Source organism: Bacillus sp. 16GRE42, assembly GCF_019837435.1.
GTDB classification, from domain to species: domain Bacteria; phylum Bacillota; class Bacilli; order Bacillales; family Bacillaceae_G; genus Bacillus_A; species Bacillus_A wiedmannii.
Window position 1 is genome coordinate 402,919 of sequence record NZ_JADAXF010000002.1, and the last position, 426,050, is coordinate 828,968.

The following is a 426,050-nucleotide window of genomic DNA, read 5'->3' on the forward strand; positions in this document are numbered from 1 at the left end:
ATTTTAGCAAACGAAAAACATAAACAAATTATGATAAAGAAAATCTTAAAAGAGTTACGCTTAAAAGACGATTATGATGCTGAAACGATGCTCGCTATGATTTCACTTGAGAAAAACAAATTGAATCGTCCGAAAGATGTAAAAGCAAAAACACCCGTTGAACAAGAATTTAAAGAAGTATACGAACGTTTTGAAGAAGTGAAACAACGATATAATTATATTGATTTCGATGACATCTTATTAGAAACATATTATATGTTAGAAAATAACACTCCTTTGCTTACCCAATTACAACAACGTTTCCACTATATTGAAGTAGATGAGTTCCAAGATACATCGTATGCACAATATGAAATTGTAAAATTGTTAGCCACGCCAAGAAATAATTTATTTATCGCAGGTGATGACGATCAGGCGATATATGGCTGGCGAGGAGCAAGTCACCAAATTATTTTATCTTTTCCAAAAGAATTTGATAACACTACGATTATCGCACTTAATACGAATTATCGATCCAATCCTTTTATCGTCGGACTTGGAAATGAAGTTATCAAACTAAATCAGGAGCGTTTTGATAAAGAGCTATATTCTGTGCGCGAAGAAGGTGTACAACCTTTTTACGCAAGACCTGCTACGACTCTTGATGAAGCAAATCAAATTTTGCAGCTCATTCAAGAAAAAGTAGATAGCGGCGAACGCAACTATAAAGATTTTTGTTTACTGTATCGCACACATTCTGTAAGCCGTTCGTTACTCGATCAGCTTACAATTCACAAAATCCCGTTTATTAAGCACGGGGCGAGTCAATCATTTTATGAACATTCTTTAATTAAGCCTGTATTAGATCATTTAAGACTGGTGATTGAACCGTTTCGACTAGAATCACTTTCAAATATATTGCCAACGATGTATATCGGGCGTGATGATTGTATTTCATTTATTGAACGTGAACAATGGAAATATGGTGAGGGGCGGTTCCCTTCTCTTCTTCATTTCTTATTATTAAATCCGAGCTTAAAACCTTTTCAAGTGAAAAAGGTAAATGAGCGTATCGATTTTATTAAATTTATAAAAGAATTAGAACCGAAAAAGGCATTAAAAGAAATTATTCATGGTAAAGGAAAGTATTTAGAGTACTTAAAAAGTAACGATCGTTCTTCCTTCACGATGCATAAAGATATACAAGAAGAAATGTTAGAAGAATTAATGGAGTCAGCAACTCGTTTCACCGATATTCCAGCATACTTACAATTTATTGATGAAGCAATTCAAGGTCAAAAAGAAATGGAAGCATTAAAAACAATGCCGGAAAAAAATGCTGTCTCGCTTATGTCTATTCATAACGCAAAAGGCCTTGAATTTCCATGCGTTTTTTTACTTGGAGCGAGCGATGGTATTCTCCCCCATACTTCTTCTTTAAAAGATGCGAATGATCGTGTTACAGAGACTTCTGAAGCTTTAGAGGAAGAACGCCGACTACTTTATGTCGCAATTACACGTGCGAAAGAAGAACTTTACATTTCCTCTCCTCAATTTTTTAGAGGGAAAAAATTAGATATCTCTCGTTTTTTATATACTACGCGAAAAGATTTACCTGAAAAGACATCCACTAAATAAGGATGTCTTTTTTTCATATTGCATTATGTACATCCCTCCTATATAAATTCCATGTTCTTATCATAAGAATTAACGTAATATCAACCATATCCCATTCATATTGTAATAGTGTATGTCAGAACTCACGATAAGGAGTGAACATAATGAGCTGCAATTGTAACGAAGACCATCATCATCACGATTGTGATTTCAACTGTGTATCAAATGTCGTTCGTTTTATACATGAATTACAAGAATGTGCAACCACAACCTGTGGATCTGGTTGCGAAGTTCCATTTTTAGGAGCACATAATAGTGCATCAGTAGCGAATACACGTCCTTTTATTTTATACACTAAAGCTGGAGCACCTTTTGAAGCATTTGCACCAACTGCAAGCCTTTCTAGCTGCCGATCTCCAATTTTCCGTGTCGAGAGTATAGACGATGATGATTGCGCTGTATTGCGTGTATTAACTGTAGTATTAGGTGATACTTCTCCTGTACCACCTGATAATGATCCAATTTGTACGTTTTTAGCTGTACCAAATGCAAGATTAATATCGACCAACACTTGTCTTACTGTTGATTTAAGTTGCTTCTGCGCTATTCAATGCTTACGTGATGTTACGATTTAAAACTAAATAATGAGTTAAGCATGGATTGGGTGGCAGAATTTTCTGCCACCCAATCCATGCTTAAAAGGTATTATTATGTATTTTTTATAAAATTGGGAACTTGTCTAGAACATAGAACCTGTCCTTTTCATTAACTGAAAGTAGAAACAGATAAAGGAGTGAAAAACATGTTCTCTTCTGATTGCGAATTTACTAAAATCGATTGTGAGGCGAAACCAGCTAGTACACTACCTGCCTTCGGTTTTGCTTTCAACGCTTCTGCCCCTCAGTTCGCTTCATTATTCACACCATTACTATTACCTAGCGTAAGTCCAAACCCAAATATTACTGTTCCTGTAATAAATGATACAGTAAGTGTCGGAGATGGCATTCGAATTCTACGAGCTGGTATTTATCAAATCAGTTATACATTAACAATTAGTCTTGATAACGCACCTGTTGCACCAGAAGCTGGTCGTTTCTTCTTATCATTAGGTACGCCAGCTAACATTATTCCTGGATCAGGTACAGCAGTTCGTTCTAACGTTATTGGTACTGGTGAAGTAGACGTATCCAGTGGTGTTATTCTGATTAACTTAAACCCTGGCGATTTAATTCAAATTGTACCAGTTGAGTTAATTGGAACCGTAGACATCCGTGCGGCAGCATTAACAGTTGCACAAATTAGCTAGTAAAAAGCGGTATTTCTTCCTTAGAAATACCGCTTTTTATATTTATAATAAAAAACACTCACAGTAATATGAGTGTTTCATTCTTCATAATGTTTTATTGTGTTCTTCTTTTTCCCGCAATTACATCCCTTTTTCTTCACAAATCCTTGTTGTTGTAATTGTTCTTGGTATGCCTGTTGTTGTGCTTGGTGTTGTTGCTGTATATGATACCATTGCTGCAGGTCATATGAATTTTGCCTTGGACTATTACTCACAGCAAACATCTCCTCTACTGTCAATTCTGTCTATTTACTATATGAACAACTCTTTATTTCCGTTCCCTCATTCTTTTAAACTCCGCTTTTTCTCGTATTATGAAAATATATTATTCTCCTATAAAGTATCCTGTAATCGTTTCAATGATTGCTGCTGCTCCTGCAATAGCTAATAATGCAAGTAACGGCTCTGCAACGATAGGAATCCAATTATATAAAACTAATAAAAAAGCACTAACCCATACACCTGTACACCAATAACAGCTTAATAATTCTCCAATCCACTTTCTTAATCCTTTACCTTTTACTTTTGTAAAAGTTGATACACTTCCATCCGGCTCTGTAATCTCTAATTCATCAATAAACGGTCTTCGCAAAAAAGCTGTAATTTTATCATAAACAATTAAACGGGTGAGCCTAAAAGCAGCTAACGCGAAAATGAAAAATAAAAGCCAACTTGTAAACAGCATGATTCCACCTTCCCTTATCTTCTTTCGCCTATTTAAAAAAAAAGCTCTTGAGATTGTGACCAAATCTCCTCGACTCCAATATCTTATTAATGTAAATACAAACAAGAAGATAAGGAGTGACATTAATGAGTTGTAACGAAAATAAACACCATGGCTCTTCTCATTGTGTAGTTGACGTTGTAAAATTCATCAATGAATTACAAGATTGTTCTACAACAACGTGTGGATCTGGTTGTGAAATCCCATTTTTAGGAGCACACAATAGTGCTTCAGTAGCAAATACACGCCCTTTTATTTTATACACAAAAACTGGAGAACCTTTTGAAGCATTTGCACCAACTGCAAGCCTTTCAAGCTGCCGATCTCCAATTTTCCGTGTGGAAAGTGTAGATGATGATAGCTGTGCTGTATTACGTGTATTAACTGTAGTATTAGGTGATACTTCTCCTGTACCACCTGATAATGATCCAATTTGTACGTTTTTAGCTGTACCAAATGCAAGATTAGTATCGACTAACACTTGTCTTACTGTTGATTTAAGCTGCTTCTGTGCGATTCAGTGCTTACGCGACGTTTCTATCTAATAAGTGAAGTAAACTAAAAAACTATTGGGGTGGTAGAAGATTTCTACCACCTTTACATATTTAAAAGCCGGCCATACTAATCGATTGGATATCATCTATAGACAACTTAATATCTCTCATACTATTTTGCGGCATAATGGATACAATGCCATTACGATACGATATGATTGATCCAATATAAGAAACTGTAGCCGTTTTTATTCTGCACCTTACTTTCGGAATGTAATGAGGACGGTTTAATAAGAAATGAATTTTCTCATCATTATTCATATCCTTAAATGATTTATTATACGGAACAGTTCTCACTGGCTCTTGCTGTTCTTGTACTTGTTCCTCTTCTTCTATTTTTTCTTCTACTTGTTCTTCTTGTTGCTCTTCTTGTTGTTGTTCTATTACTTCTTCCACAGCACTACTTACAGCATTTTCGTTTCTATTACTGCGCTCTTTTCGATCCTCATTTTCAAAGTTTGTTAAGATAATCCTTTTTATTTTCGGTGCAGCAAGTTCCAAATTTACTTGCGCAATATATAACAACGGTTTTCCAACTGTTGAACTTTTATTTTTATTCTTCACACTCGTCCCTCCCACTTCCATACGTAGCTGAATAAATCGTGTACTATTATAGTTATATTCATAACGTGGTAAGAACTTTCGTTAAAAATCATTCTTTCTAAGAACAAATAAAAAGGACAATCTCAACATTTAGAGATTGTCCTTTAAAAATGAAAATTATATTTATCCTAGGATATGATACCCTGAATCAACGTGAATGTTTTCTCCTGTTACGCCGCGTGCTAAATCACTGAATAAGAATACTGCTGTATCGCCAACTTCTTCTGGAGTTGTTGTACGACGAAGTGGTGCGCGCTCCTCAATTTCTCTTAAGATTGAGTTAAAGTCGCCTACACCTTTTGCAGACAACGTACGAATTGGTCCTGCAGAAATAGCGTTAACGCGAATGCCGTGTTGACCTAAATCGTTAGCTAAATATTTCACGCTCGCTTCTAATGAAGCTTTCGCAACACCCATTACGTTATAATTTTTCACAACGCGCTCGCCGCCAAGGTATGTTAACGTTAAAATATTTCCGCCTTCTGTCATTACTTTCTTCGCTTCTCTTGCTACAGCTGTTAAAGAGAATGCACTAATATTTTGTGCAAGTAAAAATCCATCGCGAGAAGTATCTACAAATTCACCTTTTAAATCATCACGATTTGCAAAAGCAATACAGTGTGCAACACCGTGAATTGTACCAACCTCTTGCTTAATTGTTTCAAAGCAAGCTGTAAGTTCTTCATCATTTGTTACATCACAAGGTAATACAAGTGATTCTTGTCCTTCTAATGTGTCCGCTAATTCACGAACGTTTCTTTCTAAACGTTCTCCTGCATATGTGAATATTAATTTTGCACCTGCATTATGCAAAGAGCGAGCAATTCCCCACGCAATACTTCTTTGGTTCGCAACGCCCATAACAACAAATGTTTTCCCTTGTAATAGTTCCATGATATATCCTCCCAGAATTGCTTATACTTGTTATTAGTACCTGATACTATAATTATAGTACCATAAAACCTCTTAAAGGCAAACAAAAAAGTCATTAACTTAAATTTTGTTAATGACTTTTTGTTTCTATAAAAAACCGCTCTAATCCTTCTTCCCAAGAAGGCATTTGTGAAAAACCATTTAATCGTAGCATGTTATGTTGAAAAACAGAATATTTTGGTCTCGCTGCCGCTGCTCCAAATTCTTCAGTTGAAACTGGTAATACATTCACTTTCATATTTGCATACGCAAATATTTTTTTTGCAAATTCAAACCAAGAACATGAGCCTCTATTTGATACATGATACGTACCATATAAAGAAGTATGAATGAGCTTATTAATCATCACATTTAAATCCGCCACATAAGTAGGAGAGCCGATTTGATCCGCTACAACAGACACTTCTGTCCTGTCTTTCCCTAATCGCATCATCGTTTTCACAAAATTATTTCCATGCTTACCATATAACCACGATGTGCGAACGATAAAATATTTATTATGTAACTCTTTGACGAACTGCTCTCCTGCATACTTAGAAGCTCCGTATATATTTATTGGCGACGGATTATGAAATTCATCATACCCTTCCGGTCTGTCGCCCTGAAATACATAATCAGTACTAATATAAACTAACTTTGCCCCTACTAATTGTGAAGCAACCGCTACATTTCGAGCTCCTATTGCATTTATTACATAAGCAAGATCTTGTTCTTTCTCAGCATGATCAACCTTCGTATACGCTGCACAATGAATAATTATGTGTGGCCTTACTTCTTGTACCACTTGCTGCATTTGGGATATATTTGTTATATCTAGTAACTTTTTATCAAATGGATATATGTCATATTCTTCAGGATTTAACTCTTCTTGTAGTTGCTTTCCTAATTGACCGTTTGCTCCCGTTATGATAAGCCGTTCTTTCATTTCTATGCCCCTTACTTTTCTTTTAGTGGTGTCCACCATTCTATATGATGTTCATACCATTCCACAGTTTCTTTTAGCCCCTGTTCAAACGTATACTGCGGTTCCCACCCAAGCTCATTCTTCATCTTTTGTGCATCAATCGCATAACGACGATCATGCCCTAAACGGTCTGTAACATACGCAATATCTTCTTTCGTTTTTCCTAAGAGAGAGATAATTTGTTCCACAACATCTAAATTCGTTTTTTCATTATTTCCACCTATATTATATACTTCTCCTATACGTCCCTTATGCAGAACAACGTCAATCGCACTACAATGATCCGTTACATGTAACCAATCTCTTACATTTAATCCATCGCCATATAACGGTAGTTTTTTTCCTTCCAGCGCATTCGTAACCATTAATGGAATTAATTTTTCAGGATATTGATACGGCCCATAGTTATTGGAGCAACGCGTTACTATAACTGGTAATTGATATGTTTTATAATAAGATAAAGCTATCATGTCGGCGCTCGCCTTGCTTGAAGAGTATGGACTATTTGGAGCTAATGGGGTTTCCTCGGTAAATCGCCCTGTTTTCCCTAAAGAGCCGTACACCTCATCTGTTGATACTTGCACGAGTTTGATATGTGGATATTTTTTTACTAATTCTAATAAGGTGACTGTCCCAATTACATTTGTATCATAAAAAGGGATCGGATTTTCAATACTACGGTCCACATGTGATTCAGCTGCGAAATTTACAATCACATGGACGTCTCGCTCTTTTATGACATGCTCTAGCAGCTCTCCATTTTGAATTTCCCCTTTTACAAAAGAGTAATTCGGATGCCCTTGAAGAGGCTTCACGTTATTTAAATTCCCGCTATATGTTAATGCATCGAAATTAATAATTTTATATGTTTCATATCTTTGTAACATGTAATGAACAAAATTACTTCCAATAAATCCGGCCCCACCTGTTACTAATATATTCATATAACAACTCTCCTACTCAAAAGCTATCTTCACATTCCTGAAGTAACGGTAATATTCGATCTTTATCAGACAAAATAGGACTTGTTACCGGCCATGGAATTGCTAATTCTTTATCGCTCCAAAGTAACCCTGAGTCATGCTCGGCGCTATAATATTCATCTACTTTATACATAACAATCGTATGCGGAACAAGTGTACAAAAACCATGTGCAAATCCTTTTGGCACTAATAATTGCCGGTAATTATCTGCACTTAAAATATATCCTCTCCACTGTTGAAACGTTGGGGAATCTTTTCGTAAATCGACGATAACGTCATAGATTGCTCCTTGCATAACTTGAATAAGTTTCGTTTGTGCTTTCGGATTTTTTTGAAAGTGTAATCCCCGAATCGTTCCCGACCTAGCTGAATAAGATACGTTATCCTGTACAAATGAATAAGTAATCCCTAATGTTTCTAGCACCTTCTTATTATAACTTTCTGTAAAAAAGCCACGCTCATCTCCAAATAACCTCGTTTCTAACAATTTTGCGTCGGTAAAGTTTGTTTCTACAACTTTCATATTCTCACCTATTCTCCGTTAAACTGTTTCCCAAAGTTTATATCCCTCGCTAACGTATTCGCCTTTTGAAGAGAAACATGAGTTCCCGCATCTGTCCACCAACCGCTCATTTCATTATAAGTAAGTACCCCTCGTTTTAAATACCAATTATTAATATCTGTAATTTCAAGTTCTCCCCTTGCGGAAGGTTTTAATTCTTTTATATAAGAAAAAACTTTCGAATCATACAAATAAATCCCTGTAACTGCATAGGAACTTTTCGGCTCTTTCGGTTTTTCTTCAATTTCAATTATTTTTCGGTTTTGAATATTTGCTACACCAAATCTCTCCGGATCATCTACAGATTGTAGCAGTACTTTCGCACCCTCTTTTTGACTTGCAAACTCTTCAACATACGGACGAATATCATCAGAAAAGATATTATCGCCTAATATAACTACCATACGATCGTTCCCGACGAAACTCTCACAGAGCCCTAATGCTTGTGCAATTCCGCCAGCCTTATCTTGCACACGATACGTAAAAGACACACCAAACTCTTGACCGCTCCCTAAAAAACTAACAACATCTCCCATATGTTCTTTACCTGTAATAATCATAATATCTGTAATTTCGCATTGTTTTAGCTTATATACCGCATGATATATCATTGGATAACGTCCAACAGGAAGCAAGTGTTTATTCGTTACTTTCGTTATAGGATATAATCTCGATCCAGTTCCACCTGCTAAAATAATTCCTTTCATCCTGCATCTCTCCCTTATGATGGAGATAGTATATCTTTGTAATGTTCTACAAACACTTTCCGATCCTTCTCATATGTATCCGCATCAAACTCATCCCCGTTGTAGTGAATACACCATAAATTTGCTTGATTAGGGATACCAATTAAATAACCCGCCTTTTGAAATTCTAAAGACTGCGACACATCATAAAAGTGGAATCCTTGAAACAAGTCTTCTCGCCACGGAATATCATATTGTGTGGCCATTAATAATCCATCAATTGCTTGAACTGACATAAATGATTGATTCCCATAAAACAGCTGATCTAAATTTAATAATTGATAATTCTGTCTTCTGTACTCAATCACTTTCCCGACCAAATTTTTCCCTTCCCACCATATCCCGTTACTCGGTAAAAACTGAGCACCAGCTACGCCAATTAAACCAAGTTTTTCGTTATCTTTAAAAAGTGAAATGAGTGTATAAAACATCTCACGATTAATAAGATAAGTATCTTGATGTATATAAACCTTATACTTCGCGGGATATGAAAGTGCTCGGTTATATGCACTTGCCATACTTTTCGCATCTCGTATCGGAAAAATTTGTACGACATAACCAGGGGGAACAAAAAGGTTTCTTATTTGTCTCTCACATTGTTCAAATAGCTCTTCATTATTTATACAAACAACGACTAATATTGTATGATCTTTCATTTTGTAGCCCCTCTATTCGTCTTGATTTACATCTGACATATAGTGCTCCACAAATATTTTTCTATACTTTTCATAGTTTGTCATATTCACATCAATATGATAATGAATGCACCACGCATCACGCTGTACAGGAACCCCAACTGTATAGCCTGCTTTTCTAAATTCAAATGATTGAGACACATCATAATAGTCAAATCCATCAAACAAGTCTTCCCGCCACGGAATATCGTATTGCGTTGCCATTAATAATCCGTCAATACATTCAACTGGCATAAATGTTTTTGAGTCATGATACGGCTTTTCTTGACTCGCCATATAAAATAAATCATTCATATAACCAATGACTTTTCCAACAACTCCTCTGCCTACATTCCATATTCCATTTGGAGGAACATATTGGGCTCCAACCATACCAATCATTCCAAGATGTTCATGTTCCTGAAACAATTGAAGTAATCCATATAAAAATCCTACATTTACAATGAAAACATCTTGATGTATATACACTTTATATTTTGCTGGATGCGAAATTGCTTTATTATATCCACTCGTCATACTTTCTGCGTTTCGAATCGGCATAAATTGTATCGTATATCCTGGAGGAACTGGCAATTGTAATATATGTCGCGCACATTGTGCATACATTTTCCGATCATTTATACACGTAACAAATAATATTGTTTTATCTGCCGCACTCATAATTGTGATTTTTCTGCTTCAATAATATATTGAAATACAACCGTCTCAGCCATGAAGCCACTTCCAAGACGATATTTTTTACAAATTCCATATAATTCCTCAATAAGCGGTTCATACATTTTATGATCAACATATACACGATCTACTTTACTAATTGAATAGCCTGCTTTTAAAAACATTCGTAGCATTTCATTAAATGTAAAGAAACGAATATGTGTTTTATCTAATAAACCATATTCTGTATACGTCCAATTTCCAGCGAGTAGGGGCGCTAATACTGAAATGTGAGAAACGTTCGGGATACTAGCCAAAATTACACCATTTTGCTTTATATATGGTTTTACTTTTTCTATTACAGCCCACGGATCAAATAAATGCTCTAGTACGTCACCAAATATAACGCAATCAAATTGCTCCTCCTCATACGGCATATCCATTGTTTCTATATTACCTAAAACAACATGATCTAGTTTTTCTTTTGCTTGTTCTGCCGCCTCTTGGAATGCCTCAATTCCTGATACACGTGTGCCATTTTCTTTTATGGCAGCTCCCAATGCACCACTCGAGCAACCGATATCAAGAACTTCTTTCCATTCCTTTTTTATATGCTTTAATAAATTCGGATTCACTGCATTATAATAATGCCCGGACTTTTCTTCGTATAAAGAATTTTTTGGGGAATTCATTTTACACACTCCTTATGCAAATTGAATTTGAAATATAAATCTCATCTAAAGTCTATAGATGTAACCAGTACTGGTTACATTGCCGATACTTTACTATATAGCCAATCTATTAGAGTTAGAATCGTGCTACATCATTTCTAGAAAAACGCAACCTATAACGATTTATATTGTTTATCAAAAACACTCCGAAAATATTTACGGTTATATTCAATTGCAGCATTATTTGGAACATAAGAAGCTGCTAATTCATTGTAATAATAAGCTTTATCTTGCTCGCCTAACTTGCTATAACAAATACACATTTGTAAATAGGGAATCCATGTGTAGCTAGCTGGACTGTGAAAAGGACTCTCTGTTGCCATTGTCACTTCTGTTGCAAGTTTAAACCAAAAAATTGCTTCATTGTATTTTTGTTGATCCATATATATATATCCTATTCTTGTACAATTCTCTCCTCTAGGGACATCATACCGAAATGACTTTACACAAGATTCAACTGCCTTCTCCCACATTCCAAGCTTTGCATAGCAATCTCCTAATTTACCACATGCATAAATTTTCTCTTCATACCAACCTTCATCTTGATTAAGAAATGTTTTATAAAGTAAAACTGCATCATCATATTTTTGATTATCCATAGATTCATTCGCGTAATAAAACAAATCTCTCGGACTCAATTCTTCTCCAGCTGCTACAGCATCCTGAAAAATTTTCAAATTGCGGTTCGTTACTTTCTTTTCTTTTTTATGCGTAACCGCAACATTACTATTAAAAATCTCACCAAAAATAGCTAAATACTCATGCACCTTTCCAAACCATTGAAATTCTTTTTCACGCTTTACAAGCCGATATCTTTTTGTACAATATAAAGGTTTCCCATTAGAATCCATTACAAGATGATAAGGCATCGAAACAGCATCCACATTAGAATCTAATTCTTTTTTTAATAGCTTCAATGCCTCTTGAGCATCTTCTAATAACACATCATCAGCATCTAGCCATAATATATATTCTTGCGTTGCTTTTGAAAAAGAAAAATTTCTAGCTGCCGCAAAATCATTAATCCATGGAAAGTCATATATGTTAGAGGTATATTGAGCTACAATTTCTTTCGTTCGATCAATGGAACCTGTATCAACTATAATAATTTCATCAACGATTTTTTCTACTGCATCTAAACATCGACCGATTGTATCTTCCTCATCTCGAACAATCATACATAGACTAATTGTAATTCCTTGCTTGTTCAACATAATCACCCTCTTCCAAATCAATCATATGTTATACATACAATAAACTTTCCACTTTTTTAACTTGCACAAGCAGTTTAAGATTTCTTTTCAATAATTCAAATGTCCGTGTCATTTTCTTCCGGTTTTGCATCTACTATATAATGAACGCTTTATGGAGGTGAATTTATGTCAAATAATAATTATTCAGATGGATTAAATCCCGATGAATCTTTATCAGCTAGTGCATTTGACCCTAATCTTGTAGGACCAACATTACCACCAATACCACCGTTTACCCTTCCTACCGGGCCGACTGGACCGACTGGACCAACTGGGCCGACTGGGCCAACTGTACCAACTGGACCTTCTGGACCGACTGGACCAACTGGGCCGACTGGACCGACTGGGCCGACTGGGCCGACTGGACCGACTGGACCGACTGGACCGACTGGGCTAACTGGACCGACTGGGCTAACTGGACCGACTGGACCGACTGGACCGACTGGACCGACTGGACCGACTGGACCGACTGGGCTAACTGGTGCTACTGGGCCGACTGGACCGACTGGGCCGACTGGGCCAACTGGGCCAACTGGTGCTACTGGACCGACTGGCGCTACCGGACCGACTGGACCAACTGGGCCAACTGGGCCAACTGGGCCGACTGGGCCTTCTGGCTTAGGACTTCCAGCAGGATTGTATGCCTTTAACTCAGCTACAGTTTCTTTAGCTCTTGGAATTAATGATCCAGTACCATTTAATACCGTTGGATCTCAGTTTGGTACAGCAATTTCTCAAATGGATGCCGATACTTTCGTAATTAGTGAAACTGGTTTCTATAAAATTACTGTTATTGCTTATACAGCGGCAGTAAGTTTATTAGGAAGTCTTGGAATTCAAGTTAATGGAGTTAATGTACCAGGTGCGGGCACAAGCTTAATTTCACTTGGAGCTCCTATCGTTATCCAAGCCATTACACAAATTACTACAACACCATCACTCGTTGAAGCAATTGTTACAGGAATTGGATTATCACTAGCTCTTGGTACAAGTGCATCAATTATTATTGAAAAAATCGCTTAATTTTGTACTTAGCAGTAAAACTGATATCAGTTTTACTGCTTTTTCATTATTAAATTCAATCATTAAATCTTTCTTTTCTACATAGTCATAATGTTGTATGACATTCCGCGGGAGGCACTTATATGGAAAATAAATCAGCTGTTCAGCTTTATCTTGAGCTATTAAAGAAAACAATTTTATTTGAAATATGGTTAGAATACGAACCATACTTACCTGCTTCGTTACATATATCTAAAGAGCTATCCTATGAACCAGTTACAGTTCCGCTTCCTTTATTTCTCAAGCAATACGTAGAAAATCACAATTTGAAAATCGTTGATCCTAACGTTTCAAAAAGTGAGCGTCAAGGTGGAAAGGATTGGCCAAGAGCAGCACACAGTATGGTTGGTCGAAAACGTATGAATCAATTACATGAGGCTATGGAAACTGTTGTAAGGGAAAATATAGAAGGTGATTTTATTGAAACTGGTGTATGGCGCGGAGGATCATGCATTTTTATGAATGGTTTTTTACAAGCAAACAACATTACGGATCGTACTGTGTGGGTTGCCGATTCGTTTGAAGGTCTGCCAGCACCTAACTTAGAACAATATCCGAAAGATTACGGTGATTATTTACACACATTCGATTACTTACGGGTTTCTTTAGAAACAGTACAAGAAAACTTTAGAAAATACGATTTATTAAATGATCAGGTGAAATTTTTAAAGGGTTGGTTTAAAGATACATTGCCTTCAGCACCGGTAGAAAAAATTGCAATTGCTCGCCTTGATGGTGATATGTACGAATCAACGATGGATAGTCTTGTAAACTTATACGATAAAGTTTCAACAGGTGGCTATATTATTATTGATGATTACGGATTGGTAACATGTGCAGAGGCTGTAATTGATTTCAGAAAGGAAAGAAACTTACAAGCTCCTATTACTAAAATTGATGATTTCGGTATTTATTGGCGAAAAGAATAGAATATAACTTTATTTTTTGAGGGGTCCTATTACACTACTTATTTATAAAAACTAATTGTGTAAAGTTCCCCTCACTATAAATGATTAACTTATATATACAATAGAAATCCCCTACTTTACTACAAGGACGGAGTGAATGTATGAACGAAAACGAGAAAAAAATCACATTAATTCCACCACCAGAACTCGTTCAATATGTAGGTGGTAATTTTGAAGAAGTTGGAAAAGAGTTTATGCAGTATTTTATTGAAATTGGCAATTTAAAATCAAATGAAACAGTGTTAGATGTAGGCTGCGGCATTGGCCGAATGGCGGTTCCATTAATGAACTATTTAAGCGATGAAGGTACTTATTATGGATTTGACTTATTCAATGCGGGAATTACATGGTGCAAAAATAACATTTCTACACGCCGTAACAATTTCCATTTTGAACATGTCGATATATATAATCAATTCTACAATCCCGATGGAAAAGAAGATGCTTCCCAATACAAGTTTCCATATGAAGATGAATCATTCGATTTTATTTTTTTAACGTCTGTATTTACCCATCTCCTTCCGAAAGAATTAGAACATTACGTATGCGAGATCGCACGAGTTCTGAAAAAAGATGGGAGATGTTTTATTACTTTCTTTTTAATTACCCCTGAATCATCCTATTATTTAAATGCAGGACTAAGTACGTTAGGTTTTTATCATCAAATTGACAATTGTTATGTTCTAAATAAAGATATCCCTAATTTCGCAGTTGCCTATCCTGAGGAAGATATTCGTACCCTATTAAATAAATATGGGCTAGAAATACAGTCCCCCCCTCATTATGGTTCATGGTGTAGCAGAACTGAACACACAAGTTATCAAGATATTATTCTTACACAAAAAACTTCTGAAAGGTAGTTGTATATGAATAATATAAAAAATCCGCCTCTCGTTTCCATCCTTATTCCCACCTATAATCGACCACATTATTTTAAAATTGCTTTAGAAAGTGCATTAGCACAAACGTATTCAAATATTGAAATTATTGTAGGGGACGATAGTACAAATAATGAAACAGAAAAATTAATATACAGACATTATTTACATAAGCATAAACATATAACATACATTCGAAATGCCTCTACTCTAGGACAATTTCATAACGCCCTTATGCTCTTAGAACAGTCAAATGGAGAGTACATAAATTTCTTAATGGACGATGATACATTTTATAATAATAAAATCGAAAAAATGATGTTTTATTTCCAACAAGACCTCAATAAAAATCTCGCACTTATCACATCCTATCGCACTTGGATTGATGATAATGGAGATATAATTGAACAACATCCCTCCATGAAAAAATTATATGAGGAAGATACTCTACTAAATGGGAAAGATTTTGGAAACCGTATGCTTATGGCAGGACAAAATATTATCGGTGAGCCTACAATCGTACTCTTTAGAAAAAGCCTATTAACGGAACCTTTCGGCACTTTAAATGGCAGAAAATATGGTTGTAGTGTTGATATGGCCTCTTGGATAAGTTTACTTTCAAAAGGTGATGCAATGTATATAACTGAGCCCTTAAGTTCATTCCGTCTCCATACTGGACAGCAAGTACGTCACAAATTCCTTGAGGGCTGTGAAGATTTTTCTCAGCTCGTTTTAACCTCGAAAAAGTATGGTTTCTTACAAGACGCCAAGTATTATAAAAAAGGTTTGATAAGAGCTTACGGATGGTATAAAAATGCGACCAAATTTTACGATCTATTTCCAAACCTCATTCCAGATAAAAATACACATGCACGACTTTCTTATTGTTTAAATATCATTACAAAAGAGCTCCGTGCAATATAGTCCATCACAAGGGAGGAGCTATTCCTTCCTCGTGATGTATGACTTCCCACAAATAGTGGAATAAATGTATGCATAGTCTGCTTGTATATTATTTTTATCATGAAATGATCCATATACTTACTAGGCAATAGAAAGGAATACATACATTGAAAGATCCAAATTCTCAATATCAAATAGACTACGTATTACTATTCATCTTATTTGCCATTGGGACTGTTAGTTGCTTTGCAATTGCAAGTGCACAAGCCTCTTTACCACCATTTTTGCAAAGCGTAAATTTTGTATTAAAGCAAATCCAATGGTACTTCATTGGATTTATAGCCATTGGTATGATTATGATTATTGATTTCGATCGTTATCAAAAAATTGCTTGGTATTTATATAGCTTTGCATTGGTACTACTTATTGGACTAGAACTTCAAGTACCAGGTGCTGTTACAATAAAAGGTGCTACCGCTTGGTACAGGCTTCCCGGCCTCGGAAATTTCCAGCCGTCTGAAATTATGAAATTGTTTTTAATTATCGTCACTGGACGAATTATAGCAAATCACAATGAGAAATATTTTTTCCGGACAATACACGGCGATTTTTTATTACTCGGAAAAATATGTGCAACGAGTTTGCCACCCCTACTACTTATTGCAAAGGAACCTGATTTAGGAAACACAATGGTAATTTCAGCTATGCTCGCAGCAATGATACTAGTTTCTGGTATACGTTGGCGGTTTATTTTCGGATTAGTTTCCGGTATCTTTGCTGCTGGCGTTACATTAACGTATATTTTTTTTACTCATACAAAATTCTTTAAAGCACACATTTTACAAGAATATCAACTAAATCGCTTCTACGGCTGGTTAGCGCCATACAAATATGATGCACAAGGCTATCAATTAAGACAAGCTTTCTTAGCTACTGGATCAGGGGAAATGCAAGGAAAAGGTTGGGAAAATGGACAAGTATACTTTCCAGAACCACATACAGATTTTATTTTCACCAATGTCGCTGAGCAATTCGGATTTTTAGGCGCAAGTGTCATTATTTCACTTTTTTTCTTACTTATTTTCCGCATGATTCATATAGCTTTAGAAAGTAATGACCCTTTCGGTAGTTACATCTGTGCTGGTACAATCGGAATGTTTACTTTTCAAGTATTTCAAAATATCGGGATGACCATCGGATTACTACCTATTACAGGAATCACATTGCCCCTTATGAGCTACGGAGGAAGTTCCTTACTCACATACATGATAGCGCTTGGATTCGTTTTAAACGTTCGCTCAAGAACGAAAATCTTTATGTTTAAATGACGTACAAAAACAGTATATTTTTATCTCTATCCTTTTTTAGATATACTAATGAAAAATATGGTGGAGGTTTAAATATGAAATTTGACATTATAGGGGATATTCATGGATGCTTTCAAGAGTTTCAAGATTTAACGACGAAACTCGGATACAACTGGAATAGTGACCTGCCGTTTCACCCTGACCAACGTAAGCTTGCATTTGTTGGTGATATTACAGATCGCGGCCCTCATTCATTACGTATGATTGAAATTGTATGGGAACTTGTCATAAATAAAAAAATAGCTTATTACGCTCCGGGAAATCACTGTAATAAACTATACCGTTTTTTCCTTGGGCGTAATGTGACAATCGCTCATGGACTCGAAACAACTGTTGCCGAATATGAAGCACTGCCTTCTCATAAACAAAACATTATAAAAGAAAAATTCATCACACTTTATGAGCAATCCCCTTTATATCACGTACTCGATGAGAAAAGGTTAATTGTATGTCACGCTGGAATTCGGCAAGATTACATAGGAAGACAAGATAAAAAAGTACAAACCTTTGTATTATATGGCGATATTACAGGAGAAAAACATGCTGACGGCTCTCCTGTCCGTCGCGACTGGGCAAAAGAATATAAAGGAAAAGCTTGGATTGTATATGGACATACACCCGTTAAAGAACCTCGCTTCGTAAATCATACAGTCAATATTGACACTGGCGCTGTATTTGGTGGCAAACTAACCGGACTACGTTACCCTGAGATGGAAACCGTGTCCGTCCCTTCCTCCCTGTCTTTTGTCCCTGAAAAATTTCGCCCAATTTCATAACTATCCTTATTTCAGATACCATTCACAAATTACGAGGATTACCGTATCATTTAGGCTGTTCTCCTATAAAAACTAGGTAAAGTAATTAAAAAAAGATGCAATAAAGTGCATCTTTTTTTAATTACACGGCATATACTGTCGCAGGAGGTGACAGAATGAAGAAAAAATCTTCTAAACAAAAAAGAAAATGCCCGCCTTTTTATCTACCCATGTACGGAATTAACAACTGGTGCAGCATTCGAGCTGCAGCTTTAGAAGAACCGGACGGACAAGGGGCTTCCCCCAAAAACAAAGCTAAACCAAAATATGTCTCTTTAGAAAATGCTGTAATGAGCCGCATAATCGATAATAGAAAAACAAAGATGCAGCAAAAAAATAAACCTCTCTCTACTCACCCTGAACAGATTGTGCCTTCTGAGCAAACAGAGAAAAATACAGAAGAAGACATCCCTGTAGCAATTAATAAAAAAGCAGAATCAGAAATTCCAGCTGCTATTATAAATCAAGTGAAAAAAATGAGAGAAGCATTAGCACCATCCAATGATATACAAACAGAAAAAACGATCATAATTCAAACTCCTACACCTGAAAATACAAAAGTAAAAAAAGGCGGACGGTATGCACATGCAGAGGGGCTTCACTCTAATGCAGAGGGTACAGCTTCACATTCAGAAGGGCTTCTTACACACGCAAAAGCTTCTTTCTCTCATGCGGAAGGATCAAAAACGAAAGCAACTGGACATAGTTCCCATAGTGAAGGAAGTGAAACGACAGCAGGTGGCTCTTATTCTCATGCAGAAGGTAAACATACAATCGCTTTAGGCGAAGCAGCACATGCAGAAGGAACCGCGACTATCGCTAACGGATTCTCTTCTCATGCGGAAGGTAATCATACATCAACAGCTCATTTTGCGGGTAGCCATATTATGGGGCGCTTCGGCATAGCAGAAGAATCTTATTCTTGGTTTATTGCAAACGGCACAAATGAAACCGATCATAATATCGGTGCAAAGTGGCTTGCTCATAATGGGGAAATGTATATTGATGGCGCTTCTTACAATGCAAGTGGAACTGATTTTGCACAAATGTTTGAAACAGCAGACAATCATTTTATTGATGTAGGTTATTTCGTTACATTTAGTAGCGAAGAAAAAATTCGGATCGCTACTTCAAATGATTCATTCATTTTAGGAATATCTAGTGCAACCCCTGCCCTTATAGGAAATAGCGGTGCTTTAAGTTGGCAAAAACGCTATAAAACAGATAACTTTGGAAAACGCCAATATGTACGTACGGAATCGCAAGACATACAACCTCTTTTAAATACAGAATGGGATCCAACTTGCAAATATATAGCAAGAAAAGATCGTACCGAGTGGCTTCCTGTCGGATTAATTGGACAAATGTTAGTACGCGATGACGGCACTTGCGAAACGCATGGATATTGTCGTCCAAATAACGATGGCATTGCTACAAAATCCGAAAGTGGCTTTTTCGTTATAAAGCGCACGGGTGAAAATCAAATTTTAATATTATTCCGCTAAGAAAAAGGGAACAAAATTCTTCGTTACATAAGAATTTTGTTCCCTTTTTAAGTATGCCTTAATACCTCTTCCATATCGCTTGGAATCGTTGTAGTGAAAGACATTTCCTTCTCTAAAATAGGATGATAAAACGTCAAAGATGTACTATGAAGTGCTTGACGTTTTATCACATCTCTTCGTCCTCCATATAAATCATCACCAAGTAACGGGTGGCCTATATGAGCCATATGTACACGAATTTGATGCGTTCTTCCGGTCTCAAGCTCAAGTGATACATGTGTCTTATGATTGGCGCTATCCATCATTCTAAAATGAGTAACTGCTCTTTGCCCATTTTCACAAACGGTTCGCTCAATAATGCTATCCGATTTTCGTCCAATCGGTGCATCAATCGTTCCTTCTCGTTCTATCATCTCACCGTGAACAATTGCTTCATATGTTCTTTTCACAGCTTTTTGTTGATGCTGTTTCGATAAAAGATGATGCACGAAACGATTTTTTGCAATAAGCATAAGCCCTGAAGTATCACGATCTAATCTTGTTACGATGTGCACCGTACTTGCAAGATGCTGCTTATCATAATAAGATAAGAGCGCATTCGCAACACTCCCTGCCGGATGTTCTCTAGACGGAATCGTTGACATGTTCGCCTCTTTGTTTATGACAAGAACCGCATCATCTTCATATACAATACTTAAAGGGATATCTTCTTTAATCATCCCTTCACTTCTTTCTTCCACTGGAAAAAAGACACGTAATTCTTCACCAGCTTGCAACTGATGACGAACACTCGCATGTTGATTATTTACTTCAATAGCTCCGCCGCGAAATTTTATATCCGTTAAGGCGGCTTTAGAAATCCCTTTTGTTTTTAAAAATTCTCTAACTAAAGTTCCCTCTTCAGCCGATTCTATATCCCATTTCAATGTAAATCTGTTCAAATATATAAACCCTTTCTATTTATCTGCAACAAACGAGTCACGAACTCGTTTCCAGAACGGGAATGGACGGAAACGAACAAATCGTACTTTCTCGTTTGCAACGCGATACTGGATTGATTTCACATCTTGATGAACCATCGTTAAATGGTCCACCGTAATTTGTAAGTTCATTCCTGCAGCCGGCTTCAACACACATGTATGATGCTTCGGCAATACGAGTGGCGAGCCTACAGTACGAAACACACGGTTATTAATAGATGCCATTTCTGCAATTTGAATCGCTTCAATAGAAGGGTGAATAATCGCTCCGCCAAGCGCCTTATTATACGCAGTACTTCCCGAAGGAGTAGAAATACAAAGACCATCTCCGCGGAACGTTTCAAAGTACTCTCCGCGTATTTCTACTTCTGTTACTAATGTACCTTCTGCACTTTTTACAGTTGCTTCATTCATCGCCAAATACTGTGATTCTTTACTCCCATTCACATAGCGAATAATCACTTCTAAAAGCGGATATTCCACCACTTGGAATGGTGTTTTAGCAATTGCAATTACTAATTTCTCTACTTCTGTCGGTAACCAATCTGCATAGAAACCTAAATGCCCTGTATGTACACCAACAAATGCTGTTTCATCCAATCGATTATAATAACGATGAAACGCGTATAAAAGCGTTCCATCTCCCCCAACAGAAATTACAATATCGGGTTCCTTTTCATCCATTATAAATCCAAAATCTAGCAAGTATTCTTTCATCGTGCTTGCCAGTGTATCTGATGATTGATCTCCCTTTGACATAATTGTAAATTTCATCGCCCAACACCCTTTAGTTTATGATTCGGAATCCTTCGTTTCTTGTTTTCTTGAAAAAGCTTTCTGCGCTTCTTGAATCTCAAGACGAATAGAAGACATTTCTTCATCTAATAAAAACGCCGCTTCCGCTGCGCGTTGCAAGCGTATTTTAATATCTTCAGGAAAACGTCCACTATATTTATAATTTAAAGAATGCTCAATTGTTGCCCAAAAATTCATTGCTAACGTGCGTATTTGGATTTCTACCAATACTTTTTTTTCTCCCTGAATCGTTTGAACGGGGTAACTAATGACAACGTGATAAGAGCGATAGCCGCTATCTTTCTTTTGCGTGACATAATCACGTTCTTCCACGATTTCAAAGTCATTTCGTTTTCGAAGATATTCTACAACAGGCTTAATCTCATCAACAAATTGACACATCATTCGAAGGCCCGCGATGTCTTGCATATCTTCTCTGAGCCGATCCAGCGGTACATTTCTTTTCTCCGCTTTATCAATAATACTAGCAACCGACTTTACCCTTCCTGTTACAAACTCAATTGGAGAATGCTCTGTTAACATTGCAAATTGAGTACGCATTCCTTTTAGTTTCACTTTCAGCTCTGCCACCGCTTGATGGTAAGGTGCTAAAAATTCTTCCCAATTTCGCTTCATTTCAACCACCACCAAAATCAATCCATTTGCTTATAGAAATACTTTTTCTACAGCAGTTACTAGTTCTTCTCCGTAATTTGCATTACCTTCAATATTTTCAACTAAATATTCTACTTCTTCTTTTAAATTTTCTAATTCCATTTCAACGTCATTCACACGAACGAACATTACTATATCGTTATTCATCGCTTCATGCATTGCTTCCCAGCATGTGTGCGGAATACTTACATAAATGAAAGATGATTCGTTTTCTAAAATATATAAAAATGATAAATTGTCTGAGTCGACAAGTACGTGATTACGCGCACTTAACTCCTTTACCTCTATTTCATTATTTTCCGCACAAAAAATAAGCGCATTCTCTCTCTTTTCTACGCTCTTAACTTGAATTTTATTTTGCATGCTCTAACTCCTCCATCTCAACTTCCTGTCTTACTTAACAGTATTATTGTATCATAACATGGACGCAAACAAATAAAACATTGAACCAAATTTATGAAAAAGCGATAATGTGTAAAGAATTATTTTTTAAAAGGAGCGCGCATACAATGACACAAGAAATTGAAATTGAATTTAAAAATATTGTGACAGAAGAAGAATTCGATACATTATGTAAATCATTCTCTATTGAAGTATTTACGAAACAGGTGAATCATTACTTTGAAACACCAGGCTTCTCATTAAAAGAAGCTGGCTCTGCACTTCGTATTCGTCATAAAGGCGAAATTTATACATTAACATTGAAACAACCTGCAGAAGTCGGCTTGTTAGAAACGCATCAAGTCGTAACAGAAGACGAAGCAAGAATGATGATGGAAACAAACGTAATCATTCCAGGGACTGTAATGGATCAACTACACAAATTACAAATTCCTGTTTCCACTTTAACTTATATGGGTAGTTTAACAACTGAAAGAGCCGAAACACTATTTGAAGGCGGAACGCTTGTCTTTGATCATAGTTTCTATTACAATCACGATGATTATGAAATTGAATTTGAAGTGCAAGATGAAGAAACAGGAAAAGCTGCATTTATTCATTTATTAAAACAGCACGACATACCAATCCGTCATACAAATAATAAAGTAAAACGCTTTTTCCTTGCCAAACAAAACAAAGCACGCTAAAGTGAAAATTCCACTAGTGAATACGTTCTACTAGTGGATATATCTCACTTTTTAAAAGGAAAAGATTCTTTTACATTTGAAAAATAAGCAAAGAACGTTATGAAGGCTGTTTATTTGCCCTCTAGAACATTCCATTGCTACAATAGATATACATTTCATGGAAAAAGGAGTTTATAAAGGATGAGCAAGCAACCGATGACACCATTTGAAGCAATTGGCGGTGAACAATGCATTGCAATATTAGTAGACACGTTTTATTCCTATGTCAGTAAACACCCTGACCTATCTCCCATCTTCCCGGATGATTTAACAGAAACCGCTAGGAAGCAGAAACAATTTTTAACGCAATATTTAGGTGGTCCTAATTTGTACACTGAAGAACATGGTCATCCTATGTTAAGAGCACGCCATCTTCCGTTTGAGATTACTCCAAAACGAGCAGAGGCTTGGCTATCATGTATGGAGCAAGCAATGGATGACACAGGAGTGCACGGTCATATAAGAGAGTTCGTTTTTGAACGTTTAGCGTTAACCGCTCAGCATATGGTTAATACTCCAAACGAAACAGGTGAAGTGTAATGGATAAGCAGGAAGCAAAGCATATAAATATGCCATCTCCTTCCGCATGTGAGCATAAGTCTGTAGAAGCATATTTATTTATTGATCCACTTTGTAAAGATTGCTGGGAAATTGAGCCCTTTATTATTAAACTATGGCTTGAATACGGGAAATACTTCTCTATTCGTCATATCGTAACAGGAAAAGTGGACGGAACGAACGCTTCCTCACACAAATGGAATAAACCTGCTAATATTCGATTTGTGTGGGAAAAGACAACAAGTTTACAAGGTTTTTCATGTGATGGAAAGGTACATATGCAAGAAGCATCGTCAACACCATATTTAGTTTCGATGGCAATTAAGGCAGCGGAGTTACAGGGCCGAAAAGCAGGTTCGAAGTTTTTACGAAAACTCCAAGAATACATTTTCCTTGAAAATGTATCAAACCCTGACTGCGAATTATTACTTGCCTGTGCAAGAGATAGCGATATTGATGTAGAAGAATTTAAAAAAGACCTACATTCCGCTAGCGCAAAAAAAGCTTTCCAATGTGACTTGAAATTTACAAATGAGATGCATATTACAGAAATACCTTCTCTCGTATTCTTTCATGCAAATTCAGATGAAGAAGGTATTAAAATCGCTGGAACATATTCCTACGACGTATACGTACAATTATTGAAAGAACTTGTAAAATGTGAAATCGAGCCAGAACCATTACCACCTTTAGAAGTGTTACTAGAAGCAACGCAATTTATATCTTCAAAAGAAGTAGCATTTATATATGACTGCTCGCAGCAAGAAATCGAGCGTGAACTGAAAAAATTACAACTGAAACGAAAAGTACAAATGATTGACGTAAAATGTGAGCGTTATTGGAAATGGATAGCAAAAGAAGAAGACCTGGTGTAAAACACCAGGTCTTCTTCTTTACGGCTTATAAAAATATTAAAGGGGATGGGAGAAATTTTCACGTTCAAACAAAGGGGTATATGTTTGTATGTGAATTCGTTCACGCTTATTATATTACAAGATTCGACGTCAGATGACAACCCCTTTTGTCGAATTTCACACTTTTGTCACATTCTAAACGTTTTCATTTCTGAATAAGCTATAAAAAAGCTATTTTGGAGGTGTTCTGTATGAAAAAAACATATATTTTACTTATCTTACTAGCTGTCATCGTTTCTTTTTTCTTGTACATCCTCTCTCTACTACAAGCTTTTCCTAAAATTATTGCCTTCCCTCTTTTATTTGGAGTCATTGTCATCGCTCTCTCTTATTTCAACCATAAAAAACGATTTAAAGGGTTTTAACTACAAAAATCACCTGTAAAACTGCCTTCTAATTTAGAAAAAAGAAAGAAATTCACCTTATTCTTTCGACAAATATCGACAAAAATATTTAAAACAAAAAAGACGAGGGAAATTCCTCGTCTTTACAATTACTTCTCTTCAAATAATAATGCTTCTAATTCATTTAATTTCTCTTCAAATACTTGTAGCGCTTCTTTTACCGGTTCTGGAGATGCCATATCTACTCCAGCTTTTTTCAGCACTTCAATTGGATAATCTGAGCTTCCTGCTTTTAAGAACTCATTAATGTAACGTTCTACTGCTGGTTGCCCCTCTTCTAAAATTTGTTTAGATAAAGCCGTTGCTGCACTAAATCCTGTTGCGTATTGGTATACGTAATAGTTGTAGTAGAAGTGCGGAATACGAGACCACTCTAAACCAATTTCTTCATCGATTACTAAAGCATCACCGAAATATTTCTTATTTAAATCATAGTAGATCTCCGTTAACATGTCTGGCGTAACCGCATGTCCTTCTTGTACTTTCTTATGAATAATATGCTCAAACTCTGCGAACATCGTTTGACGGAATACAGTACCACGGAATCCTTCTAAATAATGATTTAATAAGTATAGACGCTCTTTCTTATCTTCTGTCGTTTTTAATAAATAATCGTTTAGAAGTGCTTCATTACAAGTTGATGCTACTTCCGCAACGAAGATTGAATAATCACCGTATACGTGCGGCTGCGTCTTTCTTGTATAGTAACTATGCACGGAATGACCGAACTCATGAGCAAGTGTATATAAATTATTTACATTATCATGCCAGTTCATTAAAATATACGGATTTGTTCCATATGCACCAGATGAATATGCTCCGCTTCGCTTTCCTTTATTCTCATACACATCTACCCAGCGATTTTCATATGCTTCTTTTAAAATGTCAACATACTCATCACCAAGTACATTTAAAGACTTTAATAACATGTCTTGTGCTTCTTCATACTTCACGTTCATTTTCACTTCTGGTACAAGTGGTGTATATAAATCATACATATGAAGCTCATCAAGTCCTAGTGCACGCTTACGAATATCAATGTAACGATGTAGCAAGTGTAAATTATCATGTACAGATTCAACAAGTTGATCATATACCGCTTCAGGAATATTATTATTACTTAATGCCGCTTGACGTGCAGAATCGTATTTACGAACACGCGCATTGAAATTATTACGTTTCACAGCTCCGCTTAACGTACTTGCAAATGTGTTCTTATATTTTCCGTACGTTTCATATACAGCTTTGAATGCATCTTCGCGCACACGACGATCATCACTTTCTAAAAACTGAATGTAACGACCATGTGTAATTTCCACTTCTTCTCCATCCTCACCTTTAATAGATGGGAATTTCAAATCCGCATTATTCAACATACCAAATGTATTACTTGACGCACTCATTACTTCAGATGCTTCTGCTAATAGAGCCTCTTCCGCTTCAGATAATACGTGCGGGCGTTGACGCGTAATTTCTTCTAATGCATGTTCATATACACTTAAGTCTCTATTTTCTGTCAAGAATGTTTGCAGTGTATCTTCTGAAATCGATAAAATTTCAGGCACAATATATGCTGTGCTACTAGATACTTGTGAAAATAAATTTGTTGCGCGGTCATTTAACGCTTGATACACAGAGTTTGTTGTATCTTGATCGTAACGCATATGTGCATATGTATATAGCTTACCTAATCGCATTGAAATTTCGTCTTCATATTGCAATGCTTCAAGTAAATTGTTCGCAGAGTCACCAAGTTTCTCTTTAAATTCAGTTAACTTCGGTAATAGCTCTTTAATAGCTTGGAATTCTTTTTCCCATTCTGCATCTGTTTGGAAAATATCTTCTAATCGCCACGTACTTGATTCTTCAATTTCTTTGCGATCTGGTAATGTTTTTACTGTGTTTTGTTCAGACATCCTTTAAGCCCTCCTTTAAATATCTCTACTTACATACAATTCGATTTTTTCTTATGTAATTCCTTCACGATCAGTCTTTATTATATCCCCTTTTCCTTCTCTCATGTTGTACTTTGCCTCAAATAAAGATAAGGCATATGCTAAGCAAATTTCATCATATTTCATAACTTCCTCCTCTGTTTTTAACATAACTACCTCTCTTTTTTTCCGGTACTTATAAGTCCCTACTTTCTGCAATACACCTGTATAACATAAAAATGTCATATATTCAGCAACTGCTACTTTCCATATATGCCGTGAAAAGTACGGGAGCATGCGCCTTTTCACATACGTTTTCACATAACTACATACATATTGAAGGGAAATACAATCCCCTACCGCAAGCTCACCTATACACTTTATATATAGAAAAGCTTGCCATATAAATGGATTTGTTTGAAAAGCAAATGAGGACGGGAGTGGCACACCGATTTCAGAAGGAAAATTTGCTGGGGTACATTTACATTGATATAAGAGGCGTAATAGTGACTTATGATTGTAATTCCAAATCGGCAGCGCATTTTGCCGAAAATAGCTCTTTCGCTTTTTCCATTCCTCACCTAATGTTTTTTTTCGGAAAGAGACGGGAGAAAAGAGCATTTCAAAAGTAGTCGTTTCAGTTGGTAAGTAGATAATATGTGAGAAAGAGACGCTTGTAGAAAATGAAGTGAGAAACGCACATTTCATAAATAATTTTTGTTTCGAACAGAAGAAAATAAGAAATGGCTGAGGATAAGATTGTAAGGAGAAAGCCATAAGTGAGGAGAATTTCATCCAATATGCTGATTGCCTTTTCAATTGATTTCCACCAATGATCCAAATGACCTGTATACCAGCTCGCCAATACGAATAGGTTCGTTTGTACAGCTGCTCTATAGAGAGATTAGCGCATTGATATTCAATCGCAATTGTTCTCCCTGCTCTCTCTATGAAAATATCTGGTCGTTGCTGAATTTCCGGAAGATAGTGCTCTATATACACAGGAAAGTTTTGACGTTTGAACCACCTATATAACAATTCTTTACCGTGCATATGATACATAGATTCTGCTTCATAAAAGGCAAGACACGCGTCCATTTTCTTATGAGCAAAATGCCAACTTTTTTGTTTCCCTAATTTCATTTGCACTTCCTTCCCGCAAGCTATGCAAAAGAAGCTTTCCATTTTACGCATACGATGTAAAAGCTCTTCATCATGATGATAGAGTAGATGAATTTTTTCTCCGTTTTCTCTTTTGGCGATAAACATCGGAATCACACCCTTTCAGCTCCTTATATTCTACAATTTATTACAAATTCCTTTTAAAAAAGAGATGTCCCAATTTCGGACATCTCTTTTTATAATAAAGGTGATAATAATCGATACGTCGATTCAACAATTCGTCTATGAAGACGCCTTTTATGAAAACGATCGACATGAATTTCACTTGATTCTTCTATATCCTCTTTATAATCTTGAACAAGTTTTCGAATGCTGTCTGTATCATATAAAAAGGCATTTACTTCAAAGTTCAAATGAAAACTTCTCATATCCATATTAGCAGTCCCAATTGAAGCTAAATCAGAATCCACAATGACAACTTTACTATGGAGAAAACCTTTTTCGTATTCATATATCTTTACCCCTGCATCTAAAAGCTCTGGGAAGTACGATCTCGATGCGTAAAAGACGGTGCGCTTATCAGGCTTACTTGGCATTAACAAACGGACATCAATACCAGCAAGTGCCGCTACCTTTAATGCGGATAAAATATCATCATCCGGAATGAAATACGGCGTCGCAATCCAAATGGATTTCCGCGCAGAAGCAATCATGGCAAAGTATAAATGTTTAATTGTTTCCCATTTATTATCTGGTCCACCTGCAACGAGCTGTACGCCTCCCCAATGATCACCCTCAACTGCTTTCGCTTGTAAATATTCAGGGGCCAGCACAGCCTCACCAGTCATATAAAACCAATCTTGAAGGAAAATAAGTTGCAAGCTTTGAACAGCTTCACCACGCAAATATAAATGCGTGTCTCGCCAAAAACCGAAATATTTATCCTTTCCTAAATATTCATCACCAATATTTAATCCACCGACAAACCCTTCGTTTCCATCAATAATAACGATTTTCCGGTGGTTTCGATAATTAATCTTATCGTTTAAAATCGGAAAGCGCACAGGGAAAAACGGAATCATTTCTACTCCTGCATCATTCAATTCTTCAATATATGAATTCGATAATCTAAAACTTCCAACCGCATCATATAAAAAACGAACGACAACACCTTCTTTTGATTTCTGTATTAAAATATCTTTAATTTCTGTTCCAAGCTTATCATCACGCACAATGTAATATTCCATATGAATGTGGTGTTTCGCTCGTTTTAATCCATCTAAAATGGCCTGAAACGTTTCATCTCCATTTGTTAATGTTCTCGTTTCAGTTTGAAATGAAATATTTAAAGCGCCTAAGCGGTCCGCTAAACGAAATAACAGCTCTTGATGCTTATGATTGCGCAAAATCCGTTCTTCGTAATCTTCATGCCCCTTATATTGTAAAAATGCTTGTTCATCGAGCAACGCCTTCTTTTGGAACATTCTCTTCCTCCGAAAGTTCTGTCCAAATAATAAATAAGCGAAGAATCCAAATACCGGAAAAATACCTAACACAATGAGCCATGTAAGTGTTTTAGACGGATGACGGTTCTCTAAGAAAATAACGCAGCCAATTAAAAATGCAGACACCGTAAATAAAATACTAATAATACCTAAAATCGAAACATCTTTTATCCCAATTACATCCGAATAAAATGCTACATCAATAAACATACGTAACGAAACAAATAATGCGAACAATAGTAGAACAAAGAAAATCAACTTTAATGTATTTTTCATCTCTTACCTCCTTACTAAGAAAGCTTTCCTATTCTTCATATAAAAAGCCGATTTCATACTACAGAAATCGGCCTACGTTTTAGCAGGAAAATTATTGCGAATTGTTTCAAGCGCACGCTCTTTCACAATTTGTTTCCCATACTCACTTACACGATGAATTGTTAAAGTTGATTCTTCTCCGTATTCTAAAACAATACTTAAAATACGATCAATTTCTTCTTCATCATGTAGCACTTCATCGAATTCCACATATACATAATAGCGGTTCTCAAATGAATACAGCTCATCTTTTATATCTTCAAAGATAAGACGGTGGCTTAATGAAATGACATCTTCAAAATCATTAAACTTAATTAAAAAGCCAAACGTACCATCTTCGTTAAAGTTTGTTCCTGCTTGTTCTTCTACCTCTTCCACTAATTCTTGCTGGAATAATGATTCAATGCCTTCATCTAGAGGAATGTCTATAATTTTATCTACACCTATTGGTAGTTCTAGCTTTTGTCCATCCTTTGAAAGCTCTGCTTTCGTTACAAGTACTTCAATCCCTTTATCGACTGCTTGCACTTGAATCCATAACGGTCCATCAATAAAGAAATCATCATGATCACGAGCTTCGTCCATCATCTCCCAAAAGAGCTCTTCACTTCGTTCGCGGTCATACCAAATTTCTTCACGATTAAACCCTCTATCCTCTATATCAATGTACGTAATAAAAAATTTCATCGTATGGTCATTAATTCTTTCAATATCCAAAATACAACTCTCCCTTCCTGCTTAGAATTGTTATGAAGGGATTCCCCACTCATATGACAAATCAATAGATTCTTGTACTCTCATTTTATGATAAGATTCTCCAGAATGGAAATAAAATCGATTTATTTTACAAAAATAGTTATATGCCTATCTTCATTCGACCACCTACACAAATATATCATTATAGCGATTTCTCACTTATGAAAAATTTGGACATACATTTCCACCCTCCCCCGTACACTGTAATAAAGTGAAACTTTTATTAGAGAAGATTATTTAGTCTCTCTTCACCACATACATACAGTTCGCTTATTAAAACTTCATAAATGGAGGCAGACGAATGGACTTAGAGTTTTTAACATCTGTACTAATGATTGTCGGTATCGATGTTGTATTAGGTGGTGACAACGCAATCGTCATCGCACTAGCTAGCCGAAATTTACCTGAATCGAAACGAAATAAAGCCATTTTGATTGGTACTCTTTTAGCAATCGTACTAAGAATTATCCTTACTATACTAGCTGTCTATTTACTCGACATTCCATTTCTACAACTTACCGGGGGCGTTTTACTTACATTAATTGCAGTGAATTTACTAACTGATAATAGCAACGATCTTTCTGCTATTCAGGGGAAAACAACTTTATTTCAAGCTGTGCGTACAATTGTATTCGCGGATCTCGTTATGGGGTTTGATAACGTTATTGCCATTGCAGGTGCAGCTCACGGAAGATTTTTACTCGTAATAATCGGCTTACTCATTTCTATCCCGATTATTATTTGGGGTAGCAAACTTATTTTAATACTTATGGAACGCTTTCCATTCCTCATTTATTGCGGAGCAGCGATTCTCGCCTATACAGCAGGAAAAATGGTTACACATGAAGACAGGCTTGCAACGTTCTTTCATAATAATCCAAATTTCACCACAAGCATGCCTTTCTTATTCATTTTCACTGTTCTATGCATCGGTATTATCGTGCAACAAGTTCGATTACGAAACGTGAAACATTAAAAAAAACCTTCTACTATATAATAGGTAGAAGGTTTTCATATTATTATAATTAATTTACAAGACGCTGTGCTTCACGTAATTGGAACGTTCTTACTGTACGTGGTAAGAAACGGCGGATTTCGTCTTCATTGTAACCTACTTGAAGGCGTTTCTCGTCAATCATAATTGGACGACGTAAAATCCCTGGATAGTCACGAATCATCTTATATAAATCTTGAAGTGGTAAAGACTCTAAATTTACATTTAATTCTTGGAAAACTTTTGAACGAGTAGAAATAATCTCATCCGTTCCGCTTTCTGTCATACGTAAAATCTCTTTAATTTCCTCAATCGTTAATGGATCTGAGAAAATATTACGTTCTGTATAAGGAATATGATTTTCCTCTAGCCATAATTTCGCCTTTCTACAAGACGTACAGCTTGGAGAACTATATAATGTTACCATACAAAGCTCACTCTCCTTAAAGAGTACAAATTCTGTACTAATTACAGTTTAAATTTCTAAATTCAGCAATTTTTTACGATACCTTGTCTTATAACAAAGTGCAAAAAATCGCATTTCATGTAAGCAACAACTTTTAGCAAACAACAATTACTTTTAATAAGTAACTTCTATAATCATTATACAATAGATTTTGCAAGAAATATACAGTAAATTTCCTTCTAATTGAGAAAACTCATCCGTGTATTCCACTGCTATGTAACATAATTACACTAACTTCAGCTGTACTTGAACAATAACCTTCAACCCTCTTAATACTGGCTTGTCATAGATTTTTCATGTGATATACAGTTATTTCCCCATAATCTTCTCTATGAAAAAGAGAACGTTTTCTTACCTTTTCTTGATAAATCAATTAAGAAATGTAAGACTATACAAGTGAGAATCAAAAGGAACACTTGTTCTTATTTTAACAAACATCCTCATCCATGTCTATACGATTTCTAAAATAAATCAATTATTTTTCTGACATTTCTTTCTTTTTTATCTTTTATCTCATACAATAAACATACAGACAGGCAAAGGGGGAATTTTCAAATGATTGCTTTTTTTATTGATTTTGTCACTGTTGCTGCCCTCATCATCGGAATCACAGCATTGATTGGTGTCATTACAAATAGCATTGGTGAAAAACTCTTTGGCGGAAAAGAAAAGATGAAGTTTGTTAATAAAAGTTTGGATGTACAATCCGGCTGGAACCAAGTTGGCGGGAAAGGTATTTATAAGAAACGTACGTATTAAAAAAAGCAGGTAATCACCTGCTTTTTTCTTATTTCTCTACTGACGCCCATTTAAAGCTTAAATCGCCGCCATATTTATGGTTGTACATATTTTTAATTGATTCTCTTTGTAAGTATGCTCTACCACGTTGATATACTGGAACAATCGCAGCATCATCAAGTAACATTTTCTCTGCTTCCAGTAAGTTTTTCCAACGAGCATTTACATCACTTCCATCTTTCTTCGCTTTCATGATAATTTCATCATATTTCGGATTAGAGTATTTCATTTTATTTTGTGATCCGTCCGTTACGAACATATCAAGGTATGTAACTGGATCTGGGAAGTCTGCACTCCATCCAGAGAATGACATCACATAATCGCCCGCATCTTCTAGTTTTAGTTTTTGCGCAAATGGTTGTTGTTTAATTTTCACTGTTAAACCTGGTAAATTCTTTTCTAATTCACCTTTTAAATATTCACCTGTTTTCTTCGATAATTCAACATCTTCATTTAATAACTCTAATTCGATTTCATTTTTACCAAGCTCTTTTTTACCAGCTTCCCAATATTTCTTCGCTTCTTTCACGTTTGGTTTTACAATATCTCCATTTACAGCACGGAAGTCTTTCTTATCTGGCCCTTTAATGAAGTTATCAGGAATTAATCCTGTTGCTGGCTTAGAACCGTTATTTAATAATGTATCAACGAACGGCTTACGTTCAAAAGCAAGTGAAATTGCTTTACGAATATTTTTATTTGCTAAAGCTGGGTCTTTTTGATTTAAACGAAGGAAGAATACAGATGTATCTTCTACTGTTTGGAAATCTGGTTTTCCTTTATATTTATCGATGAACTCTGCTAATAACGTCGCTCGATCGACTGCGTTTGTTTCATATAAATTAATTGGCGTAGACGTATCTTTTACAATATTAAAGTTTACTTCCTCAATCTTCACTTCTTTATTGTCCCAATATGACGCGCTCTTTGTCATTTTAAAGCTACGTTCATGTTGCCAATCACTTAATGTAAATGGCCCGTTATAAAGTGTTGTATTCGCTTCCAAACCAAACTTCGTACCTTGCTCTTTCACAAACTTTTCATTCACAGGATAGAAGATTGGATATACCATTAAATCTACAAGGTATGGAATTGAATTGTCTAATTCCACTTCTAATGTATGATCATCAATCGCTTTTACGCCTAATTGATCTGGACTCATCTCTTTTTTATTAATTTTCTCTGCATTTTTTATATCATACATAATGTACGCTGATTTCGCAGCTGTATCTGGGTTAATCGCTCTTTGCCATGCGTATACGAAATCCTTCGCCGTCACAGGTTCACCATTTGACCATTTTGCGTCTTCACGTAATTTAAATGTATATTTTTTACCGTCTTCTGACTTTTGGAATTCCTTCGCTACACCAGGAACTAGCTTATCATCTTTTCCTAAACTGTATAAGCCTTCCATCGTATTAGTCATTACTCTTGAAGAAACTGCATCAGCTGATAACGCTGGATCCATCGTTGGAATTTCTTGTGTTTCAATTAAGTTAATAACTTGCTTTGCACCGCTTTTCCCGCTATCCCCTTTTGCGTTCGCTTGCGGCTCATCTTTTTGGTAGCTACATGCCCCTAACATCATGCTCATCGCTACTGTTGATACTACAAAAACTGGCATCTTTTTTTTCATACTTCCACCCTCCACAAAAAATGTTAGCCCTTTCATTTTCAAACAAAAAGAAATATATATATGTTCTAATAATTCATATTATACACACAAATATATTTTTTGTATATTTATATTTCTATTTCATTAAAATTTTCTGTTAAAAAATAAACCTTTGTAAACGTTTTATATTGCCGTTTTTCCTTACTTAAGTGTTAAAAATAACTATTTTTATATTTTTCTAAATTATCAGAGAAAAATATAATTTATATCTTATAATACTTTAGCATAATTATCCCCCTCTTTTTATCATAAAATAGTGCTACCTTCATATTAAAGATATGTAGGTTAAAATGAGTGCAAAGGATAAGAAAGTATGTTACGATACACTTTGCTAAAAATAGATATCGGTAAAGAGGGGACGGGACATGACAGCAATTCAAGCAAAAAACGGGCCGACAGAGAAATTAAGTTTATTCTTATTAACATGGCCTATTTTTCTAGAAGTTTTTCTATTTATGTTAATGGGGATCGCTGATACTTTCATGTTAAGTGCATTATCAGACGATGCTGTATCCGGGGTTGGTGCAGCGAATCAATACCTCCATATCGCTATTTTGGTACTTGAAGTCATCGGGAACGGCGCAGCTATCGTCGTATCTCAATACCTCGGTTCCAAACGTTTTATGGAAGCATCAAAAATATCAGCTTTAGCCGTCACATTAAATTTAGTGGTCGGACTCATTATAAGCGCTGGTTTTCTATTATTTTCAAAACATATGATGATGGCAATGAACTTACAAGGCGATGTACTCATGTATGCGCAAGGCTATTTATCCATCGTCGGAGGCGCTATTTTCCTTCAAGCTATTATTAATTCATTAGCCGCAATTATCCGCGTACATGGCTTCACAAAGCAAGCGATGTTTATTTCACTTGGAATGAATATTATTCATATCGCTGGAAACTACGTACTCATTTTTGGGAAATTTGGTTTCCCAGAGCTCGGTGTACAAGGGGCTGCCATTTCTTCTGCTGTCAGCAGATTAATCGCACTTATCGTTTTCTTCTGGTTACTGTACCGCGTTATGGAATACCGTGTGAAATTACAATATTACTTCACCTTATCTAAAGAATACATCGGGAAAATTTTAAAGATCGGGATTCCATCTGCATTTGAGCAGGTTATGTATCAAGCTTGCCAAATTGTCTTCTTATACTATGCAACATACTTAGGAACGGAATCATTAGCGGCTAGACAATACGCTACGAACATTTCTATGTTCACTTATTTATTTGCTATTGCGATCGGTATGGGAACAGCCATTATTATCGGACGCCTCGTTGGCGGTGGCGAAAAAGATGAAGCGTATGAACGCGTATGGAAAAGTGTGAAATGGGCTATTGGCGTCACTTTATGTATGGTCGCTCTCGTTATTACATTCCGCACACAATTAATGGGGCTATTTACAGATAATCCGCACATTATTACATTAGGTGCGTCAGTTCTTTTACTAAGTGTCCTACTAGAAACAGGGCGTACAATGAACATTGTCATCATCAATTCACTTCGTGCAGCTGGTGATGCAAAGTACCCTGTTTTAATCGGTGCATTCTCTATGGTATTAATGAGTTTGCCACTCGGTTACTTTTTCGCCTTCCATTTAGATATGGGGCTCGTTGGTATTTGGCTAGCGATTGCTATCGATGAATGGACACGTGCCATCATTATGTTCTTCCGCTGGAAAAGTAGAGCGTGGGAACGTTATGCACTCGTTAAACCTGCAGAACAAGAGGAGAGTGTTTCTGTTCAGGCACAGTAATACTCCTTTAATTAAGGTGTATTCATTGGTAAAGGAAACTTATATCTGCGATTCTTTAAATATATCGACTTACCAAGAAATGTTGACAAATCTATTATATAGTAGAAAAAAAGCCAATCTTCCGTAACGGAAGATTGGCTTTTTTATTATTGATAAATCTCTTTATATTTCTTATACTCTGCTTCAGAACATAATACGAAATGTCCTGGGCGAATTTCACGCATTGTTGGTGCTTCACTACCATAATCATGTTGTGATGGATCGTATACGATACGTTTACGATTGCGCTCATAATCTGGATCTGGAAGCGGAATTGCTGATAATAGTGATTTCGTATATGGATGAATTGGATTCGCATATAACTCTTCACTTGTTGTTAGCTCAACGATTTGACCACGGTACATTACGCCGATGCGATCACTAATGTATTTTACCATTGATAAATCATGGGCAATGAATAAGTATGTTAAACCTTTTTCCTTTTGTAACTTTTTCAGTAAGTTTACAACTTGCGCCTGGATTGATACGTCAAGTGCTGAGATTGGCTCATCGGCAATGATAAATTCAGGTTCTACAGCAAGTGCACGAGCAATACCGATACGTTGACGTTGTCCACCTGAGAATTCATGCGGGAAACGGTTTGCGTGCTCTTTATTTAAACCAACTGTGTTTAATAATTCATGAACACGGTCCATACGCTCTTTTTTGCCTTTTGCTAGTCCGTGAATATCAATACCTTCTGCAATAATATCCCCTACTGTCATACGAGGGTTTAATGATGCATATGGATCTTGGAAAATCATTTGCATTTTACGGTTGAACTTCTTCAGCTCTGCGCGAGATTTTTTACCATGTACATTTTCACCATCGAACAACACTTCACCAGCAGTTGCATCATATAAACGAATAATCGTTCTTCCAGTTGTTGATTTACCACAACCTGATTCTCCTACAAGACCAAATGTTTCTCCGCGATAAATATCAAATGAAATATCATTAACCGCTTTGACAACACCACCACTCACGTCGAAGTGCTGCTTTACATTTTTTACTTCAATTAATTTCTCACGTTGTTTAGTCATGTTGTTCACCTGCTTTCATTTGAAGAATGCGTTTTTCAACAACTGCCGGCGGTCTTACTTCTGGAGCTTGCTCGTGAAGTAACCAAGTTGCCGCATAGTGTGTATCACTTACTTTAAATAAAGGTGGGTCCATTTCAAAATCAATTTTCAGTGCCTGTGGGTTACGTGGTGCAAAAGCATCTCCCTTTGGCGGCTTTAATAAATCTGGAGGCGTTCCAGGGATTGCATATAACTCTTCTTCTGAACCATCTAAACTTGGCATAGATGCGATTAAGCCCCAAGTGTACGGATGTTTTGGATTGTAGAAAATTTCATCAACCGTTCCAATTTCAACAACTTTACCAGCGTACATAACTGCTACGCGGTCCGCAACGTTTGCCACTACACCTAAGTCATGCGTAATGAAAATGATTGCCGCTTCTGTTTTTTGCTGAATGTCTTTCATAAGCTCTAAAATTTGCGCCTGAATTGTAACGTCTAGCGCTGTTGTCGGCTCATCGGCAATTAATAATTTTGGGTTACAAGCTAACGCCATCGCAATAACTACACGCTGTCTCATACCACCTGAGAATTGGTGAGGATATTGTTTTAAGCGCGCTTCTGGATTTGGAATACCTACAAGGTCGATTAATTCTAACGCAACTTTACGTGCATCTGCTTTACTCATCCCTTGGTGTTTAATAAGGCCTTCCATAATTTGATTTCCAATTGTCATCGTTGGGTTTAATGATGTCATTGGATCTTGGAAAATCATCGCGATATCTTTCCCGCGCACTTGTTGCATTTCTTTTTCTGTTAATTTCGTTAAGTCACGACCTTCAAATACGATTTCACCGTTTTTAATACGTCCTGGAGGATTCGGAATTAATCCCATTAACGCTTTAGAAGTAACTGATTTACCAGAACCAGATTCTCCTACAATCGCTAATGTTTCTCCTTTTTTCAAATCAAAAGTAACACCGCGTACAGCTTGTACTTCACCTGCATGTGTATCAAAGGAGACTTGCAAATCTTTTACCTCTAGCAATGTTTTCATTTTTACTTCTCCCCTCTTTTACTTACGCATTTTTGGATCTAACGCGTCGCGTAATCCGTCTGCCATTAAGTTGAATGCTAAGATTAACATACTGATGACAACCGCTGGGATGAACATCATATGTGGATACGTTTGAATTGATTTATAGCCATCGTTTACAAGAGAACCAAGTGATGCGAATGGTGGCTGAATACCTAAACCGATGAAGCTTAAGAACGCCTCACCAAACACTGCTGTTGGAATTGTAAACATTGTCATTACGATAATTGGTCCCATTACGTTCGGGATTAAGTGTTTTACAATTAATTGTGTGTTTGTTGCACCTAATGTACGAGATGCTAATACATATTCTTGATTTTTTAATTTCAGGATTTGTCCACGAACGATACGCGACATCCCTATCCAACCTGTAATCGCCATTGCTAGTGTAATTGACCATATACCAGATCCCATAATGATTACCATTAAAATAACGATGATTAAGTATGGAATACCGTTAATAATCTCCATAATACGTTGCATAATATTATCTACTCTACCGCCATAGAACGCTGAAATACCTCCATAAGCAACCCCAATTACTAAGTCAATCGCCGCTGCTAAAAGAGCGATATATAACGATACGCGTGTACCTTCCCATGTTCTTGTCCATAAATCACGTCCAAGATCATCTGTACCAAACCAGAAATACTCTTTAATGTCACGTTTTTCATATTGGTCAACACCATATTGATCTGTACCGTCAAATGGTAGCCAATGAACATTTTCAATAACAGGAATTTTCGGTGGTAATTTCGCACGACCTAAGTCTTGTTCTTTATAAGAATGCTTACTTACCATCGGTCCTAAAACTGCTAGTAATATAATAAACGCTAATAAAATGAAACCGAACATTGCCCCTTTATGTTGGAACAAACGTCTTCTTACATCTTGCCAAAACGTTAAGCTTGGACGGGCAATGACTTCATTATCAACATTATTTTGATTGGCTTGTTGAAATAAATCTGGAGATAATTTTTGTACATCTTTCATCATTTTTTCCCTCCCGCTAAACGAATACGAGGATCAATAATTCCGTATAAAATATCAACAATGAAAATAACTAAGATGAAAATCGCACTATAGAAAATTGTAGTTCCCATAATAACTGTATAGTCATTCACTGTAATAGATTTAACGAACTGTTCCCCCAGTCCTGGTACAGCATATATTTGCTCAATAACTAATGTCCCTGTAATTAATCCTGCAACCATTGGTCCTAGAATTGTTACAACTGGAATTAATGCGTTACGAAGCGCGTGTTTAATAATGATAACGCCTTGGCTAATCCCTTTCGCTTTCGCTGTTAAAATGTAGTCAGCTTGCATAACTTCAATTAACTCTGCACGAGCAAAACGTGCGATTGTTGCGATAACTGCCATCGATAAAGCGATTGTAGGCATTACTGTAAACTCTGGTCCTTTCCAGAATGCTACTGGGAACCATCCGAGTTTTACCCCTACGAAATATTGTAGTAATGCAGCAAATACGAACGATGGTACCGACATCCCGAGTACGGAAATAATTGTCGCCCCATAATCGACCCACGTGTTGTTACGAAGTGCCGCAATGATTCCTAAAATTAAACCGATAAATGTTCCTAATATAATCGCTTGTAAACCAAGTTGCGCTGATGGTCCAATACGATCCACAATCATATCTGTTACTGGACGGTTATCATATTGGAATGATACCCCTAAATCACCTTTTGCTAAGTTACCTAAGTAACGTGCATATTGAACTGGTACTGGATCATTTAAACCATATTTTTCAAGAATGATTTCTTTTTGTGCCGGTGATAGTTTCTCCTGGTTTTTAAGCGGAGAACCCGGAAGTAATTTCATCAAAAAGAAAGTCAGTGTAGTAATTAAAAATAATGTCAAAGCCATGTACACGAAACGTTTTAATACATAACGTCCCATAGTCAAGCACCTCCCCGTTTTTCTCAAAAGCAATAAGATAGTTTAAAATATTCTTACTTTTATTTTTTTAAAATAAGAGCATATGCCCATCATAGGCATATACCCTTATTCATGATGGAAACCATTTTTAGTTTTTGAGTTCAACCCACTTATAGCTAAATTCTCCGCCATATTTATGTTCTAATATGCCAGTAATTGAGCCACGTTGTAAATAAGCTTTTCCTGGTTGATATACTGGAGCAATCGCTGCATCTTCAAGCAGTTGTTTTTCTGCTTGTAATAATGCATCCCAGCGAACTTGTACATCAACTTCTGTTTTCGCTTTTTTAATTAAATCATCATACGCTGCATTTGCGTAATTTACTTTGTTTTGCGCATTACCTGTCGTATACATTTCAAGGAATGACATTGGATCCATATAATCTGGACTCCATCCCGCGTATGACATTGCGTAATCTCCACTTGCTTCAAGTTTTAATTTTTGTGCAAATGGCTGCATTTTTGTTGAAACTGTTAAACCTGGTAAGTTCTTTTCAAATTGGCCTTTTAAATACTCTCCAATTTTTTTAGCATCATCAGTATCAAAGTTTAATAGCTCTAACTCTACTTTGTCTACACCAAGTTCTTTTTTACCAGTTTCCCAGTATTTTTGAGCTTCTTTAGTATCCTCTTTTATAAGCTTTCCGTTCTCTTCACGGAAGTCTTTTCCATTCGGACCTTTTGCTAAGCCTTTCGGAACAAAACCATATATCCCCTCTGAACCATCGTTTAAGATCACTTTTCCGATATTTTCACGTTCAAAGGACATTGCAATTGCTTTTCGGATATTTTTATTTGCTAAAAATTTATTCTTTTCATTTAAGCGAATAAATTGTGTAGATGGTCTCTTAATCGTTTTAAAGTCAGCATCTGATTTGTATTTATCTACAAACTCTGATGTTAACACGACACGATCAATCGCTTTCGTTTCATATAAATTTATAGCAGTTGAACGATCCTTAACAATATTGAAGTTTATTTCCTCAAGTTTTACTTCTTTATTTTCCCAATACGTTGGATTTTTCTTAAGTTGGAAACTTTGTTCATGCTTCCATTCATTTAATACGAATGGACCATTATAAAGTGTCGTATTGGATTCTAATCCAAATTTTGCTCCTTGTTCTGTTACAAACTTCTCATTCAAAGGATACAATGTTGGATAGACTGTTAAACTTACAAAATAAGGAACAGGGTTATCTAATTCCACTTCAAGTGTATGATCATCAATTGCCTTTACACCAAGTTCTTCAACTGGTAATTCTTTTTTGTTAATTTTCTCCGCATTTTTAACATCAAATAGTATGTAAGCAAACTTGGCACCCGTGTTTGAATCTACAGCTCTTCGCCAAGAATAAACGAAGTCTTTTGCTGTTACAGGTTCACCATTAGACCATTTCGCATCTTCACGTAACTTAAATACATACTTTTTGCCATCCTCTGATTTCTCATAAGATTTAGCGACACCTGGAACAAGCTTATCGTCTTTACCCAGACGATATAATCCTTCCATTGTATTATTCATGATGTTAGAAGATGTTGCATCTGTTGATAACGTCGTATCCATAGTTGGGATTTCAGCTGTCTCGGTTAGATTTAAAACTTGCTTGTTTGAGGATTTTTCTTTTGCGCCTGCTTTATTATCCTCTTTTTGGTAACTACAAGCTCCTAACATACTGACAGTCAACGTCGATGCAAGTAATAACGGTATCTTTTTCTTCATGTTGTGTTGCCTCCCCTAATTGCACTTCCTGTACCCTCACTTGTAAAAATGTAGAATTGAAAGAATAATCTCCAAGTTTCTACAATTTTCATTATACATATAATATAACAATTGTGAATATAGTTTTTTGTTTTTTTGTTAAAATTTTTAATAAAATGTTTATTTTTTTATTTTTTTGTAAAGGGATACGTTAACATTGCTACCATCATCTTGAAATCAGACCTTTAATTGCGTATAATTTTCAAAAAATTAATTCTAGTACATATTATAGCTTTTATAGTATAATAATTCTAGTAATATTTTGACGGAGGGGAACATTTTGAATAAAGTTTTTTTTCATACTTGTATACTAATTTTCATAGCGATAATTGCTTCTAGTATTGGCGCATTCCTCGTTTCATCGCAATTTTTGTTGAATTTTGTCAATATATCGTTTTATGTCGCACTATTTTTTATTCTTATAGGCGGTTTTTTATTCATATTTCAAAATGGATTTTTTAACGTAACAATTTACGCCTTCCAAAGAGTATTTGGTACGAACAAAAAAATTGAGTCTTTAATTGAAGAAGTAGAGGAACCTGTCGATAAGAAAGAACGTATTTATAAAACATATTCATTCAAATGGACGTATCCAATTTGCATTACCGGTATCGTTCTTGGGTTGTTCTCGACCCTCATTAGCTTTACTATTTTGATGTAGTTTGCAAACACTATCCCATATGATATAATAATCAGCAAAACATTTTGTTATAAAACTTTAGTTCTTTCATATTAAAGGAGCTTAGGTAACAATAAATACATTTATATGTATGCGATGATAAAGAAGAGTACATATTGAGGCAATTTCAGAGAGCTTGTGGCTGGTGTGAACAAGTAATTGCGCAGTATGGAATGGGCTTTTGAGCACCAAACCGAACCGAAAGTAGTAGGCTTTGGCGTTATATCCAAACGTTATTATGGATTAGAGAGATTTCACAGTAGTGAAATAATTAGGGTGGTACCGCGGTCCATTCGTCCCTATAGTTTTTGGGATGAATGGGCTTTTTTGTTTGCCTTCTCTTCCCCATCACGCATTCAAATTTAGGAGGAATTACTTATGTCAGTTATCTTTTCTGGTATTCAGCCGAGTGGAACGATTACACTTGGAAACTATTTAGGAGCTATGAAGCAATTTACAGAGCTTCAAAATGAACACGACTGTTATTTCTGTATTGTAAATCAACATGCGATTACAGTACCTCAAGATCCCGTACAACTTCGTAAAAACATTCGCAGTCTTGCTGCACTTTATGTAGCATGCGGCATCGATCCTGAAAAAGCTACTTTATTTGTACAATCAGAAGTACCAGCACACGCTCAACTAGGATGGATTATGCAATCAGTTGCTTACGTTGGAGAATTAGAGCGTATGACGCAATATAAAGATAAATCTTCTGGTAGAGATTCAGTTCCAGCTGGATTACTAACGTATCCACCATTAATGGCTGCTGATATTTTACTTTACAACACTGAAATCGTACCTGTTGGTGATGATCAAAAGCAACATATGGAATTAACACGCGATCTAGCAGAGCGTTTCAACAAACGCTTCCGTGAAGTGTTCACTGTTCCTGAAATTCGTATTCCAAAAGTAGGAGCTCGCGTTATGTCATTAACAGAACCTACGAAAAAAATGAGTAAATCTGATCCGAATCCAAAGGCAATGATCAGTATGCTTGATGAACCAAAAACAATTGAAAAGAAAATTAAAAGTGCTGTAACTGATTCTGAAGGTATCGTGAAATTTGATAAAGAAAACAAACCTGGAATCTCTAACTTATTAACAATCTACTCTTCATTCTCTGGAAAAACAGTTGAAGAAATAGAAGCAATGTATGAAGGAAAAGGATACGGAGACTTCAAAGGCGACCTAGCACAAGTAGTCGTAGAAGCAATTCGTCCAATTCAAGACAAATATAACGAACTAATCAACTCACCCGAACTAGACGAAATTCTAGACAAAGGTGCAGAAAAAGCAAACCGTGTTGCATTCAAACAACTACGCAAAGTAGAAAATGCAATGGGGTTAAGTAGAAAACGTAGGTAATGTATAAAGCGGAGGCGACTGTTTATCCCTGAAGGCTAAGGTTCTTTCCCACAGAAGGTGCTTTTTACCTTCTCGTGGGGAAGGTTCTTAGACGCGAAGGGCTAGGAGCCGGAGCTGGATTACTACCAAAAGCGGAGGCAGCTCGTTCAGAATGTTCGCTGGATCTAAGTTACAACAAATTAAAAAACCGCCAATTGGCGGTTTTTTAATTTACCTTTTGCTCGTTTTCCATTTCCCATAACTTTTCAAAAAATGGCTGTCCTTTTACGAGACGCTCGCATAATTGTTCGTGCTTCTCAGACCAGCCTGTTTTCGCTTCATCATACAGTTTAGCCCAAATATCTTCAAATTCCATATGTTGAACCATTCCGTATGCTGATGGATCCCACTCTGTGAACCAATAGCGAATTTCTGCTGTGTTTTTCGTTGTATGTAATTGATCTAACGCCATAAATAATAATTGTTTAAGCTGTCTTTCTTTACGAGTTAAGCCATTCATAATGAAAGGTGATGGTGATAAAATATGATGTTCTTTTTCCATTTCTTCTACTTGGAACTCATACTTTTCTGCTTGTACGTTTTCTACCATCTCATATACCATCTGCTCTTGGCGCGGTATAAGTCTGCTCTTTCGAATTGGTACATTGTAACCAATTGTGTCAATCGCAATAATTCCTTTTCCATCTGTAACAACAAAGCAATACTCTTGCTGCAAACGTTCATGATTTTTACGAATATATGCCTTATGATGTACGTCTTCCAACAATTTTTGCGGAAGCTCTAACAATTCGTCCTCGATGTAATGATATAATGTGGCATCTACTTTTAATAATGGCACTTGATCTAATAGCTCAATCGTATCATCTTTCCGCCATTCGTAAAAATGACAAACGTTATACCCATTCTCTTCACCTTCAAACCAATTTACCCATACATCATGTAGATATAACATTCACTACCCCTCACTTCACTACTGTTTGTATCAATCATTATGTTCAATTTTTCTTAACTTTATTCCACCTAAGGAAATATATTCTAATTATTATTTTTTCTTCTATTAATACTAAAAAAACAGGAAATAGAGCTCCTGTTTTTTATATATGAAATGTATTTGCTTTATTCAATATTTCTTTTGCATCTATAGATAATAAAGAAAGTGTATCTTCTCCTTCCAATGTTACACAATCTTTAACAATATGAAATCCAAGCGCATAGCCAAGCATCTTTGGATAAGAGTGAAATCCATTTAATAAGATGTCGTGCTCCCTTGTTCCTCGTTTTATACTTATTCTTTCATGTACAACATTTTTCCAATAATAAATAGCCTCTTCTTTTGAAAGATACATCGTCCACGGTGCATTGTTTTTTTCTGAATATCTTTCCGTTACCGCTTGCTCAGCTAGCCCTTCCATAATCATCGTATCAAGTAATGTATATTCTGTTTCTTTCGTCTCAATTTGATGTAACCTGCATATGTGATGATATTCATGCGCCAATAACACCTTTAATTCTTCCACCGAATTCCGTCCACATACGAATAAGAAAATAACGTGACGCATAGATAATCCAGCCCTACCGTTATACTCTTCTTGTACAGTTCGATTATAGGAATCTGATAATAAAATAAAGACAGGGACATCTGGACCGTTTAACCAGGTTTTCAGTTTCTCATACTCCGTACGTAACTCTTTCCAAACTTCCTTTTTCTCTAACTCTTTAACTTCTTGTTCTCCTCGTATAACTGGGCGGTACATACCTTTAGAAATTAAAAAGCGATACAACCTTTCTTTTGGCAACGGGATATACTTCGTAAACTTTTCACACAGCTTTTCTGGTCGTCCATAATATAGATGTAACCACTCAGCAGTTTCAATAATCCCCATCTTTATCCCTCCTTTTTCTTATGTATATGCAAAAGGAGAAAAAGGCGTAAAAATAAATAAGGAGTTTTTTCGTAATATGCTACGAAAAAACTCCTTATTTCATCTATTATTTATACGATTTAAATACTAATACTGCGTTATGACCACCGAATCCTAGTGAGTTACTTAATACTGCATTTACTTCTTGTTGTCTCGCTTTATTTGGTACGTAATCTAAGTCACATTCTGGATCTGGTGTTTCATAGTTAATTGTTGGAGGGATTACTCCGTCTGTAATTGATTTAATTGAGAAGATCGCTTCAACAGCACCAGCTGCTCCTAATAAGTGACCTGTCATTGATTTCGTTGAGCTAATTGCTACTTTGTACGCATGCTCACCGAACGTTTCTTTAATTGCCATCGTTTCATACTTTTCATTCGCATCCGTACTTGTACCGTGCGCATTAATGTAATCAATATCTTCTGGCTGTAGACCTGCATCTGCTAAAGCTTGACGCATTGCACGCACGCCGCCTTCACCACCAGGAGCCGGCATTGTAATATGGAATGCATCACCAGTTGCACCGTAACCAGCGATTTCCGCATAAATGTGAGCACCACGAGCTAATGCATGCTCTAATTCTTCAAGAATTAAAATACCTGAACCTTCACCCATTACGAAACCGCTACGGTTTTTATCAAATGGACGGCAAGCTGTTGCTGGATCTTCATTAAATGTTAATGCTTTCGCTGAACTAAATCCTGCAAATGCCATACTTGTTAACGGCGCTTCAGCTCCACCTGTTATCATTGCATCAGCATCACCACGCTGAATTGCTTTAAATGCATCACCAATTGAGTTTGCACCAGATGCACAAGCTGTTACAGAGCAAGTGTTAATTCCTTTTGCTCCTGTTGCGATCGATACTTGACCTGCTGCCATATCTGGAATCATCATCGGTACGAAGAATGGACTCACGCGGCGCGGACCTTTCTCAGTAAAAATCTTAAATTGTTCTTCGTATGTTTCCATACCGCCAATACCAGAACCAATCCATACACCAATTCGAGGTCCGTTTTCTTCTGTAATTTCAAGCTTTGCATCTGCAACTGCCATTTTCGCTGCTGCTACTGCATATTGTGTAAAGCGATCCATACGGCGCGCTTCTTTTTTATCAATATATTTCTCGACTTCAAAGTCGTTAATTTCTGCTGCTACTTTTGCTGGAAATAGTTCCGGATCAATTCTTGTAAGTCGTCCGATTCCAGATACACCCTTTTTAATGTTTTCCCACGCTGTTTCAACATCTGTTCCGATCGGTGTAACAGCTCCTAGTCCTGTAATTACGACCCTCTTTTTCTCCATACAAAATACACTCCTTTTTTTCTCTCAGTCCTTATTTACCCCAACGAAGAGCAACTGCTCCCCATGTTAATCCGCCACCGAAACCAACAAGTATAATTAAATCACCATCTTGAATACGTCCATTTTGCAATTCCTCTACCATTGCAATTGGAATTGAAGAAGCTGATGTATTACCAAACTTTTCAATTGTCATACTCATTTTTTCTTGTGGTAAATTTAATCTCTCTCTTGCAGATTCCATAATACGAATATTCGCTTGATGTGGTACTAAAAAATCCACATCCTCTTTCGTAAGTCCCGCTTTTTCTAACACGCGAAGACAGGAATCACCAAGTTGGCGAACAGCAAATTTAAAGACTTCTCTGCCGTTCATCATAACATACTCGTCTTGATAAAGATGCTTACCGCCACTTCCGTCTGCTCCTAATTCGAAAGATAGAACGCCTCTTCCTTCTGAAACAGCCCCCATTACGATAGCACCGGCTCCATCTCCAAATAGTACTGCTGTATTTCGATCATTCCAGTCTACAATTTTAGATAGTTTATCACTACCAACTACTAATACATTTTTATAAGTTCCCGTTTGAATAAATTGCTGCGCTGTAATCATTCCGTACATAAAACCAGCACACGCTGCACTTAAATCCATTGCGGCTGCGTGTTTTGCGCCAATGGCTTCTTGAATGACACAAGCTACTGCTGGGAATGCCCGATCTGGTGTTACTGTTGCCACTAAAATCAGATCGATATCCTCTCCGCTAATCCCGGCATCTTCAAGTGCTTTTTTAGAAGCCTCTACCGCCATATATGAAGTATCTATTGTATCATCGGCAATGCGTCTTTCTGCAATTCCCGTTCTCGTACGAATCCATTCATCAGATGTATCTACGATTTTCTCTAAATCGTGATTTGTGACTACTTTTTCTGGCACATATCTTCCGATTCCTAAAATGCCCACGTTCACATCGCAGCCCTCCGTTTTATATCAATTATTATGACTTGGTACTAATTTTAAAACATAAATGTATTTTTGTCTAGAATATATTTCAGCTCAAACATAAATCCAGCATTATTCACTTTATTGTTTATTAAAAGAAACAGAAACATACCTTTCCTGTTTCTTTTGAAATATAAAAAGGCCCGAACCGCTTCTATCCGCGGTTCGAGCCTCTCTTCCCTTCCAAAAAAGAAGGTTTTATTCTTTATCTGCTTTCCCAAGCTCATATGCTTCGTTCATAACTTTCATCAATAACTCTAATACTGGTTGTGCTTTCTCCATATCAAGCGCAATTCCATTATCATCTAAAATGGCCTTTGCTTCTGGTAAATGCTTCATTGCGATTTGTAAAAATTGCATGCTTTTCTCATTCATATTATGTTCTTCCTCTCCATTAAAACTTTCACATACATAGTGTAACACGCTCGCTATCCTTCGTATAACTCTTTATATTTTTTCATATGTGCCAATTGTTTATTTAAACCGTATTCTAACGGAGTATTTCTTTTTATCGAAATAACCTCGACAGTATCATCTCTTTCTTCCTCGCTCTTTTTATGCACTTTATCCGCTGCACGTAAAAGGTTCATACCTTTTTTCCATAATGACTTTTTACCACTAAGTAAATTGTATATGCCGAGATGCTCCTCGTTCATTCCATTTTCCCATAAGTATTCACATACATCTTCCACGTACAATAGATCACTTCCATTTTCCTCACTCGCATAATAGCACTCTTTCTCATCCAGTTCTGATAAAATGAGCTGATGATACATCATAAAAGATGGTTGCCATGGCCCATATAATGTAGGAACTCGAAATACACTATATGGTGCCTCTCCTTTTTTCAATCCTTCTTCCACTTTCGAAAATAAACGTTTACTTTCAGATTCATCTGCGTTTCCTACTTCAATAGAAGAAATTAGATTTAACTTTACTTTCTGTTCTGCACACAGTCTTATAATCCGCTTTAAATACTGTAATATAACTCTTTCATTCCGAAAGCCACTTTGTTGATTTGGCTCATACAAGCAAAAGTAAACCGTATCGAACTTCTCTCCTTCTACTGATCTCCATCCATCTTCATCTCTTATCGAATAATACGTAAATAACGCATTTCGTCCAATCAACAATAACTTCTCTTCATTAATTTTTGTCATGTTCTCGAATTCATCAAAATCAAGACCGTACACTTCTACTTCTTCTGCAATCATTTTATTCACAAGGTGATAACCTACAAACGTAAGTGCACCAATAATTAGCACGCGCTCCATACCACCAACCCTTTCTCCTTGAAACAAATAGCTCCTCATTTATGTATATGGGAGCTTCACAATTCTTCTTCATATTTTTTAAAGAAATCAGTCGTTTGCCTAACCATTTTATATTTCACATCTTGCAGATGGAATAAGACAGAAGTATCGCATTGATTGAATTGCCTCATTTTCTCATATTTACGTAACAACTGTTTTCTTCCTCTTTTTTCTTGTGTTGATACGAAAACTTTAACAGGTACACAAGACGGAAGAAGCGTAAATGATTTCTTATTTATTTTAGATTCTAATTCTTCTTCTTTGGAATCATACGCCAAACTTAACTCCTTCACTAATCTTTTGTAAAAAAACTTATGCTCTTTTTCAAACTCCACATATTCTGGTAAATCTAAACACGGATTTAACATAATGACAGAGCGTATACATTCAGGGTATTTGTTCATCATTTCAAGTGCTACAAGTGCACCCATACCATCTGCCATAATGTGCATTTTCGCATTTAATGTCTCTTTTCTCAAAACAACGTCATATAAGCGTTTTGCTAGACGAATAGATTGGTCGTTTCCCCAATGTCTTCCATATAAATTAGAGGAAAAGACCGTATAGCCTTCCGCAATAAGGCCATGTAAAAAATAAGACCTTCCTGCATGCTGTGTCCATAAACTTGTACCATTCTCAATAAAGTAGTTGTAATCACCGAGAAGCATAACAGAAAACCCATTTGGCTTCTCCGGTAAATAAATGACACATGGTTCTTTTTCTAAATAAAAAAAACGTTCCGTAATACTCATTTTTCCCCCGCCTTATTTTCTAAACGTATAAAAGTACTCTTCTATAATGTATGAACGGAATGCAAATTTGCGTTGAAAAATCTACAAATATTTTTCTATATTCTTTTTTCAATTGTGTTACAATAAGGACAGATTGAACGAATAGAGGTGTAAAATATGCGTTTCATTTGGGCATTAATTTGGTCGTTCGCGCTTGTACATATGATGAGCTACGTAATCGGCTCTATGACTGGCGGTACATACGATTTTAACCAAGCGTCTATTTTCTCAGTTGTTCTTGCGGTATTAGTACTAGCAATTTCAGCTACAATTCCAAACGAGCCAGTAGAACAACACTAAAAAAAGAGTCCGGATTTTATCCGAACTCTTTTTTATTTTACTTTACATGAACGACTAATTCGTTATTTTCTACATCAACAACTACGTGACTGTTATCAGTAATCGTTCCTGCAATTAATTCTCGTGCTAATTTCGTCTCAACTTGACGCTGTACATATCGTTTTAATGGACGAGCTCCGTACATCGGATCAAAGCCAGCTTCTACAACAAACTCTCTCGCTGCGTCTGTTAATTCTACCGTAATATGACGGTCAGCTAAACGACCTTGTAATTCTTTTACAATTTTATCAACAATACCTTTAATTTCATTCGTTGTAAGAGGTTTGAATAAAATAATTTCATCGACACGGTTTAAAAACTCTGGTCGGAAATGTCCTCTTAATTGCCCCATTACAAGTTCTCTTGATTCCTCTTTAATGGAGCCATCTGCTTCTAATCCATCTAACAAATGAGCAGATCCTATATTTGAAGTCATAATAATAACCGTGTTTTTAAAGTCTACTGTACGTCCTTGAGAATCTGTAATGCGTCCATCATCTAACATTTGTAATAAAATGTTGAATACTTCTGGATGTGCTTTTTCGATTTCATCTAACAAAATAACTGAATACGGTTTACGTCTTACCGCTTCTGTTAATTGACCGCCCTCTTCATATCCAACATATCCAGGAGGCGCACCAATTAAGCGTGACACAGCGTGTTTCTCCATATACTCAGACATGTCGATACGAATCATTTGCTCTTCACTGTCAAATAACGTTTGTGCTAATGTTTTTGCAAGCTCAGTTTTACCAACACCTGTCGGTCCTAAGAAAATAAATGAACCAATTGGACGATTCGGATCTTTAATACCAGCGCGCGCACGAAGAACTGCGTCTGATACAAGGCTTACCGCTTCTTCTTGACCGATAACACGCTCTGATAAAATTTGCTCTAAGCGTAGTAATTTCTCGCGTTCCCCTTCAACGAGTTTTGCGACAGGAATACCAGTCCAGCGTGAAACAATATCCGCAATCTCTTCTTCACTTACTTCCTCACGTAATAAACGATTTTCCTGTTTATTATGTGCGCCCATTTCTTCTACTTCTTTTAATTCTTTTTCGATAGCTGGAATTTTCCCGTGACGAAGTTCTGCTGCTTTATTTAAATCGTAATTTCCTTCTGCTTCTTCTAACTCACGGCGCAAGCGTTCTAAATGTTCACGTAAGTCACGCACTTTATGAATGTCTTCTTTTTCTTTCTCCCATTTCGCTCTCATACCACTTGCAACTTCTTTTAAATCCGATAATTCACGTTGCAACGTTTTCAGGCGTTCTTGGCTACCAAAGTCCTTCTCTTTTCCAAGAGCCGCTTCTTCAATTTCTAGCTGCATAATACGACGCGTTACTTCATCTAATTCTGTTGGCATAGAATCAATTTCTGTTCGAATCGTTGCGCACGCTTCGTCAACAAGATCGATCGCTTTATCTGGTAAGAAACGATCCGAAATATATCGATCTGATAAAACGGATGCTGCTACAATCGCGCGGTCATGAATATTTACACCGTGATAAATTTCAAAACGCTCTTTTAAACCACGTAAAATCGAAATTGTATCTTCAACAGTTGGTTCTTCTGCTAATACTTGTTGGAAACGTCTTTCTAGCGCTGGATCTTTCTCAATATATTTACGATACTCATCTAACGTTGTCGCCCCGATACAATGCAGTTCACCACGCGCAAGCATCGGTTTTAACATATTTCCTGCGTCCATCGCACCTTCTGTTTTACCAGCGCCGACGATTGTGTGAAGTTCATCAATGAATAATAAAATGCGTCCTTCGCTCTTTTTAATCTCATTTAATACAGCTTGCAGACGCTCTTCAAACTCACCACGGAATTTCGCTCCAGCTACAAGCGCACTCATATCTAATGCGAAGATTGTTCTATCTTTTAATCCTTCTGGTACATCCTTCTTCACAATACGCTGTGCTAATCCTTCAACGATTGCTGTTTTACCAACACCGGGTTCACCAATTAAAACCGGGTTGTTTTTCGTTTTACGTGAAAGAATACGGATTACACGTCGAATCTCACTATCTCGACCGATAACAGGATCAATTTTCCCTGCTCTCACTTCCGCCACTAAATCACGACCATATTTTTCTAACGCTTCATAAGTTGCTTCTGGATTTTGACTAGTCACTCTTTGATTCCCCCGAACTGTCATTAAAGACTGTAATAAGTTATCTTTCGTAATATGAAATCTTGTAAGTAATTGATTTATATCGCCTTTTTCTTCAGAAAAAGCAAGCAGTACATGTTCAACTGAAATGTAGTCATCCTGCAATTTCTCTGCTTCTTTTCCTGCTCTTACAAGTAGTTGTTGCAGAGCACCTGTTATATATAATTTCCCTGCTTCTGCACCGCTTCCCGTTACAGAAGGTTTTTTCTTAATTAAACTTTCAGCGCCTTTCTTTAACGCTTCTATATCGACATTCATTTTTTGAAAAATACGTACCGCTAACCCATCTTGCTCTTCTAATAATGTAAACAAGAGATGAACAGTATCTACTTCTTGATGATGATGAGATACCGCTAAAGATTGAGCACTCATAATCGCCTCTTGTGTTTTTGTTGTCATTTGATTTAAGTCCATCTTTACAGTCCTCCAAATGTTTGACTTTCTTTGACCTTTGATTTGATTATACGCCAACTGACTTTTTTATACAATAATTTTGCTTATGTATTTTCAAACTTATTATTGGAAAAAGAAAAAAGGAACATTCATTATACAGTTGAAAAATATACGGTAAATGAAATTATAATTTGTAACGACAAAAAAGCCGCAATAATGATTGCGGCTTCTGTTACGGTTTTCTTTTATATGTCCACTGACGGTTATGATTCGCGTTATCTGGAAACTTTTCACCAGCAGTTAATTTCACCATTTGCGGATCTTTTACCATACTTCCTGTTTCACCAATTTCTACGTAAATACCATCGTTTGGCGCTTTTTGTCCAGAACGAAACCTGCGATTTTGTCCCATTTCCATTCTCCTTCCATGACGTCTTTGCCTCATTAGTATATCCATTTTAAAAGAAAGCTTTTCTGTCATGTTTAGGAAACAAGTACTACATTTCGTTCTTGTACATATACATGAATGACACAAGCTTAGGAAGGGATTTCTTTCCTATTTGTAGAAAAAAAGAAACCAACCTACTATAGGCCAGCTTCAAAGGAGAGTCAAACATATACGAGAAGATTACATGTTCATTATAAGCCTCATCATACGAGCAATGTAACCCTTTTCACAATTTGTACATAATGAAAGAAACATTGTTTGAACTTTCTAAAAAGATGTTGACTTTCCCTAATTTCCAGCGAGAAATAGTAGACACCGTAGCACTTTGCGACGTAAGATGGATATATAGTGAACTTTCCATCTTTGGTGTTCTCACCCAGTTTAACCTCTTATTTCTGCATATTAAAAACGGAAATACAGATAGAAACAAAAAAATTATTATAAGAGGTGAAATTATGAATAAACAGCATTTAATCGCATTAGACTTAGACGGCACTTTATTGACAGACAACAAAATAATTTCCACTCGAACGAAACATACAATTGCAAAAGCAAAGGAACAAGGACATATTGTCGTTATTTCAACAGGGCGTCCATTCCGTGCTAGTTTTGATTACTATAAAGAACTTGGTCTGAATACACCAATCGTAAACTTTAACGGCGCTTACGTACATCATCCTCTTGATTCAAAGTGGGGAACACATCACTCTCCCCTTGAGCTAGCAACAGCCCAAGAAATTGTCCGAGCTTGCTTTGATTTTGGCGTGAAAAATATATACGCTGAAGTAATAGATGATGTGTATGTTCGTGAAATTGATGAAGATAAAAAACATATTTTCGAATTCGGTTCTCCAAAGATTTTTACAGGAGACTTATTAAATACTTTAAACGATCATCCAACTTGCTTATTAATTGACGCACATGATGAGCATTCTAGTGCAATTCGTCAACATTTAACTGATATGCACGCTGAAGTAATCGACCATAGAAAATGGGGCGCACCTTGGCCAATTATTGAAATTGTGAAAAGCGGGTTAAATAAAGCTGTCGGATTACAAAAAATTTCTAGTCATTACAACATTCCACAAGAACGAATTATCGCTTTCGGTGATGAAGATAACGATTTTGAAATGATTGAATTTGCTGGTCATGGCATCGCAATGGGTAATGCAATTCCTGAATTAAAATCACTCGCAAATCATACGACATTAACGAATGAAGAAGATGGTATTGCGCTATATTTAGAAGAGGTTCTTGGATTATAATCTAAAAATTCCCTGCTTATAGTTTCTCGCCAAACGCTCATACTATTATTAGACGCAAAAGTCAGCGCGTCGATTGTTTTCAGCTAAATAAAGGGGGTTTTTCGAATGGGTAAAAAGAACAAATCAAAACGTTTTATCCAACAAGGAGCCGATGCTGTTATGAAGCATGATGCAAGATTCCCGTACAGAGGTACATTAGCTGAGGCAGAAAAAGCGAGAAGTAACTCTTCTTTTGGAGGGGTTTAAATGGGGAACTTACTATTCCAACAAGCTAGAGATGCCGTTGCAAATGCCGTATCTTGTTCAAGCGGTACTGAGCAACAAGATCTCGTATATAGGGCAAAAAATGCTTTGCACTCTGCTTATGCAAACTCTTCAACAGCTGAAAAAGTTCAGCTACGCGAAATGCAAGAGCAGTTGCAAAACATTACGAATTTACATTAAAAAAGAGGACCAGCTTTGGTCCTCTTTAATCTTTTCGAAATAATCCAAACACCCCGACCGTTTGCAGTACGTTTGTAAATGCACCTGGGTCCACTTGTTTAATAACCCTCTCTAATTCATACAGTTCATAACGAGTAATAACAATCATTAACATTTCCTTATTTTCATTTGTATAAGCACCTGTTGCTGGGATAGTTGTAATCCCCCTCACTAAGCGTGAATGAATCGCCTTTCGTACATCTGTCCCATTCTTCGTAACGATTAATGCTGTAATCTTCACATGCCGCGTATGAATCGCATCGATAATTCGAGTTGAAACATACAAAGTCACCAAAGTATATAATGCTTTTTCCCATCCATACACATAGCCAGCGGCGATAATGATCAGTGCATTAAAGAAGAAAAAGTACGTACCGACAGGCTTGTCTTTAATCTTTGATAAAATCATGGCGATAATATCTAAACCACCTGTAGAAGCCCCCCACTTCAACGCAATTCCTACTCCAATCGCTGAAATAATCCCGCCAAAAATCGCATTCAATATGATATCGTTCGAAACCGCCCTAACCGGGATAATTTCTAGAAACAAAGTCATAAATATAACGCAAAGAAAACTAAAGAAAGTAAAGGCCTTTCCAACCTTTTTCCACGCTAAAATAACGACGGGAATATTAAACAAACTAAACAACACCCCCGTTGATATGTGAATAGATAAAAAGTCACCTAATATTTGTGATAACAATTGAGATAATCCCGCAAAGCCACTCGCGTACACTTTCGCTGGCGTTAAAAATAAATTCATTCCAATCGCGTTTAACAAACCAGCGACGATTACAACGATTAACTTCTTTATAAGTTCGGTATAATTCAACTTCAAATCCATTTCTAATCCACCTTTATTATTCATGAATGCACTGCTATACATAGTCTTTACGAAAAAGGAAATGATAAACGTACAACGTTTAGAAATGGAGTTGATACATATGCCACATACGAGTGATAACGACAAAAAGGCACGCGATAATAACGCAAAGCGTACGCAAAAAAATGAGCAAGAACAAAAAAATATTCAGCAAGGGAAACGTGCCTATTCTAAAAAGACCGATCACCTTTGATTCCATCGTACATCAACAGTATTGTTGATGTACTTTTTTTTACATTTCACAGGAAAAAACATTAAAAATTCACTTCATGTTCACTTCTATATTCTACAATAGCGATAACATATTCGGATGAGGTGTTGGCATGAGAGGGAAACACATTTTCATTATTACTGCACTAATAAGTATATTAATGCTAGCTGCTTGCGGACAAAAAAATAGCTCAGCTACAGTCGCTACGGCAACAGACTCAACCATTACGAAGAGCGACTTCGAAAAACAGTTGAAAGATCGTTACGGAAAAGACATGCTATACGAAATGATGGCACAAGACGTTATCACGAAAAAATATAAAGTATCTGACGATGATGTAGATAAAGAAGTACAAAAAGCGAAAAATCAATACGGGGATCAATTCACAGCAGTACTAGAAAACAATCGTTTAAAAGATGAAGCTGATTTCAAAAATCAAATTAAGTTCAAACTTGCTATGAATGAAGCGATTAAGAAAAGTGTTACAGAAAAAGACGTGAAAGATCACTATAAACCAGAAATTAAAGCGAGTCACATTTTAGTAAGTGACGAAAATGAAGCGAAAGAAATAAAGAAAAAATTAGATGCTGGTGCTTCATTTGAAGAACTAGCAAAACAAGAATCGCAAGATCTACTATCAAAAGAAAAAGACGGAGACCTTGGATACTTCAATTCAGGCAGAATGGCGCCTGAATTTGAAACAGCGGCCTATAAACTAAAAGTCGGACAAATTAGCAATCCCGTTAAATCAACAAACGGTTATCATATTATTAAATTAACTGATAAAAAAGAGTTAAAGCCCTATGATGAAGTGAAAGACTCTATTCGTAAAAACTTAGAAGAAGAACGTATTGCCGATCCTACATTTAGTCACAAATTACTACAAAAAGAATTAAAAAAGGCAAATATTAAAATAAATGATAGTGACTTGAAAGATACGTTTACTCTTGCGCATGAGCAAGAGAATTAAAAAAGCACCGCCTTATTTTTACAGCAAAATAAGGCGGTGCTTTTTATTTAATTTACTTCTTAAAATACGTCCAACCTTCTTCTTGATAAATCTTTTCTTCTTTCATCAACTTACCAAGCGCGCGCTTAAATGCAGCTTTACTCATGTTGAAGCGTTCTTTAATGTCTTCTGGGTGGCTCTTATCCCAAAACGGCATTGCTCCGCCTCGTTCTTCCATATATGCATAAATTACAGCAGCATCATCTTCCATTCCTTCTTCTTTACGAGGAAGAAGTGAAATGTTAATTGTACCGTCATCTTTCACGTCAATAATACGGCCCGTTACACGTTCACCGATGCGGACTTGTTCTTTTCTTTCAGTATGGTGTAAGAAAGCACGGAAATGCTCATCAGTTAGTATGAATGAACCAACTTGAAGTGAACGATACACACGTCCATTTACGTTTTTATTACGCATAGATGGTGTCGCATCTACGATAATCTCTTGCATATCACTGTCTCTTGCCGGAAGAGCGATAAGTCGATCACGATTCGTTAATTTTAACGTGCAATATAATTCGTCTCCAACTTCAGGCCATACTGGCATATAAATTGGGAACTCGTCAGCTGGGATTAGTATATCTTTTGATACACCAATATCAACAAACACACCTAAACTAGGGATAACTTCTACAACTTTTACCCAGTTCCAATCAAAAGTTGTAATAAGTGGCTCCTTCATTGTTGCTGAAACACGATTTTGATGATCAAGGTATAAGAATACATCAATCGTATCGCCTTCTTCAATTTCCCCAACTAATTCGTTTTTATGTAGGAAAATTTCTTCTTCTTCATTCCCAACCATATATCCGATTTCCGTTTCGCGTAAAACAGTTACCTGTTCAATCGCTCCTAATTGTAAATACATATTTTTTAATTCCCTTCTATATATATAAAATTAACTTTTTATATTTTTATCATTCCAAACAAAAGTTAATTATAACACGATTTTTCCTTTATTTGTCCAACTGCCCAAAATTCACTATAATAAAATGAGGTTACATAAATATAAGTATGAAAACACTTAAGTCCAGACTCGTTTTCAGCTATACTTTAGTATGTACAGTACATAAAAAGATTAGAAATTTATTTGGAGGTGCTAACTATGGCAAAAGAGAGTTCTTTTGACATCGTTTCGAAAGTAGAATTACCTGAAGTAACAAACGCAATTAACATCGCATTAAAGGAAATCCAAAACCGATATGACTTTAAAGGAAGTAAAAGTGATATTAAATTAGAAAAAGAAGTACTAGTTTTAACTTCTGACGATGAGTTCAAATTAGACCAAGTAAAAGACGTTCTAATTGCTAAACTTGTAAAACGTAACGTTCCAATTAAAAACTTGGATTACGGAAAAGTTGAAGCAGCGACTGGTAACACTGTTCGCCAACGCGCAACACTTCAACAAGGTATCGATAAAGATAACGCGAAAAAAATTAACAACATCATTAAAGAAATGAAATTAAAAGTAAAAACACAAGTACAAGATGACCAAGTACGTGTTACAGCGAAAAGCCGTGATGACTTACAAGCAGTTATCGCAGCAGTTCGCAGCGCTGACTTACCGATTGACGTACAATTTATTAACTACCGCTAAAAAGAAAAACTCCTCTAATTAGAGGAGTTTTTCTTTTTGTCATATAGGAACAATATGACAAGGACAAGAGGGTATTTGCGGTGAAAATTACTGAGCGAACAGAGTCTATTCATACGAATACCTTACAGGTGACCGCGTAGTTAGACTAGGTCTCATTGTAGAATTTTTTTATAAATGGAATTGAGCATGCCCTTTTAAAAATAAGGAAAAGACTTCTTAGGACGTTTCCCTTCAACTTGAATCACTTTCCTTATCAATTGAATCCCAAACCAAAGTCACCACAACTACCTCCATAAACCAAAATCTCTCTCCCTAATCAAGCGTAACAATTTATGAGTATAAGAATATTTTCCACCCTTCAATGTAATGTAAAATTAATAAGGGATCTTATTTTGTGAAAAAAAGTTAATTATAAAAGAGTTAGAAGTGGTTATTTGAAGAAATTAATAATATGTTTTTTATTGGCTATATTCTCTCTAAATATTAAAGGATGTTCTAATAATATGACTACACTAAAGGATAAATCTAATTGCATTCACAAAGCTTGGTACAAAAAACCTATGTTATGTAATAATTTAAAGAAGCACTAAATAGTTGATGATAAAGGTCATAAAAAAACACTTTAAGTTGCCTTCCTCTTACTTGAACCATCTTAATTGTAATATGGAAGGAAAAGAAGTATAAGGTGTTAATAAGGATGCAGATTTCAAAATAAAAAGTACGTTAAGTAAACTTTCATTCAAAAATTCATATTAAGTAATAATATTTTAGAATCAAGTTTATAAAAAATATTAAGAGGTTTATAAGTGTAAAACCTACGGGAACTTTTCCTGTGGGTTTTATTGTACTATAAGTATTTATTTAGCAATTATGTTTTTCGAAATATTCTTCTTTAATTATTTGTAATTTTTTTTCGTTTTTTGTTAATTCAAATATAAATAACGCTTTTTTCATGTTATTAGCAACTTTTTCTTTATTAGATTGTTTAAGCTTTAATAAATTCGAACCTTTTTCATAGTATAGTTCACCCAATAAGTATAAAGTATTTAGATTAATAGCTAATTTGATACCCTTATCAATGTATTTTTTTGCTTCTTCGTATTGATATGTGTAACTTAAACATTTTGCTAAATTATAAATGATTTTTAATTTAATTTCTTTATCTCTAGGAAAATCTAGCTTATTAAAATTATTTAAACATCTTTTTAATATATTAATACTCTCTTTATATTCTTTATTTTCTGCATGAAATATAGCCATTGTCTGCATAATATCTATTTCTCTCTCTGTTAAAAAATCAATATTCGTTACAGTTATTTTTAATGCATTATTTAAAAGAGTTAAAGCCGTTTTTATTGAGTTATTCACACGATATATAGCAATTGCTTCATGCCATATTAGAAATTGTTTATCTTCTTTTATTCGAAAATTATTTAAGTTTTTTTCTTTTGTTACTATTTCATAAAGCTCTTTATATTGATGTTGTCTTATGCAATCCTTCATTACGCATTTTACATTTTCTATATATTTAAATTTTTTGTTTTGAGTTAGTGCAAATATATTATTTGGATCAATACCAAGTCTTTCTGATAATTGATATAACAATATGCTAGATGGATAAATCACACCTTTTTCGATCTTGCTAATTTGACTTTGTGAACATATTCCATGACATAATTCGGATTGTGATATATTTTTTTTCATTCTAAGTTCTTTAATGGTAATACCCAAATCGTAAAATTCCATTTTTCCTCCTCAAATATAGCTCTCAATGAGTATCAGAATATTTTTCACCCTTTAATGTAATGTAAAATTAGTATAGTTGCAATTGTTGTTTGTTCTATAGGTCTTTTCACTTCTTTGCTCAGCTGCATTTCAAGGCGATAGCACTCCACACAAAAACAGGCTAGGGAGAAAGTTTTCTCCCTAGCCTGGGAATACCTCTCATTAGAGGCCTTTTCATACTCCTTAAAAGCAACGCCTTACCTTAAACTGAAGACGAGCTACTAAAGAACAACGCGACTCATTTCCGTCTCTTTTTAACCGCAAGTGAACTACCCACCACTTAATACCTCTTACGAGCTTACCCCGAGTGGGGGGCTTCTCGGTTCATCGCTACTTTTGATAGCTAACGAATTTGTCCTAGGACAGCCGAGCTAACTCCCTTGTTCCAAAGGTTATTTTGTTACTATTTATGCCAACACTAATAAGCGAATGGCTTCCTTTTTGATATTGATCGCTGCATTATAATCACGGCCAATTGTGAGTCCACACAAACACGCATACATGCGTTCACATAATGGCATTTCTTTTTTATTTCCACAATTACTACACATCTTTGTAGAAGGAAACCATTTATCTATTTTTACAAGCTGTTTCCCTTGTTCTTGTAGCTTATATGCTAAAAATGTCGTGAACATCCTCCAACCGTTGTCCGCTACACTCTTACCAAATCTAAATGCTCGTGACATTCCTTTCATATGTAAGTCTTCGATTGCTACAACGTCAAAACTCGTAGCTAATTCTTTAGACTTATGATGAAGAAAATTTTTACGTTGATTGGCGACCTTTTCATGCAATTTCGCTACATGAATGCGTTGTTTCTTCCAGCGCTCTGAACCTTTCACACGTCTTGCTAATACTCGTTGTGCCTTCGCTAATTTCTCTAACATCTGACGATAAAAGCGAGGATAATTGGCTTTCTCATCTTCGCTACTCACATACAATTCAGCCATTGCGAAGTCTAATCCAACTACAGTTTGTACTTCTTTTTGTACAATCTCTTTTTCATATTCAGTCAAGATGGACACATAGTATTTACCAGTAGGTGTCATCGAAATCGTACACGATTTGATGATATGGTTTGGCGGGATTTCTCTATGTTGCTTCAGTTTCACCATTTTCAACTTTGGTAATTTGATATAACCATGAAATAACATAATATTTCCGTTTACTCGATTCGTTGTATAGGATTTTCTACTCTTTTTACTTTTGAATGTAGGAAAATCACTTTGACCACTAAAAAAATTCTTATACGCAGTTTGCAAGTTTAATTGCGCGTTGGCCAATGCCAATGAATCAACTTCTTTCAACCATTCATATTCTGTCTTATATTTTGCAGGAGTAGGGATTTTTTTTCTTTAGTTCTTCCTTGTCCTCTTTATATTTTTCATATACTTCTATTCGTTCAGCCAGCATTTTGTTATACACAAAACGTACACACCCGAATGTTTTTCGTATGAGATGTGCTTGTTCTTCTGTTGGGTACAGACGAAATTTATACGCCTTATTCTGCTTTGGCATATCCATTCACCTCATTTTCCGCTTCATTTTCCATAAGCTATGACGGTGATCACACAACCTGAACACTACAAGATTATTATCTACTTTCATTGTTATACCAAAATTCCCCTCTTATAAGACTGATTATATCAGAGGCAAAATAAATAGGAAAACCAAATGTTTGGCTACGCCAAACCGAAATTCATCTCCCACCTGCCGCTAGACTATCGTCTTTCACGCGCCTGAGGAAGGAGACTTCTTTCGGATATATGTTAAAAACGCAATAAACAATACGTTCACACCGACGATTAAAGAGATAAATAACCAATTCACACCTGTTTCTCCATTAACTTTATACACATTTGATTCTTCGCGCTTTAGAACGAGATAAAACTTTCCTTTTTCTTCTCTTATAATTTCATCTTCTAACAATCCTTTTAACTCTTGTTTTTCACCAATCACACTTACAGGTAAAGCAACTTTTTGTGTTTCTTTCGTATTATTAATCGCTACTACTGTCACTTCATCTTTATACTTTCGTTTTAGTACACTCATTCCATCTTTATCATACAAAAGCTCAAACGTACCGCGTCGTAAAGACGGTCTCGTTTGTCTCAGTTCACCGAGTTTCGTTATGTGTTGCATAAATTTCTCATCTGATTTGAAATCCATTAATCGTCTATTATCCGGTGTATCTCCTCCATCTAATGCAATTTCAGTCCCGTAATAAAAATTCGGAATGCCTGGTGCTGTTAATAAATATGTAAGAGCTAGTTTCAAACGAGATGGCGGATAATTCATATTCTCTTTTGCAATACGGGCAAACCTTTTTGTATCTTGATTATCTAAAAATGTAACGGATTCCCCTTCTTTTTTACTCACATCATATAAAGGTTTCACCGATACATCCACTTTAGAAAAAGATTCTACTATTTTTTCGTTATATTCACTATCTTCCTCTGTCATAATACGAAAATCTTTCTTTATCGCTTGCATATCTTTTTGCACGTCATCCCAGAAAGAACGCGACATTTTTTCACTATGCATCACATAGCTTCCATCTAAATCAACTTCTTTGATCCACCATTTCATCGCGTCAATGACTTGTTGTTCGTTTTCTCCAAGCGGAAATTGAAGTACAACTTTTATTCCTTTTGCGTGCGCTTCTTGTACAAATTCTTTCACATCATTTTCTGTTCCAAAATGTTCATTTACCTTTTGAAAATTGTGCACGTCTAACCCATCGTACTTTCCACTTTCAAAAAGTGGAGAAAGCATAACAGCGGTAAAGCCCATTTCTTTTATGTAATCCAGTCTTTTTATAGTCCCTCTTATATCTCCGCCCTGATATCCTTCTAAATTACCAACTTCTAACTGCTTGTCATTTTTCGGTTCTCCATTATTAAAGCGATCAATCATAATGGAATATATAACTTCGTCTCTCCACTCTCTTTTTTCGTCTGCAAACGTATGTATTGGTACAAATAAGACGACAGCTAAACAAAAACAAATGAATAGTTTCCTAGTCCGTATTTTTCCCACACGCATCCCCCATGTTTTTTAATTGTAAGAATATTATACCAATTTTCCGAACAAATCGCATATGTTGATTTCTTTCTCCTCAAAATACTTCATGTTAGATTTCCTAACATGAAGTATAAATTTTTCTGAATTTTTAGTTGATTTTTCATTTCATTTCGAATATGATATGAAACATAACAAGTTGATGTTATTATTTCTAACATTATAGGAGGAGAGAGAATGAATATGGGGGATACGGTTTTTATGTTTGTAACGACAGTAATGGTCATGTTAATGACACCAGGATTGGCACTTTTTTACGGGGGCATGGTTCGCAGTAAAAACGTACTCAGTACGACAATGCATAGCTATAGCGCAATGGCTATCGTTTCGATTCAGTGGATTGTGATCGGCTATTCTTTATCATTCGGACCAGACTGGCACGGACTTATCGGTACACTCGATTGGTTCGGTTTAAACGGCGTTACCTACGCACCAAATCCAGACTACTCATCTACTATTCCTCACAATTTATTTATGATGTTCCAACTCATGTTCGCTATTTTAACTCCCGCTTTAATTTCAGGTGCATTCGCCGAAAGAATGCGATTTTCTGCTTTCCTTATTTTCATCCTTCTATGGACAACAATCGTTTACAATCCTGTCGCTCATTGGGTATGGAGCGTTGGTGGATGGCTAAGAGAACTTGGCGCGTTAGACTTCGCTGGTGGTAACGTCGTTCATATTACATCTGGCGTGGCCGGCCTTGTATTAGCCATTTTTCTTGGAAAACGAAAAAATATAAACGGTACTTCTCCTCACCATTTACCATTCACAATGTTAGGCGCAGGCTTACTATGGTTCGGCTGGTTCGGTTTTAACGTCGGAAGTGCATTATCTTTAAACGACGTAGCTTTAACTGCATTTATTAATACAAATATAGCCGCTGCTGCCTCTGCATTAACTTGGATGCTTTCAGAATGGTTCTTCCAATCAAAACCGACTGCGATGGGAGCTGCTTGTGGTGTAGTTTCCGGTCTAGTCGCTATTACACCAGCTTGCGGGTTCGTTACACCTTTCTCCGCTCTTCTTATCGGAGCAATTGGCGGCGTATTATGCTTCGGCGCAGTCTTCTTCTTAAAAATGAAATGCGGATACGACGATACACTTGATGCATTCGGATGCCACGGTATCGGCGGAACTTGGGGCGGTATTGCAACAGGACTATTTGCAACTACTGCTGTAAACAGTGATGGCGCGAACGGATTATTTTACGGAAACGCCGCTTTACTGTTCAAACAACTGGTAGCAATCGGCGCAACATATGCATTCACGATCATCATGACGTATGCCATTATTAAAATAATTAACTTCTTCCTCCCTGTTCGGGTAGATGAACACGAAGAACATATGGGACTTGATATTTCGATGCACGGAGAGAAAGCTTACGAGTACACTGAGCGGGTGAACTAAAAAAGAGATGCAGTCTATTAGTAGTAGATTGCATCTCTTTTTATTGTACTTGTCAGCGTTAGATACCCCACCTAGTATTCCAGTGAATATATCGACGATTTTTTAAATATATCGATTTACCAATAAATTCCGACATGACGAAACTGAAGAATATTCCGGTATAACTTACGAATCACCATACTTACTTTTATTCAAACTTAATATAATAAGAAACGCAATCGCTATTACAGCTAAAAAGCGAACTGGATTAAACAGTATTCCTACCGTTGCATTAAAACGATGATAAATAAAAGGAATCACCTCAAGTACCATTAGCCCCATCGCAATTTGAAACGTCTCAGCCATCGCTTTATTTTTTATAAACGCAGCGCGCTCATCACCTTGTTTCCCAATCGCTATAAACATTTTTATAATAGCAAACACTACAAATAAAAAGACGACCGCTTAACAGTCGTCTTTTCCTATTTATTTCGGAGCATTTCCCACATATTGCGTAATATCAACATTTAAAGATTGTGCTAAACGCATTCCGTAATCGTGATCTGCACGGAAGAAGTTACAAATAGCTAGTAATTTCGTGCGCTCATTTACGTCTTTTAAGTCATTTGTTAAGTTTGCAATTAAATTGTCTTGCTCTTCTTTAGAGAATGAACGATAACGCTCACCTGCTTGTTTGAAATCATTTGGTTTGTCAATTTTTTCACGAGATACATAACCTTCTACTTTCATAGTTGAATCGCGGTAAGTCGGGTCTTCAACTGGATTTTCAGTATGACGGCTCGGTTCGTAGTTAATTGTAGATGGATTTTGATTTATTTGCATCGCACCATCACGTTGTTGGTTATGAACAGCTGCGTACGGGCAGTTTACAGGAATTTGTAAGTAGTTCGCACCAAGACGGTAACGCTGTGTATCTGGATAAGAGAATAAACGACCTTGTAATAATTTATCTTCAGATGGTTCAATACCATTTACAGTTGCACTTGGAGAAAATGCCACTTGTTCTACTTCTGCGAAGAAGTTTTTCGGGTTACGATTTAACGTCATCGTCCCTACTTCCATTAATGGGAAGCGATCTTCTGGCCATACTTTCGTCGGATCTAATGGATCGAAATCTAAAGAATCCGTTTCCTCTAGTTGCATCACTTGTACGTGTAAATCCCACTTCGGATAGTTTCCTTTTTCGATTGCATCGAACAAGTCACGAGTTGCATGGTTGAAGTCTTTTCCTTGTACTTCTTGCACTTCTTTTGCACTTAAGTTACGTACACTTTGCTGTGGTTTCCAGTGATATTTAATATAGACGATTTTACCTTCTGCATTAATCCATTTAAATGAATGGACACCGAAACCTTCCATTTCGCGATAGCTTGCTGGTGTACCGTAATCAGAAAATACCCACGTCATCATATGTGTAGATTCCGGACTTAACGTCATGAAGTCCCAGTAACGATCTGGTGTTTGAACATTTGTATCAGGTGCTGGTTTTAAAGAATGCACCATATCAGGGAATTTAATTGCATCACGAATGAAAAAGACCGGTAGATGGTTCCCTACGATATCGTAATTTCCTTCCTCTGTATAAAATTTAACAGCGAACCCGCGTGGATCACGAGCTGTTTCCGGAGAACCTTGACCATGAATAACCGTTGAGAAACGAACAAATACAGGCGTTTCAGTTCCTTCATTTTGTAAAAATGCTGCTTTCGTATATTGCTTCATGCTGTTTTTCGTTACGAATACACCGTGAGCACCTGCACCACGTGCATGCACAACACGCTCTGGAATACGTTCACGATCAAAGTGAGCCAGTTTTTCTACTAAATGATAGTCTTCTAATAATACCGGTCCACGGCGACCTGCTGTACGAGAATTTTGGTTGTCTCCAACTGGAGCACCTTGGTTTGTTGTTAAGCGATTATTTGGATTCATCTAGGGGGATCCTCCTCTTTCTTTCATAGTAATTATTATTTATTTAAAATTATTATAAACTAATTATTATTCAAAACTAAATTCTTGTCAACTATTTCCTTCATTTTTTTGGAAACAACTTCAGCTAAACAATCGATAAATACAGGTTGTGAATTTGGCATATTTGGTCTAAAATATGCCAAATTCAACTCATCAGTTACAACTTTACATTCGTAATCATTGTCATATAAAACTTCTAAATGCGCTGCGACAAAGCCAACTGGGCAATATATGAAAGATTCATATCCATGCTCTTCATATAAATCTCTCGTTAAATCTTGCACATCTGGACCAATCCATGGATCAGGCGTATTTCCGGCACTTTGCCAACCCGTTGTATAGTTTTGAATATTGGCAGCCCCCGCAATTAAATCTGCTGTATGCTGCAATTGCTTCACATAAGGGTCCCCTGCTGAAATAATTTTCTCTGGCAAACTATGTGCTGAAAAAATTACGACTGCTTTCTCTTTATCTTCAATCTTTGTAAATGTTTCTTTTATTTGATCTGCCCAATAGGAAATAAATTTCGGTTCATCGTACCATTGTTCAATTGGTTCAATAACAGGGCCACCGATTTCTTTTGAAAGACGAATAGCACGGTCATTATACGCTTTAATGCTAAATGTAGAATAATGCGGCGCTAATACGATACTAATCGCTTGCTCAATTCCATCTTCTTTCATCTCTTCTACTGCATCTTCTATAAATGGAGCGATATGTTTTAAGCCTACATAACAAGTAAATTCATACTCTGTAAACATATTATTCATTGCATCTGTTAATTTATGCGCTTGCTCTTTCGTAATTTTTGCAAGTGGTGAAATTCCGCCAATCGCTTTATAGCGCCCGATTAAGTCTTGGAGCACTTCTTCTGAAGGTTTACGCCCGTGGCGAATATGTGTGTAGTATGCTTCTACATCATCTAATGATTCTGGCGTTCCATACGCCATTACGAGTAAACCTATTTTTTTCTTTGTCATCTATATAACACCTCAATTTTATAAATGAGAATCTTTTTCAAGAACATTTGTTTCCAATTATAACAACTAATAATAAGTACGTCAAAATAATTATTCTAAATAAGTATTCTTTCTAATATGATTTTGAATTTTATTTGACAATTTATTTAATAGAAAAGCGACTTACTTTTATGTAAGTCGCTTTTCTTCTATTCTTTAATATTTACCCCATACTCTTTAAACCAAACATGAATTTGCGCTAAATGAGCTAAAAGCTGCGGACCAGTCATTAATTGACCGAACCAAGGGGATTGAAATGCACTACCACCTGACTCAATTAATCCGCGCAGCTGTTCTTTATCAAATAGTTCGTGTAAAATTGATCCTTTATCCGTTAATAAATCTTGTAGCCATACTGTTACCACTTTCGTATAGTGCGGATTATGCGTTTTCGGATATGGGCTCTTCTTTCTATATAAGATGTCATTTGGAAGTAACCCTTCTAATGCTTTACGCAATAGACCTTTTTCGCGGTTTTTATACATTTTCATTTCCCAAGGAATATTCCACGCATATTCGACAAGTCGGTGATCCGCAAATGGAACACGTACTTCTAAGCTTGCCCCCATACTCATACGGTCTTTTCTGTCTAATAATGTTGTCATAAACCATACCATGTTCAAGTAAAATAATTGTCGTCTCTTTGCTTCAATTGGGCTTTCTCCCTCTAAAACAGGAACTTCTTGAATAGATTCTTCATAACGCTGCTGTACATATTGTTGTAAGTTTAATTTATTTCTCCATTCTTTCTTTAGCAGTTGTTCACGCGCTTCTGTAGAGCGCATCCACGGAAATGCACTCGATTGTAAATCATCTTCTCTATAAAACCACGGATAACCACCAAATATTTCGTCTGCACATTCCCCAGATAAACCGACGACAAAATCTTGTTTAATTTCGCGGCAAAACCATAATAATGAGGAATCGATATCTGCCATACCAGGCAAATCACGAACGAGTACCGCTTCTGTTAAATACTGTGCTAATTGTTCATTTGAAATGACGCAGCGATGATGGTTTGTTTGAAACGTCTCAGTCATCAAATGAATAAATGGCGCATCTGAATTCGGCTGAAACGCATTCGCTTTAAAGTATTTGTCATTATCTTCATAATCAACAGAGTATGTGTGTAATTGCCCTTTTCCTGACCTTGCGTATTCTTTCGCAGCAATTGCTGTAATTGCACTCGAATCTACACCGCCTGATAGAAAAGTACATAGTGGTACATCAGAAACGAGCTGCCTTGTAATCGCATCTTGTAATAAAAAGCGTGTTTTCTCTACTGTTTCTTCAAAGGAGTCTTCATGTTTTTTGCTTTCTACATTCCAATATCTCCATATACATAAACCGTTCTTTGAAAATGTCATCGCATGACCTGGGCGTAATTCTTTTATACCAGCATAAATGCCATGACCAGGTGTTCTAGACGGCCCAAGACCGAATATTTCAGATAACCCTTCTAACGTTACTTCCGCCTTCACATCTGGATGCGCTAGTATCGCTTTTAACTCTGAACCGAATAGTAATCGTCCACTATCATATTTATAAAATAGCGGTTTTACACCTAATCGATCTCGCGCAATAAATACTTGTTCTTTCTGTTCATCCCATACAGCAAACGCATATATACCGTTTAAATGATCGACACATTCTTCTTTCCATTCAATATACGACGCTAATAGCACCTCCGTATCAGAATGACCTTTGAACGTATATCCTCTTCTTAATAATTCCTTTCGAATATCTTCTGTATTATACAATTCACCGTTATAGCAAATTGCATAATTCGTCTCATCTTTTAAACAAGTCATCGGTTGTTTACCACCCTCAGGATCAACAACGATTAACCGTTTATGCCCAAATGCGACATTGCCTTTAATCCAAACTTTATTATCATCTGGGCCACGTTTCGCTAACGTCTCAGCCATCTTCGTAACGACGTCCCGTTCTCCTTCTAATGAGCGTTTATAATCCACCCATCCTGTAATTCCGCACATACGAATCATCCTTCCATCTTATTTCTTTTCCTAAACGAGCAGTAATCCCCACCCTTAGAGGTGCGGATCAAAAAATGAAAAACTTGACGATAACCTACCATCCACATACGGAATAGCATTTTCACTCAGTAAAACGTGTTTTATTGTATGCCCACCTATGTCTAGGTGTGTCTAGTTATAAAGAATGCACGAACTGTCTATAACAGAAATAACTACTTTTCATAAAGGAGAAATCATGTATGATAAAACGTAACCATATTTTATATAACCAGCCTCGCGCTCATACAGTCGGTAATGTAGAATATATAAACAATGAATGGGTGTTCTTTGATGATGAAAATGATGAAGCATTTTTATTAGAAGATATTGCCGAAGATGGCTTTGAGATTTTATATAACAACAACTGGCTACCAGCTCGTTTCTATGAACAAGATGTATTACAAATCGCCAATGAACAGCATCATTTGCAAAACGGAGAAATGATACGAATTCGAAAAAGATTACTTCTTAGCTATACGGAATGGCTCGAGGAATTACCTGACTCTGTCTTTACGTTATTAACCGAATCATTGCAATCGCTTCACTACTCTTTATATGATTGCATGTATTGTCATAATTATTTATCTTTCTTACCGAAAGAGGAAGCTTGCGAAGGAGTAAATATTCTTTTGTTCGATAACGAAGAGATGATTTGTGCGCTGCAGCACCATTTCGTTCGTCACGCTACGTCAAATAAAAACATGTTTCGTTTTACGAAAGTAAACGGAGAAGAGTTGCATATCGATGCGACCTAAAATAAAAAACCACCTTATCTCCCAAACATTTGAGATTATAAGGTGGTTTTATTTTTTATTAGAATACTTGCCAACCAATTGGTAATTTCAGTCCAAGGTAAAATACTGCTACTAGTGCAACAATAAATAATCCCCAAACTGCCCCTGTTGCTTTGTTCTTGCTCATTTTCACAAGAACCATTTCCATTCCACCGATAACTAAAATACCAGCTATCATTTTTAAACCATACCACATGTGCATGTTACTTGTTGCAGTCTTCATAATACCCATGTACAACATGAAACCTGTCACAATAATGATAATGTACATAAGACGAAGCCCCATATGTACACCTTTACCTTTTCTTCCTGCTGAATAAAGTGAATACGCAACGAAGAATAAAATTAAACCTAACGCCCATGCTGTAATATGCATATGTACCATCGTATCCCCTACCTCCTCTTTTCACACTTTTTCACTCTATATGATAACATGTTCATTTATTTTCAGGAAATGTTTCGCTTTTTTACATTTAAATGCTATAATATTTAGAGTATTTACAAACTTCTTGTAATAACAAAAGGGGGAACAATCATGATTCAAACTAAGGATATTATCGAACTTACAGACACATACGGGGCAAATAACTATCACCCACTTCCAATCGTTATTTCTAAAGCAGAAGGTGTTTGGGTAGAAGATCCTGAAGGAAACCGCTATATGGACTTATTAAGTGCATATTCTGCAGTAAACCAAGGTCATCGTCACCCAAAAATTATTAACGCTTTAATTGACCAAGCTAATCGTGTTACGTTAACTTCTCGTGCTTTCCATAGCGATCAATTAGGTCCTTGGTACGAAAAAGTTGCGAAACTAACTAATAAAGAAATGGTACTTCCAATGAATACAGGTGCAGAAGCTGTTGAAACTGCAATTAAAACAGCACGCCGCTGGGCTTATGACGTGAAGAAAGTAGAAGCAAACCGTGCTGAAATCATCGTTTGTGAAGATAACTTCCACGGCCGTACGATGGGTGCTGTTTCTATGTCTTCAAACGAAGAGTACAAGCGTGGATTCGGTCCAATGCTTCCTGGCATTATCGTAATTCCTTACGGTGATTTAGAAGCGTTAAAAGCTGCAATTACACCAAATACAGCTGCATTCATTTTAGAGCCAATCCAAGGTGAAGCAGGAATTAACATCCCACCAGCTGGTTTCTTAAAAGAAGCTCTTGAAGTATGTAAAAAAGAAAACGTTTTATTTGTAGCAGATGAAATCCAAACAGGTTTAGGCCGTACTGGTAAAGTATTTGCTTGTGACTGGGACAATGTAACTCCTGACATGTACATACTTGGTAAAGCACTTGGCGGCGGCGTATTCCCAATCTCTTGCGTAGCAGCAAACCGCGACATTTTAGGCGTATTCGAGCCAGGTTCTCACGGTTCTACATTCGGTGGTAACCCACTTGCATGTGCTGTTTCTATCGCAGCTCTTGAAGTGTTAGAAGAAGAAAAATTAACAGAGCGTTCTCTTCAATTAGGTGAAAAATTAGTTGGGCAATTAAAAGAAATTGATAACCCAATGATTACTGACATTCGTGGTAAAGGCTTATTCATCGGTATCGAATTAAACGAGCCAGCTCGTCCTTACTGTGAACAACTAAAAGCAGCTGGTCTATTATGTAAAGAAACACACGAAAATGTAATTCGTATCGCACCACCTCTAGTAATCTCTGAAGAAGATTTAGAGTGGGCGTTCCAAAAAATTAAAGCGGTATTATCGTAATAATAGAGAGGTTGTCCTACATGTTGGGACAACCTCTTTCTTTTTATATTGATTTATACTAAAATAAAATTGCAATTTTCTGTATTTTATTTTAGAAAGCAGGTACGATATGTTATTACGATATGGTAAACATATTAACTATTTAGCTACATCTTTTATTTTAGTTACATTCTTTGGCTTCCTCCTTTCCGTAACATTGCTTAGTCACTACTCAACTTCTACTACATTCACACTACTGAAAGCATCATTTTGGACTGCTGTTACCCTTACTATCATTGGTTTTGGACGAGAAAAAAGCGCACTTACGGTTATACTATTTGGTATTTGTACACTTGCATTCGTTGGTCTTTACACTTTTTCGGTTATCGATTACCTCTATCACCCAAGACCATAGAAAAGAGCTATCTTTTCACAAGATAGCTCTTTTTTCATTTCACTACATTTCGCAAAGTACCAATTCCTTCTACTGTAATGACCACTTCATCACCAGCATGCAAAAACTTCGGTGGTGTGAAACCTTTTCCGACACCAGCCGGCGTTCCTGTTGCGATAATATCGCCTGGCTCTAACGTCATTCCTTTACTTATCGTTGAAATGATTTCTTCTATTGAAAAAATCATTTTATTTGTATTTGAAGTTTGCCTTATTTCCCCATTTACTACCGTCTCAATGTGTAACGCATTTGGCGTTTCAACCATTGATTTATGAATTAGGTACGGTCCCATCGGACAAAATGTATCGAAACTTTTTCCAAGGAAAAATTGTTTATGCTTCCTTTGAATGTCGCGAGCAGTTATATCATTTATAATGGTATAACCAAAAACATGCTCAAGCGCTTTTTCTTTTTTTATTTGTTTCCCTCGCTTACCAATGATGATAGCTAGTTCTCCTTCATAGTCTAGTTCATTCGTTGCGTGGGGATGACTATTAATTTTTTCATCCATTCCAATAACTGTCGTCGGCGCTTTCGTAAAGATCATTATATTTTCTGGAATTGATTCTACTCCGCCCATCTCTATCGCATGCTCACCATAATTTTTTCCAACGCAAAGAATATTCTTCCTTGGCCTTGGAATTGGCGCTAATATTTTCACCTCAGTTAACGGATAATACGCCGCCCCTTCATTTTCCTTCGCCCAATTTACAATATCACATATTTTTTCAAAGCATTCGGTTCCTCTTTCAATACACTCTAACATTGTAATCGGAATCGTAACCTTTTCCCCTTTTTGTCTTTGCGCTTCTCTTACATGCAATACCTTTTCTTCCTCTTCATCCACAATACCTACAAATACCTTTTCATCTTTTTTCGCCGTTACCAAACGCAATATTTCCACTCTCCATCCTAAAACTCATACCCTTTAATTGTATTCGCATCCGTAAGAAAAAAACCTTCTCATGCACGCTAATTTTTACAATATTCTTCTCATATCCTATTCGTTACTCCTTTATATTTGGCATAAAATGTAGAAATTTTACTTTTTTTAGCGAAGGTATTTCTTTTTTATGGGTTTTTTGTATAATATGTACTACATATATACTAAAAATTTCATTTAGAGATGGAGCCGATTTCAATGTTTGAGCAAGCGATTGAAAAAAAACGTGAAAAAATGATTTACTTTGCTGAACGCTACGGAATGACTTCTCAAAAAACAGTGGATTGTAGCCAAGAACTGGACAGGCTCTTAAATGTAATTTGGCATGTACATACGGATTTTCACCCTAATCAAACACTCAATACACACACGCAATAACGTGTGTGTTTCTTTTATAAAAAAAAAACACATTTTATTGAAAACGCCCATACAATAGTAGAAAAGAAAATTTTAAAAACGAAAGGTGTTTTGTATGCCAGCTATGGTCGGACATATTCGTATCGTCAATATTGGATCAAGTGGTATTTTTCATATTGGAGATGTATTTGCGATTAGGCCTATTAGTTATTCACGCGCTTTCGCCGGGGCCGGCTCTTTTAATGTTGGAGATAACGTTTCTGTCTACAATTATCAAAGCGCAACGACTGTCAATGATTCAGATGTAATTGATCAAGCGATAATTGGTTCAACTTAGAGGAGGCGATTGCATTGAATCTTTATGTAAACCAAAGCATCATCATTAATAGCATTAAAATTGATAGCATTACAACCTCTTCTGTATTCCAAATTGGTACTGCAGGAAGTATTAAAGCTCTATCTAAATTCTCAAATAGTGGTGGATTTACAGAGCCCCTTCGCCCATTGCAGGCGAAAGGACAAATTATTTCTATCAAACCATCAACTAGTTCTTCTTAAGACATCCTTGTCATAAATATATAGCAGGAATATTTTTACCCTCCCTACTGAAAAGGAGGTTTCACAAAATGAATCAAGATATATATACTTACTTACACCAACTTCAACAAGCTCTTCAAGCACAGCAATCAACCATCCTTCATCTAGAAGATCAAGTGCGCCTATTACAAGAAGAGCTTACCGAATTAAAAAATCGCCCCTCCTCTTCTGTAGGAAAAGTGGAATACAAATTCGATCAATTAAAAGTAGAAAATTTAAATGGCACTTTAAATATTGGTTTAAATCCGTTTTCAGCAAAAGGACAGCAAATTGAAGATTTTCAAGTGGATACAGAAACGTTAAAAGTAAATCCTGAAACAGATACAAACCCAGATTTTTACCAAGGTATCCTTCAAGAAATGCATCGTTACTTAGATGAAGAAGCATATAATCGAATTCTCCATTTTGAACAAGAAGAGAGAACGCCGCTCGATGAAATGTATCGACAAATGATGGTTGATGACATAAAAAAACAGATGGAGCATAGGCTTCCTTATTATTTATCACAAGCACAATCATACGAAGATTCTTCAACAAATCCAGATTATTTACGCGATATCATTCTCCAAGCAATGAAACATGATATCGACAACGCCTTTCTATCTTTTATTCAACACATACCGGGTAATTTCCGAAAGGAGTAAGTATGTATGAATGTTAACGTTGTAAATCGCGAGTTAAAAGTCGGACAGATTAAAATGAACGGTGTATCGTCATCCGCACTCTTTTTAATTGGGGATGCAAATTTCCTCATACTATCTTCTATTCTCGATACACCATTTGAAACTGTTACAGAGGGTCCATTTGTACCATTAGTCACAGATGTCCCTCCTACTCCAGGTTAAGGAGACTGAGAAATTATGTTACATCATGTGTCTGTTGTCCAAAATGTTTCTATTATTTCTTTGGGGATTACTGCTGTATTTCAAGTTGGAGATGCAAATCAAATGGAATTAAAAAGTAGAGCTCTTGCCGTCCACAGGGAAATTCCTTGTTATATAAAAGACGAAGGCCGCTTAGACGCATTTGAAATCTTTACAGATGAACACATTACAATCCCAAAACGAACGACAGATGTAAAATTAAACATTGTAAATGAATGCCCTTTTATTGAAGTAAACAATGTTGAATTGCGAACACTTTTAAATTCTGGTTGCTTTCAAATTGGAAATGTTGATTATGTTTTTAATAACTCTCGTATTATGCAAATTCGCCAATATATTACGGATGAACCTTCCGCACAATAATTCATATAGTAATTAAAAAGCTTAGTAAAGTGGGTGGATAGTATGCCTTCTGTTGTTGGAAATCTCGTCGTTCAAAACAGTAATGGTTCGTTCAATTTAGGGGATTTTTATAACGTGTCTCCAAAAGAAAATACGAAAGCTTATAATGGATCCGGAGCTTCCAATGTTGGATTTGTCGTGAACACTTTTAGCGGTGTTAGTGCAACAAATACGTTTGATTCTGATGTGGCCGATCAAGATCAGATCGGAACAGCATAAAAAAAGTAGGAGATATTCTCCTACTTTTTTCTTTTATCTCATTCAAGATTATCAAAAAAACACTGTTTACTGTTTCATTTTATTTAAATGATAATCCGCTCTCCTCCAAAGCCTTTCTAAGCTTCGGCAAAGATGCTGGTCCCATACCATGTAGTTTTAAAATTTCTTTTTCACTATACTTTGAGAGTTCTTCTATCGTGTGAATGCCATGATGTTGCAACGCATTTCGTGCTGGTGATGAAAGAAGTGAAAGAAACCCTGTTGTTGGTTTCTTTTCTTTCTCACAAGCTGGGCAAGTTGGACAATCGCTACTTTTATAGTATTCATGTCCTTTTTCACACGTTCTTAACGTTTTTTCCGTTGCCATTTTCAAGTCCCTCTATTCTTCAATTTTCACAACATGATTGCCATCAAAGAAGTATAAGCATTTCTCTTTCACGGGATGTTGCAAGCTTTTTTCAAGTGCCTTTGCATATAACGAAAGCTGCACTTTGTATCGATCTTCTAAAATTGGTTTTGCTTGATCGAATCCACCTGGGAACTTTCCTTCAATCGTATCCGTTTTAAAATCAATTAAAGTGATACCGTCTTCCTCTTCAATCATGCAGTCGATAACCCCTTGGACAAGTATTGTTTCGTCATTCTTACCTTGCCAATCTTGATACGCCTCTTCTGCTGCAAGCATCATCGTAAATGGTACTTCACGCTCAACACTTTTCGCCGCTAATACCCTTTTACCTAGGTCACTGTCAAAGAATGAAATGACTTTTTCAATTGCTATTTCTTCAGCTTGTTCGAATGTTAATAACTCCTTATTTACCATTCCGGCAATTTGCTCTCGAATCACTTCTTCTGTAATCGGCTTCTTCAAATCAACATGCTGCATAACAGCGTGAACTGCCGTACCTCTTTCAGCATACGTTAATCCTTTTTTCTCCATAAAACGAGGGCGTGTTTTAATTGGTGCACGCAGTTTTTTAATAAAGGCATTATCGCTACCTTCTTCTGATTGGTAGTTTCTCTTTATTTCTGTAACAGACTGTTTCGCACGGTGAGACGTTGCTTCCTCATATCCGTACTTCCACATCAATCTGTCGTACACTTCTTCTTTCCGTTCACTTTGTAGCGGAACAGCTTTTTTTTCACGAAGTGCTTCTAACAATTCTTGTTTCTCTTCTTGAACCGGTTCCGGTGCAAGTAACGTTTTGCCGTCAACAACTTCTACTTTCCAGCTCGTGTCATATCCATAAATTTCACCCGGAATGCTTCCTTGTCCTAATTCAAGAAGCATTTCACTATCACGATGTCTATATAATGAAGGTGCAATCCAGTCTAAATAACAAGACGCTCCGGCACGTATATGGTCTGGTAATAACCATTCACTATGCTCCCTTGCATCGAGCCATTTTTCCATTTCTTTATTGGCATCTTTAACCGTTCCAATTAAAATTAACTTCTCTTTCGCACGCGTTAACGCTACGTATAACACGCGCATTTCTTCCGCGATTAATTCCATTTTCATTTTACGCTTAATTGCTAGTTGCGATAATGTCGTATATTTAATTCGTTTACGAGGATCGATAAATTGTGAACCGAAACCGAAGTCTTTATGCAGTAAGAAACGTTTCATTAAATCTTGTGTATTAAAACGACGACCTAGTCCCGCTACAAATACGACTGGGAACTCAAGTCCTTTACTTTTATGAATCGTCATAATACGAACCACATCTTCTTGTTCACCTAAAGCTCTCGCTGTTCCCATATCATCACCGCGTTCTAAAATACGCTCAATAAAGCGTAAGAAACGGAATAATCCTCTAAACGATGTTGCTTCATATTGTCTTGCACGGTCATAAAGTACACGTAAGTTTGCTTGCCTTTGCTTTCCGGCTGGTAAACCGCCGACAAAGTCGTAATAACCTGTCTCACCGTACACTTTCCAAATTAAATCAGAAAGTGACTGTTGACGCGCGAATTCACGCCATCCTTGCAGTAAGTTATAAAACCACTGTAATTTATCATGTAATTCTTGTTCCTCTTCAAGCGGTGCCCCTTTTAAGAATGAGCTCATTACTTCATAAAACGAACCTTTCTTTCCGTGAGCACGAAGTGTCGCAAGTTCTTCATCATTTAGTCCAACGATTGGTGAACGAAGTACGGCGGCAAGCGGGATATCTTGCATCGGATTATCGATCACGCGGAATACGTTCATCATAATATTTACTTCTGTCGCTTCAAAGTAACCAGTCGCAAGATCAGCGTATACTGGAATTCCTTGCAGCTTTAACTCTTCCATAATTTGCGGCGCCCACGGCATAGAGCGAAGTAAAATAACGAAGTCACGGTATTGTACAGGGCGCATACTATCCGTTTTACGATCATACACTTCATAACCTGAATCAACCATCGCTTTAATACGCTGCGCCATAAGACGAGCTTCAAGTTGTGCTTTTTCTACTTCTGCACCTTCTTCACCTTCTGGCACTTCTTCTTCTGTTTGCTGAATACATAGTAGTTCAGCCGCTACATCTTCACCTTCTGGATAGCTAGCACCTAGCTTTAATTCAGCATCAGCATCATAATCGATTTCTCCGACTTCTTCGCCCATAATTTGTTTGAAGATAAAGTTCGTACCCGCTAACACTTCATGACGACTACGGAAGTTTTTCGCTAAGTCTATCTTCATTCCACCGTCTAATCCTTCTTGTGTGAAGCGTTTATACTTCCCTAGGAACAGGCCTGGTTCTGCTAGTCGGAAACGATAAATCGACTGCTTCACGTCACCTACCATGAATAAGTTTCCTTCACTCTCAGAATCTTTCGTTACAAATTTAATAATGGATTCCTGCACAAAGTTCGTATCTTGATATTCATCAACTAGTACTTCAGCAAATTTATTACGATATTGAAGCGCTACTGCTGATGGATTCATTTCACCGTTTTCATTTTGTTCACTTAAAATTTGTAAACAGAAATGCTCTAAATCTGTGAAATCAACCATTCCTTTATCTCGCTTCATCGTTTGAAAACGCTCTGTAAATACTTTTACAAGCTGTACGAGTTTTTCTAATACAGGATGCATATCTTGAAAATCTCGTAAGAAACTTTCAGGTCTACGGCTAAATAACTCTTCTTGTAATTTCTTCACTTCATCTTTCGCTTTATTACGAAGTGAGTCTACTTGTTTTACAACATCCTCGTTGTAATCACTTTTCTTAATGCGCTTTAACGTTTGCCACGATACATTTTGCATCGCTTCATATACACTTGTCCATGACTCACAAGCTGATGATGATAACGTTCCAAGTAAAACTGCATCTGCTTGCAGGGTTTCAACGCGGGGCGCCGGACCGTCAGGAAGCATTGCAAGTTCCGTCGCTTTACGAATATGTGCCTCTGCTGTTTCAAGCTGGAATTTCACATCTTCTAATAAGTAAGAAGCATACACTAAATCTTCAATTGTCTTTCCTTCCACGTCGTATGCTTCTACTAATTTATCGAGCCATTTTTCCGGATTTGGATGCGCTCTTGATTCTGTATGAAGCGCTAAAATCATACGCTGTAAGTCATCATCACTACGGTCACTCGTATAACGATCAACGAGTTCAAAGAAAATACCATTATCTTCAATTCCGTACTCTTCTTCTAATATGTCATCTAATACTTCTTCTTTTAACAGTTCATTTTCCGTTTGATTCGCAATGCGGAAACGAGGATCCACATCAAGCATGTAATAGTATCCTCTAATTACTTGTAAACAAAATGAATGGATTGTCGAAATAGAAGCTTTATTTAATAAGCTAAGCTGCTTTCTTACATGCTGCGAGCCTGGCTCATCAATTAATACTTTTTCTAGCGCTTCCCCAATTCTGTTTTTCATCTCTTGCGCCGCTGCATTCGTAAATGTTACAACGAGCAGGCGGTCGACATCGACTGGGTTTTCTTCACTTATAATCTTTTTAATAATACGTTCAACTAATACTGCTGTTTTCCCTGATCCAGCTGCTGCCGCGACTAATATATCACGTCCGTTCGCTACAACCGCTTTCCACTGGTCATCTGTCCACTGACTACCTACTGGTTTTTTAGGCCAATTTCCAATCATTCTCCGCCAACCTCCTCTCTAATTTTCTCCATCGCTTCGCTATCTTTCATATCTTTTAGCGTACGGAACTGGTTATCTTCAAGTGATTCATCGAACTGACAAACAGATTTGAAGTTACAGAACGTACACGCCGCTTTATTCCCCTTCTTATAAGGAGCAATATCAATAACGCCTTCTGTAATGTCTTTTCCGATATTTTCAAACGTATGGTGTACGTATTTTTGAAGTACGTTAAACTCTTGTTCACTTGCAATACTTGAACGCGCACTAAAGCTACCGTCTTTTTTCAAACCAGCAGAAATAATATCAGAACTTCCTGTTGAAAGTTTGTTATCCATTAAACGAACAACATCAGCGTCTCCTAGTACGAGCCCTTTCATTTTAAATTTCTTTAAAATTTCTTTCTCAATTTCTGCTTCAGATGCGTCACCTTTCATCTCAACGATCGGGTTATGAATATGGAAGTACAGTACACCAGCCGGTGATGCCGTGCCGCCTTTTTTCATCCACGTATGTGCATTTGAAGTAACAACATCTAAATACGTTAACATTTGAAGTGCTAATCCGTAATACACTTCCGTTAAATCTAACGCTTTTGAGCTTGATTTATAGTCAATAATGCGTAGGAACGTTCCGTTTTCATCTTCCGCCTTATCAACACGGTCAATACGACCAACTACTTCCATCTTCACACCATTTGGTAATGAGAACTCCATCGGCGGAAGCGACCCTGTACCGCCCATACCGAATGGCACTTCTAAATCAACTGGTACGAAACCGCTTGACTTCGCATGTTCACGAAGAATGATTGATGTACGGAAAATGATTTGTTGTAGTTTTTGTTTTAAATAGAAATGACGATTTGAACTTAATAAAATTTGTCTTTGTAATAACGGTGCAATCTCTTCTATTACTACAGTAGAAAGATGCTCACACTCTTTTATTGATAAATCCGCCCAAGTACGGTTTTCACGTAATAGCCTGTCCGCAATTCTCTTCAGCGCTGCATGGAATAGTTCCCCGATATCGGGTGCATCCAGTTTGAAAATATCACGCTCTCTTAAGGATAAACCGTGCTGCGCGAAATGAGCATATGCGCAACGGTTAAATAGTTCCATACGAGATACGCTTCCTTTTATTTTATCCCCGTATAAATCTCTACTTACAACTGTACTTAGCTTTTGCGCACGATTTCGGTAGAATAAACTTGATAATACGCGGCTACTTTTTTGTTTCCATTCATCTGAAGTTACGTAGAAGTTATATACATCCCACCAAAAATCTAAATTCCCTTCAAATCCATATCGCTTCCACGTTTGAAGTTGCTGCATAACATATGACAACGTTACTTCTGGCGTTGCTACGTATGAAATTTGTTCCGAACGTGATAAATCATTTACGTCATTTGTAATAAATGTATCTTTCACATCAGGGAACATTCTTTTTATTTTCTTAATAAAGCTAGACGCAAGTAACGTCTTCCCTTCTTCATCTGCAAGAGGGCATGAAATATATAATTTCTCAGTTGCTCTCGTTACCATTTGATACATAACGAACTGTTCTTCTAATAAGGTTTGTCTCGTCGTTGGTGCTAATTCGATACCTGCAACGCTAAGAACATCTCTTTCCTCATCAGAAAGCATCCCTTCATCCATTGGTGCTGCCGGAATAACTCCTTCATTCACGCCAATGACAAATGTTGCTTTCACATTTGATAATCTTGAACGATCAATATTAGCAATTAACACTTGGTCTAATGACGGCGGAATGTTTGCGAATTGAAGCGCCTCAAGACCTGTCGACATAACATCTGCGAACATAGAAAGTGACATTTTCTCTTCGCCAAGCATCTCAACGAACGTATCAAGAAGACTCATTACTTCTTCCCATACTTGCTCATGATCTGTCGCAAATAAGAAATCTCCGCTCTCTTCTGCGCGAATACGTAATGCTTCTAGTTTTTTCGGAACGTCTAGCTCTTCTAAAAATAAGTAAACCGCTTCGCACATTTGCATAACTGTTCCCGCACGCTTCAGCCTTTTTTGCATACGAATAACAGGCGTTCTTACAACATCGCGCAGTCGATTTATTCTCTCTTCCATTTCCCGTTCACTGTCTGTAATCATCCCGTCCGTATCGTCAAGAGAACGATAGCGGCGATACATCCACGGATCCTCAGAAGTCCATCTCTTCCCTTGTACACCGTACGCTAAACAGTAGTTTTCAAACTCATCCATCTCTTCGCGCATCGTTTCTTTTCTTACGTCTAGTGGATATAAAAGCTCTGTTTTCACGCAGCGGAACACTGCATCATAACGCCAATTTCCGCTAATAATCTCGAGTGCAGAACGAATGCATTCTACTAGCGGATGATGTGACATCGGGCGTTTTTCATCGATGAAATGCGGGATATTATAATCTGTAAATAGCGTTCGCATCACATCGTAATAACTTTCCCCGTTACGAAGAAGAACTGCAATATCTCGGTAACGATAGTCTTCATCCGCCACAAGTCTACGAATTTCACGAGCAACACCTTCTACTTCAGCCCGTAAATTCGCTGCTGTACTAATCGTTACACTTGCTTCTCCGTGAAACTTTTCATTTGGACGTGCTTCATAATGCGTTTCTAAATGCGCTAATGCTTGCGAATGAAAACGCGGTTGTTCCATAAGTGGAATCGTTTTTTCAATTTCTATCTTCTCTTCACGCGCCACTTGCTTTATTTTTTCATACGTTAACGTCGTTTCATAAAATAAATCTAGTTCATTTACTGGCTGCGCTAACGTTTTTTCATCTATCGTTAACGTGATCGTAACTCTCGCTCCGCAAATCATAAGCTGTCTTAAAATTTCTAGTTCTTGCGGTGAAAATGAATGAAATCCATCTATATAAATTTCAGCCCCATTTACATATTCAGACTGTGGAAGCTTTTCGACTAGCAATTGTAGGTAGTCTTCTGAATCCAAATATTTTCCGATTAAAGCACGTTCAAAATCATCATATAATAGTTGTAAATCATACACTTTATTCGCTAATAGCTTTTGTTCTGCACTGCTACTATGTGCGTCTAATTGTTGCCACATTTCATATACGTTAGATGGCGTCACATTGTAACGTTTAAACTCCGCAATCATACTACCAAGATGTTCAAAGAAACCGTTTTGCTCCGCTGCTTTTTGGAACACCGATAATCCCTCTTTACGAGACTCAACAATTTTACGAAGCAACATATGTACGCCCGCTTCATCAATGTGAAGACGACTCGCTCCGCCAACTTCTTGCAGCACCTTCCACGCTAATCGTGAAAAACTAAAAACTTGTGCCCGAATAGAACCTCTTACATCCTCACTCCCGATTAACGCCTGCTGCGTTTGGAATGTCATCTGTTCTGGCACAAGATATAATATTGTTTCCCCTCTTGGGCGTTGCTTTAACTCTTCCTGCACTTCGTGTAAACAAAGTGTACTTTTTCCACTTCCCGCTCTACCAATCACAAATCGAAGTGACATGTAACCCCACCTTTCACTTACATAACGAACGTTAGTTTGCTACTATAATTGTATTATAGGACACGAAAAAAGACAAACAGAGTAGTTTGTCTTTTTCTATACTTCTACCTATTATATCAACCTTTTGAAAAATTCGTTTGCACCTCTTGAATTGGCCAATATCGTAAATCAACTTTACCGACAACTGTATCAGCTTTTACAAATCCAAAATGTCTACTATCCCAGCTCCCGAGGCGATTATCACCTACTACAAAAATATATCCAGGTGGCACCGAATTTTCTTTCGTTAACTCTTCTAGTTTAAAATCACCCGTTAGTTGTCGTCCATTTACCTCTTTCTTATACGTCTCTAAATAAGGTTCATCTACGAATTGTCCGTTTATATACAGTTTATCATGCTTATATTCAATTTGATCCCCAGGTAGACCGATAATTCGTTTTACGTAGTCCTCTTTTTTATTCGCATGAAACACAACAACATCAAACCTGTTCAAGTCCCCTACTTGATAACTCACCTTATTTACAACGAGCATATTGCCATCTTGCAATGTTGGCATCATTGACTTCCCCTCTACAACGTACGTTGAAAAGAAAAACGTTCGAAAAAATACAGCTAATAATACACCAATTAAAATTGTTCGTATCCACTCTATGCCTTCTTTTTTCAAAGTTTTCTTCATCCGCTTCTCCCCTTACCCTTTAATAATGAAGCCTGCATTTATAAAGAAGACTATTCTTAATGTAGTTCTAACTTTACTTCGATTTTCTTACCGACATACCATAAAATAAAAATACCAATTGCTACAATGACGGATTTCACCGGATTATGAATAAATGACATTAAATCATGACCGATATACGTTAAAATAAAAATCATCACAAGCTTTCCGAACGCGAGCGCAAGTCCAAACTGCTTTACACTAATGCGAGATAAACCAGCGACAACATTTATAAGCGCAGACGGTGTAAACGGAAAACAAAATATGACGAAAATTGGAGCAAACCCTTTCCTTTCAATCCACCCCATTGCCTTTCGTACTCTCTCATGCTTATTTACAAAAGAAAAGAAACGACTTCGGCCAAAATGGCGGATTATGAAAAAGACAAGTAAGGCGCCCATTACTGATCCAAGCCAAGAATAAAGAAAACCGAGCCAAAATCCAAATGCAACAGCATTCGCCAGTACAAATACGATGAGCGGCAATGCCGGAATCAACGCTTCTATCATCGGTAAACCAATACCAAGAAGTGGTCCGAACGCTTTATAGCTTTCAACAATATGATCCATATTTTCTGGTGAAAAATACTCTTTGATTGTCTGAAAATCCATTCTACACTTTACCCCTTTACTCTAAGTACTACCTCTACTGTATCATCGCTTATATGAAAGAGGAAATGGTAGATACGTCATATGGAGATGTAATTATTAAGTTTCCATATCTCTCATTAGAATTCCTTCATTATTACGCTATGATAATCTATCAATATTCGACAGAATGTTTTGCGATTTTGGAAATAATCCTTTTGTTTTAATTGCAAATTCCTCCGTAACTGAAATTATATCGGCGGTTTTCTGAATATATCGATTGTAACTCGCATTTTATCAGCGATTTTTCAAATATATCAACCACAACTCGATTTTTATCAGCGATTTTTCGAATATATCGACTTACCGACAAAAGCTGACAAATAAAAAAAGATGGGGGTTCCCCCATCCTCTCACATTTCGCCTTCCTTAACAAAATACACTTTCTCATATGCTGGTTTTAATCTAGATTCCTCATTTTTATCAATTAATTTAAAGGAAGGATTTCCTTGTTTTTTTCTACGATCTTCATATTCAGTACGCAATTTCGCTGTACGATTTTGTTGATTTTCAAAACTACTTTTTGATATTTCTAATTTCACAGCAAAGCCATTTATAAATCTAACAATAACATTTCCATCTTTTAACTCTTTATTACTTTCAATATAAAAATGAGACAACCAAGCGCACTCTTTTCTAGAGTAAGAATACGTAGGGAAAAAATAAAATTGATCTGCCGGACTAATCGCAATCGGTGCTTTATGTGTAATATGAGTTAACTCTTTCGTTCCTTCTTTTCTGCCTAAGAAACTAGAGCCATGCTTGCGGCAACTTCTTTCTATAATATCTAGGGGCTTTTGAAACACGAAAAAAGAATCTTCCATCTCAACAACTCGTGTAACAATTTTCTTTTCACTTAGAATAACAGGAAGTAAGGCCATTGTATTTTTATTTACCACATAGTTTTCGACATAGCGTTCTACTTTACTTTCCATATTCTACTGTCTCCTTTTTTACATTTATATTAGCAGCTGCATATATAATTTTAGCATCTATGAAAAGGAAATGGTTTACAGATTCCGATTTTTTACAATAATTTATCATTTATCAAATATCTTTTAAATTATAAATTAACACTATAGTGATTTCATAATAAAAAGCCTATATAAAATGTATTTATAATACCTATAAATATTTACAACTACTTCCTCATTTCGCATCATTACGACAATTAACTTTGCTATAATTAAAAGGAAAATCCAATATATGGAGGTCCACTATGGAAGAAAAAGAAATGCAACCAACGATTCAAATGAAAAATAGTAGCATTGTAATCGTGAAAAATTCAGCTAGTATTATATTCGGTTTGTTTTTCATTCTACTATTCTTCGCAAAGCCTTTTCGTAAATCGAAATGCTCTGAATGTAAGAAACGCGAGAAGAAAAAGATTGGAAAAGAAGAGTAAAAGGCCTTCCATTTTGGAAAGCCTTTTACTCTTCTTCGTCCTCAAAAAAAATGACTATTTTTTCTTATTCATCTAAAACGGGCGAATAAGATTTCTTCAATCGTATTGTGTAGATCTTCTTTATTCCCGCTACGAACATCGAGTATGACTTCATTTGTATACTTTTCCCCAAACTATAATCATTATGCTCGTATATTACAACAAAAAAGGGATGGCAGCAGCCATCCCTTTTTTCCATAATAAACTATAAAATTATAGTTTGATTACGTTTTTAGCTTGAGGTCCACGGTTACCATCTTCGATTTCGAAGCTAACTTTTTGACCTTCTTCTAGAGATTTGAAACCTTCAGTTTCGATTGCAGAGAAATGTACGAATACATCGTTTTCGCCTGGAACTTCGATGAAACCGAATCCTTTTTCGTTGTTAAACCATTTTACTTGTCCTGTTACTGCCATAATTATTTCCTCCTAAAGAAAACACAATTTATTTTAGTCTTCCTGTATAAAAAAAGAATCCACACATTATCAAACACGAAACATAAACTAGTTCTCACATACTTTTTCTCGTTCGTTTTTCGGCACTTGATAATATATGGATTGCTTAATTTAACTATTCAACTGACTTCATCATAGCATACTTAAAATGAAATGTACAATCTTTTTTGAAAATAACTGACAAATTAAATTGATTATACATTCGTAAATAATTGATTTTAGTATGTGTGGATTTCACTATAAAGTGAACACAAACATCATTTGAACGCGATTACATCCCTTGTTCTGAAGTGTTACAATATAATCGTACAGTCGTTATATTGGAGGGGATTATATGTCAAACTACACCAACGAAGAAAAGCTTACAGGTGGAAATGTATCAAATGTGTATCGTTCTGAAAATACTGTTCGGCGAGAATTAAAGCCAGGCAGTGCAAAAATTCATACATTATTACAGCACTTAGAAAACAAAGGATTTCATCATGCTCCAAAGTTTTTAGGTGTAGATGAAAAAGATAGAGAGATTTTATCCTTTATTGAAGGAGACGCTGGGAATTATCCTTTAAAAGAATATATGCGATCTAATGATGCTTTAAAGGAAATAGCAAAGATGCTCCGCCTTTATCATGATGCGGTAAGTGACTTTCCCTTATCAGATGAATGGCAACCGATGGATCTTACTCCAAATAACATTGAGGTTATTTGCCATAACGATTTTGCTGTATATAACATTATTTTTAATGACGAGAAACCAGTAGGTATTATTGATTTCGATGTTGCTGCTCCTGGTCCAAGAATTTGGGATATCGCTTATACGCTTTATACTTGTGTACCTTTAAGTAGAGTGTATTATACAGAATCGGGTGAGGCAGTTCATTATGAATCGGTACAACATGCTAGCCGTATGAAAGAAAGAGTGAAATTGTTTGTCCAGTCCTACGGTAAAAGTATGGACGAAGACTACTTAGGAATAGTGTTACTACGATTAGAAGCATTATGTACATATATGAAAAGAAAAGCACAAGAAGGCGACTTGAATTTCAAAAGAATGATTGATGAAGGACATTTAGAGCATTATGAGAAAGATATGAAGTTTATTCGCGATCATAGAGCTGAGTGGATTTAATAATATCGTCTTTTTTGTCTGTAAGTCGATATATGTGAAAAATCGTTCCGAAAATAAAAAGGGGCACCCTTCAAAAAGGGGCCCCTTCCTTTTATTTCGTAAACTGTGCTTCTTCTGTAGATCCTTTTAGCGCTGTCGTCGATGAAGTACCACCTGTAATAACTTGTGCTACTTCATCAAAGTAACCTGTTCCTACTTCGCGTTGGTGACGAGTTGCAGAGTAGCCGTGTTTTTCTGCTGCGAATTCTGCTTGTTGTAGTTCAGAGTACGCTGCCATGCCGCGCTCTTTATAGCCACGTGCTAATTCAAACATGCCGTAGTTTAATGAGTGGAATCCAGCTAGTGTTACGAACTGGAACTTATAACCGTAAGATGCGATTTCTTTTTGGAAGCTTGCAATTGTTTTTTCATCTAATTTTTGTTTCCAGTTGAATGAAGGTGAACAGTTATATGCAAGTAATTTCCCTGGATGCTCTTTATGAATTGCGTCCGCAAATCGTTTTGCATCTTCTAAATTTGGTTCAGATGTTTCACACCAAACGAGATCTGCATAAGGAGCATATGCTAAACCACGTGCAATTGCTTGATCAAGACCTGCTTTCGTACGGTAAAATCCTTCTGGAGTTCTTTCTCCTGTAATAAATGCTTTATCAACCGGATCGATATCGCTCGTAATTAAATCTGCTGCATCCGCATCTGTTCTTGCAACGATAATTGTCGGCACTCCCATTACGTCTGCTGCAAGGCGTGCCGAGATTAAATTACGCACCGCTGTTTGCGTTGGTAGTAATACTTTTCCGCCTAAATGGCCGCATTTTTTCTCTGAAGATAATTGATCTTCAAAGTGCACACCTGATGCACCCGCTTCAATCATACCTTTCATCAGTTCAAATACGTTTAATTGTCCGCCAAATCCAGCTTCTGCATCTGCTACAATCGGTACGAAATAATCTGTATCACCACTTCCTTCCATATGCTGAATTTGATCCGCACGTTGAAGTGTTTGATTAATTCGTTTTACTACAGCAGGTACGCTGTTCGCTGGATATAAACTTTGGTCTGGATACATATGTCCAGAAAGGTTCGCATCCGCAGCGACTTGCCATCCACTTAAATAAATTGCTTTTAGCCCAGCTTTCACTTGTTGCATCGCTTGGTTTCCTGTTAATGCGCCAAGTGCGTTAATATAATCTTCCGTATGAAGCGATGACCAAAGCTTTTCAGCACCGCGGCGCGCTAATGTATGTTCAATATCAATTGACCCGCGCAAGCGAATTACATCTTCTGCCGAATATGGACGTGTAATCCCTTTCCAGCGCGTATCTAGTTCCCAGCTCTCTTGTAATTTCTCGATTCTTTCGTTTTTCATTTGTTCCATCCCCTTTTTGTTTTTTATAAAATTTCATAACCCGGTAATGTTAAAAATGGTACGAATTCATCATTCCGAACGAGATTTGTAAACAACGTTGTCGCCTCTTGGAATCTCCCTTTCTTAAAGGCTTCTTTACCAATCTCTCTTTCTATTTTTGCTAATTCTTCTTCTTTTAGCTCTTCCATCAATTCAAACGTAATATTACGACCATCATTTAGCTTTCCACCTTCATGACGAATCCATTGCCATACTTGTGCCCTAGAAATTTCCGCTGTTGCAGCATCTTCCATTAAGTTATAAATGGGTGCTGCTCCCCGTCCGCTTAACCAAGATGCAATATATTGAATACCTACGCTAATATTTAGGCGAAGCCCATTTTCTGTAATCGTTCCCACTGGTACTTCTAATAAATCCTTTTCTGTAACATGTATTTCTTCACGTTTTCTAAAAATTTGATTCGGTGTTTTCATAATGTGATTAAATACTTCCATCGCGACTGGTACAAGTCCCGGGTGGGCAACCCATGTCCCATCATGACCGTCTAAAGCTTCGCGCTCCTTATCTGCACGCACTTTTTCAAAAGCTGCTTCATTCGCTTCTGGATTGTTTTTAATCGGAATTTGTGCTGCCATTCCTCCAATAGCTGGTGCATTACGACGGTGACACGTTTGAATGACTTTCAAAGAATACGCGCGCATAAATGGCGCCGTCATCGTGACTTGCGCTCTATCTGGAAGCAAAAATTCATTATGATTACGGAAACTCTTTAGAAAGCTGAAAATATAATCCCATCTTCCGCAATTTAACCCCGCAGAATGATCTTTAAGCTCATACAAAATTTCATCCATTTCAAACGAAGCGTGAATCGTTTCCAGTAACACCGTCGCTTTAATCGTTCCGTTTGGAATACCGATATATTTTTGAGCAAATACGAAAACATCATTCCATAACCTTGCTTCTAAATGGCTTTCCATTTTCGGTAAGTAAAAGTATGGACCGCTTCCTTTTGCTAAAAGAGCCTTTGCATTATGGAAAAAATAAAGTCCGAAATCTACTAAGCTACCAGACATATTCTTCCCATCAACTTGCATATGTTTTTCTTCTAAATGCCATCCTCTTGGACGCACAATTAATACTGCTGTTTTACTATTTAAACGATATTCTTTTCCGTTTTCATTTTTATGTGAAATCGTTCCCCGCACTGCATCTCGTAAATTTATTTGACCTTCAATCGCATTTTCCCAAGTTGGTGAATTCGAATCTTCGAAATCTGCCATAAAAAGATGCGCTCCTGAATTTAAAGCGTTAATAACCATCTTTCTATCCACTGGTCCAGTAATCTCTACGCGGCGATCCTCTAAATCTTTTGGCAATTTGGCAATTGTCCAGTCCGCTTCACGAATGTGCTTTGTTTCTTCTAAAAACTTCGGAAACTTTCCTGCATCAATTCTCTTTTGTTTCTCCGCACGCTTTTTTAAAAGTTCTATGCGGCGCTCATTGAAATTTTCATGTAGTTCCTTCAAAAAACTAAGCGCCTCAGGTGTCAATATTTCGTTGTACGCTGGTAACATTCCTCCGGGCAATGTAACCCGTGAAGTTTGCGTCGACATATTAGCATCCCCTTCTTAAACTGTTTTATAACAGATTTGATTTTATGTTTTATATTATATAACAAATCTTCAGAAAAGGAAGTTTTTTTTGAAAATTTAATCGTTTTTTTATAAAACTGTATTCTTTTACCGGTATTACACATAAAAAAAGAAGCCAATGTTATACAACACTAGCTCCTTCTTTATTATTTATTTAAACATTGAATTAAATAAGAACTGCGCATATTGTTCACGTGTTACTTTCATGTTCGGAGCGAAGTTACCCTTTCCATCTCCTACTGAAATACCATTTGAACCTACTGCATTAATCGCATTTTCTGCCCAATGTCCCTTTGGTACATCTTTAAATGTTGCTGTTCCTTGTACTTGTAATCCAAATGCTCTTGTAAGAACTTGCGCCATTTCTGCACGTGTTAACGTAGCTTTTGGTCTGAAGTTTCCATTCTCGTCACCTGTAAAGATACCTAATTCTGTTACTGCTAACACTTCAAAAGGAAACATCGTTGAGTTATCATCAACAATATCATTATATGGGCTTTCTAATACCTCATCTTCACCAAATTCTTCATCAAGATCTAGTGCGCGATAAATTAAAGCGGCTACTTGTTCACGATTTACGTTATGTCCAAAACCGAACACACCATTTCCGTAACCAAGCATAATTTCATGTTCTGCTAAAGTTTGAATTGCTTTATAAGACCAATGTCCTGCTGGTACATCTTTAAAGATAACTGGACTTGCTTGTTGTGGCTTTGCAGCTAATTCAGCTTTTGCTGTATTCCCCTCAGCACTAAATGCTACTCCACCCATAATTGTTAAAGCTGTTGCTACTTTTAAAATTTTTTTCTTCAAAGTATTCTCTCCCTAAAAACATATTTTTTTCTAATATAAAGAATTAACGAAAGCGTAACAATACAATTCCCATGTGATTTTTGTCTAATTTATGAACTATATTTCATATACTTTTATTTACACTCTATTAATAATAAAGTTACTAAATCGTATATTTAAGCAAGAAAAAGTTACTTTATTCAATCTCTTCTTATCCACTAAATTCCAACAAATAAATTATGAACAGAAAATCGATATACTTATAAATAATATAAAACAAGAAAAAAGCGTGGGATTTCCGCGCTTTTTTCTTGTTTTATATTATATTGATATATTTTAAATGTCCTTATATTTTAACTTTTATTCATAATCTTCATCTTTTACAGGAAAATAAAAAACAGCTTTATTTAAAAACGTTGCATATTGCTCACGTGTTACAACTGTATTCGGTTCAAATTTCCCATTTCCTGTTCCTACTATGACATGATTAGACTGCAGTGCACTAATCGCATTTTTTGCCCAATGATTATTTGGTACATCTTTAAATGTATGGTTTTTCTTTACCTCAAATGTAAATGCCTTCGTAAGAATTTGCGCCATTTCTGCACGTGTCACAGGTGCGGCTGGTCTAAAGTTTCCTTTTTCATCACCTTCAAAAATACCATGCTTTGTTAATACTAAAATTTCATCTAAAAACATTGTTTCCCTCTCAGAAATATCTTTGTATGGATTTTTTAAAGGTCCTTCTTTTTTCAAATTCAATGTACGATAGAGTACTGCTGCTACTTGTTCTCGTGTTACATTATCTCCTACACCAAACTTACCATTTCCATAGCCTAACATTACTTTATTGTATACTACGTCCATTATATCGTCATATGCCCAGTGGTTTACTGGAACATCATCAAAAACAATCATTTCTGGATATTCTTCTGCTTTTACGTTTGGAACATTTGTACTTACAAACAAGCCGCCCATAATAGTTACCGTTGCCATTATACGTAACATGTTCTTCTTCATTGCCCTCTCCCCTTTATCTCCATTTGAAAAAACGGAAAATAATAGACTGCAATCCTTTCCAATATTACATATGTTGCCTTCGCACCCATTATGCAATATATTACATTTAAAAAATCTATTATTGTGAAAATCACTACTAAAGGAGAGCCAATTCGCTCTCAATTTCAATTTTTATACCGAATTGTACGCAAATCATTTCCCTTTCCTATGGTCATTTAAAGGTGTTTCTATACATTAAATATTCTACTTTCTAAAAAAGAAATCCTTCACATTTTAAAAGTTCATTTTCTAGACAAAAAACGCAAATATATGTTGTTACTCCTTATATATCGACGTTTCGACAAAGAATATCCACTGGACTACAACATACGAAAATAAGAACCTATCTATTAATAAAAGCCCATAATGAGCGAAGGATGTCTCCTCTACAAATTATGAGCTTTCTCTTTATCTATTCCATTTTCCCTGGAGAATTATCAATTGATCGTTGTAAAAACTTCGCAAATTGCCCGCGTGTAACGAGCATTTCAGGCTCGAACTTGCCATTTCCCGTTCCTACCGCTACATTATTAGACTGTAATGCGCTAATTGCATCTCTTGCCCAATGGTTTTCTGGTATATCTGTAAATGTATGTGGACTCTTTGTTTTCAACTCATATGCTTTCGTTAAAATTTGTGCTAATTCTGCACGAGTCAGTGTATCTTTCGGACGGAAATTTCCATTTTCATCTCCTTTAAAAATACCAATATTCGTTAAATGTAAAATTTCGTAAGGAAACATTGTCGATTTCCCACTAATATCTCCATATGGATTTTCATTAAACACACTACGCTTTAAATGAAGTGCACGATGTAATACTGCCGCCGCCTGTTCGCGTGTTATATTATCTTCTGTCCCAAGCTTACCATTTCCATACCCATACATAATGCGATGATATACTAAATTCGTAATTTCATCATATGCCCAATGACCTGTTGTTACATCATCAAACTCTATCATAATATTAGGACCAGATTTTTCGATAACATCTGTATTTGCAGACACGCCATTTGCACCTACAAATATTCCTCCCATTAAAGTTAACGATGTCGCTACCTTTACTAGCTTTTTCATCTCTCTCATCTACCTTTTCCTTTATTTTCCTATCTTTTATATTGTACAAAAAATAAAAAAATTCCCAATAGAATACACCTAATTATTTACAATTAAGAATACAAACTTTCTTTTACCGCTATTTTTTCGTCCTTTGTTTTTCGAAAAGTAAATGCCATTCCTACAAATATAAGAACAATCCCTACTACTTGCATACTAGTTGGTCTAAATCCTGTAAACACTGTATCTAATAGGATTGCAACCGCAGGATCTAAAAACACCAATACAGAAATTAATCTCGTCGATAAACCTCTTAAACTGTCAAAAAATAAGTAATATACAAATCCCGTATGTATAAGTCCTGTCGCTGTGATCATCATCCAGTTCATCTCTGTTAACCCTTGAAACTTGCCAAAATCTACGAATGGTAGCAATAAAAATATACCTAAAAATGTTTGTAAAAAGGTCATTGCATATGCGCTCGTATGCTGAATTCCTTTTCCTAATAAAGTAGTAAAAGCATAAAATAAAGCTGCAAGAAGTGCCCATACCATTCCAGACGACATCAGTTTTTCGAGCGATAGACTTCCATCTATTCCAGCTACTAAAACGGTACCGATAAAACAAATGACAATGGACATAACCGCAAACACTGTAAGCCTTTCTTTAAATACAATACTACCAATCATTAATACGATAATGGGTGCAAGATGATAAACTGAAATCGCAATTGTAATCGACATCACTTCAAACGCTTTAAATAAAAATACCCAGTTAAAAACGAGAAATACACCGCATGCTAATATTTGCATTACTTCTTTTTTATTCCATTTCTCACTTTTATACTGTCCTGTTACGAGCCAACATAATGCTAAAAATATAGTCGCACAAATGCAACGAACGAATACTAATTCAAAAGACGGTAAACCTGTTTGAACAGAAAAAAATCCAATTGATCCGAAAATAGACATCGAAAGGATCATTTTTATAGCCGGCATTGATTTTTTATTGAACACCCTTTCTCTCCTCCTATAACCTACCTTTTACAAACGAAAAATCTCCAAAACATCACGTATTATTATATATTAGAATTGGAAAATTGTAAAAAATTAGAATATACAAAATAGTACCCGCACAAAATTCCCATAAAAAAATCATCCTTTTTTACATAGGATGATCTTTTTATTCATTGAGAAGAATTTTTCTATATTAAAACTTAAATATACTACTACTTTTGAAGAGTAAATTGGGCAACTATTTGTTTTAATCCTCCGGCTGCATTATGCATATGTTCAATTGAAACCGAGATCTCTTGAACAGATTTTTCTTGCTGTTGAATAGACTCTTTTACCCTATCAGTTCGGTCAGATGATCTTTGGGAAATTTGAGCCATGTCTTCTGCAGAAGCCGAAATCTCTTCACTACTCGCTGCAATTTCATCTGTAGACATAGATACCGTTTGAATTTGCTCAGATACTTGCTGTACTTTTTCTGTAATTTTTCCAAATACTTTTTCTGTATGCATTACTACTTGTGTACCTGCCTGTACCTCATTATCTACTTTCCCCATCATATGTACCGTATGGTTCGTTGTTCCCATAACTTGAGTAATAAGCTTCTCAATTTGTTTTGCAGAATCACTAGATTGTTCTGCTAATTTTCTTACTTCATCTGCCACAATTGCAAATCCTCTACCACTTTCCCCAGCACGTGCAGCCTCAATTGCGGCGTTTAATGCTAATAAGTTAATCTGAGAGGTAATACCTTGCATAACATCAATGATTTTAACAATTTCTTCTGATTGTTCTTTCATAGTCTCTACTTGTTTCACACCGCTATGTACTGAATTTTGGATTGTATCCATCTGTTGAATCATTTGTTTCATTAATTTGTTACCACTCTCTGCATCTAATGCTGATTGAGCAGACAATTCATTTACAGAGGATGATGTATTCACTATGCTCTGCATTCCTTGTGTCAACTCTTCCATCGCACCCGCAGTTTGCTCCATTGCTTGCATTTGACTCTCTGCGCCATTTGCAACTTCTTCAATATCTATAGTGATTTTCTTCGCTGCACCACTAGATACTTCCGATGCAGATACTACTCCGTCTGCATGTTGGAATAAAAGCTGAATATTATTCTCTATTTCTTGCATATTCGTTCTTAGCCCTGCAATCATTTCGTTAAAATCACTTACTAATACACCTAATTCATCTTTAGCATTATACTCACCATGTACAGTTAAATCTCCTTCTTTTGCTCTTTCCATCATACGACTAACCGTTTGTAAAGGAGCAACTATAAGCTTGCTAATAATATAGCTTACTATACATATAATGATTGTAGTAACTACTACAAGAATGATAAAAGTAATAACGGACCGATCTATCATTTTTTGAGAATCTTTAAATACTTGGTCAGCTAAATTTGAAACATACGCTTCTAGATCTACGGCATAACTAGCTAACTCTACTCCCTTCGGTTTTAATTCCTTATGAAATTCGTTTACCATTTGAGATTCATTTGTTCCCTTCGCTTTGTCAAACAACTTCTTATATGTCTCCATATAACTTGGCAAAGATTTCTTCATCTTCTGAAACAGTTCATCCTCTTGCTTACTTAAATTGAAGCCATCATCATATTCTTTTAATAAAGAATCATATTTTTCAAGATCCTTTTCAATATTACCAATAATCCCCTCTTTATTTGTCCCCTCATTTGGTGACGCTGTAATTAATTCTAGTAAGTTATACTCTAGTGAATTTTGTGTACGAAGCATTCCTTCTAATAAAACTACAGAATGTTGATAATCATCTACTACAACCTCTGTATCATGCTTAATCTTGTTAATAGAATTAATTGCTACGCAGCTCATAATTACCATGCTCAATACTGCTAATGAAATAAGCGATAATAATTTATATTTCACTTTTAAATTTTTTAAAAAATACATTTTTTCACCTTTATTCCTTTATATATAGATTTTTAGAATTTTATAGCTTATTATTTACAAAATCACAATAAAAAGCAATGATAAATATTCCCAATACCAAACTTATATTTCTATAAAAAAGAAGTAGCATAATCGCTACTTCTTGTTTTTTTGTTTCTCATATTGTTCAAACGTATGAATTCTTTCGAAAATCGGTGGATGTGTGTATAAGAAAAATTTTACTAACGCAGGTGGATTCACTTGGCTTAAGCTTGTTTTTGATAAATATTGAAACGTTCTCACACCAGATTTTCCATCTTTCGTCATATTTAAAGCATATTGATCTGCCGCTCGTTCTTCTATTCGTGAAACGTAGTTTGTTGCTGGTTGTGATGCAAAAGAGAGTACAGAAGAAATTAAGAAAAATAAAGGTAAAATTGAAAAACATGCTACTTTTGAAATTTGCAGCGTACCTCCCCATTTTCGAATACACATATTTATAATACGGCTAATGAGATACATCCCTATAAACGATAGCAACATATAACTCGCTACGCCCCAATATATATGTTTCATAACATAATGTCCCATTTCATGGGCCATTATAAATAAAATCTCTTTATCTTTTAATTGCTTAAGCGTTGTATCCCACATTACAATACGGGCGTTAGGGCCAATTCCTGTTACATATGCATTTAACGCATTCGTTTTTTCCGACATATTTACTTCATATACATGTTTAGCTGGAATATCAGCTTTATCTGCTATCGCTAAAATTTTCGTTTCTAATTCTTTATTTTGCAGCGTCGAGAAGTCGTTATACAGTGGGTCAATAACGACAGGCTGTATGAATGTTAAAAAGATTGTAAATGGAACAGAGAGTGCCCATCCTGCTAGCCACCATCTCTTCGGAAATTTACGGATAAGCCATAGAAGAACGGCAACTACAATTAACATCGTCGCATAACTTTCCCAAAAACCGATAACGTGATCTTTTATCCAGCTTTGTGTACTTTGCGTTGAAATGCCATAATCAACGGACACTTTTCGGCTAATCCATTGCATCGGCAGGGCAAGAACTGTTGTGAGTAGTGATAAATAAAAGAAATAAATCGCAACTTGCAGGACACTTATTTTCGTCGTTTCCTTCGACCATTTCTCAAACTTTCTTGAAACACCGAGCACAAGTACAAATAATAAAATAATCCATTCAAGAGGCGTCGCTAAAAAGTACAGTAAATTTTTCACGCGCGAATAATCTTGGCTTAGCGTAAGCTCTCTTGCATTCATAAACGTTTCTGGATCTGCACTCGTTCCTTTATACATGTCCGGAATAAGTTCATGATTCCATCCAAATAAATACCAATATATAAGCAATGCAAACCCAACGTACAAAAAAAGCGACCACCCAATAACCTTCCTCACGCTATTCCCTCCTCTATGCTGCCTGTCTATTATTATTGTAAGTTCGTACATGCTAAATTAGAACAAGCTTATTACGCGAATTGCTCGAGAGCCTTCTAGTTATATAAAAAAACTCTTCTACAAAAAGAAGAGTTTTACCTACCTTTAGACACTTTCTTCGGTTCATAATCTGGGATAAGAAATATACTTACAACCCAACATATGAAACCAGCGCCTTTTATATAGCGTATATATTCATAGTCCTGAAAAAATAACGTCGTTACAATAAGCGTAAAAAATCCAATTAAAACTAGTACGTATCCTATTTGCTTCTTACATAACATAACGTGCCCCCTTAAGGAAGTACATCCATCAATAGACTAAAATCTTGTAAAGAAAAAGAACTATATTTCATAATACCTTGTACAGCTAAAAGTAAAATTAGACCGGTCACACACATATAATTAATGCTTTCTTCACTCTTTTTTTCAGCAACTATTCCGCCGCTTATACATAATATTCCTAACAAATGGAGTGCTAAATACATAAAGAAATAAGCTTCCTCCCAGCGAAGAATAACATTGACTGTCGTTATCAGCACAATACTAAGCAAAATCAAATAAAAAAACTTATTTGATGATATTGTTTCATTCATATAATTTTATACATCCCTTTCAATTGCCTTATTCATCTCATTTATCCCGCTATTTGCGGGCAGTAAAACTCCCACATCAAAATTCAGTTGGAGCAAAGAAGTTAGGTCAGAGTCGAGCTGTCCGTAAACGCCAGATTGATGATGGCTAATTATAGTTTCACTTTATCCCCCACTACATCTGAAAAACTCTTTTCTTGCTCTACATATATAGCTGGCATTTCTTTACTCCAATATTTGCGGTTAACAAATAAAAAGATGAGTACTAAGTTTAATCCCGTTATAAAAATAATTAGTCCTGGAAAGAACGTCGTATAATTTGAGAAATCTGCAAAACTCATTATCTCTTCTTTATTTATTAGAAAAGAAGCACCGATTACAAATGCATTGTTTAACATGTGAATAGCAATTGGCATGAGTAAACTATTCGTACGAATATATACGATCGATAGTACAACGCTAAATACAACTGCGCCTAGGAAATCAACATGTAGCAACGCAAACAACATCGCTACTACAATGATCGCTATACTCGTTCCCCATTTTGCTGCAAAGCGTTGCAGTAAAAATCCGCGAAAAACAAATTCACCAATAATTGGTGCGATGAATACGACCATAATAACTTGATATACATAGCCCCCTGTACTATCTATAATCGGTTCACGTAATGCGTTCATAATAAATTCCGGTGTAATCCACGCAAAGCTATACATGTACAAAATAAGATACCCGTAACTAAATACGCATAACATAATCGCAATGTATAAAACTTGCACCAGGTTAAATGTTTCATTTTTATTAACAAATAATGAAAAGGAAACACGGTGTTTTCTATACTCATAAAAAATCCATGTAATCGGAAGGATGTAGAATATAAGAATATTTATAAAAGCAGAATTTTGCATATGAAATGTATTTTCTATCAATTCATTACTGACTCTTGCAACTAAAGTTAATAGTGCAAATACAATTAAAAAATATCTAGCTCGCATCGTTTGAAACGGATTCACACTCTTCTCCTCCCCTATGTTACTTTTATCATATCATTTGATTCTTAATTTTTTGCGAAAGAAAACCTTAAAATTTCCTTAAAAATTCCATAAGTTACAGAAAGATGATATGATATTCGAGGAAATTAGGAGGGATTTTTATGTATGAAGCAAATATTTTGCTCGTTGATGATGAAACAGCAATTTTACAATTACTAACTACCATTCTTGAAAAAGAAGGTTTTTCTCATATTACAACTGCAACATCCGCTGAAATAGCTTTATCTCTCACCGAGCAAAACGATTACGATTTAATTATTTTAGATGTCATGCTTCCTGGACAATCTGGTTTTGATATTTGTCCAATCATTCGCCAAAAAACCGATTGTCCTATTTTCTTCCTCACAGCCAAAACATCTGATTTAGATAAAATATCTGGATTTTCACACGGTGCAGATGATTATATTACGAAGCCATTTAATCCACTTGAAGTAGTCGCTCGTATGAAAGCACAACTCCGAAGACATATGAAACAAGCAGTACCACACGAACAAAAAGCAAACTTCAGTTCATTTGGTAGATTTGAAATTGATCGATATTCCGCAGAGCTTACAGTAGGTGGACATGTTGTCGAATGTTCCGCCCAGCTATTTCAGCTACTACTCTTCTTTTGCGAGAATCCGAACTACGTATTTTCGAAAGAAGAAATATACGAAAAAGTTTGGGGAGCACCTGCCTATAATGGCGATGATAATACCGTTATGGTTCACATTCGAAAACTACGTGAAAAAATTGAACAAGACCCAAGTAAACCAGAATATATAAAAACCGTTCGAGGACTTGGCTATAAGTTCATTACAAAGTAGGGTGACGATATGAATTTTAATAAACGACTTATTATCCAGTTTATCATGCAACACGTATTTGTTTTAGTTACATTACTGCTTGCTGTAGTAGCTGCTTTCACTTATTTAATTTTCCTTGTTACTAGTACTTCATACGAACCGAATATTCCAGATGCTGATAATTTTATGATTTCAAAATATATCTCTTCAGAAGATGGCGATATTTCGTTAAAAGCTGAAGTAAAAGACTTAATTAAAGAAAAAAATGATTGGATTCAAGTTGTAGCGGAAAACGGAAAAGTTCTCTATCACTTTAATACGCCGATTGACGTACCGACATCTTATACGAAAACATCTTTATTCTCGTATATACAGAATCATATAGAAAGCCCTTATACATTTACATATTGGGAAATTGAACTAGAAGAAAAGAACGTACTTGTTATATACGGCGGTATGTTAAAAAGCAATGTATTACTGAAAACAATCCAGAAAGAGCACCCGTCTGTATCTACGGATTCGTTCACATTAACAGAAGAAGAAAAACAGTTACTTTCTAAAGAAAAAGCAGCACTTCAAATCTTTAATAGTGATGGCGAAGAAGTATTCTCCTATCCAGCTGGAAAGAAAAAAACGTTTTCTGCCATACAAGCTGCTCTTAGCGAAAAGGAACCGTGGAATCATAAAGAAAACACGTCTAGCTTTTACGAAACAAATAGCAATCATCTTCTTGTTGTAACTGCCAAAAATGAGTACTACTATCCAGATGATGAAATAGACGATGTATTTACTAAAAAGTTTCTAATCGGATGCGGATTAATCCTTCTTATCGTATTTGTTTATTTAGTCATTCTTTCTATTTGGTACGGTAATAAATTTGGAAAACCGTTACTCCATGCGATGCGCTGGCTTAAAAACATCGCTGGTGGAAAGTACGAAGAACCTGTTAGTAAAAAAGGGAAACCTGTCAGGTTCCGGCGATCTGGGAAAGAAAAATGGTCATTCCGCTTATTTAGTGATGTAACAAATTCACTAGAGCATCTTTCTATTACACTCAAAAAAAATGATGCAATGAGGCAAGTACTGCAGCAAACACGTGAAGAATGGATTACCGGTCTAACGCACGATTTAAAAACACCACTTAGTTCTATATATGGCTACGCATTATTACTAGAATCACAGCAGTACAACTGGACTGATCGCGACATTCAACAATTCGGCAGCGTTATGAAAGAGAAATCTCAATATATGACGACATTAATCGATGACTTAAGCTTAACGTATCAATTAAAAAATAACAGTCTTCCTGCGCAGCACGTAAACATTGAAATGAATCAATTCGTCCAAAAAGTATTATTACAATTTATTAATAATCCGACACTTCAAAATCAAAATATTGAATTCGTACCGAGCTCAAATAAAATTCAATATTTCATTGAAGAAAAATGGTTCCAGCGTATTATCGAAAACTTACTCGTAAACGCTGTAAAACATAATAATGAAACGACAAATGTGAGCGTAAAACTTTCCCAAAACGCTACTTCATTTACACTCTCTATTTCAGATAATGGAAAAGGAATGGATGACAAAACGAAAGAACTTCTATTTGAGCGATATTACAGAGGAACAAATACAGAAGAAAGCAACATCGGAACGGGGCTTGGCCTCGCCATTACGAAACAGCTCGTTCATGCTCATAACGGAACGATTTCTATTGATAGCGAACTTGGAAAAGGAACAACGATTATACTTGTGTTCCCGTTTCATTCGTAGAAAAGACGCTATGTGGCGTCTTTTTTTTGGCGGAGTTCAGAGGTAAGTGAAATTATATCGGTGATTTTTCAAATATATCGGAGCAACTCAAAATATATCCGCGGTTTTCAAGATATATCGACTTACCGACAAAAATCATCAAATATAGCAACCTATATGAAAAAAAGCGAACCACTCAGTGGCTCGCTTTTCTTTCTATTATTTCTTCTTCACCGGTATCCAAAGTTCAATTTGAGCGAACTCACTTTTATCTGCATGGGAACGCTCATCGTATAGTTCAAATTCATTAACGCCGCAATGTTCGTATCCTGAATGCGGGAACCATTCTGAAAATACCGCATTCCACGTTTGGTGGATAGACGATACCATTTCGTCATGAGGAACTTTCGGCGTTGTAAATACAGCATATGTCGCTGCTGGGAAAGTACGCTTCGCAACTCCATTTGGTACATTTTCAAATCCTGTAACTTCCATTCCAATTATATAAGTGAAGTCCCCTGTTTCTAAATTAAAATCAGTACATAATCCAAGCTCTACCCATTGGCTCGTATCTTTACGATTCGGAATTGTCGTTCCAAGATCTTTCTGTAAATATTCTTGCCAAAATGCTGGGATGTCTTGATGGTTTTTCCCTTCTTTACTTGTCGTCTTCAGCTCATAACCCGCCACTAAAAATTCTGGTTTATTTACAATACGATATTCCATTTGTATGCCTCCTAAATACGGATTTAATTTTCTTTGCTTTACATTCACGCTGTAATACATCGGTGTTTCAATTTCTTGTTTTCGATATTCACTCGGTGTCATTTGAAATATTTTTTTAAAGGCTCTCGTGAACGTTTCATGAGATTGAAAGCCATGCTCAAATGCAATATCAATAACTTTTTCATCCGTATGAGAAAGTTGATAAGCTGCCCGAGCTAACCTCCTCTTTCGAACATACTCCATTACTGTATCACCTACTAACGCCTGAAATACACGATGAAAATGCGACTCAGAAAAACCTGCAATACGCGCTAAATTACGCAGCGTCTGTTTTTCCATTACATCTTCTTCAATATAATCAATTGACCTTTGAATTTGTGTCTCATAGCTTTCCATCTCTGTTCACCCGCCTTATATGTATTATGATAAAAGAGAATCCTATCCAATTCTTGACGTTTTTTACTATAATTCCATGAAAAATTGTAACTTTTTTATATGTATTTCGTTGTTATGTATGAAGGGAGGGAAATGTAGTGAAACGCAAACAATCATTAGAAGAAATTTACTCCGAACATATGCAAGATTTATTTCGCTATCTTCTCTCCCTAACCGGAGATTCCCACTACGCGGAAGATCTCATGCAAGAAACATTTTATCGAATGCTCGTCCATATTGACTATTATAAAGGAGAAGAAATTAGGCCTTGGTTATTTACGATTGCCTACAACGCCTTTATCGATTGGTATCGAAAAGAAAAAAGATATAAAACAACGACAATTGCAGAATTCCATTTACCAAACGTACCAAGTACAGAGCACTCTTATTTCGTAAAACACGAGATTGCTAGTTGGTTAGACAGTTTATCTGCTCTTCCTCTTGAAAGACGCAATGTGTTACTACTACGAGATTACTACGAATTCTCGTATAAGGAAATAGCCGAAATGACTGGTCTCTCACTAGCGAAAGTAAAAATTGAATTACACCGGGGACGAAAAGAAACGAAAAGCATAAAGGAGTGATAGGGATGGGTTGTACAAAGTTTAAAAAACTATGGAAGAAGTACGAAAATGGAACACTTACGCATGATGAACAGGAGCTGTTAGAAAATCATATTGAAACATGTGAAAAGTGTGAAGCTTACTTAGATGAGTTGCTTTCGAAGAGTGAACCGATAAAGAAAAGACTACCACCACAAAATCTTAAAATCTCATTTTGGAAAATAAAATGGAAACAGCGTTGGCAAACCGTTAGTTTTGTCCTTGCTGTTTGTATAGCAATCTATTTTATTGGTCATTTTTCATCTTCCTTTTACTTCTATTCGAACGAAATGAAAAACTTCCGGAAAGTGGATGATATACCAGCACTCGCACTAGAAGCAACAATGCCAAATAGTCGTTCCGCTGGAGGAAATACGAAGGTTAAACCCTTCTTCCGTACAGAGACTGAAATGAATTTATATAAAACAATCGGCAAAAAAGAATTTCCAATTGGTACAGTAACAATGAGTAGTTTCTTATCATCTGTAACTGTCACAAATCAATCTTGGGAAAACAGAGCCTATTCAAAAAAACTTTCCTTTGTTCATCCAAAAATCAAGGAAGATGCTTCTTTGAAAGAATCATCTAAAAAAGTGTGGGATACACTTGGAAAGGTACATGAGGGAACCGTTGCAGAAGTAGCGCTATCGTTTGACAAACCTTACGCTTTACAAGAATTAGAATCAATTCTATATAGCGCATTTGAAGCACAAGAAATGCCGCCAACTCCTATATGGTACGCTTTAGACACAGGACAAGAGAGAATAAATGAAGACGATTTTATCTTGCATAGCGGAGAGGTTATCGGATTTCAAGAACATATAGATCTTCCTGATAGTGAAGCAGAACAACCGAAGACAAAAGAAGATGAAGTAATTGAAATGATGCGCATTCTTTCTGAATATAAAAAAACTGTGAGTGAAGCTACTCGGACTCGTGAAAAAGATCTGAACTTAGATAAGCGCTATCAGTATGTAAAAGATAACGGTGTAAAAGTATACGGCATTGTCATTACTGGTCCGTCGAAAGAGTTATTAAAATTACAAAACTCACCGCACGTGCGTTATGCGACTCTTGGAGATATTGAGGTTTGGAATTGGTTTGATTATTAATGAGAAAAAGGAGAGCAAAGTGATGCTCTCCTTTTTTAATCCGAAATCACTTTCACATACATCCCTCTCACCGCTTTTTCATAAGCGACCTCACTCATCTGTTTTATTCGTTCTGACACAACAGACGATGGAACAACTTCCCCTTCACGAAGTAATAGAGGATTAATAAGACGAACTTTATTTTTCTGATACAAATCATAATCGTTTCTATCTTCTTTTACTTTTACATTCGGATGAACTTTGCTTAATAAAGCATCTACTTCTGGCTCACTACATTGCTTCAATTTCGAAATTAGCTCATCATCTTCAAGAAGAAAATCATCTGCATGAATAACCTTTTTATGAAGAGCTAACTTTAACGTTTTCGCTAACATATCATTTCCGTAAATATTCATTGGCTTCATAAAGAAATCGATTACTTCTTTGTAATACGTTTCTGTAAACCACTCAGCCATTTCGATACTTTGAAGAACCATTTTCCCATCTACAGCGACGACATCCTCTAAAAAACTGTGAACTTCTTCTAACGGAATATACCCATATGTATACATATCTCGTAACGTATAATCCACTCTGTCTGCACATAATTCTGGTGCTGACCTTTCCAGTAACGTCCACTTCGAATCATCTAACAAAATATCTTCATAGTTATAACCATACTTTGAAAGAATCGCTGGAATTTCTGAGTTTTTCACAACAGAACTAAATATCTCCTCATGATAACTTTCATCCTCATTATGAAAAACGTAATCAATCACGTGGGAAAAAGCAGTATGTGATACGTCATGCAGTAAACCAGCAATTTGTTCTTCTACTGAACCACCAAGTTTCTTAATTAACAACATAACGCCAACTGAATGATCAAAGCGCGTTACATTCCATTTCTCGTTCATTAAATAACTTGCACCGGCTTGATGAATACCTTTCAGCCTTTGCACAGACTTACTTAAAATTAATTCTTCTACTACTCGATCTACTTCAAACTCACCGTATAGTACATCTGATATGATCACTTATAATCCCCCTTTATTTCAGCCTAGTCTTATAATCGTACCTCTTTTATGAAATCAACATCAATATAAATATTAAATCTAAATATATTGATGTTTAGTTTTTAATATTGTATATTATACATGTCTGTTATTTCTGTTATTTCTTTTAATTCATTTTTTATTGAGTGCTCCTTATATGGAGCCTTTTTTTATTGAAAAATATGGGGACTTTCATTCCAAATCGTGAACAGGACGCTAGAAATAGAAACGTACATATTCCGGCGATAAAAAGGATAACATTGCCAGTTTTATTCTTCTTTGATTTAATACAAGTATGGCCGTTAAGGGAAAGAGGGGAAACATGAAAAAGGTTTTCTTCACCATTCTATTCATCATTATTTTATTAATTAGTTTAGGATATTGGAAATTCTTCACTTTATCTGGGGTTTCAGGCGGTGAAAAGATTCAATCTATCCACTCACCAGATAAAACGTATACTTTACATATATACAGGCATAATGGCGGCGCAACGACTAGCTTTGCTATAAGAGGAGAGCTTGTAGCAAATAATAAAAAATTTATGAACACGAAAAATCTATACTGGAATTATCGTGAAGAAGATGCAACTGTACAATGGTTAGACGATCATACAGTGATGATTAATAAACATAAATTACATGTAGAGACGGACACGTATGATTTTAGAAAAAACTAGTTTTACAGTTATAGTACGAAAGGTCGGGAATCTATGGACAGTTATTTTCCAAAAATAGGGCAGTTAATTGGTGGATTATGTGTACTTGTCATTTTGCTTTCATCCCTTTGGCTTATATGGATTGGCGAAACAAATATTCGTTATAGTGGAGATCATAAGGACACGATGCCTTTTTGGCACAAGTGGGTCCCTGTTATGATCGGTATACTCCTTATCCGTTTCTTACCGTCTCATCATAAAAACTATAATCCTCTTCAACAGTTTGAACAAAGGCGCATCATGATTCAAGCTATTGTCTTGTTCTTGAGCGGATCCCTCTTCACAATTAGTCTTCTCACCACGAACTTTGAAGGGATGGCATTACAATTTTGGTTTATGATATTTAAAATCATTTTATTATTATTCACCCCATTCATGCTTCTTTTGTTTTATAAAAGTAATCCCCAAAAAGAGAGACTGAAATCTATGAAATCAATAGAAAATCATAAATGGTATCGTTTTACACCACTTATTGTCATTATAATATGGGGGTACTTCAACTTCTTTTCTACATTCTCTACACCATTTGTTTCGGCTAAAATGGAACCCATAGTTTTAATATTAATTTTACTTGTAGGCTTTCTTATAAATAGTGTACTGGAAGAGTTTTTTTATAGGGTTTGGTTGCAAACACGTTTGGAATTATTACTAGGCACTTGGCCGGCTATTCTTCTTACATCATTGTTATGGGCGAGCTGGCATATCGCATTACATGGCTCTGGTCATTGGGATATTGATACAGCTACAGTTATTGTGAACCTTGGTATCGTAGGTCTATTCCTCGGATATTTGTGGGTACGTTATCGCAAAGTATGGGCAATTATTATTGTCCATGGACTAATTAATGCACATCCACTACAACTAATTGAAATTTTATTTAAGTAAAGGGCGCGGTTGCGAAACAAAAAAGGATTATACATATTAGTCATGTATAATCCTCTTTTTACACTTCAAATGCTAGTAACGGATGAAATTTTCAGCTTAATGCGTATGTGATTCTACTTCTAAATAAGTAAAATTTTATAACACTATTCAAACGTAACTTCCACCTGTACAATCTCCGACCTACTTCCAAGTCGAAGCGGTGGTCCCCAGAATCCGAAACCAGAAGAAACAATCGCGTGGAATGCACCTTTTTGTGCGTATCCCCAATCTAGTTCGTACATTCTTCTCGTTACAATATGATTCGGCGCCATTTGTCCGCGGTGCGTGTGACCGGATAATAGTAAATCGACGCCAGCATCCGCTGCTTGTTTCAACTCAAATGGTTGGTGATCCATTGCGATAACTGGCATGGATTTATCTACCGTACTCATTAAACTTTCAAAACTTTGGCGATCTCGCTCTGTTTTATCTCTTCTTCCAACGATATAAAAATGATCTTCAATTGTAATCACTTCATCTAACAGAATACGAATATCAATCTTATCCATCTCTTGTAAAAATTCCGGAACCGCTCGTCCGTAATATTCGTGGTTTCCTAACACACCATATACGCCTAATGGAGCCTTCATTTGTTTCATAATTGGCCCCATATTTTTTTGAATGAACACACCTGGATGATCATCGATAATATCTCCTGGCAGTAAAATAATATCAGGCTCCATCTCATTTACATGACGGACAAGTCTTTTCAAATGCGAAACGCCAGATAATTTACCAAAATGCATATCCGAAGCCATCGCAATGCGTAAGCTTTTACGTCCCTCTACTTTTTTCGGGATGTGCACCTCATATTTTCTTACTACTGGGCTATATGCGTTGAATACTCCATATGCAAAAATGAAGATGAACGCAAGTAACACGGCCGTTCCTGTCCAAATAATTGCGGTCTCTTTCTCCACCCCAAACTGTAGAAGGAAAACTGTAATATCAGCAAGTGGTAACAACATAAGCGCGTATTGTATGACCGCAAACCAAATTGAACCTATTGTTCGTAGAAATGGCAAAAACTTAAACACTTGCACGAGAATGTACGCATATGAAATAAAACCGACTACGAAAGCGTAATATCCCCAAGATTCCCAGCCAAACACCCTACTAAGCCAAACCCAACCGTTCCAGCCGATGTAAAACATGAGTAGTGTGTATACAATTAAAATAGTAAATATATTGAAATAACGAAAATTCTTCACAGATAGCCTCCTTCTTAATTTCTTCTATTATATCTTGTTATGCACGTTTAACGTAAATATTAAGCACAGCAATCTTTACAATAAAAACCTCTAACTGCTAGATGCAAATCTAGCAATTAGAGGCGCAATTCAAAACAAAATTACTTTTACAGATTTTCGTTATAGAAACTTGTTAATTTTTCAACTGCAATTTTTACTGGTTCTGGTTGGTCGTATAAATCGTAATGACTCGCACCTTTCACAACAAGTAAATCTTTTTTCTCTGAAGCTGCTTTCTCATACAACTCATGACCATCTTTATAAGAACCGAATGCGCCTTGCTTGCTGCCGACAATAATTTGTAACGGCTGTGTTAATAATGTATCTGCTAAATGGAACGCATCAAAACCAATTACCGATCCCATGCTCGTAAAATTTAACTTATTTGGAGAGTTAACACTTTGCCCTCGCGGTGTTGTATAGTACTCAACTGCTTCTACAATATCTATATCCGTCATACTTGCTACCTTTAATTCCTCCTGATTTTTAGGAATCCAGTTTGTAATCATTGCCTCTGCTCCGCGCGCTTCAGCAGTACGTTGTTTACCAATCGCCTCTAACACCCCAATCGGATCAGCTTCACGGTTTAATCGCCCAATATTTGCACCAACAACTGTGCCAACTGCTTTAATACGGCGCTCTGTCATTGCGGCATTTACCGCATAACCACCGCCTGCACAACCCCCTAACACACCGATGCGTTCTTCATCTACATAAGGGAGAGTAGTTACATAATCCACTGCTGAGCGAATATCTTCAACGCGCGCAGCTGGTTCTTCCATATATCTCGGTGCCCCTTCACTTTCACCTTGATACGATGCATCAAACGCAAGCGTAACATAACCTCGTTCTGCTAATTTCTCCGCATATAATCCTGCTGTTTGATCTTTACAGCTACTACCTGGATGCACACAAACAATCGCTGCATTTTGTTTCTTTTCCTCAGCACCTACAGGAATATTTAAAATACCTGCAACTTGTAATCCTCTTGCATAAAAACGTACATTTCTCTTCGTAACTGCCATATATAAAACCACCCTTACTGTATTTTAAATTTACACTTGTGAGAGTTAATACTCACGTGTATATTTATAATAAAGCGAGCAACCACTTGTTTCAATGACCACATTTGCGCATTTGGGTGATAATACACACATAACGAAATATGTGTATCAATAACGGAGGAACATTATATGGAGAAAATCGATAGAAGAATTATAAAATCACAAAACGCCATTCAATCCGCATTTATCGAAATGTTAATTGAAGATGGCTTTGATGAAATTACAGTAAAAAACATTACAGAAAAAGCAAACATCGGCAGAAAAACTTTCTACCTACACTACCTAGATAAATACAATTTATTAGACAAAATTGTGGACGACCATTTAAATCAATTAAGAGAAATATGCGATATAAAACAAACAAAAGGCTATATAGAAGGAACTGTCATATGGTTTGAATACTTCAAAGAACACAAACCATTTTTCGCATCGTTATTTAGAAGCAACAGCACATTATCGTTTCAGAAAAAGTTCCTAACGTTCATCATGGGGGAACTAGCGAAAAAACTAAACACGAATACGTCAGTAAATAAAAACATTGATACACACATCGTTTTAAAATTTTTAGGAACAGCTGTCATGGGCATTTTGGAATCTTACGTATTGGATGAAATTGATAATGATATTGAGTATGTTGCGACGCAGGTTGGGGAGTTAATGAAGAGGAATATATAACAATGCAAAAAAGGAAAATTTGAACTGCAAATTTTCCTTTTTTATTTATGCTAAATCTAGTATACGTTTCAATTTATTTCTTCAACTTATCCGTCTTCGCAATAAATTGTGCTGCTTCTGCGCGGCTTACTGCTTTATCTGGAGCCCAGCCATTATCTGTTCCAATTGAAATATTTTCTTGGATTAAAATATTGGCATACTTCGCACCCCAATGATTGTTTAAGTCAGCAAATTCTTTTGGTAGTTTCATATTTTCATTTCTTTCTAATTTATATGCATTTACTAGCATAGAAGCCATTGATGCACGGTTAATTAACCCGCTCGGATTAAAGTTACCCTTCTCATCACCTTTTACAATACCTGCTTTTTCAACAGCTGCGATGTACGGTGTAGCCCAGTGATTTTGTGCATCACGGAATGATGGCTTCGCATCTTTCTTAATTTCTAACCCTAAAACAGTTGCTAATATTTTTGCAGCTGAACTACGATCGATATTTTCAGCCGGAGCAAATGTACCATCTGGCTTACCGTTCACTGCTCCTTTATCTACTAAATATTGAACTGACTCTTGTGCCCAAGCTGGTACATCTGGGAATTTAGATTCCTTTTTAATTGTACTCGCATCAATTTCAAACTGCAGTTGATATTTATGATCATATTTAATTGCTGGAATTAATATATGCATTTGCATATTATATTTTTTCGAGAACTCCCCAATTTCAAATTGAACAACTTTCGTACCGTTATTCGTTTTATCTTCGGAGATTACTTTTACATCATGGAATGTCCCTACTTTATTTGGATCTTCTACTCTAAGATACTGAAAATAGCTACTATCTTGAACTGTTAGCGTAACGATTTTTTTATCACCTTGAATGGTTACTTTTGCATTTTTCAAATATGTAGACGCAACTGATGTATCATTCGTTTGATCTTTATAAGTCTTTAAAATAACGTCATATGTGCCATCTGCTAGTTTGCTATTTACTTTCATTTCTACTGCCGCTTCTGCTTTCGCAATCGGTGCCATAATACCACTGAATGGAACTGCTAAAGTTGCTGCTATAACGAACGCATTAACATATTTTTTCTTAATCATTATCAATACGACATCTCCTTTTATATGAATATACCCAACATAACTATCATATTGATAATGATTATCAATGTCAAATAAAATTAATAATACTATTTCCTACATAAGTACGCCTTCCGCTCGTTATTAAAAAGTAAATAATGCGCCGTGTGAACTTTTCTTTCCAAATAATCAATAGAATACGAGCTTGATGGATCGACTAAATCACCTATTGCACCTGAAAGATGATCGATTACTTGCTGCAAAATTTCTAAGTTTTTCTTCTCATTTTCAGAATTCATTTCATCCATAATGTCACAAATAAGGTATTGAACTCTCCGTAAACGTAATTCCTTTTGCTCCACGTATATCTCCTCCTTATTAGTCATATTACGGTTTAAATATATGGGGTTATAGCTTAACCAATTCTAAAAAATACAAAGGCAACCATCTTCATAAAGATGGTTGCCCCTATTTTTATACTTGTATCGCTTTTTCTCTCAAAGCTCTTCTTAACAATTTACCTGTCGTATTCTTTGGTAACTCTGTTAAAAATTCGATACTCATTGGCACTTTATATTTCGCTAAATGTAACTTGCAATAATGCATAAGTTCCTCTTCTGTTACGTTAGCTTGTTTTAGAACGACGTAAGCTCGCACTGCTTCTCCTAAGTTTTCATCAGGAACGCCAATTACGACAACCTCTGCTACAGATTCGTGTGTATATAATACTTCCTCTACTTCACGAGGGTATACGTTATAACCGCCAACTAAGACGATATCTTTTTTACGATCAACGATATAGAAGTAACCTTCTTCATCCATTTTCGCTAAGTCACCTGTATACAGCCAGTCGTCTTTCAATGTCGCAGCTGTATCTTCCGGCGCGTTATAATATCCTTTCATAACGTTAGGTCCGCGAACGATTAATTCACCGACTGCGCCAACAGGTACTTCTTCCCCAAGTTCATTCACAATTTTATTTTCTACATGCCAAATATTTGTACCGATTGATCCAGGTTTACGCGGACGATCTAGCGGGTTAAAACAAGTAACTGGTGATGCTTCTGATAAACCGTATCCTTCTGAAACAATTACATCAAATCGTTTTTCAAAGTTTTGCAGAAGAGCAACAGGCATTGATGCACCACCTGAAATACAAAGGCGAAGCGTCTTCACATCTTCTGCGCTTGCTTCTTCAAATAAATATAAATAATTGTACATTGTCGGTACACCAGCAAAAATCGTTGGCTCGTACGTGCGACAAATACGGAATACTTCTTTCGGACTAAATTTCGGTAACATTAAAATAGTTGCTCCGTTCACAATTGGCGCATTTACTGCTACTGTTAAGCAAAATACATGGAACATCGGCAGTGCCGCAACGACGCGATCATCAGCCGTATATTGTAAATACGACGCCACATCGCTCGCATTACTATATAAATTTTTATGTGTTAACATAGCGCCTTTCGGTTTTCCAGTTGTGCCTGAAGTGTATAGAATAACCGCTACATCTTCTTCATCTAGATCTGGGCCTTCGTAAGTTAAATCTCCAGCCCCTATCATTCTCGTAAACGTTTTCATTTTTTCGGTTTCTGTATGGTTAAAATCTGATGAGGTTTCGCATATGATGATGTTTTCAAGTGAAGGAAGTCTTGTTGTAAGAGATTGTATAACAGGTAGAAGGACGTCGAGTACGATGATTGTTTTTACATCTCCATTTTGTAAAATATAATGCATTTCGTCTGCTGTATAAATTGGATTAACTGGAATGACAGTTGCTCCAGCTTTCATTGTTCCGTATAAACCGACCAAAAAATGTGGTGAATTTCCAACAACTAATGCGACATTGTCCCCTTTTCCAATGCCCATTGCTGCTAAATTGCTAGAAAACCTTGTGACCATTTTGTTTAATTGGTCATACGAGACCGACTGATCCATAAATATATAAGCCGGTTTATCCCCCTTCTTTTTCGCCGTTTCAGCCAAAGATTGAACGAGATTCACAAAAACCCCACCTTTATAAAATTTAGAATATTTAAAAATTCTAAATTAATTATATTAAAAGAAAATTAAAGTAGCAAGTGATATTCCATTAATTGCATATACAACGATCACCTCCTGTTGACTCTCTTTGGAAGGATAAGGGAATTTTATTTATTAGCAAATGATGAAACGAAGGCTAAAATCATTTCAGGATAATATGCACTCATCTTTTCGCTAAGTTTTTCTAGTTCCTCCTTATTCAAGCTCGTCTGCTCCCCATACAAGTTGATTGCATCCGCTCCATTTTCATGAAAAAACAATGTAACATATAATGTCGGTAACCCGGTATTGGCCTCATCTATCGACAAGACAAGATCCGGTGTTTTATTCACAGCGCTAAACGTTTCATTTCTTTTCCATTTCTTATTTTGAAACATAGTTTGTATATCATCTATCTTTCGTTTGTTATCCGTATGCGTAAAATATATGACATTATCCTTCCCTAGCTTTCCAATCGATAAAAGTGTACGACTTGAGGACGTTTCATCGTTACAGGCTGTCATTCCGATGACGAAGCCGAGCAATAATACGACGTACATTACCCTTTTCATTTCGAACCGCCTCCTTTTGAATATATATATTCCTTTACAAGGGGCAAATGTCCTGTGATTTTACGGTATATGAAATTATATCGGCGATTTTTTGAATTTATCGACTTACCGACAAAACGTGACAATCTGCGAAAAAAAAGAGGCTACCAGTTACGGTAGCCTCCCTCATTTTTAAAAGAATAAATGTAAGAAATCTTCTGTTGTAATATTACCGAAGTAGCGTTTAATATCTACGTCTTCTAAAGCTGTAGTGAATGCATCTTTATCAAATTGTACGCCTGTTAGACGCTCTTCAATGTCATGCACATCTAATGATCCGAAGAAATCACCGTAAATTTTACATTCTGTTACTGTTCCTTTTTTCACTTCAAGACGAACGTCAACTTGTCCAACGGGGAAGCGGTGTGAATGTTGTAAGTTGAACTTCGGAGATTTTCCGTAGTTCCAGTCCCAATTTTGGTAACGTTCTTCAGAAAGTTTGTGGATCTCTTTCCAATCATTTTCTGTTAATTCATACGTTGGAATTTCTGTTTCCCCTTCGAAAATTGTTTCTAGAAGAAGTTGTCTAAACTCTTCTGTCGTCATTTTTTCGTTTAAAAATTCTGTAATGTTCGCAACGCGGCTACGGATTGATTTAATTCCTTTTGATTGGATCTTATCCATTTTTACTTTTAACGCTGATACGACGTGATCGATTTCAGAGTCAAATAGTAACGTACCGTGACTGAACATACGACCTTTCGTTGAAAACTGCGCGTTACCTGAAATTTTTCTACCTTCAGCTAAAATGTCGTTACGACCACTTAGTTCTGCATTTACGCCTAATTTACCAAGCGCTTTCGTTACAGGCTCTGTGAATTTTTTGAAGTTGCTAAAACTGTCTCCATCATCTTTCGTAATAAAGCTAAAGTTTAAGTTTCCTAAATCGTGATATACTGCGCCTCCGCCTGATAGACGACGAACGACATGGATACCTTGTTCTTTTACGTAATCTGCATTAATTTCTTCTACTGTGTTTTGGTTTTTACCAATGATAATAGAAGGTTCATTAATATAGAACAGTAAATATGTTTCGTTAATATCTAAATTCTTCACACAATATTCTTCAATCGCTAAGTTTATTCTAGGATCTGTAATCCCTTTATTATCAATAAATAACATCGTATCACCTCATGAGTTCCAGATGTAACCACTATGCGCTAGCGTAATATGGCCACTGAAAATTTGTTTTGCTTCTGTTACTAAATAAGATGGGTTTCCTGTATGCGGTAAGTGCGTTAATAAAAGTTCTTTTACATTCGCATCTTTCGCAATACTTGCTACTTCTGTACTATTCATATGCCCTGCTTTCGCCGCCTCTTGATGTGCATACATATTACACTCACAAATGAAAAGATCAACATCTTTTGTGAATGGAATAAATTCAGGAATATAACTGGAATCCGCGCTATATACGACAGCGTCACTACCAGCTGTAATACGCATCGCATAACAGGTAACAGGATGAACAGTTTTTAAAAATGAAATCGAGAACGGTCCAACTTGAAGTGTTTCTTCTGGATTGTACGCGATTCCTTTCGTATGCGGTTCATGTGTTAAAGAATGGAAGCCATTCTCGTCAAACGTATGACCGTATATTGGTAATTCCGATAGTTGTCCCTTTGTCGCACTTGTAATTAATCTCGCATATTGCAATACCCCAATGTCTGCAACATGATCATGATGATAGTGTGACAGTACAACTGCATCTATATCAGATGGTGTTATATATTTTTGAAGCTGTGCTAGTACACCACTACCACAGTCGACAAGTAAACGAAAACCATCGTGTTCAAACAAATACCCCGACGTTGCTTCTCCCGCTTCTGGAAAGCCGCCCCAAAAGCCGACAACAGTCATTTTCATATGTATCCATCCTTTCTAAAACCGAGTAGGAATGCATGTTTCACTTACATTCTACATTGTTAACTATAATCCATTTCCTAAACTTTTTCATTAATTTTCATTTTGTTATAAAACAGTTGTTGACTTTTGTTTTTTGTACTAATACAATGATAGTAAGAAATGGAAATGGAGGGATTGACATGATCGATCAACCAATGGAGTTTTTCAGAAATTTACCGACGAAAACTTGTGCGCACTGTGGGAAAGAAATTGATGAGCAGCACGAAGCATACCATAACAAATGTGATGACTGCGTTCACGAAGAATAGTAATTTATGAACATAAAAAAACCTAGCAGACATAGTCTACTAGGCTAATAACATCGTATCCTTCTTCATCGTTGAACCTTTCACCAAGAGCTCCAATTCAAACTCATACAATTCTTTTTGTCGATAATTTTTCGTATGGATTTTATCCATCATCAGGTCGACAACTTTTCGGGCCATCTCATCGATTGGCTGTTCAATTGTCGTAATACCTGGCTCAGTAATCTGTGATAATATTTGATTATCAAAACCGATAACAGCGAGATCATCTGGAATGCTCCAGTCATGGCGTTTTGCCTCTGAAATGATTCCAGCTGCAACCTCGTCGCCTCCTGCCAAAATCGCGGTAGGATTTTTTTTGTCCTTTAATACTTCATGGAATATTCTCTTTCCATCATCCCAAGCGAAAGCGTTTTCAAGAAAATCGATCGCTTCTACTTGGCGGCTCTTCTCAGTTATTGCACGTAAAAAGCCCATTTTTCGCTGCTGGCTAACCACTTTGGTTTCGTTACCACGACAAAAAATAAGATTACGATATCCTTGTTCTAACACATGCTTAGCAGCTATGTATGCTCCTTGCGCATGATCAAACTTCACTGTTGGAACATTTGCTTCCTCAATATATTCATTACATAACACGATTGGACCGTGCTGTAAGTATGGCTCTACATCTTCCCAAGGATTTTCTAGTGAACATAGAATAATCCCATCTACTTGTTTCGTAGATAATAATTGTAAATACTCCATCTCTTTTTCCGGTAAATATCTTGTTTGACAAATAATCAGTTTATATTTATGTTCAGAAGCAGCAATCTCGATTGCTTCAATAAATCGACTGAAGAAAGGATTTGTAATCCTTGGAACTAGCACCGCAATTGTTTCCGTCTTTTGTTTACGAAGCCTTCTCGCCGCAGAATTAGGAACGAAACCTAAATGCTTCATTGCTAATTGAACCCTTTTTTTCTTCTCATCTGAAACATATGGATGATTATTAATCACCCTAGAAACCGTTGTCCTTGATAACCCCGCTAATTTCGCCACGTCCTCTATAGTCGACACGAAATTCTCCCCCTTTGCATGAAAACGTTTTCTTAAACTGATTATATAGTATATTATTGGAAACTGCAATATGGGTTGTTATGATTTTACTATATTAATATTATACATAGGGAAAAGTCTGTTAATGGGAGGAGAGTTTATACTACTTTTAGAAGTTTACAGTAGGCATAAAAAAGATGTACATAACATTACGTATATACATCAGCTTATTAATACGTCCTTTATAAAATCAAATTTTAATCTATATAAAAACCCATCAATACGTCATCTCCATACGATCCATCTTCATATTTAATTTGTTTTCTTTGTCTTCCTTCTTCTACAAATCCCATACGTTTGTACACCTTAATCGCTCTATCATTAACAGAAACTACGCCTAAACAAATTTTCTCTAAACCCTTCTGCTCTTTAGCCCAACTAATAAGAAATTCAATTAGTTTCGTACCAATGCCTTGATTACAGTACGCCTCCCTAATCCCCATTCCCATTGTACCTGCATGTCGTAAGCGTTCTAGTTCATATCGATTGAAAATTAAAAAGCCAACCACTTTTTTATCTACTTCATAAACTATGTAAAGATTACCTTTTTCATTACTTTTCCGTATCTTTTCTCTTTCTGCATTCATATCATTTGGTAATTTCTTTGGAGATACTATGAAAAACTTTGTAGTAGTTTCCGATAATATAATTTCTTTTCTAATATCTATAATTGATTCTGCATCAACCTCTTTTGCTAACCGTATCATTGAATCACCTCGTACTTTTTCTTTTTAAAAATAATATTACAACTATAAAACGTTCAATATGCAATATTACATATTGAGAATTTTTTTACTCTTGATACAATATTCATATATCAAAATAAAAGGAATGTATACAATGAATCCAATTTTAACAGCTGCAAAACAACTATTACATAAAGACGAAGTTATTATATCTACTTTAAATTGTTCACTTACTGGCTATATGATTACGCATAAAGTTCCGCATCCAGGCATGCTACTGGCTACTAATAGAAGGCTTCTCTTTTATGGAAAGTCTAAAAATACATTCATTGCCGAATTCGAGTATAAAAAAATTGTATCTATAGAAACGAAGAAAAGAATCTTTGATAAAAAAATAATATTTTACTATGAAGATGAATATATAACGTTGGGATACATTACAAGTTTAAATATTGAAGAGTTCTTAGACTTACTAAAAAAATGCACAACTAGCTTAAACTCGTAATCAGTGGGGATTTCCCCGCTGATTCATTATTTTAACTCCTCCCACTTCGTCCACACTTCTCTCCCGTTTATACGGTACATATTATCCTCTCGATCCATAAACCCATGCACAATAAACTCGCGTCTAATTGTACAAAAATCATCATGATATTGTTTTATAAATGTATTAATTTCTGTTTCTGTATATTGATTTTCAGTATTTAACTTGCTAACTAAATGCTCTAACAATACTAGTTTTTTCTTCTTTTGACCTGGAATCGATTTTAGGCGGTCCTCTTTATCGAAAAAGTTACGAATCGTCGTATCCCTGAATTTCATTTTACTTTCGGTCATTTTGTTATCCTCCATCTGTTTTTATGTACTAAAACTTTTTATTTGTCTTTACCGTTTTTCTTCATTCTTTCACTTATAACATCCATAAGGTAATACCCGCTAATTAGCACATAGTAAACTAAAAGTATTCCTAGTGCATCTTTCATATTTATATATTTTTCTTTGTGAAACAAGATAGGTGAAAGGGCGTAAACAAGAAAGATGATTAGCGGATTTACGATGAAATAATAAGTAAGATTTCCTCTCATCATATCAGCTCCTCTACCCTATGTTTCTCTGTAAATTGTTGTAATTCCTTTTCACTTTTAATCCTCTCCTCCACACTTTTTTAATTTATTCATCATCTTTATACTTGTAACTTATTATTCAAATCAATAATTTCATATGGTAAATTATGTTACAATTAACTTATACATACTTTGGAGGGTACATAGTGAAAAAAGCTATTATAGTATTAAGCATCCTATATCTGATTTTAACTGTACATACAGGAGCTGTTTTTTTAGGAAAAGAAGATTATAGAAGTGCTATCAATACATTAAAAAAAACGGAAGAAGTCTCTTCATTTCAATCTGCAAAAGACGGTGTAATTTTATTAAAAGGGACGTTAACTACTGCGCAACCTATTACAGAAGAAAAACTTCAAAATAAAGAATTCGCACTCCTTGAAATTAATACGTATAAACGCCGAAAGGCAAATTGGATAAACATTGATACTGAGCAGCATATTGCAAAGCAACTCTTATTAAACAATGAAACTCTTCCTACATTAAAAGAAACCCGTTTTTCAATGGAGCCAATTACACTGTTAGGAAAAGATATTTCTGCCGAAGATTACTCACTAAAAAAGGATGATACTCAATTAACAATTAAAGGTAAGGGCTACCGATATACAGGAATAGAAAACAAATCAGATACTCTTATTTTTGGTATAAAAAAAGGCGATACACTTGAAGGCTATAGTGGCTCAGAAATTCTAATAGGAAAAACAAAAGAGGATATTGCCAGGAACATGAAACTATATACTTTTGCTGAAAGATATGGTCCATTTGTTTGGATTGTAGCTACTATTCTCCTCATAAGTGTTGTTATACACTTGTTCCGTAAAAATAAAAAAACAAATAAAATTTCTCATCCAATAAAATAAAACCAATAAAAAAGGCACCTTTTCAGTGCCTTTTTTATTGGTCTTATTTACGCTTCAACCGATTGGTTTTCCGCAATATTTCTAAATTGTCGTTTGTGCATCCAAGTTAAGGATGCGATTGTTCCAAGTGATAATACCACGATGAAAATCATGAGTATTCCTACGTTTTGCCACATGAAGTTAAAGTCTCCACTTGATACGACTGCTTTCAATCCTGATACAGAGTATGTCATCGGCAACCAAGCATTGAATGGTTGTAAAAACTTCGGAATCAATTCTAGTGGGAATGTCCCAGCACTTGTTGTAAGCTGAATAATCAATGTGATGATGGCGATGAAACGCCCTGCATCACCGAATGCTGTTACTAAACATTGAATTAATGCGATAAACGCTAAACTTGTAACGATGCTAAAGAGTATGAAATACGGAATACTTTGTACTTCTACACCTAATCCGAATAGTAATATAATATCTGCTACTATCGCTTGAATAATACCGACTGATAGTAACACGCCGAACTTACTAATAAACCAGCTAAATCCTGATTTCGGAACACCGACTGTATCACTTAATGGATATACGATAGATAATAATAATGCCCCAACGAATAAACCGAGTGATAAGAAATACGGTGTAAATCCAGTTCCGTAGTTAGGAACTTCCGCCATTTTCTCTGTCTTCACTTTTACAGGACTTGCAAACATATCATACGTTTTATCCGTCCCTTTTACTTCACCAGTTTTCTCTGCTCCTTCGCCAAGTTTCTCAGCAAGTTCGCCTGAACCGTCGTTTACTTTCACGAGGCCATCTGTTACTTTTCCGGATCCGTCTGCTAGTTTATTTACGCCGTCGATTAACTGGGTTGAGCCTGTTGACAATGCACTTAACCCTGTTGTTACTTGGCCAGAGCCATTTGCTAATTGCGTTATTCCGCCTGACATTTGGCCCGCTCCTGCAGATAATGTACCTAAGCCGCCTGTTACTTGGTTTGAGCCGTCTGCTAATTTGGATACTCCTACAGATACTGTGCCTAAACCGCCTGTTACTTGACCAGAACCATCTGCTAATTGATTTACTCCTGCAGATAATTGCCCTAATCCTGCTGTCACTTTTCCAGAGCCACTTTGTAATTGCGTTACTCCATCAATTAATTGAACTGATCCATCTTTTAATTTATCGGCACCTATTTTTGCATTATCTAATCCCTCACCAAATCCATGAAACTTACTAACAAATTCATTTTGTGCGCTCGTTAGTTTCTCAATACCACCTGCCAGAGTTTTTATCCCTGCTGGATTTGGTAAGTTGTTTTGCAATCCATTTGTTTTTTGATGTATTTCACCTTTTACTTGTTTTACTTCTTCATTTAATTTATTTGTTCCACCTGCTACTCCGGCAGCTTTTTGCTGAACTGTCGCTGTACTTTTTACAGCACTTGTTATGAATGGTTGTAACTGCTCTTGATATTCTTTTGGTAAGCTTTCAATTTGCTTTTGTAAATTCGCTACATCTTGTGCTGCATTTTTTGCATCTCCTGCTGTTGATTGCGTAAGTTCATGTAACTGATTTACATTCGCCCCAGCTCCATCTATTTTCTCATTTACTGTATTCAATATAGAAGGAACTTTTAACTGCATTTCCTCTAAGCCTGCAGCTGACTTTTGTACGTTACTATTTAAATCTTGCAAACCCTTTTGGATCGCTTGAGAACCTTCCTCTAATTGACTTTTCCCTTCAACAAGTTTTCCCATACCATTTGATAGGTCAGTTGTTCCTGCTTTTAATTCACCGGATTTACTTACTAATTTGTTCAAGCCACCGGTCACTTTCTCAGATCCATCACGCAATTCACCCGTTTTGCTATTTAACGTATTTAAACCGTCTGTTACTTTGCCCGAGCCGTCTACTAATTTCCCGATACCTGCATTGCTATTTAGTGCATGTAAACCATCTGTTACTTTGCCCGAGCCATCTACTAACTTTCCGATACCTGTTTGCATCTCACCTGTTTTGCTGTTTAACGTATTTAAACCTGCTGTTACTTTCCCAGATCCATCAAATAGTTTCCCTACACCTGTCTGTATCTCTCCAGACTTCCCTTGAAGTGTATGAAGGCCATCCGTCACTTTACTTGAACCATCATGCAGCTCACTTGATCCGTCGTGTAGTTCATTTGCTCCTTCTGCCCCATCTGCTAACCCTTTTGAGACATCTTGAATGGAATCAAACATTTTCTCTGCGTATGTTTTCGTTAACGTACTTGATACTTCACCTTTAATTTTTTCAATGGCTGTTCCGCCAATTTGTGAAGATAAAAAGTTTAAGCTTTCGTTTGGAATGTATTCTAAGTTTAATGGTTTTGGATCATCTTTTAATAACGTTGTAGCGTTACTTGAGAAGTCATCTGGAATGCGTACTAACATGTAATACTTTCTACCTTCCATTCCTTTTTTCGCTTCTTTTTCACTTACAAATTCCCATTTAAAACTTGTATTATCTTTTAAGTTATCAACGAGGCCTTTTCCGACCTCAATTGGTTTACCATCAAATACTGCACCTTTATCTAAATTGACTACCGCCACTGGTAAATCATCTAACTGTTTATACGGATCCCAAAAGGCCCATAAAAACATACCTGCATATAAAATCGGTACGAATAAAACCGCGATAATTGGAATTAATATTTTTTTACTTTTTATAATTTCAGTAAACTCTTTACGAAGTAACTGATTCCATTTCATCATTTCTCCCCCTTTTCTAAATGACCGAATTGTTCATTTGGTCATTTTCTCCCAAATAAAAAGGCTATACTTATTCATACATATGCCTTATCCCCGAATTTATACTATGCAACTGTTCCTTAATATGAAGTAAATATTTATATTATCCCTCCTAAAATAAATGTATGACCGTTTCGTTCAAACAGTCACTTTTTATAATAATAAAAGGATTATCTTAGTTTGACAATCCTTTTAATAAATAAAGTTCAAATAATTCTGCAATTTTTTCTTTTTCTAGCGGTTTATGATTTTTTTCCCAATCAAAAATAAGAGATACGTATAAGCGAAGCATAATAAATGCTGTAATTTCTGGATCACATTTGCTAATTTCACCTTTTTCAATCGCAATCTTTAAATACGATTGAATGACAGAAACGATTTCCACATCTACTTGTTGCATCACTTCTTGTACTTCTTTCGTTCCCATATCACGCTCTTCTTGAATTAACTTAATCATGAGCTGATGTTCTTTTCTGAATTCTAATATGCTATATAATGCTCTATGTACATTTTCAAAAAATGAAACATCTGAACGAATTGCATTTTCTGCAACTTGCTTCATTTCTGTAATTAAATTAGAAATAATTTCACCAAATAGCTCTTCTTTATTTTTGAAAAAAGTATAAATCGTTCCTTTTCCTACATTCGCTAACTTCGCTACTTGATCCATCGTTGTTGCTTTATAACCGAACGCTGAAAAAGACTTTGTTGCAGCTTCAATAATAGAACGTTTTCGATCTATCGCCACATCGTCACCTCCAAAAATGACCAATTGGATAATATAGTCAATCAGTACATCTTTGATATTACCACACGCTTACATTCTATACAAGTTCTCTTTTTTATTATTTCCAGTATAAAAAATTCCAGTCAAATTATATAATACTGTCCATAGTGTATCAAAAAGAATGCTTATATGGAAAGCAAGAATATATTCATAATAATTGCTGGCTAAATCCCACTAGAAATTTAATAAAATAGTCAGTGTTCTTAAAGCAAAAAGTTTAAGAACACTGTCTTTTATTTTGACATAGACAGTAATATTTTCTCCATCTCTTTCTTAGTTAGATCATCATCAATTATCTCTTCGTATATCTTTGTATCTCTTGTAAAAATATCATTTACTATTACAATTTGATACTCACTATTCTTACCTTGTGCTGGTACAAACATTTTGAGCCCTTTTAACTTACTCTCTCCTCCAGAATATTTATTATAGACCATTGTTTTTCCGTCTAAGCTATAATTTACTAAATTCTCTTCTCCAGGCATCATATAGTGTAGTGGATCCTTACCACCATTAACATTACCATCCATATACATCCTTGACTGATAAATTGTAAAACCATATTTCCCTTTTGTATATTCTGATTTAGTAACTAATTCTACATCTCTTCCAAAATATGAGTCAGCCCATTCTCTCTTTAATTCATAACCTTCAGGTATATAAGTCGGCTGCTTAATTTGAAACGGTACATGTTCTTTTGCTTCTTCCATAGTATATGTTAAAGACTTCTGCAATTTATCATTAAAAGGGTTTAATTTCTTCTGAATACTAGCTAATTTTTCTTGATCAGTTTTATTCAAACGTTCAAGATTAATTTCCTTTGTATCTCCATCATAATTCTCAGGCACATTTTTCTTAACCATTGCTTGTTTCTGAATTTCACTAGCCTCTTTAAATAATTGGACATATTGTTCAAATTCTTTTTTTGTAAAATTCTTCTCTGCCAAATACAAAAGATCTGTATCTCTTTTATATGACTTTATCGACATACCCCATTCTCTACTTGCATTCTCTGGTGTACCATATACGGTTTCTATCGCTTTTTCAAATGCCGCTTTAGATTGCTTGTTTTCTACAACCTTTTCCTTCTGTCTTTCATCTCCCTCAGTTATCCTTGCATTTAACAAAAAACCGCCTGCTATAGCTGCTATAGCAATAACGCCAAGTAAAGACAGACGATACGATTTCTTTTGGAATTTTTTAATCATAACGATTCTCCTTTTTAATGTTCGTTTATTTCTACTTAAATTTGCTAGGCTTGGTACTTGATAGGAATAATGTTCTAAAAGGGTAATAATTGTATGGCCGTATGCAATTTGCTCCTCTTTATCTATAAACGTAAGCGCATATGCATCGCAGGCTAATTCTTGATCTTCTCGCATACAGAAATAGGCGTACCAAAGAATCGGATTGAACCAATTTAATAGGAGTAAACTGTACATAATCCAATTTACAGCTACATCGCTTCTTTTAATATGAGCTAACTCATGGTAAAAGACATATTGTAATTGTTGCTCATTTAATACTTTCATATGTTTTTTTGATAGTAATACTTTCGGGCGAAAGAAACTAAAAACCGTTGGACTTGCAATCTTTCCTGCAAAACGTAATGAAACTGCCTTCTTCATTTTCATAGACTGCTTACAGTGATTAAACACTGTAGCGACCTGTTCATCCGTAATATCCGGTTGTTTCTTTATGTAAGAATACAAACGTCTATTTGTAATAAACGTCATGACTACTAATATGATTACTCCAGCTAACCAAACATATAGAGCAACTTTGTATACAGACAATGTAGCCTGTCGTTCCGAACTCACGTTTACTTCAGGTTCGCTATTTTTTGTCACGGTTTCAGCATTGGATTCTACTTCTACTGTCTGTTTTATCTCGTTATTCACTGTATTCTCATGTAAAGGTGTATTTTTTTGAATAACTTCCGATACACTAGAACTATAGGAAAATAATGAATAAATGCTATAAGAACTATCCGGTGACCACGGTAAAAGGAGTCGTATCATTAGTACGATCCACAGCATATATTGCCACCGGGGCGTTAACTTATTTCTAAATAAAACTTTTATACATAAAATAAATCCAACTAGTATACTCGCCATAAGTGACGTTTCTATAAGCCAATCAAAAAAATGAGGAAGGTATACATTTATAAGCATGTCTTTCATTGTTATCTATCCTTCCTCTTATTCTCCTCTGTCTTCTCATCTAAAATGCGTTTCAGTTCATTAATATCTTCTGAAGACAATTTTTCCTCTTTTAAGAAATTAACAAGTAATGGCTTAAACGCTGCGCCGCAAAAACGCTTTAGCAAAGATTTCGTTTCAACTTGTAAATAATTATCTTGTGATACTAACGGATAATAAGCATACATACGCCCTTTATCTTGATGATAAGAAACTGCTTCCTTTTGTACTAACCGATTAATTAATGTACGGATTGTTTTCGGTTTCCAGTCCATTTCATCTTCTAGTACTTCTATAATTTCATTCGCTGTTTGTGGAGAATTAGACCAAAGTACTTTCATAATTTCTAATTCCACTTCAGATATTTTAGGTAATTGATTTGTCATAGTATATTTCACTCCTTAGTATTACATTTGTAATCTGCAATTAAGATTACAAATGTAATACTAAATTGTCAACCATATTTTAGAAAATATAATTTCCGTTAAACCTTACTTAACGACAACAAATTTCCCTTTTTTCAAATAATCAAATAAAAAAACAAGAAAATCTTTACATTTAATAGTAATATAGAAAATAGACAAGTTTATCAAAATAGTGGAGGCTTTTTCAGTCATGATGCGTGCGCTTCGTTTAAATATAAAGCAAGCTTTTTGTAGTCGTATTTCTTTAATTATGATGCTTAGTGGATTCGTTCTTATTTGCATCTATCACTATTATTATGTCATTCGTTATTTAGGCGACGCTGCGAATGGTCCTATATCAACAGATTTAAAATGGATTGGATTTCGCGACAATGAAATGGATGTTTATTTATTATTAATGCCAGTTATTGCGAGTTTCCCCTTTAGTACAAGTTACAATTCGGATAAGTCAGATGGTTTTAAACCATTTGTGAGTAAAGGGATTTCTATATTTCCTTATTCAGTAGCGAAATATATCGTTACGTTTTTTTGCGGAGGATTTCTTTATACATTTCCATTCATCTTATCGTTATTATTTTGCAAATTAACCATTCCAGACGGAACACCTACGATTGGTTCAGGCATCATAAATGCTGATGGAATGTTCGCAAACCTATATTTCGATGCGCCTCTCACTTACATTACTGTATATATCGGAATTAATTTTTTATTTGCAGGTTTAATGGCCCTTTTAGGACTTGCTGCATCTGTATGGTCACAAAAAGACTATATGGCCATTCTCTTTCCATTCGCAGCTGCCTCCATTCCGTACGTCCTGCTAAATACAATACTTCCTTCAATAGGCGGAGCACCTATTCATTTATATGATCCGAAACAACCATTGCAAGGCATGTCACCGTACATTTTAATGATGCAATGTGCTTTCTTCCTTTTCGTTAGCTTACTTATGTATATACAAGGAGTAAAGCGGGATAGAAAAAAATATAGAAGAAGACTGCAAAAAAGAGATCGGTGTAGAAAAGCGTTTCAAGCAATTTCAGACTAAATGATTGTACGAATAAGAGCGTAATTCCCTAAGTTAGCTTAGAGAATTATGCTCTTATTACCATTTACATTTATCACTCGTATAATCATCTCCCCTTTACGGCGTACCTGCCAATCCCCATAAAATAACGACCGCTGTAAAGTAAATCGCTTTAATACCTACAACTGAACATAATAAAATAATTGCATATTTACTTAGTTCTCTTCTTGCGCCTATTAAAGTAAAAATGACTGCGAAACTAAATGTTACATAGGAAGATGCTGTATGTATTAAGTTATACGTAATGTCCAAATTTTGAGTAAGCCCCGTTACCTCCGCTACAAATTGGAGCATGACGATCGTACAAAACAAAATCGCAAGCTGATTCATTAATTTTCCATTTAACCATGCTTGCATCTTTAACCTCCTCATTATAAAAACTGAATTTTTAATTAATTCTAACATGATTTTCACAGAAAAAGAACGCTCAGCATATCTCTAAGCGTTCTTTCATGACTATTTAAGAAGCTTTCTTCAAATCAATTTGAGCAAGTACTGGGTCATGATCACTTACACGTCCATGTTCTTTCATAATGTTTGAGTTTAAGTGTACTGGATCTACAATTGTGTATGGTGCGATGTTGTTTGTTACTAAAATATGATCTAACACTTGTGCATTTCCTTCATGAATGTACGTGTAGCGGTTCTCTTTCGGCACTGTGTTTAACATATTCTTTAAGTTTGTTCCTTCTAGTGCTTTTAGTGGTTTAGCAAACTCAAAATCGTTCATATCTCCTAACACAACAACTGGTGCATTTGTGTTCTTTTTCTGAATTACTTGTACAAATTGATTTACTTCTTGCGCTAACTGAATTCGTTTTTCTTCACTCTTTAATACGAGCGGCTGCACTTTTCCAAATGGCGTTGCATCCCCTATTTTTGAGTTTAAGTGATTTGCAACGACAACAACGTTTTGTCCTTGGAACGTAAATTCTGCTGCAAGCGGTTTACGTGTACTTTCAAATAATGAACTTTCGTCTCCAATGCGAACGACATTTTTATCAAGTAACTTCGGTACTGCTGCTAATTTCACGCGTGATGGGTTGTAGAAGAAACCGACGCGAATATTCGCTCCTGGTGCTCCCCCGTCTAGATTATTGTTCGGAGCAATTTCTACATACTCATACTTCGGTCCACGAATTTCTAAAACTGCATCAATAATACGTTTTGCACTTAACGAAGCATCTGTTATACCATCATTAATCGTTCCGTTATTATCTTGCATTTCCTCTACACCGATAATATCTGGCATTTTTAAATTGTATTTAATAGAATACGCTAACGCTTTTACTTTTTCATCTGTTGTTTCTTTTTTATTCGCCGAGAAGTTTTCAATGTTATATGTAGCAACTGTTAACTTATCAAGACGAGGCTGAATATTCGCTCCTACTTGCTTAAATCCACCGTCCACTACTGATGGTAATTCCGTTATTGGCGAAATGCGGAACGAACCGTAATCATATCCGACTACCCCTGTTATATCTCCAGTGAAAGTATCTCCTACTTTTGCTACATAATCACGAGGGACTTTTACAGAAAGACGCTCTGGATTTAATTGATTTTCATCTAATACAGGTGTGCCATATTTCGTTACGACTTTATCTCCACCATTTTCTACTGTTACATATAAATTCCCGTTTTTCTGAGGTGCAATAATTTTTGGTGTTGGCATCGTAACGCGCATACCTTCTATACTTTCATAAAAGTCGATTGCATCTTCATTTGGATCAAATAAACCGAATGCATCATTATCGATGATTTGATCAGGGATTTTTACACCGTTTTCTCCAAGTACAATCGGCGCTGGTAAAGGTTGATCTTTTGCAATTACAGCAACGCGGCTCGCCTTAATTTCCGTCGTTGTTAAATCTGTGTCAAACCTTTCTGCATATCCAGGCCCAACATATTCTTCTACTTCTCCATCAACTTGAATAAGATCTCCTACTGCTACATTCGCATCTTTTTTGTATACGTACATACCTTCTGAAGTAGCTGGATCATTATCCGGCTGATTATCTTCTATATAAAAACCATTTTTATCAAGCGCTGTTACAACGCCTTCCACATTGTATACTTTCTTTCCTTTGTAGGAAGAAATATGTGATTTCCCTTGAATATCATGAATACGAACTGGTTCATTATTTACGATAATAAATGAAAATGTTGAAATGGCTGAAGAAGTAAGCCCTTCTTTCTCTGCAATTGCTTTAATCACACTATTTTCATTCACTACAATTTGTCCGTTATAACGAACACTCTTATTTGTAGGGTTAGAGCCATCTAACGTATAGTAGATTGTTGCTCCTTCTGTATTCGTTGTTAATGTTACCGCTGTTCCCTTCGCAACTTCTCCGCTACCAGGCGAAGCTACTACATCGCTAACACGGTTTTGTCCTTCCCCTTGAAACTTATGAGCTGTTACCGATTTTAAACCTGGGCTACTAAAATATAATTCAAGCGTTCCTGTTAAACTAACTTTCTTCCCGATATTTTCTGGATGATCTTTCACGTTTACTACCGCTCTCACATCGCCTTTTGGCAACTGAACAGGCATGATTTTGTCTGGATTCGTTTCATTTGGCGAATCCGCAATTGCTACGTTTGTATCATCAAACTTAGCAGGATCTTTCGTGTATTTAGAAGGACTTTGCGTATATCCAACGATGTATCCTTCCACTGTCCCCTTCGTTTTCCCTTGCTGCTTAAATACTTGAATTGCTTTTTCTACTGACATAGAAGTATTTTCTTCTGCTTGTACTAAAGTTCCAGTAAATGAAAGCAATAGTATGAATGATAAAAAGACACTTAACAATTTCTTCACAGTCATTTTCCTCTCCCTATTTCATATTTTCTCAGCATTTCTATCATATCAAATGATTCGTTATATAGAACTATATTTCGACAAGTTTTACAAAAAATTTATTTAATTTACAAGCTTTCAAACTATAATACAAAATAATAATTTTACACCTTCTACGAATGCACTCTATAATGTTAGAGAGAGAAAACAGAAAATATCGAAATTTCATTGGCATGTAAAATGGATTCATTTGAATAGGAGTGATTGGATGGAAGTGCAAACAGAAACATACCGCGCAGCTATGAATGGAACATTAGAACGTCATTTTTCAGATATGATTGCCGTTATACCAACTAAAATTACAATTGAGCAGTTAAAACTGCGGCTAGAAACAATCGCTACTAAAGTTGACGAATTGAAAATTGTTTATAGTGATGAGACAAGCATTATTGTTGAGTTACATATGGATGAAAAAATTACACCGTATGAACTGCATATTGATGAGGCGAATGACCCAGAAGAATATAAAATGTACAATAGACAAGATTCTACACTCGTAGATCGTAATTTTGAAGATGCTGCTTATGGAACTGAAATTTTCACTCGTACGCTATTTGTAGGCGATGTGCTGGACTGCTTTTTCCAGCAGTTACAGTTTTTATGGAACCTCGCTCCAGACTTGTTATTTGTAATCGATTCAAGTGCAGCAATGAAAGTGATATCTAGTCTAGAAGCTATATTGAATATCACGTTGAAAATGAATTATTACCTGACATTCCTGACTTGTACGTTATTCATTCTGTTTATGAAGACGATAAAGAAGGTGCGCCTACGCAATATTGGTTTCATACACATGGCCTTTTAAGAGCAGGCGTAACAGAAATAGAATTAATTATTCCAAATCGCATCTCTTCCTACTACGGCATTGGCAATCTTTTTCAAACATTTGCTAATAATGCCATTGAGAATGGACAAGTCCCTATGAATGAGCCTATCGTTATCGCGCATAGTCAGCAAGGTTCTATACATACAGTAGCTGTTCCATGGGAAAAGGGATTATCTTATATTGGGCATAAAACGAGCATGGATCAATTATCTTCAATCGAGGATGAAGAAGTGAAACTACAACCAATAGATTCGCAAAACACATTCTTAGGCGGTATGGATGACCGAGATGAATACCATCAATCTCCATCCGTTTTCTTATTCAAATGTAATACTTCAGAAGAATATATTGAAAGCTTTTTCCAAGAACACGAGGAAGCTACAGGGCTCATGTTCTATAAAACAAATAGTGAAACCGATCGTATGGCTTACAATGCGAAGAATACTTTCGGATATTTCAGCAACATTTTTCACATTGAACAATCGAATGAAGATTTTCGTTTCCTCGCTAAGTTTGGTGTCTCCTACGAAGAAGGAAAAAGTGAACATATGTGGTTTGAAATGCAAGAAATCGCGGAAGATTTCATTCAAGGAATACTCATTAATGAACCATATTTTATAGAAGATATGAGTGAAGGAAATAGTTATCATTTAGAGTTTGAAAACTTAACAGAGTGGGTTATTTATGCAGGAGATGCCGTTATAAAGCCAAATAACTTATATATGTTTATTGGTGAATAAGTAACAAAACGCCTTCAATGTGATTGAAGGCGTTTCACTTTATTGTGCAATTAATTCGGTATCCATTACTTTCTCCAAATGAGAGAGTACACGCTTTGCGGCTTTCTCACCTTGATCAATACAGTCCGGAAGACCAGAACCAGCGTAAGAACTACCTGCCAAGTATATACCTGGCAACTCTTTCTCCATAAATGTTGTGAGTTTCTTCATTCGCTCGTTATGGCCTACTGTATATTGGGGCATCGCTTCTTTCCAGCGACTTACGACTGTAAATTCTGGATCCTCTGTAATATCCATCGTCTTTCGTAAATCTTCTAGTACAAGCTGAACGAGTTCCTCTTCTGTTTGTTCTACAACTGCTTCATCACCAGGGCGTCCAACGTAACAACGAAGTAGCATTTTTCCTTCTGGCGTTGTATGTGGCCATTTTTTATGTGTCCACGTACATGCTGTAATTGTGTAGTCGCTATTTCGAGATACGACAAATCCTGTACCATCAATATCGCGCTGAATGGCTGATTTCGGGAAAGCCATTGCCACATTCGCAACTGATGTGGACGGAATGTTGCGGAAGAAACGAAACTGCTTGTACTGCGCAAACATAGATGGCAATACTTTATGTGAGCTTGCCACTACGACCGCGTCCGCTTCTATTTCTTTTCCGTTACTAAGAGCAATCGTATAAGCATCACCAAGCTTTGCAATTTTTTCAATGCGGGTTCCCTTTATTATCGTACCTTCATGCATCTTCACTTCGAGAGATTCTACAATAGATTCTAAACCTGTTTTCACTGTTTGGAAGATTCCTTTTTTCGGTTCAGATGCCTCTTTTTTCGGAGCAAGTGTACGCATACCGAGTGAAATACTGCGATGCTTCTGCTCAATTTGATACATTTGCGGAAATGTTGACATTAAGCTCATTTCATCAATATCCCCTGCATAAATACCCGATAGTAATGGTTCGATTAAATTCTCAACCACTTCATTGCCGAGGCGATGTCTGAAAAACTGCCCGAGTGATTGGTCAGATACTGGCTTTGATCTCGGCATTAACAGATCAAAACCAGCTCTTAGCTTACCAATTGGGGAGAACAGCCCGGAAAATAGAAACGGCGTAATTTGCGTTGGAATTCCCATCATCGATCCGCTCGGCATTTTATGTAACCGATTGTTTACGAGGATAAATGATTGACCGGCCTTATTATTTACAAGTTCATCGCCAAGACCTAATTCTTTCGCTAATCTAGCTGCACTTTCTTTTCGTGCTAAGAAAGAATCCGGTCCGCGTTCAATTGTAAATCCATCTTTTCGAACGGTTTGAATTTTCCCGCCAAGTTTACCCGATGCTTCTATCAGTAATGTATCGATCGGCAAGTTCTTGTCATGAATATCTTTTTGTAAGTTATACATTGTTGTTAATCCTGTGATGCCACCGCCGATGATTACAACTTTTTTCCTCAAGCATGCTCCCCCTTTCTTTTTACAATACAGATTCTTTTTTCTTTAATACAACATCTGTTAAGCAATCAATAAATGCGTCCGATGCATTTGGCATTTCTGGACGATAATATTTTGCGCCAATTTCATCTGTCACAACTTTACACTCAAAGTCATTGTCATATAAAACTTCTAAATGTTCCGCAACAAATCCAACTGGTGCGTATACGAATGAACTGTATCCATACTTTTCGTTTAGTTCTCTCGTTAAATCTTGTACATCTGGACCAATCCAAGGATCTGGCGTGTTTCCTGCACTTTGCCAACCTACTGCATAGTTTGCTACTTCAGCACCTCTTGCAATATAGTCAGCTGTTTCATTTAATTGGTCTGGATATGGATCGCCAAGTGCAATAATTTTTTCTGGTAAGCTATGTGCAGATACGATTAATACTGCTTTTTCACGCTCTGCTTCTGACATACCGTTATATATACCTTTCACTGCATCAACCCAGTACTGGATGAATTTCGGTTCTTTATACCAGCTATCAATGCCGTGAATTGTTAAGTTTCCAAGTTTCTCAGCTTCTTCTTGTGCTCGTCCTACATACGATTTCACGCTAAATGTAGAATAGTGCGGCGCAAGAACAAGTGCTATTGTATCTTGTATACCGTCGTTATGCATATCTTTCACTGCATCTTCAATGAACGGTTCGATATGTTTTAAGCCAAGATACATATGGTACTCTACTTCATCTTGTACTTCATTTAAACGCTGTTCTAACTTTTTAGCTTGCTCTAATGTAATAGTAGCTAAAGGAGAAATGCCACCAATTGCACGGTAACGCTCTGTTAAATCTTCTAGCATTTCAGGACTTGGCTTTCTTCCTCTGCGAATATGTGTATAGTAACGTTCAATATCTTCTTCTTTATATGGCGTTCCGTATGCCATTACAAGCAAACCAATTTTCTTTTTCATACAACAATTCTCCTTTACTTCGCTAACTGCCCTTTAGAGTATTCATGAATAAATGTAGTTAAACGTTTTAATGTATCTGGATTTACTTCTGGGAATACACCGTGTCCTAAGTTAAAGATATAACCAGGCTCTTTCATCCCTTGATCTAAAATACCTTTTACATGTTCTTCAATAACAGACCATGGCGCAAGTAAGAATGAAGGGTCCATATTTCCTTGTACCGCCTTATGAACGCCGCGTGCGCGTGCCTCTTCGATCGGTAAGCGCCAATCTAAGCCTACTACATCAAGCGGTAAGTCGTGCCATTCATTTACTAAGTGTGCAGCTCCTACGCCGTGCATAATCATCGGTACACCCATCGGGCGAACTTCTGCAAAAATACGCTCCATTGCTGGTTTAATAAATACGCGGTAATCTGCTACATTTACTGTTCCAACCCAAGAATCGAAAATTTGAACTGCTTTTGCTCCTGCATTAATTTGCGCTTTTAAATATGTAATAACCATATCTGCTAGCTTATCCATTAAAGCGAACCAAGCTTTCGGCTCTGCATACATGAACGCTTTCGTATTATGATAATTACGAGATGGACCGCCTTCAATCATATAGCTCGCTAGTGTAAATGGAGCCCCTGAAAAACCGATTAACGGTACGTCTAGCATTTCTGTCGTTAATAAACGAATCGTATCTAATATGTACGGTACGTCATCTTCTGGATTGATTTCCCCTAGTTTTTCTACGTCTTGTAAAGAACGAATTGGATTATCAATAACTGGGCCAATACCTGATTTAATTTCTACATCCACACCAATTGCAGGTAGTGGTGACATAATATCTTTATACAGAATTGCTGCGTCTACGTTATATTGATCAACTGGCAACTTTGTAACGTAAGCACATAACTCTGGATTATGTGTAATTTCAAATAAAGAATACTTTTCTTTTATCTTTCTATATTCCGGCTGCGAACGACCTGCTTGACGCATATACCATGCTGGTACATAATCAGTACGTTCCCCCCTACATGCTTTTAAAAATGTCTCATTTATAGTTCTTACCAAGACCCTTGCTCCCTTCCTTGCCAATGCTTTTGCTCTAAATACGTTCTATTCCGATATTTATCTTTTTTTACTATACAGCTTGTAAAAACAAAATGCATAACATTATGTACGTTGTTCATGAAATTGACACAAACATTCGTAAAACCGCTTACTATTTTCACAACATTCTTATTATAGCACAGAGAAAAACTATGGTTTAGCTACTTTTGACTTTTCTCCTTCGCGATTCGTTTGTGTGTTATATGGTACAACGTAAAAACTCGGTTTTGAAAAGATGTTAACGAACTTTTCCTCATATTCCCCGGCACCATTTACAGTGCCTACATGCGTATGGACTCCATTTTCCACTCTATAAATGCGATACATAATTCTTTCATCTGGAAGTGGTGTCCAGCTTAATTTCGCTTTAAATAAACCGAAAGGGCTAAACGCTAATTTCACTTTCACATCTTCAATCTTGCGCAAACGAATCGGAGTACCGATTGTTTCCACACCTTCTGGTTTCATAAACTGCTCTTTCTGTTCTACATTTGCCTTCGTTAAAATTTTCTTAAACAATTTCGTTGCTGACGCACTTTCTCCTTGCAACTGATGCTCTTTATCCGTACGGTCATAACCAATCCAAACAGCACCTACTAAATTTGGCGTATAGCCAACGAACCACATATCTCTAGCTCCATTATCGTCATTTGGTAAGGAAGTTGTACCTGTTTTCCCAGCTAATGCACCGCTATATATGCCTGCTTTCGCTGTCCCTTCCTTCACAACCCCTTCTAACATTTTCGTCATATACCATGCCGTTTGTTTCGAGAAAATTTTCGTTTCTACTTTTGGCGATTCTCCAATGACTGTGCCGTGTCTATTTAACACCTTTTCTATAACGTGCGGCTCAATAATAGCGCCATTTGCTAAAAATGCACGATACATTTTCACAAGGTCAAATGTTGAAACACCATTTTTCAATCCGCCAAGCGCTGTACTTAAACCAGCATCGGCAATAGGAACATTGCCTTTCTCTAAATATTGCTTTCCTTCTTCTACCCCTAGCTCATTTAATAAAGAAACTGCCGGTACATTTGCTGACTCTAAAATCGCATCATACATCGTCATTTCTTTCGTATATTGACGATTGTAATTTCGAGGTTCATAACCTTCAAAAGAAGTTTTTTCATTCTTTAATAAAGAATACGGATTATATTTTTTCGTTTCGAGTGCTGGTCCATAGACAATAAGTGGTTTTAGCACAGATCCCGGCTGTCTTTTTGCAAAAACACGATTAAAGCCTCTCGGGACATACTTTCTTCCCCCAATCGCTGCTTTAATTCCGCCCGTACGATTATCCATTAATAAAAAAGCACCTTGCGTCCCCTCTTCTTTACCAGGGAAATTCCTCGCATCTTGAAACTGGTTATACGCTACCTTTTGAATCTTTTCATCCATCGGAACGACAAACGTATATCCTCCTCGGAGTACTTCTTGATGAGATAACCCGTATAAACGTGCTGCTTCATCTATGACCATATCAATATACGGCATATATGCGAGTTCATTCTCGTCTAGGTTTTTGTAAAGAGCAATGGTCTTTCCTTGATAACGTACGCTCTCTTCGGCAGTCAAATAGCCTTGTTTATGCATCAGTGACAATACGAGATCACGGCGCTCCTTACTCTTTTCTGGAGAGAAATACGGTGAATATCCGTTTGGCGACTTCGGAAGACCTGCAAGCATTGCTCCTTCTTCTACTGTTAAATCTTCTACACTTTTATTAAAATACAACTTTGCTGCTGCTTGAATACCGTATGCCCCATGGCCAAAATAAATATGATTCATATACATTTCAAGAATTTGTTGCTTCGTATATTTTTGCTCTAATTGAAGGGAAATTGCGACTTCCTTCAATTTACGCGTAACTGTTTTTTCACGAGTTAAAAAAACGTTTTTAGCGAGTTGCTGTGTAATCGTACTACCACCTTCGACCTTTTCTCCAGCTAACGTATCTTTATAAAGAGCCCGGAATATAGACGGGTAATCAATTCCTTGATGCTCATAAAAACGAGAATCTTCCACCGCAATAAACGACTGCTGCACGTATTTTGGAATTTGCTCGATTGGTACGAGATCTCTATTTTCTACGTATAATTTCGTAATTTCTTTCCCTTTCTGGTCAACGATACGTGATGAAGAGTGAAAAACGAGTTGCTTTTCATCCGTCATATAGCCACCAGCTAACACAATAAGTTTATAAAATACAATCGCTAATACGAGCGTTGCTAACCCACCTAATAAAGTCCACTTTACTTTCTTCATACATCGGCCTTCTTTCCAAATGATGGTACATTTATTATTTGAAAAAGAAGTATCTTTATGTATATAATCTTCGAAGTTTTTTACGAGAGTTGATATAATAGAAACAAACAATTAAAGGGGGCATTAAAATGAAGGCTATTATTTCATACGAAACACCTCTAGAACAAGCACATTTCACTGCAAAAAATAATGAAAAAGATATGTTTTATAAAGAAAATACAGAAGAATCTGTAGAAGGTTCTCTTCAGTATGACGTACTAGACGCTGTTGGTGAATTTAAAGGACAACCTGGCTACATCGTTTGTAACAACATTTCTGTCACAGACGAAGGTCGCCCAGTATTTGAAAATCGATTCAAAAACCGCGCAGGCCTTATCGAAAACGAACCAGGATTCCAAGCAATTCGCGTTCTACGCCCATTAAGTAACGATACATATGTCATCTTAACGATGTGGGAAACGGAGCAAAACTTTAAAGACTGGACAGAATCACGTTCATTCGAAAACGCTCATAAAAAACGCCCTGCACAAGCAGAAGGACAAGCTCAGGCTCAGGCGCATCCACATGCGGAACAGCAGAAAAGTATTTTCTCTCGTCCATCATTTGTGACTACTTTTGATGTGCTAGTTTAAGGGGTTTTGTACTATCGTTTCTCCAAGGTTGCGGTACATGAAATTATATCGACGATTTTTCGAATATATCGGCGCAACTCGAAATATATCAGCAATTTTTGAAATATATCGACTTATCGACAAACCACAACACAAAAAAAGGAAACACCATTACGCACCGGTGTTTCCTTTTTCTTTATACCAATTATATATGCGAAGCGCGTCTTCTTTTCGCATATGCTTCACTTTATATCTATGCCCCGCTACTGATACGGCAGCTGTACATAACTCGTCTTTCTTTTGAAAATACGATTGATTGTACCCTACTGCTTGAACATGCCTTTTTCGTATGATTCCTGTATATTTGGCAAGGCCGCGGTATACCATGACTAATTGATTGTCTCGTATCAAATATCCGCCACTTTTATACCGAGCGTATGCAAGTAACGTAAATGCGATAAATAGTGGTATTAGCGTGAATAACGCATTATTTTGTTTGAAATATATACTCGCACCGATGATTGGCAGTGCGAGCATAGCACTTGTAATCCAGCCCATTATGACGTAACGACGTAATGCAGCCTTCGGTAAATGAACGATTTCCTCTTCCATTTCATACGGTAACTGCAAATATGTAAGTAACTGCTGGACATCTTTCTTTTTCATAAAAGGATGTAACATCACTTCATTTCCAGCTGCTTCTATACTTTGAATAACTTCTACTTCGACAGAGCAATAACCGAAAGGCTCGCGGAGAATTCCTTCTTTCACCGTAATTGCTTGAATGCGATGTAATTTTAAAACAAACTCTTTCTTATCAAATAACCCTTGCACGATGCGAACTTCATTTCCGTTTCGCTCTATTTTAAAGTTTGCATATTTTAACGCATAGCCAGCTGTCGAAACGACCCACGAAACCGCCATTAAAATCGCGGCCATAACGATTAATTCATATACACCGTTATCCATCACATACGCTTCCACTTTATTTATGAGCCATTCTGGAAGAAATTGATTAAACTCTGTGTAAATAAGAAGTAATCCTGAAAAAACTAATCCGAATCTACCAGACGTAATGGCAGCTGCTAAAATCTCTTTCATCGTTAACTGATAAATCGTCTTACTTTCTTCTGGCATGGGTACTTCTTCACTCGCAGCGCTTCTTTTTTTATTTAATAAAGCAATCAGTTCCTTCGCTTCATCTTCTTTAATACCAGCTAACATCACATCTGGCTCACTACCGCCGCCCGCTACTTCTATATTTAATTTCATCAGTCCGAGCACTTGATAAATGATGTTAGAAGACGTACTAATATTTTGCACACGTTCTTTATTTAAGTAGCTTTCTTTCTTAACGAACACACCATGCTTTATATGTACAATATTATTTTCAACCCAGTACACTTTGAAATACCATTTTATAGCTGAGAAAATTGCCATAATAAATAATACAAATAAAAGAACAAGATGTAAGAGATACCAAGGTTTCACTTGACCATCAGATTGAAATAAAACAAGAAAAATAAAAGGCAACAAAGTCGCAACTCGAATACCTAATAAAATTGTGATCGGATGTTGCCTCTTATACATCCTCATCACTCACTTTCGCAAGTTCTCCAATTTGTCTTTTCAGCTGCTCTGCTTCTTCCTTCGTTAAGCCTGGAATACTATGAGAAGTTGCCGCTGTTGAAATATGTAATTCTGCTAAATTATACTTTCTCATAATTGGGCCCTGTTCAATCGTTACGTGCTGCACACGCATCATCGGAATAAGTACGCGTTTTACAACGAACATTCCCTTTTGAATCTCAATCTCTTCTTCATTTAATCTGTAACTATAATAACGTTGACGTAAATTTGGAAACACAAAATAATCAAGCGGGATAAATGTAATAGCTCCTGTTACTAGCAAGCCAAACAACCAGCCCCACCAATTAAAATTGATCATAAAAAAGAAATATGCAATTACGACTGCTAGTATAACTGCCGCCCCAATTAAAGCGTGGATTCGCCACACTTTCAGCATATTAGAATGAATCTCCCTTTCTAACGGTTGCATTTCATCACTCCAATTATATGAATTTATTAATTATATATTAGTTGGTATATACATATTTGTAAAATTATAGTTTTTATATCGTATCGATTATTTCTTTAAAATTCCCTTCATTAATTGAATACACTTGAAACTGAATGTAATCTATTTCATTCGTATTCGGACGGACATATGGCAAGATGGTAAATTTAGAAGCTGATCTTCCTAACATATCTACAATCATTAAAGAAACGTCAATATATCCGAAGTCTACACGGAATACTACTGCTTCTCCTGTAAATTCATAATCTTTAATCGCATCATAAGACTTATTCGCACTAATTAACATCACTTTTAATAATTGGTTCAAATTTTCTGGTTTAAAATTAATCATATACACAGCTCCTTTTTTAATAAAACACTATGAAAACAGTGTAATCTTATCGTTTCATAGCTTTACACATCAAATATATAAAAAATAAAGCTAGTTTTTTATATATTTTTTGATATAATTACATACGGGAAACGGGAAGAAATTTGTCTTCCCTTGTGTTTTTATTTGCATCTAGTACTTTTGCTAGATGCCTTTTTTTATGCTAAAAAAGGTACCCTCACATACTTTGAGGATACCTTTTTCATCGATTTATTGCATTTCAATAATTGTACCATCTTCGAATACTTTGAATACGCCAGTAAATCCTGCTCCAGCTGCGCCTTCTATTTTATATGTCGTACGCACTCTAATTTGATAATACTTCTTTCCATTCTCTACTTGCGTATTCTCTAGCGTGTAATCATATTCTTCTTTATATTCATTTTTAATATATTCTTTCGCTTTCTCAAAAGTAAATGCATTTTGATTCTTTCCTGTCTCTACTTTTTGGTTCTTTTCTGCCTCAGTTTTTTGAGTCTTTTCTGTTGCTACTTTTTGATTCGTTACTACATTTGTTTTTTGTGCCTTCGCTGCCGCTTCACTCTTTGCAGTTTTTTCCTCTTCATTCATTTTAGTAACTAATCCTACCGCTTTTTTATTATATTCTTCAAGATTCTTATTATCTTTTGTTTCTGCAACTAGCTTATTTACTATCTCTTTCGCTTCTGCATAATTTTTCTTACTTATTAACTCTTCACTTTTCGCCAATTGCTCACTATACTTCTTTTTTTGTTCTAATACAGCTAGTAATGCTGTTCGTTCTTCCTTTGCCTGCTTTATAAGTGTATTATTCCCATCCTTCATGTTCTCTACTTTTTCAAATGACTTGATTGATTCTTCTACCTTTGTTTCTTCTTTTAACTTCACTGCTTCAATCATTATTTTCGTTTGTTCTACAAGCACCATTACATCTGAATCGTCTTGTTTCTCATCTAGCGCTTTTTCAAATGATGATAAGGCATTTTTATATTCTTTATTCGTTAACGCGGTCTTCCCTGCATCCATTTCTTTTTCAAAATCTCCATTACTACATCCAGCTAACATTAAAAATGTAATTCCAATTACCGTTAATAACTTCTTCATTCTTTCTCCCCCTATATGTTCCTAAAACAATAACTTCATATGTATAAAGGTCTGTGTAGTAATTAGACTGAAAATAAAGATGTACTTTGTGTGTGGGAAAGGAAGTACATTTCATTTACTATCATTACTTAAAACTCCTAAATAGTTGGTAGTTGGTTTTCTTCTTTTAAGACAGAAAGGAATTTTAATCATGTGCGTAAAGTTCTCACCAGGCTCTTTACTACACACACTCTTATACACATAGAAAAACTATTTTTAGTTTGCTATTTTTTCAGCTTTACATATTCTTGGTTGATTGGATACGAACCACAATTCGTAACATACCGAAAAACAAAAGAAAACAAACTGTAATATAAGTTACTTTTCGTAACTCCCCTGTAACATAAATGTAACATAAGGTTTTTATACATACAATAGTTTTTTTACATTATTTTCCCCTATCTACATTTTAAGGTGTTAATACAGTGCTAAAACGAGTTTCATCTCCCACCTACTATTGGACTATCATCCTTTGAATACTTTAGGAAAAAGCCCTCTTTCTTAAAGTACTCAAATTAATTACATAGATAACTCTTTTTTCACCCAAACATTACGAAGACCTTTAACCTTTTACTTTCACATTAAATATATATAGCTAACTTTTTTGATATAACCGCATTAAGAAAATAGGACGAACTTTGTCTTCCTTTTTGTTTTTATTTGTATCGAGTTCTTTTGGTGCTACCCCTTATTGAAGAATTAGATTTTACACATCTGATATAGTACGTGAAATTATATAATAGGGGGCACTATACCTAAAAAAGAAAATTGTATGTTTAGACATAAAATTGACACCTTTTGATTTGTTCCCTGTAAGTTAAGGAATTAGTTTGTATATTTGAGGAGATGTACGAGACAGGTGTGAATTTAAGGGAATCCAATATTTTCTATTCAAATATGATAGAATAGAAGTATATCCAAAACGGAGGAACAACAAATGAACTCAAACACAAAACAGTTTATTTATGATATCCAGCAAAGAAAAAACAATTATATGGAAAATGTATTAAAGGCAATACAACACCCTAAAAAAGAGCATTCTGAACAGGTCATTCAAAATATAGTAGACAAGATGGATATGATGATCAGTTTAGTTATTACTTACATCGCTATTGAATCAGAATCTATAAAAGAATTAAAAGAACTTCAGGAAGAACTTATTCATGCCCAAGCATATATTCAAAAACGGAAATTTGAAGAAACACAGAGATAAAACACTGTGTTTTTATTTGGTCGTCTATGACGCCAATCTGTTATAAATCAAATTAAGGGATTGGGTACACTTACCATATTTTGTTCACTAAAGTCATTTCCCTCCAAATAACTCATTCTATAAGACTTCTTTCTCTTACTATATGATATAAATCTATAAATATGCTAGAAGGATAATTCATTATATGAACGAAAATAACATTTTAATAAGTTACGTTTTCTATTCCTAAATTATTTATATACGATTCTTTTTTTACTAGTTAATAGGTAATGATATAGGGATACTTTGCATGTACATCTAGGTTGTTCCTTTCAGGCTATGTATCATTTTAAATACGCCCTTTATTAGAATAGTGCTCATACTTTTTTTGAGATTCTTTCGTAATACGTGCGTTAAGTAAAATTGCTAACAACAAAAACACTCCATATGTTCCCCCTGTCGCTCCTATGGTAACCACACTACTACAAACAAGTACAATTAGTAGTAGTAACGAAACTAAATAAATATGTTCATAGTTCTTTGACATCTTCTTGTATTTTATGCGTTCTTTCCTTGCATCCATCTAAATTCCTCCTTTACATTATCCATTTCACTATCAAATAAATCTCGCCCTTAAAAGGGAAAGAATATATCTTTTTAAATAATCAGCTTATTTTTTTATCAACTAATTTATATAACGTAAAAAGAAATCCTACCAATATTAAGCTTTCCACCATGATAATCCCGACCCTCTCCTTCCGTTTTAACTCCAGCACATCAGATAAAAGTAGCAAACAAAAAGGATCCTCCCTTCTTTTAAAGGTTGATCCTTTTCTTCATGCATTCAACTATTCTTGATTAATTAGAATAACAGCTGGTCCATCTACACGAATGCCACCAACTTCGATTTTTTCATAAGGCTCAACTGTAATAGAAATGATCCCTTCCCGCTTCTTTAATTCATTACTTAATTCTTTTGTTAACATTTTTTTCATGTGTGTACTCCTTTTTACTGCTTAATTTATTATTGTTATGTAAATGAAGTTAAAAATGGTTTCCTGGTCTGGAAACCATTTTTTTGTAGTTGACCATATGGTGTTACCAGTTCGTTTATCAATTTTACGTAAAGAAGAGATAAACAATTACCTATTCACTGTCTCAGTAGATATAAGGAATTCTTAAAGAGATAGCGGTGAGATCGATTGTTTTTTCTTCTAGAAATAATGACCTAGATAATATATTACCTAAAACAATGAAAGCCCTACCTCTCTTTCATCCTTACGGATCCTTGTCCGTGCCAGTGTGAATCAGGATTGCAAAAATCAAGTGACTATTTAATCGAGTTATTTGATGAAACTTCGAACGTTCGTAAAAGAAATTTAAAAATAAAAATGGATTAGATTGAAGTAATAACAAAAGAGGTTCCTACTCTAAAAGTGAGTTGAAGAAGTTGAATGTCTTTGAAATGATTTACTTTTAATAATCATCATATTCCCGAAAAATTCAGGATATTTTCGGGGGATGTAATACATTATCTATAATGAATCCTAACAGAAACTTTTTATTTGATTTTCAGTGATCCCTTTAATTAATCCTAGTTCACTAATCAAAAATTCATGTGCGTTATCCAACATTGTTTTTTCGCTTGTATTAAGTGCCTTTTCTTTCTTCATACGCATTAAATCACGTACAACTTCAGCACCTTCTTGTATTTCACCCGTTTTTATTTTGTCCGTGTTCACTTTATACCTTTGTTTCCACGTTAATAATCTATCTGATTCTCCATGCTGAAAAATGTGTATAATGTGTTTTAATGCAAGTATATCAGTAACCGGGCGTATACTCGAACTTAATATTTTCCCCATAGGAATCATGACTTTCATATTACTGATTGACATTTTTATAACATAATACTGTTGTTTTTTTCCTGAGAATTCTTTTTCTTCTATGGCTTCAATTATACCTGCTCCGTGCATTGGATAAACAATGTTATCGCCAATTTGAAACATATAATCCACCTCCATATATGGTAACCTTCTTAACTTTAACATATATGTGTTTTTTTATCAAATATTTAATAATATCACAAAGATATTTTTGTAGTCAACTACTTTTTAAAAAAATTAAATTAAGTAAAAAAGACCTCCAAAAATGATAGGGAGTGTGTCAGATTCCGCATAAAGGGAAGAGGAATTTCCCCGCTTATATTCTGAAATCTCTACATTTTATGTAGGGATTTTTCCATAAAGAAAAGACACCCTAAGGTGCCTTCCTCCGACTTGAACCACTTTAATTTTAATAATATGTATTGGACTCCCATCCAATTATTATTTTACCATGTTAAGTAATGTTGTGCATTGAGAAATACGGTACATTTCTTTATCTAAACGTAAAAAGCCCTAGAGGGGACTAGGACTTTTTGACAGAATGAAAATGATTCAAAAAAGGACTTATATAACGTAACATACGAATGTTTCATAAATGTATCGTAAAAGTGAACAAAATCTATATTTTGTTATTGGAGACGTTACTCCTAATTATAATACCAATTGCCGTTTACTTTTACTTTCACAATTTCCTTTTTCTTGCATGAGGTTAATTTGTTATAATTAAACTCACAAACTATATTGTACATACTGTCATAGTTCCACAAATAAGAGGGATGATTCTTTATATAATCTTTCCATTCATTACTATATGTACCTTGTTTTTTTAAATCTCCTTCTTCACCGAATGCTGCTGCAACTTCTTCGTAAGACATACCGCGACGTAAATTATTGAAAGTATCCATCATACGCTGCTGTCTAGCTTCTTCTTTTCGATTTTGTTCTTCTATCTTTTCTAACCTACTCTCTTCGGCAGCTAGCTGTTTGGCTTGTTCTTTTTCCATTTCTATAAGTTCTTTTTCGTAATCTGCATGAATTTGCGCACGTTCTTTTTCGTATTTGTAATCCGAATACTTATTCCATCCCATAACTCCAAAAGCAATTAAAATTAAACCACCTATTATAAAAATAGGCTTCCTCTTCTTTTTTACGATTCTCTTCTAATTTTTTCAGCTCATCAGCTTTTTGTTGTTCTTCTTTTTGTTTAGAAGCACCTTCTTTAGGTGTATCTTCTTTTTTCACCTCAGTGTTAGCGATTTTAGCTTCATTTTTATTGATTTCTTCTTTCGGAGACAGTGCGTAAAAAATCATCATTAACACAAAGCATGCTAATCCGGAAATGAAATACCTCTTTTTACTTTGGTTTTTCTTAGAAGCTTTAGTCATTAATATAAAAGAAACGACTGTAGCTATAAAGAATAATGACATTAATATTTGCATGTAATTACCTCTTTCGGTTGTTAAAATGTAAGATTTCTTATCTCATGGTAGTAAACAAGTTATTTGTATATTGTCATATTTTGTCGAATGAAAATAAAAATAGAGTCGCAGCTCTCAATGAAAATTAGAAGGATGCCTTTTTCTCTGATTTAAAGTTCAACTAGGATTTACAAATATTGAATAATGTTTTGTATCAAATCTATAGGAATATATGTTTTTACTGTGGATGGGAGCGTGTATCAAAAAGTGTACCTTTTGGGATTGTTGTTGAAGAGTATCCAATGTCATTATAAAAAGTGTATATTGGGGTAGCACCACATGCCCATCAAGCTAAGGATATCAAGAGGGTATATGTGAGTGTATTTTTTTGAAATTTCTACGGCTACACTAAAAATATGCATAACAAATAAACCTACCAAAAGGGTGTTTTGAAAAATATTATGCAACTTTGAAACCCTTTAACAACGTACACTCATACATAACGCCTAGGATATCAAAGACTGTTTTCTTTTCGTAACGGTGAGATTTCCGTCCGTTTTTCTCTAAAAGATTGAACAGACGTAGGAAAATCTTTGATAATTCTTGGGTGCCCTTTTGTAATCCTTGGTAAAACAATAGATAATAATTCTTTATCATATAAATGGATTTGTATTCACTTAACTCTTTCTTTTTCTTATTCAAGAGTAACTGACGCCTTTTAAACATGGTAGATGTACAGAGTAAAATGCTAATAAGTTGCCCATATAAATGGCATTCTAAGCGTTCTTTCTTAATTTCTTTACACTTGTGAATTTGAAAGAAAGATTTCCATGTTTTGAACAAAATTTCAATTTGCCAGCGTAAAGTTTCGCTAGAAATATAGTCTAGGATAAACAGTGTTTTTTCAATGCGTCCCATATATCCAGTTATATATATTCAAGTGGCTTTTTTCACAAAAGAATCATAAAAAACTCTATCTATAGATAGAGGGTATTCAAAAAAATCATCTTTCAGATAGATGTTCTAAAATATTAGGGATGTTACAATCCTCCAGTAAGTAAGCAAATAAACAATAAATTTATACTTTATGGGGGTTTTAATTTGAATACTCAAGCTTGGATAATGATTGGTGCATTTTTAACAATTGTATTATTAACACAAATCGGAAGGAAAGTATTTACAACCACAAAGGCTGTATTGCCATTTATTCTTTGTGGTATAAGTGTTTATTTATTCGTCGAGGAAATACCTACCTCAGGTTCAAATATGACCGCACTCATAATCATGACAATGGTCGGCATGATCATGGGAGGGCTAATGCTTTTTACAGTGAAAGTAGAATATGGTTCTGACAATAAAGCGTACGTAACTGCTGGTATTCCTTATTTATGTTTATGGATTATTGGACTTGGATGGCGTGTCGTATTAGCTTATGTAGCGACAGACTGGTATCCACAACAATTTGTAGATTTCATGGTATCGAATCATTTGGATTTTAATGTTATAGCCCCTGCTTTCGTATTTTTTACAATTGCGATGGTAGTTATTCGTACTATTGGAATTGTGATTAGGATACAAAGATATAGAAAAAATCTAAAACAAATTAAAGAAATAGGTTAAGAAAAACAACTTCTTTTGCATAATGAAGTAGGTAAAACAAACACACTATACTAACTACTTCATTATTCTTTTAATTTCAGATTTTAGATGATATGCATTAAAGGAATTTAACTCATCTATGAACTATTATAATTGGGAGTTGTAAATTTCCAGCCTTTAAATTAAGAAATTGATATTCATCTATAGCCAAAAAATATAGAAACTAAACAGTAAGGTTGGGAGGGAATAAGTACATGGAAAAAGTATTTTTAAAAATTATTGATAGTCATGCAGGAAATGCGATAGGAATCATCTTATTATGCGTATTTTTTTATCAAGGTTTCGCACCTCATGGTACCTTTGCAATATGGGTTTGTAGCGTTTTTGTAACAATTTATCTATGGATGTTGTATTCACCAAAATCTTGGTGGAATGCAAGGAAGTACGCTTTATTTACGAGTATATTAATAAGCATATCATGTGTATTATATTTTTCTCATCCAAATTTTCCGAATTATGCGTTATGGCCACTCATAGTTTTTCTTGCCGCTGCAGAACCAAAGTGGACACGAGTAACGACAATTTTAGTTGCTATAACAGGGATAGTTATTATTCTATTTATACATGCGAATACGTTTCCTTATCAAGAAACATTAATTATTATCGGCCTCTATGTCTCGATCCGAAGTACATCCAAGCTAAGAGACGCATATCAAAAAAATCAAAAACAACTAAAAGAATTAGACGAAGCACATGCTGAACTACAAGAAACAACGGTATTTTCTATGCGATATGCAGCTTTTACGGAAAGAACAAAATTAGCAAGAGAGATTCATGATGGACTTGGACATCAAATGACCTCACTTATTATTCAATTACAGGCTCTTAAGATTATGTTAAGGAAAGATCCTGTTGCTGCCCAAGTTCATGTTGAAGAACTTTTAAAGGTGGCACGAAAAGGAATGGAAGAAATCCGAGTTGCTGTTAGAGAATGGACAAGTGATGAAAAAGATCTCGGGCTTACTTCATTAAAAGGATTGATTTCACAGGTTCAAGCGAATTCTTTATTACAAATTGAGTTCATTCAAGCTGGAAATATAACAGAGTGGACGATGGAGGAAAGTACAATTCTGTATCGCATTCTACAAGAGTCTTTAACTAATGTCTTACGACATTCTAATGCAGATTCTGTTATTGTAAACGTAACAGAAATAGACGGAGTAGTAAAACTCACAATTGATGATAATGGTATATATACAGGGGATAAGCCATTAGAATATGGCTTTGGACTCAATGGTATGATAAAACGCTGTAAATCAGTTGGAGGTAATTGTTCCTTTTTTCTAAATGAACCAAAAGGACTTCGAGTTGAAGCCACTATTCCAATTCAGAAAAATGGAGGAGAAATATGACAGAAAAGATTCGTATTGTGCTAGCTGATGATGAACCATTTGTTCGAAAAGGCCTATGCTATATTATTGAAATGCAAGATGATATGGAGATAGTTGGGGAATGTAAAGATGGGAAGGAAGCAATTAAAGTTGCCTTAGAAACTGCACCAGATATGGTAATTATGGACATTCAAATGCCTGATTTATCAGGTATTATGGCTACCCAAAACATTATGAGTATATTACCAAATACAAAAGTTGTTCTATTGACGACTTTTGATGTACAACAGTATGTCTTAGACGGTATTCGAGCTGGTGCAGTGGGTTATATATTAAAAGATACTGAAACGGAGGAAATGTTAGATAGTATTCGATCTATGAATAAAGGGGCAATGATTTATAATAGCACGACAGCAAATCAAGCTTTTACACAATTTATAAAACACGATAATAATGATTATAATTTAGTTAGCGAAGAACTTGAACATACGGAAACTCTAACTAAGCGGGAGATTGATGTTTTACAATTATTAGCTTATGGAAAACAAAACCATGAAATAGCTAAAATCCTTTATGTTTCCGAAGGGACAGTCAAAACTCATATCCACAATATTCTTCAAAAACTAGATGTAACAGATCGTACACAAGCAGCTGTAATGGCAATTCGAAAAAAAATTGTAAAGTGATATCTGCTGTATGTAGTAAAAAGAATAAAATTTTAAATTAACATAGTGTTTTTCTAATTGAAATTAAACAGATCATAATAAAAAAGAAAGAGAGTATAGCATGGATAATACAACTGGTCTTATTATTTTAATTCTTATAATTCTCCTTCAACTAAAAGAAAGGGAATTGAAATTTCAACGAATGTGGATTGCTCCTGTATTAATCGCATACTATACATTTACTCATGTATTTAATGATCTCACATTAATCGAAACTGGTTTATTTGTAGTATTACTTGCTCTTGGAGGAATTGTAGGAGCTGTGCGTGGTTCTACAACTATAATACGAATCGATAAAAGTAATGGGAAGGTTTATGCTAAAAGTTCTTATATCGCCTTAGGTATATGGGTTGTTGTATTTATTTTACGTTTTATCGTAACGTATATTTTTAAAGGTTCAAGTCAGTATGCGCTAGGCTTAGTAACGAATGGTATTTTTTGCCTTATTGCGGCGAGTGCGTGTATAAAAAGAGTGATTCTATACTTAAAAGCAAAAAGTTTGATGCATTCAAAACATTAAGTATTGCTAAGGGTAATTTTTGTAGTGTAGCAAATTTCATTGTTTTTCTAACACCAACACATTGCTATCAAGCTAAGAAAAGCAAATACCCCAGAGCGAAAATTTTGTGCATTTTGCTCGTACTTATTGTTTTGGGGTAATTCGTACTTTTAGCTTGATGGGCATGTGCTGCTACCCCTTTTGCTAAATGTTTTTTTATGCCAAATAAAAAAGGTATCCTCCAATACTTTGAGGATACCTTTTTCATTTTTATTATCTCTGCTGTTTTCTACCTAATACGAGCAATCCAAAACTCATCATAATAAGAAGTGCTCCCATATATGGTTCCACAGGCATTTTCTGTCCTGTCTTCGGTAATTCTTTTTCAGGCTTCTCTGGATCTGTTGTTTCTGGTTTTTCTGGATCCGTTGTTACAGGTTTCTCTGGATCCGTCGTTTCTGGTTTCTCTGGATCCGTTGTTTCTGGTTTTTCTGGATCCGTTGTTTCTGGTTTTTCTGGATCCGTTGTTTCTGGTTTTTCTGGATCCGTTGTTTCTGGTTTTTCTGGATCCGTCGTTTCTGGTTTCTCTGGGCCTGGTGGTGCTAAAGAAGTCAATTTGTTTAATACTTCTAATTGAACTGGACTTATCATTCCTTTTGTAATTTCAAATGGAATTGGATTAGTTAATTTTTCATAACCCTTTGGTGCTTCTACTTCTACAAGTGTGTAGTGACCTACAGATAAGTCTGAGATTTTCGCTTTTCCTTCTTTATCTGTTTTTACTTTCGTTACTACTTTTCCTTTTTCGTCATGAACTTCAAACACTGCCCCTGATAATACATTCTTACTTTCAGCAGCCATTTTTGTAATTTCTACTGAACCTTTATCTAACTGTTCATTCTCTACTTTTAGTAATAAAACTTCTGTCATACCTTTTTTAATCTCAAATGATACTGGTTCGCTTAGCTTTTTGTAACCTGGTAAGCTTTCCGTCTCTACTAATTTGTAACTTCCTACAGATAGATCTGAAATTTTCGCTTTTCCTTCTTTATCTGTTTTTACTTTCGTTACTACTTTGCCTTGCTCATCTTGTACTTCGAAGACTACGCCTGCTAATGCTTTTTGACTATCTTTATCTACTTTTGTAATTTCTACTGAGCCTTTGTCTAACTGTTCATTCTCTACTTTCAATGATAAGACTTTTGTCATACCTTTTTTAATTTCGAATGATACTGGCTCTGTTAATTTTTTGTAGCCTGGTAAATTCTCTACTTCTACTAGTTTGTAACTTCCTACAGATAGATCTGAAATGTTTGCTTTTCCTTCTTTATCTGTTGTCACTTTCGTTACTACTTTGCCTTGCTCATCTTGTACTTCGAAGACTACGCCTGCTAATGCTTTTTGACTATCTTTATCTACTTTTGTAATTTCTACTGAGCCTTTGTCTAACTGTTCATTCTCTACTTTCAATGATAAGACTTTTGTCATACCTTTTTTAATTTCGAATGATACTGGCTCTGTTAATTTTTTGTAGCCTGGTAAATTCTCTACTTCTACTAGTTTGTAACTTCCTACAGATAGATCTGAAATGTTTGCTTTTCCTTCTTTATCTGTTGTCACTTTCGTTACTACTTTGCCTTGCTCATCTTGTACTTCGAAGACTACGCCTGCTAATGCTTTTTGACTATCTTTATCTACTTTTGTAATTTCTACTGAGCCTTTGTCTAACTGTTCATTCTCTACTTTCAATGATAAGACTTTTGTCATACCTTTTTTAATTTCGAATGATACTGGCTCTGTTAATTTTTTATAGCCTGGTAAATTCTCTACTTCTACTAGTTTGTAACTTCCTACAGATAGATCTGAAATGTTTGCTTTTCCTTCTTTATCTGTTGTCACTTTCGTTACTACTTTGCCTTGCTCATCTTGCACTTCGAATGTTACGCCTTCTAATAACGCGCCACTTTCTTTGTCTACTTTTATAATTTCTACTGTTCCTTTATCTACTAATTCGTTCTCTACTTTTAGTGATAAAATTTCTGTCATACCTTTTTTAATTTCAAACGATACTGGTTTCGCTAGTTTTTTATATCCTGGTAAGCTCTCTACCTCTACTAGCTTATATTTCCCTACTGATAAATCTGAAACGTTTGCTTTTCCTTCTTTATCTGTTGTCACTTTCGTTACTACTTTGCCTTGCTCATCTTGCACTTCGAATGTTACGCCCGCTAATACTGCGCCACTTTCTTTATCCACTTTTGTAATCTCTACTGTTCCTTTATCTAACAGTTCGTTCTCTACTTTTAGTGATAAAACTTTCGTCATACCTTTTTTGATTTCAAACGATACTGGTTCTGTTAATTGTTTGTAACCTGGTAAGCTTTCTTTCTCTACTAATTTGTATTTTCCTACAGATAAATCTGCAATTGTTGCTTTTCCTTCTTTATCTGTTGTTACTGTCGTTACTACTTTTCCTTGCTCATCTTGTACTTCGAAGACTACGCCTGCTAATGCTTTTTGACTGTCTTTATCTACTTTTGTAATTTCTACGTTACCCTTGTCTAACATTTCATTTTCTACTGTTAAAGCAAGAGATTTTGTCATACCTTTTTCAATTTGGAAAGCAATCGGATCTACTAATTGCTTATATCCTTTTGGTGCTTTCACTTCTACTAGCTTATATGTTCCAACTGATAAATTAGTGACTTGTGCTTGTCCTTTTTTATCTGTCGTTATTTTAGCGACTACTTGTCCTGCTTCATCTTGAATATCAAATACTGCATCAGCTAAAGCATCTTTATTTTCTTTGTCTACTTTTGTAATTTCTACATTTCCTGTATCTACTAATTCATTTTCGACTGTTAGCTTTAATGCTGTTACTCTGCCCTTTTCAATTTCGAATGAAATTGGCTTTTCAAGTGGTTTGTATCCTACTGGTGTTCCTACTTCCACCAACTCATACTTTCCAATAGATAAATCTGAAACGTTTGCTTTTCCTTCTTTATCTGTTGTTACTTTTCTTACTACTTTTCCTTTTGAATCACGTACTTCAAATACAACATCTTTTAATGGTGCTTTACTATCTTTATCTATTTTTATTATCTCTACATTTCCAGTATCCATCATTTCATTTTCTACTTTTAATGATAGTATCTTGGTCATGCCCTTTGTAATTTCAAATGATACTGGTTTTTCTAGCTTTTTATAACCTGGTAAACTTTCTATCTCTACTAATTCATACTTGCCTACAGGTAAATCTGCAACATTTGCTTTTCCTTCTTTATCTGTCGTTACTTTTTTAACTTCGTTACCTTTTTCATCTTGGACAACGAACGTTACTCCCGCTAGTAGTGCTTTATTATCTTTGTCTATCTTTGTTATCTCTACATTCCCCGTATCTACCATTTCATTTTCTATTTTTAATGATAAGATCTCGGTCATGCCTTTTGTAATTTCAAACAATACTGGCTCTATTAATTTCTTATATCCTGGTAAGCTTTCTTTTTCTACTAATTTGTACTTTCCTACTGATAAATCTGAAATTGTTGCTTTTCCATCTTTATCTGTTGTTACTTCTTTTACTACTTTATCTTTTTCATCTTGTACTTCGAAGACTACACCTTTTAATACTTTCTGGCTGTCTTTATCTACTTTTGTAATTTCTATTGAACCTTTATCTAACTGTTCATTCTCTACTTTCAATGATAGGACTTTCGTCATACCTTTTGTAATTTCAAATGATACCGGTTCTTTTAGTTTCTTATAACCTGGTAAGCTTTTCGTCTCTACTAATTTGTACTTTCCTACTGAAAGATCTGAAACGTTCACTTTTCCTTCTTTATCTGTTGTTACTTCTTTTACTACTTTATCTTTTTCATCTCGTACTTCGAAAACTACGCCTTTTAATGCTTTCTGGCTGTCTTTATCTATTTTTGTAATTTCTACTGAACCTTTATCTAACTGTTCATTCTCTACTTTCAATGATAGGACTTTCGTCATACCTTTTGTAATTTCAAACGATACTGGCTCTGTTAGTTTCTTGTAACCTGGTAAGCTTTTCGTCTCTACTAATTTGTACTTTCCTACTGAAAGATCTGAAACGTTTGCCATTCCTTCTTTATCCGTCGTTACTTTTTTTACTACTTCACCTTTCTCATCTTGAACTTCAAATTCGACACCCGCTAATACTGAACCGTTTTCTTTGTCCACCTTTGTAATTTCTACATTACCTTTGTCTGTCATTGCATTTTTTACTGTTATTGGGAATATGCCGTCCCCTGTTACATTTACTTCGAACTCTGTTTCTTTTAATTGGTATCCTTCAGGCGCTTTCGTTTCTTTTAAAATATATTTCCCTGGCGCTAACGGTTTAGAGATTGCCTTACCATCTTTATCTGTAACAATATGCTCAACTACTACACTGTCTTTTACTATATCAAACTCTGCATTTGCTAATGGTTTTTCACCATTTTCCGAATCAATTTTCTTTAATTCGATTTGACCCTTTTGCAAAGTATTTTTGACTTCAATGGCTTTTGTTTCACCAGCTTGAAGCGTAACCTCTACTGGAATTGTTAATTTTTGATATCCTTCTGGTGCTACTGTTTCATAAATTTTATACGTCCCAGGAGCTAAAGTTTGAGGTATTGAAAAGCCGTTTTCGTCCGTTATCAGTTTTGCAACAACTTCATTTGCACTATTTCGAACTTCAAATTCAGCACCTTTCAACCCTTTGTTCGGATTCTCAGCATCTATTTTATGAATCGATACTGTACCTTCTTTTGGAGCTTCAGGCGGCGTAACAATTACTTCTTTCGATGTTAATGTTTTATCATCAAAATGTAATTCCGCTTTATTAGGAATCTTCTTATCTACGTAAGAAGATAAATCTGCATTAGCTTTAATTTTCGCCTTAATGCTGAGGTTAATTACCTGGTCTTCATATGACTTATAGTCAAAATTCTCACCAAACGTAAATGTTACTTCACTTCTTTGTTTATCTATATTTAACGTTCCTTTAGAAGTAATATCTTGACCATTTTGATCATATACTTTTGCCTCTAATACTTCTAAAACATCTTCTAAATCATCACTAATTACCATTGACGTATAATTAGGTGAATTTTTCGGTATATGTGTACCAACTTGGTATTGAATAGCTTGATCCATTTGTGTTAACTGCTGATTCTCTACAAGCTTACCATTCTCATCTACTATATTTTTTTCAATGCTAGGTGGATTATCGTCACCTGAACCGGTTCCTCCCCCACCACTTACGAATACTTCTCCCACTTTTTCTTCAGTTACAATATTTTTACCTTCTAATTTCACTGTATTTTTATGAGGCTTTGCAGCAGGATTAGTAATCTTTGTTTTATATCTTAAAATATAACCTTTTGAGCTGTCTGGAAATTCAATTGTAAATCCAGTTTTCATCGCATTAATTTTAATTTTAGATAAATCTGCTGGCTTAACATTTGTTGGTGCATAGCCATCTTCAAATACAGCCTCTTCTAATACTAAACTATTTGTAATTAATTCATGCCCAGGTCCTAATGTGTCTGTTAATTTAAGATCTTGCATTTCTGTTCCAGTTGCATTTACATATACCGTCCAGTCTGCAATTGAAGGGTCTTCCTGATTATAAGAACCCCATTTCAATAGATTATCTGTATTGGGCTGTGGCTTCGGTCTCTCTGTTGTATTATTTACACTTACTTCTTTATTTACGATTTGACCATCAACGTTAAATTCTAATGGGATTTTTTTAATACCATCATATGCTTCTAGACCAAAATAAAATTCTACGAATAAAGAACCTTTAATGTTATTCTTTCCTTCTACGTAATCACCCATAGTACATGTCAATAGACCCTTTTTCATCTCACATGTACCAACTGTTTTTCCTTCAGCATCTTTTAAAGGAAAACTCATATTCATAAGATCTTTTCTGAATTCTTTTGGCATATCAATTGTGAATTGATCTCCACTTTTTATTTTTTCTTTAGCTGACCACTTCACTTCTACTTTCATACCATCTGAGGCTTGATATGGTTCAGACGTTGTACCATCAGTACGGGAGATATTAATCTCGTCCACTGGATTTTTTATCACAGCGGCTTGAATAACTGGAGCCCACACATTTAGTACTGAAAATAATACTAGAAAAACTAATGAAACCATCGAAATATGCCTTTTAGTACTTTTCATTTGCATAATTCCCTCCTATTTTTTATATTTATATAACAAAAAAGACCGTCCGGTTGCATCAAAAATGTGCAACCAGACGATCTTAGTAACCAATATGTATTACCGTAGACTCTAAGCTTTGCGGCCTATCCTTTCGAATAGTGTGCTAAAAATATTTTTTATTCTTTTTTTGTTTCATTTTCCTCTTAAACCAAATATTACTATACCGTCTGGACGGTTATAATTCAATACTCTATAAAATTGTTCTATTTTTCTAATAAAAAAAATAATTCACCAGTGCATTAAATAAGCAATGGTGAATTATTTTACATTATATAGTTCGCATATTCTATTTATACGAATTATAAATAAGAGCTTGAATCACTTTTTCTCTTAATTCGGGGCTTAGTCTTCCAACCCCTAAATATTCTGAATACCATAATCCATCTGCCGCTAATCTAATAATTGTGGCACAAACTGAATCTATCTCATCATTTTCTATTTTATTTTGCAGTTGCTGAAATGATTGTTGTAACGGTTCAAGTAATTCAGGTTTTAGCATTAATGCTGCCATCATACTACTACCTAGCTCTTCTACTCTTCTCTCATTACTTAATCTTTCCTCTACAAAAGAGCGTACCCACCTTCCTTTCTTCTCTAAGTCCTCCGCTACTTTATTGTGAATAGCATCTTGATACTCCTCCGTCCCTTTGAGTATCATGCCCTCTATTAAAGCTTCTTTAGTTGAAAAGTGATACAACAATCCACCTTTACTTATCCCCGCCTCTTTTGCTACCGCTTCTAAAGTTAACTTAGCAACCCCTTTACATTGCACAATTTGAGAAGCGGCTGCTAAAATCTTTTGCCTTGTTATACTTATACTCATTCCTTTTTAAAACCCCCATTTCTACTAAATTTATATAAATACGTATCTTATTTTTAATATTGCTGAGTAATAATAAATATTTTCTGTATACAACAAAGGCTTCACTACCTTTGAATTGTTCGTTGCTTCTTCTATTAAAAATTTCCATATCATTCAATATGATAACATCAAACACTCACAATTGACTATACATCTATACATTTATATTCGTTGAAAATATATCCATAAACAAGAAATGCATACAAATTGATTATCCTTATATATTTAATCTATAATTTAAAGAGGTTTATATTTTCATAAAAATAAAGTGAAATTTTATAAGGATGATTCCATTGAAAAAATTTTCTATTAGTTATTTAATATGCTTACTGGTTTTTTCTATCATTGTGAACGTTTTACAGTATACACTAGTTCCAAATTATGCTGACTCCTGGGGACCGATTTGGGTATCTATTATTATGTTTTCAATTCTTGGAAGCATCCCTGTTCTTATCGGTTGTTTATTAGGTGAATTTTGTTATAGAAAAATAAAAAGAAGTCACGAATTAAAGATTGGAATTCCTTTATTTATATTGTTAGGTATTTCCTACAGTCATTTATTCTTTATGTGGTTTAACGACAGAGATTTTCTATCCTTTACTTTAGAAACCTTTCTGAATACTGGCCTTCCTATTACTGTATCATCTTTAATGTTTTATCTTATAAGACGGTGTTAATTCTTTCATCATTGCATAAAAAAATGTTATTACTCCTGATAAATTGAGTAATAACATTTTCCTTACTAAATTTGCTTCCAACTAGCATCCTTCACATCTTCACTAGTCGGCTTTCTAACTGATTTCACAAAGTATTCCTCGCAAGCACCAAATGCAATGAAATTTTTCTGTGCTTGTCTTAACGAAACTATATTCGCCCCGCCTTCAAAATCAGGATCGTTAAACTGAACCTCATTATCTTCCCAATAACATATATTACAAATTTCATATGTACCTGGTGGTTCTTCTTCTATTGTTCTATACCCGCAGCACGGACATGTGTATTTCATTCTGTCACTCCATTATTCATTTCTTTTTTCTCCCATATATTCCGGCCCACAAAGAATGTAATAGCGCAAATCATAGTTATTCCCATGAAAGAAACATTAGAATCTTCATATGTAGTTGGAATCCCAACCGTTACGGAAACAATACTACAAGCTAAAAGTAAATATAGTAATAAAGATATAATATAGCTGAGTTTAAATCGTAAAATGATACCTCTAAACAATAACTCACCAAGTAGACAGCCACCTAAAATAATAGGTACTCCGAAATACAATGTAAGGACTCCCATTTGCGCAGTAGATTGAATTATCTTACCAATTATGTTCGGCGAAACCAGCTCACTATTGTTTCCCATCCTATCATATAAATCAAGTGCTGTTGCTGAAATAAAGAAACTTAATATAGAAAATGAATACGGAATTAAAAACTTGCTCACTCTCATTCACCTCGCTTTTTTGTTTCACATATATTATTCATTATTTTCACATGAAAAAATAGCCCTCTATGCTAAAACATAGAGGGCCGAATTTTTATATAATAACCTATACCTTATCCTGAAGTGCTCCCCATAAACAGAACATCTAAACTATCTGTGCCTTATATTCTTTAGGGGATAGGTGGTTATTAGAAAGTAGTGTCTTCTTTTTTATAATATTCTTTTGAAATCTCTTCATAAAATGCAGCTGATGTCGTGTAGAAATACGGTACTAACCATAAGAAACCGATTCCTACAGTAAGAATACTTAAAATGAACCAACCTAAGAAGCTTAAGCATAGTAAAAAGTAATCCATTTTATGTCCATTCATCATACGACGACTTTCAGTAATCGCTTGATTCGCTGTATATTCTGGATGATCATTCAAAATAAAATATGTCATAGAATAAGAAAATGATTTAATAATACCTGGAATAATAAGAAGTAATGTCCATAGAATCAAGTACACATTCATTAGTAAATATGTTAAAAACGATTTCATAAACTTACTTCCATCGTTAAACCATCTAAATATATGACCGATACGAGCATTAGTCCCACGAATTACATTTAAAACAAAATAAGAAGCACCCACTGTTAACGGACCGATAATAAACATTGCAATAATAGTTACTGTAAGTGACTCATTTGCTTCTTCCCAACCCCAAAACATCGAGAAAATACCTGTGGTTAGCATTTCAACAGCTCCAATAAGGATTCCGACTAATAAGGTTGCCCCTACCGCTAACCCCCATTTTCCTTTTAATGCATCAAGTGCTGCTCTTTTTAACTGACTTATCATATATAGCCTCCTAATATTTTTTCTATATTAGTATACCATTTATATGAAAAATTCCACAGATTTCCCTGAAATAGAAGTATACTACTTTTTCGATATATGTGCGCTGTAGCTGTACTAATATATGGATTAAGCCCCTCATTTTCCTATAATAAAAAAAGCCTGCCTTTCATAATAGGCAAGCTTTTTCAAGTTAATTCTCACTCATTCTCTTCTTATACCAATTCTGCATTCTCTCCGCATCTTCTACTCTCGTATGCTCTAGTTTATAATTCGATGATGCGTTAGAGAACTTATACGTACATAAATCCGCTCGGCGCTGGAAATATGATTGTGTTTTTTCCATTGATTGGACATGTCTTCTTCTAACAAGCCCTGTATATTTTCCGACGCTACGATATACAAGCGTAATTTGCTCCCCGTTTACACTGTAACCATTTGTTTTAAACGTTCCGTATCCAAGTGTAAAGATAAGGATCGCGAGTGGAATCAACGCCCACATGATGTAATACTTTTCAAAGTATATACTTATTCCAGTAAGCGGGATTGCTAGCATTGCGAAGAATATAAAACTATCAATTAAGTAACGACGTAATGCTGCTTTAGGTAATGAAATAATGTTTGTATTCAGTTCGTATGGTAATTCTAAATGTGCAAGTAACTGTTGTACGCGATCTTTTCGAATGATAGGATGCAGTGTAACTTTTTCTTTCTCGTCACCCAGTCCTTTACTTTGAATGACTTCTACTTGCACAGCACAATAACCGAATGGCTGACGTAAAATACTTTCTTTTATCGTAATACCTTGAATACGATGTAACTTTAGGACGAGTTCTTTTTTCTCAAGTAATCCTTGCAAAATGCGGACTTCATCATTTCTTCGATTCACTGTGAAATCTCCATGTTTTAACGCATAACCGATTGTGGATATCATCCAAGAAATGACAAGTAAAATAGCTACCATGTAAATCCAGCCGTATATATCATGATCCATTACATATGACTCTACTTTATTTTTTATCCATTTCGGAATGTATTCATCCACTTGATTATAAACGAAGAATATTAAAGAAAATAGCAATCCAAACTGCCCAGATGTAACAGATGCTAATAGAATTTCTTTCCAAGTTAATTTGTATTCTGTCGCTTGCTTTTCCTCTGTAACGATTTCTTTTTCTACTACTTCTTCTGATATTTCTTCTGCTTTCAATTCTCGAGTTGGCTCATTTAGCATTGCGATAAGCTCGGTTGCTTCTTCTACTGTAATGCCAGCTAAGCTAACTTCTGCATCATCGCCCCCACCAGCTGTTTCAATCTGAATTTTCTTTAAACCAAGCATTTGATATAGCACGTTAGAACTTGTATTAATCGTTTGCACACGTTCTTTATTTAAGTAGCTCTCCTTCTTCACAAAGAGCCCTTGTTTCACATGTAATACGTTATTTTCAACCCAATATGTTGTGTAATACCATTTTTCAAACGCTGAAAAGATGGTAAGTAAACCGAATGCAGCGGGAATTAAATACCAAAACGGGAACTTTCCGTTTAAACTAAACATGAAAATAATGAGTGGTATAAAATCTGTTATTTTTAATTCTAATAACATCGTAATGGGATGCTGCCTCTTATACATCCTCATCACTCACTTTCGCTAATTCTGCAATTTTCGTTTTCAACATTTCTGCTTCATACATCGTTAAGCCTGGGATGCTGTGAGAAGTTGCCGCTGTTGAAATGTGTAATTCTGCTAATCCATATTTCCTCATAATTGGCCCTTGTTCAATCGTCACGTGCTGCACACGAATCATCGGTACTAATACGCGCTTTACGACGAAAAGACCGTGCTGAATTTCAAGTTCTTCTTCATTTAGTTGATAGCTATAATAACGCTGACGAAGTTTCGGGAATACGAAGTACTCAAATGGTGCTAGTGCAACCGTTAAGCCGATTAACACGTACAAAATCCACGCCCACCAATCAAACTTTATCATGAGGAAAAGGTAAGCTAAAATGACAAGAATACCGATCCCTTCTTCAATTACAGCACGAACTTTCCACACCTTGACCATGTCAGGATGAATTTCATTTTTCAATGGATCCATGTAACCACTCCAAATCTAGTAATCTAATATACGAATACTCTCAAACTATATTTTACATAACTTTACAGAAAATTGTAATTTAATTATCTTTCTTCTCAGGGATAAAATATCCGAACCAAAGTAACCAAATGAAACCGATTAACTTCAGCCAACTTCCATCCGCTTGAAAAGCCTCTATTATACCTGGTATTTTATAAAGTGAAACTTTAATCAGTGGGGGTTTTGTTCATCCCCCACTGATTATTAGTTGAACCAATCAGGCTTTTACGGGCAGTTGATCCCCACCTAACTTCTTTGCTTTCGCTGAATTTTGAGGTGGGGGTCTTACTGCCCGTTAATGCGGGATAAAGCCCAATGAATCCAAGAAAACCGAGCCACCAGTTTTTTTGCATTTTCACTTCTATTCCTCCTTCATTACGTTTTTCACATTTCGAATCCAAATTTCTTTATACTTTAACTGGAATCCCATTAACATGTAATTACTCATATTATCGATCACGAGCGCTAACGTATGTGCATTTTCTTCCGTTGCCTGTTGTGACACAACGTCAAGTTCCACACCTTTCTTCAATAAATCGTGGAAACCATTTAAAAAATCTTCTTGTATTTCAAATAAGCGTTTCTGATACTTTTCATTTCGCGATGCAGTTACGATGAATTCATTTATGACGCGTAGTATGCCTTCTTGTCCTTCATACTCAGAGAGCATATGTAAACCATCAGCGATTAACTTTTCTGCAAAATTTTCTTTCGTATATTGTTCTTTATTGAAATAACTCACGAAATGATACCCAGAAAAAATTTCTTCAAATAAAAAATCAACTAACGCTTCTTTAGAAGAAAAATGATAATAAATAGCCGGTTTTGAAATACCTACCTCTTTCGCAATCATGGAAAGGCTCATCTTCTCAATGCCGTGCTCTGCCATGAGTTTAAATGATGCTTCTACAATGTTTTGCGATGTTTGTAAATTCTTTGTCATACTGTACCTCACTTATTTTTACTTACCGGTCGGTAAATAAATTATAAAATGAAACGAAATGATTTGCAAGTTAGTTAGAGTAACAGAAGGGATTTATTGGTAAATACAGAAAAGTATAAAGTAAAAGCAACCTATAACAATAAGGAGGATATTCCTATGGGACTTGGCGGTAAAGGCGGTAGTGGTGGCACTGGTGGCGGTGAAGCTGGACAAGATGGCAAGAGCGTTAGTAGTGGGTATATAGTACTCATTGTGCTCTTTATCGTATTGATTGTAGTCGGAGTTGGCTATAACGGCATTAACTTCTAAAAAAAAGCATCCTAAACCACAATTTAGGATGCTTTCTTTTTAATTTCTATTCAGTAATCGCATACGATAACAATTCATCGTCACTTCTCCGAGTCTTTGCAGTAGTTGATAGTTCGCATATGCGCCGACTGGGGCACCGATTATTGGTACGAGCTGAAGCATTTTTGCTAAATCGATATAGTCTCGGTACTCTGTTTGGAACTTTTCCCAGTCCATATGATTTTCTTCTTCTGTATCCCACGTTTCGATTGCTTTCCATATTTCTTTTCGGTAATCGTCACTTGAAAAAGCAAGTTGGAAAACGTGAAGGATAAAAAGGCGCTCTTCTTTATCGCTCGTATCAAATCCGTACAACGTTGCTGCATCGAATAAAAATTTAATTTTAATGCCAAGTAAAAGCGGAAAATCAGCAAGACCAAGGAGAATACCGCCAGCTCCCGTCCCTGCTCCTTCTGCCGCTGCTATTTTTTTGTACTCATCCATTTTTTTACGTACTTCGTCGTCTCTTCTTTGCAATGACCAGTTCGTCTCTTTTAATTTTGGTTTTATAAAGTTTGATCCGGCACTAATTGTTTGCACCATCATCCGAATCGTTTCTGTTAATACTTTTTGCACTTTCGCCGGAATAAGCTGTTGTACTTTCGTCTGCACTTTCTTAGAGAACCGTGTCATCATCGAAGAATCTTTCATGAATGTAGCTTTCCACTGTTCCAATTCTTTTATAACCTTCTCTTCGTATGTAATCATAGGTTCATTCCCTTCAATTTAAACGCTCAATACGTTTCGCCCCGTATTGATAAACGAAACCGATACTAAATACTATGCTTACGACTAGTAAAATTCCCGTCATCATGAAATTTTTCGTCGCAAAGGCGAATATAACTGTAAATACAACGCTGCCGGTAATAAGGATCGTATTTAATAAGACAAGAAAATCTTTCTTCTTCTCTTCTCCCCCGACGGGATACAAATCAAGCCAAATCTTCATGCGGTGATGCTTCCATAAAGTTAATAGCTGATAACCGATTAAATATAGGAAAATAAGGCTTACGATAAATCGTCCATATAAAAATGGAATGAAGTAAAGAATAACTCCTCCAAGAGCGAGCAAACGCACATATAAACCGAAATAGTTACCAGATCGTAAAAACGTTCTTGTATATAAGTATAAATATGTACGCTTTTCACCAATCATTGAAAGAATGAAATCAAGCCATTTTCTACGTGCTACTCTTTCTTTTAATGCAGGTACATCAACGAACATATTCGCGATGCGGTACAGCAGCATCATCTTCTTACCTTCTTCAGAAATTAAATACTCCCAGTTTAGCGGCTTTCCCTTCACCATTTGATGTAGTACTACAAGGTATAACATCATGAGAAGGACGATTCCGCCAACAAAAATGACGGAAGTACGCTCTACAAGGAAGTATACAAATAATCCGTTTAAAATAAAACGAATGAACCAATCAGCTCTTTGTATATTTTGGTCTGTTAAAAATGATTTTTCCCACGCGACGAATAAGTTCCACGCTTTTACAATGACAAACGCGAGTACAATCCATATGTAAGCAGCTCCTGTTTGCTTCATTTGCTGGAAGTATAACGGGGCAAGCGCTGCCGCTACGATTGCGATTATGTATAACTGAATCATAAACGTAAAGAGAAATGCCTTTGTAAAATAAGGTTTTAACTTTTGTTCAACTGGCAGCAAGTAAACGAGATCCGCTTCTTTTAATAACGTTTGTATCGATCCGGCCGTTAATACGAGTCCAAGCAACACTGCCATAACGAGCGCTGTCGGAAACGACGGTGTTAACGTTTGTAACCATTGCTGGTAATAATACGCTCCTGCGCCGATGATGAATACGAAAATAAATTTCAAATGATCATTAAATACGTATTTACTATATGTACGAACTTCTTTTAGAAAGTGACGAAATCGTTCTTTCCATAATGCTGTGCTATTCATAATCTTCTTCCTTCGTTAATGCAATATAAATATCATCTAGCGTTGCACCTGGCATATTAAAATCGGATTGCAGTTCAGATAATGTCCCCTTCGCTCTTACTTCGCCTTGATGCAGAATAATAAACGAATCACAATAACGCTCTGCCGTCGCTAAAATATGTGTACTCATTAAGATTCCTGCACCGCTCTTTTTCATTTGATCCATCATTTGAAGAAGTGATTGAATCGCTAACGGATCAAGCCCAACGAAAGGTTCGTCCACAATATAAAGAGATGGTTCCACTAAAAACGCACTCATAATCATTACTTTTTGTTTCATCCCTTTTGAGAAATGAGATGGAAACCATTTTAAACGATTTTTCATGCGAAATTCTTGTAATAGTTGCCCTACACGTTCTTCATATTGTTTTTCATCGACACCGTACGCCATCGCTGTTAACTTCAAATGTTCTTCTAGCGTTAGCTCGTCATATAATACCGGTGTTTCTGGGATGAACGAAAAACTAGAACGGTACGCTGTCATATCATCACGAATTGTTTTCCCATTAATTGTGACAGCTCCTTTTTTCGGTTCCATTAAACCGATAATATGTTTAATCGTCGTACTCTTCCCGGCTCCATTTAAACCAATTAAGCCGACAAGTTCGCCTTTATTCACAGAGAACGAAACATCTTTTAGTACAGGTCGTTTCGTATATCCTCCTGTAACATTTTCTACACGCAATAACTCGCTCATACGACACCACTTTCTTCATTAGTATTCATTCTATATTCATCTTACCAAAAATAGCGCTGTACTACATAGTATCGATGCCCTCAAAAAAAATTTAAATTTGTTCGCATATATTTTTACGAAAGCGGACATCATAATTAGTGAAGAAGGAACACATTGAAAAAGCGACCACCAATTGATGAGTACAACAACATAGTGAAGTCATCATGAAATGGGGTGTCCATGTTGGACAAAGAAATTTACACATAACCAGATCATTTGTTTCATTTTAGAAACGGGGTGTCTCCGAAAGAGCATATACTGTTTTAAAAAATAAACAATTTCCTTTTATAAAGATTGCAATTCATTTCACTTGAAAATGGGGTGTCTACGGCAGAAACTTTAGCCGATTTACCGTGCATTTCTTAAATAAATGAGGTGTCTGCGAAACGTAAATTACGATAATGCTTTTTCAATCCCTCTTCAGAAAACAGGAAGCTGACTCAGCTTCCTGTTTTTCGTGTTTGTTCTCTTATATAATTATGGTAAAATACGGCTAAGGCTACTTGAAAGGATGAGATCAATGAACCATACAGCGGACAATTGTATTTTTTGTAAAATTATTGACGGGCAAATCCCTTGCTCAAAAGTATACGAAGATGAACATGTGCTTGCATTTTTAGATATTAGTCAAGTAACAAAAGGACATACTCTTGTTATTCCAAAAGTTCACAAACAAGACATTTTTGCGTTAACGCCAGAAATCGCATCACACATTTTTTCTGTCGTTCCGAAAATCGCAAATGCGATTAAAGCAGAGTTTAATCCAGTTGGCTTCAACCTACTTAACAATAACGGTGAAAAAGCTGGACAAACTGTGTTCCACTTCCACCTTCATTTAATTCCACGCTACGGTGAAAACGATGGTTTCGGTGCTGTTTGGAAATCACATCAAAATGAATACACAATGGAAAATTTACAAAACATCGCAAGTACAATTGCAAATAGTGTGAAATAATGACACTATAATAAGAAGTAATACATAACAAGCCACTTTCCTAAAGTGATTACATATTGCACGGCTTGTTTCTCCATTCAAGATGCCAGGGAATGTGCATTGCACACTTTTCTTTCCCTCGTCTTAAAGATATGCATATTTTTTCACATCATGAATACGAACAAAAAATAAGGAGGTTTCCTTTTATGTCAAAAGCTAAATCCTTTATTACAGGTGTCATTTGCGGCGGAGCAGTTGCTGGATTAGCCGTTCTTTTCTCTACTCCTTCTTCTGGTAAAGCTATGCGCGGTAAGCTGAAAGAAAAAGGAACTGATATTAAAAAGACTTTAGCTGATATTACAGCTGATACAAAATTATTAAAACGTCAAATCGTTGAAACTGCTTCGGAAGGTAAAGAAGTGTTTCAAGAATTAAAAGAAGATATGCAAGACACGCTTTCTAACTGGAAGCAAGATATTTCTCAAAACAAACGACATATTGAGCAAGAAATTTTGGACATTCAAAAATCAATTGAGAAACTACAAGAAGCTGTTCCGGAAAAAGCGTAAACAAATTCCTGCTTAGTTTTTTGCATATAACAAATATTTTTTATATAAATTGACCTTAACACGGCATATCACACAGATATGCCGTGTTTTTATGCATTTACAATATATGTTATCACTTAACATGTAAGGACAACACATGTATTCACGACTCATAAAACGCTTCCATGCTTATGCATGATTTGTATAGAATGTCATTTTTCCGAAAAATTTTCACAATTCTCACAAAAAGACTTTATTAATTTTTACTTTACTGGCATAATAGATAGTAATGAAAAAGAATGTTAAAGTGGGTGAGTAAATGAAAAGTGGAGAAAAAGATTACTCGGTAAAAGAAGCGATGATTTTCAGCCAACGCATTGCTCAATTATCGAAAGCGTTATGGAAATGCGTAGAGAAAGATTGGCAACAGTGGATTAAGCCTTACGATTTAAACATTAATGAGCATCATATTTTGTCAATCGCTTATCATTTAAAAGGGGCTTCTATTTCTGAGATTGCTAAGTTTGGAGTTATGCACGTATCAACGGCGTTTAACTTCTCGAAAAAGCTAGAAGAACGCGGCTATCTTGTGTTCTCGAAAAAAGAAGATGATAAACGAAATACGTACATTGAGATTACAGACAAAGGGGAAGAATTACTACTTCGCTTAATGGAGGAGTATGATCCTGAAAATAACTCTGTATTTAATGGGGCTCTTGCACTTCGTAATTTCTATGGTAAGTTCCCAGAAAATATCGAACTTATCGCTATCTTGCGCAACATTTACGGACAAGACTTCATCGATATTTTTGAGAAATCATTAGAGAATATTGAGGAGAATTTTACGGAATCCGATCAGAAGTTAGTTAAGAAGTAACCTATTTATTTATTCTCAATCATGCTTAAGAATTCATTCATAAGCGGCTTAAATAAACCTTGTTTTGCTAGCGCTTCCGCAGTTTCGTGTACTTCGAGCTGATGTGGAAGCGCTTTTTCAAATTGCTCTAACAGCGCATCGAACAAAAGAAGCCCTTCTGCTTTCTCCACTACATATTGCTCGTTCAGCATTTCACAAAGATGTAGTATACGTTCAACATCTTTTTTGCGAGCTTTTTTCTTTATGATTAAAGAATAAAATGGACACTTTTCTTCATCAATCATTTTAAATAGTAGGTCTACGTAGTATTCAGCTTGTTCTAATCTTCTAACAACGTCCATTTTCTCCCTCACTTTCTAACACAAAGTCTTCTATTTCTGAATTTTATAACACGAACAAAATATCGTATGATACAATATATAAAGTATATGTATTTTAGCCAAAAGGAGGTCTCGCCTCATGACACTTATAACAGTTGTTTTTGTCGCATTCGCACTTCTTGTTATATTTTACACGAATTTTATGACACATACACTGTGTGAACGAAAACAAATAGCTGCGAGCCGCCAACCCGGTGTCTTTCGGGTTATCAATGTATGTATAACAATTTTATTAATTTCTAGTTATATAGAAATTATATTTCATGGAAAGTGAGGAAGGAAGCCCCTTCCTCACTTTTTTCCTCTATAAGCAAATTATACCTACTATAACCAATAAAATAAACAGTACAAGTAATAAAATAAGTTGAGAATTCATCCCCATCCCCTCCTCTTTTCTATATATGCGGCATGCGCCCAATACGGAACACCTTCAAAATCTGACACGTACTGGTTAAATTTTCTTTATCAATATGAAATTGAGTCGAAATATGATATATTAAATTTTGTACATATTGCTTATACTATGAAATAAATGACACGCATCTTAACTTTATCCTCAGCCTCGGTAAGCCCTGTTAAGCGCGCTTTACCAACGAAAAAAGCAAAAGTATCAGTGAGACTTAATCGGGCTCTTATGAACCAAAATTCATTGGTGTAGGATAAATTAAAAATACATAATAGTAGGAGTGTTTATCGAATGAAGAAAGCTATGCTTGCCTTAGCCGCAACAAGTGTAATCGCATTATCAGCATGTGGAACAGGATCATCATCAGACAAAATCGTTACATCTAAAGCTGGTGACATTACAAAAGACGAGTTCTACAATCAAATGAAGACACAAGCTGGTAAACAAGTACTAAACAACATGGTTATGGAAAAAGTACTTATTAAAAACTACAAAGTTGAAGACAAAGAAGTAGACAAAAAGTTCGATGAAATGAAAAAACAATACGGTGATCAATTCGATACACTATTAAAACAACAAGGTATTAAAGAAGAAACTTTAAAAACTGGTGTGCGTGCTCAATTAGCTCAAGAAAAAGCTATCGAGAAAACAATCACTGATAAAGAATTAAAAGATAACTACAAGCCTGAAGTTAAAGCAAGCCACATTCTTGTAAAAGATGAAGCGACTGCGAAAAAAGTTAAAGAGGAACTTGGACAAGGTAAATCTTTCGAAGAGTTAGCGAAACAATACTCTGAAGATACTGGTTCAAAAGAAAAAGGTGGCGACTTAGGATTCATCGAACATGGTAAAATGGTTAAAGAATTCGAAGATGCTACTTATAAACTGAAAAAAGATGAAGTAAGCGAACCTGTAAAAACACAATTCGGTTACCACATCATTAAAGTTACAGACATTAAAGAGCCAGAAAAACCATTCGAGCAATCAAAAGCTGACCTGAAAAAAGAGCTAGTTGCGAAGAAAGCACAAGACGCTGAATTCATGAACGATCTTATGATGAAAGAAATCAAAAAAGCTGACGTAAAAGTTGACGATAAAGATTTAAAAGATCTTTTCAAAGAGCAAAAAGCTGACGATAAGAAAGAAGAAAAGAAATAATGAAGTGAAAAAAGCTTGGGCTTCGGCCCAAGCTTTTTTTGTATGCTCTCTTCTCGTGATACATTACGTGTAGATTGGATAAATGAAATTATATGATTACTTCCCCGATTCTACAGAAAGGTTAACATCTTTTTCGTTTTATGGATCGTGTAAAATCTTAGTTACTTATATATTTACATAATCTTCGTTAACAGAAGTTGATTTTGTCATTCATTTAACTAAAACCATCTTTTATGCATTTCACTTAAAAACATTTCTGTGATTTTAAATCCAGAGCTTTCTCCGATAATAGCGTCAATCCCACAATGCGGACAAACTGCTGTGTTATCATCATCCCACCACTCTGTAATTTTGCCTGGATTGAAAATTTCCAAACAATAAAAACAACCACATACAACATCTTTTTCTAAATGTTTTCTATTACGAGAACAAAAGCGATGCGCTTCCTCAAAATGTTTTTCCATCAGTATCCCCTATTCCTCATTTTCTTTTATGCTTTACTTAAGTTCTCCTCGACAAAATTTCAATTCTTTCTTAAAGAAAAACCAAAAACCTTGATTCCATCACACACAGAACCAAGGTTTATCTTATTATCATTGATTAAATTAAAAAACTATGTTAAATTAGTACAGAAACACGCTTCAGAAAATATATAGAACGTATTTATCCGTATCTTAATTGTACACCAAAACACATCTTCAGTCAACCTCTATTTTTCACTTTTAAAGGAGTGCTTACCGTATGAACAAAAAACTTGATTTAGAGCAAAAACGATTGGATACCGTAATAGAAACGATTACGGCGCAAATTGATAAACTGGAAAACGAAACTGGCAGACGCCGGGCAGAAGTAATCCATATTCGTAAACACTTTTGGGATGACGTAAAAGTGAATACTGATACTTTTGATGATTATCTTGAAACAGTTATCAACTTAAGACAACAAGCTCAGTCACTAGCTGTCACACAAATTACCCATAAGCACACCTTTAATCGACTTGCTGCACTACGACGTATGCATAAAGCACCTTACTTTGGACGAATTGATTTCAAAGAAGAAGGAGAATCTGCTGCGGATCAAATTTATATCGGCGTAGCTACACTTACTGATGCAAGCGGAGAAAACTTCCTTATATATGACTGGCGCGCACCTATTTCGAGTGTGTACTACGATTATCCACCAGGACCGGCTGAATACAGTACACCAGGCGGCGTAATCCACGGTAATGTGGAGAAAAAATTACAATACATTATCCAAAATGGCGAGATTGATTCTATGTTCGATACGAGTCTTACAATTGGCGATGAAATTCTGCAACAAGCGCTCGGAAAAGGTACGAACAAACATATGCAAAGTATCGTTGCTACGATTCAGCGCGAGCAAAATGAAATTATTCGTCACGATGAAGGCCGACTACTTATCGTGCAAGGAGCTGCTGGTAGCGGGAAAACGTCAGCTGCCCTACAACGAATCGCCTACTTACTATATAAATATCGCGAATGGTTAAAAGCGGATCAAATTATTCTCTTCTCCCCTAACTCTATGTTCAACAGCTACGTTTCTAACGTACTACCTGAACTCGGTGAAGAAAATATGCAGCAAGTGACATTCCAAGAATATTTAAACCATAGACTAAGCAAGTCATTTGACGTTGAAGATCCTTATGAACAATTAGAATATATGTTAACTGAAACGGATAGCCCTACCTATAAAACGAGAAATGCGAGCATTCGATTTAAAGCATCCACCCAATTTTTCGAGATGATTCGAGCGTACAGACAATCTCTTGAATCTTCAGGCATGCTATTTAGAGGAATGAAATTTAGAGGAAAGTTAATTGCTTCTGCTAAAGAAATTACAGAGCAGTTTTACAATACTGACTCCTCCCTCCGCTTCCATAATCGAATTGAAAAGTTAACGGATTGGCTAAATAAACAAATAGATGCAATTGAAAAAACAGAACTGAAAAAGCCTTGGGTAGAAGAGGAAATTGAATTACTTAGTAAAGATGAATACCAAAAGGCTTATAAATATTTACAGAAAAAAGGCGAGTTTGACGACAACTCCTTTAATGATTTTGAGAAAGAAACGAAAGTACTTGGACGTATGATTGTCCGTAAAAAATTGAAGCCGCTTCGTAAAGGTGTTCAAACATTGCGCTTCATCAACTTCACAGGCATATATAAACAACTCTTCACAGATGCATCATGGGTTGCTGAGGAAAAACCGAAAGAGTGGGATGACATTTGCTCATTAACAGTAAACATGCTCGATGAAGGAAAGCTATATTATGAGGATGCGACTCCATTCTTACTTTTAAAAGAATTAATTGAAGGCTTCCAAACGAATAGATCGATTAAACATGTACTCGTAGACGAAGCACAAGATTATTCGCCGTTTCAATTTGAGTTTTTAAAACGTCTCTTCCCTGCTGCAAGAATGACTGTACTTGGAGACTTTAACCAAGCGATATTTGCCCATGCGAGTGAAGCAGTGAATTTCAATACACTTACTAGCTTATACGGACCAGATGAAACGAACGGTATCAACTTAACTCGTAGCTATCGCTCAACAAAACCGATTATTGAATTTACACGTGCTCTCGTACCGGAAGGAGAGAACATTCACGCCTTTGAACGTGACGGTGAGAAACCTACAGTGACGAAAGTATCGAATGACAGCGAACTGCACGAACATATTACTGCCAAAGTTGCTGAACTACAAAAAGAGCAGCATAATACGATCGCAATTATATGTAAATCTGCAGCTGAAAGCGCCGCTGCCTACGAAGCACTTAGTCATATCGAGAATATTAAACTCGTGAAAAGTAACTCAGCCGAGTATGAGCAAGGCATTGTCGTGATCCCTGCTTACTTAGCGAAAGGTATCGAATTTGATGCTGTCATTATTTACGATGCTTCTAAAGATGTGTACAGCGATGAGAGCGTTCGTAGATTGTTCTACACTGCTTGTACGCGCGCGATGCATGAACTGCAACTTTATAGCGTTGGCGAGGTTAGTCCTTTTATACTTCGGGCTGATTCGGAGAGTTTTGAGCTTATAACGAAAACACCTTGATAATTATCAAGGTGTTTTTCTCATGCTAAACGACATATCTTTACGTCGATATACACTTAACACGATCCCTATTAAAAGCGCATGGAATACAGTTGGTGTTAATCCATAACTAATAAAAGGCAACGATATAGAAGCAATCGGTAATAAACCTAAAATCATGCCCACGTTATAAATAAACTGGACTACGAAAAGAGTCATTCCTCCAACGAGAAGCAATTTACCATATCGGTCATTTATTTTATAAGATATGATTACTAATCTTGCTACAAAAAGAGAAAGAACGGAAACAAGAATTAGCGCAAGCACATACCCATAATAGTAAGTCAAACTTGCAAACACAAAATCAGTATCCGCAGCAGGGATGAACTTTGTATCTCCAGATGTACCAAACCAACCAGCCGACGACATTACCTCTTTTAAACGTATATACATAAATCCTGCGCCACCTGCATCACTCTCAGGATTTAAATACCCTAAAACTCTATCTAAGTGGTATCCTGAAGACCAGGATACCGATGCCTTAATAATAAATAAACAAATGGGTACAATCGTAATAATCAACGCCGTTTTCTTTCCTAACTTACTCCACCAAAGCATAACGAATACCATTGTCATATAAACAAAAATTGACGAAAGGGTGGATACAATTAAAAATAAATACAAAGAAAATAAATATAAAACCACAAGATGTATAACCTTTAGCCTATTATTATTGAAAAAAGAAGCCCAAGCTAGAAAAAAGAAAGGTACTGCCATTAAACAGTCAACTGCAATTGGACCAATTTTTATTAACGGTTCTCCAATCATTGAAGCGTTTGGAAAACAGTATAGCATTAACAGGACAACTACTCCGATTGTGTAAAACAACAATCCCATTCTCTCTAATTTCCGATAATCAAGTAACATCATCCCAATCGCTGTTATAACACCGAGAATAACAAATATCACCTTATTCATTATTACATCATTCGTATATTCAAAAGCTAAAACTGGCAAAAACCCTAACCCCATAGCAGCCACTAATAAAATAAGTAAGAACCAATCCAACTTTGGCTTATGTAGTTTGTTAAGCTCCTGCCCTAATTTAATCGGACTTCCCATTTGTTCCACAGCTTTATTTTCAGCGACTTCCTCACTTAATCCTTTTTCTATCCATGTGTTCTTCGCCTGTTTTAAGTGAAAGTCTAGTTCAGTTGCTACAAAGCTCTTTGCTTCTTTTGATTTAATATGGTTCGTAACTTCGCTTACAAAACGCTCCCCTTTTTTATTCAATTTCGCCTCACTCCTGTACTAAGCCTTTTAATATAAATTGTACCTTCGTAGCATTTTTCTCTGCCTTTCGCAGCATCTTTCTTCCTTTATCATTTAATTGATAATATTTCGCTCCTTCATGATACCAACTTGATTGAATAAAACGATTCTGTTCTAGACGATGTAATACGGTATATAAAAACCCTTCATTTCCTTCGAATTTTCGAATCCCTCTCCCTCGTAGTAACTGTGACAATTCGTATCCTGTTTTTTCATTACTGAGGAGTTGTAAAATTGCTAAAGAGATGTCCTCTTCCTTTTCGTTTAAAGCATTGATTTTTTCGCGCACCTGCTTTCGATGTTGATCGGAAAAACTCAAATGTTTAAACGTTGTATTCTCCATTGATTTTCGCAGGCCTTTTAATCGATCTTCCATTTGATTACTCCTCCAATCCTTTCTTCAAAAGCTCCTTCGCTTTTTTCAGTCTCGTTTTTATCGTGTTTTCTTTCACGTCTATTACAATGGCAATATCTTTAATTGGTAATTCTTCATAATAAAATAGATAAATGACTTCTCGATATTTTATCGGTAAATTCATTACTGCAGAAGCGAGCTCACGGTCCTCCGCATTTTGAATGACAGTTTGTTCGACACTATCATTTTGAACCCCAATATAAGCCGATTCATCCTCTGTCACGATCACCTTTTTGTTATACCAACTTTTTACATAGTCCTTACATTGATTAATCGCAATTCTCCATAACCACGTTTTCACATTCGACTTCCCTTTGTATGTATGAAGAGATTTATAACATTTCACAAATATATCTTGCGTTACATCCTCAGCAACCTCTTTATTATTCACATATGAATACACAAGCTGTAAGACTTCTTGTCCATACTTATTCATGATTTCATCGATAAGGAGTTCCTTATCTTCTATTTCAAACGCTTCTACCGTTAATTCATCCACACCATTTCCTCCTCCCCATATATTAGACGACGCACCGTATGGAAAAGTTTTATTAATTTATAAAAAAATACGGATGATAGTGTCCGTATCGTTTTTTAACTTTAATTTTTCTTCACTAAGAGTAAACCTTTTATTGTGATACAACACTTTAATCGAGACTTTAGCACATTCATAATAAAACAAAAAACCACCTAAAGGCTCCCCTTCAGGTGGTTCTCTATTTTACGCTAATGCAGCTGCCTGCTCTTGTTGATCTACAGGAATTACAGCGTCTGTTAATGCTTTTTCTAGTTCAGCTGTGTATTTCATTTGCTCTTCTTTGCTCCAGCCTAGTTTCGCAGCCATGTAGTTGATTACTGCTTCTTTCCACTCATATACCCAGTGGATGTTGAAGAATACAGCGCCTCTACGGCGTACGAAGAAGTCAACTGGTTTTGCTGTCATTTCGTAATCCATTGCGTATACAAGTGGGATTAGAACGTCTAGTGGCATGTTGTATTCTTTCGCTTCGTCTTTATGTTTTTTCGCTAAGTCGAACAGTACGTCTACGTTAGAGCCGTAGAATTTCGCGAATTCTTCTGCTTGTGCTTTCGTTAAACCAGATTTCGTACCTTCGTCTGCTTTTTTCGCAACGAATGCTGGGAATCCGTGTGAACCACTTACATGTCCACCAGAGATTGGCATATGTTTCGTGTCGCTCTTCGGATATGCACTATGACCTTCTTTTTGTAATAGGTTTGTTACGTAGTCTACTACCATTTCAGCCATTTTACGGTATCCTGTTAATTTACCACCTGCGATTGTAATTAAGCCAGATTCAGAAGTCCAAATTTCATCTTTACGAGAAATTTCAGATGCATTCTTACCTTCTTCATAAATTAATGGACGTACACCAGCCCAGCTTGATTCTACATCTTTTTCTGTAATTTTTACACTTGGGAACATGTAGTTAATCGCATTAATGATATATGTGCGATCTTCTGTTGTCATGTGCGGTACAGCTGCGTCTTTATCATAGAACGTATCTGTTGTACCTACGTATGTTTTTCCGCCGCGAGGAATCGCGAACACCATACGTTTATCTGGTGTATCGAAGTAAATAGCTTGCCCTAACGGGAAACGTTTTTGGTCAATTACTAAGTGGACACCTTTTGATAACTGAAGTACTTTCCCTTTTTTCGAGTTATCTTTTTCACGAAGTGTATCTACCCAAGGGCCAGCTGCGTTTACAATTTTCTTACCGTACACTTCATATACTTCGCCATCTAGTAAATCGATTACACGTACACCGCATACTTTTCCATCTTTATATAAGAAACCGTCTACTTTTGCGTAGTTAACAGCTTTTGCACCGTGTTCAATTGCTTCTTTCATTACTTCAATTGTAAGACGAGCATCGTCTGTACGATATTCTACGTAGTAACCGCCGCCTTTTAATCCTTCTTTTTTCACAAGAGGCTCTTTGTTTAATGTTTCTTCACGGTTAAACATTTTTCTGCGCTCGCTTCGTTTTACGCCTGCTAAGAAGTCGTATACACGAAGACCAATTGATGTACTGAATGATCCGAACGTACCGCCTGTATGGAACGGAAGTAACATCCACTCTGGTGTTGTTACATGGGGACCGTTCTCATATACGATTGCACGCTCTTTCCCCACCTCTGCTACCATTTTCACTTCAAGTTGTTTTAAATAACGTAGACCACCGTGTACAAGCTTCGTTGAACGACTTGATGTACCTGCTGCAAAGTCCTGCATTTCAAACACAATTGTTGATAACCCGCGTGTTGCTCCATCTAATGCAATACCAGAACCAGTAATACCTCCACCAATTACGATCACATCTAACTCTTGTTTATTTACTCCGTTTAATACGTCTTTACGTTGTTTACTTGAAAATTTCATGGTAATTCCTCCCTTTGATAACGAAAAAAGAGACCACGAACTCCGCTATAGATTTCGCCTCTATAGCGTGTTGTGGTCTCTCCAAATCTCCTACCGAATTATTAACTTGTCACCATTATAACACTGTTTATGATTATTTGAAAGCTTTTGTTGCTTCAATTGCTTTTTTCCATCCAGCATATAACTCTTCGCTTGTTTCCGCTTCCATCGTTGGTTCAAAGCGTTTGTCCATATGCCACTGTTCTTTAATTTCATCTTGGTTTTTCCAATATCCAACTGCAAGACCAGCTAAGTACGCTGCCCCTAAAGCTGTCGTTTCATTGATCACCGGACGCTCTACAGGAACATCTAAAATATCACTTTGGAACTTCATTAAGAAGTTATTTTTAACTGCTCCGCCATCGACGCGTAATGTTTTCAGTTCAATACCTGAATCTGCTTCCATTGCGCATAATACATCTTTCGTTTGGTATGCTAAAGATTCTAGCGTTGCACGAATGAAATGCTCTTTCGTCGTACCGCGCGTTACACCAAACATAGCGCCGCGTACTTCACTATCCCAGTACGGTGTACCTAAACCTACGAATGCTGGTACAACGTATACACCTTCAGTTGATGCAACGCGTGATGCGTATACTTCACTTTCGCTTGCATCTTTAAACATACGCATTCCGTCACGTAACCATTGAATTGCAGAACCTGCTACGAAAATACTTCCTTCTAATGCGTAGTTTACTTTACCATCTATTCCCCATGCAATTGTTGTTAATAGACCATGCTCAGAAGCTACTGCTTTTTCACCTGTGTTCATTAACATGAAGCAACCAGTTCCGTACGTGTTCTTCGCCATACCTTCACCGAAACAAGCTTGTCCAAATAATGCTGCTTGCTGGTCACCGGCTACGCCTGCAATCGGTATATTTTGACCGAAGAAGTGATAGTCGATTGTTTCGCCATAAACTTCAGATGATGGACGTACTTCTGGAAGCATGCTCTTTGGTACTGTTAACATGTCTAGAAGCTCATCATCCCACTGTAAGTCGTGAATATTAAACATTAATGTACGTGATGCATTTGAGTAATCCGTTACGTGCGCTTTTCCACCAGATAGTTTCCATACAAGCCACGTATCAATTGTTCCGAATAATAGATCGCCGTTTTCTGCTTTTTCTCTTGCACCTTCAACGTTATCTAAAATCCATTTTACTTTCGTACCAGAGAAGTATGCGTCAATTAAAAGACCTGTTTTTTCGCGAACCGTTTCGCTATAACCTTTTTCTTTCAACTCATCACAAATTTCAACTGTTTGACGAGATTGCCATACGATTGCGTTGTAAATTGGTTTTCCAGTCGTTTTATCCCAAACAACCGCTGTTTCACGTTGGTTCGTAATACCGATACCAGCGATTTGTTCTGGTTTTACATCAGCTTCGCTTAAGCAAGTTGCGATAACTGCTAAAATAGATCCCCAAATTTCTTGTGCATTATGCTCTACCCAACCTGGCTTTGGAAAATGTTGTGTAAACTCTTTTTGAGCTGAATGAACAATTTCACCTTTTTTATTGAACAGAATTGCGCGTGAGCTAGTTGTTCCTTGGTCTAAAGAAAGAATATATTTTTTCATATCGGTTTCCCCCTATGCTACTTTTCTACTATTTGTATTGCTTTCACTTTTTTTACTTGTCATATAAGAGATTGCTAGTACAATCACAGTTGCAATAATCACATAAATAAGTGCTACATTTTGTTTTCCTTCGAATACAACTTGATGGAATAATCCTGCAAGTGATCCACCTAAAATTGGACCGACTACTGGAATCCATGCATACTTCCAGTTTGAACCGCCTTTTCCTGCAATCGGAAGGAAGAAGTGTGCGATACGCGGACCTAAATCACGAGCCGGGTTAATCGCGTATCCTGTTGTTCCACCTAATGATAAACCAATACTTACGATTAAGAAACCTACGATAAATGGATTTAAACCATCTGCAAATTTATTTGCTCCAATTGCTAATATACCAAATACTAAAACGAATGTTCCAATCATTTCACTCACAAGGTTTGTAAATGTGTTCGGAATTGCTGGACCTGTTGCAAATACACCTAATTTTGTTCCTGGATCTTCTGTTTCTTTCCAGTGTGGTAAGTAATGTAAATATACAAGAACTGCCCCGATAATTGCCCCAATCATTTGTGCTGCGATATAACCTGGTACGTCACTCCATGGGAACGCTCCCTTAAATGCTAGTCCTATCGTTAAAGCTGGATTCAAATGTGCCCCACTAATTGATCCAACCGCGTACGCTGCAACTGCTACCGCTAAGCCCCAGCCCATTGTAATGACAATCCAACCTGAATCTTTTGCAAACGACTTCTTTAAACTTACACCAGCGCAAACGCCGCCACCAAGTAAGATTAACAATGCAGTCCCTATTAACTCCCCTAAAAATGCTGACATAAAATCCCTCCACAATCAATTTAAATGCGTTCAAATGTGATAGAGGTAAAATGAATGGCCATTCGTTTTTTCAAAAGAAAAAGATCCACAGCTTACATGCTTCTATATAATATATAGAAACAATAAAATGTGGATCTCTTCTTTTCTCCGTCACGTTTATTAACTTGTCTATAATGTTAACCTTTCATGAAAGCGGTGTCAACAGAATTTTTTCACATTTTCGTCACTTTTTTTGGTAATGTTTCCATAGTTCTTTTTTTGATGTCGTAATTGCTGTCGCACCAGCATTTAAAGCTCTTTCAACATCTTCCACAGTACGAATGAAACCACCCGCTAAAATCGGGACACCAGTACGCTCTTTCACTTCAGCAATCACATCCGTTAGCGCACCAGGAAGCACCTCTATATAATCCGGCTTCGTCTTTTCTAGCAAATTACAGCTCTTTTCCATCGCGCTAGAATCAATTAAAAAGATGCGCTGAATAGAGACGACACCCTTTTGCTTCGCCTTCATAATCACGCTCGCCTTTGTCGAAAGTAACCCGTACGGTTTATATTCTTGGCATAAAAACTCCGTCGCATGCCCATCACTTTGTAATCCATGGATCAAATCAACATGTAAAAACACCTTTTTACTATGCTGCTTCGCAAGTGACACAACACTCTTCAATTGACCAACATGAATATCTAAAATAACAATATACTCATACGAACTATGTAATAGCTTTTCCAAATCTTTAATTTGCCTCACTGCCGGCAAAATCTTCTGTTCATGAAATTCCATTCTAAATGTCCCCTTCTTTATGTCATCCTATCCTTTATAGTACACAATTTGAGTAGAAAGAACAGCTAGTGCGGTGGAATTATTTCCTCTATCTATATATTTTCTTCAACTTATCAGAAGCCGTGCCACCTATAACCATTAGTATGAGGGGTAAAAAATTCATTACATATGGTGCATCTGCTACAAGTGTAATGCTTGCTCCGGCAAACTTATTTAACATCCATACAACGATTTTTGTAATAAACAAAAATACGCCCATCATAAATAAACTATCGAAAAACACCTTCCATTTTGGATGCGCTAATTGCTTACTATCTTCGATTACTTTTTGCGTCAACTCTTCGTCACTCCTTAATAATTCATCAATCGTAATACCGAACAGATCGCTTAAATGAATAATAATTTCAATGCTCGGATAGTTCTTTCCCGTCTCCCATTTCGAAACAGACTGCCTACTTACATGAATTTTTTCAGCCAAATCATTTTGCGACCAATTTCGTTTCTCTCGTTCTTGTTTTAAACGTTCACTAAAAATCATACTGTGTTTATCACCTCTCTACGTCTAGTATGGTCAAATAACTGATGAAGAGTAAAGCGAGTTGTCGTTGCGTTAGCTGTGCAACTTTTACGTTACAGGTTGTAATGGCGCTATGTAGTGTGTATATTTCATATGATATGCTCCTATAATAATTTCCCGAACAATAATATAACGAACAGATACTAGCTAAGACTAGATTAAGCATAAAAAATACGCCATCCTTTCTTATCATTCTCCAGAAAGAATAACGTACAGTTTCATTTTTAAACATTTTCATCACAAAGAAAAGAAGCTAACCATAAACTGTTAACTTCTCAGCTGAAAATAAAATATTATCTTTCCTTATCTTCTAATATCTAGGTTGTGATTGAATATTTGTAAGATGAACATCAAACATATCAATGATTTCAAGAAATCTATCAGCTTCACGGAAAACATGGTCTGCTAATAACGGATGAATGATACTCTTTATTTTACATTGCTCAATTAAATCACGCGCTGTTTTCTTAAAATTCCGAAGAGATGTAACCGACACACGATTTTGATCTAAAAATTGATCTAAAAGAGGGACTGTTTGGGATTGTGGCTTCATAGATTCTAAGTCAATTGCTTGATACATCAATTCATCAAAATCATTACTAAAATTCCGAGCTGTATCTACAAGCTTTCTTTCCGATGGATCAAGAAGATGACCAATAAATTTAGCGTGATCTGCCATAATCCTTAAAAAGAAAACATTTTCTTTAATAATAGCATCAGGAAGAGCATCTAATTTCCCTTCATTTAATTGTATTAAACGTTTTCTAAAATAATCAGCTTCCCTACTTGTATGGTCAACTAACAGTGGAAAGTTATTTTGTCCTGGCAATTTACACGTGAGAATTAACCCTAAAATTTTTCGTTTAAATCCCCAAATATTAGTTGCGGCTTGTTGTACTTCTGAATTAAATCTTTTTATTTGCTCAGGATCTGTTTCATTTGTATAGGAATGCGCTATTTGTTCGATATGTTCAAACAATCGATAAAATTGATTAGCCTCTTCGATTAGTTGCGTATCCTCACATCTAAACCCTAAGCGAAGAAAAAAAGAATGCTCCTTCATGATTCTAGACCAAAAACGAATTTCATTTAATGAACGCTCAACAAACATTACAGATGTAACACCTGTATCAGGATGTAATGTTGTTTCATCCCCATGCATTGTTAATCCCCCCTGTAGATACTGCGCTATTTCCATTCTTATGAGTGAACATATATATAAATACCATCAATAAAAGTTCATGATGAATATCATATACATGTAGAATTAAGCTTATATAAGCTTAGCTTGATGAACATATACTGCTCCAAAAAAAGAAAAAAGGCTACCACCTAGATGTAAAGTTCTCCTAGTTGGTAGCCTTTCAAAATGTCTATTAAAGCAATACCGAATCTTTATCACTATCCTGATTCCGTTTCTCTCGCTCTTCTTCTAAACGCTTCATATACACTTCGCCTTCTTTTTCGATAAACTCATTATCCATCTCTTGCTCTTTTTTTGAAGTATATAAAACCATGTAGCCACTTAATACGATCCCGACGATTACAAGATACACCCACCATGGTAAAGTTTCCACTGTACTTCATTCCTTTCCTTAGACAAGCCTTATTAGTTTCACTGTATGAGGAAAGAAGTGGATTTATGCTTAAAATTTATTGCGGATTCTTCGCGAAGAACGCTTGTACATATTCCATAAACTCTATTGGTTCCTGACGAAACGGTGCGTGGTATCCTTTTTCAATGATATGAAACGTACTATTTGCAAATAGCTCATGATACAGTTCACCATTTTTCCAAGAAACGCTCTTATCGTGTCGTCCCCATATAATTAAAGTCGGCACCTTAATTTTATCGGCTTCCATCGCAATGCGGCGCTCTCTCATTTTCGTCAGTTGATCATAATGCTCTTTATCATCGCGACTATTTTTCACTGCATTTTTATTATAATCTGTAATCTCTGTTACAGTTTGTAAGTCCGTTGATAGCGGTGGCACTTCATAGCTTTCTTTTTGCTGGAAAGACTCTATCCCTGTAGAATCCGCTAAAACGAGATGCGTTACTGCATCCGGATATAAATACGCTAAATTTAGAGACATCTCTCCGCCCATCGAATGACCCAGTACTGCGAATTGATCGTATCCGAGTTTCTTCATTAACTTATAATATAAATTCACTTGCGCAGGAAACGAATACTGAAAATCAACCGGCTTCGAAGAACGTCCAAATCCTAAAATATCAACCGCGATAATCGTATGGTCCTTTACAAGTTCCGGATAAATATCACTAAACCCATCTGAAGAACCACCAAACCCGTGAAGCATAAGTAAAGGCGGCTTCCCCTCACCAATTTGCTTAAAGTAAATCGTCTGCCCATCAATTTGCGCCATACTCTCTTTCGTATGCAGCTTCATCACAACAGTATTTTTCACTTCTCCAACCTTCGCAATCGGCTTATCAACGAAGTTACATACAATTAACAAAACGAGCACAATACCGCTAATGAAATAAAATTTAAACCGTTTCAAAATTCCCGTCTCCTTTCTCAAGTTGCTACTTAAAGTTTTTACATTATTTGGTTGTTTTATGATTATTTTTAACTGTAACCACGATAGTTACAATTATACTAAAAAAATATTACTCATTGCCATTAGTGATGGTTACTTTGTAACTATTATAGTTACATATTTAAAGTAAGTCAATTCTTTTTACGACCAAAAAGAAAAGGGACCTCGTTATGAGGTCCCTTCACTTTATTATTTAATTTAAAAATGGTCAGCGTGTGAGTCTTGCTTGCTAATACCGCCACCGTCACCTTTATTGAAGTTGGCCGGTGCTCCTCCATCGCCTCTATTATCTGCTGGTGCTCCACCTGTCTCTCCAATGTTAACGTAGTCTGGTCTTGCTGGTGCTGGAACATCACCGTGCTCCGCTTGTTGTACAAAAGAACTATTTAAACCGACAGATACAATACCAACTAACACTATACTAGTTACAGCCATACCTATTTTTTTAAACATTATTTTAATGCTCCTCTCTCTATCTTCTTCTCTTTTGCCTGTAATGCTTTGTAAAAATAATCACTTGCTTTCATGTAATTAGCATCCTCACGAAACTTTATTGCAAGTTTTTCCACATATTCCTGAGTGTAACTATATAAAGATTCTTTATCAAAATAAGTAATTCCTTTAAGGATAATCTGCTCTAATTCTTTAATAGGAACATTACCATTTACTGCTTTTAAAATACTAAAATGATGTATATACTCTTCATTTTCTAACTCCATACAAATATTTAATCCTCTATCAATTAATTCTTCAGCAATGTTTGTTTCTCCCAGTTTAAAATGTTCCCTAGCTTGTAGGAAAATCGCTTTGAAATGTGCTGGGAATTTCTCTGTTACTTCCGAAAGATGTCGAATAGCTAGTGCAGAAAGGTTTTGACTTGCGTATAGCCATCCTAAATTATGACGTACCCTTAAAAGCAATATAGCGTTATCCTGTTTTTGTAGAATATCTATCGCTGAATTTAGACACTCTTCTGCTTGTTCATATTGCTTTATTTGTATGGCAGTTAGTCCTAAAAGATTTTGAGATAAAGCAATATTCATATCTTGTCCTGATTGTTTTGAAAAAATTTCTTTAGCTTTATTTACATATTTCATTGTATTCATTGGTTGCCTTGTATTGTAGAAAAATGCAGAAAGACGATAACAGAATTCCCCATATTCTAATTCATCAGGAATATATTTTATTAGTGTTTTGGCCTTCTCATAACATCTACTTGCATCATTGTAATTTGATATTAGAGTTGCATGCATTGCCTTAAAAAAATAATAGTAATATGACAAACGATTTTCAGACGTTTTATAAATTTCATCAATTTTATCAAAACTATTTTTAGTAATTTGTAAGCCATCCGCCAGCACTTTATATCTAAAATCTAATAAAGAGTAATATAGCCATAAACCCCCATCCTCTTTTACATTAGAAAATTCACTCTCAATATCTTCCTTCATTTCCCTAGCTTTCTCTATATCTTGCTGCAACATTACACGATACCAATCATCTAAAGGATGTTTCATTTGCTCCCGTGTTACTACATCTGCTCCCATACACTCGCATCCCCTTTTCTCCAAACTTACAAAATTAGGATATTTATACAATTATTCAAATTGTATATCACCACCTCTTTTCTATGTATTGAAAAATAATTGTCAGAAAATTTATAATTTAAATGAATTATACCAAATATTTCTATTTATAAAATTCGAGAAACATTTTTCAGAAAATTTTATAGCCCAAATAAAAAAGCAAGCAGTTCCAGCGATCCGCTAAAACTACTTGCTCTCCTACTTATTATTTCTATTTTACTCTTTAATAAATTCCTTCGTACTTCTTACTGTATCAATTGGACGAACTAATTTTTCAATTTCTTCACGCTTTGGCTCTAGGAACGGAGGTAATGATAACTTTTCGCCAAGTGTTTCGTATGGCTCATCCCCCATAAATCCTGGGCCGTCTGTTGCAAATTCAAATAAAATTTGTGGTGCTACTCTTGCGTATAATGACTCGAAGAAGTGACGATCTACATATCCAGATGACGGAAGTTGGGCGCTACCGATTCTCTCAATCCACTCTTCTAATACAGCGCGATCTTCTACGCGGAATGCAGCATGGTGCACTGTACCAAAGCCTTGTTGTGCTTCCGGAAGAACCGTATTATGTTCTACAATGACAGAAGCACCGTTTCCGCCTTCGTTTACTTCAAATAAATAGAATTCTCCTTCTTGCGCAATCTCTTTAAATAATAGAACTTTTTCTAACACTTCTTTGAAGAAACTAAAGTTTGCGATACGAATAAATACAGGGCCTAAGCCAGTAATTGCATATTCTAATGGAACTGGACCGTTTTGCCATGGTGTACCTGATTCGATCCCTTTATCTAATTCATCAGAGATTAATTGATAGTGTTGATCATCGAAATCAACGAAAGAAAGAGTTTTCTTACCAAATTGCTCTTTAATGCCTGTATGTTCTACTTCAAGACGGTCAAAGCGTTTTACCCAATATGCTAACGCTGCATCAGTTGGCACTCGGAATGAAGTTTTTGAAATTTCATTTGTACCGTGTACTCCTTTTGGAATACCTGGGAAGTCAAAGAATGTCATATCTGTTCCTGCACTACCTTTATCATCTGCAAAGAATAAATGATACGTTTGAATATCATCTTGGTTTACTGTTTTTTTAACTAAACGCATTCCTAAAACGTGAGTGAAAAACTCATAGTTCTTTTCTGCACTACTTGTAATTGCTGTAACGTGGTGAATTCCTTTTAATTGGTTCATTTTATATTCCTCCAATGGTTTTTAATTTTATATTTTCTCTTCAATAGGTGCTAATTTCGCTTCAATTTCTGCTCGCTGATCTTCTAAGAACGGTGGTAAATCAAGTTTTCCTCCTAAATGTTCTACATCTCCATCAACTGTAAATCCTGGTCCATCTGTCGCAATTTCAAATAGGATTCCGTTTGATTCGCGGAAGTATAAGCTTTTAAAATAGAAACGATCGATAATGCCAGAAGAATGGAAACCTTTTTGTATCACCTGTTCTTCCCAATAAGCTAGCTCTGCATCGTTTTTTACACGAATTGCTAAATGGTGAATGCTACCGCGGCCCGGCTTTTCAGTAGGACCATCTAAATATTTCACAACGATTTCTCCGAAGGCTTCTCCTTTAATAGACTGGAAAACCGCTTCTTCATCGCTTCGGCTAACTTCTGTATAACCAAATATATCTGTTAATGTATTCGCCAGTTTATCAAGTCTACGCACTGTCATTTCCACAGAACCCATTCCTTGAATTTGATGCTGTGCAGGAACTTCGGATTTCTCCCACGTTTCCCAGTGCTCTACTTTTTCTCCGTTTGAAACGAGTAGTACGAGACGAAGACCTTCCGCATCCTCAAATTGCAAAGCAGGACGATTTGCATATGTTGTCATTTCACTATGTTTCACATCAAACTTCTCAAATCGTTCTTTCCAGTAACGTAAACTTTCCTCTGAAGGAACGAGTAATCCAATTCGAGTAATTGCATTCGTACCACGATACGTTTTTCCTACTAAAGGTATTTCAAAAAATGATAATTCTGTACCTGGACTTCCTGTTCTATCTCCGTAAAATAAGTGATACATGGATGGATCATCTTGGTTTACCGTCATTTTCACACGGCGTAAACCAAGTACGTTTTTATAAAAATGGTTATTCTCACTTCCGTTTTTTGTAACCATTGAAATGTGATGATGCCCTTTAATTTCATACATTGATAATTCCTCCGTTTCATTTTACTAGTCAAGTGATAACTAAAAAATAATATGCTTCTTAGCTTTTCAATTTATTCTCATTATGTTTTTGTAAATTCATCTTAGTTTTTACTGAATAAGTTACTTCGTTTTTTTTAATCAAAAGCAACTGAGTGTATGTTTTTCATATGACTCAATCGCTTTCGTTACTATCACTTTACAACTCAAGTGATTAAAAAGCAAGAGAATAATCTCGAATTTGAGATATTTTTTTATTGCATAAAATTTCGGACTAAAAACACAAGAAATTCTTGGTTTGGAGACATTATAAAATTCATAAGTTGATGGATGTAGGATATCGCCAGCATTCAAAAAACACGCTAAGAGTATGCAAGGTTTTTTACAGTTTTTCAGCTAATTCAGTAACAAACAGAAATCTTAAAATCCCCTTCAGGATAGAAATGTATAAAAAAATGTATAGATTCATAGAGCAGAAAAAGAGGGTTCCCTTGTGAGAGCAGGCTTCTCCTTTTTCCTTGCTACCGATAATGAGACGTTATGTTAACCTCATATGTATAGAATATACAGTTAACTAAAAATGAAAAGTTTACATTTGAAAATGAACAATAAAAAACAGTAGTGTATAAAATCACTACTGTTTTTTATTGTTTCTTATAAGTGAATTATTTGTATTCCTGTCTATATAATTTAAACGAATAAATAGCTCCAACGAAGAATACAAAGGCTTCAAATAATATAAAGATTTGACGGAAATTCTCGATATCTTTACCAACTAAAGAAATAAATATGCAATTCATTAGAATTTGAGTAGTAAACATACAAGAAATAACTTTAAAATAAATAGCATTTGTTCTTTCATCTGGTTTACCAATTTTTTTATAAATAATAATAAGTGCAATTACTGAACCCAAAAATAGAAGTGCTGTAAGTCCTACAACGATATTGAAATTGCCTGTACTTTCTAACATCCATTTGTTTAATAGATCAATCATTATTATCTTCCTTTCCTACATAAGAGAATATTTCGTTCTTCTTTTTCACTATAATAAAAAAAGAAAAAGGAAAACATCGAACTTTCTTACAAACATTCGTGTATTCTTACAGTTTTGTCATTTTGTAAATATATTCACCGCCTTGCCTTTCGCTAACTGGCGGTTCAGCTTGGCGAAAGCTAAAAACCCGCCGAAAATAAGAGCCAGGAAATGAAATTTATATTGCCTAATGCTTAAAACTACTTCCTATATCGAAAATTATGTAAATAAGCTGCCCATATGGGCAGCTTATTGTATTTTTTGCTTAGCATATTTTTCTGAAATGCTGGCGGTACTCACCTAAAAAGTTGCTATGCTCCCATTCTAGTGGCAAGATATGTTTTATTAGTTCTTCGTTACACCCATGCGTACTTCTTAACTATTTTATTTCATTTTCAATAAAAAACAGCCTCACTAAGCTTATTAACACTTAATGAGGCCATTTGATTCACATTATTAATTATGGAACGTCGGTTTATAGAACGAACGATTATCAAGTGCAAAGACACGCTCAGTGTATTCGCCTGGTTTTGTGCGTCCTAATGCGCGGTCCATCATGTTCATTTTTGCATCTAAGTTATCGATGTAGTGCAGAATTTCTGCTTCTTTTACTAATGGTGGTTTTGGGCTACCCCATTCTGCTTTTCCGTGGTGAGAAAGGACGATGTGCTGAAGGATTAATACTTCTTCTGCATCGATTTGCAGCTCGTCTGCTGCTTTCCCAATTTCGTTCACCATAATAGAAATGTGGCCAAGTAAATTTCCTTCTAACGTGTATGTTGTGGAAATTGGACCAGATAATTCGATTACTTTACCAAGGTCATGTAAAATAACGCCTGCATATAATAAGTCTTTATCTAACGATGGGTATAAAGCCGCAATAGCTTTCGCTAAATCAAGCATCGATACGACGTGATAAGCTAGTCCAGATACGAACTCGTGATGGTTCTTTGTCGCTGCTGGATATTCTAAAAATTCGTTTTGGTGCTTATTTAACAAATGTCTTGTTAGACGCTGAATGTTTGGGTTTCTCATTTCAAATATGTATTGCGTAATTTTTTCGACCATATCTTCTTTTTTCACTGGTGCTTTTTCTACGAAATCTGAGATGTCCGTTACTTCATTTTCATTCGCAACTCGGATTTGTTTCACGCGTAATTGAATACGTCCTTTGTAGTTTAAAATATCACCAGCTACTTTAACGATTGTTTCTGCTACATATTGTTTCTCAACTTCTGGTGATACGTCCCATAGCTTCGCTTCAATATCTCCACTTGGATCTTGTAAGATTACTGTTAAAAACGGCTTTCCATTGCTTGCTAAACCTTTTGTCGCTGTTTTAATTAACAAGAAAACATCGACTTGTTCACCAACTTCATATTCTGCAATTTTCTTTTTCATTCGAATTCCTCCACCAAATCAATTACTTTTAGTATAGCATACTACAACTCATTTTCTTTACGCTTATGCGTTAATTTTATAATCTGTTTTTCTGTAAAATACGTTAGTAAATGCACATGGCATGTAAAGAAGATTACTTGTCTATCTTGCGCAATTTCCTTTATTAGTTCAATTGTGCGATTTGTCCTTACCCCATCAAAATGTACGAAACTATCATCAATAATAAACGGATAGTCATGCTCAAATGTTTTCGCTAATGCAAATCGTAACGATAAATATAACTGCTCCGCTGTCGCTTGGCTTAGTTCATGACTGTAAAAACGCATACCGTCGTTACGCTCAACGATGAACGGTTCCGCCTCTGACGGTGAAAAGATTTTACTATATCGTCCGCCTGTTAAATAGACGAAATACTCTTCTGATTTTTGTAAAATACGAGGAAGATGTACTTCATGATAATATTGCTTCGTTTTCGTTAACACTGTCTTTGCGGCCGCATACGCAGCCCACTTCTTCACTTGTTCACGTACTTGCGCTTTTTTCATTTCCCATTCATGCAATAAATCACCGTACGTACTACCTTCTTCTAAATTCGCAATTTCCATACGATGTTTCGCCATGCGCTCTGTCAGTTCTTTCTCTTTCGTAAGACAGTTTTGTGCAACTGTCAGTTCTTGCTTTAATTTTTCCTCATAACCGTCAGCCTCATAATGTTCAGCTAATGATAAACTCGTTAAACGCTGTTCTAACAAATCAATTTGCGGTAATAAACGCCCTACTTGCTTCTCAGCATCTTCACGTTTTTCCGATAGTTTACCTGCTTCTAAAAACATCTCTTCATCAGTTGAATGTGCGATATGCCATAAACTATCTCGCTCTACTAACAGTTGTTTCAATTGCTCTTGCATGAACTCATATTCTTCTTGCCATTCCGCCAGCTTCTCTTTTCTCTGCTTACAAGTTTGGCGCTTTTCTTTCTCATTTTGCATACGGCTTTGTGCCTCGTGCAGCTTACTATACTCCGCACTACCGATAACAGTTTCTAGTTTATGTTCAAATTGCGAAATCATTTCATATAATGAAGATTTACGAGCGCCTTGTTTCTCTAACTCACGATATAATTGCTGCATTTTTTCCATACGCTCAAACGCTGGCAATATGTGTGCATACGTATAAAATTCAGGGAACATATAGCGCATTTTATACACATCTACTTGTTCGCTAGTGCGGAACGTTTCTCTCTCCCATTCCTCATACGATGAAACGACTTTATCATACGCTCGTTCCATTTGTTGTAACTTATACGACTCGCGCTCAAATAGCTTCCGAATCTCTTCATCTTTTTCTAACTGATAGCGAACAGACATCGCTTCTTCACTTTGTCTCCCGCCAGCACTTTGCTGAAGAGTAAGAAACTCTTCTTGTAATCCACTTGACGGATCTTTATATAAAACGAGGGCCAGAACAATCCCTACAAAAATAATGACACTAATAAATAAGAGTAGGCGGTTATCTATAAATAAACTCGTGAATAAAACAAGCGTGTTAATAATAAGTAACAGAAGACAAACTCTTTGCCACTGCTTTTTCTTTTGCATAGCTGCTCCTGCTTTTTCCTCATACTTGCGCTTCATTCTCTCTGCGCCCATACCGATAAACGCCGCATCTTGGAACGACTTCTCTTTCTCCGCTAACGTATTTCGCTCTTCCTCCGCTAACATTTGTTGCTTAATCTGTCTTATGTTTTCTTCTTGTTCTTCTAATTGCTCCTGCGCCACTTTAAAACGGTCATCGAGCTGCGCTTTTTGCGTTTCTAGTTCGCGCGCCTTTTGCACTGCTTGGGTAATTAACTCTTTCGTTGCCAAACTCATATCAAACGAAAGAACTGTTTCTTTTTCAAAAGTAGCACCGATTTGTTGCTCTAGCTCCGTAAGTTCTTCTTTTATATTCGTAATCGTTCCTGTCATATCACGCATTTCTTGGCGTGCATTTTCGTAAGACATGTGCTGCATACGAAGTTCTTCTACATAACTTTCTTTTTGTAAAAACTCTTCATCTATTTGAATCGATTCCATTTCCGATTGCACATTCTCTATTTTTTTATAGAGCGAATCAACTTGTAATTGGAGCGGCTCCATCTTCGCCTTAATCGCTTCATAACGCGCCATCCCGTTTACAGGAAATTGCCCGCTCTCGTTTTGTAACACTTTCTCATGCGCACGCTTTTCAATAACGAGAGGCTCAAGCGCAGCTAATATTTCATAATCTTGCTTTCGCTTTTCTGCACTCTCTTTTTCCACGCGAACAGCAGCAAGTTTCTCTTCACTTTCTTTTAACTGCTCCACTTGCTTTTCATACGTGCCAATTTTCCCTTGCCACTCTTTCATCTTCTCTTCAAGCTTCTTCATCTCTTGCAGTGACACGTTAATTTCTGGTTTACGACCACTCGGCTTAAAGCGCTGATCCATTTCTTTTTCTAGCTTTTTATCTAGCTGTAATAACGCATCACTTCCGACTGCACTTGCCGAAAATAAATAATTGCCGATATCCACTTCGCCTAGCTGGTGAATATTTTGAAGACCGTGCATATCAAATGAAAAGACAGATTCAAATAAACTTTCATTCATCCCGCTTAGTATGTCCTGTAAAATTTCTTCGCCGCCCGTTTTTCCGTCTTCAAAATAAACGGTCACCTCACCAGCTGCCGTCTTTGGCAATCGTTCAATTTTCAAACGACCGTACTTCTCTGTTTGCACAGTCATCGCACCGCCATACTTGCCGCCTTCTTTCGGCTCATAACGGCGCTGTCCTCTCGTCGGAAAACCGAATAAAATACTTTTCATAAACGAGCGAATTGTCGATTTCCCCGCTTCATTTTCACCGTACAGCACCGTCAGCATTGAAAGATCCATTTCCACATTTTCTAATTTTCCGTACCCATAAATATGGAGTTTTTCAATTCTCATTTTTTATCCCTCTCTTGCTGGAATAATTGCTCTAAAATAATATTTTCCGCTTCCTTTTGAATCTCTTTCTTCTCTTCTTCTGTAAAAGATTCAATACTATTACGCGCTACAGGAGATGTCCAAATCGTGCGCAACACACCGTCCATATTAGTGAACGCTTCTAACTCTTTTAGCACACTACCGACGAAATGATTTTCTTCTTTCAAACGCTCGATTTCCGCAAAAGAAACCGTCTCATTTTTCCACTTCATCGCATATACGAAATCTTTTCGCTCTTCTCCCGCTGCTAAAATATGAAAAATCTCTTCCGCGCGCTTGTCATCACGTAAATAAGGAGAAAGTGGGCCCTGCCCTGTAAATATGACAGTTAATAGTGTCCCTTCTTCTTCTCTTCGGCATTCATTCATCATGGTTGATATCACCGTCATAAGTTCATCAACAGTTTCCAGTCCATCGATACTCACTTCTACCTCATCCCACACAACATCCGCTGTATGGAAAAATGAACATTGCGTTCCCTGTTTCGTAAGTTCAATAAGATACGCGCCCTTCTCTCCAGTTTCCTTACGATGACGCCCTTGTATATTCCCTGGATAAATAATGCACGGCTCTTCTAATAAAATTTCACGTTTATGTATATGACCAAGAGCCCAATAATCAAACTGCTTTTCTTTCAGCTCACGAATTTGAAACGGTGCATAGCGATTATGCTCTGCATCTCCTTCCACACTTCCGTGAAGCATGCCAATATGAAAAGGTGCATCACTCATTTTCATATACTGCGCTGTCATATTATCCGTTACCGCTTGCTGTAAATAACTAAACCCGTAAATAGAAGCGAATAGCTCACCATTTTTATAAAATGATTTCTCTTCTACATAAGGCTCCGTAAACACATGAACATTTTCCGGAAACTCAATTGCTGCCCAGCTTCCCCCTAAATGATCGTGGTTACCGTGAATAATAAAAACAGGGATATCGTACTGCGACAGTCTCTTCATTTGCTCGCGCACAAACACTTGCGCCCTCAAACTTCTCGTCTCCGCATCATACAAATCCCCGGCTAGTAATACGAAATCAACGCGCTCTTGAATCGCTTTATCAATAATACGTTCGAACGATTCAAACGTACTTTGTTTCATTCTCTCCCAAACAGACTGTGGTACATTCATCTCCATCCCTTTAAACGGACTATCCAAATGCAAATCAGCCGCATGTATAAACTTCACTTGTTTCACAAATAACGATCCTTTCTATATTTCAAAAGTTTCATTTTATCAATATTAAAATTGCTGAAAACTTTAATAAGTAGGCATGAATAGACTCCCCAATAGTTACAGTTTCACCTTACCCCGTATTAACGGGCAGTAGACAAAGAAGCTTATCTGAAAGTTAACTGCCCATAAATACCCGATTGGTTCAACTAATAATAAGCAGGGGATAAAAAACTCCCCTGCTTATTAAAGTTTCACTTTATTGTAACACGCAATGTCATATATTTCTTTGCATATTCTAGTGATTTATGCCAAAATAGTTATAAGATTCTGATTTTTATTATTGGAGGGAATTTTCATGGGAGTATACGTTCTAACAGTCTTTGAAAAAGATGGTTCAAAAGCATTAGATGAATCATTCGAGGCGGCAACTGAAAAAGAAGCGAAAGCAAAAGGTGAATCTATTTTACAAGAAAAAGGATTGCACGAAAAAACACATCGCTGTACATCTTCTGCAGGTAAGCTCGTTTTATTCCAGCGCTAAAAAAGAAGCGTCATCCGCTTCTTTTTACTCTACTATATCTTCGTCACACCACGTAAACACCACATCTAGAATGCGATTACCGATACGTACGCGCTTATTCCATTTTCCTGTTTGGATCTGATGTTGCAATTCTGCTTTCATCTTTTCCGTCCAGTCGTGAATCGTTTCACTACCGGCGTACGGATATACGCTCGGAAACTCTTCCTGCAGTAGATGCAAGCTCTCTGCATCAAAATGAAAATGGAAGAAGTAGTTTGCTGTAAGCGATGGTTCTTGCAATCGTAAAAAATGATCATCAACTTGCTTTCTATTCCTATAGAAAGTAAAGATATTCACTTTACCGCTCGTAATTTGGTCAATTTGAATTTCGTGCTTCTCTATAATCACGTCTTGTCCACCTCGTTATATACTATCCTTAGTATATATGTCTTTTGCAACAAAGTTAACCATTTTCGCGCGAAATTCATTTCCTTCATTAATACCCGTACCTCCAAGTATGATCAGAACAAACAAAAAACAAAGTTGAAGGGGAGCGATCACATGTATTTCGGAAGCAAAGGTTGGTATGTAAAAGAACTTAAAAAATTAGGTATTCGTACTTACGAAGGTAAAAAACTAGAATCATATCGTACGCATGTGTTATCTAGTTTACTTGAGAGAATGAAGAAGGCTTCGGCTTAATTGATGTAGGAAGCAACTACGGTTGCTTCCTTTTTATTTAGTAAATAAAAAGAAAATCATCATACCTTAACTTATTAACTTTACCGTTATACTTCCTTGATAGAAACCACCCATTATCAACTGAATCTCTAGTACCAAATACTCTTCCAGATAATCATTTGTATATATTTTAAATTCTCCATACTTATTAACTCGTCCGCTTCCAACATACATATCACCACTTGTTATGATAATTGTTGAATGAGGTTCTGCACGGCCCCATATACGACTATTACTATAGTCCAAAGCATCCACATTTATTTTTTGATGAATATTATTAACTGAATCTCTACATTTATTTTCACACAAATTAACATTGCTTTCTTCCGCCCTCGAAAGTGCTCGATTCCTGCTAGTCTTTTCTGAAGAGAAAGCAACATTCCCCAGCCAATTAAACCTATCAAATATAGTAATAGGTAAAAACATCTAAGTTAACTCCCCCCATTCTTCCAATACGTTCTTCTCATTTTTATGAACTTATAACAATACATTTTATGTTGGGATAAAAGAAAACAGCTTTGATTTCCTATTCAATTTCGCACTGTTAATTTGTACAGAACACATAGAATACTGTTTTTCACCCCAGATGCCATGACAACACTACATAAAAGAAACCACGGTCCATTAAATGTAAATCCATCTTCAAATATATTAATAATAATTATGTTGCCAATTATTAAGAGAATCCATGAAATGGAATACTGTTTTCCATTTGTAATATATAAAATTCCATCCTCATAACAGACTGTAATTCCCCCACCTTGCCAAACACCAATAGCGAAAGAAAAAAGCATAACTGCCAATAACTCTGCTTGTAAATCTCTAGTCATTGGTTGCGGCGCCGTATAAGTAATAATCCCTATCATCATGAGAAAAGTAATAATATGTATCCAGTTTAATTTTGTTTGTTTGCTTTGCAGCCAAATAAAGAAAATTACTACAGAAATTAAAAACAAAGTTGCCATTTAATTATTCTTCTTCCTTTCCCACATTAAAAACGTCTGTGTAACGCAATTAGAGCGTTCTTAAATCTCTCATACTTTCTAAAGCATAACATGAGAAAGAAATAAAAAAATCGTACAAAAGGGCAAGCCTATAATGTACGATTGGGCATATATAATGTTTTAAAAATGAATTAATTTCCTTTCAATAGATACAGCTACTGCTTCTGATCTTGAATTAACACCTAATTTATTGTATATATTTGTTAAATACGCTTTTACCGTTCGCTCAGCTATTCCCATATCGAATGCAATTTCTTTATTCTTATTTCCACGCGCAATAGCTTTCAACACAAACAATTCTTTTTCTGTTAAGTTATTTTCTTCAACCATATTAGCATGTATTTCTTTCCTTTTATAATTCACTATCTTTTCCATAATATTGGGTTGTAGTAATATCTCACCTCGAATAGCCGCTTCCAATGTTCGAAACAAATTCTCACGATCCGTATCTTTTAGCAAATATCCTTTTGCCCCTAACTCAATTCCCTTTAACATTAATTCATCTTCGTTATAAGTAGTTAATATAATAATCGGCGTATGGTTTTGTTTTTCATTCAAAGCCTCAATTGTTTCTAAACCACTCATTTTAGGCATATTCAAATCCATTAAAATAACATCAGGTTTCTTTTTTTCTATGAAAGAAAGGGCTTCTTCTCCGTTTGCAGCCTCACCTATAATTTGAAATGAATCACTCGTTTCTATTATTAATTTCAGACCTTCTCTTACAACGAAATGATCATCCACAATTAATACGTTATACTTCATGGCTATCTCCTTCATGATTGATAGGTACTTGAATATACACTTTCGTACCCTTCATCTTTTCACTCAATATATGTATTTCTCCATTCATCAATCGAACACGCTCATTTAAGCCAATTAAGCCGTAATGTCCAGGATTCTTACCGATATCTCCAGTGTCAAAACCAATTCCATTATCTTCAACTTCAATAGTAAGTTTTTCAAGATCATCGATATATTCAACTTTTAAATTTACCTCTGTTGCCTGCGAATGTTTTGCGATATTCGTTAAACATTCACTAATTACATATAAGCAGTGCTCTTTTACTACGCTTGAAATATGCGGAGGGCTTTGAATAGTAAATCTCACGTGTATAGACGTAGCCTCAGAAAAACGTTGAACTTCTTCCTCTACTGCTTTATTAAATGAATTGGTAGTATGACGCAAATCATCAATAACCAGCCTTGCATCATGTAAAGTTTGTCTCGCTCTTATCATAGTTTGTTTCATAATCTCTTGAGATCGCACTGTATTCCCTTTTTGCATATGGGCATCTATTGCTTCCAATTGCATAATTAAGCTCGCTACACCTTGCGCTAACGTATCATGTAAATCTCTTGCCATTCGCTGTCTTTCATTAGCTAATGTCAATTCTTCCACTCTCATATATGCAGACTCTAACTCTTGAATATAACTCTGTATACGATTACGTGCATCAAATTGCTGCTTATTAATATAAGAAAAAGGAATAATAATTGCTAACACTAAAAGAAACATAGAAATAAGAATAGCTAATTTATTCACACCATAATTTATACTAATTGCAGTACAAAATATGGCGTACATAAGAGTAAAAACTGCTATTACTTTAAATATATTGTGATAAACATATAGACTTTGGGCAATTAAAATAGGTGTTAATCCAACAAAAATTGCTATCGAAGCATTTGGTACAATAAATGCAGCCAAAAACACAATGAAAAGTTGTACAAAAAAGAAGTATAACAATTGCCTATTCCTTAATGAACTAGCATACCAATGAAAAACAGTATGAATAACAATGACTATTGTAAAGAAGAAACTATCCATTGAGAGAATACTATTACGAAATTCTAAAAGCATTGAAGCTATATATACGAGTGTAATCCATAAAATAATAAACCTTCTTGGAATAAATACCGCTTCCAATACATTTTTATCCAAATCTATATTTGAATTTATTTTTTTCATATTCGACCTCCACCATTATATTATACAAGATACAGCTTACATTTTGATAAAGTGAAGGCTTTTACATACAGCCCGACTCCCACAAATAGCGGGATAAGTCACTTATTCCTCTTCATCCTCATTACCAAATACAAATATTAATTATTGTATATCGAAATGCATTGATATTTATGTAAGATTATTATTCAGCAATGCTACATAATTAATGTATATTTTAAAAGTTTGCACAATCAAAATCTCCTCAAAGTATAAACGACGACTTTCTGTTCCCTTTTACTTAGTGCTAATGAAATAATCATTTAAACTGAAAATGCTATAATAAACCCAATCAAACTAAGGGGGCACATTTATCTTGCACGGAAAACACATTCGATTTCATGAGTTTGGGAACCCAAAAGATGTATTACAAGTTGAATATAAAAATATAGAACCATTAAAAGATAATGAAGTTTTAATCCGTATGTTAGTTAGACCGATCAATCCATCTGACTTAATTCCCATAACCGGAGCGTACGCTCATAGAATCCCTTTACCTAACATACCTGGTTATGAAGGTGTTGGTATTGTCGAAGATGTAGGTACGGGCGTTACTAGAGAGCTTATCGGTAAACGTGTTTTACCGTTACGAGGCGAAGGTACTTGGCAAGAGTATGTGAAGACATCAGCTGATTTTGTAGTCCCTATTCCTGATTCCATCGATGATTTCACAGCGGCACAAATGTATATTAATCCACTTACGGCATGGGTTACATGTACAGAAACGTTAAACTTACAGCGTAATGACGTTTTATTAGTGAATGCTTGCGGATCCGCTATTGGACATTTATTTGCACAGTTATCACAAATTTTAAACTTCCGATTAATTGCTATTACAAGAAATAATAAGCATACAGAAGAATTACTACGCCTTGGTGCTAAGTATGTAATTGATACTTCCACTGCCCCGCTTTATGAAACAGTTATGGAATTAACAAACGGGCTCGGTGCGGATGCTGCGATTGATTCTATCGGAGGACCAGATGGAAATGCATTAGCTTTCTCCTTACGTCCAAACGGGCACTTTTTAACGATCGGGCTTCTATCAGGAATACAAGTGAACTGGGCAGAGATTGTCACGAAAGCAAAAGTGCACGCGAACATATTTCACTTACGACATTGGAATAAAGAAGTGTCACCATATAAATGGCAAGAAACGTTTCATCACTTAATTCGTTTAGTAGAAAATAAGCAATTACGTTTTATGACGGTACATTCTACGTATGACTTAGCGGATGTGAAAGCAGCAGTTGATGTCGTGCAGTCTGCTGAGAAAACGAAAGGGAAAGTGTTTTTGACGAGTTATTAAATGCAATTGAAGAAGTCTTTTTGATTGACCTTTTAAATAGACTAAATAATACGTTTAGAAACATATAATTATAAACACCTGGTATAATTCCATTAAAAGGTAAAAGGAGATTTTCACATGTGGTTCATTTCGGCAATCGCGCCTGTTGTAATAGTTGGTGGAATTGTAGTATTTGTAATGAAAAGATTGGAACATAAATATAAGAACGGAAAATTAGGTAAGAAAAAATCTCAAAAAGCTCAACTGTTATTAAATAGTTTCATACCTATGGGAATGCTTGTTGGCTGTATGATCGGTTTGATTTTCGGTATGTTTTTCCCGGACCTCTCCCTGCTTTCAGTTAGTTTAGGGGCCGGAATAGGCTATTTATTTGGTTATTTCGCCTATGAAATTTATAAGTAAGACAGGAGATAATTTTTCATAATCCAAAAAGAATAATCAGGACAGTACATAGTAGTCATATACAATATGTACTGTCCTTTACTTTTGCATCAATGCTATCACCTTGCCTTTCACATCCTATACACCTTTTTTATTGATTTTCCTCTCCTCCCTCTTTTGTATATCCACTTTTTTATTTTCATTGGATCTATACCCATAGTAAAGTAGAGCACATGTAATAACTGAACCTACAATATATCCTAAAAAACATCCTAACCAAAACATAATGTGACTGCCTCCAATGCTTTATAAATTTTATGTAATACAACGCCTTACATGCTCAATCGTTTATTTCTATAAACTATACACCCTCTAAAGTTATTCATACCATTATTTCTCCCCTTACCTCAAATAACAATTTTATTATTTATCATAAAGTTGACACTCTCATTATACATATATATAGATTGTTGTACTTCTTACTTTTCTCCTTGAAAACAATATATACTACATTTGAAATAAGCGGGTACGTCTGCTTATTATCTAAATTCCCGTGCAATATCCCCTCACGAAATGCTAGGAGCAATCCTAGCATTTTATACAATAACGTTTGACGAAAAAGTTTTGGCCACTTTAAACATATGTAAATTATAGTTTCTTTTCAACTTTATCACTTAAACGGTTATATCATTTGAGTAAGCTAGTACATTCGCCCTCATCTTATTTTTTCCACTTATAAAAATCCATCCTCTCTTCTTCATTTTAACTTTAATCATGAAACAAAAAAATCCCCTCAAAGCATCAACTTCAAGGGGGAGCCTGTTTTTCATTTACTTATATACGTACAGCTGTACCACTGACAGCAACCATTAACATTCCATCACGAACAACCTCGTAATCTACGTCAATACCAACGATAGCGTTCGCACCTTTTTGTTTTGCAAGTTCTTTCATTTCATCCATTGCGATATCACGAGCTTCTTTTAGCTTGCTTTCGTAAGAACCAGCACGACCACCGACAACATCACGAACGGAAGCGAATAAGTCGCGGACAATATTTGCACCCATAATAGCTTCACCATTTACAATATCAATATACTCAATAATTTCTTTACCTTGAATTCCAGACGTTGTTGTTACAATCATGACTGACACTCTCCTAATAAGTTGTAATTTTTTAATGCGCTTTCTTATGTCTTTATTATGACACGGAAAAAGTATCTAATCTATTGAATTACCTTACAGGAGTGTGACAATTTTGTAAGATTAAAGCGCCTATTATGCTTAATAAATTGCTTTAACATTCGGATACATAAATGATTCTCTATTTTCTTTCCAATCCTTTTCTACTTCTTTAAAAGTTGGTCGCCCTACTTCTTCCTTGTTTTTCTGTTTATGAAACCATTTCTTTACATACTTCTCCCCATTTTGATTTTGAACTGTACAAAGGAAACTATTACTACTATCCTTTACTATTTTTACAATCACGAAAAGACACCTCTTCCCTTTTTAATATCATAATAGAACTTGATCTTTTACTATAAGCCCTTCCTCTCTTATAGTCATACGACTCCTCGGCCGCGCCAAAGTTGTAAGATCAAAAAACGATATTCACTATGTTTATATTTTGCATCATTGATATGTGAAGTAAATATTATTTAAAGAAATCAGAGTTATAAGCATTATGCTTATCAAATATTTTATAGATTTCTAACTTATCATCTAATTTTGCATCTACTAAAATTAATATATTTCCATCGTAAATGTATTCTTCATATTTCTTAGCATGTTCTTCGGGAATTCCTAATCCGATAAATGCTCCTATTAAACTTCCAGCTCCTCCGCCTATACCGGCCCCTCCAATAGCTGCTGCGATAGGTCCCGCTGCTACGATTGGACCCATTCCAGAAACGGCAAGTATACCAAGACCTGTTAATAAACCACCGAGTCCGCCTGCTACTCCTCCTGCCACAAGCCCTGTCGCTGAAAAGATATCCGCTTTATGTGCAGTTTCATGATTCACTTTTTCACCCGATTTTTCTTCCAGATGTTCAATTTCCTTTTGATCCTTCGCAATAGCTGAAATATTATCCGCCGAGTATCCTTTATCATTTAATTCATTAATAACACATGCCGCATCATCAATTGTTCTAAAAACACCTACTATTTTTCTATCTACATTCATAACTATTAACCTCCTAAAATTTTATATAGTGTATCTTTATCTTTCTTCATTTCTGTATACACTAATCTTCTTATTAACATAACCATTTACGAAAAAAGCGAATAATAAAAGGATTACAAGCGAACTACTTAACAAGTAAATTAAATCAAATGTAATATCAATCATCATTTCATTCATGTATACCAGACTCCTTTTTATTTAAAGTAAAAGTATATTTTTATAGACTAGAAATCTTATAATTCATCTTCAGTCAATCTCTTTGTAGTATATGTATACCCTTCGTAACCCTTTCTAAACCTAAAATACTATAATTATATTTTTTCTTATTTATATGTTTAACATTTTTTAAAACGGGTATGTTTATATTGTTATGCTTACTATATGGAAGGGAATATTTCGATGAATGCAATCCAATCTACTACTATTCTTTATAATGAAACACCTACAATAACGCAGATTCATCATTTTTATGCTTTAATGACAACATTTCAAACTAATTTATTTATAAGTAAACATGGAACACTTACTTCTATTAAAAGCTTAAGCACATTAATATCCTTTTTCCTTACTGTAAAAAAGAGAGAGCTTGTATTATTTATCTTTGAAGGAATAGATGCAAAAAAAGCTTTAAGCACACTCTTTCCTTCTTAAAAGTTTTATTATCCCCCGATTCCCTCGATCGTTACTTTTCATATATGTTTATATTTCAAAATGATTTCCTCTATTCAAAACGAGACCCCCTTATACAATAGGGGGATTTCTAGTTTGGCCTTATGAAAACTGATATAATATATATTACGTTTTTCATTCTTTACAATAGAAAACTTTTAATAACCTTGAAGGTAGGAATTTTTAATGAAATCGAAAGCAAAATTTAGTATTCGCTACAAAATTATGGCTGGTTATTTAGTTATGATTTTGTTCTTACTTATTTCTTTCATTATGTTAAACAATGAGATTTCCAATCTACAAAAATCTCGTAATTTTATTATTGATCACGATTTTAAAGTTCTTAATTTAACGAATCAAGTGGAGAAAGAATTGCTAACAATTGAAAATAAAGCGAAAGGATTTATTACTTCTAATGATGCAAATTACGTTCAATCCCTTAACACTGCGGAAAAGGATTACGAAAAACATTATCAAGATCTTTTTGCTCTATTAGAGGATAACCCCTCTCAGCAAGAAAAATTAAAACAGATTAATGAAAACATCAATAGTTGGATTAATAAAGAGATTCACCCATTCATTACAAATCACAATAGTAATAACATACAAGCAATCGACACGACTCAAATTCAGTCATTACAATCGCAGATAACTAACTTCCGTGGTGTAGAGGAGCAACTAACGAAAAAAAGAGCTGCACAATTAGATACTGAAAATAATAAATTAGAGATTTGGTTATACAGTTTATTGTTCTTACTTTCTTGTATTTCTATTATCATTTCACTCTATATTTCGAATTCCATTACAAAAACGATTAAAAATGTAATTCAAGCTATTAAATCCATTTCTTCTAAAGAAAAAATTACTGAAAGAATTCATGTAAACACGCGGGATGAAATAAAAGATCTTGCTCATACAACGAACCACCTACTAGACGAAATATCTAAAAGAGAGTGGTTACAAACCGAGCTTGCAGAATTAATTTTAATGTATCAAGGTGTACCTTCTATTGAGATGTTAGGTAAAAAAATTCTTAGTGGAGTTATACAAAAAACGCAAACCTCTTGCGGTGCATTTTATGTACGTGAAGAAATTGAAGAAACTGTCTACTATGTGAAAAAAGCTTCTTTCGCCGATCAAGGTTCTGATGTCGGAAAACAATCCATTAAAATGGGTGAAGGTTTAATTGGGCAATGTGCTTTAGAAAAACAAATCTTTATTCTTCGAGAAATACCAGAAGAATTTCGTTATGTCACTAGCGGCCTATTAGAAATACGCCCTCAAAACCTACTAGTCATCCCTATCTTATTTGAAGATGAAGTGATTGCAGTAATGGAGTTAGTAAGTGTAACTGAGATTTCAGACTTACATCAAGATTTAATTCAACAAACTGTTGATAACCTAGGTTTAACGATCCATAGTATTATGGGACGTATGCGAATTCAAACTCTTTTACATGAATCACAAGCAATGACAGAAGAGTTACAAGTTCAATCAGAAGAATTGCAAACGCAAGCTGAAGAACTACAAATGCAAGCCGAAGAATTAAGAACAACGAATGAACAACTAGAGTCTAGAACGGAAGAGGCCGAGCAAAAGACAGCTGACTTACAAATTACTAAATCAGAATTAGAAGAAAAAGCAAGTGAGTTATTACGTAGCTCAAAATACAAATCAGAATTTCTAGCAAATATGTCACACGAATTACGCACACCGTTAAATAGTATTTTACTATTATCTGAAATGTTAAAAGAAAATCATGATAATCATTTATCCGATGATGAAATTGAATTAGCGACCGTTATTCATTCATCAGGGAAAGATTTACTTACTTTAATTAATGACATACTAGATTTATCTAAAGTAGAAGCCGGAAAACTAGATGTGATTTTTGAAGCAACGAACATAAGTGACATGGCAGCAAATATGCAGCAAAACTTTTTACATATAGCTGCACAAAAAAATGTTGAATTTATGATTGAAGACAGTGATACGATTCCTGATTTGTTTTACACAGATGCAAAACGGATTGAACAAATTATTAAAAACTTATTATCCAATGCATTTAAATTCACGGAAAAAGGATCCGTCACTTTACATTTCGATTCGATAGAAACAACTAATTTGAGTCATGATATGCAGTATATAAGTAAAGATTGGATGACAATTTCAGTAAAAGATACTGGTATTGGTATTGCAAAAGAACAGCATCAACTCATTTTCGAAGCCTTTCAACAGGCAGATGGGGCAACGATTCGAAAATATGGTGGTACAGGCTTAGGGTTATCTATTTGTAAAGAGTTTGCTAGATTATTAGGTGGTTGGATTACGTTAGAGAGTAACGTAGGAGAAGGCAGTACTTTCACCGTATATATCCCTAACCTTCCAAATGGGTTAACTGATATACAAGTATCCAATTTAGAAGTCGCAGCAACGATAGAAGATGTTATTCCTGCTGAAGTTATTGAGGAAACTATTGTGACGGCAGAAACAAATAACGTCTTCCAAGAGAAAACTATTTTAATTGTCGATGATGATCATCGAAATATATTTGCATTACAAAATGCATTAGAAAAACAACATGCCAACATTATTACTGCACAAAACGGCATAGAGTGTTTAGAAATACTAAAAAACAATACAAATATTGACCTTATCTTAATGGATATTATGATGCCGAATATGGACGGTTATGAAACGATGGAACATATCCGAATGAACTTACGGTTACATGAAGTACCTATTATCGCACTAACTGCTAAAGCAATGCCAAATGATAAAGAAAAATGTTTATCTGCTGGCGCTTCAGATTATATAAGTAAACCATTAAATTTACATCAACTCTATTCAGTAATGAGTGTATGGTTAATAAAATAAGTGAGGTTTAGTTTAAGTGGAAAATAAGTATTATAATTTTGACCCATCTGTAGATATGGATAAGCGCACGAACTTAGAAATTGAATTACTATTGGAAGCGGTATTTAAACTATCTGGCTTTGATTTTCGCCAATATGCTCGCACATCTATTTATAGAAGAATTTGTAATAGAATGCAGCTCTCTAATATCCCTACCATTTCAAAATTAATTGAAAAAGTAATTCATGAGGAAGGGTTTTTAGAACAGTTATTAAATGATTTCTCCATTAACGTAACTGAAATGTTCCGTAACCCTGCTTTTTTTAAGGCACTAAGAGAGCATGTGATTCCTGAATTAAAAAAGTATCCTGAAATTAGAATTTGGCACGCTGGATGCGCAACCGGTGAAGAAGTATTATCAATGTCCATCTTACTTCACGAAGAAGGATTAAGTGAAAAAGCTGTTATTTACGCAACAGATATGAATACAAATGTGTTAGAAAAAGCAAAACAAGGCATCCTTCCGTTAAATAAAATGCAAACTTATACGAAAAACTATTTACAAGCTGGCGGTACACAAGCATTTTCTAACTATTATTCAACAGATAGTCGTTTTGCTTATTTTAATCCATCCCTGTTACAAAACATTATTTTTGCGCAGCATAATTTAGTAACCGATCAATCTTTTAACGAATTTCATATTATACTTTGCCGTAACGTTTTAATTTACTTTACAGGTAAACTTCAAAACCAAGTACAGCAACTATTTTATGAAAGTTTAGGCCACAATGGATTCCTATGTTTAGGAAATAAAGAAACTCTTCGTTTTTCACATATAATGCCGCATTATATCCAGTTTAATCCTAACGAACAAATCTATCAAAAAATACAATAAAAAGCGTATGAAATCCTCTGTTTGGATTTCATACGCTTTTTATTTCGCATTCGTTTGTATCATAATTAGGCACATATCATCTGATTGTGTTTTCTTCTGTTCTTCCTTATAAAACCCTTCTATCTCTTCTTCTAAATCTCCCCATTTTCTTTCTGTAAAAGCACGTAATTTCTCTTCAGACTCAAATTCATCATTTGCAATTGCTTCAAGAACACCATCTGTAAACAATGCGATTTGAGCGTTCTTCTCAAAATGTATAACTGTCTTTTCAACTTTTATTTCATCAAAAAATCCTACCGCACAACTCCCGCGATTTAGTTCCACTACATTCGCTTCATCAACTAAAACGTACCCAGAAGGATGTCCTGCATTTACATATTCAATTGTTCTCTTTTCTGTATCCACTACTAAGTATATCGCTGTAAAATAATATGGGATATTGTCATTTTCATTATGTAAAAGGGTCATATATTTATTTAAGTCTTTAATGACAAGTTCTGGATCGATTAAACATTTAATCGATTCACGTAATGCAGACGAGATAAACATACAAACTAATGAAGCAGATACACCATGTCCCATCACATCTAATAATATAATACCATAGCGGTTTTCATCGGTTTTATACCAATAATACATATCTCCAGCTAGTTTGAATGAAGGTAAGTAACTTGCTTCAATTTTTATATGATCTTCTCTTAATGGGCTACTTAATAAGTTTCTTTGTACTTGTGTAGCTAAATCTAATTCATTACGAAGGTTTTCTTCTTGTTCTTTATGCCAATTTAATTCCGATTTCAAGCGTAATGCTACACGCATACGCGCTAACAATTCAACTTTATTTATAGGTTTCGTAATATAATCCATTGCGCCTATATCAAGCGCTTCAGCTAATTTATTCGCATCTTCTAAAGCTGTTACAAAAATAATAGGAATATCTTTACACTTCTCCTCATTTTGTAATCGCCTACAAACTTCAAGTCCGTCAATTTCAGGCATCATAATATCTAATAGTATTAAATCAATTTCATTATGCCTGGAAGAATCTTTTCCAAAATGGATGTATTCGAAAAGCTCTTGTGCAGAATTAAGCGATACAAGATCCTGATATCCGGCTTGTTTTAAAATTTTTTCAATTACAAAAATGTTAACCGGATTATCATCGACAATTAAAATGGACACAAGTTATTTCCCCTTTTCTTATTTAAAATGTAAATCTATTATCATTTTCTATTTTTCTAGTATTGCATACTCAGTTACAAAATGAAAATTTCCTACTCAAACATATTTATACAGCAAAAGAACAAACCCCTAGAAATGAGGGTTTGTTCTTTCACTCTATAAAGTGAAACTTTAATCAGTGGGGGTTTTCTTCATCCCCCACTGATTATTAGTTGAACCAATCGGACTTTTATGGGCAGTTGATCCCCCACCTAAATTCTTTGCTTTCGCTGCATTTTGAGGTGGGGGTCTTACTGCCCATTAAAGTGGGGTAAATTTCCACTATTAATTTAACACCATCGCTTTGTCTTTTAAAAGACGATCTAATTCTTCCATATGATTTGTTTCATCTGCGATCATATCTTCTAACTTTACAACTAACTCTGTCATATTTAATTTCGCTGCCTGTTCTTTTCTCGTTTCATAGCGCTTAATTGTTTCATATTCTGCTTGTCTAGCTTCTTCTAACATTTCTCTAACATCTTCTACTTGTTTCACTGGTAAAGGGATCGTAGTAGGTGTACCACCTAGCGTCTTAATTTTCTCCGCTAAATATAAGGCATGTCCTTGTTCATCACTAATTTCAGATTCAAAGAAAGGTTTTAACACTTGTCTATATATACCAGAAACTGTAGCTGCATTATGGTTATACATTATAATTGCCGAGTATTCTCCTGCTAAATCTTCGTTCAATCCTTCGATTAGTTCTTTCACATCGTGTGACATTTTAATATCTCCTCCTATACTTAATAACTACCCCTTTTCTCATGTTTTAAACATAATTTTTTAAAATTTTTATGTATCTAAAAACGCTGCTTGCTTCAATTTATTTATCGCTTGTCTTTTAATACGAGAAACGTGCATTTGTGAAATACCTAACCGTTCTCCTGTATCCTTTTGATTTAAATTTTCTCCAAATATATAATGAATGACACTCTTTTCCGTATCATTTAATACGTTAAAAATATCCTTTAAAACGAGACGTCTTTCTGTCTCTTCATATCCTTGCTCTACTTCACCTACAGATTCAATTCTCGCTACGGAACTTCCATCAGATGAATTTTCAACTACATCATCTAAGGACGATACTCGATAATTATTTTTTGCATCCATAATTTCTAGCACTTCCTCTTCGGATAATCCTAAATGATCTGCAATCTCTATAATCTTCGGTGAACGTTGCAAATGATCTGTTAGCTCCTCTATCGCAAGTTTAATCTTCCCGCCTAAATCTTTAATTCGCCTTGGAACATGAATGCCCCAAGTTTTATCACGTAAATACTTCTTTATTTCACCTACTATCGTAGGTATTGCAAATGGCTCAAAAGCATTCCCTATCGAATAATCATACCTTCTTATTGCGCCTAAGAGCCCTAACATTCCTACTTGTATAATATCCTCATGCATTGGCCCACCTTTTGAATAGCGATATGCAATGGAATATACGAGATTTTTATAATGATTAACCAATCTTTCCTGCGCTTCATCACATTGGTTTTGTTGGAATTCTGCAATTAGTTTAATAACGTCTTCTTTAGTAAGATTTGTAGGTTGAGATTGGATTTCCATCATTCTCCACCTGCTCTCTTTGTATATATTTTGTCATTAAAACTGTCATGCCCTCATCATGCATAATTTGTATATCATCCATTAACGTATTTATTAAATATAAACCTAGACCATTTTCCGGCAAATGTTCTACTGGTTTATTAATATCATACGGACCAACTTTCCTTTTTAAAGTGCTAAAATCAAAGCTAACTCCATTATCCGCAACCATAATTTCTAATCGATCTTCATATAGACCAAAGACAATTGTAATTTCTCCAATGTCTTCCTTATACGCATGTTGTACAATGTTTGTACATGCTTCACTAATAGCAATTTTCATATCCTCTATATCGTCATAAGCAAAGCCCATTCGATTCGCAACACCAGCCATTGTTAAACGAATAATAGCCACATATTCTGCTTTTGCAGGAATTTTCATTTCTATCTTTTCAAATTTCTCCATCATCCCTAGTCACCTTCTTTCTACTTTTTCAAAATCGGAATTCAAATTTAATATTTCTGTTAGTCCTGTAATATCAAATAATCTTTTTAGTCTTTTAGAGACACCAATAAATTCTAGCTTGCCATCATTTTTCTTAATTGTTTTTAAAAGAGCTATAAATACGCCTAAGCCTGTACTATCCATATACTCTACCTCAGTAAAATCTACTACAATATGAACCTCTTTTTCGCTTGCAATAGGCATTACCTTATTTTTCAAATCTGATGCCGTATACGCATCAATCTCACCATTAAGTTGTACTGTATAGCCTAAATCACTTTGCAAAATATTTATTGCCAAATTCATCATTTCCGCCCCCTTATCTCAAACTACTACTATTTAATTACCCATAAAAATTAGTTTTAAACATATTTTTTCATTTTAATTATAAATAAATTTTCTACACCTTTCTCAGCTTAACACTAAAAAAAATACTACCAAATGTTTAAACCTTATAAATTTGTGTATGTATAATGTATAAACATTATTTTTAGGGGGATCTATCTATGGAAGAGCACAGCTTTAAAAAGGGAGATTTTGTTCAATTTTCTTATCGACACGATCATGCTACAAAATTAATTGGTTCCATTATTAACATACTAACGAATACAATTGTAGTTGATATAGGTAATAGCGAGGACTTATCTCATATAGAACCAAGGCAGGTCGTAAGAATAAATAATTGTGAAAAAGTAACAATGGTTTAATACATATTAGAAAGTATAATTTTAATGAGTGGGGGTTCTTCATCCTCCACTCATTCCTATGTAAAATACATAAAAAAGCATCCAAATTAGTTTAATTGGATGCTTTTTTATGTATATTTATCAGTTCGTTAACCTTATAGCTATATATAACAAAATTAAGATTACTATTCATTATCATACTTACGCTTTCCGTAGCATTCTAGAAAAGAATGTAACGATTAAAATAAAGACGATTGCACCTAATAAAGCTGGAAGAATAAAGATACCTCCCCATTCAGGGCCCCAGTGACCAAATAAGGCACTACCTACCCAAGATCCGATTAATCCGGCAATAACATTACCAACTATACCTAAAGGAAAGTCTTTTCCCGTAATCATTCCAGCTAATGCACCAATAAGTCCACCTACAATACACGTAATAATAAGTCCCATAATTAGACCTCCTATATTATTTTTATAATGGATTTATCAAGCTTTGGCGTTTAACCAAAGCTTGATAAACATGTATTATTCTTTGTTATCCAATCCATCACTTATCTTTTGTTTCACTTTTCCGACTTTTTCTTTTACAGTTCCCTTCGTCTTCTCCCACTTCCCTTCATTTTTCAACTCTCTATCTTCTGTAACTTCACCAATTCCTTCTTTTACTTGCCCCTTTTTCTTTTCAACTTTACCGGTAATTTGTTCTTTTAGCCCGCTCTCACTCATATTTCCAATCTCCTTTTCGTAATAGATTTATAGATTTAAAGGATACAAATTTAAATAGAATACGTGCATCTTCTTTCTTGTAACCATTCACCGATTCTTTCTAAATCCTTAACGAATAACAAGATTTTTCCTTCATCCAGTTTTTCTTCATAAAAGTTAGCTTCTTCCTCATTAAGTCCTAACTCTTGCATCTTATTTCTTAACTGATCTCCCGTTTTTTGAAAGACGTTAATAATGCTTGTCCCAAGTCCCTCCTCTTTTATTCCAATTGTATTCACGTCTGCATTGTCTGCGATTCTATCTGTCCTTTCTTTCTCATGTGTTAATACGTAAATATCTTTTTGGTCTATCCCTTTCTTCACTAGATCATTCGCCGCATTCATGACCTCTTTCTCCGTAATAAATTCATATACAAAAGGTTTACTATACTTCGTTTCCATCTTTAACTTCCTCCTCTAAAATGAATTATTTGTTATATTATATGTAGTACACCCATTTTCGAAATGTTAAACATAAAATATGAAAAAAGTTATGTGAATTTTTTCTATCCTAAAACTAGTAGAACAAATCTACTTACAATAACTACCTAAATTAACAGAAAATTGTTATAATTTAAGGTAAAGGGGGATACTATGAAAAAAATCATATCTATATGCGCTCTAACCGCTCTATCTTTCACTTTAATAGGATGTACAAGCACCTCAGCTACAGATAAAGCTTCACAAGCTAAGCAAGAACATACACAAACTACCTTTCAATTAAACTCCGCAAATATTACAGATATTGAAATACTTAGCACAATAAATAACAACGTTTCAAAATCTCAAACAGACAACGAAGAAATGATACAATCTATCGTTTCAGCAGTTCAAAAAGGCACACCTAAAACAATCACACTAGATCAAAAAAAGAGAGAATCAGCACATTCTACTATTACCGTTACATATAAAGATGACGCAAAAGAAGAGTTTCTTGTGTGGGTTGATAATAAGAAGCAAATTACGATTGCTAAAGATGAGAAGAAAGATAAGGTTGAAGGTGTGATGTTGAATATTGAAGATGTTAAAATGATGAAGGATTTTTTTAAGAAGACATCTTAGAAGATGTCTTCTCTTTGTACATTAAAAAAGCCCACCTATTTCCGTAGGCGGGCCTTATCTTTATTACACAATAAGAAAGTATACTCTCTTTTCCTCTGAATTTTTATGTAATTATACATATTCACGACAATGTATGTGGTAAATTCTAAATTGTAGGCATGCTCTATAAAATTGCTTCTTTTAAAAGAAGCAATTTTTATTAACTTTAGTCATAGTCACTATACATAAAAAGTAAAAGAGGAGTGAAATTTCACTCCTCTTTTTAATTGTGGATTCTAACACGCATTAGATCACTACTAGAATTTTGCTTCTCTACGCTTATATCTATTTTAAGATTGTTTTTATTTATATCAAAGTTTGATTTTATACAGTTTGACTGTATATGTAAAATGCAGGAACGACTTTATAACCCATAACAAAAACGCTACCTTTTTAAAAAGATAGCGTTTTTGTATTACCCTTGCTTATTCTTTGCTTTCATTTGCTCTTCATAAACAAACTTTGCGGTCATAAAATCGTTAGGAAAATCTCCCAATGCCTTCTTCATCACGTTCAATTCTTCTTGTGATTTGATCTCTACTCCGTTTAAGAAATCAAATGCTTTTGATTGTTCATCCGCAACAAAGTTTTGCGTCATATAATCATCTTGAAAGTCTTGCTTCGCTTTTTCTTTCACTTTGTTCATTGCATCTGTTTTATTTATACTTTTCACAGGGTTTGCGAATGCCCCTGTAGGCTGTTCTTGTTTCGGCTCTTCTTTCGTTTCCGGCTGTGGAGCTGGGGCTGGTTGTTGCTTAGGTTGTTCTTGTTGAACTGGCTGTTGTACTACTTCTTGCTCTTTTTTCGCTAATTCATCTTTTAACTTCTTAACTTGCGCATCAAGAGATTTTTTTTCAGTTTCTAATACACCCATATCACTTTTTAACTTTTGCATTTCTTCATAATGTTCATCTACTAATTTATTGTATTCTTTCTCAGTGTACATTTTTTCACTAGTTGATGTCGTTTTTCCCTTCGCAATAACTACATTAATAATTACAAGTAACACTATGATTCCTATTAACGCAGCTAAAATCTTCTTTTTGTTCATTATTAATCCTCCAAAATGTAAAATTACCAAAGTCATCATAACAGATGTAGCTATGTTCCTTTGTCATATTTTGTCGAACTAAAATAATAAAAAAGCATCTGAAACAGATGCTTTTTCTCATTCTCACTACATAAACGTAATCGTCACTAAAGAATATCCTTCTTTCGCATTATACGGCTCAGCTTTATAAGAAACACGGTTCGCCCCTTGCGGATAACCAATTTCTCCAATTACTTTTTTCACATCTTGCAATGCGCCATCCATTGATTGTTTATAAAGAATTTCAATCTTTGGTGACTTTTCGTTATAACGTTGCTGCATTTTATTTTTGAATTCATTATAGTTGTTTGCGATGTATTCATTTCCTAAATAATTTAACTTTGTATCTTTTAATATTTGCTGATATGCAGGGATTTTCGTACTACCTGCCGCAATTTTATTTGTTAATGTACTATAATAATTTGTTGTAGCTTGCGGATAATCACTTCTGTTCCACTCATGATTTCTTGCGATTTGCTCATCTGATAAGTTGAAATAAGAATATGTTACGCGGCCTTGTTCATCTGGTATCGGATCATCGAATGTTGTATCAAGGTGATACCATTTGTTTTCGATTTTCACTAAATTCCAAGCATGAGGCTGACCATCTCCAGTTCCTACTACAAAATGATTCTCAACTCCAGCTTCTTTTAATAATTGATAGGTTAATAGTGCGTAACCTTGGCAAACTGCAGAACGATTTACGAGTGCTTCATATGCTGTGTAAGCTTTATAAGACGTATCATAAGAAATATGCTTTACGACATAATCATGAATCGCCTTCACTTTTTCGTGATCATCCATTCCAACTTGCGTAATAGAAGAAACAATTGCCTTTGCTTGCTTCATTACATATTCCGTTTGTTCTTTCGTTTCACGATATGTAATCTTTAACGTAAACGTATAATTTCCAGGTGATCCAGAAATTCCATATGAAACATTCGATCTATTATAATTTGTATACTCATTTTTACTTGCGACTTCTTTATAGGCGTTGAAAAGTGTCTTCATTACTTCTTCATGATTACTATTTTTCGTTTTATATGGAAGTGTAATATTCGTTTCATACGCATTAATACGCTTTTGCACTTCATCTTTAAAAGCCGCTAATAATGCCGCATCTCCTGTATCTTGCACCGCAACTTCAGGCTTTTTATATTTCAAAGTATTATATAAAAACTGTGCATATTGTTCACGTTTTACCGTGCTATATGGCTCAAATCCCCCTTCGCCTGTACCAGAAGCAATCCCGTTTGATTGCACCGCACTAATTGCATTTTCACCCCAATAACCACTTGGAACATCATTAAATGTATGCTTTTGTTTCGCAGAAAGATGGAAAGCGTTTGTAAGAATTTGTGCCATTTCTGCGCGGCTAACAGAGTCTTTCGGTCTAAATCCACCGTTTGCATCACCTTTAAAAACCCCTAATTTCGTTAACGTTAAAACCTCTTCTGGAAACAATGTTGAACCTGAGCGAATATCTCGATACGGATTATTTAAAGTAGATCCATCTTTTAATACGTAACGAGCACCTTCATTACTGAACGTACCACCTTGCTTATTCGGTACTAACACACGATAAATTAAAGCTGCAACTTGCTCTCTCGTCGCAACATCTCCAAAACCAAATATTCCATTTCCATAACCGGAAATAATATTTTTACTCGCTAAATCTTTAATCGCGGGATACGACCAATGCGATGTAGGAACATCAGAAAAAATACCTGCCTCAGCAGCTTTCACATCACTGCCATTTGTATATAATAAAGCGCCACCAATAAGTGTTAATGATGTAATTGATTTTAATAGTTTTGTGTACATAATTCCTTCTCCCAATACGTTCTCTATTTTTATATTTTGTCGAAAAATCTAAAATAATATGACAAAACATATTATACTATTAAAATTTTTTGAAGGATATATTAAGTTTCGAAATATGCAAAAACTCATATTATTATATTTTTCCGTATTAATATTATGTTGTTTTACTTGCGGATATATAAAAGGGTCTATTGTATCATGTCGAAAATATCATTTATAACCAAATTGCTTTACTTCTATCCTAATTCTTTCTGTAGAATCATAGGAAAAGATGGCGTTTTTGTATGTCTATTTCTGTATCTGATGAATTACAACTATTTGCTCAAGAAGTACCACATCAAAATCTGTATATTCTCTTCTCCTCGGGCTATTGATAAAGAAAAGGCATTCTTATGAATGCCTTTTCTCTCTTATATATGCTCTTCTTAATTTAATTTGTGATAAACCACTGGACATTTAATTATGAAAAAGTACCAATAACAAAAAAAGTTAAAAATAATGATACATATCCAAGATACATAAAACGTTTATCGTGTGTTTTAAAATATAACGTAATACACAGTAAAGTGACCAGTAAAAAAACTGCTGTAGACACCATGAACATCAATGTTTTTTAATTCCTCATTACTTAATACTGCTAAATTAGGCATTTCTTTTTTTAATACTGAATTCATAACGATATCTATTATTCTTAAGTTAATTATATTACGTTTAATTAATGTTAATTTTATATTAATACACCTTTTGAAAAAATTCTTTTTTCTTGATTAAATTCCATTTTTCACTCTAAAATACAGCAGAACCCACCCACTTACCTACAATGTAACCAATATAAATAAGCAGAGCCCCTGTTAAGATATAAAAACAAGATTTAAAATACATACTCCTTTCAATCGCATCACCAATTTTATGAAACATGTTTGACATAAAGAAAACACCACCTTTTTATAATTATTAGAGTAAAACACACAGAGATATTATCAGAAAATAACTAATTAACACAACACTTATTGGAATAATAATATATAAAATAATAACAGCGTTAGCAAAAAATTAAAATTTATGAAATGAATTACTTTGGAGTTAATATTTAGAATTCAAAAGGTTTATTAGGTAAAAAACACTTTATATTACCACTAATTATTTCTATTTAATAAATCCCCTAGCCTTTATGACAACGCTTGAACATACCTTTCTATAAAGTTGATTAATAATAGGATTGAATCATATTGCTCAATGTCCCATATTGTTTAACATAATAAAATAATATTCAATCGGAGGAAAGAACCTTTGAGTGCCTTTTTTTATGGAGAATCAGTTTAAAAACTAAAAATAAAAGAACCTCAATAAATGAGGTTCAAAAAATCTACTATTTTAAATTACCTTCGTAAAAAGCAACTCCATTTTGAACATGTTTTAAATACCACGTAATCGTCCCGCCACAAACATTTTCATTAAAACTATTAGCATATACTCCATTTGAGTAATAAAGAGTTCTTTTGAATTTACCATTAGAATACTCATAAGGAATTGAGCATGCTGCTTGCTTCGGAGAGTTCACAGCTTTTTGCGTATCAGCCGAAGCTGCCCCAATTCCTCCTGTTAATGCAATACCAGTTGCCAATGCTCCCACTACTAATTTCTTGAACATAATAAATCCCCCTTTAATAGTTTTTATAGCTTACAACTTAAATGTATCACTTTTGTATTTTTTGTAAATATCTTGAATATGTAGAAATATTTATTTATTTTTTGGTAATATTGGGATTTTATTTTATCAAATGGAAAATAGAGGGTATTAGAAAAGTATGTAACAATACATAATAAATCAATCAGATATTATGATATACTCACAAAGAGCTGATACAAAATTTCTTTAGATTGGAAAACTAAAGTCTTATCTACCTAACAGGAAGGCGCTTAATGGCGTCTTTTCTTTATTTTCAAAAGGACCTGCTCAATTCATTCTTTAAAACATAAGGTAAAGTGAACCCATTAAAATCTATGGAATGAACCCTAGTTTTCCCCTCTTATCTAAAGGAGGCACTATTATTATGGGATATGGTGGTAGTTGCGGCGAAGGCTGCGGTTTCGCTGGAGGATTTGCTTTACTAGTTGTATTATTTATTCTATTAATCATTATCGGATGTAGTTGTTTCTGCTAAAAAACTATTAGAAAAGGTACCTATATATGGGTACCTTTTCTTTATGTGTCTTATTCATTATCTAGTTCCAAACTTTTATCACGATTGGATTCGTGTTTTTCATTTTTCGCATTCGTCATACCTCAAATATGAATCGATTTAAGACATGAGCTTTTAACTAAAAGAATTTGGGACCATTTTCTCCCACAAAGGAAATACCTTGTTGAAAAACTCTATTATTTTTAATAAAAAATAAGTTCATATAGATGCTATTTATAATATCCAAGAATAGATAATCGTATAAAAAACACCATTCCGGTGAGGCTCTTTTTTAAGTCAGGAATAAGTTTTTACTGCGGTACATATGAAAATAAATCATCTGATTATAAAATAAAAAAACGCTCATTTGAGCGTTTCATCTATATAATACCTAATAATTACTTTTTCTTCACTTTGATCTAACAACTCTTTATACTTCAATATTCCATCAGCCCCACGGCTCTCCATGCGTATATTGTATAACGTTTGTTGTATTAACCTTTGATTGGTCTGTTGGAGCATTTACTCCATTTAATAGTATGACCGTAATTATTAATCCAATTGAGCTGCTTATGATTCTTTTCATTTTAAAGCCCCTTTCTGAAAACCTTTTTCTTTTTCTTTATATCCTAAATAGAAGTATTCACTAGATTTTATTGAATTTCCTTCTTTATGATATTTAACCGCTAACTTTTCAGCATATTCCTGGACATATTGCCATAAACCTACTTCATTAAAGAAAGAAATTCCTTTAGAAATAGCTAACTCTAATTCTTCAGCAGAAACATTCTCATTCATTCCCTTTAGAATTTTAAAATGATGTTCATATTCTGTTTGTTCTAGTTCATTACAGATTACTAATCCTTTTTCAATTAAAGACGCTGCAAGCTTTGTTTTTCCTAACTTTAAATTCTCTCTAGCTTCCAAAAAAATCGCTCTAAAGTGATTCGGGATTTTTTGTGATACTTCTGATAAATAACGAAGTGCTAAATCAGATAGGTTTTGCTCTGCATACATAACCCCTAAACTATGTCGAACTCGTAACATTAACTCCTCTTCATTTTGCTTTTTCAAAATATCCAGAGACGACATAAAATAAACTTCTGCCTGCTCAAATTCATTTAGCTTTACACATGCTAACCCAAGAACATTGTCACATGCTGCGACCTTCCTACTATACCCGTACAGCCCTTCAAATGTATTTCTTGCTCTAGTTGCATATTGAATAACTAAAATAGGCTGGCAAACATGATAATAGTAGCTAGATAGCTTAAAGTTAAATTCTGCTTTTTCGATTGGATCCTGAATATTTTCCAATAAAGATTCTGCTATTCCATAATGCTTTTCAGCCACTTTAAAATCACCGTTTACCGTAGCATGAGAAGCCTTAAAGAAATGGTAATAATATAATAGAGATTCATCTGATGGCGCTTCATCTAACTTCATTTTTCTTAGATCATTCTTAGATATGTCAGATTGATGGGGATAAAACTCTGCACTTAACATTTTAAATCTAAAATCTAAAAGTGAATAAAACTCTGTATTCTTTTGATCTTCTTCCATACTATTAATTTTTGTATCAATACTTTGTTTTAATTCCTTTGCCTTAACGAAATTCTGTGAACGAATTTCTCGATACCACTCATGTAAAAGTAAAGTGATTTCTTCCTTTTTTATTGCATGTACACTCATATAGATCCTTCTCCTTTGTCTATAGATTACTAACATAATAACAAAAATAAACCTATAAAACATTTAATTTTCTGAATATTATTGTTTCAAAAAAATTTCTCAATACACTTTCACCATTTCAACTCTTTAAACTTATAACTTTTTCTGTCCCTTATTCGTTTCTATATAAAAAATAAACATATAAATCAAAGATACTATAATTTTTTATAATTCTTGATTTCTCACTCTTCATTGCATGATAAATTTCCCCATACTAATTAACAACTAACATTAAAACTATTAATCCAATAAATCCTTAGAAAAAATGGTTATCTATACACAGAATTGGTTAAATATGGATATTTCAAAAAGGGATAAAAAGAACTAATCCCTAAAAGAGATTAGTTCAATATATCCAGAGTTATTATTATAGTACATAGTTTTATGAGCAAACGTTATATAATGTTGTATGGGATACATAACCTGTCATCCCTTTATATGTAACTTTTAACCACTGTTTAGAATTACTGTAATGACCTTGAACATATTCACCAGTTACCCATGTTCCAGTAATTTTCGCACCATCATTAAATGTATGTAAGACAGGTGATCCAACAGTGTAACCACTGCGCATCTTTGCACCATATACACCTACCGTACCTCCCTTTGCACAAGCTGCTACTACAGTTTTATTTTCAGTAGTATTCGTAGCCGCAAAAGCAGAGCTGTTAAATGTAAACAAAGTAAACATAAAAGCTGTTAATAAAGTACAAATAGATAAGCGACGTAACAAAATAAATTCCCCCTTTTTTTATAATATATTGCTTCATAAATGATTACCTTAAATATTCTAACTATTTTCAATATATTAATGTTGAGAAATATTAGTTGTAGTTTTGAAATAAGATTTTATCAAAAATATTAACAAACTCATATTTTACAGAGAGAGCACCGAAAGAAATGTTCTACATATCAACTATAAATATCCCCTCCACCACAAGGCAGAGGGGATATTCACATTTCTATTTCAAACTACCCGCAATCTCCGTAAAGATAACTCCAAGTGCATGTGCACCTGCATCTGGGTAGCCTAAACTTCTTTCACCAACTGTACCGGCGCGGCCCATGCGAGCAACGATTTCTTTCGTGTACTCTGCTCCTTTAACTGCTGCTTCTGCTCCTTTCTCAAAGGCAATTTTCATATCTTCTTCGTTTGAAGCGCTAGCTAACCAAGAGTCTACACATGGAGCAAGTGCGTCAACAAGTGTTTTGTCACCAACTACTGCTCCTCTACCGAATGATCTTTCACCGATAGATTGTATGCCTTGCAGTGCTGCTTGCAACACTTCAGCGAATTCTTTCACTGTTAACTCACGTTTTTCGCCTGCTGCTTTACTAGCTGCGCGGAATGCTCCGCCCCAAATTGGACCAGATGCGCCGCCGCAATGTTCCATAATAATCATTGAACAGCCGTCAAGGAATGATCCGATCGTTACGTTCTCTTGATCTACAATAGAATGCCACTCACGTTTTAGTTGCTTAAATCCTTTTGCAACACTCATTCCGAAGTCGCCGTCACCCGCATGTGTATCTAACTCACAGAACGGTACTTCGTTTTTAATAATAACGTCACTCATTTTATCAACGAGATAGATCATGTTGTTTAATGTAATGACATTATCTTTTATAACAGCATGCTCTTCCGCTGTTTCTATTTCGAAGGAAACTTCTTTCTCTTCTACACCTTCAAGTACATTCACGTACTCTACACTTTCAACTGGTCCATCTACTTTAAACGCTGGTGTATTACATTCTTTCGATAGTAATGTTTTTAGCTCATCATCTAGTTTCATTACTGTTAAAGACATACCAGCCATATCGATACTCGTCATATAGTTGCCAACGAATACTCTGTTTATTTTAATGCTTCTAGCAGCTAGTTCTCTCGTAACTGCGTTGTTAAATAAGTAAAGTTCTTGCAGTGGTGTTCCGCCAAAACCGTTAACTAAAAGCGCAATTTCTTCGCCGTCTTTTACTCCTAAATCTTTCATTAAATCATTTGTCATACGGTTAGCTAATTCATCCGCTGACAACATTTTTTCGCGTTTAATTCCTGGTTCGCCGTGAATACCTACGCCGTATTCCATTTCATCTTCCGCAAGTGTGAAAGTAGGTGATCCGCTCGCTGGAACTGTACAAGACGTCAACGCTAAACCGATTGTACGCACGTTAGCCGCTGCTTTTTCTGCGACAGCTTTCACCGCTCCTAAATCCATACCTGCTTCCGCTGCTGCGCCAGCAATTTTATGAACGAGAATAACGCCCGCAACGCCGCGGCGTCCTACTGTATATAGACTATCTTCTACCGCAATATCATCATCCACTTTTACGTAGTCAACTTCAATTCCATCTTCCGTCGCTAAATGTGCTCCGTTTTTGAAATTCATAATATCGCCGCTATAATTTTTAATAATTAATAACGTACCTTTTTTACTAGCTGTCTCTTTAATCGCTTGATACACCTGAATTTGTGAAGGCGACGCGAACACATCTCCGCACACTGCCGCATCTAACATTCCTTTTCCGACTAATCCTGCATGTGCTGGCTCATGACCACTACCGCCGCCACTAATTAACGTTACTTTATTTTCGTTCATTTCTTTCTTCTTAATGACTTTATATTTTTTCAAAAGCTCAAGCTCTGGATGAGCCATAACCATTCCGTTGCACATTTCCATTACTAATGTTTCTGGTTTGTTTATAATCTTTTTCATTGTGATTCTCCCTCAATTCCTTTAATATATTGTGATATATTTGAAATCTTCTTCTTACTATCCATGTTAAAATGAAAGCGTTTTATAGTAAACGGACAAAATGGACAATCTGTCTAAAGACACCGCTCTCATTTGTAGGTAGGATTTTCATATTACTAACACTCTAGGGATGATTCAGATGACCTCTTCTATAATTTCTAAAAAGATAATCGCAAATTCATTGAAGTATTTAATGGAAACAGAGTCGTTTCATAAAATATCAGTGAGCGATATTATGTTACACTGTCAAATGCGTAGGCAAACTTTTTATTATCATTTTAAAGATAAATTTGAGCTATTAAGCTGGATTTATAGAGAAGAAACGAAAGAAAACATTATCGACTTTCTCGACTATGAAACGTGGGAAAATATTTTCGATTTATTATTTGATTACTTTTATGAAAATCAAAAATTTTACCGAAATGCTTTTAAAGTCATTGAGCAAAACTCGTTTAATCACTATTTATTTGAGCATACGAAAAACTTATATATGAAGATTATTGATGAACTATCGATGAGCTGTGGATTCAGCCTTTCTGATGAGACGAAAAATACGATTGCCTCTTTTTATAGCCACGGCTTCGTTGGCACGATTAAAGATTGGATTGAAAGCAAGTGCGAAGTAGATCCATCCATTATGTCTTCTCTCATGAAAAATATGATAAACAATCAATTACTACTATTACTGGAGCAATCAGCAAAGTAATTAAAGGGTGGCAAAAGCAATGAAAAAGATTATGAATGATGTACAAAATATCGTTCAAGATATGATGCATGGCTTTTATTTTGAACATAACGACAAAGTAAATTACGACGAAACAAATAACATCATTTATGTGAAAGATATCGAAAAAATGAAGCAAAACGTTGTCATCATAAGCGGCGGTGGTAGCGGACACGAACCAGCTGATATTGGTTATGTAGGAAAAGGTATGCTTACGGCGGCAGTAAACGGCAGTATTTTCACTCCACCTACAGTGGAACAAATTATTGCAGCAACTCGCCTCATGCCAAAAGATAAAAGTATTTTATTCATCATCAAAAACTTTAAAGATGACGTAGCAAATTTTCTAGCAGCAGAACAAATCGCGAAAGAAGAAGGAAGACAAATTGACCACATCATCGTAAATGACGACGTTTCAATTGAAGATGATGCTTCGTTTAATAAAAGAAGACGCGGCGTCGCTGGTACTGTTTTCGTTCAAAAAATACTCGGTGCGGCCGCTCTTGCAGGTCACTCTTTAGATGAACTAACAACACTCGGCCATTCTATCGCCGAAAACTTACACACTTTAGGCGTCGCCCTTTCACCTGCAAACGATCCAGTGAAAGGAAAAGCTTCATTCACATTAAACGACGATGAAGCCTTTTATGGCGTCGGTATCCACGGCGAAAAAGGCTACCGTAAAGAAGCACTATCCTCTTCTGAAATATTAGCGATCGAACTAATGAACAAACTAAAAAGCATTTATCGCTGGAGAAAAGGTGACAACTTCGCCATTCTCATTAACGGACTAGGCGCAACTCCATTAATGGAACAATACATTTTCGCAAATGATATTCGCCGTTTATGTGAGCTGGAAGGATTACAGATTACATTCGTAAAAGTTGGTACGCTGCTAACTTCTTTAGATATGAAAGGTGTTTCGCTCAGTTTACTTAAGGTAGAAGATTTGGATTGGGTGAAGTGGTTGAAGGAAAATACGGAAACTGCTAGTTGGTAATACAAATAAAAATAGGATGGCTTCAATGGGCCATCCTATTTTTGTATGTAATTCAGCTATAAAAAAAATTCTGTCCTCAATATTACAGCAAATTTATATCAAAAATGTAAATCCTCATTTCCTTCGTACTTTCCTTTATTAAATCTTTTTCTTATGAATAATTCTGCAACAATTAAATTGGGTACCCACGCTAACCAAGCAATAATAGCGTAACTAAGTTCAAACCGCTCTATTCCAAATAGAACGATAAACAACGGTAGCCAAATTCTTAATGTAACTGCTCCAAAGGTTAAAGAATAATTTCTAATCATCCAATTCCGATGCTCTTTAATTTTTTTATTCTTAACTCTATTTAATGCTTGATATGCTGATGTTAGCCAAAATACGGATAACAAACCGAAACCTAACTTCGCTACCAACCCTCCCGTAGCATAAAAGGATAGGTACAGTCCAGAAACGCCTCCTAATAATATACCAAACATATAGATTCTCCCAACTATTCGATGACGGTTGATATTCTTTTCTCTAAATTTAGTGGATAATGTAAAAGGGCCAGTTACTAATGCTACTATACTAGTTGTAATATGTATAAATAGCATCATATACCAGAACGCACTTAATTTAGATCCAAACATAAGCTTCGCTTTTACAAGCCCTGTTTGAAATCCATCCATAATAAAATATTGGACAACAACATAGCCAGTTACTAAAAGAGCAAAAAAAGTAAATACAAACCAAATTTTCCTGTTCAAATTTTACTGCCTCCTTATTACATTAAGTAATTAGATTATACATTACTGTTCATTCTAGGGAAAAATAGAAAAGCATTCTTCATACATAAAAACCCTCAAGTATATCGTTCTATACTTGAGGGTTTATTCATTTATTCCTTCTCGTCTCTCATTTTCTTAAATCAATAATTAGCTCATCTGTAATCTGCTCAAGATGGAAAAACCTTTTTATATAATAGGTATCAGACCATTTCTCTTCTCCACCAATAATAAATAATTCTTGCGCATCATACATAAATGAAAAGCTTGGATAGAAACTGTCCGCTTTTATTTCAATCCCACCAGTACGATTACTGACAATCTTACAGTCTGCTGAATAGCTTAATAGCGTATAGAGAGAATCTTGTGCTGATTGGAAGAAATACTAGAATCATTTTATAAACGAGATCGCAACCATCTTATTGGAAGCTTACAGGTCTCCAGGATAATAAATGAACATCGCACCTACAAATGAACACACTAAACAAAAAATAGCTTCGTATTTTATGACTAAAGAAGAGTTCGTATCAAGCTTTTTTCCCTCTCTTTTACATATCATTTTAAACATTTTAAATAAAACTCTATATATTACATACCCAACAATTGCCCCGAGGGTATTCGTAAATAGATCATCAATATCTGTAATTCTATTATTTAGTAATTGATTTAACTCAATTGCCAATGAAAAAAAGAATCCTGCACATACTGTGTTTTTCATTTTTCTAAACTGTGGCCAAATAGCCGGTAATAAAAAACCGAACGGCATAAACAGTACAATATTCAAAAGATACGTCGTACTACCTGCCGTATCAAATAGAGTCAAGTTAATTTGATTTACACGAATCCACGTTTCATATCTACTTATATCCCATACAGTCGCGATTTGCGTCACCTTATACACTAGCGAAAGGTAGAATAGAAAAACATATACCCATAGAAAATGCAGAATAGATATATTGTTTTTCGCTTTAAAATAACATCCAATTTGAAACACAATACAAAACATAATAGTAAAAAAATAAGTATACAAATAACTCATCCAAACTTCTGTATGCATGTGGAATCCCCTAACTTTACAATTTCATCTATGACTTTGTCGTTTTTAGTATCCTTCTTGATGTAACTTGTTTATAGGATAGGAAAAACTTTTAAAATAAAAAGTGGGGTAAATATAAAATTTTTCTTAAATCTTCACATGCAACCCTTGTAGTATATAACCATGTGAATCGTTTGTTCAGTTAAAACATGAAATTAAGAAATATATGAAGTACTATAATCACTCTTTCTATCAATAGAATGTAAAGAAGATGACTCCTGTTTGCATACAGAAATCATCTTTTTTAGGTTGCCTAACTTTTTTAGAATGTCCTTTACAAAGGGTACAGATCAAGAGCACCTTATTCCTATTCAAGGGGATCAACTATACCTTATTTCCTTAAAATCACTAAAACCCATTTACAAATCTATAAAAGTAGATATAATATCCTTATGGAACCTTTATTAATTTATAAAGCATTGTCAAATGAAACAAGATGTCAAATTTTATCATGGTTGAAAAATCCAGAAAACCATTTCGATGAAAAACCTTATCTAGAACAAGGCCTTAACTTTCAAGTTGGCGTATGTGTAGGAGATATCCAGCTTAAAACTGGCTTAGCCCAATCGGTTATTTCTAGTTATTTATTAACTATGAAAAAAGCAGGCTTACTAGAGTCTGATCGAATTGGAAAATGGACCTACTATCGTCGAAATGAAAAAACAATACGAAAGTTTTCTGAATACGTCCAAAACGAATTATAAAATGAAAGCTAATAATCAACATACTAATTGATTATTAGCTTTCATACATTCTGCTTTTTACAGGTATCCAATGACTTTTGTATAAATTGCACTGCCTATAAAAGCAAGAAACATCGAAAGGAGAAATTTTTTTAACATATCATATCTAGTTATTTAGATATCTGTTATTGTATTTAAAATTACATACGCCTGATCATATTGGCATCCAATCATGCTTATAATAATGCTTCTTTGTTAATGAATTTACTTTCAAAATACTGATACGAATGGAGAGTTTTATAAATGAAAAAAGTAAATCCTTTACTTATTCTGACACTCGCAATAGGTGTGTTCGGAATTATTACTACCGAGATGGGTATTGTCGGCGTATTACCACAAATCACTGAAAAATTCGGAATTTCAACTACACAAGCTGGATTTTTAGTAAGTATATTTGCACTAGTTGTTGCTATTTCTGGTCCGTTCTTAATTCTGCTCGTCTCTAGTATGAATCGCAAAATAATTTTATTAACAGCAATTTTCATATTTGTTATTTCAAATTTAATCTACGCTTATACAACGCAATTTGAAATCATGCTTATTTTTCGTATTTTACCGGCAGCGCTTCATCCACTCTTCTTTTCAATCGCTCTTGTAACAGCAGCTAAACTTGTCCCTCCAGAAAAGAGCGGTCAAGCGGTTACAAAAGTTTTCATGGGAATTACTGTTGGCTTTGCTTTAGGTGTACCACTAACCTCTTACCTTGCAGACCAATTTTCACTCGAAATGGCTTTCTTATTCGGAGCATTCGTTAACACTGTTGCATTCATTGGAATACTACTCCTACTTCCTTCTATGCCTGTTAAAGAAAAAATGTCTTTCGGCAAACAAATTCGTATACTCGGCAAACCAGGATTATGGTTAAATATTTTAACCGTCACATTCCTTTTTGCAGCCATGTTTTCCGTATACAGCTACTTCGCTGAGTACCTTGCAAAAGTAACTTCCATGAATGGATCTCTCATCAGTATCATGCTATTCATATTTGGTATAGTTATGATTTTAGGTAATCATTTATTTGGTGGTCTTCTGCAAAAAAGCATAATAAACACTGTAATATCATTCCCTATTCTATATTCTATTGTTTACATATTGGTTTATTATTTAGGTTCCTACCTTGTTCCCATGATTTTTATAGTATTCATTTTGGGAATCGTACATGCTGGTGGATTAATTGTTGGTCAAACATGGTTAATAAGTGAAGCTAAAGAAGCACCCGAATTTGGTAACAGTCTATTCGTTTCGTTCTCAAATCTCGGAATTACTTTAGGAACTACTATTGGAGGCTGGTTCATTTCAAACTTAGGTATTCACCAGCTTATTTGGAGCGGATTTATATTCACACTACTCTCATTTCTATTAATTATAATAAAACTAAAATTTTTCAATTCTAATAGCCAGGCTTCATTATCAAGCTAGTACATTTTCAGTTCCAAATTCGATAAAAAACATTATAAATTCTTCTTATAAGATTTTATTAACTAAAAAGTATAATGCTCAAAGCCTTTAGCCATAATTACGACTAAAGGCTTTTTTGTATATAAAGTGAAACTTTAATCAGTGGGGGTTTTCTTCATCCCCACTGATTATTAGTTGAACCAATCGGACTTTTATGAGCAGTTGATCCCCTACCTAACTTCTTTGCTTTCGCTGAATTTTGAGGTGGGGGTCTTACTGCCCATTAAAGCGGGATAAAAATAATTCTAAAAGGAGCTAATTTTATGGAACATAATCAAAATGGAGTACTTGCTTTAATTGTTTTGTTTTTAGGATTAGTGTTTTTTGTTAGTGGAATGGTTTATCATTTATGGGGTTCTTTTTAATGGTATGATTGTAATCACTCATAAAGTGAAACTTTAATCAGTGGGGGTTTTCTTCATCCCCCACTGATTATTAGTTGAACCAATCGGACTTTTATGGGCAGTTGATCCCCCACCTAAATTCTTTGCTTTCGCTAAATTTTGAGGTGGGGGTCTTACTGCCCATTAAAGCGGGATAAAAACCCTCAAGTATGTCGTTCCTTTATTAATTTCAACGTTTAGACAGATACATAATTCAAAAACTAAAACGTGTATTGCAATTATCGATATGAAATATTTCCAAAAACAACTTAACATGGTAAAATAATATTCGGACGGGAGTCCAATATTATTAAAATTAAGATGGTTCAAGTCGGAGGAAGGCACCTTAAGGTGTCTTTTCTTTATTTTCAAAAGGACCTGCTCCATTATTGTGTAAAAAACATAAAGTAAGTTGAATCCATTAAAATACATGAGTGACCCCTTGTTTTCCCCTCTTATTAAAGGAGGAACTATTATGGGATTTGGTGGTAGTTGTAGTAGTAATTGTGGCGGCGGCTTTGCTTTACTAGTTGTATTGTTTATTTTATTGATCATTGTTGGAGCTTCTTGCTTCTGCTAAAAAACTATCGGAAAAGACACTCTTATATGGGTGTCTTTTCTTTGTAATAAAAAGCTCTCTATAAAGGAAGGTTTTCACATCCAAATTAGTGATTTACACAGCACTTTATTCCTTCGCATCCCTCATACTATAATACCCCAAATTAACAATAATCAAGAAATACCCACCCATAATTCCAGCAGCAAATGTCCACATGAATTCATGGTGTTCAATTTCATACAACACAAAAGCTATTGAAATAGCTACTTTCCTTGCTTTTAAAAACGCTGATAAAGTCTTTTGCGTTGTCGGTATTCGTGTTGAAAAAGATTACTGTAAAGAAGCGCTGTCCTCTTCTGAAATATTAGCAATCGAACTAATGAATAAACTAAAAAGCATTTATCACTGGAGAAAAGGGGACAACTTAGCCATCCTCATTAACAGACTCGGCACAACGCCATTAATGGAACAATACATTTTCGCAAACCATATTCGCCGTTTATGTGAGCTTGAAGGATTACAAGTTACATTCGTAAAAGTTGTTACCCTTCTAACTTCTTTAGATATGAAAGGTGTTTCGCTCAGTTTGCTTAAGGTAGAGGATTTGGATTGGGTGAAGTGGGTGAAGTCCGATGCTGGAGTGGGTAATTGGTGATAAAACAAGGTGGGACTCTAGGTTCCCATCTTGTTTTTTATATGCACCTAGTTAAAAAAATCCTAACAACCACACAAAACGAAATTCTGATAATATAAAATAGATAATCATTTCTATATGGAATTTTTTTCATATACATAGCTATCTTATTTAAGGGGGATAAAGAAAGTTGAAAATTTTAGTAACACCTGAGCTATTAGAAGAAACAGCAAATAAATTTAAAAGTGCACAAGAGCAATCACAACAACAACAACAACAACTGGAAATATCTATTTTAGTAATAAAACAATCATTGGATATCAAAGTTTAAATGGTATTACCCATCAAATACAAAAAATAAACAATGAGCAATTATATGTAGAATCAAAGACTCTTTTACAACTTACAATTAAAGAAGATCATTTGCAAAATAAAAAGTATGGATCAATATCTACTGACTTAATAAAAAACATTCAAAAACTAATAACACTACCCTCTCAAGAAAGTATTAAAATTTTAACTGCTCATGATTTTGATATAAAATCTGCAGAAAAATTCCTACAAGACCTAAAAACAACAAAAAATATATATAGCGTAATAAAACTTGAAACAAAAGATAATAAAGAAATTACTTCTGATAATGGCTTCTTTATTATTGAAACCAAAGGAAAACAATGGTTATTTTCTCAAAATGAACAAAATGATGGAACATTATCATTAACGAACCTCAATGATGTCCTGTTTGAGCAAAAAATAAATCAATTACTTAACAATCGCTGAAATTAAATTGGAGCTGATTTTTATTCATGAATAGACAAAATTCTTCTAATAACAAAGGTGATTCCTCAAATAAAATTGCTGCTTTTATTGCGGCGCTAGGAGCTCTATTAGTAAGTGTAGAAGTATTATCTAATTTTTTTATAATTTTTTGGTTAATGATAATAGCAATAACAAATTTAATAGTTATATTTTATCTTCAAATTAGTGTTTTTAGTTTAGTAACAACAATCCTTTTTGTAATCTTTTACTTTATATACAAAAAGTTATTTGCACATTCTAAATTCGTAGAAATCTTTTCAAAATATAATATGATTATTACAATAGTTTCTTTATTAATTTTAAATGTTTTATACATATATCAAAAAATGTTTAACGGTGCATTAATTACTCCTGTGGTAATCATTATTACATGGTTAATTTACAAATTTATGTTTAAAAAAATAAAAAATAAGAAGAGCTAGTTTTATAGAACATACTCAAAATGGAGTACTTGCTTTCATTGTTTTATTTTGGGAGAAATTTATTGTAAGTGTTAATAATCCGCCTCAAGTATATCTTTCCATGCTTGAGGTGGAGGTTAATTTCTAATTTAAAATATACTAATCTATTTCTCCGCATCTCTCATACTATAATACCCCAAATTAATAATAACCAAGAAATAACCACCCATAATTCCAGCTGCAAATGTCCACATGTACTCACGGTGTTCAATTTCATACATAATAACTGCGCCGAGTATGGCGGCTGCAAACCGATTCATCATGCCAAGCATTGGTGCTTTTTCTTTTTGTACGATGCTATTTCCGAACTTTTCAATACGCCTTCCTAAGATCCAGGCGCAGTACATACTAACTAAAAGGCCAACGCTTATCCCTACAAACTGGGCTGAAAAAGGTGTCAGCAACCATCCCAATAACATCACGCCTAGCAAACAATATATTTGTATGTTGAATGATCTTAATGCGATACGAATCATGTTATGCTCCTTTATCTTTCTCATTGTAATACCGTATCATCAATCCCATCTTTCGGACTTCAAACCTTCCGATATATCCTTTTTAAAATGGGGGAATTTGATTTTGCTCACCATTAAATAAGCGAGTACGCATGTGCCCAATGCCACGGAAACTGGATTATGTAGGAGGCATAAAATGAGGAGACACATTGCCGCAAATGGAATGGGCATTCCGATGAATGTTGGGAGTTTGCTTTGTTGTGTATTAAATCTCGCAAGCCGCAGCATTCCGCAAATACTATACGCAAGGGCATCTATCATCCCAATAAACTGCAAATCTTTTAAAGCGACACTATATGCAAGAATAGACGGTGCCACACCAAAGGTCACTAAATCCGCAAATGAATCTAATTCACCGCCCATTTCCGAAACAGAATCTAGTTTCCGAGCGACCATACCATCAAACAGATCAAATACCATACCTGTAATAATGAACATAACTGCACCATACATATCATGAACGAAAACAGCGTGAATAGCCAAAAGCCCACACACAAAATTTGCTATCGTAATCATATTTGGTATGTAACTCATCACACGCTTCTCCTCCTTTCTACTAATTGCTTCATCTTGCTTCTTACTCATTAGACTCAAGATCCTTCTGCTTTTCTTCCAATATCACTTTATTTATTTTTGTTAACGTATCTGTCATTTGCTCTAAGGCATTGATATCAATTTTTGAGAAGTATTTTTCAATTAATACATCATCTAACTTTGCCAATTGCTCTATATACTTACTACCGTTTGGACCAATTGTAAGGAAATACTCCCTTTTATTGTTAGGATTAACTTGTTTTGAAATCATCTGTTGCTTTTCCAATTTCGATAAAACTTGGCTCACCGCACTTTTCGTTATATTAAACGTACTCGCAATGTTATTTGCTGTCGTATTTTCATTTAAATGAATATGAAATAGCATGCTCTCTTGCTGCCCAGTAAGACCGAACTCATCCTTTAAATCTTGAAATAGTAAAATGTAGAGTTCCGTGTAGGCTCGATTCATTTCATTAATTACTTCTTTATACGATTTAGTCATAGCATTCTTCCTCCATGCTGTTATTTCGTTTTCTAATAGTTTAGTTCACTTAACTAAACTATATTATACCTTTATGTTCGTGTAAAGGGAAATGTCGCTCCATCATTCACAATGAAAAAAAGAAGACATCCATTAAGATGTCTCCCTTTCATACTTAAGACTCCAAACTCTTACCATTCGTCTTAATTACTTCCTTATACCAATCAAAACTTTTCTTCTTCGATCTTTTTAATGACCCTTTTCCTTCATTATCTTTATCAACGTATATATATCCGTAACGTTTTTTCATTTCTCCAGTAGAAGCACTTACAAGGTCAATTGGGCCCCAGCTTGTATATCCAATAATATCTACTCCATCTTGGATTGCTTCGGACATTTCAATCATATGCTTTTGCAAGTAATCAATACGGTATTCATCATTCACTTCGTCTTCACTATTTAATTGGTCAATTGCACCGAGACCATTTTCAACAACAAATAACGGTTTTTGGTAACGATCATACAGTTGGTTCGCTGTAATACGGAAGCCTTTCGGATCAATTGTCCATCCCCACTCTGATTTTTCAAGATATGGATTTTCAACAGAACCGAATACATTCCCACTCGTTATGCTTTTTAACACTTCTGGATCTGTACTTGTTGCTCGGCTTGAATAGTAGCTAAAGCCAATATAATCAACTGTATGCTCTTTTAAAATTTCCTCGTCTTCTTTTTCCATTTCAATTGTTACATTGTTATCTGTAAAGAAGCGTTTTGCGTATCCAGGATATGCTCCTCTTGCTTGTACATCAATGAAGAAGAATGATTCACGGTCTTGTTCCATCGCACGAAGAACGTCATCTGGATTACATGTGTACGGATACGTTGCACCCGCAGCAAGCATACAACCGATTTTTGCATCTGGAATGATTTCATGACATGCTTTTACAGCTAACGCACTTGCGACAAGTTGGTGATGCGCTGCTTGATACTGAATTTGTTTTTTGTTATCCCCTTCTTTAAACGCTAGACCTGCTCCCATGAAAGGTAAATGTAAAAGCATATTAATTTCATTAAACGTCATCCAATATTTCACTTTATCTTTATATCTATTAAAAATAGTTTTTGCGTACGTCTCGAAGAAGTTTACAAGTTTTCTACTTCTCCAACTTCCATACTTTTCTACTAAATGAACAGGTACATCGAAGTGAGCCATCGTAACAACTGGTTCAATACCGTGCTTTAACAGTTCATCAAACAAATTATCATAAAACTGTAATCCTGCTTCATTTGGCTTTTCATCTTCACCACTTGGGAAAATACGCGTCCACGCAATCGATACACGTAACGCTTTAAATCCCATTTCTGCAAAAAGAGCGATATCTTCTTTATAACGATGGTAAAAATCAATCGCCTCATGTGAAGGGTAAAACTCTCCTTCTACCGGTGTAAAGGAATGAATATTTCCTTTCATAATATCCCAACGGTTTTCACCAGTTGGTAATAAATCAACCGTCGTTAACCCTTTTCCGTCTTCTACATATGCGCCTTCAACTTGATTGGCTGCAGTTGCTCCACCCCATAAAAATCCTTTTGGAAAATTAACTTTAGACATATAGAAAAACTCCTTTATATAAGAATGAACGAAGAAAGCTATTGTAAGTTTTAAAGAATACCTTTCTTCGTTTGAACCTGTATGAAATGTAACTACTATTTAACTCCTAACTTTAGTAAAGAATCTCCTGCTTGAATCTTTTCTATTTCCGTTTTTTTGATGCTATATTTATCATAATTTGTAACAACAACTGGTGTTGTCACAATATAACCCGCCTTTTGAATTTCAGCTATATTAAACTCAATCAGTAATTGCCCTTTTTCTACTCTCGCTCCTTGTTCAATACGAGAAGAGAAAAATTCACCATTTAATTTCACAGTATCCATCCCAATATGGATTAAAATTTCAGCACCTGAATCCGCCGTAATTCCTACTGCATGATTCGTCGGGAACAGCGCAGCAATCGTACCTGAAACTGGTGAAAACAACTTTCCTTCTGAAGGCTCAATCGCAACTCCTTCACCTAGCGCACCTGATGCAAATGCAGCATCGTCAATGTTTTGAAGCGGCATAACGGCGCCATGGAAAGGACTAAAGATTACTTCATCATCGTTTGATGCAGCAATTTTATTACTTGTTTCCTCTGTTTCTGTAGATGTTTTCTTTTTCGTAAAACCAAATAAGTAAGTCAGAATAAAACCTACTATTAAAGAAACAACCATTGAAACAATTGCTCCCCAAAATCCAGCACTAATCCCATCTTTCGGACTAATAAATGTCGGAAGCGTAAATATACCAAGTCCGCCTGTCATATAAACTTGTGTACCAAATACGCCAAGTATTGCGCCGCCAATTCCTCCCGCAATACAGCTCATAATAAACGGCTTTTTAAGAGGTAGTGTAATGCCATAAATCGCCGGCTCTGTAACGCCGAAAATACCTGAAATAAAAGCTGGAATGCTAAGTGTTTTTAATTTCTTGTCTTTCGTTTTCATCCAAACGCCAAGCACAGCACCAATTTGAGCAAATGAGGCAGCAAATATAAGCGCTAATATTGGATCAACACCGTTTACTGCTAAATTGTTATAGCCAATCGGAACAACGCCCCAATGAAGGCCAAATATGACAAGTACTTGCCAGAAAGCACCGAGTAAGGCACCCGCTACTAATGGACTTGCATGATACACCCAAAGCGTCGCCTGTCCTAAAAACTGACCTGCCCACGTCGCGATTGGGCCAATAACGAGAAATGTAATTGGTACAACGATTAATAATGTGAAGAATGGTAATAAAAATGTTTTCACAACATCCGGAATCACTTTCTTTAAAGACTGTTCTACTTTCGCTCCAAAATAAGCAGCGAGAATAATTGGAATAACAGATGATGCATAGTTCATTAAAATAACTGGTATTCCTAAAAACGTAATATGAATTGGTGATTCAAACATCGTCCCTGCAAATAACGTATATAATGGCTCAGTTGCTTTTAAACCGGATAAAGCTGGATAAACTAAAGCTCCTCCAATTGCCATACCGATGAATGGTGAGCCTCCGAATTTCTTACTTGCTGTATAACCAAGGAAAATCGGGAAGAAATAAAATAACGAATCGCCAACTGCATTTAATATTTGATACGTTCCTGACTGCGTACTTAACCAGCCTAACGCTACAAATAGTGCATTAAATCCTTTAATCATCCCTGTTGCAGCTAATACTCCTAAAATAGGAGTGAAAATGCTAGAAAGAATATCTATAAGACTACTCTTTTTCTTCTCGCTCGTATTCTCTTCCTCAGTTTCTTGAAACCCTCCAGCAGCGATAACCGCTTTGTATACGTCAGATACATGGTTACCAATAACAACTTGATATTGTCCGCCGCTTTTCATAACAGTCACAACATCTTCCATACTTTTCAGTACTTCTGTATTTGCCTTTCCCTCATCTTTCAACTGAAATCGTAAGCGAGTGATACAATGTACAACGCTATGTATATTTTCTCTCCCGCCGACATTCTTCAGTATGTCTTTTGCTAATTTTTCATATTTCATAGTAACTTTCCCTCCCTACAATCATCCCATTTTTTATTTTTATAAAGTGAAACTTTAATCAGTGGGGGTTTTGTTCATCCCCCACTGATTATTAGTTGAACCAATCGGGTCTTTACGGGCAGTTGATCTTCCACCTAACTTCTTTGCCACAGCCAATTTTAAGGTGGGAGTCTTACTGCCCGTTAATACGGGATAAAAGAAAAAACCTAAACTAACCGTAACGGCGTGATACATACGAATCACTCCATTACAAGTCAATTTAGGTTTTGCCTGCCAAGCAGTAACAATCCCGTTTATTCAATTACATAATTCATTGCGTTTCGTTACACGATGAATGTGCAACGTTACGTACACTTTTTCATCTTTTGAAAGATGACTATTATGTGCTTTTCGTAAATACGCTTCAATTTTTTCTGTACAACAATACGCCTCTTCATACTTACTTTTCACTTGCTCATATAAAAAATCATCATCGGCCGAGTTCAATTCCTTCTGCATTAAACGCTGCGCAAAATACCGTAAATGCGTTACAAACCGACTATAATTAAATGAACTTTCATCTAAGTTCATCTTATAGTGGTACTTTACAACATTTAAAATATCTTGGACGATTTTCGTCATCGCTACCGTTTGTTGCATCGCCGGTTCTCCTTGCTGCGCATTAACGAAATGTAGTGCAATTGACCCTGCCTCATCTTCAGAAAGTCTAAGCCCAGTCTCTTCTTCAATTATGTTCAAAGCTTGTAGACCAATTTCAAACTCTTTCTGATAGAACCTCTTAATCTCCCAAAGCAAAGTATTTTTAAGATCCATTCCTTCTTTATGCCGAGTTAAGGCGAAACTTAAGTGATCCGTTAATGTAAGATAAATATAATCACTTAAAGTCCCCGGCAAAGCGTTCTTAGCAAACTGAATAATTCTCTCTGTAATCTCTAAATTTTCTACAGGAATTTCAGTTAGCAACCTAGCGAGTTTCTCTGATAATTCTTTTGTTTCTAGCACAAAGGTCTTTTCTACCTTAGATTCATCAATCGTATCGCCTACTTTTTTCTGAAATCCCAAACCTCTGCCCATCAGTACAACTTCTGTCTCAGTATCCTTCATCGTACAAACAACATTGTTATTTAAGATTTTATGGATTCTCATATTGTTCCGCCTTCTTCTTCTTAAAGTCACAAAAGGTATAAAAAAAACCTAAACTGATTCCAAAAGCCACACTACACCCGTAGCCTCTAGATCAATTTAGGTTTTGCCTGCCGAACAGTAACAATCCTTTTACTTATTAACTTACCTTTATTATACACAAAGAGTAAGCGGTTGCAATAATAAATTATTGAATATTTTTTTACAAAGAAAATACTAACAATCAATCAGCTGTTGCTTACATTCATTACAAGACTAGTTATGTACATCATTATATTTTACAATTACCGTATATAACTTACATATTTCACCATGTTTATCATCCTGAATAATCAAACATAATCATTAATAAAATTCCATATAGACCCAATAATGGTTAAAATGTTATAATAAAACTACCCTACATAGTTACTCATATTTAGATTGAGGAACTAGCGTCTTATTAAGCAATGCGCATAACTCAAATAAAAAAGACACTTTACAGTGTCTTTTTTATTTATTTTCATAAGAATTATCTCTTTTATAAACAAAATCTATTAAACAACAAAGGAGACTATCGAATGGAGAATACTGTATCGAGAGAACTACGTAACATACGTATATGCCTTATCATCTTGATCATTGTCATTGCATTTTGGGATCGTGAGAAAACTGTGGAAATCACTGATCACGGTAGTGAACCTATCGTAAACACGAGCAATATGACCCCAGTTGGCGATAATACATTTGCCTATAAAGACGAATCTAATCAAATTAAAATATTTAAGTTTGACCCGAATACAAATGAAATAAAACTAATAAAAGAGTTTTATGCTAACGAATATTAATTACATAAAGTGAAACTTTAATCAGTGGGGGTTTTCTTCATCCCCCACTGATTATTAGTTGAACCAATCGGACTTTTATGGGCAGCCCACCCCCCATCTAAATTCTTTGCTTTCGCTGAATTTTGAAGTGGGGGTCTTACTGCCCGTTAAAGCGGGATAAAGGCACCTCAAGGTGTCTTTTTTATTTTCAAAAGGACCTGCTCATGTTTATACTTCAAAACATAAAGTAAATGGAATCCGTTAAAAAACACGAGTGACCCTTTGTTTTCCCCTCTTATTAAAGGAGGAACTATTATGGGATTTGGTGGTAGTTGCGGTGGAAGCTGCGGTTTTTCTGGAGGATTTGCACTATTAGTTGTATTGTTTATTTTATTAATCATCGTTGGAGCTTCTTGCTTCTGCTAAAAAACTATTGGAAAAGACACCCTTATATGGGTGTCTTTTCTTTGTAAACTAAAAAAGTATGAGAAATGAAAACATAGTAAAAATGGGATACTTACTCAAATGGTTTTTCACCTTATAAATTATATCCAAAAAGTTGGATAGCTCCTTTTACTACTCATATTATTAATAAATAAAGCAATAACTACAATAACAAGGGAACCAACTAAAACCGGTGTTACTAAATAACTCCAACTGTATGCTCCTAAAATAACGACAATGGGATCAGCCCCTGCCGGAGGATGCGTTGTTCTTGTTAACATCATAATAGCAATCGACATCCCAACTGCTAAAGCAATTGTCCAATATTCATTTCCAAACAAATGATATATTGATAGACCAATGAAAGTTGAAATCAAATGTCCTCCAATAATATTACGCGGCTGAGATAGCGGTGCATTCCAAACTCCAAACGCTAATACACAACTCGCTCCAAATGGAGCCATTAATAATTCTGTAGAAGTTATACTCGTTAAATATGTTAAGGTGAGAATCGTTAAAAATCCTCCTAATAATCCCGTTAAAGAGTCCTTTATATTTACTTGTAATGGACTTCTTCCTTTCCCTTTCATTTTTGCAAAATATCGTACACTTATTGGTTGATCCTCTTTCTGCTTAGCTGCTGTTATATTACTCATCATTCTCCTCCTTTATTTACCAATAATTATATCCCGAACAAACTAACCGGTCAATATTGATTTTAGAGGTTAGTTTAAAGACGCAGAAAAAAAGAATCAACTGTTATAAGTTGATTCCCTAAACTTCTTCAGATTTTCGAACCTGAAATTTTGCTACCTTTTTTCGGTTCCCACATATTTTCATAGAACACCATTTTCGCTTTCCACTTTTATCTATAAATAATAAAACACAGTCAGGGTTTGAACACCTTTTAAGAGAAATAAGCTCATTTTCTACTATTAACGTTAAAGCATCAAATGCAATTAACGATACAAGTACATCCTCAATTTCTCCAACTGGAATAGGTACTAAACTCTGTTCAATAACTTTATATGTAAATGGTGCCTTCTCAATTTGTTTTTCTAAATACGTAATAAAATCATCAGAGATTTCGTGCTGATCGGCAATTGCCTCAAACTGTTTTCTCAGTAATTCTCTTAGCTCCAGTATGCTAGATGTAACTTGATTCATTCGCTTTTGAATTCCTATAAGTGTTTTTTCATTCCAGAAAGGAAGATTAACCTTTATTACATGTAGCCATTCTAATACATCTTCATCTGTTATTAATAAATCATAACGTTGTCCACGCCTAACTAACTCTGTATTCACTAAATCTAATGAGAGATTTCCAGATATAAGCGGGAATTGTTTTCTTTCCTGCATGTACTCATCACCTACTCTTTAAACAATCATATTCCAAATTAATACAGAAGTGCAACTTTTTTATAAACTACAAAGTATGAAGAGCAAAACCTTTAGCCATAATTACGACTAAAGGCTTTTTGTATATAACTCAAAGAGGAGCTAACTTTATGGAACATAATAAAAATGGAATGCTTGCTTTAACCGTTTTGTTTGTAGGACTAGCATTTTTTGTTATCGGCGTGGTTTATCATTTATGGGGAACAGCTTAAAAATTAATAGTAATCCATTTAGAAGAAATTCAGATACAACATCCGGGTCTTCATCTCATTAAGCACCAATAATCTTTTTCCTAGTCATGAAACCCCTCATAATGCTTCAGGGGTTTCCACCTTAAAACAATTATAAAAAAAGGCCCCATCAATGGGGCGCTCAAAAAATAATATAAGTAAATGAATTAAAACAAATAACAGACAACTAAAATATATAAGATTAACATCATATAATCTATATATATGCAATATTACATAAAAAATCTTTATTATTACATGCTATACTAAAAAAGGAGTCGACAATCGTTATTTTCTTCTTATTTTTAAAGCAATATGGATATACCTTCTTAACTTATTTGGATTGTACAAGCAAAAGAAGACATCGTAATCGATGTCTTCTTTTCTTATATTTTTATGAATTCTTTTGAGCAGATGCTCTCCAAGCACGAAAAGATGTCGGGTGTCCAGAATGAGCTCTTTGCTTTGCAGCAGCAACAGCTGGTTTTTCTTCAATAGTCGTTGGTTTCTCTTCCACAATTGCTGATTTTTCTTCAAGAGTAGTCACAGCTGTTTGTATTTTTTCCAACTGCTCTTTTAAAGCTTGCTGTTCAATCTTTAAATCCGTAAGTAATCGTAAAATCATTTCAGAATTGGCCATAAAGATCCTCCTTCCCCCAATACACAGAATAAAATACAATATGTCATCAGCATAATACCCGTGACAAAATAAGGTCGTCAATTCTTATAAAATCTAAGCATCTTTTATTTTTCAAAAGGACCTGCTCAAGTTTATCCGTAAAAACATAAAGTAAATTAAATCCATTAATTAAATGGTCTTTATGGAAGGAGGAGTTAATATGGGATATGGCGGTAGTTGTGGTGGAGGCTGCGGTTTCGGTGGCGGATTCGCTTTACTTGTTGTACTCTTTATCTTATTAATCATCGTAGGAGCTAGCTGTTGGGGCGGCGGATTCGGCTGCTAATAAGAGGCACTCTTGAGAGTGTCTTTTTTTTTGTTTTTGGATGTACAACCCCTTCTCATTGGTAGTTTATCAACGGTAATAGTTAAAAAATAGTATCCTTGTAATTCCCCCCTCGAAATTCGCACATTTTAAAATTGACATAACACCTCATGCACCATATACTGTTAACAACAGTATACTGTCATTAACAGTATAAATCCCAATTCATTCTAGGAGGTATATCCATGAAACATACAGGAAGACATACAGGTGCGTTTCTTTTGTTATTTTTGGCAGAAGGAGATAACTATGGCGGGCAATTACTGCAAAAGTGCGAAGAAGAACTTCCCGTCAATCCAATCGATAGCGCTATTTTATATCGCACGCTAAAAAAATTAGAGAACGAAGGTGCAATCGAATCTTATGTAAGTACAGATCATCAAGACAAACCGAGAAAGATGTACAAAATTACGCCTGCTGGAAAGGAACAATTGGCAGAGTTTCAAATGGATATTGAAGAAAAAATGAAGAACTTATCCTTTTTCATAGATAAATATAAAGACTTAAAGGAATCTGATCATGATTAACGGCGTAATCCTTTACACTTTAGCCATTATTCTTACGGGGATTTCTTTTATGAAGGACCGCACGAAAACGAAAGCTGCTCTAATGAAGTCATGGAAAATGTTTCGCAATCTTCTACCCGCCATGCTTTCCATCATGCTTTTCGTTGGCTTATCGCTTTCTATATTAACGCCGTCTTTCATCTCTTCCATCATTGGAGAACAGTCCGGATTTATCGGCATTGTTTATTCAGCGATACTCGGCTCCGTTGCACTTATTCCAAGCTTCGTCGTATTTCCTCTCGGTAATACATTAATTCAACACGGCGCAGGCCTTCCTCAAGTTGCAGCACTTATGTCTACACTCATGTCAGTAGGGCTTACAACATTACCGATGGAACAAAAAATATTCGGACGAAGCTTTGCTTACGCACGTAATGCATCTGCTCTGCTCATGTCTCTCCTATTCTCCTATATCATTTGGGTGGTGATGGTATGAAGGAACTAAAAAAATATCGCTTCTTTTTCATCTTACTACTGGGGCTCATTGTATTAACTTTTATAAATCAATCTTTAGGATGGAGCGCATTACAATTAACAGGGAATAGCATTTTAGATATGTTGTTTCTCCTCCCCCCTGTCCTACTATTTGTAGGATTACTTGATCAGTGGGTGAAGAAAGAAACGCTCATGAAATATATGGGCGAAAAATCCGGTATATACGGAATCCTATTTTCTTTATTATTAGGCGGCATTGCAGCGGGTCCTCTCTACGTTGCCTTCCCAATTGCAGCACTACTCCTAAAGAAAGGTGCAAGCATTCGGTACATCGTATTTTTCTTAGGCGTTTGGACAACTGCGAAATTGCCAATTCTCGTGTATGAATTTTCTTCATTTGGAGCTACTTTTACACTCATTCATATTGGTTTCGGGCTAGTATTCTTTTATGTAATGGGGCTTATTTTTGAGAGGTTTTATGATCAGGGACAGTTGCTAAGGTATGATGTTACAAAAGAAATGTAAAAAGACATCTTTATCTCTTAAAGATGTCTTTTTTATATAAACCTTAATTCTCGTTCTGTAAAACCCTCGCTGCCTTTACTCCCTTTTTCTCTTCTTTTAAAAACAACGATACGATAAACGCAACAATGATAAAGATTAACCCTAGTGTAAATGCACCTTGGAACCCTGAAGTTAAACCGTTTAACTTCTCCACTGGGTCCATTGGATTTGCGGAACTTTCCATATACTGAGTTGTTCCTGAAGACATTTTTGAAATAAAGATAGCCGTTCCAATTGCGCCAGCTACTTGTTGTAACGTATTAAACATTGCCGTTCCGTGCGGATATAAATCTGGTGTTAATTGATTTAAACCGTATGTTTGTACTGTCATGACAAACATGAGTCCAACCATTAATACGCTATGCATGACAATAATTTGTACCATTGATGTATCAGGAGTAATGCCTTTAAATAAGAACATTGCAATTCCTACTAACACAATGCCGGGAACGATAATAACTTTCGGACTAAATTTATCAAATAGTTTACCTGCGATTGGTCCCATTATGGCGCTAATAATACTTCCTGGAAGCATGATGATTCCTGATTTAAAAGCTGTAACGAGTAAAACTGTTTGCAGGAACATCGGTAATAAAGTCATCGTTGAAAATAACGACATCATCACAATGACGATCAATCCAACTGATATTGTAAACATCGGAACTTTAAATGCTCGTAATTCTAAAATTGGATTCTCAATTTTCAATTGTCGAACGACAAACATACATAATGAGATAAGCCCAACAAGTAAAGTGCCATACACTTTCGCATCAGACCATCCTAAATCACCCGATGCACTAAAGCTATACACAAGTCCGCCAAATCCTAATGTCGATAAAACGATAGATGGATAATCTACTTTTGGTCTTGTTAACTCTGAAACATTTTGAATGTACTTCATTCCAATCATAATGGAAATGATCACGATAGGAATAACAATATAGAATAACCAGCGCCAATTGAGTGAGTCTACGATTACTCCAGATAATGTAGGACCAATTGCTGGAGCTGCCATCATGACAAGTGCGATTAATCCCATTGTGGCACCACGTTTTTCAGGCGGACAAATAAGTAAAATCGTATTCATTAATAACGGTGAAATTAACCCCGTCGCTACAGCTTGGACGATACGGCCGATTAATAAAACGGAAAATGTCGGTGCAAATCCCGCAATTAATGTACCGACTAAAAACGTTACCATAGCGATCAAAAACATTTGTCTCGTTGTGATCCATTGCTGAAGTAACGCTGTAATCGGGACTAAAACACCAACTACTAACATGTAAGCTGTAGACAGCCATTGAATCGTTGAAGCCGTTACGCCAAATTCTTTCATTAATACGGTTAACGCATTACCAAGTAACGTTTCGTTTAATAATGCAACCATTGCCCCTAAAAGTAATGCAATTAAAATCGGGGTATGTTTCATATTAGAAGTATCAACTTTGCCACTTACAGGGCTCTTAGTTGTCATATTCATATGCAAATTCTCCTCCTATTTCTTACTTAAAAAGCTTTAAATAAACCCGAACACATGTAATATAATATACATATGTAGATTAAAAAGGGAGAATCAATTTTCAGCCATTGTATATTTAATCTACAAAAAAGGAGAATTGTAGATGAACGATAGTGAAAAACAACTTGATTTACGTATTAGACGTACACATAAATTATTGTGGGATTCCTTATTTGAATTAATGACGCAATCAAAACAGAAATATAGTACCATCACGATTAATCAAATATGTGACCGCGCGATGGTACACCGAACAACCTTTTATAAACACTTTGAAGATAAAGATGCTTTATTAGCCTTTGGATTTAAACGATACAGCAAGATGATTGCGGGAATACCGGTTTCAGATCGATTAAGCAAACCATTTCAAGTAATGGAACAATTTCTACACCATGAAGAAATCGGTAAAATATTAGAGACGCAAATGTCTGATGAACAATTTATTAGCCGGACACAGTATTTAAGTCACGAAACGAGAAAACAAGAAATAGAAGCGTTACATCAACTTTGCAAAAACCATACAATGCCAAATGATTTAATCATTGAATTTTATTCCGGGGCAATCACCTCATTAAGCGCATGGTGGTTTAAAAATGAAAGAAGCGTTTCTGCTGATGAAATGGATAGGTATCTCCACCAACTTATTAACAGGGATATTTTTCAGTTTGAAGAGGAATAACTTCACCATCAAAAAAACGCCTATATGAAATAGGCGTTTTTTGTACATACTACATACCGATTTTCTTCAAAAGTGGATGAAAAGGCTTCATCAATGAAATAAAACGTCGATAAATTTAAGTTAAAAATATTCAGAATTAATATTAAAATTAAAAATGGGGATAGGGGTATGGGATTATAAATTTTATACATAACGAGGGAATAGAAATGAAACTACAATTAAAAGCGGATTTAGGGCTACTACTAGTTACATTCTTTTGGGGTGCATCCATCTTACTTACAAAAGTTGGACTTGAAGGCATCGAAGAATACAATTTAATCGCATTACGATTTATTATCGCCTTTCTTTTATCAGGTTTAATATTTTACAAACATTTATTCAAATTCGATTTTAAAACGGTAAAATATGCATTTATACTCGCTTCTGTTTTATTTATCGTTTACATTTTCGCGACATTCGGCACAAAGTATACGAGTGTTTCTAACGCTGGTTTCTTACTATGTCTCACAGTCATTTTCATTCCGATATTATCAGCTATATTTTTAAAACACATTCCGGAAAAGAAAGTTATAATAGGAATCATTTTAACGATAATAGGAATCGGCTTATTAACATTAACTAGCGAATTCAAGATCGGTAATGGCGATATATTCTGCATACTGTCTGCCTTATTTTATGCCATTCACGTCATCATTACTGGAAGCGTAACGAAACATGTAAACTCCATTGCACTTGGAGTCATACAACTCGGTTTCGTCGGCCTATTTAGTCTTATTTTTTCATTCATTATCGAAACGCCAAAACTTCCTAGCACGATCGACTCATGGCTAATCATATTAGCCTTAAGCATATTTTGCACCGCAGTCGCTTTCATCGTGCAGGTTATCGCCCAGCAATACACTACGCCTACACATACAGGACTTATTTTTTCATTAGAACCTGTCTTTTCCGCAGGCTTTGCTTTCGTTTTCACAGGTGAAACACTTACTGGGAAAGGATACTTAGGCGCGACACTTATATTAGTCAGTATTTTGATTGCTGAGGTAGATTTTAAGGGGTTGTTGCCGGTTAATTATAAGAAGAATATAGGGTAAACATTTCACTATGATCAATAAACATACCCCAGAAAAATATGAGTTTATATTATTTTCATTCTCTTCACTTAGATTTTCTTTTAGATGAGACATTTGTAGATGCTATCTTCGAATAAGGTAGCATCTACAAAATGTTAAAAGGAATTTCCCCCTAGTATCTTCTTATATTTTATGTAGCCTTCATATGTGACCTTTTCTATGTTCTTTAAAGTGAAGATGTTCAAAATTACTTACTGAATATAGTCATACAGATTTTTCGCTAACAATAAACAAGTTACTGTAATGAAAAGAGCACGAACATACCCGCTACCTTTTTTTATAGCAAATTTGGAGCCAACAATCCCTCCAGCAATTTGAGCAATCCCCATTATAAAACCATACGCATAGTTTACTTGCCCTACATACATAAACATCAACAATGCCCCAACATTACTTCCTAAATTAAGAAGCTTCGCATTACCTGCTGCTTTTAAAAAATCATACCCGATAAATAAAAGAGAAAACATTAAAAACGAACCTGTTCCAGGACCTAGAAATCCATCATAAAAACCAATAACAAAAACAAAAAAAGTAAAAATAATGACGTGTCGACCAGACAATTTCTTATGAGTGGAAATACTACCCCAATCCTTTTTGAATATCGTATAAATAGCCACCGCACCAAGCATGATCAGCATCAATGGCTTCAGTACTTCTGGGTTCATTAAATGAACGGTCCATGCCCCTATTATGGAACCTATGAAAGTTAGTGGAACTAATTTAAACGCCGATTTCAAATCAAGATTACCAGAACGATAAAACACAATATTACTAGTTGCACACCCCATTGTAGACGCTAGTTTATTCGTTGCTACTGCACTTGCTGGATTCAGTCCTGTAAATAATAAAGCGGGTAAGGCGATCAGTCCACCACCTCCTACAACTGAATCAATAAATGCAGCTAAAAATCCAAAAGCAATCAAAATAATTAATACTGATGGGTCTAAAGAAAACTCCATACTATTAACCTCCCGTTTAGTCACTATCAGAATAGTAACTAATAATTTGCTAAATGTAAACAGTTATTGTAACGTTGAAATATAAAAGCAAACATCGGAGGACGAAAAAAGTGGACTACATAGTGCAACAGCTTAAAAAAATGGGTTTTAATGAATATGAAGCTAAATCTTATGTATCTCTTGTTAAACAAGGGCCTGTCACAGCCTACCAAGTGAGTAAGGATTCAGGTATCCCAAGAGCACGAATTTATGAGATTTTAGGTAACCTTGTAGAAAAAGGAATTGTCATGAAGGAAGAAATAAATGACACCACTCGCTATTCACCTCTACCTGTTGAAATCTTTTTACAAAAGGCTCAATCAGAATGGCAGTCTACTTATGAAGGAATCAGTGAGTCATTAAAAAAACTAGAAACTTCCGAGGAAAAAGCGGATAATCGAGTGATTACTTTAAAAGACAATAAAACAATCATTAGCTATTGTCAGACATTAATAAAAAAAGCAGAACAACGTATTGTCATTTCAATGTGGGATGAGATGTATGAAGCATTAAAAGAGGAACTATCTGCGGTAGCTGATAAAGTTACAGTACAAGGTATTACCCTACATGTTGAAAATCCAATTAAAAATTTAGAAGCCCATCGTATCACACCCTATACAGAAACTCTGTCTACAGAACATTGGTTTATTTTATCCATAGATTCTAAAGAGATGATTTATGGACCATCACTTGAAGAGCGTAATGTTGCCTTTTATACAGATGATCCGGTTCATATATACCTATTAGAGGATTATGTGTGGCATGATGTGTTAGTGAACCGACTTGTCCGACTTAGCCAAGACGATTTGGAACAATGGATTACTACAGAGAGAAAATCCTTCTTTATGGGGAAATAAGAAACATATTCAAAGGATCAAAAAATAAAGCATAAGTGAATGAAATGGAACACTTATGCTTTATTTTATTTACAAAGTGATGCTCAAGTCTTTTAACTATTTCCCCTCCACAAACCGCCCAAACTCCTTCAAGAATCTCAATTTAAAACTCCCCACAGGCCCATTCCGGTGCTTCGCCACATGAATCTCCGTCATCTCTTTTTGCATTGTTTCCTTATCATAATAATCTTCACGATACATAAGCATAATGACATCCGCATCTTGCTCAATTTGTCCTGTCTCTCTTAAATCAGATAAAAGTGGACGCTTATCTTGCCGTGCTTCTACGGAACGAGATAATTGCGACAACGCTACTACACAAACATTTAATTCACGTGCTAATACCTTAAGCTTACGAGAAATTTCACTAATCTCTTGAAATCGATTGCCCTTATGCTTCGGATCGCCCGTAATAAGCTGCAAGTAATCTACAATAACTAAAAGCTTTTTATCCCCATGCTTCCTCTTTAACTTACGAGTTTGCATCCAAATATCTTGCACCGAAATGCCTGCGTTATCGTAAATTTCAAATGGTAATTCCCCAATCTCCGCAAACGCCTTGCTCACCTTTTCCCAGTCCTCTAATGCAAAACGATGCTTCGGATTTGTCAACCTACTTCCTGACACTTCGCCCACGCAAGACGCCATCCTTTTCAGCAGTTGCTTACTACTCATCTCTAATGAAAACAATCCAACCACCGCTCCAGACTTCGCCGCATGCAGTCCTACATTTAGCGCAAACGCAGTCTTCCCCATAGAAGGACGCGCACCAAGGACAACAAAATCACCTTCCTGCAATCCGCACGTCATCTTATTTAACGATATATAACCAGTCTCAATACCAGTATTCTCTTTCGTATCTTGATGAAGCTCTTCATACAAACCAACTAACGCATCCTTCAAATCAAACTCACATACACAGTCCTTTTCCTCTAACTCACAAAGTGCCGTAATCGTCTCACCAATAATTTTCTCATTCTTCTCCGCAATAAGACGCTCCCCCATCTTGTGCCCGAGAACACCCGCCTGATACATTTTCCAGGCACCTCGAACAAGCCCCTCATAATAAGAGAAGTTGGCAGTTGTAGGCACACCATCCATTAACCCTATAAAATACTCCATTCCCCCGATCCCCTCTAAAAACTTCGGATCCACCCTAGAAATGAACGTCACAAGATCAATCGGTTGCCCCTCTTCTTCCATTTTTCGCATTAACTGAAATATAGACTTATGCACTGACAGAGAAAAATACTGCTCCGTCAAACGGCACTCCTTAATAAGCTCTCCATCAAGTAATAGAGAACCTAACACCGTCTTTTCCGCCTCCACATTTTGAATACTCATGGACGCCACCCGCGCTCCGCTAAAAAGCGCTGCAACTCTTCCTCAGACGGCGCATTCTTCTCCCACTCCTCACACCTCGCCAAAAACTCCTCTGTCTCCCCCGTACTAACAGACGAATCCTTCTTCCTAAAGCTCGCCGTATCCGCCTCAACCTCACATACTTTCGTAAATCCTTTCCCGTGCCTGCCCCTCAAAATCCCCTTCACATAAGCAACCGTCCGCTTATTATTCTCAAACGCAATTTGAAGAGCCTTCAGCACAAGCTCCTCTGACAAATCTTCCATCCACGCACTCAATTCCTCCACAGTATGCGGAGACAAACTACCAAAATGTTGCTCATAAAAAGAAAACACGCGACTTCCCGATTCTTCCTCTATAACCTCTTCTTCCTCTGCCTTCTCACAAACCGGCTCTACATCATCCACAGCCAAATCACCAGGCATACTGAAATGCGCTAAAAGCATCGGAACATTCAGCTCCTCCTCTACGCACTTCTGAAGAAACATATGTACAAACTCCTTATTCTTCACACCCTTAAGCTCACGAAGCACACACTTCTCCACATTCGTATTCGTCACAGGATTATAACGAAGCCAATTTAAAACGAATAACTCCCGCGTATCCGCATCATAAAGAATCTTCCCATAATCAACAAAGCGCTGCACAAGCTTATCAACAGTCTCCCGATTATAACCAGTCTCCATCTCAGCTAACCGCTTCGGAAAAGGAAAAATCCCGCACTGCGTCGTCTTCGAACAAGTCAACAAATACACATAAAAATACCGCTCCTCCGGCGTCAAATCCAAAACAAAATCATCCTGCCAAAAATTCACCTGCACAGTACGATACACCGCCATCCCAATTCCTCCCATTCTCATTCAAAAATGAAAATTTCCTCTTTGTACTATATATAGGAAGGAGGGCCGGGTTTTTGGCGTGTTATTTCAAAATTTTTTTCGACTCCTACTACGGTGTTTGTTGGTGTTTTTGTTTTGTTGTGTTTTTTCTTAGTGATTTATTACTTGGTAGGGGCTTGTAAGGGGCTTATGAGGGGCTAGTTTGATTAGGAGAGTTCTGTTTTGGAAGGTGCTTCGTTCTTCTTTTTAGTATCTTAAACTTATTCGCTCTCTTTGTACTACCTGCAACAATAAATTTATAAGTTAAGTAATCGTACAAATTACCTTTTGAATATCCATTAATAACAACCTAAAATAAGTGGGTGGTTTATTTTGAAATTTAAAAATATCTCTTTAGAATATATTAAACTAGAAGATGCATTCCGAAAGAATTTAGAGGATTTTAGTCTTGCTACAAGCATTAAACAAAATGGATTAATAGAACCACTTATTGTAGAAGAAAAAAATCCAAATTGTTTTATACTGGTCGAGGGTTATCGTCGTTTTTGGGCTTTAAAACATTTAAATGTTCCATTCGTAACATGCAAAGTGGAACAACTCACCTCAAAAGACTCTAGGGTTCTAAAACGTCTCCGTGTTGAATTAAAATCCAAGAAAAAAACAGGTTATGAGGTAGAACGAATGATTAGTTTTCTACTTGATAATGGTTATACAGAAGAAGGTATTGCTAAGCAATGTAACATACAAAAAAAGACTGTAAGAAAATACATTAACGGAAAAGATGTTAACACTCATTGGAAAAGTAGAGCAGAGCAATCTAGAGCTGGAATACATGGGTTAACTGAGATCCATCATTTAACAAATATACATCCTGAAAATAAAGAATACGTAGCTGATATTTATATTAAACGCAAAATAAATGCTAACAATGTAGAAAGTATAAAAACACTTACCAAGTTAGATGAATTTAATAAATCCTCAAAGAATTTTCAAAGAGACTGTATTAACGATATGATCGGCGATGAAAGTTTAAATAACGAAAGACTGAAAGATATTGTTTTTACAAGATCATTAAAACAACAATACACTCTCTCAGTACATCAATATGTATTTGATAAAGTTCTCCGTCTATTCGATAAAGTAATAGATAGTTGCTGTCATAACTTTGTTAATCACCTTACTCCCGTACAAAAGAAAGATTTACAAAGAAAAATAAAAATAATTTCTAATAAAATTGGATTACCTCCTCCTTCATCCACCCCTCCCAAAAAAATATTTTCCACTTCTATTAAAAAGCATCAAGAACATACAATACTAGTGAACATCAATAAGAAATCTTAAAATTCTACTCAATACTGTAATCTATTCTGTTTTTTCGAAAAAACAGTGCCATCCATATTATTTAGATTTTATCAGTTAATAAAACAGCAACGCCTACTTCAACGTTGCTGTCCTTCTTTCAAAATATGTATGAAGACGATACTCACATATCTCTTTCGTCCATTCAAATAAAAGTTCTTCGTCTGCTTTTCGAATATCCATATTTAGAGAAAATGAGTTTTCATCAAATGATAGTAAACCTTTCGAACTATCGCTCCACTTTGTCATTGGCATTGTAGTAATTAATTTACTAACTTTTTCTTCATCATAATCCCACATACGCTGTGCCTGCTTATCACTAAAATCAATTCGCTTACGGTATTCTTTTTCCATTAAAAACTGATGGAAGGATGGTGCAACTTCTCCTGGTGAAATAGGATGGTACCAGCTCTCTTTCCCGCGTTGTAACATCGCTAACAGTAACAGCATTTTATAGCTTTTTGCCATTCCTGTCTTTTCAACTTCTTGTAACCACGCTTCATAATGTAAAAATACTGCTTTTTCCTGTGCTGTTAGTTCATCATTCCATGCTAAAAAGCCGACATATGATTTAAACTCTTGGCGATATTCTTTACTTTCTTCTGTACCAAGCTTATGTAGTTCTAAATATGTCGGTCTACGTCCAAGATCCATTTTTACAGTTTGATAGCTATGCTGCAGTTTTTCTTTTCTCGGCATTTTCTTTTTCATCAATTCATCTAATAACTGCTTTGCTTCCAATTCAAACTCTACTGTACATCCAGCTGGCAATATGTTTTGTGTGCCGTTTCCTCTTGTCTTTCCATCATCAACTCGAAGCATTTGCATTTTTATATCTGCATTTCGGTAATTAGCAATTAAATCTATTACAACGCAGGACTCTTTTTGTTCATGTAATCGTAATCCACGACCAATTTGCTGTGTAAAAATCGTTAATGATTCTGTCGGACGCACAAATAAAAGTGTATCAACAGATGGAATATCAACACCTTCATTAAATAAATCTACTGTGAAAATAGCATCTAGCTCATTACTATCCGGCCGTTTAATTGCATCTTCTCTCGAAATATCTTTTGTTTCCGAATGAAGCGAGATTGTATTATATCCATTCTCATTAAAGTATGTAGATAAAAAGACTGCTTGCCTAATACTTGAACAGAAGACAATAGTTCTCGTTTTCTTATATTTCTTCCAAGCCTCTAAAATGTTTAAGGCTAGTTCCTCTCTTAACTGAACTTGTGCAAGTTCCTCACGATCATACTTATTACCTATCCAACGTATTTGCGAATAATCAGTCTCATCATGTACTCCATAATAACGAAACGGAGATAACCACCCACGTTGAATCGCCTCCATAAAATCAATACGGTATGCAACATTCCCATCACAAATTGAATAAATATCTCGAAAGTCATTACGATCTGGTGTTGCCGTTATTCCCAATAAAAAATTAGGTTTAAAATAATCTAGTACTCTTTGATAACTATTTGCTGCCGCATGGTGGAGCTCGTCTACAATAATAAGGTCAAAATCATTAGGAGAGAAGTTTTCTAAATGGCGCTTTCTACTCAACGTTTGAATAGATGCAAAAACAACATCCTTCTCGCCCTCTTTTTTCTTTCCATTATAAATTCCTGTAGTCTTATTATCGATTACACGCAGAAAAGACCTTTCTGCCTGATTTAATATTTCTTCTAAATGTGCAATAAATAGAACTCGTTTAAAACGTCCCGTAAAGAAAGCCGCTAAATACGTTTTGCCAAGCCCTGTCGCCATAACAACCATCGCTTTGTTGTATCCTTCTTCCAGTACATTCTCTAATTGTTCTAACGCAGGGATTTGTGCAAAGCGTGGCGCAATCTTAGTTTCATATACAGCAGATTCCTCTAATTCAACTTCTACTCCTGAACTCGCAGAATAATCCTCTTGTCCAGACGGCATCATCATTTCAATCTCTTCTTGCTTTGTCCAAGTTCGGATCAAATTCGAATGAGTTGTATGAAATCCTTCGTACTCTTTACGATATTGTTTAATTGTTTCTACATTAATAGACTGAGTTGCTTCATTCATATGAATATGTAAAAATTGATCAATTGCCTCTGAAAAAGCTTCCTCTCCAACACTCTCTTTTACAAGCAAACTCCACTCCACACCACTTGTTAATGCAGAACGAGACATATTAGAAGAACCAACAATCATAACCCCATCGCTCTCACGCTCAAATAAATAAGCCTTCGGATGAAATGATTTCCCCGCACTCTTCCATAATCGAATCTCAATGTCAGGATGAATTTGATACAATTTCTCTAAAGCATCTGGCTGTGTAATATACAAATAATCTCCTGTACAAATCTTAATATCCACATTTTTTTCTGCTGCTACCCTCAAGAGAGGGGCTAACACATTTACCCCCGATTTCATAACAAACGAAGTTAAAATGTAAATCGATTTTGCATCATCCATATATCGCTCTAACTTATGGATTAAATTATTCGTAACAAGCTGAACATTAGTCATCATGTACCTCAACTAAAAAAATTCTCTCCTGAAAACCACCGCGTTTTTCTGCTTTTTGTTTACGCACTTTCTCCACATCTTCTAACGTCACACCTTCATATTGAGCTAATGCATTCACTAGCTCTAACAGATCCGCTAATTCCTCTACTTTATGCTCTTTACTTTCGGCTTCTAAATACTCAGCTAACTCCTCTTGTGTTTTCTTGCTCACTTCTTCTATATATTCTTTTTCATCTAGTATTCTAGTTGTAAATGTTTTCCTGTTATTCTCGATAATTTCTGGTATGCGATTTCTTACTAATTTGTTGTAGATTGGCATTTAAATTCCTCCAGGATCAGGGTTTTAATTCTCTAATTATACCATATAAGATTTAGTGCTTTTCTTTCTGTTTGCATGCGATAGCTACTTAAACAATACATTTTAATCCAATAAATAAGGCTGTATCAAAAACATACTACGATGTCATTTTGATACAGCCTTATCTTATCTACTAATACTACTATCCCTTTAATCATTTTAGGGGCATAAAGGTATTAAAAATCAAATCTACCTACAAAACATTACCATCCTTTATATAATCATAGAGCTTATTATCAACTGGTTTCTCCATAATCATATTCATCGTAACAACCGGTAGTTTTTTTCCACTTTTATCTTGCATTTCAGTTTGTTCTACACTTGCTTTATCAGGTCTCGCTTTTCCTAAATAGTAAAAGTCGCTTCCCTCGTCATCATCTTTTTTCACAAAAATATGGACATCAATATTATTTTCTTTAGCATCAATAATTGTTTGAACTTCCTTTGACTTTAATGTTCTATTACTTCTTGTATACCATTTAAGAACATCTTGATTAAGGAATTCATCACCGTAGTTCACACTGGATTCTACCTCATCGTTTTTATGATATGTGACAAATATTGGGCAAGTAGAGTATTTGGTTTTATAGCCATACATAGTTGAAGTCTCATCAATGTGCCAATTTAAAAGTTTACATGCATCTTTTCTTGAGTATTTTTTATATATAGTAAGGTTACTATCACACTCATAGTTTTTGTTCTTTTCTTTCGCACTTTTAATGATGTCCATTACCATATACTTGAAGTATTCATTCTTTTCTAAACTTTCTCGGATTAGATCATTAAACATGTACGTATTATCTTCTTGCAATACGAGAATTGGCTTTTCACCATATTTTTTCTGGTTATTCTGTGTGAAAAATGATAACTCAAAAACCCGCTGCACAGACGTAATCGTATCATCATCTGCTAAGCAATTAAATTTTTCAAGTTGTTTTATATACTCATCTTTATCAACTTTTTCTTGCTTTAGTAACAATTCTAATAAAACAATTTCGTTTTTACGTTTTCCGTTCAATACTTCCAATGAAAACATCGTTAAAACTTTATTTTCGTACTCTGTTAATGCAGGGACATCTTCTTTCATTTTCAATAGGAACTGATAATAGTTCGAATACCCTTCCACAAGTACAACTGGATCAATAGAATGGTTTACTATAAAGTCATATAGATATGGAATTCTCCCTATTCTATTTTTCAACTCAGCAAAAGCTTCCTTCAATACTTTCATTGCTGTTAAATTACTATTATTAATCGCTTTAAAGATTTGTTTTTTCGCTATCTCTTCAAAGTTAACTGTTGAAATACCTTTAATATAACTCGTGTCATTTGTATATCTGCGTATATTATCTTTATTTTGTGATCTATCTCCTGAAAGGGCAATCGGAATTAAATAGTTGTTTTTATAATTACCAATAAAATCAATGATCGTAACAAAATCTTTCGAATCGTGTTTTCGAAGTCCACGCCCCAGTTGCTGTATAAAAATAATACTTGATTGAGTTTGTCTCAACATAACAACTTGGTTCACACTTGGAATATCAATTCCTTCATTAAAAATATCTACTGTTAAAATATAATCAAGTATTCCATTTTCTAATTGGTTCACACGCAGTTCTCTTTCCTGTTGGGAATGATCGCTATTTAATGCAAATGTGCGAAAACCTTTATTATTTAAAGCATGTGATAATTGTTCAGCCTCATCTTTTCGGCTGCAAAACATTAATCCGGTTATCTTTTCACCAGAAAAACCATAGTATTTTACTTTTTCAACTATATGATCTACTCGTTCTTCTGTAACAAGTTTAGATAAAACTACAGTGTCATCTATCTTTTCACCATTATATTCAAAATCAGTTACTCCAAAATAATGGAAAGGACAAAGCATATCTTCTTCAAGTGCTTCTTGCAAACGAATTTCATAAGCAATATTATAATCAAATAGCTCATAAATATTAAAATTATCTGTACGTTCAGGTGTAGCGGTCATTCCCATTAAAAATTTTGGTTTAAAATAATGAATAACTCTATGATAAGAACTAGCACCTGCTTTATGAACTTCATCTATTAAAATATAATCGAATACCCCAGGATCAAATTGATGCAAAGTTTCCTCTTTTGAAATGGTTTGGATCGTCGCAAATAAATATTTAGCATTCATTTGCTTATTTGATCCTGATAAAATTCCAAAATCCTCATCTGCTCCACCAAGAACTTTTTGAAAATCTGATTTCGCTTTATTTAATATTTGCTCTCGATGAACAATAAATAGCATCCGTTTAGGTGCAAAATTTCTGACATCAAATGCTGAAAGATATGTCTTTCCCGTTCCTGTTGCAGAAATAACTAATCCTTTTTCTTTTCCAGCGTCTCGAATAGCTTGTATTTCTTTTAACGCAGCTTGTTGCATTTTATTTGGAGTAATTTTCAACGCTTCTTCAATTGAATTATGATATTGACCAGGTAATTCTATAACTCGATCTAGTAACTTATTTTCTGCAACTTGCTCATATATTGTTTCATAATTCACTATCAACTCTTCAGTTAATACTTGAGAATGTTCCCAGACTTCTTCAAATTGATTTTTAAAATGCTGTACTATCTCTCCATCTTCATGCGATGTTAACTTAACATTCCATTCATAATTTACCTTCAAAGCATGCGCAGTCAGATTTGAACTACCGACAATTAATGAACAATGTGTTTTGTTATCAAATATGTATCCCTTTGAATGAAAACCAGATAAATTTGTTAATCTCACTTCTACATTTTCAAGTTTCATTAACTCTCTAAACACTTTTGGTGTATTAAAATTTAAGAATGTAGATGTTAATATACGTCCTTTAACCCCTCTTTGTTTAAGATCAAGGAAATGCGATTTTAAAGTCGCCAGTCCACTTTCCGTAATAAAAGCTACTGAGAAAATAAAGGATGTACTATTTTCTAGCTCCTCCAACAATGAGCTTAAAACATTTTCATTTTTTTTCGTATTGTTTACTAATAATTTAGGCTTATATATTCCGGGATGACTATGTTTTTGATCAATAAACCCTTTATATAAAGACCCCTCTAATTTTTGAATAAAATTCTCCATATGATCACCATTTATGACAATTTTTTATATTAATTGTATTACTCACTGATTTAAAGTGCAATTACAATATAAAAAACCATCCGCATAAACCGGATAGTTTTTTATCAAATTACTTTACAAGCGATTCTTTTGATAACTTCTCAATAGTTGGGATATCCGCAGGTGCCCACTCTAAAGCTGCTAGTTCATTTGGATATAACCATTTAATTGCTACATGCTCAGTTAAAACCGGACTTCCTTCAACAAGCTTACAATAAAAAGTTTTCAAATGAACAATACCAAAATCATACTCATAGGCTGTATAATCAATTTGCTCACCAATCTGCACGCTACAATGCATTTCTTCATCAATTTCACGCTTTAACGCCTCTTGAGGTGTTTCCCCCTCTTCTATTTTCCCACCTGGAAATTCCCACATAAGAGGTAGCGATTTAGATGGTCCTCTTTGTGCACATAAAATTTTCTCATCTTGAACAATTACTGCTCCAACAACATAAATATTTTTCTTCATTATTTCCTCCTTAAATCTCACAGAAACTTTATACTTTATGGTTCCACACTTTATAGACTGAAAAATGCCTTTTATATCTTTTAACGACTAATATATTTTTAATCAGTAAGCTAGATTTTATCTATCCCTATCTAGCCTTTTAATGCAATTAGCCTAACACTCTCATCTCTTTTATATTATATAGAAGTAACTACAAAAATAAAGCCTGATTGAATACTTCCCTCTTAAGCCCCTTTTTTCACCATTTCCTCATACCTAAAATCACATTCCTCCAAAAACCCCCTACTCTCCCCACTATCCTTATAATAAGAATTCCAACCCCGCTCCCTCAAAACCCCCTTCCAACTATCACTCTCCACCATCTTCTTAATAACACTATCCCAATACGCAACCTCTTCCTCTGTCATATCTTTCGGGCCCATAATTCCTTTCCAGTGCTGGAATATGACGTTGATTCCTTGTTCTTTCCATGTTGGGATTTCTGGTAGGCGGTCTAGCCGTTTTGGTGCGGATACGGCTAGTATTTCTATTTTGCCGGCTTTGTATTGCTTTTCGGCTTCGGATAGGGTCATGGTTGCGGCGCTGATTTGTTTGTTCGTTAGGGCGTTTATGATTTTTTCTTTGTTTTCGTAGACAAAAAATTGTAGTTCGGCAGGGTTTATGTCGAATGCTTTGCTTACTTGTACGAAGGATAGGTGATCGTCGTTTCCTAGGCCGGGGGCAACACCGATTTTGAAGTTTTCCTTGTTTTGTTTTAGTTGTTCCATTAGTTGTTTTGCGTTTTCTATGTTTGATTCGTTTGATACGACAACGACTTCCCAGTCTGACGCAAGTGTTGCGAGCGGTGTGAAGTCTTTATATGTCAGTTTACTGTGGCCTAGTAGGTTGTTCGTTATGAGTAAGCTTGAGTTAATCGCCAGTACGTGACCACCTTTTTGTTTCATATATTTCCATCCGACGTCACCGCTACCACCTACTTTGTTTGTGACAGTGATTGGTTTCGTGAAGATTTTTTCTTCTGTTAGCGTTTTTTGCATCGCTCGCGCCGTTAAGTCCCATCCTGCTCCTTGAACGTTTGGTGCAACGATTTCTACTTCTTCTATTTTCACTTTATTCGTGTGGGTTTTCTCTACGGAACAACCAGCTATTACTCCTGTCATGATCCATATACATAGTAATAATCGTTTTTTCATAGTCCTCGTCCTATGCGATATTTTCGTTCTGGTCGTCCGATAATGCCGTATGTGTACTCTACTGTGCATTCGTTTATCGCTACTAAATATTCTAAGTATCTTCTTGCGGTTGTTCTGGAGGCACCCATTTGTTCTCCCATTTCTTCTATTGTAATGCCCGCTTCGAATCCTTTTATAATCCCTTTCACTTTTTGCAATGTTAACGGATCGACACCTGTCGGTAAGTTTTTCATGTCTTGTGTTTGCGAAATGCCGAAGAAGTTATCAATGAGTGTTTGATTCACTTCATTGTTACTATGTAATAATTGTTTCTTTCTTTTATAGTCTTCAATTGTGCGAACGAATTTTTCTAACGTGACCGGTTTTATAAGGTAGTTGCTTACGCCGTTTCGAATTGCTTTTTCTAACATATGGTTTTCATTTGCCGCAGTAACCATAATGACATCAACGTTTGGAAAATCAGCATGGATTTTCGGCAATAAGTCTGTGCCGATTCCGTCTGGTAAATAATTATCTAATAGAAGTAAATCGATTTCTTCCCCTTGTAGTAGTTCCATCGTTTCTTTCGCGTTCAATGCTTTTCCAATCACTTTTACGTCCTTTATTTTTAATAAAAACTCTTCCTGAATTTGCGCGACGCGGAAATCATCTTCTGCAATGGCAACCTTCAACATATACCCATCCCCCTGTTTGTCTTGTACTTTCTCTCAATGTTTTCGGAAGGTAAATTGTAAAAATAGCTCCCCCGTTTTTCTCGTTTTGAATTTCAATTGTTCCCCCTAGTAGATCTACCATTTCTTTTACGTTTGCTAGTCCGTAACCACGATCATTTCCTTTCGTTGAAAATCCTTTTTGAAAAATGGTCGTGATTTTTTCAGCTGGTATCCCTGCTCCACTATCTATCACTTCAAACACAATATCGTGCCCAATATCCGTCACAAAGAAGGAAACATTCTTTTCCTCTTGCTCACTCACCGTATCAAACGCATTGTCGATTATATTTCCAAGGATCGTAATAAGGTGCGAAACTTTTATATGGTCTGGTAACGGATGAAGCGCACTATCTTCTTCAATATGAAAATCGATTTTCTTCTCAGATGCCGTTCCGATTTTCCCTAATAAAATAGCTTGTACTTTCGCATCATGAATTTGATGGAATAAAATATGGTTTTGGCTTTGATGAATATTAGATTCTTGCTGGATAAATTCAATCGCTTCTTTGTAATGTCCTAACTGAAGTAATCCCGATAAGACGAAAAGCTTATTTGTAAATTCATGTGTTTGAGCGCGTAAGTCCTCCGAATACTTTCTTACCTCAGATATTGTATTCACTAAGTTTTGCAGTTCTGTTTTATCTCTAAAACTACATACACCGCCTACAGTACTGTTATTTTCGAGTATTGGTGTCATGTTTAAAATAAACACTTTATCTTGAAACGCGATTTCTTGATCGTTTTCTAGCACTCTTTCCATATTAAATTCCGGTAAAACTTTTGAAATGTGCTGCTGCATATAATCACCATTTACATGAAGCATCTCTTCTGCCGAAGTGTTCATCATCGTAATAAAACCGTTTTGATCAATGGCGATAATTCCTTCTTTTATAGATAGTAATATCGCACTTCGTTCCCGGTATAGCGCTGCGATTTCATTCGGTTCTAAACCGAGTGTATCTTTCCGAATGCTACGTGCTAAAAGAATGCCACCAACAATGCCGGCTAATAATACAGCTAAAGAAAAGAGTATAATTTCTTTCGTTCTGCTCAGTATGTTAGATTCAATACCTTTTATTAAAAACTCTACTGTCACAACACCTAAGACTTGATCGTAGTCTCCGTTATGAACAATAATGGGCGCCTTCGCCATTAAAGCAGGACCACTTTCACCATTTCCTTCAAGCGTATAATAGCCTCCAAAAGTAAGTGCTTCATAGTTATATGGATTGTTACTCTTTGTGCCAATTAACTCCGAATTAGAATGGGAATACATAACCCCAAAGCGATCTTCTATAATGACATAATCTGCACTAGCTTGCTCACGAACTTGTTCCGCAATGGATTGGATCGTACTTTTATGCTCGTTATTTTGAAACGCATCTTTTATAGCTGGCATAAAAGAAAGAGATTTAGCTGTCTGCAGTGCTAACTGTTCCACTTGGCGCTTTGTATCAACGGACTGAATGTACACAAATATTCCCGCTAATAGGAGAACGACAAATAAAATTAACGTAATAATTAAGCTTACTATTTTTGTTTGTAATGACACTTTGCGTGATTTCTTCATGCTTCATATCCTTTGATAAAATATTCTAAACTATCAATCTCCTTTTTCTATTATTATGACAAAACTAATAATGAAGCAACTATTAAAACTCTCCATGTACATAAAGTACAAAAAGAATAAAATTGTCATAATATTGAGATTCCATTCTATAGACAGTACAATTCAACTACAATAAAAACGCTTTCATATTTTACTTTTATTTCTAAGCAAGAGGAGGAATGATTATGGCTCAAGCAAAATCAAATCGAGTCGCCGGAAATATTTTCAAAGGTTCAGTCGGCAATTTAATTGAATGGTACGACTGGTACGTTTACTCTGCTTTCGCTGTTTACTTCTCAGCAGAGTTCTTTCCTAAAGGAGATCCAACGAGTCAGTTACTGAACACTGCGGCTATTTTCGCAGTTGGATTTTTAATGCGTCCTATCGGAAGTTTATTAATGGGACGCTATGCAGATCGACATGGACGCCGGGCAGCATTAACGCTTTCTATTACGGTTATGGCCGGTGGTTCTTTAATTATCGCCTGTACACCTAGTTACGAAAGCATCGGGATCATGGCACCAATTATTTTAGTTCTTGCCCGTTTACTTCAAGGATTATCGCTTGGCGGAGAGTACGGAACTTCCGCAACATATTTATCTGAAATGGCTAGTAGTGGTCGCCGTGGCTTTTATTCAAGCTTCCAATATGTAACGCTCGTTGCTGGGCAAATGGTTGCGTTAGGCGTTCAAATTGTTCTTCAGCAATTACTAAGCGAACCAGATATGAAATCTTGGGGCTGGCGCATTCCATTCATTATTGGAGCGATGGGCGCAGTAGCTGTATTATGGCTTCGCCGCACGATGGATGAATCAGAGCAGTTCTCAAATATGGAATCGAAAAACCGCGAAAGCGCAGGAACCGTTCGCGCTCTTATGAAACACCCGAAAGCAGTATTAACAGTAGTCGGTCTAACACTAGGAGGCACTGTCGCATTCTATACGTACACAACATATTTACAAAAGTTCATGGTAAACACAGTCGGTCTTCCGAAAGAAGTTGTAAGCTGGATTAACTTTGCCGCACTACTTATATTCGTTGTACTTCAACCAATTGCAGGGCTATTATCCGATAAAATTGGACGCCGCCCACTATTAATGGCTTTCGGTATTCTCGGAACGTTACTTACAGCGCCGATCTTCTTCTTTATGGAAAAAACGACAGAACCAATGGTAGCATTTTTACTCATGATGGTCGGTCTCATTATCGTTACTGGTTACACTTCCATTAACGCAATTGTAAAAGCCGAACTCTTCCCAACTGAAATTCGCGCACTTGGCGTAGGTTTACCGTATGCACTAACCGTTGCGATATTTGGTGGAACAGCTGAGTTCATCGCATTATGGCTAAAGAGTATCGGAATGGAGTCACTATTCTACTTTTATGTAGCTGGATGTATTGCGATAAGTTTTATTACGTATTGGCGTATGGATGAGTCATCGAAGACTTCGCAGATTGAGGCGGAGCTTGGTGGTGGGGATAAATTAGTTAATAATAAGTCTAGTTAAAATTATGTATTCTATTATCTTCGTTTATCTAAAAAAGCATAATTCATTAATATGCAATTTAAAAACCTCTACTTATATGTAGAGGTTTTTGTATGAAGAAAAAACACTTAGTTCCATTGTTATTTTACAAACCCCAAATTCTTCCTCATCTTAAAGTGGAACAAATTTATTACTTAGAGTGTCTAATAAGTAAGTGTATTTCTAATATGAGTTGTCCAGATTGGATACAACATATCCCGTTTGACATCTATTTTTATGTATTACAAAAAAATGAAAGGACTTATTATTCCCAAAAATAAAAAACATGTATTGTAATACTTTCACAGGTGAACCATTACAAGTGAAAACAAAAAAGAAACAACCCAAACCGTGACTTATCAATCATATAAACGTTTTGGATGTCCTTTAACCTGTGAAATTTTAGCTGCAGTAGTATTGTTACCCAATGCCATCTTTAATTGCATTGGTATTTAGAATACCTAGACAAAATCCATATATTCTTGAAAGAGGTTGAAAATTTATGTTCGTTTTAAACAAGTTCTGTAACATTTTACATTACAAAAAGATTGTACCTGTAGTATTACTTTCATGTGTATCACTTATAGGCTGTTCCAATAGTAATGCTCAATCTGAACCACCTAAACAAACGAATCAAGCTAATCAAATTAAACAAGAAAATACAGGAAATCAATCTTTTGCTAAACTTGAAAAAGAATATGATGCTAAGCTTGGTATTTATGCACTGGACACAGGTACAAATCAAACTATTGCTTATCATTCAGATGATCGTTTTGCGTTTGCATCTACATCTAAATCATTAGCTGTGGGCGCTCTTTTACGCAAGAACTCATTAGAAGCTCTTGATCAAAGGATTACGTATACTCATGAAGATCTTTCTAATTATAATCCAATTACTGAAAAGCATGTTGATACAGGAATGACGTTAAAAGAACTTGCAGATGCTTCTGTTCGATATAGTGACAGCACAGCACATAATTTGATTCTTAAACAGTTAGGGGGGCCCTCTGAATTTGAAAAAATCTTGAGAGAAATGGGAGATACTGTTACTACTTCAGAACGATTTGAACCTGAATTAAATGAAGTGCATCCAGGAGAAACACATGATACCAGTACACCAGAAGCGATAGCTAAGACACTTCAATCATTTACATTAGGAACTGCACTTCCAACAGAAAAACGTGAACTATTAGTAGATTGGATGAAGAGAAATACAACTGGAGATAAATTGATTCGTGCGGGCGTACCAAAAGGATGGGAAGTAGCTGATAAAACAGGCGCGGGATCTTACGGAACAAGAAATGATATCGCAATTATTTGGCCACCAAATAAAAAGCCAATTGTTCTTGCTATACTTTCTAATCATGATAAAGAAGATGCTGAATACGATGATAAACTTATTGCAGACGCAACCAAGGTCGTGTTAAATACCTTAAAAGCTACGGAATAAATGATAATAGATTAAAAGTTTTCTATTTTAGGCGGGTGTTTTCATCAACTAAAAATTTAATAGTGTCCCAAAAACGAAATTTGGTGCTAACTTGTAATAAAAAGCTCATTTTTATTGTTTGGGGATAAATGATTCTTTAAGCTTGATGGCAATTTGGTGCTATCCCTAAAACATCTGGACTTTAATAGCCAACTAAAAAATGCAAACAAAAAGACCTTTAATCAGTGGTTTTGTTTGCATTTCCTTTTTCTAAAACTACAGAAAAGATAAGTACTATAGTTAACACCATAATAAACCTTACTTCACTTCCATCACTTACAAAAAATGAATACAAAGTATAAATTAAAATTAATATTCCATAAATAACTTTGTGCAATGAACTCCCCCCTTTTTGCCGTATATATTTTAGTCTAAAAATTTAATTCAAGCCCTATATCAAAATGAAAATAAAAAGCACCTGTGATATACACAAAGTGCTTTTCTCTTGTCAATTTATCTATTTTCTTTTTATAACTCAAATTTCTTCGAATCATACTTTTCTAGAGTTTGCTGCCATTCATTTTGTTCATATGGAATATACTTATCTGTCTGTACATCTTCAACATTTTCTCCACCTGTTAATAATCTCCTGTACTTAAAAGAGTGCCCCGTTAATACTGTTGTAATCATTTTGTATTGCCCTCCTTTTGTTTGATTACTTGTATCATAAAACAAGTATCTGAAGTTGATATGTAGTCCATCTAGAGTGTATGTAAATTTAGAAAATCTCTAATAAAATGTTTATGTTGTAACGTTACCACCAAAACTAGTGCTTCCAACACCATGATTTGAAGAGACAGTAACCTATATTCTAGCCTCAATTCCTCCTACAGTTCTATATTGAGTAAAACGAGTTAATCCCTACAATATAAAAAGAGCACCCCTTTTGGATGCTCTTCGCTATAACTATATATTATTTAATTTCCCTCTTTTGTTGGTACCATTTTTCCTTCTTGAGAGTCTGTACCCTCTGTTCTTTCAACAGTTTTTGCATGTTCTGGTTTTTCAGGGGCTCCCATCTCAAATCCAGATTGAGAATCTGTACCTTCTTTTGCTGGTACCATTTTTCCTTCTTGAGAACCTGTACCTTCTGTTCTTTCAACAGTTTTTGCATGTTCTGGTTTTTCAGGGGCTCCCATTTCAAATCCAGGCTGAGAATCTGTGCCTTCTTTTGTTGGTACCATTTTTCCTTCTCGAGAACCTGTACCTTCTGTTCTTTCAACAGTTTTTGCGTCTCCTTTAGGAGTTGCTGGCACTGCATCTTTAGGTAAATCAAAGTTTTGTGAGAAAGACGTTGTTCCATCTGCACTTTGTGTAATTACTTGATTTGGACTATTTTCATTTGACTTTAAATTGTCCATTTTCGCATCATCTGCACCTACTGCACCTCCCGCTACCAATCCTGTACTTAAAAGTGCTCCTGCTAATAATGTTTTAATCATTTTTCATTACCTCCTGTTTATTTGTAATATTCATCAAAAAAGTATCTAGAGTTAATGTTTTAGTCATTATCTTTATCTACTTGCTTTTTGATTACATTTAGCATAAGACAAGAATCTATAGTTGATATGGACTGTATCTGGAGATTATGTAAAGAAAAATAGATGATTAATTGTATATCCTAATGGATGCTTAGACAAAATTGAAACTTTATATGAGTTTGAACAATTGAGTTCCCCTTTGTTTTTGGGTGTAAGGTTTTTAGCTGGAGTGAAGTGAGGGACTAACCTTTTCTAAAATAGCAGCTGCAGAAGCAACCTCAAATTTCGGAGACTGGTACCCTGTAAATTTTTCATATTCACATAAAAAAGCATAAAGCACATTAAAACAACACTCAAAAACACCTGTTGCTAATACATTAAACATATTTCTATCCATAAATAGAGCTTGCTTAGCATCCCTTATATTTATATTACCTCTTACATCAATAACACTACTCCCTATACTTCTCACTAAGTTGTGTCCAATATTTAGTACCCCAGCTGCCATTCACAGTACAATATCCGTTATCCGCAATCCTTACACATCACATTTGAAATGCATACACGCATCATAAACAAAAAGAACACCACAATCTCAACACACTTTCATGTACAAAAATATATAAGTCGCCAAATAAAGGGACTTATCCCCAAAATAAAAGACCACCAAAAGGCAGTCCCTCAAAACTCAATCCTATTCCCCACCCCACTCTCCACCGCTCTCTCATACAAATACTTCGCAACGATAATGTCTACTACCGCCAAACCAACTGATTTAAAAACAGTAATCTCTTCATCGTTTTCGCGGCCGGCTTTTTCTCCGCTTATGATTTGTCCGAGTTCGGCGTGGATGTCGCTTGCTTTGAATAAACCTTCTCGCACTGGAACTTGAAGATCACCTGTTTCTTCTAGTGCTGCTTCTTTTGATTCGACTACTACTTTATTTGCGCCCGCGATGGCGTGAGATGGTAGTTCTTGCATGTTCGGTTTGAATGAGCCGACGGCGTTTATGTGGACGCCTTTTTGTAGTTTTTCTGAGAAGACTGGTGTGGATGCGTTCGTAGTTGTGACGATAATGTCTGCTTCGCTTATTGCTTCGTTTGCATTCGTGTGAACATAAGCAGGTTTATTGAATTTCTCTTGTATATATTGCGAGAATGCATACGCTTTTTCTTCTGTTCGATTGTATAAAATGACTTTTTCGATATCTCTCACCGCAAATACTGCTTCGGCAATTCCCTTCGCCTGTTCGCCTGTCCCGATTATGCATAAAGTTTTTGCGTTATGACGAGCTAAATGTTTTGTCGCTACTCCTGATAGGGCCCCTGTTCGGATCATCGTTAAGTAGGATCCTTCTAAAAGTGCGAGCGGTTCTCCCGTTTGAAAGTCAGATAGCATAACAATCCCGTTTATCGTTTTCTTTCCTATCTTTTTGTTCTCAGGGACTACTGTTACTACTTTTAAGCCAAGTGCCTCAAGTCCTTCCGCTACTGAAGGCATAATTAATGCCGTATTTTTCTCGTTCGCAAATGGTAATGAGCCGCGAATTGGCGTGATTGTTCTTTCTGCGGAAAATTCTTTTAAAGCAAGCGCCGCGTATTCAATGGCTTCGTTCATATTTACTAAGTTTCGTTGTTCGTTCGCGCTTATGACTAGCATATTTGTTCATCTCCCCCTTCTATCTTCTATCCTAACAAAAATCCCCGGTTCAAATCATCTCTCGGGTCTACAACGAACTGATGAAATCCTGTAATAAATGCATGCCCTGTTACTTTTGGAACGACAGCTTCATATGTATCTACTGCGGTTACCGACAATACTTCCCCCTCGAATTTCCCGTCAGTAATGCATTCATGGACGAAAATCTCTCCCTTTTGTAAGGCTTCTCTTTCAAAAAGAGTTGCGATTCTTGCGGAAGTTCCTGTACCGCAAGGAGAACGGTCCACTTGCCCATCAGCGAAGATCGTTACATTTCGTAAAGTTGCGTCTTCCCCTTTCGGTTCATCTGAGAAAATAACGCCATATATTCCTTTTAACCCTTCTTCAAGTGGGTGCTTTACTTCCATTTGGCTCTCGATGTAGCGCTTAATTTTACCGCCCCACATTTGAATAGCAGCTAAGTCTTTGAAATCAACTTTCAAACCAAATTCTTTACTATCCACGACAGCATAAAAGGCTCCGCCAAACGCGATATCTACCTGAAATTCATAGTCATCTATTTTAATAGGAACGTCTTTTTTGTATACAAATGAAGGGACATTTTCAAATGATACGGACTCTACTTCGCTCCCGTTATATGTTGCATACGCAATCACTTCCCCAGCAGGGCTATCAATAATGAACTTTTGTTTCTCACCTGTCACTTCAAACATACCCGTTTCAATTCCGACTGTAATAACAGCGATAATGCCGTGCCCACACATCGTACTCCAGCCTTCATTGTGCATAAATAATACGCCAAAATCAGCATGAACACTCGCAGGCGGAGTAATGATACAACCGTACATACCGTGATGTCCTCTCGGTTCATACATAAGAACTTCGCGAAGATGATCCAAATGTTCCATACAATATGCGCGTCTTTCTAGCTGCGTTTCTCCTTTTATTTCTGGCACTCCGCCTGTAATAATTCGAAGCGGTTCCCCAGCTACATGAGCATCAATCGTCGTGTACACTTTACTAACCTTCATTTCTATCTCTCCCCTATATGTTGATACTATTTTCATTGCAAATATCATGCCAATACATAGGGTATAAATTTGTATACATTGTGTAAAAAAGCATACACTACTGTCTATTTTTTTATACACGGTCCGGAAACTATTTTATGGAACACCTTGATACAACTAGGCTTATTATTTTCAATGGAAAGTTACTTCCCCCCCCAACATATACTGTTCAAAAGCAAAAAGGAAGTGATCCAATGTATTACGGAACGAAAGGCTGGTACGTAGCTGAATTAAAAAAATTAGGCGTGCGCTATCTTGAAGGACGAAAACTAGAAAGTTACCGCGGGCACGTCTTACGCAATTTATTACTTGCACAACAAGAGAAATTAAAAGAACAGTAATATACTAATGTAACGATATCGACGATTCGACATAGGATATCGACTTACCGACAAATTCCGCTAATTCATCTATCTACACTACCAACCAATCACACATCAATATCAAACAAAAAAGGTCACCTAAACGGGTGACCTTCCTTTCTTATTCACAAACAAGAATTTGTCTAATAAATGATCCTTTTCTTGTAACACAGCGATCTGTAATTTCGAATCCTGCTTCATGGATCATGTCGTCCATTGTTTCCATCGTGACAACGACTACCTTTTTAGCGATGCGGTGCGCACTTGAAAGAATGGAGAACTGGTCTTCTGGTGTTGCATGCGTAAATAAGTCGTACGGCATATCGATAATGGCAACGTCGTAGTTCTCAGTAATTTCCTCGATTGGACCTATTGTTACTGTTCCTTCAAATCCGAAATGTGCGATGTTTTTTCTCGTTCCAAGAACTACCAGTGGATTAATATCTCTACCAACGATGTTAATCCCCATAGAAAGTGCTTCTACTACTACTGTTCCAATACCGCAGCACGGGTCAATTGCTCGTACTCCCTCTGGATTTGGTACAGCAATATTTGCAACTGATCTCGCAACACGTGTGCTAAGAGATGTCGAATAACTATGCGGTTTTTTTATGTGATGATACCAAACTGGTTCACTTTCTACATAGTGTCCGAAGTACCAGCGTCCTCCAAGAGGAACAATCCCAAATACACGCTCTGGATTACGAACATCTGCTTCTCCTTCAATATGCATACCGAGGTCGCGTTCAATGAGACGTCTTTCCCCATATTCAATTTTATTTTCTTTACCAAGATCATTGATTTTAACGAAGATAACTTTAAATGACGCCCCCGCCAAATCAATTTGTTCTACTTGTTTTAAAATACTTTCTAAGTCGTCTCCTTCATACATAACCTCAACGCGCTCTTTAATAAACGCACTTCTACTCGGGGCAATTTTGACATCACTTTTCAAAATATTAACGTGAGACTCCGTTCCAAAGAACGAGCGCATTTCCAAGTAACATAAAGCACGCTCCTCTTCGCGAAATGCATACGTATATATACATGCAGGTGTTTTACTATGATTATTCAATCTATTATCATCCTCTATATCGTTATAATTGCAATTACTACAATACTTTTTCATATAAAATTAAATGATATCACATGCCGGAAATAAAGAGAAACGTTAATAAATAAAAGAGACTGCCTATTGGCAATCTCTTTTGATTTATTAACGGAAAGAAGATACGCTATTACCCTTTGCTTCGTAATAATCTAAAATACCTTGATAAATCGCTTCCGCTGCAGCTTGTCTCTGTTTTGTTGTAGCAATTTTATCTGCATCACTTTTGTTATCTACAAATGCTAATTCTGTTAATACAGCTGGCATTGTATTTTCTCTAATTACATATAGATCACCTTTTTTCACACCACGGTCTGTTGTTCCAAGTGCTACTACAAGACGGTCTTGAATTTTTTTTGCTAATAACTTACTGTCTTCTACATATGGATTCGTTGATCTTGTCGGTGCTGCTGCATAATAGAATGTTTCTGTACCGTGCCCTTTTTTATCATCCGTACCGTTACCATGAATACTTACAAAAATATCTCCGTTATGTTCCTGTGCAAATTCTACACGTTTCTTTAATGAATCAGGACCACTTGTTCCTGGACGTGTATTATCTGTACGAGTGAACATCACAGTAAATGGTGCCTTTTGCTCAAATATTTTCTGTAATCGTAATGATACATCTAATACAGTTTCACTTTCTTTCTCATAATAACCAGGATTACCCGAGTCAATTCCACCGTGACCTGGATCAATAATAATTGCTTTACCTTCTAAGAAGTTATCTTGTTTTACTGGGTTTAATTGATTTTTATCAACCCACTGGAAACCAGCGCCTACGCGGATACGAATCCAGCTGCCACTCTCTTCCATAATCGTTACTGTTTGTGCATTATATGTACCTAGCACTTTAGAACTATGTGAAGCTGTTTCATATGCAGTAAAGTCTTGGTTAATTGTTTCTGTTTTTTCTTGTAAAGGTGTCCACTTCTCGCCTTTACTTGTTACAATTTTCAACCAGCCGTCTGCTCTTTGCTCTTTCACTTCAACCATTTGTGGCTTATGCTGAACGTCAGTAATACCAGATGATAATGATGGTTGATGATATGTAATAAAGTTTCTGTTCATATACATTCTTTTTGATGTATTTGTTTTATCTTTATCAGCCTTTGCAATGAACTGAGCTGTTTCTGCACGCGTTACAGTTCCTTCAGGATTCCAGCCATTTCCCGTACCATTAGAAATCTCTAAAGCTACTAAAATATTAGCTTGCTTCTTACCCCAATGAGGTTCCAAATCTTTAAACTGTGTTGGAAGTTCTCCAATAATCTTCTTATCTAATGAGTACGCTTGTACTAACATAGATGCCATAGATGCACGGTTCATTTTGCCGAATGGATTGAAATTACCAGTACCATCTCCATTAATTGCACCTGCTTTTTCCACTGCAGCAATGTACGGCGCTGCCCAATGGCTCTGTGCGTCTTTAAAAGATGGTTTTGCTTTTGGATCAATCGGTAAACCAAGAACGACTGCTATGATTTTTGCAGCTGATCCTCTATCTACTGCTTCAGATGGAGAAAACGTTCCATCTGGCTTTCCATCAAGCGCTTTTTTTTCTACTAAATAATTAACTGATTCTTGCGCCCATGTAGGAACATCTGAAAACTTCTTCGCTGCTGCGAAACTACTTACTGGAGACGATAATAAACTTGCGGCTAAAATACCTGCCGCGACTGCACGATACTTCATAAAAAATAATACTCCTCTCAACAATCATCTTTTAATAACGCGTAATCTTAATATATAAATCTTGATAAATCCGAACAAAAAAAATTAATGCGCCTCTATCATTTTATAATACTCGAATTATGTAGTAAACCTACTTTCTTAATATTGTAAAATAAAGTCGATTTCTCTACAAACAAAAAATAGGCTACTAGAGGTAGCCTATTTTTTTCTTATTCTGCAATCATCTCTGATAATACATATGCATAAACAAGTGCTTCTGTATGTGCAATCGAACTTTCATGTGTACGCTCAAATGCATGAGAAGAATCAATACCCGCTCCAATTAATGCATGTTTCACATCAAATCCAGCGTGAATCGCAGCTGATGCATCCGATCCGTAGTACGGATAAATATCTACTTTATATTCGATATTGTTCGTTTTTGCAAGCTCTACTAAATGTTTACGCAGTGCATAATGATACGGACCACTAGAGTCTTTTGCACAAATAGATACAGTATATTCGTCAGATGCTTGTCCATCACCTAACGCTCCCATATCAACCGCTAAATACTCAACCGTTTCTTCTGGAATGTTAGAGTTACCACCGTATCCAATCTCTTCATTATTAGAAATTAAGAAATGAGTTGTATATGGTAATGTTACGTTTTCATCTTGTAATCTCTTAATTAATTTTAATAAAATCGCAACACTTACTTTGTCATCTAAATGACGTGATTTTATGTATCCACTCTCTGTAATTTGAACGCGCGGGTCAAATGAAACGAAATCTCCTACTTCAATTCCTAATTCGCGTACTTCATCAGCTGAAAAGACACGCTCATCAATACGAACCTCAATATTTTTCTCGTCTCGTTTCGCTTCACCTGCATCTTTATATACATGCACAGATGTTTGATGCATTAAAATCGTTCCTGTATACGTCTTACCGCTTGATGTTTCAATTTCGCAATATTCTCCTTCTACAGAGTTCCAGCGAAATCCGCCAATCATAGAAAGACTTAGACGACCGTCAGGCTTAATTTCTTTCACCATCGCACCTAACGTATCAACGTGTGCCGTTAATAAACGGTGCTGTGCATCATTTTTCCCTTTTACCGTTAAAATAAGAGCGCCTTTATTGTTACGCTTCGTTTCTACATTCCACTCACTTACATAGTTTTCAATAAAACGAATGATTTTCTCTGTATTTCCAGATGGACTTGGAATAGAGACAAGCTCCTTAATAAGTTCCATCGTTTCTTTCGTATGATGTGCCATTGTCGTTCCCTCCTCATTTTCTCTATTATTTAGTATACCGAATTTACTATAAATCCTCTACTCATATAGCTTAATTTTCTAAATTGCGGTAAAATTCTTTTTAGTATACAAAAAGAGTTATAAAATATGAATATATCAAAAAAATATATACACATTGCACTCATTTGGTTTTTAGCATCATTATTTTGTTTACAAGTTTCTTATGCCGTTCACACTACTACTTCTATTACAATTGGCTGGGTATTAACAGCTATCTTCTTCATTATTAGTTTAATTGCAACAAAAAAGCATAGCTTTACTCACTAACGCTATGCTTTCCCTACGAAACTATTCTTCTGAAACATCCAACAAATAAATGCCTCTTTCAAATCCACCGCGCTCTATTTCTTTTTTCTTACGAAGACGTTCTATATCTTCAATTGTTGCACCTTCTGCACGCGCTAATGAAATGATCACTTCCAGTGCATCCGCAAGAGAATCTAGCGCATGTTCACGCTCTTTCATAGAAGCAAATTCACGAATTTCTTCCGTTCCAATTTTCGCTAAAGCTTGTATGTATGCTTGTCCTGTTAATTTTTGTGCTGTATATGTTTTTCCAGACATCAAAATCTTCTCTGGAACACGATCTCTTACTAACTTGTTATATGCTGACATCATTCATCCTCCTATGTTTAATAACATCCGAGCTCTGCTTTATAGAAAAACCATTTTTTCTTCACGCACGCACTAAGCATATCAATTCCTGACCCATGTGCCCTTACGTGAGGAAAGAAATAGTGCTCTAATTCTTCTTCCTTACCATATAGAGTTTCGTACTCAGCTGGAATTGCTTCTTTTTTCACATTTTTTTCTTTCGTCACTTCGCCAGAAAACGCAACGCTTGGATGCCCTTCAAAAAACAATGCAGTTCGCACAGCCATAGATGGTGTACTATGCAAAGCATAATATGCTATTACAATCATGCCGATAACACCGATAATTTTCTTCATATATTACTCCTAAAAAAAAGTGCTAACACAATTATACTAAAATGTGTTAGCACTTTCTCCCCTTTACCTTAAATTAACCGGCAGTAAAACTACCATTAATTCAAATTTCACTTTATTCCCCTTTAAATGCAGGCAAACGTTTTTCTAAAAATGCAGCAATGCCTTCTTTATGATCCGCTGTTTGTCTCATCGCATATTGGCCGCGCTTTTCAAGTTGCAGCGTTTGTTCTAAATTGGAGCGATTTACTTCACATAAAATTTGCTTCGTTTGAATCATCGCTTTAATCGGCTTTTGTGACCATTCACTAATTTTTTGCTTCACAGCCGTTTGGAAATCCTCGCCGATTACTTCATCAATTAAACCGATATCAAGCGCTTCTGTTGCTGATAATTTCTTTCCTTCCCAAATAATTTGCTTCGTCATATTTTCACCGACGCGCTTTTGAAGGAAGAAATGGCCACCACCATCTGGAATTAAAGCGATTCCAATAAAGTTCATCGCAATAACGGATGATATATCTGCCATCACATAGTCAGCTGTTAACGCAATACTTAACCCAAGACCAGCAGTTGGTCCATGAATAGCACTAATAACAAGCTTCGGCATCGTATATAAAGCCACAACAACTTCAGAAATGGTATTCATAATGCCATCAAACTTGCTTTCATCATTACTTGAAAGCATCGATTTAATATCTCCACCCGCAGAAAAACCACGACCACTTCCGCATAACACAACAATGTGTGCAGAACTCTCCGCTACTTCTTTCAATTTTTGTAATAACTCTTTTAATGTTGGCTCATCTAATGCATTTAACACCTCTGGGCGATTGACCATAACCGTTGCAACGTGCCCTTCATATTTCACAACGACAGATTCTGTTTTACTTGTTACTTCCATTATATATACCCCTCTTTTCTACATAAAGATTATACTTATATAATTATAGAAAGGTGGTGAAAAACCCTTCTTTTTTCTCAATTTTCTGTCTAATAATCTCGTAATTTGTATATGACCTTGTATAAAACATACAATTCCGTTGAAAAATATAGAAATTAAAGTCGGTTTATCACCTCTCTTCATCTATTTACCATTACAATGAAATGGTGTATTCTTAAGTCTGATATAAAAATTAAATATAGAAATTCATTCTCCTTCCTATTTATATAGAGGTTCTGAAATAAAGGAATGAAGAAATGGAGGAACATATGGTTACTAAGTTCAAACAGACGGATAACTACTTCCCGCATTTCCTACTGCTATTCATTGTGTTTCAACCAATTTTAGATTTATTAACATCTTTTTCAATCTATGTATTACACATGAGCGCAACAGTCGGAATCGTAGTCCGTTTCGCCTTTATGCTTCTTGCATTAGGTTATCTACTTCTTCATCATAAACAACAAGGCGCGAAAAAGTATATTCTTTATTTATGTCTATTTGGCATTGTACTCGCAATTGGCCTTGTGAATAATTTAATGGTCAAATCTCCAGTTTCATTTGGAGAAGAAGTGAAATTTATTTTGAAAAGTGTATATCCAATTGTACTACTGTTTGGATATATTATCGCACTAAAAGAATTAAAAAATAACGAATATGTATTTCATAAAATCATTACGTATTTCTTATATGCAACGTTAATTTTAAGTATTTCAATTATCGCGGCTATGGCAACTGGTACAGATTTCCCAAGCTATCCGAACTCAAAGATCGGTTCAAGAGGATGGTTCTTTGCTGGAAATGATTTAAGTTCCATTTTTGCAATTATGTTCCCAATCGTTGTCTTATACTCAGTTCATAAAACAACTTCTTTCTCAAAAGCGTATTACTGGATTCCAACTGTAGTTGCAATGTATGCAAGCATTATGATCGGAACGAAAGTAGGCTATGGTGCCATCGTTATTACACTTGGTATCGCCCTTTTCTTCTTATTCATTGAATATATGATACATCGTAAAAAAGAAGGAAAAGGATTCACATATCTTGTAAATACAGTTGTTGCTGCTTTCGTATTAGGAGGGTTACTCGTACTTACACCGCAAACTCCTATCGCAAAAAACATGACCATCCATTTACAAATATATGAATACAAAAAATCAGTACAAGAAGAAAAAGACAGAAAAGAAGGAAAAGTAGTTACAGAAGAAGAACATAAGCAAGGCGAACTAACAGACTCTGAAATGAAAAGTTTAATTTACAGTGATCGCGACAAGTTTTTAAAAGTATATAAACAATACTATAAAGAAGCACCACTATCTCAAAAACTATTTGGAATGGGGTACGCTGGTAACTACACAACGAAAATGAAGTTAGTCGAAATGGATTTCCACGACCTATTCTTCGCATTCGGAATTGTTGGATTCCTTATGTACTTATTGCCTCTTCTTTATTTCGGTATAAAAATATTCATTCGCATCATCACAAACTTCAAGAGACTATTTAGCGTAAAACATATGCTACTAGCTAGCACACTCGTCTTATCGCTCGGTATCGGCTTTATGTCTGGACACGTATTAACAGCACCAGCCGTTAGCATTTTCTTTGTTGTGATACTCGCTTACTTAATTGTTGATTTAGAAATAGAATAGAAAGAAGCAGCATCCATCTGGATGCTGCTTCTTTCTATTCCAACCCTTTACCGCCTCTAGCATTCAAAGTGCTAATTCTTTCTACTACAGTAATAGAATAATTATTTTAATCGAATTATTAACATGATAAAATATTAAAGGCACTATTATATAAAAGAATATATAATAGATATGTCGGTTTTTTTTGCACGAAATGTATTTCGAAAAAAGTGAGGAGAGTCCTTTGGTATTTAGTAGTTCGATTTTCTTATTTATCTTTTTACCTCTCGTATTATTTCTCTATTTTATAGTGCGTGCCGAGCTACGTAATTTCGTATTGCTTGCATTTAGTTTAATTTTCTATGCATGGGGCGAACCACGTTTCGTTCTTTTAATGCTCTTTTCCATCGTATTAAACTACTGCTTTGGCCTACTCGTGCATCATTATGATAAACGAAAAAATATGAAAGTCACATTTTTAATTATGGCTGTGGTCGGAAATATTTTATTACTGTCTTATTTTAAATATATTTCATTTTTCACAGACATTTTAAACAAATCATTGCATTTATCTATTCATGTGGAACCTATTCCACTACCAATCGGAATTTCATTTTATACATTCCAAGCGATGTCCTATGTCATCGATATATACCGTAAAGATGGGGATGTTCAAAAAAATCCACTTAACTTAGCGCTATATATATCTATTTTCCCTCAGCTTATTGCCGGACCAATTGTTCGTTACAATATCGTCGCTGAGCAAATTAAAACGCGCATCCATTCTTTTGAACGATTCACAGAAGGTATTCAAATTTTCGTTCTCGGACTAGCAAAAAAAATATTAATCGCCAACCAAGTAGGATTTGTCGCCGATAAAATATTTGCCTTACCACCATCTGAAATAAGTGTTGGAACGGCATGGATTGGTATTATCGCCTACACCCTCCAAATTTATTTCGATTTCTCAGGGTACTCTGATATGGCAATCGGACTTGGAAAAATGTTCGGATTTGATTTCCCGAAAAACTTCAACTACCCATACATCTCTAAATCTATTTCAGAGTTTTGGAGAAGATGGCATATTACACTTGGATCTTGGTTCCGCGATTACATATATATCCCGCTCGGCGGAAACCGTGTTTCAAAACTAGCGAATTATCGTAACCTCTTCATCGTATGGGGATTAACTGGTTTATGGCACGGGGCGAGCTGGACATTTATCGCCTGGGGCTTATATTACGGCTTTATTATTTCAATTGAAAAAGCTGGATTCGAAAAAATATTAAACAAACTATGGAAACCGCTGCAACATGCATACGTATTAATAATCGTTATGATTGGCTGGGTCTTCTTCCGAGCTGACAACTTCGCTTACTCGTTCCAATACTTAAAAGCGATGTTCGGCATAGGAAGACAATCTTTCATCGATGACAATACAATGTTATACGTACATGAATACATTATCGTATTTCTCATTGCCTTTATCGCAGCGACACCAATTTTAAAACGAATGAAAAACATACTAGAACTTGCGCCAAAAACGTATATGTTCACAATGCAATTTGTACGTCCTATATTATTACTAACATTATTTATGATTTCGGTTATGTACTTGATTAACTCAACATATAATCCATTTATTTATTTCAGGTTTTAACTTATGTAGGAAGGAAAAGTTATTATGAAAAAATTGGGGAACCTCATCCTGTTAATTGGTTTTCTCACCATTATCTTTTCATTTGGCATATTATCGTTACTCAAACTAGACCGAGACATTTCACCAGTTGAAAATCGGCCGCTCGCTCAAAAACCAGCACTGACGAAAGAAGCTCTCCTAACTGGTAGCTTCTTTAAAGATTTTGAAACATACACAAATGATCAACTAATCGGACGAGATGAATTTATTAAAAACTATACAATTGCCCAAATTAATATGGGCAAATCTCTCATTAACGACATTATTTTGACTGATGATAAATGGCTCCTTAAAAATCCAGCGTGGACGAAAAAGTATAATGAAATTGATCAATCCATGCCCGCTATAAACGACTTATCTCAGTTTTTAAAAGAACAAAACGTCGAGTTTTACTTTGCTTTACCACCGTCAAAAACGAATGCATTATCATTTAAATTACCTTCTCATATTCACACTTATGCACAGGACAATTTAAATTACTTTCTAAAAAAACTTCCAGCTGACGTAAAGCCAATAAAACTGATGGAACACTATAAACAGAACTATACGAACGAAGAAATACAGGACATGTATTTCAAAACAGATCATCATTGGAATATGGACGGTGCCTTCTTAGGCTACCAATATATAATGAACACAATCGGGCAACAATCTTCTATATATAAAGGAAAAGAAATAAAAAAAGAAGACTACAATCGTACATGTGCGCAAAATAAACATTTAGTCGGAAGCTTCAACAACCAACTATACCAACTCATCGATGCAACTGGTGAAAAATTGTGCTACTACACACCGAAAGGCGGTTTCAACTTCACAAGCGTAACCGCAAAAGATGTGAAAGGTACTATTCATCAAAACTTAGATGACATATACGGCGTAGAAAAACAAAAAGATATAACATCATACGCAGGTTATTACACGGACGACTATCCAGAAATCGTCATCGAAAATAACAATGCACCAAATGAAGTACGCGCCTTAGTCCTAAAAGACTCATTCGCAAACGCAATCGTGCCACACTTAGCACAAAACTTCAAACACACATCTATCCTCGACCTGCGTCACTATCACGAAAAAGATGTATATCAATACATGAAAGACAACAATATTAACATGGTATTGTTCGTGTATAGTGATTCAAATTTGAGTGGGGATATGTTTAAGTTTAAGCAATAAAAGAAGCCTCTTGTAATTTTTACAAGAGGCTTCTTTTCGATATTTATGAAAAAAAATCAGCGGGGATGAATCCCCACTGATTTTTCATTTTATCTATAATCAACTTATAGATTTGGGTTGTTAAGCACGTTCACGTGTACAGCTTGTGAACCGATTTCGCTTGTTAGAACATCTTTCTCACCTAATACTTTGAATACTAATGTACCTTTGTCAGTGTACTTAGTAGTTAAAGTATTGTAGATGTCTGCACTGAAGTTTGGAAGTGCAGAATCACTTGTTTGAGATACTGTTACATGACCAAGCTCTTGATCGAATAAATCGAAGTGAGCATTGCCATTTGTATCAAGGTAAAGTTTACCTTGGTCGTCACCAGATTTCACAACGCGTACTTTATGTTGTGTATCTTTCGTTAAGTTAATACCTTTTACGATATCATCTTGGTTACTCTTCTCAAGTTCTAATACAGTACCGATATTAATTTTCTTCTCAACGAAGTTTTCTGTTTGAACTGGTTTGAAGTTTACAGATTTAATAGCGATCTTCTCTTGAACGATTTCAACTGTTGCTTTACCAGCAGTTGCACCATTTTTCGTTAAGTGGATATCAACTTTACCTGGTTTTAAACCTTTAACAACAACTTTATTTCCAACAATTTTAGCTTCAGCTACAGCTGGATTTTTAGATTCAACTACATAACCTTCTAAGTTTTCAGGATCAGAGTATACGCGATCTGAAGTGTACTTAGATAATTGATATGCAACTGTGTTAGAAACATTTAGGTCAAGTTTTGTATCAGGTGATTGGCCGTATTGACCTACTTTAGATACAAGTTCGAAGTTTTTGAATGCAACGTTACCTTCTGTTACGTTCACATATAATGAACCTAGAGTTTCACCGTTAGCATTTTGGAAGTGAACTGTACCTTCTCCTACTTCGTTACCTGTAACACCAATAGTTTTTGTACCAATTGAACCAGAGTCAGTCGTTACTACTTCTAATCCACCTTCTGCAACTACACCAGTTTTTGGAAGAACTTCTTTAATTGCAGCTACGTTAGCACCAAATGGATCGCCATATTGGTCAGTTGTTACGAATGTAACAGGTAATGTTTTATTTTGAACAACTTGTAATTTATCTGGGTTAGCTTTTACTGATTTTAATGTACGAGAATCAGTCGTTACTTTAAATTTAACATCTTTTGTAACGTCGCCTACTTTAATAGTAAGTGTAGCTTCACCAGCAGCTTCAGCCGTAATATAGTTGTTTACTACAGAAATAATACCGTGGTTTGAAGATTTAATGCTGATTGAGTTTGGATCAACAACTTTATCTTCTCCAGCAATTGTAGCAACTACGTTATGAATTTGTGCTTTTTCACCAACAACTAAGTTTTGGCTATTTAGCTTAAAGTCTTTTCCAGTAAGTTTATTACCGTATACTACACCGTTTTTATCTGCATCTACCGCAAATACAGTGTTTTTAATTGCAGAAGCTGGTGTATCAAGGTTTTTCACTGTAATAATACCAGTGTTAGAAACTGTTAAACCACCACGTTTTGTAACTTGTACTTCTACTTTATAGTCACCGTGTGAAAGACCAACACCAAGTTTACCTGTAGAAGAAGTAGAGTTTCCACCCTCAAAGATGTTTGCTGGTGAACCGTCTAAGTTATTTGCTACAAATTTGACGTCATGGTTTGCTAAGTTTAAGTACTCAACATCAGCGTTACCTTTTTCTTCGTTTAATTTGAAGGCAACTGCTTGACCAGCACGATCATCATCAAATGTAAGTTTTTCAACTGCTAATTTTTTCACTTCGTATACGAATTTCGTTACGAATGATTGATTTTTCACTTTTACAGTAAGATCTTTATTTGGAGCTACTTTACCACCAAGTGTTACAACTGCAGAAGTACCGTCAGCACTTGCTTCGATTGCAACAGCTTTGTCTCCTTCAAGAGTTACATCAGCAGCAGCAAGCTTATCTAAACCAGTTCCTGTTAATGTTAATTTCGCTGGTTCAGAAATTTTCACATCAGTTACATATGCTTGTGCATTATCTTTTTTGCCATATTTTTTATCTGCTACTGCGATAAATTTAGCTGCTTCTGCACGAGATACAGATTTATTTGGCTCCCATTTGTTTCCGCCTGTTCCTTCAGAAAGTCCAAGATTGATTAGGATGTTTGCTTTTTCTTCACCCCAATGATCTAATAAATCTTCAAATTTTGTAACTAACTCGCCGTTAACTTTATCTTTTAAGTTATAAGCACCTACTATCATAGAAGCGAAAGAAGCACGGTCAATCTTTTTATCTGGAGAGAAGTTTTCTTTACCATCACCTCTAACAACACCCGCTTTTTCAACAGCTGCAATGTATTTAGAAGCCCAATGATTTTTAGCATCTTTGAAAGATGGTTGTGCACCCTCTTCAACTTTTAAACCTAATGTAATTGCCATAATTTTCGCAGCAGAAGCACGGTCAATTTCTTCAGCTGGAGCGTATGTACCATCTGGCTTACCTTCGATTGCACCTTTATCTACTAAGTAATTGATAGAATCTAATCCCCAATGACCAGCTGGAACGTCTGGGAATGATTTACCTGCTGCTGCTACTGGAGATACAACACCTGCTACCATTGCTGCTGTCATTGTACCTGCGATTACTTTTTTGTAAGAGTTAGTCTTTGCCATTTTATAAATTTCCTCCTTCAGGAATATGCTACTAGTTTCATATCATATTAAATTTGAAACTAGCTAGTTAGAAAAACCATAAAACAATAAAAACACAAACAAAAATACTATAATGAAAAGTAGTTCACATAACAAAATGATACAAACCGCTAGATGTAAATATAAGGTTTAAATACCATTTTCTGAAACAAGTTCATCATACTATACAAAAACATTCGTTATCAAGAACTTTCTCAAAAGAAGATTCGACATATTCTGATATTTCAGTCTTTTAATTGTATCATTATTATATTAATAATACTCAAATATAGAAATGAACAAACTGTTTTCCTATAAACCACCCTCACTGCGCTTCGTATATTTTTCATATCGAATACACAATTGGAATTATAGCATATATTTCCACTTCATCACTTAATTATTTTTTACAATAAATACAATTTTCAGACTACATCCGACTAAAAATATTGTATTTCGACATTTTCTTCTTCTTTTCGAATGATTTTTTAACAAAAAAAGGTTTTAATTTACAAATAATTTACATATCGATGAGGTATTCTTCTATTTTTGAAAACGTTTTCGATTTGTTTCTCAATAAAACGAACTACTAATTTGCAAAATATGATCTACTTTTCATATCTCTTTTTATATAAAAAATCAGACAAAAAAAGAGCCCACATATTGTGGACTCTTTTCATTGAAATAAATTTCAATTAGCGAGTTGCTGTTACTGATTTGAAAGCAGCAAGTGCATTTCCTGCTTTGTCAGTAGTCTTGAACTCATATTTAGCATTATTTTCTAGTTCTTTAGCTTTTACTGTTACTGTACCAGTTGCTAAGTTAACATCTGCTGGAGCTGTTACTTTAAGAACTACAGTTTCTGCTTTTTCGTCAGCTTTTGCTACAGTTAATGCTACACCGTTTAAATCAACTGTGAAGTCATTTGTATCAATGTTTACAGCTTCAGAGAATGTTAAAGTGATTTCTTTAGCATCAACTTTTGTAATTTTAGCCGATTTGAATTCAGGAGCTTTTGTATCTACAACATTTACTAATAAGTTTGTTGTACCCATTTTTACTCCGTCTTTATTTGCAACGTTAGCTACTGTAAATTTCACTGTTTCTGTTTTTTCGAAAGTGAATGTTTCTGGTAATTCAATTGTTACTGATTTTCCATCAGCATTAACAACGATTAAAGTACCTTCTGGTAATTTAGCACCAGCTAATGTGTAGTTGTTTACATTAGCAGCTGAATCAGTGCCTTGGCCACCTTTTACTTCTTTATCAAATGTTACTGTAAACTTAGTTTTGCTATCTGCAACACGCTCAACTTTAGTTGCTTTTGGTGCTACTTCATCTTTTTTACCTTCTTCTTTTTTCTCTACAACTTTTACTTCTTTAGTAAATGCTGCAGATTCATTACCAGCTGTATCTTTTACAAATCCTTTTGTAGCAGCAACTTTATAGTTACCCTTTTCTGGGAATGTTAAAGTGATAGCTTTTTTATTATCCTCAACTGGAGCAACAGCTACTTCTTTAGTTACATCTTTACTTGTATCTAAGTTAATTACACGAAGTTTTCCTTCTTGCGCAGTTACATCTTTATCGAAAGTAAGTGTTGCTGCTTTATTTTCATTAGCTTCAACTTTTACGAAGTTAGGAGCTACAACATCTTTTGTAACTTTTACTTCTTTAGTTACTTTAGTACCTACATTGTTAGCTGCATCTTTGTAGCCAACAAATTCAACTGTAATGTTTGCAGCTGTTTCTTTCTCTGTAAGAGCTCCTGGTACTGTAACAATTGCTTTTGTAGTATCTTGATCAAGAGCAATTGTAGTACCTTCTACTACTTTATTACCTTTTTTAACTACTACTTTACCTTCTGCAGAAAGTTCTTCTGAGAATGTAACTTCTAATGTAGCTACGCCTTCAGCAAGTTCTTTTACTTTAACTTCTTTAACTTCTGGAGCTGTAACATCTTTTTCTACTTTATAAGTAGCTTTACCTTCATACATTTCCATTGTGTTACCAACTAAATCTTTAGCACCAGTTACGATTACGTTAAACGCTTCACCGTTTTTAACTACAGATGCAACATCAGCTTTTGTTAATGTAACTGTATTGTCTACAGGAGCAGCTGTGAATTTCGTACCGTTAATAACAACAGTTACTTCATCTGCACTTAACTTTTCACTGAATACTACTTTAACATTTCCGTCTGGAGTAGATACTGTAGATACAGTTGGAGCTACTTCATCGTTAAAGAAAATTACTTCTAATGCTTTTGGAATGTCTTTTCCATCTACAGATTTAACATCTTTAACATGTGCAACATAAGCTTGTTTATTTACAAGTGCATTTTTTAATGTAATAGTTGCTGATTTTTTATCTTTGCTTAACTCAACTTTTTCAATATCAAGTTCTTTTGAACCTTCTACAACTGCAAAGTTTGCAGCAGTTACATCTTTAACTTCAGTACCGAATTTAACTTCGATCTCTTTAGCATTGATTGCTTTAATAGACTCAACTTTAGCTTCTGCTTTTTGTCCGAACTGCATGTCAGTCTTAGCAATAAATTTAGCAGCTTCTGCACGAGTTACAGATTTATCTGGCTCCCAACCATTACCAGTACCATTAGTGATATCTAAAGCAACTAAGATGTTAGCAGCTTTTTCACCCCAGTGATCTTTTAAATCAGAGAATTTAGTTTCTAATTGTCCGCTTACTTTACCATCTAATTTGTATGCTTTTACGATCATTGTTGCCATAGAAGCACGATTAATTTGGTTGTTTGGATTAAACTTACCAGTTTCATCCCCTTGAATTACACCAGCTTTTTCAACAGCTGCGATATATTTAGCAGCCCATGAATCTTGAGCATCTTTGAAAGATGGTTTTGCACCCTCTTTAACGTCTAAACCTAATGTAATTGCCATAATTTTCGCTGCAGAAGCACGATCAATTGCTTCAGTTGGAGCGAATGTTCCGTCTGGTTTACCTTCGATTGCTTTTTTTGCTACTAAATAATCAATGTACTCTGCACTCCAAGAACCAGGTTGAACGTCTGGGAATGATTTTCCTGCTGCTGCTACTGGAGAAACAACACCTGCTACCATTGCTGCTGTCATTGTACCAGCGATTACTTTTTTGTAAGAGTTAGTCTTTGCCATTTTATATATTTCCTCCTTAGGAATGTAATACTAGTTCCATAAGTTTTTAAATAGATATTCTATTTATTTTTGAAACTAGTAGATATAAATGTGGTTAACGTATTCTTTGTACAGAATAATAGAATATCCTGTATTACGGAATCATAAAGAAATCATACACTCTTTTCATCCAATTTAAAATCTCAAATTCGACAAAAAAGTGAATTTTCACAATTCTAAACGGGCGTTTTTTCGACTTTCATTTTAAAAAACTCAGATCACAAAATCAGAATATTTTAAACAAATAGTAAAACGTGTCAGAATTACATTTTCAACAATCTTCTTATAACCATTTACAACTATAACAGAAAAACAATTCCAATTTCAATATTTAACTATAAAGATATTACGACATTAATCGACAGCTTATTTTTATATAATTCGACACTTTTCTTACCTTCTCATTTTTCAAAATTACCAAACCTATTTTCTTATAATTTACCAAGTAAAACACCAAATCCTAATATTCTCTATATGATAATGTTAGGATTATTAAACATACATCTTATCTCTCAAACTTCTTTTTTTATGAGCATAGGTTTCAAATTACTTGTAAAATTCGACATTTTTCTACAAACATTTCTTTTCTTTCGACATTTTCTATTTTTCAAATAATAAAAAAAGAGGATGTCCTCTTAAGTTAAGATTACATTCCTCTTTTTTCGAACTCTTTTGAATTCAAGTCACTTATGATGTAGCGAGACGCTGTTGAAATTTGTTCTCGCAATTCTTCTACTCTTTGTTCCAATGTTGCTTGTACATATTCTTTTTGTTCTAGTTGTTTCGTTGCCACGTTATACAAAGTTTCAGCCGTCCAGTCACCATCTACGTTTCCGATAATCGGCTGATTTACTTGTTGTAAAAATGAATCGATCTTTGGATCATATGAAATACCGACCATAGGAATATTAGCAACCGCTGATAATATAAGCGCATGAAGTCTCATACCTATTAGAAGTGAACATTCCGACAAAATTGAAATTTTCTCATAGATATCCAGCTTATACGGAAGCATATGGGCTTCTTCTCCCATTAAGTTAATAATATCGCGTGATGCATTTTGATCAAATGGTCCATGCATTGGTACGAATAAAATATGATATCCTTCACGCTTAAATTTTTTCAGCGTATCTGCTAGCTTCTTCATATAATCTTCTTTCGCGTCCCAATACCTCACACTAACTGCAATTACTTTCCCTTGAATTGAATGTTTTCGCAGCCAATCCGACTTCATTCCTTCTGGTTGACATGCCAATACTGGATCTGGAACTAGTTCGATATCTTTCTTAATACCCATTTCTTTTAAATACAAAAATGAATCTTCATCACGAACTGATATATATGCCGCTTTTGATACTTGCCATTTCACTAATAAACGATTTTGTCTTTTCGTAATTGGACCAATTCCTTGCGCATAAATATAATACGGCTTCTTCAAAAAGCGAGCAATCCGCATAATACCTGTATAGTACAAAATGCTTTTAATACTCGTTTTATCTTGAAGGAGACTTCCCCCTCCGCTAATTAAACCGTTACTTTTCTTTATTTCCTTATAAATTGCTCTTATATCCCAGCGATTTACTGCCTCTACACCGTACATTTTTCTTGTATAGTCGGGGTCATTCGAAAGTACAACAAGCTCAAGAGTAGGATCCTCTTCATGTAGCGCTTTAATAATTGATTGCAAAATTGCTTCGTCCCCAACATTATAAAAACCATAATATCCTGATAAAACTAACCGCACTCTTAATCTCCTCCAACATTTCGCAATCAACTTTTTGTCATTCAACAAATTGCTATCAACTCTTTAATAAGAAAAGTTGGATAACTTCAAATTGATTTCTTTCACAAACATATACATAGACATACTCATTTATAGACAAATTTACTTACGTAAAAATGGAATTTGCTTTTTGGATATCCAGTTCAACTTTAATGCGCATATGCCATATATGAACAAGGCCACACAAAATGCTAAACCACTATATATTACTGCAATAAGTCTAGAATCTAACACATTTATTACAGTAGATGCGAAATATAATCCTATACCTACTATACTAGATACTCCAATTACAGCAAAAAATCTCCCCATTCGAATCGAATAAGGCAATTCTTTTCGAATGTATATATAATTTACGATACAAATCATGATATATATGATAAGTGTACTATAAGCCGCACCAGTTATGCCAAATTGACTTACGAGTACTATATTTAATATGACTTTTACAAAACTCGCTCCAACAACTATCCACGCCGCTTGCTTAGAACGGTTAATTCCTTGCAAAATTCCTATTGATAATACCATAAGTGATGTGAAATACGAACTACCAATTAAAATAGCTAACATGCCGCTCCCTTTAGCATCTGTAAACAACCCAACATTTAACGGGACTGTAAGTGCCATGAGCCAGATTGTTATCGGCGTTGTTAAAATATGAGCAAGCTCATTTGTTCGTTCAATTGTGTGTTTTGCTAACGCTATATCTTTCTTTGTTAATGCAGCAGTTAACAACGGGATTAACGGAAATACCATCGCGCTTGCAAACACGACAATTAATTGAGTAAACGCAAAACCACGACTATATATACCAAATTGTTCTTGAATCGTTGTAGTGGATTCATGTAGCATATGTGGAATCGTTACAGAATCAACTAAATTTAACAACGGCATCGATAATGCTCCAATCGCAATTGGAATCGAGACCCGAAGTATTTTTTTTGCATTTTCTTTAAAGTCTTGCAGTGAATATGTATTACTTTTATAACGATATATACTTTTTACATACTTCAATCTCAAATAGATAAGTGACGTAATTACCCCAAGGCAAGAACCAATCATTGCACCGCCTGTTATAACATCACTATCTTTATTCCAAGATACGAATAAGAATGCAATTGCTAACATAAAGAAAACACGAATGAACTGCTCAATTACTTGTGACACCCCGGTAGGAATCATATCTCCAAAACCTTGGAAATACCCTCGATATACCGCCATATATGGTGCGATTAATAAAGCAAACGAAGTGACAATTAATGGGAGTCTCGTATCTTGTCCACCAAGCATATTTGCAAACATACTTGATCCAATCATAATAACCGAAAATCCAAGCACCCCAAATATTACTCCAATAATAGATGCTGACGTAAATAGTTTGGCAATCCCATCTTTATCATTCTTCTCATGAAGTTCAGCGATTAACTGTGATATAGCTAGCGGTACTCCCGCTACTGATAAAGTTAAAGCTATCATATATACAGGAAAAACAAGGCGAAAAATCCCAAGCACTTCATCTCCTGCTATATTTTGTAATGGGATTTGAAAAAAACTTCCCAACACTTTCGATAGAAACGTTGTAATCGTTAAAATCGCAGCGCCTTTCACAAACTTATTATTCATCTTCTAGCTCTTTTCTTTCAATATATAATTTCCATACATATTACATCATAAAACGAGATAACTATATTCTTCTCTTTTTAGAAAAATTTCACTTTATCTCATTTAGCTATCATACCAAATTTATTATACATTGAATACTCTCTTTCTTTATGGCTTTTAAATATATAATATGTAATAACACCTTATTTTTATCCAGTTTTTTCTTCAATTTACTACTTCTACTTATTCAGGATAAACATGTGCTATAATGTAGCTATTGTCAGTAAGAGGAGTGTTTACAACATGCTGAATTCGGTAAAAAAACTGTTAGGAGATTCTCAAAAGAGAAAACTAAAAAAATATGAACAACTTGTTCAAGCAATTAATAATCTAGAAGAAAAACTATCTGATTTATCTGATGAAGACTTACGTCATAAAACTATCACATTTAAAAACATGCTACACGATGGAAAAACAGTGGATGATATAAAAGTAGAGGCGTTCGCTGTTGTACGTGAAGCTGCAAAGCGTGTACTTGGATTACGTCACTACGATGTGCAGTTAATTGGTGGCCTTGTACTATTAGAAGGTAATATTGCAGAGATGCCAACTGGCGAAGGAAAAACATTAGTTTCTTCTCTTCCAACATACGTACGTGCTCTTGAAGGAAAAGGCGTTCACGTTATTACTGTAAACGACTATTTAGCAAAGCGAGATAAAGAATTAATCGGCCAAGTGCATGAATTTCTAGGTTTAAAGGTTGGATTGAATATTCCTCAAATTGATCCTACCGAAAAGAAACTTGCTTACGAAGCTGATATTACATATGGTATTGGAACAGAATTTGGCTTTGACTATCTACGTGATAATATGGCCGCTTCAAAAAATGAGCAGGTACAACGTCCCTACCATTTTGCTATTATCGATGAGATTGATAGCGTTTTAATTGATGAAGCGAAGACGCCTCTTATTATCGCTGGTAAGCAATCAAGCAGCTCTGATTTACACTATTTATGTGCAAAAGTTATTAAATCATTCCAGGATACTCTTCATTACACGTACGATGCAGAAACGAAATCTGCTAGTTTTACAGAAGACGGTATTACAAAAATAGAAGATTTATTTGATATCGATAACCTATATGATTTAGAACATCAAACTTTATATCATTATATGATTCAAGCATTACGAGCTCATGTCGCTTTCCAATGTGATGTTGATTATATTGTACATGATGAAAAAATTCTACTTGTAGATATTTTCACGGGCCGCGTTATGGATGGCCGCTCTTTAAGTGACGGTTTACACCAAGCTCTTGAAGCGAAAGAAGGTTTAGAAATCACAGAAGAAAACCAAACACAAGCGTCCATTACAATTCAAAACTTCTTCCGTATGTATCCAGCATTATCTGGTATGACAGGTACAGCAAAAACAGAAGAAAAAGAATTTAACCGTGTATATAACATGGAAGTTATGCCGATTCCGACAAACCGTCCTATCATTCGTGAAGACAAAAATGACGTCGTGTACGTAACAGCCGATGCTAAATATAAAGCTGTACGTGAAGATGTTCTAAAACACAATAAACAAGGACGCCCGATTTTAATTGGGACAATGTCTATTTTACAATCAGAAACCGTTGCTCGTTACTTAGATGAAGCGCATATTACATATCAATTATTAAATGCAAAAAGTGCAGAACAAGAAGCCGATTTAATCGCAACAGCTGGACAAAAAGGACAAATTACAATTGCAACGAATATGGCCGGACGAGGTACTGATATTTTACTAGGTGAGGGTGTCCATGAAATTGGTGGATTACATGTAATTGGAACAGAACGCCATGAATCAAGACGCGTTGACAATCAGCTAAAAGGTCGTGCTGGTCGTCAAGGAGATCCAGGTAGCTCTCAGTTCTTCCTTTCTTTAGAAGATGAAATGCTAAAACGTTTCGCACAAGAAGAAGTCGAGAAATTAAATAAATCACTGAAAACAAATGAAACAGGACTTATTCTAACTTCTAAAGTTCATGACTTCGTGAACCGTACACAATTAATTTGTGAAGGTAGCCATTTCTCAATGCGTGAGTACAATTTAAAGTTAGATGATGTAATAAATGACCAACGTAACGTTATTTATAAATTACGTAATAACTTGTTACAGGAAGATATAAATATGATTGAAATTACTATTCCAATGATTAATCATGCTGTAGAAGCCATTTCTAAGCAATATCTTTTAGAAGGTATGCTTCCGGAAGAATGGGATTTCGCTCGTTTAACAGAAAATATAAACGAAATTTTACCAGTAACAAATATGCCATCACTATCAGCGAATAATGTACATTCACCGGAAGATTTACAATCCGTTTTGAAAGAAACATTATCTCTTTATAAAGAGCGCGTAAATGAACTAAATAGCCATACTGATTTACAGCAGTCGCTACGATATGTTGCCCTTCATTTCCTAGATCAGAACTGGGTAAATCACTTAGATGCGATGACCCACCTAAAAGAAGGCATCGGGCTAAGACAATATCAACAAGAAGACCCTACTCGTCTGTATCAAAAAGAAGGTTTAGATATCTTTTTATACACATATGGTAATTTCGAAAAAGAAATGTGCCGCTATGTTGCAAGACATTTAGGTGTTCCTGAAAACGTACAATAACGAGGTGAAAGATAATGTTATCATTCCTAAAAAGAGCTAAGAAAAGCGGAAAAGATACGACTGTCTCTAGTAATCAATTATTCGGACAAGAAGAAACAAATACTGAAAATAAAACTGTTAAACCAACGCTTTACTTCCACCCAAGCTGGGGTGCAGTAGCACAAGAACAAAAATACATTTATCAATTTTTACATAAAGAACTAACACGTTTACAAGAATATCAAATTTCTTTATCTGGAATTGAGATTGAAAAACGTGATAATGGTTATGACGTAGCTGTATTTATTCGTAGCACTGTTCCGAAACCAATTTCTTTCGAAGAGGTTACATTAATTCTTCTAAATAAAGAGAAGAAACTATGTGCCCGCAAAACATTTAACCTTTCTGCATTAGGAGATATTCCTGCAAATGTAAATATGCCATTCATCTTTACATTTGAGCAAGAAACAATTACAGATGCCGAATTATCGCAAACAGATTGGGAATTAGCGTTTGAACTTGAAAGTAAGCATGCATTAGATTTAGACCCATCTTGGGAAGCTCAGTTACCTGAAGCAAGCAAAGAAGCTTTACGTAATTTCGTAGACAATTTAACACCTCCAAATGATGGTGAAATTAACTTCCTAGGTCTGCAAGCTGCAAGAAAAGAAAACGGTGATTTACATACAACACTTCTTATTCGTAACGGTTGCAAAGACAACATTCAACTAGAGCAGCTTCCTCTTCATATTGAAGATGCTTCTGGTGCAGTTGTTGTGAAAGGTGCTTTCACATTACCGAATCTTGAAATTAAAGCGAACACTACAAAACCGTGGTCATTTGTCTTCCCTGCTTCATCTATATTAAAAGAAGATATGGATCTATCTTCTTGGAAAGCGTTTGTACCACAAGACTAATAAGAGAGGCTGCTTCCAAAGCAGCCTCTCTTATTCTTTTTCATACAAAAAGCCTGTTCAAAAAGATGGTCATCACACCTCCTTGGACAGGCTTATTCTTTATGTAAAATTTACTTCGTTACTAATAAACGTTCAATATGATATTCAGCTTCTAATTTGCACATTTCATCTGCGTGTTGCATTTCATGCCTCTTTAAATGCTCTACTTGCTCTTCACTCGGTTTTTCATTAATAAACTCGTTAATTTTTTCATTCACTTTCATCGCTAATGCTTGATGGAAATCTGGATGTCCTTTCAACTCTTCGTCTACTTTATTAATCCAAGTTGATTTTGTGTATAAATATTGTTTCCACTGTTCAACAAATTGCTGCATATCAAATTTTTCTTCATTCCATTCAATTTCTTTCATATACTTCTCAAAAGAAACAACAATTGATCGCGTAATTCCGATCTTCACTCCATGTGGTAACTGTTTGTACATCAAATATTCCCTCCAGCTTAAAGCTCTTCCTTCTGAATATAAAGGAATCTCAAAATTCATATACTTTCTTATAATAGCACATTGCTAATCTAAGATGTTACTATACTGCTAAGATTAATAAATGTCAATAATCTCAAAATATCTCTATATAGAGATATTAAATGCGATAAAAAAACACCCTCATAAGAGGGCATTTCCTTATATAACCTCAGCTTTTACAAACTGTAATTTATCTTTCTGCTCATTACTCGCCAACGTCACTATCGTCTTTTCAACATGCGGATGTACATGTTCCAGCGTCACACTAGCGCCCGCTTTATCCGACTGCTCAACAAAGGTTAACAACGCCATAGCTCCTGATACATCCATATAGCGTACATCTTTCATACGTAAAACAACTGGAGACTTTACGTCTTGTAAAGTATGAAAAACACGATCCACTGTTAGGAAAGAAAGTGGACCTTTAATTTTATACGTCCCTTCCTTTTCTTTTACAATAGAAGCTTTACGTTCTTTACATTTCACCATGTATATAAGGAACGAAAGAATAATACCGAATGCAACAGCGATCATTAAATCAAACTTCACTGTGACAACCATCGTTACAAGCATAACAATGACATCACCTTTTGGTGCTACATGCATTTTCTTCATGCTTTCCCAATCAAACATGCCAATACCAGTTAAAATTAAAATACCTGATAATACAGCAAGCGGAATGTATTGTACGACCGAGCCTAGTCCCATAATGAAAATAAATAATATAACACTATGCATAGATGCTGAAAGCGCCGTTTTACCACCGCTTCTTATATTAACGATAGACCGTACAGTCGCCCCTGCCCCTGCTAATCCGCCAAACAACCCGCTCATCATATTACCGATACCTTGTCCGACCAGTTCTTTATTACTTTTATGACGTGTACCTGTCACATTATCCATTACGACCGATGTCAACAACGAGTCAATCGATCCTAATAAAGCAATACTAAGCGCTGGTAAAATAAGTTCTGCGATCCCTGTTCCACTTAAAGTTGGAATATGAAGCGTCGGCATCGCTTCTGGAATCATTCCAATCTTTTCAATCACCTTATTTAATGACAGATTTCCAATAATCGGTAACTTCACTGAAAGCCCTTCTAACGCAGAAGAAAATAAAGGAAGCAAAGCAGTTACACCGACTAATGCAACTAAACTAGACGGAATGGCCTTAATCCATTTTCCAGAAACAATCATTACAATAATCGTTAATACTACGAGTAGAAAACTATTTTGCACATGCTTCATTTCACCTAAAATAATAATCAATGCAATACCGTTCATAAATCCTGAAACGACAGGATACGGAATGTATCGAACGTAAGAGCCAAGCTTACATACACCGAATAAAACTTGAAACAGTCCCGCCATCATAAAGGCTATAAAACTCGCCTCTAACCCGTGCGTCGCAATAACCCCTGTTGCAATAACCGTAATCGGTCCAGTTGGCCCAGTTACCTGCCCAGGTGTACCACCAAATAACGCCGCAAATAAACCTGCAAAAATCGCACCATACAATCCGACTAGTGCTCCCTCAGACGTTCCCGTTGCAGCAATACCAAATGCAATGGCAAGTGGCAACGCAACAATCGCAACAGTAAAACCAGCTAAACATTCCTTTGCTATTTTTTGAAACATATAAATAACCACCTTCACATTAAGTCCATTTTCCATTGTACACCTAAAAAGATACATTCGTTAGTCCACTTTTTACAGTATCGTGACGTAAACGCATTCAATTGTAAGCTCCCATCACATCTTTGGAAACTATTATAACTATGCTATAATAGATAAATTAAATCTTTTATTATATATTTGGAGGCACTATGCTAACTTTTGAAGAAAAATTATCGATTATTGAATCTTTCCCTGAATTAGAAAGAAAAAACGTATCATTAAAACGCGTGAACTTTCACTTCGAAGAAAGTCGTTTAGATAAAAAGAACGTTGTTTATCACTTACATCCAAATGGAAACGGCTTTGTATATGCAAGTGGTATTAAAGGTTACAAAACGGATGATAAAGGTATGATTAACATCCGCGAATTTTCAGCAGATGAATTACGCTCAGTAATCGAGCAATCAATTGAATTACTTTCACAAGAAGAAGTAGTAATTCCTGCAGAACCTGCAAAAGAAGAAGAATGGCATAACGAAGACGGTCATATCCTTACTCTTATCTCAGAGGATGATATGTGGAACGTGTACGCTGGTGTAAACTTAGACGGTACATTCAACTCTTATCCAGAAGCTGCGGAATACCTTGATGAAGAAGGTTTTTCACGTAAATAAAAATAGAAAGTGGGTATCCCCCACTTTCTATTTTTTTGCTCCTTTTAAAGACTCTCTAAGCACAAACTTCTGTAATTTTCCACTCGCATTACGGGGCAGTTCATCCACAAATAAATAATGACGCGGACGTTTATAATCTGCTAATTCATCACTTTCTTTACAATATATTTCCAAATCATCGTCGGTAATCGCTTCATCTTTCTTTACAATAACAGCCACAACACGTTCTCCCCATAATTCATCTGGCTCTCCAAGCACTGCAACATCTAATACACCAGGATGACTATGAAGGAAATCTTCAATTTCACGTGGATAAATATTAACGCCGCCGCTAATTACCATATCATCCACACGATCTGCGACGAATAAATAGCCATCTTTATCGAAATAACCTAAATCACCCGAGTGATACCATCCTTTATACATCGATTTTGCATTTGCTTCTTCTCGGTTATGATAACCAGCCATCATAGTCGGGCCGCGCAAAATAATCTCCCCAACTTCATAAGGAGGCAATACATCATCCGGTTCTGCTGGTGCATCTTCGCTTGGTTTTACAATGCGAATTTCATGACTAAAGCATGGCGTGCCTGCTGAACCCGCTTTCGTAATTTGATCTTCTTCTACGAGAAACGCAACAACTGGCCCCATTTCTGTCATTCCGTAAATTTGTACAAGATCAATATAAAGACGTTCTTTACATTCCTTCACTAATGCTGGTGCCATCGCCGCTCCGCCATATATACCAATCTTCATCGACGTTAAATCGTACTGTGTTAAATCTTTTTGCAGTAACATATTCCACATCGTCGGTGCTGCAAAAAACGTCGTAATCTTCTCTTCTTGAATCGTATGTAATACTCTATCCGTATCAAAATGATGCAAAATAACATTCTTTCCGCCAACTTGAATGCGCGGAATGATTCCAGCATTTAACTCGCCGCAATGATATAAAGGTGCTACAACAAGTCCGGCACTATCTCTATTATATTTTAAGAAATACGTACAAATCATACTATGCTCAGTCATTTCACGATGACGATGCAATACGCCTTTCGGATGACCTGTCGTACCGCTCGTATATAACATAGAACAATAATCCATTTCATCAATTTCGATATCTATTTTCTCAGAAGATGCCGCATTAACTTTTTCATGGTAAGAACTAGCATAGGAAGGTGTATCTTCTTCTACATACCAAAAAGCCGAATTTGGAAAATCGCGTTCAATGATAGCAACAGTTGATTCAACCGCTTTTTCAAAGACTACTACTTTCGAAGCTGCATCTTGAAGGATATACGATAATTCTTTTGCTTTTAAACGGAAGTTAATCGGGTTAAAGATTGCCCCAATTTTCGCACAGGCTAAGTAAACGTTTACAAATTCACGGCAATTATATAAGTAGACAGATACAGTATCTCCCTTTCTTACCCCTTCTTTCAACAGAGCTTGCGCCGTTTTATTTATTTGCTCATCCCACTGTTTATATGTCCAGCGAATATTTTTTTCCGGCTCTACTAACGCCTCTTTATTTGGATACTTACCAACCGCTAAATCAAATATTCTCCCTATCGTCATGTACATGCCAACAATTTCCCCCTTTTCTCTTTCATAAATCTATCATTTCGTCCATAAGTAGACATTGTCCTCTAATGATTTGACTAATTTTTCTGATTATTATCGACATAGTTTTACAAACAGTGTGGTCTCTTGGTAAATGAAATTATAGCAACTTACTCACAACAATATAAAAAAGAGGCTGTTCCAAATTGGAACAACCTCTTTCTTCTTATACAAATAGCTCTTCTAAAATTTTCAGTTTGTCTTCTGTATATTTTACGAAGCCATCGTTATATGATTTTGGATCTTTCGGATTTGCGAAGTGCGTAATTGCACCTGTCTTCGGATGAACAAATTTACTTGATGCACCACAACCAAGTCCGATAATCGATTGAACTTCTTCCATAATAACAATGTTATAAATACTTTCTTGCGTCGGCATTGCATAACCAACGTTCTCTAAGTTACCTAAAATATTCTTTTGACGATATAGGTAATATGGTACGTAATTATGCTTTTGCGTCCACTCTTCTGCTTCATGCATCATCGCTGTAATTTCTTCGCGACCTGCTACTTTATATTTACGTTTGTTTTGCGTCATTTCAGAAGCACGTTTAAATGATAACGTATGAACTGTTAACGATTCAGGCATTAACTTTTCTGTCTCATCTAACGTGTGCTTGAAAATATCTAGCCCTTCACCTGGAAGACCAATAATTAAGTCCATATTAATATTGTTCATTCCCATTTCACGAGCTAAGTGATACTTCTCAATTGTTTCTTCTACAGTATGATGACGTCCAATTGCTTTTAATGTCTCTTGATGGTATGACTGCGGATTAATACTAATGCGGTCAATATTCCATTTATTTAACACTTCTAGTTTTGCTGGCGTAATTGTATCTGGGCGACCTGCCTCAACTGTTACCTCACGCACATTTTTCACATCTGGGAACGCTTCATACATTTCTTCATACAGCATATCCATCTCTTCCGCTGTAATACTTGTCGGTGTACCGCCGCCGTAATAAATCGTCGTAACTGTTACACCTTTTTCTTTTAAAAACTTACCAATTTCACGAACTTCATAATGTAAACCACCTAAGAATGAATCAACAGAGCCTTGGCGTCCGTTAATTGCATACGCCGGGAATGTACAATATGCACATTTTGTTGGGCAGAATGGAATACCGATATAAATACTTACTTCCTCTTTCAAACGGTATAAATCCGGAACTACCGCTAATTGGCAATCCACAATACGCTGAAGAAGTTCAATTTTCTCTTCATGAATTAAATAGCTTTCACGAAGTTCTTGGTGTGCTTCTTCTTTTGACATACCACTTTGAAGCATTTTATGAAGAAGTTTTGTCGGACGAACTCCTGTTAAAATGCCCCAGCTTTGTTCAAGACCAGTTAACTGCTGAAGAACAGAAAGATATACATAAGAAACAACGTGCTTCACTTGCTTCATACGCTCTTTTTCATCTGTGAAAGCAGATAAATCTTTTGCGAATGTTTCTTCATACACATTTCCAGTAGCAACATCTGTTAAACGAGCAGATGCTTTCACATTCTCTTCAATGTGTATATCAACGATAAGATTTGCTTCCTCTTGTTCAAACCCAATCGTACTATCTTCAAAAAATAAGCCGCCAATATTTTGCAGCGGACGTAAAAAACGATCATCTTGTAACGTTTTAATTGAAATTAACAACATTATCACCTTTTCATTTGCAAACTCTCTTTAGTTTACTTGAAGGGCGTTTGTAGGTCAATACAGAAGGTTTTACCTTATTTCTATATCCTATTTAAAACAAACTGAATATTGGTTTTTCACGAACTTTTCTTAGTTGTATAGACATTGTAATATACTCTTGTTACAATCTAGAACGTATTAGTACTTGCTACTAATTTAAAATACATCTAAAGGAGGACTGTTAACACGACATAGATACTATAACGTGTTAAAAAACAACTATGAAAAAAAGGTTTTACAACATTTTGGCACTAACTTTGGCATTACAAACATTTGTAGCACCTACCCTTTCATTCGCAGAAAATATAGAGAAAACTGCGGAATTGTCTATTGATGAACAAGCTTTAAAAAGCATTGAAGAACATGCAAAGCAGCATAGACATGACGAGGAAAACGACCTTGAAATCTCAGGTGAATATCTTCTCCACTTATCAACAAAACTTCCACTATACGATGCAAACGACTTAAAAACCAAAACAAATATTGAAATTACTGAACGAGTAGTAAAGGCAACGAAGAAAAAAGGTAATACATATTACGTACAAACTACATCCGGTTCTGGTTGGGTTAATAAGGAAAATAATAGTTTAGAAATACAAGAGATTCATAAACTTTCAAATCAAAAACTAATTGTAACTGAAGAAACATCAGTATACTCATTCCCTTTCCAATCGTTTAAAGAAGAAACGATATTACAGCCACAAACAGTAGCTCCTACTGAACAAGCTGGAAATTGGTTTAAAATTCAACTGAACGGAACTGAGAAATGGATTTATGCTCCTTCAGCTACATTCGAAGGTACGAAAGCATCATTATTTGAAAAAACAGGTTCTATCGAAAAAAGAAGCGCAACTTTCTTCAAAACACCATCTAATTTGCCTACAAATAACGTTTATGGTGTTACATTTAAAGAAATGATCGTTCCAAAAGGGAATGAAAACATTCGTCCTGGATACGCAATGGAACCGAAATACATTACAATTCATGAAACTGCTAATACGAGTAAAGGTGCTAACGCGTTAAATCATGCGAAGTACTTAGATAGTCAAGCCCGCGGAAATACTGATCGTTCAGCATCTTGGCATTTTACTGTCGATGATAAAGAAATTTATCAACACCTTCCATTAAATGAAGTTGGTTGGCATGCTGGAAATAAGACCGGAAACTATGAATCTATCGGAATTGAAATTGCTGTGAATAGTGATGGAAATTATACGAAAGCGGTAGAAAATGCCCGGAAATTAGCTGCTTATTTAATGAACGAATTAAACATATCTCTAGATCACGTGCAAAAGCATCAATTTTGGAGCGGAAAAAACTGCCCTGCATTTATGATTCAACGCGGGCAATGGGATGCTTTCTTAAAGGGCACAAACGCTTACTATAATGAACACCGTAAAGATGTTATTCCGCCGCCAGAAGTCCCTCATGAAAAAGACGACATTACAGGTGGATGGTATGAACAAGATATTCGTCAGTTAGCAGCTAGGAAAATTATGTTCGGTGATGGAAATGGTTCTTACTGGCCAAACCGCCTCGTAACACGAGCTGAATTTGCGAATTTAATGTCGCGAGCTTTAAAATTACCTGCCGGAAACGCTAAATTTACAGATTTAAACGAAGCGCATCCATCTTTAGTAGATGGAATTAACCGTGCTGCTAGCGCAGGTATCATTAGTGGTCGCGGAAATAATAAATTTGATCCAACCGCTACAATAACACGTGATGAAGCTGTTATTATGATTGACCGTGCATTAGCATATAACTGGATTTATAGAAAAGAAATGAAATTACCATTCACTGATCAAAATTTAGCATACGATAAGAAGGCATTACAAAATGTTTACGCATACGGAATCGTAAAAGGGAACGAGCGTAATGAATTCGTACCAAAAGGCACAGCAACACGTGCTGAATCAGCCGCTTTTTTAAATCGAATGCTTAAAGTTATTGAAGCTTAAACAAAAAACTAAAAGGCATAAGAGATAACATTTCTCTTATGCCTTTTATAAAACTATTAACTATTTTTAATCATAAATCTAAGTCGTATTCCTAATAAAACAAGGGCAAAACCAACGAATGGAAGATAATTCATATCATGTCCTGTGGCTGGAAGGCGTTGTGCATGAGATGCATCTTGTCCTTTTTCTGGTAAGGTTGGTTGTTCTTTATCTACGTTTACCATTCCTTCACCCGGTTTCTCTGTCTCTTCGCCTGGCTTTTCTGTTTCTCCACCCGGTGTTTCTGTTTCTTCACCTGGCTTTTCTGTTTCTCCACCTGGTTTTTCTGTTTCTTCACCTGGTTTCTCTGTTTCTTCACCTGGTTTTTCTATCTCTTCACCTGGTTTCTCTGTTTCTTCACCCGGTGTTCCTGTTTCTTCACCTGGTTTTTCTATCTCTCCACCTGGTTTTTCTGTTTCTTCACCCGGTGTTCCTGTTTCTTCACCTGGTTTCTCTGGACCTTTGCTTGTTTCTTTTTCATTTGTAATTTGAAGTTTTACTACTTCAATTTTTTGATTAGAAATCGTAAATTCAATTTCCTTATCAGATAAACTATATCCTTCTGGTGCCTGAACTTCTTTTAAAATATAATCTCCTGGCTCTAGTTCTTTCGAAGTTGCTTTACCATTTTCATCTGATGTTAATGTGTCTATTTTTGTTCCATCTTTCAAAATTTCAAACACTGCGCCCGCTAATTTTTTATCTTTATCATTAGCATCTACTTTTATAATTTCTATTTGACCTGTAATTTTTTCTTTCACTTTTTCATTTAATACTTCTTGCTTTATTACTGTATTTGCAACAACATTTACTTCTACCGTTACTTCTAACGCTTTATAGCCTTCCGGCGCTTTCGTTTCTTCTAACGTATACTTACCTGGCACTAAGTTTTTGAATTGTACTACACCGTCTTTATTCGTTGTTTTCGCTTCTCCAACTACTTGACCATTTTCGTTCTTTAGTCTAAATTCTGCGCCTTCTAGAACTTTTCCACTCTCTGCATCCTTTTTGATTACTTGTAAGCTTCCTAGTTCTTTTGCGTTTTCTACTTGTACTTGTACTACTTTGTTTGCTTCCACAACGACTTCAATTTCTTCTTTTAATAATGTATATCCTTGTGGCGCTTTCGTTTCTTTTAATGTGTATGTTCCTGGCTCTAATTTCTGAGAGATTACTTTACCTGTTTTATCTGTTCGTAACGTCTCTACTTTTTTACCATCTTTGTACACTTCAAATTCTGCATCTGATAATACTTTCGCTTTATTTTCTGCATCCACTTTTACGATTTCAAATTGACCAAGGCTCTTACTGTTCATTACTTTTACATCAATAACTTTTTCACCATCAACTGTTACATGAATTACTTGTTTTGTTAACTCATAACCTTCTGGCGCTTTTGTTTCTTCTAACGTATATTCACCAGGCACTAGTCCGTCTACTTTAACAATTCCAGACTTATCTGTTGTAATTCCTTCTTTTACAACATTCCCTTGCGCATCTTTCAATGTAAATTCTGCGCCTGCTAAACGTTTCGCTTGATCTTTATCATCCGTCTTAATAATTTGTAGAGAACCTAAGATTCTTTCGTTTTCCGCCTCTACTTTCACTACTTCTTTCTCGTTTTGTATTGTTACTTTCCATTCTTTATTTGAAAGCTTGTAACCTTCTGGTGCTTTCGTTTCTTTCACTGTATATTCACCTAATGGTAACTTTGGTGACATCACTTTTCCACTCTCATCTGTTTTCAGTTCCGCTACCTTTTTACCATCTTTATATACTGTAAATTCTGCACCTGATAATACTTTCGCTTTATCATTCGCATCTACTTTTACAATTTCAAATTGACCTGTTACTTTTTCATTCATAACTTCTTGTTTTACTACTTCATTTGCTACTACGTTTACTTCGACTGTTACTTCTACTGCTTTATAGCCTTCCGGCGCTTTCGTTTCTTCTAAAGTATACTTACCTGGTACTAAGTTTTTGAATTGTACTACACCGTCTTTATTCGTTGTTTTCGCTTCTCCAACTACTTGACCATTTTCGTTCTTTAGTCTAAATTCTGCGCCTTCTAGAACTTTTCCACTCTCTGCATCCTTTTTGATTACTTGTAAGCTTCCTAGTTCTTTTGCGTTTTCTACTTGTACTTGTACTACTTTGTTTGCTTCCACAACGACTTCAATTTCTTCTTTTAATAATGTATATCCTTGTGGCGCTTTCGTTTCTTTTAATGTGTATGTTCCTGGCTCTAATTTCTGAGAGATTACTTTACCTGTTTTATCTGTTCGTAACGTCTCTACTTTTTTACCATCTTTGTACACTTCAAATTCTGCGTCTGATAATACTTTCGCTTTATCTTCTGCATCCACTTTTACGATTTCAAATTGACCTGTAGCTTTTTCAACAATTTTTTTATTCAACACATCTACAGTCACTGTTTTATTAGCAGCTACATCAACATGAACTAAACTAGATGATAGTTCGTAACCTTTTGGTGCTTCAACTTCTTTTAATGTATATGTTCCAACTGGAAGTTGTTTTGATAAAGCTTCACCTTTACCATCTGTAATAATTGTTTCGACAATGTTCCCATCTTTATCTATAACATCAAATTTTGCACCTGGTAAAAGTTGACCAGATTCACTATCTTTTTTCAATAATTTAAATTGACCATTTTCTACTTTTTTCGTATTCTTCATAACAAATTCAATTATGTTTGTATTATCAATTGTTACTTTTACTGGTGTATCAACTTTTATATATCCTTCTGGTGCACTAATTTCTTTTACAAAATAATCACCAAATGGTAAATCTTTAACTTCCGCAATACCCTTTTCGTTTGTTGTAACAGTAGCCACAACATTATTATCTTTGTCTATAACATCAAATTTTGCGTCTTTTAAAACAATGTTTTCATCGTTTTCATCAACTTTTTTAATTTGTAAATTTCCCTTTTCAGCTGCCGGCTTTTTCCACTTTGGCCAATTAAATTTAAAATTATGAACCTCAAATCCATCTCTTTGATGTAAGCCACCAACATAGACTTGTCCGTTAATTGAACCACCCTTTGTCTCTACAACTGCATTAGGCGCAAATATACTTCCTACTACACCATATCCTTTAGTTGTTATCTTTGTAGCATTAGGGAACACCCAAATGACTTTACTAGCTAACTCAGTAAAAAAGGAATTAGGGTCATATGCTTGAGATGTATTAACTAATGTGAACCCGCCCTTATCTGTTGTATCATACAGGATTGCACCGCCACCAAAATTAACTTCTTCCGCATCTGAATGAATAACCATAAAGTCTTTATTACTTACATTCGGAAGAAAAACGTCTTTTACATCAAATGTTTTCTTTCCATTTTGTCCGGAAGAAACATAAATATTAGGATTATTTACATCTTCACCGATCCCAAAGGTCATACCCGATTTTGGTTTATCCGTATGTAATTGGCCCGCATCCTCAATTACGCTATCAACGTCTTTTCTAAATTCTTTAAATTTAGCATCAATCTCCGCTTGCTCTTTATAAGAGATACGGTCATATGATGATTTCATTGCACCTTCTGGGTCACCGTCTTTTGTCATTGCCACTGTTCCATCTTGAATAATTACTTGTCCTGTTCCCGCTTTCGTAAATTGACCACCTAGTAATAATGATGGATATCCTTCATCTACCCATGTTGCTCCAGCTAAGTTATGCGCTCCCGTTGCAGCCGCTAAGACTGTATAACTTGATGCGTTCATATTTTTTTGAACAGCCATCGCACCCTCAATATCCGCACTCGTTGCACTATGATCTCCAAAAATGATTGCATTGTAATAAGATACATCACCTAAACCTTTTAATTCTGTTGTAGCTGCCTCTGCTTTATATGGTAAATGGATTAAAAAATTCATACATACTAGTAACATAACTATAAAACTACTACTTAATTTTTTTATTTTTTGATTAAATGATTTCCTCAAGAAATTCATTCCCCCTTTTAAACTTCCTAAAACCAAACAAAAAAGCACCTTTCATATGTACCAAGGCTTACTCACAATAACTTAAAATCATCCATTTAAATAAAAACAAGAAACTCTACAACTGATCAATAAAATTACTACAATTCATTTTTGAGATAATACGTGAACGAAACTATCATGCGGAAGTATTTTTGCATATGGAGCTCAATAAAATTAATCTGGAGAATATTTCATGTGGTGTAACTATTTTGGCAACATCAACCACTTTACAACAATTTTCTAAATGATTCAAGTGAATTGTATGAACTTCAGACACAATTTATTCGGTAAAACGTTTTCATTTTTCGAATAAAACTAATAAAAAAACGTAGCCAAAAGCTACGTTTTTCTTTCATCGTTTCGGTGTATTTTTATGATTCTTCAAAAACGGAAGCGGGAATTGCTTACGGAAATGTTCTTTAATCATATACTCTACGCCGTTCTCACTATTCGAACGTGTAATCCAGTCAGCTGCTTGTTTTAACTCTACAGGTGCATTCCCCATTGCTACACCAAGCCCCACATTTTCAATTACTTCTAGATCTTCTAAACTATCTCCAATCGCAACCATTTCGTTTAGCGAAATATTTAAATGCTCTCCAAGCAATTGTAATCCGCGTAATTTTGATACATTTTGCGGCAAAATTTCTATTCGCTTTGAATCACAATCAACATACTCTATATCTTGGAATGCTTTTCTTAATGTATTTATCCCTCGTTCTTTTTCACCTTTACTTTGGAAAATAACATCAATTTTTGGTGCCGCTACTGGATGATCACGAAGTGCATCACCTAACGAGTCTACAAATTGAACCGGATAAAATAACGGATCTGCGCTTGATAATACAGTACGCGCAATTAAGTTTGGTGTATTTCTCTCACGATTTCCAATTGAAAACCGTTCATGAGAAATGCGGACGTTACAATCGAAGTGCTCTAACACTTGCACAATGTTAAACGTCTTCTCTTCCGATAATCTTCTTTGAACGTACGGCTTATCTAAAGTTGCTGAAACGAAAGCACCGCCATGTGTCACTAATATAGAATCTAATTTTAACGCCTTTGCTACTTTATGAGCGGATTGAAAATTACGGCTCGTAAATAATGTAACGTATACATCTTTTCTTTTCACAAATTCAATTGTTTCTCTTAATCCTTTTGCAATTTTTCCGTTGTTGTATAGTAGTGTCCCATCTATATTAAGAGCTAGTAAGCGATAAATCATGTCGCACTCCCCCTCTTCGCTGTTGTACTCTATCCATAATTTATGAAATAAATGTAGCAAATAGAACGAGTTAGAATTACTACTGAAAATTTGGTTTACTATATACATATACACTCAGTAAAGGAGATAGTACGATGCAAGCACCACCTTCCTTTTATGAAGGCGATACGTTAGAAGTAGCAAAGAAATTACTTGGACAAAAACTTGTACATATTGTAGATGGAATAAAACGAAGCGGAATCATTGTAGAAGTAGAGGCATATAAAGGTCCCGATGATAAAGCCGCGCATAGTTACGGCGGCAGACGAACGGACCGTACAGAAGTCATGTTTGGCGCACCGGGGCATGCTTACGTATATTTGATTTACGGTATGTATCATTGTTTTAACGTCATTACAGCGCCAGTTGGCACCCCGCAAGGCATTCTCATTCGAGCCCTTGAACCAGTAGACGGGATTGAAGAAATAAAACTAGCACGTTACAACAAAACAGACGTTACGAAGGCACAATATAAAAATTTAACAAACGGTCCTGGCAAACTATGCCGTGCACTCGGAATTACTTTAGAAGAACGCGGCGTATCGTTACAAAGTGACACATTACATATTGAACTCGTCCGAGAAGAAGAACACATGTCATCACAATATCAAATAACAGCAGGTCCTCGTATTAACATCGACTATGCAGAAGAAGCTGTACATTATCCGTGGCGTTTTTATTATGAAGGGCATCCGTTTGTTTCAAAGAAATAAACGATTCAACAAAAAATATTCATAAAAGAAGACTGTTCCAAAATGGAACAGTCTCTCCCTTTTTACTCCGCGCCTTCCGCAGTCGCAATATTATCCTCTAAATTTTCTCTTGATAATTCAGCCGCCATAAAGTCAGCTGTTTCTGGAAGTGCTAAATGCATATGAGCCTTTTGACAAATTTGGATCGTACAGTTTTCTACCACATAATCGAAAACATGTCCGCCTCCGCTTCTTTCATCATCAATATAATGTAAGTGGAAACCAGCTACACCAATACCTTGCGCATAATCTGGTGTCCAAAATCCAGCTAGCGTACCTTCTGTATGTTTAAATGAAAAGATTGGTTGTGATTTCGTCACTTCAACGAGCGGTGTATACGGTTTTTCTTGTCTTGGAACAGTTCTCGTTCTTACTTCACGGAATGTACCGTCCATTCGAATAGCGTAAAATAAGTTTTTACTTGGCATTAATTCATGTAATAATGCCTCAACTTCTTCACGATTCATCGGGCGCTCTACTGTATAACTCATTTCTTTTTCAAAAAACGTTACAGTCGCAAACGGTGTTGTTTCTTCCGGTTCTACTTTTTCTGCTGAACCGTCTGAACGTAAATGATAAAATTCGTTATCAAACGCAATCATTTCACCATCTAATTGATCAAATGTGCCGATGCCGAAATCACCACGTTCTTTCAATTCCTCAAAGCTAATCACACCATCATATATACCATCTAATAGCGCAAGCATTGTAGATGTTTGATATACTTCATTACTCGTTTTCGTTCTTTTTGCATCAATATCAATGAATTGTGCAACAGTCATCTCAATCATGCCTCCATTAGTTTAATTGGTTTGGTAATAATTTTTCGCTTAATTTAATGTTGTCACGGTAGTCAATTGGAACATCAATAATGACAGGGCCGTCTGCTGCTAGTGCTTCTTTTAATACACCTTCTAATTCATCAGGCGTGTTAACGCGAAGACCTTTTGCACCGAAGCTTTCTGCATATTTCACAAGATCGACATCGCCAAACTCTGTAGCTGATGTTCTACCGTATTTCATCATTTGTTGGAACGCAACCATATCATACGTACCGTCTCTCCATACAAGATGTACGATCGGTGCGTTTAAACGTACCGCTGTTTCTAATTCCATCGAAGAGAATAAGAAACCACCATCACCTGACACGGAAACAACTTTCTTGCCCGGTTCAACTAAAGTAGCGGCAATCGCCCAAGGAAGTGCAACACCTAACGTTTGCATACCGTTACTAAATAATAATCTACGTGGTTCATAAGAACGGAAACATCTTGCCATCCAAATAGAATGTGAACCGATGTCACATGTCACAGTTGTATCGTCACTAATTAAAGAACGAAGTGTACGAATAACTTGAAGCGGATGCGTAACACCTTCTGAAGCACGGTCTGGAACTTCTGCTTGTTCTGATAATTTCGCGCGTAATCGTTCTAACACTGCTTCTGATTTCGAACTTAATACAAGTTTCGGTAATTTTTCTGCAATGCTATTTACAGTTAAAGCGATATCGCCAATTAATTCACGCTCTGGTTGGTAATCATGGTCGATATCCGCTTGATGGTCATCAAGATGAATAATCGTTCTGTCTCCAAGTTTATTCCAGAATTTCGGATCATACTCAATTGGGTCATAACCGATCGAAATAACAAGGTCTGCTTCTTCTAGTAAAATATCACCTGGTTGGTTACGGAATAATCCAACGCGGCCGAAGAAATGATCTTCTAACTCACGTGAAATCGCGCCAGCTGCTTGATATGTTTCAACGACAGGAAGTTCTGTATCAGCAATTAATTCACGAACCGCTTTCGTTACTGCATTCGTGCTCGCTCTCATACCGAGTAAAATAACTGGTAATTTCGCTGATTTTATTTTTTCTACTACATATGTAATTTCATGTGTGGGAGCGATTCCAAGCTGTGGCTTAGAAAGCGCACCGATAGACTCTACAGTCGTTTCCGCAGTCATAACGTCTTGCGGAAGACTTACTAAAGTAGCTCCTGGATTTGTGGAAGTCGCACTTCTAAATGCATTACTAAGTGCTTCTGGCACATTATCAGGATGCTCTACTTCTACGCTATATTTTGTGATTGGTTCGAATAGTGCAGCATTATCCATAGATTGATGCGTACGCTTTAATCTATCCGTACGTGGAACTGCACCAGCTAAAGCAACAACGGGATCACTCTCCGCATTCGCAGTAACAAGACCTGTCGCTAAATTCGATGTCCCTGGTCCTGAAGTTACAAGACATACACCCGGTTTCCCTGTTAATCTACCAATAGCAGCTGCCATAAATGCTGCGTTTTGTTCATGACGACAAACAATTAACTCTGGTCCTCTTTCTTGCAGTACATCAAATACAGAGTCAATCTTCGCTCCTGGAATACCGAAAACATGTGTCACACCTTGTTTAATTAAACAATCAACAACAAGATCTGCTCCTTTTGTTTTTGTTTTCACGTCGTTTGCTTTTACACCTGTACTCAAACTAATCATCCCTTTATTTCATAATGTGTGTAATAAAGATTTTTAATTTCACCTAGTTAATTAATGTGGTGAAGTATTATTTATCATTATATTACAAATGCATTATTTTTCCAACAATATGAATTTGGCAGTTTTTTGACAACCATTAAGGAATACGCTTACAACCCTTTGTTTATCCTAGAATAATAATTTTATATCTCATCTAAAAATGCACGAAAAACTTTCATCTAGTCACAGTATTAAAAACATTACAGTACCTTGCAAAGAACACTACTAAATGATATATTTGTAAATATTGGAATACCCAGCAATTGGAATGTGTTTTGTAATTCATCATTTTATAAAGGAAAGTGATTGTTATGAACAAAAGTGAATTTTTGGAACAACTTAGTTCTTCCCTGCGGAATATGCCTAATGTAGAAAAGAAAGATATTATTTCGGAGTATGAAACTCATTTTATCAGTGGTAAACAAGATGGGAAATGTGAAGAAGAAATTGCTAGAAAACTAGGAAACCCTAAAACGATCGCGAAAGAACTTACTGTTTCCTATGCAATAAGCAATGCTGACAATAAACGAAGCTTTAAAAATATGATAACTGCACTATTTTCTGTTATGAGCTTAAGTGTTTTAAACTTTACCTTTATCATTATCGCCTTTTTCGTATTACTCTTTTTATTACCGATCCTTCTAGCACTTATCATTGCTACTCCATTATTAATTATTTCACCTATTTTATTAATAGGATTAGGATTTTTCAAAGGGTTTCATCAAATTAGTTATTCCGATGTTTATAATGTGTTCATCGCTTTTTGCAGCGGTTTGCTCATATCCGTCATATCTTACCAAATGGTAAAACATCTATACGCAACTTTAGTAAAGTATTTGAAATGGAATATAGCTATTTTACAAAGATAATAATGAATATAAAAGGAGATTAAAATGAAGAAGTATACTTTATATCTACTCATGTTACTTACAATTTTATTTCTATCAGCTTGTTCAAACAGTGCACAACCTACGGAAGAAAACGATATAGAATCTATTAAAGATGTAACGATTAAAATTCCAGAAACTATATTCACTTCCTCACAAAAGAATGTAACGATTAACGAAGACGAAATGAAACAAAATATAAAAACTTATTTAGATTATAGCGGGGAGTTAGACGAAAATATCGTTCCACTTTCATCAGCCATGTCTGACGAGGAAGTCACGGAATCCAACCGAAAGAAATTAAAACAACTAGTAGATTTAGCAAAACAAAATGATGCGAATTTCCATGATTTTATTAGTAACAATACGATCCCTGATGATTACAAACAGCCTTCGAAGGAAATTCATGATTTTATTTCAGCGTCTACGGCACTTTCAGTAGAACTAGAGCAAGAATTAGACAAAATCGCGCAAGATGGTAACTTATTCAAAACTGATTTTTCTTTTACAAAACGCTTTGAGCAAGTTAATGGTAGGAAGCAAAAAGAAATTGAAAAGTTTTTAAAGGAAAAGAAGATTGAGACTGAGTATTTCCACAAATAACAAACAAAAAAGACGCTCCCATACCAGGAGCGTCTTCCACTATTACGCTTGTTGTTGCGCGTTATATAATTCTTCAAGTGGCTGCATGATAATTTTGTTAACGTCAGTGATAACGATATTTAGGCGTTGTTCAGTTTCCATTAACTTTGTGATTTTAGCATCTTGTTGAATGCGAGCTACAACTTCTTGTGCTTTTTGGTTATCTTCTTCAGTGATTTCTTGACCTTGCATCATTTTTTGTTGTAAGCCAAGTTGCATTGTACGGAACTCATCGAATAAGTTCTTTGAAGCCGCATCACCTTGAACTGCTGCGTAGCTTGCTTTTAATGTTTGGAAATCTTCGTTTTCAGCGATTGCTTTTTGTAATTCATATGCAACATCATGAATGTTTTTTGTCATTTTATTTTTCCTCCTTTAGAAGGCTAGCGCTTTTCGCTCACACTGCCTTTTAAGTGCATTTACATACGCACCTCTTCTTACCATATCAAACTATGCAAGAGATGTGAAGAAATTTCACTTTTATTTCTATGTACTCACCTTATTATCTAAGAAACAACAGTAACAGTCCTTGCAAGAGCCCAATCATCCCGCCTAATAGTGCTCCTAAATACGTAATCATTTTCAGTTCATTTTTCGTAATGGACAGCACTAAATCTTCTAGTCTCTCTGTTGAAAACGTAGACACTTCTTGCTGGACAATTTCCGCAAGGTGGAGATTGTTTAATATACTCTCTACGTTTTCTGTTCCCCACTTCAAGCCTTTTGTTACTGCACTTGGAAGCACTTTTTCAATAATTGTTTCTCGAACTGGCTCACATACTCGCTGCACAGATTGATTTAAAAACTTATTCACTGTTTCTTCAACTTTAACTGCTGACAATATGGAGCTTACAATCATTTCTTTTTCTACAAACGTTTCTAATTCTTTTACATCTCTTCCTTTTAACTTTTCCCACTCTTTTTGCAGTACATCAGTTAAAAGCTGCTTTGTGCCATCTTGCCCTAAAAACTTAATAACTTCTGGCTGTACACGATCCACTACACTTACATTTCCTAAAAACATTCCGACTAAGTTAAGCAGCGTTCCCCTAGAAGCAAAGAAATCATCAATCATTTTTGAAAGACGTGCTTTCCCTTCTTCACTTTCAAAAAAACGAATTCCTCGATTTAAAATAAAAGCCGAGACATTTGGAATCGCATTCTCTATTTTTTCATGAACAGAATGAGGTAAAGCCTGTTCCCATGTATATGTATAATACTCTGCTAAAAATGCCTCTATTTTTTCTGTAATCACATGTTCGATTTTCTCGGTTGCTTCTTTTTCTACATGCGCTACGTTCCATTTTTCTAACATTTGTCGTAACGACTGTTCATTCGTAATTACTTTATCCACTTCTACTTGTGTCCATTGAATTAAACTTTTTTGAAACTCTTCATTTGTTAATTTCTTTCCGATTCCTTCTGGCGTTAACAAATGTTCGACAACCATTTTTCCTAATTGAACAGCAAGTTCATCGCGGCGCTTCGGAATTAACCCTGGTGTAAATGGAACTTGAAACTTTCCAATATAAATAGGGCGATGAGGACGAAATAACATTTTTATCGCTAAATGATTTGTGAATCCTCCAATAATCGCTCCGAGCCCTGTCGTCGTTAACATACTTAACCATATATTCATTACAATCAACCTTTCGCTTCTCCAAAACTATAGCATATCATCATACGGACAAAAGTATAATGGTATAAAAACGTATTTGCAATATATAGCTATGCCTATTATGTCAACATTTTGTTAGTAAAGGAGTGATTTCGTTGGTTCTCGGTATTTTAACTTCTCACCCTCATTATGAGCAAATGTATTACACCGAAATCGCTAAACGCGCTCGGTTTTATCATAATGTCGTTGCCCAGTTTACGCCATTTGGTATTGATCCTAAAACAGATCTTGTCTCTGGTCTGATTTATGATACAGATACAGGAAAATGGAAAGAGCAAATATTCCCTATTCCTTCTTATATTTACGATCGTTCTTCTTTTAACGAGGAAACTGACTTCGACAAAGCAAAATCAATTATTCATTCATTACACAACCGTGCTTCCACTACCTTTTTAAATAACACACTCATTGACTTGAGCGAACTACATGATTTATTTCTCACGAATAAAAAATTATCTCCTTATATACCAAAATTCGAAATAGCAACGATACAAAACATTTTCAAACTGTTATTAAAAACAAAAGATATTATTATACGGCCTACTAACACACATTCCAATGAAAGTCTGTACCGGATCGCTTATAAAAATAAAACGTTTCATATCGATACGATAAATGATGACTATCATACTTCTACTCCAATCAAACGGACAGATGAATTTATATCTTGGTACAAATCTAACATACGATCAGCACGTTACATCACCCATACAATGCTGCAACCACCAAATCAATTAACATACCCGCTTCATATTCGAACCATTTTGCAAAAAAATAAAGAACAGAAGTGGACTGCTATCGGCCAATTTATACAAAAAAGCTCCTTTCCGAATCAACTTTTACTTTCAGCAACAGATGATTCCTCGCTGCATTCATTTTCAAAAATTAAATACGTACTATCTAGTACCGGTGTACAATTATTACAAGACGCTTTACATGACATTATAAATGAAGTGTTTCAAACATTAGATGAATCTTATTCTTCGTTATTCGAGCTAGAGCTTTCCACCATTATGGATCAAAAAGGGGCAATTTGGCTTATGTATGTCAACACGATTCCCCCGTACGAACATTACATTCGTCATAGTGATGCACTAGCCGAAAAAATATATCACGGACCACTAAAGTTTAGTCGCTTCACACCATAATGAAAGGAGGTAACACCATTTTGAAAGAGCACATATATACATTAAATATTTCAGATGAGCATCCAAATAGTATTACTTTACCTTATATTTTTTCCATTACACCACCAATTGCATCTCTTTCCTTCGGCGTACGCCATGTTGCAAGTGAAGAGGTGAAAATTCATTATTCCTTTACTCGCGAAATCATTATCGGAAAACAAATTGCAGAGAAACTTTTACTTCCTCATTCCACTACTATCCATGCATTCACGCAAAATGAAACCATTATTTTCGGACCGTTAATCGGGATTTTCACAACTGGTTTTAACGATGACTCTTCTAATCCTTTAGGAAACCGTTCAACTTCTCTCAGTGAGTTACTAACGCCGCCATTCACCTTGCGACCATTTGTATTTGTTTTTGGTGTGCAACATATAAACTGGGCAGACGAAACAATTGAAGGGTATTTCTTTCAAGAGGAACAGTGGATTAAGAAAAAAGTCCCTTTACCGAATGTCATTTATGATCGATTACCAAATCGGAAAGCCGAAAATTATAAACCGATCGTAAGAGCAAAAAGAAAATTAGAGCATGACTATGCTATTCCATGGTTTAATCCAGGCTTTTTCAATAAATGGGAAGTGCATCAACTTCTTATGAAAGATGAATCCATTATCCCCTTATTACCAAACACGGAAGCTTTTCAACATTTCGAACAAGTAGAACGCTTTCTTGGCACGTATAAATCTGTTTACATGAAACCGATACACGGTAGCTTCGGGAGAAACATTCATCAAATATTTTACTCTCAAACAGAGAATTGCTACTACTGTCGTTATCGCGAAAATGAAGAAAATAAACTAAGAAAGTACCAATCATTAGAAACGCTTCTGAACCATGTATTAAAAGGACATGATTTAAAAAAATTTATCGTACAACAAGGTATTTCCTTACTTCGCTTCGATGGGCAACCTGTTGATTTTCGCATTCACACAAATAAAAATCATTTTGGCCAATGGATGGTCAGTGCAATCGTTGCAAAAATTGCTGGCAAAGGTAGCTTAACAACGCATGTAAATAGCGGTGGCGATACAAAATTACTGCAAGAACTTTTTCCGGATTCAACGAAACAAGTTCAAATTGAAAATAAATTAAAACATACAGCCTTACAAATCAGTTACGCGCTCGATGAACAAGTAACCGGAAATATTGGAGAGATTGGTTTTGATATCGGTTTAGACACGCAAGAAAACCCGTGGCTCTTTGAAGCAAACTCTAAACCTGGGCGAACTGTATTCCAAGATGAAAAGTTAAAAGAACAAAGTGAACTGACGCGCCAATTATTTTACGAATATGCCATCTACTTAACTGAACATTCTTTGCGCGATGCAAAAGAAAAAATGGCTCAAATAAAATCCGGAACTCCATCAAACACCGAACATATCCCATCCCCTATGATTCACTCACAAATACGAAAACAAAAACTTCCACCTCATTCATAAGGTGGAAGTTTTCTATTTACACAAGTTTCACTACAACCTCTGTTTCCACATTACACATCCCGCAATAAAAAACATGATTGCAGTACTCTTGTGAATTACTATGTGTTAAACCATCTACTGCACTTAATAATTCTTGATCCATATACGCACTATAATCGTCTATGTAATCTACAGTTTTCCCATAATCTTGGAGTATACCTTGGCAATTTTGACAAGAATATGTTTGTGATTCTAATGCGTTGCAAAGCGGGCAAATTCCCATCACGATTCCTCCATACGTTATCATTTACAAGCAGATTGAAGAGAGCATCTAGCCGTGCATAGGAGCGTCCTGTCCCCCTACTTAAAATAGAACTATAAAATTGCTACCGATTTAATTTTAGTAAGTCATAAATAAGAAGTTAATGATTTGCCCCACAATAGCGGGATACAAAAAGAAAACCATATTTCATATCGCTCTTAGTTTAGCCTTCTTTCTAAAAAATACAACGATTACTCTTATTTCATAATTTACGAAATCACTAAGATTTTTTTACAAAATTTACAAATTATTATTTCGTATATCTTTCTAGGTAACATCCATACTATGAGTACAAACTTAATTACCGATGGATTAGCGCCAAACGGGGCGATAATCTGGTTCAAATCCAGCTAGTCCAACCCAAAAAAATTTTTCTAACTCTAAGGAGGATATATTCCTATGGCAAACCAAAGTTCTTACAATCAATTAGTAGTACCAGGAGCAACAGCTGCAATCGATCAAATGAAGTACGAAATCGCTCAAGAATTTGGTGTACAATTAGGGGCAGATTCTACGGCTCGCGCTAACGGTTCTGTTGGTGGAGAAATTACAAAACGTCTAGTTGCAATGGCTGAGCAAAGCCTTGGCGGATTCCAAAAATAAATATATATGGCAAAAAGGTCTCAAGGCATATGCCTTGAGACCTTCCTTCATTTACTGCAACATTTGTAAAAACTTCTTCGTGCGTTCTTCTTTTGGATTTGTAAATACATCTTCTGGTGTACCTTGTTCGACAACGACACCGCCATCCATGAAAATAACGCGGTTCGCAATTTGATGCGCAAAACGCATTTCGTGCGTTACAATCACCATCGTCATGCCTTCTTTAGCAAGTTCTTTCATTACTTTCAGAACTTCTTGAACAAGTTCAGGATCAAGTGCTGACGTCGGTTCATCAAATAGTAATACTTCCGGCTCCATCGCAAGCGCGCGAGCAATTCCAACGCGCTGTTGTTGTCCGCCTGATAATTGGAACGGATATAAGTCTACTTTATCCGCAAGACCAACTTTTTCAAGGAAATAGTTTGCTTTTTTCTTCGCTTCTTCTTTCCCCATCTTTTTCACTGTAATGAGCCCTTCCATTACATTTTGAAGTGCTGTTAAATGAGGGAATAGATTATGGTGCTGGAATACCATACCTGTTTGCGTACGAAGATTGACAATATCTTTCTTCGATACTTTTTGAGAGAAGTCGAGCTCTTTATTACCGATGCGAATATTACCAGCGTTCGGCGTTTCTAACACGTTGAGACAACGCAGGAATGTCGTTTTACCAGATCCCGATGGCCCGATAATAACAACAACTTCCCCCTTCTCAACTGATAAATCTATATGTTTTAGTACGGTATTATCTCCGAAACTTTTTTGTAAATGTTGAATTGAAATCATAAAAACAAAAACTCCTTTTATGAAAGGGTTATTTTAGAGTGTAACGTTCTGAACGTTTTTCTAATATTTGTTGCACAATAGATAATAAGAAGCAAATTGCCCAATAAATTAGACCTGCTTCGAAATAAACAATTAAAAACTCGTAGTTCATTGCCGCAATTTCCTGCGCTTTTCGGAACATTTCTGTTACTAAAATTAACGATGCTAATGAAGTATCCTTCACTAAACTAATAAATGTATTCGAAAGCGGCGGAATAGATACTCGCGTTGCCTGCGGTAAAATAACACGTTTTAATGCTTGCGGGTATGTCATCCCAATTGTGTAAGCTGCTTCCCACTGTCCTTTCGGGATTGAAAGGATAGAAGCACGAATAATTTCAGATGCATACGCACCAACATTTAACGAGAATCCAATAACTGCTGCTGTATATGGCTCAACTTCAATATTAAGAGTTGGAAGACCATAGAAAATAATAAATAACTGTACAAGAAGTGGCGTTCCGCGAATGATAGATACATAGATACGAGCAATCCATTGTAAAATACGACTACCTGAAATACGTGCAAGCGCCGTTAACGTCGCAAGTATAATCCCGATAATAAATGTAATAAGCGTTAATGGAATTGTCGTAAATACAGCTTCCTTCAGCATAGGCATGAAGGAAGAATGCATAATATCTATCCAAGTAGACAATCGATCTGAAACCAGCGCACTACTTAGATACATTTTCACCGAACCATTTTTTCGCTATTTTATCGTACGTACCATCTTTTTTCATATCTTCTAACGCTTTATTTACTTCTTGTACTAGCTTGTCGCTACCTTTACGGAATAAGAATCCACTTTGTGACGCTTCTTTTTCTGTATCTACAATTTTAATTTTTGCATCTTTTTTCGTTTCTAAGTAGTTTAATACTGATAACTTATCATTAATTGTGAAATCAACGCGTCCAGTATTTAATAATTCTGCCGCTTGGCTAAATCCTTCTACATTCGTGATTTCCGCACCATTTTTCTTAGCAATATCTGCATAGTTACTTGTTAAAGATTGTGCTGCTTTTAATCCTTTTACATCAGCAAATGTAGCAGGTTTATCTTTATCCTTCGCAATAACTAATACCGCTGAAGATGAAACATATGGGCTAGAGAAGTCATATTTCTTTTGGCGATCTTCACGAATACCAACTTCGTTTGCAACCATGTCGAAACGTTTTGCATCTAGACCAGCAAGTAAGCTATCCCATTGTGTTTCTTTAAATACAGGTTTTACTCCTAAACGTTTTGAAACTTCTTCTGCTAATTCAACGTCAAATCCAGTTAATTTATTGCTTGAATCGTGGAATGTGAACGGTGGATATGTACCTTCTGTTCCAATTACAAGTTCACCACTTTGTTTTATCTTTTGTAACGCATCTTGACTAGCTGTATCTTTTTTCTCTTCTTTGCCGCAGCCTGCTACAATCCCGATCGCTAAAGTAGTTACTGCAAGAACTGAAAATAATTTTTTCATGATGGTAATCCTCCAAGTATTCTGATAGGAATTTAAAAACTATATTGATTGTATGCAATCTTGAACAATTTTTCAATGAAAATGTTCTTATTTAGTTTATCCTTTTTCTTCATAATCAAACAAAAGGGGAAAATAACGCTACATACAAAAAATAAGTAACATTTTTTAATATAGCATTTATAGATAAAAAGGTAAAACAATACTTCTTATTTAACTGTCATGATTCACTAAAAAAAGAACTTGCAAAAATCGCAAGTTCTCCTCCATACATATTAGGCGCTCTGGTTTCCTTCCATTTGCGTTTTGTACATATCGTAATAACGCCCACGCTTTTTCATTAGTTCATCATGAGAGCCTTTTTCTAAAATTGTTCCTCTATCAAGTACAATAATTTGATCTGCGCTTTTAATTGTGGAAAGACGGTGAGCGATAATAAATGTCGTTCTTCCTTTTTTCACAACTTCTAACGCTTGTTGGATCATCGCCTCTGTTTCTGTATCAATACTAGACGTTGCTTCATCTAAAATTAAAATGGCTGGGTCAAAAGCGAGTGCCCTAGCAAACGAAATAAGCTGACGTTCTCCAGTGGAAAGCGTGCTTCCCTTTTCTGTAATTTCTTCATTTATATTGTTCGCAAACCGTTCCGCACCAACATCACGCAATGCTTTTACGATGCGCTCTTTTGAAATTTTTTCGTTCTCTAAGCTTACGTTAGAAGCGACCGTCCCGCTAAATAAAAACGGATCTTGCAGTACGATTCCCATATGTTCACGCGTTGCTTGTTTCGGCATCGCTTTTACATCGTGACCATCAATCGTAAGCTTCCCTTTTTCAAACTCATAAAACTGGAAGAGTACATTCATAATGGAACTTTTTCCTGATCCAGTATGACCGACAAGTGCCACTGTCTCGCCTTGTTTCGCTTCAAAAGAAATATTTTTTAGTACTTCATCTTTTCCATTATAAGAAAACGACACATTATCAAACTTTACATTTCCTTGTAAGCGAGGCATACGTTCCTCTTCTACTGCTTCCCCTTTTTCCTCTAACAATTCAAAAACACGTTCTGATGCAACACGCGATTGTTCCAAGTTAGCAAGCTGATTTACCATATTTGTAATTGGTGAGAACAATCGTGTTAAATAATCAACGAACGCATATAGTATCCCTAGAGAAATGACGCCTGAAGCACTTAATGAAGCGCCACCGAAGTACCAAATCACACCTGTGAAAGCTATATTTCTTAATACAGACACTAAATTATGAGAAGTTGCTGCATTTAAATTCAAAATTTTATTTTGATATTTAAAATAATCGCCATTTAATTCTTCAAACTCTTTTTTCGTTTCACGCTCTTGACGGAACGCTTGAATAATTGGCATACCTTGAATGGATTCATTAACTGTTCCATTAATATCAGATAAACGTGAACGCATTTTATGGTTGTATACAGATGCATACTTTCTATAAAGAATCGCCCACACAATTAAAATCGGGATGATAAGTAAACATAACGTCGCCAGTTTTACATCGAGTAAAAATAGCGCAGCGAATATCCCGATAATATAAATGATACTAGAAACGAATGTCGCCAGTACCGTTACGTATAAATCACGAATGGCTTCCGTATCATTCGTAACACGTGATACAATTTTCCCTGCTGGTAAATGATCGAAATAACGAATCGGCAACGTTTGAATATGAGAAAAGACATCTTCCCTCATAATTTGAATAATTTTGTTCGCTGCCTTCTGTAGGAAAAATTGCTTTCCGTATGCAAATAATGAAACGACTACTAATAAAGCGAAGTAGCCACCACCAAGTAATAATAGGGGGCTTATTTCTGGTTTATAAAAAGCAAACACTTCTTCTTTCGTTAATACTTTCGCTTTATACACTTGCACCGCCTTACCATTTTGAACGGTAATCATATCACCTTTTACAGTACGTGACCCTTCAGCATTCACTTTATTTGGCACAAAGTAATATTGAAAACCGACCTGCATTACGCGTACTTCTTTTCCTTTTTTCTCACCTTCCTGGAAGCGATCACTTCGCTTATAAAAGGCGCCATTATACGAAACAGCCTCTTCACTCTTTTCTGTTTCATACCAAGGTTTCTCTATCCCGACGATATGATCGTCAATCATCGTTTTCGCGACGAAAGGACCAGCAAGTTCTGCGATGACGAAAATAAATAACATTAGCATCGCTGCAAAAATCGTCCCTTTTACTTTCATCGCATATTGAAACAATCGTTTTGATACGCTCATATTTTCACCCCACTATCCGCACTTTCACTTTCCCCTTGTTGTCTTTCAAACTGCTCCGCATACCAGCCTCCGCTTTGAATAAGCTGTTCATGCGTACCTTCTTCCATTACTTCACCTTCATCCATAACGAGAATCCAATCCGCGTGTTGTACGGCAGATAAACGGTGCGTCGTAATAATCGTCGTCTTTCCGCTTCTTTCTGTTCTTATATTCTCGATGATCGCTGCTTCCGTACGAGCATCAACAGCTGATAAAGAATCGTCCAAAATTAAAATTTCCGGATTTTGAATAACAGCTCGCGCAATTGAAATCCTTTGTTTTTGCCCTCCTGATAAAGAAACACCCTTCTCTCCGACGAGCGTTTCTAACCCTTCTGGTAAAAACTCTAAATCCTTTGTAAACGCCGCAATTTCAATCGCTTTCTCGAGTTCTTCTTCCGTCGCTTCTCGGTTTCCAAATAAAATATTTTCCCTCGCTGTTTTGGAGAACAAAATATGTTCCTGAGGTACATACCCAATCCACCCGAGTACATTTTCATTCGTTATTTTATCTAACGTCACATCAGAGACTGCAATATCCCCATCTCCAAGCGGATATTGACGAAGAAGCTGACGTACGAGCGTCGTTTTTCCGCTTCCTGTTTTTCCAACAACCCCAAGCGTTTCCCCTTGTTTTAATGTAAACGAAACCTTTTTCAAATTTTCTCCAGTCGATGAAGGATATGAAAAGGAAACATCCTCAAACTGAATATAGTCCGGCTCTTGTACAAGCTTTGGATTTTTCGGATTCTTGACATCTGGTTCATACGCTAACGTTTCATTCACACGGTCTAATGATGCATTTCCTCTTTGCATAACATTAATTAATTCGCCAATTGCAAACATCGGCCAAATCATCATCCCTAAATACACGTTAAATGAAACGAGTTCGCCAAGTGTTACCTTTGATTGAAATACAAGATACGCGCCGTACACTAAACCAATTAAATAACTAAGACCGACAAGCATTTTCACAGTCGGCTGGAATAATGCATCGATTCTTGCTACCTTCATATTTTTTTCGTAGACGTCATCTCCTAACTGATGAAACCTTCCCTCATCTGCATTCTCTTGTACGTATGCACGAATAACGCGCACGCCAGCGATCGATTCAAGTACTTTATCATTCATATCTCCGAACGCATCTTGCGCAACGGTAAATCTCTCATGCAATTTCTTTCCATATATGTTCATCGCATACGCCATAATCGGAAGCGGTATAAGCGCCGCAAATGTAAGCTCCCAACTGATTGTAAATCCCATCATAAAGACAATCGTAAGCATATATAAACTCGAATCCACGAGCGTTAATATACCGAAACCAGCTGTCATAGCAATTGCTTTTAAATCATTTGTCGCTCTCGCCATTAAATCACCCGTACGATTTTTATGATAAAACGTCGGTGTCATTTTAAGTAAGTGCCCCATAAATTTGGAGCGCATCGTCTTCTCCAGTACGAATGCTCCCCCAAACAGCTGATGTTGCCAAACGAAAGTAAGACCATATCCAATTACCGTAACCCCTATTAAAATAAGAATAAATTGTATAATCGCCGCATTCGTTAACGTTCCTGTTTTTATATTATCAATCGTAACCCCTAACACTTTCGGGGGAATGACTTCAACTATATTTACAATTAAAAGAGCTCCAATGGCGATACTATATCTCTTCCAATGCTCTTTAAAAAACCATTTTAACTTTAGTAATACTGATAACAATGTAACCTCTCCCCTCTCGTTCTCGTTTCACTCCCATTTCTTTATCCACTATCTAGACCCATCACATTTACATTTCGTAACCCATACAATCTCATCACATTTTTCCACCTTCCAAAGTTTTTTATCGGAACCAAACAAGGGAAAATAAACAAAAAAAAGCATACCGCCGCTTGACGATATGCACAAAAATGCATAAAAGCGTACGTTACGATATACGCAACATACGCTTTTCATAAGACAAAGATGCCCTATATATCCGTACGGGTTGCGTAATGATATGAATGTTTTCTGCCATTTAACAGAGCTAAGCCCATTACATTTACGATTACAATCATTACGCACACCCCCTTCATTTATTTTCCATTTATAATCTTACAACTTTATTGAGTATTCTGTCAATTGTTTTTTTTGCAAACCGAATAAAAATATACGCTACATCATTTTGAAATAAGGGAATCTTCTGTAAGAAAGGGCATACAAAACAAAAAAAGAATAAGAAATCGTTTTCACAAACATTTCATTTGAAAAATGTTATCAAACACCCTACAATCACCTTATACTCACTCTTACAAGTTGCTATTTTAGGAGGACTAATCATGACAACTAGCAATACGTACAAATTTTATTTAAACGGAGAATGGAGAGAAAGCTCTTCAGGAGAAACAATCGAAATTCCATCTCCATACTTACACGAAGTAATTGGACAAGTACAAGCAATTACTCGCGGAGAAGTAGATGAAGCAATTGCATCTGCAAAAGAAGCTCAAAAATCATGGGCGGAAGCTTCTCTACAAGATCGCGCAAAATATTTATATAAATGGGCTGATGAGCTCGTAAATATGCAAGATGAAATTGCCGATATCATTATGAAAGAAGTCGGTAAAGGATATAAAGATGCGAAGAAAGAAGTTGTTCGTACAGCTGATTTCATTCGTTACACAATTGAAGAAGCTCTTCATATGCACGGAGAAAGCATGATGGGCGATAGCTTCCCTGGCGGAACGAAATCGAAACTTGCGATCATCCAACGCGCACCACTTGGTGTTGTATTAGCAATCGCACCATTTAACTACCCAGTGAACTTATCTGCTGCAAAACTTGCACCAGCATTAATTATGGGTAACGCTGTTATTTTCAAACCAGCAACTCAAGGTGCAATTAGCGGTATTAAAATGGTTGAAGCACTTCATAAAGCTGGCCTTCCAAAAGGTCTTGTAAACGTAGCTACAGGACGCGGTTCTGTAATTGGTGACTACTTAGTAGAGCACGAAGGTATCAATATGGTATCGTTCACAGGTGGTACAAACACAGGTAAACATTTAGCGAAAAAAGCTGCAATGATTCCACTTGTATTAGAACTTGGTGGTAAAGACCCTGGTATCGTTCGTGAAGATGCTGACTTACAAGATGCTGCAAACCATATCGTAAGCGGTGCATTCTCTTACTCTGGTCAACGTTGTACAGCTATTAAACGTGTACTTGTACACGAAAACGTAGCAGACGAGCTTGTTGGCTTATTAAAAGCGCAAGTAGCTGAGCTATCAGTTGGATCTCCAGAACAAGACAGCACAATCGTTCCATTAATCGACGACAAGTCTGCTGACTTCGTTCAAGGTTTAGTTGATGACGCTGTTGAAAAAGGTGCAACAATTGTTATCGGTAACAAACGTGAGCGTAACTTAATTTATCCAACATTAATCGACCACGTAACAGAAGAAATGAAAGTTGCTTGGGAAGAGCCATTCGGCCCAATCCTTCCAATCATCCGTGTTTCTTCAGATGAGCAAGCAATTGAGATTGCTAACAAATCAGAGTTCGGTCTGCAAGCAAGTGTCTTCACAAAAGACATTAACAAAGCATTTGCAATTGCTAACAAAATCGAAACTGGTTCTGTTCAAATTAACGGACGCACAGAGCGCGGCCCTGACCACTTCCCATTCATCGGTGTAAAAGGTTCAGGTATGGGCGCACAAGGTATTCGTAAGAGCCTTGAGTCTATGACACGTGAAAAAGTAACTGTATTAAACTTAGTTTAATCCTATATGTAGAAGCTGATCTAGTTTTAGATCAGCTTCTTTTTATATCAAATAATTATCCATTCCTAATCACAAACTCTTCTCTATAATCTGATTATTACTATATCCATTGACGTATAAAAATTCATTTGTTACTCTTAAAGACGTTAATTTAATATTTAAATCCTCATTCGTATCTCGGTGAGGTAGAGGTTGCAATCATTAAGAGTATCGTTTCAGGAGATGTAGTGGCATTGATGAAGGAATGAGAAAGGAATGATTGCCGAAGTAAGTCGTGTCCACCATGCACGCTTGCTGGGTCTGCATTTAATAAGTGCAGAACTGTCACAAACGTTTCGTTTGTGGAGAGCTATCGAGAGGTATGTCGTGGGTTTCTTATAAGATAGAAAGCATGTAGCGGCAAATTACGTGCTTTTTTTGTTTTGTTTGGGACTTCTCTTCTCTACTAAGAAGACATACATATCTCCTCGCTTGACTTGGTTATACTAACTTTGGAGGTATTTTCTATGCAACAAAAAAAATGGGGCTTTTGGGTACTAACAGCTTTCGTTGTCGGTAACATGGTTGGCGCTGGTATTTTCATGGTGCCAAGTACGTTAGCACAAACAGCAAGCCCTCTCGGTGTCACTTTAGCTTGGTTAACAACAGGGTTTGGTGTTTTAATGCTAGCTCTTGTTTTCGGTAATTTAGCAATTCGTCGTCCTGATTTAACGACAGGACCACAAAGTCATGCATATGCTTTATTCTCAACACCAAAAAAGAAAAAAATGGCTGGTTTCAGTATGGTATGGGGATATTGGGTTGCAAACTGGGCAAGTAACGTTGCCATCATTACATCTTTCGCGGGATATTTATCACTCTTCTTCCCAATTATGAAAGATACACGACTACTATTTTCAATCGGTTCTTTTAACATAGAAGTTGGAAAACTAATTACATTTACTATTTGTTCCATCTTACTTTGGGGAACTCATATTATATTAACAAACGGTGTAAGCGGAGCTGGAAAGTTAAACTTCTTAGCAACAACAACGAAAGTAACGGGATTCCTTTTATTCATCGTCGTTACGTTATTTGCATTCGAAGCTTCTAAATTTGGACAATGGTACACACCGATGATCGATAAATCAGGTGTATCACACGGCCTTCTTTCACAAGTAAACTTAGCCGCTCTTACAACGCTTTGGGCATTTATCGGAATTGAATCAGCAGTACTTTTATCAAACCGTGCTACCTCTCCTAAAACAGTAAAACGCGCAACAGTTGCGGGGTTACTTATTACAGTTGCGATTTACTTAGGAATTACAATTTTAACAATGGGTGTACTTCACGTTGATAAATTACAAGCTTCTGAACGTCCATTAGCAGACGCATTGAATGCTGCGATGGGTCATGGCGGCGGGAAACTGATGGCATTACTTGCTCTTACTTCCCTATTCGGTTCTATATTAGGCTGGATTTTATTAAGCTCAGAAGTACCGTATCAAGCAGCAAAAGAAGGTTTCTTCCCTTCCTTCTTCACGAAAACAAATAAAAAAGGAAGTCCAATTTACTCATTACGATTAACAAACATTATGTCGCAAGTGTTCTTATTCTCAACATTATCAGGAACCATTGCGGAAGCTTATACATTCGTTATTACCGTATCAACACTGGCCTACCTCATTCCATATCTCGTTTCACCAATCTTCCAGTTAAAACTAGTCGCTACTGGTGAAACATATAAAAATGAAATGCGGGCAAGAATTACAGATGGCATAGTCGCAGTAATCGCACTTTGCTACGCACTATGGGTTATTAAAACCGGCGCATCCGATATAAAAACGTTCCTTCTCGGAATTGGTTTATTCGTAATCGGATTTGCTTTCTATCCATTAATGAATCGTGATGAGAAAAAAAATAACGAAAAGAAAAACGAGCAAGTTGCGTAACGCAATTTGCTCGTTTTTTCTTTTATAAAAAATATATAATAGAAAAAAGAGGTGAAAAACATGTCAATCGAATCACTATGGAGCAGCCGCTTCCAACAACATATGCAAAATATCATTACATACTTTGCACGTATGATTAACGGTTTACTATATAGCTTTATCTTCGTTGTCTGTATAGGTGCTTACTATTACGCAAAGTTTCTTAAGACAGCTCCTTCTAAAGGACTATCTTTATTACTTATTACAATCGTCCTAACAGCGATTATAACGAGATGTCCTATCCGTACATTTATTCAAAAACCTGATGCTGTCTATTTGCTTGCATTAGAAGAGAAACTAACATCTTATTTTAAAAAATCTCTTCTATATAATTACATCATTCAGCTTTTCCCATTATTATTTACGTTCCTTATTCTCGTTCCACTTGCACTGCAATCATTACAATTAACGGTACCTTTCTTATGTACAATCTTTATCGTTTTAATGATTACGAAAGCTTGGAATATATATACACATTGGATGTGGCGTGATAGTTATGAAAAAAGTATATGGCTGATCATCCGTGTTGCTTGTAACGCCCTAATCATTTACATGCTGTTTTACTCGGCACATGTTCTCATATTAGGCGGATTGCTCTTACTACTTGCTTTCCTACTTCTATACACGAAAAAACAGCCTACAAAACGAATACCCTGGGATTACATAATCGAACAAGAAGAAAAAATGAACGTCCGTTTTTATCAATTTGCTAGCATTTTTACCGATGTTCCGCAACTGAATAAGCAAGTAAATAAAAGAAAATGGCTTACAAATTGGATTGAACCTTTATTACATAAAAAACGAGCAACTTTCTTCTATTTACATACACTAGCATTTTTACGCGGGAATGATTATTTCGGTATATATATTCGTTTAGGGTTGATCGGTGCCTTCGCCTTATATTTTATACCAAACATATACGTAAAAGGCGCTATCGCTTACATCGTTCTATATATGATTTCTATGCAGCTCCGTTCCCTGTGGAAATATTTTTCGGGAAATATTATCGTAGCATTATATCCGATTGATACTGAAAAACGAATGAACCAATTTCTTCGCTTAATCTTTATATTACTAAGCATTCAACTCATTGTATTTTCAATTGTTATACTCATTGCTACAGGGCAATTTTTACATAGCCTTATCATTATGATTATCGGAGTACTCTGGATCAAATTTATTATTGTACCAAAAACGAAGCAACGCGTTTCTGCGTTTTAACGAAAGGAATTATCTTAAAGCCAAGGAGAAGATAAATTATTCCTTGGCTTTTTTATTTTTCTTCCTCAAACAAGAATTACTGAAACAACCGATATTTTATGATTTTCACATACAAAAATGATCATACATGTTTACGCCCTAACAAAAAGGGTATGTATTAAAGTAACAGGGCAAAGGAACTGGAGGGAATGAAAAAATATGAATTAAAGTTTCACTTTATAAAAGACATTACCCAAAGATGATTCTGGAACCGATAATATAAGGAGCTGATTGCAATGAGTAAAAAAATTGCTATTTTAATAACGGATTATTTCGAGGATACAGAATACACAGAGCCAGTAGCAGCTTTTAATCAAAAGGGATATGAATTAACAACTATTGAAATGGAAAAAGGTAAAACGGTACACGGTAAACAAGGAAAAAGTGAAGTCGTAATTGATAAAAGTATTGATGATGTTACTCCAGAGAACTTTGATGCCCTCTTCATACCAGGCGGATTTTCCCCAGATATACTTCGTGCAGATGAACGTTTTGTTCGCTTTAGCAAAGCATTTATGGATACGAAAAAACCTGTTTTTGCTATTTGTCACGGCCCCCAATTACTCATCACTGCACAAACACTTGAAGGACGCGATGTGACTGGATATAAATCCATTGCGGTCGATTTGAAAAATGCCGGTGGAAATTTTCATGACAAAGAGGTTGTCGTATGCCAAAATCAGCTAGTAACAAGTAGACAACCAAAGGACATCCCAGCGTTTATTGAAGAATCGTTGCGTATATTAGGATAGTTATTATAGGTTAACCAAAATAGCTATTTAGCTACTTTGGTTAACCTTTTTATTTGTATGAAAAATAAAAAAGAATATCATTTTTAATGACATTTGGATTCACCCCTTTTTCGTCCCAAAATTTCTAATCACTTTTCATAGGCAATTCTCATATAGTGAAAATGACTATACAATTCCTATCCATAAGTTAAATCATAATTTTACACATATATAAATACAAAAGATGGGAGCCTTATTTATGAATAACAATCCACCTTCAACGCCCCCAAATCCAACGGAAACGAATAATAATGAAGTGAGTTTACAAACGTTACGCGTCATTGGGCTTATTGTACTGATTAGTGGCTACATATTAGTAGCTCTTTCTGAAGTAGGAACGTTAAAAAATCTTTTACTACAGCCTAGTACCACTCCAAACTTAGCTGAAGTTGATCCGTTTTAAAAAGAAAAAACATACCCTTCTTCTTTAAAAAATGTAACAATTGATTCATTCGGCTCGGCAAATTTTGCGAAGTTATGGATACAGCCATCCCCGCATTAAATACGGGAATGGCTGTAATTATTGAATGAATTCTTCTAAATGGTTCTTCAAATTCTCTAAATACTGCTCAATATTCGGATTCTTCACCACATCATAACAAGCAAAACTCTTTAACGAACTCATCCCAAGAAACTTTTGCACGCGATGTAAATGACTAAGCACTGACTCTAAACTTTCTCCCTCAAAGAACTTCGTCTTATCTCCAAATGCTTTCTCAGGCGCATTCCAAGTTGTAGAAAACATATACTGCTTCTCTTTTAATAAACCACCTGTTCCATATTCATCTGCACCTTTAAAGAACAAACCGTATTCATACACTTCATCCATATATGTTTTAAATAATCCCGGTACACTAAACCAGTAAATAGGTGTTTGATAAATTACAACATCAGCCCATAGAAATTTATCTTGTTCTTCTTTCATACTATATCCATCTTGAATCGTCGTTTTTTTCACATAATGATTCTCACTTAATACAGTTATCATATAATCAACTAACGTTCTATTTAATCGACCTTCTTTCGTACCGTATTTTTCATGTCCATTTATAATAAATATATTTTTCATCACTTTTCTCTCCCTTATTTTATTCCTCAGCTATTAACCCAAGTTGTTGTTTCAGCGTAAGATTATCTTCTAAATGCCAATCTTCCGTTATCTTGCCATCCTTCACATGCAAAATATCAATTGCAAAAAAATTGATTTTCTTATCATTATGAGTTCCTGTAAAAGAAAGACGAGCTGTTACTTTATCACCAACGACTAATAAATCTTCAATCTCGCAATGTATATCAGGAACGACTTTACGAAAGTTTTGCGCCGCAAGCTTTAATCCTTCAGTTCCTTGTGGTCGACCTTTCGGCAGTGTGTTATCGAAAAAATTTTCAGTAACCGTCTGCGGAATAAGCTCCTCTTTACCTGTATCCCAAAATGCATAAAAACGCTGCGCTGCATGCACGATTTCTGTCGCTTCCTTTTTACTTAATGAAGAATCAATTGTCATTGCTTTTGGCTTCGGCATTTCTTTTAATAACTGAATTTCATTTTTTTGCTCACCACTACATGCTACAAGCACAATACAAATGACAAAAAAACTAAGAAACATAAACAACTTTTTCATACCCATGGAAATCACCTCCTCTTCATACAAACCCTTTGTATTTCGTATTGCTATTGTATATGCACTAACTTCCTTTATGGAAGTAGTAATATTTTTTTCATATAGTTACCAAAAAGATAGTTTTGTGATACGATAAGGCAAATTCATTCAAAAAATTTTTATGGAGGCTATTTCCATGAGCAATATAGATCCAGTTGTATTAACGAAAGGTTTACCTGGTATACCTTGTCCTATCGCTAAAACGCTTGACGTAATTAGTACAAAATGGACGTTTTTAATCATTCGTGACCTTCTTATCGAAGGAACTTTACGCTTTAGTAATTTACAAAAATCAATGGATGGCATTAGTCCGAAAACATTATCGCTTCGACTAAAAGAACTAGAATCTCAAGGCATTATAACGAGAAAAGTGTATCCAGAAGTTCCGCCTCGTGTAGAGTACACATTAACAGATAAAGGAAAGCAATTAGAAGGGATTTTCATTGAATTAAAACGGTTTGGATTAAGTTTATAAAGTGAAAATTTATCGCCCCTAGCTCCAATAGCTTGATAAACAAAAAGCCCCTTACCATAACAATGGTAAGGGGCTTACGTAATTCACTACATTACTTCGCAAAACTCTCAGCTAGCTGTTTCTCTCTCCACATAAATGTAATACCGAGACCCACTATTAAAACAACTCCTGAAAATGCATATGGATAATGAATATTCATATCAAATAATATTCCGCCCATCGCTGGTCCTGCGATATTTCCTAAACTCGTATAAGTCGAGTTCATACCAGCAACGAATCCTTGCTCTTTTCCAGCTGCTTTTGATAAAAACGTCGTTAAAGCTGGACGAAGTAAATCAAATGCTAAGAAAATGAAGCAAGTAACGAGAAGTACAATCCAATAATTAAAGACTACAGTTGAAACGAACGCTAATACTGCACCTACAATTAAACATATTTGAATTAACACTTTTTCACCAAACATGTCGACCAATTTGCCAAACATAAAGACTTGCACAACTACCCCAAAGATTGAACTAATTGTAATGATTGCCGCGATATCTTTCGGTGTGAATCCAAACTTATGATCAGAAAACAGACTAAACACAGTTTCATACGCTGATAATCCGAATGCGAGTACAAATACGATAATAAATGCGATTGCATACATTGGATGTAATGATTTCTTTAAATCCCCAATAAAACTTGATTCTTTCGTATTAGAAGAAATCTCTGCAAGCTCTTCTTTCGTTAATGGTTCTTTTAAAATAAAGATCGAAATCACACATGCTACAAAGGCAATTACTGCTGCAACGAAAAACGGCACACGTATACCGTATTCTGCAATAAACCCGCCAATTCCAGGCCCTATAATAAATCCGGTACTAATCGCCGCAGACAAGTATCCCATCGCCTTTGGACGTTCCTGCATAGATGTAATATCAGCAACATATGCCGTAACACCTGGCATAATAAACGCAGCACTAATTCCGCCTAACACCCTCGCTGCATAGAGCATCCATACATCTGTTCCTAATCCAAAAAGAAGCTCTGAAACACCAAAAATAAATAATCCAATGATTATCATTTTCTTCCTACCATAAAGGTCGACCCAGCGACCCGTAATAGGTGAAGCAATAAGCTGAGCCATTGCAAACACTGCAACGAGATAACCCATCGTCTTCCCTGTTAAACCCATATCATTCATAAAGGACGGCATAACCGGAATGATTAATCCAATCCCTAAAAAAGCAATAAATATATTACTCAAAAGAATGACCAATACCATCTTTTGTTCTTTTATCGGTTTCTTCACTTTTTAACACCTCTTCCCGTAAATTCCTCTCAAAAAATAATGCCCAAGAAGCTTTTTCTTTATCCTGCTCTTTGTGGGCTAATAATGAGTGAAGATGCCCCACTCATTAGAATTTCACTCTATCCTTTCACACATACATACGTATTAGGTGAATGACTATCATTCAGTTTTCCTCAAAAATGAACCTACCTTCTCAGACAGGTTCATCTTACTATTTCTTTATATGTAGTGCATGTGTTAAAAAATCTAGTACTTCTGCCTTTTGTAGCTCGACTTGCTCATCATCTTTATGATCATATAAATAGACTTGTTCCGCTGCTGATTCAACAAGAGCAATAAATAACTTCGCTGTTCGCTCCGCGTGAACCGAATTACGAATTTCACCAGCTTCTTTCGCCTCACTTAAAAATTCGCTTAACCACATATAAAGAGGCTCATACACAGCTTCCCATTCTTTTATATGTTCTGTAGATGCAAGACCCGCATACATTAAAGCTTGTATTTCACGATATTCCGCTATAAAGTGAAACACCGCATCTATTACTTGCGTCACTTTACTTGAGAAAGGCGCATCATTTTGCACTTTTTCCTTTACTGCCAATATCATCTTTTCAACCATCACTTCTGCTATTGCAGGCATAACAGATAACTTAGAAGGAAAATATAAATAGAAAGTTCCTTGTGCAATGCCCGCCAATTTCACGATATCAGAAATCTTCGTTTTTTCAACGCCCTTTTCCTGAAACACTTCAATAGCTGCATAGACAATTTTTTCTTTTTTATTCATCATCTAAACCCTTTCAAACGCGTATTGAATGACTGTCACTCATTTTATAAGATAATCGATTGTACTGTCAATGATAGTGAACTCTAAGAGGAAATCATTTTTTAATAATAAAAATCTCCTAATAAATAATTAGGAGATTAAATGTAGTATATCTTTACGAAAGAGCCTTTAATCCTGTCACTCCGCATACAATAAGAGCTACACTAATGATACGTGCTTTACTTTTCGACTCACCAAACAGGAACATATTTAATAACACGGCACCAGCTGTTCCAATACCAATCCAAACCGCATACGCGACACTCACTTGTAAAAATAAGAAAGATGTATACAAGAATGCAAAGGATGTAGCAAATCCACCTATATAAATCGCTCCATTTGCTAACGTCTTATCTTTACTGTACATTTTAAGACCAATCACACCGACTATTTCACTAATTGCAGCACAAAATACGAAAAACCAACCCATCTTTAAGCAGCTCCTTCCACAGTTTCTTCTTTATTATCAGCTAGCTTTAAACCGATAACGCCAGCTACAACCATCACGATAAAGAATAGTTTTCCTACGCTGAAACTTCCGCCGAAAAGGAATACATCCATTAAGAAAGTACCTACAGTACCAGCTCCAGCAAAGATGGCATATACAGTCCCTGTCGCAAGATGTTCGCACGCTTTAGAAAGAAAATAAAAATCAACAGCGATAATTCCTAAAATAATAATCCAATGCCACCAAGTATCGGCTGTATTAAAACCAAACACCCAAAAAATTTCAAAGATACATGTTAATATGACATATAACCAAGCTCTATTTTTCATACCTCTCACCTCTTATGACTGACTATCAGTCATTTTTGTTTTGAAAAAATATTCTCTTTCATCACTACTATATATAAAACAACTATCATCCTCATTTACCATTATATTTGTTCCATTTCCGAGCTAACTATATCCTTCCGCTGAAAAATGACTGAATGTCATTCATAAATATTGTACATGAATATTTTAAAAACTGTCAATACCGAAAGATTATTTAAAATTTCTTTCATCCGATTTGTATATTTCCTAATAATCTGTTAATACTGCTAGTAACATAATATTTTCTCCACTCCCCCTTGGAGAGATCCCTTTAATAGAGCAGTTAGCTTTTGCTAGCTGCTCTTTTTTATTTGCCAGCACACTATGAGATCCAATCCATTGTTATCATATAACTAAGGAACGGATTATGTTTTCTATTTATTTTCCAAAGATGCCTTGTATGCAATAATTTTATTCTCAAGCATCTTTTCTGTAATGACTAAGTTTTCTCTTTGAATCTGAATAGATTTCTTATGATCTTCTAGGAGTTGTAAACGATCTTCGGTTGTATGCTCCCCTTCTAAATATAACCTGGCATATTCTCTTATTTTCGCTATTGGCATTTGCGTTTGTTTTAATTTCATGACAAACTGCAACCACTTTATATGTGACTCTTCATAAAGTCGATTCCCATTTGTATCGCGATTTGCAATTAATATATTTTCCTTTTCATAATAACGTAGTGTATGTGTGCTCACTCCTATTAATTTAGCCACCTCGCTAATTGTATACATACTCTCACTCCTCCACATACTCATCCTCATACATTTTATAGCCTTATCAAATTGATAAAAAACATTTGACTTAGAGTATACTCTAACAAATAAAATCTAACCATAATACATTTATTTGAACTTAGGGGGATTTTATATGAAATACACTGTTATTACTGGTGCTAGTTCTGGAATTGGCTATGAATCGGCTTTAGCCTTTGCATCTCGTGGAAAAAATTTAATACTTGTAGCTCGAAGACAAGAAGAATTAGACAGATTAAAATTAAAAATTAACGAAATGAATCCAGAATTAGATGTTGTTATTCGAAGAACTGATTTATCTATCATGGAAAATGTTTATAAGCTTTATGAAGACCTACAAGCCTTTCAAATTGAAACGTGGATTAACAACGCAGGGTTTGGTAATTTCGCCTCAATTGCTGAACAAAATTTAAATAAAATTGAAACGATGTTACATGTAAATATAGAGGCATTAACCATACTCTCTTCACTTTTCGTTCGAGATTATTCCATGGTTGATGGCACGCAACTTATTAACATTTCATCAGGCGGTGGATACACAATTGTTGCTGATGCTGTTACGTATTGCGCTACGAAATTCTATGTAAGTGCATTTACAGAAGGTTTATCTCACGAATTGAAAGAACAAGGTGCAAAACTGCAAGCCAAAGTTTTAGCACCTGCTGCAACTGAAACAGAATTTGCAAAACGTTCATTTGATATTGATGAGTTCGAATACAATAATGTTGTACCGAAATTCCACACTGCAAAACAAATGGCACAATTTATGCTTGATCTTTACGATAGTGATAAAGTTGTAGGGCTTGTCGATGGTTCTACTTATAACTATGAGCTTAAAAATCCCATTTTTAATTTTGCAGTAAGAAAAACGAATTCGAGTTCTTAATTCCCCCTAAAATATAAAGTCCCACTATTACGTAAATAATAGTGGGACTTTTTTCTCTCTGAAAATTTCATCCAACATATCGAATCATCGCCACCTCATCACAATAATCAACCTTTGGACAATGTCTACAATCAATCCATACCTTCTCTGGTAGCGCCTCTCTATTCACAAAATCAAACTCGCACTTTTGAAAAAATCCCGTTTCATATGTTAAAGAAATGACTCTGCTCACTTTTATTTTCGCTGCCTCATTTATTACATGGTTCACTAACATACGCCCGATTCCTTTCCCTGCATATGTATGCGAAACGACTAAAGAACGGACTTCTGCAAGGTCCTCCCCTAACACATGTAAACCAGCAACCCCAACAATCTCATCGCTTTCTTTCACAACATATAAACATTGTAAATATTGATAGAGAGATAAAAGAGAACGCGGTAAAACCACTCCCTCTTTTGCATAAACTTCAATGAGACTATAAATTTCTTTCACATCACTCGTAACCGCATTAAAGATTTTCATATTCTATCCCCTTGCCCCCGATATTAATATTTATAACTCAAATCGTATTTTAATACATAATTTTATATAATAATACATCTCTCCTTTCTCCTCGTCAATCAATTTATACAAACAAAAAACCAAGCAATCTAATCGATGCTCGGTTCCTCATTTCGGATCGGTAATACTGTCGAATATTTAATTTCACGAAGTGCTAAACTCGTCTGTATCCTTGTAATACCAAGCTTATTCAGCTTTCTAATAAACTGCTCCAGCTCTTTACGATCACGATTTGCAACCTTTAATAAGTAATCATACTCTCCTGTTAAACAGTGACACTCTAACACTTCAGGCATCGCTTCTAATTCTTTTTCTAACACGTCAAGTTTATCCGATTGATGAATATTTGTACTCATAAAAATGAAGCATAACAAATCAAAACCGAGTTTTTCTTGATTTAAAATGGCTACTTGCTTATCAATGAAACCTTCTCCATCTAATCTTTTTATTCTCGCATGCATCGCAGCTGGTGATAAATTAACGCGTCGCGCAAGCTCTGCATTACTTACTTGTGATTCCTTCTGCAATATATCTAAAATTTGTACATCTAAATCATCTAACACTTTAATAACAGATGACTCCATCAAAACGCCCCCTTTTTCTTACCGATGATTATTCGAAAAAACGCCTTATAACTCATATAAAACTGAATATCCTTCTACAAATAACATTTGTAACAGAATATTTTATCGACTTTTTCCCATTATACAAAAGAATATATTACACAATAAAGAAAAATGCTAAAATTATTTACAATTCACATTGATTAAAACAAAGGGGATTTTAGTATGCCTTATTTTTATGTCTTTTTACTATTACTAACGAGCTTATTATGGGGAGGAAATTTCGTCGTTGGAAAATCACTCGTTAATCACGCGTCTCCGATGACACTTACAAGTTTAAGATGGATGATTGCGATCGTTTGTTTATTACCGATGGTTTGGTTTAAAGAAAAGAAAATCATTCCACCACGTGCTGCAATACTTCCGTTACTACTAATGGGGATTTCAGGGGTCGCTCTTTTTAACATCTTTCAATTTCTAGCACTAGAAAAAACATCCGCAACGAATGTAGGGCTTATTTCTACATTAAATGCGATTTCAATTGCATTATTTTCAGTATTATTTCTAAAAGAAAAAGTAAATACACTTCAAATTCTATCCATGATTCTTTCATTCTTTGGGGTGGTTCTCGTCCTTTTAAAAGGAAATTTTGCACTTCTATTTTCACTACATTTTAATAGCGGAGATTTATGGATGATGGCGGCTGTTTGTATTTGGGGAATCTATTCTGTTTGTAGTAAATGGGCAACAAAAACAACTACACCGCTCATGGCAACATTATACTCTGGTATTTTCGGCGTTATTTTATTACTGCCATTTAACATAGGGAGCTTCACTGTTACAAATATAAATACTTCTTTCATCACATCACTTTTATATACTGGGCTTATTTCCACAGTTCTTTGTATGGTATTTTGGAATATTGGAGTGCAAAAATTAGGAGCGACTACATCCGGTATTTTTCTAAACTTCAATCCGATTTTTACAGCTATTTTAGCATTCCTTTTCCTCGGCGAAGAACTAACATGGATACAAATTTTAGGGACAATGATTGTTGTGACTGGATGTTATTTATTTTCTCATTTCAAAACAGTTGCTGTTCAGCCAACTAGAGCTTTAATGCGAAAACATTCTTAATCAAAAACATCGCCATCAAAGTGGCGATGTTTTTATTTACCTTTCATTTCTTTCACATACTGCTTTTCTTCTTCTGGCGATAAACGTTCTGTTGCCTTTCCAGTATCACCACCTTGAATTTCCCACAAAAAGTTATGCTCCTCAACCGTTTGTGAAAAATCCCCTTTCTCCCAACGCTCTAAAGTGGCAAGTAGCTTTGACTTATGTTTAAAATTTGTACTGCTTTCTACTGCCTTCTTGGCACTAACAATTTCCTTATTTGTCATTTCAATAAATCCCCATTTTTCAGAGGATTTCACTTTTTGATGCACCATCCTATGCATGGTAGAAATAATTTCATCCTCACTAAATTGTGGCTTCTCTTCCTTTGCTTTCTTCCCTTGTTGCCCCGTTACATTTTGTGCTTTCAGACTCTTCTCCTCTTCTTCTATATAATTAAGAAGTTTCGTAACACCGAATACAGCTCCTATCGCAATTACAATGATTGTAATTGTCCCTATAATCCATTTTTTCATATTATGTATTCCCCATTCCCCTAATAATCACATAAACAAATGGAATCGCCTGCGCACAGCCGATTCCATTTGTTTCCTTATTCCATTTTAAACCTTCATCGCTTCTCGCACAATGTAACTATCTACATATTGCTTGAATTTTATGATTTTTCCATTTTCAAGCTGCCATATATGAACAAATTCTGCTTCAAACAATTTTCCCGTTTCTTTATAAACTCCTGAATAAACACCTTCAGCAATGATTACATCTTTTCCGTTTACTTCATGGTACGTATTTACACTCGCTTTATAATCATCCCATTCTGATCCTAATCGGCTAAATACATTTTCCATTATTGCTTCTACACCTATATACGTTCCGCCGTACGGGAAACCTTCTGCTTCTGTCCATTCTACTTTTTCAGAGAGGGCTTCTACTAAATGTTTTGCATTTGAAGAAGCTGACCCTTCATACGTGCTTTGAATAATTTCTAAATTTGATTTAGGCATGTTACTTCCTCCCGTTTTATTTATTTTTTACACAAGTTGTAACCATATACGTTACAACTTGTGTAAAAAAATATTTAAATAATTTTATCCTTAATCCACTAGTTGTAATTATTATAGTTACATTAATGATTCAAGTCAACAATTTATAAATAAGTTTACTTCGCTTTCATTACTTTCTCCTTTAAGAAACGATCTACATATCCTTCTGCTTTTACAACGAATAAATACGCACCCATTGCTAATAATGCAAGATCTAATTCATACCCTGGATTCTTTCCATCTCCTAATAAACCTGCTGCTCCATTTACCTTTACGATAGCTCCAGCTAAAATAAGAGCAAATAACAATCCTACATATCTTACGCCTAAACCGATAATTAATAATATACCACCAACTAATTCAACTGTCGCTACGCCATATGCAAGACCACCTGGTAAACCGATACTTGTAAACCATCCTGCTACGTTATCTATACCTGATTGAAACTTTGCTAAACCGTGTGCAAAGAACGTAACTCCTAACACGATACGAATAATTAAATTCCCAATATATTGATTCATTTTGAACTCTCCTTTTTGTTTTGTTATCGTGAACATTTATTCACAAGACAAAACAATACGGTATTTCTTTTCATTCGTCAAATGCTTTTTTTAAAGAAAACAAAAAACATTATCCGTTTTACGAATAATGTCTTTTATAAAATAGCATAAATTCAAGCTTTTACTCTATCACACAGAAAAAGTTGAAAGTTTTTTCCAGCACCAATATAAGGCAATAACGGCACGTCCTCTTCCACAACCATTCCGACAACATTCACTTTCTCATCTACAGGTAAATCATTTACAACAACTTGCATCTCTCCAGCATATCTACCGTACAATTCATTATCAATTGTAATGCTGCCTTTCTTTCTTGCGATGGCATCCATCGGCTGTAAAATCACTTTATGCTCCTCTCGCGATTCTACAGAACGAATGACATCACGAGCTGGATCTAGTCTATTTGTATGCACTTGTTCTACCATTTTAAATATTTCACTTTTCTTTATCAATTGCTCATACCGCAGCGGAATAATTCCTCTACTCGCACTCGCTATCTCTTGTACACTTTCTAGACTTCCGTTTATATCCCCAATTAGCACCTTATCGACACCACAATCTTGTACAAGTTCTAAGTACGCTTCCAGCGGGCGCATATTGCGGTGCTTTTCTAATGTTGGTAAGCCTTCATATAACGGACCACGTTTTTCACCATCTCCCGGAATAAATGCCATCGTTTTTATTCCGCACTCATGTAAGTATTCGTTTTGTTTTTGTAAGAATGATTTTGCTAGTCCTGTTTCTGGGCGCGGATAAAAATTATGCCACGCTTCTACATTCTCTACTTTTATATTTTCTATGGTTAACTCTTTCCAAAATGAATCTGTAATCGTACTCGCATTTAAAGCTACTTTCATTTTATGAGATACGCGTGTGATTTCTTTCGGCGTGATGCCGTAGTCCATTCGTAAACCAGTAATGCCCCAATCTACTAACTCTTCGACATTTTCGTACGTCATTCCTAAATGGTGTAACGATTTTGGAGAGACATCGACCATTAATTCCATTTCATTTTCGAGAGCCTGTTTCCCTAATATTTGAATTAACTCTTTATACGTATCCGGATCATCTTCCGGAATATGAAGTGATGTAAAAATAGACGAAAACCCGTTTTCCTTCGCCACTTTTAGCCACTCTTCTTGCTTCTTTACTCGCTCTTTTGAAAGATAAATTGAAACTCCTATCATATAAATCTCCCTTTCTATGAATAGAAAAAGAGAAAGGAATCCCTTTCTCTATATGTTTTCTGCCATTTCTTCTTTAAATCCGAAGAAGTACGTAAAGATAAATCCAAAAGTATATGCCACTACTAACCCAAGGAAATATAATAAATATTTATTATCAGCAATTAACGGGATTAAAGATAATCCTGATACACCAATTCCGAGTGAAGCCGTTTTCATAACTGCTTGGAATGCACCACCGACGGCCGCTCCTAAACAAGCGGTAATAAACGGTTTCCCAAGTGGTAATGTAACCCCGTATAATAATGGTTCGCCAATTCCTAAAAACCCAACTGGTAATCCACCTTTAATTACGTTACGAAGTCGTTTATTTTTTGTTTTTACATAAATCGCAATTGCTGCGCCCACTTGCCCAGCACCAGCCATCGCGAGTACTGGTAATAAAGGTGTTACGTGCGTTTGATTAATAAATTCCATATGAATCGGTGTTAAACCGTGGTGTAATCCGACCATAACGAGTGGTAAAAACGTTCCTGCTAGCACTGCTCCAGCAAATGCCCCACCAACATTTAAAATTGCGTTAATACCGCTCGTAATACCATCAGATAAAAATCCCGCTGCTGGCTGAATCGCTAACATCGTTACTATACTTACAGCTAATACAGTAATAAGCGGTGTTACAATAATATCAACTGCATTCGGCACTGCTTTTCGTACTCTTCTCTCAACTACTACCATAAGCCATGCTGCAAAAATAACTGCAAACAATCCGCCCCGCCCGGGTACCATTGCTTCACCAAATAATTTCACATTTGCCATCGCTGGATTGAAAATTAAAATACCCGCAATCGCTCCAAGAACGGGTGTCCCGCCAAATTCTTTCGCTGTATTCCAACCGACTAAAATCCCTAAAAATGTAAAGATACCGCCGCCAATAAGTAGTAACATTTGTAGCCATGTTGCATTCGGATCAGCACCTGCGTTTTTCGCGAAGTTAGCAACCCCGTTTATAATTCCTGACGCAACAAGACCAGGTATTAACGGAATAAAAATGTTACCTATTTTTCGTAAAAAGTTCTTCACTGGTGTATTATTTTTCTTCTTCATCTCTGATTTAATCTCTTGACCAATATCTTCAAGATGATGATCTGCAACCTCACCAATTCTTAATCCTGTTAAAACTTCCATTTCGGCTGCTACTTTATTTACCGTTCCTGGACCAACAACCACTTGAAGTGTTTCATCTTCAATGACGCCCATAACGCCTTCAACTTTTTTCAAAAGATCCATATTCACTTTACTTTCATCATGAAGCGTTAACCTCAGTCTCGTCATACAATGAGCAATGCCACGAATATTTTTTATTCCCCCAAGTTGCTCCGAAATTTCTTTGGCCATTCTCTCTTCTTTCTTCATAATAGAATCCCCCTCCCTATTCTTATCGTTTCACTTTATAATGCCTTCTTCACAAAGCCTTTCGCTTCTTTTAGTTTTTCTTTTGCTTCCCCATACTCACACTGTAGTAATGCCATAACGATAGCAACTTTCACGTTACGCTTTGCTTTTTCGTAATAATCTGCCGCTACTTCATAACTAGCTCCTGTTGCTTCCACAATAATTCGTTTTGATCGTTCTACTAACTTTTCATTCGTAGATTGAACATCTACCATTAAGTTTTTATATACTTTTCCTACACCAATCATTGACGCTGTTGAAATCATATTAAGCACTAATTTTTGCGCTGTACCAGCCTTCAAACGTGTTGAGCCTGTTAATATTTCTGCGCCTGTCTCCACTTCTACATTGAGTTTTGCATACTTACTTATTTCAGCATTTTTATTACAAGAAATACTCGCTGTACTAGCTCCCACACTATGTGCGTATTTCAATCCGCCAATTACGTAAGGGGTTCTACCACTTGCGGCAATACCAATCACTGTATCTTTCTCGTTTAATCCAATACTTTTCAAATCTTCTTCTGCTAACTCTTCGCGATCTTCGGCACCTTCTACTGCCTTAGTAAACGCTTTCAATCCACCTGCTATAAATCCTTGCACCATTTTATCGTCTGTGCCAAATGTCGGCGGGCATTCCACTGCGTCTAAAATACCTAAACGACCACTCGTACCAGCCCCAATATAAATTAATCGGCCCTCTGCTTCAAAAGATTTAATAACAGTCTGTACGACCTTTTCAATTTGTTCTATCTCTTTTTCAACTGCTAACGCAACAGTTCGATCTTCTTCATTCATACTCTGTAACACTTCTTTTATACTCATCTCATCTAGATTCGTCGTTTTCTCATTACGGTGTTCTGTCGATAAATTTTCTAACATATTGCCACCCTCTTTGAAATTATATTTCACACTTTTATTATAACTTTAAGAAATTAAAAATCAATATTACTTTCTTATTTTATGAAATAAAATTTCATAAAATGACATATTTGTGTCAAAGATAATAAAAAAGATGAGTCCCCTCATCTTTTCTTCTACTTTAACTTCCGTAACCGCACTGCTTCTTCTCGCGTCTCCATAAATTGATCCAACACTTTATTACCAATACGATTAAAAGTAATCACATATAAAGCATCAATCATATTCAGTTGTGTCATTCTAGAAGCAATACTTGCAATACGATGATCTTGCTCTACATCTGGCATACAAAGACGAATATCCGCCTCTTTATATAACGGTGATGATTGGTCAAGCTTTGTAATCGCAATAACTGTTGCACCTTGTCTCTTCGCATATTGCGCCATTTCAAGTACATCTTTCGTACGACCAGATGTTGAAATCGCAACAAATATATCGCCCTCTTTTAAATTCGTTACAAGCGGCAACATCATATGAAAATCAGATAGCATCATCGCTGTAAATCCGAGCCTTGTAAATTTATAAGCCCCGTCCATCGCCGGAGTAGCTGATCCGCCTACTCCATAAAATATAATTTTATCCGCATTTACAATACGATCTGCAGCTTTCTCAAGTTCTTTTTTATCTATCGCCGTAACGCTCGCCTCAATTGCAGCTTTATTCACATACGTAACTTTATTAAACAAGTCATACGGTCCATCTTCCGTATTCATAACTGAAAAATCATTAATATTATAATCAGCAATCGTCAATTCACGAACGAGCGCGATTTTAAATGCTTTAAAGCTCCCAATCCCAATCGACTTACAAAAGCGAACAACACTCGCCTCACTTGCGCCTGCATTCGTTGACACTTCTTTCGTCGTTAAGTTCGGAACAATCTCTGCATTCCCCATTATGTACATGGCAACCTTCTTTTCAGCTGGTGAAAATTGATCCATATTACTTTCAATTTTAAATAGTAATGTTGAAGCTTTCACTATTTAACCTCCACTTCTTGCGGTTGCTTTCACTTATTTTCTCTTGCTTCAAAAAGATAAAAACCATCATCGCCAGGAGGATGGTGAACAATTACAGTTCGATCCCCTTTTTTATATGAAGTTATTTCACCTTCAGATTGCTGTTCTTCCCATCCATGTATCCAAATTGCAAAATCAGGTACAAAAGCAGTGTACTTATAGTCTTTCGGGTTTTCGTCTTCTACATAGGAAGAAAAAATAGAAACTGGAAAGTCTTTCACTTTTGACTCTTTCCATGCAGTAAATGGTATACATAGCGCAATAAGTATGATTACACCGATAACCTTCCCCTTCGTAATCCTCACACATTTCTCTCCTCGACTTATCATATACGTAGATTTTACCATAATTACAACCTATTCACGCTATATGACTATTGCTTTTTCCAATAAAAAAAGAGCTTACCTACATCAGATAAGCTCTTCCTCTCTATACAAAATATTTTTTCAAAAGCGGCGGCGTAATAATCGTCGTTAATATAACAACAATAACAATCGCTGTGAAATTTTCTTTCGCTAATAAATTTGCCGCAAGTCCATTCGCTGCGATAATAAGCGCCACTTCTCCGCGCGAGACCATCCCCGCACCAATACTAATAGAAGATTGAAGGTTGAATCCTGTCAGTCTTGCTCCTAAACCTGATCCGATTAACTTTGTAAAAATTGCAATAAGCGTCATGATGATAATAAACCAAAGCTGGCTTCCGATACCTTGAAATGTAATTTCCATTCCAATACTTACGAAGAACACCGGTACAAATATCGCATAAGCAATCGGTTCAATTTTATGTTCTACTTCGTGCTTATACTCTGTTTGCGAAATGGCAATTCCGGCTGCAAATGCTCCAATAATACCGGCGATTCCCATCATTTCACTGTAATACGAAAAAGAGAAACAAATAATAAGTGCTGCACTAATTAATGCTTCTGTTACACGAAGTGGCACAAGCATTTTCATAATCCATGGAACAACTTTCCAAGAGATAAAAACGATGCTTACAAAAAAGATAATTTTCTTTGCAATGACAAGCGTTACATTTACATCTTGTGTACCTAAAAAACTCATCACAAATGCTAATAAAATAACGACAATTACATCATCAAATACAGCTGCTCCTAAAATCGTCGTACTTTCTCTCGTATTCATTTTCCCTAAATCTCTTAATGTTTGAACAGAAATACTAACCGAAGTAGCACAAAGTAATAACCCTAAAAAGATCGCATGCGACTGTAACATTCCAAACGCAAGTCCCGCTAAATATCCACCAAGGAATGGGAAAATGATTCCCCCCATCGCTACTGCGAATGCAGATTTCAAATTCCGATTTAACTCTTCTAAATCTGTTTCAAGCCCTGCCATAAACATAAGTAGTAAAACACCAATTTCACTCAGTTCATCAATGAGTTCAGAACTATTAATAATACCAAGCACAGCCGGACCGATAATAATACCAACGATTAATTTACCAAGTACAGAAGGCTGGCCAAGCCTAACGCTAATATCACCAGCTAATTTCGTACAAAGTAAAATGACGACAAGTTCAAAATAAAATAACATAACATCTTCTCCTACTTTATAAAGTGAAACTTTTATGAGTGGTTTTGCCACTCTGTTAACCCTCGTCCATTCCTGCCAGTAGTTTCCCCTATTCATTCGCATTTTATTTGTCACATTTTTATTTGACAAAATATTCTGAATTATAATAAAATTAATCCAGCAATTTTAAAAAACAACCTACCATAACTGTACCTCCATTTACTTACATACTCTTTTCTAGTGGGCTCATACTATATTCGCAGTTATGGAAATGAAAAAACGGGGGGAGAGTCCAAAGTGAAGTCATTATTACGAAAAAAACCGCTTAGTACTGAATCACCACGGCAGCTAGATAGAACATTAACGGCACTCGATTTAACATTTTTAGGGATTGGCGCCGTAATTGGGACAGGGATCTTTGTATTAACAGGTATTGTCGCAGCGAAACATTCTGGTCCTGGTATTATGTTATCATTCCTTATTGCTGCATTTACTTGTGCTTGTGTAGCCTTTTGTTATGCCGAATTTGCTTCTTCTATTCCTGTCTCAGGAAGTGTGTATACTTACGCATACATGACAGTCGGAGAAGTCGTCGCCTTCATCGTCGGCTGGTGTTTAATGCTCGAATATTTACTTGCAGTCGCGGCTGTAGCTGTCGGTTGGTCTGGTTATTTACAATCTTTACTCCAAGGATTTAACATCCATCTGCCCGCCATAATCGCCTCGGCCCCTGGCGTAGGAAAAGGCGGCATTATCGATTTACCGGCTGTTTGTATTTTACTACTCATTACGGGACTTTTAAGTTTCGGTATACGCGAAAGCGCACGCATTAATAATGTTATGGTTCTTATCAAGTTAGCTGTTATTATCGCCTTTATCGTAGCAGGCGCAAAATATGTAAAACCTGAAAATTGGACGCCGTTCATTCCATTCGGATACGACGGTATCATTACTGGAGCTGCCACTGTATTCTTCGCCTTCTTAGGCTTTGATGCAATCGCAACCGCTGCAGAAGAAACGAAAAAACCACAGCGCGATTTACCAATTGGCATTATCGGTTCCCTTCTTATTTGTACTGTTTTATACATGATTGTATCTTTCGTTTTAACAGGTATGGTTCCGTATACACAATTAGATGTTTCTGATCCAGTTGCGTTTGCCTTACATTTCGTTGGCGAAGATACAATTGCAGGACTTCTCGCTGTTGGAGCGATGACTGGAATGACAACCGTTCTCTTAGTCGTTATGTACGGACAAGTTCGCGTTTCTTATGCGATGAGCCGCGACGGACTACTTCCAAAAGCGCTAGCACGTGTAAATAAAAGAGTAAAAGTCCCTTTATTAAACACATGGATCACTGGTGTTGTTGCCGCTTTATTAGCAGGGCTTCTAGACCTACATCTACTTGCTAATTTAGTGAACATCGGTACGCTAACAGCCTTTACATTCGTTTGCTGCGCGGTACTTATTTTACGAAAAACACACCCTAACTTAAAACGCGGATTCCGTACACCTTTCGTACCTGTATTACCAGTTGTCGCAATTCTTTGCTGTTTATATTTGATGATTAATTTGTCTAAAACGACATGGATTAGCTTTATAGCTTGGCTTATAGTTGGCTTATGTTTCTATTTCTTCTACTCTAGAAAACATAGTCATTTAGCTACTGAAAAAACAAATGATGAAGAGAAAAAAGCATAACAAAATAGCTCGCCGATAAAACGGTGAGCTATCTTTCTGTATTATTATATTTTTTCGTTAACGATTGTAAAATGAAAAATATGCCGATGCAAGCTGTAAACGATGCCCAATTTCCTATCGGTGTAGAATATTTTAAAATGCCAATACCTACAAGCACTATGAAAAGAAGCACCTGATATATGAGCTTCCACTTTTGCATATATTCCCTCCTTTACTTCGTTCCCTTCTTTTTCTTCTTCCATGCATTTAGACTATCAAAGAAGAAATTAATAAATAACGTGCCTAAGCCCGCTAATAAAAACGTCATTAAAAATAGAACCCATATACTTTTCTCTTTTAAGAAATAATACCCTACAAGGAGCACAACCGCGATCCATACATATTCAAGAATTCTTTTTATCTTTTTCTCTTCCAAATTATTCGCTCCCTCATTCTATACTATTTTTAGTATAACAAAAAAGAAGCCTATCATGATAAGCTTCTTTTTCTTCTCTCTTATTTGTTTATGCTTTTTTCAACGAGTGAAATCGCATATTCCACCGTACGATTCATCGTTTCTACTTGTGCATCTTTTACTTTCGCATCTTTTAATACAGCTTCTGCCACTGTAATTTTTTGACTCAATGATTTCACTGAACCATCCGTTACATTTGCAGCTTGTGCTTTTTTCACCACTGCTTTTGCAGTTTCAATATTGATTTGTAATTTTTCTTTCGGTGTTTTCGGTTGTTCTTCTGCTACTTTAGATTGTACAAATGTTACATTAGCTGTTTTTAATTCGTTATATGTTTGAACGATTTGCTCTCCAGTACTTCCTACATTTTCAAATGCTTGCTTTGCAGTGTTATAGCTTTTCTCTAGTGCTTGAAATGCTTCCTTTGAATATTGACCTGGTTTGTCACCAAACTCATACGTACCAGCTAACACTTCTTTCACTTTCCCAAGCTCTTCATATAACGCGTTTACTTGCTCTAATTTTGTACGACTAGAAAACTCATTATACGCTGCTAATACTTCTGAAGAACTTAATGCTTTACTATATAATTTCGCAAGCGCAATTTGTCCATTTAACGGAATACCACCATTCCCGTTGCTATCTGGATCTGCACCAAGTGCAAATGGTACGTTCGGGTGATATACTTTCCCTGTAGCTGGTTGGCTGTTTACTTTTTTACCATCTACGTAAATTGCTACTTCACTTCCGTTATACGTTCCTGTTAAATGATACGTTTTATTAGCCTCTAACTGAACGCCAACACGTTTATAACTTCCACCAATATGAGCCCATAATTCTACATAACCACTTCCTGTAGATTCAAAACCAATTCCGCCGCTCTCTGTATTTTGCAAAATACCTTGTCCGCGAATTTCATTCATTGAAAATACAGTTTCTAACGTAAATGTATTTGCTACTTTCTCTTTTTGCGCTGCTGAAAACGGAAGATATCCAAATGTATTTGCTTTTCCGTTTAGCTTCATAACATTCTTTTTCAACGCTTTATCATATTCAATAGTCACATTACCCTTAACATCACCTTTTGTACCAAATGATGAATTGTCTTTAAATGTACCATCTGCAAAGTTCACATCAAAAACATCCGCCTTTGGTACTTTCACATTCGGGTCAATATTATCTTTTTTCGTAGTAATTTCTGCCGTTAATGGTTGTACACTTTCATTGCCGAATGAATCAATCGCAACGACTTCCAGTGTATATGTTTTCCCGCCATCTAGTCCTGCAAGCGTAAATGTCAGTTCTTTCGGCACTGGATCACGATAAAACTCTGAGAATGCTAACAATTTATTCTTTATTTCTCCCGTTTGCTTATCTCTAGCTTGTACACGGTAAGAATGAACAAGAAGGTTGTCCAACGCTTGCATGAATGTTACTGTTGCTGCATTTTCTGTTACATTTGATACCGCAAGCTTTGCATCCTTAGCAAAGTGTGGCCTTTCTTTATCGCGATCTTCTACATATGTAAATGTGTCTTTCTTTGATGGTAATTTAATTTTCCAAGGCTCGCCTGTCCAAGAATTTGTATGGAAATCACGGCGATTAATCGTTACTTCTTTATCATCTACTTCTACTAATAAACCTTGGCTTAATGCACGCGATTCTGAAGGAATATTCCCTTGCACTTTGCCACCCTCTACCTCCATATAACTTACTGAAGATGTGCCAACTGATGTAAAGTCTTTTTGATGAATTGATCTTGGATCATCTAATGGATAATGTGAATGACCTGAAAACGTAATGACTTGTGGGTATTGTTTTAATACCTCATTAATTTTTGCACTATCTTTCGTTCCCCATTCTTGACTACCGTATACTGTATCTTTAATATGTTGATGTAAAAATACGAAAATTGGTTTTTCTGGATCATCTTTTTGCGCCTTTGCCATCTCTTCTTTTAGCCAATTAATTTGCTTGTCTGAATAATATCCATGAGTTGTCTCGTTCTCTGGAGACATAACAAGGAAGTGATACCCTTTCACCACTTTATGATAATAAATCGATTCCATACCTGTTTTTTCTAAGAAACGCTTCTGCGCTCCCTCTACAGATAAACCGTTCCAATAATCATGGTTCCCTAGAGAATTCATTCGTACTGCATCTTTATTTGCATTCTCATTATATACTTGCATGAAACGATCATATTGTTGTACCGATCCTGAATCAGTAAAATCTCCCACAATTACGAACGCATCTTGCTTTGGTGCAAGCGTATTGAACTGTTCAATCGCTCTTTTCCAGCGAAACGTATCATCCGTTCCACTATTTTTAATATGTACATCACTTACGACTGGAAAAACTATCTTCTTTTCACTTGGTGCCTTTTCTTGCTTCTTCTCTTCCGCTTTGACTGATGTACTCCACGGAAATGATACAAATGCTAATACAAAAACCATTAATAATCCAATAAGACCTTTTACTTTTCGTAAAGCTGTTCTTTCCACGTGAATCCTCCTCCTAATAATTGATTCATTACAAAGGCTATTTTATCTAAAACATGTTAATGTCGTTTAAATAACAAATGAATTTTATTAGATTTTTGTAAATATACAGTTAATTACAAGTTAAGTCCAACATTCCTCGTACTATTGTATACAACCACCTTTTATCTAAAAGAGTCTGATCATTCTTTTCCTATGACTATTCACATATAATCTTTTCTATAACACTAATGATAAGTTAAACTTTAAGCCTATTAGACAATCTTAATTTTTAAAATTTTCTTCTTTTCTTAACACATCGGCCATGCTTCTACATTTAATAGTAGTAAAAGACAACTTAAAAAGGAGGGGTTTTATTGAGGAACAAAAAAAATATTGGCTGTTTCGCTCCTTTATCTATCATTTGTCCAGATCCTTGTCCACCGCCCCCTCCTCCAAATCCAAGTTGTGAGCGAGTAACAAATGAATTTGCAGGGAATTTCCTCATAACTAACAACACCATTCCCTCTACCAAAGATGCACTACAATCAATGATACTGTGGCAAAGTGATGGGATACTACTTATATCAGGTACTGTATCGGTTTACAATAGTACTAGCAGCACCGAAGCAATTACAATTCAAATCGTTGGAGCAGTAACCAATATTTTCACTGTGTTTCCAGGCAATACGATATCTTACACCGGAAAAGACTTACAATCAGTCAGTATTATTAATATACAAAGTAATCCTTCACTATATTTAGAAGGCAAGTACTGTTGCCAATTTACATGTTGCTTATAGAATACCAATTTCATTACTTTCTCAATTTAAAAAAGCATACCATTTACGGTATGCCTTTTTTATGAAATTGGATAACGTACTGTAATACAAAACTCGCCTTGATTAACAGTTGTTCCTGTCGTAGTAATTCGGACAGTAGTAAAGTATCGTACAGTGAAAGTACCGCTACTTTGTGGTTGCACAGTAATTGTATCAACTACTGTAGCACCTACTAAAAAATCAACTGTAATGGGATTCGCGCCTACATCATATTTCACATAACCTGAACCATATACTTCTTGTGTAATATTATTCGTATATACAATTTGAGTACCAGCACCTGTAATAGACCAGTCTGTACATACTTGATCTTGCACAAGTGTTTTATTAGAACAACAAGACAAACCGGAACTTCTCATTCCCATTTCGATCCTCTCCTATTCTACTATGAAAGTGGATAACGTGTTGTAATACAAAATTCTCCCTGATACGTTCCACCAGGTGTTGCAGGTAACACAACTTGTATACTATCAAAGCGGCGATACGTAAAAGCGATACTCGTTCCTGGGTTTAATGTTTGTGTATCAATTGTAGCCCCAGCAGAATCAAGCGCTTCTACAGTAATTGGACCTGGACCAACATCATACTTAACAAAACCAGTACCAACTACATTTTGGTTAATATTATTTGTATAAAGAACATTATCAATTGCTGTTGCAACTACAGTAGCAGACCACGGACTACACACTTTATCTTGTACATAATTTTTATCTGGACAACAAGTTAATGCTGACCCTGAGCACTCACAAGACATAGTTGTTTCCCCTCTCTCTTTTATATTCCCTATATGTGTATGTCCTTCAGAGTCTTTTGCCTGTACTATTCATCTATTTTCGAAAAATAAGACAACTCCTGTACTAATGACTAGATAGATTCCGTTCTGTTTCTTTTTTTCATAAATTTATAGATTAATATACCGCCTACAATAATAACTATGACTAGTAATATCGGTAACATATATTGTCCAACAACATCCGCTGCCTTTTCCCAATGCGGACCTAATTTCATTCCAAAATAGACATATAAAGTCGTTAACGGGAACATTGCTACGAATGTATATATACTAAATTTCCATATGTTCATTTTCGCCATACCACACGGAACAGAAATAAGCGTTCGAACTCCCGGTACAAAGCGTCCAACAAATGCTACAACTGGCCCATATTTCTCAAAGAAATCATCTGCTTTTTGAATTTGTTCTTCTTTAATAAAGAAGTATTTTCCGTATTTTATTAATAGAGGACGACCACCGTAATAACCGAGTGCGTATAATGTTAACGGTCCTGTCGTTCCGCCAAGTGTTCCAGCTAATACAGCTAGCCAAAAATTCATATCTCCCTCGTACACCCAATACCCAACCATGGGTAAAACTACTTCTGCTGGAATAAATTCAAACGTTAATGCTAACACAACTCCAAAATAAGAAAACTGCTTTAAAAACTCGATTATATCTAAAATAATTTGCTCCATATTTTCAACTCCTATCCTACGTTTACGTTATGCTTTTCTTGCAATTGTACTGGCGCCATTTTTACAATTCGATTCAAAATGAATAACACAATTCCGATATCATCTAAAATACCGATAAACGGCAGGAAGTCTGGAATTAAATCAAGCGGCATCGCAACATACCCAACTAAAAAAGCAACAGATAAAATTTTCTTCTTTATTGAAACCTCTTTTGAAGTAAAAAAGTCAAATAGAAATGGAACGAAACGACGAACATGAAATACAACTCTTAATCTACTAATAAGTTTTTTCATTTTTATTTCTCCTCTCTTTGTATACAAAAAGGACCCTACCAAATATGGTAAGGGTCCTAAAAAAAGACAATAAGGGGCCTTTACCATTGCTGGTAAAGGTCTCACTAACAACGAAACGTTGCCAATAAAGCCGAGGGTTTCTCCCTGTAATGACGACTTTACTGTAATAAGTTACTCCCCTTTATATACACAGTTTTATACAATCACATTAAAATATTTGCCTAAGCTTGTCAATATTTTTTTCATTCGACATCCAGATTATTACATTGTAAAAGGCTCTCTTCCCTGTTCTCTATGAAAAGGAATTGGAGTGTATAACCATCTGGATCATGAAATATTATTCTAACTTCTTCGCCATGGTGCTCTTCTACAAATGATATTTGATAAAACACTAACTTTTTCTTTAACCGCTCGATATTTGTAGTTTTTAACAATAGTTCTTTCACTGATGATATAACGGTCTCTCTATGTTCTCCCAGTCCCCTATTTACAACAAAACAAATTCTCGTTGAACCGATATCATACCACACACCTGTTACACGTATTTGTGGCCTCTCCTTGCTCGGTTTAAACCCTAGAATTCCTTCATAAAAATATAATGTTTCCTTTAAGTTTTTAGATTCTAATACAATACATGTTGTAACACTTTCCATCCGCACTCCCCCTGCCTCTTTTAGTTTTCTATATGAGTCATAATTTGCAATTATGTACGAATACAATACTTAGTGATGAATATTTCATTTATAAAGGAGGCGTGTAACATGGATGAATTTATGAAATCCTACATACCTTTCCATAGCCCAAACGACCCTTGCCCTCCAATTGGAAAAAAATATTACTCAACTCCCCCACACCTATTTATGGGCTTTCAACCACCTAACCTACCCCAATTCCCACCAAAAGAAGCTTTACGAAAAGGAACTCTGTGGCCTGCTTTTTATGATTTTTATGAAAATCCTTACAAAAAAGGACGGTGAATAAAAACATGACACAGACATTGCCTGATGAATATTACAAATGGATTGAAGAACTACAAGAACTAGACTTTGTATTAGTTGAACTTACCCTCTATTTAGATACGCACCCAAACGATACTGCAGCTATAAATCAATTCAACGATTTCTCCTATAAACGAAGAGTATTACAACAAAAAATTGAAGAAAAATACGGGCCACTTCAGCAGTTTGGAAATAGTTATTCTAACGCTCCATGGGAATGGAGCAAAGGACCGTGGCCATGGCAAATATAAAGGAGAGAAACTATGTGGATTTATGAAAAGAAATTACAATATCCAGTTAAAGTGAGTACTTGTAATCCAGCACTCGCCAAATTATTAGTTGAACAGTATGGCGGTGCGGACGGCGAACTGGCTGCTGCTCTTCGCTACTTAAATCAGCGTTATACAATTCCTGACAAAGTTGTCGGCTTACTAACCGACATTGGCACAGAAGAATTCGCACATTTAGAGATGATTGCGACAATGATTTATAAATTAACAAAAGATGCAACACCAGAGCAAATGAAAGCTGCAGGATTAGACGCACAGTACGCTAATCATGATAGTGCTTTGTTTTATCATAATGCTGGTGGCGTTCCTTTTACTGCTACTTATATTCAAGCAAAAGGAGACCCTATTGCAGATTTATATGAAGATATTGCTGCTGAAGAAAAGGCAAGAGCAACTTATCAATGGCTCATTGATTTATCTGACGATCCTGACATAAATGACAGCTTACGCTTCTTACGTGAACGAGAAATTGTCCATTCACAACGTTTCCGAGAAGCAGTTGAAATTTTAAAAGAAGAACGTGATAAAAAAATATTTTTTTAAAACACGTATCCTAGCGATATGTGTTTTTTTATGTTAAAAGTTAAATCCTTCCTATTAAAGATATAAATAGTATATTTATTCGATTTAATGCATTATTTTTTAATATTTTCAAAATTCCCTATTGCTTTCTAGTCATCAGACCTTTAAAATAGTAACAGTTACTCGACAAATTATTTGAATTTTCGACAAAAACACTCATTAGGAGGATTTTCTTTATATGCGTACAACTTTAAAACCAGCGCAAATACTTTCGATTAGTTTATTACTATTCGCAGTTTTCTTCGGTGCTGGTAATATGATTTTCCCGCCCCTTCTCGGTCTTTCTTCTGGAGAAAATATGTGGATTTCCATTACAGGATTTATTATTACAGACGTCGGTTTATCTTTACTAGCTATCGTCGCTGTTGCCCTTGCCGGTGGTAGTTTCAACACTTTAGCAAGCCGTGTTCATCCAAAATTCGCAGCAATATTCGCTATCATTATTTATCTTTCAATCGGCCCACTATTTGTTATTCCACGAACTGGATCTGTATCTTACGAAATTGGGATTGCACCACTTTTCCCGGACCAATGGTACTCTATGTTAATCTTTAGTGCGATTTTCTTTATAGTCGTTTACTTCTTATCATTAAATCCATCAAAATTAGTAGATCATATTGGAAAAATATTAACGCCAATTTTACTTGGAATTATTGCAATTATGGCAACAAAAGCGATTCTTTCACCAGGAACGTTTACAGAACCTGTTGGTGACTATAAAGAAATTCCATTTTTTAAAGGATTTCTTGAAGGATTTTTAACGTTAGATGCAATTGGAGCACTTGTATTATCAACAATTGTTGTAAATGCAATTCGCCAAAACGGTATACAAGAGAAGAAATCAATTGCGAAATATACAATTATTTGCGGAAGCATTGCAGCTCTATTCTTAACAATTGTTTATTTCTTACTCGGTTATATCGGCGCTTCAAACGGCAACTTAGGACAATTTGAAAACGGTGGTCAACTATTAGCTACTGTTATGTATCAATTCTTTGGGACAAGCGGTAATGTTTTATTAAGTATCGCCATTATCTTCGCTTGTTTAACGACAGCAATTGGCGTTGTAAGTGCATTCGCCAACTATTTCGCAACAGTATTAACAAATGTTTCATATAAGAAACTCGTACTATACGTTTGTATCTTTAGCTTCGTGATTTCAAACTTAGGATTAAGCTTATTAATAAAAATTACATTACCTGTATTAATCATTTTGTATCCAATTACAATCATTTTAATTTTCGTATCATTTATTGATAAATATACGAAACGTAAACCTTCTGTCTACATCGGATCAATGCTCGCAGCATTCATTATTAGCTGTATTCATGCTCTTGATAATGTGGAATTGATACCAAGTTTTATCGCTAATATCGTACACACCATTCCTTTTTATAACTTAGGAATCGGCTGGATTATTCCTGCAATTATCGGTGGTATAATCGGATACTTTATTCCGCAAACAGAAGCTGAAGGTGAAGTTTCTACAAAATAAAAAGAGGCGAGCATGAACTCCATGCTTGCTTCTTTTCACATCGTATGTTTAAAAGTAAATAACTCTTCTTTTGACTGCACAGCAGATTGTTCTTCTTCTATAGCGTCCTTCTTTATCTCTCCTCCTAACCTTACTTTCATCATCGCCTCTTCTATACTTTTTACAATCATATTTCCTGAAAAAATAGTAAGTCCAAAAAATGTAATGGGAACGAGCGGAATCCATGGATTCACTGTTAATGATCTAAAATAGACTCCAATTAAACCTGACCATTCATGCGTGTAAGATTCTATTTCTTCTATCGGTCCTAAAAACTGAACTGTTCCACCAAAGAATATTTCCAGTAATCCTAAGTGCAGTAAAATAGTAAGAGTCTGCGTAAACTGCTGGAAAAATACAAGTATAAACGTCATATAAAGATGCGGAAAAATATGCTTTATAACAATGTGCCTTCTCGATCCACCTAATATGCACGCAGCTTCAATAAATTCTTCGGTTCTCAGCTTACGGACTTCCTTCGCAACATACAGTGCAATAACTGGCATCACAAGCATTACAAGTAATAAAACTTGAAACGAAGCTCTTTCAAAAAAGGTTGTTGTTTCCTCTCCACTCCCAAATGCATTTGCAGATTGAAGAAAAAAATATGCAATCATAACTGTCGGAATAACTGTAAAACTATCAAAAAAAGCCTCGATTTTTGAAAAACCTCTTTTTACATATGTTCCGAGTACGACACCGAAAAACACACCTATTACCATTCTAAGTGCCGCAATTAAAATAGATATACCAATTGTCCACTTCGCACCTTCAATGACTACATGTAACAGGTCGTATCCTTTCCGATCTGTCCCAAGTAAAAATTGGAATGAAGGTGAAAACGGTGGAACTTCTGGATTTTCATCCGCATCATATTGCAACGTAACTTGTCTAATATATCCATCATTCCATATCGTATTTCCGATGCTCAAAAGAACTAATATGAGAAGAAACCCAATGCTTATCCAAAATCTTTTATCGCGTTTTATATACGTCCACATATTATAGTCTCTCCTTCATCGCAGCTGGAATGAGATAATGAAACAATTTAAACAAAATAAAAATCGGAATATAAATAAGCAGCACACTAACGATGAAAACCTCAATCCTAATACCCTCATACGATTTCAAAAACATAAAAATACCACCCGTATTAAAAATCCATTCTATAATATATAAATTAGATAACATAAAAAAGATATTCGTTTTTGCAAAGAAAATTGTACTAAGCAACACATTTCGTAAAATATGACGATTTAAAATATGAAAACGATCCAGCCCTTTCGCCTTAGCAAAAAGTACATAATCTTTTTCTAGCTCATTTTCAAAACGAAGCACTAACATTTTTACAAACAAAATCGTAGTCGGTATACTCAAACAAAATATTGGTAATCCTCTAATTGATTCGCCTCCAATTGATGCAATTTGAAAGGGCAAAAAACCTGTTTGTTTAAAAAACCATACAACTAAAATTTGTGATACTAAAATAAGTAGAATGTCTGGAATAGATTCTAAGAAGATGAGAAATGATTTAATGCGATGTTGTATACGCGGTGAACTACTCATAATCACATAAACAATACAAAATGCTACAAATAATGAAATAAAAAAAGCAGCTAAAAAAATAACAATCGTTTCTTTATAATGGACGAACAACTGCGGAAATAAAAATTTACCTCTCACATATTGAAAATTAGAGATATCCATTAAGTTCACAAACACTTCTTTTAAACTCTGTATGTACCTTGATACATGCAGCTCAAATCCATAAAATAATTTTGGCAGTGCCCCTAAACAAATAATACCCAAAATCGAAATAATAAATTGAACCGTCACTTCCATCCCATTCAGAAAAACTTTTTTGACCACGTTTTCCCTTCTCTCTCTATATAATTTACCACTTAATTTTATTCTTAATTTTCCGAATTGTAAATATTCACACAAAAAAATCACTAGGTTATGATCCTAGTGATTCTTTATGCGCATGCCCTTCTCTTTTCGCAAACGGCATATACAAAATAAAACATCCAATAAGCGCAGCTATTTCTAATGAAATAATATAGTAAGGGTGCGGCCCTAACATATCAAGTAATGAAGCAGTTTCTGGCTTACGAGCTAAAAACATATAATTGCCACCTGTTTTGTAGTTCACAAAAGAAACGATTGGAATTACTATGTTTAAAAATATCATCGTACGCTTAATTGATTGCAAGGTCGGTCTATATCCTTCTACCCACGTCATAAAGAGTGGCGCCCAAATGAGCAATACATGTGCAACGAAGAATTCTATAAAGCGAAAATGCGGAAAAGCATATTGCACGTTCGGCGTTAAAATAGCTTGTGATGCACCGATAATTCCTGTAAAAAATACAATCTCATATATGCGGTAACTTTTCGTTACAATCATAATCGACGCTAACAATAAACTAATCGTACATAGCTCAAATGGTAATGAAGTGGCTAGTTCAAAAATCCCTGCTTTCCATTCCCACATATGAAGTCCAATTTCACTTCCAATAAATAAAAATGCAATCGCATATCGAACCGTTATATTCCACTCACTTTGCCGTAATACATCTTGGTATTGATACAGAAAAAATATCCCCACTAACATAATAAATAATATAAGGACGTGTTGCCTTGAGTATGGAATAAATGGTTTTAATGGATGCGCACTAAAATAAGCTTCCATCTTGCCTCCTCCTCTCCTTCATACAATATTATTGTAAGAAAAAAGCGACGAGTCAATTCATTTGCTCACACTTGGACAAGCTCTACCTTACATTTACATATTCATACCTTACAAAACTGTAAGGTTATTGTAAGCTAAAACGATTTGTCAGATTCTTCACCTCTTCTATACTTAATGTAGATACTAAAACGAACGAAAAGGTGATAAATAGATGAAGAAGAAAAATAAAGTGTTAATTACTAGTGTAGTAGCAATCGGAATTGCAGCTGGATCATATTTTGCATTTGCTGGTGGCGGTGGTTCAGAAGTAGCAATGGCATATAGCGGATATAAAGTAACAGAAAAACAAATTGAAAACGCGCAAAAATTTGGCGGTGAAGTCATTCCAAACGGCATCGAAACAATTTCATTCGATCCAACAAAAGGTACGTATGAATTAGCTGTAAAAAAAGGTGATGAAGTAAAAAAAGGTCAACTCCTTTTTAAATATAATGACCCTACTGCGAAACAAGGTGTAACAGAAGCAGAAATGCAAAAGAAAATCGCACAAAAAGAAGTAACATTGTTCCAAAAACAAATTGATGCAGCGAAACAAAAATTACAAAAAGATAAAAATGCAGGCCTTCCTGCTGAAGCATTAAAAGCATCAGAAATCGAAGTACAACAATTAGAATCACAAATTGAAATGAAAAAGTTTGAAGTTGAAAAATCTGATGAAATGATTAAAGCAGCAAAAGAGAAAGTAAACACACTTTCTGTAACGAGCCCTACTGATGGCGTAATTGATGACATCGTAAAAATTGCTGATGAAAAAACAGGTATGAGCGGCATTACACTTCGTCACGCTGGTCCATTTAAAGTAAAAGGTCAACTTTCTGAATATGAGCTTGCTAGTATGAAAGTTGGGCAAGAAGTAACTGTTTCATCAAAAACGGTTGCTGGTAAGACTTGGACAGGAAAAGTAACAGAAATCGGTTCTACACCATTAAAGAGCATGGACGAAAATAAAACAGTTTCTAACTATCAATTCACTGTCACATTAGACAATAGTGAAGAATTACAAAACGGCTTCCACGTTTACGTAACAAGTAAATCTGGCGAAGCAACTGGTACAATTGTTCCGAAAGGCAGCATCGTGAAAAAAGGTGACAAAAATGTTGTCTTCGTTGTAAAAGACGGTAAAGCGAAAGAACAAGCAGTTACTGTTGAATTCGAGACTGATAGCGAAGCAAAAGTTTCTGGAGTGAAAAAAGGAGAGCAAATTATCTCTAAACCTGAAAAAGACTTAAAAGATGGTATGGAGGTTGTCGTTGAATGATTAACTTAAAAGGCATCACGAAATCTTTCCAAAATGGCGCAGAATCCGTTCAAATATTACACGGCATTGACGTAACACTGAACCAGGGAGAATTCACTTCTATTATGGGACCATCTGGTTCTGGTAAATCAACATTAATGAACATTATCGGTTGCTTAGATAAACCAACGACAGGTGCGTATGAACTAGCTGGTCAAAATATTTCAAACATGTCTGAGACAGAACTTGCACGCGTTCGTAATAAAGAGATTGGGTTCATATTCCAAAACTTCATGTTATTACCGAGACTTACAGCACTTCAAAATGTAGAATTACCTCTTATTTACGCTGGAGTTGATAAAAAAGAAAGACGTGAGCGCTCATTAGCCGCTTTAACAAAAGTAGGCTTAGCTGATCGTGCTACTCACCTACCGAACGAATTATCAGGTGGACAAAAACAGCGTGTCGCAGTCGCACGTGCAATCGTAAATAATCCAAAGTTCATTTTAGCCGATGAACCGACAGGTGCACTTGATACGAAAACGAGTACACAAATTATGGACCTCTTTTACGAATTAAACAAACAAGGCTCAACAATCATTATGATTACCCATGATCGTGAAATCGGGGAAGCTGCAGCACGTCAAATTGTAATTCGTGACGGAAATATCGTCCAAGATTGGAGAGGTTAATTTTGAACACGAGTGAAAATATACGCATGGCCCTTTCCTCTATCTTTGCCCATAAAATGCGTTCTATATTAACGATGTTAGGTATTATTATCGGTATTAGTGCCATTATTACTATCATCTCAATGGGTGATGGTACAAACGCAAAGTTTAAAAAAGAGTTAGGCCAAGGAAAAGATACTGAAGTAACGATTTACTACAACAACCCTGATTACGGAACTGATAGTGCCAAAATTACAGCTGATATGTTAAAACGTCTTCAAACTGTTCCTGGTGTTAAAGATGTGTATCCAGATGTAAGTATGAAAGTAAAAGCATCTTCTGGTTCAAAAGATGTCTCTCTTGATTTAAAAGGTGGAACAGGCGCCTTCATGACAGATGCGAAAATAAAATTAGTTCACGGTCGTGAATTAAATGATAGTGAATTAAAGCAAGCAATTCCTGCTGTTATTTTAAATGAAGAAGCTTTCAACAAATTGTTTAATGGTTGGGAATCAAATTTATATACTGATATAAAAGGAAAGCCATATAAAGTAGTCGGTGTGTATGAAGCAAAAAATGATTTCGGAATGGCTATGTCAGAAGGTTATACATCACTTGAAAACGCTCCTGTAATCTCAGGAGTAACTGAGTATGACTCTGTAAGATTAATATTAACTTCGCCAGCAGAACGTAAAAGTGTAGAAAAACAAGCTGCTTCTGTTTTAAACGAAATGAAAGCTCCTAAATTTGAGCATAAATTCGAAGCACAAGATTTAGGTGAATTTACGAAGCAATTAGACGAGTCCATCGGTATGATGAAAATGGTATTCGGTGGTATCGCTGCTATTTCTTTACTTGTTGGTGGTATCGGTGTAATGAACATTATGCTTGTATCTGTAACAGAACGTACACGTGAGATCGGTATTCGTAAAGCACTTGGTGCAACGCGCGGCAAAGTATTAACACAATTCTTAATTGAATCTTGTATTTTAACAGGACTCGGTGGTTTCATCGGATTCATGCTCGGTATCTTCTTCGCTTGGATCGTCTCAATCTTTGCCGGATGGCCACTCGTTATCTCAAAAGAACTTGGACTTCTTTCAGTAGGTATCTCAATGCTAATCGGTATTGCATTCGGTTTACTACCAGCGAACAAAGCTGCAAAACTTGATCCAATTGAATGTTTACGATATGAGTAAATAAAAAACGTAGGAGTGTAAACTCCTACGTTTTTTATTTATCTATTAAATCGTGTTTCTTCTATTATATATGTTTCACATTATCAACACCTTTAATTATTTTAGCGTACTAAAGCTATTATAGAATCCTATTATTGCAAAAATAATATGTGAAAGACTAAAATCAAGGCGTAATTTTTTCCATACCTCGACTTATTTTGTAACAATTATAGCGATATTTCATTGATTTTCACCTCATTTATATTTCTCCACAACTAAAATAGTTATTTTTACATAACTAATCTCCTGTTCCAACAGCAAAAAACGTCGTTTTTGTAACAATTAAGAAACAATTACGTAACACTACAGAAACATTATTAACCTATTAGAAATTGAAATACTCTCATTTTTATGTATCACATGCTCTAACCTCCCCTAACAACTATAAGAAAGCGCTTTTAGGATATTACTGGAATTATTACAGAATATTAATGACCCGTTACGAATGCTTTGTAGTTTTGTGTTTTCCGCAAATAAGAAAATAATGGTTGCTATAATGAGGTCAACGAAAACAAATGCAATGGAGGCTATTATGAAAAAATTTATGGGTATAGCAACAGCAGCGGTTTTTGGTCTTGGGATTTTCACAACATCTGCTAAAGCAGAAACGATTGTAACAACTGACGTACTAAACGTACGAGAAAACCCAACTACTGAATCACAAGTTGTCGGAAAGTTATTAGATGGATATAAAGTTAACGTTTTACATACAGAAAACGGATGGTCAAAAGTGAAATTGAATAGCGGTAAAGAAGCTTTCATTAGCGCTGACTATACAAAAGACACTTACTACGTAACAGCAAACGTATTAAACGTACGTGCTGGTGCAAACACAGACTCAGAAATTATTGGTAAGTTGAAACAGGATGACGTAATCGAAACAACACACCAAGTGCAAAATGACTGGATTCAATTTGAATATAACGGAAAAACAGCTTATGTTCATGTTCCTTACTTAACAGGTAAAGCTCCAGTTAAAGTTCAACCAGCAGTTAAAGTGGAAAAAACAACTAAAGTTCAAGATACAGCTAAAGCTGTGGAAGCAACTAAAGCTCGTGAAGTAGCTGAAACGCAAGCAAAAGCTAAGGCTCAAGAGGCAACTAAAGCTCGTGAAGCAGCTGAAGCTCAAGCAGAAGCTAAGGCTCAAGAGGCAACTAAAGCTCGTGAAGCAGCTAAAGCTCAAGCAGAAGCTAAAGCTCAGGCAGCAGCTGAAGCTCAAGCAGAAGCTAAGGCCGGGGAAGCAGCTAAAGCTCGTGAAGCGGCTAAAGCCGAGGCAGCAGCTGAAGCTCAAGCAGCGGCTAAAGCTCAAGAGGCAGCTAAAGCTCGTGAAGCAGCTAAAGCTCAAGAAGCAGCTGAAGCTCGTGAAGCGGCTAAAGCTCAAGAAGCAGCTGAAGCTCGTGAAGCGGCTAAAGCTCAAGAGGCAGCTAAAGCTCGTGAAACGGCTAAAGCTCAAAAACCAGCTACACAACAACCTGTTGCAAAAGAAACTGAAACAAGTGCACCATCATCTTCTCGTGAACTACGTGTTGTAGCAACAGCTTACACAGCAGACCCACTTGAAAATGGTTATAAAGCAGGCGACCAAGTAAAATCAGCTTTAGGTCATAACTTAACAGCTAATCCAAACATGAAACTTATTGCAGTTGACCCAAGTGTAATTCCATTAGGTTCAAAAGTATGGGTTGAAGGTTACGGAGTAGCAATCGCTGGTGATACTGGTGGAGCTATTAAAGGAAATAAAATCGACGTTTTAATGCCTGATAAAGGTACATCAAGTAACTGGGGACGTAAAACAGTTACAGTTAAAGTATTAAACTAGTTCGTATAAAAAGAGTCAGTCTCATTGAGGCTGACTCTTTTTTTGATTCTCACATTCTAACTTTCTCTTGAAAGTAACTAATATGATCCCGAATCCACTTTCGCTCTGACATAAATAAGTTCCCTCGTTTGTTATATACTTTATCAAACGCCTTTAAAACTTCTTCATGATTAACAAACTTATGTAAAAAACGAAGAGCGATGACAATCTCCTTCTCTCCCGTCCAAATTAAATCTATCTCTTTGCATTCTATATACGATAGATTACTATTTCAACAGAACAAAGAGGATGCCATAGCATCCTCTCCTCCCCTATTCCACACAAGTAAACTGCGTCCAAGCTCCTACATAATCTAGTAAGAATAACTCTTCTTCCGCAATTGTACCGACAATATTTTTCCGTTCATCTATCGGCATTTCTTTTAGAATGATTTGCAGTTCACCTTTATACTTACCAAATGAGTTGTTCCCAATTACAACTTGCCCTCTTTCCTGTCGTACACTTTCGCGCACTGGGAAGTCATAGTCTTTGTACTTTTTACGTACTTCTGTAGAACGTACCATATATTCTGTTATGTCGCCGCGTCTTACGTGTAATTCTTGCAGTGTCGCTTTCTTCTCTACTTCAGTCGCTTCTTCTACAAAGTGTACCTTTAGCTGTAACATGTAACGATTTAAGTTTCCTAGTTTCTCTAACTCTTCTTCACTCGCATAAGCATTTCCGATAATAACATCATCAATAAGCCCTGTTGCCCATAAATGTTTCGCTTGTACTTCAATCGGTAAATTTCGATGTTGTTCTAACGTACATAATCCGTCATTAATATCCCATGGACCGATGTCGGCTACATGTGACGTAATAAAGGCTGCCGTACGAATACCATGCTTTTTAAAGCGTTCACTACAGCGAATGAAATAATCATACGGAAGACCAGTAAATTTTTGCGGATAGAAATTATGACAACCAATTAAAGCTGGTTTATTCGCCTGGTGCGAAAGAATATTTTCTAAGTATGCAATATCGTTACTTACGTTTAGCTCAATTTTTAAGCCGTACGGATTATTCGTCATTTTCGCTTCTGTTAATCCATCAAATCCTAGATCTAAACGAATACCGTCTGCACCTAACTCTGCAAAGAATGACAGATCGCTATAGCTAATACCAAGTTGATCAAATACTGCCGGAGCTACATCTAAAATAACTTCCATATTGTTATCTTTTGCATGATTAATAATTTCTTTAAATTCAGCTACAATTTCTTCTTTCGGACGATTCACAGATAATAGACATGTGAATATTCTTGAAAAACCGTAGCGTGCTGCTGCCGAAATGTATGCCATATCTTGTTCTTTCGTTGAATGCTCTGGATAAAGTGAAATTCCTAATTTACGCTCCATGCTTTTGCATCTCCTTCACATGTTGTATTAATGCCATGCTCGTAAATCTATATTTTGCAGATAAACATGTTGCACATAAAATCGTTGGTACAATAATTACGTACGGTGATTGTAAGCTTAGCATTACATAGGCACCCATTGAACTACCGATAAATACAATTGATACAAGTAGTAAAACTAATAACGATTTACTTTGTACCCATTTTGAATAATGAGCAATACACTGCCCCGCTACGAATGTAATTAAGATGATAATTGCTCCGAGCATTCTGTTTTCTCCTCTCCTGCTACTTGTTGTTTCTCATACATTTTGAAGAATGGATAGTAAATAACGAATGAGATAACAAAGTTAATAAGTACAAGTACACCAGCCATAATTGTCCAGTCCGTACTAATAATCGCTGCAATTGGTGCTAACATCGTAAATGGCAGTTTCGCCATCATGAGCGGAATCATGCCTGAAACAACTGCGAAATATGATACTGTCGTTGTCACTAACGGTGTTATAACGAATGGAATAATTAAAATTGGATTCATTACAATTGGTGCCCCGAAAATAATCGGTTCGTTAATATTGAATAAACCTGGCACGAATGATAATCTACCTAATTCTTTTAGGAACTTAGATTTAGAGAACATAAACATAATTACTAAAGCTAATGTTGAACCTGAGCCACCGATCCATACGAACCATTGAATAAATTGCTCTGTAAATAAGTTTGGCAATTGATGTGCATTTCCTGTAGCTGTGAATACTTCCATATTTTCAAGAATTGCTGAATCCCACATTGGACGAATGATTGGTCCTAAAATCGCTGGACCATGTATACCGAATGACCAGAAGAACACGATTAAGAATACTGTTAATAAACCACCGAATAAATTATTTCCTACTAATACTGATTTTAGTGGTGCGATTAAATATGTGATTGTTGTATTCACATCAAATTTTAAACCGTAACGAATACCCCAGAATAAAAGAATAACAACTAAAGTTGGAATTAATGCTGCAAACGAGTTTGCAACTGCTGGTGGTACACTGTCTGGTAATTTAATCGAGATATTATGCTTAATCATAAAGTGATAAATTTCTACTGCAATTAAAGCTGTAACAATTGCTCCGAATAAAGATGTTGCACTTAAAGTTCCTACTGAAATGTATCTTCCTGCATCAATAACACCTGGTACAGCTTTCGTAATTTGAATTGGTTCAACTGATGCTAGTAAAAAGGCGAGTACAGATAACAACCCTGCACTTAACTGATTGAGCTGATAGAAGTTTGCGAGTGAAGCTCCTACCCCAAATGCTGCGTATAACGCCATTAAACCTACTGTAAATCGGAATGGAATATCTAAAATATGGCGAAATGGTGCAATCCACTCCATATACGCATCAATTGGTAAATTTAAAAAGATAACGAAAAATGATCCGACAATCGTTAACGGCAATGTAGAAATAACTCCGTTTCGAATTGCTAATAAATGTCGTTGTCCTGCAATCTTTTGCGTTGTTGGCATAATCTTTTGTTCCATAAAACTCATAAAACCATTCATCAATACCCCTCCTCTTTCTCTTTACTACGTAAGGACAAAAAGTTATAACATTATAATGTTTATATTTAAAAAAATATAATTATGCTAAAACTAATTGTTCTGCTTGTTTCAGTACTTTTAAACCGTCACACATCCCATAATCTCTTTGTTCTATTATTGCAACCGGTATATCGTATGACTTCGCAAGAAACTGTACCGCTGGAAACAAATACTTCACTTGTGGTCCGATTAAAACAACATCAGCACTTTTTATTTCCAGTTTCACAAGTTCTGAATCAACTGCTTTAATTTTATAATCCTTCCCTTGTTTCTTTGCCTCTTCTTGCATTTTTCTTACAACCATACTCGTTGACATGCCTGCTGCACAACATAATAAAATGTACATCTTATACTGTCACTTTCTCTTCTACTCGTTTATGAAGAGTGATAAATTCTTCAGCAAGTTCTTTCACTGTAATTGCATTCATTAAATGATCTTGTGCATGCACCAACAGTAAACTGATTTCTGCATGATTTCCTCTTGCTTCCTCTTGAATTAAGTCTGTTTGAATACGATGAGCTGCTGAAATTTCTTCACTAGCAAGTGTCATCTTTTCACTCGCATTCTCAAAATCTCCTTGTCTTGCAAAAGCAATTGCTTCAAGCGCCGCGCTTCTCGCATTGCCACCATGTAAAATTAACGCAAATGGAGTTTGCATATCAGTCATTTTAAATTCCCCCAAGCTATCTTTTTTCTATATTGTTATCTTATTATGAAAACGCATACAATTAAACGTAAAAAACTTCCGTTGTGTAACGGAAGTTTTTACATACTTTTCTTATATAGATAGTAATACCTCTTGGAAATCTTCAATTCCTTCAACATGCGTTAATTTCTCTATCGCACTTTGACTAGACATAATATCATATAAAAAATCATACAGCCGTTGTAAATCTTCATTATTATTACGTTTTACACTAAATAAAATAATAACTTGTACTTTTTTATCTCCCCAGTCAACGGACTTATCAAGTGTACAAAACATCAAAAATGTTTTCTCACTTAATAACTGCATCGGATGAGGAATCGCAACTAAATCCCCAACCGCTGTCGGAGATGTATTTTCTCTTTCCATAACAGAATCATAAAAGTTTTCTGGTACATAGTTTTTCTCAGCAGCTTTCTCACATAAAAACTGAATAACCTCTTCCTTCGTAGAAGCGCTATGATTTAAAAAGATTAAATCTTCCTTTATATACTGCTGCACGCTAGTATTCACATGCGTAAACAACTGCTGGCCGATTGACTTAAGCTCTTTATCATCAAATATTGAGTTCACTTTTATAACAGGCACAGGCAAACCACTCGGTATATGAATCGTACTAATAATACAATCTATTTTATCTTTATAAAGGTCTTCCACTTTCAATTGATAATAACCTGTAATCCCTACAATCTCTAATTTATCTCGGAACTGTGATAAAATTTTATATTTCAATAGCTGAGCGCTTCCTTGACCAGTCGCACAAACTAGTAAACATCTTTTCTTTTGATTCTGTTCCTGTAAACGACTCATCGCTCCGCCGAAGTGAATCGCAATATAACCAATTTCACTTTCCGGAATCGATTCTCCCGTATATTCACCAATTATATCTCCTACGAGAACCGCAATTTCAAAAGCATACGGATAATTCTTTTTCACTTCTGCCAATAGAGGATTTCTCGTATTTAACTTATACTTCAAACGGTTTAATAACGTTTTTAAATGAACACCAAAACCAAATAATAATTCTTCATCATAATAAAAAATAAGATTCCGTTCTTCCGCTACTTTAAAAAGAATATGTTGCATAAATGCATATAGATCTTTCCCTAATAGCTCTTCCACATTTTCATAACGATCTCTCGCTGTAACAGCAGTACTTAATAAATGCATCGTCACATATAAAACTTCTTCTTCTGGAAATAAAAGATGCAACTCTTTCTCTAAATCCCCTACAATCTGTTTCGCAATTGTATATTCTTTCTTTATGATAAGTTCTGATTGCTCCGCATTTAGTCCTTTCATATAATGTTGATCTTCACAACGCCTTAATGCAATTGCAATATGAATGACTAAATTATCAATTTCAATATCTGATAAATATATCGTTCCTCCCTCGATATACTTTAATATAACCGAACGGATAAGTGGGATATGAGGTAACGATAAATATGTATCCCTCTGTTCAAATTGCTCATGAAACGGAGTATGATCATAACGCGGTAAACCATATTGTGATAAACAAGAACGAATATGAAACTCCTCTCCCACAATACGTATACCATAATACGGTCTCTTTTCGATTTGTAATTGATAGCGACCACATATATCTGTCACATCTTTCATAATTAAATTCACAGTCGATTTACTCACATAAATCTCTTCTGCTAACTGTGAAAGCTTCACATACCCCTCTGTCGTTACAATACGTTGCAGAATGTACGCTATCCTTTCTTCATAAGAAGTTGGGATCTTTTCCGTCTGTTTTTGAAATAGGCCCACGCAAAACTCTTCAAACTTCTTCGTTTGTATAATTTCTAGTTCGTATCCAGTCCCTCTTTGCGATTCAATTTTCGCCCCGTTTTCTTCCAATATATCATTTAATAATTTTATATCTTTTTGAATCGTCTTCGTTGATACATGTAAACGGCTCGCTAAAAACGCTCGATTTAACATCGACTTCTCTTCTAAAAACTCCTCTAAAATAGAAATTAATCGCTGATGCACTTTTGTCATAGCTCTTCCTCTCACAATTTATATATAAAAAGGAAAAAGCTGCTGAGGTCAGTAGTTTTTTCCTTTTTCATTTTATCTATTTCTTTAATGTAAATCCGAATTTATCCCATGCTTGTAAATAATCTAATAAGAAAATTTCTTCTTCTACAATTCGGCCAACTACATTTGTTTTTCCTGTGTTCACCATATCTTTTAACGCAATTTGTAATTCACCTTTATATTGACCATACTGTTCATTATCAATTAAAAGATCACCGCGTTTAATTTCGCGTGTATTATGCGGTTTGAACTCTTCTTTCTTATATTTCACACGACTTTGTGTCGAACGAATCATATATTCAGATACATCTCCACGATAAAAATGCGGTTCCTCTAATACAATAATTTTTTCTAATTCTGTTGTTGTATCATCTAGTCCTATATCAAATGTTTGTTTCTCTTTATTTAATGCACCTAGTGCTTGTAATTCTTCTTCTGATGCATATGCATTCGCAATAATAACATCATCAATTAATTCTGTCGCAAATAAATGCTTCGCTTGTGTTGTCATCGGTAATTCACGATGCTGCTCTAACGTACATAAGCCTTCTGTTACTGGCCAAGGTCCGTACGTTGCATCAAATGATGAAATAAAAGCAGCCGTTCTCATACCGTAATCTTTAAATTGTTTCGAGCATTTAATGAAATGATCGTATGATAATCCTGAATAACGATGCGGATAAAAATTATGGCAACCAATTAAATTTTCACGATTTGGTCTATGGCTCATAATGTTATCTACATATTTCGTACCGTTACTCATATTAATTTCAATTTTTAAGCCGTATGGATTGTAAGTCATAATTGATTCTTCTAAACCAGAGAATCCGACATCTAAACGAATACCGTACGCTCCTAACTCATGGAAGAACGATAAATCATTATATGAAATACCTAATTGTGTAAAGACAGACGGACTAATATCAACTAATACTTGGAACCCTAATGCGTTTGCATGCGAGATCGTTTCTTTAAACTCTTCTATAATTTTCTCTTTCTCTCCATCTACAGACAATAAGCATGTGAATACACGTGTAAATCCGTATTTACTTGCTAATGTTAAATATTCCTTATCTTTCTCTACCGTTGAATGTTCTGGATAAATAGAAATACCTAATCGTCTCATATGTACACGCCTCTTTCTTCATTGTTTTGTAAACCTTTTCAAATATATGTAGTGAAAAAGTATATATCCCCTTCTCATTCACTACTTTTTGAATCCGCTTTCTTTAAAGAAAAAACAATTTCTATCATTCATAACAACTACAAGTCTATACATCTATACTTTACAACTTTTTTTCATAGTTGTGTAGCTTTTACACAAATTTGTCAGTTTTTCCACCTCGAAAATTGTTATACGTTTTCAAGGCACCTTCCTTGACTGTTACATTGACCAATACATATACTCGAAAGAAAAGAGAAAATTTTATATAGGGGATGAATATATGGGAGAAGCAATACTCGTAAAACGAGAATCATTATGGACGAAAGAGTTTGTCGCTTTAATTTTTGCAAACTTATGTATGTTTTTAGGGTTTCAAATGTTAATTCCTACTTTACCTGTTTATGTGAAAGAAATTGGTGGCACAAGTTCCAATATCGGATTTGTTGTAGGCATGTTTACCGTTGCAGCACTTTTTGTTCGACCGCTAACTGGAAACGCCTTGCAAAAATTCAATAAAAAAATCATTTTAATGATCGGTACTGCTATTTGTTTACTCGCTATGGGCAGTTATCTTTTCGCTTCAACCGTCTTCCTATTGCTTGCCGTTCGAATTTTACATGGAGCTGGTTTTGGTATTACAACGACTACATATGGAACTGTCGTTTCAGATTTAATTCCGCAAGCTCGCCGCGGAGAAGGCATGGGATATTTCGGTCTTTCTGGAACGATTGCAATGGCGCTCGGTCCACTTATCGGACTTTGGCTCATGCAAACATATAACTTCACGATACTTTTTTTATGTGCACTTTCATGTACAATTGTTTCATTAATATTAACGAAACTACTTCAAATCAAAAAATCGCCGCAACCACCACAGCAAACATCTGGTACTTTTCTCGATGGATTTATTGAGCGCAAAGCTTTACTTCCTTCATTATTAATATTATGTATTACATTAATGTACGGAGGAATCGGGAGCTTTATTACATTATTTGCTACGGAAGTCGGAATTGCTGATATAAGCCTCTTCTTCTTATTTAATGCACTTGCAATCGCTGTCACTCGTCCGTTTTCTGGAAAGTTATACGATGCGAAAGGTCATGCATTCGTTATTATTCCAGGGGTTATCATTACGTTTACAGGTATTATTTTATTGTCGTATACAACTACCATTCCGAGTTTAATTATTGCAGCAGCATGCTACGGAAGTGGTTTTGGAGCGATTCAACCTGCACTACAAGCATGGATGATCGACCGAGTAGCACCGCACCGACGAGGAGTCGCAACAGCTACATTCTTCTCAGCATTTGATCTCGGCATTGGCGCTGGCGCAATTATATTTGGATTCATTGCACATTTTACAAACTACGCAACTGTATATCGCTATTCCTCTCTATTACTTATTGCATTCCTGTTCATTTACATCACAAGTATAAGAAAGCAAAAGCATGGAGATAAAAACAGAGAAAAAGCTGCTGGATAATTTCAGTAGCTTTTTTTATCGTATTTTTGCTGTTATAAAACTACATGCATTTTCCTACATATTTTTTTACCTTTCATCAAAAAATATACGATGAATTCGCAGACGCTTTCCTTGATATTTAACTGAAAAATACTATTCTAAAAAGTGTGATTTCTTTACAAAATTAAGATTTATATAAGATGAAAACCAATAAAATACAGCTGTTTCTTTAAGTAATTGTAAACTTTTTATCTCTTTGTAAAGTTAGTGTAAATTTTACTAACAAACCGTTTACAGTGCCTCAAGGTTCAGTTAATAATTACATCGTACATGAAATTTAAGGAGTGGAATGCGTGGAATATAATGTTCAAGATATGATCTTCCAGTTCATTGGTGGATTAGGTATTTTCTTATTCGGTATTAAATACATGGGCGATGGACTGCAACAAGCAGCTGGAGATCGTCTTCGCGATATTTTAGATCGCTTTACAACAAACCCACTTATGGGTGTACTAGCAGGTATGTTAGTTACTGTATTAATCCAATCAAGTTCAGGAACAACCGCTTTAACAGTCGGACTTGTAAGTGCCGGATTTATGACATTAAGACAAGCGATTGGTGTTATTATGGGTGCGAACATCGGAACGACAGTTACTGCATTTATTATCGGAATTAAAATCGGAGAATACGCTCTCCCAGTTATGGCAGTTGGAGCAATTTTACTATTCTTCTTTAAAAATAAAAAAGTACATTCTGTAGGTCAAGTTGTATTCGGTTTTGGTATGTTATTCTTCGGTTTAGAATTAATGAGCGCAGGTATGAAACCTCTTCGTTCTTTAGAGGCATTCCAAGAGTTAATGGTTAGCATGAGTGACAATCCAATTTTAGGAATTATTGTCGGTACAGTGTTCACTTTAATTGTACAAAGCTCAAGCGCAACAATCGGTATTTTACAAGAACTATTCGGTCAAGGTGCTATTGATTTACAAGCTGCTCTTCCTGTATTATTCGGTGATAATATCGGTACGACAATTACAGCAGTCTTAGCAGCAATCGGTACTTCAATTGCCGCAAGACGTGCAGCATTAGTTCACGTTATCTTTAATATTATCGGTACCATTATCTTTACGATTATATTAATACCATTTACAAGTTTAATTCAATATTTCCAAACGTCATTAAATTTAAATCCAGAAATGACAATTGCATTTGCACACGGAACATTTAACGTAACGAATACAATTATTCAGTTCCCATTCATTGCAGTATTAGCATGGATCGTAACAAAAATTATTCGTGGTGAAGATTCATCTATTAACTTCAAACCACAACATTTAAATCCAATCTTTATTGAGCAATCTCCAGCTATCGCTTTAACTGAAGCTCAAAAAGAGGTTGTGCGTATGGCTGAATTTTCATTACACGGCTTAAAAGAAGCGAATCAATATTTAAATACACAAGACAAAAAGCACGAAAACATGGCTACTCAATTAGAAGGAGCTATTAACAATTTAGATAAAAAAATTACCGAGTATTTAGTTTTACTATCAGAAAAGCCGCTTTCACCTTCAGACTCTGAAAAACACTCCGTTTTAGCTGGTGTTGTTGGAGATATTGAACGTGTTGGTGATCATGTAGAAAACCTTGTAGAACTTGTAGATTTCCAAATTTCAAACCGTGTTTCACTATCAGACGAAGCACTAGCTGAATTAAATGAAATGCTTGAGTTAACAATTTCAACATTACAAGATGCAATCAATGCTTTAACAAACTTCGATACTGAATTAGCTCAAACAGTTATTGCAAAAGAACGCAAAATCGACCAAATGGAACGTGTTCTTCGTAAACGTCACGTATTACGCCTAAACGAACGTAGCTGTTCAGGTGATGCAAGTATCATCTTCGTTGATATGGTAAGTAACTTAGAGCGTATCGGTGATCACGCTGTAAATATTGCTGATGGTGTTTTAGGTGAACAAGGTAAAATCAATTTAAAACAATCATTATAATGAAAAGAGAGACGCTTAAGTTAGCGTCTCTTTTTTCATTTCATATTTACAACCGTTCTTCCTTTTAACTTTCCTTGCAATATAAGTGTAAACTTTTCATCTAACTCTTCCAATGTACATTCTTCTGTATAAGATAGTAACTCATTATTTTCCCATTCACTTGCTAAGAGCGTCCACACATCTCTTCTCACATCCACTGGGCATTGCACAGAATCTATTCCTAAAAGACTTATGCCTCGCAAAATAAATGGATATACCGTTGTTTGTAATTCCTGCCCTGCCACATTACCGCACGTCGTTACACAACCACCATACTTTACCGTTTTTAAAGCGGTTTCTAGCATATGTCCACCTACAGTATCGATAACCCCGGCGTATATCCCTTTTAACATTGGTCTTCCTGATTCATTATTCAACTCCGTACGATGAATCACTTGTTTCGCTCCTAGACGTAGTAGCATCTCTTCCTCTTCCATTTTCCCTGTTGCTCCTACTACACTAAATCCTAGCTTACTTAAAATACTAACAGCTACACTCCCTACGCCGCCTGTTGCACCCGTTACTAAAACATCTCCCATACTAGGCGTTATGCCTGCTCCAATAAGCTTATATACTGATAAAGCAGCTGTAAAACCTGCTGTCCCATACATCATACTTTCCTTTAATGACATTCCCTCTGGTAAAGGGATGATCCAAGATGCTGGCACGCGAATATATTCTCCGAAACCACCAGAAGTATTCATACCTAAATCATAACCCGTTACGATGACTTGATCGCCTACCTTAATGGTTGCATCTTCACTACTCACAACTTCTCCCGCAGCATCAATTCCTGGCGTATGAGGATATCTCCTCGTAACCCCTTTATTACCCGTGGCTGAAAGCGCATCTTTATAATTTAATGAAGAATAATGAACCTGTATTAATACGTCTCCCTCAGGTAAACTACTTACTTCTCTCTCTACAACGTTTCTTACAAACTGCTTACTTTCTGTTTCGTTCACAACGATTGCTCGGAATGATGTATGATTCATTATGCTCTCTCCTTTATCCGTAAATTTCTTCTTTATTATATAGAAGAAATAAGTAAACCTACTCATTTCTTCTTGGCTATATTTCAACAAATCTTACTTCTCTATTACTTTCTCACAATACATATTTTCATTTCTACTAAAACAACTTATACTTATTCTACATCTCAAAAATAAAATATAAAAAATCTGACTTTTTATAAATATATTGAATTTTTACGAAATGTAAATGATTTGTAATGTTTTTTTCGTCAAATTTCATTATAATAAGTGGATATGAGTGTCGTATTTCAATTCAAATGAAGGAGTACAAGAAATGGAGCAAAACCCATCTTTGCAAGAAAATACACGCAGTAAACCGAAAAAAGGTAAGAAAAAAACAAAAATTATTATAAGCGTTATTCTATTCTTTTTAATAATAGGTGGCGGTTATACTTGGTTTTTAGTAAATAAAGCATCTTCTGCTGTTCGAAATGCCGCACACGATTTAGCACGCGGTGATAAATCTGATTTACGTGATAAAGCTGTAAAACCTATCGCAAATAACGTCTCTGTCTTAGTCATGGGTGTTGATGAAAGCGATGTCCGCGGGAAAGAATATGGTGAAGCTATAAGAACGGATGCACTATTACTTGCAACGTTTAATAAAGATAGCAAAACTGTAAAACTATTAAGCATTCCACGAGATACATATACTTATATTCCAGTGGAAAAGAAAAAAGATAAAATTACACACGCTCATGCATACGGTTCTACTAAAAACGGAAAAGATGGTGGACCACAAGCAAGTATTGATGCAGTTGAAAAATTAATGAATGTTCCTGTCGATTACTTTGTAAAGTTTAACTTCAAATCATTTATGAAAATTGTCGATGATTTAGGCGGGATTGAAGTCGATGTACCAGTTGAATTTACTGAACAAGATAGCAATGATAATGCTGATGCAATTCATCTGAAAAAAGGTGTTCAAAAGCTAAATAGTGAAGAAGCTCTTGCTCTTGCTAGAACGCGCCACATCGATAGTGATGCAATGCGTGGACAACGTCAACAACTCGTTATTGAAGCAATTTTAAAGAAACTAACAAGCGTTGGATCTGTAACAAAAGTTGGTAACATCATTGATGATATTAACGGACAATTCGTTACTAACTTAACATTCGATGATATGCTTTCATTCTACAAGTACGGATCGGACTCGGAAATTGAGAAATTACAAATTCAAGGTGAAGACTGCTATATGGAAAAAGGTGACGATACATGTAGCAAATCTGCTGGTGGCGGCCGAACGTATTACTACAATCCAGATAAAAAAGAATTAGCAACTGTTACAAACGAACTTCGTACTCACCTTGGATTACCTGCATATACAAAAACAGACTCTGATTCGAAGAAAACAAGCACAGAGAAAACAAAAGAATCTAAGTCTGAAAATTCAAGTGAACGCCAATCAAGTAACAATGAAGTGAAAAATAAAAATAGCAGTGAAGATACAGAAACATCGTCTAACGGCAATGAATAAAAAAGAAGCAGTTCTCTATGGAGGTAGAGTGCTGCTTCTTTTTATTTCTTTGGAATCAAAAATCAGAACTTTCTAACTATCTTTTTTAATATTTTTAAATTATAATAAATAGTAGCAATCTATTCCAATTATCAGGGGGCTCATACATATGAAAGCTGCAGTAAAACATAACATCTCAGATTTTAAAGACTACTTAAAATCAAACGATATATTCATGGAAGAAAATATAGATGAAAATGATGGTTCTGTTCATTTTTCAGTAGGATTAGAGACAGAAGCTGGCGCAAAAATTCAACTTATCGCTGCTTTCCAAAACGAACATCCTACTGTAGATATATACTGCTTCAATGTTGCTCACGTACCGGATGCAACATCAACAAATGATATTTTGCATGTTATCAATGAATTAAACACATCTTATCGATTTGCAAAATTCACATTAAACAAGCAAAATGCAATTGATATTTCAGCATCGCTTGCATTCTCAGAACCAAACTTTAATCCAGCGCTTGTCTTTGAACATACGAGAATGCTATATAAATTAGCAAATGACGAATATAAAAACTTAATGAAAGTTATTTGGGCATAAATAAAAGGATGGGCTACAAGCAGCCCATCCTTTTATTTCGATATCATATCAATCCACATCTTAACAGCAGTGCCTACAATCAAAATCGATAACATATATTGCAATGCTTTTTGATTGATCCTCTTCCCGACTCGCACTCCAAGCGGCGCAGCAAAGATACTTGCAACCGCGATAATAAGAGCTGGAATTACAACTACTTGACCAGTTATCACTTTTCCAGTCGTAATCCCTACTGAGGAAATAAACGTAATAGCGATAGATGTTGCTATCGTTGTACGTATCGGCAATTTTAAAATAACTAACATAATCGGTACTAATAAGAAAGAACCGCCAGCACCTATAATGCCTGATGCTCCTCCTACAAGAAACGCTAACAAGCTTGCTAACCATTTATTATATGTCACTTCACCACTATTATTTCGTTTCGGTACGAACATCATAATAGCAGCAATTGTTGCTAACGCTGCATAAACAACATTGACCGTATGTTCCTCTAATACGTTAGCACCAAAGCTCCCTATGAAACTTCCTATTAAAATACTAGCTCCCATATACACAACTAACGTTTTATCCATATCATTACTTTTCCGATAAGCCCATGCACCTGCAAAAGTTGCAAAGAATACTTGCACCGCTGTAATACCACTCACTTCATGTGACGTATAACTAGTAAACCCTAGCAATACCGGAATGTATAGGATCATTGGATAATTAATAATCGCACCGCCAATTCCAACCATTCCTGATATAAACGATCCTATAAACCCAATTATAAAAAGTAATACGACTAAACTCACCTTATATCCCCCGCCTTCTAAAAAGAAGGTGATTTAAATGAATAAATTCACATTCCCATCCGAAGCATCTGCTAAATAAGCTCCTACTCCTGCAAACTCTACCCCTTCCATAATCTCTTCCTCTTTTAACCCTAATAAATCTACCGTCATTTGACAAGCTACAAGTTTAATTCCCTGTTCTTTCGCTAAATCCATTAAATCTGGTAAAGGCATCGCATTATGTTTTTTCATAATACCTTTAATCATCTTTGGCCCCATACCGGCAAAATTCATTTTTGATAATCCCATCTTATCTGCACCACGTGGCATCATTTTTCCAAATACTTTTTCTATGAAAGTTTTCTTTACCTTCACATGTTCATCTTTCCTTAAAGCATTTAATCCCCAAAAAGTATGAAAAATAGTCACCTCTTGATTATACGCCGCTGCACCATTTGCAATAATATAAGCAGCCATCGCTTTATCATAATCTCCGCTAAATAAAACAATTGTTGTTTTCTTCTGTTGTTCCATGTTGTGCTCCCTCCAATTACCTATAGGGGTATTTGTTTGTTTATAAAAAGGCTGAAATCATTTACCTCATTCTCATATGACTTTACCTTTCCACGCTAACATACCACCTACCATATTGATTGCTCGAAAACCGTAGCTCTCTAAAAACTGAACTGCTCTTGCACTTCTTCCGCCAGAGCGACAAACGATAATATATTCTTTATGCTTATCTAACTCATGCATTCGAAACTCTAGTAGTCCTAACCTAATAGGAAGCACTCCTGGAATTTTCCCTTCCGCCACTTCTTCTACTTCACGAACATCGATTACATATAACTCTTCATTTCGTAACAATCTTTCCTCTACTTCTTTCGCTGTTATTTCTTTCATTTTAATATTCCTTCCTTATAAAGCGTTCATACCACCTGAAACATTGATAACGTGCTGGAATCCTAATTTCTTTAGTACTTTTGCCGCTTGCTTACTTCTCATCCCGCTCTGACAAATAACGATTACTTCCTTATTTTTATCTAATTGATTTGCTTTACTAGCTAACTCATTTAATGGGATATTCTGAAACCCTTTCATATGATTTCCTCTATATTCACCTACTGTACGAACATCGATAAATTGTTTTCCCTTTTTTCCTGCTATACTCTTTAATTCTTTCCCACTTATATTTTGAACACCTTTTACCGGTAAAAAACGTGAAATAACAAACACTGCAGCGAGTACAATGAAAAGCGTACTTAATATTGTATTCATATAACCAACCTCTCTACATTTATAAAACTACTACGCCTTCTTAATCCAAAACTTCAGCACATCAGCTTCTTCTACATGCTTTACGATGTCATGACCACCTTTATTTGCCCACGCTGGAATATCCTTAACTGACCCTTTATCTGTTACATGTACTTCTAACACTTCTCCAGTTTGCAAAGTATCCATCGCTTTCTTCGTTCTTACCATCGGCATTGGGCATGCTAAACCTTTCGCATCTAATACTTGTTTTACATTCATCATCTATTCCTCCATTTTTTATTTATTCATGAACTGCGCAACGATTTGGACCAGTCTCCATTTCACGTTCTTCATCCACACTCGGATGAATCTTACCCATATTCGTTTGACGAATTTCTTCGTAAGCATTCGGCTGAGGTGGTAAATTCTCCGTTACCACTTTACGAAACTCTCCCTCACTCTCAATATTTAGTCCTGTATTATACACAAATAAATCTTTTAACTTTGCGCTCACAACACCATTCTCATCCATTTCACTTATTTTTGAATAATGAGCTGGTAACACGATTAATTGTTGAGATAGTACTTTATATCGGTTATATAAAGTTTCTCTTAAATCACTCACCCAATCCTCAGCCTTTCCAGCAAGATCTGGACGCCCGATTGAATCTACAAATAAAATATCGCCTGATAATAAATAGGAATCATCTACAATAAATGATGTACTTCCAATCGTATGCCCAGGTGAGTATAATGCATCAATTTCAATTTTAGTACCCCCCACCGTAATAACAGAACCTTCAACGAGCGGTTTATATGAGAAAACAACTTCCTCCGCATCTTTCGGCGGTAACCAATACGTGCCACCTACTCTTTCAGCTAACTTACGTCCTCCAGAAATGTGGTCTGCATGTAAATGTGTATCCATTACATTCGTAATCGTAACGCCATACTCTTTCGCAAACTCTTCGTATGCTTCAATTGTTCTTACTGCATCAATAACTGCTGCTTCACCGTTTGAAACGACCATATAAGATAAACAGCCTTTTCCAAGGCGGTTAAATTGATATATACTTCCTCCCCCCTGTACATCTCCTACCTTTAACGGCTTCACATATTCACTCCAAGCTTTCATACCGCCAGCTAAATAAAAAACATTATGGAAGCCAGCATCCAACAATTGCTCAGCGACAAACTGTGAAGAACCTTCTTTCGCACATACGACTAAAATTTCTTTCTCCCTCGGCAATTCACTTGCAATATGATCTACACCATCTAACAAATAAAAATACGGTTTATTTATAGAAGAAATTTGTTTCCCTTCAATTTTCCAATCTTCATAATCCGTCTCATTTCGAACATCTAAAATAAACAGCTCTCCGAATAAAACTTTCTCTGCAACATCTTTTGCTTGTAACGGTTTAACAATCATCTAATTACCCCCATAGGTATATTTTTATTTAAAAAATTTTACTTTTCCACATCCCCTTGCCACTCTAACATACCTGGAATGATATTTTTCACATTTAAATACCCTTTCTCTTTCAACATTTGGCAAGCTACATCACTACGGTTACCAGTTCGGCAAATAACATAAATTTGCTTCGTCTGATCTAATTCTGCACTACCCAGTTCGCCTAATGGGAATGAAATAGCCGTTGGAATATGACCAAAAGCGAATTCCGCTGCTTCACGAACATCTAATATAATACACTCTTCACCACTTAATAATATCTCTTGCAATTCCGCATTTGTAATTGTTTGAGGATATTTCACTACTTCATTCACTTCATGCTCATGTGCTTTTCTAACGTAATGCATCAATAGATCTCCTTCGTGTTTCGTCCCGATATATTGATGACCTACTTTACTCGCCCAACTTTGTATATCTACAGTAGACCCTTTATCTGTTGCCTGAACTTCAATCACTTGCCCTGATGCGAGACTTTCCATCGCCTTCTTCGTCTTCACAATCGGCATCGGACAAGCCAATCCCTTACAATCTAAACTCCTATTCACTTTTATACTCATAGTCGATTCCTCCATAACTTATATACATATACCTGTAGGGGTATATTAAAATGTTTTTGAAAATCTGTCAACACTTACGTTTGACAGATTATCGGCTTTTTACAAGTAATTGAACAGCTTCTTTAATTAACTCTTCATTTGAACCATTACCACTTTCAAACTGTTCACGCAAACATTGCTCTAAATTCGTTCCAACAACAAGTCCAATTGTACGATCAAGTGCAGAACGAGATGCCGTTAACTGTGTAATAACCTCTCGGCAATCTTTTCCTTCTTCCATCATACGAAGTACACCACGAACTTGACCTTCAATACGTTTCAATCTATTTTTCATATCTTGATTATATTCCACTGTAGACCACCTCCGTATTTATAACTATATTATACATTACTTTGTAACTTTGTATAATAACATATACCCTAAAGGGTATATTGTAAAGCGTTTTATTTTTTTGAAACTTTCTAACGTATAGTGAAAATGCAAAAGTCACTGATTTTATTGACTTTTGCATTTCTCAACTACACTGCATTATTATCTTACTTCTTATAAACTCCTTGTAAAACTATAATCCATTTCTCCACCTAGTGCTGCAGCTGTATCACCAGTTTCTCTAAAATCATGTGTATATATTTTTTCAAATGAACCGAAATCTACTTGCTTATAAAATTCAAAACAAGGGAATCCATCATGCTCCCCTTGAATCTCAATACTACCATCCTTGTTCACACATACATGTAATACATAATCTACAGGAAGTGCATATATATTTAATGGATTACTTGCACTCGCACTCATTTTAAATTGCACACCATCAGGATTCCATACGATATTCGTGCACACAATATTTTCAGTACTCGCTTTTCCTGTTCTTTTATTCACAGAACCATCTGGATTCGTAACCTTCTCTGTCGTAATACCCGTGTTCGCATATGAAAACACTTCTTCTTTATAAAAATCCACTACTACCTCTTGCTCCACTCTAGAGCGCATAGTATTTACCGCATGTGGTGTAAATTCGCGTGAATCACCTTCGAATTGAATTATTTTCCCTGTTTCCATATCCTTCCTCGGTTCTGTCCAAGACATTGGAATAAATACGCTGGCTCTAACTTTTACGATATTAGTCATAAGAAACACCTCTATAATTCTAATTTTATATACTGCATTATTTAATAAAAAAACACCATTTCAGCCACATAATTAAAATCTTTCTCTTTTACATTGGCTACTTCTTTCTTAAAAATGACGCTAGATTTATAGCTAGATTTTCGTTTTAAAGCTATATTCCATTTCTCCAGCTAGCGCTGCTGGGGTATCATTCGTTTCTCTGAAATCATGTGTATATATTTTTTCAAATGAACGAAAGTCTATTTGTTTATAAAATTCATAGCAAGGGAAACCATCATGTAAACCTTCAATATGCACAATGCCACTTGTATTAACTCTTATAACCAAAAAATAATCTGCTGCGGGTGCCGCTGCGTTTAACGGATTACTTGCACTTGCTCTCATTTCAAATGAAACTTCATCCTCGCCCCATACGATATTAGTACATACAATATTTTCTGTACTTGTTTCTCCTTTTTGATACTCAATTGAACCATCTGAATTTGTAATTTTCACAGTAACGATGCAAGCATCTACATATGTGAAAATTTCTCTTTTATAAAAATCAACAATCACTTCTTGCTCTAATCTTGAACGCTTTGTATTTACAGCGAATGGTGTAAATTCACGTGCATCTCCAGCGTATTCAAAAACTCTTCCTGTTGCAGCATCCTTAATAGGCTTCAGCAACGCATACGGTGCAAATACACTCCCTCTAATTTTTACGATATTAACCATGTGAAACCTCCGTTGATTCTATTTATATAGATCATTATTTGTACTATACAAGATATAGTCAATTTGATTGACCATATCCTGTATAGTACAATAGGTTTTATACATAGTCAACTTAATTGACTACAATTGTGGAGGTTATACATGAATCATCAAACATTTAACGAACTAGACCTTACTTCACTTTTATCATTATCTTTCAGTACATTAATTACTGAACTGCATGACAGATTAAGTGAATTGGGATTTGAAGATATTAGGCCAGCACACGGCTTTATGTTCAAACGTATCCTTCCTAATGGAGCAACCGGTATAGAATTGGCTGAGTATTTAGGAATTTCTAAACAAGCTGTAAGTAAAATGATCGATTCTCTTGAAAATAGTGGTTATGTCACGCGCAAAAAGCATCCTACTGATAAAAGAGGTAAAATCATTATTTTAACCGCACGAGGTTTAGCTGTAATGAAAACGAAAGAAGAAATAGTAGCTGAAATAGAGCAACGATGGATTGAAAACATAGGTACTGAACGAATGCAAATGCTCAAGGAAGATTTAACAACATTCGTTACTAAAGAAAATACAGAGAAATTATCATCAAATATACGACCTGTTTGGTAAGCAAAAACTCCATATAAAAACGAATCCATTTTGATCAGTCCCTTTCAAAATGGATTCGTTTTCTACAGTTTTATTAATAATTATTGCTGCTTTTAAATTTCATATCAAATATGCAAGAGTCTATATTTTACGCATTATATAATTCCATAGCTCTCTGCACGACTAATTCTGCCGTATTCTCCTCCGGTGGCATCAATAAATTCGTAACAGGCCCATATACAACAGGGTTTAGCTCTACTTCGTACCCACCATATGCAAACTCTTCTTTTGTCGGTAAATAACCAATATATCCATTCGTATATCCACCTAAAAAAGCTATTTCATTTTGAAGACGCTCTTTCACTTCTAAAGCTGTTTCTGAAAAAGGTTCCATCGGTATACCAAAGAACATACCATCATTAATTTGAAACAGTTGAACTTCTAAATCAATACGTAACTGCCGAATACCTTGCTTATATTTCTCTAAAATTATAGTAAGCCATTCATCCGTATTCACATCCCACTGCTTCTCAGCTAATTGAGCCATGCTTCGTATTTCATTAATTTCAGGAATATCTTTCAACTTCATTTGCATCGTACTTGAAACTGTTCTTAAACTTACAATTGGGCTATATGTAACTATTGGCAACATCGTTAATACATGTCCACTAACTGTGTAAGCCATTTGCTTTACTGCTTCCCTTGAACCGCGATACTTTGCATTTACATTGCCAGCAGCACCTTGCACAATAATAACAGGACAGTTTACGATTTTCTCAAGAATCTCTCTCGTCATTCCCGGATAATCCGCCGATAGTACATCGCTATCACCTTTTAACACATTCGGATGTGCCGTACAAAATACTATAATCCCAGATAGCTCCTTCGTTTCAGCATTTCTTATGGCTAACATGCCAATTCGTTTATCTACAACACCCTCTATATTTGTTCCCATCTTCGCTCTTCCATCAGATGTTCTCTCTCTTCGGTTTACCCCAATATAACCTGTCGTAACACTCCAGCCAATTTCACATGGCCTCAAGTTGTTATTCGCAGTAACAGCACCGTGCACTACATTATTTACTAAAATCGTTTTATACGACTTTATTAAAGGATGATCACCGACTGTTTCCGGACCAGAGTGTGTATGTGTATAAACAACAGTTATTCGCTCAAATGATATATGAAGCTCTCTCGCTATTTGTTCACGAATCATATTTGTATCTTCTACTAACATTCCAATATTATCAATACTTATAAACACAGTTTTCGTCTCATCTTTTTCAAATACAAAAACTGTCCCATAAATACACTCTTCAATATTATTTATTCCTGTCTCTCTATGGTATCCGACAAAATCAATACCTACAGGCGGCATAATATCCACCTTGCATACCCCTATTTTGCTCATTTGAATCGCTCCATTTCTCTATGTAACTCCCTTTTTCAAGAATAGCATATTTGACCTTGTTCCAAATAAAAAAGAACGGACATAGCATTCTATGTCCGTTCTTTTTTATCACACATACTTCCGATGAACCATCTTCCCATCATAAGAAAACACAACGCCCTTACTTTCCACAATCGACTCCATATGCACCGTTCTTCCCCATAATTGATGAATATATGGCAGTACTTTTTCTAAGTATTTTAAATCGAGCTCGATTCCTTCGTAACTATGTTTAATGTACAATTCTCCGTTCTTTAAGTAATCTCCATCTTCTACTACTAAGTACGGGAAGCCACCGTTTGTACGCATATTTACGAGCTGATCACGTACCTGTTCCCACTCTTTATCTATTACTTTATATTCTTTTCCTTGGCGCTGGAATAAGTACATATCTTCTCTCATTACGAGATCTTTGTTTAAGTAGTTTCTTAAGAATGATACATCCCATTCGATTTCGCGTACTTCAAAGATTTTGTCCCGACCAGATCCTGGCTTTACGCCGCGTCGTTTCATTTCTTCTGTCGGGTTATTGTAGCGTTCTTCAATATCTTCGAACATTTTAATACCGAGGTAGTATGGGTTAATGCTTGTTTTTGATGGTTGAACTACACCTGCATTAAGCTTTGCGAATTCAATCGCTTCAGAAGATGTTAAGTCCATTTCACGGAGTATGCGTTGATGCCAGTAAGAAGCCCAACCTTCGTTCATGATCTTCGTTTCAAGCTGCGGCCAGAAATATAACATTTCCTCGCGCATCATCGTTAATATATCGCGCTGCCAATCTTCTAGCTCACGGCTATATTCTTCAATAAAGAGGAGTAAATCTTTCTCTGGTTGCGGCGGAATTTTCTTCTTTTTATGCATATTAGGTCGTTCTCTCTTTTTGTTTCGATCATCTAAATTCCATAAATCATCGTACTGTGATATCTTTTTCTTTTCTACATCCTCTTCTAAATCTTCAATACTCCACGCCAGTTTTGGACGCATAAGTGACGGATCAATGTGCTCTTGAATGGCAAGTACGGCATCCAAAAATGTTTCGACTTCTGCCTTTCCATACTTATGCTCATATGCTTTCACGCGATCAGCCGTTGCCGCCATACTCTCCACCATATCTCGTTTCGTATTAGAGAAGCGAATATTATTTTTAAAGAAGTCACAGTGCGCTAAAACGTGCGCTACAATTAATTTGTTTTGAATTAACGAGTTCGTATCTAATAAAAAGGCATAACATGGATCAGAGTTAATAACGAGTTCGTATATTTTACTAAGACCTAAATCGTATTGTAATTTCATTCTAAAAAACTGTTTTCCAAAACTCCAATGTGAAAACCGCGTCGGCATCCCATATGCACCAAATGTATAAATAATTTCCGCTGGACATATTTCATAACGCATCGGATAAAAATCAAGCCCAAATCCAGTCGCAATTTCCGTAATTTCCGCAATCGCATATTGCAGTGCTTTATCGTCACTTGCTCTCATTATTTTCCCTCCTTACACTTTCCCTTAAGAAAGTGTATGATGAGGAACAAGCTTTCATGAGGATTGATTGCATAATAAAAAGACATCCTCATAAAAACGAGAATGTCTCATCTATTAACCTTCAATAATCTCCATCTTCTCCATAATCGGTGTACGAGCTTTTCCTTCTGGTGCTTTATCGAAATAGCCAAGGTGAAGAATTCCAACGATGCGTTGACCTCTTGTTAAACCGAGTCCTTCTATAAATAATGGATTGTAGTTTAATCCGCCTGATTTCCAAACACATCCTAATCCACGCTCCCAAGCAAGTAGTTGGAAGTTTTGCATAAATGCACATGTTGCAGCGTAATCTTCGTCGCGTTGAATTTGACGTGGATCTTCATTAATATAAACAACAATTTGTGCAGGCGTGCTTAAGAAACGATCTGATAAAATTTTACCGCGTTTCGCTCTTTCTTCTTCTGTGAAAGAGTTTAATACTGCATCTACTAATTTTTTGCGACCTTCTCCAATGTATAATTTACAATTCCATGGTTCACGGTGTTTATGATTCGGTGCCCACGTTGCGTCGTTTAATAGTTCAATTAATAACTCTTTATCTACAGCTTTATCTGTGAATGTACGTACAGAGCGTCTTTCTTTAATCACATTTGCGATGGAAGTATATGTAGTCATATTTTTCTCTCCCTTATTTTCATCTATATGTATACATTTGTTATTGATATTGATTTTCAATTTCGATTATACCTTAGTTTTTTACTATTAATCAATGTTTTATGTTGGAAAACTTCCAAAAACGTCATTTTATACTGTGAATAAAAAAACTTAACTTGTTCACAAGTATTTCACATTTTATGGAAATGATATGTGTACAGTTTTCCACATTATCCATCTAGGAGGAGTTTATATGTACAAAAAAATCGCAGTAAGTATGACCATGGCAACATTATTATTCGGGGCAACCGTCTTCCCTACTTTCGCTGCCACGCCAAAAGAAGTAACATTGCACCATCATAAGCCTATTTCAGAAGAAGAAATGCAGTCGCTCGAAAAACTCGGCTATAACAAACATGAAATTTGGAAAGCTGCTCATATTGCAAAAATGAGTAAAAAAGAAATAAAAGACGTTTTAGCTTACTATAAACAAAATAAATCTTGGGAGAAAACAGCCCAACATTTCGGCGTAGATCCAAGTAAGTTGAAAAAACATCATATAAATAAAGAGACGAAAAAAGCACTACTGCAAGAATTAGCAAATATGCAAAAATCTACACCAGATGGACTCAAACAAAAAATGAAAGAATATAATATCGGATTACGTCAACTTACAGTATTAACAATCATCTCTCAAAAAAGTAATACCCCTCTCGATGATGTACTAAAAATGAAAAAAGATGGAATGGACATTAAGCAAATTGCAGAAAAACTAAACGTGAAAAAAGAAGATATACGTGCAGAAATGATTAAATTAGTGAAGTCTATTAAAGAAAAGAACACAAATTAACATGCCAAAAAGGAAGAGATATTTAATACTCTTCCTTTTCTTTATGAACTTTCAATTTTCAAGTATAAATTCCCGTCTTTCCCAAAAACTAACACAAGTAAATGATGTATGTCAGGGGTGAGAAAATGTTTCGTTTATCATCTAAAAAGAAGAAACAATCCGTATGCTCTGTTCCAGAATTCATCCACACTATGAAAGAATCCAGCGATTTTTCCTCTTATAATGTCATAGAGGATGGGTCATTATGTTTGTTTTATTATAAATCTACAGTTGAATCACTTATTATTAATCGATTCATTTTAACACCTATCAAAAAAGAATTAGATCGCATTCAAAATATAAATGACATAGCAAACATCGTCACACTTGAGGAGATTATTACCAATCCTTCTATTGATGATATCCGTGAAAAACTATTAAGTGGATATGTACTCTTGCAGCTAAAAGTTGATTCCCAAACAGCCGAATATGCACTGATTCGTGCTGAAAGTTTAGCTTTAGGTACACGATTATATAACGATACAGAAAATGAATATAGTGTCATCGGTCCCAAAATTGGATTCGTTGAGAATATTGATACGAATATACATTTACTTCGGCGAAGCATTGTAACAGAGCAATTAATTTTCAAAGAACTGTCCGTTGGCTCTATATCAAAAACAAAAATTGTAGTCGCTTATATGGCGGATATTACAAATGAACAGCATGTGAACACTGCAGTGCAACGCCTGCGAGATATTGATTTTGATTACCCTTTTGATGCAACTATGATTGAACAGTTTATTAGTGATAATAGCAACTCACCTTTCCCTGTTTTACTGCCTACAGAGCGTTTAGACCGATCCGTTTATGCATTACTGAATGGAGGAGTCGTCATTTTAACAGACGGTTCACCATATGCATTAGCTGGACCCGCAACACTACTCGATTTCTTCGTCTCTCCAGAAGACTATTATTTACCATGGATAGCAGGGTCATTTCTTAGATTAGTTCGTTTTTTTGGTGCAGCATTCTCTCTATTTTCATCAGCTATTTATACAGCTGTATTAACGTATCACTATCAAATGATTCCAGCAGATTTACTCGGCCCTATTATTTATTCTAGAGCCAACGTACCATTTCCACCTGTTTTGGAGGCACTTTTTTTAGAAATTACAATCGAATTACTGCGCGAAGCTGGGGCGCGTTTACCGACTAAAGTCGGCCAAACCATTGGTATTGTTGGCGGCATTGTAATTGGGCAGGCATCTGTTGAGGCTGCTTTAACGAGCACCATCTTATTAATTGCTGTTGCGTTGTCTGCACTAGCTTCTTTTACAACACCAACAGTAAAAATGTCTTCTACTATCCGGATATTACGCTTCCCTCTCATCATTTTAGCTGGAGCATTTGGAGGTGTAGGGCTTATCGTCGGATTTGTATTCATATTGGCTCATTTAATTCGCTTAAAATCACTTGGATCACCTTATTTATTACCTTTATACCCATTTCGCGGGTTAGGTACAGCTGAAGGACTCCTTCGCCTTCCATTTAGTCAAACTGCAGGACGTGCTTCTTTTCTAAGACCAAAAAAGAAATGGCGCTATGATCCAAACAAAGCGAAAGAAAAACACGACGGTGAGGAAAAATGAAAAATATTTTATTCTGCTTTTTCATTATCATTTTAATTTTTCAATCTGGTTGTACAGAAGCAAATATAGTTGATACACAGCGAATGATTCACGTAGGTGGATTCGATATAATAAAAGATAAAAAATTTCGCGGGACAATTTTATATCCCGATTACACAAAAGGCGTACAATCTAAACCAGAAACTCAATCAACCCATGCAGGTACAATTGAAACTATATCTTCCCTTCTAAACGCCAAATCGCCACATACGATTGCTGTAGGTCAAATGCGTGTTGTCCTATTTGGAAAAGCATTTGGTGAACATGGACTTGGAGATGTTATTAACAACTTACAACGTGATCCTAACATTGGACGAGATGTACAACTAGCGCTTGTAGATGGTTCAGCAGAAGAATTACTTAAACATGTCAGAACAAATGGATCACTTTATCTATCTGATTTACTGGAGCAAAATATAAAAAACGAGACAATCCCGCGGACAGCTTTAAATATTTTTTTATATAACTTCTATTCATCTGGATGCGATCCATTTCTTCCTTACATTCAAGTATCAGAAGACAAATCTGCTTCCATTAAAGGACTAGCTTTTTTAAAAAAGGATAAAGTGGCTATGTATACAGATAAGAAAAGGTCTTTTTTATTTAAATTACTCATTAATCCAACGAAAAATGGGCGTTACGAAGTTCCGATACGTCAAGGTAAACATAAAGGTTTGATTGCTACTCAAAACTTATCTGGAAAAAGTGTATGTTCTCTTTCACCAAACGGTGATATTCCGAAAGTTAACATACACTTAAAATTAAATGGACTCATAAAAAATGCTCCTAGTTGGCTTGATTTATCAAAGAGTGAAAATGTAACTTACGTAAAAAGACATGTAGAAAAAACACTTGAGAAGGATTTAAACGAATTAATACAAAGATTCCAAGAAAAAAAAATCGATCCAATCGGTATACGTGAAGAAATTCGTAGTCATTCAAGAAAATGGAGCATGAAACAAATTCAAGATATGTATCCTAACGTAGACGTTGCTGTCAATGTAAAGATTAATGTCGTACAATCTGGTATCGGAGAATAGTGAGGTGCTATCATGACTGGACAAGATAAAACACATACAGTTTCCCCGTATTTCACATTCCTTCTATTACACTCTCTTCAAATTGGAGTAGGGGTGTTAGGATACCAAAGGATTATTGCGCAATTTGCCGGTTATGACTCTTGGATTTCTCTTATTATCGCTGGTATTGCAACTCATATCGTATTATTTTGTATGCTGAAAATGTTAGAAAAAGATAATGATTTAATGAATATCCATACGACATGTTTCGGAAAGTGGATTGGAACATTTTTTTCCGTATGCTTTGCGGCATATCTTCTATTATTTTGCCTTACTGTTCTTCGTACATATATTGAAGTTATTCAAGTTTGGGTCTTTCCTACAATTAAACCGTGGAAATTAACTTTACTATTTTTACTTGTAGCTTATTACATAATTAGAGGCGGCTTTCGTTCTGTAACAGGAATATGTTTTTGGGGCGTCATAATACCGATTTTCGTCCTGTTCTTCTTAGTTTTCCCAATGAAATATGCGCATGTTCGTAACATCTTTCCAATTCTAACTCATTCACCTTTAGACATTTTAACTGCAGCGAAAGCATCTGCATTAGAATTTCTCGGATTTGAAGCAATCCTTGTTTTTTATCCATTTATTAAAAAAGGAAAATCGTTAAATAAATGGGCACATGGTGGTATTGCTTTTACGACGCTCCTCTACGTAATATTAGCCATCGTTTCCCTTATGTACTATAGCCAAGGGCAACTACATCATACAATTTGGCCAACCTTAACGATGCTAAAAATTATTAAGGTGCCTTTTATTCAAAGGTTTGAGTACATCATTATTTTCATATGGTATCTTATTATTTTACCTAATCTTTGTTTAACCATTTGGTCTTCTTGTTGCATTAGTAAAAAATCTTTTCACATACCTTTTAAAATCACACTGCCATTTTTTATCGCAGCTATCTTTATTTCGTCCTTATTTTTTACAAACCGTGAAAGTATCAACACATTAAATACAGTACTATCTCAAGCTGGCTTATATATTGTATACGCCTATATCCCAATTTTATTTCTATTTCATTCACTACGATGGCACTTCAAAAATCGTTCAAAAAAAGCTTCTCCCTAGGTGTTTTAGTCTGATACAATTTGATTAATACATTTGTAAAGGGGACAAGCGTATGAAGAAATATGTATTTTCTTTACTTGCAGTACTGAGTTTAATTCTTGCTGGTTGCGGAGCTACTAGTACAAATGAAAAGAAATCATCTGAATCAAAAGAAGAGCATGACCACGCATCGCATACTCAGCAAGTTGACATTCAAGAAAAAACAAAAGGGGTCGACACACTTCCTACCTTCTTAGACAAGCTTGATCCACAAATGAAAGATATCTATACTGTAGCTGGACAAAATGCAGAGCTATTAGATTGGATTCCATGTTACTGCGGTTGCGGTGAGAGTGTGGGACATAAAAATAATAAAAACTGCTTTATTCGTGAAATTAAAAAGAACGGTGAAGTTGTCTGGGATTCCCACGCAACGACTTGTGTCAATTGCTTAGAAATCGCAGTTGAATCTGCTTCCATGAAACAAAAAGGAAAATCAACGCTCGAAATTCGTAACTATATCGACAATAAATACAAAGAAGGCTATGGCAAACCAACACCTACGCCAATGCCAAAAGCTTAAAAACGAGGAAATTCCTCGTTTTTTCTTTTCATTCGCTTTTTTTCTTAACAAATTCTTTCAAGTGTATTTCTCCTTGCTTGTCACACACTATATATAACTCCTCAGTAAGGAGGGTACACAGTGCAAACATATAACGACTATGACAAAGCTCTCTATTACACGTATAGCTGTAATTGGGATAAATTACTCGTTCTTATGGTTCAAACGAACGATCAATTATTTTCTAAGCGTATTGAACATTTTTTACACGCTTATCAATACAGTAAAGAAATGCCAGAAGTTGATAAACAATTGCAGCTCCTATTTCAATATATTGACCATGCATCTCAAAAGTCACATATAGAAGAAGTAGAGCAAATTCAAATGTAAAATATAGCGCTATTCTCTTCAGGAGAATGGCGCTTTTTTAAATATTGATATCAATAAAAGTTTCCTCTTATAAAACTTTTATTGATAAACATATTTTTTCTTTCTTTTCTGTGCCACTTCATACTATAATTTAGTATGTAACTATTATAAGAGAGGTATAAAATATGAGACGAGAAAAAAAGCAAGAATATGCTTTACTTACCGCGTGGGGAGCTTCTTTTATCGCTACACTAGGAAGTCTTTATTTTTCCGAAATCATGAAATTTGAACCTTGTGTACTTTGTTGGTATCAACGTATTATTATGTATCCATTCGTTTTATGGCTTGGTATAGCTGTAGCAAAGAAAGATTATCGCATCGCAAGTTATTCTTTACCAATTGCAAGTATTGGTGCTTGTATTTCTTTATATCACTATGCAATTCAAAAAGTCGCAGCATTTTCAGCTGCTGGAGCAGCTTGCGGACGTGTACCCTGCACCGGAGAATTCATAAACTGGTTTGGTTTTATTACAATCCCGTTTTTAGCACTTATCGGCTTTATTACAATCGCTGTTTGTAGTTTTATTGTAATAAAAAACAAATAAGGAGATGAAAAAATGAAAAAAATGCTTATATTTGGTGGTATTATTATCGCCTTGTTTGCAGCAATTTTTGCTGTTACACAAATGGAAGAAAAAAACGCTACTAGCCAGAAAATTGATAATGCTACTGATAGTAAGACAAATGGCCCTGACTACTACACAAACAAAATCTCTCTTTCAGATCTTCAAAAGAATTTAAAAGAGAAAAAAGAAGAAACAGTATACTTTTATCAAACATCTTGTGTTCATTGTCAAAAGCTATCTCCTGTCGTAGTACCAATGGCTAAAGACTTGAACGTTGATATGAAAGTTATGGATATTGAAAAACTAGATGTTCCTTGGGATGAATATAAAATTAAAGGAACTCCAACAATCATTCACTTTAAAGATGGCAAAGAAGTAAGCCGTATTAGTGGTGAACAACCGGAAGACAAATTAAAAGAATGGCTTGAGCAAACGAAAAAATAACGAGAAAAGGAAACTCCTTCTACACATGAAATGGGCGTAAAATCCCAAACTAATGTATAAGGAGGGGGTTTTATGCCAGAAGTAAAATGCTCTGTTTCCAATTGCTCATTTTGGGGACAAGGTAACTTTTGTCAAGCAAATGCAATCGTTGTTCAACCAGATGCACAAGAATCTGGATCAAATGCAAATGGTTCATATACAGGCGCGGTTTTAACAAACGAGACGCTAGAAAGTTCTGTAACAACAAGTGTAGAAACTTGTTGTCATACATTTAAGCCAAAATATTAAACAAAAAAGCATACGATTACTCGTATGCTTTTTTACATTCCTCTCCAAAAATCATGCATGATAAAAAAGTACAAAATAACGAGAACAACTGTCCCACATAAGGTAATACGCCGATATATACTCTTCTCTCCTTCTCTTGCTTTCACAAATGCCCAAATAAATCCGAAGAACAATATTAAATCAACATATGGAACATAAAAAGAAAAAACGAGAAACGCATACAAATACACGATAAATAAACAGGTCGTTACTAAGAAAATTTTAAAAGCAAATTCACTTTTCATAATGTAACCGCCCCCTATCTGTACTGTATTATATTCAGCAAAATACAATAGTTGCAGTTAAACTCGAAGTAGAAATAAGCTACCGTCTATAATACGGTAGCCATTACGGAATATTATATTTCCGTTTATATATATTACTTAAGGTCGAAGTAGGAATTTGCTCATAACGAATTTTTTCTCCAGTTTCATCCACTATATACAAATTGTTTCCTATATAATATATTCCTTCTTTTCGTTTTGAATACACTGCATATCTTTCGTTTGGCAATACCGTTTTCACTTTTGTTAACTGCCCATTTGGTTCTTGCCAATATATTTCGGCACGGTCTACTAACGTAAGCATGCCAATTTGCTCTTCTTCTACTTTACGACCGTTCCAGCTCACAACGCGGTAACCAAGCTTATTCGCTTCATATTCAGGGCTCGTATGAAAACGAGAAATGATTACTTTCGTCTGTAATTGCACCCGATCATATAACCATTTTATATCCCGGTCATGCATGCGAATACAACCATTCGACTCTCTGCTTCCAATCGTCCATTCTCGATTTGTCCCGTGAATCGCATATTCATTCTTGTCTAGCCCAAGCCACCTCGTACCAAGAGGGTTATTCGGCGCACCCCCAGCTATTTTTTTTCGATGGTATTCTTTATTTTTATATTTAGTTATAATACAAAAATTACCTTCAGGCGTTGGGGTACTATCCCTTCCCGTCGTTATTGGAAATGTTTTCGTATAATTTCCCTCTTCAAAAAAAGATAGCTGATTCGTCGTAAGGTTCACTAAAATTAAATGATCTGTATTAGCAAAAGCGCTAGCTGGTAGGCAGAAAAATAGGATTACGATAAACAATACTTTCTTCATCTAAATCCTCCCTAGCACTAGTATCATAATAAATGCGATTAGCTTTACTTTGCTCTTATAAATGAAAACTATCCATTGACGATAACGCCTCCGTTTACATGTATCATTTGCCCTGTCACATATGTGGAATCACCAGACGCTAAATATACGTATGCTGGTGCTAATTCATATGGTTGACCAGGTCTTTGCATCGGGACATTACTCCCAAACTGAGAGACTTTCTTCTCATCAAAGCTCGATGGAATAAGTGGCGTCCAAATTGGTCCCGGCGCAACACCATTTACACGAATTCCTTTTTGCACTAACGATTGAGACAGTGATCTTGTAAAAGCTACGATTGCTCCTTTCGTTGCCGAATAATCAATTAAAGTTTCATTTCCTTCATACGCAACGATAGACGCCGTATTTATAATGACATCTCCTTGTTTTAAATGAGAAAGTGCTGCTTTCGTAACGTGAAAATAAGAAAAAATATTAATACGAAAAGTCTTTTCTAGCTGTTCTGCTGTAATATACTCTAATCCTTGCTGCGGATATTGCTGCGCGACATTATTTACTAAAACATGTAAACTACCTAGCTGCCGAACGGTCTCTTCTACAATATCTTTACAATGTTGTTCATTACTTAAATCACCCGGCAACAATACACACTTTACCCCTTCTTGTTCTACACGTTGCTTCGTCTCATTTGCATCTCCATCTTCATCTAAATAAGCAATCGCGATATTTGCTCCCTCTTTTGCAAAAGCGATGGAAACAGCTCTTCCAATCCCACTGTCTCCTCCTGTAATTAATATATTTTTTCCTTTTAACTTTTCACTTCCTTTATAATTTGGATCTTCAAACTGCGGAAGTGGATTCATTAATGATTCAATACCAGGCTGTTTATTTTGATGTTGCGCAGGCATTGTTACAAAGTTTTTTTGCTGTGGCATAGCTTCTTTCAACTCCTTTTCCTTATAATGCGCACAATAAAAACTGAAATTCGCAAATCGGTTTACGATTAATATTCGAATTTAGGACATAAAATATGAATTGTTATAAACTTTTTATGCAAAACTATTGCAAAATAGTTAAAAAACGAATATTATATATAACTGTTGTGAAAATTATTCGTAAACAGAAAGGATGTTTATATGTTTAACCTTTCAAAACATAAAACTTCTATTAAAACTGAAATTATGGCAGGTATTATTACCTTCTTAACAATGGCATATATCATTGTCGTAAACCCTGTCATCCTTGGGGATGCAGGAGTTCCATTTGAACAAGCATTTACAGCAACAATTATCGCTGCTGTTGTCGGAACATTATTTATGGCGATCTTTACAAACTTACCAATCGCAATTGCACCAGGTATGGGATTAAATGCTTACTTCTCTTATTCTGTTGTAAAAGCTCATGAAGGCATGACTTTCGCAATTGCATTCTCTGCTGTATTCGTAGCAGGTATGATCTTAATTTTGTTATCATTCACTTCTTTCCGTACAAAATTAATGGAAGCAATTCCTGAAAACTTAAAACATGCAATTACTGCGGGTATCGGCCTTTTCATTGCCTTTATCGGTTTACGTTTAACAGGTATCGTTACAAAAAATGAAGCAAACTTAGTTGGACTTGGTGATCTTCACTCTGCTCCAGTACTACTAGCATTAGCTGGACTTGGAATTACAATTGTCCTTATGTCTTTAAATGTAAATGGTGCACTATTTATTGGAATGCTATTAACTGGTATTATTGCTTACTTCACAGGACAATTAACATTCTCAAACGGCGTTACATCAATGCCTGGATTACCAGAAGGAATCATCGTTTCCAATCCAATTACTGCAGTATCTGATGTAATTAACTACGGATTATACGGCGTTGTATTTTCATTCTTCCTTGTTACATTATTCGATACAACAGGTACATTACTTGGCGTTGCTCAACAAGGTGGATTTATGAAAGATGGAAAGCTTCCAAAAGCTGGACGAGCTCTTCTATCTGACTCATTCTCAGCAACAATCGGTTCTATGTTCGGAACAACACCATCAACAGCGTACATTGAATCATCTGCTGGTGTTGCAGCTGGTGGTCGTACTGGTTTAACAACTGTTACAGTAGCTGTTTTATTCGCACTAGCAGCATTCTTCGGACCATTAGTAAGTGCCGTTTCTGGTGTATCAGCTATTACTGCACCATCATTAATTATCGTTGGTAGTCTTATGATGGGATCAGTTCGCCACATCGATTGGGACGCATTTGATGAAGCATTCCCAGCATTCTTAGTAATCTTAAGCATGCCACTTACATCAAGTATCGCAACAGGTATCGCACTTGGATTTATTTCATACCCACTTATGAAAGTGGCAAAAGGTAAATTCCGTTCTGTTCACCCACTTGTGTATGTATTCGGAATCTTGTTCGCTTATCAATTAATTTTCTTACCACATTAAAATCCCTCATAAAGAGGGATTTTTTTATACATAAAAAAGTAGCGCATCGAAATTCGATGCGCTACTTTCCTTTTGCAACAATCAAACGAGCTACTTTCAATGCAAGAAGTAAAAGACCGTTCACTATCGCTGCAATTCCTAAAGAGACCGCTATCATCAGCGCTCCCATTCCGTTATTCAATACAAACATAACAGAAGAAATGAAAGCAAAAATAAACAATATTAACGTTGGTATATATTTAATAATAGGCTTCTTATATGATTTTTTTGAAAGAAGAAACGTCATTACTAATGTCATAATGATCACAAAATATACTATAAATAAGAAAATCATACGAAAGCCTCCACTATTCCTAAACTATGAAAAAGATAAAAGGAGTTAAAAATTATGAATATTTTTCATTCACCTGTAATTCTTTACTATATTTTTGAATGAAAACAGATGAAATAACCATTATCACCTCTCCACATACTTTTATCCACATTACACCATATATCCATCAAGCAAACGTATCGTCCTCTGGCAGTATGCAGCTACCTTTTGATCATGTGTAACAACTAGCACCGTTTTCCCTTGTTTATGAATCTCTTTTAAGATGCTCATAATTTTCTTCCCGTTTTCTTGATCAAGAGCACCAGTTGGTTCATCAGCGAGTATAATTTTTGTGTCTTGTGCTAAAGCCCTTGCTATTGCTGTTCTTTGCTGTTCTCCACCTGATAACTCGTAAGGATATTTGTTAATATGCCTCTCAATCCCTACCATTTCCAGCATTTCTTTTGATATTTGTATACGTTTCTTATGAGAAATTTTTCTATATATAAGCGGGAGCATTACATTTTCAATAACTGTATAATCATCTAGTAGCGAAAAGTTCTGAAACACAAATCCAACTTCCTTATTTCTATACTTATGATAGTTTGACTTTAATGTACTCGTATCCATGCCATCTAAAAAATACTTTCCAGTAGAGGGGCTATCAATTAAACCAATAATGTTAAGCAAGGTGGATTTCCCTGAACCAGATGGTCCCATAATTGCTATCATTTCGCCTTTTTCTATTGTAAGATTAATATCTTTTAAAGCACTAAAATTACTCTTTCCGTATCCCTTAGCCACATTTGCGAGCTGAATCATCTATAGCACCTCTTTCATATATGTATTTTTTATTTTTAGTACATTGAAATAAATGATTGCATATATAATGAGGATCATTACAATTGATAGAGCACCTATAACAATCAATGATTCTATAGAGACTTTTAACGTTCCAAAGAAAGATACTATACTATTTTCTAGCCCTTTCTGAATTTCAATTACTCCGCTATTCTCCCATTGGAAATACATAATTCCTATACATACAGATAAAGTGAATAACAACATATACTCAATAACAAACGGAAGACATAGTTGAAAAGTACTTGCTCCTAATGCTGATTTAATAGAAATATTTTTACGTTCCATATAAAGCGTGGCCATTGATGTTAATAAAATAGATATAAATGAAAAAGATAAGACTGTACCGCTTAATAATAAGGGATATGACATATTATCAATGCCTTGCTTTTCATTTTCTAATAATTTATCCGGATTTGTAACATAATACGAATACCCCTTACCTTCTGTTACCTTTAATACTTTCTTTTGAAATTCATTCATATTTATCTTCTCATTTGTTTCTATAATTAACCCATTGTATAAAAGGTCTACACTATAGAACTCTATTTCTTCTGTTCCAATTGGTAAAATCACCATGTCATCTAATAATGTAATACGATTATCCGATATTTCACCGCTTCGAGGATATGTAAATGCTGAATTTCTTTCTAAAAAGCCAATTACTTTTAGTTTCATTTTTCCAGATGGTATGATATCACCAATAGATACCTTTCCTTTATAATTAGCCCCTAATATAACAGGTCTACTATCAAATACTGATTTATGAAATTCCGATTCCTCAAAATATCTTCCTTGTGAAATTCGTATATGAAAGTATTTATTAATATCTTTATCAACAATAAGAGTCTTTATCGTTCCATTTTCATTTTTTAAACTAAGTGAATAGTTACGGAACAGATAATTAGTTTTATTTGTTATTGGTATCGTATTAGATAACCCTTGAATGAAATGTTGATAATCACTTTTCGCTTTTTCTTCGCTAAACAATGTTATATCTTGCGTCGCATAAAGTTCATAGAAATTTTTATGAGTCGATAAATTATTTGCTACCGTCATCATTTTTCGATATCCCGAAAGATTACTAACAAATTCTATTGCTGAAGAAAATGCAATAATTAAAGAAATTACTATAATCAAACTTGGTAACAACCGTTTTTTCACAGACCGTATAGAATCAAATATAAAAAACATGACGACCTCCTACGTTCTTAAATGTTTTCCGGGATATATATTTATAACGTGCTTGATTGGAATTACAGTAACAAAAAATGTAAGAAAAATTATAAAAACAACATTACATATCAATACATATAGTGTTAACGGTTTTACTAAGTATGTCTGAAAATACGTATGAATTGTTCCCGAAAATATTTCTAGCGTAATAAAAACTAAGAACATCGCTGCTAGAGAAATAAACAAAATTTGAATATATAGTTCGCAGTAAATAGATATATTAGAAGCACCTACTGCCTTTTTTAATGAAATCTCTCGTTCTTTTTTATAAATCCAAAATAAAACTGCAGAAATGCCAGAAACAATTGCAACAAGAATGAATTTATAATAATACTTATTTGCTGGATCTATATGTGTCACATGTAGTTCCTGAAGATCTCGTTCATTCAGTATTTGAACATCTCCCGAAAGCACTTCTTTACTCCTATCCATAAACTTTTTTATTTCGTTATGAATAGATGATGTAGGATTAACAACTGTTAATTGTAATTGTTTACTCGCGATAATACCTTTTTTAGATATAGTAGGTAAGTTTTGAAGTGGAACGTATATGCCTGCTACACCGACGTCACTGTCTTTTCTCGATATAGTTCCTATTTTTTTATATGTATCATCAAATTCATATAATTCCTCTACATTCGTTTGATCACCAACAACCATATGATTTACATTTTCACGATGAAAATATTGTCCTTCAGAAATATATGGCTTCCAATAATAATCATCTTTTAAATTCACAGCTATGATCTTTGTTGCCCCTGAACTATTTAATGCTTTTAAATACTCTACGTAAATATCACTTTTCACAAAAGTATCTTGTATGAAAGGAATTATTTCTTCCAATTCAGTTGCATTCGCTATCGGAACAGTTAAAATTTGATTGTTTTCTGGGAAACCGATTTGAAAAGCAGATATAAAATTCCGTTTAGATTCTGTTAAAAGCGCAGCTACTGATATAGAAAGAAAAGAAATAAAAAATGCCATAAGAAGAATTACGGAAAATAGTTTGTTGTTTTTTATATTTTTAAAAGCTAGGTACATGTCTGTGCTCCTTTTAAATAAGAAGGAGATGATGAACATCCCCTTCTCCTTATGCAAATATTTATTAAGACAACTGTTTAATGCTTTTTACCACTGTAATCGTAAGTTACCATTACTATCAAAAGTACCTTTGTGTGTATCTTCTTGATAGTCATTATTCTCATTAGCATAATGCTCAGAGTATAGTCCTTTTGCACCAAAGGCGTTATATGCACCATTACTCACAGTTGCGTTTAATGCTCTTCCAGATTCATGGGATCCTAATTTGTCCGAAGCGCTTTCAATATATGAATTATTTCCATTTGATTTAATAAAAGAAATTGCTACTGAACAACGAGATGCATTTTGATTCGTAGTAGTTTGAGCTCTGTAAGATAGTAGGTTACCGCTTTTGTGACCGCTTAGAGTTGGATAGAATGCACTTGTTGAGATTGATGTTGCTAATATTACTAAAGTCGTAATTGAAAAAACTTTTCCTTTCATTAACAATCACCTCATAAATTTAATAGTTTAGTAGCGCTACATCATCATAATATCCTTCAAATAAATTCTCCTCAATAAGAAACCCGATGTTTTACAAACTCTTTAAACACTTAAACATTAATACATCTTTTTAAAAGCAATATAAAAAGGCTGCGGAGAAACTCTTCTCCACAGCCTAATACTTATTTTTGTAAAAACGACTGTAAATTTGCAAACTGTCTCTTTGCATCTTCATAGCCTTGCTCATATAGGTTTTGTAGTTTTGCCGTATCTTTTTCCATACGATCTACTTGAAGCTGTACTTCTGGACGAATAACAAATAAGTTCCCAGCTTGCTCTTCTTTTTCAATGTAGTGAAGTGTTTCATTATATACTTCATAACGATTCAACATCGTATTAACAAGTTTCGGATATTTTTTATAAGCTTTCGCTGCCACCCATCCAAACTTTGACTTTTTCTTAGCATAACCTTGATTTCTCGTTAAAATAACGACTGATTTTTTAAATCCATCTTCTTGCGCTTTACGAACTGGAATCGGATCCGAAATCCCGCCATCTAATAACTGCTTACCACGGTAATTTACTACAGGTGCAATGAAAGGTAATGAACTAGATGCTTGTAATAAATTTAGTGCATCATCATTCGTTCCCTCTTTTTCAAAATAAACAGACTGTCCTGTTTCACAATCTGTTGTGCCTACAAGGAAACGCTCTGGACTATTAAAATATGTTTCAAAGTCAAACGGGACATGTTTTTCTGGAATTTCATGAAAAATGAACTCCATATCAAACAATTGGCGTTTTCTCCATAAATTTTTATACGATAAATATTGTGGGTGTGATGCATAATCAATATTTACTGTTTTATTTCTATTTCTTTGTCTGGAAAGATACGACGCTGCATGACAAGCACCGGCTGACACACCAATTACATATGGAAAATATAAATCTTGTTCCATAAAATATTCTAATATCCCGCCCGTATATACACCACGCATACCGCCGCCTTCTAATACTAATCCCGTATTTTCAAGCATGTTATTCTCTCCTCTTTATATATTGACTCTTTAATTATTCACTATGTTAAGTATCTTTCTCTATTATATATGATTTTTTTTAGAAATTATATTCAAAAGGCTTGAAATAAAGGAGTTTTTTCTTCCAATTATATTTCCAGATGTTTGGAGACATCCTTTATAAACCTTTGAATAAAATTTTGCTCTTCTTCCGTATATCCATCTAACAGTAGCAGCCACTTTTCTTCAGCTTGTTTATGCAATTTATCATGAGCTTTATATATTTCATTTCCGCTTTCCGTTAAGCGAAAGAAAATTTCTTTTTGATTATCTAACATTTGCATCTTCTCAACGAATTGCTTTTGAAACAACTTTGTACAAATTTTAGAGATTGCACCCTTTGTCATTCCCATTTCTGTCGTAATAGCAGTTACATTCATCAGAGCATTTTTTCCGATACACTCGATCACATGTAATTCAGATAAAGACATACCACTTATACCTGTCTCACGAAGAAACTTCTCATTTTGCCCTTTCAAATGTTCTTCTTTTTTATGCAAAAGTGTACGAATGTCCGAAATTATTTCCATTTGTTTCATTGTACGTTCCAATCCGTTCGCCCCCTAAGTTTCCAAAGAAACAATTTAACTATATACCATTTTAAAATCATTTTTTCATATTTACAAGGGAGAAAAACATGTTAAAATAAATTTAGTTTCCAAGGAAACTAAATTGCAAGGAGGTTAACATAATGAAAAAATCCAAACTACATTTCATTTTATACGTTGTCTGTATGAGTGCCTTACTCGGTTCCTTCGCTCAAAATATTTACACGCCTATCTTGCCTATGATTCAAGCTTCTTTTCACACTTCTCTTTATCTAGTAAATGTAACAGTTTCACTATTCACATTCGTTCTTGCAATTATGCAGCTCATATATGGACCTTTAATTGATACAAAAGGGAGAAAATATGTCCTTATCCCTAGTTTAATCATTAGTACAATTGGTTCAATCGGATGTGCTTTTTCGGCGAACGTTTATTTATTTCTATTTTTTAGGGCTGTTCAAGCTATAGGAATAGCAGCTATCCCTATAGTTGCAGCAACGATTATCGGTGATTTATTTGAAGGAAAAGAACGCGGAGAAGCGATGAGCCTGTATCAAATGTTACTTGCTCTCGCACCTGCAATTGGCCCTCTTATAGGTGGTTATCTCGGCAGTATAAATGGCCATTTATACGTATTTTTATTTTTATCTACACTTGGCATTCTCTTATTAATTATAAACATTTCACTACTTCCAGAAACAAAACCAACTGTAATTAAGCAACCGCAAGCAAAAAAGAGTTACTGGTTTATCTTAAAAAATAAAACTGGATTTTCTATTAATCTTATTGGCTTCATTCAATTTTGTATTTACTTTTGCTTCCTCGTTTTTTTACCAAGCATTTTAACAAATTCATTTCACTTAACTGCCAGTAAAATTGGTCTTATATTTGTACCGATGTCCCTTTCTATTATGTTAGGAAGTTATTGCTACAAGCTTTTGCAAAAATGCCTCACAACAAAGCAAGCTTTATTCATCACTAGTTTCTTCAATATTATATGTGTCACTTTATTCTCTTTCACATATAGCATCAATATCTCATTCATCATTATCGTTACATCTTTATACGGTTTTAGTATGGGACTTTCTATGCCAACTCACACTACTTTATTAACGGAAGAATTCGTACAAGAACGCGCAACAGCCATCGGTATGTATAACTTCATACGCTATCTCGGTATGGGCACAGGGCCACTTGTAGGTGGATTTCTTGTATTTAATCAAAATTACTTTTGGATTTTCTTCCTAGGTGCAATTACATTTCTATTTATCATTTTATGCGCAATGAAAATGATACGTTTTCAGGCTGTACAAAAAGCAAAATAGAGACCTATAGATGGTCTCTATTCTAAACTCTTTGATCTGCAACGATATGAATATCAATATACTTCGTTTCTCTCATAATTTCATTTACAATTGAACCTTTTCGAATTTCTTCCCACCTTGTTCTTGCTGATTGTCCGAGTAAAATTTGCGTTACTTGTAGTCTTTTCGCGACTTCAATAATAACATCCGCTGGCTTTCTTCCTTTTGCTTCTTCTAAAACAAAACTCGCATCAAATTGATTCGTTAGCAACTTCCACTCTTCAATCGTTTGCTTTTTCCCTGCTGAAAGGGACTCTATATTTTCCCTTTCAACATTTAATACATACAATTCAGCGTTTAAGCGATCCGCCATACGCCAACCTCTCCGTATTAATTTCTCTGCTGTTGAACTGTATTGTACACAAACGAGAATTTTTTCTTTTACACCAATCGGTTCTATAACGGTTTGGCTAATTTTCTCGTCCATATCATCTGCCACTTCCCGAAGGGATAATTCTCTGAGTGCCCCTAAATTATTAAGCGTAAAGAAGTTTTGTAAGCTTTGTTGAATTTTTTCTTCCTTATATATCTTTCCATCGATTAATCTCTTCCGGAGTACCTCAGGTGTTGCATCAACAAGTTGAATTTCATTTGCTTTTTGCAAAATAAAATCTGGAATACGCTCTCTTACTTTTACATTTGTAATTTGAGCTACAATGTCATGAACACTTTCTAAATGTTGAATATTAAATGCTGATAATACAGATATACCGGCATCTAACAATTCCTGCACATCCATGTAACGTTTCTTATTTTTCGATCCGGGAATATTACTATGCGCAAGTTCATCCACAACAACAATTTGTGGTGCCCGCTTTATGATTCCTTCCACATCAAGCTCATAAAATCCCTTTCCTTTATAATCTATTTCTTTTAAAGGGACTTTTTCTAAATCAGCAATCGCTTCTTCTGTCTCTTCCCTCCCATGTGTTTCAATTAAACCAATTACAATATCAATACCATCCTTTTTCATCTCTCTAGCATCAAGTAGCATTTTATAACTTTTCCCTACTCCTGGAGCCGCCCCTACATATAGCTTTAACTTCCCGCGGTTTTGCTGACGAATATATTCTAAATACTCTTCTGGTGTTCGCCTTTGAAACGTTGGTTTATAGTCATCCGCATACAAAACACTCACAACCTTTCTTTCGAAACAACACTACCTCAATCCGTTAGATTGAGGTAGCACTGTTACTATTTCAGTAGTTTCTGTAATTCTAAATTTAACTTTAAAACATTTACGCGGCTCTCCCCAAATAAGCCAAGTGCCGCACCTTCCGTTTGATCTTTAATCAATTGATCTAACGTTTCTTTCGGAACTTTCGTTATTTTTGAGATACGCTCTACCTGTACAGAAGCTGCCTTCGGACTAATATCAGGATCAAGCCCTGAACCTGAATTTGTCACTAAATCGATCGGCACTTCTGTAACTGGAACAGTTGGGTTTTGTTTCTTCCACTCTTCAATACTTTTCTCTACTCGTTTCTCTAAATCTGGATTAGACGGTGCATAGTTATTTGAACCAGATGCTTCTGCCTTATATTCAATACTAGAAACACGCCCATGAAAATAACGTGGATCTGTAAAATTTTGGCCAATTAATTTAGAACCAATCACTTCATTTTTATCATTATATATTAAACTTCCATCCGCATTATCCTTCATTACTGCTTGTGCAATACCAGTAACAATAAGCGGATATACAAGCCCGCACAACACTAAAAATGTAAAAGTAATACGGATAATTGGTGATAGTATACTTTGTTTCTTCGCCATCTTTTTCCCCTCTTCCTTATATGAACAAGCCGACAATTATATCAATTACTTTAATTCCAATGAATGGTACAATCACTCCGCCAAGTCCATAAATAAGTAGGTTTCGGCCAAGTAGTGCATTCGAACTCATTGGTTTATATGCGATACCTTTCATCGCCAATGGAATGAGTAATGGAATAATAACTGCATTAAATAGTAATGCTGATAAAATCGCTGACAGTGGTGATGTTAGTTTCATAATGTTTAATGCCTCCATTTGCGGAATCGCAAGTGTAAACATCGCTGGAATGATTGCAAAATATTTTGCAATATCGTTCGCAATACTAAACGTCGTTAACGCACCACGCGTCATTAACAATTGCTTACCAATCCCTACAACCTCAATAATTTTTGTCGGGTTCGAATCTAAATCAATCATATTCGCTGCTTCTTTCGCAGCTGTCGTACCACTATTCATCGCTAATCCAACGTCAGCCTGCGCTAATGCCGGCGCATCATTTGTACCATCACCTGTCATCGCTACAAGTTTCCCTTTATCTTGCTCTGCTTTAATAACCGCAATTTTATCTTCTGGCTTACACTCAGCAACAAACTCATCTACCCCTGCTTCTTTTGCAATCGTTGCTGCTGTTAACGGGTTATCACCTGTACACATAACCGTTTTAATCCCCATTTGGCGCAATTGTTCAAAACGCTCACGCATACCTGGCTTTACTGTATCCTTTAAATAAATTAAACCGTAAATACGATTATCCACTGCAACTACAAGTGGTGTCCCGCCCTCTTTGGAAATGGAATCTGCTTTTTGATTTACATCTTTCGGAATCGTTCCACCTTGTGACCTAACCCATTCAATTACGCTACCTACAGCACCTTTTCTCACTTTCGTTCCGTCCTGTAAATCCACACCACTCATTCTCGTTTCTGCTTTGAACGGGATAAACTCACCTTGCTCTGCAATTTCTCGATTATATGATATAGCTTTCGTTTTTACATATTCTATAACTGATCGACCTTCTGGTGTTTCATCTAAGACTGAACTAATCGCGGCCCATTTCCCTACTTGCTCAATCGTCTCATTTCCTACAGGAAGCAATGTATGTGCCATTCGGTTCCCGAAAGTAATCGTACCTGTTTTATCTAAAATGATTGTATTAATATCACCCGCAGCTTCTACTGCTTTACCCGACATCGCTAACACATTGAACTTTGTCACGCGGTCCATCCCAGCAATACCAATTGCTGATAATAAACCACCAATTGTCGTTGGAATTAAACAAACTAACAACGCTACAAGTACAGCTGTATCAATTTGAAATCCTAAATAGTTTGTAAAAATCGGCAACGTCACAACAACGATTAAGAAAATAAGCGTTAAACTCGTTAATACTGTATTTAAAGCAATTTCATTCGGCGTTTTTTGACGAGCAGCTCCTTCTACTAACGAAATCATTTTATCAATAAATGATTCACCAGGATTACTCGTAATGACAATTGTAATCTCATCACTTACGACCATCGTTCCGCCTGTTACGGAACAAAAATCACCGCCCGCTTCTTTTATTACAGGAGCTGATTCCCCTGTAATCGCAGATTCATCAACAGACGCTAATCCTTTAATTACTTCCCCATCACTTGGAATCATTTCTCCTTGTTTTACAATAACAACGTCATCTTTTCTCAGATCAGTTGCCGAAACTTGAACAATGTCTCCATTTTCTTTTACAACATTTGCAAACACATCTTTCTTCGACTGTTTTAAAGAATCAGCTTGCGCTTTCCCCCGCCCTTCCGCTAACGCTTCTGCAAAGTTAGCAAATAAAACTGTAAACAAGAGAATGAGAGAAACTGTTATATTAAACCATCCTGGTACACTACTAGAATGACTTGGAAGAAAAGATAAAATGAACGTAATGATAAATCCAATTTCTACAACGAACATAATCGGATTCTTTATCATGACTTTCGGGTTCAATTTCGCAAAGGATTGTTTCATCGCATGTGTCACGATATCACGATCCATCGTTTTTGCTTGTCTAACTTCATCTTCTACAGCATGTATTTGTGACTCATTTACTCTCTTTTCTTTTACTACTACCGGTCTCATCATTTACCCTCCATTACTTCAATGTAAGAAATTCTGCAATTGGGCCGAGTACTAACATCGGGAAGAATGTTAATGCACCGACAATTACAATTGTTCCGATGAAAATGCCGCCAAATAAACTATTATCTGTACGGAACGTTCCGACTGTTTCTGGTACTACCGTCTTTTCTTTCAATGAAGCTGCAACAGCTAGCATCGTAATTAAACTGAAATAGCGCCCTAAAAACATAACTAAGCCAGTTGTAATATTCCAAAACGGTGTATTATCCGCTAACCCTTCAAATCCAGATCCATTATTCGCAGCCGACGATGTGTATTCATATACCACTTGCGTTAAACCATGGAAACCAGAATGAGAAATGGCATCCGTTCCTAAACTTGTTGAAAGAGCTAATGCTGAAAACCCTAAAATAAGCAGTGGATGAAATAGTATCGTTACCGCAATTAATTTCATTTCCTTACCTTCAATTTTCTTACCTAAAAACTCTGGTGTCCGTCCAACCATCAATCCAGATATAAAGACTGCGATAATCGCATACATAATAATGTTCACAAAGCCTGCTCCAACGCCGCCATACACTGTATTTAACATCATATTTACGAGTGGTACTAACCCGCCAATTGGTGTTAACGTATCATGCATCGTATTAACGGCTCCTGTTTCAGCAGCTGTCGTCACTGTTGCGTATAGGGAAGAAAATACCGTTCCAAATCGTACTTCTTTTCCTTCTGTACTTCCTTGTACATGCTCGATACCCATTCCGTTTAACGCTGGATTTCCATTTAGTTCAGATGTCGTAATCGTTATAAACCCTAGTAGAAACACCATGAATAGTGATACGAAGAGAATACGACCTTGTTTTTTATTTCCTACCATTCGTCCGTACGTAAATGGAAGTGCTGTTGGCAATAACATCATAAGCATCATTTGCAAAATATTACTCATTTGTCCTGGGTTTTCAAAAGGATGCGTAGAGTTTGCTCCGAAAAATCCACCGCCGTTATTTCCAAGTTCCTTAATGGAAACGAATGATGCAACTGGCCCACGTAATATACTTTGTTTCGCGCCATCAATCGTTTGTGCTGTAACGGCCCCGTCTAACGTTTGTGGTACACCAAGTGCGACAAAGACTAGCGCCGCAATAAATGCGATAGGAAGAAAAACCCTCGTTAGTGCTCTCGTAAAATCAACGAAAAAGTTACCAAGTTCTTTTCCAGCGAGCCCTCTTATAAATGCCATAACGAGTGCTAATGTCGTTGCCGGTGCTGCAAACATTAAAAATGTAATTCCGATTAATTGTGATAAATAAGATAAACCATTTTCACCGCTATAATGCTGTAAGTTTGTATCAGCCATAAAACTAATTGCTGTATTAAAAGCGAGCGTAGGCTCCATTCCTTCAATGTGTGCTGGATTTAATGGCAATACCCCTTGTAGTCTGAAAATGAAATATACGACAACAATCATAAATCCATTTAATAAAACTAATGATAGTGCGTACTGTTTCCACGTTTGATTGTATTCTTTTACACCCGTAATTTTAAAAATAAGTTTTTCAAAAGGCCCGAATACTTTATCTAACTTTTTACTACCTTGAAATGCTTTCTCTAAATAAATTCCCGTTGGCTTTGCCACAAGAATAAACAACAGCATTGTAATAACAACTGCGACCCAAATCATAATGAATGATTCCCCCTAATTAAAACTTTTCTGGATTTAATAATGCATACACTAAGTACACCGTAATTGCTGCAACAATAACCGATAAGGCAACCGTCATGATTGCTTCCCTTCTTTCACAACTTTATCTGACCAACTTGCAAGACTTGCCATCGATGCGACTAACCCAACAAAAATCCCGATCATTACAACATCTAACATAGCTATCCCTCTCTTTTTGTAAAAATTTACCATTAAATGATCAAAAAAAGAACACTAAGCTCTACTTAGTGTTCGAAATGAACAACACAAAGTAAACCTCCTCTCTAAACGCTTACGAGGTTAGCTGTCGGATTCGGGCCTAAAGAGTAGCCCTACTTTCAAAACTGAAAGATTCACCCCAAGTGACGATGCACAAAATTGGTTCCCCCGCTCCATTTCTGGAACTCAGCGATTTTAGGTTTTTTTGGAAATTTTATGAATGATTTATGAGAGTAAATATACTCCTCTATATTTAACTTGTAAAGAGCTAAATTACTGAAAATAAGAAAATATCCATCTATTTAAACGCTTACATTGAGTGTTATTAATATTCTTTCATCTATTTACTCGTCTTTTCTTTCATTTTCACAGAAATGATCTTTTCAATACGAAATAAAAAGAGCGAATGACATAAAGTGCATAGCTTGTTGCACTTAGCATTCGCTCTTTTTATTTCACTATTTATTCTCCTCGTAAAAAAGCACGTAAATTTCTCCCGCGAATATAAACTTGTGACAATTCTGCATGTAGCTGCTCATATTCGATAACATCTGTTTTTAAATATAAAGCGTCTTTCGATGGCAATATGATATAGGGCCTTGGAAAAATAGGATCCAGCACCACCAATGCTTGAACTCGCTCTACTGATACCGCCCAACGATTCGCTATATCTCCTAGTAACAACACTTTCATCTTCTTTTCCTCCACCCTATTCAAAAAATAAAAAAGAAATATTATCACAATTCGTAAACACGACAAATGTAGCTCCAATTGTTTCATAGAGCCTCGTTGGATATCGTTTATTCCTTGTAACAACAGTAATAGGTGCTTGAAAAGAAAAGCGAATGTGTTCTGTGAAGAAGCTAACGATTGGAAGCTCATCCCCTAGTAAAATCACCTTCTTAATACACTCACAAATACTAGTAAAATCCTGCGCCTTACTACAGCTATAAGTCCAATCAAACCCACAATTCCTAACTTCAGCAGCTATCTCTTCATTTGCTGTAAAAATAATTAACTCATGTTGAAATGCTACTAAATCTCTTAAACTATTTACCTTGCTTTCTTCTCCAACACAAATAAGTGTTAGCTCCATGTACCTCATCCTCCTTAGCATAAAAGAAATCAAACATAGATTGATATTCCCCTATACTAATCAGATCGATGAAGTGATGTATCCATCATGGCACCGTCCTCTCTCAAGACGCTTACGAAGTTAGCTGTCGGATTCGGACTTTGAGAGTAGCCCTACTTTCAAAATTGAAAGATTCACCCCTAGTGACACTGCACAAATTGGTTCCTCCGCTCCTTATATTTGGACTCAGCGTTTACAAAAAAATGTATTCTGGCTGATATATTACTCCTGTATTTGGAAAAAGTAAACAAAAAAAGCCAGCTATACAACTGACTTTTTACTTACCTATGCTTGCGTTTTATTCAAATTATATGCAAAATGATTCGTCGGCCCATGACCACTTCCAATATTCAACGGCTCTTCAATTGCTATACTAATAAATCGTTTTGCTTCTTGAACTGCCTCTTCAATCAAGTATCCTTTCGCAAGTCCTGCAGTAACCGCTGAAGCAAATGTGCACCCACTTCCATGCGTTTGCTTTGAAGGAATTCGTTCACTTCTAAATTCAATAAATTGTTCACCATCAAAGAGTAAATCAATTACCTCATTACCTTGATATTCTGCATGTCCACCCTTCATAAGCACGTATTTCGCACCTAATTCATGCAGTACTTTCGCAGCTTCCTTACTATCTTCAACATTATGAATCTCCATCCCAGTTAACACTTCTGCCTCAGGAACATTCGGTGTTACAACGGTTGCTACTGGTAACAAATATTCTTTTAATGCTTGTACTGCTTCTTGTTGTAATAATGATGCACCGCCCTTAGCAATCATAACAGGGTCTAGCACAATATTATTCCAGCCAAATTTATTAATATATTCTGCTACAATTTGAATAATTTCACTGCTAAATAACATACCTAATTTCACAGCATCTGGTGTTAAATCCGTACCAATTGAATTCAGCTGTTCCGTAATGCCTTCTAACGGAACTGGATATACCCCTTGAACGCCAAGCGTGTTTTGAGCAGTAATTGCCGTAATAGTCGTCATCCCGTACACACCAAGCTCTTGGAATGTTTTTAAATCTGCTTGAATGCCGGCACCGCCGCCGCTATCAGATCCTGCAATTGTTAAAGCTTTATTTACTTTCATCCCACTCATCCTTTTCTATCCAAAATAGCGATGATAAATCGTTTTTGCTTCGCTTATATCTTTCGTTCCATGTACAAGTACACGTCCATCTTTGAAAGCAACTAATCTCTTTTCTTCCACAGAAAATGATAATAAATATGGATTTACATTTAAATCATTCACACGATCATTCAGCAGCTCTTTGTATCGTTCAAAATCCATTTCTTCTTTATGAGGTGGTCTAATTTGAACTGTATTTCTCCCGCATAAAACTGCTGTTTTCGATGTATTTTCTTTATTTAAATACGGGTATATCGCATTCTCTCCACACGAAGGACAATTATGCTTACGAAGCTTTTGCACATTCATACATGAGTATTCATTCTTCCATACATCAAACGATACAAGTCCATCTCGAAGTGACTCGTAATCTTCCACTAACAGTTTAAGAGCTTCCGTTACTTGATGAGAAACGACGAGAGATACAGCAGGAGATATAATGCCCGCTGTATCGCATGTCGCTCCGCCAAGCGGAATCAATTGTAATAAACAAGATAAACATGGCGTTTTACTAGGAAGAATTGTGTAAGAAAGGCCGTAACTCCCTACACATGCTCCGTAAATCCATGGAATAGAATACTTTTGCGCTATATCATTTACAATAAAACGTGTTTCAAAATTATCAGTTGCATCAATCATTACATCAACCTTTGTAACGAGTTCTTCTAATTCCTCAGCAGTTACATCTTGAACGAGAGCTTTTACTCTTACTTCACTATTAATTTCTTCTAGACGCTTTTTTGCCGCTACAGCCTTCGGTAGGTTATTCTCTACATCGCTCTCTGCATACAATTGTTGCCTTTGTAAATTACTCCAATCGACATAATCTCGGTCAACAATCGTTACTATGCCAACACCTGCTCTTACAAACATCTCTGCATTTGCACTACCTAATGCACCTGCACCGATAATGAGTACATGCTTTTCTCTTATCTTTCGTTGCCCCTCTTCTCCAATTGGAGAAAATAATTCTTGGCGAGAATATCGATTATTCAACTACGCTCATTCCTTCTAAAGGACTACTTGCTGTTGCACAACGCTTACGTGCAATACGCCCCGCTTCAAATCCTAATCGTCCTGCTTCAATACTTAATTTCATTGCTTGTGCCATTTTTATTGGATCTTTTGCTCCCGATACAGCAGTATTTAATAACACACCATCCGCTCCTAATTCCATCGCAAATGCCGCATCAGCTGGGCTACCGATACCAGCGTCAACGATAACTGGTACTGTCGCTTGTTCAATAATGAAGCTTAAATTTAACGGATTTACAATACCAAGCCCTGAACCGATTGGTGATGCTCCTGGCATAATTGCATGCACACCTAGTTCTTGTAATTTACGTGCTAATACAACATCATCAGATGTATACGGAAGTACGATAAATCCTTCATCTAGTAACATTTCAGATGCCTTTAACGTTTCTACTGGATCAGGTAATAACGTTCTATCATCACCAATAACTTCTACTTTGATCATATCGCAAAGCCCCGAAGCTTTTGCTAATTTTGCAATACGAACAGCTTCTTCAGCATTTTTTGCTCCAGCTGTATTCGGTAATAACGTATATTTTTTCACATCAAGTTTCTCTAATAAATTAGGCTGCTTTGCATCAAATATATCCATACGACGTACTGCGAACGTTAAAACCTCAGCCTCAGATACATCAATTGCCTTTTGCTGTACATCAAAATCAGGGAATTTCCCTGTTCCTAATAAAAGTCTAGAATGAAATGAAAATGGTCCAATGTTTAACATAATCAACCGCCTCCTACGAAAGTTACAATCTCAATTTGGTCTCCATCAAAAACAGATGTATCTGTATGATCATCTTTTTGTAAAATATCTTTATTACGCTCTACTACTACAATTCTGTTATCTAACTCTAAATGCGTAAGTAGCTCAGCCACTGTTTTCACACTCTCTGGCACTTCAAGTTGGTTACCATTAATTTTTAAATTCAAACTTCCATCCCCTTTCTAAACTGTTTTAGAAAGCAATGAATCTAGCAAATGATTCTCCTGCTTTCCTTCTATTAAATCAGCCATATACTGACCAGAAACAGGACTTAATAAAATACCGTTTCGATAATGTCCAGTACAAGCATATAAACCTTTTATTTCTTCATGCTCTCCCATATAAGGAGCTTCGTGATTCGATTGAGGTCTTAACCCTGCCCATGCGCTTTCCCACTCTGCTTCTTTTAAAGCTGGCAATATTGTATACGCGCGCTCTAATATAGAAGTAATACTTTCTGGTTGCACTGTTTTATTAAACGTATGAGGCTTCATCGTTGCTCCAATTACGTAACGTCCACCACGCTTTGGGGCAATGTAAAATCTTTCTTGGAAAATAGGTGCCTTTAAAAGTGGTTTTCTACTTCTTACCGCTACTACTTCTCCTTTAACTGGATATGTACCCCATTCGCGGTGAAAATAACCTAGTAACTTCGTGCTCCATGAACCACCCGCAATCACAACTTTCTCGCACGCCATAATACCTTCGCTTGTAACAATCCCAGTCACTTTATTATTTTCAATACGAATATCAAACACTTCTGTCTGTTCATATATATCAGCACCCGAAATTGATGCGGAATGTGCGAATGCTTTCGTAAGCTCTGGTGCAATAACATGACCATCTTTTGGATAATATACAGCACCTATAATTGACTTAGATAGACACGGCTCTTTCTCTCGTAAACGATCTCCCATTAGAAAGTAAGAATCTTCACCTGTTTTCTGCTGCCACTCCATAATGTGAAGAATCCTTTCCTTCTCATCTTCATTTTGGGCAATGCGATAAATGCCTTTCTCTTCATACCCAATATCGATGCCTGTTTTTTCACGTAAAACTGCTGCAAGTTGCGGAAATATAGCACGGCTTTCTCTAGCAAGTTCAAATAACGGGTCATATGCATCCCATTCTGCCTGAACCCCGAGTAAACCAGCAGCTGCTTTCGAAGCTTCAGATGCAATCCTTTGCTTCTCTACAATCGCTACTTTATGTCCTCTTTCTGCTAGAAAATGTGCAACTGAACTACCGATTACACCACCGCCAATTATCGCTACATCATACTTCTTACACATGTTTTTCCGCCCACTTTCTTATTGATTCCTTATAAGATTTCGCTTTGCTATACGGGTTACTACTACTTATAATCCCAGACATAACAGCAATACCACTGACACCGTTAGTAAGAACATCCCCGATATTTTCCGTGGTAATTCCGCCAATTGCTGTAATCGGTATGGATAAACACTTTGCAATGCCTGAAACCTCTTCAAGCCCTCTCGCTGGCACACCTTTTTTACAATCTGTCGGAAATACATGACCATAGACGAGGGAATCCGCTCCATTCTTAAATGCATCGATCGCCTCTTCTAAAGAATGTACAGAATAGCCGACATGCAAATAAGAAAACTTTTCTTTCACTGACCTTACATTGGCGCTTCGATATCCGAGCTGCACGCGTGGAATGTTTAATAAAATAGCGATATCAATTCGATCATTTATCACTATTTTTGATGCCGGAAAGCCTTTCTTCAAAAGACTTTCCACACCTTCATACAAATCCTTCGTACTTTTCTCACGCTCACGAATATGCAAATAGTCAATCTCACTTTCAATTTGCATCGCTACATTCACTAACTCTTCGAATGACATGTGACCATTTGAGATTACATGAAGCTCATTTTTCATATTCATTCGCCTACTTTAAAATGTTTTCGAATAACTCATCGGCCGGAACGATTTCTTTCGTCATTCCTTTATCTTTCAGCCATTTATTTTGTTTTTCCCATGATTCTTTTGAATCTGATAAGAATGGCTCATCTTTCGTTTCCATTTTCTCTAATAAAATTTTCATACTTTCTTTTTCAACTTCTGGTACAAGTGGGAAGTTTTCTTTTTCTTGATGATTTAATAAAATATTTAATGCTTCATCTGGATTTTTCTTCATGAAATCATAGCCTTTTTTCGTACCACGTAAGAAGGCTTGTAACGCTTCTTTATCTTTTTTCAACGTTTTATCACCTGTTACAAATACAAGCTCATGATAATTCGGTACACCGTAATCAGCTGGATTGAAGTACGCCGGTTCATGACCTTCATGACGCATAACAGGTACTTCATGGTTAATGTATGCCCCTGTTACCGCATCCACTTTCTTCGTAATTAATGCCGGTACTAGATCAAAGCCAACATCGACTACTTTCACTGTATCTGGATTACCACCAGCTTCTTTTACCATCGTTTTTAAATACATCTCACTTAAAGGTGTTCCAGAATATCCAACTGTTTTCCCCTCTAAATCTTTTGGCGATTGAATGCCTGCTGATTTCAGCGATACAACATGATTTAATGGTGAACGTACGACAGCTCCAATTGATTTCACTGGAATTTGTTCATTTGCTTTTGCCATGACAACATCTGGCTGATAATATAAGCCAACCGTTACTTTTCCTGCAGCTGCTAAAGTTAATGGATCAGTCGGATTAGAAGGGAATTTTATATTCACCTTGACTCCTTCTTCTTTAAAGTATCCTTTTTCAATCGCCGCATAAATAAAGCTATGTACCGCATTTGGGTACCAATCAAGCATGACCGTTATTTCTTTTTCTTTTTTATTCTTATCTGACGCTGAATTACTAGAACATCCAGCGATCATTGCAACTAATAATGTCAACACAAAGATGCGTTTTAAAAATTTCATGAATACTTCCTCCAACTAATAAATTTCTTTTCTAATACTGAGATAAGTATGACGAAGAAAATAGCTAATAATGATAACAATACAATGGGTGCAAATACACCTGCTCCGTCTAACTGCGTCATCATTCTTTTACTGAAATATCCAAGCCCAGCTTGTGCACCGAGCCACTCACCGATTGCTGCCCCAATTACACTAAGCGGAACTGCAATTTTTAAAGCTGAGAAAAAATAAGGAAGAGCAGATGGTAACTTTAATTTAAGAAAAACATCTTTTTTCGTTGCCCCATACGTAACTAAGAGCTCCTCCCATTCTTTTTTCGTACTGCGTAGTCCATCATACGTATTGACCGCAATTGGGAAAAACGTAATTAAAACAGTAACAACAACCTTACTCCAGATCGTATATCCAAACCATAAAACGAAAAGCGGCGCAAGCGCTGTAATAGGAATCGTTTGTGAGGCAACTAATAATGGATAAAATGCTCTCTCCATCCAATTACTCGCATTCATTAACATCGCTAGCCCTACCCCAAGTACGATAGAAATAGCCACCCCTATTAAAACGACCGATAAGGTTGCCGGCAAATGAACCGTAAATAATATATCTTTTAGTTTCCATATCTTCATCAAAATTGCAGACGGTGACGGCAAAATGTACATTTCATCTACGATTCTTGCGCCTACTTCCCAAAAGGCAAGTAAAATACTAGAAAGTGTAAGGGCAGGTAATAGCTCCTTCAACCGGTTCATCATACGAGTACCTGCCTTTGTAACATACTAAGAAGCTCATTTTTAAGCGCTAACACTTCAGGCTTATATAAATCTTTTCTTGTTCGATTACGATCAAGCGGTACAACCCTCTCGGTTAAAGTAGTTATCGGTTGCTGCTCTACTACTAAAATTCGATTAGAAAGAAACAACGCTTCTTCCACATCATGAGTGATAAATAAAATTGTTTTTTCCCACTCTTTCCATTGTTCAAACAGCCATTCTTGCAAAGATGCCTTCGTTAAAGCGTCCAACGCGCTAAACGGTTCATCTAACAACAATATCTCCCCGCCTGTTAATAAAGTTCGAATAAAAGATACGCGTTGTCTCATACCACCAGATAAATCTTTCGGATATTTTGTCTCATACCCTTGTAAGCCAAATTTATGTAGCAGTTCCTTGGCCTTTATTTGTGCTTCTTTCTTCTGTACACCTTGACACTCTAGCGGCAGAGCAGCATTCTCAATAATCGTTCGCCACGGCAGGAGCATATCTTTTTGGGGCATATACCCTACAGGATGGCTCTTCGTTTCTGTCAGCTCTATCTGCCCAGTACTTACTTCTTCTAAACCTGTAATAAGGCGAAATAGAGTACTTTTCCCGCATCCACTCGGTCCGATAATACTTACAAACTCTTTATCTTGTATAGAAGCATTTAATTCATTGATGATTGGTTTCTCATCATAATGAAAAGAAACATTATGAAACTGTAGTATGTTCTTGCTCCTCAAATCCCCACATCTCCTTACGATAGGACATATCCCAGAATAAATATTCAAATCGACTGGAATATAGGAAAATCTCCTCTAATCGATCTAGCTCTTTTTCAGACTTTCCAACTGCCATTTCATTTAATAAATCGATTAACCAAATACAAAGGTTACCGTATTCTTCAGAACTATATCCTTGAATCCACTCACCAAAGAACTCATGATCTCTTGCTCCAGGAATATCATTTAAACGCTTTCCAATTTCCCAGTAGCTCCACATACATGGAAGAAGTGCTGCTATTAATTCCGCAAGTGTGCCATTTTGAGATACAGACATCATGTAATTTGTATAAGCTAAATTTTTAGCAGATGGCTTTGCAGACTCTATCTCCTCTATAGAAATTCCCAGTCTTTTTGCATATTGTTTATGGATTGTCATTTCTCCATTTAATATGCCATCAATTTGTTCAGCAAATTTCCCCATTACTTGTGGATTCGTTGCTTTTACAACACCAATCGCATATAGCTTTGCATAATCTAACAAATATAAATAATCTTGAATAATGTAATACTGAAACTTATCTTTTTCTAACGTGCCATCCCCCATACCTACTACAAACGGATGATTATGACTCATCTCCCAAACTGGTTGTACAGTTTCTAATAATCTATCGCAAAATTTCATTTCCCTATCCCCTTCCGGTATGTGTATTTAAATAAAAAACCACTTCTAAATAAGAAGTGGTTACAGCAAATAAAATTATAATTTATTCGTTGCTCCACTTCCCTTCGCTAGTATTACCTAGATCAGGTCTGTAAGGGTTAAGGATTATTCCTCTCTCAGCACAACAAGCACCCCTAGTGGTTTCAATATGAAATTTTCAAACAAAAAAGCCCCGTTTCTATACGCAAAGAAACGGGGACTTATTATTAGTGTCCGAATTGCTTCCCTACGCTAGCATAATCTAGATCAGGTAATGAAAAGGATCAAAGGCTTACGGCCTACTCTCAGCTGGCAACACCAGCTCTCCTAGCAAACTATGAAATTATCACTGTCAGTATAACATCGTAATAAGACATCATCAACTGTTTTAATTTTCTCAATTGTCAACAAAATAACAAAACTATATAATACTTATATTCTATCTTAGAAATTATTATCCTAATTAATTGAATAAAAAGGAATCATTATCCTCAAAAAATTTATTTTTATATTGATTTCATATTACATTTATGTGAATACACCCACTATATTATATCTTTATACTATAATAAAATTACAACTATACAACTAGAGGAGGTCTCTATTATATGAATATGAAAGCTACTGCTTTAACAGCAACTACTGTTGCAATTGCCTCTTTACTTCCTTCTATGGGAGAAACAAATGTACAAACAGCCAACGCTGAACAATTATCTAATGTGAAAACTGGATATGTCAAAGTCGATCAAGTAGCCTTACATACAAAAAATAACGCAAATAGCTCTTCAATTGATACAATTCGCTTTAATACGAAAGTAAACATACTTGAAACAACTAATGGCTGGTATAAAGTATCTGTTAATAATAAAGTAGGTTACGTACAAAAAGACGCTATTCTACTAAAAAACAAACTTCAATCTACTAATCAATACATCGTTAATGCCAATGCATTAAACGTTCGTTCTGAACCTAATTTAGAATCTTCAATTTTAGATGTATTACCAAATGGGAAATTCGTTACCATTCAAGAAGAACAAGGCGAGTGGTATAAAATTTTACATAATGGCAAAACAGGTTACGTACAAAAAGCATTCGTATCTAATGGTTCACAGCCTTTAGTAAAAGGCATCACAGTTCAAAATAATACGAAATACACAGTTGCAACACCTAAACTTAATGTACGTGGCAACGCTAGTACAAGTAGTGCACTACTTGGTTCATTACAAAATGGTACACAAATACAAGTAGTGGAAACTGTAGGAACTTGGTATAAAATTCGTTTTGGCACAGGATACGGATACGTAGCAAAACATTATGTGATGCAAAATCAATCACAATCACAAGCTCAAACGGCTCAACCTACTTCCATTCCAGCAGTTTTCAAATTCCCTACTCAAGGAAGAATTAGCTCAACCTTTGATATACGTTGGGAACAAATGCATTATGGTATAGATATTGCAGCTCAAGGTAATGTCTCTATCCAGGCGGCAGCTGCAGGTAAAGTTGTGAAATCATATTATTCAGCTAGCTATGGCAATGTTGTGTTCATCGCCCATCAAATAAACGGGAAATTATATACAACAGTCTATGCACACATGAAAGATCGCACTGTACAAGCTGGTGATCAAGTACAAGCTGGACAATTAGTAGGTCATATGGGCAACACAGGTCATTCATACGGGCAACATCTTCATTTTGAGTTACACAATGGAGAATGGAATTTTGAAAAAACAAATGCAGTAAACCCACTGCCATATTTAGTTAGGTAAATTGTATGCAACGCAATATCAATATACCTCTCTTAATTGAATACTTAGCCTTTTTAGGTTTAATCTGTTGTTTAATCATTTACAATACAAACACTGTATTTTTATCTATTATCATTGCTTTTGTTGCTTTAGAAATTATGATGGAATCCTTTCAAGTACAACTAAAACAAAAAATTGCCCATATATATAATGCCATCTTTCTATTAAGTGCCCTAATAACAAATATTATTAGTAATGGTTTTTATTTATCTACCGTATTTCCTGTATTCTTTATGGCTGTTTTATTATTCATAGCTAGATACATTCATGTTCCTAATACCAAAAAACACGAACAAGAAGCTTAGAAAGAGGAGACACTGTGTATCAATCTTTCAAAAATAATCCGCTAAAATATATATTGAATGTATACACCAAAATAAATACTTTTTTTGGTATACAAGGAAGCAATACAGCACAATTTATCCTTTATGGAATGTTATTTCTCGCCTTAATTACGTTCTCCTTGCTTTACTAATAAAAAAAGGATCTCACATAAACTTGAGATCCTTTTTAATTTATATAAATTTTTTATATAGAAAATGCTCTTTATCCACAAGCATATTTTTCATAAATAAAGCTAAGGTTATATTTTTTCTCTAAGCTCATTCTTTGTTCATCATCACACCAATAGAACAGAATATCATGAATTGTTGCATAACGTTTATTTTTAAGAAATAGTTTAAAGAATGATGGTAAACAATCATGTAATTGTATAAATATATAATTGCGTAATATTTCTTCTTTATATTCAATGCCTTTACAAATATACAGCAATTCTTCACAATAATATGCATGTTGTGGAACTTGAATCATTTCGAAAAATGGCACATATGATAATAACTTCCCGATAAAATGATCATATCGATCCATTATTCCTATCGTCATATGCTCCATCATTTCTTTCATTACATATAAATAATCATCTACATGAGTAGTCTTGAGTGGGTCTAATCGATCTGAAATTTGAGAAAGTACAGCTCTTTGACAAGCTAACACCGCTTGACTAGGTCCATAATATGATAGGAAATCTGTACACTTACGATATTTTCGTAATAAGTCATGTGTGTATAAGTCATACACAAACGTATTACAATACATCGCTAGACTCATCATATCACTATTTAATTGCTCTTTTGATAGTAATTTAGCTCTCTTACACATATAAAAGAATGTAAATTCCAATACTTCTTTATGAGATAATAAATGTTTACAATCCGTTATACATTTCTCATTAAATTTAACCCTATCCCAAATTTCTACATCCCCATCAGTCAATTCACCAATACGATATTTAATAATTAAATAGTTTAAAGCAACCGCTTGCGTCAACAGATCCCACGTTTCATATTCCAATGAAGTGTGAACAAACTCAGCTAGTCCTTGAGTTATCATAAAAGTATTTGCTTCTTCATACCAACCAATCTCTTGGCATAAGCGAAGAATACGTACTAGAGTTGGAATTTCATCTTTATGAAACTGCGGTAAATTCTTTACTTTATCCATTCCATATACGATAAATGCCGCTAAATTTTCTTCTTTATAAAATTCTTTTTCTTTCCACACTAATATAGTTCGTTCTTTCCCTTCACCTTTTGGATGACAAGGTACAAGCAAAGAAAATAATTCAGCGAAATTATTTGGTTCTATATATGTATCTGTAACCAAATTCCAATTTGGATCGCGCTGTACAGCCCTCATATAATTCCCCTTCCCTTTTGTCTACATAGGAAATATTAATCCATTATTACATCGTTAACAATAAATATTGTTATATTCGAAATCTTTCATAATACTTATATCTATCAGTATATCATTTTTTCTCTTATTTAAAATTAGGAATGACAAATTTTAAATAACTGTCGAAATTACTAACTGTATACTTATATTATATAATGTCTCAGATACATCATGCTAACATATTAGTTTAATCCATATATACTAGAATAATGCATCTGATTTTTATACGTAACTTATCCCACTAAGGAACGTCTCTCTTCATTCCGTATGCTCCGAAATTTCACTTAAAGCAAATCCCGCTTGATCATCTGCCGATTCTCTTATAGCTAAATCACCTAGTGCTAACATCCCAACGAGTTGACCACTCTCAACTACTGGTAATCGTCTAATTTGATACTGTGCCATTAACTCTGTAGCTTTTTCAATAGAATCATCTGGAGAAACTGAAACAATATTTGTTGTCATTACATTTGTAATTTTATTAGATCCAGGATGTTTCTCAGCAATCCCACGAACAACTAAATCTCGGTCCGTAACAAGCCCAACAACTTGCTCATTTTCAACAACTGGAATCAATCCAATCGATTCTTCTTTCATCTTTACAGCAGCCTCATATACATTGTCTAGCGGTGTACAATGTACAACATGAGTACTCATAAAGTCTCTCACTCGTGTCATTTTTATCTCCTCCTTTTTATACATACCATAGCTTTTCCTAAATCCCTTTATTTATTTCAGGAAAATCAGTTGATAAAGGAGGATTCCACAAAATAAAAAAGAGTCAGCAATATGCTGACTCTTTTTTTTTATGACCCGTACGGGATTCGAACCCGTGTTACCGCCGTGAAAGGGCGGTGTCTTAACCACTTGACCAACGGGCCATGGCTCCGCAGGTAGGACTCGAACCTACGACCGATCGGTTAACAGCCGATAGCTCTACCACTGAGCTACTGCGGAATAATATATGGTGGGCCTAAATGGACTCGAACCATCGACCTCACGCTTATCAGGCGTGCGCTCTAACCAGCTGAGCTATAGGCCCATACACTTTTACAGGGGCAGTAGGAATCGAACCCACACTGGAGGTTTTGGAGACCTCAGTTCTACCTTTAAACTATGCCCCTAAAGGATGCCGACTAGAGGACTTGAACCCCCAACCTACTGATTACAAGTCAGTTGCTCTACCAATTGAGCTAAGTCGGCATAAAAAAATGGTGGCTCGGGACGGAATCGAACCGCCGACACGAGGATTTTCAGTCCTCTGCTCTACCGACTGAGCTACCGAGCCAACAT

At 35.6% G+C, this 426,050-nt stretch carries 437 protein-coding genes, 6 tRNA genes, 10 pseudogenes, 6 riboswitches and 1 other annotated feature (1 of these 460 running past the window's edge); of the genes and pseudogenes, 150 read left to right on the plus strand and 303 right to left on the minus strand.

Going from position 1 to position 426,050, the window contains the following annotated elements:
• The 3 genes from ILS93_RS14400 to exsF all read left to right on the plus strand — a co-directional run.
• Positions 1-1,617: the 3' portion of an ATP-dependent helicase gene (locus tag ILS93_RS14400; RefSeq protein ID WP_064476794.1), read on the plus strand. It extends 450 nt beyond the left edge of the window; the window shows 1,617 of its 2,067 coding nt (coding positions 451-2,067); its start codon lies beyond the left edge, outside the window; it ends in the stop codon at positions 1,615-1,617.
• Between the two features lie 143 nt (positions 1,618-1,760).
• On the plus strand, positions 1,761-2,231 hold the full coding sequence (gene cotY, locus ILS93_RS14405) for a spore coat protein CotY (protein WP_064476795.1): 471 nt from the start codon (positions 1,761-1,763) through the stop codon (positions 2,229-2,231).
• A gap of 167 nt (positions 2,232-2,398) precedes the next feature.
• The gene (gene exsF / locus ILS93_RS14410) at positions 2,399-2,902 is read left to right on the plus strand and encodes an exosporium protein ExsF (protein ID WP_000492933.1); all 504 of its coding nucleotides are present in this window, start codon (positions 2,399-2,401) and stop codon (positions 2,900-2,902) included.
• 77 nt (positions 2,903-2,979) lie between these two features.
• On the opposite strand, the gene ILS93_RS14415 is transcribed toward exsF, so the two are convergent.
• Both ILS93_RS14415 and ILS93_RS14420 read right to left on the minus strand, forming a co-directional pair.
• On the minus strand, positions 2,980-3,165 hold the full coding sequence (locus ILS93_RS14415) for a hypothetical protein (protein ID WP_033657682.1): 186 nt from the start codon (positions 3,163-3,165) through the stop codon (positions 2,980-2,982).
• Positions 3,166-3,266: 101 nt separating this feature from the next.
• Positions 3,267-3,626 (minus strand): DUF1360 domain-containing protein, encoded by a 360-nt coding sequence (locus ILS93_RS14420; RefSeq protein ID WP_000899661.1) that lies wholly within the window; start codon positions 3,624-3,626, stop codon positions 3,267-3,269.
• Positions 3,627-3,751: 125 nt separating this feature from the next.
• Here ILS93_RS14420 and exsY point away from each other — a divergent pair, with 125 nt between their 5' ends.
• Positions 3,752-4,210 carry an exosporium assembly protein ExsY gene (exsY, locus tag ILS93_RS14425; RefSeq protein WP_001277728.1) on the plus strand — a complete coding sequence of 153 codons (459 nt, stop codon included), beginning with the start codon at positions 3,752-3,754 and terminating at the stop codon, positions 4,208-4,210.
• A gap of 60 nt (positions 4,211-4,270) precedes the next feature.
• Here exsY and ILS93_RS14430 read toward each other — a convergent pair whose 3' ends face one another.
• The 10 genes from ILS93_RS14430 to ILS93_RS14475 form a co-directional block, all read right to left on the minus strand.
• Positions 4,271-4,804, minus strand: coding sequence for a spore coat CotO family protein (locus tag ILS93_RS14430; protein WP_064476796.1), 534 nt, complete (start codon positions 4,802-4,804; stop codon positions 4,271-4,273).
• Positions 4,805-4,945: 141 nt separating this feature from the next.
• Positions 4,946-5,716 (minus strand): enoyl-ACP reductase FabI, encoded by a 771-nt coding sequence (fabI, locus tag ILS93_RS14435; RefSeq protein WP_000421885.1) that lies wholly within the window; start codon positions 5,714-5,716, stop codon positions 4,946-4,948.
• Between the two features lie 109 nt (positions 5,717-5,825).
• Entirely contained in the window at positions 5,826-6,680 is an 855-nt protein-coding gene (gene rfbD, locus ILS93_RS14440; RefSeq protein ID WP_222660752.1) for a dTDP-4-dehydrorhamnose reductase, read from the minus strand.
• A gap of 11 nt (positions 6,681-6,691) precedes the next feature.
• Complete coding sequence (gene rfbB / locus ILS93_RS14445) at positions 6,692-7,663, minus strand: dTDP-glucose 4,6-dehydratase (RefSeq protein ID WP_064476797.1); 972 nt, start codon at positions 7,661-7,663, stop codon at positions 6,692-6,694.
• Between the two features lie 16 nt (positions 7,664-7,679).
• Positions 7,680-8,225, minus strand: coding sequence for a dTDP-4-dehydrorhamnose 3,5-epimerase (gene rfbC, locus ILS93_RS14450; protein ID WP_222660754.1), 546 nt, complete (start codon positions 8,223-8,225; stop codon positions 7,680-7,682).
• A gap of 8 nt (positions 8,226-8,233) precedes the next feature.
• Positions 8,234-8,971 (minus strand): sugar phosphate nucleotidyltransferase, encoded by a 738-nt coding sequence (locus tag ILS93_RS14455; protein WP_000676179.1) that lies wholly within the window; start codon positions 8,969-8,971, stop codon positions 8,234-8,236.
• A 14-nt stretch (positions 8,972-8,985) separates the two neighbouring features.
• Positions 8,986-9,666, minus strand: coding sequence for a glycosyltransferase family protein (locus tag ILS93_RS14460; RefSeq protein WP_000651513.1), 681 nt, complete (start codon positions 9,664-9,666; stop codon positions 8,986-8,988).
• Positions 9,667-9,678: 12 nt separating this feature from the next.
• Complete coding sequence (locus ILS93_RS14465) at positions 9,679-10,365, minus strand: glycosyltransferase family protein (protein ID WP_064476799.1); 687 nt, start codon at positions 10,363-10,365, stop codon at positions 9,679-9,681.
• A complete protein-coding gene (locus ILS93_RS14470) occupies positions 10,362-11,051 on the minus strand; it encodes a class I SAM-dependent methyltransferase (protein ID WP_222660756.1) in 690 nt (229 codons plus the stop codon). Before ILS93_RS14470 ends, ILS93_RS14465 begins: the two co-directional genes overlap by 4 nt.
• 152 nt (positions 11,052-11,203) lie before the next feature.
• The gene (locus ILS93_RS14475) at positions 11,204-12,304 is read right to left on the minus strand and encodes a glycosyltransferase (protein ID WP_000932898.1); all 1,101 of its coding nucleotides are present in this window, start codon (positions 12,302-12,304) and stop codon (positions 11,204-11,206) included.
• Between the two features lie 165 nt (positions 12,305-12,469).
• On the opposite strand from ILS93_RS14475, the gene ILS93_RS14480 reads away from it, so the two are divergent.
• From ILS93_RS14480 to ILS93_RS14510, 7 genes are all read left to right on the plus strand, one after another.
• The gene (locus ILS93_RS14480) at positions 12,470-13,366 is read left to right on the plus strand and encodes a BclA C-terminal domain-containing protein (protein WP_222660758.1); all 897 of its coding nucleotides are present in this window, start codon (positions 12,470-12,472) and stop codon (positions 13,364-13,366) included.
• 122 nt (positions 13,367-13,488) lie between these two features.
• Positions 13,489-14,334, plus strand: coding sequence for a TylF/MycF family methyltransferase (locus tag ILS93_RS14485; protein ID WP_064476801.1), 846 nt, complete (start codon positions 13,489-13,491; stop codon positions 14,332-14,334).
• Between the two features lie 140 nt (positions 14,335-14,474).
• Positions 14,475-15,233, plus strand: a complete 759-nt coding sequence (locus tag ILS93_RS14490; RefSeq protein WP_064476802.1) for a class I SAM-dependent methyltransferase — start codon at positions 14,475-14,477, stop codon at positions 15,231-15,233.
• A 6-nt stretch (positions 15,234-15,239) separates the two neighbouring features.
• Entirely contained in the window at positions 15,240-16,175 is a 936-nt protein-coding gene (locus tag ILS93_RS14495) for a glycosyltransferase family 2 protein (protein WP_088048328.1), read from the plus strand.
• A 146-nt stretch (positions 16,176-16,321) separates the two neighbouring features.
• The gene (locus tag ILS93_RS14500) at positions 16,322-17,482 is read left to right on the plus strand and encodes an FtsW/RodA/SpoVE family cell cycle protein (RefSeq protein WP_064476804.1); all 1,161 of its coding nucleotides are present in this window, start codon (positions 16,322-16,324) and stop codon (positions 17,480-17,482) included.
• A 74-nt stretch (positions 17,483-17,556) separates the two neighbouring features.
• On the plus strand, positions 17,557-18,297 hold the full coding sequence (gene prpE / locus ILS93_RS14505) for a bis(5'-nucleosyl)-tetraphosphatase PrpE (protein ID WP_064476805.1): 741 nt from the start codon (positions 17,557-17,559) through the stop codon (positions 18,295-18,297).
• Positions 18,298-18,452: 155 nt separating this feature from the next.
• Positions 18,453-19,841 (plus strand): peptidase G2 autoproteolytic cleavage domain-containing protein, encoded by a 1,389-nt coding sequence (locus tag ILS93_RS14510; protein ID WP_064476806.1) that lies wholly within the window; start codon positions 18,453-18,455, stop codon positions 19,839-19,841.
• Positions 19,842-19,888: 47 nt separating this feature from the next.
• On the opposite strand, the gene ILS93_RS14515 is transcribed toward ILS93_RS14510, so the two are convergent.
• From ILS93_RS14515 to ILS93_RS14530, 4 genes are read right to left on the minus strand one after another with little or no spacing between them, the layout of a single operon-like run.
• Positions 19,889-20,782 (minus strand): RluA family pseudouridine synthase, encoded by an 894-nt coding sequence (locus ILS93_RS14515; protein WP_064476807.1) that lies wholly within the window; start codon positions 20,780-20,782, stop codon positions 19,889-19,891.
• Positions 20,783-20,797: 15 nt separating this feature from the next.
• Positions 20,798-21,595 carry an NAD kinase gene (locus ILS93_RS14520; protein ID WP_000673190.1) on the minus strand — a complete coding sequence of 266 codons (798 nt, stop codon included), beginning with the start codon at positions 21,593-21,595 and terminating at the stop codon, positions 20,798-20,800.
• An 18-nt stretch (positions 21,596-21,613) separates the two neighbouring features.
• Entirely contained in the window at positions 21,614-22,252 is a 639-nt protein-coding gene (yjbM, locus tag ILS93_RS14525) for a GTP diphosphokinase (RefSeq protein ID WP_064476808.1), read from the minus strand.
• Between the two features lie 30 nt (positions 22,253-22,282).
• Positions 22,283-22,654, minus strand: a complete 372-nt coding sequence (locus ILS93_RS14530) for a UPF0738 family protein (RefSeq protein ID WP_001179996.1) — start codon at positions 22,652-22,654, stop codon at positions 22,283-22,285.
• A gap of 146 nt (positions 22,655-22,800) precedes the next feature.
• Here ILS93_RS14530 and ILS93_RS14535 point away from each other — a divergent pair, with 146 nt between their 5' ends.
• The 4 genes from ILS93_RS14535 to ILS93_RS14550 all read left to right on the plus strand — a co-directional run bounded on the left by ILS93_RS14535 (position 22,801) and on the right by ILS93_RS14550 (position 25,255).
• A complete protein-coding gene (locus ILS93_RS14535; protein WP_064476809.1) occupies positions 22,801-23,379 on the plus strand; it encodes a CYTH domain-containing protein in 579 nt (192 codons plus the stop codon).
• Positions 23,380-23,559: 180 nt separating this feature from the next.
• Positions 23,560-23,958, plus strand: coding sequence for a globin domain-containing protein (locus ILS93_RS14540; protein ID WP_000043382.1), 399 nt, complete (start codon positions 23,560-23,562; stop codon positions 23,956-23,958).
• Positions 23,958-24,851 carry a ClpXP adapter SpxH family protein gene (locus ILS93_RS14545; protein WP_064476810.1) on the plus strand — a complete coding sequence of 298 codons (894 nt, stop codon included), beginning with the start codon at positions 23,958-23,960 and terminating at the stop codon, positions 24,849-24,851. The genes ILS93_RS14540 and ILS93_RS14545 overlap by 1 nt, the downstream gene beginning before the upstream one ends.
• A gap of 230 nt (positions 24,852-25,081) precedes the next feature.
• A complete protein-coding gene (locus ILS93_RS14550; protein ID WP_046957017.1) occupies positions 25,082-25,255 on the plus strand; it encodes a hypothetical protein in 174 nt (57 codons plus the stop codon).
• 128 nt (positions 25,256-25,383) lie between these two features.
• Here ILS93_RS14550 and pepF read toward each other — a convergent pair whose 3' ends face one another.
• From pepF to mecA, 4 genes are all read right to left on the minus strand, one after another.
• Positions 25,384-27,210, minus strand: a complete 1,827-nt coding sequence (gene pepF / locus ILS93_RS14555; RefSeq protein WP_222660760.1) for an oligoendopeptidase F — start codon at positions 27,208-27,210, stop codon at positions 25,384-25,386.
• Positions 27,211-27,261: 51 nt separating this feature from the next.
• Positions 27,262-28,506, minus strand: coding sequence for a competence protein CoiA (locus ILS93_RS14560; protein ID WP_064476812.1), 1,245 nt, complete (start codon positions 28,504-28,506; stop codon positions 27,262-27,264).
• A gap of 80 nt (positions 28,507-28,586) precedes the next feature.
• A complete protein-coding gene (locus ILS93_RS14565) occupies positions 28,587-30,131 on the minus strand; it encodes a cardiolipin synthase (RefSeq protein WP_000799207.1) in 1,545 nt (514 codons plus the stop codon).
• A 72-nt stretch (positions 30,132-30,203) separates the two neighbouring features.
• The gene (gene mecA, locus ILS93_RS14570) at positions 30,204-30,887 is read right to left on the minus strand and encodes an adaptor protein MecA (RefSeq protein ID WP_000350712.1); all 684 of its coding nucleotides are present in this window, start codon (positions 30,885-30,887) and stop codon (positions 30,204-30,206) included.
• 340 nt (positions 30,888-31,227) lie between these two features.
• Between mecA and ILS93_RS14575 the strand changes: the two genes are divergently transcribed.
• Entirely contained in the window at positions 31,228-31,902 is a 675-nt protein-coding gene (locus ILS93_RS14575; protein ID WP_222660762.1) for a TerC family protein, read from the plus strand.
• 49 nt (positions 31,903-31,951) lie between these two features.
• Here ILS93_RS14575 and spx read toward each other — a convergent pair whose 3' ends face one another.
• Positions 31,952-32,347 carry a transcriptional regulator Spx gene (gene spx / locus ILS93_RS14580; protein WP_000258267.1) on the minus strand — a complete coding sequence of 132 codons (396 nt, stop codon included), beginning with the start codon at positions 32,345-32,347 and terminating at the stop codon, positions 31,952-31,954.
• A 594-nt stretch (positions 32,348-32,941) separates the two neighbouring features.
• Between spx and ILS93_RS14585 the strand changes: the two genes are divergently transcribed.
• Positions 32,942-33,145: a hypothetical protein gene (locus tag ILS93_RS14585; RefSeq protein ID WP_000559978.1), complete on the plus strand. Its 204-nt coding sequence runs from the start codon at positions 32,942-32,944 to the stop codon at positions 33,143-33,145.
• Positions 33,146-33,173: 28 nt separating this feature from the next.
• Here the strand turns inward: ILS93_RS14585 and ILS93_RS14590 are convergent, their stop codons facing one another.
• The gene (locus ILS93_RS14590) at positions 33,174-34,820 is read right to left on the minus strand and encodes a peptide ABC transporter substrate-binding protein (protein ID WP_088048326.1); all 1,647 of its coding nucleotides are present in this window, start codon (positions 34,818-34,820) and stop codon (positions 33,174-33,176) included.
• A 404-nt stretch (positions 34,821-35,224) separates the two neighbouring features.
• On the opposite strand from ILS93_RS14590, the gene ILS93_RS14595 reads away from it, so the two are divergent.
• A complete protein-coding gene (locus ILS93_RS14595; protein ID WP_098103598.1) occupies positions 35,225-36,619 on the plus strand; it encodes an MATE family efflux transporter in 1,395 nt (464 codons plus the stop codon).
• A gap of 146 nt (positions 36,620-36,765) precedes the next feature.
• On the opposite strand, the gene ILS93_RS14600 is transcribed toward ILS93_RS14595, so the two are convergent.
• From ILS93_RS14600 to ILS93_RS14620, 5 genes are all read right to left on the minus strand, one after another.
• Positions 36,766-37,701, minus strand: coding sequence for an ABC transporter ATP-binding protein (locus tag ILS93_RS14600; protein ID WP_064476815.1), 936 nt, complete (start codon positions 37,699-37,701; stop codon positions 36,766-36,768).
• Positions 37,694-38,737 (minus strand): ABC transporter ATP-binding protein, encoded by a 1,044-nt coding sequence (locus ILS93_RS14605; protein ID WP_000854348.1) that lies wholly within the window; start codon positions 38,735-38,737, stop codon positions 37,694-37,696. The genes ILS93_RS14600 and ILS93_RS14605 overlap by 8 nt, the downstream gene beginning before the upstream one ends.
• Positions 38,738-38,755: 18 nt before the next feature.
• The gene (gene opp3C, locus ILS93_RS14610) at positions 38,756-39,772 is read right to left on the minus strand and encodes an oligopeptide ABC transporter permease (RefSeq protein ID WP_064476816.1); all 1,017 of its coding nucleotides are present in this window, start codon (positions 39,770-39,772) and stop codon (positions 38,756-38,758) included.
• A complete protein-coding gene (gene opp3b / locus ILS93_RS14615; RefSeq protein ID WP_063224613.1) occupies positions 39,769-40,698 on the minus strand; it encodes an oligopeptide ABC transporter permease in 930 nt (309 codons plus the stop codon). The genes opp3C and opp3b overlap by 4 nt, the downstream gene beginning before the upstream one ends.
• Positions 40,699-40,825: 127 nt before the next feature.
• Positions 40,826-42,457 (minus strand): peptide ABC transporter substrate-binding protein, encoded by a 1,632-nt coding sequence (locus ILS93_RS14620; RefSeq protein WP_222660764.1) that lies wholly within the window; start codon positions 42,455-42,457, stop codon positions 40,826-40,828.
• A gap of 319 nt (positions 42,458-42,776) precedes the next feature.
• Here ILS93_RS14620 and ILS93_RS14625 point away from each other — a divergent pair, with 319 nt between their 5' ends.
• The 3 genes from ILS93_RS14625 to ILS93_RS28710 all read left to right on the plus strand — a co-directional run bounded on the left by ILS93_RS14625 (position 42,777) and on the right by ILS93_RS28710 (position 44,752).
• Positions 42,777-43,157, plus strand: a complete 381-nt coding sequence (locus ILS93_RS14625) for a DUF3899 domain-containing protein (RefSeq protein WP_001044992.1) — start codon at positions 42,777-42,779, stop codon at positions 43,155-43,157.
• A 105-nt stretch (positions 43,158-43,262) separates the two neighbouring features.
• Positions 43,263-43,479 (plus strand) — a binding site (T-box leader).
• 74 nt (positions 43,480-43,553) lie between these two features.
• Positions 43,554-44,543 carry a tryptophan--tRNA ligase gene (trpS, locus tag ILS93_RS14630; RefSeq protein WP_000110999.1) on the plus strand — a complete coding sequence of 330 codons (990 nt, stop codon included), beginning with the start codon at positions 43,554-43,556 and terminating at the stop codon, positions 44,541-44,543.
• A gap of 74 nt (positions 44,544-44,617) precedes the next feature.
• Positions 44,618-44,752 (plus strand): hypothetical protein, encoded by a 135-nt coding sequence (locus tag ILS93_RS28710; RefSeq protein ID WP_255295184.1) that lies wholly within the window; start codon positions 44,618-44,620, stop codon positions 44,750-44,752.
• Here the strand turns inward: ILS93_RS28710 and ILS93_RS14635 are convergent.
• The 7 genes from ILS93_RS14635 to ILS93_RS14665 form a co-directional block, all read right to left on the minus strand.
• A complete protein-coding gene (locus ILS93_RS14635) occupies positions 44,749-45,495 on the minus strand; it encodes a YjbA family protein (protein ID WP_000966116.1) in 747 nt (248 codons plus the stop codon). The genes ILS93_RS28710 and ILS93_RS14635 overlap by 4 nt on opposite strands.
• Positions 45,496-45,637: 142 nt before the next feature.
• On the minus strand, positions 45,638-46,426 hold the full coding sequence (locus ILS93_RS14640; RefSeq protein WP_064476818.1) for a DUF2268 domain-containing putative Zn-dependent protease: 789 nt from the start codon (positions 46,424-46,426) through the stop codon (positions 45,638-45,640).
• Positions 46,427-46,532: 106 nt separating this feature from the next.
• Positions 46,533-47,771, minus strand: a complete 1,239-nt coding sequence (fabF, locus tag ILS93_RS14645; RefSeq protein ID WP_000412643.1) for a beta-ketoacyl-ACP synthase II — start codon at positions 47,769-47,771, stop codon at positions 46,533-46,535.
• A 31-nt stretch (positions 47,772-47,802) separates the two neighbouring features.
• Positions 47,803-48,735, minus strand: coding sequence for a beta-ketoacyl-ACP synthase III (gene fabH / locus ILS93_RS14650; protein ID WP_001100551.1), 933 nt, complete (start codon positions 48,733-48,735; stop codon positions 47,803-47,805).
• Positions 48,736-48,966: 231 nt separating this feature from the next.
• Positions 48,967-49,143 carry a ComZ family protein gene (locus tag ILS93_RS14655; protein ID WP_001986215.1) on the minus strand — a complete coding sequence of 59 codons (177 nt, stop codon included), beginning with the start codon at positions 49,141-49,143 and terminating at the stop codon, positions 48,967-48,969.
• Between the two features lie 53 nt (positions 49,144-49,196).
• On the minus strand, positions 49,197-50,069 hold the full coding sequence (locus ILS93_RS14660) for an NAD-dependent epimerase/dehydratase family protein (protein ID WP_141556093.1): 873 nt from the start codon (positions 50,067-50,069) through the stop codon (positions 49,197-49,199).
• 29 nt (positions 50,070-50,098) lie between these two features.
• On the minus strand, positions 50,099-50,833 hold the full coding sequence (locus ILS93_RS14665; RefSeq protein WP_064476820.1) for a lipase family protein: 735 nt from the start codon (positions 50,831-50,833) through the stop codon (positions 50,099-50,101).
• 156 nt (positions 50,834-50,989) lie between these two features.
• Here ILS93_RS14665 and ILS93_RS14670 point away from each other — a divergent pair, with 156 nt between their 5' ends.
• The gene (locus ILS93_RS14670; protein ID WP_001211113.1) at positions 50,990-51,172 is read left to right on the plus strand and encodes a YjzD family protein; all 183 of its coding nucleotides are present in this window, start codon (positions 50,990-50,992) and stop codon (positions 51,170-51,172) included.
• A gap of 37 nt (positions 51,173-51,209) precedes the next feature.
• Here the strand turns inward: ILS93_RS14670 and clpB are convergent, their stop codons facing one another.
• Together clpB and ILS93_RS14680 are read right to left on the minus strand one after the other, a co-directional pair.
• The gene (gene clpB / locus ILS93_RS14675) at positions 51,210-53,810 is read right to left on the minus strand and encodes an ATP-dependent chaperone ClpB (protein ID WP_222660766.1); all 2,601 of its coding nucleotides are present in this window, start codon (positions 53,808-53,810) and stop codon (positions 51,210-51,212) included.
• 211 nt (positions 53,811-54,021) lie between these two features.
• Entirely contained in the window at positions 54,022-54,201 is a 180-nt protein-coding gene (locus ILS93_RS14680; RefSeq protein ID WP_000531420.1) for a YjzC family protein, read from the minus strand.
• A 491-nt stretch (positions 54,202-54,692) separates the two neighbouring features.
• Here ILS93_RS14680 and ILS93_RS14685 point away from each other — a divergent pair, with 491 nt between their 5' ends.
• From ILS93_RS14685 to ILS93_RS14695, 3 genes are all read left to right on the plus strand, one after another.
• The gene (locus ILS93_RS14685) at positions 54,693-55,502 is read left to right on the plus strand and encodes a Cof-type HAD-IIB family hydrolase (protein ID WP_222660768.1); all 810 of its coding nucleotides are present in this window, start codon (positions 54,693-54,695) and stop codon (positions 55,500-55,502) included.
• Positions 55,503-55,607: 105 nt separating this feature from the next.
• Positions 55,608-55,748 carry a hypothetical protein gene (locus ILS93_RS14690; RefSeq protein ID WP_000516816.1) on the plus strand — a complete coding sequence of 47 codons (141 nt, stop codon included), beginning with the start codon at positions 55,608-55,610 and terminating at the stop codon, positions 55,746-55,748.
• Positions 55,749-55,946, plus strand: a complete 198-nt coding sequence (locus ILS93_RS14695; RefSeq protein WP_000527398.1) for a DUF3813 domain-containing protein — start codon at positions 55,749-55,751, stop codon at positions 55,944-55,946.
• Positions 55,947-55,971: 25 nt separating this feature from the next.
• On the opposite strand, the gene ILS93_RS14700 is transcribed toward ILS93_RS14695, so the two are convergent.
• Positions 55,972-56,829, minus strand: a complete 858-nt coding sequence (locus tag ILS93_RS14700) for a YitT family protein (protein ID WP_064476823.1) — start codon at positions 56,827-56,829, stop codon at positions 55,972-55,974.
• A gap of 100 nt (positions 56,830-56,929) precedes the next feature.
• On the opposite strand from ILS93_RS14700, the gene ILS93_RS14705 reads away from it, so the two are divergent.
• Positions 56,930-57,061 (plus strand): DUF3941 domain-containing protein, encoded by a 132-nt coding sequence (locus tag ILS93_RS14705; RefSeq protein ID WP_001120851.1) that lies wholly within the window; start codon positions 56,930-56,932, stop codon positions 57,059-57,061.
• Positions 57,062-57,191: 130 nt separating this feature from the next.
• Positions 57,192-58,049 (plus strand): peptidylprolyl isomerase PrsA, encoded by an 858-nt coding sequence (gene prsA, locus ILS93_RS14710; protein ID WP_064476824.1) that lies wholly within the window; start codon positions 57,192-57,194, stop codon positions 58,047-58,049.
• Positions 58,050-58,101: 52 nt separating this feature from the next.
• Here prsA (ILS93_RS14710) and ILS93_RS14715 read toward each other — a convergent pair whose 3' ends face one another.
• Positions 58,102-58,956, minus strand: a complete 855-nt coding sequence (locus ILS93_RS14715) for a CvfB family protein (protein WP_064476825.1) — start codon at positions 58,954-58,956, stop codon at positions 58,102-58,104.
• 237 nt (positions 58,957-59,193) lie between these two features.
• On the opposite strand from ILS93_RS14715, the gene ILS93_RS14720 reads away from it, so the two are divergent.
• Positions 59,194-59,685 carry a YajQ family cyclic di-GMP-binding protein gene (locus ILS93_RS14720; protein ID WP_061678717.1) on the plus strand — a complete coding sequence of 164 codons (492 nt, stop codon included), beginning with the start codon at positions 59,194-59,196 and terminating at the stop codon, positions 59,683-59,685.
• Positions 59,686-60,546: 861 nt separating this feature from the next.
• Here ILS93_RS14720 and ILS93_RS14725 read toward each other — a convergent pair.
• The 3 genes and pseudogenes from ILS93_RS14725 to ILS93_RS14735 form a co-directional block, all read right to left on the minus strand.
• Positions 60,547-61,431, minus strand: coding sequence for a helix-turn-helix domain-containing protein (locus ILS93_RS14725; RefSeq protein WP_088048320.1), 885 nt, complete (start codon positions 61,429-61,431; stop codon positions 60,547-60,549).
• 446 nt (positions 61,432-61,877) lie between these two features.
• Positions 61,878-62,988, minus strand: a pseudogene (locus ILS93_RS14730) (RNA-guided endonuclease TnpB family protein).
• A gap of 213 nt (positions 62,989-63,201) precedes the next feature.
• Positions 63,202-64,515 carry an alpha-amylase family glycosyl hydrolase gene (locus ILS93_RS14735; RefSeq protein WP_088047837.1) on the minus strand — a complete coding sequence of 438 codons (1,314 nt, stop codon included), beginning with the start codon at positions 64,513-64,515 and terminating at the stop codon, positions 63,202-63,204.
• 213 nt (positions 64,516-64,728) lie between these two features.
• Between ILS93_RS14735 and ILS93_RS14740 the strand changes: the two genes are divergently transcribed.
• Positions 64,729-65,961, plus strand: a complete 1,233-nt coding sequence (locus tag ILS93_RS14740; protein ID WP_088047839.1) for an ammonium transporter — start codon at positions 64,729-64,731, stop codon at positions 65,959-65,961.
• Between the two features lie 165 nt (positions 65,962-66,126).
• On the opposite strand, the gene ILS93_RS14745 is transcribed toward ILS93_RS14740, so the two are convergent.
• From ILS93_RS14745 to asnB, 4 genes are all read right to left on the minus strand, one after another.
• Positions 66,127-66,366: a hypothetical protein gene (locus tag ILS93_RS14745; protein ID WP_154131399.1), complete on the minus strand. Its 240-nt coding sequence runs from the start codon at positions 66,364-66,366 to the stop codon at positions 66,127-66,129.
• Between the two features lie 60 nt (positions 66,367-66,426).
• Complete coding sequence (gene katB, locus ILS93_RS14750; protein ID WP_064476830.1) at positions 66,427-67,893, minus strand: catalase KatB; 1,467 nt, start codon at positions 67,891-67,893, stop codon at positions 66,427-66,429.
• Between the two features lie 59 nt (positions 67,894-67,952).
• The gene (hemH, locus tag ILS93_RS14755) at positions 67,953-68,912 is read right to left on the minus strand and encodes a ferrochelatase (RefSeq protein WP_222660770.1); all 960 of its coding nucleotides are present in this window, start codon (positions 68,910-68,912) and stop codon (positions 67,953-67,955) included.
• Between the two features lie 188 nt (positions 68,913-69,100).
• Positions 69,101-70,948 carry an asparagine synthase (glutamine-hydrolyzing) gene (gene asnB / locus ILS93_RS14760; RefSeq protein ID WP_149173342.1) on the minus strand — a complete coding sequence of 616 codons (1,848 nt, stop codon included), beginning with the start codon at positions 70,946-70,948 and terminating at the stop codon, positions 69,101-69,103.
• A 239-nt stretch (positions 70,949-71,187) separates the two neighbouring features.
• On the opposite strand from asnB, the gene ILS93_RS14765 reads away from it, so the two are divergent.
• Positions 71,188-71,742 carry a DUF2777 domain-containing protein gene (locus ILS93_RS14765; protein ID WP_088047844.1) on the plus strand — a complete coding sequence of 185 codons (555 nt, stop codon included), beginning with the start codon at positions 71,188-71,190 and terminating at the stop codon, positions 71,740-71,742.
• Between the two features lie 58 nt (positions 71,743-71,800).
• On the opposite strand, the gene ILS93_RS14770 is transcribed toward ILS93_RS14765, so the two are convergent.
• Positions 71,801-72,166: a YisL family protein gene (locus tag ILS93_RS14770; RefSeq protein WP_000233490.1), complete on the minus strand. Its 366-nt coding sequence runs from the start codon at positions 72,164-72,166 to the stop codon at positions 71,801-71,803.
• Positions 72,167-72,316: 150 nt separating this feature from the next.
• Here ILS93_RS14770 and rocD point away from each other — a divergent pair, with 150 nt between their 5' ends.
• Together rocD and ILS93_RS14780 are read left to right on the plus strand one after the other, a co-directional pair.
• The gene (gene rocD / locus ILS93_RS14775) at positions 72,317-73,507 is read left to right on the plus strand and encodes an ornithine aminotransferase (protein ID WP_000616651.1); all 1,191 of its coding nucleotides are present in this window, start codon (positions 72,317-72,319) and stop codon (positions 73,505-73,507) included.
• 109 nt (positions 73,508-73,616) lie between these two features.
• Positions 73,617-73,901: a hypothetical protein gene (locus ILS93_RS14780; protein ID WP_046956998.1), complete on the plus strand. Its 285-nt coding sequence runs from the start codon at positions 73,617-73,619 to the stop codon at positions 73,899-73,901.
• A 34-nt stretch (positions 73,902-73,935) separates the two neighbouring features.
• Here the strand turns inward: ILS93_RS14780 and ILS93_RS14785 are convergent, their stop codons facing one another.
• Entirely contained in the window at positions 73,936-74,835 is a 900-nt protein-coding gene (locus ILS93_RS14785; RefSeq protein ID WP_222660772.1) for a fumarylacetoacetate hydrolase family protein, read from the minus strand.
• 246 nt (positions 74,836-75,081) lie between these two features.
• Here ILS93_RS14785 and ILS93_RS14790 point away from each other — a divergent pair, with 246 nt between their 5' ends.
• The 7 genes from ILS93_RS14790 (at position 75,082) to gerPF (ending at position 77,342) form a co-directional block, all read left to right on the plus strand.
• On the plus strand, positions 75,082-75,261 hold the full coding sequence (locus tag ILS93_RS14790) for an aspartyl-phosphate phosphatase Spo0E family protein (protein ID WP_000462847.1): 180 nt from the start codon (positions 75,082-75,084) through the stop codon (positions 75,259-75,261).
• Positions 75,262-75,355: 94 nt separating this feature from the next.
• Positions 75,356-75,577 (plus strand): spore germination protein GerPA, encoded by a 222-nt coding sequence (gerPA, locus tag ILS93_RS14795; protein ID WP_001111187.1) that lies wholly within the window; start codon positions 75,356-75,358, stop codon positions 75,575-75,577.
• Between the two features lie 14 nt (positions 75,578-75,591).
• On the plus strand, positions 75,592-75,798 hold the full coding sequence (gene gerPB / locus ILS93_RS14800) for a spore germination protein GerPB (RefSeq protein WP_048559586.1): 207 nt from the start codon (positions 75,592-75,594) through the stop codon (positions 75,796-75,798).
• Between the two features lie 68 nt (positions 75,799-75,866).
• Entirely contained in the window at positions 75,867-76,481 is a 615-nt protein-coding gene (gerPC, locus tag ILS93_RS14805) for a spore germination protein GerPC (protein WP_149173343.1), read from the plus strand.
• Between the two features lie 6 nt (positions 76,482-76,487).
• Complete coding sequence (gene gerPD / locus ILS93_RS14810; protein WP_001102341.1) at positions 76,488-76,682, plus strand: spore germination protein GerPD; 195 nt, start codon at positions 76,488-76,490, stop codon at positions 76,680-76,682.
• 15 nt (positions 76,683-76,697) lie between these two features.
• Entirely contained in the window at positions 76,698-77,084 is a 387-nt protein-coding gene (locus ILS93_RS14815) for a spore germination protein GerPE (RefSeq protein WP_000902339.1), read from the plus strand.
• A gap of 42 nt (positions 77,085-77,126) precedes the next feature.
• Positions 77,127-77,342 carry a spore germination protein GerPF gene (gerPF, locus tag ILS93_RS14820; RefSeq protein ID WP_001141570.1) on the plus strand — a complete coding sequence of 72 codons (216 nt, stop codon included), beginning with the start codon at positions 77,127-77,129 and terminating at the stop codon, positions 77,340-77,342.
• Between the two features lie 79 nt (positions 77,343-77,421).
• Here the strand turns inward: gerPF and ILS93_RS14825 are convergent, their stop codons facing one another.
• From ILS93_RS14825 to ILS93_RS14850, 6 genes are all read right to left on the minus strand, one after another.
• Complete coding sequence (locus ILS93_RS14825) at positions 77,422-77,709, minus strand: RNA polymerase alpha subunit C-terminal domain-containing protein (RefSeq protein ID WP_064476838.1); 288 nt, start codon at positions 77,707-77,709, stop codon at positions 77,422-77,424.
• A gap of 12 nt (positions 77,710-77,721) precedes the next feature.
• Positions 77,722-81,447: a helicase-exonuclease AddAB subunit AddA gene (gene addA, locus ILS93_RS14830; protein ID WP_149173344.1), complete on the minus strand. Its 3,726-nt coding sequence runs from the start codon at positions 81,445-81,447 to the stop codon at positions 77,722-77,724.
• Entirely contained in the window at positions 81,444-84,959 is a 3,516-nt protein-coding gene (gene addB, locus ILS93_RS14835; protein WP_222660774.1) for a helicase-exonuclease AddAB subunit AddB, read from the minus strand. The genes addA and addB overlap by 4 nt, the downstream gene beginning before the upstream one ends.
• A gap of 116 nt (positions 84,960-85,075) precedes the next feature.
• Positions 85,076-85,639: a signal peptidase I gene (gene lepB, locus ILS93_RS14840; RefSeq protein WP_064476841.1), complete on the minus strand. Its 564-nt coding sequence runs from the start codon at positions 85,637-85,639 to the stop codon at positions 85,076-85,078.
• Positions 85,640-85,695: 56 nt separating this feature from the next.
• On the minus strand, positions 85,696-86,289 hold the full coding sequence (locus ILS93_RS14845; RefSeq protein ID WP_000347517.1) for a TVP38/TMEM64 family protein: 594 nt from the start codon (positions 86,287-86,289) through the stop codon (positions 85,696-85,698).
• 389 nt (positions 86,290-86,678) lie between these two features.
• Positions 86,679-87,260, minus strand: a complete 582-nt coding sequence (locus ILS93_RS14850) for a competence protein ComK (RefSeq protein WP_064476843.1) — start codon at positions 87,258-87,260, stop codon at positions 86,679-86,681.
• A 284-nt stretch (positions 87,261-87,544) separates the two neighbouring features.
• Here ILS93_RS14850 and ILS93_RS14855 point away from each other — a divergent pair, with 284 nt between their 5' ends.
• Positions 87,545-87,730, plus strand: coding sequence for a hypothetical protein (locus tag ILS93_RS14855; RefSeq protein ID WP_000391438.1), 186 nt, complete (start codon positions 87,545-87,547; stop codon positions 87,728-87,730).
• A gap of 252 nt (positions 87,731-87,982) precedes the next feature.
• Here the strand turns inward: ILS93_RS14855 and cspA are convergent, their stop codons facing one another.
• Positions 87,983-88,186: an RNA chaperone/antiterminator CspA gene (gene cspA, locus ILS93_RS14860; protein WP_000301521.1), complete on the minus strand. Its 204-nt coding sequence runs from the start codon at positions 88,184-88,186 to the stop codon at positions 87,983-87,985.
• 373 nt (positions 88,187-88,559) lie between these two features.
• Between cspA and ILS93_RS14865 the strand changes: the two genes are divergently transcribed.
• A complete protein-coding gene (locus ILS93_RS14865; RefSeq protein WP_149173346.1) occupies positions 88,560-89,351 on the plus strand; it encodes a phosphotransferase in 792 nt (263 codons plus the stop codon).
• A 91-nt stretch (positions 89,352-89,442) separates the two neighbouring features.
• Here ILS93_RS14865 and aceA read toward each other — a convergent pair whose 3' ends face one another.
• From aceA to ILS93_RS14920, 12 genes and pseudogenes are all read right to left on the minus strand, one after another.
• Positions 89,443-90,720, minus strand: coding sequence for an isocitrate lyase (gene aceA, locus ILS93_RS14870; protein ID WP_064476845.1), 1,278 nt, complete (start codon positions 90,718-90,720; stop codon positions 89,443-89,445).
• Between the two features lie 23 nt (positions 90,721-90,743).
• Positions 90,744-92,333 carry a malate synthase A gene (aceB, locus tag ILS93_RS14875; protein ID WP_222660776.1) on the minus strand — a complete coding sequence of 530 codons (1,590 nt, stop codon included), beginning with the start codon at positions 92,331-92,333 and terminating at the stop codon, positions 90,744-90,746.
• Positions 92,334-92,522: 189 nt separating this feature from the next.
• Positions 92,523-93,185, minus strand: coding sequence for an S-layer homology domain-containing protein (locus tag ILS93_RS14880; RefSeq protein ID WP_064476847.1), 663 nt, complete (start codon positions 93,183-93,185; stop codon positions 92,523-92,525).
• 339 nt (positions 93,186-93,524) lie between these two features.
• On the minus strand, positions 93,525-94,184 hold the full coding sequence (locus tag ILS93_RS14885) for an S-layer homology domain-containing protein (protein ID WP_222660778.1): 660 nt from the start codon (positions 94,182-94,184) through the stop codon (positions 93,525-93,527).
• A 451-nt stretch (positions 94,185-94,635) separates the two neighbouring features.
• Positions 94,636-95,307 (minus strand): S-layer homology domain-containing protein, encoded by a 672-nt coding sequence (locus tag ILS93_RS14890; protein WP_222660780.1) that lies wholly within the window; start codon positions 95,305-95,307, stop codon positions 94,636-94,638.
• An 83-nt stretch (positions 95,308-95,390) separates the two neighbouring features.
• Positions 95,391-96,293: a DMT family transporter gene (locus tag ILS93_RS14895; protein ID WP_064476850.1), complete on the minus strand. Its 903-nt coding sequence runs from the start codon at positions 96,291-96,293 to the stop codon at positions 95,391-95,393.
• A gap of 212 nt (positions 96,294-96,505) precedes the next feature.
• Positions 96,506-97,459, minus strand: coding sequence for a methyl-accepting chemotaxis protein (locus tag ILS93_RS29195; protein WP_412678090.1), 954 nt, complete (start codon positions 97,457-97,459; stop codon positions 96,506-96,508).
• A pseudogene (locus ILS93_RS29200) lies at positions 97,454-98,233 on the minus strand (MCP four helix bundle domain-containing protein); the annotation flags it as partial. The gene ILS93_RS29195 and the pseudogene ILS93_RS29200, both read right to left, overlap by 6 nt.
• Before the next feature lie 135 nt (positions 98,234-98,368).
• Positions 98,369-99,637, minus strand: coding sequence for a M48 family metallopeptidase (locus ILS93_RS14905; protein ID WP_064476852.1), 1,269 nt, complete (start codon positions 99,635-99,637; stop codon positions 98,369-98,371).
• 134 nt (positions 99,638-99,771) lie between these two features.
• Positions 99,772-99,960, minus strand: coding sequence for a hypothetical protein (locus ILS93_RS14910; protein ID WP_064476853.1), 189 nt, complete (start codon positions 99,958-99,960; stop codon positions 99,772-99,774).
• A gap of 11 nt (positions 99,961-99,971) precedes the next feature.
• Positions 99,972-100,271: a hypothetical protein gene (locus ILS93_RS14915; protein ID WP_064476854.1), complete on the minus strand. Its 300-nt coding sequence runs from the start codon at positions 100,269-100,271 to the stop codon at positions 99,972-99,974.
• Between the two features lie 149 nt (positions 100,272-100,420).
• Positions 100,421-101,278 carry a CPBP family intramembrane glutamic endopeptidase gene (locus ILS93_RS14920; RefSeq protein ID WP_064476855.1) on the minus strand — a complete coding sequence of 286 codons (858 nt, stop codon included), beginning with the start codon at positions 101,276-101,278 and terminating at the stop codon, positions 100,421-100,423.
• A 140-nt stretch (positions 101,279-101,418) separates the two neighbouring features.
• Here ILS93_RS14920 and ILS93_RS14925 point away from each other — a divergent pair, with 140 nt between their 5' ends.
• Together ILS93_RS14925 and ILS93_RS14930 are read left to right on the plus strand one after the other, a co-directional pair.
• Positions 101,419-102,123: a response regulator transcription factor gene (locus tag ILS93_RS14925; protein ID WP_149173347.1), complete on the plus strand. Its 705-nt coding sequence runs from the start codon at positions 101,419-101,421 to the stop codon at positions 102,121-102,123.
• A 9-nt stretch (positions 102,124-102,132) separates the two neighbouring features.
• Entirely contained in the window at positions 102,133-103,875 is a 1,743-nt protein-coding gene (locus ILS93_RS14930) for a sensor histidine kinase (protein WP_098111241.1), read from the plus strand.
• Positions 103,876-104,073: 198 nt separating this feature from the next.
• On the opposite strand, the gene ILS93_RS14935 is transcribed toward ILS93_RS14930, so the two are convergent.
• Positions 104,074-104,976, minus strand: coding sequence for an AraC family transcriptional regulator (locus tag ILS93_RS14935; protein WP_088047854.1), 903 nt, complete (start codon positions 104,974-104,976; stop codon positions 104,074-104,076).
• 137 nt (positions 104,977-105,113) lie between these two features.
• Here ILS93_RS14935 and ILS93_RS14940 point away from each other — a divergent pair, with 137 nt between their 5' ends.
• Together ILS93_RS14940 and ILS93_RS14945 are read left to right on the plus strand one after the other, a co-directional pair.
• On the plus strand, positions 105,114-105,599 hold the full coding sequence (locus tag ILS93_RS14940) for an RNA polymerase sigma factor (RefSeq protein WP_064476859.1): 486 nt from the start codon (positions 105,114-105,116) through the stop codon (positions 105,597-105,599).
• A 5-nt stretch (positions 105,600-105,604) separates the two neighbouring features.
• Positions 105,605-106,729 (plus strand): anti-sigma factor, encoded by a 1,125-nt coding sequence (locus ILS93_RS14945; protein ID WP_088047855.1) that lies wholly within the window; start codon positions 105,605-105,607, stop codon positions 106,727-106,729.
• A 35-nt stretch (positions 106,730-106,764) separates the two neighbouring features.
• On the opposite strand, the gene ILS93_RS14950 is transcribed toward ILS93_RS14945, so the two are convergent.
• A complete protein-coding gene (locus tag ILS93_RS14950; protein ID WP_088047856.1) occupies positions 106,765-107,742 on the minus strand; it encodes an HD domain-containing protein in 978 nt (325 codons plus the stop codon).
• A gap of 340 nt (positions 107,743-108,082) precedes the next feature.
• Between ILS93_RS14950 and ILS93_RS14955 the strand changes: the two genes are divergently transcribed.
• Together ILS93_RS14955 and ILS93_RS14960 are read left to right on the plus strand one after the other, a co-directional pair.
• Complete coding sequence (locus ILS93_RS14955; RefSeq protein ID WP_088047857.1) at positions 108,083-108,436, plus strand: DUF5412 family protein; 354 nt, start codon at positions 108,083-108,085, stop codon at positions 108,434-108,436.
• 33 nt (positions 108,437-108,469) lie between these two features.
• Positions 108,470-109,360, plus strand: a complete 891-nt coding sequence (locus ILS93_RS14960; RefSeq protein WP_222660782.1) for a type II CAAX endopeptidase family protein — start codon at positions 108,470-108,472, stop codon at positions 109,358-109,360.
• A 143-nt stretch (positions 109,361-109,503) separates the two neighbouring features.
• On the opposite strand, the gene ILS93_RS14965 is transcribed toward ILS93_RS14960, so the two are convergent.
• Together ILS93_RS14965 and ILS93_RS14970 are read right to left on the minus strand one after the other, a co-directional pair.
• Entirely contained in the window at positions 109,504-110,610 is a 1,107-nt protein-coding gene (locus ILS93_RS14965; protein ID WP_222655097.1) for a metallophosphoesterase, read from the minus strand.
• 146 nt (positions 110,611-110,756) lie between these two features.
• On the minus strand, positions 110,757-111,674 hold the full coding sequence (locus ILS93_RS14970) for an alpha/beta hydrolase (protein WP_222660784.1): 918 nt from the start codon (positions 111,672-111,674) through the stop codon (positions 110,757-110,759).
• A 168-nt stretch (positions 111,675-111,842) separates the two neighbouring features.
• On the opposite strand from ILS93_RS14970, the gene ILS93_RS14975 reads away from it, so the two are divergent.
• Positions 111,843-112,388 carry a TetR/AcrR family transcriptional regulator gene (locus ILS93_RS14975; protein WP_088047861.1) on the plus strand — a complete coding sequence of 182 codons (546 nt, stop codon included), beginning with the start codon at positions 111,843-111,845 and terminating at the stop codon, positions 112,386-112,388.
• Between the two features lie 73 nt (positions 112,389-112,461).
• Here the strand turns inward: ILS93_RS14975 and ILS93_RS14980 are convergent, their stop codons facing one another.
• The 6 genes from ILS93_RS14980 to ILS93_RS15005 form a co-directional block, all read right to left on the minus strand.
• A complete protein-coding gene (locus tag ILS93_RS14980; protein ID WP_149173352.1) occupies positions 112,462-113,487 on the minus strand; it encodes an S-layer homology domain-containing protein in 1,026 nt (341 codons plus the stop codon).
• Between the two features lie 89 nt (positions 113,488-113,576).
• Positions 113,577-113,828: a hypothetical protein gene (locus ILS93_RS14985; RefSeq protein ID WP_064476867.1), complete on the minus strand. Its 252-nt coding sequence runs from the start codon at positions 113,826-113,828 to the stop codon at positions 113,577-113,579.
• A 112-nt stretch (positions 113,829-113,940) separates the two neighbouring features.
• Positions 113,941-115,473, minus strand: a complete 1,533-nt coding sequence (locus ILS93_RS14990; RefSeq protein WP_064476868.1) for a fatty acid--CoA ligase family protein — start codon at positions 115,471-115,473, stop codon at positions 113,941-113,943.
• A gap of 146 nt (positions 115,474-115,619) precedes the next feature.
• Complete coding sequence (locus ILS93_RS14995) at positions 115,620-116,063, minus strand: hypothetical protein (RefSeq protein ID WP_088047864.1); 444 nt, start codon at positions 116,061-116,063, stop codon at positions 115,620-115,622.
• Positions 116,064-116,234: 171 nt separating this feature from the next.
• Positions 116,235-117,224 (minus strand): lipoate--protein ligase, encoded by a 990-nt coding sequence (gene lplA / locus ILS93_RS15000; RefSeq protein WP_088047865.1) that lies wholly within the window; start codon positions 117,222-117,224, stop codon positions 116,235-116,237.
• A gap of 9 nt (positions 117,225-117,233) precedes the next feature.
• Positions 117,234-117,968: an MBL fold metallo-hydrolase gene (locus ILS93_RS15005; RefSeq protein ID WP_222660786.1), complete on the minus strand. Its 735-nt coding sequence runs from the start codon at positions 117,966-117,968 to the stop codon at positions 117,234-117,236.
• A 179-nt stretch (positions 117,969-118,147) separates the two neighbouring features.
• On the opposite strand from ILS93_RS15005, the gene yhfH reads away from it, so the two are divergent.
• Positions 118,148-118,276: a protein YhfH gene (gene yhfH / locus ILS93_RS15010; protein WP_000567010.1), complete on the plus strand. Its 129-nt coding sequence runs from the start codon at positions 118,148-118,150 to the stop codon at positions 118,274-118,276.
• Between the two features lie 39 nt (positions 118,277-118,315).
• Here the strand turns inward: yhfH and ILS93_RS15015 are convergent, their stop codons facing one another.
• Entirely contained in the window at positions 118,316-119,332 is a 1,017-nt protein-coding gene (locus ILS93_RS15015; RefSeq protein WP_064476870.1) for a LacI family DNA-binding transcriptional regulator, read from the minus strand.
• Positions 119,333-119,568: 236 nt separating this feature from the next.
• Positions 119,569-120,078 (minus strand): GNAT family N-acetyltransferase, encoded by a 510-nt coding sequence (locus tag ILS93_RS15020; RefSeq protein ID WP_064476871.1) that lies wholly within the window; start codon positions 120,076-120,078, stop codon positions 119,569-119,571.
• A gap of 124 nt (positions 120,079-120,202) precedes the next feature.
• Between ILS93_RS15020 and ILS93_RS15025 the strand changes: the two genes are divergently transcribed.
• Positions 120,203-120,562, plus strand: coding sequence for a PH domain-containing protein (locus ILS93_RS15025; RefSeq protein WP_222660788.1), 360 nt, complete (start codon positions 120,203-120,205; stop codon positions 120,560-120,562).
• A 26-nt stretch (positions 120,563-120,588) separates the two neighbouring features.
• Here ILS93_RS15025 and ILS93_RS15030 read toward each other — a convergent pair whose 3' ends face one another.
• Positions 120,589-120,894, minus strand: a complete 306-nt coding sequence (locus ILS93_RS15030; protein WP_064476873.1) for a DUF2087 domain-containing protein — start codon at positions 120,892-120,894, stop codon at positions 120,589-120,591.
• Between the two features lie 38 nt (positions 120,895-120,932).
• Entirely contained in the window at positions 120,933-121,145 is a 213-nt protein-coding gene (locus ILS93_RS15035; protein WP_002096814.1) for a hypothetical protein, read from the minus strand.
• Positions 121,146-121,288: 143 nt separating this feature from the next.
• Here ILS93_RS15035 and ILS93_RS15040 point away from each other — a divergent pair, with 143 nt between their 5' ends.
• Positions 121,289-122,041, plus strand: coding sequence for a hypothetical protein (locus ILS93_RS15040; RefSeq protein WP_222660790.1), 753 nt, complete (start codon positions 121,289-121,291; stop codon positions 122,039-122,041).
• 47 nt (positions 122,042-122,088) lie between these two features.
• On the opposite strand, the gene ILS93_RS15045 is transcribed toward ILS93_RS15040, so the two are convergent.
• The 4 genes from ILS93_RS15045 to ILS93_RS15060 all read right to left on the minus strand — a co-directional run bounded on the left by ILS93_RS15045 (position 122,089) and on the right by ILS93_RS15060 (position 128,195).
• Entirely contained in the window at positions 122,089-124,782 is a 2,694-nt protein-coding gene (locus tag ILS93_RS15045; RefSeq protein WP_222660792.1) for a YhgE/Pip domain-containing protein, read from the minus strand.
• Positions 124,783-124,996: 214 nt separating this feature from the next.
• Positions 124,997-125,569: a TetR/AcrR family transcriptional regulator gene (locus ILS93_RS15050; RefSeq protein WP_061883872.1), complete on the minus strand. Its 573-nt coding sequence runs from the start codon at positions 125,567-125,569 to the stop codon at positions 124,997-124,999.
• Positions 125,570-125,841: 272 nt separating this feature from the next.
• Positions 125,842-127,791, minus strand: a complete 1,950-nt coding sequence (locus ILS93_RS15055) for a M56 family metallopeptidase (RefSeq protein ID WP_064476876.1) — start codon at positions 127,789-127,791, stop codon at positions 125,842-125,844.
• A gap of 2 nt (positions 127,792-127,793) precedes the next feature.
• Complete coding sequence (locus ILS93_RS15060; RefSeq protein WP_098102763.1) at positions 127,794-128,195, minus strand: BlaI/MecI/CopY family transcriptional regulator; 402 nt, start codon at positions 128,193-128,195, stop codon at positions 127,794-127,796.
• Between the two features lie 229 nt (positions 128,196-128,424).
• On the opposite strand from ILS93_RS15060, the gene ILS93_RS15065 reads away from it, so the two are divergent.
• Entirely contained in the window at positions 128,425-129,279 is an 855-nt protein-coding gene (locus tag ILS93_RS15065; RefSeq protein WP_098102762.1) for a hypothetical protein, read from the plus strand.
• A 96-nt stretch (positions 129,280-129,375) separates the two neighbouring features.
• On the opposite strand, the gene ILS93_RS15070 is transcribed toward ILS93_RS15065, so the two are convergent.
• Positions 129,376-129,675 carry a hypothetical protein gene (locus ILS93_RS15070; protein ID WP_098102761.1) on the minus strand — a complete coding sequence of 100 codons (300 nt, stop codon included), beginning with the start codon at positions 129,673-129,675 and terminating at the stop codon, positions 129,376-129,378.
• Between the two features lie 103 nt (positions 129,676-129,778).
• The gene (locus ILS93_RS15075; RefSeq protein ID WP_222660794.1) at positions 129,779-132,145 is read right to left on the minus strand and encodes a DUF6359 domain-containing protein; all 2,367 of its coding nucleotides are present in this window, start codon (positions 132,143-132,145) and stop codon (positions 129,779-129,781) included.
• Between the two features lie 241 nt (positions 132,146-132,386).
• Here ILS93_RS15075 and ILS93_RS15080 point away from each other — a divergent pair.
• Positions 132,387-133,744, plus strand: a pseudogene (locus ILS93_RS15080) (DUF4026 domain-containing protein).
• A 39-nt stretch (positions 133,745-133,783) separates the two neighbouring features.
• Here the strand turns inward: ILS93_RS15080 and hemY are convergent.
• From hemY to ILS93_RS15100, 4 genes are all read right to left on the minus strand, one after another.
• On the minus strand, positions 133,784-135,205 hold the full coding sequence (hemY, locus tag ILS93_RS15085) for a protoporphyrinogen oxidase (RefSeq protein ID WP_222660796.1): 1,422 nt from the start codon (positions 135,203-135,205) through the stop codon (positions 133,784-133,786).
• A gap of 19 nt (positions 135,206-135,224) precedes the next feature.
• Positions 135,225-136,160 (minus strand): ferrochelatase, encoded by a 936-nt coding sequence (gene hemH, locus ILS93_RS15090; RefSeq protein ID WP_064469230.1) that lies wholly within the window; start codon positions 136,158-136,160, stop codon positions 135,225-135,227.
• A 14-nt stretch (positions 136,161-136,174) separates the two neighbouring features.
• Complete coding sequence (gene hemE / locus ILS93_RS15095) at positions 136,175-137,221, minus strand: uroporphyrinogen decarboxylase (RefSeq protein WP_000252608.1); 1,047 nt, start codon at positions 137,219-137,221, stop codon at positions 136,175-136,177.
• Between the two features lie 189 nt (positions 137,222-137,410).
• Entirely contained in the window at positions 137,411-139,528 is a 2,118-nt protein-coding gene (locus ILS93_RS15100; protein ID WP_149173357.1) for a transglycosylase domain-containing protein, read from the minus strand.
• Between the two features lie 128 nt (positions 139,529-139,656).
• On the opposite strand from ILS93_RS15100, the gene hmoB reads away from it, so the two are divergent.
• Positions 139,657-140,160 (plus strand): heme-degrading monooxygenase HmoB, encoded by a 504-nt coding sequence (gene hmoB, locus ILS93_RS15105; protein ID WP_002150035.1) that lies wholly within the window; start codon positions 139,657-139,659, stop codon positions 140,158-140,160.
• Positions 140,161-140,310: 150 nt separating this feature from the next.
• Here hmoB and ILS93_RS15110 read toward each other — a convergent pair whose 3' ends face one another.
• The 4 genes from ILS93_RS15110 to ILS93_RS15125 form a co-directional block, all read right to left on the minus strand.
• Entirely contained in the window at positions 140,311-141,729 is a 1,419-nt protein-coding gene (locus tag ILS93_RS15110; protein ID WP_222660798.1) for a PH domain-containing protein, read from the minus strand.
• Entirely contained in the window at positions 141,722-142,198 is a 477-nt protein-coding gene (locus tag ILS93_RS15115) for a PH domain-containing protein (protein ID WP_001182715.1), read from the minus strand. Before ILS93_RS15115 ends, ILS93_RS15110 begins: the two co-directional genes overlap by 8 nt.
• A gap of 73 nt (positions 142,199-142,271) precedes the next feature.
• Positions 142,272-142,568 carry a protoporphyrinogen oxidase gene (locus ILS93_RS15120; protein ID WP_098111603.1) on the minus strand — a complete coding sequence of 99 codons (297 nt, stop codon included), beginning with the start codon at positions 142,566-142,568 and terminating at the stop codon, positions 142,272-142,274.
• 249 nt (positions 142,569-142,817) lie between these two features.
• Positions 142,818-143,690, minus strand: a complete 873-nt coding sequence (locus ILS93_RS15125; RefSeq protein ID WP_098111602.1) for a COG3014 family protein — start codon at positions 143,688-143,690, stop codon at positions 142,818-142,820.
• A 976-nt stretch (positions 143,691-144,666) separates the two neighbouring features.
• On the opposite strand from ILS93_RS15125, the gene ILS93_RS15130 reads away from it, so the two are divergent.
• Positions 144,667-144,942: a hypothetical protein gene (locus ILS93_RS15130; protein ID WP_064476888.1), complete on the plus strand. Its 276-nt coding sequence runs from the start codon at positions 144,667-144,669 to the stop codon at positions 144,940-144,942.
• Positions 144,943-145,270: 328 nt separating this feature from the next.
• On the opposite strand, the gene ILS93_RS15135 is transcribed toward ILS93_RS15130, so the two are convergent.
• The 6 genes and pseudogenes from ILS93_RS15135 to ILS93_RS15160 all read right to left on the minus strand — a co-directional run.
• Complete coding sequence (locus ILS93_RS15135) at positions 145,271-145,504, minus strand: hypothetical protein (protein WP_222660800.1); 234 nt, start codon at positions 145,502-145,504, stop codon at positions 145,271-145,273.
• A 265-nt stretch (positions 145,505-145,769) separates the two neighbouring features.
• Entirely contained in the window at positions 145,770-145,916 is a 147-nt protein-coding gene (locus tag ILS93_RS15140) for a BC1881 family protein (RefSeq protein ID WP_000738547.1), read from the minus strand.
• A 552-nt stretch (positions 145,917-146,468) separates the two neighbouring features.
• Positions 146,469-146,930, minus strand: coding sequence for a CarD family transcriptional regulator (locus ILS93_RS15145; protein ID WP_000486311.1), 462 nt, complete (start codon positions 146,928-146,930; stop codon positions 146,469-146,471).
• Between the two features lie 524 nt (positions 146,931-147,454).
• Positions 147,455-147,895 carry a hypothetical protein gene (locus tag ILS93_RS15150; RefSeq protein ID WP_222655103.1) on the minus strand — a complete coding sequence of 147 codons (441 nt, stop codon included), beginning with the start codon at positions 147,893-147,895 and terminating at the stop codon, positions 147,455-147,457.
• A complete protein-coding gene (locus ILS93_RS15155) occupies positions 147,882-148,247 on the minus strand; it encodes a hypothetical protein (RefSeq protein ID WP_098103606.1) in 366 nt (121 codons plus the stop codon). The genes ILS93_RS15150 and ILS93_RS15155 overlap by 14 nt, the downstream gene beginning before the upstream one ends.
• A gap of 438 nt (positions 148,248-148,685) precedes the next feature.
• Positions 148,686-149,093 (minus strand): annotated as a pseudogene (locus tag ILS93_RS15160) (transposase); the annotation flags it as partial.
• Positions 149,094-149,327: 234 nt separating this feature from the next.
• Between ILS93_RS15160 and ILS93_RS15165 the strand changes: the two are divergent.
• From ILS93_RS15165 to ILS93_RS15180, 4 genes are all read left to right on the plus strand, one after another.
• A complete protein-coding gene (locus tag ILS93_RS15165) occupies positions 149,328-149,846 on the plus strand; it encodes a hypothetical protein (protein WP_064476891.1) in 519 nt (172 codons plus the stop codon).
• Positions 149,847-150,079: 233 nt separating this feature from the next.
• On the plus strand, positions 150,080-151,237 hold the full coding sequence (locus tag ILS93_RS15170) for a sensor histidine kinase (RefSeq protein WP_064476892.1): 1,158 nt from the start codon (positions 150,080-150,082) through the stop codon (positions 151,235-151,237).
• Positions 151,234-151,902 (plus strand): response regulator, encoded by a 669-nt coding sequence (locus ILS93_RS15175; RefSeq protein ID WP_064476893.1) that lies wholly within the window; start codon positions 151,234-151,236, stop codon positions 151,900-151,902. Before ILS93_RS15170 ends, ILS93_RS15175 begins: the two co-directional genes overlap by 4 nt.
• A gap of 100 nt (positions 151,903-152,002) precedes the next feature.
• Positions 152,003-152,461, plus strand: a complete 459-nt coding sequence (locus ILS93_RS15180) for a CcdC protein domain-containing protein (protein WP_064476894.1) — start codon at positions 152,003-152,005, stop codon at positions 152,459-152,461.
• A 252-nt stretch (positions 152,462-152,713) separates the two neighbouring features.
• On the opposite strand, the gene ILS93_RS15185 is transcribed toward ILS93_RS15180, so the two are convergent.
• Together ILS93_RS15185 and ILS93_RS15190 are read right to left on the minus strand one after the other, a co-directional pair.
• Complete coding sequence (locus ILS93_RS15185; protein WP_222660802.1) at positions 152,714-158,656, minus strand: SpaA isopeptide-forming pilin-related protein; 5,943 nt, start codon at positions 158,654-158,656, stop codon at positions 152,714-152,716.
• Between the two features lie 58 nt (positions 158,657-158,714).
• Positions 158,715-158,807: riboswitch (cyclic di-GMP riboswitch) on the minus strand.
• A gap of 171 nt (positions 158,808-158,978) precedes the next feature.
• Positions 158,979-159,515, minus strand: a complete 537-nt coding sequence (locus ILS93_RS15190) for a TetR/AcrR family transcriptional regulator (protein WP_000028006.1) — start codon at positions 159,513-159,515, stop codon at positions 158,979-158,981.
• 332 nt (positions 159,516-159,847) lie between these two features.
• On the opposite strand from ILS93_RS15190, the gene ILS93_RS15195 reads away from it, so the two are divergent.
• Positions 159,848-160,231: a hypothetical protein gene (locus tag ILS93_RS15195; protein WP_098102747.1), complete on the plus strand. Its 384-nt coding sequence runs from the start codon at positions 159,848-159,850 to the stop codon at positions 160,229-160,231.
• A 65-nt stretch (positions 160,232-160,296) separates the two neighbouring features.
• Here the strand turns inward: ILS93_RS15195 and ILS93_RS15200 are convergent, their stop codons facing one another.
• From ILS93_RS15200 to ILS93_RS15230, 7 genes are all read right to left on the minus strand, one after another.
• Positions 160,297-160,560 (minus strand): CPCC family cysteine-rich protein, encoded by a 264-nt coding sequence (locus ILS93_RS15200; RefSeq protein ID WP_098102748.1) that lies wholly within the window; start codon positions 160,558-160,560, stop codon positions 160,297-160,299.
• The gene (locus ILS93_RS15205) at positions 160,557-161,000 is read right to left on the minus strand and encodes a hypothetical protein (protein WP_098102749.1); all 444 of its coding nucleotides are present in this window, start codon (positions 160,998-161,000) and stop codon (positions 160,557-160,559) included. Before ILS93_RS15205 ends, ILS93_RS15200 begins: the two co-directional genes overlap by 4 nt.
• Before the next feature lie 182 nt (positions 161,001-161,182).
• Positions 161,183-161,836, minus strand: a complete 654-nt coding sequence (locus tag ILS93_RS15210) for a DUF975 family protein (protein ID WP_098102750.1) — start codon at positions 161,834-161,836, stop codon at positions 161,183-161,185.
• Between the two features lie 190 nt (positions 161,837-162,026).
• Positions 162,027-163,466, minus strand: a complete 1,440-nt coding sequence (locus ILS93_RS15215; RefSeq protein ID WP_222660906.1) for a PH domain-containing protein — start codon at positions 163,464-163,466, stop codon at positions 162,027-162,029.
• Entirely contained in the window at positions 163,459-163,935 is a 477-nt protein-coding gene (locus ILS93_RS15220) for a PH domain-containing protein (RefSeq protein WP_064473826.1), read from the minus strand. The genes ILS93_RS15215 and ILS93_RS15220 overlap by 8 nt, the downstream gene beginning before the upstream one ends.
• A 206-nt stretch (positions 163,936-164,141) precedes the next feature.
• Complete coding sequence (locus tag ILS93_RS15225; protein ID WP_064473836.1) at positions 164,142-164,327, minus strand: hypothetical protein; 186 nt, start codon at positions 164,325-164,327, stop codon at positions 164,142-164,144.
• 8 nt (positions 164,328-164,335) lie between these two features.
• The gene (locus tag ILS93_RS15230; RefSeq protein WP_064473825.1) at positions 164,336-164,917 is read right to left on the minus strand and encodes a TetR/AcrR family transcriptional regulator; all 582 of its coding nucleotides are present in this window, start codon (positions 164,915-164,917) and stop codon (positions 164,336-164,338) included.
• A gap of 156 nt (positions 164,918-165,073) precedes the next feature.
• Here ILS93_RS15230 and ILS93_RS15235 point away from each other — a divergent pair, with 156 nt between their 5' ends.
• Positions 165,074-165,226: a sporulation protein YjcZ gene (locus tag ILS93_RS15235; protein WP_075310498.1), complete on the plus strand. Its 153-nt coding sequence runs from the start codon at positions 165,074-165,076 to the stop codon at positions 165,224-165,226.
• Positions 165,227-165,265: 39 nt separating this feature from the next.
• Here ILS93_RS15235 and ecsC read toward each other — a convergent pair whose 3' ends face one another.
• The 3 genes from ecsC to ecsA are packed head-to-tail and all read right to left on the minus strand — an operon-like array spanning position 165,266 to position 167,934.
• Entirely contained in the window at positions 165,266-165,973 is a 708-nt protein-coding gene (gene ecsC, locus ILS93_RS15240; protein WP_064473824.1) for an ecs operon protein EcsC, read from the minus strand.
• Between the two features lie 13 nt (positions 165,974-165,986).
• Positions 165,987-167,198 carry an ABC transporter permease EcsB gene (gene ecsB / locus ILS93_RS15245; RefSeq protein ID WP_088047881.1) on the minus strand — a complete coding sequence of 404 codons (1,212 nt, stop codon included), beginning with the start codon at positions 167,196-167,198 and terminating at the stop codon, positions 165,987-165,989.
• Positions 167,191-167,934 carry an ABC transporter ATP-binding protein EcsA gene (ecsA, locus tag ILS93_RS15250; RefSeq protein WP_064473822.1) on the minus strand — a complete coding sequence of 248 codons (744 nt, stop codon included), beginning with the start codon at positions 167,932-167,934 and terminating at the stop codon, positions 167,191-167,193. Before ecsA ends, ecsB begins: the two co-directional genes overlap by 8 nt.
• 559 nt (positions 167,935-168,493) lie before the next feature.
• Between ecsA and ILS93_RS15255 the strand changes: the two genes are divergently transcribed.
• The 3 genes from ILS93_RS15255 to ILS93_RS15265 all read left to right on the plus strand — a co-directional run bounded on the left by ILS93_RS15255 (position 168,494) and on the right by ILS93_RS15265 (position 170,332).
• Positions 168,494-168,928, plus strand: coding sequence for an HIT family protein (locus tag ILS93_RS15255; RefSeq protein ID WP_001016840.1), 435 nt, complete (start codon positions 168,494-168,496; stop codon positions 168,926-168,928).
• Between the two features lie 185 nt (positions 168,929-169,113).
• Positions 169,114-169,476, plus strand: a complete 363-nt coding sequence (locus ILS93_RS15260; protein WP_000030297.1) for a YtxH domain-containing protein — start codon at positions 169,114-169,116, stop codon at positions 169,474-169,476.
• 298 nt (positions 169,477-169,774) lie between these two features.
• Positions 169,775-170,332, plus strand: coding sequence for an HTH-type transcriptional regulator Hpr (locus ILS93_RS15265; RefSeq protein ID WP_000834920.1), 558 nt, complete (start codon positions 169,775-169,777; stop codon positions 170,330-170,332).
• 5 nt (positions 170,333-170,337) lie between these two features.
• Here the strand turns inward: ILS93_RS15265 and ILS93_RS15270 are convergent, their stop codons facing one another.
• Positions 170,338-170,673, minus strand: coding sequence for a DUF1878 family protein (locus tag ILS93_RS15270; protein WP_064473821.1), 336 nt, complete (start codon positions 170,671-170,673; stop codon positions 170,338-170,340).
• Between the two features lie 118 nt (positions 170,674-170,791).
• On the opposite strand from ILS93_RS15270, the gene ILS93_RS15275 reads away from it, so the two are divergent.
• On the plus strand, positions 170,792-170,986 hold the full coding sequence (locus ILS93_RS15275; protein WP_000172690.1) for a hypothetical protein: 195 nt from the start codon (positions 170,792-170,794) through the stop codon (positions 170,984-170,986).
• A 30-nt stretch (positions 170,987-171,016) separates the two neighbouring features.
• Here ILS93_RS15275 and ILS93_RS28960 read toward each other — a convergent pair whose 3' ends face one another.
• On the minus strand, positions 171,017-171,130 hold the full coding sequence (locus ILS93_RS28960) for a hypothetical protein (protein ID WP_002007073.1): 114 nt from the start codon (positions 171,128-171,130) through the stop codon (positions 171,017-171,019).
• A 279-nt stretch (positions 171,131-171,409) separates the two neighbouring features.
• On the opposite strand from ILS93_RS28960, the gene prsA (ILS93_RS15280) reads away from it, so the two are divergent.
• On the plus strand, positions 171,410-172,276 hold the full coding sequence (prsA, locus tag ILS93_RS15280) for a peptidylprolyl isomerase PrsA (protein ID WP_064473820.1): 867 nt from the start codon (positions 171,410-171,412) through the stop codon (positions 172,274-172,276).
• 218 nt (positions 172,277-172,494) lie between these two features.
• Here prsA (ILS93_RS15280) and ILS93_RS15285 read toward each other — a convergent pair whose 3' ends face one another.
• Positions 172,495-172,740, minus strand: a complete 246-nt coding sequence (locus tag ILS93_RS15285) for a hypothetical protein (protein WP_064473819.1) — start codon at positions 172,738-172,740, stop codon at positions 172,495-172,497.
• A 277-nt stretch (positions 172,741-173,017) separates the two neighbouring features.
• Between ILS93_RS15285 and helD the strand changes: the two genes are divergently transcribed.
• Positions 173,018-175,354 (plus strand): RNA polymerase recycling motor HelD, encoded by a 2,337-nt coding sequence (helD, locus tag ILS93_RS15290; RefSeq protein WP_064473818.1) that lies wholly within the window; start codon positions 173,018-173,020, stop codon positions 175,352-175,354.
• 6 nt (positions 175,355-175,360) lie between these two features.
• On the opposite strand, the gene ILS93_RS15295 is transcribed toward helD, so the two are convergent.
• From ILS93_RS15295 to ILS93_RS15385, 19 genes are all read right to left on the minus strand, one after another.
• Entirely contained in the window at positions 175,361-176,626 is a 1,266-nt protein-coding gene (locus ILS93_RS15295; RefSeq protein ID WP_222660804.1) for an FtsW/RodA/SpoVE family cell cycle protein, read from the minus strand.
• 7 nt (positions 176,627-176,633) lie between these two features.
• The gene (locus tag ILS93_RS15300; protein WP_064473816.1) at positions 176,634-177,041 is read right to left on the minus strand and encodes a PadR family transcriptional regulator; all 408 of its coding nucleotides are present in this window, start codon (positions 177,039-177,041) and stop codon (positions 176,634-176,636) included.
• Positions 177,042-177,045: 4 nt separating this feature from the next.
• Positions 177,046-177,579: a sigma-70 family RNA polymerase sigma factor gene (locus ILS93_RS15305; protein ID WP_064473815.1), complete on the minus strand. Its 534-nt coding sequence runs from the start codon at positions 177,577-177,579 to the stop codon at positions 177,046-177,048.
• Between the two features lie 222 nt (positions 177,580-177,801).
• On the minus strand, positions 177,802-179,484 hold the full coding sequence (gene glpD / locus ILS93_RS15310; protein ID WP_064473814.1) for an aerobic glycerol-3-phosphate dehydrogenase: 1,683 nt from the start codon (positions 179,482-179,484) through the stop codon (positions 177,802-177,804).
• A 133-nt stretch (positions 179,485-179,617) separates the two neighbouring features.
• The gene (glpK, locus tag ILS93_RS15315) at positions 179,618-181,108 is read right to left on the minus strand and encodes a glycerol kinase GlpK (protein WP_064473813.1); all 1,491 of its coding nucleotides are present in this window, start codon (positions 181,106-181,108) and stop codon (positions 179,618-179,620) included.
• Between the two features lie 12 nt (positions 181,109-181,120).
• Complete coding sequence (gene glpF, locus ILS93_RS15320; protein ID WP_222660806.1) at positions 181,121-181,942, minus strand: glycerol uptake facilitator protein GlpF; 822 nt, start codon at positions 181,940-181,942, stop codon at positions 181,121-181,123.
• Positions 181,943-182,165: 223 nt separating this feature from the next.
• Positions 182,166-182,726, minus strand: a complete 561-nt coding sequence (gene glpP, locus ILS93_RS15325) for a glycerol uptake operon antiterminator GlpP (protein ID WP_000394295.1) — start codon at positions 182,724-182,726, stop codon at positions 182,166-182,168.
• A gap of 88 nt (positions 182,727-182,814) precedes the next feature.
• Positions 182,815-183,264, minus strand: a complete 450-nt coding sequence (locus tag ILS93_RS15330; RefSeq protein WP_120342096.1) for a helix-turn-helix domain-containing protein — start codon at positions 183,262-183,264, stop codon at positions 182,815-182,817.
• A gap of 349 nt (positions 183,265-183,613) precedes the next feature.
• On the minus strand, positions 183,614-184,465 hold the full coding sequence (locus ILS93_RS15335; protein WP_064473810.1) for a DUF2935 domain-containing protein: 852 nt from the start codon (positions 184,463-184,465) through the stop codon (positions 183,614-183,616).
• Between the two features lie 214 nt (positions 184,466-184,679).
• Positions 184,680-184,880, minus strand: coding sequence for a sporulation YhaL family protein (locus tag ILS93_RS15340; RefSeq protein WP_000449229.1), 201 nt, complete (start codon positions 184,878-184,880; stop codon positions 184,680-184,682).
• Positions 184,881-184,956: 76 nt separating this feature from the next.
• The gene (locus ILS93_RS15345) at positions 184,957-185,829 is read right to left on the minus strand and encodes an alpha/beta fold hydrolase (RefSeq protein WP_064473809.1); all 873 of its coding nucleotides are present in this window, start codon (positions 185,827-185,829) and stop codon (positions 184,957-184,959) included.
• Between the two features lie 237 nt (positions 185,830-186,066).
• A complete protein-coding gene (locus ILS93_RS15350) occupies positions 186,067-186,321 on the minus strand; it encodes a Phr family secreted Rap phosphatase inhibitor (protein WP_064473808.1) in 255 nt (84 codons plus the stop codon).
• Positions 186,321-187,415, minus strand: a complete 1,095-nt coding sequence (locus ILS93_RS15355; protein ID WP_222660808.1) for a response regulator aspartate phosphatase — start codon at positions 187,413-187,415, stop codon at positions 186,321-186,323. The genes ILS93_RS15350 and ILS93_RS15355 overlap by 1 nt, the downstream gene beginning before the upstream one ends.
• Before the next feature lie 255 nt (positions 187,416-187,670).
• Complete coding sequence (locus tag ILS93_RS15360; protein ID WP_064473806.1) at positions 187,671-188,648, minus strand: ring-cleaving dioxygenase; 978 nt, start codon at positions 188,646-188,648, stop codon at positions 187,671-187,673.
• A gap of 27 nt (positions 188,649-188,675) precedes the next feature.
• On the minus strand, positions 188,676-189,623 hold the full coding sequence (locus ILS93_RS15365) for a ring-cleaving dioxygenase (protein WP_222660810.1): 948 nt from the start codon (positions 189,621-189,623) through the stop codon (positions 188,676-188,678).
• Between the two features lie 662 nt (positions 189,624-190,285).
• Positions 190,286-190,615, minus strand: coding sequence for a 6-aminohexanoate hydrolase (locus tag ILS93_RS15370; RefSeq protein WP_222660812.1), 330 nt, complete (start codon positions 190,613-190,615; stop codon positions 190,286-190,288).
• A gap of 495 nt (positions 190,616-191,110) precedes the next feature.
• Positions 191,111-192,055: a 3'-5' exoribonuclease YhaM gene (gene yhaM / locus ILS93_RS15375; RefSeq protein ID WP_000726645.1), complete on the minus strand. Its 945-nt coding sequence runs from the start codon at positions 192,053-192,055 to the stop codon at positions 191,111-191,113.
• Between the two features lie 41 nt (positions 192,056-192,096).
• Positions 192,097-195,021, minus strand: a complete 2,925-nt coding sequence (locus ILS93_RS15380) for an ATP-binding protein (protein ID WP_222660814.1) — start codon at positions 195,019-195,021, stop codon at positions 192,097-192,099.
• The gene (locus tag ILS93_RS15385) at positions 195,018-196,259 is read right to left on the minus strand and encodes a metallophosphoesterase family protein (protein WP_064473802.1); all 1,242 of its coding nucleotides are present in this window, start codon (positions 196,257-196,259) and stop codon (positions 195,018-195,020) included. The genes ILS93_RS15380 and ILS93_RS15385 overlap by 4 nt, the downstream gene beginning before the upstream one ends.
• A 334-nt stretch (positions 196,260-196,593) precedes the next feature.
• Between ILS93_RS15385 and ILS93_RS15390 the strand changes: the two genes are divergently transcribed.
• Positions 196,594-196,779 carry a YhzD family protein gene (locus tag ILS93_RS15390; RefSeq protein WP_000539550.1) on the plus strand — a complete coding sequence of 62 codons (186 nt, stop codon included), beginning with the start codon at positions 196,594-196,596 and terminating at the stop codon, positions 196,777-196,779.
• A gap of 24 nt (positions 196,780-196,803) precedes the next feature.
• On the opposite strand, the gene ILS93_RS15395 is transcribed toward ILS93_RS15390, so the two are convergent.
• On the minus strand, positions 196,804-197,166 hold the full coding sequence (locus ILS93_RS15395; RefSeq protein ID WP_000582796.1) for a hypothetical protein: 363 nt from the start codon (positions 197,164-197,166) through the stop codon (positions 196,804-196,806).
• A gap of 153 nt (positions 197,167-197,319) precedes the next feature.
• On the opposite strand from ILS93_RS15395, the gene ILS93_RS15400 reads away from it, so the two are divergent.
• On the plus strand, positions 197,320-197,460 hold the full coding sequence (locus tag ILS93_RS15400; RefSeq protein ID WP_000273536.1) for a YflJ family protein: 141 nt from the start codon (positions 197,320-197,322) through the stop codon (positions 197,458-197,460).
• A 66-nt stretch (positions 197,461-197,526) separates the two neighbouring features.
• On the opposite strand, the gene ILS93_RS15405 is transcribed toward ILS93_RS15400, so the two are convergent.
• From ILS93_RS15405 to ILS93_RS15420, 4 genes are all read right to left on the minus strand, one after another.
• Positions 197,527-197,925, minus strand: a complete 399-nt coding sequence (locus ILS93_RS15405; protein ID WP_064473801.1) for a hypothetical protein — start codon at positions 197,923-197,925, stop codon at positions 197,527-197,529.
• A 104-nt stretch (positions 197,926-198,029) separates the two neighbouring features.
• Positions 198,030-198,464, minus strand: coding sequence for a hypothetical protein (locus ILS93_RS15410; RefSeq protein ID WP_064473800.1), 435 nt, complete (start codon positions 198,462-198,464; stop codon positions 198,030-198,032).
• A 159-nt stretch (positions 198,465-198,623) separates the two neighbouring features.
• Positions 198,624-199,268: a response regulator gene (locus tag ILS93_RS15415; protein WP_064473799.1), complete on the minus strand. Its 645-nt coding sequence runs from the start codon at positions 199,266-199,268 to the stop codon at positions 198,624-198,626.
• Positions 199,258-200,475 (minus strand): sensor histidine kinase, encoded by a 1,218-nt coding sequence (locus ILS93_RS15420; RefSeq protein ID WP_098103373.1) that lies wholly within the window; start codon positions 200,473-200,475, stop codon positions 199,258-199,260. Before ILS93_RS15420 ends, ILS93_RS15415 begins: the two co-directional genes overlap by 11 nt.
• Positions 200,476-200,824: 349 nt before the next feature.
• Between ILS93_RS15420 and ILS93_RS15425 the strand changes: the two genes are divergently transcribed.
• Both ILS93_RS15425 and ILS93_RS15430 read left to right on the plus strand, forming a co-directional pair.
• Positions 200,825-201,820 carry a zinc-dependent alcohol dehydrogenase family protein gene (locus tag ILS93_RS15425; RefSeq protein WP_064473797.1) on the plus strand — a complete coding sequence of 332 codons (996 nt, stop codon included), beginning with the start codon at positions 200,825-200,827 and terminating at the stop codon, positions 201,818-201,820.
• Between the two features lie 117 nt (positions 201,821-201,937).
• A pseudogene (locus ILS93_RS15430) lies at positions 201,938-202,244 on the plus strand (hypothetical protein).
• A 791-nt stretch (positions 202,245-203,035) separates the two neighbouring features.
• Here ILS93_RS15430 and ILS93_RS15435 read toward each other — a convergent pair.
• The 4 genes from ILS93_RS15435 to ILS93_RS15450 form a co-directional block, all read right to left on the minus strand.
• On the minus strand, positions 203,036-203,347 hold the full coding sequence (locus tag ILS93_RS15435; RefSeq protein WP_000637510.1) for a YbjQ family protein: 312 nt from the start codon (positions 203,345-203,347) through the stop codon (positions 203,036-203,038).
• 138 nt (positions 203,348-203,485) lie between these two features.
• Entirely contained in the window at positions 203,486-203,689 is a 204-nt protein-coding gene (locus ILS93_RS15440; RefSeq protein ID WP_064473795.1) for a DUF4028 family protein, read from the minus strand.
• A gap of 166 nt (positions 203,690-203,855) precedes the next feature.
• Positions 203,856-204,386 carry a general stress protein gene (locus ILS93_RS15445; protein ID WP_001100080.1) on the minus strand — a complete coding sequence of 177 codons (531 nt, stop codon included), beginning with the start codon at positions 204,384-204,386 and terminating at the stop codon, positions 203,856-203,858.
• Positions 204,387-204,422: 36 nt separating this feature from the next.
• On the minus strand, positions 204,423-204,563 hold the full coding sequence (locus ILS93_RS15450; protein ID WP_001004564.1) for a hypothetical protein: 141 nt from the start codon (positions 204,561-204,563) through the stop codon (positions 204,423-204,425).
• 222 nt (positions 204,564-204,785) lie between these two features.
• On the opposite strand from ILS93_RS15450, the gene ILS93_RS15455 reads away from it, so the two are divergent.
• The 3 genes from ILS93_RS15455 (at position 204,786) to ILS93_RS15465 (ending at position 208,806) form a co-directional block, all read left to right on the plus strand.
• Complete coding sequence (locus tag ILS93_RS15455) at positions 204,786-205,037, plus strand: hypothetical protein (RefSeq protein WP_002011075.1); 252 nt, start codon at positions 204,786-204,788, stop codon at positions 205,035-205,037.
• A 204-nt stretch (positions 205,038-205,241) separates the two neighbouring features.
• On the plus strand, positions 205,242-207,932 hold the full coding sequence (locus ILS93_RS15460; protein ID WP_098103371.1) for a response regulator: 2,691 nt from the start codon (positions 205,242-205,244) through the stop codon (positions 207,930-207,932).
• Positions 207,933-207,948: 16 nt separating this feature from the next.
• Positions 207,949-208,806: a CheR family methyltransferase gene (locus ILS93_RS15465; RefSeq protein WP_064473792.1), complete on the plus strand. Its 858-nt coding sequence runs from the start codon at positions 207,949-207,951 to the stop codon at positions 208,804-208,806.
• Between the two features lie 39 nt (positions 208,807-208,845).
• Here ILS93_RS15465 and ILS93_RS15470 read toward each other — a convergent pair whose 3' ends face one another.
• From ILS93_RS15470 to ILS93_RS15490, 5 genes are all read right to left on the minus strand, one after another.
• Entirely contained in the window at positions 208,846-209,988 is a 1,143-nt protein-coding gene (locus tag ILS93_RS15470) for a fused response regulator/phosphatase (RefSeq protein WP_103656024.1), read from the minus strand.
• A 324-nt stretch (positions 209,989-210,312) separates the two neighbouring features.
• Complete coding sequence (locus ILS93_RS15475; protein ID WP_064473790.1) at positions 210,313-210,753, minus strand: ferritin-like domain-containing protein; 441 nt, start codon at positions 210,751-210,753, stop codon at positions 210,313-210,315.
• Between the two features lie 69 nt (positions 210,754-210,822).
• The gene (gene sigB / locus ILS93_RS15480; RefSeq protein ID WP_149173366.1) at positions 210,823-211,599 is read right to left on the minus strand and encodes an RNA polymerase sigma factor SigB; all 777 of its coding nucleotides are present in this window, start codon (positions 211,597-211,599) and stop codon (positions 210,823-210,825) included.
• Positions 211,562-212,044 carry an anti-sigma B factor RsbW gene (gene rsbW / locus ILS93_RS15485; RefSeq protein WP_088047893.1) on the minus strand — a complete coding sequence of 161 codons (483 nt, stop codon included), beginning with the start codon at positions 212,042-212,044 and terminating at the stop codon, positions 211,562-211,564. The genes sigB and rsbW overlap by 38 nt, the downstream gene beginning before the upstream one ends.
• Positions 212,045-212,050: 6 nt before the next feature.
• Positions 212,051-212,389, minus strand: a complete 339-nt coding sequence (locus ILS93_RS15490) for an STAS domain-containing protein (RefSeq protein ID WP_149173367.1) — start codon at positions 212,387-212,389, stop codon at positions 212,051-212,053.
• A gap of 197 nt (positions 212,390-212,586) precedes the next feature.
• Between ILS93_RS15490 and ILS93_RS15495 the strand changes: the two genes are divergently transcribed.
• Positions 212,587-212,787 carry a hypothetical protein gene (locus ILS93_RS15495; RefSeq protein WP_064473787.1) on the plus strand — a complete coding sequence of 67 codons (201 nt, stop codon included), beginning with the start codon at positions 212,587-212,589 and terminating at the stop codon, positions 212,785-212,787.
• Between the two features lie 180 nt (positions 212,788-212,967).
• Here the strand turns inward: ILS93_RS15495 and ILS93_RS15500 are convergent, their stop codons facing one another.
• The 3 genes from ILS93_RS15500 to ILS93_RS15510 all read right to left on the minus strand — a co-directional run bounded on the left by ILS93_RS15500 (position 212,968) and on the right by ILS93_RS15510 (position 213,935).
• Positions 212,968-213,219 (minus strand): GlsB/YeaQ/YmgE family stress response membrane protein, encoded by a 252-nt coding sequence (locus ILS93_RS15500; protein WP_000522902.1) that lies wholly within the window; start codon positions 213,217-213,219, stop codon positions 212,968-212,970.
• Between the two features lie 75 nt (positions 213,220-213,294).
• Complete coding sequence (locus ILS93_RS15505) at positions 213,295-213,495, minus strand: CsbD family protein (RefSeq protein ID WP_000004264.1); 201 nt, start codon at positions 213,493-213,495, stop codon at positions 213,295-213,297.
• Positions 213,496-213,545: 50 nt separating this feature from the next.
• Positions 213,546-213,935, minus strand: coding sequence for a YflT domain-containing protein (locus ILS93_RS15510; RefSeq protein ID WP_000448807.1), 390 nt, complete (start codon positions 213,933-213,935; stop codon positions 213,546-213,548).
• A gap of 192 nt (positions 213,936-214,127) precedes the next feature.
• On the opposite strand from ILS93_RS15510, the gene ILS93_RS15515 reads away from it, so the two are divergent.
• Positions 214,128-214,595, plus strand: coding sequence for a hypothetical protein (locus ILS93_RS15515; protein ID WP_222660817.1), 468 nt, complete (start codon positions 214,128-214,130; stop codon positions 214,593-214,595).
• Positions 214,596-215,049: 454 nt separating this feature from the next.
• Here the strand turns inward: ILS93_RS15515 and ILS93_RS15520 are convergent, their stop codons facing one another.
• The 4 genes from ILS93_RS15520 to ILS93_RS15535 all read right to left on the minus strand — a co-directional run bounded on the left by ILS93_RS15520 (position 215,050) and on the right by ILS93_RS15535 (position 219,199).
• The gene (locus ILS93_RS15520; RefSeq protein ID WP_064473785.1) at positions 215,050-215,685 is read right to left on the minus strand and encodes a hypothetical protein; all 636 of its coding nucleotides are present in this window, start codon (positions 215,683-215,685) and stop codon (positions 215,050-215,052) included.
• 126 nt (positions 215,686-215,811) lie between these two features.
• The gene (locus ILS93_RS15525) at positions 215,812-217,548 is read right to left on the minus strand and encodes an S-layer homology domain-containing protein (protein WP_064473784.1); all 1,737 of its coding nucleotides are present in this window, start codon (positions 217,546-217,548) and stop codon (positions 215,812-215,814) included.
• Between the two features lie 786 nt (positions 217,549-218,334).
• The gene (locus ILS93_RS15530; protein ID WP_170957612.1) at positions 218,335-218,475 is read right to left on the minus strand and encodes a hypothetical protein; all 141 of its coding nucleotides are present in this window, start codon (positions 218,473-218,475) and stop codon (positions 218,335-218,337) included.
• Between the two features lie 442 nt (positions 218,476-218,917).
• The gene (locus ILS93_RS15535) at positions 218,918-219,199 is read right to left on the minus strand and encodes an LCI fold-containing protein (protein ID WP_064473783.1); all 282 of its coding nucleotides are present in this window, start codon (positions 219,197-219,199) and stop codon (positions 218,918-218,920) included.
• A 403-nt stretch (positions 219,200-219,602) separates the two neighbouring features.
• Between ILS93_RS15535 and ILS93_RS15540 the strand changes: the two genes are divergently transcribed.
• Positions 219,603-219,713 carry a YjcZ family sporulation protein gene (locus ILS93_RS15540; RefSeq protein ID WP_000540371.1) on the plus strand — a complete coding sequence of 37 codons (111 nt, stop codon included), beginning with the start codon at positions 219,603-219,605 and terminating at the stop codon, positions 219,711-219,713.
• A 466-nt stretch (positions 219,714-220,179) separates the two neighbouring features.
• Here ILS93_RS15540 and ILS93_RS15545 read toward each other — a convergent pair whose 3' ends face one another.
• The 4 genes from ILS93_RS15545 to dhaK all read right to left on the minus strand — a co-directional run bounded on the left by ILS93_RS15545 (position 220,180) and on the right by dhaK (position 224,176).
• Entirely contained in the window at positions 220,180-220,317 is a 138-nt protein-coding gene (locus ILS93_RS15545) for a Phr family secreted Rap phosphatase inhibitor (RefSeq protein WP_000821340.1), read from the minus strand.
• Entirely contained in the window at positions 220,314-221,423 is a 1,110-nt protein-coding gene (locus tag ILS93_RS15550; RefSeq protein WP_064473782.1) for a response regulator aspartate phosphatase, read from the minus strand. Before ILS93_RS15550 ends, ILS93_RS15545 begins: the two co-directional genes overlap by 4 nt.
• Before the next feature lie 421 nt (positions 221,424-221,844).
• Complete coding sequence (locus tag ILS93_RS15555) at positions 221,845-222,195, minus strand: SH3 domain-containing protein (RefSeq protein ID WP_064473781.1); 351 nt, start codon at positions 222,193-222,195, stop codon at positions 221,845-221,847.
• A 229-nt stretch (positions 222,196-222,424) separates the two neighbouring features.
• Positions 222,425-224,176: a dihydroxyacetone kinase subunit DhaK gene (dhaK, locus tag ILS93_RS15560; protein ID WP_064473780.1), complete on the minus strand. Its 1,752-nt coding sequence runs from the start codon at positions 224,174-224,176 to the stop codon at positions 222,425-222,427.
• A gap of 178 nt (positions 224,177-224,354) precedes the next feature.
• On the opposite strand from dhaK, the gene dhaS reads away from it, so the two are divergent.
• Positions 224,355-224,921: a dihydroxyacetone kinase transcriptional activator DhaS gene (gene dhaS, locus ILS93_RS15565; RefSeq protein WP_000204216.1), complete on the plus strand. Its 567-nt coding sequence runs from the start codon at positions 224,355-224,357 to the stop codon at positions 224,919-224,921.
• A gap of 19 nt (positions 224,922-224,940) precedes the next feature.
• Positions 224,941-225,939, plus strand: coding sequence for a DhaKLM operon coactivator DhaQ (dhaQ, locus tag ILS93_RS15570; protein ID WP_088047899.1), 999 nt, complete (start codon positions 224,941-224,943; stop codon positions 225,937-225,939).
• A 98-nt stretch (positions 225,940-226,037) separates the two neighbouring features.
• Here dhaQ and ILS93_RS15575 read toward each other — a convergent pair whose 3' ends face one another.
• From ILS93_RS15575 to ILS93_RS15585, 3 genes and pseudogenes are all read right to left on the minus strand, one after another.
• The gene (locus ILS93_RS15575; RefSeq protein ID WP_088047900.1) at positions 226,038-226,691 is read right to left on the minus strand and encodes a DUF2306 domain-containing protein; all 654 of its coding nucleotides are present in this window, start codon (positions 226,689-226,691) and stop codon (positions 226,038-226,040) included.
• Positions 226,692-226,839: 148 nt separating this feature from the next.
• Positions 226,840-227,094, minus strand: a pseudogene (locus ILS93_RS15580) (hypothetical protein); the annotation flags it as partial.
• Positions 227,095-227,139: 45 nt separating this feature from the next.
• On the minus strand, positions 227,140-227,766 hold the full coding sequence (locus tag ILS93_RS15585; RefSeq protein ID WP_064473778.1) for a VanZ family protein: 627 nt from the start codon (positions 227,764-227,766) through the stop codon (positions 227,140-227,142).
• A gap of 160 nt (positions 227,767-227,926) precedes the next feature.
• Between ILS93_RS15585 and ILS93_RS29105 the strand changes: the two are divergent.
• The 4 genes and pseudogenes from ILS93_RS29105 to ILS93_RS15600 form a co-directional block, all read left to right on the plus strand.
• Positions 227,927-228,004 (plus strand): annotated as a pseudogene (locus ILS93_RS29105) (TetR family transcriptional regulator); the annotation flags it as partial.
• 193 nt (positions 228,005-228,197) lie between these two features.
• Entirely contained in the window at positions 228,198-228,509 is a 312-nt protein-coding gene (locus ILS93_RS15590; RefSeq protein ID WP_064473777.1) for an ArsR/SmtB family transcription factor, read from the plus strand.
• Positions 228,510-228,791: 282 nt separating this feature from the next.
• Positions 228,792-229,967 (plus strand): MFS transporter, encoded by a 1,176-nt coding sequence (locus ILS93_RS15595; RefSeq protein ID WP_088047901.1) that lies wholly within the window; start codon positions 228,792-228,794, stop codon positions 229,965-229,967.
• A gap of 897 nt (positions 229,968-230,864) precedes the next feature.
• A complete protein-coding gene (locus ILS93_RS15600) occupies positions 230,865-230,969 on the plus strand; it encodes a YjcZ family sporulation protein (RefSeq protein ID WP_075310385.1) in 105 nt (34 codons plus the stop codon).
• A 105-nt stretch (positions 230,970-231,074) separates the two neighbouring features.
• Here the strand turns inward: ILS93_RS15600 and ILS93_RS15605 are convergent.
• Positions 231,075-231,194 (minus strand): annotated as a pseudogene (locus ILS93_RS15605) (ATP synthase subunit I); the annotation flags it as partial.
• 37 nt (positions 231,195-231,231) lie between these two features.
• Between ILS93_RS15605 and ILS93_RS15610 the strand changes: the two are divergent.
• The 4 genes and pseudogenes from ILS93_RS15610 to ILS93_RS15625 all read left to right on the plus strand — a co-directional run.
• Positions 231,232-231,603, plus strand: a pseudogene (locus ILS93_RS15610) (dihydroxyacetone kinase subunit DhaK); the annotation flags it as partial.
• Between the two features lie 169 nt (positions 231,604-231,772).
• Positions 231,773-231,913, plus strand: coding sequence for a hypothetical protein (locus ILS93_RS15615; protein WP_179866115.1), 141 nt, complete (start codon positions 231,773-231,775; stop codon positions 231,911-231,913).
• 92 nt (positions 231,914-232,005) lie between these two features.
• The gene (locus ILS93_RS15620) at positions 232,006-232,362 is read left to right on the plus strand and encodes a hypothetical protein (RefSeq protein WP_081257056.1); all 357 of its coding nucleotides are present in this window, start codon (positions 232,006-232,008) and stop codon (positions 232,360-232,362) included.
• A gap of 26 nt (positions 232,363-232,388) precedes the next feature.
• Complete coding sequence (locus tag ILS93_RS15625; RefSeq protein ID WP_064473774.1) at positions 232,389-232,823, plus strand: hypothetical protein; 435 nt, start codon at positions 232,389-232,391, stop codon at positions 232,821-232,823.
• 143 nt (positions 232,824-232,966) lie between these two features.
• Here the strand turns inward: ILS93_RS15625 and ILS93_RS15630 are convergent, their stop codons facing one another.
• From ILS93_RS15630 to licT, 7 genes are all read right to left on the minus strand, one after another.
• Positions 232,967-233,338, minus strand: coding sequence for an ATP synthase subunit I (locus tag ILS93_RS15630; RefSeq protein WP_064473773.1), 372 nt, complete (start codon positions 233,336-233,338; stop codon positions 232,967-232,969).
• Positions 233,339-233,377: 39 nt separating this feature from the next.
• Positions 233,378-233,962: a CDP-diacylglycerol--serine O-phosphatidyltransferase gene (gene pssA / locus ILS93_RS15635; RefSeq protein WP_222660819.1), complete on the minus strand. Its 585-nt coding sequence runs from the start codon at positions 233,960-233,962 to the stop codon at positions 233,378-233,380.
• Complete coding sequence (locus ILS93_RS15640) at positions 233,955-234,413, minus strand: MarR family winged helix-turn-helix transcriptional regulator (protein WP_064473772.1); 459 nt, start codon at positions 234,411-234,413, stop codon at positions 233,955-233,957. Before ILS93_RS15640 ends, pssA begins: the two co-directional genes overlap by 8 nt.
• 154 nt (positions 234,414-234,567) lie before the next feature.
• Positions 234,568-236,007, minus strand: coding sequence for a 6-phospho-beta-glucosidase (locus ILS93_RS15645; protein WP_098111562.1), 1,440 nt, complete (start codon positions 236,005-236,007; stop codon positions 234,568-234,570).
• 95 nt (positions 236,008-236,102) lie between these two features.
• Positions 236,103-237,995, minus strand: coding sequence for a beta-glucoside-specific PTS transporter subunit IIABC (locus ILS93_RS15650; RefSeq protein ID WP_088047905.1), 1,893 nt, complete (start codon positions 237,993-237,995; stop codon positions 236,103-236,105).
• Between the two features lie 54 nt (positions 237,996-238,049).
• Entirely contained in the window at positions 238,050-238,229 is a 180-nt protein-coding gene (locus tag ILS93_RS15655; RefSeq protein ID WP_064473769.1) for a hypothetical protein, read from the minus strand.
• A gap of 63 nt (positions 238,230-238,292) precedes the next feature.
• A complete protein-coding gene (licT, locus tag ILS93_RS15660) occupies positions 238,293-239,141 on the minus strand; it encodes a BglG family transcription antiterminator LicT (protein ID WP_064469167.1) in 849 nt (282 codons plus the stop codon).
• 557 nt (positions 239,142-239,698) lie between these two features.
• Here licT and ILS93_RS15665 point away from each other — a divergent pair.
• Positions 239,699-239,965, plus strand: coding sequence for a YmzC family protein (locus ILS93_RS15665; protein ID WP_222660821.1), 267 nt, complete (start codon positions 239,699-239,701; stop codon positions 239,963-239,965).
• Positions 239,966-240,259: 294 nt separating this feature from the next.
• Entirely contained in the window at positions 240,260-240,370 is a 111-nt protein-coding gene (locus tag ILS93_RS15670; protein WP_000505686.1) for a YjcZ family sporulation protein, read from the plus strand.
• A 119-nt stretch (positions 240,371-240,489) separates the two neighbouring features.
• Here the strand turns inward: ILS93_RS15670 and ILS93_RS15675 are convergent, their stop codons facing one another.
• The 3 genes from ILS93_RS15675 to ILS93_RS15685 all read right to left on the minus strand — a co-directional run bounded on the left by ILS93_RS15675 (position 240,490) and on the right by ILS93_RS15685 (position 242,656).
• Positions 240,490-241,044, minus strand: coding sequence for an HPP family protein (locus ILS93_RS15675; RefSeq protein WP_000065737.1), 555 nt, complete (start codon positions 241,042-241,044; stop codon positions 240,490-240,492).
• A 118-nt stretch (positions 241,045-241,162) separates the two neighbouring features.
• Positions 241,163-241,747, minus strand: a complete 585-nt coding sequence (locus ILS93_RS15680) for a CGNR zinc finger domain-containing protein (protein ID WP_064473765.1) — start codon at positions 241,745-241,747, stop codon at positions 241,163-241,165.
• A 663-nt stretch (positions 241,748-242,410) separates the two neighbouring features.
• Positions 242,411-242,656: a hypothetical protein gene (locus tag ILS93_RS15685; RefSeq protein WP_000013675.1), complete on the minus strand. Its 246-nt coding sequence runs from the start codon at positions 242,654-242,656 to the stop codon at positions 242,411-242,413.
• A 199-nt stretch (positions 242,657-242,855) separates the two neighbouring features.
• Here ILS93_RS15685 and ILS93_RS15690 point away from each other — a divergent pair, with 199 nt between their 5' ends.
• The 4 genes from ILS93_RS15690 (at position 242,856) to ILS93_RS15705 (ending at position 244,546) form a co-directional block, all read left to right on the plus strand.
• Entirely contained in the window at positions 242,856-242,981 is a 126-nt protein-coding gene (locus tag ILS93_RS15690; RefSeq protein WP_000540377.1) for a YjcZ family sporulation protein, read from the plus strand.
• Between the two features lie 224 nt (positions 242,982-243,205).
• On the plus strand, positions 243,206-243,547 hold the full coding sequence (locus ILS93_RS15695; protein ID WP_000683191.1) for a PadR family transcriptional regulator: 342 nt from the start codon (positions 243,206-243,208) through the stop codon (positions 243,545-243,547).
• Positions 243,540-244,022: a hypothetical protein gene (locus ILS93_RS15700; RefSeq protein ID WP_000607003.1), complete on the plus strand. Its 483-nt coding sequence runs from the start codon at positions 243,540-243,542 to the stop codon at positions 244,020-244,022. Before ILS93_RS15695 ends, ILS93_RS15700 begins: the two co-directional genes overlap by 8 nt.
• Entirely contained in the window at positions 244,019-244,546 is a 528-nt protein-coding gene (locus tag ILS93_RS15705; RefSeq protein ID WP_000661297.1) for a permease, read from the plus strand. Before ILS93_RS15700 ends, ILS93_RS15705 begins: the two co-directional genes overlap by 4 nt.
• Positions 244,547-244,589: 43 nt before the next feature.
• On the opposite strand, the gene ILS93_RS15710 is transcribed toward ILS93_RS15705, so the two are convergent.
• On the minus strand, positions 244,590-246,065 hold the full coding sequence (locus ILS93_RS15710; RefSeq protein WP_098111565.1) for an MDR family MFS transporter: 1,476 nt from the start codon (positions 246,063-246,065) through the stop codon (positions 244,590-244,592).
• Between the two features lie 142 nt (positions 246,066-246,207).
• On the opposite strand from ILS93_RS15710, the gene ILS93_RS15715 reads away from it, so the two are divergent.
• Together ILS93_RS15715 and ILS93_RS15720 are read left to right on the plus strand one after the other, a co-directional pair.
• Complete coding sequence (locus ILS93_RS15715) at positions 246,208-246,783, plus strand: TetR/AcrR family transcriptional regulator (RefSeq protein WP_098111566.1); 576 nt, start codon at positions 246,208-246,210, stop codon at positions 246,781-246,783.
• A gap of 206 nt (positions 246,784-246,989) precedes the next feature.
• Positions 246,990-247,877 carry a DMT family transporter gene (locus ILS93_RS15720; protein WP_098111567.1) on the plus strand — a complete coding sequence of 296 codons (888 nt, stop codon included), beginning with the start codon at positions 246,990-246,992 and terminating at the stop codon, positions 247,875-247,877.
• Positions 247,878-248,107: 230 nt separating this feature from the next.
• Here the strand turns inward: ILS93_RS15720 and ILS93_RS15725 are convergent, their stop codons facing one another.
• Positions 248,108-248,875 (minus strand): TSUP family transporter, encoded by a 768-nt coding sequence (locus ILS93_RS15725; protein WP_098111568.1) that lies wholly within the window; start codon positions 248,873-248,875, stop codon positions 248,108-248,110.
• 110 nt (positions 248,876-248,985) lie between these two features.
• Between ILS93_RS15725 and ILS93_RS15730 the strand changes: the two genes are divergently transcribed.
• On the plus strand, positions 248,986-249,771 hold the full coding sequence (locus ILS93_RS15730) for a TrmB family transcriptional regulator (protein ID WP_222660823.1): 786 nt from the start codon (positions 248,986-248,988) through the stop codon (positions 249,769-249,771).
• Between the two features lie 96 nt (positions 249,772-249,867).
• Here the strand turns inward: ILS93_RS15730 and dnaB are convergent, their stop codons facing one another.
• Complete coding sequence (gene dnaB, locus ILS93_RS15735) at positions 249,868-251,154, minus strand: replicative DNA helicase (protein ID WP_222660825.1); 1,287 nt, start codon at positions 251,152-251,154, stop codon at positions 249,868-249,870.
• A complete protein-coding gene (locus ILS93_RS15740; protein WP_098111571.1) occupies positions 251,151-252,011 on the minus strand; it encodes a DnaD domain-containing protein in 861 nt (286 codons plus the stop codon). Before ILS93_RS15740 ends, dnaB begins: the two co-directional genes overlap by 4 nt.
• 372 nt (positions 252,012-252,383) lie before the next feature.
• On the opposite strand from ILS93_RS15740, the gene ILS93_RS15745 reads away from it, so the two are divergent.
• Positions 252,384-253,352, plus strand: a complete 969-nt coding sequence (locus tag ILS93_RS15745) for a ParB/RepB/Spo0J family partition protein (RefSeq protein ID WP_088047914.1) — start codon at positions 252,384-252,386, stop codon at positions 253,350-253,352.
• A gap of 93 nt (positions 253,353-253,445) precedes the next feature.
• Here ILS93_RS15745 and ILS93_RS15750 read toward each other — a convergent pair whose 3' ends face one another.
• From ILS93_RS15750 to ILS93_RS15780, 7 genes are all read right to left on the minus strand, one after another.
• The gene (locus ILS93_RS15750; RefSeq protein ID WP_222660908.1) at positions 253,446-255,887 is read right to left on the minus strand and encodes a DEAD/DEAH box helicase family protein; all 2,442 of its coding nucleotides are present in this window, start codon (positions 255,885-255,887) and stop codon (positions 253,446-253,448) included.
• Entirely contained in the window at positions 255,880-256,206 is a 327-nt protein-coding gene (locus ILS93_RS15755; RefSeq protein WP_222660827.1) for a nucleoside triphosphate pyrophosphohydrolase, read from the minus strand. Before ILS93_RS15755 ends, ILS93_RS15750 begins: the two co-directional genes overlap by 8 nt.
• 232 nt (positions 256,207-256,438) lie before the next feature.
• Complete coding sequence (locus ILS93_RS15760) at positions 256,439-259,339, minus strand: DEAD/DEAH box helicase (protein ID WP_088047917.1); 2,901 nt, start codon at positions 259,337-259,339, stop codon at positions 256,439-256,441.
• 109 nt (positions 259,340-259,448) lie between these two features.
• Complete coding sequence (locus tag ILS93_RS15765; RefSeq protein ID WP_000739609.1) at positions 259,449-259,850, minus strand: (deoxy)nucleoside triphosphate pyrophosphohydrolase; 402 nt, start codon at positions 259,848-259,850, stop codon at positions 259,449-259,451.
• Positions 259,851-260,074: 224 nt separating this feature from the next.
• Positions 260,075-261,043: a tripartite tricarboxylate transporter substrate binding protein gene (locus ILS93_RS15770; RefSeq protein WP_222660910.1), complete on the minus strand. Its 969-nt coding sequence runs from the start codon at positions 261,041-261,043 to the stop codon at positions 260,075-260,077.
• On the minus strand, positions 261,040-261,717 hold the full coding sequence (locus ILS93_RS15775; RefSeq protein ID WP_064473743.1) for a response regulator: 678 nt from the start codon (positions 261,715-261,717) through the stop codon (positions 261,040-261,042). The genes ILS93_RS15770 and ILS93_RS15775 overlap by 4 nt, the downstream gene beginning before the upstream one ends.
• Positions 261,689-263,326: an ATP-binding protein gene (locus tag ILS93_RS15780; protein ID WP_222660829.1), complete on the minus strand. Its 1,638-nt coding sequence runs from the start codon at positions 263,324-263,326 to the stop codon at positions 261,689-261,691. The genes ILS93_RS15775 and ILS93_RS15780 overlap by 29 nt, the downstream gene beginning before the upstream one ends.
• Before the next feature lie 224 nt (positions 263,327-263,550).
• On the opposite strand from ILS93_RS15780, the gene ILS93_RS15785 reads away from it, so the two are divergent.
• Together ILS93_RS15785 and blaIII are read left to right on the plus strand one after the other, a co-directional pair.
• Positions 263,551-264,873: an MFS transporter gene (locus tag ILS93_RS15785; protein ID WP_222660831.1), complete on the plus strand. Its 1,323-nt coding sequence runs from the start codon at positions 263,551-263,553 to the stop codon at positions 264,871-264,873.
• A 520-nt stretch (positions 264,874-265,393) separates the two neighbouring features.
• Positions 265,394-266,341, plus strand: a complete 948-nt coding sequence (blaIII, locus tag ILS93_RS15790) for a class A beta-lactamase BlaIII (RefSeq protein ID WP_098537928.1) — start codon at positions 265,394-265,396, stop codon at positions 266,339-266,341.
• A 217-nt stretch (positions 266,342-266,558) separates the two neighbouring features.
• Here the strand turns inward: blaIII and ILS93_RS15795 are convergent, their stop codons facing one another.
• From ILS93_RS15795 to ILS93_RS15820, 6 genes are all read right to left on the minus strand, one after another.
• Positions 266,559-266,717 (minus strand): hypothetical protein, encoded by a 159-nt coding sequence (locus tag ILS93_RS15795; protein WP_002087303.1) that lies wholly within the window; start codon positions 266,715-266,717, stop codon positions 266,559-266,561.
• 131 nt (positions 266,718-266,848) lie between these two features.
• Complete coding sequence (locus ILS93_RS15800) at positions 266,849-267,010, minus strand: hypothetical protein (protein ID WP_162937125.1); 162 nt, start codon at positions 267,008-267,010, stop codon at positions 266,849-266,851.
• Positions 267,011-267,297: 287 nt separating this feature from the next.
• Complete coding sequence (locus ILS93_RS15805) at positions 267,298-267,822, minus strand: hypothetical protein (protein WP_088047923.1); 525 nt, start codon at positions 267,820-267,822, stop codon at positions 267,298-267,300.
• A gap of 259 nt (positions 267,823-268,081) precedes the next feature.
• Positions 268,082-268,369, minus strand: coding sequence for a hypothetical protein (locus tag ILS93_RS15810; RefSeq protein ID WP_098537929.1), 288 nt, complete (start codon positions 268,367-268,369; stop codon positions 268,082-268,084).
• 173 nt (positions 268,370-268,542) lie between these two features.
• Positions 268,543-269,520: an ornithine cyclodeaminase family protein gene (locus ILS93_RS15815; RefSeq protein ID WP_222660833.1), complete on the minus strand. Its 978-nt coding sequence runs from the start codon at positions 269,518-269,520 to the stop codon at positions 268,543-268,545.
• Positions 269,521-269,546: 26 nt separating this feature from the next.
• Positions 269,547-270,599, minus strand: a complete 1,053-nt coding sequence (locus tag ILS93_RS15820; protein ID WP_141669094.1) for a proline racemase family protein — start codon at positions 270,597-270,599, stop codon at positions 269,547-269,549.
• Positions 270,600-270,688: 89 nt separating this feature from the next.
• Between ILS93_RS15820 and ILS93_RS15825 the strand changes: the two genes are divergently transcribed.
• Positions 270,689-270,931, plus strand: coding sequence for a YflJ family protein (locus tag ILS93_RS15825; protein ID WP_098275409.1), 243 nt, complete (start codon positions 270,689-270,691; stop codon positions 270,929-270,931).
• A gap of 142 nt (positions 270,932-271,073) precedes the next feature.
• On the opposite strand, the gene ILS93_RS15830 is transcribed toward ILS93_RS15825, so the two are convergent.
• The 3 genes from ILS93_RS15830 to ILS93_RS15840 form a co-directional block, all read right to left on the minus strand.
• Positions 271,074-272,027, minus strand: a complete 954-nt coding sequence (locus ILS93_RS15830; protein WP_222660836.1) for a TRM11 family SAM-dependent methyltransferase — start codon at positions 272,025-272,027, stop codon at positions 271,074-271,076.
• Positions 272,028-272,168: 141 nt separating this feature from the next.
• Positions 272,169-273,758 (minus strand): N-acetylmuramoyl-L-alanine amidase, encoded by a 1,590-nt coding sequence (locus ILS93_RS15835; RefSeq protein WP_222660838.1) that lies wholly within the window; start codon positions 273,756-273,758, stop codon positions 272,169-272,171.
• A gap of 209 nt (positions 273,759-273,967) precedes the next feature.
• Entirely contained in the window at positions 273,968-275,017 is a 1,050-nt protein-coding gene (locus ILS93_RS15840) for a M42 family metallopeptidase (protein ID WP_064473733.1), read from the minus strand.
• Positions 275,018-275,143: 126 nt separating this feature from the next.
• Here ILS93_RS15840 and ILS93_RS15845 point away from each other — a divergent pair, with 126 nt between their 5' ends.
• The gene (locus tag ILS93_RS15845) at positions 275,144-275,323 is read left to right on the plus strand and encodes a hypothetical protein (RefSeq protein ID WP_222660840.1); all 180 of its coding nucleotides are present in this window, start codon (positions 275,144-275,146) and stop codon (positions 275,321-275,323) included.
• A gap of 21 nt (positions 275,324-275,344) precedes the next feature.
• Here the strand turns inward: ILS93_RS15845 and ILS93_RS15850 are convergent, their stop codons facing one another.
• The 3 genes from ILS93_RS15850 to ILS93_RS15860 all read right to left on the minus strand — a co-directional run bounded on the left by ILS93_RS15850 (position 275,345) and on the right by ILS93_RS15860 (position 276,907).
• Complete coding sequence (locus ILS93_RS15850) at positions 275,345-275,671, minus strand: nucleoside triphosphate pyrophosphohydrolase (protein ID WP_064473732.1); 327 nt, start codon at positions 275,669-275,671, stop codon at positions 275,345-275,347.
• Between the two features lie 17 nt (positions 275,672-275,688).
• Positions 275,689-276,006 (minus strand): hypothetical protein, encoded by a 318-nt coding sequence (locus tag ILS93_RS15855; RefSeq protein WP_222660842.1) that lies wholly within the window; start codon positions 276,004-276,006, stop codon positions 275,689-275,691.
• Between the two features lie 112 nt (positions 276,007-276,118).
• Positions 276,119-276,907: an enoyl-CoA hydratase gene (locus tag ILS93_RS15860; protein WP_222660844.1), complete on the minus strand. Its 789-nt coding sequence runs from the start codon at positions 276,905-276,907 to the stop codon at positions 276,119-276,121.
• A 308-nt stretch (positions 276,908-277,215) separates the two neighbouring features.
• Between ILS93_RS15860 and ILS93_RS15865 the strand changes: the two genes are divergently transcribed.
• From ILS93_RS15865 to patB1, 3 genes are all read left to right on the plus strand, one after another.
• A complete protein-coding gene (locus ILS93_RS15865) occupies positions 277,216-278,595 on the plus strand; it encodes an O-antigen ligase family protein (protein WP_222660845.1) in 1,380 nt (459 codons plus the stop codon).
• Between the two features lie 223 nt (positions 278,596-278,818).
• Positions 278,819-280,234: an MBOAT family O-acyltransferase gene (locus ILS93_RS15870; protein ID WP_222660847.1), complete on the plus strand. Its 1,416-nt coding sequence runs from the start codon at positions 278,819-278,821 to the stop codon at positions 280,232-280,234.
• Between the two features lie 24 nt (positions 280,235-280,258).
• Positions 280,259-281,449 carry a secondary cell wall polysaccharide O-acetyltransferase PatB1 gene (gene patB1 / locus ILS93_RS15875; protein ID WP_222660849.1) on the plus strand — a complete coding sequence of 397 codons (1,191 nt, stop codon included), beginning with the start codon at positions 280,259-280,261 and terminating at the stop codon, positions 281,447-281,449.
• Positions 281,450-281,553: 104 nt separating this feature from the next.
• Here patB1 and ILS93_RS15880 read toward each other — a convergent pair whose 3' ends face one another.
• From ILS93_RS15880 to ILS93_RS15895, 4 genes are all read right to left on the minus strand, one after another.
• The gene (locus tag ILS93_RS15880) at positions 281,554-284,142 is read right to left on the minus strand and encodes an S-layer homology domain-containing protein (RefSeq protein WP_222660851.1); all 2,589 of its coding nucleotides are present in this window, start codon (positions 284,140-284,142) and stop codon (positions 281,554-281,556) included.
• A 713-nt stretch (positions 284,143-284,855) separates the two neighbouring features.
• Complete coding sequence (locus ILS93_RS15885) at positions 284,856-287,312, minus strand: S-layer homology domain-containing protein (protein ID WP_222660853.1); 2,457 nt, start codon at positions 287,310-287,312, stop codon at positions 284,856-284,858.
• A gap of 685 nt (positions 287,313-287,997) precedes the next feature.
• Entirely contained in the window at positions 287,998-289,095 is a 1,098-nt protein-coding gene (gene csaB, locus ILS93_RS15890) for a polysaccharide pyruvyl transferase CsaB (RefSeq protein WP_222660855.1), read from the minus strand.
• Between the two features lie 141 nt (positions 289,096-289,236).
• Entirely contained in the window at positions 289,237-290,757 is a 1,521-nt protein-coding gene (locus ILS93_RS15895; RefSeq protein ID WP_064473723.1) for a putative polysaccharide biosynthesis protein, read from the minus strand.
• A gap of 282 nt (positions 290,758-291,039) precedes the next feature.
• Here ILS93_RS15895 and secA2 point away from each other — a divergent pair, with 282 nt between their 5' ends.
• Both secA2 and ILS93_RS15905 read left to right on the plus strand, forming a co-directional pair.
• A complete protein-coding gene (gene secA2 / locus ILS93_RS15900) occupies positions 291,040-293,406 on the plus strand; it encodes an accessory Sec system translocase SecA2 (protein ID WP_222660858.1) in 2,367 nt (788 codons plus the stop codon).
• A 14-nt stretch (positions 293,407-293,420) separates the two neighbouring features.
• Positions 293,421-294,302, plus strand: a complete 882-nt coding sequence (locus ILS93_RS15905) for an accessory Sec system S-layer assembly protein (protein WP_087979592.1) — start codon at positions 293,421-293,423, stop codon at positions 294,300-294,302.
• A gap of 110 nt (positions 294,303-294,412) precedes the next feature.
• Here ILS93_RS15905 and ILS93_RS15910 read toward each other — a convergent pair whose 3' ends face one another.
• Positions 294,413-294,784: a hypothetical protein gene (locus ILS93_RS15910; RefSeq protein WP_064473720.1), complete on the minus strand. Its 372-nt coding sequence runs from the start codon at positions 294,782-294,784 to the stop codon at positions 294,413-294,415.
• A gap of 198 nt (positions 294,785-294,982) precedes the next feature.
• Positions 294,983-296,461, minus strand: a complete 1,479-nt coding sequence (locus tag ILS93_RS15915; RefSeq protein ID WP_064473719.1) for a SulP family inorganic anion transporter — start codon at positions 296,459-296,461, stop codon at positions 294,983-294,985.
• 188 nt (positions 296,462-296,649) lie between these two features.
• Here ILS93_RS15915 and ILS93_RS15920 point away from each other — a divergent pair, with 188 nt between their 5' ends.
• On the plus strand, positions 296,650-297,114 hold the full coding sequence (locus tag ILS93_RS15920) for a hypothetical protein (protein WP_064473718.1): 465 nt from the start codon (positions 296,650-296,652) through the stop codon (positions 297,112-297,114).
• Positions 297,115-297,141: 27 nt separating this feature from the next.
• Here ILS93_RS15920 and ILS93_RS15925 read toward each other — a convergent pair whose 3' ends face one another.
• Both ILS93_RS15925 and ILS93_RS15930 read right to left on the minus strand, forming a co-directional pair.
• Positions 297,142-298,698 carry a fatty acid--CoA ligase gene (locus ILS93_RS15925; RefSeq protein ID WP_064473717.1) on the minus strand — a complete coding sequence of 519 codons (1,557 nt, stop codon included), beginning with the start codon at positions 298,696-298,698 and terminating at the stop codon, positions 297,142-297,144.
• Between the two features lie 205 nt (positions 298,699-298,903).
• A complete protein-coding gene (locus ILS93_RS15930) occupies positions 298,904-300,394 on the minus strand; it encodes a coproporphyrinogen III oxidase (protein ID WP_002007015.1) in 1,491 nt (496 codons plus the stop codon).
• 260 nt (positions 300,395-300,654) lie between these two features.
• On the opposite strand from ILS93_RS15930, the gene ILS93_RS15935 reads away from it, so the two are divergent.
• Entirely contained in the window at positions 300,655-302,394 is a 1,740-nt protein-coding gene (locus ILS93_RS15935) for an S-layer homology domain-containing protein (protein WP_064473716.1), read from the plus strand.
• Between the two features lie 56 nt (positions 302,395-302,450).
• On the opposite strand, the gene ILS93_RS15940 is transcribed toward ILS93_RS15935, so the two are convergent.
• Together ILS93_RS15940 and ILS93_RS15945 are read right to left on the minus strand one after the other, a co-directional pair.
• The gene (locus tag ILS93_RS15940) at positions 302,451-306,407 is read right to left on the minus strand and encodes a SpaA isopeptide-forming pilin-related protein (RefSeq protein ID WP_222660860.1); all 3,957 of its coding nucleotides are present in this window, start codon (positions 306,405-306,407) and stop codon (positions 302,451-302,453) included.
• Positions 306,408-306,798: 391 nt separating this feature from the next.
• Entirely contained in the window at positions 306,799-307,671 is an 873-nt protein-coding gene (locus tag ILS93_RS15945; protein ID WP_088047943.1) for a Cof-type HAD-IIB family hydrolase, read from the minus strand.
• Between the two features lie 134 nt (positions 307,672-307,805).
• Between ILS93_RS15945 and ILS93_RS15950 the strand changes: the two genes are divergently transcribed.
• Positions 307,806-308,423 carry a DNA-3-methyladenine glycosylase gene (locus ILS93_RS15950; RefSeq protein ID WP_088047944.1) on the plus strand — a complete coding sequence of 206 codons (618 nt, stop codon included), beginning with the start codon at positions 307,806-307,808 and terminating at the stop codon, positions 308,421-308,423.
• Between the two features lie 62 nt (positions 308,424-308,485).
• Here the strand turns inward: ILS93_RS15950 and alsD are convergent, their stop codons facing one another.
• Together alsD and alsS are read right to left on the minus strand one after the other, a co-directional pair.
• On the minus strand, positions 308,486-309,244 hold the full coding sequence (alsD, locus tag ILS93_RS15955) for an alpha-acetolactate decarboxylase (protein ID WP_088047945.1): 759 nt from the start codon (positions 309,242-309,244) through the stop codon (positions 308,486-308,488).
• 16 nt (positions 309,245-309,260) lie between these two features.
• Positions 309,261-310,949: an acetolactate synthase AlsS gene (alsS, locus tag ILS93_RS15960; RefSeq protein ID WP_088047946.1), complete on the minus strand. Its 1,689-nt coding sequence runs from the start codon at positions 310,947-310,949 to the stop codon at positions 309,261-309,263.
• 359 nt (positions 310,950-311,308) lie between these two features.
• On the opposite strand from alsS, the gene ILS93_RS15965 reads away from it, so the two are divergent.
• The gene (locus ILS93_RS15965; RefSeq protein ID WP_064473842.1) at positions 311,309-311,866 is read left to right on the plus strand and encodes an HAAS signaling domain-containing protein; all 558 of its coding nucleotides are present in this window, start codon (positions 311,309-311,311) and stop codon (positions 311,864-311,866) included.
• Positions 311,867-311,890: 24 nt separating this feature from the next.
• Positions 311,891-312,487, plus strand: a complete 597-nt coding sequence (locus ILS93_RS15970) for an NDxxF motif lipoprotein (RefSeq protein WP_088047948.1) — start codon at positions 311,891-311,893, stop codon at positions 312,485-312,487.
• A 42-nt stretch (positions 312,488-312,529) separates the two neighbouring features.
• Here the strand turns inward: ILS93_RS15970 and ILS93_RS15975 are convergent, their stop codons facing one another.
• Positions 312,530-312,886 carry a YlbF/YmcA family competence regulator gene (locus ILS93_RS15975; RefSeq protein ID WP_064473844.1) on the minus strand — a complete coding sequence of 119 codons (357 nt, stop codon included), beginning with the start codon at positions 312,884-312,886 and terminating at the stop codon, positions 312,530-312,532.
• 142 nt (positions 312,887-313,028) lie between these two features.
• On the minus strand, positions 313,029-314,165 hold the full coding sequence (locus ILS93_RS15980) for a DUF445 domain-containing protein (protein ID WP_222660862.1): 1,137 nt from the start codon (positions 314,163-314,165) through the stop codon (positions 313,029-313,031).
• Positions 314,166-314,299: 134 nt separating this feature from the next.
• On the opposite strand from ILS93_RS15980, the gene ILS93_RS15985 reads away from it, so the two are divergent.
• Together ILS93_RS15985 and ILS93_RS15990 are read left to right on the plus strand one after the other, a co-directional pair.
• The gene (locus tag ILS93_RS15985) at positions 314,300-315,352 is read left to right on the plus strand and encodes a YheC/YheD family protein (RefSeq protein WP_000242701.1); all 1,053 of its coding nucleotides are present in this window, start codon (positions 314,300-314,302) and stop codon (positions 315,350-315,352) included.
• Positions 315,353-315,372: 20 nt separating this feature from the next.
• On the plus strand, positions 315,373-316,833 hold the full coding sequence (locus tag ILS93_RS15990; protein WP_064473845.1) for a YheC/YheD family endospore coat-associated protein: 1,461 nt from the start codon (positions 315,373-315,375) through the stop codon (positions 316,831-316,833).
• A 16-nt stretch (positions 316,834-316,849) separates the two neighbouring features.
• Here the strand turns inward: ILS93_RS15990 and ILS93_RS15995 are convergent, their stop codons facing one another.
• A complete protein-coding gene (locus ILS93_RS15995; RefSeq protein WP_000510463.1) occupies positions 316,850-317,095 on the minus strand; it encodes a hypothetical protein in 246 nt (81 codons plus the stop codon).
• A gap of 438 nt (positions 317,096-317,533) precedes the next feature.
• Here ILS93_RS15995 and sasP point away from each other — a divergent pair, with 438 nt between their 5' ends.
• On the plus strand, positions 317,534-317,737 hold the full coding sequence (gene sasP, locus ILS93_RS16000) for a small acid-soluble spore protein, SasP family (RefSeq protein WP_000013349.1): 204 nt from the start codon (positions 317,534-317,536) through the stop codon (positions 317,735-317,737).
• 51 nt (positions 317,738-317,788) lie between these two features.
• On the opposite strand, the gene ILS93_RS16005 is transcribed toward sasP, so the two are convergent.
• The 5 genes from ILS93_RS16005 to ILS93_RS16025 form a co-directional block, all read right to left on the minus strand.
• Complete coding sequence (locus ILS93_RS16005; protein ID WP_064473846.1) at positions 317,789-318,523, minus strand: amino acid ABC transporter ATP-binding protein; 735 nt, start codon at positions 318,521-318,523, stop codon at positions 317,789-317,791.
• Between the two features lie 28 nt (positions 318,524-318,551).
• Positions 318,552-319,250 carry an amino acid ABC transporter permease gene (locus ILS93_RS16010; protein ID WP_088047951.1) on the minus strand — a complete coding sequence of 233 codons (699 nt, stop codon included), beginning with the start codon at positions 319,248-319,250 and terminating at the stop codon, positions 318,552-318,554.
• Positions 319,237-320,034 carry an amino acid ABC transporter substrate-binding protein gene (locus ILS93_RS16015; RefSeq protein ID WP_000732853.1) on the minus strand — a complete coding sequence of 266 codons (798 nt, stop codon included), beginning with the start codon at positions 320,032-320,034 and terminating at the stop codon, positions 319,237-319,239. The genes ILS93_RS16010 and ILS93_RS16015 overlap by 14 nt, the downstream gene beginning before the upstream one ends.
• A gap of 272 nt (positions 320,035-320,306) precedes the next feature.
• Positions 320,307-322,307, minus strand: coding sequence for an ABC transporter ATP-binding protein (locus tag ILS93_RS16020; RefSeq protein WP_154131715.1), 2,001 nt, complete (start codon positions 322,305-322,307; stop codon positions 320,307-320,309).
• A complete protein-coding gene (locus tag ILS93_RS16025; protein WP_088047952.1) occupies positions 322,304-324,064 on the minus strand; it encodes an ABC transporter ATP-binding protein in 1,761 nt (586 codons plus the stop codon). The genes ILS93_RS16020 and ILS93_RS16025 overlap by 4 nt, the downstream gene beginning before the upstream one ends.
• A 596-nt stretch (positions 324,065-324,660) precedes the next feature.
• Here ILS93_RS16025 and gapN point away from each other — a divergent pair.
• From gapN to ILS93_RS16055, 5 genes are all read left to right on the plus strand, one after another.
• Positions 324,661-326,100: an NADP-dependent glyceraldehyde-3-phosphate dehydrogenase gene (gene gapN / locus ILS93_RS16030; RefSeq protein WP_000213622.1), complete on the plus strand. Its 1,440-nt coding sequence runs from the start codon at positions 324,661-324,663 to the stop codon at positions 326,098-326,100.
• 178 nt (positions 326,101-326,278) lie between these two features.
• Positions 326,279-326,460: riboswitch (Lysine riboswitch) on the plus strand.
• A 146-nt stretch (positions 326,461-326,606) separates the two neighbouring features.
• Entirely contained in the window at positions 326,607-328,031 is a 1,425-nt protein-coding gene (locus ILS93_RS16040) for an amino acid permease (protein WP_064473849.1), read from the plus strand.
• A gap of 60 nt (positions 328,032-328,091) precedes the next feature.
• Positions 328,092-329,291: an ABC transporter permease gene (locus ILS93_RS16045; protein ID WP_088047953.1), complete on the plus strand. Its 1,200-nt coding sequence runs from the start codon at positions 328,092-328,094 to the stop codon at positions 329,289-329,291.
• 275 nt (positions 329,292-329,566) lie between these two features.
• Positions 329,567-330,082 carry a type 1 glutamine amidotransferase domain-containing protein gene (locus ILS93_RS16050; protein WP_064473851.1) on the plus strand — a complete coding sequence of 172 codons (516 nt, stop codon included), beginning with the start codon at positions 329,567-329,569 and terminating at the stop codon, positions 330,080-330,082.
• Between the two features lie 238 nt (positions 330,083-330,320).
• Positions 330,321-330,524 (plus strand): hypothetical protein, encoded by a 204-nt coding sequence (locus ILS93_RS16055; protein WP_001063864.1) that lies wholly within the window; start codon positions 330,321-330,323, stop codon positions 330,522-330,524.
• 117 nt (positions 330,525-330,641) lie between these two features.
• Here the strand turns inward: ILS93_RS16055 and ILS93_RS16060 are convergent, their stop codons facing one another.
• Complete coding sequence (locus tag ILS93_RS16060) at positions 330,642-331,190, minus strand: NAD(P)H-dependent oxidoreductase (protein WP_222660864.1); 549 nt, start codon at positions 331,188-331,190, stop codon at positions 330,642-330,644.
• A 19-nt stretch (positions 331,191-331,209) separates the two neighbouring features.
• Entirely contained in the window at positions 331,210-331,749 is a 540-nt protein-coding gene (locus ILS93_RS16065; RefSeq protein WP_222660865.1) for an ester cyclase, read from the minus strand.
• A 169-nt stretch (positions 331,750-331,918) separates the two neighbouring features.
• Between ILS93_RS16065 and ILS93_RS16070 the strand changes: the two genes are divergently transcribed.
• Positions 331,919-332,257, plus strand: coding sequence for a winged helix-turn-helix transcriptional regulator (locus ILS93_RS16070; RefSeq protein ID WP_088047957.1), 339 nt, complete (start codon positions 331,919-331,921; stop codon positions 332,255-332,257).
• Positions 332,258-332,348: 91 nt separating this feature from the next.
• Here ILS93_RS16070 and ILS93_RS16075 read toward each other — a convergent pair whose 3' ends face one another.
• The 5 genes from ILS93_RS16075 to ILS93_RS16095 form a co-directional block, all read right to left on the minus strand.
• Positions 332,349-333,551 (minus strand): MFS transporter, encoded by a 1,203-nt coding sequence (locus ILS93_RS16075; protein ID WP_064473855.1) that lies wholly within the window; start codon positions 333,549-333,551, stop codon positions 332,349-332,351.
• Between the two features lie 211 nt (positions 333,552-333,762).
• The gene (locus ILS93_RS16080) at positions 333,763-334,341 is read right to left on the minus strand and encodes a TetR/AcrR family transcriptional regulator (RefSeq protein ID WP_064473856.1); all 579 of its coding nucleotides are present in this window, start codon (positions 334,339-334,341) and stop codon (positions 333,763-333,765) included.
• A 151-nt stretch (positions 334,342-334,492) separates the two neighbouring features.
• On the minus strand, positions 334,493-334,807 hold the full coding sequence (locus ILS93_RS16085) for a DMT family transporter (protein WP_000539670.1): 315 nt from the start codon (positions 334,805-334,807) through the stop codon (positions 334,493-334,495).
• 2 nt (positions 334,808-334,809) lie between these two features.
• Positions 334,810-335,154: a DMT family transporter gene (locus ILS93_RS16090; protein WP_222660867.1), complete on the minus strand. Its 345-nt coding sequence runs from the start codon at positions 335,152-335,154 to the stop codon at positions 334,810-334,812.
• Between the two features lie 413 nt (positions 335,155-335,567).
• Positions 335,568-335,927 carry a MerR family transcriptional regulator gene (locus ILS93_RS16095; RefSeq protein ID WP_064473858.1) on the minus strand — a complete coding sequence of 120 codons (360 nt, stop codon included), beginning with the start codon at positions 335,925-335,927 and terminating at the stop codon, positions 335,568-335,570.
• 136 nt (positions 335,928-336,063) lie between these two features.
• On the opposite strand from ILS93_RS16095, the gene ILS93_RS16100 reads away from it, so the two are divergent.
• Positions 336,064-336,834, plus strand: coding sequence for an SDR family NAD(P)-dependent oxidoreductase (locus ILS93_RS16100; protein WP_064473859.1), 771 nt, complete (start codon positions 336,064-336,066; stop codon positions 336,832-336,834).
• A gap of 67 nt (positions 336,835-336,901) precedes the next feature.
• Here the strand turns inward: ILS93_RS16100 and ILS93_RS16105 are convergent, their stop codons facing one another.
• Together ILS93_RS16105 and ILS93_RS16110 are read right to left on the minus strand one after the other, a co-directional pair.
• Positions 336,902-337,357 carry an N-acetyltransferase gene (locus tag ILS93_RS16105; protein WP_222660869.1) on the minus strand — a complete coding sequence of 152 codons (456 nt, stop codon included), beginning with the start codon at positions 337,355-337,357 and terminating at the stop codon, positions 336,902-336,904.
• A gap of 128 nt (positions 337,358-337,485) precedes the next feature.
• A complete protein-coding gene (locus tag ILS93_RS16110) occupies positions 337,486-337,980 on the minus strand; it encodes an Lrp/AsnC family transcriptional regulator (protein WP_000446100.1) in 495 nt (164 codons plus the stop codon).
• A gap of 204 nt (positions 337,981-338,184) precedes the next feature.
• Between ILS93_RS16110 and ILS93_RS16115 the strand changes: the two genes are divergently transcribed.
• Entirely contained in the window at positions 338,185-339,096 is a 912-nt protein-coding gene (locus ILS93_RS16115) for a DMT family transporter (RefSeq protein WP_064473861.1), read from the plus strand.
• A 32-nt stretch (positions 339,097-339,128) separates the two neighbouring features.
• On the opposite strand, the gene ILS93_RS16120 is transcribed toward ILS93_RS16115, so the two are convergent.
• The 9 genes from ILS93_RS16120 to ILS93_RS16160 form a co-directional block, all read right to left on the minus strand.
• Positions 339,129-339,611: a DUF6241 domain-containing protein gene (locus ILS93_RS16120; protein ID WP_064473862.1), complete on the minus strand. Its 483-nt coding sequence runs from the start codon at positions 339,609-339,611 to the stop codon at positions 339,129-339,131.
• An 87-nt stretch (positions 339,612-339,698) separates the two neighbouring features.
• Entirely contained in the window at positions 339,699-340,100 is a 402-nt protein-coding gene (locus tag ILS93_RS16125; protein ID WP_098102980.1) for a nuclear transport factor 2 family protein, read from the minus strand.
• A gap of 155 nt (positions 340,101-340,255) precedes the next feature.
• Positions 340,256-340,660: a DoxX family protein gene (locus ILS93_RS16130; protein ID WP_098102981.1), complete on the minus strand. Its 405-nt coding sequence runs from the start codon at positions 340,658-340,660 to the stop codon at positions 340,256-340,258.
• A 152-nt stretch (positions 340,661-340,812) separates the two neighbouring features.
• Positions 340,813-341,886: a DUF871 domain-containing protein gene (locus ILS93_RS16135; protein ID WP_064473865.1), complete on the minus strand. Its 1,074-nt coding sequence runs from the start codon at positions 341,884-341,886 to the stop codon at positions 340,813-340,815.
• A gap of 48 nt (positions 341,887-341,934) precedes the next feature.
• A complete protein-coding gene (locus ILS93_RS16140; protein ID WP_098102982.1) occupies positions 341,935-343,299 on the minus strand; it encodes a PTS transporter subunit EIIC in 1,365 nt (454 codons plus the stop codon).
• Positions 343,300-343,334: 35 nt separating this feature from the next.
• The gene (murQ, locus tag ILS93_RS16145; protein WP_064473867.1) at positions 343,335-344,219 is read right to left on the minus strand and encodes an N-acetylmuramic acid 6-phosphate etherase; all 885 of its coding nucleotides are present in this window, start codon (positions 344,217-344,219) and stop codon (positions 343,335-343,337) included.
• A gap of 155 nt (positions 344,220-344,374) precedes the next feature.
• Positions 344,375-345,238, minus strand: coding sequence for a MurR/RpiR family transcriptional regulator (locus ILS93_RS16150; protein WP_048562466.1), 864 nt, complete (start codon positions 345,236-345,238; stop codon positions 344,375-344,377).
• 29 nt (positions 345,239-345,267) lie between these two features.
• On the minus strand, positions 345,268-345,582 hold the full coding sequence (locus tag ILS93_RS16155; protein ID WP_098102983.1) for an outer surface protein: 315 nt from the start codon (positions 345,580-345,582) through the stop codon (positions 345,268-345,270).
• A gap of 124 nt (positions 345,583-345,706) precedes the next feature.
• Positions 345,707-346,930, minus strand: coding sequence for a cation:proton antiporter (locus ILS93_RS16160; RefSeq protein WP_064473929.1), 1,224 nt, complete (start codon positions 346,928-346,930; stop codon positions 345,707-345,709).
• Positions 346,931-347,110: 180 nt separating this feature from the next.
• On the opposite strand from ILS93_RS16160, the gene bcaP reads away from it, so the two are divergent.
• Positions 347,111-348,514, plus strand: a complete 1,404-nt coding sequence (gene bcaP / locus ILS93_RS16165) for a branched-chain amino acid transporter BcaP (protein ID WP_064473869.1) — start codon at positions 347,111-347,113, stop codon at positions 348,512-348,514.
• A gap of 28 nt (positions 348,515-348,542) precedes the next feature.
• Here the strand turns inward: bcaP and ILS93_RS16170 are convergent, their stop codons facing one another.
• From ILS93_RS16170 to ILS93_RS16180, 3 genes are all read right to left on the minus strand, one after another.
• Positions 348,543-348,713, minus strand: coding sequence for a hypothetical protein (locus ILS93_RS16170; RefSeq protein WP_081257068.1), 171 nt, complete (start codon positions 348,711-348,713; stop codon positions 348,543-348,545).
• Between the two features lie 12 nt (positions 348,714-348,725).
• The gene (locus ILS93_RS16175) at positions 348,726-348,929 is read right to left on the minus strand and encodes a hypothetical protein (RefSeq protein WP_222660871.1); all 204 of its coding nucleotides are present in this window, start codon (positions 348,927-348,929) and stop codon (positions 348,726-348,728) included.
• 80 nt (positions 348,930-349,009) lie between these two features.
• Entirely contained in the window at positions 349,010-351,472 is a 2,463-nt protein-coding gene (locus tag ILS93_RS16180; RefSeq protein WP_064473870.1) for a LamG-like jellyroll fold domain-containing protein, read from the minus strand.
• Positions 351,473-351,825: 353 nt separating this feature from the next.
• Here ILS93_RS16180 and ILS93_RS16185 point away from each other — a divergent pair, with 353 nt between their 5' ends.
• Positions 351,826-352,251: an S-Ena type endospore appendage gene (locus ILS93_RS16185; protein ID WP_064473871.1), complete on the plus strand. Its 426-nt coding sequence runs from the start codon at positions 351,826-351,828 to the stop codon at positions 352,249-352,251.
• Between the two features lie 59 nt (positions 352,252-352,310).
• Here the strand turns inward: ILS93_RS16185 and ILS93_RS16190 are convergent, their stop codons facing one another.
• The 5 genes from ILS93_RS16190 to ILS93_RS16210 form a co-directional block, all read right to left on the minus strand.
• Positions 352,311-352,655 carry a DUF3992 domain-containing protein gene (locus ILS93_RS16190; RefSeq protein WP_000525803.1) on the minus strand — a complete coding sequence of 115 codons (345 nt, stop codon included), beginning with the start codon at positions 352,653-352,655 and terminating at the stop codon, positions 352,311-352,313.
• A 20-nt stretch (positions 352,656-352,675) separates the two neighbouring features.
• A complete protein-coding gene (locus ILS93_RS16195) occupies positions 352,676-353,044 on the minus strand; it encodes a DUF3992 domain-containing protein (RefSeq protein ID WP_064473872.1) in 369 nt (122 codons plus the stop codon).
• A gap of 110 nt (positions 353,045-353,154) precedes the next feature.
• Positions 353,155-353,760 carry a DedA family protein gene (locus ILS93_RS16200; RefSeq protein WP_064473873.1) on the minus strand — a complete coding sequence of 202 codons (606 nt, stop codon included), beginning with the start codon at positions 353,758-353,760 and terminating at the stop codon, positions 353,155-353,157.
• An 11-nt stretch (positions 353,761-353,771) separates the two neighbouring features.
• A complete protein-coding gene (locus ILS93_RS16205; protein WP_000733852.1) occupies positions 353,772-354,053 on the minus strand; it encodes a YkvA family protein in 282 nt (93 codons plus the stop codon).
• A 242-nt stretch (positions 354,054-354,295) separates the two neighbouring features.
• Positions 354,296-354,706 carry a VOC family protein gene (locus ILS93_RS16210; protein ID WP_064473874.1) on the minus strand — a complete coding sequence of 137 codons (411 nt, stop codon included), beginning with the start codon at positions 354,704-354,706 and terminating at the stop codon, positions 354,296-354,298.
• A 108-nt stretch (positions 354,707-354,814) separates the two neighbouring features.
• Between ILS93_RS16210 and ILS93_RS16215 the strand changes: the two genes are divergently transcribed.
• The 4 genes from ILS93_RS16215 to brnQ2 all read left to right on the plus strand — a co-directional run bounded on the left by ILS93_RS16215 (position 354,815) and on the right by brnQ2 (position 357,418).
• Entirely contained in the window at positions 354,815-355,030 is a 216-nt protein-coding gene (locus ILS93_RS16215; RefSeq protein WP_064473875.1) for a spore coat associated protein CotJA, read from the plus strand.
• 8 nt (positions 355,031-355,038) lie between these two features.
• Complete coding sequence (locus ILS93_RS16220) at positions 355,039-355,302, plus strand: spore coat protein CotJB (protein WP_000194954.1); 264 nt, start codon at positions 355,039-355,041, stop codon at positions 355,300-355,302.
• 12 nt (positions 355,303-355,314) lie between these two features.
• Entirely contained in the window at positions 355,315-355,884 is a 570-nt protein-coding gene (gene cotJC, locus ILS93_RS16225; RefSeq protein WP_000265283.1) for a spore coat protein CotJC, read from the plus strand.
• A 217-nt stretch (positions 355,885-356,101) separates the two neighbouring features.
• Complete coding sequence (brnQ2, locus tag ILS93_RS16230) at positions 356,102-357,418, plus strand: branched-chain amino acid transport system II carrier protein BrnQ2 (RefSeq protein WP_064473876.1); 1,317 nt, start codon at positions 356,102-356,104, stop codon at positions 357,416-357,418.
• 35 nt (positions 357,419-357,453) lie between these two features.
• On the opposite strand, the gene ILS93_RS16235 is transcribed toward brnQ2, so the two are convergent.
• The 3 genes from ILS93_RS16235 to ILS93_RS16245 form a co-directional block, all read right to left on the minus strand.
• Entirely contained in the window at positions 357,454-358,458 is a 1,005-nt protein-coding gene (locus ILS93_RS16235; protein ID WP_222660873.1) for an ABC transporter permease, read from the minus strand.
• A gap of 1 nt (position 358,459) precedes the next feature.
• On the minus strand, positions 358,460-359,326 hold the full coding sequence (locus tag ILS93_RS16240) for an ABC transporter permease subunit (RefSeq protein ID WP_064473878.1): 867 nt from the start codon (positions 359,324-359,326) through the stop codon (positions 358,460-358,462).
• A gap of 88 nt (positions 359,327-359,414) precedes the next feature.
• Positions 359,415-360,149: a YwaF family protein gene (locus ILS93_RS16245; protein ID WP_064473879.1), complete on the minus strand. Its 735-nt coding sequence runs from the start codon at positions 360,147-360,149 to the stop codon at positions 359,415-359,417.
• A 211-nt stretch (positions 360,150-360,360) separates the two neighbouring features.
• On the opposite strand from ILS93_RS16245, the gene ILS93_RS16250 reads away from it, so the two are divergent.
• The 4 genes from ILS93_RS16250 (at position 360,361) to entC (ending at position 365,174) form a co-directional block, all read left to right on the plus strand.
• Complete coding sequence (locus tag ILS93_RS16250; RefSeq protein WP_064473880.1) at positions 360,361-361,467, plus strand: efflux RND transporter periplasmic adaptor subunit; 1,107 nt, start codon at positions 360,361-360,363, stop codon at positions 361,465-361,467.
• Positions 361,464-362,138 carry an ABC transporter ATP-binding protein gene (locus ILS93_RS16255; protein WP_064473881.1) on the plus strand — a complete coding sequence of 225 codons (675 nt, stop codon included), beginning with the start codon at positions 361,464-361,466 and terminating at the stop codon, positions 362,136-362,138. The genes ILS93_RS16250 and ILS93_RS16255 overlap by 4 nt, the downstream gene beginning before the upstream one ends.
• 26 nt (positions 362,139-362,164) lie before the next feature.
• Positions 362,165-363,316 carry an ABC transporter permease gene (locus ILS93_RS16260; RefSeq protein WP_406655986.1) on the plus strand — a complete coding sequence of 384 codons (1,152 nt, stop codon included), beginning with the start codon at positions 362,165-362,167 and terminating at the stop codon, positions 363,314-363,316.
• A 448-nt stretch (positions 363,317-363,764) separates the two neighbouring features.
• Complete coding sequence (gene entC / locus ILS93_RS16265; RefSeq protein ID WP_098098304.1) at positions 363,765-365,174, plus strand: cell wall-binding protein EntC; 1,410 nt, start codon at positions 363,765-363,767, stop codon at positions 365,172-365,174.
• A 49-nt stretch (positions 365,175-365,223) separates the two neighbouring features.
• Here the strand turns inward: entC and ILS93_RS16270 are convergent.
• The 8 genes and pseudogenes from ILS93_RS16270 to ILS93_RS16305 all read right to left on the minus strand — a co-directional run.
• Positions 365,224-365,397 (minus strand): annotated as a pseudogene (locus ILS93_RS16270) (HEAT repeat domain-containing protein); the annotation flags it as partial.
• 88 nt (positions 365,398-365,485) lie between these two features.
• Complete coding sequence (locus tag ILS93_RS16275) at positions 365,486-366,571, minus strand: DUF871 domain-containing protein (protein ID WP_088047962.1); 1,086 nt, start codon at positions 366,569-366,571, stop codon at positions 365,486-365,488.
• Positions 366,561-366,839, minus strand: a complete 279-nt coding sequence (locus tag ILS93_RS16280) for a hypothetical protein (RefSeq protein ID WP_088047963.1) — start codon at positions 366,837-366,839, stop codon at positions 366,561-366,563. The genes ILS93_RS16275 and ILS93_RS16280 overlap by 11 nt, the downstream gene beginning before the upstream one ends.
• On the minus strand, positions 366,815-368,125 hold the full coding sequence (locus ILS93_RS16285) for a PTS sugar transporter subunit IIC (RefSeq protein ID WP_001013047.1): 1,311 nt from the start codon (positions 368,123-368,125) through the stop codon (positions 366,815-366,817). The genes ILS93_RS16280 and ILS93_RS16285 overlap by 25 nt, the downstream gene beginning before the upstream one ends.
• A 79-nt stretch (positions 368,126-368,204) precedes the next feature.
• The gene (locus tag ILS93_RS16290) at positions 368,205-368,510 is read right to left on the minus strand and encodes a PTS sugar transporter subunit IIB (RefSeq protein ID WP_064473885.1); all 306 of its coding nucleotides are present in this window, start codon (positions 368,508-368,510) and stop codon (positions 368,205-368,207) included.
• Position 368,511: 1 nt separating this feature from the next.
• Complete coding sequence (locus ILS93_RS16295; RefSeq protein WP_000131328.1) at positions 368,512-368,832, minus strand: PTS lactose/cellobiose transporter subunit IIA; 321 nt, start codon at positions 368,830-368,832, stop codon at positions 368,512-368,514.
• Positions 368,833-368,943: 111 nt separating this feature from the next.
• The gene (locus ILS93_RS16300) at positions 368,944-370,884 is read right to left on the minus strand and encodes a BglG family transcription antiterminator (RefSeq protein WP_222660875.1); all 1,941 of its coding nucleotides are present in this window, start codon (positions 370,882-370,884) and stop codon (positions 368,944-368,946) included.
• A 76-nt stretch (positions 370,885-370,960) separates the two neighbouring features.
• Positions 370,961-372,049 (minus strand): DUF871 domain-containing protein, encoded by a 1,089-nt coding sequence (locus ILS93_RS16305; protein WP_064473887.1) that lies wholly within the window; start codon positions 372,047-372,049, stop codon positions 370,961-370,963.
• A 319-nt stretch (positions 372,050-372,368) separates the two neighbouring features.
• Between ILS93_RS16305 and ILS93_RS16310 the strand changes: the two genes are divergently transcribed.
• Together ILS93_RS16310 and ILS93_RS16315 are read left to right on the plus strand one after the other, a co-directional pair.
• Positions 372,369-373,571: an MFS transporter gene (locus ILS93_RS16310; protein ID WP_048562484.1), complete on the plus strand. Its 1,203-nt coding sequence runs from the start codon at positions 372,369-372,371 to the stop codon at positions 373,569-373,571.
• Positions 373,572-373,903: 332 nt separating this feature from the next.
• The gene (locus ILS93_RS16315; protein WP_064473889.1) at positions 373,904-375,559 is read left to right on the plus strand and encodes a Na/Pi cotransporter family protein; all 1,656 of its coding nucleotides are present in this window, start codon (positions 373,904-373,906) and stop codon (positions 375,557-375,559) included.
• A 35-nt stretch (positions 375,560-375,594) separates the two neighbouring features.
• Here the strand turns inward: ILS93_RS16315 and ILS93_RS16320 are convergent, their stop codons facing one another.
• Complete coding sequence (locus ILS93_RS16320; protein WP_222660878.1) at positions 375,595-376,593, minus strand: YhdH/YhfP family quinone oxidoreductase; 999 nt, start codon at positions 376,591-376,593, stop codon at positions 375,595-375,597.
• Positions 376,594-376,906: 313 nt separating this feature from the next.
• On the opposite strand from ILS93_RS16320, the gene ILS93_RS16325 reads away from it, so the two are divergent.
• On the plus strand, positions 376,907-378,109 hold the full coding sequence (locus ILS93_RS16325) for an LCP family protein (RefSeq protein ID WP_064473891.1): 1,203 nt from the start codon (positions 376,907-376,909) through the stop codon (positions 378,107-378,109).
• Between the two features lie 148 nt (positions 378,110-378,257).
• On the plus strand, positions 378,258-378,698 hold the full coding sequence (locus ILS93_RS16330; protein WP_000642356.1) for a hypothetical protein: 441 nt from the start codon (positions 378,258-378,260) through the stop codon (positions 378,696-378,698).
• A 32-nt stretch (positions 378,699-378,730) separates the two neighbouring features.
• Here ILS93_RS16330 and ILS93_RS16335 read toward each other — a convergent pair whose 3' ends face one another.
• The 10 genes from ILS93_RS16335 to ILS93_RS16380 all read right to left on the minus strand — a co-directional run bounded on the left by ILS93_RS16335 (position 378,731) and on the right by ILS93_RS16380 (position 384,608).
• Positions 378,731-379,495, minus strand: a complete 765-nt coding sequence (locus ILS93_RS16335) for a sulfite exporter TauE/SafE family protein (RefSeq protein WP_064473892.1) — start codon at positions 379,493-379,495, stop codon at positions 378,731-378,733.
• A gap of 33 nt (positions 379,496-379,528) precedes the next feature.
• The gene (locus ILS93_RS16340) at positions 379,529-380,008 is read right to left on the minus strand and encodes a DsrE/DsrF/DrsH-like family protein (RefSeq protein ID WP_222660880.1); all 480 of its coding nucleotides are present in this window, start codon (positions 380,006-380,008) and stop codon (positions 379,529-379,531) included.
• Positions 380,009-380,080: 72 nt separating this feature from the next.
• Complete coding sequence (locus ILS93_RS16345; RefSeq protein ID WP_064473893.1) at positions 380,081-380,377, minus strand: rhodanese-like domain-containing protein; 297 nt, start codon at positions 380,375-380,377, stop codon at positions 380,081-380,083.
• Between the two features lie 15 nt (positions 380,378-380,392).
• Entirely contained in the window at positions 380,393-380,752 is a 360-nt protein-coding gene (locus ILS93_RS16350) for a rhodanese-like domain-containing protein (protein ID WP_048562489.1), read from the minus strand.
• A gap of 30 nt (positions 380,753-380,782) precedes the next feature.
• Positions 380,783-381,013 carry a sulfurtransferase TusA family protein gene (locus tag ILS93_RS16355; protein ID WP_064473894.1) on the minus strand — a complete coding sequence of 77 codons (231 nt, stop codon included), beginning with the start codon at positions 381,011-381,013 and terminating at the stop codon, positions 380,783-380,785.
• A gap of 19 nt (positions 381,014-381,032) precedes the next feature.
• The gene (locus ILS93_RS16360) at positions 381,033-382,163 is read right to left on the minus strand and encodes an MBL fold metallo-hydrolase (protein WP_222660882.1); all 1,131 of its coding nucleotides are present in this window, start codon (positions 382,161-382,163) and stop codon (positions 381,033-381,035) included.
• Positions 382,164-382,201: 38 nt separating this feature from the next.
• Positions 382,202-382,777 carry a sulfurtransferase TusA family protein gene (locus ILS93_RS16365; protein WP_103655907.1) on the minus strand — a complete coding sequence of 192 codons (576 nt, stop codon included), beginning with the start codon at positions 382,775-382,777 and terminating at the stop codon, positions 382,202-382,204.
• A gap of 73 nt (positions 382,778-382,850) precedes the next feature.
• A complete protein-coding gene (locus tag ILS93_RS16370) occupies positions 382,851-383,114 on the minus strand; it encodes a metal-sensitive transcriptional regulator (protein WP_000456206.1) in 264 nt (87 codons plus the stop codon).
• A 192-nt stretch (positions 383,115-383,306) separates the two neighbouring features.
• Complete coding sequence (locus ILS93_RS16375) at positions 383,307-383,891, minus strand: DUF3238 domain-containing protein (protein WP_222660884.1); 585 nt, start codon at positions 383,889-383,891, stop codon at positions 383,307-383,309.
• Positions 383,892-384,023: 132 nt separating this feature from the next.
• On the minus strand, positions 384,024-384,608 hold the full coding sequence (locus ILS93_RS16380) for a DUF3238 domain-containing protein (protein WP_000247255.1): 585 nt from the start codon (positions 384,606-384,608) through the stop codon (positions 384,024-384,026).
• 141 nt (positions 384,609-384,749) lie between these two features.
• Here ILS93_RS16380 and ILS93_RS16385 point away from each other — a divergent pair, with 141 nt between their 5' ends.
• Entirely contained in the window at positions 384,750-385,223 is a 474-nt protein-coding gene (locus tag ILS93_RS16385) for a MarR family winged helix-turn-helix transcriptional regulator (protein ID WP_222660886.1), read from the plus strand.
• Positions 385,224-385,350: 127 nt separating this feature from the next.
• Here the strand turns inward: ILS93_RS16385 and ILS93_RS16390 are convergent, their stop codons facing one another.
• The 3 genes from ILS93_RS16390 to ILS93_RS16400 form a co-directional block, all read right to left on the minus strand.
• Positions 385,351-386,613, minus strand: a complete 1,263-nt coding sequence (locus ILS93_RS16390; protein ID WP_064473898.1) for a neutral/alkaline non-lysosomal ceramidase N-terminal domain-containing protein — start codon at positions 386,611-386,613, stop codon at positions 385,351-385,353.
• Positions 386,614-386,721: 108 nt separating this feature from the next.
• A complete protein-coding gene (gene spoVR / locus ILS93_RS16395) occupies positions 386,722-388,137 on the minus strand; it encodes a stage V sporulation protein SpoVR (protein WP_001202704.1) in 1,416 nt (471 codons plus the stop codon).
• 114 nt (positions 388,138-388,251) lie between these two features.
• Positions 388,252-388,812 carry a nitroreductase family protein gene (locus ILS93_RS16400; RefSeq protein ID WP_064473899.1) on the minus strand — a complete coding sequence of 187 codons (561 nt, stop codon included), beginning with the start codon at positions 388,810-388,812 and terminating at the stop codon, positions 388,252-388,254.
• A gap of 232 nt (positions 388,813-389,044) precedes the next feature.
• Here ILS93_RS16400 and ILS93_RS16405 point away from each other — a divergent pair, with 232 nt between their 5' ends.
• The 9 genes from ILS93_RS16405 to ILS93_RS16445 all read left to right on the plus strand — a co-directional run bounded on the left by ILS93_RS16405 (position 389,045) and on the right by ILS93_RS16445 (position 395,732).
• Positions 389,045-389,641 (plus strand): hypothetical protein, encoded by a 597-nt coding sequence (locus ILS93_RS16405; protein WP_064473900.1) that lies wholly within the window; start codon positions 389,045-389,047, stop codon positions 389,639-389,641.
• Positions 389,642-389,766: 125 nt separating this feature from the next.
• Positions 389,767-391,272, plus strand: coding sequence for a spore germination protein (locus ILS93_RS16410; RefSeq protein ID WP_064473901.1), 1,506 nt, complete (start codon positions 389,767-389,769; stop codon positions 391,270-391,272).
• Complete coding sequence (gene gerYC, locus ILS93_RS16415) at positions 391,269-392,351, plus strand: spore germination protein GerYC (RefSeq protein WP_222660888.1); 1,083 nt, start codon at positions 391,269-391,271, stop codon at positions 392,349-392,351. Before ILS93_RS16410 ends, gerYC begins: the two co-directional genes overlap by 4 nt.
• A gap of 12 nt (positions 392,352-392,363) precedes the next feature.
• Positions 392,364-393,464 carry a GerAB/ArcD/ProY family transporter gene (locus ILS93_RS16420; RefSeq protein WP_000147538.1) on the plus strand — a complete coding sequence of 367 codons (1,101 nt, stop codon included), beginning with the start codon at positions 392,364-392,366 and terminating at the stop codon, positions 393,462-393,464.
• 52 nt (positions 393,465-393,516) lie between these two features.
• Positions 393,517-394,026, plus strand: a complete 510-nt coding sequence (locus ILS93_RS16425) for a PCYCGC domain-containing protein (RefSeq protein ID WP_064473903.1) — start codon at positions 393,517-393,519, stop codon at positions 394,024-394,026.
• A 120-nt stretch (positions 394,027-394,146) separates the two neighbouring features.
• On the plus strand, positions 394,147-394,395 hold the full coding sequence (locus ILS93_RS16430; RefSeq protein ID WP_001195461.1) for a YhdB family protein: 249 nt from the start codon (positions 394,147-394,149) through the stop codon (positions 394,393-394,395).
• Positions 394,396-394,559: 164 nt separating this feature from the next.
• Positions 394,560-394,979, plus strand: coding sequence for a disulfide formation protein C (locus ILS93_RS16435; protein ID WP_064473904.1), 420 nt, complete (start codon positions 394,560-394,562; stop codon positions 394,977-394,979).
• Between the two features lie 12 nt (positions 394,980-394,991).
• Positions 394,992-395,444 (plus strand): thioredoxin family protein, encoded by a 453-nt coding sequence (locus ILS93_RS16440; protein ID WP_088095235.1) that lies wholly within the window; start codon positions 394,992-394,994, stop codon positions 395,442-395,444.
• A 72-nt stretch (positions 395,445-395,516) separates the two neighbouring features.
• Positions 395,517-395,732 carry a DUF1540 domain-containing protein gene (locus ILS93_RS16445; protein WP_064473906.1) on the plus strand — a complete coding sequence of 72 codons (216 nt, stop codon included), beginning with the start codon at positions 395,517-395,519 and terminating at the stop codon, positions 395,730-395,732.
• A 32-nt stretch (positions 395,733-395,764) separates the two neighbouring features.
• Here ILS93_RS16445 and ILS93_RS16450 read toward each other — a convergent pair whose 3' ends face one another.
• The 3 genes from ILS93_RS16450 to ILS93_RS16460 form a co-directional block, all read right to left on the minus strand.
• Positions 395,765-396,016, minus strand: coding sequence for a hypothetical protein (locus ILS93_RS16450; RefSeq protein ID WP_000834190.1), 252 nt, complete (start codon positions 396,014-396,016; stop codon positions 395,765-395,767).
• A 103-nt stretch (positions 396,017-396,119) separates the two neighbouring features.
• Positions 396,120-396,881: a L,D-transpeptidase gene (locus ILS93_RS16455; protein ID WP_064473907.1), complete on the minus strand. Its 762-nt coding sequence runs from the start codon at positions 396,879-396,881 to the stop codon at positions 396,120-396,122.
• 68 nt (positions 396,882-396,949) lie between these two features.
• A complete protein-coding gene (locus tag ILS93_RS16460; protein WP_064473908.1) occupies positions 396,950-397,816 on the minus strand; it encodes an SDR family oxidoreductase in 867 nt (288 codons plus the stop codon).
• 201 nt (positions 397,817-398,017) lie between these two features.
• On the opposite strand from ILS93_RS16460, the gene ILS93_RS16465 reads away from it, so the two are divergent.
• Complete coding sequence (locus ILS93_RS16465) at positions 398,018-399,319, plus strand: NCS2 family permease (RefSeq protein WP_064056194.1); 1,302 nt, start codon at positions 398,018-398,020, stop codon at positions 399,317-399,319.
• A 61-nt stretch (positions 399,320-399,380) separates the two neighbouring features.
• Here the strand turns inward: ILS93_RS16465 and ILS93_RS16470 are convergent, their stop codons facing one another.
• From ILS93_RS16470 to ILS93_RS16500, 7 genes are all read right to left on the minus strand, one after another.
• Positions 399,381-399,653, minus strand: a complete 273-nt coding sequence (locus ILS93_RS16470; protein ID WP_103655905.1) for a sugar ABC transporter ATPase — start codon at positions 399,651-399,653, stop codon at positions 399,381-399,383.
• A gap of 150 nt (positions 399,654-399,803) precedes the next feature.
• On the minus strand, positions 399,804-400,454 hold the full coding sequence (locus tag ILS93_RS16475; RefSeq protein ID WP_088047973.1) for an ABC transporter ATP-binding protein: 651 nt from the start codon (positions 400,452-400,454) through the stop codon (positions 399,804-399,806).
• Positions 400,455-401,687, minus strand: coding sequence for an ABC transporter permease (locus ILS93_RS16480; protein WP_064473911.1), 1,233 nt, complete (start codon positions 401,685-401,687; stop codon positions 400,455-400,457).
• Between the two features lie 9 nt (positions 401,688-401,696).
• Complete coding sequence (locus ILS93_RS16485; protein WP_222660890.1) at positions 401,697-402,770, minus strand: ABC transporter permease; 1,074 nt, start codon at positions 402,768-402,770, stop codon at positions 401,697-401,699.
• Positions 402,771-402,857: 87 nt separating this feature from the next.
• Positions 402,858-403,253 carry a hypothetical protein gene (locus ILS93_RS16490; RefSeq protein ID WP_064473913.1) on the minus strand — a complete coding sequence of 132 codons (396 nt, stop codon included), beginning with the start codon at positions 403,251-403,253 and terminating at the stop codon, positions 402,858-402,860.
• A gap of 182 nt (positions 403,254-403,435) precedes the next feature.
• Positions 403,436-404,290 (minus strand): patatin-like phospholipase family protein, encoded by an 855-nt coding sequence (locus tag ILS93_RS16495; protein WP_000892705.1) that lies wholly within the window; start codon positions 404,288-404,290, stop codon positions 403,436-403,438.
• Between the two features lie 128 nt (positions 404,291-404,418).
• Positions 404,419-404,868, minus strand: a complete 450-nt coding sequence (locus tag ILS93_RS16500) for a MarR family transcriptional regulator (protein WP_370458114.1) — start codon at positions 404,866-404,868, stop codon at positions 404,419-404,421.
• Between the two features lie 152 nt (positions 404,869-405,020).
• Here ILS93_RS16500 and ILS93_RS16505 point away from each other — a divergent pair, with 152 nt between their 5' ends.
• Positions 405,021-406,202: an MFS transporter gene (locus tag ILS93_RS16505; RefSeq protein ID WP_222660892.1), complete on the plus strand. Its 1,182-nt coding sequence runs from the start codon at positions 405,021-405,023 to the stop codon at positions 406,200-406,202.
• 22 nt (positions 406,203-406,224) lie between these two features.
• On the opposite strand, the gene kdpDN is transcribed toward ILS93_RS16505, so the two are convergent.
• The 18 genes from kdpDN to tenA all read right to left on the minus strand — a co-directional run bounded on the left by kdpDN (position 406,225) and on the right by tenA (position 421,194).
• Positions 406,225-407,379, minus strand: a complete 1,155-nt coding sequence (kdpDN, locus tag ILS93_RS16510; RefSeq protein WP_081257071.1) for a KdpD-like non-kinase potassium sensor — start codon at positions 407,377-407,379, stop codon at positions 406,225-406,227.
• 56 nt (positions 407,380-407,435) lie between these two features.
• Positions 407,436-408,017 (minus strand): K(+)-transporting ATPase subunit C, encoded by a 582-nt coding sequence (gene kdpC, locus ILS93_RS16515; RefSeq protein WP_088047978.1) that lies wholly within the window; start codon positions 408,015-408,017, stop codon positions 407,436-407,438.
• A 16-nt stretch (positions 408,018-408,033) separates the two neighbouring features.
• Positions 408,034-410,124 (minus strand): potassium-transporting ATPase subunit KdpB, encoded by a 2,091-nt coding sequence (kdpB, locus tag ILS93_RS16520; RefSeq protein ID WP_064473918.1) that lies wholly within the window; start codon positions 410,122-410,124, stop codon positions 408,034-408,036.
• Between the two features lie 13 nt (positions 410,125-410,137).
• Complete coding sequence (kdpA, locus tag ILS93_RS16525) at positions 410,138-411,805, minus strand: potassium-transporting ATPase subunit KdpA (protein ID WP_064473919.1); 1,668 nt, start codon at positions 411,803-411,805, stop codon at positions 410,138-410,140.
• A 19-nt stretch (positions 411,806-411,824) separates the two neighbouring features.
• Positions 411,825-411,905, minus strand: coding sequence for a K(+)-transporting ATPase subunit F (gene kdpF / locus ILS93_RS16530; RefSeq protein ID WP_000214976.1), 81 nt, complete (start codon positions 411,903-411,905; stop codon positions 411,825-411,827).
• Positions 411,902-412,006, minus strand: coding sequence for a SipW-dependent-type signal peptide-containing protein (locus ILS93_RS16535; protein ID WP_000887888.1), 105 nt, complete (start codon positions 412,004-412,006; stop codon positions 411,902-411,904). The genes kdpF and ILS93_RS16535 overlap by 4 nt, the downstream gene beginning before the upstream one ends.
• Before the next feature lie 95 nt (positions 412,007-412,101).
• A riboswitch (cyclic di-AMP (ydaO/yuaA leader) is annotated at positions 412,102-412,247 on the minus strand.
• A gap of 260 nt (positions 412,248-412,507) precedes the next feature.
• A complete protein-coding gene (locus tag ILS93_RS16540; protein ID WP_064473920.1) occupies positions 412,508-412,738 on the minus strand; it encodes a hypothetical protein in 231 nt (76 codons plus the stop codon).
• 16 nt (positions 412,739-412,754) lie between these two features.
• Entirely contained in the window at positions 412,755-413,141 is a 387-nt protein-coding gene (locus ILS93_RS16545; protein WP_064473921.1) for a hypothetical protein, read from the minus strand.
• A gap of 93 nt (positions 413,142-413,234) precedes the next feature.
• A riboswitch (cyclic di-AMP (ydaO/yuaA leader) is annotated at positions 413,235-413,382 on the minus strand.
• Between the two features lie 83 nt (positions 413,383-413,465).
• On the minus strand, positions 413,466-414,287 hold the full coding sequence (gene thiD, locus ILS93_RS16550) for a bifunctional hydroxymethylpyrimidine kinase/phosphomethylpyrimidine kinase (RefSeq protein WP_222660894.1): 822 nt from the start codon (positions 414,285-414,287) through the stop codon (positions 413,466-413,468).
• A gap of 6 nt (positions 414,288-414,293) precedes the next feature.
• Positions 414,294-415,313: a thiazole biosynthesis adenylyltransferase ThiF gene (locus tag ILS93_RS16555; protein WP_222660896.1), complete on the minus strand. Its 1,020-nt coding sequence runs from the start codon at positions 415,311-415,313 to the stop codon at positions 414,294-414,296.
• Positions 415,306-416,076 (minus strand): thiazole synthase, encoded by a 771-nt coding sequence (gene thiG, locus ILS93_RS16560; RefSeq protein ID WP_222660898.1) that lies wholly within the window; start codon positions 416,074-416,076, stop codon positions 415,306-415,308. Before thiG ends, ILS93_RS16555 begins: the two co-directional genes overlap by 8 nt.
• A gap of 2 nt (positions 416,077-416,078) precedes the next feature.
• A complete protein-coding gene (gene thiS / locus ILS93_RS16565; RefSeq protein WP_001049510.1) occupies positions 416,079-416,282 on the minus strand; it encodes a sulfur carrier protein ThiS in 204 nt (67 codons plus the stop codon).
• A 15-nt stretch (positions 416,283-416,297) separates the two neighbouring features.
• Positions 416,298-417,407, minus strand: coding sequence for a glycine oxidase ThiO (thiO, locus tag ILS93_RS16570; RefSeq protein ID WP_149174196.1), 1,110 nt, complete (start codon positions 417,405-417,407; stop codon positions 416,298-416,300).
• Positions 417,400-418,020, minus strand: coding sequence for a thiazole tautomerase TenI (gene tenI / locus ILS93_RS16575; RefSeq protein WP_088047981.1), 621 nt, complete (start codon positions 418,018-418,020; stop codon positions 417,400-417,402). The genes thiO and tenI overlap by 8 nt, the downstream gene beginning before the upstream one ends.
• Positions 418,021-418,030: 10 nt before the next feature.
• Positions 418,031-419,032: an ABC transporter substrate-binding protein gene (locus ILS93_RS16580; RefSeq protein ID WP_000670443.1), complete on the minus strand. Its 1,002-nt coding sequence runs from the start codon at positions 419,030-419,032 to the stop codon at positions 418,031-418,033.
• Positions 419,029-419,781, minus strand: a complete 753-nt coding sequence (locus ILS93_RS16585; RefSeq protein ID WP_064473931.1) for an ABC transporter permease — start codon at positions 419,779-419,781, stop codon at positions 419,029-419,031. The genes ILS93_RS16580 and ILS93_RS16585 overlap by 4 nt, the downstream gene beginning before the upstream one ends.
• Entirely contained in the window at positions 419,781-420,530 is a 750-nt protein-coding gene (locus ILS93_RS16590) for an ABC transporter ATP-binding protein (protein WP_064473926.1), read from the minus strand. The genes ILS93_RS16585 and ILS93_RS16590 overlap by 1 nt, the downstream gene beginning before the upstream one ends.
• On the minus strand, positions 420,499-421,194 hold the full coding sequence (tenA, locus tag ILS93_RS16595) for a thiaminase II (protein ID WP_000666826.1): 696 nt from the start codon (positions 421,192-421,194) through the stop codon (positions 420,499-420,501). Before tenA ends, ILS93_RS16590 begins: the two co-directional genes overlap by 32 nt.
• Positions 421,195-421,276: 82 nt before the next feature.
• Positions 421,277-421,379: riboswitch (TPP riboswitch) on the minus strand.
• Between the two features lie 60 nt (positions 421,380-421,439).
• Positions 421,440-421,551: riboswitch (TPP riboswitch) on the minus strand.
• A 269-nt stretch (positions 421,552-421,820) separates the two neighbouring features.
• Here tenA and ILS93_RS16600 point away from each other — a divergent pair.
• On the plus strand, positions 421,821-422,981 hold the full coding sequence (locus tag ILS93_RS16600; RefSeq protein ID WP_088047985.1) for an SH3 domain-containing protein: 1,161 nt from the start codon (positions 421,821-421,823) through the stop codon (positions 422,979-422,981).
• Between the two features lie 5 nt (positions 422,982-422,986).
• Positions 422,987-423,325, plus strand: a complete 339-nt coding sequence (locus tag ILS93_RS16605) for a hypothetical protein (RefSeq protein WP_001189486.1) — start codon at positions 422,987-422,989, stop codon at positions 423,323-423,325.
• A gap of 241 nt (positions 423,326-423,566) precedes the next feature.
• Here ILS93_RS16605 and ILS93_RS16610 read toward each other — a convergent pair whose 3' ends face one another.
• The 8 genes from ILS93_RS16610 to ILS93_RS16645 form a co-directional block, all read right to left on the minus strand.
• On the minus strand, positions 423,567-424,718 hold the full coding sequence (locus tag ILS93_RS16610; protein WP_046956752.1) for a DUF3965 domain-containing protein: 1,152 nt from the start codon (positions 424,716-424,718) through the stop codon (positions 423,567-423,569).
• Between the two features lie 297 nt (positions 424,719-425,015).
• Positions 425,016-425,435 (minus strand): CBS domain-containing protein, encoded by a 420-nt coding sequence (locus ILS93_RS16615; protein ID WP_000199001.1) that lies wholly within the window; start codon positions 425,433-425,435, stop codon positions 425,016-425,018.
• Positions 425,436-425,566: 131 nt separating this feature from the next.
• Positions 425,567-425,638 (minus strand) — tRNA-Glu (locus ILS93_RS16620).
• A gap of 1 nt (position 425,639) precedes the next feature.
• Positions 425,640-425,714: transfer RNA gene (locus ILS93_RS16625), tRNA-Asn, on the minus strand.
• A gap of 8 nt (positions 425,715-425,722) precedes the next feature.
• Positions 425,723-425,799, minus strand: a tRNA-Ile gene (locus ILS93_RS16630).
• An 11-nt stretch (positions 425,800-425,810) separates the two neighbouring features.
• Positions 425,811-425,881 (minus strand) — tRNA-Trp (locus tag ILS93_RS16635).
• 6 nt (positions 425,882-425,887) lie between these two features.
• Positions 425,888-425,960: transfer RNA gene (locus tag ILS93_RS16640), tRNA-Thr, on the minus strand.
• Between the two features lie 9 nt (positions 425,961-425,969).
• A tRNA-Phe gene (locus ILS93_RS16645) sits at positions 425,970-426,045 on the minus strand.
• Positions 426,046-426,050: the final 5 nt, after the last annotated feature.

What these genes read in the sequence shown, in the direction of transcription:
- cotY (WP_064476795.1), top strand. Translation starts at nt 1,761, where the DNA reads ATGAGCTGCAATTGTAACGAAGACCATCATCATCACGATTGTGATTTC.
- exsF (WP_000492933.1), top strand. Translation starts at nt 2,399, where the DNA reads ATGTTCTCTTCTGATTGCGAATTTACTAAAATCGATTGTGAGGCGAAA.
- ILS93_RS14415 (WP_033657682.1), bottom strand. Translation starts at nt 3,165, where the DNA reads ATGTTTGCTGTGAGTAATAGTCCAAGGCAAAATTCATATGACCTGCAG.
- ILS93_RS14420 (WP_000899661.1), bottom strand. Translation starts at nt 3,626, where the DNA reads ATGCTGTTTACAAGTTGGCTTTTATTTTTCATTTTCGCGTTAGCTGCT.
- exsY (WP_001277728.1), top strand. Translation starts at nt 3,752, where the DNA reads ATGAGTTGTAACGAAAATAAACACCATGGCTCTTCTCATTGTGTAGTT.
- ILS93_RS14430 (WP_064476796.1), bottom strand. Translation starts at nt 4,804, where the DNA reads ATGGAAGTGGGAGGGACGAGTGTGAAGAATAAAAATAAAAGTTCAACA.
- fabI (WP_000421885.1), bottom strand. Translation starts at nt 5,716, where the DNA reads ATGGAACTATTACAAGGGAAAACATTTGTTGTTATGGGCGTTGCGAAC.
- rfbD (WP_222660752.1), bottom strand. Translation starts at nt 6,680, where the DNA reads ATGAAAGAACGGCTTATCATAACGGGAGCAAACGGTCAATTAGGAAAG.
- rfbB (WP_064476797.1), bottom strand. Translation starts at nt 7,663, where the DNA reads ATGAATATATTAGTAACAGGTGGGGCCGGATTTATTGGAAGTAATTTT.
- rfbC (WP_222660754.1), bottom strand. Translation starts at nt 8,225, where the DNA reads ATGAAAGTTGTAGAAACAAACTTTACCGACGCAAAATTGTTAGAAACG.
- ILS93_RS14455 (WP_000676179.1), bottom strand. Translation starts at nt 8,971, where the DNA reads ATGAAAGGAATTATTTTAGCAGGTGGAACTGGATCGAGATTATATCCT.
- ILS93_RS14460 (WP_000651513.1), bottom strand. Translation starts at nt 9,666, where the DNA reads ATGAAAGATCATACAATATTAGTCGTTGTTTGTATAAATAATGAAGAG.
- ILS93_RS14465 (WP_064476799.1), bottom strand. Translation starts at nt 10,365, where the DNA reads ATGAGTGCGGCAGATAAAACAATATTATTTGTTACGTGTATAAATGAT.
- ILS93_RS14470 (WP_222660756.1), bottom strand. Translation starts at nt 11,051, where the DNA reads ATGAATTCCCCAAAAAATTCTTTATACGAAGAAAAGTCCGGGCATTAT.
- ILS93_RS14475 (WP_000932898.1), bottom strand. Translation starts at nt 12,304, where the DNA reads ATGTTGAACAAGCAAGGAATTACAATTAGTCTATGTATGATTGTTCGA.
- ILS93_RS14480 (WP_222660758.1), top strand. Translation starts at nt 12,470, where the DNA reads ATGTCAAATAATAATTATTCAGATGGATTAAATCCCGATGAATCTTTA.
- ILS93_RS14485 (WP_064476801.1), top strand. Translation starts at nt 13,489, where the DNA reads ATGGAAAATAAATCAGCTGTTCAGCTTTATCTTGAGCTATTAAAGAAA.
- ILS93_RS14490 (WP_064476802.1), top strand. Translation starts at nt 14,475, where the DNA reads ATGAACGAAAACGAGAAAAAAATCACATTAATTCCACCACCAGAACTC.
- ILS93_RS14495 (WP_088048328.1), top strand. Translation starts at nt 15,240, where the DNA reads ATGAATAATATAAAAAATCCGCCTCTCGTTTCCATCCTTATTCCCACC.
- prpE (WP_064476805.1), top strand. Translation starts at nt 17,557, where the DNA reads ATGAAATTTGACATTATAGGGGATATTCATGGATGCTTTCAAGAGTTT.
- ILS93_RS14510 (WP_064476806.1), top strand. Translation starts at nt 18,453, where the DNA reads ATGAAGAAAAAATCTTCTAAACAAAAAAGAAAATGCCCGCCTTTTTAT.
- ILS93_RS14520 (WP_000673190.1), bottom strand. Translation starts at nt 21,595, where the DNA reads ATGAAATTTACAATTATGTCAAAGGGAGATCAATCATCAGATACACTG.
- yjbM (WP_064476808.1), bottom strand. Translation starts at nt 22,252, where the DNA reads ATGAAGCGAAATTGGGAAGAATTTTTAGCACCTTACCATCAAGCGGTG.
- ILS93_RS14530 (WP_001179996.1), bottom strand. Translation starts at nt 22,654, where the DNA reads ATGCAAAATAAAATTCAAGTTAAGAGCGTAGAAAAGAGAGAGAATGCG.
- ILS93_RS14535 (WP_064476809.1), top strand. Translation starts at nt 22,801, where the DNA reads ATGACACAAGAAATTGAAATTGAATTTAAAAATATTGTGACAGAAGAA.
- ILS93_RS14540 (WP_000043382.1), top strand. Translation starts at nt 23,560, where the DNA reads ATGAGCAAGCAACCGATGACACCATTTGAAGCAATTGGCGGTGAACAA.
- ILS93_RS14545 (WP_064476810.1), top strand. Translation starts at nt 23,958, where the DNA reads ATGGATAAGCAGGAAGCAAAGCATATAAATATGCCATCTCCTTCCGCA.
- ILS93_RS14550 (WP_046957017.1), top strand. Translation starts at nt 25,082, where the DNA reads ATGAAAAAAACATATATTTTACTTATCTTACTAGCTGTCATCGTTTCT.
- pepF (WP_222660760.1), bottom strand. Translation starts at nt 27,210, where the DNA reads ATGTCTGAACAAAACACAGTAAAAACATTACCAGATCGCAAAGAAATT.
- ILS93_RS14565 (WP_000799207.1), bottom strand. Translation starts at nt 30,131, where the DNA reads ATGAAAAATACATTAAAGTTGATTTTCTTTGTTCTACTATTGTTCGCA.
- ILS93_RS14575 (WP_222660762.1), top strand. Translation starts at nt 31,228, where the DNA reads ATGGACTTAGAGTTTTTAACATCTGTACTAATGATTGTCGGTATCGAT.
- spx (WP_000258267.1), bottom strand. Translation starts at nt 32,347, where the DNA reads ATGGTAACATTATATAGTTCTCCAAGCTGTACGTCTTGTAGAAAGGCG.
- ILS93_RS14585 (WP_000559978.1), top strand. Translation starts at nt 32,942, where the DNA reads ATGATTGCTTTTTTTATTGATTTTGTCACTGTTGCTGCCCTCATCATC.
- ILS93_RS14590 (WP_088048326.1), bottom strand. Translation starts at nt 34,820, where the DNA reads ATGAAAAAAAAGATGCCAGTTTTTGTAGTATCAACAGTAGCGATGAGC.
- ILS93_RS14595 (WP_098103598.1), top strand. Translation starts at nt 35,225, where the DNA reads ATGACAGCAATTCAAGCAAAAAACGGGCCGACAGAGAAATTAAGTTTA.
- ILS93_RS14600 (WP_064476815.1), bottom strand. Translation starts at nt 37,701, where the DNA reads ATGACTAAACAACGTGAGAAATTAATTGAAGTAAAAAATGTAAAGCAG.
- ILS93_RS14605 (WP_000854348.1), bottom strand. Translation starts at nt 38,737, where the DNA reads ATGAAAACATTGCTAGAGGTAAAAGATTTGCAAGTCTCCTTTGATACA.
- opp3C (WP_064476816.1), bottom strand. Translation starts at nt 39,772, where the DNA reads ATGATGAAAGATGTACAAAAATTATCTCCAGATTTATTTCAACAAGCC.
- opp3b (WP_063224613.1), bottom strand. Translation starts at nt 40,698, where the DNA reads ATGGGACGTTATGTATTAAAACGTTTCGTGTACATGGCTTTGACATTA.
- ILS93_RS14620 (WP_222660764.1), bottom strand. Translation starts at nt 42,457, where the DNA reads ATGAAGAAAAAGATACCGTTATTACTTGCATCGACGTTGACTGTCAGT.
- trpS (WP_000110999.1), top strand. Translation starts at nt 43,554, where the DNA reads ATGTCAGTTATCTTTTCTGGTATTCAGCCGAGTGGAACGATTACACTT.
- ILS93_RS14635 (WP_000966116.1), bottom strand. Translation starts at nt 45,495, where the DNA reads ATGTTATATCTACATGATGTATGGGTAAATTGGTTTGAAGGTGAAGAG.
- ILS93_RS14640 (WP_064476818.1), bottom strand. Translation starts at nt 46,426, where the DNA reads ATGGGGATTATTGAAACTGCTGAGTGGTTACATCTATATTATGGACGA.
- fabF (WP_000412643.1), bottom strand. Translation starts at nt 47,771, where the DNA reads ATGGAGAAAAAGAGGGTCGTAATTACAGGACTAGGAGCTGTTACACCG.
- ILS93_RS14655 (WP_001986215.1), bottom strand. Translation starts at nt 49,143, where the DNA reads ATGAATGAGAAAAGCATGCAATTTTTACAAATCGCAATGAAGCATTTA.
- ILS93_RS14665 (WP_064476820.1), bottom strand. Translation starts at nt 50,833, where the DNA reads ATGAGTATTACGGAACGTTTTTTTTATTTAGAAAAAGAACCATGTGTC.
- ILS93_RS14670 (WP_001211113.1), top strand. Translation starts at nt 50,990, where the DNA reads ATGCGTTTCATTTGGGCATTAATTTGGTCGTTCGCGCTTGTACATATG.
- clpB (WP_222660766.1), bottom strand. Translation starts at nt 53,810, where the DNA reads ATGGACTTAAATCAAATGACAACAAAAACACAAGAGGCGATTATGAGT.
- ILS93_RS14680 (WP_000531420.1), bottom strand. Translation starts at nt 54,201, where the DNA reads ATGGGACAAAATCGCAGGTTTCGTTCTGGACAAAAAGCGCCAAACGAT.
- ILS93_RS14685 (WP_222660768.1), top strand. Translation starts at nt 54,693, where the DNA reads ATGAATAAACAGCATTTAATCGCATTAGACTTAGACGGCACTTTATTG.
- ILS93_RS14690 (WP_000516816.1), top strand. Translation starts at nt 55,608, where the DNA reads ATGGGTAAAAAGAACAAATCAAAACGTTTTATCCAACAAGGAGCCGAT.
- ILS93_RS14695 (WP_000527398.1), top strand. Translation starts at nt 55,749, where the DNA reads ATGGGGAACTTACTATTCCAACAAGCTAGAGATGCCGTTGCAAATGCC.
- ILS93_RS14700 (WP_064476823.1), bottom strand. Translation starts at nt 56,829, where the DNA reads ATGGATTTGAAGTTGAATTATACCGAACTTATAAAGAAGTTAATCGTT.
- ILS93_RS14705 (WP_001120851.1), top strand. Translation starts at nt 56,930, where the DNA reads ATGCCACATACGAGTGATAACGACAAAAAGGCACGCGATAATAACGCA.
- prsA (WP_064476824.1), top strand. Translation starts at nt 57,192, where the DNA reads ATGAGAGGGAAACACATTTTCATTATTACTGCACTAATAAGTATATTA.
- ILS93_RS14715 (WP_064476825.1), bottom strand. Translation starts at nt 58,956, where the DNA reads ATGTATTTACAATTAGGAGCGATTGAACAGGTAACTGTTTTACGCGAA.
- ILS93_RS14720 (WP_061678717.1), top strand. Translation starts at nt 59,194, where the DNA reads ATGGCAAAAGAGAGTTCTTTTGACATCGTTTCGAAAGTAGAATTACCT.
- ILS93_RS14725 (WP_088048320.1), bottom strand. Translation starts at nt 61,431, where the DNA reads ATGGAATTTTACGATTTGGGTATTACCATTAAAGAACTTAGAATGAAA.
- ILS93_RS14735 (WP_088047837.1), bottom strand. Translation starts at nt 64,515, where the DNA reads ATGCGTGTGGGAAAAATACGGACTAGGAAACTATTCATTTGTTTTTGT.
- ILS93_RS14740 (WP_088047839.1), top strand. Translation starts at nt 64,729, where the DNA reads ATGAATATGGGGGATACGGTTTTTATGTTTGTAACGACAGTAATGGTC.
- ILS93_RS14745 (WP_154131399.1), bottom strand. Translation starts at nt 66,366, where the DNA reads ATGTTTATAGCGATTGGGAAACAAGGTGATGAGCGCGCTGCGTTTATA.
- katB (WP_064476830.1), bottom strand. Translation starts at nt 67,893, where the DNA reads ATGAATCCAAATAATCGCTTAACAACAAACCAAGGTGCTCCAGTTGGA.
- hemH (WP_222660770.1), bottom strand. Translation starts at nt 68,912, where the DNA reads ATGACAAAGAAAAAAATAGGTTTACTCGTAATGGCGTATGGAACGCCA.
- asnB (WP_149173342.1), bottom strand. Translation starts at nt 70,948, where the DNA reads ATGTGCGGAATTACAGGATGGGTGGATTATAAACGCTCATTAGAAGGA.
- ILS93_RS14765 (WP_088047844.1), top strand. Translation starts at nt 71,188, where the DNA reads ATGATAAAACGTAACCATATTTTATATAACCAGCCTCGCGCTCATACA.
- ILS93_RS14770 (WP_000233490.1), bottom strand. Translation starts at nt 72,166, where the DNA reads ATGGTACATATGCATATTACAGCATGGGCGTTAGGTTTAATTTTATTC.
- rocD (WP_000616651.1), top strand. Translation starts at nt 72,317, where the DNA reads ATGATTCAAACTAAGGATATTATCGAACTTACAGACACATACGGGGCA.
- ILS93_RS14780 (WP_046956998.1), top strand. Translation starts at nt 73,617, where the DNA reads ATGTTATTACGATATGGTAAACATATTAACTATTTAGCTACATCTTTT.
- ILS93_RS14790 (WP_000462847.1), top strand. Translation starts at nt 75,082, where the DNA reads ATGTTTGAGCAAGCGATTGAAAAAAAACGTGAAAAAATGATTTACTTT.
- gerPA (WP_001111187.1), top strand. Translation starts at nt 75,356, where the DNA reads ATGCCAGCTATGGTCGGACATATTCGTATCGTCAATATTGGATCAAGT.
- gerPC (WP_149173343.1), top strand. Translation starts at nt 75,867, where the DNA reads ATGAATCAAGATATATATACTTACTTACACCAACTTCAACAAGCTCTT.
- gerPD (WP_001102341.1), top strand. Translation starts at nt 76,488, where the DNA reads ATGAATGTTAACGTTGTAAATCGCGAGTTAAAAGTCGGACAGATTAAA.
- ILS93_RS14815 (WP_000902339.1), top strand. Translation starts at nt 76,698, where the DNA reads ATGTTACATCATGTGTCTGTTGTCCAAAATGTTTCTATTATTTCTTTG.
- gerPF (WP_001141570.1), top strand. Translation starts at nt 77,127, where the DNA reads ATGCCTTCTGTTGTTGGAAATCTCGTCGTTCAAAACAGTAATGGTTCG.
- ILS93_RS14825 (WP_064476838.1), bottom strand. Translation starts at nt 77,709, where the DNA reads ATGGCAACGGAAAAAACGTTAAGAACGTGTGAAAAAGGACATGAATAC.
- addA (WP_149173344.1), bottom strand. Translation starts at nt 81,447, where the DNA reads ATGATTGGAAATTGGCCTAAAAAACCAGTAGGTAGTCAGTGGACAGAT.
- addB (WP_222660774.1), bottom strand. Translation starts at nt 84,959, where the DNA reads ATGTCACTTCGATTTGTGATTGGTAGAGCGGGAAGTGGAAAAAGTACA.
- lepB (WP_064476841.1), bottom strand. Translation starts at nt 85,639, where the DNA reads ATGAAGAAAACTTTGAAAAAAGAAGGCATAGAGTGGATACGAACAATT.
- ILS93_RS14845 (WP_000347517.1), bottom strand. Translation starts at nt 86,289, where the DNA reads ATGGATTTTCAGACAATCAAAGAGTATTTTTCACCAGAAAATATGGAT.
- ILS93_RS14850 (WP_064476843.1), bottom strand. Translation starts at nt 87,260, where the DNA reads ATGGAAAGTAAAGTAGAACGCTATGTCGAAAACTATGTGGTAAATAAA.
- ILS93_RS14855 (WP_000391438.1), top strand. Translation starts at nt 87,545, where the DNA reads ATGGAAGAAAAAGAAATGCAACCAACGATTCAAATGAAAAATAGTAGC.
- cspA (WP_000301521.1), bottom strand. Translation starts at nt 88,186, where the DNA reads ATGGCAGTAACAGGACAAGTAAAATGGTTTAACAACGAAAAAGGATTC.
- ILS93_RS14865 (WP_149173346.1), top strand. Translation starts at nt 88,560, where the DNA reads ATGTCAAACTACACCAACGAAGAAAAGCTTACAGGTGGAAATGTATCA.
- aceA (WP_064476845.1), bottom strand. Translation starts at nt 90,720, where the DNA reads ATGAAAAACGAAAGAATCGAGAAATTACAAGAGAGCTGGGAACTAGAT.
- aceB (WP_222660776.1), bottom strand. Translation starts at nt 92,333, where the DNA reads ATGTCGACGCAAACTTCACGGGTTACATTGCCCGGAGGAATGTTACCA.
- ILS93_RS14885 (WP_222660778.1), bottom strand. Translation starts at nt 94,184, where the DNA reads ATGAAGAAGAACATGTTACGTATAATGGCAACGGTAACTATTATGGGC.
- ILS93_RS14890 (WP_222660780.1), bottom strand. Translation starts at nt 95,307, where the DNA reads ATGAGAGAGATGAAAAAGCTAGTAAAGGTAGCGACATCGTTAACTTTA.
- ILS93_RS29195 (WP_412678090.1), bottom strand. Translation starts at nt 97,459, where the DNA reads ATGATTGCAGGGCTAAGAACGAATATGCAAGAAATAGAGAATAATATT.
- ILS93_RS14910 (WP_064476853.1), bottom strand. Translation starts at nt 99,960, where the DNA reads ATGTTATGTAAGAAGCAAATAGGATACGTACTAGTTTTAATTGGATTT.
- ILS93_RS14915 (WP_064476854.1), bottom strand. Translation starts at nt 100,271, where the DNA reads ATGAATGAAACAATATCATCAAATAAGTTTTTTTATTTGATTTTGCTT.
- ILS93_RS14925 (WP_149173347.1), top strand. Translation starts at nt 101,419, where the DNA reads ATGTATGAAGCAAATATTTTGCTCGTTGATGATGAAACAGCAATTTTA.
- ILS93_RS14930 (WP_098111241.1), top strand. Translation starts at nt 102,133, where the DNA reads ATGAATTTTAATAAACGACTTATTATCCAGTTTATCATGCAACACGTA.
- ILS93_RS14935 (WP_088047854.1), bottom strand. Translation starts at nt 104,976, where the DNA reads ATGGAAAGCTATGAGACACAAATTCAAAGGTCAATTGATTATATTGAA.
- ILS93_RS14945 (WP_088047855.1), top strand. Translation starts at nt 105,605, where the DNA reads ATGGGTTGTACAAAGTTTAAAAAACTATGGAAGAAGTACGAAAATGGA.
- ILS93_RS14955 (WP_088047857.1), top strand. Translation starts at nt 108,083, where the DNA reads ATGAAAAAGGTTTTCTTCACCATTCTATTCATCATTATTTTATTAATT.
- ILS93_RS14960 (WP_222660782.1), top strand. Translation starts at nt 108,470, where the DNA reads ATGGACAGTTATTTTCCAAAAATAGGGCAGTTAATTGGTGGATTATGT.
- ILS93_RS14970 (WP_222660784.1), bottom strand. Translation starts at nt 111,674, where the DNA reads ATGGCAGTTACGAAGAGAAATGTACGTTTTTATGCAAGAGGATTACAA.
- ILS93_RS14975 (WP_088047861.1), top strand. Translation starts at nt 111,843, where the DNA reads ATGGAGAAAATCGATAGAAGAATTATAAAATCACAAAACGCCATTCAA.
- ILS93_RS14980 (WP_149173352.1), bottom strand. Translation starts at nt 113,487, where the DNA reads ATGATTAAGAAAAAATATGTTAATGCGTTCGTTATAGCAGCAACTTTA.
- ILS93_RS14995 (WP_088047864.1), bottom strand. Translation starts at nt 116,063, where the DNA reads ATGAAAAGGGTAATGTACGTCGTATTATTGCTCGGCTTCGTCATCGGA.
- lplA (WP_088047865.1), bottom strand. Translation starts at nt 117,224, where the DNA reads ATGTTATTTATTGATAATAAAGGGATTACAGATCCTAGAATAAACTTA.
- ILS93_RS15005 (WP_222660786.1), bottom strand. Translation starts at nt 117,968, where the DNA reads ATGAAAATGACTGTTGTCGGCTTTTGGGGCGGCTTTCCAGAAGCGGGA.
- yhfH (WP_000567010.1), top strand. Translation starts at nt 118,148, where the DNA reads ATGATCGATCAACCAATGGAGTTTTTCAGAAATTTACCGACGAAAACT.
- ILS93_RS15020 (WP_064476871.1), bottom strand. Translation starts at nt 120,078, where the DNA reads ATGATACGGTTAGCAAAAGAGGTTGATGCAGAATCAATTATAGATATT.
- ILS93_RS15025 (WP_222660788.1), top strand. Translation starts at nt 120,203, where the DNA reads ATGTATACAATGAATCCAATTTTAACAGCTGCAAAACAACTATTACAT.
- ILS93_RS15030 (WP_064476873.1), bottom strand. Translation starts at nt 120,894, where the DNA reads ATGACCGAAAGTAAAATGAAATTCAGGGATACGACGATTCGTAACTTT.
- ILS93_RS15035 (WP_002096814.1), bottom strand. Translation starts at nt 121,145, where the DNA reads ATGATGAGAGGAAATCTTACTTATTATTTCATCGTAAATCCGCTAATC.
- ILS93_RS15040 (WP_222660790.1), top strand. Translation starts at nt 121,289, where the DNA reads ATGTTACAATTAACTTATACATACTTTGGAGGGTACATAGTGAAAAAA.
- ILS93_RS15045 (WP_222660792.1), bottom strand. Translation starts at nt 124,782, where the DNA reads ATGAAATGGAATCAGTTACTTCGTAAAGAGTTTACTGAAATTATAAAA.
- ILS93_RS15055 (WP_064476876.1), bottom strand. Translation starts at nt 127,791, where the DNA reads ATGAAAGACATGCTTATAAATGTATACCTTCCTCATTTTTTTGATTGG.
- ILS93_RS15060 (WP_098102763.1), bottom strand. Translation starts at nt 128,195, where the DNA reads ATGACAAATCAATTACCTAAAATATCTGAAGTGGAATTAGAAATTATG.
- ILS93_RS15065 (WP_098102762.1), top strand. Translation starts at nt 128,425, where the DNA reads ATGATGCGTGCGCTTCGTTTAAATATAAAGCAAGCTTTTTGTAGTCGT.
- ILS93_RS15070 (WP_098102761.1), bottom strand. Translation starts at nt 129,675, where the DNA reads ATGCAAGCATGGTTAAATGGAAAATTAATGAATCAGCTTGCGATTTTG.
- ILS93_RS15075 (WP_222660794.1), bottom strand. Translation starts at nt 132,145, where the DNA reads ATGACTGTGAAGAAATTGTTAAGTGTCTTTTTATCATTCATACTATTG.
- hemH (WP_064469230.1), bottom strand. Translation starts at nt 136,160, where the DNA reads ATGAAAAAGAAAATTGGTTTGCTTGTAATGGCATACGGAACGCCATAT.
- ILS93_RS15100 (WP_149173357.1), bottom strand. Translation starts at nt 139,528, where the DNA reads ATGAAGAAAGTAAAGTGGACTTTATTAGGTGGGTTAGCAACGCTCGTA.
- hmoB (WP_002150035.1), top strand. Translation starts at nt 139,657, where the DNA reads ATGAAGGCTATTATTTCATACGAAACACCTCTAGAACAAGCACATTTC.
- ILS93_RS15110 (WP_222660798.1), bottom strand. Translation starts at nt 141,729, where the DNA reads ATGTATAAGAGGCAACATCCGATCACAATTTTATTAGGTATTCGAGTT.
- ILS93_RS15115 (WP_001182715.1), bottom strand. Translation starts at nt 142,198, where the DNA reads ATGCAACCGTTAGAAAGGGAGATTCATTCTAATATGCTGAAAGTGTGG.
- ILS93_RS15120 (WP_098111603.1), bottom strand. Translation starts at nt 142,568, where the DNA reads ATGATTAATTTTAAACCAGAAAATTTGAACCAATTATTAAAAGTGATG.
- ILS93_RS15125 (WP_098111602.1), bottom strand. Translation starts at nt 143,690, where the DNA reads ATGAAGAAGTTATTAACGGTAATTGGAATTACATTTTTAATGTTAGCT.
- ILS93_RS15130 (WP_064476888.1), top strand. Translation starts at nt 144,667, where the DNA reads ATGAACTCAAACACAAAACAGTTTATTTATGATATCCAGCAAAGAAAA.
- ILS93_RS15135 (WP_222660800.1), bottom strand. Translation starts at nt 145,504, where the DNA reads ATGGATGCAAGGAAAGAACGCATAAAATACAAGAAGATGTCAAAGAAC.
- ILS93_RS15140 (WP_000738547.1), bottom strand. Translation starts at nt 145,916, where the DNA reads ATGAAAAAAATGTTAACAAAAGAATTAAGTAATGAATTAAAGAAGCGG.
- ILS93_RS15145 (WP_000486311.1), bottom strand. Translation starts at nt 146,930, where the DNA reads ATGTTTCAAATTGGCGATAACATTGTTTATCCAATGCACGGAGCAGGT.
- ILS93_RS15150 (WP_222655103.1), bottom strand. Translation starts at nt 147,895, where the DNA reads ATGGGATGGAATAAGTATTCGGATTACAAATACGAAAAAGAACGTGCG.
- ILS93_RS15155 (WP_098103606.1), bottom strand. Translation starts at nt 148,247, where the DNA reads ATGCAAATATTAATGTCATTATTCTTTATAGCTACAGTCGTTTCTTTT.
- ILS93_RS15170 (WP_064476892.1), top strand. Translation starts at nt 150,080, where the DNA reads ATGGAAAAAGTATTTTTAAAAATTATTGATAGTCATGCAGGAAATGCG.
- ILS93_RS15175 (WP_064476893.1), top strand. Translation starts at nt 151,234, where the DNA reads ATGACAGAAAAGATTCGTATTGTGCTAGCTGATGATGAACCATTTGTT.
- ILS93_RS15180 (WP_064476894.1), top strand. Translation starts at nt 152,003, where the DNA reads ATGGATAATACAACTGGTCTTATTATTTTAATTCTTATAATTCTCCTT.
- ILS93_RS15185 (WP_222660802.1), bottom strand. Translation starts at nt 158,656, where the DNA reads ATGCAAATGAAAAGTACTAAAAGGCATATTTCGATGGTTTCATTAGTT.
- ILS93_RS15190 (WP_000028006.1), bottom strand. Translation starts at nt 159,515, where the DNA reads ATGAGTATAAGTATAACAAGGCAAAAGATTTTAGCAGCCGCTTCTCAA.
- ILS93_RS15200 (WP_098102748.1), bottom strand. Translation starts at nt 160,560, where the DNA reads ATGAAATACACATGTCCGTGCTGCGGGTATAGAACAATAGAAGAAGAA.
- ILS93_RS15205 (WP_098102749.1), bottom strand. Translation starts at nt 161,000, where the DNA reads ATGAGAGTGAGCAAGTTTTTAATTCCGTATTCATTTTCTATATTAAGT.
- ILS93_RS15210 (WP_098102750.1), bottom strand. Translation starts at nt 161,836, where the DNA reads ATGATAAGTCAGTTAAAAAGAGCAGCACTTGATGCATTAAAAGGAAAA.
- ILS93_RS15215 (WP_222660906.1), bottom strand. Translation starts at nt 163,466, where the DNA reads ATGTATAAGAGGCAGCATCCCATTACGATGTTATTAGAATTAAAAATA.
- ILS93_RS15220 (WP_064473826.1), bottom strand. Translation starts at nt 163,935, where the DNA reads ATGGATCCATTGAAAAATGAAATTCATCCTGACATGGTCAAGGTGTGG.
- ILS93_RS15225 (WP_064473836.1), bottom strand. Translation starts at nt 164,327, where the DNA reads ATGCAAAAAAACTGGTGGCTCGGTTTTCTTGGATTCATTGGGCTTTAT.
- ILS93_RS15230 (WP_064473825.1), bottom strand. Translation starts at nt 164,917, where the DNA reads ATGACAAAGAATTTACAAACATCGCAAAACATTGTAGAAGCATCATTT.
- ILS93_RS15235 (WP_075310498.1), top strand. Translation starts at nt 165,074, where the DNA reads ATGGGACTTGGCGGTAAAGGCGGTAGTGGTGGCACTGGTGGCGGTGAA.
- ecsC (WP_064473824.1), bottom strand. Translation starts at nt 165,973, where the DNA reads ATGATTACATACGAAGAGAAGGTTATAAAAGAATTGGAACAGTGGAAA.
- ecsB (WP_088047881.1), bottom strand. Translation starts at nt 167,198, where the DNA reads ATGAATAGCACAGCATTATGGAAAGAACGATTTCGTCACTTTCTAAAA.
- ecsA (WP_064473822.1), bottom strand. Translation starts at nt 167,934, where the DNA reads ATGAGCGAGTTATTGCGTGTAGAAAATGTTACAGGAGGATATACGAAA.
- ILS93_RS15255 (WP_001016840.1), top strand. Translation starts at nt 168,494, where the DNA reads ATGAACCATACAGCGGACAATTGTATTTTTTGTAAAATTATTGACGGG.
- ILS93_RS15260 (WP_000030297.1), top strand. Translation starts at nt 169,114, where the DNA reads ATGTCAAAAGCTAAATCCTTTATTACAGGTGTCATTTGCGGCGGAGCA.
- ILS93_RS15265 (WP_000834920.1), top strand. Translation starts at nt 169,775, where the DNA reads ATGAAAAGTGGAGAAAAAGATTACTCGGTAAAAGAAGCGATGATTTTC.
- ILS93_RS15270 (WP_064473821.1), bottom strand. Translation starts at nt 170,673, where the DNA reads ATGGACGTTGTTAGAAGATTAGAACAAGCTGAATACTACGTAGACCTA.
- ILS93_RS15275 (WP_000172690.1), top strand. Translation starts at nt 170,792, where the DNA reads ATGACACTTATAACAGTTGTTTTTGTCGCATTCGCACTTCTTGTTATA.
- prsA (WP_064473820.1), top strand. Translation starts at nt 171,410, where the DNA reads ATGAAGAAAGCTATGCTTGCCTTAGCCGCAACAAGTGTAATCGCATTA.
- ILS93_RS15285 (WP_064473819.1), bottom strand. Translation starts at nt 172,740, where the DNA reads ATGGAAAAACATTTTGAGGAAGCGCATCGCTTTTGTTCTCGTAATAGA.
- helD (WP_064473818.1), top strand. Translation starts at nt 173,018, where the DNA reads ATGAACAAAAAACTTGATTTAGAGCAAAAACGATTGGATACCGTAATA.
- ILS93_RS15300 (WP_064473816.1), bottom strand. Translation starts at nt 177,041, where the DNA reads ATGGAAGATCGATTAAAAGGCCTGCGAAAATCAATGGAGAATACAACG.
- glpD (WP_064473814.1), bottom strand. Translation starts at nt 179,484, where the DNA reads ATGAAATTTTCAAGTAAACAACGTAAAGACGTATTAAACGGAGTAAAT.
- glpK (WP_064473813.1), bottom strand. Translation starts at nt 181,108, where the DNA reads ATGAAAAAATATATTCTTTCTTTAGACCAAGGAACAACTAGCTCACGC.
- glpF (WP_222660806.1), bottom strand. Translation starts at nt 181,942, where the DNA reads ATGTCAGCATTTTTAGGGGAGTTAATAGGGACTGCATTGTTAATCTTA.
- glpP (WP_000394295.1), bottom strand. Translation starts at nt 182,726, where the DNA reads ATGGAATTTCATGAACAGAAGATTTTGCCGGCAGTGAGGCAAATTAAA.
- ILS93_RS15330 (WP_120342096.1), bottom strand. Translation starts at nt 183,264, where the DNA reads ATGATTTTTAGTGAACGTTTAAAACAAGAACGAGAGAAACGAAATTGG.
- ILS93_RS15335 (WP_064473810.1), bottom strand. Translation starts at nt 184,465, where the DNA reads ATGCATGGGGATGAAACAACATTACATCCTGATACAGGTGTTACATCT.
- ILS93_RS15350 (WP_064473808.1), bottom strand. Translation starts at nt 186,321, where the DNA reads ATGTTTAAAAAAATAGGTATGGCTGTAACTAGTATAGTGTTAGTTGGT.
- ILS93_RS15355 (WP_222660808.1), bottom strand. Translation starts at nt 187,415, where the DNA reads ATGGGAGCAGATGTAGTAACACGGGAGCAAATGAAACATCCTTTAGAT.
- ILS93_RS15360 (WP_064473806.1), bottom strand. Translation starts at nt 188,648, where the DNA reads ATGAACCAATTAAAAGGAATTCACCACGTTACAGCAATTACAAGTAGT.
- ILS93_RS15365 (WP_222660810.1), bottom strand. Translation starts at nt 189,623, where the DNA reads ATGTATGAAATTAAAGGGCATCATCACATTTCAATGGTTACAAAAAAC.
- ILS93_RS15370 (WP_222660812.1), bottom strand. Translation starts at nt 190,615, where the DNA reads ATGATTGATCTATTAAACAAATGGATGTTAGAAAGTACAGGCAATTTC.
- yhaM (WP_000726645.1), bottom strand. Translation starts at nt 192,055, where the DNA reads ATGAAAAAGAAAATTGCAGAATATGAAGTTGGTGAACAAGTCGATGTT.
- ILS93_RS15380 (WP_222660814.1), bottom strand. Translation starts at nt 195,021, where the DNA reads ATGAGAATTGAAAAACTCCATATTTATGGGTACGGAAAATTAGAAAAT.
- ILS93_RS15390 (WP_000539550.1), top strand. Translation starts at nt 196,594, where the DNA reads ATGGGAGTATACGTTCTAACAGTCTTTGAAAAAGATGGTTCAAAAGCA.
- ILS93_RS15400 (WP_000273536.1), top strand. Translation starts at nt 197,320, where the DNA reads ATGTATTTCGGAAGCAAAGGTTGGTATGTAAAAGAACTTAAAAAATTA.
- ILS93_RS15405 (WP_064473801.1), bottom strand. Translation starts at nt 197,925, where the DNA reads ATGTTTTTACCTATTACTATATTTGATAGGTTTAATTGGCTGGGGAAT.
- ILS93_RS15410 (WP_064473800.1), bottom strand. Translation starts at nt 198,464, where the DNA reads ATGGCAACTTTGTTTTTAATTTCTGTAGTAATTTTCTTTATTTGGCTG.
- ILS93_RS15415 (WP_064473799.1), bottom strand. Translation starts at nt 199,268, where the DNA reads ATGAAGTATAACGTATTAATTGTGGATGATCATTTCGTTGTAAGAGAA.
- ILS93_RS15420 (WP_098103373.1), bottom strand. Translation starts at nt 200,475, where the DNA reads ATGAAAAAAATAAATTCAAATATAGATTTGGATAAAAATGTATTGGAA.
- ILS93_RS15435 (WP_000637510.1), bottom strand. Translation starts at nt 203,347, where the DNA reads ATGATTGTAACAACAACGTCTGGAATTCAAGGTAAAGAAATTATTGAG.
- ILS93_RS15445 (WP_001100080.1), bottom strand. Translation starts at nt 204,386, where the DNA reads ATGAATGTAGATAGAAAAATAGTAGGTGTTTTTAGAACAATTGATGAT.
- ILS93_RS15450 (WP_001004564.1), bottom strand. Translation starts at nt 204,563, where the DNA reads ATGAATGAAATGATGATTGATATTACATTTGATTTAATTTACTTGTTA.
- ILS93_RS15455 (WP_002011075.1), top strand. Translation starts at nt 204,786, where the DNA reads ATGAATGCAATCCAATCTACTACTATTCTTTATAATGAAACACCTACA.
- ILS93_RS15460 (WP_098103371.1), top strand. Translation starts at nt 205,242, where the DNA reads ATGAAATCGAAAGCAAAATTTAGTATTCGCTACAAAATTATGGCTGGT.
- ILS93_RS15475 (WP_064473790.1), bottom strand. Translation starts at nt 210,753, where the DNA reads ATGTCACACGATGTGAAAGAACTAATCGAAGGATTGAACGAAGATTTA.
- sigB (WP_149173366.1), bottom strand. Translation starts at nt 211,599, where the DNA reads ATGATGGAAATCCAATCTCAACCTACAAATCTTACTAAAGAAGACGTT.
- rsbW (WP_088047893.1), bottom strand. Translation starts at nt 212,044, where the DNA reads ATGATGGAGAAATTTGAAAAGATAGAAATGAAAATTCCTGCAAAAGCA.
- ILS93_RS15490 (WP_149173367.1), bottom strand. Translation starts at nt 212,389, where the DNA reads ATGATGAATTTGGCAATAAATATTTTGCAAAGTGATTTAGGCTATACA.
- ILS93_RS15495 (WP_064473787.1), top strand. Translation starts at nt 212,587, where the DNA reads ATGGAAGAGCACAGCTTTAAAAAGGGAGATTTTGTTCAATTTTCTTAT.
- ILS93_RS15500 (WP_000522902.1), bottom strand. Translation starts at nt 213,219, where the DNA reads ATGGGACTTATTATTACGTGTATTGTAGGTGGACTTATTGGTGCATTA.
- ILS93_RS15505 (WP_000004264.1), bottom strand. Translation starts at nt 213,495, where the DNA reads ATGAGTGAGAGCGGGCTAAAAGAACAAATTACCGGTAAAGTTGAAAAG.
- ILS93_RS15510 (WP_000448807.1), bottom strand. Translation starts at nt 213,935, where the DNA reads ATGGAAACGAAGTATAGTAAACCTTTTGTATATGAATTTATTACGGAG.
- ILS93_RS15515 (WP_222660817.1), top strand. Translation starts at nt 214,128, where the DNA reads ATGAAAAAAATCATATCTATATGCGCTCTAACCGCTCTATCTTTCACT.
- ILS93_RS15520 (WP_064473785.1), bottom strand. Translation starts at nt 215,685, where the DNA reads ATGAACAAAAAGAAGATTTTAGCTGCGTTAATAGGAATCATAGTGTTA.
- ILS93_RS15525 (WP_064473784.1), bottom strand. Translation starts at nt 217,548, where the DNA reads ATGTACACAAAACTATTAAAATCAATTACATCATTAACACTTATTGGT.
- ILS93_RS15530 (WP_170957612.1), bottom strand. Translation starts at nt 218,475, where the DNA reads ATGTCAAACATGTTTCATAAAATTGGTGATGCGATTGAAAGGAGTATG.
- ILS93_RS15535 (WP_064473783.1), bottom strand. Translation starts at nt 219,199, where the DNA reads ATGTTCAAGAAATTAGTAGTGGGAGCATTGGCAACTGGTATTGCATTA.
- ILS93_RS15540 (WP_000540371.1), top strand. Translation starts at nt 219,603, where the DNA reads ATGGGATATGGTGGTAGTTGCGGCGAAGGCTGCGGTTTCGCTGGAGGA.
- ILS93_RS15545 (WP_000821340.1), bottom strand. Translation starts at nt 220,317, where the DNA reads ATGAAAAGAATCATAAGCAGCTCAATTGGATTAATAATTACGGTCATA.
- ILS93_RS15550 (WP_064473782.1), bottom strand. Translation starts at nt 221,423, where the DNA reads ATGAGTGTACATGCAATAAAAAAGGAAGAAATCACTTTACTTTTACAT.
- dhaK (WP_064473780.1), bottom strand. Translation starts at nt 224,176, where the DNA reads ATGAAAAAGATTATAAACAAACCAGAAACATTAGTAATGGAAATGTGC.
- dhaS (WP_000204216.1), top strand. Translation starts at nt 224,355, where the DNA reads ATGACCTCTTCTATAATTTCTAAAAAGATAATCGCAAATTCATTGAAG.
- dhaQ (WP_088047899.1), top strand. Translation starts at nt 224,941, where the DNA reads ATGAAAAAGATTATGAATGATGTACAAAATATCGTTCAAGATATGATG.
- ILS93_RS15585 (WP_064473778.1), bottom strand. Translation starts at nt 227,766, where the DNA reads ATGCATACAGAAGTTTGGATGAGTTATTTGTATACTTATTTTTTTACT.
- ILS93_RS15590 (WP_064473777.1), top strand. Translation starts at nt 228,198, where the DNA reads ATGGAACCTTTATTAATTTATAAAGCATTGTCAAATGAAACAAGATGT.
- ILS93_RS15595 (WP_088047901.1), top strand. Translation starts at nt 228,792, where the DNA reads ATGAAAAAAGTAAATCCTTTACTTATTCTGACACTCGCAATAGGTGTG.
- ILS93_RS15600 (WP_075310385.1), top strand. Translation starts at nt 230,865, where the DNA reads ATGGGATTTGGTGGTAGTTGTAGTAGTAATTGTGGCGGCGGCTTTGCT.
- ILS93_RS15625 (WP_064473774.1), top strand. Translation starts at nt 232,389, where the DNA reads ATGAATAGACAAAATTCTTCTAATAACAAAGGTGATTCCTCAAATAAA.
- ILS93_RS15630 (WP_064473773.1), bottom strand. Translation starts at nt 233,338, where the DNA reads ATGATTCGTATCGCATTAAGATCATTCAACATACAAATATATTGTTTG.
- pssA (WP_222660819.1), bottom strand. Translation starts at nt 233,962, where the DNA reads ATGAGTAAGAAGCAAGATGAAGCAATTAGTAGAAAGGAGGAGAAGCGT.
- ILS93_RS15640 (WP_064473772.1), bottom strand. Translation starts at nt 234,413, where the DNA reads ATGACTAAATCGTATAAAGAAGTAATTAATGAAATGAATCGAGCCTAC.
- ILS93_RS15645 (WP_098111562.1), bottom strand. Translation starts at nt 236,007, where the DNA reads ATGTCTAAAGTTAATTTTCCAAAAGGATTTTTATGGGGTGGAGCAACT.
- ILS93_RS15650 (WP_088047905.1), bottom strand. Translation starts at nt 237,995, where the DNA reads ATGAAATATGAAAAATTAGCAAAAGACATACTGAAGAATGTCGGCGGG.
- ILS93_RS15655 (WP_064473769.1), bottom strand. Translation starts at nt 238,229, where the DNA reads ATGTATCACGCCGTTACGGTTAGTTTAGGTTTTTTCTTTTATCCCGTA.
- licT (WP_064469167.1), bottom strand. Translation starts at nt 239,141, where the DNA reads ATGAGAATCCATAAAATCTTAAATAACAATGTTGTTTGTACGATGAAG.
- ILS93_RS15665 (WP_222660821.1), top strand. Translation starts at nt 239,699, where the DNA reads ATGGAGAATACTGTATCGAGAGAACTACGTAACATACGTATATGCCTT.
- ILS93_RS15670 (WP_000505686.1), top strand. Translation starts at nt 240,260, where the DNA reads ATGGGATTTGGTGGTAGTTGCGGTGGAAGCTGCGGTTTTTCTGGAGGA.
- ILS93_RS15675 (WP_000065737.1), bottom strand. Translation starts at nt 241,044, where the DNA reads ATGAGTAATATAACAGCAGCTAAGCAGAAAGAGGATCAACCAATAAGT.
- ILS93_RS15680 (WP_064473765.1), bottom strand. Translation starts at nt 241,747, where the DNA reads ATGCAGGAAAGAAAACAATTCCCGCTTATATCTGGAAATCTCTCATTA.
- ILS93_RS15685 (WP_000013675.1), bottom strand. Translation starts at nt 242,656, where the DNA reads ATGGCCAATTCTGAAATGATTTTACGATTACTTACGGATTTAAAGATT.
- ILS93_RS15690 (WP_000540377.1), top strand. Translation starts at nt 242,856, where the DNA reads ATGGGATATGGCGGTAGTTGTGGTGGAGGCTGCGGTTTCGGTGGCGGA.
- ILS93_RS15695 (WP_000683191.1), top strand. Translation starts at nt 243,206, where the DNA reads ATGAAACATACAGGAAGACATACAGGTGCGTTTCTTTTGTTATTTTTG.
- ILS93_RS15700 (WP_000607003.1), top strand. Translation starts at nt 243,540, where the DNA reads ATGATTAACGGCGTAATCCTTTACACTTTAGCCATTATTCTTACGGGG.
- ILS93_RS15705 (WP_000661297.1), top strand. Translation starts at nt 244,019, where the DNA reads ATGAAGGAACTAAAAAAATATCGCTTCTTTTTCATCTTACTACTGGGG.
- ILS93_RS15710 (WP_098111565.1), bottom strand. Translation starts at nt 246,065, where the DNA reads ATGAATATGACAACTAAGAGCCCTGTAAGTGGCAAAGTTGATACTTCT.
- ILS93_RS15715 (WP_098111566.1), top strand. Translation starts at nt 246,208, where the DNA reads ATGAACGATAGTGAAAAACAACTTGATTTACGTATTAGACGTACACAT.
- ILS93_RS15720 (WP_098111567.1), top strand. Translation starts at nt 246,990, where the DNA reads ATGAAACTACAATTAAAAGCGGATTTAGGGCTACTACTAGTTACATTC.
- ILS93_RS15725 (WP_098111568.1), bottom strand. Translation starts at nt 248,875, where the DNA reads ATGGAGTTTTCTTTAGACCCATCAGTATTAATTATTTTGATTGCTTTT.
- dnaB (WP_222660825.1), bottom strand. Translation starts at nt 251,154, where the DNA reads ATGAGTATTCAAAATGTGGAGGCGGAAAAGACGGTGTTAGGTTCTCTA.
- ILS93_RS15740 (WP_098111571.1), bottom strand. Translation starts at nt 252,011, where the DNA reads ATGGCGGTGTATCGTACTGTGCAGGTGAATTTTTGGCAGGATGATTTT.
- ILS93_RS15750 (WP_222660908.1), bottom strand. Translation starts at nt 255,887, where the DNA reads ATGACTAATGTTCAGCTTGTTACGAATAATTTAATCCATAAGTTAGAG.
- ILS93_RS15755 (WP_222660827.1), bottom strand. Translation starts at nt 256,206, where the DNA reads ATGCCAATCTACAACAAATTAGTAAGAAATCGCATACCAGAAATTATC.
- ILS93_RS15760 (WP_088047917.1), bottom strand. Translation starts at nt 259,339, where the DNA reads ATGGAGAATTTTATTCAAAAATTAGAGGGGTCTTTATATAAAGGGTTT.
- ILS93_RS15765 (WP_000739609.1), bottom strand. Translation starts at nt 259,850, where the DNA reads ATGAAGAAAAATATTTATGTTGTTGGAGCAGTAATTGTTCAAGATGAG.
- ILS93_RS15770 (WP_222660910.1), bottom strand. Translation starts at nt 261,043, where the DNA reads ATGAAAAAACGATTATTACTATGTATATGGATCATGACAGGAGTAATA.
- ILS93_RS15775 (WP_064473743.1), bottom strand. Translation starts at nt 261,717, where the DNA reads ATGTTGAAGGTTGCCATTGCAGAAGATGATTTCCGCGTCGCGCAAATT.
- ILS93_RS15780 (WP_222660829.1), bottom strand. Translation starts at nt 263,326, where the DNA reads ATGAAGAAATCACGCAAAGTGTCATTACAAACAAAAATAGTAAGCTTA.
- ILS93_RS15785 (WP_222660831.1), top strand. Translation starts at nt 263,551, where the DNA reads ATGGCTCAAGCAAAATCAAATCGAGTCGCCGGAAATATTTTCAAAGGT.
- blaIII (WP_098537928.1), top strand. Translation starts at nt 265,394, where the DNA reads ATGTTCGTTTTAAACAAGTTCTGTAACATTTTACATTACAAAAAGATT.
- ILS93_RS15800 (WP_162937125.1), bottom strand. Translation starts at nt 267,010, where the DNA reads ATGATTACAACAGTATTAACGGGGCACTCTTTTAAGTACAGGAGATTA.
- ILS93_RS15805 (WP_088047923.1), bottom strand. Translation starts at nt 267,822, where the DNA reads ATGATTAAAACATTATTAGCAGGAGCACTTTTAAGTACAGGATTGGTA.
- ILS93_RS15810 (WP_098537929.1), bottom strand. Translation starts at nt 268,369, where the DNA reads ATGGCAGCTGGGGTACTAAATATTGGACACAACTTAGTGAGAAGTATA.
- ILS93_RS15815 (WP_222660833.1), bottom strand. Translation starts at nt 269,520, where the DNA reads ATGCTAGTCATAAGCGCGAACGAACAACGAAACTTAGTAAATATGAAC.
- ILS93_RS15820 (WP_141669094.1), bottom strand. Translation starts at nt 270,599, where the DNA reads ATGATATTTGCAATGAAAATAGTATCAACATATAGGGGAGAGATAGAA.
- ILS93_RS15825 (WP_098275409.1), top strand. Translation starts at nt 270,689, where the DNA reads ATGGAACACCTTGATACAACTAGGCTTATTATTTTCAATGGAAAGTTA.
- ILS93_RS15835 (WP_222660838.1), bottom strand. Translation starts at nt 273,758, where the DNA reads ATGAAGTATCGTGCAGTCGCGGCAGGTATTTTAGCCGCAAGTTTATTA.
- ILS93_RS15840 (WP_064473733.1), bottom strand. Translation starts at nt 275,017, where the DNA reads ATGGCACATCATACGAAAGAAACGATGGAACTTATTAAGGAGCTTGTC.
- ILS93_RS15845 (WP_222660840.1), top strand. Translation starts at nt 275,144, where the DNA reads ATGAATATATCAAAAAAATATATACACATTGCACTCATTTGGTTTTTA.
- ILS93_RS15850 (WP_064473732.1), bottom strand. Translation starts at nt 275,671, where the DNA reads ATGTCAGCATATAACAAGTTAGTAAGAGATCGTGTTCCAGAGAAGATT.
- ILS93_RS15855 (WP_222660842.1), bottom strand. Translation starts at nt 276,006, where the DNA reads ATGAAGAAAATTATCGGTGTTATCGGCATGATTGTAATAGCATATTAT.
- ILS93_RS15860 (WP_222660844.1), bottom strand. Translation starts at nt 276,907, where the DNA reads ATGGAAGTAACAAGTAAAACAGAATCTGTCGTTGTGAAATATGAAGGG.
- ILS93_RS15865 (WP_222660845.1), top strand. Translation starts at nt 277,216, where the DNA reads ATGGTTACTAAGTTCAAACAGACGGATAACTACTTCCCGCATTTCCTA.
- patB1 (WP_222660849.1), top strand. Translation starts at nt 280,259, where the DNA reads ATGAAAAAATTGGGGAACCTCATCCTGTTAATTGGTTTTCTCACCATT.
- ILS93_RS15880 (WP_222660851.1), bottom strand. Translation starts at nt 284,142, where the DNA reads ATGGCAAAGACTAACTCTTACAAAAAAGTAATCGCAGGTACAATGACA.
- ILS93_RS15885 (WP_222660853.1), bottom strand. Translation starts at nt 287,312, where the DNA reads ATGGCAAAGACTAACTCTTACAAAAAAGTAATCGCTGGTACAATGACA.
- ILS93_RS15895 (WP_064473723.1), bottom strand. Translation starts at nt 290,757, where the DNA reads ATGAATAATAAGTTTGTGAAAGGCGCTGCGATTTTAACGATTACAACG.
- secA2 (WP_222660858.1), top strand. Translation starts at nt 291,040, where the DNA reads ATGCTGAATTCGGTAAAAAAACTGTTAGGAGATTCTCAAAAGAGAAAA.
- ILS93_RS15905 (WP_087979592.1), top strand. Translation starts at nt 293,421, where the DNA reads ATGTTATCATTCCTAAAAAGAGCTAAGAAAAGCGGAAAAGATACGACT.
- ILS93_RS15910 (WP_064473720.1), bottom strand. Translation starts at nt 294,784, where the DNA reads ATGTACAAACAGTTACCACATGGAGTGAAGATCGGAATTACGCGATCA.
- ILS93_RS15915 (WP_064473719.1), bottom strand. Translation starts at nt 296,461, where the DNA reads ATGTTTCAAAAAATAGCAAAGGAATGTTTAGCTGGTTTTACTGTTGCG.
- ILS93_RS15920 (WP_064473718.1), top strand. Translation starts at nt 296,650, where the DNA reads ATGCTAACTTTTGAAGAAAAATTATCGATTATTGAATCTTTCCCTGAA.
- ILS93_RS15925 (WP_064473717.1), bottom strand. Translation starts at nt 298,698, where the DNA reads ATGTACATGACGATAGGGAGAATATTTGATTTAGCGGTTGGTAAGTAT.
- ILS93_RS15930 (WP_002007015.1), bottom strand. Translation starts at nt 300,394, where the DNA reads ATGTTGTTAATTTCAATTAAAACGTTACAAGATGATCGTTTTTTACGT.
- ILS93_RS15935 (WP_064473716.1), top strand. Translation starts at nt 300,655, where the DNA reads ATGAAAAAAAGGTTTTACAACATTTTGGCACTAACTTTGGCATTACAA.
- ILS93_RS15945 (WP_088047943.1), bottom strand. Translation starts at nt 307,671, where the DNA reads ATGATTTATCGCTTACTAGCTCTTAATATAGATGGGACACTACTATAC.
- ILS93_RS15950 (WP_088047944.1), top strand. Translation starts at nt 307,806, where the DNA reads ATGCAAGCACCACCTTCCTTTTATGAAGGCGATACGTTAGAAGTAGCA.
- alsD (WP_088047945.1), bottom strand. Translation starts at nt 309,244, where the DNA reads ATGACTGTTGCACAATTCATTGATATTGATGCAAAAAGAACGAAAACG.
- ILS93_RS15965 (WP_064473842.1), top strand. Translation starts at nt 311,309, where the DNA reads ATGAACAAAAGTGAATTTTTGGAACAACTTAGTTCTTCCCTGCGGAAT.
- ILS93_RS15970 (WP_088047948.1), top strand. Translation starts at nt 311,891, where the DNA reads ATGAAGAAGTATACTTTATATCTACTCATGTTACTTACAATTTTATTT.
- ILS93_RS15975 (WP_064473844.1), bottom strand. Translation starts at nt 312,886, where the DNA reads ATGACAAAAAACATTCATGATGTTGCATATGAATTACAAAAAGCAATC.
- ILS93_RS15980 (WP_222660862.1), bottom strand. Translation starts at nt 314,165, where the DNA reads ATGAATATATGGTTAAGTATGTTAACGACGACAGGGCTCGGAGCGATT.
- ILS93_RS15995 (WP_000510463.1), bottom strand. Translation starts at nt 317,095, where the DNA reads ATGGGAATTTGCCCGCTTTGCAACGCATTAGAATCACAAACATATTCT.
- sasP (WP_000013349.1), top strand. Translation starts at nt 317,534, where the DNA reads ATGGCAAACCAAAGTTCTTACAATCAATTAGTAGTACCAGGAGCAACA.
- ILS93_RS16005 (WP_064473846.1), bottom strand. Translation starts at nt 318,523, where the DNA reads ATGATTTCAATTCAACATTTACAAAAAAGTTTCGGAGATAATACCGTA.
- ILS93_RS16010 (WP_088047951.1), bottom strand. Translation starts at nt 319,250, where the DNA reads ATGTATCTAAGTAGTGCGCTGGTTTCAGATCGATTGTCTACTTGGATA.
- ILS93_RS16015 (WP_000732853.1), bottom strand. Translation starts at nt 320,034, where the DNA reads ATGAAAAAATTATTTTCAGTTCTTGCAGTAACTACTTTAGCGATCGGG.
- ILS93_RS16020 (WP_154131715.1), bottom strand. Translation starts at nt 322,307, where the DNA reads ATGAGCGTATCAAAACGATTGTTTCAATATGCGATGAAAGTAAAAGGG.
- gapN (WP_000213622.1), top strand. Translation starts at nt 324,661, where the DNA reads ATGACAACTAGCAATACGTACAAATTTTATTTAAACGGAGAATGGAGA.
- ILS93_RS16040 (WP_064473849.1), top strand. Translation starts at nt 326,607, where the DNA reads ATGCAACAAAAAAAATGGGGCTTTTGGGTACTAACAGCTTTCGTTGTC.
- ILS93_RS16045 (WP_088047953.1), top strand. Translation starts at nt 328,092, where the DNA reads ATGTCAATCGAATCACTATGGAGCAGCCGCTTCCAACAACATATGCAA.
- ILS93_RS16050 (WP_064473851.1), top strand. Translation starts at nt 329,567, where the DNA reads ATGAGTAAAAAAATTGCTATTTTAATAACGGATTATTTCGAGGATACA.
- ILS93_RS16055 (WP_001063864.1), top strand. Translation starts at nt 330,321, where the DNA reads ATGAATAACAATCCACCTTCAACGCCCCCAAATCCAACGGAAACGAAT.
- ILS93_RS16060 (WP_222660864.1), bottom strand. Translation starts at nt 331,190, where the DNA reads ATGAAAAATATATTTATTATAAATGGACATGAAAAATACGGTACGAAA.
- ILS93_RS16065 (WP_222660865.1), bottom strand. Translation starts at nt 331,749, where the DNA reads ATGGGTATGAAAAAGTTGTTTATGTTTCTTAGTTTTTTTGTCATTTGT.
- ILS93_RS16070 (WP_088047957.1), top strand. Translation starts at nt 331,919, where the DNA reads ATGAGCAATATAGATCCAGTTGTATTAACGAAAGGTTTACCTGGTATA.
- ILS93_RS16080 (WP_064473856.1), bottom strand. Translation starts at nt 334,341, where the DNA reads ATGATGAATAAAAAAGAAAAAATTGTCTATGCAGCTATTGAAGTGTTT.
- ILS93_RS16085 (WP_000539670.1), bottom strand. Translation starts at nt 334,807, where the DNA reads ATGGGTTGGTTTTTCGTATTTTGTGCTGCAATTAGTGAAATAGTCGGT.
- ILS93_RS16090 (WP_222660867.1), bottom strand. Translation starts at nt 335,154, where the DNA reads ATGAAAAATAGAGCTTGGTTATATGTCATATTAACATGTATCTTTGAA.
- ILS93_RS16095 (WP_064473858.1), bottom strand. Translation starts at nt 335,927, where the DNA reads ATGTATACAATTAGCGAGGTGGCTAAATTAATAGGAGTGAGCACACAT.
- ILS93_RS16100 (WP_064473859.1), top strand. Translation starts at nt 336,064, where the DNA reads ATGAAATACACTGTTATTACTGGTGCTAGTTCTGGAATTGGCTATGAA.
- ILS93_RS16105 (WP_222660869.1), bottom strand. Translation starts at nt 337,357, where the DNA reads ATGAAAATCTTTAATGCGGTTACGAGTGATGTGAAAGAAATTTATAGT.
- ILS93_RS16110 (WP_000446100.1), bottom strand. Translation starts at nt 337,980, where the DNA reads ATGGAGTCATCTGTTATTAAAGTGTTAGATGATTTAGATGTACAAATT.
- ILS93_RS16115 (WP_064473861.1), top strand. Translation starts at nt 338,185, where the DNA reads ATGCCTTATTTTTATGTCTTTTTACTATTACTAACGAGCTTATTATGG.
- ILS93_RS16120 (WP_064473862.1), bottom strand. Translation starts at nt 339,611, where the DNA reads ATGAAAAAATGGATTATAGGGACAATTACAATCATTGTAATTGCGATA.
- ILS93_RS16125 (WP_098102980.1), bottom strand. Translation starts at nt 340,100, where the DNA reads ATGCCTAAATCAAATTTAGAAATTATTCAAAGCACGTATGAAGGGTCA.
- ILS93_RS16130 (WP_098102981.1), bottom strand. Translation starts at nt 340,660, where the DNA reads ATGAATCAATATATTGGGAATTTAATTATTCGTATCGTGTTAGGAGTT.
- ILS93_RS16135 (WP_064473865.1), bottom strand. Translation starts at nt 341,886, where the DNA reads ATGATAGGAGTTTCAATTTATCTTTCAAAAGAGCGAGTAAAGAAGCAA.
- ILS93_RS16140 (WP_098102982.1), bottom strand. Translation starts at nt 343,299, where the DNA reads ATGAAGAAAGAAGAGAGAATGGCCAAAGAAATTTCGGAGCAACTTGGG.
- murQ (WP_064473867.1), bottom strand. Translation starts at nt 344,219, where the DNA reads ATGTTAGAAAATTTATCGACAGAACACCGTAATGAGAAAACGACGAAT.
- ILS93_RS16160 (WP_064473929.1), bottom strand. Translation starts at nt 346,930, where the DNA reads ATGAATAGGGGAAACTACTGGCAGGAATGGACGAGGGTTAACAGAGTG.
- ILS93_RS16170 (WP_081257068.1), bottom strand. Translation starts at nt 348,713, where the DNA reads ATGCAAAAGTGGAAGCTCATATATCAGGTGCTTCTTTTCATAGTGCTT.
- ILS93_RS16190 (WP_000525803.1), bottom strand. Translation starts at nt 352,655, where the DNA reads ATGGGAATGAGAAGTTCCGGTTTGTCTTGTTGTTCTAATAAAACACTT.
- ILS93_RS16195 (WP_064473872.1), bottom strand. Translation starts at nt 353,044, where the DNA reads ATGTCTTGTGAGTGCTCAGGGTCAGCATTAACTTGTTGTCCAGATAAA.
- ILS93_RS16200 (WP_064473873.1), bottom strand. Translation starts at nt 353,760, where the DNA reads ATGGAGCAAATTATTTTAGATATAATCGAGTTTTTAAAGCAGTTTTCT.
- ILS93_RS16205 (WP_000733852.1), bottom strand. Translation starts at nt 354,053, where the DNA reads ATGAAAAAACTTATTAGTAGATTAAGAGTTGTATTTCATGTTCGTCGT.
- ILS93_RS16210 (WP_064473874.1), bottom strand. Translation starts at nt 354,706, where the DNA reads ATGGAAAGTGTTACAACATGTATTGTATTAGAATCTAAAAACTTAAAG.
- ILS93_RS16215 (WP_064473875.1), top strand. Translation starts at nt 354,815, where the DNA reads ATGGATGAATTTATGAAATCCTACATACCTTTCCATAGCCCAAACGAC.
- ILS93_RS16220 (WP_000194954.1), top strand. Translation starts at nt 355,039, where the DNA reads ATGACACAGACATTGCCTGATGAATATTACAAATGGATTGAAGAACTA.
- cotJC (WP_000265283.1), top strand. Translation starts at nt 355,315, where the DNA reads ATGTGGATTTATGAAAAGAAATTACAATATCCAGTTAAAGTGAGTACT.
- brnQ2 (WP_064473876.1), top strand. Translation starts at nt 356,102, where the DNA reads ATGCGTACAACTTTAAAACCAGCGCAAATACTTTCGATTAGTTTATTA.
- ILS93_RS16235 (WP_222660873.1), bottom strand. Translation starts at nt 358,458, where the DNA reads ATGTGGACGTATATAAAACGCGATAAAAGATTTTGGATAAGCATTGGG.
- ILS93_RS16245 (WP_064473879.1), bottom strand. Translation starts at nt 360,149, where the DNA reads ATGGAAGCTTATTTTAGTGCGCATCCATTAAAACCATTTATTCCATAC.
- ILS93_RS16250 (WP_064473880.1), top strand. Translation starts at nt 360,361, where the DNA reads ATGAAGAAGAAAAATAAAGTGTTAATTACTAGTGTAGTAGCAATCGGA.
- ILS93_RS16255 (WP_064473881.1), top strand. Translation starts at nt 361,464, where the DNA reads ATGATTAACTTAAAAGGCATCACGAAATCTTTCCAAAATGGCGCAGAA.
- ILS93_RS16260 (WP_406655986.1), top strand. Translation starts at nt 362,165, where the DNA reads ATGGCCCTTTCCTCTATCTTTGCCCATAAAATGCGTTCTATATTAACG.
- ILS93_RS16275 (WP_088047962.1), bottom strand. Translation starts at nt 366,571, where the DNA reads ATGGAGCGTAAATTAGGAATTTCACTTTATCCAGAGCATTCAACGAAA.
- ILS93_RS16280 (WP_088047963.1), bottom strand. Translation starts at nt 366,839, where the DNA reads ATGCTCGGAGCAATTATCATCTTAATTACATTCGTAGCGGGGCAGTGT.
- ILS93_RS16285 (WP_001013047.1), bottom strand. Translation starts at nt 368,125, where the DNA reads ATGAATGGTTTTATGAGTTTTATGGAACAAAAGATTATGCCAACAACG.
- ILS93_RS16290 (WP_064473885.1), bottom strand. Translation starts at nt 368,510, where the DNA reads ATGTACATTTTATTATGTTGTGCAGCAGGCATGTCAACGAGTATGGTT.
- ILS93_RS16295 (WP_000131328.1), bottom strand. Translation starts at nt 368,832, where the DNA reads ATGACTGATATGCAAACTCCATTTGCGTTAATTTTACATGGTGGCAAT.
- ILS93_RS16300 (WP_222660875.1), bottom strand. Translation starts at nt 370,884, where the DNA reads ATGACAAAAGTGCATCAGCGATTAATTTCTATTTTAGAGGAGTTTTTA.
- ILS93_RS16305 (WP_064473887.1), bottom strand. Translation starts at nt 372,049, where the DNA reads ATGAGACGATTAGGTATTTCTATTTATCCAGAACATTCAACGGTAGAG.
- ILS93_RS16310 (WP_048562484.1), top strand. Translation starts at nt 372,369, where the DNA reads ATGGGAGAAGCAATACTCGTAAAACGAGAATCATTATGGACGAAAGAG.
- ILS93_RS16320 (WP_222660878.1), bottom strand. Translation starts at nt 376,593, where the DNA reads ATGAATCATACATCATTCCGAGCAATCGTTGTGAACGAAACAGAAAGT.
- ILS93_RS16325 (WP_064473891.1), top strand. Translation starts at nt 376,907, where the DNA reads ATGGAGCAAAACCCATCTTTGCAAGAAAATACACGCAGTAAACCGAAA.
- ILS93_RS16330 (WP_000642356.1), top strand. Translation starts at nt 378,258, where the DNA reads ATGAAAGCTGCAGTAAAACATAACATCTCAGATTTTAAAGACTACTTA.
- ILS93_RS16340 (WP_222660880.1), bottom strand. Translation starts at nt 380,008, where the DNA reads ATGGAACAACAGAAGAAAACAACAATTGTTTTATTTAGCGGAGATTAT.
- ILS93_RS16345 (WP_064473893.1), bottom strand. Translation starts at nt 380,377, where the DNA reads ATGAAAGAAATAACAGCGAAAGAAGTAGAGGAAAGATTGTTACGAAAT.
- ILS93_RS16350 (WP_048562489.1), bottom strand. Translation starts at nt 380,752, where the DNA reads ATGAATACAATATTAAGTACGCTTTTCATTGTACTCGCTGCAGTGTTT.
- ILS93_RS16355 (WP_064473894.1), bottom strand. Translation starts at nt 381,013, where the DNA reads ATGATGAATGTAAAACAAGTATTAGATGCGAAAGGTTTAGCATGCCCA.
- ILS93_RS16360 (WP_222660882.1), bottom strand. Translation starts at nt 382,163, where the DNA reads ATGATTGTTAAACCGTTACAAGCAAAAGATGTTGCAGAGAAAGTTTTA.
- ILS93_RS16365 (WP_103655907.1), bottom strand. Translation starts at nt 382,777, where the DNA reads ATGGAGGAATCGACTATGAGTATAAAAGTGAATAGGAGTTTAGATTGT.
- ILS93_RS16375 (WP_222660884.1), bottom strand. Translation starts at nt 383,891, where the DNA reads ATGACTAATATCGTAAAAGTTAGAGCCAGCGTATTTATTCCAATGTCT.
- ILS93_RS16380 (WP_000247255.1), bottom strand. Translation starts at nt 384,608, where the DNA reads ATGGTTAATATCGTAAAAATTAGAGGGAGTGTATTTGCACCGTATGCG.
- ILS93_RS16385 (WP_222660886.1), top strand. Translation starts at nt 384,750, where the DNA reads ATGAATCATCAAACATTTAACGAACTAGACCTTACTTCACTTTTATCA.
- ILS93_RS16390 (WP_064473898.1), bottom strand. Translation starts at nt 386,613, where the DNA reads ATGAGCAAAATAGGGGTATGCAAGGTGGATATTATGCCGCCTGTAGGT.
- spoVR (WP_001202704.1), bottom strand. Translation starts at nt 388,137, where the DNA reads ATGAGAGCAAGTGACGATAAAGCACTGCAATATGCGATTGCGGAAATT.
- ILS93_RS16400 (WP_064473899.1), bottom strand. Translation starts at nt 388,812, where the DNA reads ATGACTACATATACTTCCATCGCAAATGTGATTAAAGAAAGACGCTCT.
- ILS93_RS16405 (WP_064473900.1), top strand. Translation starts at nt 389,045, where the DNA reads ATGTACAAAAAAATCGCAGTAAGTATGACCATGGCAACATTATTATTC.
- ILS93_RS16410 (WP_064473901.1), top strand. Translation starts at nt 389,767, where the DNA reads ATGTTTCGTTTATCATCTAAAAAGAAGAAACAATCCGTATGCTCTGTT.
- gerYC (WP_222660888.1), top strand. Translation starts at nt 391,269, where the DNA reads ATGAAAAATATTTTATTCTGCTTTTTCATTATCATTTTAATTTTTCAA.
- ILS93_RS16420 (WP_000147538.1), top strand. Translation starts at nt 392,364, where the DNA reads ATGACTGGACAAGATAAAACACATACAGTTTCCCCGTATTTCACATTC.
- ILS93_RS16425 (WP_064473903.1), top strand. Translation starts at nt 393,517, where the DNA reads ATGAAGAAATATGTATTTTCTTTACTTGCAGTACTGAGTTTAATTCTT.
- ILS93_RS16435 (WP_064473904.1), top strand. Translation starts at nt 394,560, where the DNA reads ATGAGACGAGAAAAAAAGCAAGAATATGCTTTACTTACCGCGTGGGGA.
- ILS93_RS16440 (WP_088095235.1), top strand. Translation starts at nt 394,992, where the DNA reads ATGAAAAAAATGCTTATATTTGGTGGTATTATTATCGCCTTGTTTGCA.
- ILS93_RS16445 (WP_064473906.1), top strand. Translation starts at nt 395,517, where the DNA reads ATGCCAGAAGTAAAATGCTCTGTTTCCAATTGCTCATTTTGGGGACAA.
- ILS93_RS16450 (WP_000834190.1), bottom strand. Translation starts at nt 396,016, where the DNA reads ATGAAAAGTGAATTTGCTTTTAAAATTTTCTTAGTAACGACCTGTTTA.
- ILS93_RS16455 (WP_064473907.1), bottom strand. Translation starts at nt 396,881, where the DNA reads ATGAAGAAAGTATTGTTTATCGTAATCCTATTTTTCTGCCTACCAGCT.
- ILS93_RS16460 (WP_064473908.1), bottom strand. Translation starts at nt 397,816, where the DNA reads ATGCCACAGCAAAAAAACTTTGTAACAATGCCTGCGCAACATCAAAAT.
- ILS93_RS16465 (WP_064056194.1), top strand. Translation starts at nt 398,018, where the DNA reads ATGTTTAACCTTTCAAAACATAAAACTTCTATTAAAACTGAAATTATG.
- ILS93_RS16470 (WP_103655905.1), bottom strand. Translation starts at nt 399,653, where the DNA reads ATGATTTTCTTATTTATAGTATATTTTGTGATCATTATGACATTAGTA.
- ILS93_RS16475 (WP_088047973.1), bottom strand. Translation starts at nt 400,454, where the DNA reads ATGATTCAGCTCGCAAATGTGGCTAAGGGATACGGAAAGAGTAATTTT.
- ILS93_RS16480 (WP_064473911.1), bottom strand. Translation starts at nt 401,687, where the DNA reads ATGTTTTTTATATTTGATTCTATACGGTCTGTGAAAAAACGGTTGTTA.
- ILS93_RS16485 (WP_222660890.1), bottom strand. Translation starts at nt 402,770, where the DNA reads ATGTACCTAGCTTTTAAAAATATAAAAAACAACAAACTATTTTCCGTA.
- ILS93_RS16490 (WP_064473913.1), bottom strand. Translation starts at nt 403,253, where the DNA reads ATGAAAGGAAAAGTTTTTTCAATTACGACTTTAGTAATATTAGCAACA.
- ILS93_RS16495 (WP_000892705.1), bottom strand. Translation starts at nt 404,290, where the DNA reads ATGCTTGAAAATACGGGATTAGTATTAGAAGGCGGCGGTATGCGTGGT.
- ILS93_RS16500 (WP_370458114.1), bottom strand. Translation starts at nt 404,868, where the DNA reads ATGAAACAAATGGAAATAATTTCGGACATTCGTACACTTTTGCATAAA.
- ILS93_RS16505 (WP_222660892.1), top strand. Translation starts at nt 405,021, where the DNA reads ATGAAAAAATCCAAACTACATTTCATTTTATACGTTGTCTGTATGAGT.
- kdpC (WP_088047978.1), bottom strand. Translation starts at nt 408,017, where the DNA reads ATGGCGAAGAAACAAAGTATACTATCACCAATTATCCGTATTACTTTT.
- kdpB (WP_064473918.1), bottom strand. Translation starts at nt 410,124, where the DNA reads ATGAGACCGGTAGTAGTAAAAGAAAAGAGAGTAAATGAGTCACAAATA.
- kdpA (WP_064473919.1), bottom strand. Translation starts at nt 411,805, where the DNA reads ATGATTTGGGTCGCAGTTGTTATTACAATGCTGTTGTTTATTCTTGTG.
- kdpF (WP_000214976.1), bottom strand. Translation starts at nt 411,905, where the DNA reads ATGACGGTTGCCTTATCGGTTATTGTTGCAGCAATTACGGTGTACTTA.
- ILS93_RS16535 (WP_000887888.1), bottom strand. Translation starts at nt 412,006, where the DNA reads ATGTTAGATGTTGTAATGATCGGGATTTTTGTTGGGTTAGTCGCATCG.
- ILS93_RS16540 (WP_064473920.1), bottom strand. Translation starts at nt 412,738, where the DNA reads ATGAAAGTGTTGTTACTAGGAGATATAGCGAATCGTTGGGCGGTATCA.
- ILS93_RS16545 (WP_064473921.1), bottom strand. Translation starts at nt 413,141, where the DNA reads ATGGAGCTAACACTTATTTGTGTTGGAGAAGAAAGCAAGGTAAATAGT.
- thiD (WP_222660894.1), bottom strand. Translation starts at nt 414,287, where the DNA reads ATGAGTGGGATGAAAGTAAATAAAGCTTTAACAATTGCAGGATCTGAT.
- thiG (WP_222660898.1), bottom strand. Translation starts at nt 416,076, where the DNA reads ATGTTAAACATTGGACCATTTTCATTTCATTCTAGACTTTTATTAGGA.
- thiO (WP_149174196.1), bottom strand. Translation starts at nt 417,407, where the DNA reads ATGTGTAAGAAGTATGATGTAGCGATAATTGGCGGTGGTGTAATCGGT.
- tenI (WP_088047981.1), bottom strand. Translation starts at nt 418,020, where the DNA reads ATGAAAAATGAGCTTCATGTAATCTCAAATGGTCACATGTCATTCGAA.
- ILS93_RS16580 (WP_000670443.1), bottom strand. Translation starts at nt 419,032, where the DNA reads ATGAAATTTTTAAAACGCATCTTTGTGTTGACATTATTAGTTGCAATG.
- ILS93_RS16585 (WP_064473931.1), bottom strand. Translation starts at nt 419,781, where the DNA reads ATGAACCGGTTGAAGGAGCTATTACCTGCCCTTACACTTTCTAGTATT.
- tenA (WP_000666826.1), bottom strand. Translation starts at nt 421,194, where the DNA reads ATGAAATTTTGCGATAGATTATTAGAAACTGTACAACCAGTTTGGGAG.
- ILS93_RS16600 (WP_088047985.1), top strand. Translation starts at nt 421,821, where the DNA reads ATGAATATGAAAGCTACTGCTTTAACAGCAACTACTGTTGCAATTGCC.
- ILS93_RS16605 (WP_001189486.1), top strand. Translation starts at nt 422,987, where the DNA reads ATGCAACGCAATATCAATATACCTCTCTTAATTGAATACTTAGCCTTT.
- ILS93_RS16610 (WP_046956752.1), bottom strand. Translation starts at nt 424,718, where the DNA reads ATGAGGGCTGTACAGCGCGATCCAAATTGGAATTTGGTTACAGATACA.
- ILS93_RS16615 (WP_000199001.1), bottom strand. Translation starts at nt 425,435, where the DNA reads ATGACACGAGTGAGAGACTTTATGAGTACTCATGTTGTACATTGTACA.